Here is a 452,740-nt window from a genome sequence, read left to right on the forward strand (position 1 = left end):
GAGCTGTCGCGGACGAATCCGTCAAAGCGGTCCCCGGGGATGGTCACCGGATAGGCGCTTTTCTTCAGGACGCCTTGCGCGTCGCCGTTCTCGTTGCTGTGCTGCGCGGCCGAGAATTGATAGTCGACCTTCACGCCCTCGAAGTCGCGTTTCATCTTGAAATTCACGACGCCGGCCACGGCGTCGGAACCATAGACGGCCGAGGCGCCGCCCGTGACCACGTCCACGCTTTCCACCAGCGCGCCGGGGATGAAATTGACGTCCGCATACGGGTAAGTCGGGTCGCCCAGCGGCATGCGGCGCCCGTCGATCAGCACCAGCGTGCGCGCTTCGCCCAGGTTGCGCAGGTTGATGGTGGCGGTGCCGGTGGCGCCGTTGGACTGGGCGTTGGTCTGAGCCGCCGTGATGCCGGGCAGGTTGTTCAGCATCGTTTCGACGTTGGTCGTGCCCTGCAGCTTCATCTCGATGCTGTCGACCGTCGTCAGCGGACTGTCGCTGGTCAGGTTCGCGGCCTGCTTGATGCGTGAGCCCGTGACGACGATTTCCTGCATGTCGGTGCTGGCGCTGGCCGACTGTTGCGCCGCAGCATCCGTCGCCGCCGCCAAGGCGCCGACAAGCATGGTCGAGGACAGCAGCAATGCGCGCCGCCCGAATTTTGGCATGCCCATGGATTTCCCCGCTGTTCTGGAGATTGTTGATATTGCTGGCCCCAACCAGACAAATCTCTTTTGAAATCGTGTCCCCTTGTGATCGGGGCCAACGGGGAAAGGCTATTTTGGATAATTTATGCCCGTCAATGCTGCGTCGCGAAATTGACGGTTTTGGGAACCGGTTTCATGCCCAAGTGTAACTGCCATGTAACAGTCGTGCGCATCTCTGAAACGATTTAGAAACATAATTACCGGCAATTTTGCCTACATCGAACGGAATAGCCAAAAGCCATACCGAATCGCGTCACTTTCCAACCGGCCTAGGTGATCCGGCGTAATTTCCGGAAAGGGGATTTGATGGCGCCCCGACAGCGGCGAGGGACTCAGATGGGCGGCGGCTGGGACCGGATGCCGTCAGCGCGCCAAGCGCTGGGACAGTATGATCGAGGAGTTGGTGCGCTCCACCCCCTCCACCGCGCCGATGTCGTCGATCACCATGTTCATTTCCGCGATGGATTCGGTGGAGACGACGGCGATCATGTCGAAGGGGCCGCTGACGGCGTAGAGCTGGCGCACCTGGGGCATGGCCTTCAGCCGCGTTTCCACCTGGCGCGCCGCCTTGGGCAAGAGGGTGATGGCGACGTGGCCCTGGATGCGGCGGGCCAGGTAATCCTCATCCAGGCGGATGGTGAAGGCGGTGATGACCCCGCGCGACACCAGGCGTTCCAGCCGGGCCTGCACGGTGGTGCGGGACACGCCCAGGCGCTTGGCCAGGGTTACGGTGGGCAGCCGGCTGTCCGCCTCCAGCAGGCGCAACAGGGCGATGTCCAGATCGTCAGGTTGAAAACTGTCAGTCTGATTGATCATTCTGCCCACCAATTTCCGTCAGATTGGTCGCATTGACTGTTCATTCCGTCAAGGGTTTGCCCGACAGTCGTTCCCACAGGGAACTTCGGGAAACGGGAGAGCACACATGCGTCGCATCGTCGTCGTCGGGGCGGGGAAGATCGGGTCCATCATCGCGGAGAACCTGGCGGGGTCGGGCGATTACCTGGTGACGGTGCTGGACCGGTCGGCCAAGGCGCTGGAAGGCGTTTCCAAGCGCCTGCCCATCGAACGGCGCGAGGTCGACATCAGCGACGTGGCCGCCCTGACCGAGGCGCTGACCGGCGCCTACGCCGTGCTGAGCGCCGCCCCTTATCACCTGACCATCAAGGTGGCGGAGGCCGCGGCCATCGCCCGCTGCCATTACCTGGACCTGACGGAGGATGTGGCCACCACCCGCCGGGTGAAGGAGCTGGCGGCCAACGCGCCCAACGCCTTCATCCCCCAGTGCGGCCTGGCGCCGGGTTTCATCTCCATCGTTGCCGGCAGCCTGGCCAAGAAGTTCGACACGCTGGAGGCCGTGCGCCTGCGCGTGGGCGCCCTGCCGCGCTACGCCAGCAATTCCCTGGGTTACAACCTGACCTGGAGCACCGACGGCGTCATCAATGAATATTGCGAGCCCTGCGAGGCCATCGTGGAGGGTGCGCTGCGCGAGGTGCCGGCGCTGGAGGAGCGGGAGGAGTTCTGGCTGGACGGCGTGCCGTACGAGGCGTTCAACACCTCCGGCGGCCTGGGCAGCCTAGCGGAGGTGCTGAAGGGCCGGGTCCGCACGCTGAACTACAAGACCATCCGCTATCCCGGCCATTGCCAGTTGATGAAGACCCTGCTGAACGACCTGCGCCTGCGCGACCGGCGCGACCTGTTCAAGACGGTGCTGGAGGGCGCCTTGCCCGCCACCCTGCAGGACGTGGTGGTCATCTTCGTCACCGTCAGCGGCATGCTGGACGGCCAGCTGACCCAGGAAAGCTATTCCAGCCGCGTCTTCGGCGACTACGCCCATGGCCGCCAGCGCACCGCCATCCAGACCACCACCGCCGCCGGCATCTGCGCCGTGCTGGACATGCTGGCCGACGGCCGCCTGCCGTCGCACGGCTTCATCCGCCAGGAAGACATCGCCCTGGATGATTTCCTGGCCAATCGCTTCGGCCGCGCCTATCAGGGAGCGAACCCGGTGGACCAGGTGGTGGCGCGCGTCGCCTGACCCGTTCCCGCCGAAGGCGGACTGAAAAACGAGGATAGCCAAGCGGCCGGATGGCCGCGCCCGGCGCTTGAGGGAAGAGACATGAAGCAGACCAAGGACGATATCCTGGCGGTGCTGGACCGGCTGGGCGTGGACCGGGCCGTGCTGGCGGGCGGCGATATGGTGGCGCGCAGCCCGATCGATGGCGCCGAGGCGGGCCGTGTGACGGCCCTGTCGGCCGCCGACGTGGACGCGCTGGTGCGCAAGGCGCACGCCGCCCACCTGGCCTGGCGCCTGGTGCCGGCCCCCCGCCGGGGTGAGCTGGTGCGCCTGCTGGGCGAGGAATTGCGCGCGGTGCGCGGCGACCTGGGCCTGCTGGTGACCTTGGAGGCCGGCAAGATCGTTTCCGAAGGCCTGGGCGAGGTACAGGAGATGATCGACATCTGCGACTTCGCCGTCGGCCTGTCCCGCCAACTGTACGGCCTGACCATCGCCACCGAGCGGCCGGGCCATCGCCTGATGGAAACCTGGCATCCGCTGGGCGTCTGCGGCGTCATCAGCGCCTTCAACTTCCCCGTGGCGGTGTGGTCGTGGAACGCCGCCCTGGCCCTGGTCTGCGGCAACAGCGTCGTCTGGAAGCCGTCGGAAAAGACGCCGCTGACGGCCATCGCCGTGCAGGCGGCCTTCGACCGCGCCGCGGCCAAGTTCGGATCCGCTCCCGACGGGCTTTCCATCCTGGCCCAGGGGCATGCCGACGTGGGCCAGGCGCTGGTGGACCATCCGCTGGTGCCGCTGGTGTCGGCCACCGGTTCCACCCGCATGGGCCGGGCCGTGGCGCCCCGCCTGGCGGGGCGCTTCGCCCGCGCCATCCTGGAACTGGGCGGCAACAACGCCGCCATCGTGGCGCCGTCGGCCGACCTGGAGCTGGCGGTGCGCGGCATAGCCTTCGCCGCCATGGGCACGGCCGGCCAGCGCTGCACCACCCTGCGGCGCCTGATCGTGCACGAGGCCGTGGCCGACCGCCTGCTGGACCGGCTCGCCGCCGCCTACCGCAGCGTCAAGGTGGGCGATCCGCGCGAGGCCGGCACCCTGGTGGGCCCGCTGATCGACAAGGCCTCGTACGAGGGCATGCAGAAGGCCCTGGCCGCCGCCAAGGCCGCCGGCGGCACCGTCATCGGTGGCGACCGGGTGGATGCGGGCTCCCCCGACGCCTATTACGCGCGCCCGGCGCTGGTGATCATGCCGGACCAGGCCGGCCCCATGCTGGAAGAGACCTTCGCCCCCATCCTCTACGTCGTGCGCTATCGCGACCTGGACCAGGCCATCGCCCTGCAGAACGGCGTGCCGCAGGGCCTGGCCTCCAGCATCTTCACCACCGACATGCGCGAGGCCGAGACCTTCATGAGCCCGGCCGGGTCGGATTGCGGCATCGCCAACGTCAACCTGGGCCCGTCGGGAGCCGAGATCGGCGGCGCCTTCGGCGGCGAGAAGGAAACGGGCGGCGGGCGCGAGGCCGGGTCGGACAGCTGGAAGGCCTATATGCGGCGGGCAACCAACACCATCAACTACTCCAGCGCGCTGCCGCTTGCCCAAGGCGTGCAGTTCGACATCGGTTGAGGAGGGACCGTCCCATGAAGACGCCCACCGTTCAGAAGATCACCCAGGGGCTGGTCGGCCTGGAGGAGGCCGGCCGGCTGATGGAGATGCTGGCCCTGCATCCCGACTTCCTGGCCGACCACGGCGACGCGGTGCCGCGCGCGGCGGTGGCCCAGGCCCTGAACATGCTGCTGTTCCGGGGCCTGCTGCGCGAGGTGCCCGAGGGTGCCCGCTATGTGCGGGAGCAGGGCGGCCGCATGGTGTTCGACCATGGCGCCCTGCGCACGGTGAACGCCCCCGGCCTGGGGGCGCTGCCGCCCGGCCACGCCGCCTTCGCCCGGGTGCTGGAGCCGCTGGGCTATCATGTCGGCGGGACCTACCCGTTGGAGCGGTTGCGCATGATGGGCTACGCCTACACCCACCGCGACTATCCCGACGACATCGCCCAGTTCTTCGTCAGTGAAATCTTCCCCGACCGCTTCTCGCCCGAGGTGCAGGCGGTGGCGCTGGAGGTGTTCCAGGTGAAGGCGGACCCATTGGCCGCCGAGGCCAAGGGCCTGCTGGACCGGCTGGCCGCCGGCGGCACCCTGAGCCTGGACGAGGCGACGGGCCTGGTGGGCGAGCTGGCGCGGCTGTTCGACCGCCACCACCCGGTGCCCACCCTGGCGCAGTATGAGGCGCTGCTGGCGGAATCGGCGGAACTGGCCTGGATCGCCACCGAGGGCAACCGCTTCAACCACGCCACCGACCGGGTGCCGGATGTGGAGGCGCTGGCGGAGGAGCTGAAGGCCCGGGGCTATGAGATGAAGCCCAAGGTGGAGGTGTCGCGCAACGGCACGGTGCGCCAGACGGCGCTGCGGGCGGCCATGGTGGAGCGGCCGTTCATTGACGCCCGGGGCGCCATGGTCAGCCGCGTGGTGCCGGGATCGTTCTATGAGTTCATTTCGCGCGACCCCATCGACACCGAAAACGGCCGCCGGCTGGACCTGCAATTCGACAGCGGCAATGCCCAGGGCATCTTCAAGATGACGGCGGCGGCCTCGGCCTGCTGATCATTTGTGACGGTGCGCGCGCCCGGCCCCATCCTTATGAACAGGGTGGGGCCGGGGGGACGCGACATGGGGCGGCCGAGCCCGTGGCCCGGTGGAGCGAGAGGTTGACCGGATACCGGGATCTCCCCACAATCCCGCGTCTGATCGTTGTCGCCCTGGGGGCTGGGGCAGCCCGGGCCCGGGCGGCTTCGCGCCATAACAGAAAAAAGCATATCCATGACCAATAAAGAGGACCCCGCGCCCGCCACCGCAGCCATCGGCGGTTCGCGCACCCCCCTCATCGTGATCGGCCTGCTGCTGTTGCTGGGGCTGCTGACCGTGGGCGGCATCATGCTGTACCAGCACCACAAGGCCAGCTCGGCCAAGTCCGCCGCGACCGAGGCGCAGAAGCCGGCGGGGCCGCCCTGGGCCAAGAATTGCGCCAAGGACGCCAATGGCGGCGACGTTTGCTATGTCGAGCAGTTCGCCATCGCCAACCCGGGCAACGCCGTCGTGCTGCACGTCCAGATCGGCTACATGTCGGCCGACGGCAAGCCGGTTCTGGTCATCACCGTGCCGCTGGGCACGCCGGTGCAGCCGGGCCTGCAACTGACGCTGGACGGCGCCAAGCCCATCCCCCTGCCGCTGACCCTGTGCCAGCAGGGCGGTTGCATCGCCTCCGCCAACCTGGACCAGGATGTGCTGAAGCAGTTCACCACCGGCAAGGTGCTGATGGTGCGCTACGCCAAGCCGGACAAGACGCCCATGGACGTGCCGGTGCAGCTGGGCGGCTTGGCGCCCGCGCTGCAGACCCTGGGGCCGCCGCCGGCCCCCAAGCCGGCTGACAAACCCGCCGACAAGCCAGCGGATCAGCCGAAGAAATAAGCCGGGTCCGGATCAAAGAAAAAGGGCGGCGTCCTCTTGTGGGCGCCGCCCTTTGTCGTTGGGGGTCGCCCCCGCCTGTCAGTTTCCCGGGATCAGTTTCCCGGTGTCAGGTTCCCCGGGCCTTGGACTTGGCGTCCAGCGCCGTGGCGGTGCGCGGGGTCATGTCGTCCAGGTTCCAGTCGGCCGGATTGAAGGGCCGGGTGCTGGGCTTCTCATTGGGGTAGCCGTGGATGTCGTCCTGGCTGTTGATGATCTCGCCCCGGCCCTCGGCCACGTCGGCCAACAGGCGCACGTCGTCGTAGTCGCGGTCCCAGGGGCGGGCGCCGGCGTTGTGCAGCACGGACTTCTGCACCTCGGCCGCGGGCAGGGGCGTCAGCCCTTCCGGCCACAGCGGTGGCTTGTCCATCTCGATCACCTTGGCGGGGGAGGTGGTGTAGCGGCCCATCAGAGGCAGCGGCTCGCCCGCCCGGTCCACGGCGATGTTGTCCTTGCCGTAGTACTCCAGGTCGCCATAGCCGCCGATCTCCAGGAACGCCAGCGGCGTGGGGGTGGAGGGGCCGGCGCGCAGCACGTTGCCCACCGCCGCCATCTGGCCCACCTGGTAGGGATGGTCGCCCCATTCCTCGGCCTGCAGGTTGTAGTGCACCGCCCGCTGGCCGGGATCGTAGATCAGGTTATTGACGATGACGCCGTGGACGCCGCCCTTGAACAGGGGGCTGCGCTCCACATTGTGGGCGTACAGGTTGCCGACGATCAGGATGTCGGTGATGTTGTCGTGGATGAGCGAGCCCTTGGAGTGCTCGATCTTCAGGTGGGTGGCCCGGGCCAGGCCCTCGGCGATGATGTTGTTGGAATAGGTGATGCGGTGCGAGGTGTGCTCGCGCCATTCCTCCGGCGTGTTGCCGTTGAAACGGGGGCCGGAGGCGGACAGGTTCTCGTCCGTGGCCCAGGTCAGGCTGCAATGGTCGACGATGACGTTGTAGGCGGCCTTGACCGTGCTGAAGGCGTCCTCTTCCCAGCCGCTTTTCTTGGGCGCGCCGGCGTCGCCCACGCGGATGCGGATGTGCTGCATCACCACGTCGTGGGCGCTGACGTCCATGCCGCCGCGTATCAGGGTGATGCCGGGGGAGGGCGCGGTCTGTCCGGCGATGGTGACGAAGGGCTCGTCCAGCTTGATGGTCTTCTGGTTCAGGTCGATGACGCCGCCGACCTCGAACACGATGATGCGCGGACCCTTGGTCTCGATGGCCTCGCGGAAGGAGCCGGGCCCCTCATTGTTCAGGTTGGTCACCTTGATGATCTTGCCGCCGCGCCCGCCGGGCGTGTGCGCCGCCCAGCCCACGGCGCCGGGGAAGGCCAGCTGGTCCGCCTTCTCGGCGGCGCCGGCGCTGCTGACGGCCACACCGCCGGCGGTCAACAGCGTGGCCATGGCGGTGGTGGCCAGAATACGTCTGATCAACGGTCTATCCTCCCGGTCTTTGTTATGGCGATGGCGGGCCCCGTCACGTCAAGCGTGCTGGACCCGTCACTCGGGGTCAATAAATGACACCGGTTTCCTAATGGGGCAAGGGTGCAATTCCAGGGGTGCGGCGGAATGACGCCCAAGCCGGGGAAGGACGGCGGGAGGAAGGGAAACAAATCCCTTTTGCGGCGGCGCGCGGGACGCGGCATGGTAGGGACTTGGAAGCGGGCACTTCGAACGGAAGTCCCTGAAGAAGAAAAACGAGAAGACGACCAACGATGACCCAGGACGCGCAGCGCAGGGGGCGCCCCCGGCGGGGACGTGCCGCCGCCATCCAGACCGTGGCCATGGAGGCCGTGACCTGGACCCTGGACCGGCCGCCCACCATCAACGACGTGGCCCGCCTGGCGCATGTGTCCAAGAAGACGGTGTCGCGCGTCATCAACCAGTCGCCCTTCGTGAATGAAGAGACGCGCGCCATCATCAACGGCATCATCGAGCAGATCGGCTACGTGCCCAGCCCCCAGGCGCGCGGCCTGGCCTTTCAACGCTCCTTCCTGCTGGGCCTGGTCTATGACAACCCCAACGCCCAGTTCATCGTGAACATCCAGGAAGGCGTGCTGGCCGCTTGCCGCCTGGCGGGGTTCGAACTGGTGGTGCATCCCTGCGACCAGAAAAGCCCGCATTTCCTGAACGACGCCAAGCAGTTCGTGCAGCGCCAGAACCTGGACGGCGTCATCGTCGTGCCGCCCGCGTCGGAAAACCCGCAACTGGTCGAGGTGTTGCGCGACCTGGGCTGCCGCTATGTCCGCCTGTCCGCCGTGTCGCTGGACGAGGCCGCCAACATGGTGGTCTACAACGACCGCCAGGGGGCGGCGGAGGTGGCGGAGCATCTGGCCGGCCTGGGGCACCGCGATATCGGATTCATCGCCGGCCCGTCGCGCCACCGCTCCGCCCACGAGCGCCGGGAAAGCTTCGTCGGCGCGTTGAAAAGCCACGGCATCACCCTGCGCCCCGAAATGGTGGAGGAGGGGGCCTACACCTTCGAATCCGGCGAGGTCTGCGCCACCCGCCTGCTGACGCGGGAGCCCCGGCCCACCGCCATCTTCGCCAGCAACGACGAGATGGCGGCCGGTGTCTACAAGACGGCGCAGCGCCTCGGCATCAGCATCCCCCGCGACCTGACCATCGTCGGTTTCGACGACAGCCCCATCGCCACCCGGCTGTGGCCGTCGCTGACCACCGTGCGCCTGCCGGCCAAGGATCTGGGGCGGCTGGCGGCGGAAAAGCTGATCGTCCGCATCTCCAGCGATGAGGAGGAGGGCCACACCGCCACCGGCGTCGTCAGCCGCATGGTGGTGCGCGAGTCCTCCGTCCCGCCCCGAGGCTGAAATTCCACGGCCCTTGCGTTTTTCCATCGCCAAAAACGCGATGCGAAATTGACACCGGTTACCAAGATCGGTACCACAGGGGCGGGAGGAGGGTGGACCCGGGGTGCCGGGAACCGCCCCATGAACGGCTGGGCGCCCGCGCGAAGACCGGCGGGAACCAGCCCGGTGGATATTGCCCGGTGGACATTGAAGGAAGGCCCGCATGGCCCAGCACCTGACCCTGCATGACGATCGCCTGTTCCCAGCCGACCCCGCGGTGCGCGCCATCGCGCGGCGCCTCTACGCGGCGGTGAAGGGCCTGCCCATCATCAGCCCGCATGGCCACACCGACCCGTCGTGGTTCGCCGGCAACGAGGCCTTCCCCAACGCCACCGCCCTGCTGCTGCAGCCCGACCACTATCTTTACCGCATGCTCTACAGCCAGGGTGTGACCTTGGAGCAGCTGGGCATTCCCGCGTCCGGCCAGCCGGCTCCGGGCGTGGACCCGCGCGAGGCGTGGCGCCTGCTGGCCGGCAACTTCCACCTGTTCCGCGGCACGCCGTCCTCCACCTGGCTGAACCACGTTTTCACCCAGGTCTTCGGCCTGGACGTGAAGCTGAGCGCCGAAACCTCCGACCTTTACTTCGACACCATCACCGCCAAGCTGGCGACGGAGGACTTCCGCCCCCGCGCCCTGTTCGAGCGCTTCAACATCGAGGTCATCGCCACCACGGAAAGCCCGGTGGACACGCTGGCCCACCATGAGGCCATCCGCGACAGCGGCTGGAAGGGCAAGGTCATCACCGCCTACCGCCCAGACGCGGTCATCGATCCGGAGCATGAGAACTTCCGCCCGGCCATGGAGCAATTCGCCGCCATCACCGGGGAGGATGTGTACAGCTGGTGGGGCTATCTCAACGCCCACCGGAAGCGCCGCGCCGACTTCAAGGCCGTGGGCGCCACCAGCAGCGACCATGGCCATGTCACCGCCGCCACCGCCGACCTGTCGCCGGCCGATGCCGAGGCCTTGTTCGCCCGCGTGGTGAAGGGCACCTTCACCGCCGTGGACGCCGAGCTGTTCCGTGCCCAGATGCTGACCGAGATGGCGGGCATGAGCCTGGAGGATGGTCTGGTCATGCAGATCCACCCCGGCTCCTTCCGCAACCACAACCGCCAGATCTTCCAGCGCTACGGGCGCGACAAGGGCGCCGACATCCCGCTGCGCACCGAATACGTCCACGCGCTGAAGCCGCTGCTGGACCGCTACGGCAACGATCCCCGCCTGTCCGTCATCCTGTTCACCTTGGACGAGACGGTCTATGCGCGCGAGTTGGCGCCGCTGGCCGGCCACTATCCGGTGCTGAAGCTGGGCCCCGCCTGGTGGTTCCACGACAGCCCGGAAGGGATGATGCGCTTCCGCGAGCAGACGACGGAAACGGCCGGCTTCTACAACACCGTGGGCTTCAACGACGACACCCGCGCCTTCCTGTCCATCCCCGCCCGGCACGACGTGGCCCGCCGGGTGGACTGCGCCTTCCTGGCGCGCCTGGTGGCGGAACACCGCCTCGACGAGGACGACGCGGCGGAGGTGGCCGTCGACCTGGCCTACCGCCTGCCCAAGCGCGCCTACAAGTTGGACTGACGATGGGGCGCGGCATGGGCGACGCCGTTCACGCCGCGCCTCTGACCCAAGCGGGGAAACCACAAACAAACGGGGAGAATGGCCATGTTCAAGAAGGTGTACCAGGCGACCCATCCCGACATGATGGATGGCGCCCGTAACCAGCAGCTGCGCGACCGCTACCTCATCACCGACCTGTTCGTGGCGGGTGAGGTCAGCCTGAACTATTCTCACAATGAACGCTTCATCATCGGCGGCGCCGCGCCGGTGAACGCACCCCTTGATCTGCCCGTGCAGACGGAACCGGCCTCGGCCGCCGGCAAGCCCTTCCTGGAGCGCCGGGAACTGGGCATCGTCAACGTTGGTGGCGCCGGCACGGTCACGGTGGACGGCACGATCTACGACCTGGCGTCGCGCGACGGCCTGTACGTGCCCATGGGGACGGCGACGGTGGTGTTCGCCTCGACCGACGCCGCCCACCCCGCGAAGTTCTACCTGGCCAGCACGCCGGCCCACGCCCGTTTCCAGACGGTGAAGATCTCCATCGACCAAGCCGTGCCGCTGGAGCGCGGGGCGCTGGAGACCAGCAACGAGCGCACGATCTACCAGTACATCGTGCCGCAGACCTGCCAGTCGGCGCAGCTGCTGCTGGGCCTCACCATGCTGAAGCCGGGCAGCGTGTGGAACACCATGCCACCCCACCTGCACGACCGCCGGTCCGAGGTTTATTTCTACTTCGATATCAAGGACGACCAGCGCGTCTTCCACTTCATGGGTGAGCCGGAGCTGGCCCGCCACATCGTGGTCGCCAACGAGGAGGCGGTGGTTTCGCCGCCCTGGTCCATCCACATGGGCTCCGGCACCGCCAACTATTCCTTCATCTGGGCCATGGGCGGGGAAAACCTCGATTATACCGACATGAAGGTGCTGGACATCTGCCAGCTGCGTTGAGGGAGGGCGACCCCATGGCTTTCAACCCGTTCGATCTGACGGGCCGCGTGGCCCTGGTCACCGGCGCCAACACCGGCCTGGGGCAGGGGCTGGCCGTGGCGCTGGCCCGGGCCGGCGCCGACATCGTGGCCGCCGGCCGCAGCACGCCGACGGAGACCGAGACGGCGGTGACCGAGGTGGGCGCCCGCTTCCACTTCGTCCATGCCGATCTCGACAGCGTCGGTGTGGTGCAGCAGGTGGTTGACCAGGCCGTCGCCGCCTTCGGCCGCATCGACATCCTGGTCAACAACGCCGGCACCATCCGCCGGGCCGACGCCCTGGAATTCTCCGAGGACGATTGGGACCTGGTGATGAACGTCAACCTGAAGACGCCCTTCTTCCTGGCCCAAGCCGCGGCGCGCCAGATGGTGGCGCAGGGCGCCCAGGGCAAAGGCGGTGGCGGCAAGATCATCAACATCGCCTCCATGCTGTCCTTCCAGGGCGGCATCCGCGTCGCGTCCTACACCGCCAGCAAAAGCGGCATCGCGGGTTTGACCAAGCTGTTGGCCAACGAGTGGGCGGCCAAGGGCATCAACGTCAACGCCATCGCCCCTGGCTATTTCGCCACCAACAATACCGAGGCGCTACGCAACGACGAGACGCGCAACCGCGACATCCTGGCCCGCATCCCCGCCGGCCGCTGGGGCCGTCCGGAGGATCTGGGGGGCGCCGCGGTGTTCCTGTCCTCATCCGCCGCGGACTATGTCCACGGCACCGTACTGGCCGTCGATGGCGGCTGGCTCGGGCGGTGAGGGGGCGGGAATAGCACGGGACCGGCCACGTCCTTCCTGCGCGGGGGCCTGTCAAAAGGATACCGCCGCCGTTGGTGGATGCGGTACATATCGCCGATTGCAGGTCGCGACGGCGATACCGTGAGATGAGCCCCCACTGTGACTGATGCGCGCCTTCCGTTGAGCCACCGCCCCGGCGTGACCGGATATGTCACCCGCCCCGTGCTGGGTACCATGCTGGCGGTTCTTCTTTGTTCCGCGTTGCTGATCAGCCGTGACGTGGACTGGGTGCTGCACCCCACCTTATGGGCGGAGGACGGCGTCATCTGGTTTCAGAACGCCTATGCCAAGGGCTTGAGGGTCCTCCTTGCGACCAGCGCCGGATACCTGAACCTTTTCCCTTATGCCATGGCCCTGGCCGCCCGGGCCCTGCCTCTGGGATGGCTACCGGGCTGGATGATGGCCGGCGGGTTCGTCGCCCAGGTGGCGCCCGCCGTTTTGCTGCTGGTGCGGGGGGCACCCCTTATCCCATCCCTCTGGGCCCGGGGGGCGCTCGCGGTCTTTTACCTGGGCGTTCCCAATTCCTATGAAATCCATTTGAACCTGACCAACGCCCAGTGGCACCTGATGCTCCTGTCCTTCCTGATGCTGGTGCTGCCCGCGCCGGAGGGGCGGGGCTGGCGGGGGCTGCAGTATGGCGTGTTGCTGATCAACGGGCTGACGGGGCCGTTCTGTCTGTTCCTGGCCCCCGTCGCCTTATGGCAGTGGCTGGGCAGCGCGCCGGAGCAGCGGCGGCACGCCTTCATTCAGGCGGCGATTGTCGGGTCGACCGCCTTGGTTCAGTTCCTGTGCCTGGTCACCGTCGGGGCGGGGGAACGGCAGAGCATGGTGCTGGGGCCCAGCGCCACGCGGCTGGCGCGTATTTTGACGGACCAGCTGTTCTTGAGCGGCCTGTTGGGAACCACCACCGTCAACGTCCTTCAGCAGGACGCGCTCTGGCATCACCCTCTCATGGCCTGGTGCATCGCGCTGGCGGGCTTGTCCACCATCATCCTGGCGCTGGCCAAGGGGCCGTCGAGCTTCCGGAAACTCTGCCTTGCCGGCCTTATCCTGCTCGCTTGCGGCCTGGTCAGTCCGGCCACCGGGGCGTTGGGCGACCAATGGGTCCTGTTTGACATACCGGGCTATGGCGGCCGCTACTTCGTCATTCCCATCCTGATTTTTTTCATCGCCTGTCTGATTTTGGCGTGCAAGGCGCCGGGTAAGTTCCGCATTCCCGCCTGGGCCCTGCTGTGCGTCTTCATGGTTGGGGTGTGGGCGGATTGGCTGTACCCGACGCGCAGCGGCACGTTCGCCGCTTATCACCAGGCGGTCGAGGCCTTCGACAATGCCCCGCCGGGGACCCAGGTTTCCTTTCCGGAGGCCAGCCCCGGTTGGACCATGGTGTTGACCAAGCGCTGAGGCCGGCGGGGCAGTCTTAAGCCTCAGATGCCCGCCCTCAGATCTCAGCATGGAACCGGAGGCCCAGCACGTTGGCCGGGCCCCGGTCGCGGTTGTAGGCGGGGTTGGCCACGAACTGGTAGTCCAGCGTCAGGTTGATGCCGGTCCACAGAGCGGCGCTGTAGTACGCCTCGAGGATGCGCTCGCTGCTGTAGCTGAGGCGCCCGTCGCCCACCAGGATGCCCAGGCCGCCGGCCGCCAGGTAATCGCGGGCGTCGGCGTTCAGCATATTCACCACGCCGGCCAGGCCGGCGGTATCCTTGTCCCGGCCCCAGGAGGCGCCGGTGAGGGACGCGCCGACGGACAGCGACTTGTTCACGTCGGTGAACTCATAGGCCTCTTTGCTGCCGTCGTTGGCGCTGGCGCGCAGGAACAGGCCCCAGTCGTCGCCCATCTGCTGCTCGGCATTCATGGCGAAGCCGGCGCGGGTCGCATAGCGGCGTACGTCGCCCGTATCGGGCACACCGCCGGTCAGCGCGGCCGCCCGCACGGCGTCGCCGTAGCTGCCCATGTTGGCATGGTTCTGGAAGACCAGCACCTTCACCTTGCCGTCCCGGCCCATCAGCTGATGCCGCTCCTCCGCCTCCACCACCAGTTCGTACTGGCCGAAGCCGCGCACCAGGGCCTTGTCGTTGGGCTTGCGCGACAGGTCGAAGACGCCGGCGCGCAGAGTCCACCAGCTCTGCGTCCACTCCGCCGCCGCACCGTAGCTGTAGCCCCAGGCGTCGGCGGCATAGTCGAAGGCGCCGCTGTCCACCACGGTCCAGTTCAGGAAGTCCTTGCGCGGATCATGGGCGTAGGTGTTGGCGTCGAAGATGTCGGTGACGGAGAATTTGCCGGCGGTGATGACGATATTGTCGGCCGTGCGGCTGCCGCCCAGCTGGTTGGCGGCGGCCTCCAGCGGCTGGACCTCGCCCCCCAGATTGAAGGTCTGGCGGAAGAAGGCGCGGTCCAGGCGGATGTAGGGCTCGCTCTCGCCCACCTTGTAAGCCTCGGCACTGGGGAAGCCCGCCACGCCCAGCGTGTTGCTGAGGCCGAAGCCCTGGTCGATCTCCGGGTTGGCGTAGAATTCCATGCCCGGCCACAGGCGCACGCCGGCATAGAGCGTCGCGTCGATCGTCTCATTGCCGCGCGCCCCCGGATCCAGGCTGTTGGCGCCCCGGTAGGGGGAGCTGAAGCTGGGGTGGTACTGCTCCACCAGCGTGAACTGGCCGTGCAGGCTCCAGCTTTCCGCCTCCGGCATGTCCGCCTCGGCGGCCAGCGCCGCGCCGCAGGTCAAGGCAAGGATAGGCGTGATGGTGAGAAGCGTTTTCATTTAAATAACTCGCCCGCCGGAGCATGAATTCAACAACCGCGTTCCTTTGGCAAAGTTCCGTTACGGATTTGCGATGGGGAACGCTGTCGTTATACGGTTTCGGCGGGCGGTATGCGCCCATACGAAGGTTTGGGCAAGTCGGGCGTTTTGTCGCAGTGCTATCCGATTGTTCTGTTATTTCATAACGTTAGTGACGTTATTTCATAGCATTGGGCAGCCAAAGCGACAGGAACGGGATGTAGGAGACGAGCATCAGCACCACGCCCGCCGCCAAGTAAAACGGCCAGATGGAGCGCATGAGCTGGCCCACCGGCACCTTGCCGATGGCGCTGCCCACGAACAGGACGGAGCCGATGGGCGGGGTGATCAGGCCGATGCCGCCGTTCAGCATCATGATGACGCCGAACTGCACCGGATCGATGCCGAAGGCCTTGGCCACCGGCAGGAAGATGGGGGTGCAGATGATGATCTTGGGGCCCATGTCCATGAAGGTGCTCAACGCCAGCAGGATGAGGTTCATGATCAGCAGCACCATGACCTTGGTGCCGGCCATGGCCTTCAGCGCATCCACCGCCGCCGCCGGCACCTGCAGGTAGGACATCAGCCAGCCGAAGGCGCTGGCCGCGCCGATCATGAACAGGATGATGCCGGTGGTGTGGGCGGACCCGGCGCAGCATTCCTTGAAGTCGGCCCAACCCAGGCGGCGGTAGACCGCGACCGTGACGATGACGGCGTAGACCACGGCGATGGCGGCACTCTCCACCGCCGTGAAGATGCCGGCGCGCACGCCGCCGAACACCAGCACCACCAGAGCCAAGCCGGGGCTGGCGGAGATCAGGCGCCGCACCACCGCCGCCATGCCGGGGAAGGGCTCGACGGCGTAGCCGCGCTTGCGGGCGATGAGGTAGGCCGTGACCATCAGGGCGGCGGCCATCACCACGGCGGGCAGGATGCCGGCGGCGAACAGATCGGCGATGGAGATACCGCCGCCGCCCGCCGCGGAATAGAGGATCATGTTGTGCGAGGGCGGCACCATCAACGCCACCAGGGCGGAGGTGATGGTGACGTTGACGGCGTAGTCGCGGTCGAAGCCGCGCGCCACCATCTGCGGGATCATGGTGCCGCCGATGGCCGAGGCGTCGGCGATGGCGGAGCCGGAGACGCCGCCGAAGAAGGCGGAGGCCAGCACGTTCACCTGGCCCAATCCCCCGCGCAGGTGGCCCACCAGGGCGGAGGCCAGGCCGATGAGGCGTTCGGAGATGCCGCCGCGCATCATCAGCTCACCGGCGAAGATGAACAGCGGAATGGCGATCATGGCGGTGGAACTGATGCCCGAGGTCATCTGCTGCACCAGCACCATGGGCGGCAGGCCCAGGGTGACGATGGCGGCGACCGACGCCGCGGCGAGGGAGAAGCCCACCGGCACGCCCAGCAGCAACAGGACGGCGAAGGCGCCGAAGAGGACGGCGATATCCATGGCGCTCAATCCTCCACAACGATGTGATCGGGGGTGGGCAGCGGCACCACCAGCCGTTCCGCCGCGAACAGGGCGATCAGCGCGCCACCCAGCGACAGGGGCAGATAGTTCAGGCCTTCCGGCAGTTCCGTGCCCGGCATGGCGATGGACCAGTTGTCGGCCATCAGGTCCCAGCCCCAGATGGCCAGCGCCGCGCCGATGGCCAGCACCACCAGGCGGGAAAAGGCGTTCAGGATGGCCTGCACCCGGGGCGGCGCCACCTGGGCCAGGGCGATGAAGCGGAAGTGCATTTCCCGCCGTACGGCCACGGCGGCGCCCATCAGCGCGGTGGTGGTCATGAACAGCAGGGTCAGGGGCTCGGTCCAGCCGGGGCTGTCGTTCAGGACATAGCGGGCGAAGACCTGCCAGCCCTCGGCCAGGCTCATCCCCACCATACCGATGGCGGCCAGCACGGTGGCGGCGTGGGACAGGCCGGTCAGGATCATACCGGCCAGGCCGCCGGGGGCGGCGGTCGCGTGGGTCGCGTGCATGGGGTCAGGCCTCCTGCCGGATGCGGCGATAGAACCGGTTGCGGTCGGGGTCGGCCAGGTAGGTCTTCAACACCGGTTCGGTGGTACGACGGAAAGCATCCTTGTCCACCTCCGTCACCTGCACGCCATTGGCGATGCAACGGGCCTTGGCCGCGGCCTCGTCCCGGTCCCACAGGTCGCGCATCATGGGGACGGAGCGGGCGGCCAGGTCCAGCACAAGGTCGCGGTCGGCCGGGCTGAGGGCGCGCAGGCTGCGTTCGGAGATGAACAGCAGTTCGGGCGACATGGAATGGTGGGTTTCCGCCCAGTGGCGCGCCACCTCGAACTGGCGGGTGGAATCCAGGCTGGGCCAGTTGTTCTCCGCCCCGTCGATCAGGTGGGTCTGCAGGGCGGTGAAGACCTCGCCGAAGGACAGCGGCGTGGGGTTGGCGCCCATGGCCTGGGCCATGGACATGAAGATGTCGGACAGGGGGACCCGGATCTTCATGCCGCGCAGGTCACCCGGCTCATGCACCGGGCGGCGGCCGTTGTAGATGCACCGTGCGCCGCTGTCGTAGAAGCAGGCGGCCATCAGGCCGCGCTGGCTCAAGGCCGCCAGCAAATCCTTGCCCACGGCGCCATCCAGCGCCCGGCGCATGTGGGCCACGTCGTCGAACACGTAGGGCAGCGTCAGCACGCCGGAGACGGGGAAGATGTTGGTGAGCGCCGCGAAGTTCACGCGGGTGAAGTCCAGCGCGCCATAGCGCGTCAGGTCTATGGTGTCGTTCTCCCGCCCGATCTGGCCGGAATGATAGACGCGCATGGACAGACGCCCGCCCGTCTCCTTGGCCAATTGCGCCCCGATCCACTGGATCGCCTGGACGGTGGGGTAATCCTGGACGTGCACGTCGGACGCGGTGAAGGTGCCGGGCGGCGGGGCGCCGGCCCGGGCCTTGCCGGCGAGCGCCGCGGCCGCGCCGGCGGCCATGCTCCCCAGCAGTTGTCGGCGCTTGATCAATCCATCCTCCCGTTCGCTTATCGCTTGTAACCCTGGCGGCGGCGTTGCGCCGTCAGGGAGGCCCATCGAGGGGCGTCGCCGGCACCGCCCGGCAGAGCAGGACGCCATCGGGGCCGAAGTCCACTTTGGCCGTCTGGCCGGCCACGATATCGTGGATGCCGGTGGTGGCGCCGGTGGAAACCAGGTCGCCGCTTTTCAAGGGGCGCCCGCGCGCCGCCAGATGGCTGGCCAGGAAGCGCAGGGCCGACAGAGGTCCTCCGGGGATGGACGGCGCGCCGCCCACGCCCACGCGGATGCCCTCGATGATCGTCTCGCAGCGCATGCTGTCCCAGCCGCGCGCGCGCCAGCCGGTGATCTCAGGCCCCAGGATCAGGCCGGCGTTATTGCCGAAGTCCGACACCACGATGGGCGGGCCCAGCTCGTTGATGGTGGCAAGCGGGCTGCCCGCCGGCTCGATGCCGATGTGCAGGGCCGCCACCAGGTCCACCGCCTCCTCCTCCGTCCAGCTCACCTTGCCGGCCGGCGCGTCGGCGCCCAGGCGGAAGACGTATTCGGCCTCCACCGCGGCGAAGCCGCCGACGAAGGTGGGGAAGGGCGTCACGGCGCCGCTTTCGGCCAGCCAGACGTTGTGGGCGAAGATGGGCCCGGCCAGGCGCGGCTCGCCCAGCGTCTCCTCCCAATCGGGGGGAATGCGGCCGATCTTCCAGCCGGCGATGCGGTCGGGCCACAGGCCTATCGCCATCTCCTGCGCGGCATAGCCCTGGGCCAGGTCTATGGGCGTGGGGCCGGGATAGCCGGGCAGGAAACGTGCCGCCCGGCGGGCCGCGACGAAGGCGGCGGCGGCGGCGCTGGGGGAATAGGTGGCGGTCATGGCCGTACCCCGCGCGTGTGCTTCTTATCCTGCCAAATCCTGTTCCGGACGATGGCTGCCGCAGCGGCAGGCACGGCACGCCGAGCCATGGTCGACCCTCCCTGGGATCCCGTCATTTCTTGTCCATCGTGTCTAAAGGAAACCGGTGTCATTTACAAGCCAACTCTGAGGCCGGACGGCACAAGTCCGCCCGGCCCCAGGCTGCGATTTCAGGCTTACAGCGCCGCCACGGCGGCCAGCACCGCGTCGCGCCCGCCATCGCCCAGGCGGGCGTAGGCGTCGATCAGCGCGGCGCGGAAACGGGTGTCGGTGGCCAGCGTCGGCGCGAACATCACCTCCAGCGCCAGGAAGCGGTCCACGTCGGCGGCGGTGCCGTCACAGCGGCCGCCGATGTCCAGCAGGGTGGGGGCCAGCGGGTCGGTCAGGCCGGCCCGCTCCGCCGCGCGGCGGCGGACGAAGTGCATCCAACCGGCGACCACCAGGGCGGGGCGGTATATCGGCAGGCCCTGGGCCAACCGTTCCTCGATCACGCCGAACAGACGGTAGGGCAGCTTCTGCGACCCGTCCCAGGCGATCTGGGCCAGCAGATGGCGGATGGCGGGGTTGCGGAAGCGCTCCAGGATCTGCCCCGCGTACTGGGCCAGGTCATAGCCCGCCGGCGGCGTCACGGTGGGCAGCACGTCCCGCAGCATCAGCCGTTCCAGGAAGCCGGCCAGTTCCGGCGTGGTCATGGCGTCGGCCACGGTTTCCACGCCCGCCAGGCCGCCCAGGTAGGCGAGGGCGGAGTGCGGGCCGTTCAGCAGGCGCAGCTTGGCCCGGCCGAAGGCGCCGACGTCCGTGGTCAGGATCACGCCCGCCTTGTCCCAGGCCGGCCGGCCGTTGCAGAAGCGGTCCTCGATCACCCATTGGGTGAAGGCCTCGCGCTGGATGGGCCAGGCGTCGGCCACACCGATCGCGTCCAGCACCCGCTGGCGCAGGGCGTCGTCGGTGGCCGGGGTGATGCTGTCCACCATGGTGCTGGGGAAGGCGACGTACTCCCGCACCCAGGCGCCCAGGTCGGCGTCCAGGGCGGTGGCGTATTGCGCCGTGGCGCGGCCCAAGCGTCGGCCATTATCCGTCATGTTGTCGCAGCTGATGACGGTGTAGGGCGGCAGGCCGGCGGCGCGGCGGCGGCGCAAGCCGGCCACGACATAGCCGATGACGCTGACCGGCGTTTCCGGGTGGGCCAGGTCATGGACGATATCCGGATGGCTGGTGTCCAGCTCCCCCGCCGCCGTCAGGCAATAGCCCTTCTCCGTCACGGTGATGGTGACGATGCGGGTGGCGGGCGCCGCCAGGCGGGCCAGCACGTGGCTCTGCGCTTCCGGCGCGCACAGCACTTCGCGGATGGATCCGATGACCCGGTGGCCGATGGCGCGGTCCAGCGTCACCAGCGTGTACAGGCCGTCCTGCGGCACCAGGGCGTCGCGCACGCCCGGGCTTTTCAGCGACACCGCGCTGATGGTCCAGTCGCCCCCGTCCAGCGCCAGGGCGTCATCCGTGTAGACGGCCTGGTGGGCGCGGTGGAAGGCGCCCGGGCCGAAATGGACGATGCCGATGCCGCACACCGACCGGTCATAGCCGGGCCGGGCCACGGTCTGGGGCAAGGTCGGCAGGGTATCGGGGGACAGGTGCGCGGTCATCAGGCTCAGGCTCCGGAAGGCGGGTGTCAGCGGCGGACGTCCAGCCCGCCAGCGTCCTGGGCCGCCAGGATTTCGGCCTCGGGCAGGGGCAGGGCGTCGCCGGGAATGGAATGCTTCAGCGCGGCGGCGGCCACGGCGAAGGACAGGGCCTGGTCGGGCTCCCACCCCCGAATCAGGCCATGCAGCAGGCCCGCCGCATAGGCGTCGCCGCTGCCGATGCGGTCGACGATGCCGGCCAGCGCGTGGGTGCGGCTCTGGTGCAGGCTGTGGCGGGTGGCCAGCTTGCCGTAGAAGTCCTGCTGGTCCACGCCGTGGTGGCTGCGCACCGTGGTGGCGATGGTCTGCAGGCGCGGGCAGGCGTCGAACAGGGCCTGGGCCGCGGCCGGGAAGCGCGCCGCCTCCTCCAGCTTGTCGACGTCCAGGTCCAGCAGCAGGGCGGCGTCACGCTCATTGGCGAACAGCAGGTCGCACTGCTCGATGAAGCCGCGCAGGATGGCCGGGGCGTTGCCGCCGCGCGCCGTCCACAGCTTCTGCCGGTAGTTGCAGTCGAAGGAAATCTTGAGGCCCAGGGCGTGGGCGGCCTGCAAGGCGGCGCGGGCCGCCGTCTCGGCTTGCGGGCTGACGGCGGGGGTGATGCCGCAGATGTGCAGCCAGTCGGCCCCGGCCAGCAGCGCCTGCCAGTCGTAACCGGCGGGGTCGGTTTCAGCGAAGGCGGAGCGGGCGCGGTCGTAGATGACCTCCGACGGGCGGGTCACGGCGCCGGCGGACAGGAAATACAGGCCCATGCGGCCATCGGCGTAGCGGATGCCATCCGTGCCGACGCCGTGGCGGCGCAACTCACCGGCGCAGGCGCGGCCGATGGCATTGTCGGGCAGGGTGCTGACAGCGCGGACGGTATGGCCCAGGTGGGCCAAGCCGACGCCGACATTGGCCTCCGCCCCGCCGAACAGGGCCGTCAGGCTGGGGCTCTGCAGCAGCAGCTCATGACCGGGGGCGGCCAGGCGCAGGAGCAGTTCCCCGAACACCACGACGTGACCACGCATCACAGGCCCACCCATTCCGTTCATCCATCCTGGTCGCTGTCGCGGGGGCGATCAAGGCCGGCCCACGCGTCCTCTCGGGCCCGTCTGTGCCGCGGGCTTGCCCCACGCACTGTGCCAGCGGGACCGGACCGGATCAATGACCAATTGACACCGGTGACATTAAAGGCGGCCTTTCCCGTGTGGAAGGGCCATCACGGCATCATCCCTAGGCCACGCACCCAGGCGATGTAAAGGTCCGGCCACGCCGCGGCTGGCAGCCCGGTGGCGCCCCGGATGCCGAAGCCGTGACCGCCCTTCTGGAAAATGTGCAGTTCGGCCGGGACCTTGGCGGCGTGCAGGGCGGCATAGAAGCGCAGGCTGTTCTCCACTGGCACGGACGGGTCGTCGTCGGCGTGCAGCAGGAAGGTGGGCGGGGTCTGGGCCGTCACCGCCAGGTCCGTGGAATAGGCCGTGTCCCGCGCCGGGGTGGGGGTGTCGCCCAGCAGCTGGGCGCGCGATCCCTTGTGGGCGATGGCGGGATCCATGCTGGTCACCGGATAGACCAGGGCCAGGAAGTCGGGCCGGGCGCTCTGCCGGTCGGCCGCGTCCTGCGGCGTGTAGACCGGGGCGTCATAGCGTGTGCCCAGGCTGCCCGCGACATGGCCACCGGCCGACAGGCCCATGGCGCCCACCTTGTGCGGGTCCACTCCCCATTCGGCGGCGCGGGCGCGGATCAGGCGCATTGCGCGCTGGGCGTCCTGCAGGGGCACGTCGGCGGCGTGGACGTGGCCGTCGCCCGGCAGGCGATAGGTCAGGACGAACACGGTGACCCCGGCGGCGCTGAGTCGCCGGCCGATCTCATCACCCTCCTTGTCCACCACCACCCAGCGGTAGCCGCCACCCGGCATGACCAGCAGGGCGGTGCCGTTGGGATGGGCCGGGCGGTATAGAGACAGATGCGGCCGGGTGATGCCCACGGTGTAGCGGTCGTGCCGCGCGGTGGGATCAGCGCTGCGTTCCACCACCGTCTCCTGCACCGTCACCCCTTCCGATCCCGGTCCCACGCCGGCGGGCCAGATGGGGAAGGGGGCGGGCAGGTCGTCGGCCAGGGCCGCGCCCGGAAGCCCGGCCATCAGGCCCACCCAAACGGCGCCGGCTGCAAAAGCCCTCTTCACAAAGCTGAGGAAACCGGTGTCATATATAGGCCCAAAGGCGGGACGGGTGCGATCCAAGGGGGTCCTCCCTGTTCTTGATCTTCGGCCATAAATGGAAGTGGGAGGAAGCATGGACCCGGTTCGACCGTTCCGCCAAGCGGAAAGTCGCGTTTCCTTGTCATCGGTTGATCGTCGCGCGGCATTGGGGTTGGGCGTGGCCGCCGCCGCGGCGCTGACCCTGCCGCCGCGGGCCTGGGCCGCTTCCGATCCGGTGGTGACCACCGCCCACGGGCGGGTGCGTGGCACGCGCCACGACGGTGTCCAGGTGTTCAAGGGCATCCGCTATGGCGCCGACACCGGCCCCCGCCGTTTCCAGCCGCCGCAGCCGCCGGCCCCCTGGCGCGAGGTCAGGGACGCCCTGGCCTACGGTGCCGCCTGTCCCCAGACCCGGTTCGATGAGGCGCAGTCCGAGGATTGCCTGTTCCTGAACGTCTGGACACCGGAGGCCAAGGCCGGGGGCAATCGGCCGGTCATGGTCTATATCCACGGCGGCGCCTATTCCCACGGGTCCGGCAGCGACGCCCTTTATGACGGCACGCGGCTGGCGCACCGGGGCGACGTCGTGGTGGTGACGCTGAACCATCGCCTCAATGCCTTCGGCCATTTGTATCTGGGCCGCCTGGCCGGACCGGCCTACGCCCCATCAGGCAACGCCGGTATCCTGGACCTGGTGCTGGCCCTGCGGTGGGTGCGCGACAACATCGCCGCCTTTGGCGGTGATCCCGGCCGCGTCATGCTGTTCGGCCAGTCCGGCGGCGGCGCCAAGATCGCCACGCTGATGGGCACGTCGGCGGCCCAGGGCTTGTTCCACCGCGCCGCCACCATGAGCGGCCAGCAGGTCACCGCTTCCGGACCGCTGAACGCCACCGCCCGCGCCAGGACCTATCTGGACGCCCTGGGCCTGACGCCGGAACGCGCGGCGGAGGCGGCGACCCTGCCGGTGGAAAAGCTGCTGTCGGCCCTGAACGCCGCCGACCCCATCCACGGCGTGGCCGGGCAGGGCATGGGCGGGCTCTACTGGGGCCCCGTGCTGGATGACCAGGTGCTGGCCCGCCATCCCTTCTATCCGGATGCCCCGGCGCAGTCGGCCGGCATCCCCATGATCATCGGCAACACCCATGACGAGACGCGGCTGCTGATCGGCGGGAGCGACCCGTCCACCTTCACCCTGGCCTGGGAGCAGGTGCCCGCCCTGTTGGCCAAGCACATGCGGGTGGACATCAATCCCGACCTGGTGGTGGCGGAGTACCGCCGGCTCTACCCCAGCTACAGCCCCAGCGACGTCTTCTTCTCCGCCACCACGGCTGGCCGCTCCTGGCGCGCGGCGGTGATGGAGGCGGAGGCGCGCGCCATCCAGGCGCAGGCGTTAGGCCAGGGTGGCGCGCCCACCTACGCCTATCAGCTGAACTGGGGCAGCCCCAAGGACGGCGGCAAGTGGCGGGCGCCGCACACGCTGGACATCCCCCTGGTGTTCGACAACACCGGCGTGCCCGACGCGCTGTCCACCGACAGTGCCGACGCGCGGCTCATGGCGGAGCGGATGAGCAACGCCTTCATCGCCTTCGCCCGCACGGGCGACCCCAATGCCGACGGCGCGCCCCGCTGGACGCCGTACACCCTGTCAGGGCGGGAGACCCTGGTGTTCGACCTGGACTGGCGTCTGGAACAGGATCCGCGCGGCGCCGAGCGACGCCTTTTCGCCCGGGTGCCTTTCACCCAGCAGGGGACTTGAGCGCGGGAAAAGTGGCGCATTCCCTGGCATTCCTGCTGGGAACAGGCATGTCGGAGCAAGACGGTGCTGCGAACAACTCTTGGTGCTTGCATCGGTCGGTAACCGGTGTCATTTTAGGAACAACGGCGATGGCCAAACAGGCCCAAAGACGCCGACATAATGGGAGGGTGTGGGAATGCCATCACGCAGAGGCATGGGCTGGGGCGCCGTCGGTGGCTGCCGCGCCCGATCGACTTTTCGAAACGCATCATCGGGACATCCGGGGACGCCGCAGCTGCTGGCGCGCGCTAACGCCGGCTGAAGGCCCTCGTTAACGGTCGGCCCGGAGCTGGCCGTTGCTTGCGGATTAAAAATGACACCGGTCCCAATAACGGGCCGGACGGACGGGGAGGTCGGACGGGTGGCACGACCAGGCGACAACGTCTGGTTTTTCTGGGAACACTTGGGCCGGGGGAACAACCGGCCGGTGCTTCCCCGGGCACGCGGGCCGGCAAAGCAAAACAACAAGGTTGAACGGAGGATTACGTCAAATGCTGAAGAGCGTGAGCCGGACGCGGCGCCACACACTGTCCACCCGCGTGTCTCAGGTGGCGTTGCTGCTGGCCTTGGCGGCCGGGGGAGCCGGCGCCGCCCATGCCGCCGACCAGGCGGTGGGGCAGCCTGCGGCGCCGGCGGACCAGGGTGCTACCCAGGTGGGTGCGACCCAGGCGGGCGCGCCATCCGACCAGGCCAGCCAGGCCACCGCGCCCCAGGGCGAGACGGCGGCCCCCGGCGGCGGCGACGGGCTGGAGGAAATCATCGTCTCCGGTTTTCGCCGCAGCCTGAACGTGGCCCTGCAGGCCAAGCGTGAAAGCTCGGGCGTGGTCGACAGCATCGTGGCGGAAGACATCGCCAAGTTCCCCGACAAGAACCTGGCCGAATCCCTGCAACGCATCCCCGGCATCGCCATCACCCGTGATGCGGGCGAGGGACGCCAGATTTCCGTGCGCGGCCTGGGCCCGGCCTTCACCCGCGTGCGCATCAACGGCATGGATGCTATCGCCACCACCGGCAGCTCCGACGCCCAGGGCGGCAACAACCGCTCCCGCGCCTTCGACTTCAACGTCTTCGGCTCCGACCTGTTCAGCAACCTGACCGTCCACAAGACGCAGTCGGCGGACCAGGAGGAGGGCTCGCTGGGTGCCGGCGTGGATCTGTCCACGCCCCACCCGCTGGACTTCGGCGGCTTCAAGTTGGCCATCAATGGCAAGGCCACCTACAACGACCAGAACAAGAGCAAGGAGCCCAACGGCGCCGTGCTGGTCAGCGACACCTTCAACGACGGCAAGCTGGGCTTCCTGGTGGGCTTTTCCTATTCCAAGCGCGACACGCAGCAGCTCAGCTCAGAAACCACGCGCTGGGCGTCCAACGCCTCCAACGCCTCGGGCAGCTATAACGGCGGTGTCACGGCGCCGACCGCGCTGTCCGCGGTCAACGGTCCCAACGTCTTCATGCCGCGCATTCCGCGCTACAGCGTCTATGACTACAACCAGAGCCGCGCCGGCCTGGTGACTTCGCTGCAGTGGAAGCCGGACGAGGATACGGAGATCAGCCTGGACGGCGTGTTCTCCGACCTGTGGGGCACCCGCTCGGAAAACGACCTGGAGGCCATCAGCTTCAGCCAGGCGCGCACCACGGTGGGCAGCATCGTCACCGGCAAGCCGGTCATGCAGATCACCTCCGGTACCCTGGACGCCAACGGCAACCTGATCGCCGGCACCTTCAACAATGTCGGCATCCGGTCGGAGGCGCGCTACGACGTGCTCAGCACGCAGTTCGGCCAGGAAACCCTGAACATCAAGCACAGCTTCTCCCCCAGCTTCCGCATGAACGCGCTGGGCGGCTACTCCGTCTCCGCCTTCAACAACCCGGTGCAGACGACCATCACCCTGGATCGCACCGGCAGCAACGGCTACTCCTACGACTATCGCGCCAACAGCCGCCTGCCGGTGCTGTCCTACGGTTTCGACGTCACCGACCCGGCGAACTGGAAGCTGGTGAACGGCCTGTCCAACATCCGCCTGCGGCCCAACGGCACCCAGAACACCTACGGCAACGGCGACCTGGACTTCGAATACGACATCAGCAACGAGCTGACGCTGAAGGCCGGTTTCCAGTTCAAGGACTTCACCTTCTCCACCTACAACAAGACCCGCGCCTCGGAAATCGCCGTTCCCACCCTGCCGGCCGGCGTGAGCCTGGCCAGCCTGACCAAGATCGGCGGCGGCGTGGGCGGCTTCGCCCCGGCGGGCACGCCCGGCAACTGGCTGGTGGCCGACATCGACGCCTTCGCCAACGCGCTGAACATCTACAGCAAGACCGGCACCTTCTCCGTCAGCCAGACGGGCACCGGCTCCCTGGGCAGCAATTACGCGGTGGAAGAAAAGGACTACGGCGGCTACGCCCAGGCCAATTTCAAGACCGACCGACTGGGTCTGCCCATCCGCGGCGACATCGGCGTGCGCTTCGTCACCACCGACCAGAACTCCTCCGGCTATCAGGCGGTGGGCAGCACGCCCACGTGGGTGACCGTGGGCACCGACTATCATGATGTGTTGCCGTCGATGAACCTGGTGGGCGAGGTCACGGACGACTTCCTGATCCGGGCGGCTTTGGCCAAGGTCATGGTGCGCAACGACCTCAGCGGCCTGAACCCCGGCGGCAGCGTCAACGTGGCCGGCACCAACCGCACGGTGACCTCGGGCAACCCCTACCTGAAGCCCATCCGCGCCAACACCGCCGACCTGTCCTTCGAATACTACTACCAGCCGGGCGCCCTGATCTCGCTGGGCCTGTTCTACAAGGACATCAACAGCTACGTGCAGACCTTGAGCGAGAACAAGGTCTACAACACCTCAGGCCTGCCGCTCAGCCTGCTGAACGGCACGGGCCTGACCGGCAGCGAGGTGTTCACCTTCAGCACGCCGGTGAACACGAAAGGCGGCGACCTGAAGGGCCTGGAGGTGAACTTCCAGCAGCCGTTCAGCTTCCTGCCGGACTTCTGGAGCAATTTCGGCATCCTGCTGAACTACACCTACGTGCAAAGCCGCATCAATTACCTGCTGGCGGCGACCTCGACCACCACCACCCTGGCCGACCTGGTTGGCCTGTCCAAGAACGCCTACAACGGCACGCTCTATTACGACGACAAGGTGTTCAGCGCCCGCATCTCCGCCGCCTACCGCAGCGGTTACCTGACCCAGGTGCCGGGTCGCAACGGCAACGACGTGGAAGGCACCAACTCCACCATGAACGTGGACTTCGCCTCCTCCTATGCCGTCAATGAGCGCCTGACCTTCATGTTCAATGCCATCAACCTGACGAACGAGTGCAACGACCAGTACGTCGGCACGGTCAACCGGCTGAACTACTACAACTGCACCGGCCGCATCTATGAGGCCGGCTTCTCGTTCAAATACTAAGCGCGTTTTAAAAGCCGGGGCGCGGGTGAGGCGGCGCCCCGGTTCAGTCCACCAGCCTCGTGAGACCTTCATTTGTGCTCCATCTCCCTGACGCGCGCCGGCACCCGTTCGGCGCGCGTTTTCTTTTCAGTGAAAGCGCTGGTGGTTGTGAGGCGGCGTCGGGCATGGTTCACTGCCTGAACGGTAGGCGGCGAATGGGGCAGGGAATGCGGCGTGCGCGATGGCGGACCTTCGTGGGGGCCCTTCTGCTGATGGCGGCTGGCCCCGCCCTGGCGCAATCCCAACCCGCGGCATCCCAGCCGCAGATCACCCTGACGCCCGTGGTGCCCAAGGCCGACGCACCATCGTCACCGGCGCAAAAGCCGCCCGAGTCCTCCACGCCGGAATACATCATCCAGGCGCCGCACTTCGTCCTGCCCGACCCGCTGGACCAGGAACAGTTCCTGCGGGAAGAGGCGGAGAAATGGCGCTTCAATAATCTGGAAACGTATCTGAACGCCGATAAGGAAGACAAATATCTACGCCTGCCGGAGATGAACACCGGCACGACGCTGGACCAGCGTTACCTGGGTACCCTGCTGCACCCGTGCAAGATCAACAAGGACCACGACCTGACCTGCCGTTGAGCCTCACCGGCGGCTGATCTGGTGGGCGCCCAGGCGGGCCAGCGCCTCCGCCGCCAGCGTCCGCGTCAGCTCACCGGCGGGCAGGGCGCGGCCCAGGCGCGCCGCCTGGCCGGCCCACTGGTTGGTGAAATCGCCGGAACCGGCCGCCTCCGCCTTGGCGCGCAAGGGGGCGAGGGCGCCGCCGGCGGTAGGAAAAGCGGTGGGCGCGTCGGACAGGGGGCCGACCTCGCGCATCAGGCGGTTGACGATGCCGCGCGCGGGGCGGCCGGTGAACAGGTTGGTCAGCGCCGTGCCGTCATCCGTGGCGCTCTCCAGCGCCTGGCGGTGCACCTCGGGGATCTTGATCTCCGGACAGAACAGGTAGGCGGTGCCGATCTGCACGGCGGAGGCGCCCAGGGCCAAGGCGGCCACGATGCCGCGCGCGTCGGCGATGCCGCCGGTGGCGATGACGGGGACCGAGACGGCGTCCGCCACCTGCGGCACCAGGGCGAAGGTGCCGACTTGCGTCGCCATGTCGTCCGAGAGGAAGTTGCCGCGGTGGCCGCCCGCTTCCAGCCCCATGGCGATGACGGCGTCGACGCCGTGATGCTCCAGCCAGCGCGCCTCCGCCACCGTGGTGGCCGAGGCGATGACCTTGGCGCCGGTGGCCTTCACCCGCTCCACCAGCAGCTTGCCCGGCAGGCCGAAATGGAAGCTGACCACCGCCGGCCTCACCTCCTCGATCAGGGCGCAGAAATCGGCGTCGAAGGGGGTGCGGCCGCCGACCGGGGGCGTATCGGCAGGATCGAGACCCAGCTCGACATAGTAAGACGCCAGCCGGGCGCGCCACGCCATCAGGCGGGCCGGATCCGGCACCGGCGGGGTGTGGCAGAAGAAGTTGAGGTTGAAGGGCCTGCTGGTGCCTTGCCGCACCTCGGCCACCGCGGACCGCAAGCCATCCAGGGTGTATTGGGCGCCGGGCAGGGCGCCCAGCCCACCCGCCGCGCTGACCGCCACCGCCATGGCCGGCGTGCTGGCGTTGGCCATGGGCGCCTGCAGGATGGGGTGGTCGATGCCAAACAGGTCCAGGATGCGGCGGTCGGGCCAGGCGGTCATGGGGCACGCTCCCTCAGTCGGTGGCGACATGCCCCGGATGTGGGGATGTCGCCGCCAGCTTGCCATGGATGACGGGACCGCTGGCGGCGAAATCGGTGGAATATCCTCAAGACAATGGCGCGAATCCCCGGCGGACTTCGTCTCACCCGGTGCGGCTCAGCAGCGCATGGTCCAGCACCCCCTAGTAATGCGGCGGCGGCTTTTCATCCTGGGGGGAGGGACGCCAGCCACCCTCCGCCTCTTGCAGGCGGGCCAGCAGCCGGCGCACGCGGGCGGTCAGCATGTCGATCATCTGGCCCTGGTCCGCCACCACCTGCGACAGTTCCTCCGCCATGCGTTCATGGTGGGTGATGCGCATCTCCAGGTCGATAAGGCGCTGTTCGACGGAATCCATGGGGGCGGTCCTGAGGGGGATGATGGCGCCTCTATAGCACCCCGGGCCCGGGACCCCGCCTGATTATTTTCCTCGCGCCGATGAACCCATCAGGCGGCCTGCGGTTCGCCGGCGGCCGTCGCGCCGGCCCCCGAATGGGGGCGCTGCTCTGGGTGTTCCTGCCGCACGCACCGCCGCCAGGCCGCTGGTGTCACCCCCATGGTCTGCCGGAACAGCCGGGTCAGGTGCGCCTGGTCGGCCAGTCCGCAGGTCAGTGCGATGTGGGAGAGCGGCTCCGCCGTGGTCGTCATCAAGTGCTTGGCCTGTTCCATGCGCTGATGGATGACATACTGGGTGAAGGGCACGCCGAAGGTGATGCGGAAGGCGCGCGAGAAATAACTGGTGCTGAGGCGGACCAGCACCGCCACGTCACGGATGCGGATGGGCGCCGCCAAATGGTCATGGATGTACGTCTCGACCCGGCGCACCTGCCAAGGCACAAGGCCGCCCGTAAGCGGCGGCGCATCGACCGCCAGGTCGCGCAGCATATCCGCCGCCCGCTGCAGGCAAGTGGCCGCGGCGCCGCTGTCATTGTCCAAGAGGGCCAACGCGCTGCGCAGCAAGGTGGTAATCTCATCCCGGCGCCGCGCGCAAGCGGCGGCAGCGGGCCCCGGTATGACGGTCAGCATGATTTCATCCCCGGATTGATCCCGGGACATTGTCGGCATCTTCGCCAGCCGCTGTCGAATAAATGAGTGCAAATTGCTGCAAGCCGGCGGCCAGCCGAACGCCATGGCACGACGCCTATGGCCGTGCGCGGTTCAGATAATTATTTCCATAATCTTCCTTATCGGTTTTTCGTATGTAGGCGCAAAGTTAAAATGTCAGACTTGTGCAAAGTAGAACTGCCAGTCTTCCGGTTGGGTGTGTCCGACGTGGGAGGCCGCGGTGGAATGGCGACGAACGGATAAGCCAAGGGCGCCGGCTGCAAGACCGGCGCCCTTCTTCACTGACCAGGCTGGCTGACACCGTCAGTGTTTGCCGCCGCCCTTGGACGCGTTGGGGCGCAGCAGCTTGTCTTCTTCCCGGGCGTGGGCTTTGCCACGCGCCTCAGCCCGTTCCAGGTCGCAGCCCTCCGGACCATCGACGGCGTCGGCCGCGTCGCGGGCTTTTTCCGCCACCTGGCCCGTCGCCACGAAGTCACGGGCGTGCTTGTCATAGGCGCGGGCCGCGGTGCGGTTGCCCTCGCCTTCATTGCGGTTGGCCATGGGATGATCCTTCCTAAACGACGCTTGCTTCAATGACACCGGCCTTGATGACGCGAGTGTCAGCCTACCTTGGCGGGTCCCGACGGTGCGGATACGTCGCCCAGCGCCACCAGGGCCGACTTGACCTCGGACAGCTGGTGGGCCGTCGTCGGTGGCAGGTCGGTGGTCATGTTCTCCTCGCTCGCCACCATCAGCAGCTGCAGGTCATGTTCCCAATGGCGCAGCAGCAGGATCTTTTCCGCCCGGTCCAGGCGGTCGGTGACGACCAGGTCGTGCGGCGTTTCGAAATAACGGGACACGTCGCCCAGCAGGGTGTCGATATCCGGAAGGGCCTCATGTACGGCCGTCATGATCCGTCTCCTTCTAGGCCGTTAAGGGATGGCTCCGGCCGGCTACACCCTGCCGGTCAAGACGAGCACCAGGACGACGATGAGCACGATGCTCAACAGGCCGCTGGGGCCATAGCCCCAGCCGCGGCTGTAGGGCCAACTGGGGATGGCCCCCAGCAGCAACAGGACCAGGACGACGAGCAGGATGGTGCCGAGCATGGGGTGATCCTCCGTTGGGGACGGACTGTTTGTGCCCTTTTTGCCGTGGGCAGTCCGTCAGGCGGCGATAGGGGGTGCCGAGGCTTGATGGTTCGCCAAGGCTTCCAGGGAAAGCGCTGGCAGGGAAAGCGCCGGACGCGGCGTGGCGGGCCATGCGCCCTCCCCGGCCCCGCTCCCGACCGGTTCGGCGGGCACGGTTCGCTCGGCCGAGCCCAGGCGGACGGGGGCGTGTCGCTGGGCCGTCAGCCATTGCGCGGACATCCGTTTCCACTGGTTGGCGTCCCGTGACCAAGGTTTCCTGTCAGGCACTTCACCTAAATCCTTATGCCAAGTGATTGATGTCGCTTCGTCACGTCAGTGGCTGCTGACCGGATGGCTGGCATCCCAGGCGCTGGAGGTGGCCATGCCGGTGGGCGCGCCGAGGCCGGTGTCGCCCGGGTCCATGCCCATGATGTCGGCCAGCCGGGCCCGGCCACGGTTCACGCGGCTTTTGATGGTGCCCAGGGCGCAGCCGCAAATCTCGGCCGCCTCCTCGTAGCTGGCGCCGGCGCCCCCCACCAGGACCAGCGCCTCGCGCTGTTCCACGGGCAGCTTCATCAGCGCCGCCTTCAGTTCGCGGCCGGCGATGCCCCATTCCTGCGCCGGGCTGATGGTCAGCCGCGCGGTATGGATACCGTCCGGGTCGCCCACCTCGCGCTGCTGGTGCTTGGCGACGGAGTAGTAGCGGTTGCGCAGGATGGTGAAGAGCCAGGCACGCAAATTGGTGCCTGGTGTGAACTGGCTCGCATGGGACCAGGCGCGGACGATGGCATCCTGCACCAAGTCGTCGGTGTCGGCGGCGTTGTTGGTCAGCGACCGGGCGAAGGCCCGCATGGCCGGGATCAGCTTGACCAAGTCGTCACGAAAGGTGGGCGATGTCTCAGCGGATGGCATGGGTCACACCTTTTTGTGAAAGCCCGTTACGATTTTATTCTTCCTGAAGAAATCGCATGTGGACACGGGCGATAAAGGGTTCGGTAAATCCCCGAATTCGTCTGTCTTCTAAGATCACTATAAGCAAATACCGACGCCATCGTCTCTCCGTATTTCGGGAAGAACGCTAGGTTTATCGCTGTATTTATTCGGTCTATTTAACGGACGGACTATGACCATCCGATTATGCGACGTGCTGCCCTGATGGGTGCTGGGATAGTCTGGTCAAAGGAGGGGAAGGGAAATTTTGCGGTACTGGCCGGCCCCTGCCCTATGCCCATCGCCGCAGTCCTCCCTCGGGGAGCTTACACGGGAAGGACGGCTATCCCGTTGCCGCCATGGAACAAAGCTGATGCTGGCCGCTTTAGTCTTGGTGCGAAGGGCATAGGCCCGGGCTTTTGGGAAGGATGTTATGACCAAGCGGCAGAAAAGCATTGAGTTTCAGCGCTCTCCGGCCCTGACGCCCCTTGTGGCGGCGGGATGCTCGACGGTGGCGGCCTATGCCACCCCCTTCGACATCGTCCAAGACGCGGTGGATGACCAGATCCGGGAAATGTTCTGTGACGCCGTTGCCGAGCCCCTGCCGGCCGAGATCCATGCCCTGCTGGCCCGTCTGCAGGGGAAAGCCCTGCTGAACTGAGGCGTCCGCCGCCTTGGCGGCACGCCCGAAAACCGGAAGGCCGGCCCCGTCGCGGGGGCCGGCCTTTTCATTTTGGCGTTGACGGACGGGATCAGCGCGTATGCCGGCCCTCGCCCACCTCTTCGATGATCTTGGCGACGAACGCCGGCAGGTCGTCCGGCGACCGGCTGGTGATGACGCCGTTGTCCACCACCACCTCTTCGTCCACCCAGTCCCCGCCGGCGTTCTCTACGTCCTTGCGTATGGACTTGTAAGAGGTGACGCGGCGTCCGCGCAGGGCGTCGGCCTCCACCAGCAGCCAGGGGCCGTGGCAAATGGCGGCCACCACCTTGCCACTCCCCAGGAAGCCGGTGACGCGGCGCATGGCGTCCGGATCCACCCGCAGCAGGTCGGGATTGATCTGGCCGCCGGGCAATACCACCGCCTGGTAATCCTCCACCTTGGTGTCGGCGATGTGCAGGTCGGCCTCCACCGTCTCGCCCCAGTCGGTGTGGTCCCAGCCACGGATGGGCTTGCCGTCCGGGGTGGCCACGTCGACCTTGGCGCCGGCTTTGCGCAGCTCGTCCCTGGGGACGGTCAGTTCGGATTGCTCAAAGCCGTTGGCGGCCAGGATCAGGATGCGGGTGTCGTGGATGTCGGCCATGACCGGCGTTTCCTTTGCTGATGGGCGGGTGCTGATGGGCGGGAAAGTCGGCTGGACAACCCCCGCCCGCCCCCACCGGTTCCCCAACTATCAGGACGTCGCCAGTTGGTGAAACGGACGTCAGGCGGCCGGCTGCGCCCGTGCCAGATAGTCGTCCAACTGGTCCAGCGTGCCGTTCCAGCCCTGGCGCATGCTCTCGGCCCCGGCGGCGAAGGTCGCCTCTTCCTCCGCCGTGGCGTTGACCGGCACGGCGGTGCAATCCAGGCGGGTGCCGCCCTCGTCCGCGATGAAGGCCGTGGTGCTCAGCATCTCCAAGGGCCAGGTGGGGCTCATGGGGTGGCGCACCGGCGTGCCGTCGGCGTCGGTGAAGGAGACGAGGAAGGACATCAGGCCCGGCGTCGACGGCGTGGGCGCCGTGATTTCGCGGAAGGTCCATTTGCCCCACATGGTGAAATCACCCACCTCCGCCGGTGGCTTCATGCCATAGAAGAAGGCGCCGCCGGGCCGCAGATCCAGGTCGCCCCGCACCCAGGTGAAGCCCTTGGGCCCCCACCACAGGCGCAGCCGCTCCGGCTCCGTATAGGCGGACCATAGCAGGCAGGGGGTGGCGGCGAAGCGGCGGGAAATACGGAATTCTGGCGTCTCGTTCATGGTCCCGGTCCTTCCTTTGCTGGTTCGATGTCCGGCCGCTTCAGGGGGCCGCCTGGCCGGCGGCCAGCGGGCATGGCTCGCCGGGGGCGCCCAGCGGATGGGCGAAGCTCCACAGATGGCCGAAGGGATCGGCCACTTGGCCATAGCGGGCGCCCCAGAAGGCGTCGATGGCCGGCATGGTGACCGCGGCGCCGGCCGCCACCGCCCGGTCCATGGCGGCGTCACAGTTGGGCACCTCCAGATGCATGACCACGCTGGTGCCCCTCAGCAGGGCCGGTGGGGCGCTGGTGCCGCCATGCTCCGCCCGGTACTCGGGGAAATCATCACGCAGGAACAGGCGGGCGCCGTTCATGCGGATCTCGGCATGCAATAGCCGGTCGCCGTCCTGGGCCGGCATGCGGAACACTTCCTCCGCACCCAGGGCCTGGGCGTAGAAGGCCAGCGCCGCCTTGGCGTCGCCGACCACCAGGTGGGGAATGACGCCCTGCTGGAGGGGATGCATGGTCTGGATGGCATCGGACATGGTCACGCTCTCCCGTTGATTGCCCTGTTTATGACTGCTGGGGCCACGCCGGACGCGGGGCCTGTCCCAAGGACGACGGCCATGGTGCCGTCCCGACAGGGCGTATGATTTTTTTCAGGTCGGGGCCGCGTCGCGTGCCAGCCGGTCCAGATGCTGGCGGATGTGGGCGGCCTCCGCCGGCGTGTGGGCCAGGGCGATGGCACGGTCGAAGGCCACGCGCGCCTCCGCCGTGCGGCCCAGCTGCGTCAGATAGGCGCCCTTCACTCCGAAGAAGTGGAAGTAGCCGGCCAACCGCTCGGCCAGGGGCTCGATCATGGCCAGGGCCGCCGCCGGCCCCCGCACCTTGGCCGTGGCGACCGAGCGGTTCAGCGTCACCACCGGCGAGGGCTGGATGTGTTCCAGGGTGGCGTACAGCAGGTCGATCTGCGTCCAGTCCGTTTCGGCCGCCGTGGCGGCCCGGGCGTGGAGGGCCGAGATGGCCGCCTGCACCAGGTAGGGCGTGGGCTGGCCGTGGCGCATGGCCTTGTCGATCAGGGCCAGGCCCTCCGCGATCATGGGGGCGTTCCAGCGGCCGCGGTCCTGGTCCTCCAGCAGCACCAGGTTGCCCTCGCCATCGAAGCGGGCGGCGGATCGCGCCTGTTGCAGCAGCATCAACGCCAGCAGGCCCATGATCTCCGGTTCCGACGGGAATAGGCGCAGCAGCAGGCGGGCCAGGCGGATGGCCTCATGCGCCAGGGGCGCCCGGCGTTCCACCGTGTCGCCGCCAGCGGAGTAACCCTCGTTGAACAGCAGGTACAGCATGGCGGCGACGGCGCCCAGCCGCTCTGCTCGCTCTGGCGCGCCGGGGGTTTCGAACGGCACGCCGGACCGGGTGATGCGCGCCTTGGCCCGGGTGATGCGCTGTTCCATGGCGCTGTCGCTGACCAGGAAGGCCCGCGCGATCTCCGCCACGCTGAGGCCGGAGACGATGCGCAAGGCCACGGCGATCTGCTGCGTGGCCGGCAGGTCGGGCGGACAGCAGATGAACAGCAGGCGCAGGATGTCGTCGCGATAGCCGGCGCCGTCCAGGCGTTCCGCCAGTTCGGCCTCGGCATCCCCGTCGCCGCCGTCGCTGTCGGCCAGCGTGTCCTCTTCCGGCAGGGGCTGCTGGCGGGCCAGGCGGCGTACCGTGTCCAGGGTGGCGTTCCGCCCGACGAAGATCAGCCAGGCGGCGGGATCGCGTGGCGGACCGTTGCGCGGCCAGGCCTTCAGGGCGCGCAGGGACGCCTCCTGGAACGCCTCCTCCGCCGTGTCCAGGTCGCGAAAATAGCGCAACAGGGCCCCCATCGCCTGTGGCCGGGCGGCCGTCAGCGCGGTGTTGATCCAGGCCATGTCGGCGGCCTCGGCCATGATCTCATGCCCCGGCGGCAGTGGGGGCGGGCGCCGGGTGGTAGAGGGCCACCGGCCGGATCTCATAGCTGCCGCCGGGGTTGGCGCGGCCCAGCTCGCGCGCGGTGTCCAGGATTTGCTCCAGCGTCTCCCCTTCCACCAGGTAGAAGCCCAGCAGTTGCTCCTTGGTTTCGGCGAAGGGGCCGTCGATCACCAGCGGCGGGTCGCTGTCCTTGCGCAGCGTGGTGGCCGCTGTGGTGGGCAACAGCCGGGCGACGGGGCCCAGGCGACCCTCGCGCGCCAGCGTCTCATGCACCACCGACAGCTTGGCCATCACGGCGTCGTCCTCCTCCTTGGTCCAGGAACCGACGACGTCTTCGCGGTGATAGCACAGGATGGCGTACAGCATGGGTGATCCTCCAGCGGCGGGACGGCCGGTTTGCAACCGGTTCTTCCCCAGGACGGCCGAGTATGCCCGGATCCGACACCGCCACCGGAAAAATCTTCGGTGTAATACCGGCCTCAGGCCCCTAGCCGGTCAAGACTGCCCGCGCAGGTAGGCCAGGAAGGTGGGGCTGGCGCCCAGCGCCTCGAACACCGGCAGCACCAGTTGGAAACCGTTGTCGCTGTTGGTCAGGAACACCGCGCCCTTGCGGGTGGTCGGGCTGTACCACGCGAAGGTGGCCACCCCCTCGTCCCGGCCGGTGTGCATCATCACGGTCTCGCCGTTGAACTCCAGCACCTGCCAGCCCAGGCCGAAGCCGGCCTCTGCCGGGCAGGTGGCGGCCTTGGCGCCGCCGCACATCTCGGCCTTCTGGTTGACCTGGATATGGCGGCGGTCCGCGGCCAGACTCGTGGTCAAATCCTGATCCCTCATCACGCTGGTGATGAAGCGGGCGTAGTCACCGGCGGTGGTGTAGATCAGATCGGCGGCGTTGTAGGTGGTGGCATAGCCCGGCTGCAGCGCCGTGCCGGACGCGTCGGTGGGCACGGCGACGCGGCCGTCGAACCAGGGCTTGTGCCCGCTGGCGGTGTCGTTCATGCCCGCCGGCTTGAACACCAGGGCCTGGGCCAGGCTCTCGAAATCCTGGCCCGTCTTCTTCTCCACATAGCGGGCGACGTACTGGTAGCCCTCGCCCGAATACCCGTAGGAGGTGCCGGGCGTGAACTGGAAGGCCAGCGGCTTGCCCTGTCCACGCCAATTGGGGAATCCCGTCTGGTGGCTGAGCGCCAGGCGCGCCGTCAGCAGTTGCCGGCGGTCGTCAGTGGCGATGTCGGGATCGGTCCAATAGTCGGCCATGGGCGCGTCCAGCGACACCGTCTTCCGCGCGGCCAGGCGCAACACCACCTCCGCCGTGATGGGCTTGGTCAGCGAGGCGATGTTGTACAGCGTGGCTGGCGTGGCGCGCACGCCAGGGCTCTGCTCGCCATAGGCGGCGGTCAGCACGACCTTGCCATCCTCGATCTCGGCGATGGAAACGCTGGGCACCTTGGCGCTGGCCAAAAGGCCGGGCACCGCCTGGTCCAGGGCCGCCCGAACCTCCTTGGGCTCCGCCGCCAGGGCGCCGCCACACAGGGTGCCCCCATACAGGGCCAGCGCGGCGGCCATCACCGGCAGCCCCCAGATCGTTTGTTTCATGTTCATTCCCCACCTTGAGAAAGGCCGTGTGGGGACAGGACACCATGGGGCGGCGGGACCGGGAAGCCCAAGAAACGCAAGCGTTGCGATGCCGTAGCAATTTTCCCGGACCTTGAAACAAAGGCCGCCGCCGATTACGGGCGCTTATTTGGCGAAGATCAGGGATTCGTCGCGGAAGGCCTTGAATTCCAGGGCGTTGCCGCTGGGATCGTACAGGAACATGGTGCCCTGCTCCCCCACTTGGCCCTTGAAGCGGACATAAGGCTCGATGACGAAGGTCTGGCCACCGTCGCGCAGGCGATCGGCCAGGGCGGTCCAGTCGTGCCAGGCCAGGATCAGGCCGAAGTGGGGCACCGGCACCTCGTGGCCATCCACCGGGTTGTGATCGTCGGTGGCCGTCGCCGCCTTGCCCGGCACCAGATGGGCCACGATCTGATGGCCGTAGAGGTCGAAATCCACCCATTCCGGTGAGCTGCGCCCCTCGGGGCAGCCCAGCAGGCCGCCATAGAAGGCGCGGGCGGCGGCCAAGTCATGAACCGGGAAGGCCAGGTGGAAACGCGGGCGCTGCGTCATCTTCATCCGCTTTCTGAGGAGTGGGGGATTTATTAACACAAACAGAATACTAAGAGGCAAATCTCGGGTGAGAAATCACCTTAACTCAGGATGTGCGCCACGCTCGCGTCGATGCGGCGAATGCCGTCCTCACCGGCGAAATGGTACACCACCAGGGCCCGTCCGTCCGCCAGCACCGTGGCCTTGGGATAGCCCAAATCGGACCCCGGCCCTTCGGGGCAGACGGGTTTACTTATCCGATAGGACGTATACGACAGGCAGTCGCAAAACCGGTAGAACTCGTCCCCAGTTCCCTGCCATTACCTGGCCCTTGACTACTGGGATAGACGCCACTTTGGTCACCATGCCTGACGCCCCGCGCCCCACCTTGCTGTTCGTCGTGACGGAGGACTGGTATTTCCGATCCCACCGCCTGCCCACGGCGCGGGCGGCGCGCGACGCCGGGTTCGATGTGGCCGTGGCCTGCCGGGTGGCCAAGGATGGGCCCGCCATCGCGGCGGAAGGGTTCCGTGTCATCCCCCTGCCCTGGCGGCGCGGCAGCTTCAACCCCTTGAGCGCCCTGGGCGACATCCGCCGCCTGGCGCGGCTGTATCGCCGGGAACGGCCCACCATCATCCACCATATCGCGGTGAAGCCCGCGGTGCTGGGCGGTTTCGCGCTGTTCCTGGCCGGCCTGCGCGACACCCGGGTGGTGACCACCCTGGCCGGCCTGGGCCTGGGCCTGTCCGGCACCGGACTTAAGGCGGCCCTGGGCCGGGTGTTGCTGCGCCTGGCGCTGAACGCCGCCGGTTGGCGCCGGGGCCAGGCCCTGGTGGTGCAGAACGGCGACGACGCGGCCCTGCTGGCCGCCGGCTGGCCCCGGCCGCCGGCGGCGCGGCTGATCCGCGGCTCGGGCGTGGACCTCGCCCATTACGAGGAACTGGCGGAGCCGTTGGGCCCCGTCACCTGCGCCCAGGTTTCGCGCATGCTGACCCTGAAGGGGGTAGAGGATTCTGGTGGCCGCCGTGCGCCAGGTCCGCGCCCAGGGCGTGGATCTGCGCCTGATCCTGGCGGGCGCGCCGGATGCCGACAGCCCGGCCGCCATCCCCCAGGCGACCCTGACCGCTTGGGCGGCGGAACCCGGCATCGAATGGCTGGGCGCCGTCAGCGACGTGCGCACCGTCTGGTCCCGGGCCAGTATCGCCGTTCTGGCCTCGCGCGGGGGCGAAGGCGTGCCCAAGAGCTTGCTGGAGGCGGCGGCCTGCGGCCGCGCCATCGTGGCGACCGACGTGCCGGGCAGCCGCGAGGTGGCGGTGGAGGGGCGCAACGCCCTGCTGGCCCCGCCCCGCGATCCGGCGGCGCTGGCGGCCGTGCTGGCCCGCTTGGCGCAGGACGGGGCGCTGCGCCGCCGGTTGAGCCTGGCCAGTCGTGGTGTGGTGGATCCGGAGTTCGGCGAGGCCGAGGTGGGCCGGCGCATGCGCGACCTCTATCTGGGCTTGGTGGCCCCGGTGCCGATCCCGCGCCGGGATGGCGGACGATGAGCGGAGGACGGGGGATGCGCACGCGGCGTTGGAAATGGGTTATGCTGCTGGTCGCTCTGCTTGCCGCGGGCCGGGCCGCCGCGATGGAGCGGGAGGTCACGATCAACGGCGGCCCCGGCCCGCTGGCCGGCACGCTGCAGATGCCGGATACCATCCCGCCCGGGCCCATCCCCGCCGTGCTCATGGTGCCCGCCTCCGGCCCGGTGGACCGCAACGGCAACGGCCCGTCGCTGCGCACCGACGCCCTGCGCCAGCTGGCCCAATCCCTGGCCTTGAAGGGCATCGCCAGCCTGCGCATCGACAAGCGCGGCGTGGGCGCCAGCAAGGGCGCCCTGACGCGGGAGGAGGACCTGCGGCTGAACACCTATGTGCAGGACACCGGCCAATGGCTGGCCTTCCTGCGCGCCCAGCCCGGAATTGGCCCGGTCTTCCTGCTGGGCCACAGCGAGGGCGGGCTGACCGCCATCCTGTTGGCCGAACAGGCGCCGGTGGCGGGCCTGATCCTGGTGGCCACCCCCGGGCGCACGTACGGCGACATGATGCGCCAGCAGCTGCCACGTACGGACTTGCCCCTGGACGTACAGCGGGCGGCGTTGGACGCCATCACCCAGCTGGAGCGGGGCCGGCCGGTGGCCAAGGTGCCCCCGCCGCTGATGAGCCTGTTCCGACCCAGCATACAGCCCTACCTGATCTCGGAACTGACCATCGATCCGGCGGCGGAACTGGCCCACACCAGCCCGCCCGTGCTGGTGTTGCAGGGAACCAACGACATCCAGATCGACATGTCGGACGCCGTCCGCCTGTCCCAGGCCCGCCAGGGCGTGCGGGTGGAGAGGCTGGAGGGCGTGAACCACATGATGAAGAACGCCCCCCTGAACGACCGCGCCGCCAACCTGGCCACCTACACCGACCCCGGCCTGGCCATCAACCCCGGCATCACCACCGCCATCGTCCGCTTCATGCGGGGGAATGGCCAATAGTCACGCCTGCAACAGCTCCGCCTTGTAGCGCCGGCTGGCGGTGACGGTCAGGCCGGTGGTCAGGGTGATGTCCAGGTCGCCGGAGGGACGGCTGTCCACACGCTGTATGGTGGCGCGATTCAACAGGCGGGAGCGGTGGACGCGCACGAACAACTGGGGCGGCAGGTCGGATTGGATGTCCGCCAAGGAGCGGCGGACCAGGTGCACCCGCTCCGCCGTCATGACCTCGACATACTTGCCGGCGGCGCTGACCTGGATGATCTCCTCCGGCGCGACGAACACCCGCCGTGTTCCCACCTTCAGTTCCAGGCGGGCCGGCGGTTCCACCACGGCCGGCGCAGTGGCCGGCGCTGAAACGGGGGCGGCCTGCTGCGCCTCCACCAGCGCGACCACGCGCGATAGGCGCACCAACTGCCGGCCCATGGTCAGGATGGCGGCCGCGATCAGATAGGTCAGCGAGTCCTTGCGGAACTCATAGAGGAAGATGTCGGCCCAGCTGCCGGCGCTGTGGTAGTGGCCGCCGACCGCCGCGTAGACGACGACGCGCAGCCCCATCATCAGGCCGATATGCACCGCGCCGTAGGCGGCCATCATGACCAGATGAAGGCCCAAGGTGCGCAGCGGCGCCCGCGCCCAGCCCGGCGCCCGCCTGATCCCGAGGTAGACCAGGGGCAGCGCCGCCAGGCCGCCCAGGGCGCTGGAGTATTCCCAGCACATTGGTTCCCAAGCGGCGATGGGGCGGCCGTCCCGCTTATGCTCCGACAGGACCGACAGCACGTTGATGGTGGTGGGCAGGAAATAAAAGACGAGCCACACCAGCGCCCAGGTGGCGCGCGCTGACAACCGCCACCCCGGCAGCATCACCGCCTGCGCCGTCGCTTCCGCCGCTGGTGCCGTGGACATCGCCGTTCAATCCCCATCCGCGCCCTTTATCCCGCCGCCCGCGCCCTCGCCTCTTGGGGGCGCCGGCGGCCGGATGCCAGCGTAGCGCCATCGCCGGCCCCCCGGCCAGCCTGATGATGAGGATGCGACGCCGATGTCCGTTTCCGCCCCTTCCCCCCTCTCGACGCGCCGGTATGACCTGGACTGGATCCGCGTCATCGCCTTCTTCCTGCTGATCCTCTATCACGTCGGCATGTTCTACGTGCCCTGGGACTGGCACGTGAAAAGCCCGCACACGGTGCCGGCGCTGGAACCCATCATGATGCTGACCAGCCCCTGGCGGCTGACCCTGCTGTTCCTGGTTTCGGGCGCCGCGACGCGATTCCTGGCGGACAAGATGGCCGTGGCCGACACGATGGCGGTGGGGGCGCTGACCCGCGCCCGGGTGGCCCGGTTGCTGCCACCCCTGTTGCTGGCCATTTTCGTCGTCGTTCCGCCGCAGAGCTTTTTCGAGATCGTCGAGAAGGTGCCGGACCAGGCCCTGCCCTATGCGGCCTTTTACCTGAAATACGTCACCGGCAGCGGCCACTGGTGTCGAGGGACGGACTGCCTGGCGACCCCGACCTACAACCACATGTGGTTCGTGGCCTATCTGCTGGCCTACACCCTGGTGCTGTGCGGCCTGCTGGCCGTCGCGGGACCTCTGCTGAAGCGGCTGGAGCGCGGCGTGGAACGGGCCTTGGGCGGCTGGCGCCTGCTGGTGCTGCCCCTGCTGTTCCTGGGCCTGATCCGCTACGCCCTGTTGGACCGTTTCCCCATGACGCACTGGATCGTCAACGACTGGTACGACCACGCCCTGTCGTTCAGCGCCTTCCTGTTCGGCTTCCTGATGGCGAAGTCGGAAACGCTGCGCCAAGGCTTCCTGCGCCTGCGCTGGCCGGCCCTGCTGATGGCCCTGCCCACATATGCCGCCTTCGCCGCCTACGCCTGGGCCTACCGCGCCGACGACGCCGTGCCGCCCGAGGCCTTGCGCGCCATCATGCGCTTCGTCTATGCGGCGGACCAATGGGCCGCCATCGCCGCCGTGCTGGGTTTTGGTGCCCGCCATTTGACCCGGGACAGCGCCGCCTTGCGCTATCTCGTGCCGGCCGTGTTCCCCTTCTACCTGGTGCACCAGACGGCGACCGTCGTCCTGGGGCATTACCTGGCCAAGGCGGGGCTGCCTCAAGGGCTGGAGGCGCCATTGCTGATCCTGGGCACCTTCGCCACCTGCCTCGCGGTTTATGAGGCGGTCCGCCGGGTGAACCCGCTGCGGCCCTGGTTCGGGCTGAAGCCCAGGTCAGCGGCGCGCTTGGAGGCGCAAGCGCAACCGGCATGATGGCGCCGGGCGTCACGCCCGCCCCGCCCGGGCGTCAGTTCGTCAGGTTGGCGCGTGGTAGGCTGATGCCCAGGGCCAAGCCGCCCTCCTGCCAGTCGAAGTCCAGACGCCCGCCCAACTGTCCCGCCAGCAACAGCTGGCACACGGTCAGGCCGAAGCCCTTGCGCATCGGCGGGCGGACGTCGTGCAGGCCCCATTCGCGCCAGCTGACCGACAGGGCGCTGTCGTCGCTCTGCCACGACAGGTCGACATGGCCGTCCGGATGGTTCAAGGCGCCATAGCGGGCGGCGTTGCCCGCCAGCTCGTACAACGCCAGGCCCATCGCCTGCGAGGCCTGGGGGCCCAGCACCGTCTGCGGCCCGTTGCGGGTGACGCGGGCGCCGCTGGGGTCGAAGGGATCGAAGGAGATGTGGGCCAGGCTGTCCAGGTCGGTACCCACCCACTGACGGCTGGCCACTTGGCTGTGGATGGCGGCGAGCGCCGAGATGCGCCCCTCGACCAGGGCGACGAAGTCGTCCACCGTGTCCGCCCGCGTCAGGCGCAGGATGGATTGCACCACCGCCAGGGCGTTCTTGGCGCGATGGTCGACTTCCTGCATCAGGAAGGAAATCTGGCGTTCGGAGCGGCGATGATGCGAGATGTCGCGGGCGATCTTGGAGGCGCCGATCAGCGTGCCGTCATTATCGCGCAAGGGCGAGACGGTCAGCGAGATTTCCAGCGTGTGGCCATCCTTGTGCCGGCGCAGCGTCTCGAAATGGCTGACACGCTCCCCCTGTTTCAGGCGGGCGAGGATGCTGGGCATCTCCCCCTCGCGTCCCGGGGGGGCCAGAACCGCGATGTTGCGGCCGATCATTTCATCGGCGGTGTAGCCGAACAGACGCTCCGCCGCCGCGTTCCAACTGGTGACCGTGCCATCCAGCGTCTTGCTGATGATGGCGTCGTCCGACGAGTCGACAATCGCGGCCAGAATGGCGTGCGGGGACAAGGCTTCCATCGGTCGGCAGTGCCTCCAACCAACCCAAAAACAAGGTTAACGCCGACCAACGCCGGCTGGGCCGGATTTCGGGCGCCCGTCGCCGGGAACACTCTGAAGCAAGGTGTGAAACCCACTAGAAAAGTAAGGTCCCGTCGACACCGCCAGTCTGGCCCAATGCATGGCCGCACTTCAAACGGACCTTAGACCTATACCCACGGCGGGCGCGGTGCCGCGGCCGATAATCGCTTGGGCATACATCTATTCTAGAATAACTCTGATTTGTAGCGACGGCTGGCTGGGATGGTGGCGCCGTTGCTCAACGTCAGGTCCATGTCGCCGGAGGGCCGGTTATCGATACGGACGATGGCGCCCCTGTTCACCAGGTGGGAGCGATGCACCCGCGCGAAGTCCGGCGGCGGCAATTCAGCCTGGAAATCCGCCAGCGTGCGGCGCACCAAATGGACGGCCTCGGCGGTCACCACCTCGATGTAATTGCCGGCGGAGCGCACCAGCAGGATATCCGCCGGCGCCAGATAGACCCGCCGCGATCCCACTTTCAGTTCTATGCGGGCCAGGTCCAGGCGTGCGGGTTCCGCCGCCGCCGTTTCCGGTGGGCCCTGCCCCTCCGTGGCGCGCGCCGCCGCGTTCGCCGCCGCCTCCACCAGGGCCAGTGAACGCGACAGGCGGATCAGGTGCCGCACGCCCACCACCACCAATACGATCAGCAGATAGGTCAGCAGGTCCTTGCGGAATTCATACGGCAGGTCGTCGCGCAGGTCGTCGACGGCGTAGCTTTGCCCCAACGCGCCGTAGGCGGCCATGCGCAGCACGGTCATCGCCGCCAGGTGCAACGTGCTGAAGGCCAGGGCCGTGCCCAGGAACTGGGCGACGCAGCGCAGCGGCGCCTCCGACCACCCTGGCATGTGGTTGATGGACCAGCGCACCAGGGGCAGCACCAGCAGCAGGGCCACGCCGCTGGAATACTCCCTCAGGAAGGGCTCCCAGGCCGGGATGTCCTGGTTGGTCCGCTCGTATTCCGTCAGCAGCGCGAAGGCGTTGATGGTGGTGGGAACAAAGGCGAAACCCAGCCACACCAGGGCCCAGGCCTTCAGGTTCGGCGTACTCCAGAAGGCTGAGAAACGATCCGCCGCCTGTCTCATTTTTTCATCCGCTTGACCCTGTCAGCCCACCATCCATCCCCATCGGCCCCGGAAAACCCGCCGCTCGCGTCAGGGAAATGGCCGGCACTCCTCCTTAAGGTCAGCCTAGGGCAGTGGCGCTGGCAGCCGCCACATGTCTTACGACCAGGGGCCGAAAGAACATGATGCCTTCCCGTCCTGCGCCAGCCCTCACCCGCCGTCCCGACTTGGACTGGATCCGGGTGCTGGCGTTCTTCACCTTGATCGTGTTCCACGTGGGCATGTTCTACGGGCCGTGGGAATGGCATGTGAAAAGCCCGCACGAGGTGGCGGCCATGGCGCCGGTGCTGATGGCGACCAGCCCTTGGCGTCTCAGCCTGCTGTTCCTGGTATCGGGTGCCGCGACCCGTTTCATGGCCGACAAGATGACGGTGGCCGCCCTGACCAAGGCCCGGCTGGCCCGCCTGGTGCCGCCCCTGGTGTTCGCCGTGCTGGTCCTGGTGCCGCCGCAGACCTACTATCAGGTGATCGAGCAGGCGGTGACGCCGGTGGAGACCTACTACCCCGCCTTTTACCTGAAGTACCTCAGCGGCACGGGCCACTGGTGCCGGGTCAACGATTGCCTGACCACCCCCACCTATAACCATATGTGGTTCGTGTCCTACCTGCTGGCCTACAGCATGGGATTGTCGGTCCTGCTGGGGTTGGCGGGGGGGCGGCTGCGGGCGGCGGGGGCCCGGCTGGAGGGGCTGCTGGCGGGCTGGCGGCTGATGGCCCTGCCCTTCCTGGCTCTGTGCGCGTTGGATATGCTGCAGCTGCGCTTTCCCATCACCCACTGGATGCTGCACGACTGGTACAACCATGCCCTGTCGTTCACCGTCTTCCTCTTCGGCTTCCTGATCGCCAAGTCCCTGCCCCTGCGGGACGGATTCATCCGCTGGCGCTGGTGGGGACTGGCCCTGGCCGTGCCCGCCTATGCCGTGGTGGCCTATTACACCTGGGCCTACCCCTTCGGCGCGCCGCCGGCCCCGCTGGGCATCCGGGCCGTTATGCGCCTCGTCTACGCCGCCCAGCAGTGGGGCGCCATTGTTGCCGCGCTGGGCTTCGGCGCCCGTCACCTGAACCGTGACGGCGCCGTCCTGCGGTACCTGGTGCAGGCGGTCTTCCCCTTCTACCTGGTCCACCAGACCATCACCGTGGTGGCGGGGCATAACCTGGCGCCCCTGGGCCTGCCCCTGGGGTTGGAGGCAGCTCTCCTGGTCGTCATCACCTTCGCCGGCTGCTTCGCCACGTACGAGATTGTGCGGCGGGTGAATTTCTTGCGGCCCTGGTTCGGGCTCAAGCGCCTGTCGCCGACGGCGAAGACGGAGGCGGTGCAGCCGCAAAGCCAGACTCAGCCGGCTCAAGCGTGAGCATTGGATAACCTATCCTGAAGATAGGATTGCATTTTATGGAAACTGTGGAGAGCTGTCGCAAAGTTTAAACCCAAATTTAACACGGCTGTGATTATCCGGTGGCCGGGCCGGTTTGTAAGGTGGGTTCGCCCCGGCCGCCCGCCGGCCTTAGGGGCCCTCCGCCCCTGCCAGGATGGCCGCCCCCTATGCGCCAGACGCCCCTCCCCCGCCTTGCCCCCGCACGCCTTGCCCTCCCCGCCGCCCGTCTCACGGCCCTTCGGGCCGCCCTGCGCGCCCGCCTGTCTCCCGTGCTGAACAGCCGGGCGGGCGCCGCCGTGGGCCGGTTCCTGGCGCGCCTTGGGCGCGTGCTGGGCCGCCTGGTTCCGCGGCCCACGCGGCTGCGGTCCAAGTTCATGGCCGTGGGCGGCACGCTGCTGTTCCTGGTCCTGCTGCAAAGCGCCATCGGCATCGGCATCGCCCGGCAGTCCCGCGCCATCCTGGAAGGCACCACCGCCCAGACCGATGGCGCCATGGCCGACCTGGGCCTGGCCGCCACCCTGAAGAACATGCAGGTGCAGGTGCTGCTGACCCAGACGCTGATGGGTACCCTGTCCGTGGCGGAACCGGCGGAGCTGAACAACTCCCTGCGGGCCATCGCCACCACCTATGCCGCCGGCCTGGAAGAGGTGCGCCGCGTCGCCGCGCGGGAGCGCGCGGGTGGCACCGGCGAGAACAGCCCGCTGGGCGACGTGGCTACCAAGGTGCAGATGGCCAAGACCCAGTTCGACGCCTTGCAGGAAACCGCCATGGCGTTGAAGCCGCTGGCGGGCAAAAGCGCCGCCCCGGCGGACCAGCTGCTGAAGCTGTCGGCCCAGGTCGACGGCCTGAACGACCATCTGGACCGCATGGCGGAAGCCATGAAGCTGGTGGCCAAGGGCGACCAGGCCCAGGTGCGCGCGGGCAACCAGACGGCCCTGGGCGTCATCGACGACCTGAACCACGGCATCCAGGCCAGCACGGCGCTGGGCCTGGTGCTGTGCGGCCTGGCGGCCCTGTTCCTGATGCGGGGCGTGCTCTCGCCCCTGCTGGCCGTGGCCGGCGCCACCCGCGACCTGGCCGGCGGCCGGTTGGACGTGGCCTTGCCCACCGCCCGCAAGGATGAGATCGGCGAGATGGTGGACAGCCTGTCCGTCTTCCGCGACAACGCCCGCGCCGTGGAGCGCCTGAACGTGGAGCGGGACCAGGAGCGCGCGCGGGCCGAGGAAATGCGCCGCCGCGCCCTGGAGGACACGGCCCATAGCTTCGAAACCAAGGCCGGCCGCATCCTGGGCTCGGTCACCGAGGCCGCCCATGGCCTGGTGGAGACGGCGCGGGCCGTGTCGCGCACCGCCGCCGGCGCCTCCACCGCCGCCAGCGCCGCCGAGACGGCCGCCCAGTCGGCCAACGGCACCATCCAGGGGGCCGTGAGCGCGGCCGAGCAACTGCGCGCCACCACGGCCGACGTGATGGAAAGCGTCGCCGAGGCCGCCAAGCTGGCCCGCACCACCGCCGACAGCACCAAGGGCACCGGCGAACTGATCGAGCGGCTGACGGTGGCCTCGCGCCGCATCACCGATGTCGTGGCCCTGATCCAGACCATCGCCGGGCAGACCAACCTGCTGGCGCTGAACGCCACCATCGAGGCGGCGCGCGCCGGCGAGGCCGGCCGCGGCTTCGCCGTGGTGGCCAGCGAGGTCAAGGGCCTGGCCGGCCAGACGGCCCAGGCCACCCAGGACATCCAGCAGGAGATCGCCGCCATGCAGGCGGCCATCGCCCAGGCGGTGCAAGCCTTCCGCGAGATCGTGGCGGCGGTGATGCGCATCGACCAGGTGAACGACGGCATCGCCCGCACCATCACCGACCAGGCGCGCGCCACCCAGGCCATCGCGGCGACCATGACGGACGCGGCGCAGGGCGTCACCCGCGTCGGGGGCGATATCGGCACCGTGGCCCGCGCCGCGAATGACACCGGCCTCGCCACCAACCAGGTGTTCACCGCCAGCAGCGACCTGTCGGTGCAGGCCAAGGAGCTGCAGCGCGCCGTGTCCGACTTCCTGTCGGCCATCGTCGCGGCCTGACCCGCGACGGCTGCCGGCCGTACCACATCATCTTGCGAGTCGGAACGGGGCGCGGCCAAGGTCGCGCCCCGTTGACGTTTTCGAGCCACTCGGCGTTCGGCGCGTTCGGCGGAGCTATACCCTCCGCCCGCGTACATGAGGCGGTGTGCCGCATCTTTTTGGTGGGTGGGGAGCCTGGGGACCCGCAGCCGGCGGTGAAAGAACTACCTCTGCAGGACAGGGATGCCGGCCTCGCCTCTATCCCCTACTTTGTAGTCTACCAGGAATAAGGGAATTCCCTTATTTACCGTATGTAAACTTGTTTACGATGTCCTTATATGGACTGCTCCGGTTCGGCCCCTTCCTTTATTCGCGGCATCGCCTTCCCTGATGGCTGAGCGCGATACCAGAGGCGGGCGGCGGGCCCGGGCGGCGGAATTGGCGACGATCCCGTGCCGGGGGTGCCGTGTATCGGCCCTTGATGGCGGTGGTCAGAGAGGCCAAGTCCCCAAGATGGCCACAATTCCGGTGGATATCCTGGGGAGACTGCCTCGCCCCCTCACGAGAGATAGGATTTAGGAAATGACGACGACGGACAAGCCGAACACCGGCCGGGGCAAGACCCGCAAGCGCACCATGCTGGCGGCCGAGGAAGAGACCGGCACCAGCGTGGACAGTTATGTCGGCGGGCGTGTGCGCCTGCGCCGCACCTTGATCGGCATGAGCCAGGAGAAGCTGGGCGAGGCCATCGGCCTGACCTTCCAGCAGGTGCAGAAGTACGAGCGCGGCGCCAACCGCATCTCCGCCTCCATGCTGCACAAGATCGCCCAGGTGCTGGACGTTCCCATCAGCTTCTTCTTCGACGGGCTCGGCCCCCAGGGCCAAATCCCGGCGCCGGCCATCGAGGCGGCGGTGGAAGGTGGCCGTCCGCCCAGCGAGCGGCGTGAGACCCTGGAACTGGTACGGGCCTATTCCCGTATCACCGAAAGTTCGGTGCGCGACAGCATCATGGCCTTGGCCAAGTCGCTGGCCAACCATAACGGCTGATGACAAAGGCGGCCTTCGAAGGCCGTTGAGCCTATCCGTTTTGCGCTGCGGCATGGTTCGGAACCATCTCCGGCGCGGATCGATTGAAGAAGCCGGACGATGACACGACCGTCATCGTCCGGCTTTTTGTTTGGGTTCGACGCCCTGGTCCCATGTCTTCGTCCAGCTGGCGCGAAGGGTTGACCAAGGCCAGCGATCATTGCCCGCCCTGCAACGCGCGCGCAGCGGACATGCAGGCGGAAAACGGGAAGACTGTGGGGGCCTGCCGTTACACGTGAGCCTTGTAAAACTTTCTTTAACCGCTGGGGCAGATAGTGATGGTCATGGGGCACGACGATACCAAACAGGGGTCGCCACCAGCCGCTTCCATGCCATTACTCGTTTCGCCTCCGGTTTCATTAACGTTTTTACCCGCCTCCGCCCCTGCGGCGAGGGGGGTATTTCGACCGGATGGCACGACCTTGGCACGCGAAGGCTCGGGTCATGCACGCTGGTTAAATCAAGGCTGCACCAAACGAGGGCTTGGAACTGACTTTCTGGTTGCGGCACCGCAGCAAAAAGCTGGTATCGTTGCCTTGAGCCGGGATGGATGCCATGACAACTTTATCTCTCAAGAAGCCGCTGGGCTTTGAAACTAAACTGACTCTCGACGCCGCGCAGCGCGGTACCGTCGGTGACCGCGGCGCAACAAAACGCGTCGTCGTCCTGGAACGGGCCCCTACGCCGGTGCGCAGCCGCAGCGGCGGCCACGCCGATCGTGACACCGGTCGCTTCGACCGGGGCGACCGCCAGCCGGACCAGGAGTTCGGGGAGCGCCGCCAGCCCCGTGGCGAGGCGCCCTACCGTCCGGCGCACCATGATTACGAGCGTCCGGACAGCGATTTCCGCCCCAACTACCGGGCCCTGGAAAACCGATACCAGGACAACCGCGACAGCCGTCCCCACGGCGGTGAGCAGCGCGGCCGCCCCGGCGGACGCCCCGCCCATGGTGGCCGTGGCCGTGAGGACGACGCCAGCGACCGGCCGCACGTGCTGTGGCCGCCACGCGTGGTGGTGAACGATTTCGACGGCGCCACCATCTCCCTGCCCCGCGTCGCGGGCACGGCGCTGGAGCTGCCGGAAGAGCTGGCCAAGGTCCACGCCCAGCTGAGCCGCCGCTTCCCCGAGGCCTTCCCCGAGGATCCGGTGCCGCTGAGCCTGACGGTGGAAAAGGAATTGGCCCGCGCGCTGGGCGATGCCGAGCTGATCGCCACCGCCGAGTCCTTCCTGTTCGTCTACCGCGCCCATCCGGCCTATCTGGCCGCCGTGGTGCGCAACACCCGCCGCATCACCCTGGACGGCGGCCGGGCGGAACGCATCGAGCCCGAGGAGCGTGAGCAGGCCCTGTGGACCCTGCGCGCCCTGGACACCACGTTCCAGTAAGCGCCGTCCCTCAAGGCATCCCGGCCTCTTGAACCGGCCTCCCCGACCACCGGGGAGGCCGTTCTTGTTTGTTGCCCCGGCGTAGTCGGCTCACGCCGGTGGTGGGGGCGCGTCCTCGACGTCGGAGAGGAAGCGTTCGCGCAGCAACTCCCAATCCTGGCGGCCGAACTCAACCGCTGACTGGGCGACGGCCACGGCGCGGTCCAGGTCCGCCGCCACGCACGCCTCGTGCAGGGCCATGGCCAGATCCTGCAGGCGGATCAGGCCGCAGGTGCCGGCGGTGGCCATCAGGTCGTGCGACTCCGCGCGCAGGGCCTTCAGGTCGCGGTTGCGCGCCGCCTCCGCCAGCGTTTCCACCCGTTGCTTGCCCAGGGTGAGGAAGCCGCTGACGATGCGGATGAAGTCCGGCCGCGCCGCCATGGCGGCCAATTCCCCCAGCCTGTCCTCCGCCAGGATGCCGAACAAGGGCGGCACGGTGGCCACCGGTTCCGGCGGCGTCTCCGGTTCGGCGGCCTGGCCGCAGGCCCAGTGCACCACCTTGCCGATGAAATGGCCCCGGTCGAAGGGCTTGGCGACATAGTCGTCCATGCCGGCGGCCAGGTATTCCTCGCGCATGCCGGCCATGGCGTTGGCGGTGATGGCGATGATGGGCATGCGGGCGCCCATGGCCCGCATGCGCCGCGTGGCCTCGATGCCGTCCATGCGCGGCATCTGGATGTCCATCAGCACCAGGTCGAAGCGGCGGCAGCGCACCGCCTCCAGCGCGTCGACCCCGTCCTGCACCAGCACCGCCTCGAACCCCTCCTTGGCCAGCATCAGGCTGGCCACCTCCTGGTTCACGGGATTGTCCTCCACCAGCAGGACGCAGCGGCCCACGCCCCGGCCTTCCGTCGGCGTGGGCGGCGCGCCGCTGCCGCCCCAGACCGCGGGGGACGGCCGGCTGGTCGGCAAAGGGGCGGTGAACCCTTCTTGGAAGGGCTGCTCCGCCGGCTCCAGCGGGACCGTGAACCAGAAGGTGCTACCGGCCCCCGGCTGGCTGGACACGCCGATGGTGCCGGCCATCAGTTCCACCAGCTGGCGGCAGATGGCCAGGCCCAGGCCCGTGCCGCCGAATCGCCGGGTGATCGAGGTGTCGGCCTGGCTGAAGCTTTCGAACAGGCGGGCCGCCTGCTCGGCATTGACGCCGATGCCGGTGTCCCTCACCTCCCCGCGCAGGCTGAGGCCGGCGCGGCCGTTGGCCCGCGCCTGCGGCGTCAACACCAGGCTAACGGTGACCTCGCCACGCAGAGTGAACTTGATGGCGTTGCCCACCAGGTTGACCAGGATCTGGCGCAGGCGGGTGGGGTCACCCCGCACCAGCACCAGCCGGCCGCCGGCGTCCAGGCCGCCGCCCTGGTCATCACCCCCGAGAAGTTCCGTGCGGAAGGCCAGGCCCTTTTCCCGCGCCCGGGGCGCCAGAATGGTGGCGACGCCATCCAGCAGGCCACCCAACGAGAAATCGACGATATCCAGGTCGACCTTGCCCGCCTCGAGCTTGGAGATGTCCAGGATATCGTCGATGACGCCCAGCAGGGCCTCGGCGCTTTCGCGGATGGCCTGGGTGAAACCCCGCTGCTCCTCGTTCAGCGGCGTGTCCAGCAGCAGTTGCACCATGCCCATGACGCCGTTCATGGGGGTGCGGATCTCATGGCTCATATTGGCCAGGAATTCCGACTTGCTCTGGCTGGCGGCCTGGGCCTGGACGCGCGCGCGGTCCAGGTCGCGGGCCAGCACCGCCAGGTCATGGGCCTGACGCTCCAGCCGCTCCTGCTTCTCCGTCAGCATGGCGTTGGTGGCCTTCAGGTCCCGCGTACGGCGGGCCACGTCGCCCTCCAGCCCTTCCAGCAGGCTGACATTGTCGAAGCCCGCCGGGATCTTGGTGGCGAACAGCTCCAGCAGCCGCTGGTCCATATTGGAGGGTGGATCCTGCGCCTTGATCAGCACCACCGTGCGCCCCACCTCCCGGCTGGAAATGTGCAGCACGCTGAGGTCGTCCACGAACAGGGACCGTTTGGTGCTGAGCGCCCGCTCGATCAGGTCGGCACCGGGTATCGGTGCGCCGGCGGCCTGGTCGTTCAGATAGGCGTAGACGCCGCTGGCGGCCAGCACGCCCAGGGGCTGCCCCTCCAGCGCGTGCACGCAGACCACGCCCAGCGGGCCGCAACTGAGAAAACTGCCCACCTGGGTCAGGACACCGGTGGCGAAGTCACGCATGGACCGGATTTGGAACAGGGTGGCGGCGCTGTCGATGATGCGCTCCAACCCGCGCTTGTTCTCCTCCAGCGCCACGATGTGGCCGTAGGACCGCAGGGCGGTGATGATCGTGGTGGTGAGGCGCGCGGCGCTGAGATCCGCCTTGGGGCGGTAATCGTCGATGTCGTAGTCGACGATGACCTGCTCCTCCGGCGCCATGCCCGGCTGCCCGGTGCGCAGGATGATGCGCGTCGCCTCGTTGCCCAGGTCGCGGCGGATGCGGCGGGCCAGCACCAGGCCGGCATCGTCGGTTTCCATCACCACATCCAGGAGTACGACGGCGATGTCCGGCACCTCCGCCAACATCCGGAACCCCTCCGCCCCGGAATGGGCGGAGAGGATCTCCACCTTCCGGTCGCGGAAGCGCAGGCGGTTCAGAACCATGCGGGTCAGGGCGTGGACCTCGGCGTCGTCGTCGATGACAAGGACTTTCCAGGGGGGCAAGACATCCGGCCGCCGTGGGGTGGCTCCGCCGTCATCCTCGTCCCGCCACATGGCCTCCTCGTCCATTCCCTGCATCGGCCCTCTTCCCCTTGGGGAAACGTGCCTGTCTGCCGGCTGTTCCCCTGTCCGCCGCCCCTGTATCGCGAGGCGGCTTGCCACGTCAGACTAACGCAGATACCCCAATGGGGACATTGCTCTTAAGGTTTCATCGGCGCCCGGCGACAGTTTTTCCAAGTTGGCCCGTATATCCGCTTAGCCGGTTCTAGAACGGCGAAGACGAACCTGACGAGGCTTGTAGATCCATGTCCCGCTTCCGTACCCAACTCCTTTCGACCTTGGCGGTCGGTGTCTTTGCCGTCGGTGTGGCGGCAGGCGCTTTCGCCCAGGACACGTCCCATCCGGCACCGCCCCATCCGGGCCCGATGGCGATGGCGCATGAGCACCATCGCGGCGGCCCGTGGGAACATGTGGATGGCCGACTGGCCTTCTTGAAGGCCGAACTGAAAATCACTGCCGCCCAGGAAGGGCAGTGGAAGAAGTTCGAGGCCGTTGTTCGCGCCAATGCCGAGGAAATGAAGCAGAAGGCCGAGAAGTTCGAGGCCGAGCACAAGGCGCGCTGGGAGCAGATCGAGGCCGCCCGCAAGGCCGGCCAGCCGGTTGAGCGCCCCGCCCCGCCCTCGCTGACCGAACGCCTGGACCGCGCCGAGAAGATGGCGGCCGAGCACGCCAAGCACATCAGCGAGATGAAAGCCGTGCTGGCGCCGCTGTACGCCAGCTTCACGCCGGAACAGAAGGAAAAGGCCGACACCATGCTGGCGCGGGCCATCGGCCCGCATCATGGTCCGCGCGGCTTCGGCGGCCATCACGGCTTCGGCGGCGGCCGCTTCGGTGGCCCCGGTCCCGGTGACCAGGGCATGCACGGCGGCCCCGGCCGCCCCGGCCCGGACGGCGATGACGACGGCGACATGCCGCCCCCGCCGGACCTGCCGGACGATGCCGACTGATCCTGACCGGACGGTTGGGATTTTGTAAATGAAGGCGGCGGCGGATCGTTGGGATCCGCCGCCGTTTTTATTGCCGCCGTTTTTATTAGTGCGACCGCGCTTCCGTGAGGTTCAGGTCCGGTTAGGGACCAGCGACACCAGGCAGGCGATGGCGCCGGGCGCCGCCATCAGTAGGAACAGCCAATGGGCGGCCGCCTGGCTGCCGGCGATGCCGCCCGGATCGACCAGGCCGGCGCTGTTGGCGATCACGCCGGACAAGGCGGCGCCGAGGGCCCCGCCCAGGGACTGCATGGTGGCGATGGCGGCCGATGCCTTGTCCTGCTCCGCCTCCCCCGCCCGCTTCAGGACGCCCGCCACCAGGTGGGCCCAGCACAGGCCCACGCCGCCGCCCATGGCCAGCATGGCCAGGATCGCGGGCAGCAGGGTCATCGGGCCGTCCCAGGGATCGGATCCGCCCAGGATGGGCGCCAAGGCCAGCGTCGCGCCCGCTTCCAGCGCGCAGCCGGCGCTGATGGCCAGCACAGCCCGCCCGCCGCTGAGCGTTCCGGTGAAAAAGGCGGTCAGCGTCCAGCCCAGCGCCACCAGCGCCACCAGATAGCCGGAGGCCAGCGGCGCCACGCCGTGCAGGGTCTGCAGGAAATAGGGAATGTAGACGTCGCTGGAGACGGTGACGATCAGGCCGAACATGATGAGGTATAGCCGGGCGATGGGCTGGCCCAGCAGCACCGCCCCTTGCGGCAGCAGGCGGACGGGGGCCCGCCGCTCCACCACCAGCATGGCGGCGAACAGCGCCAGCGACCCCGCAAGCAGCCCGGCTTTCAGGTCCCCGCGCTCTTCCGTCCCCGCGGTGCTGACCAGCAGCACCGCCGCCAGCAGCAGGCCGATCTGGGCCAGGGGCGTGCGGGCGTCGGCACGCTCATCCGCCACCCGGGGCAGCAGGCGCGGGGCCGACGCCGCCATGAGCAAGGCCGGTGGCAGCAGGATGAAAAATGCCCAGCGCCAGGCGGATCCTTCGGCGAACAGGCCGCCGGCGGTGGGCCCCAGAAAGGTGGCCACCCCCCAGATGGCGGCATAGAGGGTCGAGGCCTTGCGCCACAGCGGCTCAGGATAGGCATGCCGGATGAAGGCGTAGGCGAGCCCCGACAGCATGCCGGCCCCCAGGCCCTGCACCGTGCGCCCCAGCAGCACCACGGGCATGGATGGCGCCAGGCCGCAAACCAGGCTGCCGGCGCTGAACACCAGGGCGCCCACGGTGTAGACGCCACGCAGGCCCAGCGACCGGGGCCGCAGGGCCACGAACAGCGACCCCAGCACGGCCGCCGCGACATACAGCGTGGTGACCCAGGCGAACAGCTCCAATCCACCAATGTCGCGCACGACGGAGGGCGCCACCGTGGCGGTGACATAGGTCTCCACCGCGAACAGGGTGACGCCGCCGCCCAGCATCAGGGTGGCCGGCAACAGCTTGGGGGAAAGCAGCTGGAAGACGGAGACGGCCGGGGGCTGGGCCAGGGGCTGGGGCGTCTCGGCGGGGTCGGGTCGGGGGTTCACGGACATGGGGTGGCTTTCCTCGCGGGCTTATCCTTGACCTGCCGGATGATTTTTTCCAAGTTATTAATTGGAAAATATGCCCGCTCCGGATTTAAGCAAGCTGAAACTTGGAATATGAGCCGCCAGTCACCCGCGCACCGCATCCTGCTGCTGTTGAAGACGGAGGGGCCACAGGCCACCGCCACCCTGGCCGCCGCGCTGGGCATCACCGGCTGAGGCGGCGCGCCAGCAGATGGCGCGCCTGGCCGAGGATGGCCTGGTGGTCAGCGTCGGTGAGGGGGCGGCCGGCCGCGGCCGACCGCGTCAGCTGTGGCATCTGACGGCGGCGGGCCACGCCCAGTTTCCTGACGGCCATGCCGCCCTGACGACCGCCCTGCTGTCCACCTTGGTGGCGCAGCTGGGCGCGGGCGCCCTGGATGCCGTCATCGCCGGGCGCGAGGCGGAGACCCTGGCCCGCTATCGCGCCGAGCTGGCGGACGCCCCGGACCTGGCCGCGCGCGTCCGCCGCCTGGCCGCCATCCGCACGGCGGAAGGCTATATGGCCGACAGCTGGATGCTGGATGACGGCAGCTGGCTGCTGGTGGAGAACCACTGCCCCATCTGCGCCGCAGCCACGGCCTGCGCCGGCTTCTGCCGGTCGGAACTGGAAACCTTCCGCACCGTGCTGGGGGCCAGGGTGGACCGAGCGGAACACATCCCACAGGGGGCGCGGCGCTGTGCCTATCGGATTGTCCCTTAACGTCTTCCGGCAAACCCGGAAAACGCCTGGGCATAGGCGTTCGGCGCTTGTTCCTGCCCGCTGCAGTCGTTGCGCGCCTTGCCGTCCCCGGGGCAGATTCCGGTGTCTCGGCCGATTTGCCAGAACGACAGGCCGGCCAGGTCGTGCTGGTCGGCGAAGCTGCGCAGCAGGGCGGCGTCGGCCAGGGTGAAGACCTCGTCGCCGGCGTCGTTCTGGCCGATCATGGGCGTGGCGGCGATCATGGCCCAGTACTGGGCGTCGGTTCGGCCGGGCAGCAGGCTTTCCAATTGCCGGCGGACATGGACCAGCCCTTCCAGGGACCGGGGGCCCATGCGGCCGGCGGACTTGCCGTCACGGTAGTCCATGGTCATGAGGTTGACGACGTCGAAGCGCACGCCGTCCGCCACCGCCGACCGCAGCACCGCCAGATCGATGGGACGCATGCCCAGGTCGGGGCGCACCGCCAGGGTGAAGGACAGGTGCAGGGCCTTGCCCTTGGCGTCCCAGCGGTCTTGAAGGCGGCGCAGACCCTGGGTGCGCGCCGCGACGATGGCGGGGCGCAAATTGTCGTGCACGTCGCCATCCTCGGCATCGATGTCGAGATGGTCGATACCCAGGCGAGCCAGCGCCGCGTCATACTGGTCGGCCATGGCATCGGCGGTCGCGCACCGCTCCGCCAGGTCGTCGGCGTTCCAGCCGCCGCTGGACAGGATCACCACGCCCCCGGCGGCGCGAAAGGCGGCCACCCGTTCCACCAACCGCGCCTCGGGAATGGGCCAGCCGCCCTGGCAGGCGCCCTGGGCGTTTAAGAAGGCCAGCGTCAGGCCTTTCTGGCCGGTGGTCTTCGCCCAGGCGGCCAAGTCGGGGTCGTTGGTGAGATCGACATAGGGCGCGACGCCCAGGCGTGCGTCGGCGGCGTGCGCCGTTCCCGCTGCGAACGCCAAGACGGGCAGCGCCAGCAGGATGGGCGGCATCCGCCCCGCACGCCGCAAGAAATGCCCCAGACCCATGCCTCATCCCTCCCCGGTGTCCCTGCCCGACGGCCAGGGCAGTCGGGCAACCGTAGTGGAGAGGGGGCTGCCCTATGGCCGGATATTCCGGCAATATCGTCATTTGAAGGAAATTGGGGGAAGGCTGGCCCGCCCTCCCCCTTCCCGGTGGTGCTTACTTCGCCCCGGACGCGCGGAAAGTGCCGCCGGCCTGCATGGCCAGCCACAGCACGCTGGCGTAGGCCGCCGTGGACTGGTCGATGGTGGGGCGGTCGATCCGATCCAGGGTGTCGTCGGCGGTGTGGTGGATGTCGAAGTAGGTGGTGGCGTCCAGCGACAGTTCCGCCACCGGCATGCCGGCCTCGGCCATGGGGCCCAGGTCGGAGCTTTCGCCCTCCCCATCGGCACCCTGGATGACGCGCAGGGGCTTCAGCGCCGCCGCCATGGTGGCGATGGCGCCCTCGGCATTCGCGTTGGACTTCAGCTTGAACTGCCAGACGGGGCCGATGCCCAGGTCGGCCTCGGTGCCCAGCACATAATGCGCGGCGTCGGCCGCGTGGGCTTTGCCGTAGGCGGCGGCGCCGTAGGTGCCCTCCTCCTCCGCCGCGAACAGCACGACGCGCAGGGTACGCTTGGGCTTCTCCGGCAGGCCCCTGATCAGCTTGGCGGAGGCCAGCGCGATGGCCACGCCGGCGCCGTCGTCGATGGCGCCCGTGCCCAGGTCCCAGCTGTCCAGGTGGGCGCCCATGACCACGATCTCGTCCGGCCTCTCCGTGCCCTTCAGGTCGCCCACCACGCTGTAGGTGGTGATGGGGTCCAGCGGGCCCACGTCCAGCACCAGCTTCATCCTGACGGGCCCGCGTTCGAGCAGGCGGTCCAGCTGGCCAGCGTCGATGGTGGAAATGGCGCCGGCCGGGATCTTGGCGACGCCGTCCTCATACCGCGTCATGCCGGTGTGGGGCGTGCGGTGGGCGTCGGTGCCGACGGAGCGGATGATGACCGCGGCCGCACCCTTCCGGGCCGCCGCCGCCGGGCCGGCGATGCGCATGGCCACGGCCTCGCCATAGCCGCTGCCATCCTGGGTGCGGGCCATGGGCAGGGCGATATAGGCGATCTTGCCGGTCAGCGAGCCGGCCGGCGCGGCCTTCAGGTCCGCCAGGCTGGCGAAGCGCACCACCTCGGCCTCGATGCCCTCCGGCCCGGTGCCGACGCTGGCGCCCAACGCCGCCACGGCCACCGGCTGCGGCAGGGGGGCGATGATGCTGGCGCGTTCCAGGCCGCGCCGCCAGCCGGGCATGGGCACGGCCTCGGTGTGCACGTCCTGCAGGCCCATGTCCTTCATGGCCTTGACCGCCCAGGCCACGGCCGCCGCGTCATTGGGCGTGCCGGGCAGGCGCGGTCCCACCTGGGTGGTCAGCGATTCCACCACCTCATAGGCGCCGCTGCCGGCCAGCGCGCGCTTCTGCAATTCCTTCACGCTGGTGAGCGCCGAGGCCGGAATGGTGGCCGGCCCCGCGTCGGCCCACGCCGCCGTGGCCAGCAAACCCGCCATCACGCCCACGGCGACGCCCGCGCCCAAGGCCTTGTTCTTTACGTCCAACACGCCCTTGTCTCCCGTCCATCGCGTCGTCCCGGGCGCGGCCCCCGCCACCCATCCGGTCCGTCATTGGACAAGGAAACTGCCACGACGGGGGCCCGCAAGGCCACCACGCAGTTGTCACGATGACATCCAGGCGAGGCCCCCCGGCGGGAGTCGGACGTGGTTCGGTCTACAGCGTGGCTTCCAGCACCGGCGGCGCCTCGCTGGGCTGGAAGTTGCCCAGCGCGATGTGGATGCGCGTGCCCTCGCCCGGCAGGCTGTCCAGGGTCAATTCCCCGCGCAGGGGGCCGGTCACCAGGTTGTGCACGATATGCAGGCCCAGGCCGGAACCGCCCGCCCCCTGCTTGGTGGTGAAGAAGGGCTCGAACGCCTGGGCCGCCAAGTCGGCGGTCATGCCCCGCCCGTTGTCGGACACGGTGACGGTGGCCTGGCCGCCCGGCGTGCCCGCCACCTGGATATGGATGGCCGGTTGATCCACCCCGTCGAAAGCATGGACCACGGCGTTCTGCACCAGGTTGGTCAGCACCTGGGCCAGCTGCCCCGGCCGGGTGGGCACGATCAGGCCGACGGGCCCCTCCACCGTGGCCGTCACCCCGTGGCCCTTCAGCAGCGGATCCAGGCTGACCAGCGTCTCGCGCAGGTATTCCGTGAGCGGAATGGCGCGCGCCCGCTCGCTGGTCTGATCCACCGACAATTGCTTGAAGCTCTGCACCAGGTCGGCGGCGCGGCGCAGGTTGCGGTTCAGGATCTCGCACTCATCCCGGGCCTGGGACAGGAACTCGTCCAGGTCGCCCCGGCGCAGGCGCTTCTCCGCCACGGCGTCGGCCAGCGCCTCCACCTCCCCCTGCAACTGTGAGCCCAGGGTGACGGACACGCCCAGCGGCGTGTTGATCTCATGCGCCACCACGGCCACCAGGTTGCCCAGCGAGGCCAGCTTCTCCTGTTGCACCAGGCGGGTCAGGGCGTTTTCCAGGTTGGCCAGGGTCTGTGCCGTTTCCTCCCGCGCCTGCTCCACCTCGCGGAAGGCGGCGGCGTTGGTGATGGCCACTGCGGCGAAGGCGGCCATGGAGCGCAAGGCCTCGACATGGCGGGGCAGCGCCGCTTCCGGCCGGCTGATGCGCACCTCCACCACGCCCAGGCGGCGGCCGCCGACCCGCAAGGGGGCGTAGAGGGCCGTGTCGGCCGGGCCGCTGCTGGTGGAGGCGCCCTCGCCCGCCCGCTGGTACAGCGGATCCTCCGGCGACAGGGGCCCCAGGTCCGTATCCGCCGTTCCGGCGGCATAAACCAGGGAAAGGCTGGAGGCCTCGGGTTCGGCGAACAGGGCCACGCGCAATGCCGCGGCCGGCATCAGTTCCGCCACATGGGCGTGCAGGGCGCGGCAGATGGCCTCGCGCTCCAGCGAGGCCGACAGGTCGCGGCCGGCGTCGCCCACGCGGCGCAGGGTGGCGGCGGAGGCCGCCAGGTCGGCCGTGCGCGCGTCCACCAGCTCCTCCAGCTCACGCTGGCGGCGGCGGTGCCAGGCCAGGCGGGCCCAGACCGCCAGCGCCACGGCGCCGATGACGCTCGCCCCCGCCAGGATGCGGAACCACCACGTCTGGTACCACGCGGGCAGTACCGTCACGGGCAGCGACAGGGTCTGCGGGTTCCACTGCCCGTCCTTGTTGCTGCCCCGCACCAGCAGGCGGTAATGGCCAGGCGCCAGGTTGGTGTAGACGGCGCGGCGGCGCTGCGCGTCCTTGTCCAGCCAGCCGCTGTCGAACCCTTCCAGCATGACGGCGTAGCGGTTGCGGTCGGGGGCGGAGAAGTCCAGCGCCGTGAACTCCACCTCGAAACCCCGGTCGCCGGGATGCAGGATCAGGGGCACGCCCTCGATGGCGGCGGGCGGGACGCTCTGCGTCCCCACCCGCACATCGGTCACCGCCAGGGGCGGGGCGAAGCGCCAGTCGGTGATGGCGTCAGGCGACACGATGGTCATGCCGCCGTCGCCGGCGAACAGCAGCTTTCCGTCCGGCGTCACGGCCGAGGCATTTTCCCAGTAGCGGCGGATCAGGGCGTTTTCCGCCGGGCCCAGCACGCGCACCGCCAGGCTGTCCACGTCGATGCTCACCAGCTCATCCGCCGTGGTGGCCCAGACATGGCCGTGACCGTCATAGGTCAGGTTGTTGACGCGCAGGCTGGGCAGGCCGTTTTCCCGGTCCAAGGTGCGGAAACGCGGTTTGCCGCCGTCGTCGCGCCCCTCCAGGATGGCGATGCCGCCCTGGGCCGTGCCCACCCACAGCCGGCCCCGCCCATCCTCCGCCAGGCTGTTGATATAATCATGCGGCAGGGAACCGGGGTCGTTCTTGTCATGGGCCAGGCGCTCCACCGCGCCGGTGGCCGGATCCAGCCGGTTCAGCCCGTGTTCCGTGCCGGCCCACACCGCCCCGGTATGGTCGACCGTCAGGGCGATAATACGGTCGTCCACCAGGGTGGCGGGATTGGCCGGGTCGCGCCGGTACAGCGTCTTGGCGCCATCGGCATCGACGCGCACCAGGCCGGAGAAGGTGCCCACCCAGGTGGCCCCATCCGCCGTCACCACGCGGGAAATGTAGGGATAGGGGTTGGGGGTGGGCAGCGCCTCCCGATCCACCATCCCCGTCGCCTCGGCGACGCGATAGAGGCCGCGGGGCGTGCCCGCCCAGATGTATCCTGGCGCGGCGGCGTCTGCGGCCGCGTGCCGGGCCATGGCCAGCACGTCGAGTTGCGGCAGGCTGTGGTCCGGATCGGCTTGCGTGCCGCCGGCCAGGATGCGGCGCACCTGGCGGGTCGCGGGATCGAACACCAGCACGGCGCCGTCGCCGCCCAGCCACAGCGTGCCCTGCGGGGCCACCGCCACGCTCTTGATGGTGGGCAGGTCGCCCAGCGGCGGGCGTCCGTTGCCGGTGAACAGCGTCACCAGGGCGGCGTTGGTGGGGTTGTGCACGTCCAGGCCGGAGTCGCCACCCGTCCAGACCAGGCCGGACCGGTCCTTGAGGATGGCGCGCAGGGCGTTGCTGGACAGGGTGGCGGGGATGTCAGGCTCATGCCGGATGGCGTGGTAGACCCCCTTGGCGACATCCACCTCAGCGATGCCGTTGCCCAGCGTCGCCACCCACAGCACGCCGGGCCGCACCTCCACCGCCCCACGCATGGTGACGGCCGCCAGCGGCGGCTCCCCCTCGCCTTGCGGGCGGATGATGGTCAGGGATTGGTCGCGCGGATCGTAGACGCCCAGGCCGCTGCGGTCGCCGCCCAGCCAGAGGCGGCCATCCGCCCCCTCCTCGATCTGCCAGACGCTGTCGGCCAGCAGGGCGGCGGCGGCGGGGGATGGCGTCGCCACCGGCGGCGGGGCGAAACGGTCACCGCGCGCGGAGCGCATCACCAGCCCCTTGGCCGTCCCGGCCCACAGGGCGCCGCCGCGGTCCTGGTGCACGGTGAAGACGGTGCTGTGGGGCAGCGCGTCGTCGCCGGGCGTCCGATCGCCGGGGGCCCTGTCCTTCACGTCCTTGTCGGCGTGGCGGAAACGTTCCATCACCCGCCCATCGCCGTTCAGGTGATCCATGCCGCCGCGGGTGGCGACCCAGACGCCGCCGTCGCCGTCGTCGCTGATGTCGTAGATGGTGGCGGCGCTGACGCCGGCGGGGCCAGGGGCGATGGTGCGGAAGCGTTCCGTCACCGGGTCATAAAGGGCCAACCCGCCCACGTGGGTGCCGATCCACAGCCGGCCGGCGGGATCGACATGCAGCGCGCGGATGACGCCGTCCGGCAGCGAGCCCGGCACGTCCGGATCCGGCTGGAACACCCGCATGTGATAACCGTCGAAGCGGGCCAGGCCGTTGGTGGTGCCGATCCAGATGAAGCCGCGCTGATCCTGCGCCAGGGAGAAGATGGTGTCGCTGGGCAAACCCCGGCTGCGGTCGATATGCTCGAACGCCGTCTGCCCCAGCGCCTGCCATGGTCCAGGCTGCGCCCGCGCCGCGCCCAACGGGACGCAGGTGGCCCCCAGGAAGGCCAGCCATACCACAATGAAAAGGGACACTACGCGCATCAGCACAACCACCAGGGTGACGGCAATCGCCGGAGTCACCGATACGGGTGGCCCGAACAATCCTGGATTTTATAGGATTGATGGCGCCGCGCCACAAAATCAACGATACCGGTTCCAATGCATCCTGCGGCAAAGGGACTGTGCGAGGGTGGGGAACGGGCCTATTGTGGCGGCAACACGGGCTTGCGCCCCAGGGCGCGCCTACTGCGATGAGCCGAGGGGCCGACCGTAATGAGTATCCAAAATACCGGCGCCGGAGACGCCGCCCCTGGCCCCCGCGTCCTGGTGGCGGAGGACAACCGGGTGAATCGGGAGTTGATCCTGGCCGTGCTGCGCCGCCTGGGGTACCAGGCGACCGGCGCCGCCGACGGGGCGGAAGCCGTCGCCCTGTTCGATGCGGCCGAAACACCCTTCGACCTGGTGCTGCTGGACCTCAACATGCCCGGCGTCGGCGGGGCCGAGGCCGCGCGGGAACTGCACGGCCGCCCCGTCCTCGCCGGTCGCGGTCGGCCCGTGCCGCTGGTGCTGATGACGGCCGAGACCGACGTCATCGACCATCTGACCACCGGCCTGTTCTCGGGCTACGTCGCCAAGCCCCTGGCGTGGAACGACCTGGACGCCCTGATCAAGCGGCTGGTGGGTTTAGCGTAGCGTGCCCCCCAAGCGCCGGGCCCGGGCATCCGACGGCCCGGCTTTCCCGGGGCCTTTATCCCTGGGGCCAGGCGGCGTTGACGGCGCGGCGCCATTCGCGGGCCATCAGGCCATGGCCGGCGTAGGTGGGGTGGACGCCGTCCCAGGACCAATGGTCGGCCGGGGCCTTGCCGCAGGCGGCGTCGAACGCCTCCTGGTAACGGACCAGGGGCAGGTGGTACTGGGCGGCCAGCCGCTCCACCACCGCTTGGCGCTGCCTCACCTGCGCCAGCTTGGCGGGATACTCGGCCTTGTAGGTGCCCACGGGCAGCAGGAAGGGCTGGCCCAGGATGATCTTGATGCCGGGTAGCTTGGCCCGCGTCTCCTGGATCAGGCGCTCGTAGGTCTGGGCGTAGGCTTCCAGGGTCTCGCCCTTGCTGAAGAAGGTGTCATTCACACCCACCAGGATGCTCAGCAGATCGGGCTTCAGCGCGATGACGTCGGCCTGCCACCGGGCGGCCAGGTCCGTCACCGTGTTGCCGCTGATGCCGCGGTTGAGGAAGGTGAGGTCGCGCTCCGGATAGTCCGCCCCCACCTGCGCCGCGATGATGTAGTCGTAATCCTGGCCCATGGTGTGGTTCAGGTCGTCGCCCGGCTGGCGCCCGCCCTCGGTGATGGAATCGCCCTGGAAGACGATGACGCCGTTGGGGCGCAGCGCCGGCAGATCCTCGGCCGCCGCCTTGCCGCCGGCCAGCAACGCAGCCGGAAGCAGGGCCGCCAGAAGCAACGCGTGTCCATCCATCAACCACCGCATGATTGAACGCCCCTTCCCCATCAGCCCCACATGTCCCGCCCCCAAAACGGAGAGGCCCCAAAACGGAACGGGCCCCCAGGAATGCCCTGGAGGCCCGGTCGTTTCAAGCGTGGCGGCGCCGGATCAGGTCACCAGCTCCGGCACCTTCTCCTCTGGCTTTTCCTGCTGGGAGGGGCGGTTGCCGCCGGCGGCGTAGTCGAAGGACAGGGCGTCGTCCTTCACGGTGACGCGGACGGCGCCACCCTTCACCAGCTTGCCGAACAGCAGTTCCTCCGCCAGGGGCTTCTTGATGTACTCCTGGATGGTGCGACCCAGGGGGCGCGCGCCGTACAGCGGGTCGTAGCCCTTCTTCGACAGCCACTCCCGGGCCTCGTCCGTCAGCTCGATGGTGACGCCGCGATCGCTCAGCTGCGCCTCCAGCTCCATGACGAACTTGTCCACCACCCGGCCGATGATCTCCGGCGACAGGCCGGAGAACGGGATGATGGCGTCCAGGCGGTTGCGGAATTCCGGGGTGAACAGGCGGTTGATCGCCTCCTCATCCTCGCCCAGCCGCTGTTCCCGGCCGAAGCCGAAGGCGGGTTTGGCCAGGTCGGAGGCACCGGCGTTGGTGGTCATGATCAAGATGACGTTGCGGAAGTCGACCGTCTTGCCGTTGTGGTCGGTCAGCTTGCCGTGGTCCATCACCTGCAGCAGGATGTTGTAGAGATCCGGGTGCGCCTTCTCGATCTCGTCCAGCAGCAGCACGCAGTGCGGATGCTGGTCGATGGCGTCGGTCAGCAGGCCGCCCTGGTCAAAGCCGACATAGCCCGGGGGCGCGCCGATCAGGCGGCTGACCGTATGCCGCTCCATATATTCCGACATGTCGAAGCGGGTGAGCTCGATGCCCAGGGTGCGCGACAGCTGGCGCGCCACCTCGGTTTTGCCTACGCCGGTGGGGCCGGAGAACAGGTAGTTGCCGATGGGCTTTTCCGGTTCGCGCAGGCCGGCGCGCGCCAGCTTGATGGCGCTGACCAGGGTGTCGATGGCCTTATCCTGGCCGAACACCATGGTCTTCAGGTCACGCTCCAGGTTCAGCAGCACCTCGCGGTCGTCGCGGCTGACGCTCTTCGGCGGGATGCGGGCGATCTTGGCGACCACCGCCTCCACGTCCTTGACCTGGATGGTCTTCTTGCGCTTGCCCGGCGGCAGCAGCATCTGGGCGGCACCCACTTCGTCGATGATGTCGATGGCCTTGTCCGGCAGCTTGCGGTCGCCAATGTACTTGGCCGACAGTTCCACCGCCGAGCGGATGGCCTCGCGGGTGTAGCGGACGTTGTGGTGCTTCTCGTAATAGCTCTTGATCCCTTCCAGGATCTTCACGGCGTCATCCAGCGAGGGCTCGTTGACGTCGATCTTCTGGAAGCGGCGAACCAGGGCGCGGTCCTTCTCGAAGTAGCTGCGGTATTCCTTGTAGGTGGTGGAGCCGATGCAGCGCAGGGCGCCGCTGGCCAGGGCCGGCTTCAGCAGGTTGCTGGCGTCCATGGCGCCGCCCGAGGTGGCGCCGGCGCCGATCACCGTGTGGATCTCATCGATGAACAGGACGGACCCCTCTACCGCCTCCAGCTCCGACAGCACGGACTTCAGCCGCTCCTCGAAGTCGCCGCGATAGCGGGTGCCGGCCAGCAACGCGCCCATGTCCAGCGCGAAGATGGTGGCGTTCTGCAGCACCTCCGGCACCTCGCCGTGGACGATGCGGCGGGCCAGGCCCTCGGCGATGGCCGTCTTGCCCACGCCGGGATCGCCCACGTACAGCGGGTTGTTCTTGGAGCGGCGGCAGAGGATCTGGATGGTGCGGTCGACCTCCTGCGCGCGGCCGATCAGGGGATCGATCTTGCCGCTGAGCGCCTTCTTGTTGAGGTTGACGCAATAGGCCTCCAGCGCCTCGGTGCCCTTCTTGGGCGCCTTCTCGCCGGCGGGCGTCTCCTCCTCCGCCCCGCTGACGCGCTTCGTCTCCGACCGGCCAGGGGACTTGGCGATGCCGTGGGAGATGTAGTTGACTGCGTCGAAGCGGGTCATCTCCTGCTCCTGCAGGAAATACACGGCGTGGCTTTCCCGTTCCGAGAACAGGGCGACCAGCACGTTGGCGCCCGTCACCTCCTCCCGCCCGGAACTCTGGACGTGGATGGCGGCGCGCTGCAGCACCCGCTGGAAGCCGGCGGTGGGCTTGGCGTCCTCCGACCGGCTGGAGATCAGGTTGCTCAGCTCGTTGTCCAGGTATTCGCCCAGCTCGACGCGCAGCTTTTCCACGGTCACGCCGCAGGCGCGCAGGACGGCCAGGGCGTCCTGGTCTTCCGTGAGGGCCAGCAGAAGGTGTTCCAGGGTCGCGTACTCGTGCCGACGCTCATTGGCGTAAGCTAGGGCCCGGTGCAGCGTCTGCTCGAGATTACGCGAGAGCATGCCTACTAATCCTTCTCCAAGGTGCATTGCAGGGGATGCTGGTTCTGGCGCGCGAAATCCATCACCTGGGTCACTTTCGTTTCCGCCACCTCATAGGTGAACACGCCGCACACGCCGACGCCGCGGCGATGGACATGCAGCATGATCCGCGTCGCTTCCTCCCGGTTCTTCGAGAAGAAGCGCTCCAGGATGTGAACGACGAACTCCATGGGAGTGTAGTCGTCGTTCAGCATCAGGACCTTGTACATGGAGGGCTTCTTGGTCTTGGGCTTGGCCTTGACCACGACACCGGTGTTGGTGCCGTCGCCGCCAGTGCCGCCCTCATTTCCCTGACTATCGAACTCCGTCATGGCCTTCCAGGTACGTGTCTCTCGGGGTGGTCATCCCAGGAATAATATGAGATCGCGGCGGGCCGTTGGAAGACCCCTGGTAACCTTATTCATGCCTGGGGTGCGATTGCCGCACGGAAATCACCCGGGCGCAAGAAAACCCTGCGCCGTGCAACGGCGGCCGTCACAGCGGGCAAAACAAAACCCGGCAGGCACGGGCCCACCGGGTTCGTCAGCATCGGCGATGTCGCCGGGCCGCACGGCGCGGCCCGGGCCGTCACTCAGGCCGCCAGGCGCGGCTTGCCGAACTTGGTCACGACCGCGTTGACGCGGGCGGAGATGGGCTCGATCGCCTCGTTGGCCAGCTTCACCGACAGCTCGGAGGTCTTGGTGGCCTCGCTGACCAGGGTGTCGAAGCTGGTCTTGGCGAATTCGGACTGCAGGTCCACGGCCTCGCGCAGGGTCTTCACAGCCAGCAGGGCCTTGGTGGCCGATACGCTGCTTTCCAGCGAGGACTGGGCATAGGCGACGAAGGACTTCGACAGGTTCTCCAGGCCCTTGGCCAGGACGGTGGAGGACAGGACCAGCGCGTCGACCGTTTCCTTGTTGAAGGCGGTCAACTCCTCGTACGCCTCGAACGCCTTCTTGCTGGCCTTCTCAACCTGCTCCTTGGTGAGGGCGACGGCCTGCTCGTAATTCTTGGTCACGGCGTCCTGCGCGGCGGCGGCGGTCGTCTCGGCGGCCTGCTTCACGGTCCCCTGGGTGGTGGTGGCAGCGTCCACGGCGGCGTCGGTGACGACCTTCTTGGCGCGCGCGACGGTGGCGGTGGTAGTATTCGCGGTGGTCATGTCAGTGCTCCTTCCAATGATCGCTAATGATCCATCGGCCGCCCGATGCGGCCCGTACCCGGGTCAGGCAAACCGGCATCGGCCGGGTGGCGTGCCTGCGGCGAACGGCCCATTTCGCGGCACCGCCATGTTGCGTCGCAGCACAATGCCTTATCTGGACCCGGGAAAGGGGTTTGTCAATCCATTTTTGTGCACCGCAAAAATTTCGTCACATGGGATTTTGGCGTTGCATACGAGTGTAATTCGCGGCGCTCCGGCGCGAAATCGCCCTTCATAGGCCAAACCGTCTAGTCACTGATGCGTCGGAAGGGGCGCCCATGCTGCGCCGCAATATATCATACGAATGGGCGCACCCTCCCCGCCCGGGGTAGCAGATGCGCCGGAGTCGGACCGCCGCATGTAAAGGTCGCAGTCAAAATCCATGCATCCTTCGCCCTTAACCGTATTTTCAATACTGGACAGCGAATCATCGTCCCTTTACTTTTGTCGCCACCAAGGACGTGGCATCGGCGGAAGGGGCAGTTCACCGTGACCCATTGGAATCGCTCACACCTGGCGCGACGCCCAGGTTTCGCCGCCCGGCGGTTGCGCTGGGCCGCCCTGGCCCTGATGGCCTGCTGGGCCCTGGCGCCGGTGAGCGCTTTCGCCAAGTACGCCGCCATTGTCGTGGATGCGGAGACCGGCCAGGTGCTGCACGCCGCCGGCGCCGACACCCAGAATTATCCGGCGTCGCTCACCAAGATGATGACGCTGTATTTACTGTTCGACGCGTTGGATGCCGGCCGCGTCACCCTGGACACCCCCTTCAAGGTCTCCGCCCACGCCGCCGCCCAGGCGCCCAGCAAGCTGGGCCTGGACCCGGGCGACACCATCCGCGTGCGGGACGCGATCCTGGCCCTGGTCACCAAGTCGGCGAACGACGTGGCGGTGACGGTGGGCGAGAACCTGGGCGGCAGCGAGCCGCGCTTCGCCCAGATGATGACGGCCAAGGCCCGCGCCCTGGGCATGAGCCGCACCACTTTCCGCAACGCCTCCGGCCTGCCCAACACCGGCCAGGTGACGACGGCCCGCGACCTGGCCCGCCTGGCCCAGGCGCTGATCCATGACCACGCCAAGCAGTACGCCTATTTCAAGACGGCCAGCTTCACCTATAACGGTGAGACCATGGCCAACCATAACCATCTCATGGCCCGCTACCCGGGCATGGACGGCATCAAGACCGGCTTCATCAACGCCTCCGGCTTCAACCTCGTGGGCTCCGCCGTGCAGGATGGCCGCCGCCTGATCGCCGTGGTCATGGGTGGCAGCAGCGCCGTGTGGCGCGACAACCGCATGGCCGACCTTCTGGACGAGGGCTTCGCCACCAAGCCCGGCGAGGTGCTGACGGCCGAGGCGCCCATCCGCGCCCCGCGCGGCCGCGACGCCGTGCAGGTGGCCCGCGCGGACACCGCCGACAGCCAGGATGGCGCCACCTCCGAGGGCGATGAGGACGAGGCCGACGAGGCCCCGGCGCCCAAGGCCACGAAGGCCAGCACGGGCGTCCGGCTGGCCAGCGCCGCCGGCAAGGCCGCCAAGGCCGTGGGCAAGGCGGCCGAAAGCGTCGCCGACCACACGCTGCTGGCCACCCCGGCCGAGGCGGCGCCCGCCGTGGCCACCGGCGCCAAGGGCAAGACCATCCCGGCGGGATGGAGCATCCAGGTGGGCGCCTACAACGACCGCGCCGCCACCCAGGCCGCCATCGCCCGCGCCACGCAGAAGGGCAAGGGCCTGCTGAACGCCGCCGTGCCGAACGTGGTCGAGGTGTCTTCCGCCACGTCCACGCTGTACCGCGCCCGCCTGGCGGGCTTGAGCGAGAAGAACGCCCGCGCCGCCTGCGCCCAGCTGCGTCGCCAGGGCCAGGGCTGCATCACCATCGCGCCCGGCGCCAGCTGATCCCTTCCCCCGTGTCGGAAGCCCATCACGCGGTGGCCCCTCTCGCGGCGGGCGGCGACGCCGCCGTCCCCTCCCTCCTGGCCCTGGCCCGCCAGCGGCGCGAACCATGGTGGGCCTTCCTCGGCGGCCTGGTCATCGTGATCCTGGGCGCCATCCTCATCGCCGCGGTGCTGGTGAAGGTGCCGCAGTGGACCCATCTGGACCGGGCGATGAAACGGGACGAGGGGCTGCGCGCCGTCGTCGATCTGCTGACGATGCTGGGCAGCGTCGCCGCCGCGCTGCTACCCCTGGCCCTGGCGGTGCGCTGGTTGCACGGGCGGCCCCTGCGCAGCCTGCTGTCGCCAACCCCCGGCCTGGATGTGGGCCTGGCCTTGCGCTCCGCCGTGCTGTGGGGTGGCCTGGTGCTGCTGGCCGTCGTGGCCAGTGGCTTGGTTGACGTCTGGAATGGGGAGCCCTTCGCCCCCGGCGGCCAGCCCTGGCCCCAGGTGCTGGCCTTCGCCGCCGCCACCGGCTGGATGGTGGTGCTGCAGGTCACGGCGGAGGAAGCGCTGTTTCGAGGCTACATCAGCCAAGGGCTATACGCGGTGACCGGCAGCGCCTGGATCACCGCCCTGCCCGTCGCCCTGCTGTTCGCCGGCCTGCACACCCAATCCTGGGGCAACGCCGTGTGGGACCAGCGCGCGCTGTATTTCACCATCTCACTGCTGCTGTCGGCGGTGACGGCCCGCGCCGGCCGGCTGGAGGCCGCAATCGGCATCCACCTGGGCCAGAACCTGGCGGCCATCTACGTCATGGGCGTGCTGGGCCCGCCCTTCCCCTCCCTGCTGGGGGTGGGCGCGCCGGAGAGCAAGCCGGCGGGCCTGGAGGATGTGGCCGGGGTGCTGGCGACCATGGGCGTCCTGGCGGGCCTTTACTGGTATCTGGGCGTGCGCCGGCGCTGGGTGGTTCGTCCATAAAAAAAGGACCGCGATCCCACCGGGATCACGGCCCTTTTTCTATACACCTATGCCTGGGATCAGAAGCCTTCCGGCGCCTGGATGCCGCTCTGGCTCAACTGGTCGCGGATGCTGCCCTTCAGGCGTTCCAGGCCGGCCTCGCTGAAGGCCTCGGCGCGGGCCACCAGCACGTCTTGGGTGTTGGAGGCGCGCAGCAGCCACCAGCCGTCCTCGGTCTTCACGCGGACGCCGTCGATGTCGTTGACCTCGATGCCCTTGCCCGCCAGGGCCTTGGCGCGGGCCACGATCTCGTCCACCGCCTTGAACTTGCGTTCCTCATCCACCTGGAAGCGGACTTCCGGGGTGTTGAACACGGGCGGCAGCACCGACTTCAGCTTGGCCAGGCTGCCTTCGCGGCTGACCAGCCCGGCCAGGCGCACACCACAGTAGGGGGCGTCGTCGAAGCCGTAGTACTTGTCGGCGAAGAAGATGTGGCCGCTCATCTCACCGGCCAGGGGGGAGCCCGTCTCGGCCATCTTGGCCTTCAGCAGGCTGTGGCCGGTCTTCCACATCAACGGCTTGCCGCCGTTCTTGGCGATGTCGTCGTACAGCGTCTGGCTGGACTTGACGTCGGCGATGATGGTGGCGCCCGGATGGCTCTTCAGCACGTCGGCGGCATAGATGGCCAGCAACTGGTCGCCCCAGATGATGTCGCCGTGCTCGTCCACGGCGCCGATGCGGTCACCGTCGCCGTCGAAGCCGATGCCGATATCCGCCTTGTGGGTGTGGACGGCGTGGATCAGGTCTTCCAGGTTCTCCGGCACGGTCGGGTCGGGGTGGTGGTTGGGGAAGTTGCCGTCCACCTCCTCGAACAGCAGAATGTGCTTGCCCGGCAGCTTGTCCGTCAGGCGGCGCAGCACGTGGCCCACGGCGCCGTTGCCGGCGTCCCACACGATGGTCAGGTCGCGGGTGCCGTCATAATCGGCCGCCAGGCGGTTGATGTAATCCTCGCTGACGTCCAGCTGGCGGGATGAGCCGGCGCCCGTCGCCAGGTCCTGGCCGTGCACCAGGCGGCCGATCTCCTGGATCTGCTCGCCATACACCGGGCCTTTGCCCAGCATCATCTTGAAGCCGTTGTAGTCCGGCGGGTTGTGCGATCCGGTGATCATCACGCCGGCATCCAGCTCCAGGTGCCGCACGGTGAAGTACAGCATGGGCGTGGGGCCCAGGCCGATGCGGATGACCTCCAGGCCGGTGGACATCAGGCCCTCGACGCAGGCCTGCTCCAGCTCCGGCGAGGACAGGCGGCCGTCGTAGCCGATGGCCACGCGGGTGCCGCCGGCGCGCACCACCAGGGTGCCGAAGCCTTGGCCGATGGCGCGGGCGTCGTCCGGGCCCAGGGTCTTGCCGATGACGCCGCGGATGTCGTACTCGCGCAGCACCGTGGGGTGGAACCGATGATTAGCGGTCATGACTTGCACCTGCTCCCTTGCTGCTTTGACTTATCGACGCGCCGGACGGCCGATGGACGTGTAGGTGAAACCGGCGGCGCTCATATCGTCAGGATTGTAGATGTTGCGTAGGTCGACCAGGACCGGCGCCTTCATGGTCCGGCGCACCCGGTCCAGATCCAGCGCGCGGAATTCGTTCCATTCGGTGATGATGGCCAGGACGTCGGCGTCCTGGATGGCGGCATAGGCATCGGCGCACCAGACCACCCCCGGCAGCAGATGCTCCGCCTCCCGCATGCCGGCGGGATCGTAGGCCTGGACGGTGGCGCCCAGGCGCTGCAGTTCCGGGATGATGTCCAGCGACGGCGCATCGCGCATGTCGTCGGTGTTGGGCTTGAAGGTCACGCCCAGGATGCCGATGCGCTTGCCCTCCACGGTGCCGTTGGCGGCGGCCACGATGCGGCCGGCCATGGACTTCTTGCGCTTGTCGTTGATGTCGATGACCGTCTCGACGATGCGCAGGGGCGACCCCACGTCCGCCGCCGTGCGGGCCAGGGCCAGCGTGTCCTTGGGGAAGCACGAACCGCCATAGCCCGCGCCGGCGTGCAGGAACTTGCGGCCGATGCGGCCGTCCAGGCCGATGCCCTTGGCCACGTCATGGACGTTGGCGCCCACCTTCTCGCACAGATCCGCCACCTCGTTGATGAAGGTGATCTTGGTGGCGAGGAAGGTGTTGGCCGCGTACTTGATCAGCTCGGACGTTTCCAGGCTGGTCATGACGATGGGGGTCTCGATGAGGTAGAGTGGCCGGTACAGGGCCTTCATCACCGCGCGGGCGCGGTCCGATTCGGCGCCGATCACCACGCGGTCGGGGCGCATGAAGTCCGCGATGGCGGCGCCCTCGCGCAGGAACTCGGGGTTGGAGCAGACATCGAAGTCCAGGCCGGACCGCGTCTCCCCGATGATGCGCGCCACCTCGCGCCCGGTGCCCACGGGCACCGTCGACTTGGTGACGATGACCGTGTAGCGGTCGGGATCCAGCGCCAGCGCCACTTCCTGGGCGGCGGCATAGACATAGGACAGGTCGGCATGGCCGTCGCCGCGGCGCGAGGGCGTGCCCACGGCGATGAACACGGCGTCCACGCCCTTGACGGCGGCGGCCAGATCCGTGGTGAAGCTGAGACGGCCCGCCTTGGCGTTCTTGGCCACCAGATCGTCCAGCCCCGGCTCGAAGATCGGGATCTCGCCCCGGTTCAGGCGCTCGATCTTGCCGGCGTCCTTGTCGACGCAGACCGTGGTCACGCCGAACTCGGAAAAACAGGCGCCAGATACCAAGCCGACGTAGCCTGTTCCGATCACCGCAATGCGCATACCGATCCCCTATCGTCACGTAGTCCCGTTTCCCGCGCCCAGTATAGACCGTGTGGGGGCGCCACAGGCATGGGGCATCGGGATCAGGGGCGGCACCGGTGACTGGGCCGGGCCGCGCCCTTATTTAAGGCGACATGGCTGTGCCGCGCATGTGACCTTTTAGGGTCTTTCCGATTTGAATTAAAGCCCCGGGACAGGCCCCTAAGCTTCTATCGGGCCGGATGAATTGGTGGCCCGGGCGATTAACCCGGGCCAACCCGCGCCCAGCGTTTCAGGCTCAGAGCATGTCCTTGAGGGCGGCGCGCACCTTGGCCGCCATATCGGGGCGTTCCAGGGCGTAGGCCACGTTGGCCAGGACGAAGCCCAGCTTGTCGCCGCAGTCGAAGCGCTTGCCCTCGAATCGGAAGCCGTGGAAAGGCTGCGTGCCGATCAGCTTGGCCATCGCGTCGGTCAGCTGGATCTCGCCGCCGGCGCCGGTCTCGAACCGTTCCAGGTGGTGGAAAATCTCCGGCTGCAGGATGTAGCGGCCCTGGATCGACAGGGTCGACGGCGCTTCGGCCGGATCCGGCTTTTCCACCAGGCCCTTCACCTCGGCCAGGCGGCCATCGTCCTTGCCGATGTCCAGGATGCCGTACTTGTTGGTCTGCTCGCGCGGGACCTCGAACACCGACAGCAGGTTGCCGCCGACCTGGCTGTAGGCGTCCATCATCTGAGCCAAGCAGGGACGGTCGCCCAGCACCTGCTCGTCGGGCAGCAACACGGCGAAGGGTTCGTCACCGATGAATTCACGGGCGCACCACACGGCATGGCCCAGGCCCAGCGGTTCGGACTGGCGGACATAGGCGATCTTGCCGCTGTCGATCTGGATGTCCTCGACCACCTTCAGGAGATCGAGCTTGCCGCGATTCTTCAGCGTCTGATTCAATTCGTAGTTCAGGTCGAAATGGTCTTCCAGCGGGGTTTTGCCCCGGCTGGTGACGAAGCAGAACATTTCGATGCCGGCCGCCTTGGCCTCGTCCACTGCGTGTTGGATCAACGGCTTGTCGGCCAGCGGCAGCATTTCCTTGGGAATGGCCTTGGTCGCCGGCAGGAACCGCGTGCCCAGACCAGCAACCGGAAACACCGCTTTGCGTACGCGCTTGACCATAGACCGACCCCTGGAGTTCAAGCCCCGGATTGCCCGGGGGATTATTGGAATTGGTGGGTGGGACGCCCGATTCCGGACAGCCCGTCCTTGGGCCCTTCTGCCACATCGGCATCCGGGCACGCAATCAAGCTGACGAGACTTTCTGACGCTTTCGTGGCAAGAAAAAGCGCCATTCCAACCCATGATGGCCTATGCCGGTGTCTATATCCATGGTTGGGGTCCGCGCCCGTTGGTTGGATGAATCGCCCCTCCAAACGATAACTTTCGCCTCAATCACACCTAAATCCGTTGCTTAAATTAACCAACCCAAGTCAAATCAGCGTGACAGGGCCGGGCGGAATTTGTAGTAGTTTAGCTTAAAGTTTGGCGCTTCAATATTCCCGAACCGGGTCTGTTCATCCATACGGCGGTTGGTTTCTGCCATCGGGCGGAAGCTAAAGCCGCCGCGGACGTGCCCACCGCACGTAAACAACATAGTCGTCTGGGTTCGCTGGCAACCTTGGTTCCCTACTACCTCTGAACGAGAGTCGGACATGAACATCCTGATCGGTGACGACCACCTGCTGTTCCGCGAAGGCCTTTGCCGGCTGCTGACCCAACTCAGCGCCGATGCCACCTTTACCGAGGCGGGCACGTTCAACGAGGCGCTGGAGTTCGCGCAGGGCGAGCAGGAATTCGATCTGATCCTTCTGGACCTGCAAATGCCCAACTGGCCGGGCTTCTCCGGCATCCAGGAAATCTGTGAAATCCAGGCCGGCACGCCGGTGGTCATCGTCTCCGCCTCCGAAAGCCAGGCGGACGTGCGCGCGGCCCTGGACGCCGGCGCGTCCGGTTACATCCCGAAATCCTCCAGCGTGAAGATCATGCTGAGCGCCCTGAACCTGGTGTTCTCCGGCGGCATCTATGTGCCCCCGGCCGCCATCCATGGTGAAGGCACGGCCCCGGCGGGTGGCGGTGGCGGCGTGTCCAGCGGCGGTGGCGGTGGCGGCGGCAACACCCCCGCCCTGACCCAGCGCCAGCGCGACGTGCTGCGCTGCCTGCGCGAGGGCAAATCCAACAAGCAGATCGCCTATGAGTTGGGCTTGTCGGAGGGCACCGTGAAGATCCACGTGACCGCCGTCATGCGCTCCCTGGGCGTGCGCAACCGTACCCAGGCGGTTATTGCGTCGGCCGACATTCTGCCCTAAACGCAGGATATCGCTTTCCGACCTTTCAGAAGTACCGACATGACCGGTCATCCGGATGGAACCAACGCCCCGGCGAGCGCAGCTCCCGGGGCGCCGTCTTTTGACGGCGGCGAGTCGCCCGCTCCCGGCGCCGCCTACCTCGCCGCCGACGGCTTCCTTGAGCCCTTGCTGGAGGAGCTGGACAATTCGGCGGCCACGGTGCACGGCCGCCTGGTGATCACCCAGGCGCCGCCCCGGCCGGCCGCCTGGTCCATCAACACCTGGCTGCAGCCCCGCCGTATCGCCATCGCGTCCATCAAGGACGGCGCCCGCAGCCTGCGGGCCATCCAGCGCAACTGGGCGGTTTATGAGCACGGCCACCATCGCCGGGCCAAGCTGATCCAGGAGCAGCTGCCGCACGTCTCGGCCAAGCCGCTGGTCTTCCCCGCCCCCGTCCCCACCGCCCCCCTGGGCGCCTGGACCCTGCTGGACGAGGGCACCATCCTGGCCAGCCCGGCGTGCAGCAGCGCCTTCGCCAACGGCGAGGTCGCGTTCGTGGAGGACAAGGCGACGCCGCCCAATCGCGCCTACCTCAAGCTGTGGGAGGCGTTGACGCTGGCTGGGCGGATGCCGGGCCCGGGCGATCGTTGCCTGGACCTGGGCGCCTGCCCCGGCGGCTGGACCTGGGTGCTGCAGTCCCTGGGTGCCAGCGTCACCGCCATCGACAAGGCGCCGCTGGACCCGCGCATCGCCAGCCTGCCCCGTGTCACCGTGCGGCGGGAAAGCGCCTTCGGCCTGGATCCGGCCACGATAGGGCCGGTCGATTGGCTGTGCAGCGATGTCATTTGCTATCCGGAACGATTGCTGCGCCTGGTCCAGCAGTGGAAGGACGGAGGCCATGCCCGCAATTTCATCTGCACCCTGAAGTTCCAGGGGGAGACGGACCACGCCAGCGCCCGCGCCTTCGCCGCCATCCCCGGCTCGCGCCTGCTGCACCTGTCGCACAACAAGCATGAGTTGACCTGGATTTATTTGGCGCCCGAAACATCAGCGGTTTAGCCGTTTCCGCTGTGATGCAGGCCCTTGCGCCGGGGGCCGGTCTGAGCGCAAAAGGGTGGCGGGGCGGTCCTGGACGCATGGGGGATCGGTCTTAATCTGGATCACGCCAGAGGCTGGTTTCGCCAGGCCCCGCCGCCGTCTTACGTCCTCGAGGACCATCGGGGGCGGCTTGCGATGGGTGACGAATGCGCCGGGTGTTTTCTTGGATCGCGTGGCCGGGGCTGCTGGCCCTGTGCATTGCCGGTTATGCCTATGGGAACGCGCTGGGCCATCCCATCCTGACCTACAACATCACTTATTTCGGCATGGCCGCGGCGTTGCTGCTGCTGGAGCGGCTGATGCCCTATGAGGCGGCATGGGCCAAGAGCGACGGCCAGATGCGCCAGGACATCAGCCACACCGCCCTGAACAAGGGCATCGGCCAGTTCCTGGCCAGCCTCGCCGCCGTGATCGGCGCCAACGAGGTGGCGCCGGCGGCTGCCGGGGGCATTTGGCCCGCCCACTGGCCCATGGCCGCCCAGGTGGTTCTGGGCCTGGTGGTCGCGGAGTTCGGCCTCTATTGGGCGCACCGACTGTGCCATGAGGTGTCGTGGCTGTGGCCCTATCACGCCGTGCACCACAGCGTCACCCGCCTGTGGGTGGTGAACACCGGCCGCTTCCATTTCGTCGACAGTCTGCTCAGCAGCGGGTTCGCCCTGGCGCTGGGCATGGTGGTGGGCGCACCCAAGGAGGTCATCGTCTGGGTGCTGGTCATCACCACCTATATCGGCTTCCTCACCCACTGCAACGTGGACATGGATTGCCGCGGCCTGAACTGGCTGTTCAACACCCCGGATCTGCACCGTTGGCACCACAGCCGCATCCCGGCCGAGGGCAACACCAACTACGGTGAAAACCTGCTGTTGTGGGACGTGATCTTCCGCACCCGCTTCCTGCCGCTGGACCGCCGCCCGCCGGTGGACATCGGCACCGCCGACGCCGTGCCGCTGACCTTCCTGGGCCAGTTGGCCTTCCCCTTCCGCCGCCACAGGGCCGCCCCCATCCTGGAGGCGCCGGTCATGGAGGCACGAGCCGAGGCCGGCGGCGACTGATTCCTACTCCCATCGGGCACCGGCGTGCCGCCGCCTCAGACGCTTTGGCCGGCGACCCAGCCTGAGGACCAGGCCCATTGGAAATTATAGCCGCCCAGCCAGCCGGTGACGTCCACGGCCTCGCCCACGAAGTGCAGGCCGGGCACGGCCTTGGCCTCCAGCGTCTTGGATGACAGGTCGTTGGTGTCGACGCCGCCCACCGTCACCTCCGCCGTGCGATAGCCCTCGGTGCCGGCCGGCACCACGGTCCAGCGCCGCAATTGCTCGCCCACCGCCGCCAGGGCCTTGTCGGACAGGTCGCGCAGGGGACGGCTTTCCACCTCCCCCGCTTTTCCCCCGTGGCGGCGCCCTCCCCGCACAGCCGCTCGGCGAAGCGGCGGGGCAGGATGTCGCCCAGGATGGTCTTCAGCTCGGCATTGGGGCGCGCCCGTTTGGCCGCCTTCAGATGCTCGGCCAGATCCAGGTCGGGCGTGAGGTCGACGGTGATGGGTTGGCCCGGCCGCCAGTAGCTGGACGCCTGCAGGATGCTGGGACCGGACAGGCCGCGATGGGTGATCAGCAAGGCCTCGCGGAAGGCGGCCTTGCCCGCCTTCACCACCGCGTCCAGCGCCACACCCGACAGGCCCTGCGTCCGCGCCAGATCCTGCGGCGTGAAGGTGAAAGGCACCAGGCCGGGGCGCGGGGTCACGACATTCAGGCCGAATTGGGTCGCCAGGCGGTAGGCGAAATCGGTGGCGCCCATCTTGGGGATGGAAAGGCCACCGGTGGCCACCACCAGCTTGGGCGCCGTCATCCGCCCCCGGGCCGTGTCGAGAACGAAGCCTTCGTCCAGCCGCTGGACGCCCCGCACCGGGCAGTCCATTCGCAGCTCCACCCCGGCGTCCGCCGCCTCGGTCAGCAGCATGCCCAGGATGTCCCGGGCGGAATGATCGCAGAACAGCTGGCCCAGCTTCTTCTCATGCCAGGCGATACCGTGATGCTCCACCAGGTTCAGGAAGTCGCGCGGCGTGTAGCGGCGCAGCGCCGAGATGCAGAAGTGCGGATTGGCCGACAGGTAGCGCGCCGGCTGCGCATCCACGTTGGTGAAGTTGCAGCGCCCGCCGCCGGAGATCAGGATCTTGGCGCCGGCCTCTGGCGCATGGTCGACCACCACCACCCGGCGGCCGCGCTTGCCGGCGGCGATGGCGGTGAACAGGCCGGCGGCGCCGGCGCCGATGACGATGACGTCGGGGCTGCTGGAAACGGTCATGCGTGCTTCTTAATCGATGTCGACGGAACCGCGCAGGCGCTTCACGCCGCTGCGGGTGGCCTTGGCCTCCAGCCGCCGCTTCTGCGAGCCCAGGGTGGGCCGGGTGGCGCGGCGGACGGCCTGGCGCACCGTGGCCTCGCGAATCAGCTCGAACAGCCGCTCGCGCGCGTCCTCGCGGTTGCGCTCCTGGGTGCGGTGACGCTGGGCGGTGATGACGATGACGCCGTCCCCCGTCCAACGGCGGCCGGCCAGGGTCTTCAGCTTGTCCTTCACCCATTGCGGCAGGTTGGGCGAAGCCGCCGCATCGAAGCGCAGCTGCACCGCCGTCTCCACCTTGTTCACGTTCTGCCCGCCGGGGCCGCCGGCCCGCAGGAAGCTTTCCTGCAACTCCGCCTCGGCCAGCCGGATCCCCGGCGCGACCAGCACGGTCGGGCCCTGGAACGGCGGCGGGGAAGATGGTGGCAACATGGGACGGGACGGACGCGAGAGGGAATGAAGGCTCGCGATCCTAAACGGCCCCGCCCCGCTTGTCTAACGGCGGCCCCGTATGGCTGAGGCGTCGTCCGGCCGCCGTCGCACGCCGTTGCCCCATGCCGATTTCAGGGGGCGGGCGCGTCCACGTCCCACATGGCCACGGGCCACTCCTCCGCCTGGCGGCGCCGCACCGGACCGGGGGTGGCCAGCGCGCGCAGGGCGTCGAAATCCTTGAGCACGGCGGTCGTGCCCTCCAGCGCCACGCCGTGGCGCTGGAGGTCGGCGAAGGTCCAGGCCACATCCTCCGGCGTGGCGGCCAGGGCGGCGGCGACGGCACCCAGGTCCAGGTCCAGCCTACCGCCGGCGCGGCGGTCGTTGTGTTCCTTCAGCAAATGGGCGGCCAGGCGTTGGGGCAGCGACAGGTCCCGCAAGGCGGACACGGTTTCCACCAGGAACCGCTCCCGCGCCGCCTGCCCGGCCATCAGCGACAACGCCAGGTCGGCCCCATCGCCCAGGCGCATGTGCAACGCCGTCCGTGGCAGGACCAATAGATGCACCCCATCCGCCGCGCGGATGGTGACGGGGGCGGCGGCGCCGGTCAGGGCCTCCACCAGCAGGAAGGTGGTCTCCGGTCCCCGGCGCTGCCCGACCTCGGCATTGCCGGCGACCAGCATCACGGTGCCGGACAGCAGCACGTGGATATCGGTGAGAGGGGTCCCCTGGCGGACGGCCAAGTCACCCGTCCCCAGGTGCAGGACGTGGCACGCCGCCGCCAAGGCGGACAGCATATCCGGCGCCAGGCGGGCAAAAGCCGGCAGCGACGCCAGGTCATTCTCGATCCCCGGGGCCACTATCCCCCGGGCCGCCGCACCACCCACGGCACCGCCCTTCGTCACATCCACAGTCATCCACCCAACCCCATCATGCCTGTCGGGCGACCCGCAGGCGGGCGGCCACCTTATGCCCTACGGCAGGCCCCCAATAGTCGAGCCTTTGCCTTAGGCCTTTTGGATACGCGCCGTTCCGAAACGTTCCATATCCTAACCGCCGCGACGATACCGGCGGCGTTCGCGGGCAAGGGCCGCCGACCGCGCGGCCTGGCGCCAGGCCGCCGACAGCGCCGGCGCCAGGATCGCCCGCATGCCTTTGGCCAAGGCCACGACGGCCCGCCAGGCGGGCAGCGCCTTCAGCCGGTCTATCCACCCGACGATCCAGCCATGCACCCGCGCGAACCAGCGGATGGTCAGCAGTTTGTGCCGGCTGCGCTGGAACAGGCGTTCCACCGTCAGCAGCTTCAGGACCTCCGCCGCCACGATCAGCAGGATACCCAGGCGGGTCTTGCCTTGGGCGATCAGGAAGGCGCCCAGCGGCTTCGCCGGTTCCAGCACCACCAGCGGCACCAGGAGCAGCACCAGGGTGGTCCGCGGCCCCAGGCGGTCGATGAAGCGGCCCAGCGCCTGGAAGGGTGACCACCGCCCCATGCGGTTGGCGAACGGCCGCACCAGGGGCAGGAAACAGACGTCGACCAGCACGTACGCCAAGGCCGCGACCACCGCCAGCGGGGTCAGCAACCGGCGCAGCCACAGGCGGGCCTGGGGGCTGGGCCGCCAGCCCAAGGCGCGGCGCACGCGGCCGCGCGGCTTCTGATCCGGCATCCGTTATCCTTCCTTGGGCCTGCCCCTGAACCTGGCCTGAACCTGGAATGGGCCTACGACCCTGCGACGGTGGGCCGAGGCCCATCGGATGCGCAAGGTCCACTTGGTGGCATTTTTGTAGAGCCTACCCGCACGACGGCGCGGGACGCCAAATGAAAAAGGCGCCTCCCCCGGGGGAAGACGCCTTTTCCGTCGCCAGTCGAAACAACTGGAGCCAAACGGCTGAGGGATCAGCGCTTGGAGAACTGGAAGCTACGACGGGCCTTGGCCTTACCGTACTTCTTACGCTCGACCACGCGCGGATCGCGGGTCAGCAGGCCGGCGACCTTCAGCGGCGGGCGCAGGGCCGGCTCGAAGTAGGTCAGGGCCTTGGAGATGCCGTGGCGCAGGGCGCCGGCCTGGCCGGACAGGCCACCGCCGGACACGGTGCACACCACATCGTACTGCTCAACGCGGCCGACGATCTGGAACGGCTGGTTGATCATCATGCGCAGCACGGGGCGGGCGAAGTAGACGGTGATGTCACGGCCGTTAACCGTGACTTGGCCCTTGCCCGGCTTAATCCAGACGCGGGCGACCGCGTCCTTGCGCTTGCCGGTGGCGTAGGAACGGCCCTGGGCGTCGATCTTCGGCTGAGCCGGCTCGGCGGCCTCGGTCGTCACGACGGCGGCGCCCTGCTTCAGGTCGGCCAGGCTGTTGATGGTCTGAGCCATGGATTAGGCCCCCTTGTTCTTGGGATTCAGGGCGCCGACGTCCAGCACCTCGGGGTTCTGCGCTTCGTGCGGATGCGTCGGACCCTTGTAAACGCGCAGGTTACCCATCTGGCGACGGCCCAGCGGACCGCGGGTGATCATGCGCTCGACGGCCTTCTCGATGACCCGCTCCGGGTACTTGCCGTCCAGGATCTGGCCCAGGCTGCGCTGCTTGATGCCGCCGGCGTAACCGGTGTGCCAGTAGAAGATTTCGTCGCTGCGCTTGTTGCCGGTCAGCTTCACCTTCTCCGCATTGATGACGATGACGTTGTCACCGCAATCCATGTGGGGGGTGTAGGTCGGCTTGTGCTTGCCGCGCAGGCGCATGGAGATGATGCTGGCCAGGCGGCCCAGCACGAGGCCGTCGGCGTCGATGAGAAGCCACTTCTTCTCGATCTCAGACGGCTTGAGAGACAAGGTTTTCATCCGCGCACTCACTCAAAATGAGGTCCGGGCCCAAATGGGCCCCAGGGGCACCGCTCCTGGGACCGGCACCGAAGTGGGCGGTTTTTATGTCGGTGACGGTCGGGTGTCAACGGGAAAAAGACACCATCCGTCAAATGGTTATCCATACGGTATCATAATACCCATAACGCAATCCCATTGATTTTATTGGATTTTTTCAAGTCCGTGAAACGTCGTTGTTTCCGTTTTCCCCAATGAATCCAGGACATTGGCGAAATGGCCCGACGGTGCCGTTCCTTCGCCCTCTCAGCCCCGCGGAATCGCATAGGTGCCCGTCGCGTGCGCCACGGGATCGTCCTCGCCCTCGGAATGGATGGTGACCTCGCCGTAGGCCAGGCTGCGGCCCATGCGCACCATGCGGGCGTAGGCCAGCAGGGGCTTGGCCGGCGGCCGGCGCAGGAAGGTGATGTTCATGTTGCTGGTGACGGCCAGCACGATGTGCCCCGCCATGCTGAGCACCGCGCCATAGAGCGCCACGTCCGCCAGCGCGAACATGGTGGGGCCGGAAACGGTGCCGCCCGGCCGGAGAAAGTCCTCCGACACCGGCATGGTCAGGGTGATGGTCCCGTGTCCCATCTCCTTGGTCCGGATGCCGGCGCGATGGGCCTGGGGCAGCCCCCTTTCCAGCAGTCGGTCGAAATCCACCGGCGTGAAGACGGGCGCCTTGCCCATCGCCGCCAGCTTGTCGTCCGCCTTCGCATCGGGCGCCAGCGCGTCGGGGCCAGCGTCGTGGAGGCCAGTGTCCATATCGTCCGTCATTCCAAAACCCCTCCCCTCATCCCATTTATGGTGTCCGGTATACCCGTCCCCAGGCGCCCTGCACACCCTTCCAAGGGCGGCCTATCGCATAAGGATCCCGTGGGCCATGAGCGAAAAGATCACCGATGACGTGTTGCGCGAGGTCTTCCTGAAGACGAAGACGGTGGCCATCGTCGGGATATCACCCGACCCGGCCAAGCCCTCGCACTATGTGCCGGCCTTCATGCAGCGGGAATACGGCTACAAGATCATCCCGGTGCACCCGGCCCACGCCGGCACCACCATCCTGGGCGAGCCTGTGCTGGCGACCCTGGCCGACCTGCCCGTCCAAGAGGGTGGCACCGGCGTGGACTTCGTTGAAATCTTCCGCGCCGCCCCGGCCATAGCCCCCTTCGTGGTGGAGGCGGCGCGGCGCGGCATTCCCTATATCTGGATGCCGCTGGGCGTCAGCCATGAGGAATCGGCCGCCGAGGCGCGGGCGCTGGGCGCCACGGTCATCCAGGACCGCTGTCCCAAGATCGACCTGCCGCGCCTGTTCCCCGACGGCTTGCCGGCACGCGACTGAGCTCAGTCCCCGGCGGGGTCGGGTGCGGCCGAGGCGGCGATCCATTCCAGGAAGCCCGGATTGCCCGACACCACCGGCAGGGCGACGATGCAGGGCGTGTCGTAGCTGTGCAGGGCCTTGACGCGCTTGGTCAGGGCCTCGAACCGGTCGGCGCGGGTCTTGGCGATGAAGGCCACCTCCGCCGCCGTCTCCACCCCGTCCTTCCAACGATAGATGGACTGGCTGGCGCCCAGGATGTTGACGCAGGCGGCCAACCGCTCCTCCACCAGCGCCCGGCCGATGGTCTCCGCCTCCTCTGTCGAGGCTGCCGTCATATAGACCAGGAACGCCGCCATCACCCACCTCTCGGTTCGAAGATATTCCGCCCGGATGCCTCTCAAGGCCCCAGCACGGGGCCCGTTTGACGCCCGGCCCCGTCAGCGTAAGATACCATACGGGCACGCGCCATGGCCCAAAGGGCGTGGCGATTCCCAACGGCCGATCGATGACGGGGTCCAATGGACGGGGAGAGTGGGCATGGCGCGCGGCAAGGCAGCTGTTCCTGAAACATCCACGCACGAGGCCCCGCCCCCGCTTCTGCCCACACCCGTGCAGAAGCGTTGGCTGCGGCGCGGCCTGGACCAGGCCGGCGGCAAGCTGCCCCTGTTCTGGCCGGACGGCGGCAAGGTGACCGCCGCCACGGTGAAGGCTTGTCTGGAGGCCGGCTGGGCCACCCCCTGGTTCAGCAACCCGCTGAAGCCCGACTGGCTGGTCTGCCGGCTGACGGATGCCGGCCGCGCCGTGTGCGGCAAGGTCCCGGCGCGCAGGAAGGCGGCCGGCACGACGGCTGAAGGAAGGGCGGACGCCTGAAATGGAAACGGCGCCTGGCCCTTCACGGGGCCGGCGCCGTCTTCATGTTCGAGAGATGGTCGGAGCGACAGGATTCGAACCTGCGACCCCCAGACCCCCAGTCTGATGCGCTACCAGGCTGCGCTACGCTCCGACCTCTCGAGTGAACCGCAGTGGGCTGCGGTTCGGGCGCGGACTATAGCCACGAGATCCACCAGATGCAACGGCGTTGGACGCCTAAACGTCAAAAAAATGAATTCTCTTATTTATTCATTCAATAACAATGGCTTAGTGCTGCGCATTGGCACGCTCGGAATGCGCCGGACCACCAAAGCGGGTCCATGATGCGCATCCGATCATCTTTCCCGGGCCGGCTTGGCGATGCTGGTCGTCACCCGGCGGCCGCTGAACGATGGACACCAGCGAGGGAGGGCGGACGGGAACAGCCTCGCGGGCGACATCGCCAATAGCGGAGCCGTGGGACTGAGTTGGGGGAGCGCTTACAGAACGCGGCGCAGAAGGTCGCGAATCTCTTCCAGGTCGGCCAGCACCTGGCCGAGCGCCTCACGCTTCGGGGCCGGCAGGGCCCTTTCCCCCTTTTCCGTGGGGATCCGGCGCGGCTCATGGGCGCGCGGGGCCGCAGGCTCCGGCGCGGGCGGCGGCGTGCGCGACCATTCGGGATCGGCCTCGGGATCGTGGTCGAACAGGCCGATGATGCGCAGCTTCTCCTCCGGCTGCGCGCGGAGGGCCGGCGGTGATGCCGGCGGTGCCGGATCAACCCAACCCTCATCCACACCGTCGGTGGCGTCGCCGGCATCACCGGCGGATTCGCCCAGGGATCCGGTGGGCGGCAGCGATCGGCCGCCGCCGGTGCGCAGCAAACGCTGCACGCCCTTGATGGTGTAGCCTTCCTTGTAGAGCAGCACCTGGATTCGGCGCAGCAGTTCCACATCGTCCGGGCGATAGTAGCGCCGGCCGCCCCCCGCTTCAGGGGGCGGATATGAGGGAACTTGGTTTCCCAGAAGCGCAACACATGCTGCGGCACGTCCAGTTCCGCCGACACCTCGCTGATGGTGCGGAAGGCGGTGGGCGACTTCGCCCCCACGCGGCCGCGCTCGATCACCGCCGGCTCGCCCTCCGGTCCATCCGGGATATCGGCTTCAGCGCCGGCGTCCGCGTCTTCCCCGTCGGTAGCATCCGTCATGTCGGTCTCGACATCATCGGCCGCCATCTCTTCAGCCGGTATCCGGGGCTCAGGCGCGGGCGTGCCGGACATGGCTTAGTGCCCGTCGGCCGACAGGACTTCGTTGATGCGGTTCTTCAGCACGTGGCTGGCGCGGAACACCAGGACGCGGCGGGGCAGGATCGGCACCTCCTCCCCCGTCTTGGGGTTACGGCCGATGCGCTCGCCCTTGGACCGCACGGAGAAGCTACCGAAGGAAGAAATCTTGACCATTTCCCCCCGCCCCAAGGCGGAGGCGATCTCATCCAGCACGCTTTCCACCAGATCGGCGGACTCATTCCGCGACAGCCCCACCTCTTGGTAGACGGCTTCGCTCAACTGAGCGCGCGTGACGGTGTGATCTCCCATGGGTGCCCTCCCTCAACCAGTGGCCCCTGCGCCAACTGCGGGAACGGTAATGCCAGCCGGGAAAGCCGTCAATTCCAAAGGTTTGCCAAAGTTTTGTCAGATTCGGCTAGACCATCCGTCGGGGCGGGATGGCTGTTGCAGGGCACCCAAGAATGGTGCGCCGCGAAAGCGGGACGGCCATCAACGCGACGTCGAAAGGGGCGCCCCGGCGGGACGCCCCTTGAATACCTCGGTAAGCGAAGTCACGGGACCGGCGCCGGCCCGCCGATACCCGGTGAGCTTAGAAGCGCACCAGCGCCGCACCCCAGGTGAAGCCGCCGCCCATGGCCTCCAGCAGGACCAACTCGCCCCGCTGGATGCGACCATCGGCCACGGCCTCGCACAACGCCAGGGGGATGGACGCGGCGGAGGTGTTGCCGTGGTGGTCCACGGTCATCACCACCTGGGCGGGATCCATCTTCAGCTTACGGCCGGTGTTCTCGATGATGCGACGGTTGGCCTGGTGGGGCACCAGCCAGTTCAGGTCGGCGGGTGTCAGGCCGTTGGCCGCCAGCGCCTCGCCCACCACCTCGGCCAAGTTGACGACGGCGTGCTTGAACACCTCCTGCCCCGCCATGCGCACGTGGCCCACGGTCTGGGTGGAGGACGGTCCGCCGTCGACATACAGCAGGTCGTGGTGGCGGCCGTCGGAATGCAGGTGGGTGGACAGGATGCCGCGATCCGCGGCCGTGCCCTCGCCTTCCTCGGCGCGCAGCACCACGGCGCCGGCGCCGTCGCCGAACAGCACGCAGGTGGCGCGGTCGTTCCAGTCCAGGATGCGGGAGAAGGTCTCGGCGCCGATCACCAGCACGGTGCGCGCCTGGCCCGCCTTGATGAAGTTGTCGGCCACCGACAGGGCGTAGATGAAGCCGGAGCAGACGGCCTGCACGTCGAAGGCGGCGCCCCGGGTCATGCCCAGGGCGGCCTGCACCTTGGCGGCCGTGGCGGGGAAGGTCTGGTCCGGGGTGGCGGTGGCCAGGACGATCAGGTCCAGCTCATCCACAGACACGTTGCCGTGGGCCAGGGCGGCCTTGGCGGCGGCCAGCGCCAGATCGGAGGTCTTCTCGCCCTCGGCGGCGATGTGGCGGCTGCGGATGCCGGTGCGCTGGGTGATCCACTCGTCCGAGGTGTCGACCATCTTGGCCAGGTCGTCGTTGGTCACGACGCGGGCGGGCAGGTAAGAGCCGCAGCCCACGATCACGGAGCGCATTACCATCGTTCAACCAGCCGTCAGGGGATGGACCGTCACTGGGCGACGGCCTGGGGGTCGGAGTCGGACGCGGCGGCCGCCGCCGCTGCCTGCAGGCTGTCCTGCAGCAAGGCCAACTCCTTGCGGATTTTCTCGTTGAAGCCGTGCTGGACCAGGTCCACCGCCACGCAGATGGCGTTGGCGAAGCCCAGCCCATCGGTGCCGCCGTGGCTTTTCACGCACACGCCCTGCAGGCCCAGGAACATCGCACCGTTGTAGCGGCGGGGATCCATGCGCTGGCGCAGCTTGTTGAAAGCGGTGCGGGCCAGCAGATAGCCCAGCTTGGCCAGCAGGGAGGATTGGAAGGTGCGGCGCAGGAATTCGCCGAACAGCTTGCCCGTGCCCTCGGCGGTCTTCAGGGCGACGTTGCCGGTGAAGCCGTCGGTCACGACCACGTCCACCGTGCCGGCGGCGATGTCGGTGCCTTCCACGAAGCCGTGGAAGTTGCGGGCCAGCGGCGTGGCGCGCAGGGCGGAGGCGGCGGCGCGGATGGCCTCATGGCCCTTCTGCTCCTCCGACCCCACGTTCAGCAGGCCGATGGTGGGTTCCAGCAGGCCCAGCACCGTCTGGGCGAACACGGTGCCCAGCACGGCGAACTGCACCAGATTGTCGGCGTCGCATTCCAGGTTGGCGCCCAGATCCAGCATCACGCAGTCGCCCCGCATGGTGGGCAACATGGACGCGATGGCCGGCCGGTCGATCCCCGGCAGGGTCTTCAGTACGAACTTGGCCATGGCCATCAGCGCGCCGGTGTTGCCGGCGGAGACGACGCTGGCCGCCTCTCCCGACGCCACGGCGTCAATGGCCAGGCGCATGCTGGATCCGCGCCCAGAACGAAGGGCCACGGACGGCTTCGCGTCCATGGCCACAACGTCAGCTGTATGGCGTACCTGGGAGATCGCCTTCAGTGCCGGCCGGGCATTGAGCAGCGCGTTGATGCGCTGCTCGTCACCGACGAACAGGAAGTCGACATTGGGGCAGCGTTCGCGCGCGATATCCGCGCCGTCCACCACCATGTCCGGGGCATGATCGCCGCCCATCGCATCCAGGGCGATTCGCAGGCGCGTGCTCACCGGACGGCGACCTCCTCAAGCACCGGGCGAACCGGATCAGGCGGCAGCGGTGGCAGTGTCGACGACGACCTCACGGCCGTCGTAGTGGCCGCAGGAGCCACAGACATGGTGCGGGCGGGTCAGCTCACCGCAGTTGCTGCACTCGTGGTGCGCACCGGCGCTGATGGCGTGGTGCGAACGGCGCATGTTGCGGCGAGACTGGGAGGTCTTTTTCTTAGGAACGGCCATGATCGTCTACTCTCTACTCGATTAAGACGACCACTCATGTGCCGTCTTGCTAACCATCGTCAGGCCCCATGCTTTAGCGAAACCGTCATCCTTTTCCCACCCCCAATTTACTGGGGACGGGCTTGCGGAAAACGATACGGGGCCAAACGACAACGAACCCGGCCCAACCCTGGACCGGATCAAACAGGGCGCCTTAAGTACTCGAAATCCCCGGCAAGGGCAAGCGCCAAAGACCAAATTAAGTCTTGGGGCGCAGCTTCGCAAGGGCGGCAAAGGGATTCGGCTTCTCCCCGCCCTCGGCATCCGGGGTGGACGGGGCGGCGCCCACCGGCGACTCCGCATCCTCGCCGGCGTCCATATCCGGCGGCGGCTCGTTGGGCGCGTCGGGGAATTCGCCCTCGCCCTCCCAATCCTCCACATGCACGAAGCGCTCGGCATCCGCCTTGCGGGGATAGGGGTCGAGGGCCAGCGACAGGTGCTGGGCCACCAGTTCACCGATGTCGATGCGGCCGTTTTCGATCGGCTCGGGCGGGTCGGCCTCATCGTCCAGGCCCAGGTTGTCCAGTTCGTCCTCGTCCTTGGGCACCAGGTGGGCCGGGGCGAACAGGGCCTGGAAGGTGTCGCGCACATGGGCCGGCAGCGGCTCCAGCGTCACCACGCAACTCTGTACCACCTCCGCCTCCAGCTCGCCGGTGACGCGCACCATCTGGCCGCCCCGGATGCGGCGCAGGCGCACCAGGGCCGTCAGGCTGTCCAGCGACACGAGATCCAGGCGCTTGGCCAGGGCGGCGCGCTCCGCCGGGCCGGCGGTGATCTTCTCCACGCTTTCGCGGGCGGACACCTTGTCGGCGATGACGGGTCGGGAAAATTCAGGGGCCATGTCGGCCATGACGCGCAACTCCACACTCTTAGGAAGTCAAAACATCGGCTTTGGAAGTCAAAACACCGGCGCGGGGGCGAAGGCGGGCCCGCGCGCCAGCAGGTCGGCCGCCGGCATGGCGCCCAGCCGGTCGGCGCAGGTTCGGACATAGGCGGCCACGGCCCCCACCTCCGGCCCGTCCGGCAGGGTGGAACCGAAGAGGTTGCGGTCCAGCGCCGCCTCCAGTTCCCCCGCCCCGCCCTTCAGGCCCGATTCGTACGCATCGGCCCGGCCATAGAAATGTGTGCCCAGGTCCTTGACCTTTTTGCCCACCACCATCTCGCTGGCGCCCAGTTCGCGCAGGCTGAAGTCCAGGTCGGTGAACATGTGGTCGAACAGCGCTTGATTGAGGCCCGCCAAATCCGGCCCCTCGGCCGCCAGGCGGCGCATCACCAGCCATGCGTGCAGGGTCACCACCTCGAACCGGCCCTCCACCGTGTCGGGCACCCCGCGGGCGTGGCCCGCCGCCGCCGTGTAGAATTGGGGCTGGCGCGCCTGATCGACGATGCCGGCATAGAGGCGCAACACGGCCGCCTGGTGGCGGTTGCGGCTGAACAGGGACTTCAGCAAGGCGATCACGGCGCGGAACCCGGCTTTCGTTGACAGGACAAAGCGGCTGGTGCGATTGTCACCGGCCAGATGGGGGGTGGTCGTCCACCGGTCAAGCGTGACACGGGATGTCACGCCGGACGGGGATGGCCTGGAACCCGGGCCGGTTGGTCCTCAATCTCCGGATTATCGCATCCCCCGCGACGGACGGGCGGTGCCTCAATCGTGGAACGGGGCCGACCCGCGATCAACGTTCTTGGGATTAACGTCTTAGACCATGCCGAACAAGACCCTTAAGTTGCTGTCTCCCGCCGGCCTGATTGGCGTGGGCCTGCTCGGGATCGGGCTGACGGCCTGCACCCCCACGGTGAACAACCGCGGCAACCTGGTGGAAGACCGCCGCCTGGCCGACGTCCATCCGGGGACCAGCACCAAGGAAGACGTCCAGAAGGCCCTGGGCTCACCCAGCACCACCAGCACGCTGGACGCCAACGTCTGGTACTACATCGGCGCCATCACCGAGAACGAAGCCTTCTTCGATCCTGACGTCGTGCAGCAGCGGGTGCTGCAGGTCAGCTTCGACGACCAGGGCGTGGTCAGCACCGTCGGCGACGTGGACCTGGCCCAGCAGCAGGACGTCAGCCCCGAGGATCGCGAGACCCCGACGGCCGGCCACGAGGTCACCTTCCTGGAGCAGTTGATGGGCAACCTCAACCGCGAGAAGAAGAAGGACGACAAGAAGAAGAAGGGCGGCGGTGGCGGCTGAGGCGCCCTGCCCGTCATTCCGGTCTTCGAGATAGAGAAAACCCCGGAGCGGCCGCCCCGGGGTTTTTGTTTGGGTTTGAAAGGGGCGCGTCAGCCGTGGGCCAGGATGGCCAGCAGCAGCAGCGCCACGATGTTGGTGATCTTGATCATGGGGTTCACGGCGGGGCCGGCCGTGTCCTTGTAGGGATCGCCCACGGTGTCGCCGGTCACGGCCGCCTTGTGCGCGTCCGAGCCCTTGCCGCCGTGGTGCCCTTCCTCGATGTACTTCTTGGCGTTGTCCCAGGCGCCGCCGCCCGACGTCATGGAAATGGCGACGAACAGCCCGGTGACGATGACGCCCAGCAGCATGGCGCCCACCGCCGAGAACGCCGCCCCCTTGCCGGCGATGGCGTTGATGACGAAGTACAGCGCCACCGGCGCCAGCACCGGCAGCAGCGAGGGGATGATCATCTCCTTGATGGCGGCGCGGGTCAGCAGATCCACGGCCTGGCCGTAGTCCGGCTTGGACGTGCCGGCCATGATGCCGGTGTTCTCGCGGAACTGGCGCCGCACCTCCTCCACCACCGAGCCGGCGGCGCGGCCCACCGCTGTCATGCCCATGGCGCCGAACAGGAAGGGCAGTAGCCCGCCCAGGATCAGGCCCACGACGACGAAGGGGTTGTCCAATCCGAAATCCAGCTTGCCCGACAGGTCGGCGAAGTAGGGATAGTCGGTCGGGTTGGCCATGAAGTAATGCAGGTCCTCGTTATAGGCGGCGAACAGCACCAGGGCGCCCAGGCCGGCCGAGCCGATGGCGTAGCCCTTGGTCACCGCCTTGGTGGTGTTGCCCACCGCGTCCAGCGCGTCGGTGGTCACCCGTACCTCCGCCGGCAGGTCCGCCATCTCCGCGATGCCGCCGCCGTTGTCGGTGACGGGGCCGTAGGCGTCCAGGGCCACGATCATGCCGGCCAGGGCCAGCATGCTGGTGACGGCGATGGCGATGCCCATCAGGCCCGCCATGAGGTGCGTCACCAGGATGGCGGCGCAGATGACGACGGCCGGCAGGGCCGTCGACTCCATGGAGATGGCCAGGCCCTGGATGACGTTGGTGCCGTGGCCGGTGGTGGAGCTTTGCGCCACCGACTTCACCGGCCGGTAGTTGGTGCCGGTGTAGTACTCGGTGATCCAGACGATCAGCGCGGTGACCACCAGGCCGACAACGGCGCAGCCGTACAGCGTCTGGCCGGTGAACTCCCTGCCGTTGACGGAGAAGGCGGTCTGCAGATGGTCGGGCAGCACCCAATAGGTGACGGCCCAGATGCCGGCCAGGGACAGGACGCCGGTGGCGATCAGGCCCTTGTACAGCGCCCCCATGATGTTGCCGCTGGACCCCAGCCGCACGAAGTAGGTGCCGATGATGGAGGTGATGATGCAGACGCCGCCGATGGCCAGCGGGTACAGCATCAGGGGCGCCAGCAGGTCGGTTCCGGCGAAGAAGATGGAGGCCAGCACCATGGTCGCCACCGTGGTGACGGCATAGGTCTCGAACAGGTCGGCGGCCATGCCGGCGCAGTCGCCCACGTTGTCGCCCACGTTGTCGGCGATGACGGCGGGGTTGCGGGGATCATCCTCTGGGATGCCCGCCTCGACCTTGCCCACCAGGTCGGCGCCCACATCCGCCCCCTTGGTGAAGATGCCGCCGCCCAGGCGCGCGAAGATGGAGATGAGCGAGGCGCCGAAGCCCAGCGCCACCAGGGCGTCGACCAGCGGCCGCCCCGTGATCTCCAGTTGGGAAAGCAGTCCGAAATAGCCGGAGACGCCCAGGAGCGCCAGGCCCGCCACCAGCATGCCGGTGACGGCGCCGGAGCGGAAGGCGATGGACAAGCCCGCCGCCAAGCCCTGGCGCGACGCTTCCGCCGTACGCACGTTGGCGCGGACGGAGACGTTCATGCCGATATAGCCCGCCGCCGCCGACAGCACGGCGCCCACGACGAAGCCCAGGGCGACGTACCATTTCAGCGTGACGTACAGCAGGATGGCGATGACGACGCCCACCACGGCGATGGTGCGGTACTGGCGGTTGAGGTACGCCCCCGCCCCCTCTTGGATGGCCGCCGCGATTTCCAGCATGCGGGGATTGCCCGGGCTGGCGGAGAGCACGGACCTGGCGGTGAAAAGACCATAGAGCACGGCCAAGGCGCCGCACCCCCACACGAAGGGAAGCACTCCTGTCATGTCGTTTCCTTTTCCCAGACTGGTTTCCCAGAGCCGGCGCCGCCCCAATTCTGGACGCTGGGTGTCGGTCGCCGTTTCAGCCTGAAAAAAGTGACATGGAAACAGGGCTTAAGCAATCGCCCCGCAAGATGGCGTCTAAAGGGTCAGAAAGTAAAACCGGGTGTCGACCGCCATGCGAGGAAAGGATGGGGGTAACTCGTCGGGATTAATCTGGAAAAAACCGCTTTTTTCATAAAAGCGATGGGCCGCCAGGAACTTAGCGGTCGTGCCCAAATACACGGCCCGCAGCGCCCGGTCCCTGGCATGTGCCAGCAAAGCCGTCAGCAGGCGGGTGGCCAGCCGGTGTGGCTCTCCCCGGTGACTGGCCGCCACGAACATCTTGCGCAAGGCGGACGCGCCGTCGCCGATATCCTTCAGCGCGATGGTGCCGACGATGCGGTCGCCCGCCACCGCCACCCAGAATTCCCCGGCACCCTGTTGGTAAAAGCCTGGAATGTCCCGCAGATCCGGTTGTTCGCCATAGGTGATGGGAATATCGAACTCTTCCCGCTGGATGGGGATGATCAGGTCGGCGATGCCCGACTCGTCACCCGGGCGGTAGGGGCGGATGAGCACATCCGTCCCCATCAATAAGCCGGGTGCTGGTTGACGGCCTGGATCAGCACATCATCGACCACGCCCTCGCCCATCACCTTGGGCGTGGCCTCGATCAGCCAGCGCCGCACCGCCACCACGTCGATCACCTGCCCGGCCTTGATCTGCTGCTGGCCCAGCTTGCCGTACAGCGTCTCGATATAGGCGTTCTGCAGGATGTAGCGCCGTTCCTTGACCTTGTCCTTGGCCTCGTCGCTGGCCACCTGGATCTGCACCTGCAGCAACAGGTTCTGCTCGATCTGCTTGTCGCCCATGACGGGCAGGACGAAGGGGCCGATGTCCACGAACTGCGGCGGGCCCGCGGGCTTCTTCTTTTCCTCCTCCACCTTGGGCTGGCCGTCCTTGTGGACCAGGAAGATGTAGCCGCCCACGCCGGCACCGATCAGGGCCAGCAGCGCCACCACCAGGAAAAGGATTTTCTTCATCGATACGTATCCAACGGAAAGAACGCCGGGGCGAAGCCCCGCCCCTCGACACCATCCTGGCGCCTGGACGTTAAAAAACCGTGCCCGGCCAAGGGTGGGACGGCCCCGCAGCCCCACCCCGTCGGCACAATAGACCAGGATCAGAAGTGCTGCCAGCCGGCGGCGCGGGGGGTGATGTCCCGGCCCATGGCGTCCACCAGCCGGGCGGGACCGGTGCCGTCGGTGTAGCCGCCGCCGGCCGCCAGGGGGCGCAGGCTGCCGATCTCGGTGATGGTCAGCTTGGCCTTGGCCGCCGCCGCCATGACGGCGGCGCGCTTGGCCGGCGGGACGGTGAACACCACCTCGTAATCCTCGCCACCCGTGGCCAGGTCGGTGATGGTGCACGCGTGCCCGGCCAGCATGCGGCGGGCGGGCGGCGACAGGGGAACGCGGCCGGCCTCCACCACCGCCACCAGGCCGCTTTCACGCACGATGTGCCCCAGGTCGGCCAGCAGGCCGTCCGACACGTCGGCCGACGCGGTGGCGCCGGCGCGCAACACCGGGCCCACGCCCAAGCGCGGCCGGGGGCGATAGAAGCGGTCCAGCAGGAACTGGCGGTCGTCCTCGGGCACGGGGCCCTTGCGCTGGCGGACCAGGGCCAGGCCCAGCGTGGCGTCGCCGATGGTGCCGGTGACGAAGACCAGGTCGCCCGGCCCGGCGCCGACGCGGCGGACGGCCGTGCCGGCGTCGATCAGGCCCAGGGCGCTGATGGCCAGGGTGATGGGCCCATCGGTGACGGTGCTGTCCCCGCCCAGCAGGTGGATGCCGAACTCCGCCTGGTCGGCGGCCAGGCCACCGGCGAATCCGGCCAGCCATTCCTCCGGCAGGGTGCGCGGCAGGCTGGTCACCAGACTATAAGCCAGGGGATCCGCCCCCTTGGCCGCCAGGTCGGACAGGTTGGTGCGCAGCAGCTTGCCGGCCACCAGGCCGGGCGCGTCGTCGGGGAAGAAATGGACGCCGGCCACCATGGCGTCGGTGGTGACCACCAGTTCCTTGCCCGGTGGCACGCTGACATAGGCGGCGTCGTCGCGCAGGCCCTGCGCCCCGGGGAAGCCCTGGGCCAGCGGACGGAAATAACGGGCGATGCGGTCGAATTCCCCCAGCGGTTGGTCGGCGCCCTTGTCCGGCTTGGCGGCGGCAGGCGCCGGGGCGCAGGGATCGGTACCCGTATCCACCATCCGCTGGGTCAACCTCTCAACGTCGGGGCGGGCCTCAGCCCTGGGCGCCCTCTTGGCCGCCGGCGCGGGACGCCAGTTCATCCGGGCGCACGATGCGCGCGACCTTGTCCAGAACGCCGTTGATCATGCCGGGTTCCCGGCCGGCGAAGAAGCCGTGGGCGACGTCGATGTAGTCGTTGATGACGATGCGGGCGGCGGTGTCGCCACCGGCCAGCAGTTCCCACGCGCCGGCGCGCAGGATGGCGCGCAGCAGCAGTTCCAGCCGGTCCAGGTGCTGGCGGTCCAGCGCCTGGCTCAGCACCGGGTCGATCTCATGCTGGCGCGAGGTGGCGCCACGCACGATGGCGGCGAACAACTCCCCATCCGCCGAGACGTAGCGGTCGCCATCCAGTTCCTGGCCCAGGCGGAAATTGGCGTACTCGGTGATGATCACCTCGGGGGAGCTTTCCGTCAGCTCGATCTGGTACAGCGCCTGCACGGCGTTCAGGCGGGCGGCGCTGCGCCGCGCCTTGGCGGAACCGGCCCGCTTGGGCGTGGGAAGCTTCACTTCCGGCGTGGGCGTGGGGGTGGTGACCTTTTTGCGGGGAGCCATGATGTCGGGAACGCTTTTCGCCAGGAAGGAAGGGGAATCGGAAAGTAGGGAAAGATGCGGCAGCCGGGCTCGCCGGCCAACCGAAAAATCATCCGGCATAGCGGGCCTGCCCGTAAAGCGGCCACCGAGACGCGGCAGACACCAACGGCAGGCCGCACCCTTTTAGGCTGCGACCACCCGCCGCTTGAGGGCGCACAAACTACCGCGTGTTCAGCCGGAACTGCCGCTTCAGCTCGATCATCTCCAGGCAGGCGCGGGCCGCCTCCCCGCCCCGGTTCTTCTGCGCCACCGCCGCGCGGGCCCAGGCCTGCTCCCGATTCTCCACGGTCAGCACGCCGTAGCCCAGCGCCAGGGTGTGGCGCAGCACCAGCTCGTTCAGGCCCCGGGCGCATTCGGCGGCCACGGTGTCGTAGTGCGTGGTCTCGCCCCGGATGAGGCAGCCCAGCGCCACATAGCCGTCGAAGCGGCGGCGGCCGGAATAGAAGTCCATGGACTTCACGGCGTACTGCAGGGCCGCCGGCAGTTCGAACGTTCCCGGCACCTGGAAATGCTCGTACGTCGCGCCGGCCCGGCTGATCTCGGCCACGGCCCCGCGCACCAGTTCCTCGCCGATGTCCTCGTAGAACCGGGCCTCGACGATCATGATGTGGGGGGCTTCGGCCAAGCGGCGGCTCCTCTAAGCGACCGGCGGACGCGGCGGGATGGCGCGCTGGCTGAGGATGGTCAGGCCGTAACCCTCGACACCCACCAGGGTTTTGGGGTTGTTGGTCAGCAGGTGCAGCTCCTTGACCCCCAGGTCCAGCAGGATCTGGGCGCCCACACCGTAGTCGCGCAGCTGGCCGCCGTCGGGCGCGCCGGCGCCATCCAGCGCCCGCAGCCGGTCCAGCAGGGAGAAGGGCTGCGCGTCGCGGATGACGACGATGACGCCCCGCCCCTCGCGCGCCACGGTGGCCATGGCGATGTCCAGGTCGCCGGCGCCCTGGCGGCGGACGTCGCCCAGCAGGTCGTGCACCACCTCCAGCGCGTGCATGCGCGCCAGCACCGGCCGGCCGTCATCCACATCGCCCATGACCAGGGCCAGATGCTCCGCCCCGGTGATCCGGTTCTTGTAGACGTGCACGGTGAAGTGGCCGCCGTGGCGGCTTTCGATGGCGGTGGTGTAGGTGCGCTCCACCAGCGTCTCGGTGCGACGGCGATAGGCGATCAGGTCGGCGATGGTGCCGATCTTCAGCCCGTGCTCGGCGGCGAAGGGCAGCAGGTCCGGCAGGCGGGCCATGGTGCCGTCGTCCCTCATGATCTCGCAGATCACGCCGGCCGGCAGCTTGCCCGCCAGGCGGGCGAAGTCCACCGCCGCCTCCGTATGGCCGGCGCGGACCAGCACGCCGCCGTCGCGCGCCACCAGCGGGAAGATGTGGCCGGGACTGGCGATGTCCTGCGGGCCGCTGTTGGGATCGATGGCGACGGCGATGGTGCGGGCGCGGTCGGGGGCGGAAATGCCGGTGGTGACCCCTTCCCGCGCCTCGATCGACACGGTGAAGGCCGTCTGGTGGCGCGAGGCGTTGTCCCGCGACATCAGCGGCAGGTTCAGCCGGTTGATCTGGGCCGTGTCCATGGACAGGCAGATCAGGCCGCGGCCGTGGCGGGCCATGAAGTTCACGGCGGCCGCGTCACAGCATTCCGCCGGGATGACCAGGTCGCCCTCATTCTCGCGGTCCTCGTCATCCACCAGGATGAACATGCGGCCGGCGCGGGCCTCCTCGATCAGTTCCTCAGGCGTGGACAGGGCCACGGAGACCGGCGTGTTGCTCATTATTTCGTTTCCGCGAGACGGGCGACGTAGCGCGCCAGCATGTCGACTTCCAGATTGATCACTCCGCCAGCCTTCAGGTGCTGGAAGGTGGTCTTTTCCTGGGTGTGGGGGATGATATTGATGCCGAAGCGCGTGCCCGCGACCGAGTTCACGGTCAGCGACACGCCATCCAGCGCCACCGAGCCCTTGGCGGCGATGAAGCGCGCCAGATACGGCGGCGCGTCGAACCACCAGCGCTGGCTGTCGCCGTCCGGCTGCACGCCGACAATGTTGATGACGCCGTCGACATGGCCATAGACCAGGTGGCCGCCCAACTCGTCCCCCAGGCGCAAGGACCGCTCCAGATTCACGGGCGTGCCGGCCTGCCAAGTGCCGGTGGTGGTCTTGGAATGGGTCTCGGCCGACACGTCCACCTTGAACCAGCCCCGGCCGCCGTCCTGACCACCATCCTGGCCCTTCTCGACCACGGTGAGGCAGACGCCGTTGCAGGCGATGGAGGCGCCGATGGCGACCGTCTCCAGGTCGAACCCGGTGGCGATGGTGAAACGGGTATCGCCACGCCGTTCAACAGCGGTGACCTGCCCGACATCCGTGATGAGTCCGGTAAACATGGGCGACAAACTAGGCCCGGCCGCCCCGGCTGGCGAGCACAAAATGGCGGCGTTTCCCGCGCGAAACCGCAAACCGGTCACCCGATGCGGCGATAGCTCTCGGCCTTGTCATCGCCGGCCGGACGCACGTCCACGAGACTGAAGCGCGGCGCGGCGTTCAGCCGCTCCAGCCCGAAGCCCTGGGCCGCCGCCAGGCCGTCGCCGCCGATGACCTTGGACGCCCGGTACCATTCCAGGCGGTCCACCAGATCCTCCTTGAAGAGGGAGGCGGCCAACTGCGCCCCACCCTCCACCAGCACCCGGGTCAGGCCGCGCCCGCCCAGGGCTGCCAGCACGGCGGCCAGCGGCATGACGCCGTCGGCGTCGGCAGGGATCTCGATGATGTCCACCCCGCATTCCTGATAGGCGCGGCGGCGGGTGGCGTCGCCGCCGGCCAGGGTCGCCACCCACACCGGCACGCGGCGGGCGTCGCACACCAGGCGGCTGGTCAGCGGCAAGCGCAGGCGCCTGTCCACCACGATGCGGATGGGGGAGCGGTCCTCCAGCCCTGGCAGGCGGCAGGTCAGCTCCGGATCATCGGCCAGGGCGGTGCCGATGCCCACCATGATGGCGTCGTGGATGCTGCGCAGGCCGTGCCCCCAGGAGCGGGCGACGGGGCCGGTGATCCATTGGCTTTCATGCGCCTTGGTGGCGATGCGGCCGTCCAGGGTGGTGGCCAGCTTCAGGGTCACCATGGGGCGGCCCTCGGTGACGCGGCGCAGGAAGCCCTCGGTCACCAGCCGCGCCTCCTCGTCCAGCAGGCCCATGTCCACGGTGATGCCGGCGTCGCGCAGGCGGGTGACGCCCCGGCCGGAGACGCGGGGGTCGGGATCGCCGATGGCGACGACCACGCGCTTGATGCCGGCCGCCACCAGGGCGTCGGCGCAGGGCGGCGTCTTGCCGACGTGGCTGCAGGGTTCCAGCGTGACGTAGGCGGTGGCCCCCTCCGCCGCGTTGCCGGCCTGGGCCAGGGCCACCGTCTCGGCATGCGGACGCCCGCCGGGCTGGGTCCAGCCCCGGCCCACCACGCGGCCGTCCTTGACGATGACGCAGCCCACCGCCGGGTTGGGCCAGCAACGCCCCAGCCCGCGCGAGGCGAGCGAAAGTGCCGCGCGCATGTGCGCGACGTCGTCGGCGGTGTGGTGATGGGGCATGGTGGACATGGGAACGCGGCCTCTCCTCAGTCCATAGGATGGGCCGTCAGGCGGGGCCCGTTCAAGCCCCGCCTGGAGGTATCATATCGTCAGGCTTCAGGATCGGTCTTAAGATGGCCGACGAACTCATTGAAATCGGCCACTTCGCGGAAGTCCTTGTAGACCGAGGCATAGCGGATGTAGGCGATCTGGTCCAACTGGGCCAGCGTGTCCATCACCATGCTGCCGATCTGCTTGGACGGGATTTCCGTCTCACCGGACGATTCCAGCTGGCGAACGATGGAGTTCACCACCCGGTCGATACGGTCGGCGTCCACCGGCCGCTTGCGCAAGGCGACCCGCATCGACCGCAAGACCTTTTCGCGGTCGAAGGGTTCGCGCTGCCCGGTCGCCTTCACCACGGTCAACTCGCGCAGCTGCACGCGCTCGAACGTCGTGAACCGCGCGCCGCAGGAGGGGCAGAAGCGGCGGCGGCGGATGGCGGAGTTATCCTCGGTGGGCCGAGAATCCTTCACCTGGGTGTCGTCGTTACCACAAAACGGGCAGCGCATTACTCCTGGTCCCCCTCCGTGTAAGGCCGTTCAACCAGCCTTGTTTCAGTAAATCGGGAAACGGCGGCAGAGCGCCTGAACCTTTTCCCGCACCCGCGCCTCGGCGGCCGAGTTGTCGCCGTTGGACTTGGCCAGCGCGTCCAGCACCTCGATGATCATCTCGCCGACCTGGCGGAATTCTTCGGTGCCGAAGCCGCGCGTGGTGGCGGCCGGGGTGCCCAGGCGGACACCGGAGGTCACCATCGGCTTTTCCGGGTCGAAGGGCACGCCGTTCTTGTTGCAGGTCATGCCGGCGTGTTCCAGGCTGACCTCGGCGTCACGGCCGGTCAGCTTCTTGGGACGCAGGTCGACCAGCACGATGTGGCTGTCGGTGCCGCCGGACACGATGTCCAGGCCGCCCTTGATCAGCACGTCGGCCAGCACCTGGGCGTTGGCCTTCACCTGGGCGGCGTATTCCTTGAACTCGGGCTTCAGCGCCTCGCCGAAGGCCACGGCCTTGGCGGCGATGACGTGCATCAGCGGGCCGCCCTGCAGGCCGGGGAACACCGCCGAGTTGATCTTCTTGCCCAGGTCCAGGTCGTTGGACAGGATCATGCCGCCGCGCGGACCGCGCAGGGTCTTGTGCGTGGTGGTGGTGACGATGTGGGCGTGCGGCAGCGGGCTGGGATAGACGCCGGCGGCGACCAGGCCCGCGTAATGGGCCATGTCCACCATCAGATAGGCGCCGATCTCATCCGCGATGGCGCGGAAGCGGGCGAAGTCGATCTCCCGCGGGTAGGCGGAGGCGCCGGCGATGATCAGCTTGGGCTTGTGCTCGCGGGCCTTGGCCTCCATCGCCTCGTAATCAATGCGGTGGTCTTCCGGGCGCACGCCATAGCTGACGACGTTGAACCACTTGCCGGACTGGTTGGCGGCGGACCCGTGGGTCAGGTGGCCGCCGTGGGTCAGGTCCATGCCCATGAAGGTGTCGCCCGGCTTCAGCAGGGCCATGAACACCGCCTGGTTGGCCTGCGCGCCGGAATGCGGCTGCACGTTGGCGTAGGCGCAGTTGAACAGGGCCTTGGCGCGGTCGATGGCCAGCTGCTCGGCCACGTCGACATACTCGCAGCCACCATAATAGCGCTTGGACGGGTAGCCTTCGGCGTACTTGTTGGTCAGGACGGAGCCCTGGGCCTCCAGCACGGCGCGGGAAACGATGTTCTCCGACGCGATCAGCTCGATCTGGTCCTGCTGCCGGCGCAGCTCGTCACCAATGACGCGGGCCAGGTCGGGATCGGCCGCCGCGAGCGTGTCGCTGAAGAAACCAGCGCTTTGAGTAAAAGCCATTCTGACAACCCTCTGTGATGCGGATCCGCGTCGTCTGGACCCGCGCCGGGGCGCCGGTCCCGGGAAGCGCCTCAGCCCAGCATGGCAACGCGCCGGGCGTGACGTCCCCCTTCATACGGCGTGGACAGGAAAGCCAAGGTGCAATCGCGCGCCACCTCCAGCCCGACGATGCGGGCCCCGAGCACCAGGACGTTGGCGTCGTTGTGCTGGCGGCAGAGACGGGCGGTGGTGATGTCGTGGCATAGGGCCGCGCGGACATGGCGGTGCCGGTTGGCGGCGATGCTGATGCCGATGCCGGTGCCGCAGATCAGCACGCCGGCCTCGGCCCGGCCGTCGGCCAGGGCGGCGGCCACGGCGTCGGCGAAATTGGGGTAATCGACGCTGGCGGGGCCGTCGGTGCCCAGGTCCAGGACAGCCACGCCCTGCTCTTCCAGCAGCGCCTTCAGCGCGGCCTTCAGCTCGGTGCCGGCGTGATCGGAAGCGATGGCGAACGTCTTGGCGGTCATGAGGCCCAACCTATTTCGTGAACGCACGAACAGGGGGCGCGCCCGCATGGCCCGCCCCTTCGGCGCCGCCCCCGGCCCGGACGCCCGCGAATGGTGCGGCGCCACAAGAAGTGGGGGCTAAAAACCGTGTGGACACTACCAGATGCGCTCTGCCGGCACCAGTTCCGGGATCCGCTGGCGGCGCAGCCAGGATATGCCCCGCACGCCGATCTAAACCCGCTGAACCCGCTGGCGCGCGCGCCAACGCGTGGGGCGTGTACGCGCTGGTGGTTGTGGCGGCCGGCCGACAACGTCCAGTAGAACCATTTGCGCCCGCAATAGCCTGCCAATGCAGCAACTCAACGGTGAAGCCCACAATCCGTCTAAAATTGTCCACATGTGATGGACATCACAATCAATGGGATCCAGCCCAACTATCCCCATCCAAGTCAACACGGCTAAACACTTGGTGAAGGGCATGAAGACCAGCCCTACGTCGATAGGACAAGCCGAATTAACATTGACATAACATTATGACTGTGCGAGGGGTACACCCACTTCGTTCCAATGTGTCAAGGCAGTTGAAATGATTGAACAACAGGACGGCGACCTGCGCGCGTCTCAACTTCTCCGGATGACGTCGGAAATCGTCTCTGCCTATGTTGGCAAAAATGCTCTGCCGGCCCAGCAGATTCCCGAGATCATCAGCACGGTTTACGGCTCTCTGGCCGGCCTCGACATGCCGCAGGTCGAAGCTCAGCCGGAGCCGCAGCGCCCCGCCGTGCCCGTGCGCAAGTCGGTCACCCCCGAATACATCGTCTGCCTGGAAGACGGCAAGAAGCTGAAGATGCTGAAGCGGCATCTGCGCTCGACCTATAACATGACCCCCGACGAATACCGCGCCAAGTGGGGCCTGCCGGCCGACTATCCCATGGTCGCCCCGAACTACGCCGCCCAGCGGTCGGAGTTCGCGAAGAAGATTGGCCTGGGCAAGGCCCCGGCGGACCAGCCGCGCCGCCGCGCGTCCTGAGTCATCGAATGACGGCCCAGCCCCTCCGAGGCTGGGCCGACCAATGAAAAACCGCCGCCCCAACAGGAGCGGCGGTTTTTCATTTTTGGCTCAGAACAAAGACTTGGCTGGTGGTTCAGACCAGGATGCCGCGCGGCTTGTTACGCCGTTTCGCCAGGACGTACCGCAGCTTGGCCACCGCCACGCGGCGCAAATGTTCCTGCGGCAGGTTGGCCGGCCCCTGGATCGAGACCTCGACGCCCGTGTTGGCGTCGATGGCGGTCGCCTTCACGATCTGACCGATCCGATGGTATTCGACATAGACTTCGTCGTTCCCGGCCATCATCCGGCACCCTGCTTGAAAATAAACGCCGGCGTTCAGGCGGCGGAACTGGCAGGATAATTGGTGTAGTCCAGGGCCGAGGTCCAGAACCGCTCCAGCTTGCGCATCAGTTCGTTGGCCTTGTTCAACTCATCCGCCGACAGACCCGCCTCACCCAGCGCGCCCACCTGGCGCTCGAACAGGGTGTTGATCTTGTCGCGCAGGGCGATGCCCTTGTCGGACAGGCGGACGCGCACGGACCGGCGATCATGGGCCGACCGCTCCTGCGTCAGGTAGCCGTTCTCATGCATCTTCTTGACGTTGTAGGAGACATTCGACCCCAGGTAGTACCCCCGCGCGGTCAACTCCCCCACCGTCAGCTCATCCTCACCGATATTGTAGAGAATCAAGCTCTGGACGTTGTTGATGTCCTGCACACCCTGCCGGTCCAGTTCCACCTTCAGCACTTCCAGAAAGTGCCGATGCAGCCTTTCGATCAACAGGATGCTGTCGTAGTAAGGTTGCTTCAAAGCCCTCTCCTTCACACTGAACCGACGACATAGAGTGTTCGCCGGCAAGTAAACCGGCATGAACCATTTGGGATACGTAGATTCCATTGGACGGACAAGACTTTAACGCATCGCCCCCGGGTAATCGACCCGATAATGTAAGAAATGCTCAGAATCTGGCGGTTAAGCCAACCCAAACCTACCCCGAAAGGACAGGTCGGTTATCCGTTTATCCGGCATATCTCTTCCGGAGGGATAGCCGGGCCGATTCCCGCCCGGCCTGCCGCTTCGGTGTACGTCAATCGGTGAAGGTGAGATCCCCCGACGGCACCGGCTGGAAGTGCCGCTCCACCTCAGACTCGGATACCTCGGCCAGGGTCGCCGGCCGCCATTTTGGTTGGCGGTCCTTATCCACCAGCTGGGCCCGGATGCCTTCGTAAAAGTCGTGGCCGGCCATCACCGCCTGGGTCATGCGGTATTCCATGACCAGCACGTCCTCGATCTCCAGCGACACGCCCCGGCGCAGTTGGCTCAAGGTCACCTTCAGGCTGGTGGGCGACATCTGCGACAGGGTCTTCACCGTGGCCGATGCCCAGGCGTCGTCGAAACCCTGCGTTTCATCGCACAGGCAGGCCAGGATCTCCTCCACCGTCTCGGCGTTGAAGCTGCGGTCGATCGACGGTGTGTGGGCGGCCAGGGGCGCCTCGCCGGGGAAGGTGGCGTGGCGGGCCAGCACGGCGTCGACGGCGGTGTGCGCCTGCGCGCCATAGCTGGCGGCGGCCAGCTCCTCCACCAGCGCCCCCAGCTGGGCGGAAGGGATGTGGTGGGTGGCGATTCCGGCATAGGCGGCGTCGGCGGCGCCCAGCCGGGCGCCGGTCAGCGCCAGGTAGGTGCCCAGCTCCCCCGGCAGGCGGGACAGGAAGTAGCCGCCGCCCACGTCGGGGAACAGGCCGATGCCCGTCTCCGGCATGGCCAGCAGGGTCTTCTCCGTCGTCACCCGGTGGCTGCCGTGCACCGACAGGCCCACGCCGCCCCCCATGGTGATGCCGTCCAGCAGCGCGATGTAGGGCTTGGGATAGCGCTTGATGCGGCGATTCAGCCGGTATTCCTCCCGGAAGAAGTCACGGGCGATGGTGCCGTCCCCCTCCCCGGCCTGCCGGGCCTTGCCGCTGTCCCACACGGCGCGCACGTCGCCGCCGGCGCAGAAGGCGCGGTCCCCGGCCCCCTGGATCACCACCGCCTTGATGGCCGGATCCCGGGCCCAGGCGGCCAGCTGCGGATCGATGACCCGGATCATGTCCAAGGTCAGCGCGTTCAGAGCCTTGGGCCGGTTCAGCAGCACATGGCCGATGGCGCCGCGCACGGTGCAGATGACGTGGGGCTGCTCCGCCTCCAAGTCCACGGTCTTGCTCATTCCCTCATCCCCCGAAGTTCGCCGAGGCCCGTTGGGGCCTTCAAATTTATCTGTGGGGCGGCCCTAGTGCCCCGCCCGTTGACAGGGATCATAGGGAGCGGCACCGGGCAATACCAGCCCGGCGGCCGTCGCCGCCCTGGGCAAGGCAGCGTTGACCTGGGCGGGCGGCCTGCCCCCGTCCGCGCCCTTGAGGGGCGGGGATCCCAGGCGTAGCATTCCCGGCACCGGTTCCTTACCCAACGTCACTCCCAAACGTCTCAAGGACTTGGAGACCTTCCATGGTTGATCATGCCTCCCTGCCCCGCCGCTTCGGCGGCGATCCCCGCCAGCGTCCGCGCCGCAACCGCGTCGACGCCTGGACGCGCCGGCTGGTGGCGGAAACCCGGCTGTCGGTTGACGACCTGATCTGGCCGGTCTTCGTGGTGGATGGGGAGAACCAGCGGGAGCCCGTGACCTCCATGCCGGGGGTGGAGCGGCTCAGCATCGACCTGCTGGTGCCGGCCGTGGCCGAGGCGCGCGACCTGGGCATCCCCTGCGTGGCCCTGTTCCCCTGCCTGTCGGCGGACCAGAAGGACCCCATGGGCAGCGAGGCGACCAACCCCGACAACCTGATGTGCCGGGCCCTGCGCGCCATCAAACGCGAGGTGCCGGACATCGGCACCCTGGGCGACGTGGCGCTGGACCCCTACACCAGCCACGGCCACGACGGCATCGTCACCGACGGCCGCATCCTGAACGATGAGACGGTGGCCGTGCTGGTGCAGCAGTCGCTGGTGCAGGCGGCGGCGGGCTGCGACATCATCGCCCCGTCCGACATGATGGACGGCCGCGTCGGCGCCATCCGTGACGCATTGGACGAGAGCGGGCATGAGCTGACGCGCATCTGCGCCTATGCCGCCAAGTACGCCTCCGCCTTCTACGGCCCCTTCCGCGACGCGGTGAAGACCGGCGGCTTGCTGAAGGGCGACAAGCGCACCTACCAGATGGATTCCGCCAACACCAACGAGGCCCTGCGCGAGGTGCAACTGGACCTGGAGGAAGGTGCCGACATGGTCATGGTGAAGCCGGGCCTGCCCTACCTGGATATCGTCCATCGGGTGAAGGCGGAGTTCGGCGTGCCCACCTTCGCCTACCAGGTCAGCGGAGAGTTCGCCATGATGAAGGCGGCCGCGCAGAACGGCTGGATGGATTACGAGAAGTCGCTGCTGGAAACGCTGCTGGCATTTCGCCGCGCCGGGGCGGACGCCATCCTGACCTACGGCGCCATCGATGCCGCCCGCCTGCTGCGGGCCGGCTACTGATCCCGAAGCGGCGCGGACCGGGATGCCGCCGGTCCGCGCCCTTCCGTCATTCGGGGTCGTGGCAGACGGCCTCGATATTGTGGCCGTCGGGATCCAGCACGAAGGCCCCGTAATAGTTGGGATGATAGTGCGGGCGCAGGCCCGGGGCACCGTTATCGCGGCCACCGGCGGCGAGTGCGGCGGCGTGGAAGGCGTCGACCGTCTTGCGGTCCGGCGCCGCGAAGCTGATGTGCAGGGCCCCACCCTGTAGCCGCCGCCCCGTGCCGATCCAGAAATAGGGTTTGCCGTCGCTGCCGTAGCCGGCATGGGCGCCGGCGCCCGTCATCTCCGCGGTGATGTCCATGAGGCGGGTGATGCCCAACGGGGCCAGGGCGTGGTCGTAAAAGGCGGAGGAGGTCGCGAAGTCGGCGACCGAGAAGCCGATGTGATCCAGCACAGGAATGACCCTCCCATATGTTTATTATCGCGCCCCCATCATGCCAGCGTTTCCAGAAAACGCACCAGGCATCGATCAAGCCATCCACCACCTAAAATAGCGCTCCGCCCCTCGTCCGTGGCATGGAATCCGACGTGCCCCCCTTTGGTCACGACCAGAGGCACCAGCGCCGGATGCGCCGTCCAGTCGAAGGCCAGATAGGGTTCGGGCGCTATCCAGGGATCGTCCAGGGCGTGGATGACCAGGGTGGGCCGGGTGATGGCGGGCAGGAATGGGAGCGCGCTGTTGACACGATAATACTCCTCCGCGTCCCGCCAGCCGTTGGCCGGCGCCACATAGCCGTCGTCGAAGTCATAGATGGTGCGGGCGTGGCGCACCGCCGCCTGACGTTCCGCCTCGGCGGTTCCCGGCTCGGCCGGGGTGGCCAGGGTCTCCGCCTTCATCTGGCGCAGCAGCCACAGATGGTAGGGACGGTTGCGCGCCTTCAGGAAGCGGCGGGAGGTCGCGGACAGGTCGATGGGCGCCGATACGGCCACGCCGCCGCGCACCATGGCGGGCAACTCCCCCACCTCGCCCATCAGCTTCAGCACCATGTTGCCCGCCAGGGAATATCCCACCACCACCACGCCGGCCGCCGTCAAATCCGGCAGGGTGGCGGCCAGGTGGACCAGCACGGCGCGGGCATCCTGCGTGCGGCCAGCGTGGTAGCGCTGGCGCGTCCGGCCGACCAAGGGGCCGGCGCCGCGCAGGTTCAGGCGCAGGACGGCATGGCCGCGCGCCAGCACCGCCCCGGCGGCGGCGCGGATGTAGGCGCTGTCCTCCGACCCCGCCAGGCCATGGACCAGCACCACCAAGGGGCGGGCGTCCGCCGGCGCGGCCGGGCGGTGCAGCGTGCCGGCCAGGCTGTCGCCGCTGCCGTCGTCCATGGGGAAGACCAGCGCCTGTCCCGCCGGCAGGGGATGCCGGGGCCGCCGCAGGGTGTTGCGCAAGGTCTGGAGATCAGGCCCCAGCCACGGCGGGCGCGGCCGGAAGGCCGGATAACCGGGGGGCAGGGGCGGAACGGGGGACGGCAACTTAGCGCAGGAAGTCGCGCACGGCCGCCAGCTGCGCCGGATCCATCAGCGCCGGGGCGTGGCCGGCGTCGGCCACCTCGAACAGCGTGGCCTTGGGGCCCCGCTGCGTCATCGCCCGCGCGATCTCGGCCGTCAGCAGGTCGGACTGCAGGCCGCGGATGGCCAGGACGGGGCAGCGGATCATGCCCCACACCGGCCACAGGTCGACATCGGTGATGGGCTGGGTCTGGAAGGCGCGGGCGATGCCAGTGTCATAGGCCAGGCCCAGCGTGCCGTCGGGCCGCGTCCAATAGCCGTGCTCCGCCAGGTGGCGCCACTGCGCGTCCGTCAGGTCGCCGAAGGGGGCGTAGACCAGGCTGAGATAGCGCTGCACCTCTTCCACCGTGTGGAACACCGGGTTGGTGCCGACATAGGTGCCGATGCGTTCCAGCGCCGCCTTGGGCACCAGCGGGCCGACATCGTTGACCACCAGGCGGGTCACCGGGGTGTCGCCCTGGGCCGCGAGGATCATGCCGATCAGACCGCCCATGGAGGTGCCGACCCAATCCAGGCTTTCCACATCCAGGCGCGCGATCAGGGCCGCCATGTCGGCCAGGTACTGGGGGTAGCCGTAGAGGTCGGGATTGGCCAGCGTGCCGCTCCTGCCCCGGCCCACCACGTCGGGGCAGACCACGCGGGCGCCCAGGCTGTCCGCCAGATGCGCCGCCAGCACGTCGAAGTCGCGGCCGTTGCGGGTCAGGCCATGGCAGCAGACGATGGTGCGGCTGGCATGTCCGGTATCCGGACTCCACTGCGTGTAGGCCAGGCGGTGGAAGCCCAGGGCGGAGAGACCCCGAAGGGTATGTTCGGTCATGGTCGCCATGGGCAAAGCGATACCATGGCCCCCGGCTCGGGGAAAGCCCACCCTTGGCCAAAGGGCGAGGCGTGACCATATGGCGCCCATTGTTCGTTCGGGGTGGTGTTCATTCCGGATGGGTACCGATCCCGGGCCGCCGCGCGGGGCTATCCCACAGGCGCTCCATTTAGGATTTGTCGCGCCGGCCCCGGCCCCGGTTACACTGCCCTGGTTATACTGTTCGTCCAAGGTTTCAAGGCATAAGGGGAGACCGGCTTGGCCAGCGCGGGTGGCGACGAGAAGGCGCCCATCATCATCAAGAAGGTGAACAAGGGCGGCGACGGGCACCACGGCGGCGCCTGGAAGGTGGCGTACGCCGACTTCGTCACCGCCATGATGGCCTTCTTCCTGCTGCTGTGGCTGCTGAGCGTGACCACGGCGGAGCAGAAGCTGGGCTTGGCCGACTATTTCAGCCCCGCCACCCCATCCAAGCAGGAAAGCGGCGCCGGCGGCGTGCTGGGCGGCAAGACCATCACGGTCAACGGTGCCGCCATGAACAACAGCTCCCCCACATCGGTGGCGGTGCCCCTGCCCTCGCGCCCCCAGGCCTCCAACGCCTTCCAGTCGGTGGAGGACGCCACGGACGAGGCCCAGGGCAAGCCCGACGGCAAGGATGAGAAGACCAGCGGCACCACCGACAACACCGGCGGGCGCAGCGACGGCAGCAAGTCGGGTGACGGCCGGCTGGACATGGACCAGAACGGCGACGGCAAGGTGGATGAGCAGGAACTGAAGCAGGCCCTGGCCCAGCACGAGGACCAGCAGTTCAAGGAGATCGAGAAGGAGCTGCGCCAGGCCATCCAGCAGGTGCCGGAACTGAAGGCCCTGCAGCAGAACGTCATCATGCAGCGCACGCCGGAGGGGGAGCGCCTGAACCTGGTGGACCAGGACGGCTATTCCATGTTCCCGTCCGGCAGCGCCAAGATGAACAGCCAGACGGCCCAGCTCCTGTCCTTGGTGGCGCAGGCGGTGGCCAAGCTGCCCAACAAGGTGTCCATCACCGGCCACACCGACAACACCCCCTTCGCCAATAACGGCGGCGGCAACTACGGCAACTGGGAACTGTCGTCGGATCGCGCCAACGCCAGCCGCCGCGCCCTGGCCGCCGCCGGCGTGGCCGAGGATCGCATCGCCTCCGTCGTGGGGCTGGCCGACCGCGACCCGTTGTTCCCCGAGGATCCCAAGTCGCCCCGCAACCGGCGCATCAGCATCACCGTGCTGCGTGAACATCCCCTGACAGAAACGGCCACGCCACCGGGCGCGGCCGCCACGCCCGCGGGCGTCCGCACCACCCCGGCCGGCCAGCCGGTGCCGCCCCCGCCGCCTTCGGTCACCAGCCGGCCGGAAGGGGGCGGGCGCTAAAGCGTGGGGCGACCGGATAGCCGCTTAATCCGAAAGGGAATGCCACTGGCACGGTCTTACATCTCCCGGTAAAGTTCATCGGGCGCCAACATCGGGTATCGTTTCATCGGGTGCCGGTTCTGAGGGCACCGTTTTGGCCGGCATGGTTCTTGAGTAAGCCAGTATTCAGTAGGCCTAATATTCGCTTATGACGTCCCCTGGCGTATCCTTCCGGGGATACCGTATCATTCCATGAAAGGCGCGGATGTCCGTCATCCCCCCCCATTCCCGGCCGTTGCAGCAATTCTACCGCTCCGGCCCCATGCCCTGCCCCTACCTGCCCGGGCGCATGGAACGCAAGCTGTTCACCCGCCTGGTGGGGCAGCAGGCCAGCGGGGTCAATTCCGCCCTGTCGCGCGCGGGCTTCCGCCGCAGCCACGACATCGTCTACCGGCCGGTCTGCAGCGGCTGCGCCGCCTGCGTGCCGGTGCGCATCCCCGTCGCCACCTTCACCCCCAGCAAGACCATGCGCAAGGTCATGCGCGCCAACGCCGACCTGGTGGCGGGCGTGCAGCCGGCCAGCGCCACGGCGGAACAATTCCAGGTCTTCGCCAGCTATCAGGCCGCGCGCCACAGCGACAGCGACATGAGCCGCATGGGCATGACCGACTATGCCGCCATGATCGAGGAAGGCCAGGTCGACAGCCGGCTGTACACCCTGCGCGACGGCGGCGGCACCCTGATGGGCGCCATCCTGACCGACCGGCTGGATGACGGCTTTTCCGCCGTCTACAGCTTCTACAACCCCGACATGCCGGAACGCAGCCTGGGCACCCATCTGATCCTCACCCTGGTGGACCAGGCCCGCCGCGAGGGCCTGCCCCACGTCTATCTGGGCTATTGGATCGAGGGCAGCCGCAAGATGGATTACAAGCGGCGCTTCCAGCCGCTGGAGGCCTTGGGCCGCGACGGTTGGCTGCCGCTGGATCCGGCGTCCTGACAACGGTTTTTGCCGTCAGACGCCGTCACATTTTCAAAATTCATTGCACAATGCAAAACGCTTCTTTCATTGAGCAAGAGGCACCATCCCATTCGCGAGTCGGCGGCGCCAAACCGCTGCTAAATTAACGGCATGTATATTGCTGTGTTGCGATGTGCTTGATAGCGGCGCCCATGGGGGGCGTCGCGCGGAACCGTTAGAGAAGGGTGCCTTCGTCCCATGCGTGCGGTCAGCGGTTTCATCCGCCCTGCGTTCCTGGCCTTGGTTCTGGCGTTGCCGGCGGTGAAGCCGGCGATGGCGCTGAACATCGCCGTGAAGGGGGTGGTGGAGTCCAACTGCTTCGTGTCCGTCTCCACCGGCGACAGCAATCTGTCGACGGATGGCGGCAACGTCATGCTGGGCGACCTGGGCGAGCACTGCAACGAATCCGCCGGGTACACCGTGGTGCTGTCGTCCAACAATGGCGGTGCCCTGGTCGACGCCAACGGCAACAAGATCCCCTACACCATCTCCTACGACCAGGTGGACGGCCGCCCCCTGAGCGAGCCGCAGGTCATCAACCGCCTGGACCCGCAGACGGAACTGCGCACTGGCAGCATCCTGCTCAGCCTGCCGCGCCAGACCGTGCGCCGTGGCGGCTTCTTCAGCGACACCGTCACCATCACCGTCCGCGCCCGATAAGCCGCGCCCGCCAGGCTGTGCCCGCTAAGGCGAGGCAGGCCGCCGCCATCCCACTAGCCGGGGCAGCACCAGCAGGCCGACCCAATCCGTGCCCACATGCACGGCGATGGGGGCCAGCAGGTTGCCCGCCGCCAGGTAGACCAGGGACAGGAACACCCCCGCCATCGTTGTGGCCGCGACCCCGCGCCATCCGAGATAGAGGTGCGCCAGACCGAACGCCAGGGCCGAGGCGGCCATGCCCAAGGGCGCGTCCCCCACGGCCAGGGTGATCAGCAAGGGCAGCAGCAGGCGGAATGCCGCCTCCTCGGTCAGGCCGGCGCTCAAAGACAAGACCGCCGCCCAAACCCGCTCCGCGCCATCGCGCGGCAGCAGAACCTCGACATCGCCGAACACGGCCGGTGGAAGGCGTCCCCGCTCCCGGCTGGCGACCGCCGCCACCACCACCGCGCAAGCCGCGACCGCCACGACCGCGGCGGTCCCCAGCACGGTGACGCCCATGGCCCGCGCCGGCGCCGCCAGCGAGTCGAACTCCGGCGGCAATCGCCAAAGCTGGTTCAGGCGGCCCATCAGGAACAGCGCCCCCAGCGTGCCGCCGCCGAACAGCAGCAGGCTGGTCACCACCCATTTCCTGAAGAAGGTGCGGCGCGCCGGCCCCTCCCCACCCGACTTGAAGGCGGCGAAGGCGCAGGCGTGCCACGGCGTCCACACCGCGACCAGCACCAGCGCCGCGAAAAGCAGGAAGACGGCCATGCGCACCCCAAGGATCGACCGCCGGCCCTCCCTGGCCTGCGGATTGAAGACGCAAGCGCGGGGCTGGGATGGATGTTCCCGCGACCGCGCCGGCGCCTGTGGCGGCGGCTGTCGCTTGGGGGTTGTGTCGACGCCCGCTTTGCCGCACAGTGTGGGCAAAATGGTACCGTTAACATAAAAATGTTAACGCTAACGGGAGGGACATCCATGCGGGCAGTCTGGTTCGCCGCCGCCTTGGCTATTCAGCCATGGCTCATCCAATCATGCCTTGCCGCCACGCCGTCGGCCATGGCCGGGTCTCCGGGACTGACCGTCAGCCCGAACGAGACCTTGGAAATGCAGGGCCTCAGCGTCATCGTCGACCAGATGCACTTCCATCCGGTGTTCCGCGACGAAAAGAACGCCGGCATCCAGATTGTGCTGCATGGCGAGCGCATCGCCACCGATGGCGCCGTGCGTCTGAACCCCACACCGGAACAGTGGGACCCCGTCCCGGCCTTCGTGAAGCGCGAGCGCGGCCCCGGCCCCGACCAGTTGACGGTGTACAGCAACTTCCCCGAACAGGGCTTCAGCTACCGTCTGGTCATCACGCCGGAGGGCACGGGCTTCCGCGTGGCGGTGAACATGGACCAGCCGCTGCCGGCCGAGTATGTCGGCAAGGCCGCCTTCAGCCTGGATTTCCTGCCTACCAGCTATTTCGGCAAGACCTACGCGCTGGGCAACGGCACCGGGGGCGATGCGGCCGGCCTGTTCCCGCGCAACCCCGCAGGGCCCATGGCCAAGGACGGCTCGGGCGACCCGCTGCCGCTGGCCTCGGGCGGCTCCTCCATCGTGCTGTCGCCGGAGGATCCGCTGACGCGCGTGGCCATCACCTCCGATACCGCACCCCTGGCGCTGTATGACGCCCGCAACCGGGCGCAGAACGGCTGGTTCGTGGTGCGCGCTCTGATCCCGGCGGGCAAGACCACGGACGCCATCGTCTGGCACGTCCATCCCAACGTCATCAAGAACTGGGTGCGCGATCCCGTCGTCGCCTTCAACCAGGCGGGCTACACCCCCGACCGGGCCAAGGTCGCGACCGTCGAACTCGACCCGCACATGAAGGCGCCCAAGGACATCCAGCTGGTGCGCATCGGCGCCGACGGCAGCCAGACCGTGGCGCTGAAGGGCACCATCAAGCCCTGGGGCAAGTGGACGCGCTACGACTACGCCACCTTCGACTTCTCCTCGGTGCGCACGCCCGGCATCTACGCCATCTTCTACGCCGGGCATCTGTTCAACCCCTTCCGCATCGCCCCCGACGCCTACGACCACATCTGGCAGCCGTCGCTGGACACCTACCTGGCGGAGCAGATGGATCACATCGCGGTGCGGGAGCAGTACCGCGCCTGGCAGGGCCTGTCCCATATCGATGACGCCCGCCAGGCCGCCCCCAACATCAACCATTTCGACGGCTACAAGATGGGGCCGCACCTGGACTCCCCCTTCAAGCCGGGCGAGCATATTCCCGGCCTGAACGTGGGCGGTTGGCAGGATGCCGGCGACTATGACATCCAGACCTCCGACAACGCCTGGGTGGTGCGTGACCTGGTGCGGGCGCGCGAACTGTTCGGCATGGACTGGGACGAGGACACCATCGACGAGGCGGCGCGCCAGGTGGAGATCCGCAAGCCCGACGGCATCCCCGACGTGCTGCAGCAGATCCGCCACGGCACCCTGCAGCTGCTGGCGCAATACAAGGTCTTCGGCCATGCCATCGTCGGCATCATCGAGCCGACCCTGAAGCAGTACACCCACCTGGGCGACGCCGGCTCGCAAACCGACCGCCTGATCTATGATCCCAAGCTGGGCCCCAACGAGAGCAACGGCATCTATTCCGGGGTGCCCGACGACCGCTGGGCCTTTACCTCCGACGTGCCGGCGGACGATTACCACGTGGCCGGCGCCCTGGCCGCCGCCTCACGCGTGCTGGGGGAGATCGACCCCGACCTGGCCGCCCAGGCGCTGGCCGCCGCCAAGGTGATGTGGGCCAACCAGCAGGATCCCAGCGACCGCATGGACCGGCCGGAACGGGGCGACTGGAATCCCGCCGATCTCCTCGACATGGCCGCCTTCTCCGCGACGGTGGATTTGGTGATCACCACCAAGGGCGCCGACCCGCTGTACACCAACAAGCTGAAGTCCCTGCTGCCCACCATCAAGCAGCGCTTCGCTTTCCTGGGCGGCATGGCGACGCTGGCCCTGCCCTACATGGACGCCGACTACCGCGCGCAGCTGACCCAGGCGGTGACGGAGGCCAAGGCCGCCATCGACGCCGAGGCCGCCAAGACGCCCTTCGGCGTGCCCGTGGCCATGGGCACCTGGGCGGGTTCGGGCCAAGTGGCCGGCTTCGGCACCAACATGTACCTGTTGCACAAGGCCTTCCCCGGCATCATCGGCACCCAGTACACCCTGGACGCCCTGGACTATGTGCTGGGCCGCCACCCGGCGACCAACCTGTCCCTGGTCTCCACCGTGGGCACGGAATCGAAGATGATCGCCTACACCCACAACCGCGCGGACTATTCCACCGTGCCGGGCGCCATGGTGCCGGGCGTGCTGGTCATCAAGCCGGACTTCCCGGAACAGAAGGTGGCGTGGCCCTTCCTGTGGTTCGAAAATGAATCCACGGTGGCCACCACCACCTCCTACATCCTGGCGGCCAATGCCGGGATCATGGTGACCAAGGGGCAGTAAGCCCTCCTCGCCCCGCCCAAAATGAAAACGCCGGAGTGAGGTCCACTCCGGCGTTTTTCTTTGGGTCTGACCCGGTGGATCAGAAGCGGTTGTTACGGGGGAAGCCGTTAGGCGGCAGCTTGCCCTGGGTGCCGCGCGCGCCGCGCCAGGGCGACAGGTCAGTCTCCACCCGGGTACGGTCGCCCGCCCCGCCCATCTTCCACGACAGGCCCTTGGCGCTGTCGAACACGCAGATGTCGGACAGGCTGGCGTCCTTGTACTTCTGCAGGGCCACGCCTTTGCCGCGCACCATGACGGGCAGTTCCTCCAGGGCGAAGACCAGCAGTTTGCGGTTGTTGCCGATGACGGCGATGGTGTCGCCCTCGACCGGCACGCACGCCAGCGCGGTGGCGCCGTCACCCACGTTCAGCACCTGCTTGCCGGCACGGGTCTGCGCCACCACCTCATCCGCATCCACCTGGAAGCCGCGGCCGTCGCTGGACGCGACCAGCAGGCGCTTGCCCGGACGGTAGGGCAGCAGGGTGACGATGTCGGCGTCGCCCAGGTCCACCATCAGGCGCACCGGCTCGCCAAAGCCGCGGCCGCGCGGCAGGCGGTCCACGCCGATGGTGTGGAACTTGCCGGTGCTGGAGAACACCAGCAGCTTGTCCGTCGTCTCGGCATGCAGGACGAAGCGCTCGGCGTCGCCCTCCTTGTACTTGGCCTCCGCCGTCTCGGCGGGCGGCAGGTGGCCCTTCACCGCGCGGATCCAGCCCTTCTCCGACAGGAAGACGGTGACGGACTCACGCTCGATCATGGCCTCGACCGGCACCACCACGTCGGTGGGGGCGTCGCCCACGGCGGTGCGGCGGGCGCCCAGCTCGGTCGCCTGGCCGAAGCGCTTCTTGGTCGCGGCGACCTCGGCGGCGATGGCCGACCAGCGCTTGCCGTCGTCGTCCAGCAGGGACAAGAGTTCCGTCCGCTCGGCCGTCAGGCTGTCGTGCTCCTTGCGGATCTCCATCTCTTCCAGCTTGCGCAAGGACCGCAGGCGCATGTTCAGGATGGCTTCCGCCTGCACGTCGGTCAGGCCGAAGGCGCGCATCAGCTCGGCCTTGGGCTCATCCTCCTCGCGGATGATGCGGATGACCTCGTCCAGGTTCAGGTAGGCGATGAGATAGCCGCCCAGCACCTCCAGCCGATGGTCGATCTTGGCCAGGCGGTGGCGGGACCGGCGCACCAGGACCACGTTGCGGTGGTCCAGGTAGGCGCGCAGCACCTCGTGCAGGGTCATGACGCGCGGCACCTGGTCGGCGTCCAGCACGTTCATGTTCAGCGGAATCTTCACTTCCAGGTCGGTGTTGCGGAACAGCTGTTCCATCAGCACCGCCGGATCGACGTTGCGGCTCTTGGGCACCAGCACCAGCCGCACGTCCTCCGCCGACTCGTCGCGCACGTCCTCCAGCAGGGGCAGCTTACGCTCCATGAGGAGTTCGGCGATCTTCTCCACCAGGCGGGACTTCTGCACCTGGTAGGGGATCTGGGTGACGACGATCTGCCAGGTGCCCTGGGCCAGCTTCTCGCTCTCCCATTTGGCGCGCAGGCGGAAGCCGCCTCGGCCGGTGCGGTAGGCCTCGCGCACGGCGTCGCGGCTTTCCACCAGCACGCCGCCGGTGGGGAAGTCGGGGCCGGGCATCAGGGTGACCAGCTCATCCACCGTCACCGGCCGGCGTCGGTCTTCCGGCACCAGCAGTTCGCGATCGATGATCAGGCTGAGGGCATCGCAGATCTCGCCCGCGTTGTGCGGCGGAATGTTGGTGGCCATGCCCACGGCGATGCCGGCCGAACCGTTGGCCAGCAGGTTGGGGAAGGCCGATGGCAGCACCACCGGCTCCTCGCCGTCGCCGTCGTAGGTGGCGCGGAAATCGACCGCGTCCTCGTCGATGCCGTCCAGCAGGGCCTTGGCCACCTCGGTCAGGCGGGCCTCGGTGTATCGCATGGCGGCGGCGTTGTCGCCGTCGATGTTGCCGAAGTTGCCCTGGCCCTGGACCAGGGGGTAGCGGGCGGCGAAGTCTTGGGCCAAACGCACCAGCGCGTCATAGACCGAGGCGTCGCCGTGGGGGTGGAACTTGCCGATGACGTCGCCCACCACGCGCGCCGACTTCTTGGGCGGGGTGGTGGGTTCCAGCTTCAGCTGGCTCATGGCGAACAGCAGGCGGCGGTGCACCGGCTTCAGCCCGTCGCGCACATCGGGCAGCGACCGCGACACGATGGTCGACAGGGCGTAGGACAGGTAACGCTCGCCCAGCGCGTCGGCCAGGGGCTTATCGAGGATCTCGGTGGCATCGGTCATGATGGGCGGACACTACCAGATATGGTGGACCGATTGCCAGCCGTCCCACAGCGGTAGGAAAACTTAAGCTTCCTGCGGCTCCGCCCCGCCGGTCCCGGGGGCCGGAAGGCCGTTCGTCCGCAGGTAGCGGTCCACCAGGCGCTGGCGGGCCGGCGGCACCTCGGCATGCCGCTGGGCGAAGACGTGCCGTTCCAGGAAATAGCCGGTCAGGCGCAGGCCGGCGGCCACGTCCCCCTCCCCGCCGCCCTGGAAGCCCAGGCCGATGAGGAAGCCCGGCAGCGGCAGCAGCTTGTCGCGGTAGGGCTCCCCCGCCGAGGCCGACACGGCGCGGCCGGTGCGGGGGCTGACGTAGGCCAGCTGATCGTTGGCGTTGCCCACGGGCTGGCCGGTGCTGGCGCACTGCGTCAGATCCAGGCCGAAGCCCACCTCCTCCAGCAGCCCCACCTCCCACCGCACGTAGACGGCCGGCCAGATGTCCAGGTCCAGGGCGGCGAACAGGGCCAGGGTGGCGTCATAGAGGCCGGGATGGGCCTCGCGCTCCGCCAGCATGGCGTCCATCAGGGCGGCGGCGGCGACGATGGCCGCCAGGCGCAAGGGATCGTCCAGGTAAAGGCCGGTGGGGGAGCGCACGGGCTCCACCGTCCAGGTGCCCAGCTGGTCGGCCGTGCGGGCCCTCCAGCGGGCGGTGACCTGGGCCCCCGGCTCCAGCACGCCGCGATAGCGCGACGACTGCCCGCCGTGCAGCACCCCGGCGTGCCGGCCATGCTCCCGCGTCAGCATGACCACCAGCGCGGCGGTATCGCCGAACGGCCGGGCCGAAAGCACGATGGCGTCGTCAGTCCATTCCATGGAAGCTTTCTAGCAGATTGCGCCCCGGACGGTGTATGCCAATGCTCTTCCGCCGCCGTTCAGGCCAACGGTGTCACTTTCGCGGTTTTTAGTATACCCTGCATTAATAACCCTTGAACCGAGCGCCCGCGTGCACAGCCCATCTACTGGCAATCATTGGACTATGGGGGCTGGTTCACCGCGCGGACTGGTCGTGGCGCGTGTCACATCGCCGGTGACGACATGAGCGCCGGCAAGCCCGCCCGGCTGAAAGGGCCGCCTTCCCCAGGCGCCCCGCGGGCCCTTCCCCTGGATGATGATGAGCGCCTGAATCTGGAGCGCTACAGCCTGGCGGCGGCGGCCAGCAACGAGGGGCTGTACGACTGGGACCTGCGCACCGACCAGGTTTACTACGCCGAGACCTGGAAGGCGCTGCTGGGCTACGCCAAGGATGAGATCGGCACCTCGCCCGACGAATGGCTGAACCGGGTGGACCCGGACGACCTCATCTGGCTGCAGGCCACCCTGGACGCGCAGGCCAGCGCCGGCGGCAAGCCCTTCCAGATCGAATACCGCATCACCCATCGCAACGGCCATGTGCTGTGGATGATGTGCCGCGGCATCGTCGTGCTGGATGACGAGGGGGAGCCCATCCGCATCGTCGGCGCGCAGCGCGACGTCACCGACCGCAAGAACGCCGAGGAACAGCTGCGCCTGAGCGAGGAGCGCTACGCCCTGGCCGCCCAGGGCGCCAACGACGGGCTGTGGGACTGGCACGTGGCCACGGACCAGCTCTATTGCTCCCCCCGCTGGACGGCCATGCTGGGCATCGGCGGCGGCGCCCGCACCAGCACCATGGAGGATTGGTACGCCCAGATCGATGGCGAGGACCGTCCCCGTCTGCGCGCGGCGGTGGAGACCCACCTGGCCGGCGGCAGCGCGCATTTGGAGGAAGAGGTGCGCACCCGCCACGCCGGCGGGGCGGAATTGTGGGTGCTGATCCGCGGCGTGGCCATCCGCGATGAGGAGGGCGAGGCCATCCGCATGGCCGGCTCCATGACCGACATCACGGCGCGCAAGCGCGCCGAACAGCAACTGCTGTTCGACGCCTTTCACGATGGGCTGACCCGCCTGCCCAACCGCATGCTGTTGCTGGACCGCATCGGCCAGGCGCTGGGGCGCCGGCGCCGGCCGGAAGAGGCGCAGTTCGCCGTCATGATCTTCGATATCGACCACTTCAAGACGGTGAACGACAGCCTGGGCCCCCTGGTGGGGGATGAGGTGCTGTGCGCCGTGGGCCGGCGGCTGGACGGCGCCCGCCGCAGCGGCGACACCGTGGCCCGCCTGTCGGCCGACGAGTACGGCGTGCTGATGGACGGCGTGCTAGACGTCAAGGCGGCGGTGGATGCGGCCGAGCGCCTGGCTGGCGCCGTGGCTGAACCCCTGACCCTGCCCAACGGGCAGGAGGTGGTGATGAGCGTCACCGCCGGCATCGCCCTGTCCGGCTCCGGCTACGCCTCGGCCGGCGACATGCTGCGCGACGCGGGCCTGGCCATGTTCCGCGCCAAGACCAGCGGCCGCAACCGGGTGGAGATGTTCGACGACGCGCTGCGGGAGCGCGCGCTGACCCGCCTGCGCCTGGAATCGGACCTGCGCCACGCCGTCGAGGGCCGGCAGTTCCGCCTGTTCTACCAGCCCATCGTGCGCCTGGCCGACGGCACGGTGGCGGGGTTCGAGGCGCTGATGCGCTGGTTCCATCCCGAGCGCGGCATGATCCCGCCCAGCGACTTCGTCCACCTGGCGGAGGAGACGGGCCTGATCCTGAAGATGGGCCGCTGGGCCCTGGCGGAGGCCACGCGCCAGCTGGCGGAATGGCAGGGCCGCTTCGGGCCCGACCTGTTCATGAGCGTCAACGTCTCCGGCCGCCAGCTCATGGAGGATGACCTCGTGGCGGCGGTGACGGAGACGCTGGACACCCACCGCATCACCCCCGGCACCCTGAAGCTGGAGATCACCGAAAGCCTGCTGCTGGACGACCCCGGCCGTTGCCTGGGCATCATGGAGGCGTTGAAGCGCAAGGACGTGAAGCTGTCGCTGGACGACTTCGGCACCGGCTTCTCCTCCCTCAGCTACCTGCACCGCTATCCCATCGGCACGCTGAAGATCGACCGCAGCTTCGTGCGCGCCGCCGGCGAAAGCGACCGGCGCAGCGCCATCGCCCGCATCATCACCCTGCTGGCCCAGGCCCTGGACCTGGAAGTCATCGCCGAGGGCATCGAGAAGGAGGCCGAGGCAGACTTCCTGCGCGGCCTGCACTGCCAATTCGGCCAAGGCTTCCACTTCGCCCCGCCCCTGCCGAAGGAGGCGGTGGAAGACCTGATGGACGCGCGCCGCCGCAGCCGTGAGGTGCTGGAGGGACTGTCGGCGCTGCGGGGGCTGCCGCCCAAGGGGCGGTGAGCGACCCAAACAATATTGGCGGAACGCGCCAAAGGTGAGCATGAAAGTCTATTTTGAAATACCGTCCCCCCAAGATGACGACCGGAAGCCTGAAAAGCCTGGATATAACGCCCTCATGCATGAGGTCTGCGTCAACCATGGTTGGTGCGGAAGCGTGGTCAATGACCAACCACGTCATGTCAACATGTTCATTCCGGAAAGTGGCCCGGTGACGGCCGATCAATTCGTTGACTGGCTATTCCTGGCCGAAGGCATAGATCCGTCTGAGAATATGCCGAGGTGGCAGCCACATAAAACCGCGCTTCGCGAGATATTCATCCGCCACATGGGCGCTGATGTTGTGGATGCCTGCAAACTTAAGTGGGACTTCAGCTAACACATCATCGCGCCAATCATTCCGACGGGCGTCCCTAATTTTGCAGCCGCCGCCGGATGTCCTGGTATGCCGCGGCGATCAGCGCCCTGAGCGCTGCCGTGTCATGGGCCTGGCCCCAGCGCAGCTTCACATGGCGCATGCGCTTGCCGGTGCCCTGCAGCAAGCCCGCGGGGTCGTCCAGGTCGGCGCCATGGAAGAAGCCCACGCTGGCATGCGCCGTATAGGCGCCGACATAGGCGAAGGCCGCCTCGCCCACGCAGACCGTGGGCTGGCGGTCGTGGATCAGTTCCCGCACGTCCTCACCACAGCGCCGCAGTTCATCGAACCAGGGCTGGATCATCAGCCGCAGGGGATCGCCCTGGGCGAACCAGGCGTCGACCTGGGGATCGCGCCGCACGGCGCCCGGCAGGAGGAAGAGAGCGTGCATGGGCGTAGTGTGGCAGCCCCGTTGGAAAAGTCGAGGCGGTCACGCCGCAGGACACGGCCACCGCCGCCATTGCGCCGACAACTGTGTTCAATCATAATTGTTAACATCAATAATGAATGGTCATGGGGATGGACAGGATGGGCGGCATGGATCGGCGGACGGTGTTGCGGGCGGCGGTGACGGCCGGGATCGCCGGGGCTATCGCGACGGACCGTGCCGAGGCGGCCGGCCCGGCGGCACCGCCCCCAACCCCGCTGAGCACCGTGCCCTTGCAGCTGCCCGCCACCGAATTCACCTATGAGGCGCTGGTGGGGCTGGATCCCATGACGCCGCTGGGCAAGTCGCCGCTGGGGGAGCGCCGCATCATTCCCATCACCGGCGGCGTGTTCCAGGGTCCGCGCATCCGGGGAACCGTGCTGGCCGGCGGCGCCGACCGGCAATTGAGCCGGCCCGACGGCGTGCTGCTGTTGAACGCCCTCTATGAACTGAGGACCGATGACGGCGCCATCATCACCGTGAACAACCGGGCGCTTATCGACGCGCCGCCGGGCCAGACGCCCTACGCCTACTCCGTCCTGGAATTCACCGCCCCCGAAGGGCCCCATACCTGGCTGAACCGCGGCATCTTCGTTGGCACCGTCCATGGCCTGCCTGCGGAGCGGCACGCCGTCCTGATCCGCGTCTACAAGGTGGTTTAGGCTCGGTCCCCGCCCAGATCCTCCAGGATGGGGCAATCGGGGCGGTCGTCGCCGGCGCAGCAATGGGCCAGGTGGCGCAGCGTGTCGGCCATGGCCTGCATCTCGCGGATGCGGGTGTCCAGGTCGGCCAGGTGGCGCTGGGCGATGGCCTTCACCTCGCGGCTGGGACGCTCCCGGTCGCGCCACAGGGACAGCAGCTGGGCGATCTCCGCCATGTCGAAGCCCAGGCCCCGCGCTCGCTTGATGAAGCGCAGCTCATTGATCTCACGGGCGTCATATTCGCGATAATTGCCCTCAGAGCGGCCGGAAGGGCGCACCAGGCCGACCTCGTCGTAATAGCGGATCATCTTGACGCTGACGCCGGACGCCTTGGAGGCTTGGCCGATGTTCATGACGCGCGGTCCCCCGAGAAGGTCGCCAGGGCGGCGCTCATGGCCGCCACCACGGGCGCCCACTCCCCCAGCGTGGCCTGGCGGAACAGGCGCATGCTGGGGTACCAGGGCGTGTCCGCCCGCTGGTCCATCCAGCGCCAGTCCGCGTCGGTGATCACCATGGTCCACACCGGGCGGCCCAGGGCTCCCGCGACATGGGCCGGCCCCGTGTCCGGGGTAATCACCAGGTCCAGCAGGGTCATGATGGCGGCGGTGTCCGCCCAGTCGCGCACCTGCGGCGCCAGGTCCAGCAGGTTGGGCGGCAACGTCAGGCCATCGACGGCGCCCCTGCCCTCCGGCCGCTGCAGGCCGATGAAGGTCACGTCGGGATGCGCCCGCAACAGGGGCAGCAGGGCGCCCAGCCCCGGGGAGCGCCAGGCGTCGACCGGGAATTGGGGATTGCCGGCCCACAGCAGGCCCACGCGGCGCCCCGGCACGTCCGCCAGGCGCGCCCGCCACGCCGCCACCCGCTCCGGCGCCGCCTCCAGATAGGGGCCGTTCCACGGGATGGTGTCCACCGTCAGGCCCAGGGCCTCCGGCAGATCCATCATGGCGATCTGGACATCGGGCGCCAGCGGCAGCGGCTGGCCGCGCAGCACCACGTCACCCGGGCGCTGCCCGGGCCACAACTCGGGCGGCCACAGCGCCGACAGCGCGTGCGGGGATTCGAACACCAGCCGCCCCACCCGGGCCGCCGCCTGGGGCAACAGCCGCAGCATGCTGATGGTGTCGCCAGCCCCCTGCTCGTCCCAGACCACCAGGCTCTTGCCAGGGAGGGCGCGGCCGTCCCATTCGGGCACGGCTTGGTGCCGCCGCGGCAGGGGCGTCAAATGCCAGCGCCGGCGATACAGGGGGAAGCCGGCGCGGTAATCGCCCAGGCGCAGGTGACAGCACGCCATGCTGACGGCCACCTCGGGGTCGTCCGGCGCGAGGGCCAGCTGGCGGGCGCTGACCTTCAGCGCGTCCGCCGTATAGCCCTGGTAGCGCAGCGCGCGGGCCAGGATGCCGTAGGGCTCCGGCCGGCCGGGGTGGGCGGCGATCAGGCCGCGCGCCATCTCGGCCGCCGCCGCCATCTCCCCCATCGCCGCGTGCAGTTCCGCCCGGCTGGCCGCCGCCTCGAATAGGCCGGGCCGCAGCCGCAGGGCTTGGTCCAGCAGGCGGGCGGCCTCCGCCTCATGCCCACCCCGCCGGCGCAGCAGGTCCCCCAGATTGACCAGGGCCACCACCTCATCCGGCGTCAGGACCAGGACGGCGCGGAAGGCGGCCTCCGCCGCCTCCTTACTGTCCAGGCGCAGCAGGCAGCGGCCCAAGCCCAGTTGGGCCTCGGCCGGCTGGTGGGGCAAGCCGGTCAGCAGCCGATAGGCATCGGCCGCCTCTTCCACCCGGCCCAGTTCCTCCAGGATCTGGGCGCGGGCGAGGTGCGCCGGGCCATGGCGCGGCGCCCGGGCCACCACCTGGCCATAGGTGGCCAGGGCGGCCCCCCGGTCGCCGCGCTGGCGCTGGGCCTGGGCCAGGTTGGCGCGATAATCGACATTGCCGCCGTCCAGCGCGATGGCCTGGGCGATCAGGTCCTCGCCCGCCGCGACGCGGCCGGTCTGGACGAACAGCACGCCTTGCAGGTGCAGGGCGTCGGCGCAGTCCGGCATGGCGCGGAGGATCTGGCCGTACAGAATCCTCCGCCTGGTCCAGGCGACCAGACTGGTGATGGTCCAGGGCCACGGCCAAGACCTCTCCCACGGTGGGCATGCGTCGCTTTCCTACATCAACCAGGGGCTAAACCACCCCAAGACCGTACACCCGGCCCCGGGCCCGACGCACGCGCCTCCGGCGGCCATCACGGGCCGGGCGCCCGGAAGCGGCGCAGGCGCAGGGCGTTGGTCAGCACGCTGACGCTGGACAGCGCCATGGCGCCGGCCGCCACCATGGGCGACAGCAGCCACCCGGTGACGGGGTAGAGCACGCCGGCGGCCAGGGGGATCAGCACCACGTTGTAGCCGAAGGCCCAGGCCAGGTTCTGGCGGATGTTGCCCAGGACGGCGCGGCTGAGGGCGATGGCCGTGGCCACCCCGCGCAGGTCGCCCCGCACCAGCACCACGTCCGCCGCCTCGATGGCGATGTCGGTGCCGGCGCCCATGGCCAGGCCCACGTCCGCCGTCGCCAGGGCCGGGGCGTCGTTGACCCCGTCGCCGGCGAAGGCGACGCGCCCGTGGCGCCGCTGCAGTTCCTTCACGGCCGCCACCTTGCCCTCCGGCAGCACCTCCGCCGCCACCTCATCGATGCCCAGCGTCTTGGCCACGGCCTCCGCCGTGCGGCGGTTGTCGCCGGTGACCATGATGACCGTGAGGCCGGCGCCGTGCAGCGTGCGCACCACCTCGGCCGCTTCGGGCTTCACCGGGTCGGCCACGGCCAGGATGGCGGCCAGCCGGCCGTCGATGGCGGCGTAGAGCGGGCTCTTGCCCTCCCCACCCAGCCGGGCCGCCGCCTCCGCAACCGGCGCCACGCCGATGCCCAGGCGGGTCATGTAGCGGTCGGCGCCCACGGCCACCACGCGGCCCTCGACCGTCCCCTGCGCGCCGAAACCGGGTTCCGCCCGGAAGCCGTCCACGGCCGGCGGAACCTGGCCGCGCGCCTGGGCGGCGGCCACGATGGCCTGGGCGATGGGATGCTCGGACCGCGCCTCGACCGCCGCCACCAGGCGCAGCACTTCGTCCTCGGCGTAGCCCTCCACCACCGTCAGGTCGGTCAGCGTGGGCTGTCCCAAGGTCAGGGTGCCGGTCTTGTCGAAGGCCACGGCGCGCACGTCGCGCAGGCCCTGCAAGGCGTCGCCCTGGCGGAACAGGATGCCCAGCTCCGCCGCCTTGCCGGTGCCCACCATGATGGAGGTGGGGGTCGCCAGGCCCATGGCGCAGGGGCAGGCGATGATCAGCACCGCCACGGCGTTGACCAGGGCGTAGCTGAGCTGCGGCCCCGGCCCGAAGAAGTACCAAGCGGCGAAGGTCAGCACGGCGGCCACCATGACCGCCGGCACGAACCAGGCCGTCACCTGGTCCACCGCCGCCTGGATGGGCAGCTTGGCGCCCTGGGCCGTTTCCACCATGCGGACGATCTGGGACAGCAGGGTGGCCGCCCCCACCTTCTCCGCCCGGAAGCGGAAGGCGCCGGCCTTGTTGACCGTTCCCCCCACGACCGGGGCGCCGGGCCCCTTCTCCACCGGCAGGGGCTCACCGGTGATCATGCTCTCATCGACGAAGGACGCGCCATCCAGCACGGCGCCATCCACCGGCACGCGCTCACCCGGACGCACCAGCACGACGTCGCCCACCACCACTTGGGCGATGGGCAGTTCCACCGTCTGGCCGCCGCGCTCCACCCGCGCCGTCTTGGCCTGCAGGGTCAGCAGGCGCTTGATGGCCTCGCTGGTGCGGCCCTTGGCCCGGGCCTCGAACAGGCGACCCACCAGGATCAGGGTGACGATGACGGCCGCCGCCTCGAAATAGACGTTGTCGGTGCCCGCCGGCAGCAGGTGCGGCGTCACCGTCGCCACGGTGGAATAGAGGAAGGCGGCGCCCGCCCCCAGGGTGACCAGGGAATTCATGTCGGGCGTGGCCCGCAGCAGGTTGGGCACGCCCTTGGCGAAGAAACGCCCGCCGGGCACGGCCAGCACGAAGGCCGCCAGCACCAGGCTGACCCAGCGCCAGAGCTGTTCCCCTACGGCACCGACCAGCCAATGATGAAAGCCGGGCACGACATGGCGCGCCATCTCCACCGCGAACAGCGGCACGGTGGCGATGGCGGCGAGCGCCACGGCCCGCTTCAGGGCGCCGATCTCAGCCGCCCGCGCCTCCCGCTCCCGGTCCGTCTGCCCCGCCGCGTCCTCCGGCACCAGGGGCTTAGCCTCATAGCCGGCCTTGGTGACGGCCGCCGCCACGGCCGCCCCATCGGCGCCATTGATCAGGAGTACGCTGGCCCGCTCCGTCGCCAGGTTCACGGTGGCCTCGACCACGCCGGGGGCGGCACGCAACGCCTTCTCCACCCGGGCGACGCAGCTGGCGCAGGTCATGCCCTGGATGGATAGCTCGACGGTGTGGGTGCCGGCGTCGTAGCCGGCCTTGGCGATGGCCTGGACCACGTCGGGCAGACGCCCGCCCTCAGCCAGCTCCACATGCGCCCGCTCCGCCGCCAGGTTGACGGTGGCGGCGGCCACGCCGGGCACGGCGGCGATCGCCTTTTCCACCCGGCGCACGCAGCCGGCGCAGGTCATCCCGCCGATGGGGATGTCGACGGCCTGGGGGGCGGAGGGGGTAGTGGCGGCGATATGGGACATTCCAGTCTCCTCGACGAGATGTCCCTGATAAATAGACCCTCCCATGATGGGAGGGTCAAGGCTCGCGCTATGACGGCGGCGCGGGGCTGCCGCCCCGCCAGCTCACGCGTTGAAGTCCAGGCCCCACTGGTTGTAGCTGTCGGGCTTCTCGGCCCAGTCCTCGCGTACCTTCACGAACAGCATGACGTGCACGCGGCGGTCCAGGATTTCCTCAAGTTCCACGCGAGCGGCGGCGCCGATGGACTTGATTTTGCTGCCGCCCTTGCCCAGCACGATGGCCTTCTGGTTGGGGCGCTGGACGTAGACGACCTGGGAGATCTTGACGGAGCCGTCCTCGAACTCCTCCCACGCCTCGGTCTCCACCGCGATGGCGTAGGGCAGTTCCTGGTGCAGTTGCAGGAACAGCTTCTCCCGAGTGATCTCCGCCGCCAGCAGGCGCTGCGGCATGTCGGACAGCTGGTCCTCCGGGAACAGCCAGGGCCCCTCCGGCAGGCGGGCGGCCAGCTTGTCCAGGAAGTCCTTCAGGCCGTCGCCGGTCAGGGCGGAGATCATGAAGATGTCGGTGAACACGCCCGTCTCGTTGAAGCGCGCCGCCAGTTCCAGCAGGCGTTCATAGGGGATCAGGTCGATCTTGTTCAGGATCAGGATGGCCTGGCGCTTGCTGTCCTTCAGGCGCTGGATGATGCCGTTGGTGTCGTCATCCACGCGGCGCGAGGCGTCGACCAGCACGGCCACCAGATCCGCCTCCTCCGCCCCCGACCAGGCGGCGGCCACCATGGCGCGCTCCAGCCGCTTCTTGGGCGTGAAGATGCCAGGCAGGTCGACGAACAGGATCTGGGCGCGGTCATGCATGCCGATGCCCAGCACGCGCGACCGGGTGGTCTGCACCTTGGGGCTGACGATGGACACCTTGCTGCCCACCGCCGCGTTCAGCAGCGTGGACTTGCCGGCGTTGGGCGCGCCGACCAGGGCGACGAAGCCGCAGCGCATGGGGGCCAGGGCCGGGCCCTCCTCCCCCTCGTCCTCATCCTCATAGTCGTCTTCGTCGTCCAGATAGTCTTCTTCACCCTCGGGCGCGTCGGCGTCATGCGCCTCATGGTCATGACCGGCGGCACCGGCCATCGTGTCCTCATCTGGGGGAAGGCCGTCCTGGCCGTGTTCGACGTCGCTCATCACTCATATCCTCAAAGGGAACGGCGGGCCCGGATGCCCCTGGCACCCACCCGCCGCCGCATGCGCGGCTTCATGACACAGACCGCGCCCGGGCACCAGCGGCGGCGCGGCATCCAAGGATTGCGCGGTCGGGCGCCCTACAGCACCGCCTTGGAAATTTAACAAGGGCTTAGGGGATGCCCGGGCTATAGCTCGACCACGCCGGCTTCGGCCGGTTCATGGTACCAGTTTATCAGGAGCCCGCTTCGATGTCCCTGCCGCACCGTTTGGCCCCGCGTTGGCTGACCCTGGCCGCCCTGCTGGCCTCAGCCGTCATTTTCCCCGCCCAGGCCCGCGACCTGGATATCGAGGCGCACCGCGGCGGCCGCGCCCTGTGGCCGGAGAACACGCTGCAGTCCTTCGCCCACGCCCTGTCGCTGGGCGTCACCACCTTGGAGATGGACATGAACATCACCAAGGACGGCGCCGTCATCATCTCGCACGAGCGACACCTGAACCCGGACCTGGCCAAGGGGCCGGACGGCGCTTACGTCACTGCCCCCACCCCGTCCTTCTTCAGCCTGACGCTGGAGGAGATCAAGAAGTACGACGTGGGCCAACTGCGCCCGGGCAGCACCTACGGCAGCCATTTCCCGGACCAGCGCCCCATTCCCGGCACGCCCATTCCCACCCTGAAGGAGGTCATCGACCTGGTGAAGCGGTCGGGCAACAAGACCGTGAAGATGAACATCGAGACCAAGATCGACCCCACCCACCCGGAGGACAGCCCGTCGCCAGAGGTGTTCGTGGACAAGGTGCTGGCCGTGCTGAAGGCCGAGAAGTTCGAGGACCGGGTGATGATCCAGTCCTTCGACTGGCGCACCCTGCAGGTGGTGCAGCGCAAGGCCCCCGCCATCCCCACCGTCTACCTGACGGAGCAGGACCCGCGCGAGCCGTCGGTCAGCCTGACCGCCAAGCTGCCCTGGACCGCCGGCTTCGACCCCGTGGACCATGGCGGCAGCGTGCCCAAGGCGGTGAAGGCCGCCGGCGGCGCAATCTGGTCGCCGCTCTACACCGATATCGACGCCGGCCTGGTGGCAGAGGCGCACAGCCTGGGCCTGACCGTCGTGCCCTGGACGGTGAACAAGCCGGAGGACATGGCCAAGCTGATCGACATGGGCGTGGACGGCATCATCTCCGACCAGCCGGTGCTGCTGCGCGAGGCGGCCACCGCCAAGGGCATCGCCCTGCCCAAGGCCTTCCCGGTCGAGGCCGTGCCGGGCAAGAAGCGCTGAGCCAGGCCCCTTTCCCCAATTTCTCCACCACGCCCCGGCCGGGTTCCCCCGCCGGGGCGTTTTCTTTTGGCCCGCCCCTTGCCATAGGTGTATCGTTCGCTATATCGTACGATATGTTTTCCGATCATGACATTACACATCCTCCATTGCCCGGTCCTCCTTTGCTCGCCATGGGCGGGCGCGGCGGAGGACATCATTGGAAGCACGGTGGCGGCTTCGGTGGCGGGGGCGGCGGCTTTTGGGGCGGTGGCGGGGGCGGCATGCCCGGCAGCCGCAAGCTGTCGTCCGCCGACCTGGAACTCCTGTTGCTGGCCCTGCTGGAGCGCAAGCCGGCCCACGGCTATGAGCTGATCCGCGCGGTGGAGGAGCATTCCGGCGGTTTCTACACCCCCAGCCCCGGCGTCATATACCCGGCCCTGACCTTCCTGGCGGAGATCGGCTACGCCGCGGCGGAGCCGGAGGGCAACCGCAAGCTCTACCGCATCACCGACAGCGGCCGCGCCCACCTGGAGGGCCATCGCGGGACGGCCGTCGCCATCCTGGAGGGCCTGCGCCGCATTGGCGGCCGCATGGAGCAGGTGCGCGAGGCCTTCGCCGGCGTCACCGACGCCGATCCCCAGGCGTCCGAAGACCTGCACCAGGCCCGCCACGCCCTGAAATCCGCCCTCTACGGCAAGCGCGGCTGCGATGCCGCCGAGGCCCGCCGCCTGGCCGCCATCCTGCGGCGCGCCACGGCGGAAATCTTGGCCGCCTCCCCCTCGAAGGACGGCGGGCCAACCGCCCCGGCCGTCCCCCATCCCGACAGACCTGACCCAGGTGACAGAATGACCGACACCCCCCGCCACCAGATCGGCCGCATGCGCTTCGACACCCGTCGGCGCACCCTGACCGTGACCAGCGTGACCCACCTGACGCCCAAGATGCTGCGCGTCGTCCTGACCTCGCCCGAGTTGGCGGACTTCGACAGCCGGGGCGCCGACGACCACATCAAGCTGTTCTTCCCCGGCCCGGATGGGCAGGCGCTGATGCGCGACTATACCCCCCGCGCCTTCAGCCCGGCCGACCGTACCCTGACGCTGGACTTCGCCCTGCATGACGCCGGCCCGGCCACAGCCTGGGCCCTGGACGCCAAGGTGGGCGATACGCTGGAGATCGGCGGCCCGCGCGGCTCCATGATCGTGCCGGACGATTTCGACTGGTATCTGCTGGTCGGGGATGAGACGGGGCTGCCCGCCATCGGCCGCCGGCTGGAGGAGTTGCGGCCCGGCGTGCCCGTCCAAACCGTGGTCGCCGTCGATAGCGACGCCGAGAAGCAGGTGATCGAGACCAAGGCCAACTGGACCGCCCAGTGGGTCACTCGCGACAGCCAGGGCGCCGACGACGCCGCGACTCTGCGCCGCGCCATCGAGGGCATCCCGCTGCCGCCCGGCGACGGCTATGTCTGGATCGCGGCCGAGGCCACCGTGGCCAAGACCCTGCGCGCCTACATGCTGGAGGACCGCAAGCATCCGGCGCAGTGGATGCGGGCGTCGGGCTACTGGTTGCGCGGCGAGGCCGGCGCGCACGAGAACCTATGAGGGTGATCGTCAGAAGCCGGTGACCGCGTTTTCCGCCGGCAACTGACCGTGGCGCGGCTGCGGCGCCTGGCTGGGCGTCCAAGCGCCGCCCGCGTCGGCCGCCGCCGTATCGGCCACCACCCCCAACAAGGTGAAGGCGTCGAAGACGAACGGCAGGCCGTCGGCGGCGGCGATATGTCCACGATCCCCCACCTGGAAATGCAGGTGGGGGGCATCGGATTGGCCGGAGTTGCCCAGCCGACCCAGCACCTGGCCCTTGCGCACCGCCTGGCCCGGCCGCACGGCGATGCTGCCCGGGATAAGGTGGGCATAGGCGGCGTACGCGCCCCCCGCCATGCGCAGGATCACCAGGTTGCCGGCGATGGTGTCCAGGGTGACCTTCTGCGCTGGCGGCTGGCCCGGCACATTATCCGGAAACCCGTCGCGCACGCTCTCGATGACGCCATCGGCCACGGCCAGCACCGCCTGGCCATAGCCGGCCCAGGACTCATTGCGCGTCTGGTCGCCGGCGTACTCCCGCCCGTCCCCCGTCAGCTTCATGAAGTCGATGGCGTAGCGCTCCGGCACCCGCGCCTGCCCATCCACCACCATCAGCGTGGTCCGGTGGATGGAGGCGGCGGACAGGCCGTTGAAGGCCACCCACCCCGTGCCGGCGACGGGGGCGGAGACGACGACGGGCGGCGCCCGGTCCAGCGGGACGGCGACCGCCGTGTTCAGCGTGGACTCGGGCAGATCGGGCTTGAACGGCGCGATGGTGAGCGCCAGCCGCAGGTCCCCCACCCCGGCATCATCGCCAAGACGCACGTCGAACAGGGCGGCGGCGAAGGTATTGCCCTGTATGACCGTCACCGGCGGCTGGCCATCACCAGGGGGACGGCCGGGTCGCGACAGGAGATCCGCCAGGGCCGCGCCTTCGAATCGCGCCAGCGCGGCCGGTTGAGCCGCCGTGCCCAGCCGCGCTGTCGCCAACGTCATGGGCACGGGGGAGAAATTGCTGATCAGCGCCTCGAACACCAGATGGCGGCCGTCCGTGGCCGGCACCACGCTGGCCGGGCGCAGGATCCGGATATCCAAGGGGGTGATGGAGTGGGCGTCCGGCTCCGCCCTGGCGCCGAGGGCGGCGGCCAGGAAACCGCTGGCGACAAGGACCTGGGCGAGGCGGCGGCGAACCATGGCGACATCCTGACGGTGTGGAACACCCGCAGGATGCCGTACAAAGCTCCGTCGTCAATGCCTTGCCCTCAATCGCCCACAGGCCCCTAGCCCAGGCGCTTCAGCATCTCCAGCGCCGCCGCCTTTTCGGCGGCACGCTTGGATGGACCGCTGGCGGCCTCGCTGCCCTTGCCCTGCACGGCCACGCGCACGGTGAACACGGGCTCATGATCCAGGCCGGTGCGGCCCACCTGCTCATAGACCGGCAGCGGCAGGCCACGGGCCAGCGCCCACTCCTGCAGGGCGGTCTTGGGCTCCACCGGCGGCAGTTCGGCGGCGTCGATGCGGCCGGCCCAGTGCCTGCGGATGAAGGCCGCGGCGACGTCCAAGCCACCGTCCAGGTAGAGGGCGCCGATCACCGCCTCGCAGGCGTCCGCCAGGATGGCGGGTTTGGCGCGGCCGCCGGCGTCAGCCTCACCCGGGGCCAGGTGCAGATAGCGCCCCAGGTCCAGGGTCTCCGCCACGCCGGCCAGGGCTTCGGCCCGCACCAGCGCGGTGTGGCGCTTGGCCAGACCGCCCTCGTTCTCTTCGGGAAAGCGTTCCAGCAGCCACTGGGCGATCACCAGGCCCAGCACCCGGTCGCCCAGGAACTCCAGCCGCTCATAATGGCCGGTGGCGGCGCGGGGGCCCCGGCCGATGCCGGCCACGCTGGGGTGGGTCACCGCCTCCAGCAGGTGGCGGGCCTCGGTGAAGGTATGCCCCAGGGATTGGGCCAGGGTAGCGATGTCGGCGCCGCCGGTGTCCAGCGGGCCAGCGGAGGCGGCCATGGCGTCAATGCGCCTTGCTGAAGATCTGGCCGAAGCGGATGGCGGTCGGCCACTTCCAGATTTCCCAGAAGTGCACGCCCTCCTCCAGCGAGAAGAACTTGAACTGGGCCTTACCCACCACGTTCTCCAGCGGGACGTAGCCGACGACGTTCAGGACGCGGCTGTCCTGGCTGTTGTCGCGGTTGTCGCCCATGCAGAAGATGTGGCCCTCAGGCACGGTGTAGACGGGCGTGTTATCCAGCCCGCCGTCGTCGCCCATGATCTCGATGATCGTGTGCTTCACACCGTTGGGCAGGGTCTCGATGTAGCGCGGCACGGCGCTCTGGCGGCCGAACGGCGTCTCCATGGTGTAGTCCTCGACCCGTTCGCGCTTCACCGGCTCGCCATTGATGTGCAGGATGCCGTCGATCATCTGGATGCGGTCGCCGGGCAGGCCGATGACGCGCTTGATGTAGTCCTGGCTGGTGTCGGTCGGCAGACGGAAGACCACCACGTCGCCCCGCTCCGGCACGCTGCCGAAGATGCGGCCGTGAAACAGCGGCAGGCCCAGCGGCAGCGAGAAGCGGCTGTAGCCGTAGCTGAACTTGGACACGAAGACGTAGTCGCCGATGAGCAGCGTCGGGATCATGGAGCCCGAGGGGATGTTGAAGGGCTCGAACGCCACGGTCCGCACGCCCAGCGCGATGATCAGGGCGTAGATGACGGTCCGCACCACGTCGCCCCAGCTTTCCGCCTGGGGCTGGGGGGCCGCGCGGCTGACGCGATCATTCTGCTGGCTCATGGAACGAAACAACCTCGTGAGAGTGGGTGGCACCGATCTAGCGGGCCCACCGGGATTTTCAAGCGATACCGTTAGTGGCGCCACCAGCCGGGGCCGGCGTCGCCGTGATGATGACGAAGGCCTCCGCCATGGGCGGCTCATCCGTCAGTGTCAGATGAATCTGCGCCACCATGCCCGGCGGCGTCATCGCCCGCAACCTCTCCAGGGCGCCGCCGGTGAGACATAGTGTCGGCTGGCCGCTGGGCAGGTTGACGACGCCCATGTCCTTGTGGAACACGCCCTCGCGGAACCCCGTTCCCAGCGCCTTGGAACAGGCCTCCTTGGCGGCGTAGCGCTTGGCATAGCTGGCGGCGCGGCCGTTGGACTTGGCGCGCCGGTCGGACTTCGCCTGTTCCACGTCGGTGAAGACCCGCTCGACGAAGCGCTGGCCGAACCGCGCCAGGGTCTTCTCGATGCGGGTGATGTCGATCAGGTCGTTGCCGATGCCCAGGATGACGCTGCCAGGCTGAAAAACGCCGAAGGACATTATGGCGTCCCGGTCCCGGCGGAACGGGCCTGGTCCATCAGCGCCCGCATCTGGCGGATGGCGGCCTCCAGCCCGACGAACACCGCCTCGCCCACCAGGAAGTGGCCGATGTTCAGTTCCCGCACCTGCGGCAGCGCCGCGACGGGCGCCACGTTGTCGAAGCGCAGGCCGTGGCCGGCATGGCACTCCAGGCCGATGCGGCCGGCATGGGCCGCCGCCTCGGTCAGGCGGGCCAACTCGGCCTCAAGCTCGGCGGCGTTCTCGGCATCGGCGTAGCGGCCGGTGTGCAGTTCCACCACCGGGGCGCCGATGCGCTTGGCCGCGTCCAGCTGCGCCCGGTCCGGCGCGATGAACAGCGACACGCGCACGCCGGCGTCGTTCAGGCGGCCGACGATGGGGGCCAGGTGGTCATAGCCGCCCACCACGTCCAGCCCGCCCTCGGTCGTCCGCTCCTGCCGGCGCTCCGGCACCAGGCAGGCGGCGTGCGGGCGGTGGCGCAGCGCGATGGCCAGCATCTCCTCCGTCGCCGCCATCTCCAGGTTTAGGGGCAGCGAGATTTCCGACATCAGGCGGTCGATGTCGCTGTCGCGGATGTGGCGGCGGTCTTCGCGCAGGTGGGCGGTGATGCCGTCGGCGCCGGCGTCGGCCGCCAGGTGGGCGGCGCGCAGCACGTCGGGATGGGCGCCGCCGCGGGCGTTGCGGATGGTGGCCACGTGGTCGATGTTGACGCCCAGGCGCAAGCGCTGGCTCTGGGTTTCAGACGTCATCTCAATCTCCGGCCGGCTTGGGCTCATGGCTCAGAACCGGGTGATGGTGGCTGGCGGCGATGCGGTGATGCTTGTAGCGCGCGATCAGGGGGCGCAGCACCAGGAAAACCAGGGGCCAGGTCAGGGCGGCGGACAGGAAGCCGCCGACGGTCATGGGCGCCACCACCTGCCAGGCGCTGTGGCGCAGCACGCTCCACGACAGCTCCATGGGGCCGTGGCCGGGGTGCATGTGCAGGACGAAGCAGCCCAGGCGATAGGTCGCCAGCCAGATGAAGGGCCAGGTCACCGGGTTACCGAACAGCGTGCCCAGCAGCGAGGCCGCGATGGAGCCCCGCAGCAGCCAGGCCAGGCCGATGGACAGGGGGAAGTGCACCCCCATGAAGGGCGTCATGGCCATGGCCACGCCGCTGGCGAACCCGGCGGAGATGCCGTAGGGCGTGCCGGGCACGCGACCGATGCGGTGCATCCAATAGCGGCCGGCGCGGCGCCAGCCCATGCGGGGCCACAAGGTCTGCTTCACGGCTTCAGCGAACGGCCTTTTTTCACGACGGCGGAACATAAGCCTGCTGCCCCTGGGTGAGTCTCTGGGCGATGGGTGTCGGCCCCCCGACAAACTTGCACTGTTCTAGACCTGGGCACGCCGCCGCGCCAGTGCCGTATGACCTTCGTCTAGGCCGGTCGTGCCGCACGCCCCGCGGACCGACCGGTTCCTCCCCTACGCCCATCCCTAGCACCACGTCCGGGGGCACGGCGTCAGCGGCCCCGCGCCCGGTCGACGGAATTGATGACCGGCGTGGCCCGCAGCGCGGCGATGATATTGGTCAGATGTTTCACGTCATGCACGTCGATATCGATCAACATCTCGAAAAAGTCGGTCGTGCGGTGGGTGATCTTGAGGTTGGTGATGTTGCCGCCGTTCTTCCCGATCACCGTGGACACGGTGCCGAGGCTGCCCGGCTCGTTCGCCACCACCACGGTGATGCGGCCCACCTTCTCGTCCGCGCCGTCGGCCTCGTTGTCCCAGGAGACGTCGATCCACCGTTCCGGGCTGTCGTGGAAGCTTTCCAGCGTCTCGCAGTCGATGGTGTGGATGGTGACGCCCTTGCCGGTGGTGACGATGCCGACGATGCGGTCGCCCGGCAAGGGGTGGCAGCAACGGGCGTAGTGCACGGCCATGCCCGGGATCAGCCCCTTGATGGGCAGCGGGCTGTCCTTGCCCCTGGGCTTGGTGGTTTTGCCGCGGGTCAGCTGGACGATCTTCTCGTCCGGCGTGACCTGCTGCACCACCTTGTGCCCGGGGAAGACGGCGTTGAACACGTCGCGGGCGCCGGCCAGGCCTGCGCCGATGGCGGCGATCAGATCATCTGCCGACTGGTACTGGAAGATCTTGAGGACGCCTTCCAGCGCCTTGTCGGAATAGTCGTAGCCCTCCTGCCGGAAGATCTTCTGCACCATGGCCCGGCCCAGCTCGATGTGCTGGGCGCGCTGCTGGGTGCGGATGTAGCGGCGGATGCGGGCGCGGGCCTTGCCCGTGACGACGAAGTTTTCCCAGTCCGGCGACGGCGTTTGCGCCTTGCTGGTGACAACCTCGACCTGGTCGCCGTTCTGCAGTTGGCTGCGCAGCGGCTGGATGCGGCCATTGATCTTGGCGCCGACGCAGGTGTCGCCGATCTGGCTGTGCACGGCATAGGCGAAGTCCACCGGCGTGGCGCCGCGCGGCAGGGCGATCAGGTCGCCCTTGGGCGTGAAGCAGAACACCTGGTCCTGGAACAGCTCCAGCTTGGTGTGCTCCAGGAACTCTTCCGGCCGGACCGCATGCTCCAGGATGTCCAGCAGTTCCCGCAGCCAGCGGTATTGCCGGCCCTCGGTCTTGGGCTGGCTGCCGTCCTGCTTGTAGGCCCAGTGGGCGGCGACACCCAGCTCGGACACCTCGTGCATTTCGATGGTGCGGATCTGCACCTCGATGCGCTGGCGTTCCGGGCCGATGACCGTGGTGTGCAGCGACCGGTAGCCGTTGGGCTTGGGCGTGGAGACGTAGTCCTTGAAGCGGCCCGGCACCACCGGATAATGGGCGTGGATGACGCCCAAGGCCTGATAGCACTGCTCGATGGACTCGACGGTGACGCGGAAGGCCATGACGTCGGACAACTGCTCGAACGTCACGTTCTTGCGCTGCATCTTGCGCCAGATGGAATAGGGCGCCTTGCGCCGGCCAGACACGGTGGCCTTGGGCAGGCCGCCCTCGTGCAGGGTGTCCACCAGTTCGGTGATGATGCGGTCGACGCGGCCCGCCCCCTGCTCTTCCAAATCCTGCAGGCGCTTGGTGATGCTGTCGTAGGCGTCCGGGTTCAGTTCCTTGAACGACAGCTCTTCCAGCTGGTCCTTCCAGCGCTGGATGCCGATGCGTTCGGCCAGGGGGGCGTAAATCTCCAGCGTCTCGCGGGCGATGCGCTTGCGCTTCTCCGGCTTGGACAGGTAGTGCAGCGTCTGCATGTTGTGCAGACGGTCGGCCAGCTTCACCAGCAGGACGCGGATGTCTTCCGACATCGCCAGCACCAGCTTGCGGAAGTTCTCCGCCTGCTTGGACTGGTCGCTTTCCAGGTTCTGCAGCTCGATGCGCGACAGCTTGGTCACGCCATCCACCAGGCGCGCGATCTCCGGCCCGAACAGGCGCTGCACCTCTTCCAAGGTGGTCAGCGTGTCCTCGACTGTGTCGTGCAGCAGGGCGGTGATGATGGAGGCGCCGTCCAGCTTCAGCTGGGTCAGCAGCCCCGCCACCTCCAGCGGGTGGGAAAAGTAGGGGTCGCCCGACGCGCGCTTCTGCGACCCGTGCGCCTTCATGGAGAAGACGTAGGCGCGATTGAGCTTGTCCTCGTCCGCGTTGGGATCGTAGGAGCGGACCCGCTCAACCAGCTCGTACTGGCGCATCATGGATGCCCTGCCCGGCCCCAGGCCTTTTGGGCACGGCCGACCGCGACGGGCGCGGCACGGCCGTTCAGGGCGCTATCCATGGAAAAATAGCCAAGGGGGACGGGTCGCTTACCCACGGCCTGCCCCACCACCGGCTCAGAGGCCCTCGTCGTCGCCGAGGTCTTCACCCTGCGCCGCGTCCTCGGCGGCATCCTCAGCCCCCAGGTCGTCATCCTCGCCGGCGGCGCCCTGCACGGCCCAGGCCTGCTCTCCGGCCATCAGCTCGATGATCTCTTCCTCGGGCTCATCCTGCTCCTGGACGCGCTGATGCCCCTTGATCAGGGAGTTCTTCAGGCTGTCCAGCACCACCGTCTCGTCCGCGATTTCGCGCAGGGCGACGACCGGGTTCTTGTCGTTGTCGCGATCGACCGACAGCGGCGCGCCGGCCGCGACGTCCCGCGCCCGCTGGGCCGCCATCATCACCAGCTCGAACCGGTTCGGAACCTTCAGGACGCAATCTTCAACGGTAACGCGGGCCATACCTTGCTCACTCCAACAACGAAACGGGTGCCGGGAATAGGGGCACTGAACACCATCCCATAGTTATAGGGGCCTGTTTTCGCGGTTGCAAGGAAGGCGACGCCCGATCCGCCGCATTCCTGCGTTTCCGTCATGAGGATCGGCCTGCCCCCTCTCCGCTCATTCCCCGATGCGCTCCGTCACCTGGCCTGGCGGCAGGCCCGCCACCAGGCTTTCCACGTCCACCCCCGACACCGGGTGCCGCCAGCCGGGCGCCAGGTCGCGCAGCGGCAACAGCACGAAGGCGCGCTGGTGCAGGCGGGGATGGGGCAGCATCGGCGCCGCCGCCCGGATCTGGTCATGGTAGGCCAGCAGGTCCAGGTCCAGCCCCCGCGCCTCGTTCACCTGCCGCCGCACCCGGCCGAACGCGGCCTCCACCCGGTGCAGGACGGCCAGCAGCGCCGGGGCGTCCAGGTCCGTTTCCACCCACGCCACGCCGTTGACGTACCAGGGCTGGTCGGACGCGGGCACCGGGGCGCTACGGTACCACGGCGACACCGCCACCACCGTCACCCCCTCGCCCGCCAGCGCGCGCACCGCCGCGGCCACCACATCGCGCGAGCCGCCGACGCCGGGCACCGACAGGTTCGATCCCACGCCCACCAGAATCATTCACCGCCCCCCCCTGTTGCGTACCCCTGTTGCACCCCTGCGACGCGCGTCGCACGGGGGCGCCAGCATCTACTCTTAAGGCCTAAACACCAGGCCCGCCGCCGGGGATGGCATCCCCAAAAGGCAGATGCGACTTTAAATACACCGGCTGCGACCATATCTCGCTTGAACGCGTTAACCCATTCACTTTATGTAGGCGCTTGTCAGCGCGCTATAAAGACGGCACGCTACTGATAATTGAACCCGCTGCATTACTCTTCCAAATAATATTCAAAGGAATATAAAATGTTGCATTATCCCGAGGAACGCCTCGCCCTCTTCATCGACGGCGCCAATTTATTCGCGGCCGCGCGGGCGCTGAATTTCGATATCGACTATAAGCGTTTGCTGAATTTCTGCGGAAAGCGTGGGCGGCTCATTCGCGCCTTCTATTATACCGCGCTGGTTGAAGACCAGGAATATTCCCCCATCCGCCCGCTGGTCGATTGGCTGGATTACAATGGCTACACCATGGTCACGAAGCCGACCAAGGAGTACACCGACGCGTCCGGCCGCCGGAAGATCAAGGGCAACATGGACATCGAGCTGGCCATCGATGTCATGGAGATGGCGCAGCATTTGGACCACATCATGCTGTTCTCCGGCGACGGCGACTTCCGTCGCCTGGTGGAGGCGGTGCAGCGCAAGGGCGTGCGCGTCTCGGTGATCAGCACCGTGCGCTCGACCCCGCCGATGATCGCCGACGAGTTGCGCCGCCAGGCCGACAATTTCATCGAGCTGATGGATCTGGCGCCCGACATCGCCCGCGCCCACGCCCCCCGCCCGCCGGTGGAGCACGCGCAGCTTATCGACACCACGCCGATGGAATGATATCCGGCGCCCACACGACACGGTAACGGGCGCCCTTATCCCATGATGCAGAACCTGACGCCGCCGGGGCATGACTGCCCCTTATGTCCCCGGCTGGTGGACTATCGCCTGCGCAACCGCGCGGCTTTCCCCGACAAGTTCAACGGCCCGGTGCCGTCCTTCGGCGGCCTGGACGCCCGCCTGCTGGTGGTGGGTCTGGCCCCCGGCCTGCGCGGCGCCAACTTCACCGGCCGCCCCTTCACCGGCGACTATGCCGGTGACCTGCTGTACGCCACCCTGCTGAAGTTCGGCTTCGCCACGGGCCAGTATCTGGAGCGGCCGGATGACGGCCTGACCCTGGTCGACGCGCGCATCACCAACGCCGTGCGCTGCGTGCCGCCCGAGAACAAGCCCACGCCGGAGGAGTCGCACACCTGCCGCCCCTTCCTGGTGGCGGAACTGGAGGCGATGACCAGGCTCAAGGCCGTGGTGGCCTTGGGCTCCGTCTCCCACACCAGCGTCATCCGCACCTTCGGCCTGCGCCAGGCGGCCCATCCCTTCGGCCACGGCGCCCGGCACGACCTGGGCGGCGGGGTGACGCTGTTCGACAGCTATCACTGCTCCCGCTACAACACCAACACCGGCCGCCTGACCGACGCCATGTTCGAGGACGTGTTCCAGGCGGTGCGCCAATACCTGGGCGCCTAAGCCCCCAGCGCGGAAGGCCGGGGCGACGCCCCGGCCTTCCCCAATTCCAAACGGCGAATGCTTCAGCCCTTGGCCCGCATCAGGCGCGCCTTGTCGCGCTGCCAGTCGCGTTCCTTCTCCGCCTCGCGCTTGTCGCCCTTCTTCTTGCCCTTGGCCACGCCGATCTCGACCTTGGCGTAGCCGCGGTCGTTGAAATAGATCGACAGCGGAATCAGGGTGACGCCGTCGCGGCGGATGGAGGCGAACAGCTTGTCCATCTCACGGCGGCGGACCAGCAGCTTGCGCGCCCGCTTGGGCTCATGCTGGAAAAAGCGGCCGGCCAGCTGGTATTCCGGGAAATGGGCGTTGATCAGGTACAACTCCCCATCCCGCTCCCCGGCATAGGACTCGGCGATGCTGACCCGGCCGGCGCGCAGCGACTTGACCTCCGTCCCGGTCAGCATGATGCCCGCCTCGATCGTTTCGGTAATGAAAAAATCGAAACGGGCGCGCCGATTTTGCGCGGCGTATTTATGTTCGTCGGCACGTGCCATGGCGGCTATCCGGCCCCTTCCCTCAGCTCAGCAGGCCGGCGTGGACCAGGGCCGCGCGCACCAGCTCCTGAGTCGCCGGCGTTGTTTCCACCAGCGGCAGGCGCAGTTCCGGACGGCACAGGCCCAGCAGGCTGGCGGCGTACTTCACCGGCGCCGGGCTGGTCTCCACGAACATGGCGTGGTGCAGCGGCATCAGCAGGTCGCGGATGCGGGCCATCTCCGTGAGGTCGCCGCGCACCCAGGCGTTCTGCATCTCGGCGCACAGGCGCGGCGCCACGTTGGCCGTGACGGAGATGCAGCCGACGCCGCCCTGCGCCAGGAAGGCCGTGGCGGTGGCGTCCTCGCCCGACAGCTGGATGAAGTCAGGGCCCAACTCGACCCGTGTGCGCAACGGCCGCACCAAATCAGCGGTGGCGTCCTTCACGCCAACGATGTTAGGCAACGCCGCGAGGCGGGCCATGGTGGCGATCGACATGTCGATCACGCTGCGGCCGGGGATGTTATAAATGATGATGGGCAGGTCGGCCGCATCATGGATGGCTTTGAAATGCTGGTAGAGACCTTCTTGCGTCGGCTTGTTGTAGTAGGGCGTCACCACCAGGGCGGCGTCGGCGCCCACGGCCTTGGCATGCTTGGTCAGGCTGATGGCCTCGGCCGTGGAGTTGCTGCCGGTGCCGGCGACCACGGGGACGCGACGGTCCGCCACCTCGACGCACAGCTCGACCAGGCGGCGGTGCTCCTCATGGCTCAGCGTCGGCGACTCGCCGGTGGTGCCGCAGGGGACAAGGCCGTGCGTGCCCTCTTTGACCTGCCAGTCCACCAAGGCCTGGAAGGCGCGCTCGTCCACTTTACCGTCGGCGAACGGCGTGATCAGGGCGACGAGGGAACCGGCGAGGGCGGGCGTGGCGGTGGTCATCTCTGCAATCTCCGTGGGCATTCGACCCGAAAGGCGCGAACCTTAGCGGCCCGGCACCTGGGTGACAAGCGACGAGAAAAGGCCCCCTGGGCCTCGTTCCGGCGGGGGCTGGCGGCCTTGATCCTGCCGCTTTCCCTCGTGGCGCTCCCTGTCACCGCCCTCGCCCAGTCGTCCAGCGATATCAGCACCTACCGCGCCGCCTTCAAGGCGGCCGACAGGGGCAAGTGGGCCGACGCCCACAAGCTGGCCGAGCGCGGGCATGACCCGCTGGCCGACAAGGTCCTGACCTGGATGGATCTCGGCCGCGCCGACACCGACGCCAGCTTCCAGGAGCTGACGGACTTCATCGACAAGAATCCGGATTGGCCCGGTCTGGCGGCCCTGCGCCGCAACGCCGAGATCCGCATGCCCAATTTCGGCGACACGCCGACGCGCGACTGGTTCGACAAGCACCCGCCCCTGACCACCGCCGGCTTCAACCGCTACGCCGACAGCCTGCTGAACCTGGGTGACAGCGAGAAGGCCATCGGCCTGATCCGCGACCGCTACATCAAGGGCAACTTCGGCGTGGTGGATGAGCGGACGTTCCGCACCAAGTACGTGGCCATCCTGCGGCCCGCCGACCATTGGGCCCGCCTGGACCGCCTGCTGTGGGAGAACGACGAGGAAGACGCGCGGCGCATGCTGCCCATCGTCGATCCCGGCCACCAGGCCGTGGCGCTGGCCCGCCTGGCCATGGCCGACCTGGACCCGGGCGTGGAGCGCCTGCTGCAGCAGGTGCCCGCCCCGCTGATGAGCGAGCCCGGCATCACCTACGAACGCCTGCGCTGGCGCCGGCGCAAGGAGATGGACGCCGGCGCGCTGGAGATCCTGGAGAACCTGCCCAAGGACGCGGGCCCCAAGAACGCCAATGGCGACCTGGGCCATCCCGAGGCCTGGTGGACGGAACGCCACATCCTGGCGCGCCACCTGATGGACCAGGGCCAGATGCAGCGCGCGTACCGCCTGGCGGCCAACCACGGCGTGACCGACGGCCTGGGCTTCATCCAGGCGGAGTTCCTGGCCGGCTGGCTGTCGCTGCAGTTCCTGAACAAGCCGGAGCAGGCGCTGGAGCATTTCACCCGCCTGTATGAGGGTGTCTCCTCCCCCGTCGGCCAGTCGCGCGGCGCCTATTGGGCCGGCCGGGCCTGCGAGAAGCTGGGCAACCCGGAACGCGCCCGCCAGTGGTACGAGTTGGGCGCGCGGTACGGCAGCACCTTCTACGGCATGATGGCGCAGGAGAAGCTGGGCCAGGCGGAGGCCATCCCCATCGCCCCCACGCCCTCCGCCGACGCCCGCGCCAAGTTCGAAAAGAACGAACTGGCGCGCGCCGCCCGCCTGCTGGACAAGGTGCTGACCGAGGACGACGACCGCGTGGACCTGTTCCTGCGCAAGCTGTCGCAGGACGCCAAGACGCCGGACGACTTCGTGCTGGTGGCCAGGGCGGCGCTGGAAATGCACCGCCGCGACCTGGGCGTGGGCATCAGCCGGCTGTCGCTGAACAAGGGCATCGTGCTGGCCGACGCGGGTTATCCCATCGTCGCCAGCCACCTGCCGGCGCAGCCGGAGCCGGCGCTGATCCACGCCCTCATCCGCCAGGAAAGCAGCTTCAAGGTGGACGCCGCCAGCGGCGCCGGCGCCCTGGGCCTGATGCAGCTGATGCCGCCCACGGCGCAGCAGTTGGCCAGGCGCGAGGGCATGAAATACACGGTCGCCAAGCTGACCCACGACCCCGACTTCAACATCCGCGTGGGCAGCGTGTTCGTGCAGGACCTGCTGGACCGCTTCGGCGGTTCCTACATCCTGGCCATCGCCGCCTACAACGCCGGCCCCGGCCGGGTGGCCAACTGGCTGCGCGACTATGGCGACCCGCGCATCGAGGCGGTGGATCCGGTGGACTGGATCGAGACCCTGCCCTTCTACGAGACGCGCAACTATGTCCAGCGCGTGCTGGAGAACCTGCACGTCTACCGCATCCGCATGGGGGGCCGCCAAATGCCGATGACCACGGACCTGAAGCGGGGCACGGCCGGTTGATGTCCAATCGGCAACACTATTTTGGTTAATTCGCGCAAAAGGTTAGGGGCGAAACCCTCAGACCCAATGTTAACTTGCGATTAATGACGAAGGCCATATCCTACCCCGGTAAACAGTTCCCGGTAGGTACGCGCCATGGCCTCTGTTCCCCTGGCTCCGCAGCCGCTTCCCGCCGCCCTGCTGCGGGCCGCCGCCGTCCATCATCGCCTGGTCGACGCCTTCATCCAGCTGACGCGGACTGAACTGGCGCGCCAGCGCGATGATTACGCCCGCGACAGCCTCAATGAGTTGCTGGACGTGCTCAAGGCCCAGTTGGTCGCATACGGATCGGATGCCGTGGCCGCGCGCCCGCCAGGGATGGAGGCCGCCAACCTACCCTGACCTACGCGATTAGGAGACCCCCGGGGCTGGGCGCCCCACGGAAGAGTGGCGCGAGTCGGCACTCATACCCATCGGCGCCTGAACTTTTCAGCCGTGATACCCCTGGCATCACCGCCGCTCCCTGGTGTTCGCGATTGTTACGGGGACTGAAAAGATGAATACTATTGTATTCTCTCAGCTAAACAGCTCTAAAGAAGGATACGTTGGGGAAAGGTTGAGTGTGGGGAGACAATGCCAGTTGTCAGCGCCAAGGCGCCTTCATACTCTCGCCCCAATTCAGGCTTCCTACCTTAGTAGGTTATGCTGTCGTCCCATCCGATGAACTCAGATGGCGCGTCATCGACTTGGAGTAGTGCCCATGCCCCGTAGGACTAAGAACACGGTTGTTGCCGAACTTGAAGGCAAGATTGAGAACCACGTCGCCAGCCGCATTCGTTTGCGGCGCGGTCTTCTGGGGATGAGCCAGTCGGATCTGGCCCGCGCCTTGGGTATCACCTTCCAACAAGTGCAGAAGTACGAACGGGGATCGAACCGTGTTTCGGTGGGCAAGCTCTATCGGCTGGCCGAAATCCTGGACGTGCCGTTGACCTTCTTCTTCGACGACCTGGAGAGCGGCGCCGACCGCCCCGCCCCCACCAGCTTCAGCGCTCCGGACGAGGGGTCGCCCCTGCTGTCGCGCCGCGACCTGGATCTGTTGCGGGCCTGGCGCAACGCCCCGGCGGACATCGCCGACTGCGTCGCCGGTCTGCTGCGCGCCGTATCGCATGACGACGACGGCGCCGAAACCGCCCCCGCCGCCTCCGCCGCGCCCTCCGGCGACGGCGAGGAAGATGCCGGCGGCGACGCCAAGCCGGCCCGCCGCCGCCGTGGCGCGGTCTGGGACCCCGCGGACATGTACAAGGCCGCCAAGGCGCCCAAGCGCGGCAAGTCGGCCCCCACGCCTCCGTAATCGGCACGGGTATGGACGAATGAAAAAGGGCTCGGGAGGGGAAACCTTCCGGGCCCTTTTCATTTTTGGCCGTCCTACCCCTTCTTCACGAACTCCGCCCTCAGAACCAGGCCCTTGATGGTGTCGTGGCGGCAGTCGATCTCCTGCGCGTCGCCGGTCAGGCGGATGGACCGGATGACCGTGCCCCGCTTCAGCACCTGGTTGGCGCCCTTCACCTTCAAATCCTTGATCAGGGTGACGCTGTCGCCGTCGGCCAGGAGGTTGCCCACGGAATCCCGCACCTCGACCACGGCCCCTTGTGCAGGGGTTGCCGCGGCGTTCGCCGCCGCCTGGCTGGCCGGGATCCACTCGCCGGTGGCCTCGTCATAGACAAACTCTTCATCGGCCGCACTATTCATCGGGAACCTCAATCGTCGCGCATAGGTCACCGCACCCAGGAACGCCGAAGAAGGGGCGCGGGCGCGGTGGCAGGGATGTGTCTATCGGTTGGCCGGTGGATCAGGGCGCCGGCACGCCGCCGCCGGGAAGGTAGCCGACCGGGCGGCGGCCGTCACGCCCCAAAGCCCTGGCGGTGCTATAATGGCGCCCAGCCAGGAATGAGACCCGGAAGGCCTTATCATGACCGATCTTCCCCAGGAGTTGCGGGGCACCCGCGTGCTGGTCTGCGCCGACGACGGCCCGCTGTTGGCCAGTGACCAGGACGCCGTGCCCCTGGTCGGCCTGGCGTGGGAACATGCCGCCCGGGTGGTGGCCATCCCCCTCAGCCGCCTGGCGCCCGGCTTCCTCACCCTGGCCACGGGTCAGGCGGGGGCCATCATCCAGAAGTTCGCCAACTATCAGCTGCGCCCGGTCATCGTCGGCGACGTCAGCGCCTGGACGGCCGGCAGCGGGGCCCTGCGCGATTTCATCCATGAGGCCAACCGGGGCCAGGTCGTCTGGTTCGTCGACGATCTGGCGGCGCTGGAACGGCGCCTGGCGGCGTGACCCGTCAGGTCATCTTTCAATAGAATGGTCGCGTCGGCCGCGCGTGTGGCGGGATAGGCGGAAGGACCGCGTCGTTACGCGCCCAGAACCAGAAACGACAAAGCCGCCCCGAAGGGCGGCTTGTCCGTTTCACTCACCCGCTGATATGGCCTGGGCAAGTGATGGCGGAGGGGATGGGATTCGAACCCACGGTACCAGTTTCCCGGTACGACGGTTTAGCAAACCGTTGCCTTCAGCCACTCGGCCACCCCTCCGTCCACCGACTGTCGTCGGCGGTTCGCGTATGTACTCGGGCGGCGGCCCCCTTGTCAACGATAACGGTGAGGAAAAATCGCGGGAAAATGAAAAGGGGGACCAACCGGCCCCCCTGCCCATGCCGCCCCCGGGAAAACGCCGGGCGGCGCACCATTTTTTCCTGCCGGACCAAGGCCCAAGGGCCCGGTCCTAACCTTAGGCCTCGGGATTTCAGCCCTTCAGCTTGGCGGCCAGGATCTCGTTCACCAGGGCGGGGTTCGCCTTGCCCTGGGTGGCCTTCATGACCTGGCCGACGAAGAAGCCGAACAGCTTGTCCTTGCCGCTGCGGAACTCCGCCACCTTGTCGGCGTTGGCCGCCATCACGGCCGCGATGGCCTGGTCGATGGCGCCCGTGTCCGTCACCTGGCGCAGCCCCTTCTCCTCCACGATCTGGGCGGCGGGCTTGCCCGTCTCCAGCATGTCGGCGAACACCTCCTTGGCGATGCGGCCGGAGATGGTGTTGTCCGCGATCAGGTCGATCAGGCCGCCCAGCGCCGCCGCGCTGATGGGCGAGCTGTCGATGTCGGCACCCGTCTTGTTCAGCGCGCCCAGCAGGTCGCCGATGACGAAGTTGGCCGCCATCTTGGGATCGCGGCCCCGGGCCACCTCTTCATAGAAGTCGGCGCGCGAGCGCTCCGCCACCAGCACGCCGGCGTCATAGACCGGCAGCTTGTAGTCGGCCATGAAGCGGGCCTTCTTCTCATCCGGCAGTTCCGGCAGGGTGCGCTTGATTTCCTCGACCCAGGCCGCGTCCAGTTCCAGGGGCAGCAGGTCCGGGTCGGGGAAGTAGCGGTAGTCGTGCGCCTCCTCCTTGGAGCGCATGGACCGCGTCTCACCCTTGTTCGGGTCCCACAGGCGGGTTTCCTGCACCACCGCGCCGCCATCCTCGATCAGCGCCACCTGGCGCTGGGCCTCGTACTCGATGGCCTGCTGCACATAGCGGATGGAGTTGACGTTCTTCGTCTCCGTCCGGGTGCCGTACTTCTCACCCGGCTTGCGCACCGACACGTTGATGTCGCAGCGCATGGAGCCTTCCTCCATGTTGCCGTCGCAGGTGCCGAGATAGCGCAGGATGGTGCGCAGCTTGCGCAGGTAGGCGGCGGCCTCCTCCGGCGTGCGCATGTCGGGTTCCGACACGATTTCCATCAGGGCGACGCCCGACCGGTTCAGGTCGATGTAGGTCTTGGTCGGGTTCTGGTCGTGCAGGCTCTTGCCCGCGTCCATCTCCAGATGCAGGCGCGTGATTCCCACCTCGCGGGTGGAACCGTCCGCCAGGTCCAGCACGATGGTGCCATGGCCCACGATGGGCTGCTGGAACTGGCTGATCTGGTAGCCGGAGGGCAGGTCGGCATAGAAGTAGTTCTTGCGGTCGAAGACCGAGCGCAGGTTGATCTGCGCCTTCAGGCCCAGGCCCGTGCGCACCGCCTGCTCCACGCAGACCTCGTTGATCACCGGCAGCATGCCGGGAAAGCCCGCGTCCACGAAGCTGACTTGGCTATTGGGCGCGGCGCCGAAGGCGGTCGCCGCCCCGCTGAACAACTTGGCATTGGAGACGACCTGGGCATGGACCTCCAGCCCGATCACCACTTCCCATTCGCCCGTCTCGCCTGCAATCCGATAAGCCATCGTCTTCGCCATCAAGTCCAATTCATGGAGTGAGGGGTTTTCATGGCCGGAATCGCGTGAAAACGCAACCGGCTTGGGCGACGATGCAGCCCGGCGCCCATCAAGGCGTCCCCCGCCGCCGCGACGGCTCACTCACTAAAAGTTGTGCCCGCCGAACCGGTATTTTATTTTCAATGGTGAATTAAGCGTGGAAATTCGGCGCGAAAATTAAGACATCATCAAGAGATTGCCTATTACCTACGGCCTAACCCTTTTCCGTAACAGGATTGTCACGATGCTCCAGTCCCTCAAAATCGCCCACAAGCTGGGCCTGGCCGTCCTGCTTTTCCTGGTTCCCGTGGGCTACCTGCTCTACGCCCTGATCGCCCAGCAGCAGATCTCCATCGACTTCGCGGCCAAGGAACTGGCCGGCACCGCCTACCTCAGGGGCTTGCAGACCATCCAAACCCGGCTGGCCGCGGCGGAGACGGGCGGGGCCGCCGTGGACGCGGCCGGCAGCGCCGCCACGGTGCGCCAGTTGCAGGCCGCCTGGGGACAAGACATGGACAGCGCCGCCAAGGCGGATGAGCTGGTGGCGGCCCTGGGCAAGAAGGACGGGGCCAGCAGCCCCGCCACCCGCGCGGCCTTGCGCGCGCTGATCGCCCAGATCGGCGACAAGTCCAACCTGATCCTGGATCCGGACCTGGACAGCTTCTACGTCATGGACATCGTCCTGGTGAAATTGCCCGACCTGCAGGACCAGACCACGGGCCTGCGGGCGGTGACGCATCAGGCGGGGGACAACAAGGTCGACCTGTTCGTCGCCCTGGGCGGGGTCAAGGCCCTGCTGTCGGGCGTCGATTCCTCCGCCACCTCGGCTTACGGCGGCAATGCCGACGGCAGCGTGAAGAAGGCGCTGGAGGCCCCGGTCGCGGCCCTGCAGAAGGCCGCCGGCGCGTTGACCGCCGGCGCCGAGAAGGGCAGCGTCGCCGACGCGGACACGCTGTCGGCGCTGAAGACGCAGGATGCCCTGTACACGGCCGCGTCGGCCGATCTGGAGCGCTTGCTGAACGCGCGCATCGGCGGCTTCAAGGCGACGCAGCTGCGCGTGCTGCTGATCTCGCTGGCGTTGTTCGCGGTGGCCGGCGGCGCCGTCTATCTGGTGGTGCGCCGTTTCGTCATCGCGCCGCTGAGCGACCTCACCGGCGCCATGTCCGGTCTGGCGCAGGGCCGCCTGGACACCAGCATCGACCACGCCGACAGCGGGGACGAAGTCGGCGCCATGGCCCGCGCCCTGGTCGTCTTCAAGGAGAACGCCCAGCGCACCCATGCGCTGGAGGCGGCGCAAACCCTGGAGCAGGAAAAGCGGCTGCGCCGCCAGCAGGCGCTGGAAACCCTGACCAAGGACTTCCAGCTGGCCATCAGCGCCGAGCTGCGCGGCATGGCCGCCGCCGCCACGGAACTGGAGGCCACCGCCGGCTCGCTGGCCGGCCAGGCCGACAACACCGCCGCCCGCACCCAGGCCGCCGACGACAGCGCCGCCCGCGCCACGGCCAACACCCAGACGGTGGCGGCGGCGACGGAGCAACTGGCCGCCAGCAGCAACGAGATCGGCGCGCAGGCGGAGCAGACGGCCGCCACCACCAAAACGGCGGTGCAGGAGGCGGAGCACGCCCGCAACGTGGTGGATGAACTGGCCACCGTGGCCGAGAGCGTGAACGAGGTGGTGCGCTTCATCCAGACCATCGCCGCGCAAACCAACCTACTGGCGCTGAACGCCACCATCGAGGCGGCGCGCGCCGGGGAGGCCGGCAAGGGCTTCGCCGTGGTGGCGACCGAGGTCAAGAGCCTGGCCAACCAGACGGCGCAGGCGACGGAAGACATCCAGGCGCGGGTCGGCGGCGTGAAGGCCGCGGCCGACAACGCCATCGGCATCATCAACCGCATCGCCACCACCATCGGCGTGGTCGACGGCAATTCCGGCGCCATCGCCGCCGCCGTCAGCCAGCAGAGCGCCGCCACCAGCGAAATCAGCCGCAACGTGGCGGAGGCCGCCGCCCGCACCCAGGAGGTGACGGAATCCCTGACCTTGGTGCGGGACAGCGCGGAATTTACCAAGGAAGCCTCGGGGCAGTTGCTGGTCGCGGCCAACGAGCTGTCGCGGCAGTCGGAACAGCTGCGCACGGACGTGGAACATTTCCTGGTCGCCATGCAGACGGCCGAGGATCGCCGCCAATTCGACCGCCACGACATCGACCTGCCGGCCCGCGTGGGCGCACCGGGCGCAGCCCTTTCCGGTCCCGCGACGCACCGCCTGGTCAATATCGGCCGGGGTGGATGCGCCGTGATCGGCCCCGCCATCGGCGGCGCCGGCCATGAGGTCGAGGTCGAGCTGGAGGGCCGGCGTTTCCGGGGGCGCGTCACCGCCCAGGAAGGCGACACCACGCGCATCCAGTTTCGCCTGACCGATGAAGCCGCCCAAGCGGTGGATGCCCTGGTGGCCCGCCACCGGGCCGCCGCCTGATGGGCGTCCTCACAGGCTGGGGAACGCCCATGAAAGATAAGCGGCCAATCCAATAGAAGCCAAACGATCGGGGATTCGATACCTATAAGTATAGATTGGCCGACTGTGTGGTTAATCCTAACGATTTCTTCAGGCTAACTGGCGAAAATGGCCGCTGAGGAATCGTGAGGTTGGGATGCGTTTTCAGAATTCGCCGCCATTCTCCAGCAACGGCGACAACCATCCCACCCCCCTTTCCTGGCGGCTGCCGGGCGCCGACGGCCTGCCCAGCGCCGGTCGCCTGAACAGGCTTGTTCCCCTCCTGGTCCTGGCGTTGGCACTGGCCGGGAGCGCGCTGGTCGCCCGGCTCACCAGCGCGCATAACCGGACCCTGGCCGCGGACAGCCTGTCCGTCCGCGCCGGCGAGATGACGGAAGACTTGCGCCAGCAGCTGACGCTGTACCAATACGGCCTGCGCGGCGCCCGCGGCGCGGCGGTCGTCGCCGGGGCGGAATTCCTGACCGAGGCCCAGTTCCGGCACTATAGCCGGACGCGGTCGCTGGAGACCGAATTCCGGGGCGCGACGGGCTTCGGCATCGTGCGGCGTATACCCGCCGGCGAGGAGGAGGCCTTCGTCCAGCGGGAACACCTGGGCGGCCGGCCCGGCTTCCGGATCTGGGAGCTCAATCCGCACGATGGCGAGCATGCCATCATCCAATTCGTGGAGCCGGAGGATGCCAACCTCACCGCCGTGGGGCTGGACATCGCCTCGGAGCCCGCGCGCCATGCGGCCGCCATCGCCGCCATGCGGTCGGGCGAGCCGCACCTGACCGCCCCCATTTCCCTGGTGCAGGCGCCGGGGGACCAAGGGGGGTTCCTGCTGTTGCTGCCCATCTACCGGCAGGGGGCCGACCTCGCCACCCCGGATGCGCGCGAGGCCGCGACGGTGGGCTGGGCCTATACCCCCTTCCTCATCAGCAGAATGATCACCGGCTCGGAACTGATGCGAGCGGACGTCGGCTTCACCGTGAGCGACGTGACCGAGGGTATGGACGCCCCGCCCTTCTACCGGACGCCCGCGCCGGCCATCGGCTTCGTCGACGGCCTGGTCCACGACGACGTCTTGCCGATTTTCGGCCGCCGCTGGCTGATCCATTACCAGGCGACCCCCGCCCTGCCGCAGGCTTTGAACCTCACGCCGCCCTTGCTGGCGGCGTTCCGTGTGGGCATCGCCGGTGTCCTGCTGACCCTGCTGTCGCACCTTTACATGGCGAACCGCTCACGCCGGCTGGCCGCCGGCCGGGAAAGCGCCCGCCAAACCGACAGGCTGGAGCGGGAGGTCAAGGCGCGCACGGCCGATCTGGCGCAGCGGGAGGCCCGGTTCAAGACGCTGACGGAGCTGTCCACCGATTGGTACTGGGAAACCGATGGCGACGGCCGCTTCACCGCCATGTCGCAGGGCGTCTCGCGCATCGGGCAGGATCACCGCACCCTGATCGGCAAGACGCGGCGGGAGCTGTCGGCCAACCTCCAGGACCCGCGCCTGGACCAATATGAGGATTTCGTCCGGCAGGGGCTGCCCTTCCGCGACCTGCGGTATGACCTGATGGGCAACGACGGCGTCTTGCGCCACATCGTCATCAGCGGCACGCCCATCCTGGATGCCGCGGGCGCCTGCATCGGTTATCGCGGATCGGGACGCGACGTCACCGAACAGCTGCGGGCCGAGGAGGCCCTGCGCGCCACCTCGTCACGCCTGGCCTTGGCCACCAAGGCCAGCGGCATCGCCATCTGGGAATACGACGTGGCCACGGGCCGCCTGGATTGGGACGACCAGATGTTCCAGCTCTATGGCGCGCGGCGCGACGGCGCCGACTGCTTTTCCATCTGGCGGACCCACTGCCAGCCGGACGACGCGGCGCGGGTGGCGGCCGAGTTCCGGCGCGTGCTTGACGGCGGGGCGGACCTGGACACCGAGTTCCGGGTGGTACGCCCCGAGGGCGGCGTGCGCCATGTGAAGGGCGCCTCGATCACCGACAGGGACGCCGACGGCCGACCCATCCGCATCATCGGCGTGAACTGGGACATCACCGAGGTGCGCGACCGCGAGGCCGCCCTGGTGGCGGCGCAGGCCGCCGCCGAGGCCGCAAGCCGGGCCAAGACCGATTTCCTGGCCAACATGAGCCACGAAATCCGCACCCCGATGAACGCCGTCCTGGGCCTGACCCAGTTGCTGGCCGATTCCCGGCTGTCCGCCCAGCAACGGGACTTCGTCACCAAGATTTCCTCGGCCGGCCGCAGCCTCATGGCGCTGATCAACGACATCCTCGATTTCTCCAAGGTGGAGGCGGGACGGCTGGACCTTGAGCATGCGGAATTCCCGCTGCCCGACCTGGTGAACGGGCTGGTGTCGCTGGTGTCGGTCAACGCCAATGAGAAGAAACTGGCCCTGGCGGCGACCATCGCGCCGCACACGCCGGTGATGGTGGTGGGCGATCGCCTGCGATTGCAGCAGGTTTTGCTGAACCTGCTGGGCAACGCCATCAAATTCACCCCGGCCGGTTGCGTGACGCTGGACGTGCGCGTCATCGCCTGGCCCCGGGCTGACCGGGCGGCGCTGCGTTTCTCGGTGACCGACAGCGGCATCGGCATTCCCGCCCACGCCATCCCCACGCTGTTCAGCGCCTTCACCCAGGCCGACAGCTCGACCACCCGGCGCTATGGCGGCAGTGGGCTGGGGCTGGCCATCAGCAAGCGCCTGGTCACGCTGATGGGAGGCGAGATCGGAGTGGAGAGCCAGCCCGGCGCCGGCAGCACCTTCTGGTTCATCGTGCCCCTGGATGTGGCGTCACCGGTGAACACGGCGGGCCAGGCGCTCCGGGCCGCGCCCCCGCCGAATGCCGCCGCCAACACTCAGCCGCCCCGGCGGGTCAAACGGCTGAAGGGGCTGCGCCTGCTGATGGTGGAGGACAACAGCATCAACCAGGAGGTCGGCCGGCAGATCCTCGAGCGCGAGGGGGCCGGCGTCACCATCGCCGCCGACGGCGCGCAAGCCCTGGCGCGGCTTCGCGCCGGGCCCGATTCCGTGGACCTGGTGCTGATGGACATGCAGATGCCGGTGATGGACGGCTACGAGGCCACCCGGCTGATCCGGGAGGAGCCGGGCCTGCGCACGCTTCCCGTCGTGGCCTTGACCGCCGGCGTCCTGGACGCGGAGCGCGCCCGCGCCCATGCGGCCGGGATCACCGACTTTATGACCAAGCCGTTCGACCTGGACCAGATGGTCGCCACCATCCTGCGCCACGCACCCAAGGGGGCGGCACCGCGCCGGGGTCGCGTGATGGCGGCGACCACCCCGCCGTCCGGCGCCCTGGCGCGCCTGCGCGCCATCCTGCCCGATCTGGACCAACGGCTTGAAGCCATGGGCCTGGAGGATCATGGGGACCTGTACATCAGCCTGGTCGAGCGGTTCGTGCGGGAATTCGCCGACGCGGCGCAGGAGTTGCGACAGGCGGTGACGGACGGCAGGCCCGATGACGCGGCCCGCCAGCTTCATACCTTGCGCGGCACGGCCGGCCAGATCGCCGCCCATGGCGTGGTCACGGCAGCCACCATGGCCGAATATGCGTTGAGCCAGGAAAGCTGGGCCGTTTGGGACTCCAGCCTCACAGTATTGGCGACAGCCATGGGCAAGCTGGCGGCGGCCGTGAGGTGACGGCCGCCGCCGGTAGGGCTGGGACTCAGACCTGCTGGATGGCCGACAGCAGCCAGCGGCCGCCATCCGCCCGCACGAAGGTCCAGAGTTCCTGCACCTCCTCCGCGTGACGGTCATCGCCGGACACGACACGGCCGGTGTTCTCATCCACCGTCCAGTCGCGGGCGCGCCAGCGCAGCAGGGCCGTGCAGTAGGTGCGTCCGTCCTCGTGCCAGCTTTCCACCACGTCGCCCTTCACCAGTTGGACATCGGCCACCATGTTGCGGATGCCCCGGCTCTGGTTCTCCGTCATCTCCTCGCCGTAGTAGGACAGCATCTCCGGCGTCAGGTGGCGGCGCAGGGCCGTCAGGTCGCCCTTGCTCCAGCTGTCCATGACGCCGGTCAGGATCTGCTCGAACGCCGACAGGTCCTGGCCCTGCATCTGCACGCCGATGGCGGGCACCGGTGCCGGCGGCGGCACCGACGCCGACCCGCCGAAGGGCATCGCCTGGTAGGGCGCGTCCTGGGGCGGATACATCTCATACGTCATGCCCGACGCCGGGGCGGTGCGCGGGCCGCTGATGGCCATGCGCACCAGGCGGTAGATCAGATAGGCGATGCCCAGCATGATCAGCAGGCGCAGGAAGCCGCCGAAGGCGCCCCCCGAGCCGCTGCCGTAATCACCGCCCACGCCATAGCCGTGATGGCCGAACAGCGAGTTGTACAGGCTGGCGCCCAGGAATCCGCCCATCATGCCGGACAGGAAGGGATGGCGCTGGGTGAAGCTGGGCTGGGCGAATCCCGGCTGGGCGAATGGCTGCTGGAAGGCCGGGCGCGGCTGATAGGCCGGCGCTGCTGGTGCCGCTGCCGGCGGCGGGGTGATGCTGCGCTGGATGGGCTGGCCCGTCACCGACGGCGTGGCGGGCGTGGTGTAGGTCCGGCTGCCGCGGCTGCCGGAACTGGAACTGCGGCCCGGGCGGGCATCGGCGGCCAAGGGCGCCAAGGCCAGGGACACCGCCAGCACGGCGGCGACCGCACGCGAACCAAACCGACCGAACATTCTCTCTCCCCCTGATAAGCGGGACCGATTCCGGTCCCACCCTAATGTGGGCCCCCTTTGCAAATTTGCGAGGGCCACTGCCGCAGGACGACGCCATACCGCTTTCCCGGCCCGTTTTAAGCGACCCGCGACAGACGGGACCTTTGCCCGCAAGCCCCGCTCATGTCTAGACTGCATCCAAGCCCGGGACGGCACCGTGGGGAGGTGCGGCACGCCGGGCAGCAACGAAACCTGGGGTAATGGGGGTTCCTGCACATGCCCGCACCGAAGTGGAAGCTGGCGGCCCTGCTGGCCGGTACAGCCATGGTCTTGCTGACCACGCACATGGCCATCACCAGCACGCCCGCCAACGCCGGCGACAAGCCGGCGGCCGACCAACCCAAGGGCGACCAGGCCAAGGGCGACGACAAGGCCGGTGCCGATAAGGACTGGACGCCCAAGCATTTCACCATCGACCGCAGCGGCACCTTCAACGGCAAGCGCGTGGACTATCAGGTGCTGGCCGGTGAAACCCACCTGGTGAACGACAAGGAGGAGGACGCGGCCACCGTCTTCTCCACCGCCTATGTGAAGAAGGGCATCAAGGACGCGACCCAGCGCCCCATCATCTTCCTGTTCAATGGCGGTCCGGGTTCCGCCAGCCTGTGGCTGCACATGGGGGCCTGGGGGCCCAAGCGCGTGGACGTGCCCAGCGACGCCACCAACGCCGGCAGCCCGCCCTACCCGCTGAAGGACAACCCGCAAAGCCTGCTGGACGTGGCCGACCTGGTGTTCATCGACCCCGTGGGCACGGGCTACAGCCGCATCCTGCCCAAGGGGGATGAGAAGGATTATTATGGCGTAAAGCAGGACGCCCATTCCATCGCGCAGTTCATGCGCCGCTGGCTGTCCGACCACAAGCGCTGGAACTCCCCCGTCTTCATCGGCGGTGAAAGCTATGGCGGCATGCGCATCGGCGCCCTGTTGCCCGAATTGCTGGAGAACGGCGCGCCGGTGGGCCTGAACGGGCTGATCGTCGTGTCGGGCGCCGTCGACTATGGCGCGTTCGAGTTCAACCGCGGCAACGACGTGCCCTATCCCGCCTTCCTGCCGACCTACGCCGCCGTGGCCTGGTACCACAAGAAGATCGCCGACACCTCCATGGGGTTCGACGCCTTCATGAACCAGGTGCGCAAGTTCGCGGTGGAGGAATATCCGGTGGCCCTGCTGAAGGGCAACCGGATGAGCCCGGCGGAGCGCAAGAGCGCGATCGACAAGCTGTCGCGCTTCACCGGCCTGTCGCCCGCCTATCTCGACCGCACCAACCTGCGCGTCCGCGATGTGCGCTTCGCCAAGGAACTGCTGCGCGACCAGGGCAAGGTCGTCGGCGTCTACGACGGCCGCTACACCGGCCAGGAATATGATTCTGCGGGGGACACGGCGGAAAGCGATCCGTCCGGCTACGGCGTGGGCGCCGCCTTCGCCACCACGCTGCAGAGCTATCTGCTGAGCGACCTGAACATCAAGATGGACCGCGAGTACCGCACCAGCGGCGACGTGGGCAAGAACTGGGACTGGAAGACCTGGGGCGACGAGGGCGGCGGCTACGCCAATGTGGCGCCGTGGTACGGCGACGCCATGCGCCAGAACCCCAAGCTGAAGGTGTTCATGGCCGGCGGCTGGTACGACATCTGCGTGCCGTTCTTCTCCAACGAGAACGCCATGAACGCCAACGGCGTGCCCACCGACCGGGTGACCTTCAGCTACTACGAGGCCGGCCACATGATGTACCTGAACCGCGCCGCCCTGGATAAGCTGACCGACGACGTCCGCCGCTTCGTCAAGGCGGCGGCGCCGGGGGCGACGGAGTAGGATCGAAGAGCGGCGGGGTGGTCAGTACCGCCCCGCCGGCTTGCGTGCTGTCGCACGGGCGGATTTCAAGCGCATCGGATGGTCCGGAGTGCGTCTCAAGAAGCCCGCCACCTCCTTGAACTCCGCCGGCAGCGATTCCGCCCCCGGGTACAAGCGATAGCTCCAGAACCGATAGCCATGCCGCCACAGCGCCCCCACCTTCCGCCACTGGGCAACGTCGGTGCGCTCAGGCGCCTTGAACGACCGGTCCATGAGAGCCAATCCTCCGCGGCAGGAGGGGCAGGACCGCTCGCATCCTCCCGTATCGTCAAACCGTACCGTCAGCTTCCACGAACGTCGGCAGGCGAAGCACGCGTGGGCGATCATATAGCCACTGGTGAAAACATTATCGCAGGGTTCCCGTTTCTATCAGGCCCACGGATTCAGGACTGAAACTCCTGTGCGGACGTAATCGGCAACGTCACGCGTCACCACGGTCAAATCATAATGAAGTCCCGTCGCGGCGATAATGAGATCGGGTTGTGTGTAAGTGTGGCGTGCCTGTCGGCCCGCCTCTACCAGCAGGTGCCATTTCAACATCACGTCTTCGCTAATGGGCAGTACACGGCTATCGAACATCGGACGCAGCTTATGCGTCAGCCAGTCCATCAACTCCGACCGTTTGCCGGCGTCGGTTACCTGTTCAATGCCAAACCGGATTTCCGCCAGAGCGACGGTGCTGATGAAAAGGGCCTCAAGAGGTTGGGCGGCCACAAAGGCGACAACCTCGCCATTCGGCTTGGGCCGACGGAGTTCTGACAAGACGTTGGTGTCCAGAAGCCACCCCGTCATAGCACCACGTCACGCACGGGCATGGCCATGCGTTCAACATTAAACTCGATGTCGGGATACGGACACGCCTGGAGCACATCCACCAAGGCTTGTCCAGAAAGCTCCCCTTTCAGTCGACGGAATTCCTCCGCTGAAACAACAACCACCTCATCGCGTCCGTGCACCGTGACATGCTGCGGCCCATCGCTTTTGACCCGCCGCACCAGCTCACTGAACCGCGCCTTGGCATCTTGCAAGGGCCAGCGATCATCAGACCTCGACATCTCGCGCGGCTTCCGCATGATGTCCAACTCCAGCAACTAGTCTGTCTGACCAGTATATCAAAGCGAATGACGCCAGACCAGCTACCACTCCATCAACTCCAGCGCCCGGCTGAAGTCGAAGCCGCGCACTGACTGGATGAAGTCGTCGGCGCGCGGGGCCGGCAGAATGGTCCGCAGCAGATGCAGGTTGCTTTCGGCCAATTCCTCGGCTTCGGGATCGTGGTCGGCCAGCAGGCCGCGCAGGCGGGCCATCAGGGCCGCCGCCTTGGCCGGATCGGCGTCCGGGGCCACCGGCGGTACCGGCGCGGCCTCCGCCAGCCAGCGCTCGATGCCGGCCGCCACATCCTCCAACAGCGGGGTCAGGACGGCCACCGTCCGCTCCGGGGCGGCACCGCTGCGCAAAGCCGCCTCCACCGCCGCCGCCGCGCGCTGCACCTCGCCGGCGCCGATGGTGCCGGCCACGCCCTTAAGGGTATGGGCCAGCCGCTCCGCCGTGGCGGCGTCGCCGCCGCGCCAGCGGTCCAGGATGGCGGCGGGGGTGGCCCGCTGGTTGGCGGCGAACTTGCGGAGGATATCGGCGTAGAGCGCGCGCTTGCCGCGCACCCGCCGCAGCCCCTCCTCCGCATCGATGCCGGGAATGTCAATGGCGCGTTCCGGCGCCGGCTCGGGCGCCTTTTCCAAGACCAGCGGCGCCGGGGCGCGGTCCCCCCGCCTCGGTCCGCCCCTGCCCCCAGCGCGCCAGGACGGTGAACAGCTGGTCGGGGTCGATGGGTTTGGAGACGTAGTCGTTCATGCCCGCCGCCAGGCAGCGCTCGCGGTCCGACGCCATGGCGTTGGCGGTCATGGCCACGATGGGCAGCGCCATCTCCCCCATCTCGCGGATGCGGCGTGAGGCCGTCAGGCCGTCCATGACCGGCATCTGCACATCCATCAGCACGACGTCGTAGCGCCGCGCCGCGATCTTCTCCAGCGCGATGGCGCCGTTCTCGGCCAGGTCTACGCTGACGCCCACATCGGCCAGCAGCTCGACCGCCACCTGCTGGTTGAAGTCGTTGTCCTCCACCAACAGGATGGACAAGCCTTGCAGGGCCGCGAAGTCGGAGGGCGTCTCGCCGGCCCTGGTCTTGGGCTCCGCCGTCTCGCTGCCGGCGATGGCGCGGATGACGGCGTCGAACAGGACGGAGGAGTTCACCGGCTTGATCAGCACGTCCTCGATGCCGCTCCGCTCCGCCGCGCGGCGCACGTCGTCCCGGCTGTAGGCCGTCACCATGATGAGGTGCGGCGGGTGGGCTAGGCCCAGCGCGCGGATGCCCCGCGCCGTCTCCATGCCGTCCAGGTCCGGCATCTGCCAGTCCAGGAAGGCCACGTCGTAGGGGGTACCAGCGGCGGCGCCCTCGCGGATGGCGGCGATGGCGGCGCGACCGTCCCCGGCCCCGTCGACACGAAAGGACATGGAGGTCAGCATGGCCGACATCACCCGGCGGGCGTTGCGGCTGTCGTCCACCACCAGCACGCGGCGGCCGCGCAGGTCGGGCCGGGGCAGCAGCGGCTGGCTGGCCGACACCCGTCCCAGCTTGGCCGTGAACCAGAAGCACGAGCCCTTGCCATAGTCGCTGTCGACACCGACGGCGCCGCCCATCAGCTCCGCCAGCCGCTTGGAAATGGCCAGGCCCAGGCCCGTGCCGCCGAAGCGCCGGGTGGTGGTGGTGTCCGCCTGCTCGAAGCTGCGGAACAGGCGGCTTTGCTGTTCCGCAGTCATGCCGATGCCGGTGTCCGCCACCTGGAACAGCAGGGTCACCGACGCCTCATCCTCCTCCATGGCGCGGATGTTGATGGAGATGCGCCCCGTCTCGGTGAACTTCACGGCGTTGCCGGCGAAGTTGATGAGGATCTGCGCCAGGCGCAACGGGTCGCCCATGAGGTTGCCGGGCACCGCGGCGTCCACGTCGAAGACGAACTCCAGCCCCTTCGCCGCCGCCCGTTCCGACACCAGGTTGGCGACACCGTCCAGCACCTCGTCCAGCCGGATCTCGACCTGCTCGATGGTCAGCTTGCCGGCGTCGATCTTCGAGAAGTCCAGGATGTCGTTGATGATGCCCAGCAGATGCTGGCTGGACCGTTGGATCTTGGTCAGGTAGTCGCGCTGCCGGGGGGTGAGCTCGGTCTTCAGCGCCAGGTGGCTCATGCCGATGATGGCGTTCATCGGCGTGCGGATCTCATGGCTCATGTTGGCCAGGAAGTCCGCCTTGGCCTGCGACGCCGCCTCGGCGCTATGGCGGGCGGCCTCCAGCTCCACCGCCCGGGTGCGGGTCATGGCGACGATGCGGCTCAGCAGCGCCACCCCCGTGCCCACGCCGGCGTACAGCCCCTGATCGGTGATCAGGAAGCCTTCCGTCAGCGCCTTGGGGTGGTCGCTGGCGATCATGGCGCTGACATCGTCCAGGGGGGTGTCGACATCCACGCACAGGTAGGGCCGGCCCAGCATGAAGGCCACCGGCCGGCGGCGGTAGAGTTCGGACTTGATCTGGTGGGCGAACGTCGACAGCAGGAATTCGCGGGCGATCAGCCCCAGCACCCCGCCCCAGTCGTCCACCACGGCGACGCAGGGCAGCAGCGGCGCACCCAGGAAGATCTGCACGACGTCGCCGCAGGGCGTGCGCTCGCTGATGCCCTGGGCGGGCTGCAGAATGTCGCGCGCGCGATAGACCACCGGCATCGCCGCCGTGGCCTCACCCGTCGCCGCCGCCTCCGCACCCGCAGTGTCCATATGCAGCCCCTGCCTGAAGCCGGGCCTCCCCAAGTCTTTTCCCACAGTCCCCAGCCCATGCCGGCCTTGGTTCGCCGGCCTTCCTTCTATCGATACTCAGCCGCCATCATCAGGTAATCGCGCTTCCCATCCAGGAAACCATCCTGGTCGGCGAAGCGCTCGGCGATGGCGCGGAACTCGTCCTCGATATCCAGGAAGGCCTTGACGATGTCCGGATCGAAATGGCTGCCCGAACCGTCGGCGATGATGGCCGCCGCCTGCTCGTGCGGCATGGGCTCTTTGTAAACGCGGCGGCTGATCAGGGCGTCATAGACGTCGGCCACGGCCATCAGCCGGGCGGAGATGGGGATCGCGTCCCCCGACAGCCCCTCGGGATAGCCGCTGCCATCCCACTTCTCATGGTGGGAGTAGACGATTTCCTTGATGCAGGTCAGGAACTCGACCGGGGCGCCCAGCGCGTCCTCCGCCGCCTCGATGGCGTCGCGGCCCAACGTGGTGTGCCGCTTCATGATCTCGAATTCCTCGGGCACGTAGCGGCCCGGCTTCAGCAGGATGCGGTCGGGGATGCCGACCTTGCCGATGTCGTGCAGCGGCGCCGACTTGAACAGGGTGTCGATGCGGCTGTCGGTGATGTAGCCGGCGAAGCGCGGATGGTGGCGCAACCGGATGGCCAGGGCGCGGACGTAGAACTGGGTGCGGCGGATGTGGTTGCCCGTCTCGGTGTCGCGGGTTTCCGCCAACGAGGCCAGGGTCATGACGGTGACGTCCTGGATGGCCATGATCTCCCGCGTGCGGCGGGCCACCTCGGCCTCCAGGAAATCGGCCTTGTCGCGCAGCAGGTCGGCGATGGCCTTCAGACGCAGATGGGCGCTGACGCGGGCCAGCACGATGGGCGGGCTGATGGGCTTGGTGATGTAGTCGACGGCGCCCAGGGCCAGGCCCCGTTCCTCATCCGCCACCTCGTTGCGGGCGGTCAGGAAGATGACGGGGATGTCGCGGGTGGCGGGGTTGGCCTTCAACCGGCGGCACACCTCGTACCCGTCCATGCCGGGCATGACGATGTCCAGCAGGATCAGGTCCAGGCTGGGATGGGCGGCGACCACGGCCAGGGCCCGCTCACCGGAATTGGCCACCCGGACGTGATAGTCGTCCTTCAGCAGGCCGCTCATGATCTTGAGGTTGTCGGGCGTGTCGTCGACGACCAGTATTTGGGGCCGCGTCTTCTCCGCAATCCCGGGACTATTGTCTTCCCACATCGGCCATCGCCCACTCGAGAGGTGCCCCCGCCGGCGCCCCCGACTGAGGGGGGCCTGGGATTTTTCCTGCCACGCCAGGATCTTGGGAGCACGGGACCGTCCCGAAACCCCTCCGTCCGGGGCCGCGGAACGGGCCGCCAGGCGCCCGGCACCGGCGTGACATCCCTCTTTTGTATAGGCCGAATATTTCTTTCAGATGACGGTTTGCGAAAGATTACACTTTAATTATGAAGAAGATCGACCGCTTTTAATTCAATTGCACGGGATGAGGCCAAGCCAGAAAGGCTCACTACTAGGCCGCCGCCTCACGCCATCGCCCGCTGCGGGCGGGTGACGACGAAGGCCAAGGCCAGCGCCGCCACCAGCAGCACGGCGGCCAGCATGAATGGCGATCCCTGGGGCAGCATGGCGAAGGGGCCCACGCTGTCGGCCAGCACGCTGGTGAACAGCATGGGGCCGATCATGCCGGTGATGCCGCGGATGCTGACCAGGGTGCCCTGCAGCAGCCCCTGCTCCGTCGCCGCCACCTGGGCCGACATCATGCTCTGGGCCGAGGGGCCCACCATGCCCCACAGCGCCACCAGGGGAATGCCGCAGAAGAGGCCCGCCGCCACGGGGGAGGCACCGAAGGTGGTGAAGCCGGCGACACCCGCGACCAGGCCCACCATCAGGGTGCGCCGCGCGCCCAGGCGCTTGACCACGCGGCCCACCAGGCCGCCCTGCACCACCGTGCTGCACACGCCCACGCCCGCCAGCGTCAGGCCCACGGACTCCGGCCCCCAGCCGTAGCGGTCATTGACGTAGATGACGAAGGTGTTGTTCAGCACCTCATGCGCCAGATAGTAGAGCCAGACGATGCCGCTCAAGCCCAGCAGGCCGGGGGCGCCGCGCAGCAGGGCGAAGGCGCCCAGCGGGTTGGCCCGCCGCCAGGAGAAGGCGCCGCGCCGGTCGGCGGGCAGTGATTCCGGCAGCACGAACAGGCCGTAGCAGGCGTTCAGCAGGCTCAAGGCCCCCGCCACCCAGAACGGCAGGCGCGGCTCGATCCCGCCCAGCAGGCCGCCCGCCGCCGGGCCGACGATGAAGCCCAGGCCGAAGGCGGCCCCCAGCATGCCGAAGGCGCCGGCGCGCTTTTCCGCCGGGGTCACGTCGGCGATGTAGGCCGAGGCGGTGGTGAAGCTGGCGGCGGTGATGCCGGAGACGATGCGGCCCACGACCAGCCAGCCCAGGCTGGGCGCCACGGCCATCAGCAGGTAGTCCACCCCCAGGCCGAAGCAGGAGACCAGCAGGATGGGCCGCCGGCCGAACCGGTCGGACAACGCGCCGATGAGGGGGAGAACAGGAACTGCATGGCGGCGAACAGGGTGCCGAACAGGCCCACCATGTGCGCCGCCCGGGCGTTGTCGCCCCCGACGAAGCCCTTCACCAGATCAGGCAGGACGGGAATGACGATGCCCAGGGCCAGAACGTCCAGCAGCGCGGTCACGAAGACGAAAGCCAGCGCGGCGCGGCGCGGCGTGGGGGATGCGGTCATGGTCAGGCCCGAACTGAAATCCGGCGTGCGGGCGCCGGGAGGGGATGGTCATTTCTTGCAGGGCCTACCCTTAATCCTTTTGCCCGGCGGCGGGGAGTCCTGAAAACGCGACCGGTCATTCTGTCCAACGCTGTCCAGGCGCCCAATCCCGTCCGCGTGTGTCGACGCGCTGGCCTTGGCCGGCCCGCTGCCGGTATGGTGCCCGGCGATCACGAGCTTAGGTCAACGAGGACGGACGATGCGTGAAGTCAGCTGCGTTCTGGACGCCCAGGCCCAGTTGGGCGAATGCCCGCGTTGGGACCCCAACGGAGGGGACGCCGGCGATGGTGTGCTGTACTGGGTGGACATCCCCGCCAAGACGCTGCACCGCTTCGACCCCGCCACCGGCCAGGACGTTCGGCGCGGCTTCACCCAGCCGGCCGCCTGCCTGGCCCGCCACGGCGACCGTGGCTTCGCCCTGGGCATGAAGGACGGCTTCGCCCTGCTGGCCGATTTCAGCGCCGACCCCGTGCCCCTGGGCGCCCAGGTGGAAGAGGCGCGCGCCGACAACCGCTTCAACGACGGCCGCTGCGACCGGCTGGGCCGGTTCTGGTCCGGTACCCTGGACGGCACCAAGCAGCACCGGAACGGCACGCTCTACCGCCTGGACGTGGATGGCCAGGTGACGGATGTCGCCACCGGCTTCCTCACCAGCAACGGCATCGCCTTCTCGCCCGACGATCACACCTTCTACCTGTCGGACACGCCCAACCACGTCATCTACGCCTACGATTTCGACCTGGCGTCGGGCCGTATCGCCAGCCAGCGCGTCTTCCACCAGTTCCCGCACGGCCTGGGCCGGCCCGATGGCGCCTCGGTGGATGCGGAGGGCTGCTATTGGACGGCGCTGTACGACGGCGGCCGGGTGGTGCGCCTGTCGCCGCAGGGCGACATCCTGGAAGAGGTGGCCATCCCCGCCCGCCTCTGCACCATGATCGCCTTCGGCGGCCCCGACCTGAAGACCGCCTACGTCACCACCGCCCGCCAGAAACTGGATGAGGCCGAACTGGCCCGCCACCCGCAGTCCGGCGGCATCTTCAGCTTCCGCGTCGATGTGCCGGGCCTGCCGGAGCACAAGTACCGGGGGTGACGCCCAGCGGGCCGGTCACCTGGCCAGACCGAATGTCTTCCTCAAGCTGGCGTCGACGAGGCCGAAGGGCATGAAGCGACGCAACTTGCTGAGCAACGAGGCCTCGCCCTTGGGCGTGCGCCGCATCTTCCAAGCGCCCAGGGCGGCGTCGGCGATGGTGGCCGCGACGCCGTCCGGTCCCGGCGCGTTGCGGAGACTTTGTTGAATAACGCGGAATACCGTGTCGCGCTCCACATCATAGGCGGGGAGCTTGGCGACCGCCTGGGGCGCGTTAACGTCCAGGCTGGTCTTGGTGTAGGACGGCTGGACCAGAACCACCCGCACCCCGAACCCCCGAACCTCATGATCCAAGGTTTCGGACAATCCTTCCAAGGCGTGCTTGGAGGCCGAATAAACCCCCATGTAGGGCGCCGGAAGGAAACCGAGCACCGAACTGACATTGACGATCCGACCCGAGCGCTGCGCGCGCATGTGGGGCAGAACGGCCCGTATCGTCCGCAGCACGCCAAACACGTTGGTATCGAAAAGTGACTGAGCCTCCGCCGGCGAAGTTTCCTCCGTGGAGCCAAGCAGGCTCACGCCGGCACTGTTCACCAGGACATCGATGCGCTGGGCCTGGGCGATGACGGCCTGCATGGCCCGTTCAACGGACACATCGTCCCTGACGTCCATCTCGATCAGGACGACACCGGGTATCGGCTTCGCCGTCGCAAGGTTGCGCACGGTGCCGAACACGTGGCAGCCCCGCCGGACGAGGGTCTCGGCGGCGGCGCGCCCGATACCCGACGACACACCGGTTACAACCACAGTGAGGGATTTGGACATGGCCATCTCTAATTTTCGTAGTCGTAGGGTCATGCGTGGATGGAAGCATCCCGCCACCCTTAAGATAAGTGACCTGTGATGAATAAACAATATCGTCACAAGGCGCGTGTAAAAATATCCACCTTGCTTCGACGGCGTGACCGCGCTGGCGAAGGATGGTCCGAGTTGGCGCATGACGCGCTGGTCAGGATGGCCGGCGGCGGGCGGACTCGCTGCCTATGGCGCCGCAAGGCAACGTTTGAGCCTTCACTATGATCTTGAGGGGTATTTGAGCCCGCGACGTGGCCGGGGCCGGATCTGGGTCGGATCCGGGGCTTATCCCGGTATAGAACCGCGGAAGCGGCCGCCCCTCGCCTCAATCGTCCCCGGCGGCATGCTCCGTCGCCGGCCGCAGCGGATGGCTGTGGTGGCCGCTCACCTCGGCGCCGGCGTCCGGGTCAAGGCGTATGAAGAAGAGGAACGAGGCCAGGCCGATCGCCATCACGGTCAGGAAGGCCACCATGAAGTCGTGCGGCTCCAGCTTGGCGCCGCCGTGCAGGGCCAGGGTGGTGTGCAGCAGCAGGGCGCCGGTGGCGACACCCATGCCCAGCGACACCTGCTGCACCATGGACGACAGGCTGGTCGCGGCGCTCATGCGGGCCGCCGGCACGTCGGCGAAGGCCAGGGTGTTCAGGCCGGTGAACTGCAGGGACCGGAAGAAGCCGCCCACCAGCAACACCAGCAGGATCAGCGGCACCGGCGTGTCAGGACGGAACAGCCCGATGGCGCCCGTCAGCAGGGCCGACAGCACGCTGTTGATCACCAGCGCCTGGCGGAAGCCATAACGGCGCAGGATGGGGCCGGCCGTCATCTTCATCACCAGGGCGCCGGCGGCGGTGGCGAAGGTCAGCAGGCCGGAGACGAAGGCCGTCATGCCGAAACCCACCTGCAGCATCAGCGGCAGCAGGAAGGGGATGGCGCCCATGCAGATGCGGAACAGGGAGCCGCCCAGCACGCTGATGCGGAAGGTGGCGGTCTTCAGCAGGTCCAGGTCCACCAGCGGGTGGGGATGGCGGCGCGAGTGGCGCACGGCGATGATGCCGACCAGCACGCCGAAGGCCAGCAATGACGGCGCCACGCGCCAGTCCACGCCATCGCGGCCGATGGACTCGAACCCGGCCATCAGGGCGGCCAGGGCCACGCCGGAGTTCACGAACCCCCAGCCGTCCAGCTTGGCCACCGACTCCTCCCGATGATCGGCGATGTAGCGCCAGGAGAGGTAGAGACCCAGCAGGCCGATGGGGATATTGATGAAGAAGATCCAGCGCCAGGACAGGTAGGTGGTCAGCAGGCCGCCGATGGGCGGTCCGATCAGCGGACCCACCATGGCCGGCGTGGTCAGGTAGTTCATGGCCCGGACCAGCTGGTCCTTGGGCACCGTGCGCAGCAGCACCAGGCGGCCCACCGGCACCATCATGGCGCCGCCCACGCCCTGCAGCAGGCGGGCCAGGGCCAGCTGCGGCAGCGACTGGCTGAGCCCGCAGGCGATGGAGCCCAGGGTGAACAGCACGATGGCGGCGCGGAAGACACGGCTGGAGCCGAAGCGGTCGGCCACCCAGCCGCTGATGGGGATGAAGACCGCGAGGCTGAGGATGTAGGCGGTGATGGCCAGGCTGAGATGGATGGGACTGACACCCAGGCTCTCACCCATGGCCGGCAGGGCCGTGGCGAGAACGGTGGCGTCCAGGTTCTCCATGAACAGGGCGCACGATATGATGAGGGCGACGAGCATCGTCGTCACAGTGCCTTTCATCCGGGGGCCGCGGGTGGCCAAGGAAGACGCTAGAGAATCGCTACCTGCCGTTTGAGAATCTGGGCAAAGCCGGGCCCCTGACAAGTGCCGCCCGGGCATGGCAGACCGTCATGCATGCACATCTATTCGGCACGCGTAAAAATTCGGCGACCGGCGGAATAAGGCCCCGGCCGGGCGCGTCAACCGAGCGGTCCCATAAGGGCCAATGTCTCGACCACGGGAGGAATCCAGGATGCTGAAACAGATCGCCGCCGCCACCCTGCTGACCGCCGGCATCGCCCTTGCGGCGCCAGCCGTCGCGCAAGGCCCAGGGGGGGCCACCGTAGCGGAAACCGCCAAGGGCAAGACCCTGGTGGATGCCAAGGGCATGACCCTCTACACCTTCGACCACGACATGAGCGGCCAATCCAACTGCATCGCCGCGTGCGCCAAGAACTGGCCGGCCCTGCCGGCCACCGCTGATGCCGGGTCCAAGGGCGACTGGACCATCATCACCCGCGATGATGGCTCCAGGCAGTGGGCCTACAAAGGCAGGCCGCTCTACACCTTCGTGAAGGACGAAAAGCCGGGCGACATCACCGGCGACGGCCTGGCGAACGGCGCCTGGCACGTGGCGACACCGTAAGATGCGCGGGGCGGCGGGGTGTCAGGCGCCCGCCGCCACCTCCTGCACGAAATCCAGGAAGGCCCGCACCTTGGCCGGCGGCAGGTGGCGGCTGGGATGGTAGGCGTAGAGGGGATAGCGCTCCTCCGCCCAGTCGGGCAGCACCTGCACCAGCTGGCCCGACGCCAGCCAGGGTCCCAGCCCCAGCTCGAAGCTCTGGAACACCCCCTGCCCGGCTATGCAGGCCGCGACCGCCACGGAGGGATCGTCCATCACCACCCGGCCGGCCACCGCCACCGTCACCCGCTCCGCACCGCGATGGAATTCCCAGCCGAAGGGCAGGCCCGTCTGCGGATTGCGGAACAGCACGCCCTCGTGCCCCTCCAGGTCGGCCGGCGCCACCGGCGTGCCGCGGCGCGCCAGATAACCCGGCGCGGCGCAGGTCAGCACCCGCGTCTCCAGCAGCTTGCGCGCGATCAGGGAGGCCACGTCCGGCGGGCCGAAGCGCACCGCCACGTCCACGCCGGCCATCATCTCCTCCCGGTGGTTGCTGACCGTCATGTCCAGGACCAGGGCCGGATAGCGCGCCGTGAAGTCCGGCAGGCGGGGCGCCAGCACCATGCGGGCGAACCAGGGATCGACGGAGACGCGCAGGCGCCCATCCACCGTGGCCGCCGCCCCGGCCGCGTCCAGCGCGGCCTCCTCCAGCCCCGCCAGCAGCGGCGTCACCTGGGCGTGGAAGCGCCGCCCCTCCTCCGTCAGGGTCACGGCGCGGGGGCTGCGGTCGAACAGACGCACGCCCACCCGCGCCTCCAGCCGGGCGACGGCGCGGCTGACGCCCGAGGGCGTCAGGCCCAGCACCTCACCCGCGCGCACGAAGTTTCCCGCCTCCACCACGGCGGCCAGCACGCCGATGCCGGTCAACAGACGCGCGTCGAAGCCCATTCGCCTTCCTCCTCCTCAAATCATAATGACTATAGATCATCCTTCCGCTGACAAGGATGCGCCTGATTCAAATTCCTCCCCCGCCTAAAACAGGGCCAGCGGCCCCTGCGGCCGGCATCGGATCGAGGAGAGGATCATGTACGTCATCACCGGCATCACGGGTAAGGTCGGCGGCGCGGTGGCCGAGGCGCTGCTGGCGGCGGGCCAGCCGGTCCGCGCCGTCGTGCGCGACGCCGCCAAGGGCGCCGCCTGGGCGGCCAAGGGCTGCGAGGTCGCCCAGGCGGCCATGGAGGATGCGGCAGCCCTGACCCGGGCCTTCCAGGGGGCCACGGCCATCTTCGTCCTGCTGCCGCCCAACTTCGATCCCGAGCCGGGCTACCCCGCCACGCGCGGTATCGTCGAGGCGGTGGCCACGGCGCTGGCGGCCGCCCGGCCGCAGCGGGTGGTCAGCCTGTCCACCATCGGCGCCGACGCCCCGCATGACAACCTGCTGAGCCAGCACACGCTCGGCGAACGGCGCCTGGCCGCCCTGGACCTGCCCATCACCTTCCTGCGCCCCGGCTGGTTCATGGAGAACGCCACCTGGGACGTGGCCGCCGCGCGCGAGACCGGCGTGCTGCACAGCCACCTGCAGCCGCTGGACCACCCCTTCCCCATGGTCGCCACCCGGGACGTGGGCCGTACCGCCGCCCGCCTGCTGCGCGAGACCTGGTCCGGCCTGCGCGTGGTGGACCTGGAGGGGCCCGTCCGGGTTTCCCCCAACGACCTGGCCCAGGCCTTCGCCCAGGCGCTGGGCCGCCCGGTAACCGCCCAGGCCGTGCCGCGGGCGGGCTGGGAGGCGCAGTTCCGCGCCCAGGGCATGCGGCACCCCGGTCCCCGCATGCGCATGCTGGACGGCTTCAACGAAGGCTGGATCGAGTTCCGCGATGCCGGCGCCCACGCCTTGAGAGGCGAAACCTCCCTGGCCCAGGTGGTCGCCGCCCTGGTGGCGGGTGACGCCGGGCAGTAAGCGGCCAGGCCAGTGAGGGGGCAGCGGCGGGCGCGGCCATTTCGCCGCTTGGCATCCGGCAAGGTCGCGCTTAGGAGTTTACCTTCCCAAGTGGGGCCCTGGACCCAGGGCCCGGAAATGGCAGAGGAAATTCCATGAAGCTGTACTACAAGGCCGGCGCCTGCTCGCTCTCCCCGCACATCGTGGCCCTGGAGGCCGGCCTCGACATCGGTATCGAGGCGGTGGACCTGAGGACCAAGGTGACCGAGACGGGCGCCAACTTCCTGGAAACCAATCCCAAGGGCTCCGTCCCGGCGCTGGTGTTGGACGACGGCAGCCTGCTGACCGAGGGCGCGGTGATCGCGCAGTACCTGGCCGACCAGGCGCCCGCCAGCGGCCTGATCCCCGCCGCCGGCAGCGTGGCGCGTTACAAGGTGCAGGAATGGCTGAACTTCATCGCCACGGAACTGCACAAGGGCTTCAGTCCGCTGTTCAACCCGGCCACGCCGGATGACTACAAGGCGATGGCCAAGCAGAACCTGGACCGCCGCTTCACCCACCTGGAGCGGACGCTGGCCGACGGCCGCAGCTACCTGACGGGCGAGACCTTCACCGTGGCCGACGCCTATGCCTATGTGGTGCTGGGATGGGCGGGCCAAGTCGGCATCGACCTCGCCGCCCACCCCAAGGTCGCCGCCTTCTTCACCCGCGTGGGCCAGCGCCCCAAGGTGCAGGCGGCGCGAAAGGCCGAGGGCTTGGCGGCCGCCTGAGCGGGTAGTCTGTGAAAGGGGCCGTCATCACTCGCAGCGCGGCAGCGGGACGGTGACGGCGGCCCCGGTATAGACGACGGTCTTGCCATCCTCCGCCCCCGCCGCGGCACCGCAGACCACGCGGACGCTCATGGACGGCGCCATGCCCGGGAACGTGCCGTCCCGCGCCTGGATCGTCAGGCGGCGCTGCGTGTCCGACCAGGCCATGGCGATGACCGCGCGCTTGCCGGCCTGGTAGCCATAGCCGTCGCCCTCATCGTCATACAGCTCGTACGCGGCGTCACGGCCGGGGTAGACGCGCAGCTCCAGCGGTTCGTCGCTGGGGGCGTCGGCATAGGCCTTGACGGGGCCCAGCGGCACGATGCTGCCCGCGCGGACGAACAGCGGCAGCGTCGCCAGGTCCGCTTTCGCGTCCACGCGCCGGCCGGCCGCCTGGGCGGCACCCGTCCAGAAATCGAACCACCGGCCGCCGCCCGGCAGGTAGACGCCGCGCGTCGAAGCCCCCGCCTGCAGCACGGGCGCCACCAGGAACGCCTTGCCGAACATATACTGGTCGGTGACGCGCAGGGCGTCGGCATCGTCGGGGAAGTCGAAGGCCAGCGCCCGCATCATCGTCCCGCGATGGCTCAGCACGTCCCAGGACAGGGAATAGAGATAGGGCAGCAGGCGGTAGCGCAGCTTGACATCGTCGATCAGGATCTTCTGGATCGCCGGGTCGAAATTCCAGATCTCCTTGCCCTGCCCCGCCCCATGGATGCGGAACATGGGGTTGAAGACGCCGAACTGGTGCCAGCGCACGAACAGCTCGGCATAGGCCTTGTCCTTCGCCGGGTCGGGGCTGAAGAAGCCGCCGATGTCCGCCGACCAGTAGGGCTCCCCGCTCAGCGAGAAATTGAGCGCCGCCGGAATCTGCTTGGCCAGCGTCTCCCAACTGGCGTGGGTGTCCCCGGACCAGGTGATGACGCCGTTGCGCTGCTGGCCGGCATAGGCGGAGCGCGACAGGATGAACACGCGCTTGTCCGGCTGGTCCCGCCGCATGCCGTCGTGGACGCCGCCGGTGTGCATCAGGGGGAAGCTGTTGTTGACGACGATGCCGGGGCCGGCGGCGGTCAACTGCTCCCGCATCTCGCCGGTCTGGCCGCCCAGCTCGGCCTCGTCCCCATCCAGCCACCAGCCGTCGAAGCCCAGGACGCCCAGGTTCCGCATGACCTGGGACCAGTAGATCTCCCGGCCCTTGGGGCTCCAGGCGTCGTACCACCGGCCGACGCCGGCCGGGTAGACGTTGTTGAAGGTGTCGGGAAAGGCCGCGCCGGCCTGGTCCAGTTCCGCCAGGTTGGCCGTGCCGAGGTCGAAGCGCGGCCACACCGAGATGATGGTGTGGACGTGCATGTCATGGATCGCCCCGACCATGGATTTGGGGTCGGGGTAGCGCGACACTTCGAACCGGTGGCTGCCCCACTGGCCGGCCGCCCAATACTGCCAATCCTGCACCACGGCATCGATGGGCACGCCCATGTCCCGGTAGCGGCGTGGGATGGCGACCAGTTCATCCTGGGTGCTGTAGTGCTCCTTGGACTGCCACATGCCCCAGGTCCAGCGGGCCATCAGCGGCACGTCGCCGGTAAGCGCGCGATAGCCCGCGACCACATCGTCCAACTTGGGGCCCAGGATGAAATGATAGTCAATGCCCGGCCCGGCCTCGGACCGGATGCCCAGCGGCGCCTTGCCGGTGGCGACGTCGACATCGGTGACGGAGGCGTTGTTCCACAGCAGACCGAAGCCCGTGGGCGACACCAGCATGGGGATGCCCACGTCGGTGTTGGCCTGCTGCAGATGGATGGTGTGGCCGCTGTAGTCCAGCAGGCCGTTCTGGTGCTGGCCCAGCCCGTAGACCGGCGTCGCGGTCTTGAACCATTGGGTGGCCCCCACCCCGGCGTCACGGTCCCCCTCCTCCAGGATCACATGGTCCTTGGCGTCCAGGAAGGTCACGGCCGCCGTCCGCTTGGCGACGCGGACATGCAGCCGCGCGGTGGTCAGCACATAGGCGTCGGCCGTCTCGTCCACATGGAAGGCGACCTCACCGGGGTGCGCGATGACGGCCGGATTGTAGTTGCCGCCATAACCGGGCGTGCCGAACCGGACGTGGATGATGCCGTCCTGCCAGGGCTCGATGGTGAGGACGCCGCGCTCGGTGCGCAAGGCCAGCGCGTCGGCGCCGTCCAGCTTCCGCACCACGGTGTCGGCCCGGGCCGCCGACGTGAGCGCCAGCGCCATGCCGACGGCCGGCAGGAAACGCCTGGACATGAAATCCTTCAATGGTGAGCGCATGGCCATCCCTGTCGTTTTGTTTATGGGCTTGCTTCACGGGGATATCGCGTCGAGCGTGACCCGTCGTGTGGGCAGCCCCACGACGTCGATGTCGACCGTGATGGGCCCCGCCCGAGTCCCGGCCCGCACGGCCGCGACCACCCGTCCATGGAAGGTGCGCCGCTCACCGGCTTGGAAGCTGCCCGCGTCCCGCGGGTCGCCGTTGCCCATGCCGGCCAGTGCGCCGGCTCCCGCGACCCGTATGGTCACCAGGCGGTCGGCATCCCGCGCATAGACGGGCGTCCCATCGGCATCGGCCAGCTCCACCGTCAGATAGGCCAAATCCGCGCCATTGGCCCGCACCGTCGCCCGGTCCAGCGACAGCCGCGCCTGGACGGGCGCGCCGGCGGTGCGCAACTCCCACCGCCCCGCCGGCTGGCCGTCGCGGTAGCCCACGGCGACCAGGCGGCCGGGCGCGTAGGGGACCTGGAAGGTCGCCTTGTACTCGCTGTCCACGCCCACCGGACGGCGGCCCAGGCTGCGGTCGTTCAGGAACAGCTCCACCTCCGGGAACTCGGAATAGACCACCACCTCCAGCGGCTTGCCCTCCTGCCCCGGCCAGGTCCAGCTGGGATGGACGTCATCCAGCGACCAGTCCAGGTGCGGCGGCTGGATGGGGAAGTAATGGCGGTCGGGTAGATCCTCCGTCCCCGAGGGCTGGCGCACGAAGGCGGAAATGGGGTCGATGCCCGACTTCCACAGCACCTCGCGGTAATACGCCGCCGGCCGCTTGCGGCCCGTGGCGTCGATCTCGCCGCAATAGGCCAGGGTCCAGGGATAGGGCGCCAGCTGCTGCCAATCCTGGCTGTAGCCCATCCAGCCGATGCCGGCCTCACCGATGTAATCGACCGCCGTCCAGACGAAATCGCCGATCACCCAGGGCATGGTTTCCACCGGCCGCCAGTACTGGAAGGCGTCCTTGGGCGTGGACTCCGTGGTCAGCATGACCCGGTCGGGGAACTGCGCATGATCCGGGCCGAACAGGTGGGCGCGATAGTTGTAGCCCGCCACGTCCAGCACGGCGAACTGGCGGGCGTTGTCCGGCCCGTCGATGCTGACCGCCTGGGTCACGGGGCGGGTGGGGTCCAGGCGGCGCACGCGCTCGGCCAGCCGCCGGCCCGTTTCCGCCCCCTGCTGGGTCCCCTGCTCCGGTATCTCGTTGCCGATGCTCCAGAACAGCACGCTGGGATGGTTGCGGCCGCTGACCACCAGACTGTCCAGGTCGGCCGCCCAATCCTGCGCGAAGACGCGGGCATAGTCCTGGGCGCGCTTGGGCTTGTCCCAGGCGTCGAACGCCTCGTCGATGACCAGCATGCCCAGCGCGTCGGCCGCGTCCAGCGTCGCCTGACTGGCGGGGTTGTGGGCGCTGCGGATGGCGTTGTAGCCGGCGGCCTTCATCAGCGCGACCTTGCGCGCGTCCGCGTCCGGCAGGCCGGCGGCCCCGATCATGTAATTGTCGTGGTGGATGTTGCCGCCCTTCAGCACCACCTTCCGCCCGTTGACGCGCAGGCCCTGGCGCGCGTCGACGGTGATGGTGCGGATGCCGAAGCGGGTACGCCGTTCATCCTTCAGCGCGCCGCCCACGCGCACCTGCTGCAGCAGGGTGTAGAGATTGGGCGCGTCGGGGGACCACAGCGCCGGCCGGTTCACCAGCAGCGGCTGGTCCAGATCCGCGCGGGCCTTGGCCGCCACCGGCAACGTCCGGCGCGCCTGGGCGACCACGGTGCCGTCGGCCGCCACCACCTGGGACAGCAGGTCCACCGTCGCCGCGCGCGGCGATTGGTTCACCACCGTCGACCGCACCGACACCTCCCCCCGTTCCGCCGTCGCCACCGGCGTGGTGATGGCCGTGCCCCCCGGGTCGAGGTGGACGAGGTCCAGGATGTCCAGGCTGACCGGACGGATCAGGCCGGTGCCGGCGTACCAGCGCGACGACGGGTCGGGGTGGTTGACCCGCACAGCGATCACGTTGTCGCCGGGGCGCACCTTGCCCGTCAGGTCCAGGCTGAAGGCGGTGTAGCCATAGCGATGCCGCGCCATCGGCTGGCCATTCAGCCAGATGTCGGCATCCATGTAGACGGCTTCAAAATTGAGGCGGACGACGCGGGCCGCCTGCGCCGCGTCCAGCACCAGGTGGCGGCGATACCAGGCCTGCCCCCCCGGCAGATAACCGGAATCCTGCCCGGCGACCGCCTGCGCGTCGAAGGGCGGCGTGCCATCGGCATGGTCGTCGATGGAAGCGTCATGGGGAACGGTGACCGGCCGCCAGTCCTTGTCATCAAACGCCGGGGCTTCAGCCCCCGCCGCCTCACCCCGATGGACACGCCAGCCGGATACCAGGGGCCATTGTTCCGCCCCGGCGGTCGTGGATAGGACGGCGAGGACCGCCGACAGAGCCAGGAGTTGGCCGCAGCTTCGTGGCATCACGCTGTTCTCCCTGGACCCGCCACCCCCGTGTCACAGCGAGCCCTTGTTTATTCTGGCGCCACCGTGCGGCCGCCCCGGCTCGCCATTCGGCAAGCCGGAAGCGACCGCGCCGGTGATAGCGCTAACATCCGCAGCTATTTGTCTGAGTAATCAGCTTAATGTCAACAGGGCACGGGATCCGGCGGGGGCAGGCCGGGACGACGCCCCCACCGCACGGGTCACGGCGGCAATGCCTGGTTGTCCCGGCAACATGTCCAGGCTGGCGCAGGCGACAGGGCCCGCCAGGACCGTTATTCCCTTGGTCCGACCAGCCGCTAGAAAACGCGGGTCGTCAAGGTCGCCGCTGGGAAGCCGCCTTGGAAGCGGTTTTTATCTGTCGCCCGTGCCAGGGCGAACGCCGCCGCCTCACGCCACGAAGGCGTTGTCCACGCCGGCCCAGCCGGGCAGGCCCTCGGCAACCACCAGATGGTCGCGCACCTCGCGCACGCCGGGGCCGTTTTCCGCCACCACGCGGAAGGCCTGGGCCACGCGGGCGTCGTAGACGGCCCCCGTCAGGGTGACGATGCCATTCTCCACCACCACGTCCACCCGGCTGTCCGCCCACCAGCGCTTGTCGGCCAGTTCCATCAGCAGGCGGTAACGGATTTCGGCATCCAGCAGCGGCGGCTCCTCCCCCGGGGCGGTGGCCAAGTCGAAGGTGTGCAGCAGGGCCCGCACCACGTCGGCGCGGCTGATGACGCCGGCCAGATGGCCGTGCGCCAACACGGGCAGCCGCTTCACCTTGCGGCCGTCCATCAGGGCGACGGCCGTGGCGATGTCGTCGTCCACGTCCACGGTCAGGACGTCCCGGGTCATCACCTCATCCACCCGGCGGCCATGGACCTTGCTGTACTGGTCGGCCTGGTCGCCCGGGGTGGTGAACATGCGCTGCCACCAGCGGTCATGGACCTCGGTCCCCGTCTCGGCCCGGCGCATCAGGTCCCCCTCGGTCAGGACGCCGACGACACGGCAGCCGCCCCCGTCGGCGGCGGCGTCATCCTCCACCACGGGCAGCCCGCTGATGCGGTTGCGCACCATCAGGCGCAGGGCGTCGACCAGGGGGGTGTCCGGTCGCACGGTCAGGACGCCGGGCGTCATGATCTGGCGGACGGCGGTGGGTTTGAAAATCTCTAATGTCGGGGCGGGCGCGGCCATGACGGCATCCTCCGGTTGGGATGACCCATAGTGGGCTCTCAGGACCGGGGGCGTCCTTGATACCGATCAATCAGCCGTCCATCCAATTGTCGCCCTAACCAAATTCAGCCGTGGCGAAGTCTAGGAAGCTGCGCAGCTTGGGCGTCATGCGCCGGTCGGGGGCGTAGAGCAGATGCATGGGCCGGGCGGGCACCGTGTAATCCGGCAGCAGGGCGATCAGGTGGCCGGCGGCCAAATCGGCCCGCGCCACCTCCAGCGGCTGCAAGGCCACGCCCAGGCCGGCCCGCACCGCCACCTGCAGCGCCTCGCCACTATCGATGCTGAGGCGGCCCTCGACCGGGACGGACACCAGCCCTTCCGGCCCCTCGAATGGCCAGGTGCTGCGTATTGCCGTGTTGGGGAACAGCAGGCACTCATGGTCCCGCAAATCCAGCGGGTGGATCAGGGGTGGGTGGCTGTCGAGATAGGACGGGGCGGCGCACAGCACCAACCGGTAGGGCGCCAGCGCGCGGGCCATCAGCCGGCTGTCCGATAGGTCGCCGATCCGAAAGACGACGTCATAGCCTTCGTCGATCAGGTCCACCCGGCGGTTGGCCAGGGTCAGGTCCACCGAGACCTCCGGATACCGGCGCATGTAGTCCGCCAGCCGGGCCGCCAGGACGTGGACGCCGAAGCTGACCGGGGCGTTGACACGCAGACGCCCGCGTGGAACGGCCCGGCTTTCCGCCGCCAGGCTGTCGGCGGCATCCACCTCGGCCAGGATGATCTTGGCCCGTTCATAATAGGTGCGCCCGATGTCCGTCAGTCCCTGGCGCCGCGTGGTGCGGTTGAGCAGGCGCACGCCCAGATGCTGTTCCAAGGCCCGGACATGCTTGCCCACCACCTGGGACGACATGTCCAGCGCGGCGGCGGCGGCCGAGAACGAGCCCAGTTCCACCGCCAGGACATAGATGCGCATGCTGGTCAGGCGGTCCATCCCATCCATTTCATTTCTAATGACGCGACGCCACGGCGATTTATCACGTTCACTAGCCAACCGTACAGTTTGGGCCTGCCAACCCAAGCGAGATCGACAATGACTGATCACGACATCGCCGCAGCCGTGGCCCATATGCGGGCGGAATACCGTGCGATGATCCCGTCCGCCGGCGCGCCGGATCCGGTGGCGCGGGAGCGGATTCTAGCCATCCCTGCCCCCGATGGCCCCGCCGGCGGTCCCCGGCGCACCATTCCGGCACGCCTGTACGTGCCGGCCACGGCGCCCGGGGGACGGCGCTGCCGGTGGTCCTGTTCATCCACGGCGGCGGCTTCTGCGCCGGCGACCTGGAGACGCATGAGGTTCTGGCACGCGCCATCGCCAACAAGGCGGCGGCCCTGGTGGTCTATGTCGACTACCGCCTGGCGCCGGAGCACCCCTACCCCGCCGGGTTGAACGATGTCTACGCCACCCTGGAATGGCTGGGGGCCCACGCCGGCGAGATTGAGGGCGACGCCGGCCGGATCGCCCTGGCCGGGGACAGCGCGGGCGGCACGCTAGCGGCGGCCACGGCCCTGCTGGCGCGGGAGCGCGGCGGCCCCGCCATCGTCGCGCAATGGCTGATGTACCCCACCGTCAGCAACAAAATGGACACCCCGTCCTGGGCCGAATACGGCGACACCCATTTCCCGACACGGGCGGCCAAGGAAATCTTCATGGCGGCCTACATCCCGGCGGACGTCGATCCCTACGGCCCGCTGGTGGCGCCGCTGTGGGCGGAAAGCCATGCGGGCCTGCCGCCGGCCCTGGTTCAGACAGGGGAGAAGGATCCCCCTGCGGGATGAAGGGGTGGCCTACGCCCAGGCCCTGGCCCAAGCGGGGGTGAGCGCGAGCGCGGTCGTCTACCCGGGGCAGACGCACGGCTTCATGCAGTTCTTCAAGGATAAGGCCAACAATCCGGCGGGCGAGGCGGCCGTGGACGCGGGCATCGCCTTCCTGAAGTCCGCCTTCAGGACCGCATAAGGGGCGGGGCGGCGCCGGATCAGCAGGCGGCGCCGGCGTCCAGGATGGGGGCGACCAGGGCGTGCAGGGACAGGGCGTCCGGTGCCGCGCGCAGCGTGGCGGCCAGGCCGGGGGTGCGCAGGGCGCGGCTGATGCGGGCCAGCGCCTGCAGATGGGCGTTGCCGCAATGGATGGGGGTCAGCAGGCCGAAGACCAGATCCACGGGCGCGCCGTCGATGGCCTCGAACTCCACCGGCTTGGCCAGGCGGACGAAGGCGCCGATGGGGCGGGTGATGCTGCTGAAGCGGGCGTGGGGAATGGCGATGCCGGCGCCCACGCCGGTAGAGCCCAGCGCCTCACGGGCGCGCAGGTCGTCCAGGACGGCGCCGACGTCCAGCGCGCCGGCGGCGGCGATGCGCAGCGCGATTTCCTTCAGGACGGCGTCCTTGGAGGTCACCGTGAGGCCCAGCCCGACGGAGGACGGCGCCAGGGAGGAACCGGCGCCGGCGGGGGCGGATGACGGATCGGATGCGATCGACGCCATGACGTCAGCGACCTTGGGAGCGGCGAAGGCCCATCGGGACGCCACGCTGGAGCGGAGCATGAAAACAACCGTACTGGTGACCGATGGCCGTCAAATAAGCGATCTTGGGGCCTTTGGGAAGCCCCAACTGCGACAGCATAACGCGCCTGCCCGCAGGGTATGGATGCCCGTCCATGATTCGTTTCCTTAAGATCCCCTATTGAATCAAAGAGATTCCTCACTAATGACCAGGCGGTAGCCGATACCGGGTTCCGTCTGAATGATTCCCGGCGCGTTGGGGTCGCTTTCAATCTTCTGGCGCAACATGCGGATATAGACCCGCAAGTACTGCACCTCGTCTTCCTTGGCGGGTCCCCAAACTTCCTTGAGGATTTGCCGGTGGGTCAGAATCTTGCCGGCGTGCGCCGCCAGGAAGCGCAGCAGGTCGAACTCCGTGGGCGACAGGTGCAGCTTTTCCTCACCCCGCGTGACCTGCCGGTTGATGAGGTCGATGGCCAGCCCGCCGGCGTTCACCACCGACCGGCCGCCCTGCTGCTGCACGGCGTGGCGCAGCGCCGCCCGGATGCGGGCCATCAGCTCCGCCGTGCCGAAGGGCTTGGTGACGTAGTCGTCGGCGCCCAGGTCCAGCGCCGCCACCTTGTCCTCCTCCTGGTCGCGGCTGGACAGGATGATGATGGGCGTTGGGCGCTCGGCCTTCAGCTTGCCCACCAGGTCCAGGCCGTCGCCGTCCGGCAGGCCCAGATCCAGCAGGACGAGGTCAACGCCCGGCAGGCGGGCCTGCACCAGCCCCTCCTGCGCCGTCGCCGCCTCCACCAAGGTCCAGCCCTGGGGCGCCAGCACGGCGCGCAGCAGGCGGCGGATGGCCACCTCGTCCTCGATCACCAGGATGCGATGGGGTTTGGTCATGGTCTCAACTCTATTCCAGCATCCAGGCATCAAGCGCGTCATCGGTGGGCAGCGTCAATTCGAACACGGCGCCGGTCCGGTCGGTGCGATTGGCGGCCTTGATGGTGCCGCCCAGCGCCGTCATGAAGCCGCGGCAGATGGCCAGGCCCAGGCCGGTGCCGGCCTGGCGGTGATCCCGCGCCTCCACCCGGTAGAACTTGTCGAAGATGCGCTCCAGGCTATCGGGCGGGATGCCCACGCCCTCGTCCATCACGCGGATGACGACATGGTTGTGCCGCCGCGCCGCCGACACGGCCACCCGGGCCTCGGGCCCGGAATACTTGGCGGCGTTGTCCAGCAGGTTGAACAGCACCTGTTCCAGCAGCAGGTAGTCGGTGCGCACCAGGGGCAGGTCGGCCGCCAGATCCAGGTCCAGCGGCCGGCCGGCCAGGATGGGCTTGGCCCGCTGGGTGGCGGTGTGCACCACGTCCACCAGGTCCGTCGGCTCGCGGCGGATGTCCAGCCCGGCCTCCAGCCGCGTCATGTCCAACAGGTTGCGCACGAAGCGCCCCATGCGCTCCGCCTCCACCAGCAGGTCGCCGGTCAGCTGGGCGCGGGTGGCGGGCTCCAGCCCCTCCCCCTCCGCCTTGAGGGTGGTGGCGGTGCCGATGATGGCGGCCAGTGGCGTGCGCAAGTCGTGCGAGAGCGAGGTCAGCATGGCGGAGCGCAGGCGCTCCGTCTCACCCTCCAGCCGGGCCTTGTCGATGTCCTGGACCAGCTTCACCCGCTCGATGGCCACGGCCGCCTGGTCCATGATGGCGTCCAGCAGGCGGCGCTGGTCCGGCGTCAGGATGGGACCGGGGTCGTCGGTGTCCACACCCACCACCGCCACCACGCCCCGCTCCGTCCGCACGGGCAGGAACAGGCGCTGGGTACCGGGCAGCGTGGGCGCGCCGCGCCCCGCCGGCTTGGCGTTGTCATAGGCCCAGCGCGCGGCGGCCAGGTCCATCTCGCCCACCTGGTCCTCCGGCGGGTAGCCCGCCCGCACTTCCAGCGCGCCATGGTCGTCGGGCATCAGCAGCACGACGCGCACCTTCAGCAGCAGCGCGACCTGGTGGGTGGTGGCCCACAGCAAATCCTCCATCTCGCCGATGCCGGCCAGCTTGCGCGCGAAGGAAAACATTTGGGCCGTGATGCGGGCGCGGTTGGCGGCGATGGTCGCCTGCTCCCTCACCCGCGCCGTCAGGCGGCTGGTGAAGACGGCGACGATGGTGAAGAACACCAGCGCCACCACGTTGGACGGGTCGCGGATGGTGAAGGTGTACAGCGGCGGCAGGAAGAAGAAGTTGTAGGCCAGCACGCTGAGGCAGGAGGCGAACAGCGAGGGGCCGTAGCCGTGCAGGATGGCGCTGGCCAGGACGGCGGCGATGTAGACCAGCGACAGGTTGCGCACGTCCATGGTGTTGCCCAGCAGGCTGCCCACCACGGTGGCCAGGCCCACCATCAGCGTCGCCACGCCGTAGGGCTGCCACGCCAGGCCGCTGGATTCCGGCCGGGTGCGCACCATCTTGGGCGGGATCTCGTCCGCCTCCACCGCGTCGCCGGCGATGACGTGGACGGAGATGGTGCCCGCCTTGCGCACCAGCTCGTGCACCACCGAGCCGTGCACGATCTCGAACCAGCGCGGCCGTTCGGACTTGCCGATGATGATGTGGGTGAAGTTGTTGGCGCGGGCGTAGCCCAGCACGTCGGCGGCGATGGTGCGGCCGGGCACGGTGATGGCCTCGCCCCCCAGCTGCTCCGCCAGGCGCAGGGTGTCGGCGATGCGGTCGCGCGCCGCCTCGGTCAGGCGCTGGGTGCGCGCGGTTTCCACATACAGGGCGGTGAAGCGGGTCTTCAACCGGTCGGCCAGGCGCTTGGCATAGCGCACCAGGCCTCCGGCGGTCTTGTCCTCCGACACGCAGACCAGCACGCGGTCACCCGCCGCCCAGGGGCCCTGGATGGCGTGGCGCTGCATGTAGGACAGCATCTGGTCGTCCACCCGCTGCGCCGTGCGCCGCAGCGCCAGCTCACGCAGGGCCGTCAGGTTGCCGGGGGAGAAATAGTGCTTCAGCGCCCGCTGCGCCTGCTCGCGGATATAGACCTTGCCCTCGTTCAGGCGCTTGATCAGGTCCTGCGGCGGCAGGTCGATGACCTCGATCTCATCCGCCATCTCCAGCACGCTGTCGGGCACGGTCTCACGCACGCGGATGCGGGTGATCTGGGCCACCACGTCGTTCAGGCTTTCCACATGCTGGATGTTCAGCGTGGTCAGCACGTCGATGCCGGCGGCCAGCAGCTCCTCCACATCGGAATAGCGCTTGGCGTGGCGGCTGCCCGCCGCGTTGGTGTGGGCCAGCTCGTCCACCAGGGCCAGACGGGGACGGCGGCGCAGCAGGGCGTCGATGTCCATCTCCTGCAGGGTGCGGCCCTTGTATTCCAGCACCCGGCGGGGCACGACCTCCAGCCCGGCCACCATGGCCTCCGTCTCGCGCCGGCCGTGGGTCTCCACCACGCCCACCACCACGTCCACGCCCTCGGCCTTCAGCTGCCGCGCCGTTTCCAGCATCTGATAGGTTTTGCCCACGCCCGGGGCGGCGCCCAGGTAGATGCGCAGCTTGCCGCGACGCTCCTGCATGGCCTGGCTCAAGAGGGCGTCCGGCGACGGGCGGTTGGTGTGGTCGTGGCTCAAGGACGGTCTTTCAGAGGCGGTACAAACGGCAAAGGCCGCCGCCCGGGATCATCGACGACAATAGCGCCAACGCCCCCGGAACGGCGAGCCTTTAACCTTTCAGGACAATCAGTTACCCGCGGGATGCGCCGCATCGTTAGCCGACGGGTGCGCCGCGTCCAGGGCGCGGTTCAGCGCCAGGACGTTGACGTGCGGCTCCCCGATCAGGCCCAGCAGGCGGCCTTCCACATGGGCGTCCACCAGGCCGCGCACGGCGGCCTCTGTCATCCCCCGGGCCTTGGCCACCCGCGCCACCTGGTAATAGGCGCCGGCGGGCGAGATGTCGGGGTCCAGGCCGCTGGCCGAGGCGGTGACCAGGTCCACCGGCACCGGATGATCCTTGGTGGCGCCGTACTTCTCCGCGTCGCCGGCGATGCGGTCCACCAGGGCCTTGGACGTGGGCCCCAGGTTGGAGCCCATGGAGTTGGCGGCGTTGTAGGGGGCCGCGACGGTCTTGGTGCTGTCGTTGGGGTCGGTGTCGGTGGTCACCGACGGCCGGCCCCAGAAGTACTTCTCCGACGTGAAGTTCTGGCCGATCAGGGTGGACCCGACGACCGTGCCGTCCTTGGCGGTGATCAGGCTGCCGTTGGCCTGGCTGGGGAACAGGACGCGGGCGATGCCGGTCATGCCCAGGGGATAGATCAGGCCGCAGACGATGGTGAAGAAGACGGCCAGCGAAATGGCCGGGCGGATTTGCTTGAGCATGGCTCTGAGGCCTCCTTTAGGCCAGGCCGACGGCGGTCACGACCATGTCGATGGCCTTGATGCCGATGAAGGGGATGATGATGCCGCCCAGGCCATAGACCAGCATGTTGCGCGACAGCAGGCTGGCGGCCGGCAGGGCGCGGTAGCGCACGCCCTTCAGGGCCAGCGGGATCAGCGCGATGATGACCAGGGCGTTGAAGATGATGGCCGACAGGATGGCCGACTGCGGCGTGGCCAGGTGCATGATGTTCAGCGCGTTCAGCGCCGGGTACAGCCCCGCGAACATCGCCGGGATGATGGCGAAGTACTTGGCCACGTCGTTGGCGATGGAGAAGGTGGTCAACGCGCCGCGGGTCATCAGCAGCTGCTTGCCGATGCCCACGATCTCGATCAGCTTCGTGGGATCGCTGTCGAGGTCCACCATGTTGCCGGCCTCGCGGGCGGCCTGGGTGCCGGTGTTCATGGCCACACCCACGTCCGCCTGGGCCAGGGCCGGGGCGTCGTTGGTGCCGTCGCCGCACATGGCGACCAGCCGGCCCTCGGCCTGTTCCTTCCGGATCAGGGCCAGCTTGTCCTCCGGCGTGGCCTGGGCCAGGAAGTCGTCCACGCCCGCCTCGGCCGCGATGGCGGCGGCGGTCAGCGGGTTGTCGCCGGTGATCATCACCGTGCGGATGCCCATGCGGCGCAGCTCGGCGAAGCGGTCGCGGATGCCGCCCTTGACGATGTCCTTCAGGTAGATGACGCCCAGCACCCGGTCGTTGCGCACCACGGCCAGGGGCGTGCCGCCGGCCTTGGCGATGCGCTCGGTGATGGCCTCCAGCTCCGGATGGCGCACCGGCTGGCTGCCGCGCAGGGCCGTCACGTGGCGCAGCACGGCGTCCACCGCGCCCTTGCGGATCTGCACCCCGCCGTCCAGATCCACGCCGCTCATGCGTGTCTGGGCGGCGAAGGGGACGAAGCGGGCGTTCAGGGCCCCCATGTCCTTGCCGCGCAGGCCGTACTTCTCCTTGGCCAGCACGACGATGGAGCGGCCCTCCGGCGTCTCGTCGCTCAAGGACGACAGCTGGGCGGCCTCCGCCAGTTCCTTGTCGGTGACGCCGGAGACGGGGATGAACTCCGCCGCGTGGCGGTTGCCCAGGGTGATGGTGCCGGTCTTGTCCAGCAGCAGGGTGTCGACGTCGCCCGCCGCCTCCACCGCGCGGCCGGACATGGCCAGCACGTTGAAGCGCACCAGGCGGTCCATGCCGGCGATGCCGATGGCGGACAGCAGCGCCCCGATGGTGGTGGGGATCAGGGTGACGAACAGCGCCACCAGCACCACCACCGACACCGTGCCGCCGGCATAGGCCGCGAAGCCCGGGATGGTGACGACCGCCAGGATGAAGATCAGGCTCATGCCCACCAGCAGGATGTTGAGCGCGATCTCGTTGGGGGTCTTCTGCCGCTCCGCCCCCTCGACCAGGGAGATCATGCGGTCGAGGAAGGTGGAGCCCTGGGCGGCGGTGATGCGGACGATGATGCGGTCCGACAGCACCCGGGTGCCGCCGGTGACGGCCGAGCGGTCGCCGCCGCTTTCCCGGATGACGGGCGCGGACTCACCGGTGATGGCGGACTCGTCCACCGTGGCGATGCCGTCCACCACCTCACCATCACTGGGGATGATGTCGCCGGCGTCGACCACCACGTGGTCGCCCACCTTCAGGTCGGCGGCCCCCACCGTCTGAAAGCTGGTGACGGCCGCCCCCCTGGCGACCATGGGGCCGGTCAGGCGCTTGGCCACCGTCTCGGTGCGGGTCTTGCGCAGGCTGTCGGCCTGGGCCTTGCCCCGGCCCTCGGCCACCGCCTCGGCGAAGTTGGCGAACAGCACCGTGAACCACAGCCACAGCACGATCTGGAAAGAGAAGCCGGTGCCCTGGGCGCCGGTGGCCAGGTCGCGCGCCAGCAGCACGGTGGTCAGCAGCGCCACCGCCGCCACCAGGAACATGACGGGGTTACGCACCAGGGTGGCGGGGTTCAGCTTGGTGAAGCTGGCCTTGACCGCCGGGCCCAGGATGGCGGGGTCCAGCAGGGCGGATTTACCGCCCCGGCGGGTGGTCGGCGCCGGCTGCGGCGCCGCCGGCTGCTGCCCCGGGTGGAACATGGAAGGGGATGACATCTCGAAATCTCCGAAGAACGGATGACGCCAATGCAAGGCTTCTACCCGGGGGTCAGTAGGTGGTGCCGGCCATCATCTGCAGGTGCTCGACCACCGGCCCCAGCGCCACGGCGGGGAAGTAGGTCAGGCCGCCCACGATCAGGATCACGCCCACCAGCAGGCTGACGAACAGCGGGCCGGTGGTGGGGAAGGTGCCGGCGGAGGCGGGCACGGACTTCTTCGCGGCCAGGGCGCCGGCGATGGCCAGGGCCGGGATGATGATGAAGAAGCGGCCCACGAACATGGTCACGCCCAGGGTCACGTTGTACCAGAGCGTGTTGGCCGACAGGCCGCCGAAGGCGCTGCCGTTGTTCGCCGCGCCGGACGAGAAGGCGTAGAAGATTTCCGAGAAGCCGTGCGGGCCGTTGTTGGCGATGCCGGCGACACCCGCCGGAATGGCGGAGGAAATGGCGCTGAACACCAGGATGACCAGCGGCATGGCCAGGATGGCCAGCACCGTCATCTTCACCTCCTTGGCCTCCAGCTTCTTGCCGATGTATTCGGGCGTGCGGCCCACCATCAGGCCGGCCACGAACATGGCGATGATGGCCATCAGCAGGATGCCGTAGAGGCCGGCGCCCACGCCGCCGACGATGACCTCGCCCAGCAGCATGTTGACCAGGGGCACCATGCCGCCCAGGGGCATGAAGCTGTCGTGCCAGCCGTTGATGGCGCCGCAGGAGGCGTCGGTGGTGATGGTGGCGAACAGGGCGGTGTTGGCGATGCCGAAGCGCACCTCCTTGCCCTCCATGTTGCCGCCCGGCGACAGGGCGCTGACCGTCTGGTCCACCGGCAGGCCGGCGAACAGCGGGTTGGCCTGGGCCTCGGCCCAGTAGCAGACGCCGACGCCGACGATGAACATGGCGCCCATGGCGGCCAGGATGGCCCAGCCCTGGCGCTCGTTGCCCACCATGCGGCCGAAGACGTTGGTGAGGCCGGCGCCGATGGTGAAGATGCTCAGCATCTGCACCAGGTTGACCAGGGCGTTGGGGTTCTCGAACGGATGGGCGGAGTTGGCGTTGAAAAAGCCGCCGCCGTTGGTGCCCAGCATCTTGACGGCCAGCTGCGAGGCCACGGGGCCCTGCGCGATGATCTGCTTGGCGCCTTCCAGCGTGGTCGCCTCGGTATAGGCGGCCAGGTTCTGGGGCACGCCCTGCCAGACGTAGAACAGGGTCAGGACCACGCAGGCGGGCAGCAGCACGTAGAGGGTGGCGCGGGTCAGGTCGACCCAGAAGTTGCCGATGGTGCGGGCGCCGCGGCGGCTGAAGCCGCGCACCAGCGCCAGCGCCAGCACGATGCCCGTGGCGGCGGACATGAAGTTCTGCACCGTCAGGCCCGCCATCTGCACCAGGTAGCCCATGGTGGTCTCACCGCCATAGGACTGCCAGTTGGTGTTGGTGACGAAGCTGATGGCGGTGTTGAAGGACAGGTCCGGCGCCACCGCCGCCTGGCCCTGCGGGTTGAAGGGCAGCAGGGCCTGGAAGCGCATCAGCGCGTACAGCAGCAGGGCGCCCAGCAGGTTGAACAGCATCATGGCGACGGCATAGGTCAGCCAGTGCTGCTCCGCCGTCGCATCGACACCGCAGACGCGGTAGATGGCGCGCTCGACGGGGCCGAAGACGCGGCCCAGCAGGGTGTTCCCGCCACTGAATACACGGGTCATGAAGCCGCCCAGGGGCCGCGTCAGGACCAGGATGATCGCCGCGAACAGCGCGATCTGTAGAATGCCGTTGAACGTCACGGGTAAGGTCTCCGCATACGCGAGGCCGCGCTCAGAAGCGCTCGGGCCGGATCAGGACGTAGACGAGGTAGATGGTCAGGCCGACCGAGACGGCCGCGCCCAGGATCAGGTCGAACATGGCGGTCACAGCCTTTCGCAGGCGTAGGCGTAGGCCACGCCCAGGCCGAAAAGCCCCACCAGCAGGGCGAGCAGGATGACGTCGAGCATGCGGATGTTCCTCACGAACGAAACCCGGAAGGCCCTCGACGGGGCGCTTCCGGGCAGGATGGGTCGATGCTGAGGAGACAGCCGATGGCCATCAAAATTCGATGGCAAAGCCGGGGGCTGGAAATAAAAGGATTTTAACGGCGGCCGGCGCGGATGGTACGGACCGTTTGAGAAAACCACCATAATTTCAACGGGTTGATTGACTTTCCCGATTGGATGAACGGGGAAGTCGGCGTTGACGCGAATAAAGGCGGGGTGAATGGACCGGCCGCAATCCCTTTGGCAATTCCCGGCAAACAGCGGATAAGATCCGACTGGGATGCGGGAGCGACGCCCCAGCGCTGCGGGAAAGAATCCATGACGACACGCCTTCGCTGGCTGGCCGCTTTGATCGCCTTGACGATGGCCGGCGGCGCCCAGGCCGCCGATGCCCCGCCCACCGCCAGCACACCCGCCGGCACCCCCGCGACCAGGGCCGACCGCCTGGCCCAGGCCGACGCCGCGCGCCAGCGGCAGACGCCGGCAGACGTGAAGGCGGCGCGGGCCCTGTCGGCGCAGGGCGACCGGGCCTATCGCCGGGGCGACTATGGCAAGGCCTACGCCGCCTACAGCAGCGCCTATCCCAACAGCCCCTTGGCCTACGCCTATGTCATGGCCAGCGATGCCCATTGGCGCGCCGTGGTGCAGGCCCACGCGGCGGCGCGCAAGAAGGGCGGCAAGCGCTGCGATCAGGTGGGCAGCGACCGCCTGGCGGGCGACCTGGCGCAAAGCCTGGAGCAGGAGCTGGACTTCGGCCTGGCCCTGGCCGCCCACGACAAGGACCGCGCCTTCCTGGACTCGCCCCTGGCCATCCGCGCCGGCGGCATCGCCACCTGCCTGCGCGACGTGACCCAGCGCCTACGCGCCGGCGCCCCCCGCTGCGACGACACGCGCGCCATCGAGCATTGCCTGGGTGAGCCGCTGCCGGTGGGCGGTGGGTAAGGCCGGCGGCTGGCGGGTGCGCGGCCGAAGGGCCCGTTGACGCGGTGGGGGCCCCTGCCCTATCGTCCAGGCGTGCGGTCGCCAAGCCGCCACCGGACCCGCGGGAAGGGCTGAGCCCACTGGCCATATCCCACGCGGTCACACCCGACCTTTGTGCAGCCGGATTTGCGGGTCGTCGGCGCCTCATGCACGGAGGTTCGCTCATGGCAAAACCGCTTCCCGACCATCCCCATATCGATCAGCTGAAACGCCAGGCCAAGGAACTGCTGGCGTCGTACCGGCGCGGCGATGCCGACGCCCTCGCCCGCTTCCGGGCCAACCTGCCGGCGGCCCATGGCAAAGACGACGCGGCCCTGGCGGCGCTGGCCCTGCGCCTGCATGACGCCCAGTCCTGCCTGGCGCGCGAATATGCCTTCCTGGGCTGGGCCGACCTGGACGCCTACGTCGCCAGCCGCCGCGCCGCATCCGCTGACCGGGCGGAGGCAACGCTGGAATGGCTGCGCCTGGTCTATCCCGGCGACATCAGCGGCAGCATGCGCCGCCCGCGCCCAGCCGCAGCCCTCCGCCTGCTGGCGGAGGATCCGGATCTGACGGCGGGCGATCCCATCCTGGCCTGCGCCAGCGGCGATGTGGAGCGCGTGCGCCAGGCCATCGCCCAGGATCGCACCTGGGTGAACCGCGCCAGCGGCCCGCTGAAACTGCCCCCTCTGCTGGCGGTCACGCACTCCAGCCTGGTACGGGTGCCAGGGTTCGCCGAGCGCCTATATGCATGCGCCGATATGCTGCTGAAAGCAGGCGCTAATCCCAATCAAGCTGTAAGTGATAGGTTTCCGCCGGCGTCCGTCGACTCGCCATCCGAAAATCAGCTATCTGCCCTTTACGGCGCTGCTGGGCGAAACCACGATCCCAAGTTGACCGCCCTGTTACTGAAAGCCAGCGCTGACCCTAATGACGGAGAGTCCCTATACCATGCGCTGGAGAGTCCTGTTTGCGTGGAGTTACTTTTGAAGGCAGGCGCTAAGGTAGTTGGCTCGAATATAATATATCGGGCGCTAGACCTGAACTCAGTTGACGCGCTACAATCCTTATTGGCCCATGGTGCCGACGCCAACGAACCGGCGCATAATAGTCCCATTTCCAACTGGGGAAACCCCTTGCTGTGGGCCTGCTATCGCCGTTGTTCTACTTCCCTGTTTAAAGCTTTATTAGATGCTGGCGCCAACCCCAATGCCCGCACACCCGACGGCACCAGCGCCTACACGGTCGCCCTGCGCTTCGGCCTCACGGAGGTGGCGGAGGTGCTGCGCCAGGCCGGCGGCGGCACGGCGCTGTCGCTGGAGGACCGGTTCGTCGCCGCCTGTGCCGCCGGGGATGAGGCGGCGGCGCGCGCGATTCAGGCCCAGCGGCCCGACCTGCCCGACGGCCTGTCGGACAGCCAGCGGCGCCTGCTGCCGGAACTGGCGGCGCAATGGGGATGTGATGCCGCCATCGCCGTCATGGTCCGCCTGGGGTGGCCCCTGACCGTGGCGGCGGGGGACTGGAACGCCACCGCCCTGAACCACGCCGTGTTCCGGGGCGATGCCGCCCTCGCCCGCTTCCTGCTGGACCACGGCGCCTGCTGGACGGAAAGGCACGGCTACGGCGACGACGTCAGCGGCACCCTGTCCTGGGCGACGCTCAACCAGCCGGAAGATAGCGGTGACTGGGTGGCCTGCGCCCAGGCCTTGCTGGCCCACGGCATGCCCGTGGCCAAGGCCCCGGCGGACGGCCAGGGCGGCGTCCTGATCGATGGCCACAGAAAGTGGTTCTCGGATGAGGTGACGGAGGTCCTGCTGGCCGCCACCTAAACTGGCCGCTGCCTAAAAAGGGTAAGGGCCGGCGCGTGTCGTGCCGGCCCTCGCCAAGGTGGGGGCGTCCAGATATCAGGGCGGTCCCGCCTCCGCCACCTGTTGCGGCGGCGCATCGCACGCCCGGTTGGCGGGGCAGATGGCGCCGGTGGGGCGGATGTTGACCACGGCCGTGCCGGTGCGGTCCAGGCCCAGGACCCGGGCGGCCGCGGCCGACAGGTCCAGCACCCGGCCCTTCACGAAGGGCCCCCGGTCGTTCACCCGCACCTGCACCACCTGGCCGTGGGCCGACACCTCGATCACCGTGCCCAGAGGCAAGGTGCGGTGGGCGGCGGTCAGGCCCTCGGGGTCGTAGGCCTCGCCGCTGGCGGTGCGGTGGCCCGCATGCTCCCGCCCGTACCAGCTGGCCTTGCCGACCTGGCCACCGACCGGGGCATGGTCATCCGCCGCCACGGTGTTTCCAAGGGCCAGGGCCGGCGCAAGCGCCAGCCCGGCGCCCAAGGCCAGGCAACCCCATCGCAGCGTCCTCATGGGACCCTCGCCGTCGTTGTTATGAAGTTTGTCGGGACTCAGCCGCCGAAGGGGATCAGCACGTCCAGGCCGAAGGTGGTCTGCCCCTGGTCGTTATTGAACGGCCGGGCATTGCCCAGCGACCGGTCGTAGCGCACCTCCGGCCGCAGGGCGAAGCCATCCGGCAGCGCGTCCCATCCCAGGGCCGCCGCCGGCTTCCACGTCACCCCCGCGGTCAGCGCCAGGTAGGTGGCCCCCTGGCCAGCCGACAGCACCGGCGCGCGCGTGGGCTGCCCCGCCTCCGCCAGGACATAGTCCTGGTTGCCCTGGAAGGCCGCGACGTAGAAGCCCTGGACGTCGCGGAACACCTCGGTCCGCAGGGTCAGCGACACGGCGTCGTCGTATTTCCAGGTGGCATACTGGGCGGCGGCGAACGCCTCCGCCTTCACCAGGTCGTCACGGACGTAGTTCAGCTCGGTGATCAGGGTCAGCGCGTCGCTGGCCTTCACCGTCAGCACGGCGTCGTTGATCCAGCGCGCCTCGTCATTGGCGTGGGCCAGGCCCAGCGGGGCCTTGGTGCTGGCGTCCTCCGGCCCCACGTGGGTCAGCGCCACCAGGGTGACGGTGCTGTCGGCGTTGGCATAGCCGAAGCCGAAGATGCCGGACCAGGCGTCGTTGTTGTCGCCGTCGCGCCCCAGGCTGGTGTTCACGCCGCTGTCGACACCGCCGTAGAGGTCGATGCCGCCGGACAGGTGCAGGGTGGCCAGCGCGCCGGTGTGCTTGAAGGGCAGGCCGAAGTTGAAGATGTAGCTGTGGCTGTACAGCGGGTTGCTGGACGCCACGATGGTCTCGGCCCCCAGGGGCGAGGCGTACTGCCCCACCTTCAGGTCCAGGCTGCCGCCGGCTACGTCGGGCAGATGGAAGGCCACGTTGGCCTCCACGATGTCCAGCTGCGTGCGCTCGCCGATGGTGCGGTCCAGTTCACCCAGGAAGTGGGTGTAGCGGGCGTCGGTGCCGTACATGCCCTGCAGCTTGAAGCCCCAGCCGAAGTCGTCACCGTCCTGTGCGTTTTGAGGGGCCGCGTCCTTGGCGATGGTGGCCACGGCCTGGTTCAGCACCAGCTGGTTCGTGCGGTCGGTGAACAGGTGGCCGTAGTTGGGGCCACGGTCGGCGCCATGGTCCGCCGCGGTGATCCCGGCCTCCACCAGGCCGCTGACGGTGATGCCGGCGGGCGCCCCAGGGGTTACCGCAGGGGGCGACGGCGCGGCGGCGTCCTCATCCGCGCGGGCGGCGCCGGCCCCCAGCATCAGGGCGCAGGCCGCCGTGGCGGCGGCAACGCGCAGCGCGCGGCGGCGGGGAATGGTGGACTGGATGGAATGCGACATGGGAAGGCATCTCTTGATCTTCTTGACCGGCGGGGTGCCGGCTTGGACGCCAAGAGACGTCAACGCCGCCTTAAAGTTCGATGGGAAAGCCGGGGGTCGAAAATCAAAAAGCCTTTATTCAAGGCACCATACCCAGTGCCGCTTTCCCGAGCTAACGGTGAGCGTGACCTACCCCCATTGTTGAACAATGTGACCGCGTCATTCCTCACCCTTGGCAAGGGGCCCTTCCTTGTGAAAGCATAGCGCCCGCTAACCCCGCCTCGGCATGAAGGCGGGCGTATAATGGGAGGAGACCAGCGCATGACGATGCTGTGGGAAAAGTCCTATCCGCCGGGCATCGAGTGGAACAGCGAACCGCCCCTGCCCACCCTGGTGGAGGATTTGGACAGCGCCGTCGCCACCTGGCCCGCCAATCCCTTCCTGGTCTGCATGGGCCAGACCATGGACTTCGCCACCTTTGGCGCCCTGTGCGCCCGCGTGGCGGCCAACCTGGCCAAGCTGGGCGTGGGCCCCGGCGTGCATGTCGGCCTGCACCTGCCCAACACCCCCCATTTCGTGCTGGCCTTCTACGCCGTGCTGAAGGCCGGCGGCGTGGTCGTGCCGCTGAGCCCCCTGGATGCGGAGCGGGAGCTGACGCACAAGCAGACCAAGGCCGACATCCGCCTGGTCATCAGCTTCGCCGGTTTGGCGGACAAGCTGCCCCTGGCCGAGGGGGTGCGGCTGGTGGTGGCCGGCCCCACCGACTTCGTCGGCCAGGGACTGCCGGCCGAGGCCCTGCCCGCCGGCGCCCTGCCCTACACCGCCCTGCTGGCCCCGGCGGAACCGCCGGCCGCCGGATGGCCCAAGCGCGCGCTGGACGACCTGGCGACGCTGCAGTTTTCCGGCGGCACCACCGGCCTGCCCAAGCCCGCCATGCTGACCCACCAGAACCTCAGCGCCTCGGCCGGGGCCTATGACGTGTTCAGCCGCTTCATGGGCCTGACGCCGGGTCAGGAGCGCATGATGGTGGTGCTGCCCCTGTTCCACATCTACGCGCTGGACACGCTGATGGTGCGGGCCATGCGCAACGGCTATTGCATGATCCTGCACCCGCGCTGGGACACCGACGCCGTGCTGGACAGCATCCGCGATCATAAGCCCACCCTGTTCGCCGGCGTGCCCACCATGCACCGGGCCATCGCCTCCAGCCCCCGGGTGAAGGACATCGACTTCAGCAGCCTGAAGTTCGTGGGCAGCGGCGGCGCCCCCCTGCCCGTGGAACTGGCCCATGAGTTCGAGGCGGCCACCGGCAAGCCGGTGTTGGAGGGCTGGGGCATGAGCGAGACCAGCCCCGCCGGCACCATCACCCCGCCGCACATGAGGAAGGTGGGCTCCGCCGGCATCCCCATGCCCGGCATCACCATCGAGATTCGCGACCTGGCCGACCCGCACAAGGCCCTGGGCGCGAATGAGAAGGGCGAGATTTGCATCAAGGGCCGCAACGTCACCCGAGGCTATTACAAGCAGCCGGAGGAGACGCGCGAGGCCTTTATCGACGGGCTGTTCCGCACGGGCGACATCGGCTACCTGGACGATGACGGCTTCATGTTCATCGTCGACCGGCGCAAGGACATGATCCTGTCCGGCGGCTACAACGTCTATCCCCGCGTGGTGGAGGAGGCGATCTATGAGCATCCCGCCGTGGCGGAGGTGATCGTGATCGGCATCCCCGACAGCTATCGCGGCGAAAGCGCCAAGGCCTTCGTCACCCTGCGCCCCGGCGCCGCCCCCTTCGGCCTGGAGGAGCTGCGCGCCTTCCTGGCCGACAAGCTGGGCCGGCATGAGCTGCCGGCGGCGCTGGAGTTCCGCGACATGCTGCCCAAGACCGCCGTGGGCAAGCTGTGGAAGCAGCCCCTGGTGGCGGAGGAACGCGCCAAAGCCACCCAGGCCACGGCAAGGACCGCGCCGGCGGCGGAATGAGTCCGCCTAACGACCTGAGATGCGACGGCGCCCCGGTGAAACCGGTGGCGCCGTCGCCGTCTTCGCGGGTATCTCCTGAAGCGCGTCCGCCCCGTATTCCCAAGGAACCTTGATGAGCACTCCGGCCACGAACACCCCGGCCACGAACACCCCGGCCACGCCCCCCCCGGAAAGCCGCGCCGACTATCGCCATTTCCAGCCCATCACCACCCGCTGGGCCGACAACGACGCCTACGGCCACGTCAACAACGTGGTCTACTACAGCTATTTCGACACGGCGGTGAACCAGCACATGATCGAGAAGGGCGTGCTGGCGCCGGACAAGGGTAGCGCCATTGCCCTGGTGGTGGAGACGCAGTGCCGCTATTTCATGCCCATCACCTTCCCCGACCGGGTGACGGTGGGCGTGCGGGTGGCGCACATGGGGCGCAGCAGCGTGCGCTATGAACTGGCGCTGTTCCGCAATGACGAAGACACGCCGGCCGCCGCCGGGCACTACGTCCATGTCTATGTCGACAACGCCACCCGCCGCCCCACCCCCATACCCGAGGACGTGGCCGCCGTGCTGCGCACCATGGTGGTGGCGCCGGGGGAAGGCGCTTAAGGCGCCGGGGTGGCCTGAGCGGCCAGCGCCCGGGTGCGGCGGCCCGGCAGGCCGGTGCCGACCGTGAAGCCCAGGCCGGCCAGGGCCAGGACCAGGTCGACCACCAGGGCCGCCACCGGCAGCTCCGTGCCATGGCTGGTGGCATGCGCCCCGGCCAGCAGCAGCAGGGCCACGCCCAGGGCCAGGCGCAGGGCGCGCGCGGCCACGACACCCGTGGGCAGCAGCAGGCTGAGCGGCGGCAGGGCCGCCACCAGGCCCCAGAAGCTCCAGAGATAGGCCGCCTCCCGCGCCAGGCCCGGCACCAGGGTCAGGCTGGCGGACAGGGTCACCGCCAGGGGCACGCCCCAGGTGACGCCGGCCCATGCCCGCTCCAGCCGGGGCAGCGGCCGGCCCCGGTCGCGCCGGCGGGCCAGGAAGATGGAAAAGCCGGTTGCGGTGACGACGCTGAGCGCCAGGCCCAGCAGCCCATAGGCCAGGCGTACCGCCAGGCCGCCGTAGGTGCCGCAATGCAGGGCCAGCGAGGCGCCGTACACGCGCATGCCCACGGGCCCCTGCAGGAAGCCCAGCGGCGCCAGCAGTTTGCCCTCGCCATCGAAATAGTTGCGGTCGCCTTGGGTCAACCCGTCGTGGCGGGTCATGTCCAACAGGATGCGCTGCCCCTTGGTCCCCGGCCGCTCGACATAATAAAACCGCGAGATGCGCTCGGCCCCGGGCGTGGGGTCGGCCACCTGGGCCTGCAGCCACGCGATGGGCGGCAAGGGCCGGGGGGCGGCGTCGGCCGCGACCTGCGCCCCACTCAAGGGGGCGTAGGCGCGGGCCAGGTCGCCCTTATAGCCCACCTGGGCCACGGTCAGGATCATCAGGCTGGCCAGCGCGAACAGCGCGCCGGTGACGGTGATGGCGATGTGGAAGGGCAGGCCCCAGACGCTGAGCCGGTTGTGCAGGTCGGCCAGGCCCAGGCGCCGCGCGCCGGTCAGCCGCAGGGCGAAGGCGTCGCGGAAGATGCGCGGGTGGGCCAGGATGCCGGAAAACAGCAGCGACAGCAGCGCGATGCCGACCGTGCCCACGGCCAGGCCCGCCCACACTCCCGGCAGGCTCAGTTCCATGTGGACCTCGCCGATGAAGTCGGTCCAGGCGTCGGACGGCGTGTCGGCCAGCACGCCGTCGGGGCCGGCCCGCCAGGTGACGGCCCCGGCCGGCGTAAAGGCGCGCACCGCCAGGTGGGGCCAATCGGGCCGAGGCAGCAGGGCGTAGAGGCCGGTCACCTTCTCCACCCCGCCGGCTTCCACCCCATTGGCCTGCCCGGCCGCGCGCGCCAGGCCGGTGGCCAGGGCCTGGTCCACGACCTCCGGCGCCAGGGCGGCGGTCTCCGGCGTGCCGGCCCATTCCCAGCGGCTGAGATCATCGGCGAAGACGGCGACGGCCCCGCTGAGGCAGACGATGTAGATCAACGCGCCCAGCCCCAGCCCCAGGGCGGAATGCCCGGCCAGGGAGGACTGGACGAAGCCGCCCTGGGCCCGGGAGTTTACGCGGGGCCGGGTCGTGACGGTGGTGGGATCGGCCTTGCGCCGGGCCAGGACGCGGGCGGCGATGCGCTTCAGCATGTCTTCCCCCTTCTCTTCAGACGCGGGACAGCCAGGCGGCCGCCACGGCGGCGCCGGCCGTTAGCGGCAGCAGCAGGCCCACCCGCGCCAGGCGCGCGTCCACCAGCGCCCAAGTCATGGCGATGCCCCAGCCGATGGGGCCGATGAAGCCGGCGGCCACCAGGCGGTCGGCCTCCATCCCGCCGGCGCGCACCGCCACCAGGGCCGCCACCGCCAGGCCGGTGGCGGCGGCCAGCGGGCCCGCCAGCAGGGTGCGGGCCGTCCCGCGCAGGAAGACGACCCAGGGCCGCCCGCCCGGCCCGGCCGGGGCGGCCACCGGCGCCTTGGGCGCGCGGTGCGGCCGGCGGCGCCGGTCCCGCCCCAGGATCACCACGCCGTAGCCCACCAGGGAGAAGGCCAGGACACCGATGACCACGGCCTTGTCGGCGTCGGCCACGGCCAACCAGCCGGCGAAGCCGGCGGCGATGAACCCCCAGCCCGGCAGGGTGTGCCAGCGCGGCGCCGTGGCAGAGGCCCACACCCGCCGCAGCAGGACGATGCCCAGCACCGTCAGGGCCAAGCCCCCCAAAAAGCCCATCGTCGCCGTCATGCCGTCGCCCAAATCCCAAGGATGTCGCGGGCACCCGGCCATTTTCCCCCGGCCAGCGCCCTTAGCGCCCGGCACTATAAATAAGAGTAATTCGCAATTGCAACTTCGAACATCATTCCCAGACGGCGGCGGCCCCGCCCAGCGGCCCCGCCGGCCGGTCCCAGGCCAGCGGCGCCCCCGCCACGGTGACCGGCGGAGCCAGGCGGCGGACGGGACCCCAGCCGGTCTGTTCGAGGACGGGATTGAAATCGGCGTCGGTCTCCGGCGCCAGGGGTGTCGCGTCCACTACGCCGGCCCCGCCATCCAGCAGCAGGCGGGCGGTGCTGGCCAGGGCGGTGCGGCCCACCGTGCCCTGGCCGGTGCGCGCCCGGTGCGCCAGGCCGCGCAGCGCCATGGCCGCCAGGATGTAGCCGGTGGCATGGTCCAGCGCCTGCACCGGCAGGGGCGTGGGCTTGTCGCGGCCCAGCAGGCGCATGCCGGCCTCGGCGATGCCCGCGCTCATCTGCACCAGGCTGTCGAAGCCGCGCCGGCCGGCCCAGGGCCCGTCCCAGCCGTAGGCGTCCAGGCAGACGTCGACCAGGCCGGGGTTGAGCGCGCGGCGGCTGTCCGCATCCAGGCCCAGGCGGGCCAAGGCGTCCGGGCGATAGCCATGGACCAGCACGTCGGCCTGGGCCAGCAGGCGCTTGAGGACCGCGAGGTCGTCGGCCCGCCGCAGGTCCAGGCGGGCACAGCGCTTGCCCAGGGTCATGTCCGGTTCCAGGTTGGGCTCCTCCCAGCCGGGCGGGTCGATGCGCAGCACCTGCGCGCCGCAGCCGGCCAGGAAGCGCGTGGCCGTGGGCCCGGCCAGGACGCGGGTGAGGTCCAGCACCCGGATGCCGGCCAGGGGCCGGGCGGGATCGGGGCGCCAATCCCGCGCGCCCTGCCCCGCCGCCTCCAGGGTCAACAGGGGGGAGGCCGCCACGGCTTGGCCCTGCGGATGCTGGGCCCAGGCGTCGGCGCCGCGCATCGCCGCGGCGCAGCCGCCGGCCGCGACCACCGCCGCCTCAAGGTCGTCGGCCGCCCAGCCGGCCACGGCCCGGGCCACCGCCGCCCGCTCCGCCGCCACGCCCAGCACGCGGAGCGCGGCGGCGCGGTGGTGCGGGGCGTTGGTGTGCAGGCGGATCCAGCCGTCGGCGGCGTGGTAGTCGCCCGCCACCGCGTCCCAGGCGGGCGGCAGATCCCAACCCTGGGGCCGCAGGGCGCAGCCGAACCAGGCGGAGGACAGGCGGCGGTCGGCCACCACCCCATCCGCGTCGACCAGGTCCGCGTCCACCAACTCGGCCAGGGCCAGGCCGGCGGCGGCCACCGAGGCCACGGCCAGGTCGCTGACGGCGAAGATGGACGGCAGGCTGCCGGCGCCGGTGAAGCGCACCCGGTCCGGCGCGGCGGGCGCGCCGCCCAGGGCCTGCCATATGCGGGTCAGGAAGCGACGGTCGGGGGTGGTCATGGTGGCTCTCCCTTGGCTACAGGAACGCCCCCGACGATGGACCGGTGACAATAATCGTCAATGTTGATTAACTGAATCAACGTTGACGAAGGTAATCAACTGGAGGATGCCCATGGCCGACCTGCTGACCGCCGCCCAGGCCGCTACCCGGCTGGGCGTCTCCCGCCAGACGCTGTACGCCTACGTCAGCCGGGGGCTGCTGCGCGCCCAGCCGGGCGGCGACACGCGCGAGAGCCGCTACCTGGCGGCGGAGGTGGACCGCCTGGCCCTGACCCGCATCCGGGGCCGCCGGCCCAAGGAGATCGCCAAGGCCACGCTGGACTGGGGCTTGCCGGTGCTGGAGTCGGCCATCACCCTGATCCAGGACGGCCACCTCTATTACCGGGGCCGCGACGCGGTGGACCTCGCCGCCCGGGCCAGCGTGGAGGAGGTGGCGGGCCTGCTGTGGCGGGTGGCGCCGGAGGAGGCGTTCGGCGGCCCCCCGCCCGCGCCGGCACCGGCCTTCGCCGTGGCCCAGGCCGCCTTCCACGGCCGCCGGGCGGAGGAGGCGCTACTGCCCCTGCTGGCCCTGGCCAGCGAGGACGCCGACACCGCCGCCTGGCAACGGGCGCCCGGCCGGCTGGCCCAGGGGGCGGCGGCGCTGGTGCGGCTGCTCACATCCTGCCTGCTGGGCACGGCGCCGGCCGCCACCCCCATCCACAAGCAATGCGCCAAGGCGTGGAAGCTGGACAAGGACGGGGCCGAGCTGGTGCGCATGGCCCTGGTGCTGTGCGCCGACCATGAGCTGAACGCCTCCAACTTCACCGCCCGCTGCGTCGCCTCCACCGGCGCCAGCCTGCGGGCGGCCGTCATCGGCGGGTTGGCGGCCCTGGGGGGCCCACGCCACGGCGGCCTGACCGCGCGGGTGGAGGCCCTGTGGGACGAGGTGGGCGCGGATGGCGAAACCGCCGCCCGCCTGCGCCAGCGCCTGGCGCGGGGGGAGGACATCCCCGGCTATGGCCACCCGCTGTACCCCGCCGGCGACCCGCGCGCCGCCGCCCTGCTGGCCCGCATCCTGCCCCTGCACCCCACCTGGGCCGTGGTGCAGGCGCAGACCCAGCGCCTGGTGGGCCAGCCGCCGGTGATCGACACCGCCCTGGTGGCGCTGCGCCGCCATCTGGGCCTGCCCATGGGCGCCGCCTTCGGCCTGTTCGCCCTGGGCCGCTCGCTGGGCTGGATCGCCCACGCCCTGGAACAGCACGCCGACGCCCAGCTGATCCGCCCCCGCGCGCTCTACACCGGGCCGCGGCCCACAGGCCAAATTGCTTAAACGCCCATGGCTGGCTAAATTGGTCATCATCGGAGGCAGCCATGCGCCAGGTCACCATCCACGCGGCCAAGACCCATCTGTCCAAGCTGATCGAAGCGGCCTTGAACGGCGAGGAGGTGATCATCGCCAAGGACGGCAAGCCCGTGGTTCGCCTCATCCCCATCAGCCGGGGCGGCTTCAAGATCGGCATCCTGGAAGGCAAGCTGGACGCCGGCCCCGACTTCCTCCCGCCCATGGCGGAGGACGAGCTGGACCTTTGGGAAGGCGGGCGGTGACGGCGGCCCTGCATCACAACCTGCCCTTGGTATCCGCCGATACCATGTTCGACGGCATCGTCACCCGCCTCTGGTAGCCCCGCTACATCCTGTCGCAGGAACCGGCGGCGGCGGCGCGCGCTTCCCGTCCTGGGTGGGCCCTCACCGGCGCTGCCCTTGGCACCCCTCGCGAGAAGGCGGCGACGATGCCCGGCAGAAAGCTTTTCCCCGACAGCGTGATCCCCCTGCCCGCCAGCCAGGGCCTGGCGACCCAGGGCCTGCTGATCAGCCCGGCGGAGCCCCGGCACCGGGCGGCCCCCATGTCCCTGCACTTCTCCCTCGCCCTGCCCGCGGGCAAGCAGCGGGAGCTGGAGGACAGGGTGGCGGCCGGCGAGGTCATCCCCTTCGAGGAGCAGGCGCGGAACTACGCCGCCGACCCCGCCGCGGCCGACCGGCTGGCGCGATGGCTGACGGCCCAGGGCTACACCATCGACCAGGTGACGCCCGACCACACCACGGTCTACGCCACCGCCCCCGCCGGCACCATCGAGGCCAGCCTGGGCGTGCGCATGGTGCGGGTGACGCGCGACGGCCACGCCTACACGGCGGCCTGCGACACGCCCAGCCTGCCCGACGACGTGGGCGGCCCGGTGTTCCACATCGGCGGCCTGCAACCCTTCCTGCGGCTCAACAAGCACTGCCGCATCAGCCACCACAAGCCGGCGCCCGATGAGGCCCCCGGCAGCGACATCACCGGCGACCTGGGCACGGCCGCGAAGAAGCAGAAGAAAAAGAAGAAGCCGGCGGCGGCCGACCCCACCCAGCCGCCCTACACCGTGCCCGCCATCCTGAAGGCCTACGGCGCCGACGGGCTGGGCCTGACGGGCGCGGGGCAGGAGATCGCCGTCCTCATCGACACCGTGCCCCTGGACGGCGACCTCACCCTGTTCTGGCGGGCCAACGGCGTCAGCGCGGACCTCGCCCGCGTCACCAAGATCAACGTCGCCGGCGGCACCCTGCCCTCGCCGGAGGGGGAGGAGAGCCTGGACGTGGAATGGACCAGCGGCATCGCGCCCGGCGCCGGCATCCGTGTCTACGCCTGCGGCTCCCTCTCCTTCACCGCGCTGGACCAGGCGCTGGACCGCATCATCGCCGACGCGGCCCAGCGGCCCGCCCTGCGCCAGCTGTCCATCAGCCTGGGCATCGGCGAGACCTATTTGCAGGGCCCCTCGGGCGAGATGGCGACCCAGCACCAGAAGTTCCTGAAGCTGGCGGCGGCGGGTGTGAACGTCTTCGTCTCCAGCGGCGACGCCGGCTCCAACCCCGACGACACCGGCCATTCCTCCAAGGGTCCCTTGCAGGTGGAGTATGAGGCCAGCGACCCCTGCGTCATCGGCGTGGGCGGCACCTCCCTGCGCCTGGGCGCCGACGGCCATGTGGCGGCGGAGGTGGCATGGCCGGGCAGCGGCGGGGGCAAGAGCGTGGACTTCCCCCGCCCGGCCTGGCAGGTAGGCAACGGCGTGCCGGCGGGCGGGCAGCGCCTGGTGCCCGACGTGGCCGGCCCCGCCGACCCCAACGAGGGGGCGCTCCTGTACCTGAACGGCCAGAAGGAACAGATCGGCGGGACGAGCTGGAGCGCGCCGCTGTGGGCCGGCTTCTGCGCCCTGATCAACGAGGCGCGGACCAAGGCGGGCAAGGGCGCCCTGCCCTTCCTGAACCCGCTGCTCTATCCCCTGCTGGGCACGCCCTGCTTCCGCGACATCACCCAGGGCGGCAACGGCGCCTACAGCGCCGGCCCGGGCTATGACCTGGTGACGGGCCTGGGCGTGCCCAACGTGGCGCAGCTGGTCAGCCGGCTGCGGGAGGCCTGAAGACGGGACAGCTGACGGCGCCGGCGGCGGTCAAACCGGCTGGGCCGTCACCTCCAGCATCTTCCTCACCAGGCCGACGCGGTCCACGTCGTGGCGGCGGGCCATCTCCCACTCCCCCACCATGATGGAGCTGTCGACGATGAAGCGGCAGCGCTCATACCGCCGTTCCATGTAGCGGGCCAACAGGTCGGCCAGCGGCGCGTCCTGGGGCAGCAGCTCGGCCAGCACCACGGCATCCTCGATGGCCATGCCGGCGCCCTGGCCCAGGTGCGGCGTGGTGGCGTGCACGGCGTCGCCCAGCAGGACCACCCGGCCCCGGTACCACGGCGCCGGCATCATCAGCACCTCCATGGGCTTGTACACCACCTGGGCCGGGTCGGTAATCCGGTCGCGCAAGGCCCCGATCAGGCCGCCGAAGCCTTTCATCCGGTCGCGCATCAGCTCATGCAGCCGGTCGGCCGGCATGCGGGGGTTGCCCGGCTCCTCCGACGTCACGAACAGGTACATGAGGTCGTGGGACAGGGGGCAAAGGCCGGCGTTGCCGTCCGGCCCCGTGAAGGCCGCCAGATGGTCGATCTCCGCCGGCCGGGGGAAGTTGTGGCGCCAGACCGACTGGCCGGTGAAGCGTGGCCTATGCCGCCCATCCTCCCCTGGACCGAACAGCAGGCCGCGCACCTTGGAGTAAAGCCCGTCCGCCCCCACCACGACGTCATAGCGGCCGGTGGTGCCGTCGCTGAACGTCACGTCCACGCCCGTGTCGTCCTGGTCCAGCCGGTCCACCGTGGTGCCCAGGCGCACGGCCGTGCCCTTCTCGATGGCCGCCCCGCTCAGCACCCTGTGCAGGGCCAGGCGTGAGATGCCCAGGTTGGCGGGGTACTGCGGCCCGGCCAGGCGTTGGCCGGGGATCTTGGCCAGCAGCCGGCCGTCGGGGGCGTACATGCCCACCGCCTCGAACGGGAAGCCGGCGTCGAGGTAGCGGTCCACCAGGCCCAGATCCGCCATGGCGCGCACGACATTGCATTGCTGGATGATGCCGACGCCGTAGACCGTCCATTCCGTCTGCAGTTCCACCAGGTCCACGGCCAGGCCCCGGTCGCACAGGGCCGACGCCAGGGACAGGCCGCCGATGCCGCCGCCCACGATCAGCACCCGGCCCACACGCTGCGCCATCGTTCCTCCCTCCCCGTCCGGTTGTTGGGCGTTTGTTATGGCGGCAACGGTACGGCGGGCGGCGGCATCGGTTGAGGCGTATTTTCCGATGCGGCCCCATCGGCGCGGCCGATATCAGGACCCGCCACCGACCGGCCTTGCGCTCAGCGAAAGACTGGCCCATCTATCGGTTTTGTCGTACCAAAGTGCGGCGAGGTATCGCCTCGAACAATAAAATAGGGAGGATGGGCGCCCATGCGTTTCCGCCGTTTCGACCTGAACCTGCTGGTGGCGCTGGACGTGCTGCTGGAGGAGCGCAACGTCTCGCGCGCCGCCCACCGCCTGCACCTCAGCCAATCGGCCATGAGTGGGGCGCTGGCCCGCCTGCGCGATTATTTCGATGACGAAATCATGGTGATGGTGGGCCGCGCCATGGTGCCCACGCCCCTGGCGCTGGCCCTGGTGGAACCGGTGCGCGACATCCTGATCCGGGTGCAGACCACCATCGAGGCGCGCCCCACCTTCGACCCCGCCACGGCCCAGCGCGTGTTCCGCGTGGTGGCGTCGGACTATGTGACCGAGGTGGTGCTGGCCCGCGCCATCCGCCGCCTGCGGCGCGAGGCGCCGGGCGTGCGGCTGGAGATCAGCGTGGTGGGCGACGACATCCACGACCGCCTGAACCGTGGCGACGTGGACCTGGTGATCTCCCCCGACGCCTACCTGACCAGCGACCAGCCCAAGGAAATCCTGTTCGAGGAGACGCACAGCTGCGTCGTCTGGCGCGACAACCCGGACGTGGGCGAGACCCTGTCATTCGAGCGCTATCTGGAGATGGCGCACGTGGTGGTGATCATCGGCGGCAAGCGCACCCCGGCCTTCGAGCAATGGTTCCTGGAGCGCTATGGCTACGCCCGCACCGTCGGCGCCGTCGCCCCCGACTTCTCCTCCGTCGCCTCCATCCTGGTGGAGACGGACATGATCAGCACCATGCACACCCGCCTGGCCCGCCTGTACGCCCAGCACCTGCCCCTGCGCGTCCTCCCCGCCCCCATCGAGTTCCCCCTGCTGACCGAGATGATGCAGTGGCACTACCAGTTCGACCGCGATCCCGGCCTGATCTGGCTGCGGGGGTATTTGCGGGAGTGCGTGGCGGAGTGAGGGCCGTGGGACGCCGCTGGAGCGGGCGGCGCCGGTTTCAGCCGCACGACCGGGACGCGCCGGGATAAGCCCTTTTGTGGAGGGGAAAGGGGAACAACGCTCTACCATTCAGGCAGGACTTGAAACCGCAGCCGATCTTTCAATTTCCCTGACGTGTGCGCCACGGTGCCGAACGCGCGGTACCCGGACGCCCATGGGACATTCTTGGAATAAGAAACCAAGGGAAACGACCATGATACTCCCCGCGTTACTGGATAAGATTCGAGCCAACCTGGCCCGATGGGAAGGCGAAATACTGTGGATGTATCTCGACACGGAGGGCTTGGTGACGGTGGGCTGCGGCACGATGCTTCCCACAGCGGAAAGTGCCGCCGCCCTTCCCTTCTATAACAAAAACACATTCCAAGCGGTGAGCAAGAGTGACATCGAATCAGCCTGGAAGGCCCTGGCAGCCGGCAAGGATGAGCAAAAAAAGGCGAGCCACAAGCACGCGGCGGCATACTACCGGGACAAGACGGACTTGCTGATTCAGCAGCAGACCGCAGACGATCTTCTCGATGTTCACATCAACGCCGACCACTTGCATTTGAAACTGATCTATTCAAATTTTGACAACTTCCCCGATGACGCGAAGATCGCGCTCTTTGACATGATTTATAACCTCGGCGCTGGGCATGGCAAAACACGACACCATCGAGCGACCGGGCTCATGGCCTATTCAAACATGAACCATGCGGTCAATAGCGGGAACTGGGCGGAAGCGGCAAAATGCTGTTTCCGGCACGGGATCTCGGCCGAGCGTAACCGACAGACGGCGGCCCTTTTTCAAAATTGCGCCGCCACTCAGAATGGGAGGAGTTCTTGAAGCTTGGTATTTTAAAAGGGCTGCAGGTTCTGGCCCTGATCCTGGCGGGTACGACGACGGCTTGCGCCGACGATCACGACCGCTTCCTCGGCAAATGGACCGATAATTCCCCGCAACGGGATCCCATCGGGGGTCTGGAGATCACCAACGACAAGATCACCCTGGGGAAAGTCACCTATGACGTGGCGCCACAGGGCACCTTTGGCCAGGGCACGATCTACGCCGTCAAAGGCCTGAACAGCAAGACTGATCCGCACGGATGCGGCCCCACCGGAAAGCTGACCTATCTGGTGGTCAACCCCTTGCCGCCGGACCCGTCCGTCAACCAGGACGCCATCGTGGTGATTTTCTACTCCGGCCCAAACGCACCCAAGCCGGAAACGATCAAAACCGACTTCGGCGTCTGCGGCCAGCACCCCTTTGGACGGAACAAGTGAAGCTTGGCAATCCGCGCCCGATGCCACCGACATGAGCCACCGCATTCCATCAATCCTGATGCTGCCTCTGTTGCTGATCGGAATGGCATCGGCACGGGCCGATGATCGCTTCCTGGGGAAATGGACCGACTCCGCCCCCAATAACGATCCGATGGGCCCGCTTGACATCACCGGCGACAAGATCACCGTGGGGAAGGTCACGTACGATGTAACGCCCGCCGGCCCCTTTGGCGAGGGCGTCCTGTACACGGTCACCGGCCTGAACCGGAAAACCGACCCCAACGGCTGCGGCCCCACCAAGAAGCTGAGCCACATCATCGTGAGGCCCAAGCCCACCCTCTCCAACGCCACCTACGGCGCCATCGTGGTGACCTTCTATGCGGCACTGGAGGCGCCCAAGCCGGACGCCCTTAATGAGAGGGCGGTGTGCGGCGAGCATCCCTTCGGCCGAGGTAAGTGACCCCTGCGTCGTCTGGCGGTGCAGTAACCTAGCCGTAGGCGAGGGACTGTCGTTCGACCGTTATCTGAAGATGACTCACATGTTAGTGTTCAGTGATAGCAAAAGCGCACCTCGACCTTGGAGCAATGGCTCAAGGAGCCCCAACTCGTTCAAACGTAAAGCGCCCTAAAACTTCAATTTATATAATTTTTTAAGAACATCCTCCACAATACTCCGAAAATCATCTAAATCAGAATCACTAACTGCCCCAGAAACACGCCTATGTATTAAGCTATTTCTCATATCACTGAAATATTTTATTTTTTGCCACTCCGATTGGCTCATCGCTACGTATTTTTGAACCTCAAGATGGACTTTGTGTCTTGACGAAAAGATATCTAATAGCTTCTGGTCACTATAATGCACCCCAGATTCATTAACTAGAAATTCCTTAAATGCGATCTTAAGAGTACTATCTAAAACAATAAGTGATATTTTATTCTTTTGCTCTAATTGCCGTTGCTTGGAAATTAAATCCGCAGCTATAATACCCTCGTACAAGCCACGAGCCCACGGCTTTTGTTTTGCAACTTTTACATTTGACTCAGCAACAATTTCGGCATATCGAGGCTTGGATTTAGGCGCTGGGGGCAGATAGGATTTCCTAGCCGTTGGGAAGTTGTCGACAGGGACATTAATTATACCGCCTTCATTATACTGAAAGACTTTATCGGGCCAATCACCCATCCATATCCTTGATAGGGCAGCGTAATCTTTCACAACTTGATTCAGCCAATCATGCAAAGCCTGGAAAACTTCATGTTTGGTGCTTATATCGGACTTACTGCTATTCCACGGCATTGACCGAGCATCACCGTTTAGAGATACAATAACCTTGGTTAAAGATATTTTTGGATGCGGCAATCCTGCATAGCCCTTCATGAACCCAACCTCAAATGTTTTTAGTGCGCGAGCAATTAGTCTGTCGTTACAATAGAAATAAACCCCATACTCACCCGGCCCTGGACTAGATTCATTAGAAAGACCAGCAATTGCGTTAACCCGGATCTTCCTTTTATCTGAAGTGAATAAATCTCCATGATAGTGTCTCGGCTCGTAATTTGGCGGAAACGACCAATTATCAAAAAAAATTGGCTCTATGGCCTCGCCATTTAAAATAATATTGACATTATTATTTTTAATAAATTTTGCGTATGTGGCCTGAAGATGAGTCTTTAGTTTTTCCAATTTCAAATTGTCGAGTTGTATTCTTAATTTACTCAACTCTACTATTGTGGAACCAGGAGAAATGTCGGCCACCTGATAAACTTCCAACTCCCAACTTTCAGTGCTGAGCCAAGAATCATCAAATTCTATCTGGTATGTTTTCTCTTTTTTAAATCTTGTTATTATTTTAATATCCTGAGCAAGAGCTACAACAGCTCTTTTCGTCCCAACGCCAAATATCCCAATCGTCTCGTCATTTGCTGAAGATCCAGTTTGTCCGGGACCAACAATGTATCTCAATTCCGTGCGAGGAAGCCCGCCGGCATCATCTTTTACATTTATAGTCTTCTGGTCTACATCGACATCAATACATATATTTATAGCTGAACGCCGACCTCCACGAACCCAAACATCGAGCCCATTATCTACCAATTCGCAGATTGATTTATTAAGGTCATAATCTGCTATAATTGAAAGAAACAGGCGCTTTGATGGCATAGCGTCGAGCGTGCCAGCGGGTTCCTTCATGTCTCCTCCTAATGCTCAATAGAGACAAATGCTATTCCTCAAACGCTAATGCATAACAGGTAGAAAATACAATTTTAAATTTATATCCATAAGCACACAAGAGAACCATATTCACAAACAGAGAGAACAATAAAATTTCCAGATGTCATCTCTTATTAAATATTTCCCTTGATAGACCGAACTTTAATCACCTCCCCCGATACACCCCTATCCGGTCTATCGATTTGATGAATGCATAGTTGCGTTCTACCTTTGCCTGTAGCGGCACAGCAGGCGCCCGGGAACCGGCGCCCCGGCCTCTAGTCCCTTGGAAGAGCACGGGGTTTCCCCCGTGGGGGCTGGGGCCGGCCAACAGAGGCCGCGCAGGGAGTGAACACATATGCACCGGATCGTGCGTCCGGCGACGGCTGCCGTCGCCCTCATGCTGACGCCTGCCTTGGGCGCCCCCCTCCTCTCCTCAACCGCGCTGGCGCAAAACGCGGCGCCGGCGGCGAAGGCAAACGCCGCCGCCGCGACCGAGCCGGCGCAGCTGGATGAGATCGTCGTCACCGCCGAGCGGCGGGAGCAGAGCCTGCAGAACGCGCCCATCGCCGTGTCGGCCCTGGGCGGGGCGGCGCTGAAGGACGCGGGCGTGGCCGACGTGTCGGACCTGACGCGCAGCGTGCCCTCGGTGGTGATCGCCCCGGCGGCGGGCGGCGTGCCGCAGGTCTATGTGCGCGGCGTGGGCACCTTCGCCAGCAACGCCTATGCCGAGCAGTCGGTGGCGGTGAACCTGGACGGCATCTACATCTCCCGCCCCGCCGGGGCCAACGGCTTCTTCTACGACATCCAGCGGGTGGAGGTGCTGAAGGGCCCGCAGGGCACGCTGTACGGCCGCAACGCCTCGGGCGGCGCGCTCAACGTGCTGCCGGAGACGCCGAAGCTGGACGCGCTGTCGGCCGCTGCCACGCTGGACATCGGCAATTACGATCTGCGCAAGGGCGACGCCTACGTCAACGTGCCGCTGAGCGACAAGGCGGCGCTGCGCGCCTCGGGCATGGTCATCGACCGCAAGGGCTACCTGACCGATGGCTACAACGACGACCAGGGGCAAGCCGGGCGCCTGCAACTGCTGCTGGAGCCGACGGAGGATTGGCGGGTGCGCCTGTCCGGCGACTATTACCACCGGGGCGGCAAGGGCTCCGGCCAGGTGCAGTACCCCTACGCCGATCCCGACAACCCCTGGATCGGCCCGTCCGATCCCCGGGAGGTCGCCGCCTATTACGCCGGGCTGCCGCCGGCCTCCGCCCACAACCCGCTGATCGAGAACGCCAAGGGTGACGGCTTCATCGACGACCAGTTCTGGGGCACGCATGCCGAGATCAGCCACGATTTCAGCGTCGCCACCCTGACCGTCATCCCCGCCTACCGCGAGGTGCATGAGGACTACCTGTCCTACATCCCCTCCGCCTTCCGGGTGGGAAGCGACAGCGCGCAGAAATCGGTGGAGGCGCGGCTGGCGTCCAAGGACGGCGGGCCGCTGACCTGGCTGGCCGGCGTCTATTACTTCACCGAGGACGTGACGGCCAACCAGGACTATGACCACTGGGTCATGGAAACGGTGATCGACAGCAAGCTGACGGATGAGACGACGGCGGCCTTCGGCCAGCTGACCTACGCGCTGACCGACACCCTGCGCCTGACGGCCGGCGGCCGCTTCACCCATGAGGAGAAGACGCAGGACAGCCAGTTCGGCACCGCCACCTTCAGCCCGGTGAAACCGGCGCTGAGCGCCCGCGCCGACGACCGCATCTGGAACGCCGCCACCTGGAAGGTGGGCGTGGATTACGATGTGGCGCCGCAGTCGCTGCTGTACGCCAACATCGGCACCGGCTTCAAGGCGGGCGGCTTCTACGCCAGCATCGGCCCCGACACCTACAACCCGGAGCATCTGACGGCCTACAGCATCGGCCTGAAGAACCGCTTCTGGGACAACCAGGTGCAGCTGAACGTCGAGGCCTTCGACTATGAATACCGCGACCAGCAGATCAGCTATCTGGCGCCGACGCTGACCGGTTCGTCCAGCACCCCCTACGCCCCCATCTTCGTGACCCAGAACGTCGGCCGCTCCCGCATCCGGGGGGTCGAGGTGGAGGGGCGGTGGAAGGCCACGGCGCAGGACCTGCTGTCCGCCACGGTGCAGTATATCGACAGCCGCTACACCAGCTTCGGCTACAGCTACTTCTCCAACTTCGGCGCGCCGCCCTCCGTCGGCTGTCCGGCCACCGTGGCCACCGGCGCCGCCCCCGCGCCCGTCCCGCCATCCGCCATCTATTCGGTGAACTGCAGCGGCAAGCCCGGCACCAACGCCCCGCGCTGGACCGCCAACCTGGGCTATGAGCATGAGTTCCGCTTCGCCGACGGGTCCGGCCTGACGGCGGCGGCGGACGTCTACCTCTCCGCCTCCTACTACACCGCCTATGATTACTTGGCGGAGCAGGTGCAGGGCGGCTACCACATGACCAACCTGCGCCTGACCTACAATTCGGCGGACGACCTGTGGTCCGTCACCGGCTATGTCAACAACGTGGAAAACCAGGCGGTGGTCAGCACCAGCTATCAGCCCAACCAGGCCTTCGGCGACGGCCTGAACTACGCCAACATCCGCCCGCCCCGCACCTACGGCGTGCGCGCCACGGTCCGGTATTGAGGGGCCGGCGGTATTGAAAGGCCCCGCGGTATTGAAAGGCCGGGCACATTAATAAAACCGTGTTTCACAAATACTGATTGAAGGAACGGCGCCGTTTCCGCCCACCGGGCAAGGTCGGGGGCGGGGCGGCGCCGTGAATGGTGTGTTGCGCCGGTATCAGTGACAAATTCTTATAAAATCGTATTATTATTTCGTTGCGTGGAACGCTTCTTTTCTGTCTCCTGCCCCCGTCTGCATAGGCACGACCGGCGTCCGCCCAAGCGGCGCCCCGGACCCCGCCCGGGCCCGGCGAACAGCGCCATGCGTTGGGGACACAGATGAACCGACTGTTCCGGCCGGCGACGGCCATGGCCACCCTTTTCCTGGCCACCGCCCCCTTTGCCGCGCCCTATGCCGCCGCCGCGGGCGCCACCGGCGGCGCCGACCCGGCGGACGCCGCATCCGATGCCGTGCTGAAAGACATCGTGGTCACGGCGGAACAGCGGGTGGAGACGCTGCAGTCCGCCCCCGTGGCCGTGCAGGCCGTGACCGGCGACACGCTGGCGGCCGGCAGCCTGACCAACACCGCCGACCTGTCCCGCGTGCTGCCGGCCCTGGTGGTGGCGCCGGCGGCCGGCGGCACGCCGCAGCTCTACGTGCGCGGCATCGGCAGCTACATCGTCAGCAGCTATGCCGAGCCGTCGGTGGCCTTCAACCTGGACGGCGTCTACGTCGCCCGCCCCGCCGGCGCCAGCGGGGTGTTCTATGATTTGCGGCGGCTGGAGCTGCTGCCCGGCCCGCAGGGCACGCTGTACGGCCGCAACGCCTCGGCCGGCGTGCTGAACGTCGTGCCCGAGGTGCCGGTGCTGGGCCAGACCTCGGGCCACGCCTCGCTGGAGTTCGGCAACTACAACCTGCGCAAGGGCGAGGGCGCGCTGAACGTGCCGCTGGCGGACAAGGCGGCGCTGCGCGTGGCGGCCCAGGTGGTGGACCGCAGGGGCTATCTCTCCGACGGCTATGACGACGACCAGAGCCAGGCGGGCCGCGTGCAGGTGCTGCTGGAGCCGGCGGACGACCTGCATGTGCGCCTGGCCGCCGACTACGCCCATCGGGGCGGCAAGGGCGACGCCCAGGTGCAGTACCCCTTCGTGAACGGCGACAACCCCTGGGTCGGCCCGTCCGACCCGGCGGCGGTGAAGGCCTATTACGCCGCCCTGCCGCCGCTGGCCCGCCTGAACCCGCTGATCCGCAACGCCCGCGACGACGGCTTCATCGACGACAAGTCCTGGGGCCTGAAGGCCGACATCGTGAAGGACCTGGGCTTCGCCACCCTGACCCTGACGCCGGCCTATCGCGGCATGGATGAGCATTACCTGGCCTATGTGCCCAGCGCCTTCAGCCTCACGGGCCGCTCCCGCGCCACCTCCGCCGACGCGCGCCTGACGTCCAACAACGGCCAGGGACCGCTGAGCTGGGTGGGCGGCGTCAGCTATTTCAACGAGAAGCTCTACGCCAACCAGTACTACGACAACTACATCCAGCACGCCGTGGGCAAGGGCGACCTGAATACCGAGTCCGAGGCCGCCTATGGCCAGGTGACCTACGCCGTGGTGCCGGACCTGCGGCTGACGGCCGGCGGCCGCCTGTCGCACGAGGAGAAGGCGCAAGCCATCCTGTTCGGCAGCAACACCTTCTCCGCCGCCTTCCCCACCCTGCTGCCGCGTCAAGATCGGCACGACTGGAACGGCGCCAGCTGGAAGGTGGGGGCGGACTACGACGTGGCCCCCGGCTCCCTGCTGTATGCCAGCATCGCCACCGGCTTCAAGGCGGGGGGCTTCTTCTCCTCCCCCGTCAACCAGCGCGACTACTATGGGCCGGAGCATCTGACGGCCTACACCGTGGGCCTGAAGAACAGCCTGCTGAACGGCAAGGCCCAGGTGAACCTGGAGGCGTTCGACTACGAATACCGCGACCAGCAGATCACCTATACCGCCCCGGTGCAGACCGGCGTGGCGCTGGCGCCCTACGCCGCCCTCTTGGTGACGCAGAACGCCGGGCGGGCGCACATGCGCGGTCTAGCGGTGGACGGCAAGTGGCAGGTGACGGCGGACGACCTGCTGACCGCCAGCGGCCAGTACCTGGACACCGCCTACGACGACTTCCACTACCGCTACTACAGCGGCCTGGGGGCCACGCCGGCCGTGGGCTGCGCCTACACCAACGCCTCGGCCACGGCCGTGCCCAAGCCCGTCGGCGCCGCCAGGATCTGGACGGTGGACTGCGCCGGCAAGCCGGCCATCAACGCCCCGCGCTGGACCGCCATCCTCGGCTACCAGCACGATTTCCGCCTGGACGGCGGTGGCACGGTCACGGCGGCGGCGGACGTCCACCTCTCCTCCTCCTACCAGACCGCCTACGACTACGCGCCGCAGCAGCTGCAGGGCGGGTACCACATGACCAACCTGCGCCTGACCTACACCCCCGGCCAAGCGTGGTGGAGCGTCACGGGCTATGTCAACAACGTGGAGAACCAGGCGGTGGTGACCAGCGGCTACCAGCCCGCCCAGGGCCTGGGCGCCGGCTACAACACCGAAAGCATCCGCCCACCCCGCCTGTATGGCGTGCGGGTGCGGGTTGAATACTGAGGTCACACGCCAAGCGCCATCCCCTGAAGGGTTACACCCCTTATGGTTGCAATTCAGCGTGGCCGCCTCTGCTAAGGTGACGCATGCCGGGAAGGACGCCCCGCCCCGGCGCATCCCCCGTGCGGAGACCAACCATGGCCAAGCCCTTCCCCGCCGTCGGCCACCGTTACCTGGTGACCTTCAGCACCTTCCGGGTTGAATTGCACTTCACCTCGATCACGTCGCTGACCTACACCGGCATCCGCAAGGACGGCAGCCGGGGCCCCTCGGAAACCGTGGCCATCCGCGTGGAGGAATTGCGCGACGACCAATTCCTGGTGACCTGGCAGGAGGCGGACAAGACCACGGTGGTGCATGTCGAGGACTATGCCCGCCACACCATCGTCACCAATATCACCAATCCCGACCTGACCTTCTTCCAGGACCACGGCACCTTCGTCCAGGTGAGGGAGACGGCGGGGGCCCTATGAAGCGCGGCTGGGTGAAGCGCGGCTGGCCCTGCGGGGCCGCCCGGCTATACTGCGCGCCGTGATAGGGCGCAATTGGGCAAGTGACTGTTTCGAAAGTCCCTCAGAAAGCGCGGAAAAGCCGATTCGCGCCAACAGCTTATCGTCAGCTAAATCCGCGTCACACTGATCAGGGTAGGGGTATGGGTAGGGGGTGTGGCTGACCATTTGGGCAGCCTTGAGCCGCCATCAGACATCGCCACATTCCTAGATATGGCAACCTTGAAGGAGATGACGTGATGCAAGTGACGGATCTGATCCCTGAATGGGAATGTAGTCGAGCCGCGTTACAGCAGCAGGTGGAATTCTTTACGTCAGGGCCTGGGCTCAATCCGCCGATGGCAATTGCTACTCTTCAGGCGGATATCGCTGAGTATGACGATTTGATCTCATCCTACTCAACGCGAAAGCACTGATTCGTATTAATGGCTTGAGGGAATCGATAAGCGGTAATGCGTCCTAAATACTAAATCCCATAACAGGAGGACAATATGATCATCAGCCTTGAAGACGGTGCCGAATTGACGCGCTGCCAAAATGAATATGTGGAAGCCAAAAAGCGTGCTGATGCTTTGGCGATATCAAAGGGTGTGGATTCCATCGAATTTGCAGAAGCTGATAAAGTCGTAGGTGCGCTCCATCACCGCATACGTGAGCTTCGTGGAGAGAAAGGCAAGCACTGGATGGAGTAGGCCCGTGTTTAATCGTCACTAAGTTTGTGACGAATCTCCTTTAGAGCCTCAATTAACGCATCAAGTTGAGATTTCTTGGTGGCTATTGGGTATTCCGCTGGCGTCGATCGCAACACATCATGATGATCCACCCAAATCAGATACTCTCGAACGTATTCCTTATACTCATCCAATGACATTAGACTCATTTCTCGAATGGATGTGCTGCTCACTTCCATTGAGAATTTATGTATTTCATATGGCATATGAGTTCTCCGCTGATGGGCGCATAATTTACTAATTTATGAAACTGATGGGAAGTTTTACAGAACGAAGGACAAGATGCGATATCTTATTGGTCGAATTATATATTGGTTCTTAGTATATTACACAGATGAGAGTCGAGGAGAATGCGCGAGGGTCCGGGTCCGCAACTCGTCAAATTGCCTTCCAGATAATTCGGCTAAAAATTTATAACATGATTTATCCTGGATTTCACCCAGTCCAGATCAATGCTCCTGCAAAATTCTTCGTACTCTTTTGGCGGCTCAAATATTAAACCATTCGGTAAAATGGTACTTTTGAAACAGTCACTAAGAGCGGTGTCGGGGCCCCCATGATCCTGGTCTTCGTGCACGGCTGGAGCGTCACCAGCACCGCGAGCTACGGCGGCTTGCCGGCCGCCCTGGCGGCGCAGGCGGCGCTGACGGCGCCCGGCCTGAACCTGACGGTGGTGCGAATCCACCTGGGCAGCTACGTCAGCTTCCAGGATGCGATCACCATGGCCGACGTGGTGCGGGCCTTCGACCGGGCGCTGCGCGACGCGCTGCTGCCGCCCGGCGCCCCGGCGGGCGCGCCCCTGCCCGACTTCTCCTGCGTCACCCATTCCACCGGCGGCCCGGTGGTGCGGGAATGGGTGACGCGCATGTTGGATACCGGCGCCGGGCTGGGCCCCTCGCCGCTGCGCCACCTGGTCATGCTGGCGCCGGCCAATCACGGCTCCCCCCTCGCCACCCTGGGCAAGGAGCGGGTGGGCCGCATCAAGGCCTTCTTCAACGGCGTGGAACCGGGGGAGCGCATCCTGGACTGGCTGGCCCTGGGCAGCGCCGACCAGTGGCGCCTGAACGGCCGCTGGCTGGACTATGACCCCATGGCCGTGGGCCTCTACCCCTTCGTGCTGACGGGGCAGACCATCGACGCCCACTTCTACGACTTCCTCAACTCCTACCTGGCGGAGGAAGGATCGGACGGCGTGGTGCGCGTGGCGGGCGCCAACCTGAACTGCCTTTTCCTGAGGCTGGTGGAAACGGCGGCGTTGGTGGTCAACCCGCATCCGCATTTCGACGGGCAACCGGCCGCCGCGCTCAGCCCCGATGGCGGGCCCCGGATGCCGCGACCGCCCCTGGCCTTCGGCGTCATTCCCGACGCCAGCCATTCCGGCGACAGCCTGGGCATCATGGGCAGCGTCACCCTGGGCAACGCCGCCGCCAAGCCGGTGGTGGCGGAAATCCTGCGCTGCCTGCAGGTCGACAGCCCGGCGGCCTATGGCGCCCGCGTGGCGGCGCTGGCGGCCCTGACCGACGCCACCCAGCAGGCCGTGGCCCAGGCCCGGCCGGACGAGGGGCAGCGCCACAGCCAGCTGGTCTTCCGCATCCGCGACGACCAGGGCGACGCGGTGGACGATTTCGACCTCTACCTGCTGGGCGGCCCGGACTACACCCCGGACGACCTGCCCAAGGGCTTCTTCGTCGACCGGCAGCGCAACGGCGTCTCACCCAACTGCCTGGTCTACTACCTGGATTACGACGTCATGGCGCGGCTGCCGGGCGCCCATTTCGGCCTGCGCGTCCAGGCGCGGCCCGCCGCCGGCGACGGCTTCGTCGGCTATGCCCCGGTGGAGTTCCGCACCGACGGCGCCGGCCTGGCCTTGGCCCTGCGGCCCAATGAGACGACCTACGTCGACGTGGTGCTGAGGCGCCACGTCGACCGGGCCGTCTTCCGCCTGGGCGCCGTGACACCCGCCCCGCTGGACTTCAAGGACCGCAAGCCCAGCGGGACGGACATCGACACGCCCTGAGATTGTACCAGCGGCACGAGATGTTGGCTCGTGTCGCTGTAGCCCGCGACTGCGGGCGCCGGAGCGAGTACCGCAGGGCGCAGCGAGGAAGCCAAGCCAGCGGATGCTGGCGCCCGGCGGATGAGGGGGCATTTGACCGTTCACGGTCAAATGCCACGGGTATCAACCGGCCTTGTAACGGCTGGCGGCGTGGTTGCGCGACAGGTTGGGGCCCAGGGCGTAGCGGGCCTTGTTCAGCGCGTCGAAATCGGCCGGGTCGGGCAGCGAGGGGATGGTGACCAGCTCACCCTGGTCCAGGCCGGCCAGCGCCGCCTCCACCATCTCGCCCACCTCCATGACCATGTTCGGGTCCATGTCGTCGAAGGACCTGCCCACGCGCTCGAAAATCTCCGTCCGCGTCAGGCCGGGCAGCACGGCCTGGAACTTCACGGCCTTGCCGGCCTTGGCGGTCTCGGCCTGCAGCGACTGGGTCAGCGCCAGGACGAAGGCCTTGGTGCCGACGTAGGTGGCGCTGAACATCTCCGGGATCAGGGCGACGACGGAGGCGACGTTGACCACCGTGCCGGCGCCCTTGGCGGCGAAGGCGTCGGTGGCGGCGATGGCCAGGCGGTTCACCGCCGTGACGTTCACCGCGATCATGGTGTCCTGGTAGGCGATGTCGCTGTCCAGCGAGCCCCCCTTGGGGCCCAGGCCGGCGTTGTTCACCAGCAGGGTGATGGCGGCGTCGGCGCGCAGGCGCCGTTCCACCGTCTCCACATCGGCCTGATTGGACAGGTCGGCCGGCAGGACGTCGACCTTGACGCCGGTCTCGGCGGCCAAGCGGGCGGCGGCTTCGTTCAGCCGGTCCTGGTTGCGCGCCACCAGGATCAGGTCATAGCCGCGGCGGGCCAGGCGGTCGGCATAGGTGGCGCCGATGCCGGAAGAGGCGCCGGTGACGAGGGCGGTACCTTTGGTGCTCATGGGATTTTCCTTTTGGAAGAAACGGTGGAAGCGGGGCGCCGTCGGCGTCGTTGATCACGAAACTGGTATATGCCACTATTATCATGCAAGTCAATCGGGCTTATGAACCTCGAGCCCCGCGCCGGCGGCATCGCAGGGCGGATGCCGGCGCCGGGTCGGCCGCCCCATATGACGTGCCGGGACGGGGGTCCCTATGACGGTGGGCCCTGTGCGGTGAGTCTTGTGACGGTGGGAATGGCCCTCATCGCCGGGGGCGCCTATCCTGGCCCTGTCGCGATGTCGGATGGCAGATTGACCGGAACCCGCCCGCCGGTCTTGGAAAAGCCGGTCTTGAAAGGATCACGGAATTGGACGAACCCGCCCCCGCCTCCGCGCCAACGGCGCCGGCATTGGATGAAGGCCCGAGGGAAGGCCAGTCGGATCGCTGGGGCTGGGATTATTGCACCAACACGGCCGTGCGCCGCGCCGCCCGCCGCCTGGGTCAGCTTTACGGCGACATATCGGCGCCGGCCGGCCTGATGCCCACCCAGCACACCCTGCTGACCCACCTGAAGCTGGCCGCGGCCGCGTCCGACCCCGCCGCCGGCACGCTGCAGAACCTGGCCGCCGCCATGGTCATGGACCTCTCCGCCCTGGGCCATACCCTGAAGCCGCTGGTCCGCGACGGCTATGTCGAACTGGTGCCCGACGCTCGCGACCGCCGCGTCAAGCGCGCCCGCCTGACCGAAAAGGGCGAGGCCAAGCAGGCGGAGGGCCAGGCGCTGTGGCACGTGGCCCAAAGCCGCTTCGACGCCCTGTTCGGCGCGGAGGAGTCCGCCGCCCTGCGCCGCGCCCTGGCCATCGTGGCGTCCGAGGAATTCGCAGAGGCGTTCAAGCGGGGGGAATAAACGCTACCCGCGCAGCCAGTTTTCCACCCGCAATCCTTCGATACGGGCGAACTCGCGCTCGTTATCCGTCACGAGCGTGCAGTCGAGCGCCAAACACTGGGCGGCGATCAGCATGTCATTGGCACCAATAGGCTTTCCCATCCCCTCCAGACGGGACCGCAATTGGCCATAAGCCACGTCCATGGGCGCTTCCAAGGACAGGACCTCCAGACGCGCCAGCACATCTTCCAGCCGGGCGGTTAACCATTTCGCGCCTTTCTTAGCCGCCCCGAACCGCAGTTCCGCCGTGACAATGATGCTGGTGCACACTGCATCCTCACCAACCTGGGCCACACGGGCAACCACAGGTCCATCAGGGTTCCGCATCAGATCGGAAATGATATTGGTGTCCAGCAAGTAGCGCACTACAGGTTCACATCCTCTGCCGGAAGGTCTTCAATCTCGGGCAAGCCTTCATCCAAAGGCTCCCATTCAGCCAACAGCGCCAGAAGGGACTTGCGCTTAACCGGTTCAATGATCAGCCGGTCCCCCTCCTTACGCATAACCGCATCCTCGCCCGGTAATTCGAATTCCCGGGGAATGCGAACCGCCTGGTTGCGGCCGTTCTTGAACAGTTTGACGTGACGTTCCGGAAACATGATGCCCTCATAAATTGGCATATGCCTTAGCATAGGCTGCCGCCCTGTCAAATTCCAGGTCGACGCCCCCTTCCCTCACCGGAAGTTCCGCCCATCGGGGAAGGTGGCGTCCGCGCGGCGGCCGGGGGTGGCGCCGGTGGGTTCGTCCAGGCGGGACAGCAGGTCGGAATAATCGATCAGACGTTCGGCGCGCACATGGGTGACGGGGGTGGCGCTGGGGCCCTTGTCCTGGGTGGGGGCGATGACCTTCTCCACCCGCCCCAGGCACAGCAGCAGGCGGCTGCCCAGGATGTGGCGGCGGAAGGCGGTGAAGGTCTCGGGCATCAGCACCAGGTTGGCGATGCCGCTCTCATCCTCCAGCGTGATGAAGATGACGCCCTTGCTGCTGCCCGGCCGCTGGCGCACCAGCACCAGGCCGGCCAGGGCCACGCGGCTGCCGTCCGCCAGGGTCTCCAGCGTTTCCATGCGCATCAGGGGGTAGCGGCGGATCATCTTCTCCTGAGGCTTGGCCGCGAACCGTTCCAGCCGGGCCACCACGGCGTCGCGCACCAGGCTCATGGGGTGGCGCTTCAGCGACAGGGACAGGCGGGTGTAATCCTCCACCAGGTGCTCGCCCAGGGTCATGGCCGGCAGGGTGGCGATGGACGGGTCCTCCGCCCACGGGTCGCCCGTCCCCTCCTCCTCCGCGTTCAGCGCCAGGTCCAGCAGGGGCGGCAACCGTTCGCCCAGGGCGCTGACCGCCCACAGCGCCTGGCGCCGGTCCAGGCCCATGGACTGGAAGGCGTCGGCCTCCGCCAGCAGTTCCAGGGTGCGGGGCGCCAGCCGGGCGCGGCGCCACAGGTCGTGCGGGCTGGCATAGGGCTCATGCCCCCGCGCCTCCAGCAGGGGCTGCACCGCCGCCTCGCTCAGGCCCTTGGCCAGGCGCAGACCCAGGCGCAGGGTCTGGAAACGCTGCCCCCGCGCCGGCGGCTCCAGCCGGCTGTCCCAATCGGAATGGTTCACGTCCGGCGGCAGCACCACCACGTCATGGTCCCGGGCGTCGCGCACGATCTGCGCCGGGGCGTAGAAGCCCATGGGCAGGCTGTTCAGCAGGGCGCAGGCGAAGACATCGGGGTAATGGCACTTGATCCAGGCCGAGGCGTAGACCAGCAGGGCGAAGCTGGCGGCATGGCTTTCCGGAAAGCCGTAGGTGGAGAAACCCTTGATCTGGTTGAAGCAGCGCTCGGCGAACTCCGCCGTGTAGCCGTTCTTCAGCATGCCGGCGCGGAACTTGTCCTCGAACGTGTCGATGTCGCCCAGCTTGCGGAAGCTGGCCATGGCCCGGCGCAGGGCGTCGGCCTCCGCCCCCGTGAAACCGGCGCCGACGATGGCGATCTGCATGGCCTGTTCCTGGAACAGGGGCACGCCCAGCGTCTTCTCCAGCACCTCTTTCAGCGCCTCGGACGGATAATCCACCGGCTCCAGCCCCTGACGGCGGCGCAGGTAGGGGTGGACCATGCCGCCCTGGATGGGACCGGGGCGGACGATGGCCACCTGCACCACCAGGTCATAGAATTTGCGGGGCCGCAGGCGGGGCAGCATGGACATCTGCGCCCGGCTTTCCACCTGGAACACGCCCAGGGTGTCGGCGGCGCACAGCATGTCGTAGGTCTTTTCATCCTCCGCCGGAAGGGTGGCGAGGTCGTAATCCAGGCCGTACTGGTTCCGCAAAAGGTCGAAGGCCCGGCGCAGGCAGCTGAGCATGCCCAAACCCAGGACATCGACCTTCATCAGGCCGGCGGCGTCCAAATCGTCCTTGTCCCATTCGATGTTCTGCCTGTCCTCCATGGCCGCGTTCATGATGGGGCAGAAGGTGGCCAGCGGCTTGGGCGTGATGACGAAGCCGCCGACATGCTGCGACAGGTGGCGGGGGAATTTCGAGATCTCACCCGTCAGCTCCAGTACCTGGCGCAACAGCGGATCTTCCGGATCCAGCCCGGCCTCCCGCGCCCGCTCCTCCTCCGGCGTGCCGGTGCCCCAGCCGGAAATCATGGCCGACAGCTGGCCCACCGTGTCCTGGCTCATGCCCATGGCCTTGCCCACGTCGCGCACCGCCCCGCGCGAGCGGTAGCAGATGACGGTGGCGGCGATGGCGGCGTGGTCGCGGCCGTACTTCTCATAGATATGCTGGATCACCTCCTCCCGCCGCTCATGCTCGAAATCCACGTCGATGTCCGGCGGCTCGTTGCGGGCGGTAGAGATGAACCGTTCGAACAGCAGCCCTTTGTGGATGTGCGGATCGATGGAGGTGATATGCAGGCAGAAGCAGACGGCGGAATTGGCGGCCGACCCCCGGCCCTGGCACAGGATGTTCTGGTCCCGGGCGAACCTCACGATTTCATAGACCGTGAGGAAATAGGAGGCGTAGCCCAGTTGCGCGATCAGGGCCAATTCCTTGTCGATCTGGGCCTGCACCTCCGCCGGCACGCCCTCCGGATAGCGCTCCTTGGGGTAGCGCTTGGCCGCCCCCTCCGCCGTCAGCCGCGCCAGGCGCGCCTGCGGCGTGTCGCCGGCGTCCACCTCCGCCGGGTACAGGTAATCCGCCCGCAGTTCGCCGATGGAGAAGGTGCAGGCCTCCACGATATCGCGGATGCGGGCCAGGGCGCGGGGATGGCGGTGGAACAGGCGCGCCATCTCCTCCGGCGGCTTCAGGTGGCGCTCGGCATTGGCGGCCAGGCGCCAGCCCGCCGTCTGGATGGTGCAATGCTCACGGATGCAGGTCATCACGTCCTGCAGCGCCCGCCGGGCGGGGTGGTGGTAATGCACGTCGTTGGTGGCCAGCGGCGACAGCCCGTGCGCCTCGGCCAGGGCCGCCAGCCGGTCCAGCCGCCGGGCGTCGTCACCCTGGTAGCGATGGGTCAGGCACAGGCTGAGGGTGCGGCCGAAGCGGCGGCGGTAATCGGCCAAGTCGGCAGTGAAGCCCGCGTCGAGACTGTCCGGCGGCACCACCGCCATCATCTGGCCGGCGGCATGCTCCTCAACATCCGCGCGGGTCAGGAAGCACTGTCCCTTGGGCGCCCGGCGCATGCCCACCGTCAGCAGGGTGGACAGGCGGCCATAGGCCGCGCGGTCGGTGGGCCAGCACAACAGCGAGGGGCCGTCCGTCAAATCCAGCCGCGCCCCCACCACCAGGCGGAAGTCCAGGTCGCGCGCCGCCGCATGCGCCTGCACCACCCCGGCCAAGCTGTTGCGGTCGGTCAGCGCCATGGCCCGATGCCCCAGCGCCTTGGCCGCCGTCACCAGCTCGACGGCCTTGGACACGCCGCGCAGGAAGCTGAAATTGCTGGCGACTTGAAGTTCTGAATACATAGTTCCCTCAAGCGCCGGCGGGCCATCCCGGCCCTTGGCTATCCTCACGTTTCAGTCCGCTGACGCTCCCCGAAACGTTCCGGCGGCCGCGGTCGCGGCCTAGTCGCTGCACTCGGGGCGCATCCTCAAACGGTCGCGGCTAAGGGGTGGGGGCGGACATCACCCGAAAAAGCCGTGCAGGAACCAGCGGGGCGGCGGGCCGCCGGCGTGGTAGAGGCCCAGGCGGTAGAGCCAGAAGCGCCGGCCCTCGCCATCCTCCACCCGGTAATAGTCGCGGGGCTCGGGATTGGGGTTAGGACGGCGCTCACCCCCTTCCCACCATTCCGGCAGCAGACGCTCCGGCCCCTCGGCCCGGCCCACGCGATAGGTCTGGTCGCGCCAGCGGAACAGCAGGGGCGGGTCGTCGGGGATGGGGGCCACCACTTCCACCGCCTCCGGCCGGGGCAGCAGGCGGATGGGGCGCGGCCGGTCCGCCGGCCAGGCGGGCGGTGCGGGTGCCGGCGGGGCCGCTGGCGGACTGTTGTCCTGCGCCTCGGCCGGCACCGCCCGCACCGCCTGTTCCGGTATCCAGCTTTGCCGGGGCAGCAGACGCAGCACCCGGCCAGGTCCCAGGCGGGCGCCCAGCCGGTCCACCAGTTCCGCGATGGGCGGATCAGCCACCAGGGGGTTACCGTCGATCGCTTGGCCCCCCGTCACGGGCGGCCCCGCCAGGTCGGCCAGCCCCTCGGCGCCCAGCACCGCCTGCCCGCCGTCGAAGGCGGCGGCGTGGGTGACGGAAACGGCCATGGTCTCGAAACCCGCCCCCGGCTCCAGCTGGTCCATGCGCGGTTCCAGCAGGCGCCAGAGATGGGCGGGGTCGCGGTTGGGGCGGCTGGCGCCCACGCTCAGCACCTGGGGCGGGGCGTCATGGCCGGCGTCGATGCGCCAAGCCTCCAGCTCCAGCGAGCGCGCGCCCTCCCCCGCCGCCGTCAGGCTGGCCGCCACCCGGCCCAACAGGTGGCGCACCGCCTGGGCCAAGCCCTCGGGCGTGGAGATGGGGTCGACCACCGTCAGGCGGGCGGTATGGCGGGTGGGCGCGCGGCGGGGCGACAGCGGCTCCTCCACCCAGCCCAGCGCCTGGTCCAGGCGTAGGGCGACCTGGGCGCCATAGCGCGCGGCCAGGGCCGCCCGGTTCTTAGAACCCTCACCCCCTCCTGTTCCTTGGGCCATGCGCATCAGCTCCCCCACCCGGCGCAGGCCGACACGCCGCAGGCTGGCCACCAGATCGGGTCCCAGGCGCAGGGCGGGCAGCGGCAGGTCGGCCAGAGCCTCCGCCGCACCGCCCGGCGGCACCACCAGCTGGGCGCCGAAACGGGCCTGCGCCCAGGCGGCGCCGATGCTGTCGGCGATGGCGGCCCGCCCCTCGACCCCTGCCTTGGCCAGCCGGCGCTCCAGATCCAGCAGCAGGTCATGTTCCCCCCCAGCAGGTGGGCGCAGCCGGTGATGTCCAGCAGCAATCCTGGACCGTTCCCGAAACCGGGCGGATCGGCGGGGTCCACCGCCGTCCAGGGGGTGTAGCGCCGGGCCCAGTCGGCCAAGCGCCCCAGCGCCGCCGCGTCGCCCTCCGGATCGGCATCCACGACGTGGACCTGGGGCTCCAGCGCGCGGGCGTCGGCCAGGCCCATGCCCGGCACCAGGCGCTTGGCCCGCGCCGCCGCGTTCACCGCGGCGACGGTCAGGCGCCCCCGGTCCGACAGGCGGGTCACCAGGGGCGTGCCGGCGGCCAGCGGCGGCGTCAGACCACGGGCGATGCGGTCGGTGGCGAAGGTGGGCAGCCAGAGGGAGAGGATGCGACGCATGGCTCAGCCCACCGCGCGCCAAGTGGGGGTGAGCCGGTCGGGCGTGAGTTGAGCCGAGGTGAAGGGAACGACGGCCGAGGCGGGCGGCGGCGTCTCCGGCGCCGGCGCCGGCGCCGGCACGGCCGCCTGGCCCGCCGCCTCCAGCGTCAAGCCTTCGCGTTCATACAGGGTCCACGCCCCCGGCCGGCCGCCGCGACAGCGCAGCAACTCCACCCGCCAGGCGGGGCCGGTGAAGGCGGAGGGGGCGGTGCCCCGATCTCCGGCAAGAGGTTCCTGGATGGGGGCCGTGCCGACCTGCCAGCGGGTGACGGCGGCGGTGGCCTGGATGCTGCCCCGCGCGCTGCCCCGCCCGGCGCCCGTCAAACCCTTCATGGCGCGCGCCTTGCCCGCGTTCAGGCGCAGCAGCAAGCCGGGCACGCCACCCGCCTCGGCCGCCAGGTGCAGGCGGCGGCTGGCCGTCAGGTCCAGGCCGCCCGCCTCCCCCACCACGGCGCCCACGCGGGGGCAGCGCAGCGCCTCCTCCATGGCCCACAGCAGGTCGACCTCGCTTGCCGCGTGCACCACCACCAGCCGTCCCGGCCCCACCCCTTGGGCGTCCAGCCCGGGGGCGTAGAGGTCCGGTGCCCGCGTCATCCACAGGATGGGGCCGCGCACCTGTTCCGCCAGCCGGGCGGCCAGCAAAGCCGTGAAGGCGGTCGCGGCGCCGGCGTCCAACGCGCCCGCCGCCGCCACCTCATGCAGGGCGGCGCGCGGCAGGCCGTTGACGCCGCTTTCCCCCGGGCCCGCCGCCGGCAGATGGGCATCCACCGCCGGCACCCCTAGCGGCACCACGCCCCGGCCGGTCCCCGGCGCCTCCACCGCGCGCACCTGTTCCCGCAGCACCGCCAGCAGGCGCTGGCGGTCCAGGGGGCCCTCAAACTGTCCCTCTTCAGGGCAAGGTGTTGGCCTGGCTGCGGAAATGGGGGGAGGAATGGCGGGCATGGGGATGCTGCCTTGGTCTCTTAGGGCGCGGGGATAAATGTTCTTGTTATGTTCTAATCCGGAGTCGCCACCCGGTCAAGATGAGTCGACACCCCAAAATCGGACTATCCGGAATCGACGGCGCCGATTGACGGCCCTGGCTCCTCATTATATGAATCATATACGTTTCATATATCGGAGAACTCCATGGGCATCGTGAAGATCGACGACGACCTGCATGAAGAGGTGCGCAAGGCCAGCACCGTGCTGTGCCGGTCCATCAACGCCCAGGCCGAATACTGGATGAAGATCGGCATGCTGGCGGAGGCCAACCCCACCCTGTCGCTGAACGACATCCTGCGCATCCAGCTGAAGATGGCATCCGTCCACCTGGAACCGGAACCGCGCCAATTGGAACCGGCCCCCTGATGGTCAAGCGCCCCGACGAGATCGAAAAGCTGGAGGAGGCCGGGCGCCTGCTGGCCAGCGTCTTCCAGATGCTGGACGACATGCCCCTGGCCGGCCTCAGCACACTGGAAATCAACGACCGGGTCGAGGACCACATCGTCAATGAGTTGCACGCCCGCCCCGCCAGCAAGGGGCAGTACGGCTATGGCTATGTGCTAAACTGTTCCCGTAACGAGGTCGTCTGCCACGGCGTGCCCTCCGCCATCGACATCCTGGCGGACGGCGACATCATCAATTTCGACATCACGCTGGAGAAGAACGGCTACATCGCCGATTCCAGCAAGACCTACCTGATCGGGGACGTGGCGCCGGCCGCGCGGCGCTTGGTGCAGACGACGTATGAGGCGCTGTGGCAGGGCATCCGCCAGGTGCGCCCCGGCGCCCACCTGGGCGACATCGGCCATGTCATCGAGCGCCACGCCAAGCGCAACGGCTATACCGTGGTGCGGGAGTACTGCGGCCACGGCATCGGCCGTGAGATGCACGAGGAACCGCAGATCCTGCACTTCGGCAAGCCGGGCACGGGCCTGCGCCTGAAGGAGGGCATGGTCTTCACCATCGAGCCCATGCTGAACCAGGGCGGCGCCAAGGTGGAAACCAAGGACGACGGCTGGTCGGTGGTGACGGCGGACGGCAGGCTGTCCGCCCAGTTCGAGCACACCGTGGCCGTGACCGCCACCGGCGTGCGCGTGCTGACCCTGCGCGCGGAGGAACGCAAGCGGAGGGCTATACCCCCCCTTTAACAATGGTTGTGAAGTCGGACCAGTTTTCGACGCGGAACGCTCGAATGTCGCGGACAGACAGCGGAAACCAGGGCAATGCCTTCAGAGCCGAAATAGCGGCAAAGATCGATGCCATGCTGTCGTTGTCGGTCGTATAGAGACTACCCTGTCGCCACTCGAAGCCAAGACCAGTCAAGGTGGCGCGGATATCAGCGTAAGCCTGGGAGGCATTATGGCTAGGGTGATGCTGAACCGTGTCGGCCACTATCAGATCAAAGGCTATGGCGAACAAGGTTAGCGCTCCTTCGGGTCATCCAAGATATCTGTCAACTTGTATGCAACCTCTTCACCCGTCTCAACAACACGGACACGCATCAACGTGTCACCGTCGGGAAGATCTTTTTCCTTGCTGACGATTTCATAGACTGGGCCGACAACGCCGAAGCGCCGCCAAGTCCCAATAATGCCTTGCGGCACGAAGCCCTGAAGCTGCATCGCACTATCCTCCATTGATCCTCATGATAGCCCATCGTCCTGCCATCTCCAAACCCGCTTCATGGATTTAGACCTCGTCGCCTTCCTTCAAGCCCAGAGCCTTGACCATCGCCACAGGCAACCGAATGGCTAGGCTGTTCCCCCACTTCACGATCCGTATGGCCCCCTCCCTAGCGACAGATCGCCAGCGTGCGGTTGGCCACTGACGCCAATCAAGCATCTTGAAGGTCATAAGGCTTTTACGCAGCGCAAATTGGATATTATATATTATTTATAAACGCCGCACCCTGGGGGACGCTTGCCATGCCTGACCTGACCCGCCGCCGCCTGCTGGCCACCGCCGCCACGCTGCCCACCCTTGGGGCCGCGCTGGGCATGGCCCCGGCCGGTGTCCCATCGGCGATGGCGGCGCCAGCGCAGGCCGCCGCCACACCCGGCCCCGTGCCCGCCGACCTGGCCCCGCGTGAGCGGCTGCGCATGAACGAGGGCTGGCGCTTCCATCTGGGCCATGCCGCCGACCCGCAGCAGGATTTCGGCTTCGGCGCCGACCGCAGCACCTACGCCAAATCCGGCGACCTCAGCGCACCGGTGGCCAAGGCCGATTTCGACGACAAGGACTGGGCCGCCGTCACCCTGCCGCACGACTGGGCGGTGGACCTGCCCTTCGCCCAGGCGCGGCTGCCGGGTAAGGAGGCGGCGGAGGCCATGGCCTACCAGGGCTTCAAGCCCCTGGGGCGACAGTTCCCGGAGACCAGCGTGGGCTGGTACCGCCGCACCTTCACCCTGCCCGCCAGTGACGCCGGCCGGCGCCTGTCGCTGGAATTCGACGGTGTCGCGCGCAACTGCCTGGTGGTGCTGAACGGCTTCATCGTCGCCACCAACGAAAGCGGCTACGCCCCCTTCCGCGTGGACATCACCGACTTCGTCCTCCTGGGTGGCGCCAACACCTTGGTCATCCGCGTGGACGCCACCCTGGGCGAGGCCTGGTCTTATGAGGGCGCTGGCCTTTATCGTCCCGTCTGGCTGGTGAAGACCGCGCCCGCCCATGTGCCGCAGTGGGGCACCTTCGTCCGCAGCACGGTGACGCCCGGTGGCGCCAACCTCACCATCACCACCGAGCTGGCCAACGAGGGGCCGGCGGCGGTTCTCACCGTCCGCAGCACCGTGCTGGACCCCGACGGCAAGGCCGCCCTGCGACTGGACGCCCCGCCGGTGGCGCTGGGCGCCTGGGAGACGGGTGCCGTGACGCAGGCCGCCACCCTGCCCGCGCCCGCCCTGTGGTCGCTGGAGGCGCCCAAGCTCTACACCCTGGTGACGGAGGTCAGCGTGGGCGGGGCGGTGGTCGACCACTATCACACATCCTTTGGCATCCGCACCCTGCGCTTCGACGCCAACGAGGGCTTTTTCCTGAATGGCCGGCCGGTGAAGGTGAAGGGCACCTGCAACCACCAGGACCATGCCGGCGTGGGCTTCGCCGTGCCCGACCGGCTGCACGCCTATCGCGTGGAACGGCTGAAGGAGATGGGCGCCAACGCCTGGCGCACCACCCACCACCCGCCTGCCCCCGCCTTGCTGGACGCCTGCGACCGGCTGGGCATCCTGGTGATGGAGGAAACCCGCCAGATGTCCAGCAACCCGGAGGGTATGAGCCAGCTGGAACGCATGGTGCGGCGCGACCGCAACCGGCCGTCCGTCTTCCTGTGGAGCATCGGCAACGAGGAAATCCACCGCGGCACGGAACAGGGCGCCCGCATCGCCGCCAGCATGAAGCGCGCGGTGTACCGCCTGGACGGCACCCGCCCGGTCACGGAGGCGTTCAACGGCAAGTTCGGCCAGGGCGCCAGCCCGGTGCTGGACGTCATGGGCTTCAACTACTACCTGGATGAGATCGACGCCTTCCACGCCCGTTTCCCCAATCAGCCCATGATCGGCACGGAAACGGCCAGCACCGTGTGCACGCGCGGCGTCTATGCCCATGACGACGCCCGCCATTACGTCCCCGCCTACGACACCGAATATCCCAAGTGGGCCAGCACGGCGGAACAGTGGTGGACTTTTTACGACAGCCGCCCCTTCCTCTCCGGCGGCTTCGCCTGGACGGGCTTCGACTATCGCGGGGAACCGACGCCCTTCATCGACTGGCCCAACACCGTGTCCAACTTCGGCATCCTGGACCTGTGCGGTTTCCCCAAGGACAACTACCACTACTACCGCGCCTGGTGGCGGCCGGACCAGCCGCACCTGCACCTGTTCCCGCACTGGACCTGGCCGGGGCGGGAGGGGCAGGACATCGCCGTCTGGTGCCACAGCAACCTGGACGCGGTGGAGCTGTTCGTGAACGGCCGCAGCCTGGGTCGCAAGGACGTCACCCGCAACCGCCACCTGGAATGGACCGTGCCTTACCAGCCGGGCGCCATCGAGGCCCACGGCTATAAGGACGGCCGTCGCGTGCTGACCCAACGGCAGGAAACCGCCGGCCCGGCCCACGCCCTGACCCTGGCCGCAGACCGCGTCAAGCTGTTGGCCGACGGCGACGACGTGGCGGTGCTGTCGGCCAGCGTGGTCGATGCCAAGGGCCGCCTGGTGCCCGATGCCGACCATTTGGTGACCTTCACCCTTGAGGGCGGCGCCCGCCTGCTGGGCGTCGGCAACGGCGATCCCACCAGCCTGGAACCCGACCACGCACCCTATCGCAAGGCCTTCAAGGGCCTGTGCGGCGCCATCGTGCAGACGGGCAAGCAAGCCGGCACGGTGCGCGTGACCGCCAAGGCCGAGGGGCTGAAGGCGGCCACGGTGGAGCTGTCCCTGGAAAAGGCGGCGCTGGTAGCCAGCGTCGGCCCAGCCTGACGATGTACAAACACCTGGGCGCGGCGCCAATGCCGCGCCCAGGTGTCGCCCCCAAAAACGCTCAGAACGGCGCGTCGATATCGACCACGTCGATCAGCTTGTGGTTCACGAACTCCTTGATGCCCAGGCCCAGCAATTCGCGGCCGTAGCCGGAACGGCGGATGCCGCCGAAGGGCAGGTCGGCCTTCACCATGGTCGGGTGGTTCACGAACACCATGCCGGTGGAGATGCGGGCCGCCACCGCCGCCCCGCGCCGGGTGTCGCGGGTGAAGACGGAGCCGCCCAGGCCGAAGGGGGAGTCGTTGGCGATGCGCACCGCGTCGTCCTCATCCTTGGCGCGGAACAGCATGGAGACGGGACCGAAGAATTCCCAGTAGCGGGCGGGGTTGTCCTCCCCCACCTCCGTCAGGATGGTGGGCTGGACGAAGGCGCCCTGGTTGGGAACCCTGGGGCCCACCTCCGTCGCCTTGGCCCCATGGGCCACCGCCTCGCGGATTTTCTCCTTCACCTCGTCGGCGGCCCCTTGCGATGACAGCGGCGCCAGGGTGGTGGTGGCGTCGAAGGGATCGCCCGCCTTCAGGCCGGCGACACCGTTGATGTAGCGGTCCAGGAACTGGTCATAGACCTCATCCACGATGATCATGCGCTTGGAGGAGACGCAGACTTGGCCGCCGTTCCAATGCCGGCCGAACACCGCCCACTTGACGGTCTTGTCCAACTCCGCGTCCGCCAGCACGACGAAGGCGTCGGCCCCGCCCAGTTCCATGGTGGATTTCTTCAGCGCCTTGCCCGCCTGGGCGGCGATCACGGCACCCGCCGCCTCCGACCCCGTCAGGGCCACGCCGTGGACGCACGGGTCGTTCAGGATGCGCTCGATCTGGTGGCGGGTGGCGTACAGGTTCCGGAAACCCCCGTCCGGCAGGCCCGCCTGGCGCATCAGCACCTCGAACGCGGCGGCGCACTGCGGCACGTTGGAGGCGTGCTTCAGCAGCATCGTGTTCCCGGCGGACAACTGCGGGGCGATGATGCGGGCGATCTGGTAATAGGGGAAGTTCCACGGCTCGATGGCCAGCAGCACGCCCAGCGGCTCGCACACCAGCACGGCCTCGCCCTCCGCCGGGTCGGCCACCGGCAGCTTCTCCGGCGCCAGCAGCGCCTCCGCCTTCTCGGCATAGTATTCGAAGATGCGGGCGGAAAGCTCCACCTCCGCCTTCGCCTCGGTGAACAGCTTGCCCATCTCCAGCGTCAGCAGCCGGGCGTAGGCGTCGGTCTCGGCCCGCAGGATGTCGGCCGCCTTCCGCATGATGCCGGCGCGGTGGGCGAAGGGCGTCTCCCGCCAGGCCAGGAAGGCGGCATGGGCGTCCGTCAGGGCGCGATCGACCTCCGCGTCGGTGGCGTCGGGAAAGGTCTTCAGCAATTCGCCGGTATAGGGATTGGTGGTCGCATACGGCATGGCGTCGTCCTCCGTTGGGGGCCGGCCCCGGGGCCGGCCTGCGCCATCCGACCACCCGCGCCCGCCGGGGGCCATGAGGTGCATCAAAGGCCCCCACGGAGGTGCGGACCGACCCATCCCTAGCGACCGCCACGCCCCCACATCCGCGCGGGGTAGCCCCCCACCCCGGCACCTTGCATTCACCGGGCGGCGCGGCTAGCTTCCGCCGCACAAGACGACGGGTGCAGCGCCGGCTTAAGATCGGCGGGAATCCCGCCTTCCCCGGCCTCCAACGATTGGATATGCGGCCCCCATGAAGTCCGCCGTCATCGTCTTTCCCGGTTCCAACTGTGAACGGGACATCGCCGTGGCCCTGGAACAGGTTTCCGGCCATAAGACCTTTCACGCCTGGCATCGCGACACCGACCTGCCCGAGGTCGACGTCATCGCCGTGCCCGGCGGCTTCTCCTACGGCGACTACCTGCGCTGCGGCGCCATGGCCGCCAACTCCCCCGTCATGCGGGTGGTGAAGGAGCGGGCCGCCAAGGGCGTGAAGGTCATCGGCGTCTGCAACGGCTTCCAGATCCTGACGGAGGCGGGGCTGTTGCCCGGCGCGCTGATCCGCAACAAGTCGCTGAAGTACATCTGCAAGACGGTGGACCTGAAGGTGGAGAACACCGACAGCGCCTTCACCCGCCACTATACCCCGGGCCAGCACATCGGCATCCCCGTGGGCCATGGCGAGGGCAACTACGTCGCGGATGAAGAGACGCTGAAGCGCCTGGAAGGCGAGGGCCGCGTGGCCTTCCGCTACACCGACGCCGACGGCGTGGTGAACGAGGCCGGCAACCCCAACGGCGCCACCAACAACATCGCCGGCATCTTCAACGAGACGCGCACCGTCCTGGGCATGATGCCCCACCCGGAACGCGCCTTTGACCCGCAGCACGGCAACACCGATGGCCGCGCCCTGTTTACCAGCCTGCTGGAGAGCCTGTCGTGAGCGTCACCCACACCCCTGACCGCGAACCGAAGGTTACCGCCGAGCTGGCGGCCGAGCACGGCCTGAAGCCCGACGAATACGCCAGCATGCTGGAAAGCGTGGGCCGCACGCCCACCCTGACGGAACTGGGCATCTATTCCGTCATGTGGTCTGAGCACTGCTCCTACAAATCCTCCCGCGTGTGGCTGAAGAAGCTGCCGACGACGGCGCCCTGGGTCATCTGCGGCCCCGGTGAGAACGCCGGCGTCATCGACATCGGCGACGGCCAGGCCGCCATCTTCAAGATGGAAAGCCACAACCACCCCAGCTTCATCGAGCCCTACCAGGGTGCGGCGACGGGCGTGGGCGGCATCCTGCGCGACGTCTTCACCATGGGCGCCCGCCCCGTGGCCAACCTGAACGCCCTGCGCTTCGGTGAGCCCGCCAACCCCAAGACCCGCCATCTGGTGGCGGGCGTGGTGGCCGGCATCGGCGGCTATGGCAACTGCGTCGGCGTACCCACCGTGGGCGGCGAGACCAACTTCCACAAGGCGTACAACGGCAACTGCCTGGTCAACGCCATGACCGTGGGCGTGGCCCAGACGGACAAGATCTTCTATTCCAAGGCCGCCGGCGTGGGTAAGCCCGTGGTGTACGTGGGATCGAAGACCGGCCGCGACGGTATCCACGGCGCCACCATGTCCTCCGCCGAGTTCACCGAGGACAGCGAGGCCAAGCGCCCGACGGTGCAGGTGGGCGACCCCTTCACCGAGAAGCTGCTGATCGAGGCCTGCCTGGAGCTGATGGCCACCGACGCCATCGTCGCCATCCAGGACATGGGCGCCGCCGGCCTCACCTCCTCCTCCGTCGAGATGGCGGGCAAGGGCGGCCTGGGCATCGACCTGGATCTCGACGCCGTTCCCCAGCGCGAAGCCGGCATGACCCCGTATGAGATCATGCTGTCGGAAAGCCAGGAGCGCATGCTCATGATCCTGGAGCCCGGCCGCGAGGAAGAGGCCAAGCGCATCTTCGACAAGTGGGAACTGGACTTCGCCGTCATCGGCAAGCTGACGGACAATGGCCGCATGGTCATCCGCATGCACGGCCACACTTGGTGCGACGTGGAGCTGGCGCCCCTGTTCGACAAGGCGCCGCTGTACAACCGCCCGACGGAGCCCACCCCGCCGCAGGCCGAGATCGCCGCGGCGGACGCCCCGCTGAAGGCGTCGGCCCGCGACACCCTGCTGGCCCTGATGGGCACGCCGGACCTCGCCTCCCGCCGCTGGATCTGGGAGCAGTACGACAGCCAGGTGGGCGCCGACACCATGATCGGCCCGGGCGGCGACGCCGCCCTGGTGCGGGTCCATGGCACGCCCAAGGCGCTGGCCATGACCACCGACTGCACCCCGCGCTACTGCTACGCCGACCCGGTGCGCGGCGGCGCCCAGGCGGTGGCCGAGGCCTACCGCAACCTCATCACGGTGGGCGCCCTGCCGCTCGCCATCACCGACAACATGAACTTCGGCAACCCGGAGAAGCCCCGCATCATGGGGCAGTTCGCCGGCTGCATCGAAGGCATGGCCGAGGCCTGCCGCGTCCTGGACTTCCCCGTCGTGTCGGGCAACGTCAGCCTGTACAACGAGACCAACGGCGAAGGCATCCTGCCCACCCCCGCCATCGGCGGCGTGGGCCTGCTGAAGGACAGCACGCTGGCCATCGGCAGCGGCTTCAAGGCCGAGGGTGACGTGGTCCTGCTGCTGGGCGAGACGGAAGGCCATGTCGGCCAGTCGCTGTACCTGCGCGAGGTCCACGGCCGTGAGGAAGGCGCCCCGCCGCTGGTCGACCTGGCGGCCGAGCGCCGCGCCGGCGACCTGGTGCGCGGCCTGATCGAGGCCCGCAATCTTACCGCCTGCCACGACCTGGCCGACGGCGGCCTGGCCGTGGGCCTGGCGGAAATGGCCCTGCGCGGCAAGAAGGGTGTCACCCTGACCGGCCTGGAGAACGCCGACGCCGGCCTGCTGTTCGGTGAGGACCAGGGCCGCTATCTGGTCACCGCCGCCGCCGGCGATGTGGCCGCCGTCACCGACGCCGCCAAGGCCGCCGGTGTACCCGTCACCACCCTGGGCACGGTGGGTGGCGACGCCATTACCGGCCTGGGCGGCGGCGCCCTGGCGCTGGCCGACCTGCGCGCGGTGCACGAAGGCTGGCTGCCCGCCTACATGGCCGGCGACGCCGCCTGACCTGCGCCACCCCACGCTTGCGCACCCGGCGGCATGAGTCCTCTCATGCCGCCGTAGCCTGCGACCGCAGGCGCCGGAGATTTCTGGGGAGCGTCAGCGGACTGGAAATCGAGGATAAGCCAAGGCCGCGGATGTGGCCGCCCGGCGCCTGAGGGAACACAGAAAGGACAAACCACATGGCCATGGACGCCTCTGAAATCGAGCGCCTGATCCGGGAAGGCATTCCGGGCGCCGAGGTGCGTATCGAGGATCTGCGGGGCGACGGCGACCATTACGCCGCCTACGTCACCGCGGCGGCCTTCAAGGGTAAGAGCCGGGTGGCGCAGCACCAGATGGTGTACGCCGCGCTGGGCGGCCGCATGGGCAATGAGCTGCACGCCCTGGCCCTGACCACGGCGGCCACGCAAGACTGATCCGCGACCATCGCGGGGCGATACGCCGGCTATTCCCTCTGGACAGACGCCCGGCGCGCGCTCATTTATGACGGGTACACGTTGTTGGGTGAACCGGGCCGCCGCTGGCGGTATCATGGGCGCCAGCGACACCGGCCCTGTTTGGCCGGCTTGGTTAGACCGCCGACCGTCTTCCTCTCCGGAGGAAAGCGGCCCCGGCACCAGAGGATCGATCGTACATGGACAAGACCGTCGAAGAGCGCATCCGCCGCGACATCACCGAGAACGACGTCGTGCTCTACATGAAGGGCACCCCCGTTTTCCCGCAGTGCGGCTTCTCCGCCGCCGTCGTGCAGGTGCTGAGCCACCTGGGCGTGAAGTTCAAGGGCATCGACATCCTGGTCGATCCTGCCCTGCGCCAGGGCATCAAGGAATTCACCAACTGGCCCACCATCCCGCAGCTGTATGTGAAGGGTGAGTTCGTGGGCGGCTGCGACATCATCCGCGACATGTATGAGTTGGGTGAGCTGGTGCAGCTGCTGGCCGAAAAGGGTGTCGCCGCCCAAGCCGCCGCTTAAGGGCCCGCCGCTCAAGGCTTGGCACCCTATGGACGAAGGGCCGCCCCGGGGTTTCCGGGCGCGGCCCTTTCTCTTTCAGCACGCTGGAATGCCGCCTGACGCGGTCGCGGCGTACCCTGCCTTAATGAAACATCAAATAGATGATGATCAGGACGGGTAACGGCACCCCCAGCAGCCATAACAGCCCATATCGCATCGCCGCGATCTCCTTGTTTCTCGGTTCTCGATCTCTCAGTTCTTGAGAGCGGCCCCACGAGACTGGGCCAACGCCCATAGAAACGCCGCGGAGAGGGATTTTGTTCCAGGCGACGACATCGGGCGTACCGGAACAAAGAGGCGCGGCGCCCCGTTTAAGTCGGGCTTGCCCACCCGGATCGCGGAGACACCGATGGCGAAGAACGCCTGGATGCGCAATGGCTTCGACAGTTGGCTGCTGGGCATGGAAGCCCTGCAGGTCATCACCCTGCGCACCATGAAGCTGGCGGCCGGTGGGGCCGCCGCGCAGACGGAAGCGCAACGCATGGTGAGCGAGAAGATCGCCGCCGGCCTGGACCTGCAGATGCGGGCGCTGACCGGCGGCCTGGGCACCACCGCCGACGGCGCCGCCGCCAAGGTGCTGGCCCACTACCGCCGCAAGGTGCGCGCCAACCGCCGGCGCTTGAGCAAGGCCGCCGGCTGACGCGCCGCCGGTTGACCTACGGGCGGCGGCCCCGCAGCCGCCCCCAGCCCTTGCCGGCCTCGCGCAGCACGCTGTACCAGCGCTCCCGCAGGCGCCACATCAGCGTGGGCTGGCTGGGCGCCTCCAGATATCCCAGGGATAACAGCGTGGGCTCGATCAGGCGCACCACTTGGCGCCGTTGCCGGCGGTGGCGATGGTGCTTGCCGATGGCGCCCTTACGGACGGAGGCGGACCGCCTCATCAGCGCGGCCTCATCCGGCGCCTGCCCCATGAAGGCCAGGATCCGGCGGGAGGTGGGGATGAAGTCCTGGCACAAATCCTCGTACCGGACCTCCAGATAGCGTTCCTGCAGCATGGCGCCGTAGGTGCGCCCCACCTCCACCGAATTCATCCAGTGCAGGGCGTTGTAGACGTGCGGCTGGCGGACGTAGGCGCGGTTGGTCATGGACAGGCCGCGCCAGCCCTGGATGTCGCCATTATTGAAATAGACTTTGCGCCAGAAGCGGGCCTGGGGCGGCACATGGTCGCTGAAGGCCACGTCCAGCCCGTCGCGCAACAGGTGGATGAAGCGCGCCTTGGGGAAGACGGCGGCGATGATGGGGACGATGTAGGTCGTCTCGCACAGTTTCCAGCCCCAGGGCGAATGCCCGTCATAGCCCGCCAAATGCTCCATCATCGCGGTGACGAACAGGGCCTCCAGGTCAGTGGGCCACTCCTGGTCCCAGAGCGCGTGGTAATCGGGGTAGTAGTCCTCCACCAGCCGCTCCACCAGGGGCAGGATGGCCATGGCGTCGTTGGACTCGTTCAACTTGCCGCCGATGAACACGCCCTGGTCGTCCAGCATCTGGGCCAGCAGCCGGCTGCCGGAATGCGACTTGTTGTAGACGATCACCGGGTCCGGCAAATCGGCGAAGCGCCGCCGCAGCCGATCTATCGTGCCGCCGTGGCTGCTGATGGGCCGCGCGCGGCCGGCCACCGGGGTGCCGGCGCGACTTTGACTGTCCCAATTCTTGGCATAGGCGTTTGACAAGACCAAATCCCCATCACAGTGATTGGGCGAACGGCACCGTTCCCGGATCAATCCAGGTTGGGATGCGTCCACAAGTCACAGGTTCTCTTCGTGACTTTCCTGTTACGCAGAGAGATTAAAAATCCTGCCTTCATTTGTGCACAGGAAGCAGATTCTTCCGGCTAGAATTCTTATAACCAAATCATCCATTATATATACATGTGGCATGACCATTGTTATAGGCCGCGCTCAGTAATAATGTTCATATTTGCAAATATTATTTACTTCGACCTAGACCGCAGCTCGAATTCGGCCCCATCCCTTCACCCTGGCGTGCGCGTGCCGCCAGTGACAGGCCGGTAGGTTTCATTTTTTGGATGGGATGGTGGCAAGCAGGCGATTTTCGCCGAGGCATGCCGCAAGCGCAGGGCTGGGCCGCCGACAGGCGCACGAGGCCCGCCGACAGGCGGACGGCACACAGGGTCAATGGAACGTAGGTTACTTGCCGGGGGGCGGTTCCCACAGCTCGACCCGGTTGCCTTCCGGATCCATGACCCAACCGAAACGGCCGAACTCACTTTGTTCCACCCGCTCATCCACGGCGGCGCCGAAGGCCCGCAGCTGCGCCAGCATGTCATCCAGGTTGTCCACCCGGAAATTGATCATGAAGGGCGCCGTGGACGGGGCGAAGTAGGTGCTGTCCTCGGGGAACAGGCTCCACGCGGTGGTGCCTGGCCGGTCGGGGCGCTGCCCCTCCGGCCAGCTGAACTTGGCGCCGGCGAAATAGGGGCTGAGCGGGACACCCAGGGCGTCGCGGTACCAGGCGCTCAACGCCTTCACATCCCGCGCCTTCATGAAGACGCCGCCAATGCCCGTGACCCGTTCCATGCCGCTCCCCCGCTGGCCCTGCCGGCCGCTGCTGGTTCGATGGCGCAGCATCGCATTGCCACAACCAAAAGAAAAGACCACGCCCCGGATGGACGCGCGGCAAAGGGGCGCGGGCATGGCCGCGGAGGGCCGGCGCCGGGGCCGAGGGTCGGAGATGTCATCTGATCTGAATCAACGCCCCCGCCCCTGCCCCGGATACACTGCGCTCGCCTGAACACCGCATCCGCCCCCGGTGCCATGATGCCGCGCGCCCCCGTTCCGATCGCCGGATTGACCGCCAGGGAAGCGGCTCGCCGGCTGGTGGCCGATGGTTACAACGAACTGCCCCGGCCGGACAGGCGCCCCTTCTACCGCATCCTGCTTGGTATCCTGACCGAACCCATGTTCGGCCTGCTGGTGGTCAGCGCCCTTATCTATCTGGTCCTGGGCGACCTGCGCGAGGGCCTGATGCTGCTGGCCTTCGCCACCGCGTCGGTCGGCATCGCCACCGCCCAGGAAAGCCGGAGCGAGCGGGTGCTGGACACACTGCGCACCCTGACCAGCCCCCGGGCCCAGGTGCTGCGCGATGGTGCGCGCGTCCGCATTCCGGGACGGGAGGTGGTGCCCGGCGACATCGTGTTCCTGGAGGAAGGCGACCGGGTGCCAGCCGATATCCACCTCCTGTCCGCCCAGGATCTGGAAGTGGATGAATCCCTGCTGACCGGTGAATCGGCGCCGGTGCGCAAACGCCCGGGCAGCCTGGACGACGGGGCCGCCGCCCCGGGGGGCGACGACCTGCCCCTGGCCTTTTCCGGCACCCTGGTGGTGCGCGGCCGGGGCAGCGGCACCACCATCGCCACCGGCCGCCACAGCGAGATCGGCAAGATCGGGCTGGCCCTGGGGGGAATCCATCCGGAGCCCACCCGCCTGAACCGGCAGACGCGGCGCCTGGTCCGCGGCGTGGCCGTGGCCGGCCTGGCCGTCAGCGTCCTGGTCATGGCGCTGTACGGCCTGGCGCGGGGAAGCTGGCTGCAAGGCGCGCTCGCCGGGCTGGCCGTGACCATGTCGATGATCCCGGAGGAGTTTCCCCTGGTGTTGACCGTGTTCATGGTCATGGGGGCGTGGCGCCTGTCGCGGGCGCGGGTCCTGACCCGCCGCGCCGCAGCGATCGAGGCGCTCGGCGCCGCCACGGTGCTGTGCACGGACAAGACCGGAACCCTGACGCAAAACCGCATGGCCATCGCCGAGATACGGGACGCCGGCGACCTGGCGCGACGCTTGATGCCCGGGGATGCGACGGCCGCCGCCGCCATCCGCGTGCTGGTGTGGCACGGCGTGCTGGCCAGCGCCCCCACGCCGTTCGATCCCATGGAGCGCGCCTTCCGCGACCTGGGCGAACGCTTGGGCGTGACGCCGCCGGCGTCCCCCTGGGTCCTGGCGCGGGAACATGGGCTGGAGCCGGGCCTACCCGCGGTGACCCAGGTCTGGCAATCGCCGCAGGGCGGGGCCATCGTGGCGGCCAAGGGCGCGCCGGAGGCGGTGGCGGCGTTATGCCGGCTGGACGAGCACGCGCGCGCGGCGATGCTGCGCGCCGTGGACGGCCTGGCCCGCGACGGCATGCGCGTGCTGGCCGTCGCCGGCGGCGAGGCGGACGGCCCGCTGCCCGCCGACCGTCGCGACTATCCCTGCCACCTGCTGGGCCTGGTGGGTTTCAGCGATCCGTTGCGGGCGGAGGTGCCGGCGGCGGTGCGGGACTGCCTGTCGGCGGGCGTCCGCGTGGTGATGATCACAGGGGATTACCCCGAAACCGCCCGCGCCATCGCGGCCCAGGCCGGCCTGCCCGACGGCCCCCTGGTCACCGGCGCGGAACTGGATGGCCTGCCGCCCCAGGAACAGGCGGCCCGCATCCGGGGAGCCGCCCTGTTCGCCCGCACCCGCCCCGCGCACAAGCTGGCGATCGTGAAGGCCCTGCAGGCGGACGGCCAGATCGTGGGCATGACCGGGGATGGCGTGAACGACGCGCCGTCGCTGAAGGCGGCGGACATCGGCATCGCCATGGGCGGCCGTGGCACGGACGTCGCGCGCGAGGCGGCGTCCCTGGTGCTGTTGGACGACGACTTCGGGTCCATCGTCCACACCATCCGCCTGGGACGGCGCATCTATGACAATTTGCGCAAGGCCATGGGCTACATCCTGGCGGTCCACGTGCCCATCGCCGGCCTGGCGCTGCTGCCGCTGGCGCTGGGCCTGCCGCTGCTGCTGACACCGGTGCACATCGCCCTCCTGGAAATGGTGATCGACCCCGTCTGCTCCATCGTTTTCGAGGCGGAACGGTCGGAGGCGGACATCATGCGCCGTCCGCCCCGCCCACCGGGCAGCACCCTGTTTTCCCGCGCCCTGGTGCTGTGGAGCCTGGCCCAGGGCATCGTCGCCTTCGCCGTCGTGGCGGTGCTGTTCATGGCGGCGTTGAACGGCGGCATGCCGGCCGACCAGGCCCGCGCGTTGGCCTTCGTCGCCCTCATGCTGATCAATTTCGGCCTGGTGCTGGTCAACCGCTCCTTCGCGGCCTCGCCCCTGACGGCGCTGCTGCGGCCCAACACCGCGCTATGGACGGTGCTGGGGGTCATGGCTGCGGTCATGGCGGCCACCCTCGCCTGGCCGCCCGCCGCCGACCTGTTCGCTTTCGGGCCCCTACATGCCGACGACCTGGCCGTGGCCTTCGTCGCCGCCGTCGTCATGGTGCTGGCCCTGGAGATGGTGAAGCCCCTTTGGGCCGATCACCTGCGCCGTTGACCTGTAAGGAGGAAACCATGACCCACCCAGCATCCCAGCCGGAATACGGCGGCGCCATGAAGGGGTTCCACTGGCTGGTGGTGGCCCTGCTGGTGGTGCAATACGCCCTGGGCTGGACCATGCCGGAGCTGCGCCGCGGCATGCCGCCGGAGGGCCTGGTCAACCTGCACCTGTCGTTCGGCGTGACCATCGGCGCCATCATGGCCCTGCGCCTGGCCTGGCGGATACTGACGCCCCAGCCGCCGGCCGATCCCAGGCTTCCCCTCTGGCAGCACAGGGCGGCGGCCGCCGTTCACGGCCTGCTGTACCTGCTGGTGTTCATCCTGGTGCTGACCGGATGGGCCGACGCGTCGCGGCGCGGCTGGCCCGTGACCCTGTTCGGCGTCCTGGACCTGCCGGCGCTGGTGGCCACGGGCTCGGCCGTCGGCCGGGCCTTGGGCGAAGTGCATGAGACCCTGGTGACCGTGCTGCTGATCGTGGTGGGCGCGCACCTGGCCGCCGTGGCCGTCCACGTCTTCCTGTGGCGCGACCGGATCATGGATCGCATGACGCCCCGCCTCCGCCCCCGGGCTTAGGTCCCGGAGCAGACGGCGCACCAAAAAAAAGGCCGCGTCCCGAGGGGCGCGGCCTGATCTCGTCGGTTCCCGAAGGACCCTGGATTAGCGCGAGTAGTACTCGACCACCAGGTTCGGTTCCATGGTCACCGGGTACGGAACGTCGGCCAGGTTCGGGGCGCGGACGAAGGTGCCCTTCAGCGCGCCGGTATCGACCTGCACGTACTCGGGGATGTCGCGCTCACCCGAGGCGGAGGCCTCCAGGATGATGGCGAACTGCTTGGCCTTCTGGCGGACCTCGATGACGTCGCCGTCCTTAACGCGGTAGGAGGCGATGTTCAGGCGCTTGCCGTTCACCAGGATGTGGCCGTGGTTGATGATCTGGCGCGACGCGAACGGCGTCGGCGCGAACTTCATGCGGTAGACCACGGCGTCCAGACGACGCTCCAGCAGCTGGATCAGGTTCTCGCCGGTGTCGCCCTTGCGACGGACGGCTTCCTGGTAGATGCGGCGGAACTGGCGCTCGCCGATGTTGGCGTAGTAGCCCTTCAGCTTCTGCTTGGCCATCAGCTGCAGGCCGAAGTCGGACGGCTTCTTGCGGCGCTGGCCGTGCTGGCCGGGGCCGTATTCGCGGCGGTTGACCGGGCTCTTGGCACGGCCCCACAGGTTGACGCCAAGGCGGCGGTCAATCTTGTACTTGGACTCTAAACGCTTGCTCATCTCTAAGCTCCAGAGTGCCGCTGACGCGGCTTGTTGTCCCGGTAGTTCCATGGCGCCCCATCCGGCGTAAATCCGGATCGGAACCCATGGACGGGGACAAGGGGAGAGATCCCCCGGACCCACCTTCCCGGGAAGGGAAGGCCGGCACTATAAGCAGCGCGGAACCGAAGTCAACGGAAACCGCAGCCTTCGGGACGCGCGCGCCGCAGGCGGGCCATGCGGGGGGCGGTTTAGCGCATCCCACCCGCATACCACAAGGCTTCCGGCCTTATTCCGCCGCGCGGCTGGCCCGATTTTCCGCCGCCCCATCTTCAACAATGAGGGTGCGCACAGCATCCAGGATGGGGCCCGGCTCGGTCCGCACCAGCCAGTCGGGGCTGACGTCGGCGTAGCGCACCACGCCGTCGCGCCCCAGCACCACCACCGCCGGCATGGGCAGATCCCAGGTGCCGGTGCCCGTGACCTCCCCCAGGGACGTGCCCTTGGCCAGCTGGCTGGCCTGGGAGGCGGCGTTGGCGGTGAAGACGATGCCCAGGCGGCGGGCCAAGGCGTTGTCGCGGTCGCTGGCCACGGTGAAGGTCAGGCCATGGCGGCGCTTGATGTCCACCAGGCGCTCCGGCACCTGCGGGCTGACCGCCACCAGCTGCGCGCCCAGCGCCCGCACACCCGGTTCCAGATGGCGCTGATAGTAAGGCAGCGCGATGTTACAGGCGGGACAGGTGGCGAAGCGGAAGAAGACCAGCACCACCGGCCCGCGCGCCAGCAGCGCGCCCAGATGCAGCGTGCCGCCCTCCACATCCTGCAGCACCTCGCCCACCAGCCGGTCGCCCGGCCGCACGAAGGCGGCGCGGTCGGCCGTCTCCACCAGTTCCCGCCGCTGGTCGATGTTGATCTGCAACTGGGCCGGATCCATGGTCGCCACCCGGTGGGCGTGCAGGTCGGCGAACAACTGGGCCAGGGTGGGCTCGGCGGCGGCTTCGGTGAGGGCGGATTGGCTCATGACTTAAACTCCCGGGGTTTGAAGGGTTGCCGCCACTGTGCCAGCGTCACCCCGTTGAAAAACCCGAGTAATCCTTGAGCGTCTTATTGGCCGCGATGAAGTGGTCCCATCACCGGCTTTGGGCCCGCTGGCGCTGAATCTCTTTCAGTTCCATCTCCGCCAGGGCATTGCCGGGCAGCACCTTGAGACAGCGCCGGTAGGTCGCCTCCGCTTCATCCAGGCGGCCCATGGCGACGTAGGTGCTGCCCAGACCATAAAAGGCGTCGGCCGTTTCCTGCGGCTTGGTTTCCGGCGGCGACAGGTCGGCCGAGTCCACCGCCGCCTGGAAGGCCTCCTGCGCCTGGGGCAGCTTGTGCTGGGCCTTGTACGCGGCGCCCAGCTGCAACAGGACGGCGGCATTGGCCGGCGACAGGGCTCGTGCCCGCTCCAGCCCGGCCTGCGCCCCCGCCAAATCGTCCAGGGTCATCAATTCGCGGCCGCGGTAGACGTAGGCCAGGACCAGCCCCGCCTCGACCACGCGCGCCGGCTGATGGGCGCGCACGGCGTCCTGCATGTAGCGGGTGGCCTCCGCCATGGTGCGCGCGCAGTAGATCCGGCCCGGTGTGGCCCTGTATCGCATTTCATAGGCATTGATGACCAGATTGAAAGAGCCGTCGACCGCCCGCCGGGGATCTCCCGCCCGCACCGCCAGCAGCCCCTCCACCAAGGCCTTGCCCAACACCGGATCAGGGGTCAGGTCGGCGGTGGGCAGGGAAGCGGGGGCCGGCTGAGCGCTGGTCGAAGGATGGGCCGAAATGGGCCGCGCCGCCTCGCCCACGGGCGCCCCCGCACAGGCGGCGCCAGCCAGCAGCGCCAGGACCGCCAGGGCTTGGCCGCCAGCGCCCCTCATCCTCAATGAACCTGCGCCTGCTTGGCTTTCTCCTTCACCACATAGTCCAGCTCATGCTGGGCGTAGGCATCCTGCGGGTTCTTGGCCAGGCACTGCTTATAAATGGCCTCGGCCTCATCCAGCTTGCCGGTCTCGGAATAGACGAAGGCGATGCCATGTAGGGCCTTCATTTCGTCCGTATCCTTGGCCTGTGGAAGGGAGAAAGCGGCGGAATGCTCCTTGGCCGCCTGATAAGTCTCCAACGCCTGAGGCCAATTCTTCTCGGATTTGTACAGGTTCGCCAGTTCGATCAGGAACTGGGGATTATAAGGTGAGAGGTCGCGGGCGTGCTCCAGGCTGGCCTTCGCCCCCGGCAGGTCCTGCAATTCCACCTGCGCATACCCCTTCAGAAAATAGGCGATGGCCCAGTTGGGCGTCACGGCGATGGCCGACTGCTTCTGACTGGCCGCCAACACCATGTAGGCCAGCGTCTCCGCGGTCGTACTGGCGCAATAAACCCTTTCCTTGCGTTCCTTGTATCGCGCCTCGTAGGTCGCGATAACCTGGTCGTAGGATGCGATGGCTTGGCGGGGCTGGCCTGAGCGCATCGCCTGCACCCCCTCCCTCAGCAGCCGCACCATGGTCTGATCCTCGGCGTCTTCCGCCGCCTTCTTGGGATCGGCGGGCGCCGGGGCCGCCTGACCTTGGGCCTGGGACTGAGCGTCCCCTTGGCTCTGAGCCCACGAGGAACCGGCCCAAAAGATCAGACCTGGCATCAACAGAAGGGCCAACACCCAAGCGCGCATGTTTCCCCCAAACCATTCGCCGCCGCGATCATCGCGGCCAGGCACCATACTATCAGGGCGATTGCGGCGCGCCAGGGGTGCAACCTGCGGGAAGAACAAAAACCTCACTTTCCCCTCGCATACACTTTCTTGCCGTCCACCCAGGTGGACATCGGCTTGATGTCGGCGATCTGGCGCGGGGGCACGGTCAGGGGATCGGCGCTGAGGATGACGAAGTCGGCGCGCAGGCCCGGCTTCAGGGCGCCCACCTCCCCCTCCATGAAGCCGGCGTAGGCGGCGTCGCGGGTGAAGCCGGCCAGCGCCTCCTCCCGCGTCAGCTTCTGGTCGGGCAGCCAGCCGCCCGGGGGCTGGCCGACCAGATCCTGGCGGGTGACGGCGGCGTAGAGGCCCAGCATGGGGTTCACCTTCTCCACCGGGAAGTCGGAGCCCAGGGCCAGCCGCGCGCCGGCATGGCGCAGGCTCTGCCAGGCATAGGCGCCGGCCAGGCGGTCATGGCCCAGGCGCTTTTCCGCCCAGGGCATGTCGGAGGTGGCGTGGGTGGGCTGCATGGAAGCGATGACGCCCAGCTGGGCGAAGCGCGGGATGTCGTCCAGGGTCAGGATCTGGGCATGCTCCACCCGCCAGCGATGGTCGCTCTTGGCGTCGGTGCCCAGCACCTTGGCGTAGGTGTCCAGCACCAGGCGGTTGCCGCCGTCGCCGATGGCGTGGGTCGCCACCTGCAGGTGGCAACCCTTGGCCTTGGCCACGATGCGCGGATAGTCGGTGGGGTTGGTGACGTAGATGCCGCTGTTGCCGGGATCGTCGCTGTAGGGGCGCAGCAGCTTGGCCCCCCGGCTGCCCAGCGCGCCGTCGATGTACAGCTTCACCGCCCGCATGCGCACGCGGCCCGTGGGGTCGGTGTAGCCGCCGTTTTGGCCGCACAGCCACGCCAGCGCCTCATGGTCGCCATCGGCCATGGTGTAGAGGCGCACCGGCACCTCCCCCTTGGCGGCCATGTCCTGCAGCACGCGGAAGGATTGCAGGTCGATGCCGGGTTCATGCGTGCCGGTCAGGCCCAGCGACACCATCTCGGCGAAGGCCAGCGTATAGTCCTGGCGGATCTGGGCGTCGGTGCGCGGCGGCAGGGCCTCGGCCACCAGGTCCATGGCGTTGTCGATCAGCACGCCGGTGGCCTTCTTGCCCTGGCGCACGATGCGGCCGCCTTGCGGCTGCCAAGTGCCGTCCAGGCTCTTGGCCTTGGGCTGGGCCGCCATGACGCGCAGGGCGGCGCTGTTGACCCAGACGGCGTGGCCGTCGATACGCTCCAGCCGCACCGGCCGGTCGGGGAAGGCGGCGTCCAGGTCGGCGGCGGCGGGAAAGGCCTTGTCCGCCCAGCGGTTCTGGTCCCAGCCCCAGCCCTGCAGCCAGTCGCCGGGCGGCAGCTTGGCCGCCTGCGCCTTCAGGCGGGTGATGATCTCGGCCTTGCTGGCGCTGCCGGACAGGTCGGCGGTCAGCAGCGCCGCCCCCTCTTCCTGCACATGGCCGTGGGCGTCGATCAGGCCGGGCACCACGGGGGCGCCGCCGGCATCCACCGTGGCGGCGCCGGGGTAGCGCTGGGTCAGGTCGGCCGCGTCGCCCACCGCCAGCAGGACGCCATTCTCATCCCAGGCCAGCGCGCTGGCGGTCGGGTGGGCCGTGTCCTCGGTATGGATGACGGCGTTGACCAGCAGTGTGGGCGCGGCCCAGGCGTGGGCCCCCATTTGCCCCGCCAGCAGCGCCAAACCGGATACCGCCGCCGCCATCCGCCCCATGCGCATCATGATCCCCATCCCCTTGGTTTCATTGCCGCCAAGGGTACAGGGGATTTTCTTGCGGTCAAATTCTAGAGGAAGGATTCCACCGCCGCCAGGAAGGCCTTGGGCGTCTCGATCATGGGGGCGTGGCCGCTGTCGGGGATGGTGACCAGGCGGGATCCGGGAATGCCGTCGGCGTAGAACTGGCCATCCGCCGGGGGCAGCAGCCTGTCCTCCGCCCCCCAGACCACCAGGGTGGGGATGGTGATGTCCTTCAGCTTGCCGTCCACCGTCTCGTTCAGCAGCGCCGGGTTGCTGTAGACGGCGTGGATGGTCCAGGCGTCGCCCTTGGAAAGGCTCCAGGCGAAGCCGCGCTTCAGCGCCGCCGGCCCGGTGGACCAGCGCGGGTCATGGAAGATGGCGCCCAGCATGGCCTTCTGCCCCGCCAGCGAGGCGGCCGGCGGCGGGGCGTCGGTACCAGCAGGTTTGGGGCCGAACGCTTTGGCCATGGTGTCATGCCGGCCGGCGGCGTCGCACAGCACCAGCCGGGACGGCTTGGGCAGGGCGAAGGCCGGATCGGCGGCGATGCCGTCCAGGGCCTGGATGGTGTACTGCGCCGAAATCCAGCCGCCCAGGGATTCGCCCATCAGGGTGAAGTCCGTCACCTTCTTCTGGCGCAGGAATTCCCCTAGGAAATCCACCCAGGTCTGAATGGCATAGTCGATCATGGGCTTGTCCGACGCGCCGAAGCCCAACTGGTCCAGCGCCAGCACGTGGTGGGTCTTGGCGAGGTCCGCCATGACCTTGCCCCAGTCACCCTGCGCGCTGCTGCCCAGGCCGTGGACCAGCACCAGGGTCGGACCCCGCCCCGCCTCATAGTATTTGATGGAGGCGCCGAACAGCTGGATGGTCTGCGCCTGGGCCTTCGCCGCGGGCGCGGCCGCCGCCGGTTGCGCGGCCTCCGCCGCATGCCCGCCCCGGGGCGCCATGAGGGGCGCCATCATCAGGGCGGCCGCGACCGCCGCCCGTATCATACCCGCTGACCGCATTTGTCCCCCGCCTCGCCGGATCGTTGGCCAACCCGTCGGGGCCGGCGGGCACCAAGGTGCATCGCCCTGCCCGGAAACGGCAAGGGCCCAAAACAGCAAGACCGGTCAGGACGCGGCCGCCGGCATTGGTCATAGTGCCGGCATGACCCAGCCCCACTCCCCACAGGTCCGGCCCCCGCGGCCTGACCGCCTTGCCGACCTGCTGTCCTGGATCGAGGACAACCTGGATCAGCCGCTGACGCTGGAGGGCGTCGCCGGCCGCATGGCGCTGTCGCCCTATCATTTCTCCCGCCTGTTCACCGCCCGCATGGGCCGCAGCGTCATGGCCCACATCCGGGGACGGCGGCTGGTCAAGGCGGCGCAGCGCCTGGCCAGCGATCCCGATGTGCGCCTGATCGACCTGGCGTTCGATTGCGGTTTCGACTCCCAGGAAGCGTTCACGCGCGCCTTCGGGCGCCTCTTCGGCGTGGCCCCCGGCCAATTCCGGCAGGGCTACGCCGCCACCCCCTTTGAAGGACAATATCCCATGAGCCTGCCCGACAGCGTCGACGTCGATGTCAGCCAGCTGCCCAACCTTGTCCCCCTGGATGCCTTCACCGTCGCCGGCCCATCGCGGCGCTTCGACGGCGCCACCAAGGCCACCATCCCCCAGCTTTGGCCGGCGCTGATCGGCGCCCTGCCCTTCGCGGGACAGGAACCCAGCTGGGCCACCTACGGCGTGGTGTGGGCGGCCGATCGGTCGGAGGGCAGCTTCGATTACATGGCCGGCGTCCGTGTCGCCCCCGACGCCACGCCGCCGGCGGGGTTTACCACCCTGCGCATCCCGGCCGCGACCTATGCCGTCTTCCGCATCACGCTGAACGGCGGCCCCCTGCACCCCCAGGTCAAGACGGCCATGGGCCGCATCTGGGGCGAGCTGATCCCGGCGTCAGGCCTCAAGGTGGCGGACAGCCCGGACTTCGAGCTTTACGACAGCGAATTCGCGCCCACCCGCCCCGGCGCCATCATCGATTTCCATGTGCCGGTGGTGACGTGAGCGGGCCTTTGACGATCAGTGGCCCTTCACCGGGCCGCCGTCCTTGCGTCGGCCGCTGAGGGCGGCGATGACACCGTGCAGGGTGCGCACCTCCTGCTCCGTCATGTGCGCGCGCTGCAGCATGTTGCGGATGTTGCGCACCATGCTGGGGCGCTTTTCCTCGCTGGTGTAAAAGCCGGTGGCGTCCAGCTCCAGCTCCAGGTGCTCGAACAGGTTGACCAGCTCCTCCTTGGTCGCCGGGCGGGAGTTGCCGGTGTAGAGCTGCCGCTCCGGCCCCTCATAGCCCGCCTGGAACCATTCGTGCGCCACCAGCAGCACGCACTGCGCCAGGTTCAGGGAGGAGAAGCCCGGGTTCAGCGGGATGGTGATGATGGTGTCGGCCAGCGCGATGTCGTCATTGACCAGGCCCGTGCGCTCCGGCCCGAACAGGATGCCGACGCCGCGACCCACCTGGGCGTGCGCCCGCATCTCCGTCGCCGCCTCGCGCGCCGTCAGCACGGTCTTGACCATGTAGCGGGGGCGCGCCGTGGTGGCGTAGACCTTCTGCAGGTCGGCGATGGCGTCCTTGGTGCTCTCGTACACGCGGGCCTGGTCCAGCACCAGGGTGGCGCCGGCCGACGCCGACACCGCCTTTTCATTGGGCCAGCCGTCGCGCGGGTTCACCAGGCGCAGGTCGGTCAGGCCGTGGTTCAGCATGGCCCGCGCCACGGTGCCGATGTTCTCCCCCAACTGGGGCTCCACCAGGATGACGGCCGGGCCCGCGCCCTCCTCCGTCCCTTCAGCCTGGGATTTGGCGAGCATACGGCGGTCGGTTCCACTCATGGCGGGGGGTCCTGAACTGGCTTTCGTCCCTCACGCGGCGGGGACGGTGGCCCCCGCGCGGTAGAGACAATAGGTGATGCTGTCGAACAGCGCGTTGAACGAGGCGTCGATGACGTTGGCGGATACCCCGACGGTAACCCAAGGGGCGCCGTCCGGCATCCGCGTTTCGATCATGACGCGGGTCACCGCCTTGGTGCCGTCCTGGGGGGTCAGGATGCGGACCTTGTAGTCGACCAGCCGCATCCCGTCCAGATGCGGGTAGGCGGGGATCAGGGCCTTGCGCAGCGCCGTATCCAGCGCGTTGACCGGGCCGTTACCCTCCGCCACCGTCATCAGGGCGTCGGCCACGCCCGGCACCTCCAGCTTGGCGGTGGCCTCCGACAGGGTCACCAGCTGCCCCTGGGCGTTCCAGCGCCGCTCATCCAGCACGCGGAAGGAGATGAGGCGGAAATAGTCCGGCAGGGTGCCCAGCGCGCGCCGCGCCAGCAGTTCGAAACTGGCCTCGGCGCCATCATAGGCGTAGCCCTCGAACTCCCGCCGCTTCACCGCCTCCACCAGCGCGCCCACGCGCGGGTCGCTGGGCTCGATGCTGATGCCCACCTCGCGCAGGCGGGCCAGGACGTTGGAGCGGCCGGCCTGGTCCGACACCACCACGTGGCGCCGGTTGCCCACCGCCTCCGGCGGCACATGCTCATAGCTGGTGGGGTCCTTCTCCACCGCCGAGACGTGCAGGCCACCCTTGTGCGCGAAGGCGCTTTCGCCGACATAGGCCGCATGGCGGTTGGGCGCGCGGTTCAGCCGGTCGTCCAGCAGGCGGCTGACATGGACCAGGCGGCCCATGCCCTCCTCATCCACGCCGGTCTCATACCCCATCTTCAGGGACAGCGTGGGGATGAGGGAGATGAGGTTGGCGTTGCCGCAGCGCTCCCCCAGGCCGTTCAGGGTGCCCTGGATCATGCGGGCGCCGGCGCGCACCGCCGCCAGGCTGTTGGCCACGGCGTTCTCGGTGTCGTTGTGGCAATGGATGCCCAGCCGGTCGCCGGGAATCTCCCGCGCCACGGCCGCCACGATGGCCTCCACCTCGTGCGGCAGGCTGCCGCCATTGGTGTCGCACAGCACCACCCAGCGGGCCCCGCCCTCATAGGCCGCGCGCACGCAGGCCAGGGCATAGTCCGGGTTGGCCTTGTAGCCGTCGAAGAAATGCTCCGCGTCGAACAGCGGCTCACGCCCCCGGGCCGCCGTCTCCGCCACGCTGTCGCGGATCAGGTCCAGGTTTTCCCCGCGCGGGATGTTGAGGGCCACGTCGACATGGAAGTCCCAGGTCTTGCCCACCAGGCAGACGCCGGCGCCCGCCACCCCGTCCGTGGCGTTGAACAGGGCGTTCAGCCCCGGATCGTTGCCGGCGCTGCGCCCCGGCCGGCGGGTCATGCCAAAGGCCGTCAGCCGCGCCCGCTTGAAACGGGGCGGGTCGGCGAAGAAGGCGTCGTCCGTGGGGTTCGCACCCGGCCAGCCGCCCTCGATATAGTCGATGCCCAACGCATCCAGTTCCCGCGCGATGGCCGCCTTGTCGGCCGCGGTGAAGTCCACGCCCTGGGTCTGCGCGCCGTCGCGCAGCGTGGTGTCGTACAGATAGATGCGGGGGCGATCGGTCATAACCAGGCCAGATAACGTAATGGAGTTGCGACAATGGCCCATCACACGCAACGAAGCAACCTTGCAAGCCCTCAGGCGCGGACATGGCCGCCCTGCCGGATGCGGCCCGCCCGGGGCCGCGCCCCCACGGGATGGATCGCGATGACATTGATATAGGCCGCCGGCCGCCTCCCAATGTGACTGACTGTGACAATCGAGAACGGCCACTGGATAGAATTAACCAATCAAATTTGCGAAGGCCTCCAGACGGACGTTGCGTTCTTTTGTTCGGAACCTATACTTTTTGTATAGGGAAACTCCCTGTATTCCGAACCGCTATAGTTAATATCGAAAATTTTATCGACTTTTACTGACAGGCGGCGCCCCTTTCGCGCCCCGCCCTGCCGCCGCCCCGCTCCGGTATCCATCCCTTTTCAAGGAAACCGTCCATGACGCTTTGGCTGAACCTGTCGTTGCGCGCCAAGGTCCTCCTCTCCTTCCTGGCCGTCCTGGTCTTCATGTCGGCCCTGGGCGGCACCTCCTTGTGGACCCAGGCCAGCCTGGGGCGGACGACGGACACCTTGGCCGGCCGGGCGCTGCCCAACGCCGTGCGGCTGGGGGAGTTGATGGAAAGCTTGAACCGCTACCGCCGCCTGGAACTGCGCCTGGCGCTGGCCGCCGCTGTGCACGACGCCGGCGACATCAAGGGCGCGGAGGATGATGTGCCCAAGACCCGTGCGGCGGTGGAGACGGCCATCCGCGATTACACCGCCAACGTCAACGCCGACAGCCCGGATGGGCGCTTCCTGCGCACCTTCACCGAGGCCTGGCAGCGCTATACCGCCGCCACGGCCAAGCTGGTGAGCCTGATCGATGCGCATGACGATGCCGGCATGCAGGGTTTCGCCGCCGGTCCGTTGAAGGACGCCTTTCGCGCCGTCATCAGCCCCCTGACCGACACGCTGGAATGGAACGCCCGCCAGGGACGGGAGATGGCCCAGGCGGCGGCGGCCACCCGCGAGGCGGCGCGCACCGCCGTGCTGGGGGCGTTGGCCGCCAGCCTGGCCTTGGGACTGGCGGTCATATTGGCCATGTCGCGCACCGTGGCCCGGCCCTTGACCGCCATGGCGGAGGCGTTGGGCCGTCTGGCGCGCGGTGACCTGGAGGTGGCCCTGCTGGCCCAGGAGCGGCGGGACGAGGTCGGCCTGCTGGGCCGGGCGCTGTCCGTCTTCCGCGACAACGCCCTGGCCGTGCGGCGGCTGGAACAGGAACAGACGGCCCTGCGCGCCCAGGCGGAACGGGAACGCAAGGCGGCCCAGGCGGCGGTGGCGGACGCCTTCGAGGCCCAGGTGGCCAGCCTGGTCGACGCCCTGGCCGGCGCCGCGCGGGAGATGAAGGACACGGCGGAGTCCATGGCGGAGGCGGCGGGCATCACCCGCGACCGCTCCAGCGCCGTCGCCGGCACCGCCCTGCAGACCTCGGCCAACGTGCAGATGGTCGCCACCGCGTCGGAGGAGCTGGCCGCCACGGTGCAGGAGATCGCGCGCCAGGTCGACCGCTCCCGCCTGCAAGCCCAGGACGCCATCACCGACTGCGCCACCTCCACCGAGGTGGTGGGCCAACTGCGGGACAGCACCAGCCGCATCACCGAGGTGGTGGAGATCATCGCCGGCATCGCGGCGCAGACCAACCTGCTGGCCCTGAACGCCACCATCGAGGCGGCGCGCGCGGGTGAGGCTGGCAAGGGCTTCGCCGTCGTCGCCGGCGAGGTCAAGGCGCTGGCCACGCAGACCGCCAAGGCGACCGAGGACGTGACCGCCCAGGTGCAGCGCATCCAGGGCCTGAGCGAGCGCACGGCCGCCGCCATCGCGGGCATGCACCGCGCCATCACCGGCATGGCCGACATCGCCATGGCCATCGCGTCCGCCGTGGAGGAACAGACCGCCGCCACCCGTGAGGTGGCCCGCGGCATCAACGAGGCCGCCACCGGCACCGAGGACATGTCGCGCGACATCATCCAGGTCAGCGCCGCCGCCACCACCACCGGCAGCGCCGCCACCCAGATCAAGGGGGCGTCCGGCAAGCTGGCCGAGCATGCCGAGGTGCTGACCGGCGCGGTGGAACGGTTTTTGGGGACGGTGCGGGCGGCGTGAAGGGGGCGGGAAAGTAGTAGGGCGGCGTGGGCCCCTGGATCGTGTCCCTGGGCCCGATGCCGCCCGCCCACCGGTGCTTATTCGACCTGGCAGCCCTGCTGCTCGTAGGCGAAATCACCTCCCTGGAGGGAGATCTTCATTCTGCAGGCCGAGGCCTGCACCGGGCGGATGGGGCCCAGGCAAACAGCGCCACCAGGCGTGAACGCCTCCAGATACCAGATGTGGCCGACATAGGTGATGAGCTCCGTCGACTGCTTCGGCTGCAGCGTCGTGTAGTGGGTCAGGACCCCATCAAATCCCGCCCACAGCACGTTGATCTGGCTGTTGGTGGTGTTCTGCAGGTTCAGGCCGGTCTTCACGCGCGACGGCGGCGACGGCTCCTGCTGATTGTCGCATTGCTGCGCACCGGCGTACGAGGCGGACAACAGGGGCAAAGCGAGAGCGCAGAAGAAAGCGAATTTACGCATGATCGATCTCCTCAATACCTGAGATTCATTAGGCGTCACAAAAAATACCGACCACAGAATCTTTCCTGCCAAGCTTTAATTTTTTGTATTACTGAATCCACCGAAGCATTATCCCCAGCGACAAGTCGAACCAAGTGTCATGGGGCATTCATAACAGGCAGTTGCTCATATTTGCCTGGTTTGTACATCAATTCGGCTGACTAAGCAAAATCAGAGCGTTGAACACCCCCGTCAGGCTGGCGGCAGGACAGGATTCAGCCGTGGCGTTCCGGCCAACGGCAATTTTCCTTCCATCGAGATACCTGATAGTTATAATTTTCATCTCACATTCCTTCGCCAGACGCCGCACAACCGCACCAAATCCATCATCTCAGGACCCGACTCCTTACCTGATCAATAAACGGCGCGCTAACAGACCAACTGAACCCGCCAATAGACTTCCACCTGGCGCCCTTCTCCTCGCCGAATCTTGGCATGATTGACAGCGGACGGGGCAGGATCGTCCCTATGTTGGATGGCTGCTTGCCTGACAGGTGGTGCGGTGGCGTCCGCCCCGGCCGCAACGGCCGCCTGACCGCCGGCAAGATTACCGACTGGACGACGGTCGGTTCCGGGGAACGTCGTCATCGGAAATCCCGCGCTTGGTCGAAAGGGAAAGAACCGCACGCGGCCGATCCGATACCCCTTGGCCTTTCGTGGGGTGGGGTATGGCGCGCGCCGTATCCCTTCCTCCATAGCCCTGATCCGGCGCCCCTGCCCAGAAGACCCCCCGCCCCGGCCGCGCGTTGACAGCCCCGGGGGCAGTGCCCACCTTTGGCCGGCCCCCTTCGCAGGAAGCCATCCCTCGCATGCCGGCGCATACCGCAATTCCCTTCGCCGACCCCGCCTTCATGAATCCCGACGGGTTCCATCGGCAGGGGCGCGGCCTGATCGACCAGGGCCGTCCCGAGGACGCGCTGCCCATCTTCCAGCATGCGGCCCTGCTGGCCCGGCAAGGCGACAGCCAAGGGGTCGTCGACGCGGATCGCCTGGGCCGCATCCTCTATGACGTGGGCTATTGCCTGTATGACCTGGGCCGCACCGACGAGGCGCTGGTGGAGTTCCAGGAGGCCGTGGCAGCGGCGGAACGGGGCGATGCCCAAGGCCTGGTGCATGGCGACAGCCTGGCCGCCTGCCAACACCTGGTGGGCACCTGCCTGGCCCGCCTGGGCCGGGATACGGAAGCGCTCGCCTGGTTCCAACAGGCGGCGGAGGCGGCGAGCCGGGGTGATGCCCAGGGCCACGTGGACCGCGAGGCCGTGGGCCACAGCCTGCACCAGGCCGCCGCCTGCCTGGCGCGCCAGGGCCAGCCCGACCAGGCCCTGCCCTGGCTGCAGCAGGCCGTGGCCGCCAAGGAGCAAGGCGACGCCGCCGCGCGCGTGGACCACGCCAGCCTGGGCGCCAGCCTGCACCTGATGGCGGACTGCCTCTACGCCCTGGGCCTGGTCGAGGACGCGCTGGTCTGGTTCCAGCGCAGCGTCCAAGCGCTGGAGCGCGGCGCCCCCGACGCCCCCGTGAACCACGACGACGTCGGCCGAGCCCGCCTGCGCGTCAGCCACTGCCTGATGGACCTGAAGCGCCCGGCGGACGCCCTACCCTGGGCGCTGGCCGCCGTCACGGCGGTGGAGGATGGCGACGCCGCTGGCCGCGTGAACCTGGAAGGCCTGTGCCACGCCTTGCAGGCGGTGGGCGACACGCTGGTCAGCATGGGCCGCTTCGACGAGGCCATGGACTGGTACCGCCACGCCGCCGAGACCGCCGAACACGGCGACCCCGCCGGCCTGGCCGCCACCCTCACCGCCGGCGCCGCCTGCCTGCGCAGGCTGGGCCGCATGGAAGAGGCCGGCGCCTGGGAGCTGAGGGCCAAGGCGCCGGTGGGGTGAGCCTTATTTCCGTTCCGGCGCCAATCCTTGCGCCGCCAAGTCGTCGCTGGTGGCGCGAGCCTCGTCATGCAGGGCTGCATAGGCGATGGCCCGATAGCGGAAGGCCGCCGCATCCCGGGGGCGCAGGGCGATGACCCGGCTCAGGTCGCCGATGGCGGCCTGGTAGCGATCCTGGTCCAACGCGATCGCGCCCCGGGCGCGCAGCGCGTCGGCGTAGGTCGGGTCCAGCGCGACAGCGGCGTCCAGGTCGGCCAGGGCATCCGCCATGCGATCCTGGGCACGGTAGATCGCGGCGCGGCGCAGCAGGGCCTGCGGCGTGTGCGGCTTGAGGTGTAATGCCTCATCCAGGTCGGTCAGCGCGGCGGCGTCCCGGCCCTGGGCCTGCAAGGCCAAGCCACGGTTCAAATGCGCGCCCGCGTTGGCAGGATCGCGGGCCAGGACCGCCGTGAAGTCAGCGATGGCCGGGTCCCAGGCCGCCTTGCCCATATAAGCGGCACCGCGATTGTTGCGCGCGTCGGCCAGGCCAGGGTCGATCGCCAGCGCGCGGTCGTAGTCCGCGATGGCGGCATCTGGCGCGCCGACCGCCAGATAGCTGTCGCCCCGCGCCTTGAGAGCGCGGGCGTCCTGGGGATCGAGGGCGATGGCCTTGCTGAACTCAGCGATTGCCCGCGTGGCATCGCCCGCCGCCTGCAGGCTCAAGCCGATGTCGCTGTAGGCCTCCGCCATGCGCGGATCAAGACGCACCGCCTCGGCAGCGTCAGCCTGCGCCCGGGTGGCGTCGCCCTTGGCACGATAGCCCGCCGCGCGAAACCGCCAGGCCGCCGCGTTGGCCGGATCCAGGCGGATGGCGGCACCTTCATCCGCTATGGCGCGGTCGATCTCGTTGCGCTGGAGATAAAGCACGCCACGGCTGACATACAGCGTGGGGTCGTCCGGTTTCAGCGCGATGGCATTGTCGAAATCCGCCAACGCGGCATCGCGGTTCCCCCGCTTCAGGAACAAAGCGGCACGGTCGACATAGCCTGTCAGCAACTTGGGGTCCACCGCCACCGCGCGCTCATAATCCGCCAGCGCCCGCGCATCGTCGCCTTGCTCGGCATAAGCCAGGCCACGGTCGACGTAAAGCCTGGCGTCCGCCTGACCCGCCCGCAGCCGCAGATCGATGGCGGCGCTGTAATCGGCGATGGCGCGGTCCAGGTCACCCGCCTGGTGCAGGTAAAAGGCCCGGTTGCGTAGGGCCCCGGCCCGAACCTGGTCGGGCTCCCTGGCTTCGATGATGCGGGTACAGGCGGGAATGGCCTCCTGCGCCGAAGCTTCCGCGCAGTGCTGCCGATCGAAATTCGTGCGCGCCGCGGTCGACGCCGATTGCGCGCCGGCGGAATTGACGATGGCCGCAACCGCCAGCAGCCCCAGGCCGAACGCCCCCGCGCCCCTGCTCATGCCCCCGCCCCCTCATTCGCCCGCCCCTTATCAGGGGAAGCTTCCGCCAGTATTGCCCGCCAGAAGCGCCGGCGCAACTCGGGTTGGCACTCAGGCCCGCTTCCACGTCGTGCCCTGGGGGCCGTCCTCCAGCACCACGCCTTGGTCCAGCAGCGCCTTGCGGACGCGGTCGGCCTCGGCGAAGTTCTTGGCGGCGCGGGCGTCCTTGCGGGCCTGGATGGCGGCCTGGATGGCGGCCTCGTCCAGGCCTTCCGCGCCCTTCGGCGTCCAGCGGAACCAGGCCTCGGGGTCCTGGGACAGCAGGCCCATCAAGTTGGCGGCCGCCTTGAAGCTGGCGGCCACGGCCTGGCGGGCGGCCCCGTCCGTCTCCTTGTGGAAGCGGTTGGCCAGTTCGTGCAGCAGGCTGAAGGCCAGCGGCGTGTTCAGGTCATCCTCCAGCGCCGCCAACACGTCGGCCGGCACATCGGCGGCCGGCACGGCGCCCGCCTCCCCCTGGGCGATCTCCCCCTGGGCGGCGCGCAGCACGCCGTACCAACGGTCCAGCGTGGCCTTGGCCTGGCGCAGGCCTTCCTTGGAGAAGTCCAGCGGCTGGCGATAGTGGGCCTGCAGCAGCGCCAGGCGCAGGGCCTCGCCCGGCACCTCGTCCAGCAGTTCCGCCACCGTGAAGATGTTGCCCAGCGACTTCGACATCTTGTCGCCGGACATGGTGAGGAAGCCGGCGTGGACCCAGTAGTTGGCCATGACCGGGGTGCCGTGGGCGCAGCGGCTCTGCGCAATCTCGTTCTCATGGTGGGGGAAGATCAGGTCCAGCCCGCCGCCATGCACGTCGAACACCGGGCCCAGGTGGGCGGCGGTCATGGCGCTGCACTCGATATGCCAGCCAGGGCGGCCGCGGCCCCAGGGACTGTCCCAGCCCGGCTGGTCCGCCGCCGACGGCTTCCACAGGATGAAGTCGGCCGGGCTTTTCTTGTAAGGCGCCACCTCCACCCGCGCGCCGGCGATCATCTCATCCTGGCTGCGGCGCGACAGGCGGCCGTAATCGGGCATGGACGGCACGTTGAACAGCACATGCCCCTCGGCGGCATAGGCGTGGCCGGACGATATCAGCCGATCGATCATGGTGATCATGGCGCCGATGTGCCCGGTGGCGCGCGGCTCCACATCCGGGCGCAGCAGGTTCAGGGCGTCCATGTCGGCATGGAACTGCGCCGTCGTCGTCTCCGTCACCGTCTCGATGCTCTGGCCCAGGGCCTTGGCCCGGTCCATGATCTTGTCATCGACGTCGGTGATGTTCCGGGCGTAGGTCACGGTCGGGTACAGGTGCTTCATCACCCGCGCCAGCAGGTCGAAGGCGGTGAAGGTGCGGCCGTTGCCGATATGGGCGTAGCTATAGACGGTGGGACCGCAGCAATAGATCCGCACATGGCTGGCGTCGACGGGCACGAAGACTTCCTTCGCGCGGGTGAGCGTGTTGTAGAGCTGGAGCGCCATGTGGAGTTGACCTGGGTTGGAAGATAACGACGATACTGGTTTGATAACACGAACGATTTAAGCGGCGACGCCTTAGGCTGTCTGGCCGGACAGGCGGGCCAGCGCCCGATCCCGCCCGATGAGCGGCAGCAGGGTCTTCAGTTCCGGCCCATGCTCCAGGCCCGTCAGCGCCAGGCGCAGGGGCATGAACAGGGCCTTGCCCTTGGCGCCGGTGGCGGCCTTCACCGCGTCCACCCACTGGCCCCAGGTGTCGGGCCCCCAAGGGGCCGGCGGCAGCACCTGGGCGGCGGCGGCCAGGAAGGCGGCATCGGTCACCACGGGCGCCAGCGGCGCGTGGGTGATGTCCCACCAGCCCCGGGATTCGGCCACGTGGGTGATGTTGGGCCGCACCGCCAGCCAGAAGGCCTCGTCCGCCCCAGTCATGCCCAGGGCCGGCAGGCGGTCCGCCACCGCCGCGTAGGGCATGTGGTGCAGGATCTGGGCGTTCAGGCGGTGCAGGTCCTCGGCATCGAACTTGGGCGTGCCCCGGCCGACCTTGGCCAGGTCGAAGTCGGCCACCAGTTCATCCAGCGTTCCCTTGGCCTCCACCGCGTCCGACGTGCCGATCTTGGCCAGCAGCGACAGGATGGACAGCGGCTCCAGCCCCGATTCCTCGCGCAGGCTTTTCAGGCTCAGGCTGCCCAACCGCTTGGACAGGCCGGCGCCGCTGGCGTCGGTGATCAGGGGAAAATGGCCGAAGGCGGGAACCGGCCCGCCTAAAGCCTCGTACAGCTGAATCTGCACGGCGGTGTTGGCCACATGGTCCTCACCCCGGATGACATGGGTGATGCCCAGCTCGATATCGTCCACCACCGAGGCGAAGGTGTACAGCGGCTGGCCATCCTCGCGGATCAGCACCGGGTCGCTGAGGTCCTGGCCCTGGAAGCGCTGGGTGCCCCGCACCAGGTCGTCCCAGACGACGGGGGCGTGCTCCAGTTTCAGGCGCCAATGCGGGCGGCGCCCCTCCGCCTCCAGCCGGGCGCGGTCGGCGTCCGTCAGGCGCAGGGCGGCGCGGTCGTACAGCGGCGGGCGGTGCTGGGCCAGCTGGGCCTTGCGCTTCAGGCCCAACTCATCCGGCGTCTCATAGCAGGGGTAGAGGCGGCCGGCGGCCTTCAGCCGCTCCGCCGCGGCGGTGTAGCGGTCCAGCCGGTCGGACTGGCGGGCGTAGCGGTCCCACGTCAGGCCCAGCCAGCGCAAATCCTCCTCGATGCCGGCGGCGAACTCGGCCGTCGACCGCTCCCGATCCGTGTCGTCCATGCGCAGCATGAAGCTGCCGCCTTGGCGGCGGGCGAACAGCCAGTTCATCACCGCCGCGCGGGCGTTGCCGATGTGCAGGCGGCCGGTGGGGCTGGGCGCGAAACGGACGGCGACAGGGCTCATGGGAAAAGCGGACCTTCAGGAAAACCAAGGCCGGCAGCGATACCATGAAGCGGCCCAAAAAACAAAAGGCGGAGCCACCGGCCCCGCCCCTCGATTTGATGTCAGCGGCCAACCCCGTCAGAACTTCTTGCGGTGGAAGGCGGCGGCCAGCGCCTTGACGGAGGCCGCCTGCTTCACCGTGCCCTCGCTCTTGGGCGGCGGGGCGCCGTTCAGGATGGGCGGTTGGTTGGCCAGGCGGGTGCCGCCCATGCGGGCGACGATGGCGTCCAGCTGGGCCTGGGTCAGGCGCTGCGGCGCCGGGGCCCGGCGGCTGGTGGCGCCGCTGGGTGCCGCGGCGGCGGGGGCCATGGCGGGCACGGCGGGGCCGCCCCGGTATGCCCGCTCGATGGCGGCGCCGGTGATGCCCTTCAGGAAGGGCTTGCACAGGCCGCGCATCAGTTGCTCGTCCGCCAGGGCCCAGGCCATCAGGATGCGCTGCGCCTGGGCGCGGCTGCCCTGCGCCTGGGCCATCGCCTCGCGGATTTTCATGGTGACGTAGGTTTCGCTCATGGAACGGGCCCCCACCGGCCGGCGGTCCACGCCGGACCAGCCTTTCTAAATCGCCGCGCACTCACCGCCTGGCGCCATCGACCACGGCCGGCGGCATGCCCATATAAGGCAGAGATAAGAAAAGTTTAGCGCAGGAGCCCCCGAACCGGAACGGAAAAGAAACCGACCGCATCCGCCGGCCGACCCCGCCTTGCAACCATCCTTGGTGTATAAACCATCGGACGAGGCTCGGCAGGCCGGCACCACCGCCGTATAGTCCGCATAGTCCGTCCACGCTCGCGACCTGGCCCCCACCACGACCCACCCCATGCTGATCGAGATCGTCGCCGACTTCGTCTGTCCGTGGTGCTACATCGGCAAGCGCCGGCTGGAGCGCGCGCTGGCCCAGCGCCCGACGCAACAGCCGGAGGTGCGCTGGCTGCCCTTCCAGCTGGACCCCGACACGCCGCCCAGCGGCATCGACCGCACCATCGACCAGCTGTCCAAGTTCGGTAGCGTGGAGCGCATCCGCCAGGTCAACACCCTGCTGGAACAGACGGCGGCGGCCGAGGGCCTGACCCTGAACCTGGACCGCATCCACCGCACCCCCAACACGCTGGACGCCCATCGCCTGCTGCGCCATGCCGACGCCAACGGCCAGGGCGGCGCCCACACCCAGGAGCTGGCCGCCGCGCTGCAGGCCGCCTTCTTCCGCGACGGCCGCGACATCGGCGACCGCGCCGTGCTGGCCGCCATCGCGGGGGAGGTGGGGTTGGACGCCGATGCGGCCGCCGCCTTCCTGCACAGCGACGCCGACCGCGACGCCCTGCGCCAGGCGCTGGCCACCGTGCGCCAGCTGGGCATCCAGGCGGTGCCCTGCTTCATCTTCAACCGACTCTATTCCCTGTCCGGCGCCCAGGAACCGGGCGCCTTCCTGCCCCTGCTGGACCTGGCGGGGTCGGAGGGCGTGGTGGCCAGCGTGGCAGGCTGACCCGGAACCACCGCCCCTATCGCAGGCTGGTCATGTAGAACCCGCCCACCAAAGGCCGGGTGCACAGTAACGGCCCCGGCGTCCAGTCGGGTATCGGTTCACATTGGAAACGTACGGCCCGCGCCGCGGCCGGATCATAGATCAGAGTCTTGTCCGCAGGCGGGTCGCCGACCATGCCGGCCGCCCCCCAATGGAACTCCAGATGCCGGGGCTGGTCCGGCGGAAGGCGCGTCACCGCCCAGGCATAGTAGGGGGCGCACAAGGCGAAGTGGATGTAATCGCCAGCCACCATGGCCAAGGCCATGAGAGGCCAGACGACCGCCATCATGATCAGCCCACGTCGGGCATCCCGGAACAGGAATAGCCATGCAAGGCGCCCCAAGGCCCACAGCACCGCCGGTCCGCCAATGAACAAACAAAGGCATAGGGTCCCCACCGTGGGCCGCATGGAAATGATCGTGCTGAGGGCCAGTACCCCCCAGACCGGCGGCCCCAATGGCCGCCAGTCACACCACCAGACCGTGTGTCCGGCCCCCGCCCCGCCCCCACTGTTTATCATTTCCTCTTTCCCGGCATCCTCGTCCCATCCACCTTAAGCAGGGATGAGCATCGCCGGATGGCAGCTTTTCAGCAGTTTCCGTGCACGCAAAAGCGGGAACCGCCCAGCCCACTAAGGGATTTAAGCGACATGTCCCAGACCGAACCCGACACCGCGCCCGAGATCGCCCATATCACCACCCCGCTGCTGGATGTGGCCTACATCACCGGCGGGCCGGCCGACGGGCCGCCGGTGATGCTGCTGCACGGCTGGCCGGACGACGCCCACACCTGGGACCGGGTGGCGCCGGCCCTGTGGGAAGCGGGCTACAAGACGGTGGCGCCCTGGCTGCGCGGTTTCGGCCCCACGCGCTTCCTGTCCAGCCAGACCGCCCGCTCCGGCCAGATCGCCGCCCTGGCGCAAGACGCGCTGGACCTCGCCAACGCCCTGGACTGGCAACGCTTCAGCGTCATCGGCCACGACTGGGGCGCCCGCATCGCCTATTTCCTGGCCGCCGTCGCCCCCGACCGCCTGTGCCGCGCCGCCGCCCTGTCGGTGGGGTGGGAGCCGGGCAGCCTGCCCACCCCGTCCCTGCCCCAGGCCCAGCGCTACTGGTACCAGTGGTTCCTGACGACGGAGCGGGGGGCGGAAACCATCTGCCATGACGGCAAGGCCTTCGCCCGCTATCAGTGGGACAGCTGGAGCCCTGCCGGCTGGTATGAGGAGGCGGAGTTCGAGCGGACGGCGGCCGCCTTCGAGAACCCCGACTGGGCGGCCATCACCCTGCACTCCTACCGCGTGCGTTGGGACGAGGCCAAACCCGACACGCGCTACGCCGAGATGGAAAAGCGCCAGCGCGCCGCCCGCACCCTGGGCGTGCCCACCCTGATGATCCAGGGCGAGGATGACCGCTGCACCCTGCCCGCGACGACGGCGGTCAACGAGGGCCACTTCACCGGCCCCTACCGCCGGGAGGTGCTGCCGGGCGTGGGCCACTTCCCGACACGTGAGGCGCCGGAAGCGGTCAGCCGCCTGTTGCTGGATTTCCTGGCCGGCCCCACGCTGGGGGATTGATCGGCACTTGGCGGCGTGGTCGCTTTCGCGAGCGCCAATTTCCATGGCCCGCCTTCAGCCCCCGGAAACGGTCAGTTGCACGTAATCCAGCAAGGGCGGATCAAAACCCGCGCCATCCAGGGCGTAGGTCATCCCGCCGACCCTGACGCGATGCATGACCGTCGTGTCCACCAGTGTCTCGACGGTCAGATTATCGCGCATCTGCCTGAAATTGACGTTCGCGTTGAAGAAGTCCTTCTTTATCCGGGCCCAAAATCCCGTGCTCTCGCCCCAGAACGCGACGCCTACCCCTTCCCGACGCGCGGCGCTCAACATCTGTTCAGGATTGGATTCCAAGGCCGCATCCAATGCCGCGCCGTGAAGCGTCGCGGGCCCGATGAAGGAACCGACAAAGTTGTCCATGTCGCTAGTGAGCGGCCAGCCCTTGTTATTTAGGCGCCCATCCACCGGGATGGATCCAAGTTCGACATAGAGCACGGTGCCGGGGGGAATCGCGCCGATGCGATGGTCGGTCACCGCGCCCTCGATACCGGTGACGGTTTTACCCGAAATGCTTTTGATTTTCTGGTGGATCGCGGAGCCCGTGTAGTAGGCGGTCTTGAGGATCAGGGTCGCCAGGCTGGTCGACAGCGGCGCCAGACCGGCCTTGATGATGGATGCGGCCGGCGAGTTCCGGGCGCGCTGATAGGTGGAAAGCACGGACGTCTGATAGCCGTAGGCGCGCATGGGCTGGCCGAAGGCATCGGTGACGGACCTGAAATCGTAAAGCAGCGTTCTGTTGCTGTTATTGTTGATAACCATGCAAACCGGGGCGTATCCATCGCCGGCTTTATATTCGGGTTTGAAGGTCGTCATCGGCCGTCTCCATCTCGGCGGCGCCCGCACGCGACCGCCCACGCTGCACGTAAAACTACCATAGCACTCAGCCGCGCATCGCATAACGGGCAGCGTAGCGGCGGGCAGCGGCGCTGGCGGACGTCACTGCTTCCCTCGCCAAGAGGCATGCCCAGCCACCTCAGTCCCGGATCACCCGGGGCAGGCTGGTGATGGGTTCCAGGGTGATGCGGCGGAAGTACGTCTCCGCCCCTTCGGACTGCAGCTGGATGCGGCCGTGGGTCATGGGCGCCCATTCTTCGCCCTGCCGCATCCGCAGGTCACGCACCACCATCACCGGCACGCCGTTCACCACGTGCACCGCCTGGTCGCCCAGGACGTAGAGGTCCAGCACGTTCCACGCGCCCACCGGCTTCTCCGCGTTGCTGCCGGCCTCCACGTTCCAGGCCGGCTGCGTCACGGTGATCGCGCGGCCGCCCATCATGTAGCGGCGCTGGGGATCGATCAGCGCACGGTCACGCCCCACCTCGGTCACCGCCGTCACGTTGGGGCCCACCGGCACCACCATGCCGACGGAGCCCAGCATGATCTCGAACTCCGCCGCCGCCATCCAGGTGCCGTAGACGGCGCCGGGGGCACCATGGCTGTGGTACAGCAGGCCGTTGTTCCAAGGCAGGTCTAGGCGCGGGGCGTAGCGGGTCTTGCCCCACTTGTATTCCAGGCGCAGATGATAGTTGGCGTGGTCGCCCCGGTTGACGATGCCGCCCCAGGTCTGCCCGGTGATGAAAATCGCCGGCTCCCCCTCCTCCGTCACCACGTGGAAAATCCTGGACGCGGCGGCCTTGTCGGCGCCGATGGGCGCCTGGCCCGGCTGGGCCAGGTAGGTGCGCGCCGGATCGGGATAGCCCAGCCAGGCGTCCCAGTCGTCCAGGTCGCGACCGTTGAACAGGCTGACCGCCGGCCCGGCCGGGGCCGGCACGTCCACCAGGCGCAAATGCTGCGCCTGGAACGGCGGGTCACCCGCCAGCACCGCCTCCAGCGCCGGGCTGGTCGGCGCCCTGTCTGCCGCCTGGGCCGCCACCTGGGCCGAAGCCCCGCCACCCAGCCCCACCGCCAAAACCAGGGCAAACGCCACCCGCATCACCATATCGCCTCCCCACCTTCCTGATTATCTCCATGTTATCGATTTCATAGCAGCGGAAGTGACAAAACGGCAGAGGTTTGTAGCGGACCGCCGCGAAGTGGCTCCATGACCGCCCAACGAGATGGCCATTGCCCCGGCGTCGAGACCTGACCAGGCTGAGGCCTCAACGAGAGGGGAACAGCGGCATGAACGGATGGCGGTGCGACCGGCGCCGGGTGCTGGGGGGGCTGGCGGGCCTGGCGCTCACCGGCACGGTGCCGGCGATGGCGCGGGCCACGGAATCGGCCGCGCCCGCCCCGGCCACGCTGGCCGCGTTGCTGGACCGCTGGCGCGATGATCCCCACCCCGACCTCAAGGGCGTGGTGGTGCTGCGGCACGGCCAGCGTGTCGCGGAGACCTATTACAATAGCGACGATGCCGCCACCCTGCACGACATCCGCTCCGCCACCAAAAGTCTGACCAGCCTGCTGATGGGCATCGCCATCGACCGGGGCCAGGTGGCGGGCGTTGACGCCCCCATCACCCGCTACCTGCCTGCCCCTTTGCCGGCGGGATGGCCAGCGGGATGGGAATCCATCACCATCCGCGACCTACTGACCATGCGCGCCGGCCTGGCGGCCGACGACACCGACCCCGCCTCCCCCGGCAACGAAGACACCCTGGACGAAGCGGCGGAGAAGAACGGCGACTGGGCCACCGCCGCCCTGGCCGTGCCGGTGCGCGAGCCGCCGGGCCGCACTTACCAGTACTGCTCCCTGAACGCCTTCCTCACGGGCTTGATCGTGGAACGCGCCACGGGCCAGGGCCTGGACGCCTTCGCGCAGGAGGCCCTGTTCGCGCCGCTGGGCATCGCGGCCCACAGCTGGCGCCAGCTGCCCGGCGGCCACGGCACCGGCCAGGGCAACCTGTCGATTACCGCCCGCGACGCCGCCACCATCGGCCAGATGGTCCTGAACCAGGGAACCTATAACGGCCACCGCGTCATCAGCCGGCGCTGGCTCAGCGACAGCCTGGCCCGCATCCACCCCATCGCCGGCAGCGACCCCTATGCCGATTTCTACGGCTACATGTGGTACGCCAAGGATGAGCCCGTAAGCGACGGGCGGACCGTGCCGGTGCATTTCGCCTCCGGCAACGGCGGCAACAAGATCTACGTGGTGCCGTCGCTGGACCTGGTGGTGGCCATCACCTCCAGCGCCTACGGCAAGGGCTATGGCCAACGACGGTCGCAGGATATCCTGCTGGCCATCCTGGCGACCCTGTCCTGACGCCCATGGGCCTGATACCCCCGGGGCCTGAAGGACGGCGGCCGCCCAACAGAGGAGGCCGCCCCTCATGAAATCCTGCCTGCAACCCGGCCTGCGCCACAGCGAAAGCCTGACCATCGACGCCAGCATGCTGGTGCCCGCCCTGCCCGCCGCCTTCGGCGGCTTCCATGACATGCCGCCGGTGTTCGCCACCGCGCAGATGGTGGCCTTCATCGAATGGACCTGCGTGCAGGCCCTGGCGCCCTATCTGGAACCAGGGGAGCGCACCGTCGGCACCCATGTCGACGTCAGCCACGTGGCCGCCACCCCGGTGGGCATGACCGTCACCGCCACCGTGGAACTGATCGCCTTCGACGGCCGCGCCCTGCGCTTCAAGGTCGCCGCCCACGACGCCACCGGCCTGATCGGCGAAGGCTTCCACAGCCGGGGCGTGATCGACTACGCCCGCTTCATGGCGCGGGTGGAGAAGAAGGCGGCCTGCTGAGCGTCCCGATGGGCCGTCCCGATCGGGCGTCCCGGTAGGCCGTCGAGGTGCCCCCCACCCCGTTGAAAAAATTTCAGGGCCCTGTCGGTTCCGGGGGGCCCGGCCCGTCCTTCGGGGACTACTTCCTGAAAGGAGAGGACAATGCCCAGGCAAATCTTCATCAACCTGCCGGTGCGGGACCTGCCCAAGGCGATGGCGTTCTACACCGCCATCGGCGCGGTGAACAATCCGCAGTTCACCGACGAGACCGCCGCCTGCATGGTGTTCTCCGATACCATCTTCGTGATGTTGCTGACCCACGACAAATGGCGGGTTTTCACCCAGAAGCCGATCACGGACACGCACGCCAGCGGCGCGCTGATGCTGGCCCTGTCCTGCGACGACCGCGCCGCCGTGGACACCATGGCCGAGGCCGCGGGCCGGCACGGCGGCAAGGCCGATGTGAACCCGCGCCAAGACCTCGGCTTCATGTACAGCCGCAGCTTCGAAGACCCGGACGGCCACGTCTGGGAGCCGCTGTTCCTGGACGCCTCCCAGCTTCCCCCGCAGCCCTAGCCAGACACGGCGGCCAAGTCCCGACGGGACGAGCGCGCCGAACGGGCCGGGACCGGACCAGGGCAACCGCGTTGCACGTCCGGTCCCCGTCCTTCCATGGTCGGGTCCATCGACATCTCCCGCCCGCCGGCGAATACCGACCGGAAAGCCGGGAGCGACGGGCCGTCATACCGCCTTCCGGGCCAGAACGGTGCGACAGACATTCAGCAGGCCCAGGTACAACATCCCCAGAACCAAAAGACCACAAACGCCAAACCCAAGACTACAAATCAGCACAAGGGATTCATTCCGAAGCATCCTTGGCAAGGTGGCGATCAACATCGTCAGGACGACGATTTGATGGAGGGGGACCATCAGGAAATAATAGTCCAGCATCGCCAGCTGTCCCCGTGCGATAGCATCGGCGCGCGGAATTTCCCCTCGGCGATTATTGGGCCGGCGCCCAAACTCCCGCTTCAGCAGCGAGGAGGAATGCCACCAGGCGGCGAAGAAACAGGCCAGCAGCAGCAGTGGTGAGACGACCAAGCGGCTCAGCACGCCCGGCACACTGAAAACCAGGACGTTCAGGACAACGGACACCGCAGCCAGGATCATGAAAACGGAAACCGCCTTATCGATCCGGGCCACATCCTCATTGGACAAGACCACGCCACGCAGTTCCTTCCCGTTCGCGTGGTTGCTCCACAGCAAGCCCAATTGAAGATTGTTCCGCGGGCTTGAAAAACCGCGTATCAGCATGCTTTCACCCTTATTTCCCTGCCAGCCTGTGACCCCACGGCACTTCGAACCCGGCCACGAATAGAGATGTTGAAACAGACCGCCCCACAGACGCGGCATTCAATTGACGACACCGACAATCCCGTTGTCAATTATTAAACAACTCGGCCCGTTAACGGGCCGTTATTACGTCATAAATATTTATGCTTCATTCAATATTGAGCACAAAAAGGAACCGAAGCTCATCATTAGCTAAACCGTGCATTAACTTAACAAGATGACGAAGGGGGCGTACACTGAGCATTAAAAATGGCGTGGCGCTCAAAGCCGTGCGCCAGCAGAGAGGATACAGCACCGCCTTGGGCCCCAGCGATCTCTGGGCCCCTGCCTGATACCGCAATGCGTTCAGGAGGATGAGGGCATGACACAAGAGACCATACGCAATCTGTACAGAGATGGTTATCCCCTGACAGTCGCCCCCTCTGGTGAGGTTATCAGGCGGCGGGTTTGAGGTCGGCTTCGGGCGCCTCCTTCTGTGGCTTGGGGATACCGTCGCGGAAGGCCTGGAGGGGTGTTCTGCCCTTCATGCCGCGCCCCTGATGGGGCCGCTTGGTATTGTAGACGACCAGGTATTGGTCGAGCACGACCTGCATCTCTTCGATGGTGTCGAACCAGGTGCGGCGGCCTTCGACGCGGAAGTGCTCATCCAGCAGCGTGCGGTGCAGGCGCTCGACGATGCCATTGGATTGCGGGCGTTTGACCTTGGTCCGCTTGTGCTCGATGCCTTCCAGTTGAAGGAACAGTTCGTAGGGGTGCTGGTCCTCGCGGCCACAGAACTCGCGGCCGTTGTCGCTAAGCACGGCCTCGACGGTGGCGTCCTCGGCCTCGAAGGTGGGCAGCACGTCGTTATTCAGGGTCTGGACAGCGGTCAACGGCAACTTGTTGGCGTAGAGCCTGGCCCAGGCATGACGGCTGTGGCAGTCGATGGCGGTCTGCAGGTAGACCTTGCCCACACCCTTGAGGACGCCGACGAAGAAGGTGTCCACGGCCACCAGGGCGCCGGTGTGGGGCGCTTCGATGTGCCGTTCCCGGAACTCTGGGCTGAAGCGTTCCAGCAGGCGGATTTGCTCGTCCGAGAGGGTCAGCCTGCGCTCCGCCGTGCTCTTCTCCAGGCGCAGCAGTCGGTCGTGCTTGGTCAGCAGGTTGTGGCGCTGCCACACGCCACGCACGCCGCCGGATGATACCTGGATGTTCCGCATGGCCAGTTCCTGGGCCACCCGCAGAGGGCCGTGGCAGGGATGGGCCAGGGCATGGTCCAGCACCGCCGTTTCCACCTCCGCCGGCACGCGGTTGGGATGGGGGCCGCGCGGGCCGGGCAGACGGTCGATCAGGCCATCGGCGCCAAAGGTCTGGTAGTTCCGGCGGATCTCATAAAATTGCTGTCGGCTGTAGCCCATTACCTTGCAGGCTTTGCTGACGTTGCCGAGGTCGGACGCAAGTTCAAGCAGGCTCAGCTTACGGCGTGCTACCTTCTGTGCCGTGGTCATGTCGTTCTCCGGTCTTTGGGTTGATGTTGCTCGCAACTCCATCAAACCCTACCAGAGGTGGCATGGCCACACCGGCTCCCGCGGGGGCCGGTGTGGCCGGGACTGTCAGGTCATTACTCTCTCAGCACACGCAATCCCGTGGAATGGACGTGGGAACGGCTGGGGGAGGCGGCGGCGGGTGTCGCCAGCGTCGGCCGGGCCATTGGCCATATGGAGGACATGCGGGCGCATGAGGCGCCGGTGGTGCGGCGCATCGGCGTGGCCGACCTGGGCGAGGCCATCGCCGCCGGCTTCCGCGACTTCGGCGCCTTCCGCACCGATGTCTTCGCGCTGTGCATCATCTATCCCATCCTGGGCTGCGTTCTGGCCCGGGCGGCGGTGAACCTGAACATGCTGCCCATGCTGTTCCCGCTGGCGTCCGGCTTCGTGCTGGTTGGCCCGGTGGCGGCCATCGGCCTGCTGGAGATGAGCCGGCAGCGGGAGCGCGGCGCCCAGCCCAGCTGGCGCGAGGCGTTCGGGCCCCTGCGGTCGCCGGCCATCGCCGCCATCGCGGCCCTGGGTTTCCTGCTGACGGTCATTTACTTCGCCTGGCTGTACGCCGCTCAGGGCATCTATGACGCCACGCTGGGCCCGCAGCCGCCGGCCTCGGTGGCGCAGTTCGCGGCCGACGTGGCGGGCACCAGCGCCGGTTGGACCATGATCGCGGTGGGCTGCGCCGTGGGCGCCGGCTTCGCGGCCGTAGTGCTGGCCATCGCCGCCATCAGCTTCCCCCTGCTGCTGGACCGCGACGTGCCGCTGCACACCGCCGTCGGCACCTCCATGCGGGCGGTGTGGCGCAACCCGGGGGTCATGGCGCTGTGGGGCCTGATCGTGGCGGGAAGCTTGCTGGCGGGCACCCTGCCCGCCTTCGTCGGCCTGATCGTGGTGATGCCGGTGCTGGGCCACAGCACCTGGCACCTCTACCGCCGGCTGGTGGCGTAACACCACCGGCCGGGACACCACCAGCCGGGGCCACCCTGACCGCAAGCTGGAAGACGGGACGCCGGTACAGGCGGCGCCCCGTCCACCGGTGTCTTTACGCCTGCGCCAACGCCTGACCCAGGTCGGCTAGGATGTCGTCGATATGCTCGATGCCGATGGACAGGCGGACATAGCCGGGGGTGACGCCGGTGGCCGCCTGGTCCTCCGCCGACAGCTGGGAATGGGTGGTGCTGGCCGGGTGGATGGCCAGGCTGCGCGCGTCGCCGATGTTGGCCACGTGGTAGAACAGCTTCAGCGCGTCGATGAAGCGGCGCCCGGCGTCGGCGCCGTCCTTAAGCTCGAAGCCCACCAGGGCGCCATGCCCGCCCTTCAGCACCGCGTCCGCGCGGCGGCGCAGCTCCCCCGTCTGGCGGCTGGGGTGGATGACATCGGCCACCTTGGGGTGCTCCGCCAGGAAGGCGGCGACGGCGCTGGCGTTGCGGTTGTGCTCCCGCATGCGCAGCGGCAGGGTCTCCAGCCCCTGGATGGCCTGGAAGGCGTTGAAGGGGCTGAGCGGGGCGCCCACGTCGCGCAGCAGGGTGACACGAGCGCGCAGAATATAAGCGATGGGGCCCAGCGGCTTCACCGCCTGGGTCCACACCGCCCCGTGATAGCTCGGGTCCGGCTGGTTCAGCAGGGGGAAGCGGTCGGCATGCGCCTCCCAGTCGAAATTGCCGCCGTCGATGAGGGCGCCACCGATGCTGGTGCCATGGCCGCCGATGTATTTGGTGGTGGAATAGACGACGACGGCGGCGCCATGGTCCAGCGGGCGCGCGATGATGGGCGTCGCCGTGTTGTCCATGATCAGCGGCACGCCCAGCTCCCGCCCGATGGCGGCCACCTCGGCGATGGGGAAGACGCGCAGCTTGGGGTTGGGCAGGGTCTCGGCGTAATAGGCGCGGGTGCGCGCGTCGGTGGCGCGGCGGAAGTTCTCCGGATCCGACGGATCGACGAAGCGCGCCTCGATGCCCAGTTGCTTGAAGGTGTTGGCGAACAGGTTCCAGGTGCCACCGTACAGGTCGGTGGAGGTGACGAAGTTGTCACCCGCGCTGGCCACGTTCAGGATGGCGAAGGTGCTGGCCGCCTGGCCCGACGCCACCGCCAGGGCCGCCACCCCGCCCTCCAGCGCCGCCAGGCGCTGTTCCAGCACGTCGGTGGTGGGGTTCATGATGCGGGTGTAGATGTTGCCCAGTTCCTTGAGCGCGAACAGGTTGGCGGCGTGCTCCGTGCTTTGGAACTGATAGGACGTCGTCTGGTAGATGGGCACGGCCACGGCGCCCGTGGCGGGGTCGGCGCGGTACCCGGCGTGCAGGGCCAGGGTCTCGGGGTGCTTGCTGTCTACGGCCATGGCGGCGATCTCCCATCCTTGTTTGGACTGGGGCCGATTGTGCCCAACATGCCGGAAATTGCACCTGCGGAGTTCCGCTTATTAAATTATTTCATTTATGGCGGAAAACGAAGAAGCGGCCCCACGATGCCGCCGCTTTTCCATAGGCCGATCCGGCAACACAACCCACCGAAATTAGGCCGGATTTAGCCGTTTCGCGATACGGGCGATGCCCTTTTCCGGCCACAGACCGTCCCTACTCTTTCTTGCAATCCCAGATGGGCGACCCAAAGACGGTTCAGCTGCCGGAGCGTGAAAATGCCCAAGGTTACCCCGGTGAAGATCGGCCTGTTCGCCAGCCTGCTGGTCCTGGCGGGCGGCGCCCACGCCGAAGAGATGATCGAGCCCGTGTTCGGCCTGATCTACGACCCGCAGACCGTGGTGTTCGAACAGGCGCCGGACACCCTGCCCGTCCGCTGCCCCGGCCTGGCCCAGGCCGACCTGGGCGACCGCATCCGCGTCTTCGGCCGCACGGAGGTGGATGGCACCCAGTACTGGGCGCTGGGGGGCGAGGTGGTGGTGCGGCGCAAGGACCAGCCCATCGTGGTGCCCAAGGGCGCGGTCCTGGCGCTGACGGCGGATGGCTGCACCCTGCTGGGCCCCATCCGCGCCTTCTTCCAGTTTCCCAACGGCGTCCCGGCCGACGCCGTGTCCCGCCTGGCGGACGAGGTGGTGGAACGCTACCAGTCCGCCTACGGCGGCGCGCCGGCCTTCACCGCCGTGCTGAAGAAGCAGGGCGCCGTGCCGCAAGCGCCCATGAAGGGCCTGCTGCGCGCGGCGCTGGAACGGCACGGGGCCCTGTAAGCCTATCTGCTGGAAGCCTACCGCCGGCTGCGCGGCGGAGCGGAGAAACCCGGACGGTTCAGCTTGGAGGCCGGCAGCGGCGGCTTGTGGCCCCAGGCGGAGACGGGCTTGCCCTGGGGCTTGGGCGGCGGGGGTGGCGGCGGTGGTGGGGGCGGGTCGGTCTTGACCGTCTCACCGGCCGCCATCTTCGCCAGGTCGCTCATCAGCTTGCGCACGCCGTCCATGCGGGTCTCGGCGCTGTCCCAGGGACGCAGCAGCACCAGCTTGTGGTCCGGCCGGATTTTGGCCGTGCCCGCCTGCTGCTGGATGAAGCCCACCAGGGCGGCGGGGTTCTTGAACTCATTGTTGCGGAAGCCGATGACGGCGCCCTTGGGCCCGGCGTCCAGGGTCTGCACCCCGGCGTCGCGGCACAGGCGCTTGATCTCCACCAGGCGCAGCAGGTTCTCCACCTCCCCCGGCAGGGTGCCGAAGCGGTCCACCATCTCGGCGGCGAAGGCGTCGATCTCCGCCCGGTCCACCAGGTCGGCCACGCGGCGGTAGAGCGACAGGCGGATGCCCAGGTCGGCGACATAGTCTTCCGGGATCAGCACGGGCATGCCCAACTGGATCTGCGGCGTCCACTGCTCTTCCGCCGCCTGCGCCTCCGTCAGGCCGCCACGCGCGGCGGCCACCGCCTCCTCCAGCATCTGCTGGTAGAGTTCCACGCCCACCTCGCGGATCTGACCGGACTGCTCCTCACCCAAGAGGTTGCCGGCGCCGCGGATGTCCATGTCGTGGCTGGCCAGCTGGAAGCCCGCCCCCAGGCTGTCCAGCGTCTCAATGACGTGCAGGCGCTGCTGCGCCGTCTGCGACAGCACCGTCTTGGGCTGGTAGGTCAAGTAAGCGTAGCCGCGCACCTTGGACCGGCCCACGCGGCCGCGCACCTGGTACAGCTGCGCCAGGCCGAACATGTCGGCGCGGTGGACGATCAGGGTGTTGGCGCTGGGGATGTCCAGGCCGCTTTCGATGATGTTGGTGGCCAGCAGCAGATCGTACTTGCCCTCGTCGAAGGCGGTCATCACCTCCTCCAGCTGGGCGGCCGGCATCTGGCCGTGGGCGGTGATCATCTTCACCTCCGGCACCAGTTCGGCCAGCCGTTCCTGCAGCTTGGGCAGATCCTCGATGCGCGGGCAGACGTAGAAGCTCTGCCCACCCCGGTAATGCTCCCGCAGGATGGCCTCGCGGATCACCACGGGATCGTAGGGCAGCACGAAGGTGCGCACGGCCAGGCGATCCACCGGCGGCGTGGCGATCAGCGACAGCTCGCGCACGCCGCTCAACGCCAGTTGCAGGGTGCGGGGGATGGGCGTGGCGGTCAGGGTCAGGACGTGCACGTCGGTGCGCAGTTCCTTCAGCCGTTCCTTCTGCTTCACGCCGAAATGCTGTTCCTCGTCCACGATGACCAGGCCCAGGCGCTTGAACTGGATGCTCTTGGCCAGCAGGGCGTGGGTGCCGACGACGATGTCGATGGTGCCGTCGGCCAGGCCGGCCTTGGTCTGGTTGGCCTCTTTCGCCGTCACCAGGCGCGACAGGTGCCCCAGGCGCACCGGCAGCCCGGCGAAGCGCTTCTCAAAGGTGCGGGTGTGCTGGCGCGCCAGCAAGGTGGTGGGGACCACCACCGCCACCTGCAGGCCGCTCATGGCCGCGACGAAGGCGGCGCGCAAGGCCACCTCGGTCTTGCCGAAGCCGACGTCGCCGCAGACCAGGCGGTCCATGGGCTGACCGGAGTTCAAATCCTCCAGCACATCCTCGATGGCCTTCAGCTGGTCGTCCGTCTCGGCATAGGGGAAGCGGGCGGCGAACTCGTCATAGACGCCGTCCGGCACCTCGATGGGCGGCGCCTTGCGCAGGGCGCGCTCGGCGGCGATGCGCAGCAGCGCGTCGGCCATGTCCTTCAGCCGCTTCTTGACCCGGGCCTTGCGCGACTGCCAGCCCACGCCGCCCAGCTTGTCCAGCTGCGCGCCCGATTCCTCGGACCCGAAGCGGGACAGCACCTCGATGTTCTCGACCGGCACGTACAGCTTGTCGCCGCCGTCATAGAGGATGCGCAGACAATCGTGCGGGGCGCCGGTGACGGTCAGCGTCTCCAGCCCGTCATAGCGGCCGATGCCGTGGTCGACGTGCACCACCAGGTCGCCGGGCGACAGGCTGGCGGCTTCGGCGATGAAGTTGGCGGCGCGACGCTTCTTCTGCGAGGGGCGGGCCAGGCGGTCGCCCAGGATGTCTTGCTCGGTGATGACCGCCAGGTCGCCGGTGGTGAAGCCACTGTCTATACCCAGCACGATGACGGCGGTGGCCCGCGTCTCCTGCGCCCCCACCTCCGCCCAGGTGTCGGCGGTCAGCGACGGGGCTATGCCGTGCTCCTTCAGCATCTTGGCCAGGCGGTCGCGGGCGCCCTGGCTGTAGCCCGCCACCACCACGCGGCGGCCGTCGGCGTGCATCTGGTCGATGTGCTGGCCCAGCGCGCGGAAGACGTTCACGTCCGGGTTGGCGCGGGCGTCGGCGAAGTCGCGCCCCCGGCGGCCGCCGGCGTCGGCCAGGTTGGGGTTCTTGCCGCCCTTCTCATCCTCACGGGCGACCGCGGCGAAGGTGGACAGCTGCGCCACGCAGCGCAGGGCCAGGTGCCGGTCCCAGGCGTCGCCGTCCAGGAACATGGCGGCCGTCGGCACCGGCTTGTACACCGGGGTGCCGGACTTCTTCTCCACCTCCTGGAAGGTGCGGCGGGCCTCGTAGAAATCCGCCACCTGGGACAGGCGGGCGTCGCGCGCCTCCTCCGCCTGGGCGTCCAGGCTGACCATGGCGGCGGGGACATAGTCGAACAGCGTGTCCAGGCCGGCATGGAACAGGGGCAGCCAATGCTCCATGCCCGGCATCTTGCGGCCGGCGCTGATGCCCTCGTACAGCGGGTCGCTGTCGGTGACGGCGCCGAACAGCTCACGGTAGCCGGTGCGGAAGCGCTGGACGGAAGGATCGTCCAGGAACACCTCAGACATGGGCTTCAGGTCCACGCCCGACCGCTTTTCCGTGGTCATCTGGGTCATGGGGTCGAAGGCGCGCACGCCTTCCAGCTCATCCCCGAACAGGTCCAGGCGCAAGGGCTCCGGCGTCGCCGGGGGAACAGGTCGATGATGCCGCCGCGCACGGCATACTCACCCGGCTCGCGCACCGTCTGGGCGCGGGTGTAGCCGTTGTTGGCCAGGAAGCGCTGCAACTCATCCACGTTGAGGCGGCCGCCCACCTTGGCGCTGAAGGTCGCGTTGCGGAAGGCCAGGCGCGGCGGCACCCGTTGCAGGGCGGCGTTCAGGGTGGTCAGGACGACGAAGGCGCCTTTCGGCCGGGCGCCCAGCAGGGTGGTCAGCGTCTCGATGCGCCGGGCGACGATGTCGCCGTTGGGCGAGACGCGGTCATAGGGCAGGCAGTCCCACGCCGGGAAGGGCAGCACCGCCACGTCGGGCGCGAAGAAAGCCAAGGCCTCCTGCACGCGAGCCATGCGCGTGTCGTCCAGCGCCACGTGCAGCAGGCCGGAGGCCCCCGCCCGCCGCGCCAGGTCGGCCAGCACGCGCGCGTCATGCCCCTCCGGCGCGCCGGCCACCAGCAGGCGGCGCGGCGTGTCGGGGTTCAAGCTGGAGAGCAAGGCGGGCGGCAGCACGGTGTCGGACGCGGTGTGGGGCATGGGGGAAGCCAGGCGTTGGGCGGTGACGGAAAGGATCAGGCGACGCGGTGGGCCTGCAGCAGGGCCATCAGGTCCGCGTCCAGGTCATCCGGGAAGGGGGCGCGGCCCAGCAGCCAGTCGAAGACATCCGGATCGTTCAGATCCAGCAAATGCTCATACCGATCAAGCTGTTCCACGGTGAAGGTGGGCACATGCTTTTCGGCGAAGGTGCCCATCAGCAGGTCCATCTCCTTCATCCCGCGATGCCAGCTGCGGAAGATCAGGCGCTTGCGCCGCACGGCGAGGGCGCCTTCAGGAGCATCGGGCAGGACATCGGTGGTCATGGGCACGGCCTTATGAAATCGGAAACCTGATATGGGAGTGCTTGGCGGCTTCACCAGCCGCGCCGCATCCGCCACTGGAGTAACGGCAGACCCCGGCGCTGTCACGTCTTCAATGGCCGCGTGCCCGGCATGGCCGCACCATACACACTCGGGAACATATCGTAAACATACCTGGCCGCGAGGGGTAGCCCGTCGACAGGGCGGGCCGCTAGGATATAGGCATAAGCCTACGGTTTTGCGTCCTGGAGCCTGCCCCGTTGCGTCCGCCCGTTCTCTATCCCCTGTTCGCCCCCATCACCAGCCTGCCGGGCCTGGGGCCCCGCCTGGGCAAGCTGGCGGAGCGGCTGACCGGCCCGCATGTGGCGGATATCCTGTGGCACCTGCCCACCGGCGTCCTGGATCGCGCCAACGCCCCCAGCATAGCCGAGGCGCCGGAGGGCCGCATCGTCACCCTGACGGTGCGGGTGGACGGGCACATGCCGCCGGTGCAGCGCCACCGCCCCTATCGCGTGCGCTGCACCGACCATACCGGGGAGATGGAGCTGGTGTTCTTCCACGTGAAGGGCGACTGGCTGGAGAAGAAGCTGCCCCAGGGGACCATGGTGGTGGTCAGCGGCAAGGTGGAGCGATTCAACGGCCTGCTGCAGATGCCCCACCCCGACCATTTCGCCCCCGTGGAGGAGGGCGCCCCGCCGCAGGAGGTGGAGGCGGTCTATCCCTTGACCGGCGGCCTGAACCCCAAGCCGCTGCGCACCGCCCTCCAGGCGGCCCTCGCCCGCGCGCCGGAGCTGGAGGAGTGGCAGGACCCGGCGTGGCTGGAGCGCCAGGGCTGGCCGGCGTGGAAGGCGGCGCTGACGGCGGCGCACGACCCCAGGGGCGAGAAGGACGTCAACCCGCTGAGCCCCCTGCGCCAGCGCCTGGCCTATGACGAGCTGCTGGCCAACCAGCTGGCCCTGGCCCTGGTGCGCTGGCACCAGCGGCGGTTGGCCGGCCGCGCCACGGTGGGCGACGGTCGCCTGCGCGCCCGCATCCAGGCCGCCCTGCCCTATCAGCTGACGGGCGCGCAGGCCCAGGCGCTGGTGGAGATCGACGCCGACATGCGGCAGCCGGAGCGCATGCTGCGCCTGCTGCAGGGCGACGTGGGCAGCGGCAAGACCATCGTGGCGCTGATGGCCATGGCGACGGCGGTGGAGGCCGGCGCCCAGGCGGCCCTGATGGCGCCCACGGAAATCCTGGCGCGCCAGCACGCCGAAAGCCTGGCCGACCTGGCCGACGCCGCCGGCATCCGCCTGGCCCTGCTGACCGGCCGCGACAAGGGCAAGGCCCGCCAGCAGGTGCTGGACCGTCTGGCGTCGGGGGAGATCGACATCCTGATCGGCACCCACGCCCTGTTCCAGGAGGATGTCGCGTTCAAGGACCTGGCGCTGGCCATCATCGATGAGCAGCACAAGTTTGGCGTGCACCAGCGCTTGGCCCTGGCGGCCAAGGGGCGCGGCGTCGACACCCTGGTCATGACCGCCACCCCCATCCCCCGCACCCTGACCCTGACCGCCTATGGCGACATGGACGTCAGCCGCCTGATGGAAAAGCCGCCGGGGCGCAAGCCGGTGGTGACCCGCGCCGCCGCCGCCGACCGCATCGAGGAGGTGGTGGAGCGCGTGGCCGCCGCCATCAAGACGGGCCAGCGGGTCTATTGGGTCTGCCCCCTGGTGGACGAGTCGGAAACGGTGGACCTGGCCAACGCCACCCTGCGCCACGCCACCCTGATGGAACGGCTGGGCGACTGTGTCGGCCTGGTGCACGGCAAGATGAAGGGCACGGAGAAGGATGCCGTCATGGCCCGCTTCGCCGCCGGCGAACTGTCGGTGCTGGTGGCCACCACCGTCATCGAGGTGGGCGTGAACGTGCCGGAGGCCACCATCATGGTGGTGGAGCATGCCGAGCGCTTCGGTCTGGCCCAGCTGCACCAGCTGCGCGGCCGGGTGGGACGCGGCGAGCGCGCCTCCGCCTGCCTGCTGCTGTACACCGCCCCCCTGGGCGAGACCGCCCGCGCCCGCCTGGACGTCATGACCTCCACCGAGGACGGTTTCGTCATCGCCGAGAAGGATCTGGAGCTGCGCGGCGCCGGCGAGGTGCTGGGCACCCGCCAGTCGGGATTGCCGGAGTTCCGCATGGCCGACATCACCGTGCATGCCGACCTGCTGGCCACCGCCCGCGACGACGCCAGCCTAATGGTGGCCCGCGACCCCGACCTGGAAACCCCGCGCGGCCAGGCCCTGCGCGTGCTGCTCTACCTGTTTCAGCGGGACGAGGCGGTGCGCACGCTGCGCTCGGGGTGAAACAACTCGTAGGCGCCCTGCCAGTCGTGTTTTGGTGAATGGTGCCATTAGGCGACTTAATGGGAAAAGCCGAACCTAAATCTGGCTAATTTGATTTTATAAATTCATTCGGGGAAAGCCATGTATCTCCATAATCATTCTGGCGTCGACTTCCGACTGTTCATACAAAAAATGGTGACGTCGAAAATGGCCCGGACCTATATGGAGATCGGCGTCCGCGATGGCTCCACCCTGGCGATGATAGATTGCGCCGCCATTGGCGTTGATCCTCATTTCCAGTTCAATTCCAATCCGATTGGCACGAAGCCATCCCTTTTCCTATATCAAAAAACAAGCGATCAATTCTTCAGGGATCACGATGTGAGGGCGATATCAGGCGACACGCTTGATGTGGTGTTCCTTGATGGTCTCCATCAATTTGAATACTTGCTCAGGGACTTTATGAATAGTGAGAAAAACTGCCATCGGCACAGCCTTATCATGCTGGACGACTGCCTACCCGTGAACGCGGAAATGACTGAAAGGCGGCATAACGCGTCACAGCGCAGGGACCAGAACTATGCCGGGTGGTGGACCGGCGACGTCTGGAAAATAATACCGATATTGAAGAAATATAGAAAAGATCTGCACATAACACTCGTCGACACATCGCCAACGGGCACGGTCTGCATCACAAACCTCAACCCATCGTCAACCGTACTGGAAGATAATTATTACAAAATAATCCAAGAATTTCGCGGCATATCCATGACCGATGAAAGCATCGAGAAATTTTACCAGGAGCATGACATCGTTTCCTCACAGGCGGTCATGTCCGGCTTTGACGCGTCGCTTACGGCGGGCCCATAAAAAGGGTGTACAGAGATGGTTATCCCCTGACAGTCGCCCCCTCTGGTGAGGTTATCAGGCGGCGGGTTTGAGGTCGGCTTCGGGCGCCTCCTTCTGTGGCTTGGGGATACCGTCGCGGAAGGCCTGGAGGGGTGTTCTGCCCTTCATGCCGCGCCCCTGATGGGGCCGCTTGGTATTGTAGACGACCAGGTATTGGTCGAGCACGACCTGCATCTCTTCGATGGTGTCGAACCAGGTGCGGCGGCCTTCGACGCGGAAGTGCTCATCCAGCAGCGTGCGGTGCAGGCGCTCGACGATGCCATTGGATTGCGGGCGTTTGACCTTGGTCCGCTTGTGCTCGATGCCTTCCAGTTGAAGGAACAGTTCGTAGGGGTGCTGGTCCTCGCGGCCACAGAACTCGCGGCCGTTGTCGCTAAGCACGGCCTCGACGGTGGCGTCCTCGGCCTCGAAGGTGGGCAGCACGTCGTTATTCAGGGTCTGGACAGCGGTCAACGGCAACTTGTTGGCGTAGAGCCTGGCCCAGGCATGACGGCTGTGGCAGTCGATGGCGGTCTGCAGGTAGACCTTGCCCACACCCTTGAGGACGCCGACGAAGAAGGTGTCCACGGCCACCAGGGCGCCGGTGTGGGGCGCTTCGATGTGCCGTTCCCGGAACTCTGGGCTGAAGCGTTCCAGCAGGCGGATTTGCTCGTCCGAGAGGGTCAGCCTGCGCTCCGCCGTGCTCTTCTCCAGGCGCAGCAGTCGGTCGTGCTTGGTCAGCAGGTTGTGGCGCTGCCACACGCCACGCACGCCGCCGGATGATACCTGGATGTTCCGCATGGCCAGTTCCTGGGCCACCCGCAGAGGGCCGTGGCAGGGATGGGCCAGGGCATGGTCCAGCACCGCCGTTTCCACCTCCGCCGGCACGCGGTTGGGATGGGGGCCGCGCGGGCCGGGCAGACGGTCGATCAGGCCATCGGCGCCAAAGGTCTGGTAGTTCCGGCGGATCTCATAAAATTGCTGTCGGCTGTAGCCCATTACCTTGCAGGCTTTGCTGACGTTGCCGAGGTCGGACGCAAGTTCAAGCAGGCTCAGCTTACGGCGTGCTACCTTCTGTGCCGTGGTCATGTCGTTCTCCGGTCTTTGGGTTGATGTTGCTCGCAACTCCATCAAACCCTACCAGAGGTGGCATGGCCACACCGGCTCCCGCGGGGGCCGGTGTGGCCGGGACTGTCAGGTCATTACTCTCTCAGCACAAAAAGGGCGACAGCGATGGGATGGGGCATCAAGAACTCCTGCAACCACAAACTTGTGCCGCCGGGCTATTTCCTCCGTACAGTTGAGGCGAGGTGATGGTGCCGTATGTCCCATGGGGCCCGTGACGCCCTTTAAGGAGATCCACCATGACCGCCACGCCAGCTTCCGACGCGCCCACCCCAAGGGGCCCAGCGGCCGACAAGGTCAGCCTGCGGACGCTGACGGTCATCCGGCACACCCTGTTGGGCCTGGGGTTCGGCCTGATACCGATGGTGATCTTCATCATGAGGCACGAGCTGCCGACCAGCCGTGGCGCCCTTGTCGGCTCCATCCTGGGGGGCGCCTTGGGCGGAATGGCGAGCATGGGATTGGTCGGGGCCTATCGCGCGCGTTCCATCCCCGCCGACCAGCCCAGCCCCATCGGCCGGCTGCGCCTGACCCTGGGCCTGGCGCCGCTGGCCCTCATCTTTGTCGGCCTGGTGGTCCTGATGGTGATGAAATGATCATCGCCAGCCAATAGCCCAGCCCAAGCTTGACCGCTTTCGCCCACCCCCGGATGACCGTCGCCGGCACGATGCCGTAAGGGCTGAGCCATCGGACCGAACGTCCCTCGCCCCGCAGGTGGGCCATGGCCTGGCGGACCAGGGGATGGAACAGGTCGACCGCCCCCACAGGGTCGCGGGTGCCGTCCGGATTTTCCCACGCCTTTAAAGTGGCGTCCGTTTCATCATCATAGCCCCGCACGAGCAGGACACGCGGTCCCCCATCGGAAAATCTCCAGATCGTGTAGGCGTAATAATAATCGTGAAGGCCGTCCGGCCCGATGTCGGAACAGTCGACATGGTGTGAGGCTTCCACGTCCACGGGATGACCTTTTCCTCGGGGGTGATCCGCAATGACATAGGGGCGGGTCGCCATCCTGACAGGCGGGGCCAGCCGTTCCGGCACGTCCTGACGAAGCGGCGCCCGGGTTTATTCCAACCGTTGCCGGACGGCCCACCCCGCCAAAGTGGCGGATGTTGGGGACGCCCCTTCCCCTTAGCATGATGGTGCCCGGGTCACGCCATGCCCCGGCAATGCCACATGAACCATCACCGGTCGGTGACCGTATTACTGGCTGACACAAGGGGAAGGACGCACATGACCATGGCCAGCGGCACATCCGGGCCCAACACCCCCGCGGCCACCCCGCCGGCACCCGCCCGGCTGGTGTCCATCGCCACGGCCCTGCCCCCATATCGCCTGACGCAGGAACAGGCCCTGGCCGGCGCCCGCCAGGTCTTCGCCCACCGCTTACGCGATTTCGACCGGCTGGCCCCCGTCTTCACCCATGCCGGCATCGAGGGCCGCGCCTCTTGCGTGCCGCTGGACTGGTATCTGGAGCCGCACGGCTGGGCGGAGCGCAACGCGCTGTACCTGGAGCATGCGGTCGACGTGCTGGCCCGCGCCACCACCCAGGCGCTGGAGCAGGCCGGCCTCAAGCCCACCGACGTGGACGCCATCGTCGCCGTCTCCTCCACCGGCATCGCCACGCCCAGCCTGGACGCGCTGATCATGCAGCGCCTGGGCATGCGGCCGGATGTGGAGCGCATGCCGCTGTTCGGCCTGGGTTGCGCCGGCGGCGTGCTGGGCCTGGCGCGGGCCGCCACCTGGGCCACCGCCCGGCCCGGCGCCAACGTCCTGCTGCTGGTGGTGGAGTTGTGCGCCCTCAGCTTCCGCCGGGGCGACCTGTCCAAAGCCAACGTCATCGCGACCGCCCTGTTCGGCGATGGCGGCGCCGCGGCCATCCTGCGCGCGGATCCGAATGGCGGCGATACCGGTCCGGCCTTCCTGGCGTCGGCGGAGCATCGCTGGCCCGACAGCCTGGGCATCATGGGCTGGCAGGTGGAGGACGACGGCATGGGCGTCATCTTCGCCCAGAGCATCCCCACCCTGGTGCGGGAAAAACTGCCCGAGGTGGTGGGCGGTTTCCTGGACCGCCACCGCCTGACGCTGTCCGATCTGGCCGGGACCATCTGCCACCCCGGCGGCACCAAGGTGCTGGACGCGCTGGCGGAGGTGCTGGCCCCCGCCACCGAGGGCCTGGGGGACGCCCGCGACGTCCTGCGCCAGCATGGCAACATGTCGGCGGCCACCGTGCTGTTCGTGCTGGAACGCCGCCTGCGCCAGGGAACACGGGGCCTGCAGCTGCTGTCCGCCCTGGGGCCCGGCTTCGTCGCGGCCCTGGGCCTGATGCGGTTCTGAGAGGGCGTCATGGGAGTCGCTTTCGGCGTGCCGCAAATCGTCGTCCTGCTGCTGGCGGTCCAGCGCCTGGCGGAATTGCGCGTGGCCAACCGCAACACCCGCCGCCTGCTGGACCAGGGCGGGCGCGAGGTCGGACGGGGGCATTACCCCCTGTTCATCGTGCTGCACAGCGCCTGGCTGGCGGCGCTGTTCTTCCTGGTCCCGGCCGACGCACCCGTCCTCTGGCCCGTGGTGGCGCTGCTGGTCCTGCTGCAGGTCGGACGTTATTGGGTCATCCGCACCCTGGGGCCCTACTGGACGACGCGCATCATCACCCTGCCCCGTGCCCCGCTGATCCGGGGCGGGCCCTTCCGCTGGGTCCGCCATCCCAACTACTGCGTGGTGGTGGCGGAGATCGCGGCCGTGCCCCTGGCCTTTGGCGCCTGGCGGCTGGCCCTGGCCTTCTCCATCGCCAACGCCCTGCTGCTGGCCCACCGCATCCGGGTGGAGGAGGCGGCCCTGGCGCCGCGTCGCGACGTGGTTCCCCAGGCCTGAGCGGCGGCGCATTGGGTAAGGGTGACGCCACCAAAAGGCGTGGGGCCGTTTACGGCGGGCGCGCGGGCCGTTATTGTCCGGCCAGTCCCTGTTAGAGCGGAACGCGATCAGGTGACTGCGCCTGATCGCGTTCCGCTCTAAATGGGAACCCTGTTAAATCGGCCCCCGAACACAATGTTAGGGGGCCGGTGCGGATTCCGGGGAGGTATCCGCATCGCGCCGACCTTATCCGGAGCCCATTCCCGTGATCGAAGCCGCGTCCCTTGACAGCATCGAATTGCTGGCCCCCCTGACGGCGGACCAGCGCGCCAGCCTGGCCAAGCAGTGTAGCTGGCGCCATTTCCACCCGCAGGAACAGGTGATCGACCGCGCGTCGGACAGCCGTGACGTCTGCTTCATCGTCGAGGGCCGGGTGCGGGTGGTGAATTATTCCCTGTCCGGCCGTGAGGTCACCTTCGACGATGTCGAGGCCGGCGGCTACCTGGGCGAACTGTCCGCCATCGATGGCGAGGCGCGGTCGGCCAGCATCGTGGCGCTGAGCGAGGTCATGGTCGCCTTCATGTCGCCGCGCCTGTTCCAGCAGGTGGTGACCCAGAACCCCACCATCGCCTGGGGCGTCATGACCCGCCTGGCCAGCATCGTTCGTTCCGCCACCGGACGGATCATGGATTTGTCGACCCTGGGCGCCAACAACCGGGTGCATGCCGAGCTGCTGCGCCTGGCCAAGCCCACCCTGAAGGACGACAACACCGCCGCCATCTCTCCCATCCCGATTCACAGCGACATCGCCGCCCGGGTCAGCACCACCCGCGAAACGGTCGCCCGCGTGCTGGGTGACCTGTCGCGCGACAAGCTGGTCGTCCGCCAGGACAACTCCCTTTTGGTCCGCGATTTCGCCCGATTGGAGGAGATGGTGGAGGAAGTGCGCGGCGACTGAGCCTTTGGGGTTAACCATGAGGTCAGTTTTTTGAAGTGTGACACGCTTGCCACGGTTTTTTAACTTTTCATCAATCGATGTCGGAGCTATATAAGAGGGGCTTGACCGTGACGGATTTGACACTCTCAAGCCTTCAACCTCCTTATGAGGCTCCCTTCATCTTCGCCGGCTGTCCTGAGACAGCCGGCGTTTTTTTGGGCTCATCCCGGCCGGCGCGGGCCGGACGCCCCGTCCCTTTGCGCCCCTTGCGCGGCACTAAGCCGCCCCGTGCATTCGTGGATGCGGAGCACTACAAAAACGGATACATTCATCCCTTGAATGCAATCATGTGATTGGCATCGCGTCGCCCGGTCATGGCGACCCCAAAGGGGCGCGGGGTGATCGTGTCTTAAGTACCTTTTCCGGCGCATCCAGTAGGGGGCGGGGGAAAGGCGGACGTCATCGCCACCCGTCCGTGGCGACACCCAGAAGGGGTGTGGGTTTACGCCGAATACGAAGCGTCTCAAAGAGATGCGGTCGGAGGTGGGTATGGTTTCGCAGATTGGTCTTCTGACGCCGGCGCAGTTCGCCGCCATCACGACCACGAATATCCAGCGGCTGACGACGCAGGACGTCCAGGCGCTGACGACCGCCCAGATCCGGGCGATGACGACGCAGCAGGCGGCGGCCTTCCAGGTCAGCCAAATGGTGTTCACCGCGACTCAGCTGCAGGCGTTCAGCGAAGCCGACATCACGGCGTTGGGCACGGACGATTTCAAGGCCCTGAAATCCACCCAGGTCGCCGGCCTGACCTCCAACCAGATACAGGCGCTGAGCACCGACCAGCTGGCGGCGCTGACCACCGCCGACATCCAGGAATTCAGCAAGGCGCAGATCGGCGCCCTGAGCACCGACCAGTTGGCGGCCCTGTCCACCGCCGACATCCGCGCCTTGAGCGTCACGCAGCTGAGCGGTCTGACAACGGCCCAGCTGGCGGGGCTGGGCTCTGACAATCTGTCAGCCCTGAACAGCACCCAGACGGCCAGCCTGACCGCCGCCCAGGTCAAGGCCCTGACCACCGACCAGCTGGCGGCGCTGACCACCGCCGACATCCGCGAATTCACCGCCACCCAGATCGCCTCCCTCAGCACCGGCCAGACCTCCGGCCTGACGACCGACGCCGTCGCCGCCCTCACCACCGCGCAGGTGGCGGGCCTGACAACGGCGCAGATCCGCTCGCTGACCTCGGACCAGCTGTCGGCCCTGTCCACGGCCGATGCCAAGGCCCTGTCGGTGACGCAGCTGTCGGCGCTGGGCACCGGCCAGGTTTCCTTCCTGACCAGCAACGTGCTGTCGACGCTCAGTTCCATCCAGGTGGCGGCCTTTTCCACCGCCCAGGTGCGGGCGCTGACCACCGATCAGCTGAACAGCCTGACCACCGCCGATATCCGCGAATTCACCAGCCTGCAGGTGGCGGCCCTCACCACCGCGCAGATCTCGGCCCTCAGCACCGGCAACCTGGCCGCCCTGACCACCATCCAGACGGCGGCGTTGAGCACCGCCCAGGTGGCGGCCCTGGGCACCGACCAGGTCGCCGGCCTGACGACGGCGCAGGTGGCGAACCTGTCGGCCAACCAGATCAAGGCCCTGTCCACGGATCAGCTGGACGCGCTGGGCACGGCCACGGTGCGGACTCTGACCGGCATCCAGCTGGCCGCCCTGACCACCGCGCAGATCGCCGGCATCAGCACCGGCAACTTGTCGGCCCTGACCAGCGCGCAGGTACAGAATCTGTCGACCGCCCAGGTCCGCGCCCTGACAACGGACCAGCTGAACGGTCTGACCACCGCCGACGTGCGGGAATTCACCGCCACCCAGGTGACGGCGCTCAGCACGGCGCAGATATCCTCCCTGGATACCGACAATGTGGCGGCGCTGACGACGGCGCAGCTGACGGGCCTGACCTCGACCCAGGTGTCGGTGCTGACCACCAGCCAGGTCGCGGCCCTGAAAACCGCCCAGCTGGCCAGCCTGACGGCCGTGCAGCTGAAGGGCCTGGGCTCCGACCAGTTCAGCGCCCTGGGCACCGCCTCGGTGCAGAAGCTGACACCGGCGCAGGTGGCGGCGCTGACCACGGCGCAGATCGCCGGTTTGTCCACCGACAACCTGTCGGCGCTGAACAGCGCGCAGGTGGCCGTCCTGGGCAGCCTGCAAATCCGCGCCCTGACCACCGACCAGTTGAACGCGCTGAGTTCCGCCGACATCCGCGAATTCACCGCCACCCAGGTGGGCCAACTGACCACCGCCCAAGTGGCGGGCCTGGGCAGCGACGTGCTGGCCGCGCTCAGCACCGCCCAGGTCGCCAACCTGACCACGGCCCAGCTGCGCACCCTGACGTCGGACCAGCTGTCCGCCCTGACCACGGCGGACTTGCGCGCCCTCACCTCCCTTCAGATTCCCGGGCTGACGACGGGCCAGATCGCCACGCTGGGCACCGACGCCCTGTCCGCGCTCAGCAGCGCGCAGGTGCAGACGCTGACCAACGCGCAGGTCCAGTCGCTGACGACCGACCAGCTGAACGCGCTGGGAACCGCCGACCTTCGGGAATTCACGCCCGGTCAGATCGCGGCCCTCACCACCGCCCAGGTGGCCGGCCTGCGGACCGGCACCCTGGCGGCCCTGTCCACCGCCCAGGTCGCGGCCCTCACCACCGCCCAGGTGCGGGCGCTGACCACGGACCAGCTGGGTACGCTGTCCACCGCCGACGCCCGCGCCCTGACGGCCACCCAGTTGGCGGCCGTGTCCACCGCGCAAGTGTCCGCCCTGGGCAGCGACGCCCTGTCGGCGCTCAGCGCCACCCAGGTGACGGGCCTGAGCAGCGCCCAGGTCAAGGCCCTCACGACCGACCAGCTCAACAGCCTGACCTCCGCCGATATCCGTGAATTCTCCGCCGCGCAGGTGGCAAGCCTGACGACGGACCAGGTGTCCGGCCTGGGCACAGCCAACCTGTCGGCGCTCAGCGGCACCCAGGTGCCCAGCCTGACCAGCGCCCAGGTCCAGGCGCTGACCACCACCCAGCTGAACGCGCTGACCACCGCCGACGTGCGGGAGTTCAGCGCCACCCAGGTGGGGACGCTCACCACCGCGCAGCTGTCCGCCCTGGGGACCAGCCAGCTGACGGCGCTGACCTCCGTGCAGTTGGCCGGCCTCACCACCACCCAGGTGGGGGCCTTGACCACCGACCAGGTGACGGCCCTGACCACGGCGCAGCTGGTGACCCTGTCGGCCAACCAGGTCAAGGCGCTGACGACCGACCAGCTGTCGGCCCTGCCCACCGCCAACCTGCAGAAGCTGACGGCCACCCGAATCTCGGCCCTGACCACCACGCAGGTGGCGGGCCTGGCCACCGGCACACTGACGGCCCTGACCACGGCCCAGGTGGTCAGCCTTACGGCGGCCCAGGTGGGCGCCCTGACCACCGACCAGCTGAACACCCTGACGACGGCGGAAGCGCGGGCCCTGACGTCCCTGCAGCTGACCAGCCTCGGCACCGCCCAGGTGGCGGCGCTGGGCACCAGCTTCCTGACGGCCCTGAGCAGCACCCAGGTGGCCAGCCTGTCGGCCACCCAGGTCAAGGCCCTGACCACCGACCAGCTGGGCACCCTGCCCACGGCCGACGCCCGCGCCCTGACCGCAACCCAGGTGACGGCCCTGACCACCAACCAGGTGGCGGCGCTCAGCAGCGACGCCCTGTCGGCGCTGAACGCCACGCAGGTGGCCGGCCTGACCTCCGCCCAGATCCGGTCGCTGACCACCGATCAGCTGAACAGCCTGACCACGGCGGATATCCGCGAGCTGTCGGGGACCCAGGTCGGCTTCCTGTCGACGGCGCAGCTCGCCGCCCTGGGCACCGCCAACTTGTCAGCCTTCAGCAGCGCCCAAGTGCCCAGCCTGGGCAGCGCCCAGATCCAGGCCCTGACCAGCACCCAGCTGAACAGCCTGGGCACCGCCGATATTGGGGAATTCAGCGCCACCCAGGTTGGCCAGCTGACCACGGCCCAACTGTCCGCCCTGGGCACGGCCCAGCTGACCGCCCTGTCGTCCACCCAGATCGGTGGCCTGACAACCGCCCAGTTGAACACCCTGACCACCGACCAGGTGGCCACCCTGACGACCGCCCAGGTCAGCAGCCTGACCGCGACCCAGGTCAAGGCCCTGACCACCGACCAGCTGAACGCGCTCAACACCGATACGGTGCGGACGCTGACGGGTACGCAGGTGGCCGCCCTGTCCACGGCCCAGCTGACCGGTCTCAGCACGGCCAACCTGTCGGCGCTGACCACCGCCCAGGTGACCAGCCTGACGGCGACGCAGGTGGCCTCGCTGACCACCGACCAGTTGAACACCCTGTCCTCGGCCGATGCCCGCGCCCTGACGGCCACGCAGATCCAGGCCCTGACCACCGCCCAGGTGTCGCAGCTCAGCACCAGCTTCCTGGCGACACTCAGCACCACGCAGGTCAGCAACCTGTCGGCCGCGCAGGTCAAGGTACTGACGTCCGACCAGCTGAACACCCTGCCCACCGCCGACGCCCGCGCCTTGAGCGCCACCCAGGTCCAGGCCCTGACCACGGCCCAGATCGCCAGCCTGGGCACCGACGCCCTGTCGGCGCTCAGCGCCACCCAGGTGGGCGCCCTGAACAGCGCCCAGGTGCAGGCCCTGACCAGCGGCCAGCTGAACAGCCTGACCACCGCCGACGTGCGTGAATTCACGGCGACCCAGGTGGGCCAGCTGACCACGGCCCAACTGTCCACCCTGGGCACGGACCAGTTGACCGCCCTGTCCACCAGCCAGGTGCCCAGCCTGACCACGGCACAGGTCAGCGCCCTGACCACCAGCCAGGTGGGGGTGCTGACGACGGCGCAGGTCACCAGCCTGTCGGCCGCCCAGGTCAAGGTGCTGTCCACCGACCAGATCAACGCGCTCAGCACCGACACGGTGCGGACGCTGACGGGCACCCAGGTCGCCGCCCTGACCACGGACCAGATCAGCGGCCTGGGCATCTCCTTCCTGTCCACCCTGACCACCAGCCAGGTGGCCAGCCTGACCACCCTGCAGCTGCATGCGCTGGGCACCGACCAGTTGAACGCCCTGCCCACGGCGGACACGCGCGCCCTGACGGCGACGCAGCTGAGCAGTCTGGGCACCGACCAGGTGAGCGGCCTGGGCACCGACTTCCTGCAGGCCTTGAGCAGCACCCAGGTGGCCAGCCTGACCGCCGCCCAGGTCAAGGTGCTGTCCACCGACCAGCTGAACGCCCTGTCGACCGCCGACGCGCGCGCCCTGACCGCCACCCAGGTCGCCGCCCTGTCCACCGACCAGATCGCCGGTCTCAGCACCGACAATCTGTCGGCTTTCAGCGCCACGCAGGTGAACAGCCTGACCAGCGCCCAGTTGCAGTCGCTGGGCACGGGTCAGTTGAACGCCCTGACCACGGCGGACGTCACCGAGTTCACCGCGGCCCAGGTCGCCCTGCTGACCACGGGCCAGCTGTCGGCCCTGGACACCACCCATGTCGCGGCCCTGACCACCACCCAGACCGCGGCGCTGACCACGGCGCAGGTCGGCGCCCTGACCACGGCCCAGGTCGGCGGCCTGACGACGGCCCAAGTGGCCGGCCTGTCGGCCACCCAGGTCAAGACGCTCAGCACCGACCAGCTGAACGCCCTGTCGACCAACGACGCCCGCGCGCTGTCCGCGACGCAGCTGGCCGCCCTGACGACGACGCAGCTTTCCGGCCTCAGCACCACGGTGCTGACGGCGCTGAGCAACACGCAGCTGAGCAGCCTGTCGGCCACCCAGATCCAGACGCTCAGCACCGACCAGTTGAACGCGCTGACCACGGCGCAGATCAGGGGCCTGTCCCCCACCCTCATCGCCGCGCTGACCACGGCGCAGATCTCGGGGCTGGACACCGACAACCTCTCGGCGCTCAGCGGGCCGCAGGCCTCGGTTCTGACGACGGCGCAAGTGCAGGCGCTGACCACCAGCCAGTTGAGCGCGCTGTCCACCGCCGACATCCGCGAACTGTCCGCCACCCAGCTGGGCGTGCTGACCACCAGCCAGATATCCGCCCTGACGACGGACGACGTGTCGACCCTGACGGCGGCGCAGGTGGCGGCGTTGAGCACGACGCAGGTGAGCGCCCTGACCACCGCCCAGGCGGCCGCGCTGACCACCAGCCAGGTCTCCAACCTGTCGCTGGCCCAGGTGAAGGCGCTGGGCACCGCCCAGTTGGATGCCCTTGCGACCGACCGCATCGTGAGCCTGACGCCGGCGCAGGTGACGGCCTTGACCACGGCGCAGCTGGCGGCCCTCAGCACCACCAACCTGTCGGCGCTGAGCGGCACCCAAGTCGCCCTGCTGAACAGCACCCAGATCGACGCCCTGACCACGGCGCAGATCAGCGCCCTGACCACGGACGACATCCGAGAGTTCACGGTCAGCCAGGTGCCGATGTTCACCACGGACCAAATCCCGGGCTTCAGCACCAGCCTGATCGTGGCGATGTCGTCGGACCAGGCCAACGCCTTCAGCGGCGACCAGCTGGGCGTGTTCACCTCGGACCAGACCAACGCCTGGCAGACGGCCCGCACGTCCTGAGCCTGAGGGCTGAGCCTGAGGGCTGAGCCTGAGGGGCGGAAAAGGGGCGATGGGGTCGGCGTCAGGCGCCGGCCAGGCTCCATAGGGCGGTGCCGGCCACCAGGGGGCGGTCGCCGTCATGGACGCGGACCTCGGTCACCAGCTGTGACCAGTTGCGGCGGATCAGCCGCGCCTCACCCTGCACCAGGGTGCCGCGCGGACCGCTGCCCAGGTGGTTCAGCGTCAGGTTCAGCAGCGCCGCCTCCCCCTCCGGCACGCCTTCGTCGCTGATGGCGCGCAGGCAGACCAGCTCGGCGAAGGACGCCAGGACGGAGGTGTGGATCTGACCCGTGCCGGCCAGGTGGCGTTCATCCGCCACGAAGGCGCGGACCCAGCCGCCATCCCCGCCGCCACGGGCGGGCCGACCCTCCCAGAAGGGGCCGATATGGGCGATGAAGCCGGGGGTCACGGGGCACAGGGCCCAACCCTCGGTACTCGTCTCCGCCGCGCCGCCGTCCGCCATCATGTGCCCTGCCCCCGCCCCTCACGTCCCCTGGGCACGTCCCCTTGCACGTCCCCGGGGGAATGACGTCAGCCGTTCACCCGCGTGAACTCGCGGAAGGTCACGGCAATCTTGTCCTCGACGATGGTGACCTCGCCCCGGCCGACGGTGCGGCCGGAAACGATGATGTCGGACAGGTCGTCGATCTTGCGGTCCAGCTCCACGATGGCGCCGCGGCCCAGCTTCAGCAGGTCGCGCACGCGGATGGTGGAGGTGCCCAGCACCACCGACACCTCGACCACCGTGTCATAGATGGCCGATAGCTCGGGGGTCGCCGACATGGTGGAACCGCCACCGTCGAACATGGCGTCGATATCGTCCTGGTTGCTCATGTCGCCGGATCCCGTATTCGCAAGTCCCGCCCGTGGGATACCGGATGACATTACCATGACCCGACAGCCAAGGGAGCAGCGATTTGGATGGAGGCCCTACGCGCGGGATGACGTCTATATCCAGCAGGCCGCCGCCAGTCCGGGGGCCTCCACGCCGGCATCCGGCACCGCCTCATCCCACAGGTGCGCCTCCACCCGGTTACGGCCGCCGGTCTTGGCGCGATAAAGCGCCTGGTCGGCGGCATGCACCAGCGCGGCCCAATCCACGCCGGGCGCCAGAGTGGCGCGGCCGACGCTGACCGTGCAGCGCAGCGGCGTTCGCGGGTCCACGACCAGGTCGGCCACCGCCTTGCGGATCCGCTCCGCCACGGCGGCCACCGTGGCCGCGTCGGCGTCAGGCAGGGCCACCGCGAATTCCTCGCCACCGACGCGGCCCAGGATATCCGTGGCACGGATGACGCCGGCGACGGTTTGCGCGACACGGGTGATCACCATGTCACCCACGCCATGGCCCCACCGGTCGTTGATGGCCTTGAAGTGGTCGATGTCGACCATCAGCACCGCCAGCATGCCGCCCCGCTGCCGCGCCCGGGCCACCATGCGCTCCCCCTTTTCCCAGAGGACGCGGCGGTTGGCGATGCCGGTCAGGGGGTCCTGTTCCGCCAGATGGGTCAGGCGCGCCTGCAGACGCCGGCCCACCATCCAAAGATACCCCAGGGTCAGCGTGAACGTGACGCCGACCCGCAGCAGCAAGGCCATCGCCGTCGTGGGTTCCCTCAAGTCACCGATCACGACGGGGTCATGCGGCAACACCTGCAGCGCTTCCCAAGCCATCCTGGTCAGCAGCACCAGCGCCCATGCCAAATTGAAGCCGGCCATCGTCCAGGCGGCGATCCGCAGGTCCCGTTCCGCATGACGCAGCAACAACCAAGCGCTGCCGGCGGCCAACAGGAAGCGGCAACCGCATCCCAGGATGACGTTGATGGGCATGTGCAGGCCGAACGTGAGAAAGACGCCGATCTTGGCGCACGACAGGGCCACCGCGGGCACCAGCAGCCACAAGGTCCGCCGCGAACGGCTCAGGAATGACTGGATGCCGACGAACGCCAGCATGGTTCCCCAGTCGATCTGCAGGTTGCCGATCAGGCTGAAAAGCGGCGTCGGCCGGGTCGGATAGGGCCCCAGCACCATCATCAGGCCGGCGGCATGCAAAAGATTTGACAGGACCCAGAACCAAACCGCCCTGCCCGCCTTCAGGGCGCGCCCCACCGGAAACAAACAGAACGCGGCGACGACATGAAGCAGAATATTGACGATGAGAAGTGTCAGGATATGCATCTCGCGTCCGCCGTCCCGCGACACTGAAAATTGATGGGTACCGCCCGTTCCATTAATCGGGGACATCGGCGACGGGACATCGCGCGCCCATCAAATAACCATCGAGCCTGACAATGGTAATAGCACACAACCGTTACCGGAGTGGATGGTGCGGGCGCACCACCTGGAAATGCAGATCTGCAAAATCAGGGGAGCGGGACGGAGGTGGCCCGGCGCGCGGCCACGAAGGCGGCCGCCTCCCGCCAGGGCTCCAGCGTGAAGAAACGCCGCGCCTGGCCCGAGGGGGACGGCAGGACGAACAGGGCGGCGCCTTCGAAATCCTGGGCCTGGCGGCCATACACCGGGCTGCCGACCAGGCCGAAGTGCCCGGCCAGGAAAACGGACGCCGCCGTCTTGCTGGTGAAGGCCACGGCGCCCGGGCGATGGCGCCGCATCTTCCGCACGAAGGCCGCCACGTCATAGGCGGCGGGGTCCAGGTCCACGTCGTTGCCGAACTGGGTCTTGTTCAGGTCGGTCAAGCCCAGGCCCAAGGCCGGCAAGGTGGGATATTCCTGGGGCGTCAGGCGCGTGGGCGTGAAGCCGGCGGCGTGCAGGCTGGGCCAGAAGGCGTTGCCGGGCTTGGCGTAATAGGCCTTGGCCGCCATGGAGGCGCGGCTGGGCGCCGTACCGCAAAACACCAAGTGAAGGCCGGGAACAAGGACATCGGGGATCAGCATGGCGCAAAGATAGGGACGCCCCCCATCCCGCGCCAGTGCCTAACCCTCATGCGACCCCCAGACGGCGGGTGCTGGCGTCACTCCGCCGGTTGCTGCGCCAGCTCGTCGCCATGCCCACCGACGGTGCGGGCGATGGTGAAGAAGTTGACCAGCACGCCGAAGGCCACGAACAGCAGGCCGTCGATATAGCCCGCCAGGTCGGTGGACCCGGCGGCGAAGAACAGGCCCAGCACGGCCACGATGATGCCCATGCCATGAACGATGACGGCCGGCAGGGTGTTGGACGCTTTCATGGGAACTCACTCCATCAGTCAGATAAAGGCAGGCAGGGGTTCAAACGGGCCGCTTGGGCAGCGGCGTCTCATCCTCGTAAAGGATGCGGGTGGCGGAGCCGTCGAGGTCCTCGAACTGGCCGTCGCGCACCGCCCAGAGAAAGGCGCACAGCCCCAGGCCGCCCAGCAGCAGGGCGGCGGGGATGAGGAAAAGCAGGCTGTTCATCATTGACCTCCATCACGGGTTCTTTTGCTGCCCAGGCGCAGGGCATTGGCCATGACCGCTAGGGATGATCCCGACATGGCGGCGGCGGCCACGAACGGCGTGGCGAAGCCGGCCATGGCCACCGGCACGGCGCACAGGTTGTACAGCAGGGTGAAGGCCAGGTTCTGGCGCACCAGGGTGCGCGCCCGGCGGGCCACGGCCAGCGTCTCCGCCACCGCCGCCAGCCCATCGCCCTGGAACACCACGTCGGCCGCGGTCTGGGTCACGTCCACGGCGCTGGCCGGGCTCAGCGACACGTCGGCGGCGGCCAGCGCGGCAGCGTCGTTCAACCCGTCGCCCACCATCAGCACGGTCCGCCCCTCCGCCCGCAGCGCCGCCAGGTGGGCGCACTTGTCGGCGGGCCGGGCGTCGGCGCGCACGATATCGATGCCGACCTCCGCCGCCAGGGCGTGGGCGGTGACGGCGCGGTCCCCCGACAGCAGTTCCACCCGGTAGCCGGCGGCCTTCAGCTCCGCCACCACGGCGGCGGCGTCGCGGCGGGGCCGGTCGGCGAACAGGAAGCGCCGGGGCGGCTGGCCGCAGCGGCTGAACCAGAGTTCCGGTCCCGCCTGCCCCGCCCCGGCGTCGTCCACGCCGCAGAAGGCGCGCGACCCCAGGCGGACGAAGCCCTGCGGCCCCAGCCAGCGCAGGCCGCCGCCCGGCACCTCCACCACGCCGTCGGCCACGGGGCCGGGACCGGCGGCGCGGGCCAGCGCCCGCGACAGGGGATGGCGCGACGCGCGGGCCAGGCGGGCGGCCAGTTCCAGCTCCTCCGCCGTCAGGGTGGGGTCGGGCACCAGATCGGGGCGGCCCAGGGTCAGGGTGCCGGTCTTGTCGAACACCACGGTGTCGATGGGGGCCAGTCGCTCCAGGGCGGTGGCGGACTTCAGCAGGATGCCCTGGCGCATGAGCCGGCCGCTGGCCGCCACCTGCACCGCCGGCACGGCCAGCGCCAGGGCGCAGGGGCAGGTGATGATCAGGACGGACACGGCGATCAGCAGCGCCTGGTACCAGGCGGCGGATCCTAAGAACATCCAGGCCAGGAAGGTGGCCAGGGCCGTCAGGTGCACCACCGGCGTGTAGGCCCGGGCGATGCGGTCGGCCAGCAGGACATGGCGCGCCCGCCCCTGCTCCGCCGCCTCCAGCAGGCGCACCATCTCCGCCAGCAGCGTGCCCTCGCCACTGGCCGTGGCGGTCAGGCGCAAGGGGGCGGTGCGGTTGATCATGCCGGCGAAGACCTGGGCGCCGGGCGCCACCGCCAAGGGCAGCGTCTCGCCCGTCACCAGGCTGGCGTCCAGGTCTGACACGCCTTCGGCCACCGTGCCGTCCACACCGATGCGCTCGCCCGCCGCCACCAGCACCGTGGCGCCCAGGGGCACACGGGCCGGCGGCAGCACCTGGGGCAGGCGGTCGGCGCCCAGCACCGTCACGGGCGCCTGGTTCAGCGCCAGCAGGTGGGCGGCGGCGGACCGGGCCCGACCGCGCGCCCGGCTGTCCAGGTAGCGGCCCACCAGCAGGAAGAACAGCAGCATGACGGCGCCGTCGAAATAGGCGTGCTCCCCATGCCGGGCCGTCATCACCACGCTCATGCCGGTGGTCAGCAGCACGCCCACGGAAATGGGCACGTCCATGTTGGTGCGGCCGGCCCGCAGCGCCGCCAGCGCCGACTGGAAGAAGGGCTGGCCGGCGATGGCCACCGTGGGAAGGGCGATCAGGGCCGACACCCAATGCAGCAGCGTGCGGGTGGCGTCGCCCATGGCATCGGCGCCGGACCAGACCGACACGGACAGCAGCATGACGTTGGCGGCGGCGAAGCCCGCCAGCGCCAGGCGGCGCAGCAACGCCCGCTCCTGCGCCGCCGCCGGGTCGGCACCCGCCGCCGTGCCGCCGACGCCGAAGGGCGCCACGCGATACCCCAGTCCCGTCACCAGCCGGGCATACTCCACGGCCTGGGCGGGCGCGCCGGTCCAGCGCAGGGTCAGGCAGCGGGTGGTCAGGTTGGCGCGGGCGGACTGCACCTCGGGATGGTGCTTGGTCACCGCCGCCTCGATCAGCCACAGGCAGGCGCCGCAGTGCAGGCCGTCCACGCTGAGGCGCAGCAGGCAGCTGCCGTCCGGTGCCGTCGCCACCGCCTCGGGCAGGCCCAGCAGGGGATCGGCGCCATCGCCGTCAGTCGCCACGGCCGGGGCGGCGGCCTCCACCGGCCGGCGGTCGTAGTAGGCGTCCAGGCCCAGATCATGGATCAGGGTGTAGGCGCCGGCGCATCCCTGGCAGCAGAAGGCGCCCCGCTCCGTCGCCGCCCCCAGCAGGGGCTGGCCGCAGTGCCGGCAATGCGTCGTCACGCTGTCCAAGGGCATGGCCGTCCTCCCCGCCCCTTACTTCACGAACAGCCGGCGGGTGAGGTGGTACCAGTCGGCCCCCTTCTCCGCCTTCAGCTTCAGGTCCCACTGCCCATGCTTGGGCAGGACCACGCTGGCCGTGTAGCGGCCGTTGCCGGCGGCGGTGAAGGTCAGCGGCACGTCGGGCATGATGTCGATGGGGCGCACCAGGCGGCCGGTCAGGGCCATGCCATCCAGGGCGGCGCCGTCGCGGGCGGTGATGCGCACCGTCAAAATGTTGCTATCGCCCCACGGCTCGATATCCGCGTCGAACACCCAACCCAGGGCGTCCTGCTGGGCCTGGGCCTCCAGCACCTTGTTGTACTCGATGCCCCGCTCATAGGGCTTGGCGGTGACGATGCCGGTCCAGCTGTGCATGGCGTAGTAGATCAGAATGCTGTTCACCACGATCACCACGCCCATGCCCCCGACGAAGATCCAGGGGATCAGGGAACGCTTGGCCTGGGCGGGCGACGGCGACCGGCGGGGCAGGTCGATGACGGTCATTGCGGTCACTCCTCGGGATCGGGGCCTCGGGATCAGGGCCTAGGGGTCAGGGCTTGGCACCGGGGCCCATGAAGACCCCCTCGTAAAAGGTGGGACGGGCGGGGGTGGGCCCCTGCTCCGTCAGGCTGAACACCAGGGGGATGGATCCCTGGGCGCCGCCGTCGCGGGTCATGGACTGGCGCGGCAGGCTGACGAAGACGCGGAAGGTGGCGACGGCGTCGCCCGGCACGGTCAGGGCCACGCCCTCGGCGCCATGGGCCTCCCCCACGTCCTGCACCGCCACTGTGGCGCCCGGCTGGCCGACCACGCCCAGCCGGAATTCGCCCTCGCCCCGCCGTTTGTTCATGACCTTGATGGTATAGCCGTTGCGCAAGGCCCCATTGGACAGGGTGACGAACAGCGGCGCGCGGTCGCGCAGCACGCTGATGCCCATGGTGGTGCGCGTCTCCAGGGCCGTCAGCATCACGCCCCCCACCACGGCCAGCACCAGGGCGTAGATCACGACACGCGGCCGCAGCAGGCGATAGCGGTTGGACTGGCCCTGGGCCTTGGCTTCCTGGTTGGCCAGGGTGTCGAAGCGGATCAGGTTGGGCGGGCGGCCGACCTTGGCCATGATGTCGTTGCAGCTGTCGATGCACAGGCCGCAGCCGATGCATTCCAGTTGCTGGCCGTCACGGATATCGATGCCGGTGGGGCAGACGGCGATGCACTGGCCACAGTCGATACAGTCGCCCCGGCCCTCCCAGCTGGTGCCGGCCTTGTGCGGCCCGCGCCGCTCACCGCGCCAGGCCTCATAGGTCACGACCAGGGAGTGGACGTCCAGCATCGAGCCCTGGATGCGCGGCCACGGGCACATATAGGTGCAGACCTGCTCGCGGGCCCAGCCGGCCAAGGTGTAGGTCGTGGCCGTGAACAGGCCGACGAAGAAATATTCGCTGATCGTGGCCTGGCCGGTGAATAGGCCCCTCAGCGCCGTGGGCGCGTCGTCGAAATACAGGATCCAGGCGCCGCCCGTGGCGACCGAGATGGCCAGCCAGGCGGCGTGCTTGGCCGTCTTGCGCAGCAGTTTCTCGCGGGTCCAAGGCTGGCCGTCAAGGCGGATGCGCGCGCCGCGATCACCCTCGATCCAGCGCTCCACCGCCATGAACAGGTCGGTCCACACCGTCTGCGGACAGGCGTAGCCGCACCACACGCGCCCCGCCAGCGCCGTCACCAGGAACAGGCCCACGGCGGCCAGGACCAGCAGGCCGGTGATGTAGTAAACCTCCTGCGGCCAGATCTCGATGCCGAAGAAATAGGCGCGCGGGGCCGACAGGTCGATCAGGACGGCCTGGCCGGGCGCCCCCGGGCCCCGGTCCCAGCGCAGCCAGGGCACGGTGTAGTAGACGGCCAGGCACAGGGCCAGCACGGCCCATTTGATGGTGCGATAGCGGCCGGACACGGATTTGGGATAAATCTTGATGTGCTCGGCATAAAGGCTGCTGGTGTCGCCGTTCTCCAGATCCACCTTGACGGAGCGCGGGCGGCCGTCGCGAACCGCGGGGGCCCGGGTCGCCTTCGCGGCGGGGCGGTCCAGCACCTCGCCGTCCTGTCCCTCTTTGGCGGGGCGGCCATCCGTGGGGGTCGTGTCCATGGGTCGGTCCATTCCGTGTCGACCGCGTGGCGGGGCCCCAACGGTTGGGCCACCAACGCGGATATGGACGGACCCTATGCCCGCGCCGCTTCCCTCGCCTTGCGATAGATCAACCCGGCTTTGGCGGCCCCCGGCCGCGACGGCAGGTCACAGCCGTGAAAACAACCGCTTGCCAAACGCCGCGCCTGTGATCCGGGCAAAGAAAAACCCCCGCCGGATGGGGATGCGGCGGGGGTTCTCGTGCGACCCCTGGCATGCGACCCCGGGGGCGGGGTCCCTCGGAAGGGGCGTCAGGGGGCGGGGGGAAGGATTGTCCCGCCCCCGTCGGCCTTACTTCCCACCGCCCAGGGTGTGCACGTAGGCGGCCAACAGCTTGACGGTGGCGGGATCCAGGCGCTCGCTCCATGCCGGCATGCTGCCACGCCGGGCGTAGGTGATGGTCTGGACGACCGTGGCCTTGTCCCCGCCATAGAGCCAGATGGCGTCGTTCAGGCGGGGGGCGCCCACGTCGGGGTTGCCGTCGCCCTTTTCACCGTGGCAGGCGGCGCAGTTGTCCGCGAACACCTGGGCGCCACGGCCGGCGGCCGCCTTGTCCGTACCGGTGTTCGACAGGCTCAGCACGTACTCCGCCACGTCGTTGATCTGCTCCTTGGTCAGCAGGCCATCGGCGCCGAAGCGCGGCATGTCCGACACGCGGGAGTCCGGGTTGGAATTGCGCACGCCGTAGGTGACGGTCTGCAGGATCTGCTCCGGCGTCCCGCCCCACAGCCAATCGTCGTCGGCCAGGTTGGGGAAGCCCTTGCCCCCGGCGCCGCCGGCGCCGTGGCAGGCGGCGCAGTTCTCGGCGAAGGCGATGTGGCCGGCGGCCTGCACATAGGTGCGCAGCTCCGGATCCTTTTCGACGTCGCCGATGGGCGTGGCCAGCAACTTGGCCTTCACGGGCGCCAACGCCTGCTGGCGGGTATCCAGCTCGGACTTCACCGTGTCGCGCCGGGTCCAGCCCAGCACGCCCTTGGTATGGGAGTGCAGACTGGGCCAGGCGGGATAGAGCACGGTGTAGACCAGCGCGAAGGCGATACAGGCGTAGAAGGTGTACAGCCACCACTTGGGCAGCGGCGTGTTCAGCTCCTTGATGCCGTCCCATTCATGGCCGGTGGTCTCCCGGCCCGTATGGGCGTCTCTTTCCTTGCCCGCGGGGGCATGGTTGTCAGTGTGGGTCGACATGGGGGACCTCAGCCTTTCATAGTCGGCGCCGACCGCCGCGCGGGCCCACGGGGCGTAGCCCTGACGGGCAGCGGGTGGTCGGCGTCATCCAGCAGCGGGATACGGGCGCAGTCGTCCAGGCGGCGCCGGCGCGAGGGCCAGTAGGCCCAGATGCCGATGCCGCAGAACAAGGCCACGAACCACAGCAGCCATACCTGCGAGATCAGGGCGTGGAACTCTTCCATGGCGTCCCCCTCACTGATGCAGGTCTTCGGGCTGCAGCTTGCTGAACTCGACCAGCGTGCCCAGCATCTGCAGGTAGGCGACCAGGGCGTCCATCTCCGTCAGCTCGGGGCTTTCGGTGTTGAACTTGCCCACCACCGCCTTCGGGTACCGCTTCAGCAAGCCGCTGGTGTCGGCGTCCGGGTCGGCCTGGGCCTTCAGGTCGGCGGCGGCGTTGGCGATCATGTCGTCCGTGTAGGGAACGCCCACGGTGCGCAGCGTCTTCAGGTGATCCTGGATGTTGGGCACCGACAGCGGACGGCTGGCCAGGAAGGCGTAGGTCGGCATGATCGATTCCGGCACCACGGCGCGCGGGTCCTTCAGGTGGGCGACGTGCCAGTCGTTGGAATACTTGCCGCCGACGCGGGCCAGATCCGGACCGATACGCTTGGACCCCCACTGGAAGGGATGGTCGTACATGCTTTCCGCCGCCAGGCTGTAGGGGCCGTAGCGCTCCACCTCATCGCGGAAGGTGCGGATCTGCTGGCTGTGGCAGACGTAGCAGCCCTCGCGGATGTAGATGTTGCGGCCCATCTGCTCCAGCGGGGTGTAGGGGCGCACCCCGCCCACCCGCTCGATCGTGGTCTCGATTGAGAACAGGGGCACGATCTGGACCAGGCCACCGATGGACACGGTGATCAGGGTCAGCAGCGCCAGGATGACGACGTTCTTTTCGACGATGGCGTGAGAGAATTTCATTTTCGGTCCCCTCCGCTCACTCGGCCGCGACCAGGCCCGCGGGCCGGTCTTCCGCCAGCGGCTGCCCGTGCTTGATGGTGCGGAACATGTTGAAGGCCATGATCAGGGCACCGGTCAGGAACAAGATGCCGCCCGTGCCGCGGATGATGTAGTAGGGGTGCATGGCGGCCACCGTCTCGACGAACGAGTACTGCAGGAAGCCCATGTCGTCGTAGGCGCGCCACATCAGGCCCTGCATGATGCCCGACACCCACATCGAGGTGATGTAGAGCACGATGCCCAGGGTGGCGGTCCAGAAGTGCCATTCCACCAGCGCCTGGCTCCACAGCCCCTTACGCCGCCACAGCACCGGCACCAGGTAGTACAGGGCGCCGAAGGTGACGAAGGCGACCCAGCCCAGGGCACCGGAGTGCACGTGGCCGATGGTCCAGTCGGTGTAGTGGCTGAGCGCGTTCACCGGCTTCACCGACATGACGGGGCCTTCGAAGGTGCTCATGCCGTAGAAGGCGACGGCGGTGACCGTGAAGCGCAGCGACGGGTTGGTGCGCAGTTTGTCCCAGGCGCCCGACAGGGTCATGATGCCGTTGATCATGCCGCCCCAGCTGGGCATCCACAGCATGATGGAAAACACCATGCCCAGGGTCTGCGTCCAGTCCGGCAGGGCCGTGTAGTGCAGGTGGTGCGGGCCGGCCCAGATGTAGAGGAAGATCAGGGCCCAGAAGTGGATGATGGACAGACGGTAGGAATAAACCGGCCGCTCCGCCGCCTTGGGGATGAAGTAGTACATCATGCCCAGGAAGCCGGCGGTCAGGAAGAAGCCCACCGCGTTGTGGCCGTACCACCACTGGATCATCGCGTCCTGCACGCCGGCGAAGGCGCCGTAGCTCTTCGTGCCGGTGAAGCTGACGGGCACCGCCAGGTTGTTGACGATGTGCAGCATGGCGATGGTGATGATGAACGCCAGGTAGAACCAGTTGGCCACGTAGATGTGCGGCTCACGCCGCTTGATCAGCGTGCCGGCGAACACGATCAGGTAGGCGACCCAGACGATGGTCAGCCACAGGTCGGTGTACCACTCGGGCTCGGCGTATTCCTTGCCCTGGGTGATGCCCATCAGGTAGCCCGTGCCGGCCAGCACGATGAACAGCTGATAGCCCCAGAAGATGAACCAGGCCGGCAGCGCGCCACCGAACAGGGGGGCGCGGCAGGTGCGCTGGACCACGAAGAAGGAGGTGCCCAGCAGCGCGTTGCCGCCGAAGGCGAAGATGGCCGCGGACGTGTGCAGCGGCCGCACGCGGCCGAAGCTGGTCCATTCCAAACCGAAATTCAGCGCGGGAAACGCCAACTGAAAGGCAATGAGGACGCCGACCGTGAAGGCGGCGATGCCCCAGAACATGGTCGCGATGGTGAACGCGCGGACCACATCCTCCACATAGGCTTCCCGGCTGGCGGGACGGGCCGCCGTGATGGGCACCCCCCCGGAAACCGCTACACTCATGACACCCCCCGAATATGGGCTCAAGCGGCAGGGGCCTGGGTTGAACCCCGGACCTCGTCTCTTAAGACAACGATTGCGGGCATCGGCGGGCCCGGTTTCCCAGGCGGTGTCCGTCGGGCGACGGGGCCGATGCTCCTCAGCGTCGGCACTGTGATGGTGGGCACACCCAGCCGCATTGACCTGCGTCAAGCCGCCATCCATCAACTTGGCGTATGGTTGGGTGAGTGACGGAAGGCCCGGCAAGAAGGCCTCCGTTGGCGCGGTTGGCGTTGCAACCTGGGCGGAGCGGCACAAGACCATGACGGCGACGACGGACGGGACCCTGATCCCGGTTTTCACCCATCCCTCGCCCGCGGTGCGGCGGGTGCCGATGGACCGGCCCTGGCACTGGCTGCGGCTGGGGTGGGACGACATGGCGGCGACGCCCCCCATCAGCCTGGGCTACGGCCTGATCCTGGCGGCGGTGGGCTTCTTCGCCACGGCCGTGGCCATCCTGAACGGCTGGCTGGCCCTGCTGCTGCCGCTGACCGGCGGCTTCATGCTGCTGGCGCCCTTGCTGTCCGTCACCTTCTACGAGGCGTCGCGCCGGCGGGAACGGGGGCTGCCGCCCGACGCCGCCGCCTGCCTGAACGCTTGGCGCGGCAACCTGTCCGCCATCGGCGCCTTCGGTGTCGTGCTGCTGCTGATGCACCTGTTCTGGGTGCGGCTGGCCACCCTGCTCTACGCCCTGATGCTGGGCGAGGTGCACGTGCCGCCGGAGGGCCTGGCCGCCGCCCTGCTGACCCCGGCGGCCCTGCCCTTCCTGATCGTCGGCACCCTGCTGGGCGCGGCCCTGGCGCTGGCCACCTTCACCATCAGCGTGGTGACCCTGCCCCTGCTGCTGGACCGCGACGTCGGCGTCCTCACCGCCGTCGCCACCAGCATCACGGCGGTACGCGCCAGCCCCCGCGCCATGCTGCTGTGGGCCGGCCTGATCTCGTTCGCGGTGGCGCTGGGCATGGCCACGCTGTTCATCGGCCTGGTGCCGCTGCTGCCCCTGATCGGGCACGCCAGCTGGCACGCCTATCGCGACGTGGTGCGGCTGCCCACCGCGATCACCCCGGTCACGCCGGAGGGATGAGATCCCTATCATGCCTCCATAGCCCGGCGACTGAGGGCGTCAAGACTCAGCTGAATTGCAGCATGGACGGCGCCTTGTCGATGATCTCTTCCAGGATCATCTCGGCCGTTTCCAGCTCGCTTCGGATGGATTCGTTCAGGCGGCTGGCGTATTCGGGCTTGCGCAGCTTCTCGCTGGCCTCATAGAGGCTGCGCAGCTCCGTCACGAAGATTTCGCGGGCGCCCAGCGGCAGCACGGTCTTGGCCGACAGCACGAAGAAGAAGCGCATGCTGGCCCGCACCAGCAGGCTCAGCATCAGGGTGTCCAGCTGGGCGTAGCGCTCGCGCACGTCATCCACCGGGCCGTCCATGCTGCGCAGCCGCCCCTCCACCAGGATGCATAGGGCGCGGAATTCCCCCACCTTGTTGCGGAAGGCGTTGTAGGCCTCGAAGCTGTCGCGGGCGGCGGCGGCCTCGGCCTGCTTGGCCAGCTGGGTGGATTCGCGCGCCTGACGCTCCAACGCGTCCAGCAGGCCCACCACTTCCTTGCGGGAATAGACGCGTCTGACCACCGGTATGCCATCCTGTCGCTAGGGCATCGCACCCCTCCCTGTATACCCAGGCCACCGGATGGATCAAAGCGCCGCCATCGGTCGGGCGGCATGCGCGGAAGGGAATGGAACCGCCTGGACAGCACTTATCACGGCGCCGGCGACAATGTCCCCTCGGTGAACAGCGTGAAGGACGGTTGCGGCCCCGGCGGCGCGATCTCGAACCGGACGGCCAGGCGGCCACCCGCCAGCCCCTCGTATGTCAGGCGGAAGGTGGGGGCCGCCGGCGCCGGATCGCTGGTGAACTGGACGCGCCGGCCCGGCGCCAGTTCCGTCACGTGATAATGGATGACATGCCCAGCCGTGTCGAAGAAATCGGCGCGCAAGCGTCCGCCCTCCGCATACATGGTCATAAGCATGTCCAGGTCGCCACCCTCGGCCATGTGGGTATGATCGCGGCGGACGAGCAGGCTACCGTTCAGGTCCGGCCTGATCTCAGACGTGCCCCCTTGGTTGGGCCGCGCGCCGGGGGCCGGGTCCGCGACGCGCTGGCCCGCCAGGAAGGAGAGGGCCGCCAGCGGCTCCGCCGCTTTCGCCTGGGGCATCAACGCCGCCACCGCCAGCGCGGTCGCGGCCAATCCCCGCTCAAACCGCCTCATCGTATGCCTCCCTCAGCCAGGCCAGCACGTCGGCATCCAGGTCAGCCGCAGCCTCCAGCCTCACCCGGTGGGTGAACATGGCGTTGAAACTGCCCGACGCCTCCAGCCGGCCTTCCGGCGGATGGGCCTTCAACACCAGCCCCAGGTCCAGGCGGGTGCGCGTCGACGGCTGGATCAAGGCGAACTGCTTGCGCCGACGGATACTGACATTGGCCTTCTTGGGCGCCATCTCGACGTCGGGCCCGAGAGCCATCACCACCGCGACCAGCGCATCGTAAAGGGGCCGCAGCTGCGCCTTGCCCTCGAACAGATGCGCCACGGGATCGTCAGCGGAACGGGGCGTCGCGGCGGCCAGCGCGCACTTGGCGACATGGTTGGCATAGCCATGGCCGAATCCGTGCTCCGCCTTCAGCCAGGCCACCATTTCCCCATGCTTGGTCAGGCCCTGCGCCTGGATGCGTCCCACCCACACGGCCACCGGCTGGCCCGATGTCGCCTCTATGTTGCGTTCCAATGTCGCGATCGCGTCTTCCACCGACGCCATGGCCGCCCCCATTCTTGTTCCCAGCTTCGGCACCCGCACCGTCTTCCCGGAAGCCAGCGCCGTCATGCATTCTATGGTCAGCCTGTTGACAGCATGGTGGCAAGATGGCGCGTCGCGCGGAAAGGTTGTTGATCCTGCTGGACCTGCTGCGGAGTCGTCCGGTGGTAACGGCGGCCACCTTGGCGGAGGCGCTGGAGGTTTCCGCCCGCACGGTCTATCGCGACATCGAGGCGCTGCTGGCCGCCGGTGTCCCCATCCGGGGCGAGGCCGGCGTGGGCTTCAGTCTGGGCCAGGGCTATTTCCTGCCCCCCCTGACCCTGACGGAGGACGAAGCGGAGATCCTGGCCTTTGGCGCCCGGGTGCTAAGCATCTGGAGCGACGGCGCCCTGGCGGCACAGGCGGAGATGGCGCTGACCAAGATACGGGCGGTGCTGCCCCAGGCCGCCCGCGACAGCGCGGCGCGGGAGGTCCTATGGGCCCCCCCTTGGGTGACCCGCCACCCGCCCGCGGTGGACCTGCTGCAGTTGAAGCGCGCTGCCCAGCGGCGGCAGTACCTGCGCATCACCTACGAAACCCTGAACGGCACCCTGAGCGAGCGAACCGTCCGCCCCCTGTCGCTCAGCTTCTTCGGGCCTGTGTGGCTGCTGATCGCCTGGTGCGAATTGAAGGCGGACTTCCGCTGCTTCCGCTTGGACCGCCTGCGGGCTTCGGAGGTACTGGACCAGACCTTCCGGGATGAGCCGGGCAAGCGCCTGGTCGACTTCCGCCGCGCCAAGGGCGAGGCGGTGGCGCGGGAGATGGCCAGCAGCGGGGTTTAGTCCAGCGCCCCCAGCCGCACCGGCCGTTCCTGGCGCGACACCGGCAGTTGCGACAGGGTCAGCGCGATCCGCCGCCGCAGGAACGGGGTGCCGATGACCAGGGGCAGGATGTGGCGGCGCAGCAGCCGGCCCCACCAGCCGTCGGCCAGCAGGCCCACGCGGGAAATGAGAATCCGTGCCCCGCAGCACGCCGCGCGCCACGGGCAGACGGTCCTGGGCGTAGCGATCCAGCACGCCCTCGTCCTTCCTGCCCCGCGGGCCCCGGCGCAGCGCTTCCGTCAGGCGGGCGCCCAGGTTCAGGGCGTCCTGGATGCCGGTGTTCATGCCCTGGCCCCCGGCCGGGCTGTGGATGTGGGCGGCGTCGCCGGCCAGGAACACGCGGCCGTGGCGCAGTCGCTTCACCATGCGGTGGTGGATGGTGAAGCGGGTCAGCCACGCCGCCTCCCCCAGCACCAGGGGCAGGCCGGACACGGCGCGGGCCAGGGTGGTGAAGGCGGCCAAGTCGATCTCCGCCTCCGCCGCCGGCGGCGCGCCCTTGGGGATCAGCACCAGGCGGCACAGCGTCGGGTGATCCGGATCCTTCAGCGGGAAGAAGGCCATGGCGCCCGCCTCCGTGCTGAAGAAGCGCACGGAGTCGTGGCCCAGATCCCCATGCCCCGGGCCCCAGTCCAGGGTCACGTCGGCCAGCAGGAAGGTCCCGGGATAGGATCCGCCGGCGAAACTGGCGCCCACCTGGTGGCGCACCACGCTATGGGCGCCGTCGCAGCCGACGACATAGGCGGCGCGCACCCGCTCGATGCCGCCGTCGGGCCGGCGCACCTCGCACTGCACGCCGTCCCCATCCTGCCGCAGGGCGGCCAGCTCATGGTTCCAGTCGACGGCCACGTCGAAGGCCGCCGCCTGCTCCGCCAGCAGGCGCTCCGTCTCCCCCTGCGGCAGCACCAGGACGAAGTTGTAGGGGCTGGGCAGGCCGCCCAGGTCCACCGGGATGGGTTGGCGGTCGCCCAAATGGAAATGCACCGCGCGCACCGGCTGGCCTGTGGCCACCATGCGGGCCGGCAGCCCCACGCCGAACACGTCCGACAGCGCCTCCAGCGTGCCGGCGTGCACGCCCAGCGCCTTTGATTTCTGGGAGCGGCCCGCCGCCTTGTCGATCACCCGCACGGGCACGCCGGTGCGGCCCAGCATGGCCGCCAGCGCCAGGCCCGTGGGGCCGGCCCCCACCACCAGGACCGCCACATCCATATCGCTGCTCAAGTCCGCGTCCTCCCACCCCGTTCCCCACCCGTTTCCAGGAACTGGCCGCTTACTTCTTGTTAGTTCTCTGCCGATATGCTCCCGCTTCACGCGCGCCGCAATGCGCACCTTGGCAATAGGGCGCCTTCACGGCAAGCGGGCCCCCGGGATTAAGGTGGACGGCCGGCGGCGCCTGAGGGTAAGCATGAGGCCGGTTCGTTCTGCTACCGAACCGGCGCTAAAGCATTGAGAGGGCGTTCAGTCGATGGAACAGGCGATCGTCACCGTCCAGAACCTCGCCGGGCTGGCGCAAAGCGCCCAGGCGGGCCTGCCACTGGGCAAGGACGCCCTGCTGTTCGGCGAGGACGGCACGGTGCGGCTGAACCGCGACCGTTCCCCCTCCCGCCACCATTTCTACCTGGACGGCCTGCTGTTCCACGTCTCGATCACGCCGCAGGACGACAGCACCCTGTTCCAGATCTGGGCCGAGGTCGGCTTCCTGCCCTACACCATCGAGGCCCCGGAGAAACGCGCCAAGCTTCAGTCCATCCTGCGCGCCACGGCCAGCCTGCGCACCGCCCGCTTCATCGTTGACGAACAGCAGAAGGTGCTGGTGCTGAGCCAGCAGGAGGTGCCGGGCCATGTCAGCCTGACCGACCTGATGTACGAGACGGTGCAGTTCATTCAGGAGGCGCGGCCCTACCTGCGGATTTTCGGCAGCTATTTGTAAGGCCAGCCGTGCCCCCCCAAAGGCCCCCCCAAAGTTAAAACGCCCCGGAGATCGCTCCCCGGGGCGTTTTCTTTGCGAGGACGCTCAGTGATGCCCGCCGGCGCCACCGGCACCCTGTCCGCCATTCGCCTGCCCGTTGGTGGTGGGCAGGATGAAGATTTGGCCGGGATAGATCAGGTTGGGATCGCGGATCTGGTCCTGGTTGGCGTCGAAGATGGTGGTGTACTGGATGCCCTCGCCATAGAGGTGGCGGGCCAGGGTCCACAGGTTGTTGCCGGCCACCACCACCACGGCGCGGCTGTCGCTGTCGGCGATGGGCTGGCGCTCGAACGTCACCTCGGCGCGGGCCGCCACCTTGCCATCAGCGCCTACCTGGTCGACGCGCAGGGTGTAGCGGCCGGGATCGACCAGGCGCTCCGGGGTGATGGACCAGCGGCCCTGCAGGTCCGCCGTGGCGTGGCCCACCAGGGTGTTGTCCAGGTACAGCTGCACCTCCGCCTTGGCCGGGGCGTCGCCGCCCACGGTGACGGCGCCGGCGCGGTTGTAGTCGATGGTGTCGATGGCGACGGCCAGCGACTTGTCGGTCTTGACCGGGCTCTGCAGCACGCGGCTGCCGCCCTGGCGCGGGGTGACGACGGCCAGCGCCCCGCCGGTCTCGTTCTGTTTGCGGCCGGCGATGTCGCGCTTGGCGTCCGGCACCACCAGGGTCACCGTCTCATCGGCCGCGACCTCCGTGCCTTCCGCCGTCTTCATCTTCAGGGACAGGGTGCGGGAGCCGGGGGTCAGCGCCTGGGTGGGGGTCAGCACCCACTCGCCGCGCTTGTCGGCGGTGACGGTGCCCAGTTCCTTGTCGCCGTCGGAGATGGTGACGGCGGCGCCCGGCATGGCGCGGCCGGCGATGACCGCCGTGCCGTCAGGGCTGACGCGCACCACGTCGAAGGTGGGAACCGCGCTGGGGCCGGACGGGGCCTCGGCCACGGCCGGGGCGGCGGTTTGCGTCGTGCCCGCGGTGCGGTCGGCCTGCATATGGGACAAACCCCAAACCAGCAGCGCCAGCGCGCCCACGCCGACAACGGCGGCAATGACCTTGTTCTGCGTCACAGTCGGTTCCTTTGTCATTGTCCCGGCGGCTGACCCCCGGCCGCCGGTTCATGAGCCCCCCAACGATCTTGCCAACGATCTTGGATACGATCCCGGGTGCACCCCGGAATAGCCCGGCGGCGCCCGCGCGATCAAGCCTGGAAGATCGGCGCGTCAGGCGAAAACGGCCAAGCCCGCCACCAGTCCGGCGGCGATGGCGGCCAGCAGGCCGGCCCGCCATAGCGGGACCCAGCCATGGCCATCCCGCCCCCGGGGCGTCTCCCCCCGGGTCTCCCGCCGGGCGTCTTTGGGTCCCAGGTCGCCATCGGGCAGGAAGGTAAGGCGTTTCCACCCCGTGATCATGGGGCGCACCAGGTTCTCGCGCTTGACCACCAGATAGAACAGCACCGCCACCACGTGGATGGCCACCACCCCTTGGATCAGGCTGAAGTTCATATGGTGCAGGCGGCGCGCCAGCTTGGCGACCGATCCGCTGACGCGGTGGGCCAGCGGCCCCTCCTCCATCCCGTCGTGGTCCACGGCGAACAGGCCGGTCCCCACCTGGGCCAGCAGCACCAGCAGCAGCACGACCACGGCCCAGCCGCCCAGGGCGTTGTGCCCCCGCTCCACCGGCAGGGGACCGGGCGCCGCCATGTGGCGCACATGGCGCAAGACCGCCGCCGGCCCCTTCAGGAAGCGGGCGAAGCGCGCCTGGTCACTGCCCGCCACGCCCCAGAACAGGCGGAACAGCAGCAGGGCCAGGGCGCCGTAGCCCAGCTTGAAATGCAGGGCCAGATCGTCATGGGTGGCCGTCCACCACAGCCCGGCCAGGTCGGCGACCAGCAGCCAGTGGAACAGCCGGATGGGCAGGTCCCAGACGGGGATGCGCCCCCCGGGGTCCCGCCCTGATCCGCGGGCGTCATGCCCGGCTTACTTCTTCTGGCGATAGGTTTCGTGGCACTGCTTGCAGGTGCCGCCCACGGCCTGCACCGCCTGGCCGATCGCGGCCTTGTCCGCGGTGGCCGGCAGGGCCAGGATCTTGTCCAGCGCCTGGGCCAGGTCGGTGAAGCCCTGGCGGAACTTGGCGTTCTCCTGCCAGACGGCGGGCAGGGCCTCGCTTTCGCCCACGCCCACGGCCGTGCCCTCGGTGAACTGGTCGGGCAGGCCCTTGGTCACGGCCTGCATCGCGGCGGCGGCGGCGGCCACGTCCTGGGCGGTGCCCTTGTCGTCCTTCAGGTAGCCCATGAAAACCTTCATGCCGCCGCCCAGCTTCTTCATGTCCTGCTGGCGGGCCTTGACGATTTCCGCCGGGTCCAGCGCGGCGTGGGCGACGCTGCCCCCCAGAAGGGCGGCGGCCATGGCCAGGCCGGCGGCGACCCGCACGGCGGGGCCGGCGCGAAAGGCTTGCGGGACATCACGAAAAGCACGCGGCATTCTTCTCTCCTGCCCTGATTGTAACCACTTATCTCTATGGCCTTGCCCGCCACCCGTCCGGGTCGCCTAATGCCATCCGCCGCCTTGCACGGCCTGCCGGATGGCTTGCAGTCGGCCCGCAAGGATGGTGTAACGGGCCGTCACCCGTCCGGCAAGCCCCGCTGGCGGCCATCGGACGGCGGCATCCCGGTCGGGGATGGGGTGGTTCCACCCCATCCCGTCCGATCCATAAGCCCGTCCGTTCCATAAGGATGAGAGGAATGTCCAAGGTGCGTAGCGTCTGTGTCTATTGCGGATCCTCGGGCCAGGTGTCGGAGGAATACAAGAAGGCCGCCCACGACCTGGGCACCCTGATCGGCAACGCCGGGCTGCGGCTGGTCTATGGCGGCGGCCGCGTGGGCCTGATGGGCATCACCGCCGACGCCGCCCTGGCGGCCGGGGGCGAGGTGGTGGGCATCATCCCCGACCACATCCAGGTGCGCGAGGTGGACCACGGCGGCCTGACCGAGCTGCACGTGGTGGACAGCATGCATACGCGCAAGCGCATGATGGTGGAGAAGTCCGACGCCTTCGTCGTCATGCCCGGTGGCCTGGGCACCCTGGACGAGGCGTTCGAGATCATCACCTGGCGCCAGCTGGGCCTGCACGACAAGCCGGTGGTCATCGCCAATATCGGCGGCTACTGGGATCCGCTGCGCGCCCTGCTGACGCACATCCGCACGACCGGCTTCGGCCGGGGCGAGATCGAGGACCATTTCACCTTCGTCGACAGTGTCCACGCCATCCTGCCGGCGCTGCGGCGGGCGCCGGACGCCCTGCAGAAGATCGCGGTGGAACGGCTGTAGCCGGTTTCAAGGGCGGACGGCCCCGGTTCATGCGGGGGGACACCGTTGCGGGGACCGCACGCCGGTTGCCCGCCCCGCTTGCTTGATCCCCGGGCCCGAATGGGCTCTTATACCGGCCGTCCGATATACTGGCCGCCCAATCGCGGTCGTTTCTTACCCGGGAAACGGTTCTGGCATATCGAGGCGCGCTCGAACGCGGCGCCGGCTGTCATAAAAATTACCTATACGCAGAAGGCATTGAGAATGCAGAAGATCAAGGTTGCCAATCCCGTCGTCGAGCTTGATGGCGATGAGATGACCCGCATCATTTGGCAGTTCATCAAAGACAAGCTGATCCTGCCCTACCTCGACATCGACCTGAAGTACTTCGACCTGGGCATCGAGCACCGCGACGCCACCAACGACCAGGTGACCGTGGACGCGGCCGAGGCCATCAAGAAGTACGGTGTGGGCGTGAAGTGCGCGACCATCACCCCGGACGAGGCCCGCGTGGCCGAGTTCAGCCTGAAGAAGATGTGGAAGTCGCCCAACGGCACCATCCGCAACATCCTGGGCGGCACCGTCTTCCGTGAGCCCATCATCTGCAAGAACGTGCCGCGCTTGGTGCCGGGCTGGACCAAGCCCATCGTCATCGGCCGCCACGCCTTCGGCGACCAGTACCGCGCCACCGACTTCAAGGTGCCCGGCGCCGGCAAGCTGACCATGACCTTCACCCCCGACGACGGCGGTGAGGCCATCACCTACGACGTGTTCCAGTTCCCCGAGGCCGGCGTGGCCATGGGCATGTACAACCTGGACGAATCGATCGCCGGCTTCGCCCGCGCCTGCTTCAACTACGGCCTGCAGCGCGGCTACCCGGTGTACCTGTCCACGAAGAACACGATCCTCAAGGCCTATGACGGCCGCTTCAAGGACATCTTCCAGGAAATCTTCGACGCCGAGTTCGCCGAGCGCTTCAAGGCCAAGGGCATCGTCTACGAACACCGCCTGATCGACGACATGGTCGCTTCCGCCCTGAAGTGGGACGGCGCCTTCGTCTGGGCCTGCAAGAACTACGACGGCGACGTGCAGTCCGACACCGTGGCCCAGGGCTTCGGCTCGCTGGGCCTGATGACCTCGGTGCTGCTGACCCCCGACGGCAAGACCGTGGAGGCCGAGGCCGCCCACGGCACGGTGACCCGCCACTATCGTGAGCACCAGAAGGGCCGCCCCACCTCCACCAACCCCATCGCCTCCATCTTCGCCTGGACGCAGGGTCTGTCCTACCGCGGCCAGTTCGACGGCACGCCGGAGGTCACCAACTTCGCCAAGACGCTGGAGAAGGTGTGCGTGGAGACGGTCGAGTCCGGCTTCATGACCAAGGACCTGGCCATCCTGATCGGCCCGGACCAGCCCTGGCTGACCACCCAGGACTTCCTGGCCAAGCTGGACGAGAACCTGCGCAAGGCCATGGGCTTCGACGCCTGAGGCACCTGACGGTTCCCCTGACGGTTCCAATGTGACAGAGACGCCGGGCGGCGCCACCGCCCGGCGTTTTGTTTGTCGTCCGTGAAGAATGGCCCTAATTGCTTACGTGCTGATCAGGGCCCTTTCGTTTTGGATTTGGAGAGCGCAGAGCAGGGCACGCCAAAGGTCCTGGAACCACCTGACGAGGAGGTGGAAGTTGAAGCCAGCGGCTGCGAGGACGGCATTGATACGGTCGCCGTGGCGTCCCTTGAGGTAGTTCCGTCCCATGCGGTGCTCGGCCTTGAGGTGGCCGATGATGGGCTCGATGGCGGCGCGGCGCTTCATCTCCCGTTTGATGGCGGTGGTAGTCCTGCGGACCTGGCCTGTGATCCAGACCTTGAACTTGTTGGGATGGTCATGGCCGCGATAGCCCCTGTCGACGTGGACGCGGTCCGGCTCGCGTCCAGTGTTGGCTTTGATGTCGGCGACGGCCTTGGCCAGGGTGTGGCCGTCGAAGGGGTTGGTGTGCAGGGCCTGGGCGTGGAGGACGAAGAGGCCGCCCTTGGGCTTGGTGATGGGGACGGCGACGCTGACCTTGCAGCCGAACTCGTAGGGGGCGCGGGCCTTGCCCTTGCCGATGCATTCGACCTCGGGGGCGTGGAGGGAGTAGACTTTCTGCCCGCGCTGGCGCTGGGTCTGCATGCTGACCTTGATGGCCAGGTCACGTAAGGGGCCGTAGCGGGCCAGGAGGTCTGGGGCCTCGGCGCCTCCCTTGGCGGCGACCTTGCGGTTGATGTCACGGATGAGGCGGCCCAGACGGGTGCGCAGGAACTTTAGTTCCCGGTTGGCGCGCTTGTGTTGGTGGGCGTGGGTGTAGCGGCCGACCATGATGGCGGCCTTCTTGGCCACGCGCAGATAGCTCTGGCGCAGCGTGAGGCCGTTGTCCTTGGCGAAGCCGACCAGCTTCTCGATGGCCTTGTGGGTCAGGCGGGCGTCGGTGGGGTGGGCGACGGCCTTGGGCTGGACGGTGGTGTCCACCGCCACGCGCGCCAAGTCGCGGGTGCTGAGCGCGCCGGTGGCCTGGGCCACCCGCAGGCTCTCCTGGATCAGCGCGGCCAGCCGCTCCTCGCCCAGGCGCTGGCGCCAACGGGACAGCGACGACCGGTCGAAGGGCAGGTCGTGGCGGAAGACCTCCTCGCCGCAGAAGAACTGGAAATAGGGGTTCTCCGCCCAGCGGGCGGTCAGCACCTCATCCGACAGGTTGTGCATGTGCTTCAGGATCAGCAGGCCCGCCATCAGCCGGACCGGCAACGGCGGCTGGCCTGGTCCGCCGCCATAGACCCCACCCAAGCGCTGTTCCAGAAAGCCCCAGTCGATCTTGCCCGACAGCACCACCAGTGGGTGCTTCAGGTCGATGATCTGGTCCAGGGCTGGACGCAGAAGGTCTTTCTGTCGGGTGTCCCGGGGTCGTGACATGGCCTGTTCCCACCGCTGTTCACAGGGGGAATCGAATCACGAAATGGCCCAAAAGGGGATCTCCAAATTGCAAGAAAGCGGAGGCCAAGCCCCCTCTTTCCTGCAAATTCGATTACAGCACTACCAGCCAAACACCATGGTCGGCCAACGGCTTAGAAATCATTCACGGACGACTTGTTTGCCCGCAAGGGCCCGTTGTCATCGACGGCCTTGGGGGTGCCGGCCCATCGTCGGGGCGAATTTCCCGAGCCTTGGCCTCAAAAACAAAACCCCCACCGTCGCCGGCAGGGGTTCGCTTAATTCCGTATGCGGAACGGCCTCAGGCCATGACCAGCTTGCGCTCGTCGTCCCGCTTCTTGGCGGGCTGGTAGGCCATCTGCGCGTGCTCACGGCAGTAGGGCATGCCGGGCAGCGAGGGGCAGCCGCAGAAATGGAAATCGGCGTGCTTGGGATCGCCCACCGGCCATTTGCACATGCGCTCGTTCAGCGACAGGATGGTCGCGCCGCGCGTGGGCTTCTTCTTGATGGGCGACGGCCGGCCCGACAGGCCCAGCCGGTGCGCCTTGCCGATCACCGCGTTGCGGGTCACGTTGCCCAACAGATCGGCGATCTCGCTGGCGCTCATGCCCTGGCCCCACAGCTGGCGCAGGCGCTCGATACGCTCGTCAGTCCAACTCATCGACGCTTTTTCTTCTTCCATCGAAGCCCTCGCTCCTTAGCCCCCGAGATCGGCGGGCGCGCAAAAACATGCCGTCACCGCCGAGCGCCCCGCTCCAGCAGTCGATACCGGGAAATTCCCACCAACAAGATTTGGTATCGAGATGCGTGTGACACTACCAAACTTGCCAAAGCCTGAACAGGTGATTCCGACTCGTTTTTTGACCGCGGATACAGAATCCACGCCGAAGATCCGCAGGCAGCCTAGGGAAAGCCGCCACCCCTCTCCTTTGTGGGTATACCCCAGGCACAACCACTATTCCTAGCGGGCCCACTCTCATTCATCCCCTATTAAAGGGGAGTTAAGAGGGAACGGGCGCCCCTAAAATGGCGACGGGCATGGGACCGCTCCCATGCCCGCCTCCCAACGCATTTACTGACCGGCGGCGGCGGAGAAGCCGTTGGCGCCGTCGAAGGTGTAGAGGTTGGAGCTCTGGACGAAGTCCAGGCCTTCCTTGGCGACGCGGGCCAGCAGCTCGGCCACCTGGCCGTGCTTCAGCTCATCGGCGCCGTCGGCCATGACGCGGCAGCGCCAGTGGTCGGTGCAGAAGGTTTCCGGCGCGCCGTCCGGCCACACCTTCTGGCCACGGTTGGACACCATCACCAGCTTCAGGCCGGCGGGGAGCAGCGGCTGGAACAGCGCGGCCATGTCGTCGCCGTTGCCACCCTTGCGCTCCAGGAACACGTCCACGCCCACCAGCTTCTTGGCCTGGGCGGGGGCGCCCTTCAGGGCGATGCCGCTGAAGCTGCTGGCGACGCCGGCCGGGTAGCTGGCGGGCACCAGGGTGGCCGGGCGGTCACCCAGGCGGTCGATCAGGTTGGCGGCGAAGTCACGGGTGCCGATGCGGGCCTTGCTGACGCCGCGCTTGAAGATGTCGACGGTGTGGATGCCGTCCTCGATCATCTTCAGCCAGGCGTTATGGATGCGCTCGGCCGCTTCCGACTGGCCGATGTGGACCAGCATCATGACCGAGGCCAGCAGCAGGCCCGACGGGTTGGCGATGCCCTTGCCGGCGATGGTGGGGGCGGAGCCGTGGATGGCCTCGAACATGGCGCACTGGTCACCGATGTTGGAGGAGCCGGCCAGGCCGACCGAGCCGGTGATCTGGGCGGCGATGTCGGAGATGATGTCGCCATACAGGTTCAGGGTGACGATGACGTCGAAGTGCTCCGGCGTGTCCGCCAGGCGGGCGGCGCCGATGTCGACGATCATGCTCTCCGCCTCGATGTCCGGGTACTCGGCGGCGATCTCGTCGAAGACCCGATGGAACAGGCCATCGGAGATCTTCATGATGTTGTCCTTCACGAAGGCCGTCACCTTGCGGCGATGGTTGGCCCGCGCGTATTCGAAGGCGTAGCGGATGATCTTTTCCGAACCGGGGCGCGAGATCAGCTTCACCGCCTGGGTCACGTCCTGCGTCTGGCGGTATTCGATGCCGGCGTACAGGTCTTCCTCGTTCTCACGCACGATCACCACGTCCATGGACGGGTGCTTGGTGGCGACGAAGGGGGAGTAGGAGACGCAGGGGCGGATGTTGGCGTACAGGCCCAGGGCGCCGCGGATGGTCACGTTCAGCGACTTGTAGCCGCCGCCCTGCGGGGTGGTGATGGGGGCCTTCAGGAACACCTTGGTGCGGCGCAGGCTTTCCCAGGCGCTGGGCTCCATGCCGTTCATGATGCCCCGGCGGTAGACGCTCTCGCCGATCTGGATTTCCTCATACTCGAGGTTGGCGCCGCTGGCGGCCAACACCTCGAGGGTGGCGTCCATGATCTCGGGGCCGATACCGTCGCCGCGCGCGATGGTGATCTTGGTCGGAGAATTCATCTTCTCTTTCATCCTTGGCACTGGCGCCTTTCCCCAACCATCGGGGGACATGGCGCGGTTCGGGAGAAGCTCCCGCGTCCTGGGTTCAAAGTTTTGAGCCCGCGCGGACACTATGCCGGGACGCACCGCGCGGCAACTGTGCTTTGGGCGCCCCTGCCCCCCTGCACTTGCGGGGACGGGCGCCAAGAAACGTTAATAAATCAATGGCTAAGTTCCCGCATGCCCGCCTCCAGCCCCTGCAGGGTCAGGGGATACATGCGGCCCTCCATCAAATTTTTAATCAGGCCGACGCTGGCGGTGTAGGGCCAGTACCCTTCCTGCACCGGGTTCAGCCAGATGGCGCGGCGGTAGACGTCCAGCAGGCGCCTCAGCCACACCTGCCCCGCCTCCGGGTTCCAATGCTCCACCGCCCCGCCGGGGTGGGTGATCTCATAGGGGCTCATGCTGGCGTCGCCCACGAAGATCAGCTTGTAGTCGGCCGGGTAGGTGTGCAGCACGTCGAAAGTCGATATCTGTTCCGTGCGGCGGCGGCGGTTGTCCTTCCACACGCCCTCATAGACGCAGTTGTGGAAGTAGAAATATTCCAGGTGCTTGAACTCCCCCTTGGCGGCGGAGAACAGCTCCTCGCACAGGCGGATGTGGTCGTCCATGGAACCGCCCACGTCCAGGAACAGCAGCACCTTGACCGCGTTGTGCCGTTCGGGGCGCAGCTTCAGGTCCAGGTGGCCGGCATTGGCGGCGGTGGCGCGGATGGTGTCGGGCAGGTCCAGCACCTCGGCCGCGCCGGTTCGGGCGAACTTGCGCAGGCGGCGCAGCGCCACCTTGATGTTGCGGGTGCCCAGCTCCACCGTGTCGTCCAGGTTGCGGAACTCACGCCGGTCCCAGACCTTCACGGCGCGGCGGTGGCGGCTGCCCTCCTGCCCGATGCGCACGCCCTCTGGATTGTAGCCATAGGCGCCGAAGGGCGAGGTGCCGGCCGTGCCGATCCATTTCGATCCGCCCTGGTGGCGGCCATGCTGTTCCTTCAGGCGCTGGGCCAGCGTCTCCATCAGCTTTTCCCAGCCGCCCAGGGCTTGCACCTGCGCCTTCTCCTCCTCCGTCAGGTGCCGCTCGGCCAGCTTGCGCAGCCATTCCTCGGGCAGGTCGCGCGCGGCGACGTCGCCGCCGTCCCCAGCCGCCGTCCCTTCCAGTCCCTTGAAGACCTGGCCGAAGACGACGTCGAAGCGGTCCAGGTTGCGCTCATCCTTCACCAGGATGGTCCGGGACAGGTGGTAGAAGTCCTCCACGCTGTAGCCCGCGACATGGGCCGACATGGCCTCCATCAAGGCCAGATACTCCCGCAGGGTGACGGGAATACGGGCCTGGCGCAGTTGGAAGAAGAAGGTGGTGAACATGGGGGCGCAGTCTACGCGACGGCGGGCCGGGCGACCAGGGGGTGGGCCAGGGGCCGAGCCAGGGGCGCCGGCGCCCCGCATTCCACCCGGATTTCCATGTAGGATTGGCGGCGCCTGTACCGTATAGGTAGCATCCCTTCCCCAGCCTCGCGCTCCGATCCCCAGGTTGCCGTCCATCGCCTGCCTGTTCAAAGGTTCCCCGTCCAAAGGTTCCCTGCCCCAAGGTTATCCAGCATGATATCGAAACGGCATAGGACAGGCGGGGCGAGGGCCGTCGGATGGTAGCGGTCACGCGGCGGAAGGGCCGGGGGCCGGGCGGCGTGGCGGGCCTTCTTCTCTGTCTGGTTCTAGTCCTGCTCCTGTGCCTGGCAGGCCCGGCGCGGGCCGGTCACCTGACCATCGACATGATGGTCGGCAGCCGCGACAAGCACACCGCCTGGGCCGCCCTGCTGGATCGCTTCGCCGCCGCCAACCCGGACATCCAGATCACCCACCGCGAAGTGCCCATGGACCTCTATTGGCAACGGGCCGGCGCCAAGGCCGGTGGGCCCGACGCGCCGGATGTCGCGTTCTGGGATTCTGGAAAAGCGCTGCGCGACGGCTACGCCCAGCGGATGGTGGCCCCCCTGCCCCCGGACCTCGCCCGGCTGGTGCGCGACCGGTTCAGCCCGCCGGCCGTCGACGCCGTCACCGTGGGCGCCAAGGTCGCGGCCGTGCCCCTGTCGACCTACCCCTGGGGCTTCTTTTACCGCAAATCCCTGTTCCAGCGCCTGAACCTGGCACCGCCCCGGACGTGGGAGGAGCTGCTGGCCGTGGCGGCGCGCCTGAAGGCCGCCGAGGTCACCCCCTTCGCCTTCGGCGCGCAGGAAAACTGGCCGCTGTTCGCCTGGTTCGATTGCCTGGACCTGCGCCTGAACGGGCTGGACTTCCATCGCCGCCTGCTGGCGGGGCACATCCCCTTCACCGATCCGGCCGCGCGCGCGGTGATGGCGCGGTGGAAGCTGCTGCTGGACCGGGGTTACTTCCACGCGCCCCAGCCGGGGGACAGCTGGCGCGACACCCTGCCCTACTTCTATCACCAGCAGGTGGGCATGCTGTTGCTGGGCGGGTTCGCCGCCATGCACTTCTCCCCCCTGGTGCGCGACGATGTGGGCTTCATCCCCTTCCCCACGCTGATCCCCGGCATGCCCCGCTATGAGGACGCGCCGCAGGACGTGCTGGTGGTGGCACCCCGCGCGGCCGCGCGGCCGGAGGTTCAGCGCTTCGTGCGCTTCCTGGCGGAGACGGCGGAACTGGACCGTTTCAACAGCGATCTCGCCATGGTGTCACCGCTGCGCGATGGGCCGGGGGACAGGGGCCCCGCCCCAGCGGGCGCCGGCACCTTCTTCCAGGACGCCGGGCGGCGGGTGCTGGAGGATGCGGCCGGCTTCGCCGCCTACTTCGACCGCGACGCCACCACGCCGCTGGCCGAGGCGGCCGGCGGCACCTTCCGCCGCTTCATGGCCGCACCGCACGACATCGACGCGGCGCTGGCGGAGTTGGACCGCGCGAGAACGGCGGCGCCAGGGGTGGTGCAACTGGGCGGGCACTGAAGCCGCCAGGGGAGCGGCCCACCCCCGGCGGTGTCCTCAGCGCACCAGCACCTGGGCCGCCTCCTTGGTCTTGTCCACCGCGGCGGCGACCTGGCCGATGGCGGCGGAGATGGCCGTGACGTTGGTCGTCACCGTGGAGACGGCGCTGGACGCGCTTTGCATGTTGGTGGACATGCTGCGCGTGACGGCGCTCTGCTCCTCCACGGCGGCGGCCGTTCCGGACACATGCTCGCGCACGGTGGACACGGCCTCGCGGATGGCGTTCAGGGCGCCGGCGACCTCGGCGGAGGTGGACTGTATCCCCTCGATTTCACCCGAAATCTGCTCGGTGGCCTTGGCCGACTGGTTGGCCAGGTTCTTGACCTCGCTGGCCACGACGGCGAAGCCCTTGCCCGCCTCGCCGGCGCGGGCCGCCTCGATGGTGGCGTTCAGGGCCAGCAGGTTGATCTGGCCGGCGATGTTGTTGATCAGGCCGACGATGCCGTTCATGGCCTGGGCCGCCGCCGCCAGCCGGTCGGTGCTTTCGCCCACCTGCACGGTACGGTCGAACGCGCTGTCGGTCGCGGCCCGGGCGCGCGACATGCTCTGCGAAATCTCGGCGATGGAGGCCGCCAGCTCCTCGGCACTGGCCGCCACCATCTGCACGCTGTTGGCCGTGGTTCCCGCCGCGGCCCCGGCCGACGAGGCCTCGCGCGTCGACTGGCCGATCGCGCTCTCAATCTCACCGAAGTTCTGGTCGATCAGGACCTTCAGGTTGTTCAGGAGGGTGACCTGGGCCGTCACGTCCACGGCGAATTTCACGACCTTGGTCACCTGGCCCTTTTCATCGAAAATCGGGTTGTAGGCGCCCTCGATCCACACGGCCTTGCCGGACTTGGAGATGCGCTTGAACTGAGCGGCCTTGAACTCGCCGCGTTTCAGCGACTCCCAGAACTGGCGATACTCCGCCGTGGCGCCGTAGTCGCGGTCGACGAACATCTGGTGGTGCTTGCCCACCACCTCCTCCAGACGATACTCCATGACCGTCAGGAAATTGTCGTTGGCCTTGGTGATGATGCCGTCGGTGGTGAATTCGATGACCGCCTGTGACCGCCGGATGGCGGCGATCTGCCCGGCGTAATCCAGGTTCTCCAGCCGCTCCTTGGCGTCCGCCCATTCGACCACGAAGCCGATGCGGCGGCCGTCCTCGTTCAGCGGCGTGACCAGCAGGTCGAACTGGTGGCTGGCGACCTTGATGGTGGCGGCATGGGGCTTGGCCAGCTTGGCCAGCATTCCCCGCTGGTGCGCCGGATTCTTATGGAAGATGTCGATGTTGCTGCCGACCAGGCGGTCCACGTTCAGGCGCGGCAATTCCTTGCGCAGGTCGTGCTCCACATCCCGCAGCAGGGCGACCACGGATGGGTTCACGTAAACGATGTTGAGACCCTCGTCCGCCACCATCACCTTGGCGCGCAAGGCGCCGAGTGCCGAAATCTTCCGACTGATGGCGTCATTGTTTTTCGAAAACCCGAACATCTCTTTTCCCCACTATCCTGTCATGCCGCGCCGTCCCCCAGGAAGTCCGGCATCGTGGCGATTCACGCGCCCGGGGCGGGCCCGCGTTCCGTCAAGAACGCCTCCCGCCCCGAGCCCTGGTCCCAAGTCATTCCCCGCCTCACGCGGCGCGGATTTCCCGCAGGAAGGTGTCGACCTGCTGCTTCAGCAGTTCGCCGTTCTTGCTGAGATCATTGGCCGCCGTGTGCACCTCCCCCGCGGCACCCCCGGTCTCTTGCGCCGCGTCGCTGACGCGCGAGATGGTCTGGCTGACGTCGTTGGTGCCCTGGGCCGCCTGTTGGACGTTGCGCGTGATCTCATTGGTGGTGGCGGCCTGTTCCTCCACCGCCGAGGCGATGGTGGTGGCGGCCTGGTCCACCTGATTGATGATCTCCACGATGCCCTGGATGGACTTGGCCGAGGTTTCGGTCGCCGCCTGCATGCCGGCGATCTGCGCCCGGATTTCTTCCGTGGCCTGGGCCGTCTGGGTGGCCAGGGACTTGACCTCGGACGCGACGATGGCGAAGCCCTTGCCGGCATCGCCCGCCCGGGCCGCCTCGATGGTGGCGTTCAGGGCCAGCAGGTTGGTGCGGCTGGCAATGTCGTTGATCAGGGTCACCACCTCGCCGATGCGCTGGGCCGACTGCATCAGGCCCTGCACCTCCTCATTGGTCCGCTCCGCCTGGCCGACGGCGCCGGAAATCATCTGGCTGGACCGCGAGACCTGCAGGGTGATTTCCTGAATGGAAGCGGACAGTTCTTCCGTCGCCGCCGCCACCGTCTGCACATTCTGCGTCGCCTGCATGGAGGCGGCGGCCACGGTTCCCGCCTCACGCGCCACATGGCCGGATGAGGAGTTCAAGGTCTGCGCCGTGGCCAGCAGTTCCGTGGCCTGGGCCGTCACGCCGTTGACGATGCCGCCCACCCGGCTTTCGAAGGCGCCGGCCAGATCCAGCATCGCCTGCCGGCGCTCCTTCTCCGCGCGCTGCTTCAGCGCCTCCTGCTCCGACCGCAGCCGGTCCGCCTCGATCATGTTGTCCTTGAACACGCCCACGGCCTGGGCCATGCCGCCTATCTCGTCCTGGCGCTCGCGGGCCGGAATCTCGACCCGGGTGTCGCCGTCCGCCAAGCGCTTCATCACGCCCGTCATGGTCACGATGGGCGCGGCCACCAAGCGGGTCAGCCCCCAGGCCATGATGACGGCGAGAAGGATGGACAGGCCGCTGCTGACCAGCGCCACGGTCATGGCCGTGGTGAGCGCGTCGGCCTGGACCGTCGCCCGCTGCGCCAGCAGGTCACGCTCGACCTTGTCGATTTCCGCCACCTTGGCGCGGATGGGGTCCATGTGCACCTTGCCGATGCCGCTGGCCGCCAGCTTGCGCGCCTGCTCGACGGTTTCCGGCTTGGCCATCAGGCCGATTTCCCGGTCGGCCACCTCCTGCCGCCAGGCCTGCTCCAGCCGGCGCATCTCATCCAGGCGCGCCTGTTGCGCGGGGTTGTCGGCCGTCAGGGACTTGACCTCCGCGAACGCCGCCTCGAACGCCACCTGGCCTTTCTGGTACGGCTCCAGGAACTTGGCGTCGGCGCCGATCAGATAGCCGCGCAGACCAGATTCACGATCCACCATGGCCGCCATGGCGTGGTCGAGCCGTTCCAGCACCTTGTAGGTATGGTCGGTCCATTGCGTGGTGTCGCGAATGGTGGACAGCGCCCGGTAGTTGATGCCGGAGGCGATCACGGTGATGGCGACGATGATCGTGAAAGCGGCCGCCAGCTTCCGCCCGACCTTCATGCTGGATAGGAAGTTCATCATCTCTAGCCTGAGGAGTTAATCCATGGGTGCCGAGGATCACCCCTTAGGCATTAAGGAAACGCTAACGCTTGCGAGGATGCAAAATAATTTTTTACGTATCCATAAGTATACGCTGGAAAATAATCCATAAATCTACGTTTCTCTATTCGTCTTAACTTCCCCAATAAACGGATTTTATATTTAAGTTTCGAAAATAAGAGACTGAAACCGGTTGCAATCCGGGAGAACTCAGAACACCCCGGAAAGTAAATATATTGTATACAGGATAAATTATCAGGAAATTTTGCACATTCTCCCCTTCGGCCGGCCCGCCTCGCGGGGGGCCAGCCCGTGTGGGTCGAATGCGCCGACAGGGGGTCAGGGGCTCTGCGTCGTCGCCTCGGGCCGCAACAGGCGTGCCATGCGCGTGGGAGACGGTTCCGTGGGATCGCGGTAGGCGCGCCGCAGGGCCGCGACGGGGCGATAGGCGCTGGCCGCCAGGCTCTGGCCGATGACCACAAGCCGCGTCACGGCGGCGGCCCGCACTTCGCCACCCCGCGCCGCCAGCTCGGCGGGCAGGCCGGCCAGCAGGGCGCCGGCATAGCGGGTGTAAAGCCCCAGTTCCCGCCGCCCCTCTCCCCGGCCGTCCGCGGCCACCGGTCCCAGGCCCCTGTCGCGCGCGGGCTCAGCCGCAACCGGCGTCTCCGTGGCGGGCTTGCGCGTCCACAGCGATTGGTATCCCGCCACGCAAGCGGCCGTGGGCACCGGCGCGGGGTGCGCCGGCATCAGGCCCAGTAGGCGGGCGAAGGGCGGAACCCGGCCAACCACCGGCGCGGCGTTCACCGCGTCGGCGCACACCATCTCCAGGCCCAGGCCGGCCCCGGCGTGGGCCACCCCTGGCACCGCCACCAGCCCGCCCAGCATCACCGCCACCATCCACCGCCGCATGACACCGGCAATCATGACCGGAATCCTTCGCACACCGTTGAGACATCAACAGTGTTACCGCAAACGCCGTCGGATGTGCTGTGATGAATGTTGCAGTGCACAAAAGATGCAAATCCCACCCGAAGGAGCCAAGAGATTGATTTTCCTGGAATCCTCCTGTTTAACTATGTCCCGCGCTGGGTAGGCTTGCGCCAGAAGCAGACGTGCAAGTAGGCGCCAATCAATGATAAGCTGACCACTAGGGATATGGTGGCATACCTACCGCTCAGGAAATATATCCCCACCACTTTGGCGGGCAATGATATTTCATGAAAAATAATCCAAACGCGTACAAATCTAAATTATAAGAAAATTCCCAGAAATAACGAAGAGAAATAAGATGATTGATTTAAATATTTCATCATCTACATGGTTCCCAATTGTGACGTTGATTATTGGTACATTCCTAAAATATTTCCTTGATATCTTAAATGAAAAAAGAACATCAAGACGAGAAAAGGAAATACGAAAAGAACAGAGATTGGATACAATGAATTTAAGAAGATCTGAATTCCAAAGAGCCACACTTCTCCAATTACAAGACGCCACCCATTCAGTCACCAGAAACACTATACGATCGCACATATTCTATATTGATAAATATAAAACAACAGGAAGATGGCAAGAAGATAACGTGCCATCTGATATCGACGAAGGCTTCAGGAAGGCTCAGCAGGAAGTATTTATCTACACGTCACGGGTTAGAGATGACGAGATTCGTCATTTTGCGAGCAGTCTAACCGAGCTAGCCTCAAAGGCCGTCTCATCAAGAACTCCGAACGAAGGGAGTTCAACAATAAAGGAAATTTACAATATTTCCCAAACATTGAACGAAAAAATTGGCCTTGCATTAAGGAATCTAGAACAAGAAGAAGATTCCATTGCAAAATAGCCAGAAGAAATTCTCTTGACTGATCTAGTCCCGCTCCCGCCGCGCGAGAAAGGCCAGGCGCTCGAACAGATGCACGTCCTGCTCGTTCTTCAGCAGGGCGCCGTGCAGCGGCGGGATGGTTTTCTTGGGGTCGCGCTGGCGCAGCACCGCCGGGTCGATGTCCTCGATCATCAGCAGCTTGATCCAGTCCAGCAGTTCGGAGGTGGAGGGCTTTTTCTTCAGGCCCGGCACCTCGCGCACGTCATAGAACAGGGTCAGGGCGTCGCGCAGCAGGTCCTGCTTCAGATTGGGGAAGTGTACGTCGACGATGCGGGCCATGGTCTCCGCATCGGGGAAGCGGATGTAATGGAAGAAGCAGCGGCGCAGGAAGGCGTCGGGCAACTCCTTCTCATTGTTCGAGGTGATGATGACCACCGGCCGCTGCCGCGCCTTGATGGTCTGCCCCGTCTCGTAGACGAAGAATTCCATGCGGTCGAGTTCCTGCAGCAGGTCGTTGGGAAACTCGATGTCCGCCTTGTCGATCTCATCGATCAGCAGCACCGGGGCCACGTCGGCCTCGAACGCCTCCCACAGCTTGCCCTTGCGGATGTAGTTGGCGATGTCGTTGACGCGGGCGTCACCCAACTGACCGTCGCGCAGGCGGCTGACGGCGTCGTACTCGTACAGGCCCTGCTGCGCCTTGGTGGTGGACTTCACATGCCATTGCAGCAGCGGCCGGCCCAGGGCGTTCGCCACCTCCTGCGCCAGCACGGTCTTGCCCGTGCCCGGCTCCCCCTTCACCAGCAGGGGGCGCTGCAAGGTGACGGCGGCGTTGACGGCGACCCGCAGGTCATCGGTCGCGACGTAGGTCTCCGTCCCTTGGAATTTCATGGTTCTTGTTCCCTCAAGCGCCGGCGGATGCAGTCGCGTCCCAGATTAAAGATCGCTGGATGGGAGGGCCAGAAACAAGATCGGCGTGGGGTCGCCCCCACGCCGGTGTCTTGTTTCGCGGTTTAGCCGGCGATGGCCGCTTCGACTGCCGCCACGGCGGCGTCGGCCTTGTCGGGCTCGCTGCCGCCGGCCTGGGCCATGTCGGGCCGGCCACCACCGCCCTTGCCGCCCACGGCCGCCGCCGCGACCTTCACCAGATCCACGGCGTTGAAGCGGCCCGTCAGGTCGGCGGTCACGCCGGCCACCAGGGTCACCTTGCCCTCACCCTTGGCCACCAGCAGCACGATGCCGGAGCATATCTGGCCTTTGATCTCGTCGGCCAGGGGCTTCAGGTCCTTGGCCTCGATGCCGTCCAGCACGCGGGCGGACAGCTTCACGCCGTTGATCACCTTCTCCGGCGCGGCGGCGGCACCGCCGCCCCCGCCCAGGGCCAACTGGCGCTTCAGGTCGGCCACTTCCTTTTCCAGGCGGCGGCGCTCCTCCACCAGGGTGGCGACGCGGGCCGGCACCTCGGCGGCGGAGACCTTGAGGGCGCCGGCGGCGGCCAGCAGGCGGCCCTCCTGCCCTTCCAGGTATTCGAACGCGCCCCGGCCGGTCAGCGCCTCGATACGGCGCACGCCGGCGGAGACCGCCCCCTCCGACACGATCTTGAACAGGCCGATGTCGCCGGTGCGGCGCACATGGGTGCCGCCGCACAGCTCCACGGAATACTGGCGGTTCAGGCCTTCGTCCTGGCCACCCATGGACACCACGCGGACCTCGTCGCCGTACTTCTCGCCGAACAGGGCCATGGCGCCCTGCTCGATGGCCTCGGCCGGGGTCATCAGGCGGGTGACGACCTCGCTGTTGCCCAGGATGCGGGCATTCACCGCCGCCTCGACCACGCGCACGTCGTCGTCGGACAGCGGCGTCGGCTGGCTGATGTCGAAGCGCAGGCGCTCCGCCGACACGAGCGAGCCCTTCTGCGTGACATGCTCACCCAGGCGCTGGCGCAGGGCCTCGTGCAACAGGTGGGTGGCGGAGTGGTTGGCGCGGATGTCACCGCGGCGGCGGCCGTTCACGCGCAATTCCACCAACTGACCAGGCGCCAGGGCGCCGTGGGTGACGGTGCCGACGTGGGCGAAGACGGCGCCCAGCTTCTTCTGCGTGTCGCTGATGGCCACCTCGACGCCACCGGCGCCGAAGATGACGCCGCTGTCGCCCACCTGGCCGCCGGACTCGCCATAGAACGGCGTCTGGTTCACCAGGACGATGACATCCTGGCCGGCGGTGGCCTTGTCCAGCTTGTTGCCCTGACGGTCCAGCACGGCCGTGACCTTGCCCTCGGCGTTCTCGGTGTCGTAGCCCAGGAACTCGGTGGCGCCCAGTTCGTCCTTCAGCTCGAACCACACGCGCTCGGTCGCCGCCTCGCCGCTGCCGGCCCAGGCCTTGCGCGCCTCGGCCCGCTGGCGCTCCATGGCGGCGGTGAAGCCGTCCGTCTCCACCGTGCGGTTGCGGCCGCGCAGCACGTCCTGCGTCAGGTCCAGGGGGAAGCCGTAGGTGTCGTACAGCTTGAACGCCACCTCGCCCGGCAGCGGCTGGCCGGCGCCCAGCTTTTCCTCTTCCTCGTCCAGCAGCTTCAGGCCGCGATCCAGCGTCTGCTTGAACCGGGTTTCCTCCAGCCGCAGGGTCTCGGTGATCAGGGCCTGGGCGCGCTGCAGCTCGGTGTAATGGCCGCCCATCTCACGCACCAGCGCCGGCACCAGGGTGTGCATCACCGGATCGCGCGCGCCGATCATGTGGGCGTGGCGCATGGCGCGGCGCATGATGCGGCGCAGGACGTAACCCCGCCCCTCGTTGGCCGGCAGCACGCCGTCGGCGATCAGGAAGGAGGAGGCGCGCAGATGGTCGGCGATCACCCGGTGCGACACGGCGTGCGGGCCGCTGGGGTCCGAGCTGGTGGCGTCGGCCGACGCCTCGATCAGCGCCCGCATCAGGTCGGTGTCGTAATTGTCGTGCACGCCCTGCAGCACGGCCGCCAGGCGTTCCAGACCCATGCCGGTGTCGATGGAGGGCCGGGGCAAGGATACCCGCTCCTCCTTGGTCACCTGCTCATACTGCATGAACACCAGGTTCCAGATTTCGATGAAGCGATCGCCATCCTGGTCCGGGCTGCCGGGGGGGCCGCCGGGGATGCCCTCGCCATGGTCGTAGAAAATCTCGGAGCACGGGCCGCAGGGGCCGGTGTCACCCATGGCCCAGAAATTGTCGGCGGTGGGGATGCGGATGATGCGGTCGTCCGACAGGCCGGCCACCTTCTTCCACAGGCCGTGGGCCTCGTCATCGGTGTGGTAGACCGTGACCAGCAGCTTGTCCTTGGGCAGGGCGAAGGTCTTGGTGATCAGGTTCCAGGCCAGCTCGATGGCGTCGGCCTTGAAATAGTCGCCGAAGGAGAAGTTGCCCAGCATCTCGAAAAAGGTGTGGTGCCGGGCGGTGTAGCCCACGTTCTCCAGGTCGTTGTGCTTGCCGCCAGCGCGCACGCACTTCTGCGAGGTGGTGGCGCGGGTATAGGGGCGCACCTCGTTGCCGGTGAAGACGTTCTTGAACTGCACCATGCCGGCGTTGGTGAACATCAACGTCGGGTCGTTGCGCGGCACCAGCGGGCTGGACTCCACCTCCGTGTGGCCATTCTTCACGAAGTAGTCCAGGAAAGCGGAGCGGATCTCGTTGGCGGTCTTCATCGGGCAACAGCCTTAAGCATGCGAAGGAACATTCCCGGGCGCGAAACACCGGGACAGGGTTTGTAGCGTGTGGATACGGGGGCTGTCCATGGGATGGGGGCGCCGAACCATCCCGAGGACGTGGCTTTTCATCGCTTTCCATTCCGGACGGGGCGCGGTCGCCCGGTCAGACCAGCAGCAGCGTGTTGTTGGGCGTGGCGACGACCGTGGGTGCCGTGGGGGCGGCGGGGGTGGTGCCGGCGGCCAGGTCCTGGTCGGCGGCGTCCACCTGCTTGGCGGCGTCGGCGATGTCCCGGGCGCTGTGGTCGGCGTCCTGGGGATCGCCTGGCTTGCGCTTGCGCTCCAGGATGTTCTTGGCCTGGGCATAAACGCTGCGCGCCTGGTCCATCAGGGTCCGGACGTTGCCCATGAACTCCATGCGCTCCTTCCGCGCCGCCGTCTCCTCCTCCGTGCTGGGGACCTGGATGACGCCGGGCTTGTCGGTCTTGCCGTCGTTGGCCGCGGCCTGGGCGTCGCCCGTCTGCAGGGTGGCGTCGGCGCCGGCCCCATTGACGGCTTGAGCGGTGGCGGCCTGGCCGCCCGCCTGTGGGGTGGAGGGGTTCTGGGTACCGGCGGCGGTGGCCTGGATTTGGGCGGCGTCGCTGCCCACGCCGGCCACGTCGGTGGCGGCGCCACCGGTGGCCGCCCCGCCGGTGCCCGCCCCACTGGCACCCGAGGCGCCGGTGGCGGCGGAGGAGTCGCCGCCGGTGGTGCCGACCGTGGCGCCGTTCTTCACGGCGCCGGCATACTCTTGCGCGGCGGAGCCCAGGGACTTGGCCACGTCCGCCGCCTCGCGCGCGATGCGGGCGGCGGCCTGCTTGTCGCCCATGGCGGCGGCCAGCTGGGCGCGCATGCGCAGGGCCTTCAACTGGCGCTTGGCGTTATCGACCTTGTCCTGGGCCGCCTTCTTGTCGTTGTCGGCGGACTTCTGCTTCAACTGCTTGTCCAGCTGGGTGGCGTCGGCCTGCAGCTTGGTCAGTTTCTTCAGGGTCTTTTCATCGACGAAGGCGCCGATGGCCCCGGCGGTGTCGCCCTTCTGCAGGGCGGCGGCGACCTTTTCGGCGGTGGTTTTGGGGGCGTTGCCGGTGGACGCGGCACCGAACAGCGACGTCTGCTGCGTCACCGAGGAAGCCAGGCTTTGCGCCTGGGAATAGCCGTACGCGCCCGTGGTCGTGACCATCATCCGCCCCCCATTTTGGGTCCCGTGATCTTCGCATTCATGCGATCGGTGCGAATGATACGCTTTTGATCTCAGTTCTGCAATTAAGCGGCGCTACGCCTTTGGGGGTGGCGGGGGTAGGATGGGGGCGGACCGTGAGGAGGCACCACCATGACCGTCCGGGAAATCACCCCTGCGGCCGACACCTGGACCCTGCTGCCCGGCGCCCAGTTCGCCGACGCCTTTCGCCTGGTGCTGGCGCCTGGCGGCACCGTCGTCGACGCCCCGGCCGCGGCCTGGCGCATGATGGGCACCTCCCCCGCCTGGGTGCGCCGGCTGATGGCCCTGCGCAACGCCATCGTGGCGCCCCTCGGCCTGAAGGCGCCCCGGCCGCCGGCGACTTCCGAGTCCCCGCGCGCCGGCCACATCGGCATCTTCCCCATCCTCAGCAGCGGGCCGGACCGGGTGGTGCTGGGCATGGCGGACAAGCACCTGGATTTCCGCGCCGTGGTCGATGTGCGCCAGGACGCCGCCGGCTGCCAGGTCACCGCCACCACGGTGGTGCGCACCCACAACTGGCTGGGCCGCGCCTACCTCACCCTGATCATGCCCTTCCACCGCCAGGTGGTGCGCACCATGCTGGGGCAGGTGGCGGCGCCCTGAAGTCCCCCTCGACAATATCCAAAGAAAAAGGCGGACCGTCGCCGATCCGCCTTGTTTCAACTCCGCTCCGTAGCCCCGGTCACTCGGGGCTGTCGGCGTCGCCGTCGGCCTCGGGGGAGCCGACCATCATGGCGCCGGCCACCAGGCCGGCGTTGGCGCGGACTTTTTCCTCGATGGCCTTGGCGATGGCCGGGTTGGTGCGCAGGAACTGCTTGGCGTTCTCGCGGCCCTGGCCGACGCGCTGGCCGTCATAGGAGAACCAGGCGCCCGACTTCTCGACCACACCGGCCTGGATGCCCAGGTCGATCAGTTCACCCACCTTGGACACGCCCTCGCCGTACATGATGTCGAACTCGACCACGCGGAACGGCGGGGCCAGCTTGTTCTTCACCACCTTCACCCGGGTCTGGTTGCCGACGACGTTGTCGCGGTCCTTGATGGCGCCGATGCGGCGGATGTCCAGGCGGACGGAGGCGTAGAACTTCAGCGCGTTACCGCCCGTCGTCGTCTCCGGATTGCCGAACATCACGCCGATCTTCAGGCGGATCTGGTTGATGAAGATGACCAGGCAGTTGGACTTGGAGATGGACGAGGTCAGCTTGCGCAGCGCCTGGCTCATCAGGCGGGCCTGCAGGCCGACGTGGCTGTCGCCCATCTCGCCTTCCAGTTCGGCGCGCGGCACCAGAGCCGCCACGGAGTCCACCACCAGCACGTCGATGGCGCCGGAGCGCACCAGCGTGTCCGTGATCTCCAGCGCCTGTTCGCCGGCGTCGGGCTGGGAGACCAGCAGGTCGTCCACGTTCACGCCCAGCTTGCGGGCGTAGGATGGGTCCAGCGCATGCTCCGCATCAACGAAGGCGCAGGTGCCGCCACTCTTCTGGGCCTCCGCGATGGCGTGCAGCGCCAGCGTGGTCTTGCCCGAGCTTTCCGGCCCGTAGATCTCGATGATGCGGCCGCGCGGCAGGCCGCCGATGCCCAGCGCGATATCCAGGCCCAGGGAACCGGTGGAGATGGCATCCACCTCCATCGACGCCTCCTTGGCGCCGAGCTTCATGATGGAACCCTTGCCGAACGCGCGTTCGATCTGGCCGAGAGCGGCGTCGAGGGCCTTTTGCTTATCCATGGGTGTTTCTACCAGACGAAGTGGTGCCGACATCTTGCTGTCCCCCTCTTGTCGCATACGGCCAACGGGCGTTCAACGGCTGTGGTGAGGGAGAACGTACATGGTCTGTTCTGGTCTGGAAAGAGGTTTTGTTGATCTTTTGTTCTTTTTTGTTCTTGTTTCGATGCCCTCAAACGCCGGGCGCCGGCTGGGCTTCCTCGCATTTCAATGCACCGCGTTCCCCGAATTGCTGCGGCGGCCCCGGCTGGGGCTTAGTGGGCGCGCTCCGGATTCGCGCAGGGCCAGCCAAGGCCTTCAGCCGGTCGTGCGCGGGGCGCCTTCCATCACTTCCTTCACCTTGGCCGCCAGCTGTTTCAGGCTGAAGGGCTTGGGCAGGAAGTCGACCACGGCGCCGTCCTTCAGCGAATGGCGGAAGCGGTCCTCGGCATAGCCGGAGATGAAGATGACCTTCACGTCGGGGCGGAAGCGGCGCACCTGCTCGATCATGGTGGGGCCGTCCATCTGGGGCATGACCACGTCGGTGACGATGAGGTCCACGTCGCCGCCCCGTTCCCCCTGCAGCAGGTCCAGCGCCTCCTCGCCGCTGCGGGCCTCCAGCACGGTGTAGCCTTTGTTGCGCAGGGCGCGGGCGCCGAAGACGCGCACGGCGTCCTCATCCTCCACCAGCAGCACGGTGCCCATGCCGGTGAGGTCGGCGGCGGCCTTGTCCTTGGCCTCTTCCGCCGGCGCGGCCTGGGCCGCCTTCTCGTCCAGGCGCGGCAGGTGGATGGAGAACTTGGCCCCCTCCCCCGGCTTGCTCTCCACGAAGACGAAGCCGCCGGTCTGGCGCACGATGCCGTAGACGGTGGACAGGCCCAGCCCCGTGCCCGACCCCACCTCCTTGGTGGAGAAGAAGGGCTCGAAGATGCGCTGCAGGTTTTCCGGCGGGATGCCGATGCCGGTGTCGATCACCTCCACCACCACCCAGTCGCCGGGCGGCATCTCCTCCGTCTCATGGCGGATGGGCTCGGTGGTGTGCAGGTTGCCGGTGACGATGGTCAGCCGCCCGCCCTTGGGCATGGCGTCGCGGGCGTTCACCGCCAGGTTGATGATGACCTGTTCCAGCTGCCCCTGGTCCACCCGCACCAGGCCGGTGTCGCGGCCGTGCAGCATGCGCAGCTCGATGTTCTCGCCGATCAGGCGACGCAGCAGGTTGGACAGTTCGGCCAGCACGTCGGTGATGCTCAGCACCCGGGGCTGCAGCGTCTGCTGGCGGGAGAAGGCCAGCAGCTGGCGCACCAGGTTGGCGGCGCGGTTGGCGTTCTGCTTGATCTGCATGATGTCGCTGAACGACTGGTCGCCCGGCTTGTGCCGCAGCAGCAGCAGGTCGCAGAAGCCGATCATGGCCGTCAGCAGGTTGTTGAAGTCGTGCGCCACGCCGCCGGCCAGCTGGCCAATGGCCTGCATCTTCTGCGACTGGACGAACTGCGCCTCCAGGTTCTTCTGGGCGGTCATGTCCACCAGGTGCAGGATCAGGCCGCGGTCGCCGTCGCCCTCGCCGTCGAAGCGCCGGGAATAGACGTGCACCACGGCGCCGGAGGCCCCGCGCAGCCGCGCCTCCACCGGTGTGCCCATGCCCCCGCCGGCGCCCGCCGGCTGCCGGCCCTCCAGCACCTCGCCCAGGCGGGCCAGCAGGTTGGCGCGGTGTTCCGGCTGGAACAGGCTGGCGATGGGCTCCCCCTGCACGTCGCCCAGCCGCAGGTCGGCCATGGTGAGGAAGGTGGGGTTGCACTCCGCCAGGCGGAATTCACCGTCCACGAAGGCGAAGCCGGTGGGCGCGAACTGGAAGAAGCGCTGGAAGCGCTGCTCCGCCCGGCGCAGCTCCTCCTCCCGCGCCGTCTCGCGGGTGAGGTCGCCCAGGAAGATCAGGCTGCCGCCGGGCGACGACGCCACATGCAGCACGCTGGCGCGCAAGGGGGCCGCGCGGGCGGCCGCCAGCTCCACCTCCGCCATGCCGGCCAGGCGCCCGGGAAACAGCTCCCCCAAGGGCGGGGTGGCCAGCAGGTCGCGCAGGTGGCGGCTGCCATCCTCCAGCAGGTCCCGGGTATGGCCCAGCCAGTCGGCCAGCGTCAGGTTCACGCGCAGCAGGGTGCCGGCGCCATCGACCAGCATGACGCCCAGGGGCGCCAGATCCCACAGTTCTCGCCAGGGGTGGCTGCCCGCCACCGGGATGGCGCCGCCGCTGCGCACCCGCCACTCCGACAAGCCGGCCTGGCCCGCGGCGGCCAGGGGCCGCGCCACCACCAGGCGCGGCGCCGGCCGGCCCACGCCGCCCGCCTGGCCGGACGCGTCATCGACGACCACGACGAAGGCCTCGCCGCCCTCACCCCGGCGCACGGCCTCCTCCAGGTCGCGCAGGCGCTGGGTGTCGGCCCCCTCCCGGCAGTGGTGCGCCAGGATGTCGACCACCCGTGTCGCGTCGGCGGCATTGGCCAGGGCCGCGAACGCGCCGTTGGCCGCCAGCAGGCGCCCATCCGCCGCCGCCACGGCCAAGGCGTCGGGCACCGCCTCCACCACCGCGCGCAGCACGGCGGTGCGCGCCGCCGCCTGGCGCAGCCAGAAGACGCCCAATATTGCCATCAGCAGAAAGGCGCCGGCGGCGGCGATGGCCGCCAGGCTGGCGGTGCGGTCGGGCAACGCCCACCAGGACAGGGCCGCCGCCAGGAACAGCGCCGCCGCGAGCAGCGGCACCCCGGTCACCAGCGCCAGGCCCAGCGGCGCCACGCCAACCCCGCCAGCCGGGTTTTCCGACGGTATCGCGGACGGGGCGGAGGACGGGCGGGAGGGGGAAGCGGCCACCGGCAGGCACCTCGGGATCGGGGCCCCGATCCTACCAGCACCGGCCGCGCGGGACGAGACGCCAAGAACGAAATAAAACGGGGGCGCCGGGACCCTTACGGCAGAGCGCTTCAGGTCAGCGCTTGGGAAACGTCTTCTTCTTCAACTTGAAGACATAGGAAATGACCTGGGCCACGGCCTTGTAATGCTCCGCCGGGATTTCGTCGTCCACCTCGGCGGTGGCGTACAGGGCGCGGGCCAGCGGCGGATTGGGCACCAGGGGGATGCCGTGCTCCTCCGCCAGCTCGCGGATGCGGGCGGCGATGAAGTCCACGCCCTTGGCCACCACCATGGGCGCCGTCATGCTCAGCGGGTCGTACTTCAGCGCGATGGCATAGTGGGTGGGGTTGGTCACCACCACGTCGGCCTTGGGCACATTCTCCATCATGCGGCTGCGGGCGCGTTGGATGCGCAGGGCGCGGATCTTGCCCTTGATCAGCGGGTCGCCTTCCGTCTGCTTGTGCTCGTCCTTCACTTCCTGCTTGGTCATGCGCATGTCGCGCATGAACTTCCAGCGCTGGTACCACCAGTCAGCGCCGGCCAGCAGGCCCAGGGCGATCAGCACGCGGAAGATCAGGCCCACCGCCTGGCTCTTGGTCTCCGCCACCAGGCCCATCAGCGGCAGGCCGATGAAATGGTCCACCGCGTGGCCCAGGGGGATGAGGCCCGGCAGCACGATGACCGACACCACCGTCAGCTTGATGACGGACTTGGCGAACTCGATCAGGTTGCTGACCTTGAACTTGTTCAGCAGGTTGGTGACGGGGTTGAAGCGGTTGAGGTCGAAGCTCAACACCCGTTCGGCGCTGAAGACGAACCCCACCTGCAGGACGGAGCCCAGGAAGGCCGCGATCATCAGCAGGGCGAAGGGCACCGACATGGCGACGGCCACCTGACCCAGCAGCTCGGTCAGCAGGTGGCCCAGCCCGCCCCGGTCCACCGGCATGGTCTCCGGCCGTTCTATGAAGGGGACCAGCACGGTGTGGATGCGCCCGAAGGTCCAGGGCAGCACGGCCACCACCATCACCAGGATGGCCCCCAGCATGAAGAGGTGCGGCACCTCCTGCGACTTGGGGATGTTGCCCTTGTCCCGGGCCTCGGACAGCCGTTTGCCTGTGGGATCTTCCGTTTTGGAATCTGGATCCTGGTCTTCCGACATGGCTCCCTTCCCCTTACGACGACAGGAAGGGCATCATCTGCCCCTGGAAGGCGCGCAGCCAGTAAACCATCAGCCCCGACAGGCTGCCGCCCAGCAGCAGCAAGCCCAGGGCGATCTGCAGCGGCTGGGTCACGAAGAACACCTGGATGGACGGCACCAGCCGCGCCACCAGGCCCATGCCCAGGAAGAACAGCAGGCCAATGACGACGAAGGGCGCCGACATCTGCAGGCCGATCGTGAAGCTTTCCGAGAAGATGCGCGTCAGATGCTCGGTGAAGTCGCCCAGCGGCATGGCCCCGCCGGGCGGGAACAGGCCATAGCTGCGCACCGCCGCCAGGATCAGCATGTGGTGCATGTCGGTGGCGAACAGCAGCAGGATGCCCAGGATGCCCAGGATGGAGTTCACCACCGTCGTCTGCTGCGACATGGCGGGGTTGAAGGCCTGGGCCGAGCTGAGGCCGACATGGTTGGCGATCAGGCTGCCCGCCGTCTCCAGCGCGCCCATCATGGTGCGGGCGATGGTGCCGATGAAGATGCCGATCAGGGCCTCACCGATGATCAGGACGGCCATGTCGGCGGGCTGCGCCGGTTCCGGCGGCAGGGTGCCGCCCACGGCCGGCGTCACCGCCAGCGCGACCATGACGCCGAACAGCAGACGGATGCGGGTGGAGACGAAGGTTTCGCCCACGGTGGGCATGATCAGGAAGGCCGCGCCCAGCCGCACGAACACCATGAGGTAGGTGTAGAACTGGCTGACGAGGAAGGTCTGCAACATCACTCGCTGCCCGTTCCGACCCCGACGATCTTGTCCATGATCCCCTCGGTGAAGGTCACCATGTGGTGCATCATGAAGGGCGCCAGGAACACCAGGGCCACGAACATGGCGATGATCTTGGGCACGAAGGTCAGCGTCTGTTCCTGGATCTGGGTCAGCGCCTGGAACAGCGAGACGGCCAGCCCCACCACCATGGACACGGCCATGATGGGCCCGCTGACGATGATGACCGTCAGCAGCGACTGGCGCACGATCTCGATGATTTCCTGTTCGTTCATGCGCGGGTCCACAAACGCGAAAGGGGCGGCGACCGCCCCGTCGGGGCCAGCTTGCCCCAGAACCACCCGTCCCACAAAGGTGAAACAGGGCCAGCCCGGAGGATGCCGCTCCGGAACCGGCGTCACATGGGCATGCGCATGATTTCCTGGTAGGCGGAGATGACCTTGTCGCGCACGGCGGTCACGGCCTGCAGCGTCACCTCGGCGTTGCTGACGGCGTTCACCACGTCGGTCAGGTCGGCCTTGCCCACCACGCCGGCGGCGGTCATGCGCTCGCCCTGGTGCATGGTGTCGATGGCGTCCACCGCCGCCTGCTTCATCAGCTCGCCAAAGCTGGGGCCGCTGACGGGGGCCGCCATGCCGGGGCCGGAGCCCTGGCGGGCGGTGTTGGCGTAGGCCGCGATCGCGTTCGGAATGGGAATGGCCATCTTGGTAACTCAGCTCCGGTTCGCGATCAGTTGCGCAGCAGGTCGATGGTCTTCGTCAGCATGGTGCGCGTGGCGTCGATGACGCCCAGGTTGGCCTCATACGACCGCTGGGCCTCGCGCATGTCCATCAATTCCACCAGGCCGTTGACGTTGGGCATCAGCACATAGCCCTCGCTGTCGGCGCTGGGATGGCCGGGGTCGAACTTGCGCTGGAAATCGCCGCGGTCGACGTCGACCTTCTTCACGTTGACGGTGTTGATGCCCAGCGCCTTGTCCAGGCTGTTGGCGAACAGCACCACCTTGCGGCGGTAGGGCAGGTCGCCCGGGCTGGCGGCCGTGCTGTCGGTGTTGGCCAGGTTCTCCGCGATGACGCGCAGGCGGGTGCCCTGCGCCTTCATGCCGGCGGTGGACAAGTTCAGGGCGTTCATCAAATCCATCGAAACCCTCGTCCCCTAAACCCTAGAACCGTGAAACCTAAAATACGAAACGAACATCAAGAAGACGTTAACCAGAACCCGCCGAGACCGGATCAGCCGGAGCCCTTGCCCAGCGCCATCTTCAGCATGCCGATCTGCTTGCGGTAAAGGTTGGTCAGCGCCTGGAAGTCGATGGCGTTCTGGCCGATCTTGGTCATCTGATCCTCCAGCACCACGGCGTTGCCGGTGGGCGAGGTCTCATAGGCCGTGTGGTCCTTGGCGGAGCGGAAGCCGCCGGCCCCCGTGCTGCTGGCCGACAGGTGGGCCGGGTCGGTCGACACCAGGTCCAGGTGCCCGGCCTCGCGCAATTGATGCTTGAAATCGAAAGGCACCAGGTCCTGCGCCTGGTATTTCGGCGTGTCGGAGTTGGAGACGTTCTGCGCCAGGACCTCCTGGCGCTGGTTGTCCCAGGCCATCTTGTCCGACATCAGCTTGAAGATACCCAGCCTGTTCAGGTCCATGATCCGTACTCACCTACCCCATAAGGGTCAAAGCAGGGGGGCACCGTCCCCAATGCGTCAAACCGTCAGGCCCAGGCACCTCTACCGCCATAGACAGGTCATATGCAATCTGCAAGCCATGGCCTGGAGAATCGCTCTAAACCAAATGGGATTCCAGCATTTTTTGCCGGCCCCCTGCATCGCCCCCGGACGCTGGTCCGCCATCCCTGCATTTTCCAACGGCGGCGGCACCCGGGCCGTCCGCGTCCGGGTCCTTCGCATCGGGGCCATTTGCGTTGGGGGGCCGGGAGTTATACCCTGGCCCCGTCCCTGCATGCGCCATCCAGGTCCCATATGGCCGGCCGGCGCCGGTTTTCAATTCAACGAAGGACTCATCCGCCTTTGGCCCCCCCGCCCCCTGGCCCGACGTCCCCTGGCCCGACGCCTCAAGATCCCATGGGCGACAGCGACAAGCCTCGCCGCCAGGTGGCCGTGGCCTTGCAGCACATGGCCGAGGGCCTGCCCCGCATCGTCGCCACCGGCCAGGGTGCCGTGGCCGAGCAAATCCTGGAACTGGCTTTCGCCAACGGCGTCAAGGTGCGGCAGGACGCGGACCTGGCGGAAATCCTGTCGGTCATCGACATCGACAGCGAAATTCCCATCGAGGCGCTGGCGGCGGTGGCGGAAATCCTGGCCCACGTCTACCGTGCCAACGGGCGCCTCAGCAGCGGCGTCCCGCTGGACGCCACCGCCCCCGGTCCCCAGGCCCCCAACCCCTATGGCCCCAATCCCCATGGCCCCAACCCCCATGACCGCCCCCCCGTGTCGCCGGGGCCCGGCACCACGTCCGGAACACCGCCGCTGAGATGACCACGCCCCTTTCCCCCCAAGCGGATGCCTTGGCCACGGCCATGGACGACCTGCTGGCCATCCTGAACCGTACCGCCGACCTTGTCGCGGCGGGCGACGCGGTGGAGTTCGCCGGCCTAGAGGACGAAGCCACCGCATTATGCAATGCAGTTGTCCAGCTGCCGCCGCAGGAAGCGCGATCTTTCCTGCCACGGCTGGAGACCGTGCTGGCCGCCCTGGAACGGCTGGAGGCGGTGGTGAGGAAAGCCAACGAGCTGACGCAGGGCAAGGCCACGGTGGGCCGGGCCGCCGCCGCCTATCGCCGCGCCGAAGATCCGGATGTCAGCTGAACCCATGGTCACCTCCGCCGCCTATTACGTCTATGCCGCCCTGATGCTGGGGCTGGTGCTGGGCTTCATCCTGGTCGCCGGCTGGCTGGTGCGCCGCTTCGGCGGCGGCGCCCTCTCACGCCTGCCCGGCCGGGCCCAGCGCCGCCTGGGCGTGGTGGAGGCCATGGCCCTGGACCCGCGCCGCCGCCTGGTGCTGATCCGGCGTGACGGGGTGGAACATCTGCTGCTGCTCGGCGGCACCCAGGACCTGCACCTGGAGGGTCCCATCCCGCCCCAGGCCACGACCGCCCCCACCTTCCAGACCGTTCTGAACGAGGCCGCCGCCCCGCCGGCGCCCGCCCCGGGGCCCCTATCATGAGCACCACCTCCCCCCACCCCCACATTCGAGGGCCCAATACCCGGAGCCCGAACCGCCTGTTCCGTTGGGGCGTGCCCATCCTGGCCATCCTGCTGACCGTGGCGGCCTCGCTGCTGGCCGGCACCGCCTATGCGCAAAGCCTGAACCTGGACCTGGGCTCGCAGGGGGGCAGTTCCACCAGCCGCATCATCCAGCTGGTGGTGCTGATCAGCGTGCTGTCGGTGGCGCCCAGCATCCTGGTGATGATGACCAGCTTCGTGCGCATCATCATCGTGCTGGGCTTCCTGCGCTCCGCCATGGGCACGCAGCAGGTGCCGCCCAACCAGGTGATGCTGAGCCTGGCCCTGTTCCTCACCTTCTTCATCATGGCCCCCACCTTCCAGGCGGCCTACGACGCGGGCATCAAGCCCATGATCGATGAGCAGGTGGATGAGCTGACGGGCCTGAAGAACGCCGTCGTGCCGTTCCAGGACTTCATGCTGAAGCACACGCGGGAGCGGGACCTTCAGCTGTTCACCGACATCGCCAAGATCGACAAGGTGACGACGGCCAAGGACCTGCCCATCCAGGTGGTGATCCCCGCCTTCATGCTGTCGGAGCTGAAGCGCTCGTTCGAGATCGGCTTCCTGGTGTTCGTGCCCTTCCTGGTGATCGACATGGTGGTGTCGTCGGTGCTGCAATCCATGGGCATGATGATGCTGCCCCCGGCCATGATCTCACTGCCGTTCAAGATCATCTTCTTCGTGCTGGTGGATGGCTGGTACCTGATCGTCGGCAGCCTGGTGAAAAGCTTCGGATAGCGCCTTTCCTTGATGCCGGCGCAACAAAGTCGCAGGCGGGCCACCGCTGTTCGGCAGGCTGATCCCACCTAAATTCGTATAAGGTACGGGCACCAACGCCTTGTCATATGACTTGAGTGAGGAAAATGAAGAAGGTTCTGACCAGCGGTCTGTTGTCCCTGTTCGCCGTCACCGCCACCGCCGGGTTGGGGGCCGGCCAGGCCGCCGCCCAGGCCGGCCCGCAATGCCCCAAGACCCTGCCGGTCACCGAGACGGTCAAGGACGTGCCGGCCGGCTTCAAGGCGTATCAGGACGGCAACCCGCCCAAGGCGCCGGACGGCAGCGCCCTGCCCCTGCCGCTGGCCGCCATCCTGTTCTGGAACGGCGAACCCGGCGGCCAGCCGCCCCTGCCCCCGGCCGCCCAGTCGCGCACGGCGCTGACCTGGCAGTTCACGCCGGCCCAGGCGCAAAACCTGTGGATGGCCTGCGCCTATGACGCCACCGCCATCATGATCGCCAGCAAGATGCCCACCACGGTCAAGACCTGCACCGTGACCCTGTCGCCCGACGGCAACATGGCTGCCGGCCTGAACTGCCAGTAGACGATCGAGGGCTTCCGCTCAACGCCGCTGGCTAGTCGGCGCGGGCGGGGCCGCGGCGGGGGTGGAAGGCGCGGTCGATGCCGTCGGCGGCGTGGCTCCAGCCGGCGGCGCGGATGGGGTGGCCGGCGGTGCCACGGCGCTGGGCGCGCCTTCGCCGGCGGGCGCGGCGGCGGCCGGTGTTTCGCCGGGCACGGCGGCGCCCTGGGTCTGGCGGGTGCGGTAGCTGTCCAGGAAGCTCTTGAACAGGTCGATTTCCTTGACCTGGTTCTGAATGGTGGCGGCGTCCAACAGGCCGTTGGCCTCGGTCGGGCGGGTCATCACCTGGAACATGTTGGCGTCCGGCCCCTTGTCCATGGACGGGCCGAAGTCGGTGCGCAGCTTTTGCAGGCCCGGCAGATCCTGGGCCAGCGACAGGGCCACGGCCCGGTTCACCACCAGACGCGACACCGTGGGGTCGATGGGCTGCCCCGCGGCCGGCGGCGGGCCGATGACGTCGGCCAGGGCCTGGGCCGCCAGCGGCCACTGCTTGGCATGCCAGGCGATGTCGATGCGCATCAGGTTGGCGGGGCGGGAGTTGTCCTGCTTCAGCAGGGCCACCGCCTCCGGCCCCTTGTCCGTGCGTGACAGGGCGCGGGCGCGCAACAGCCGGCGCTCCGCCGCCATGGTGTCGGGAATGCCCGCCACCTCCGACTGGTCCAGCGCGGCCAGGGCCTTGTCCGGCTGGTTGTTCAGCAGGCGGATGGCGGCCTCGCGCGTACCCACCTGGGCCTTCTGCTCCCCTTGCAGGCGGTACTGCACCTGGCGGTCCAGCAGCTCCGCCGCGCGGTCCAGCAGGTCCACGTCGACCAGCCGTTCCGCCAGCACGCGGATGACCGTGTCCCCGTCCGGGCCCGGGGGCGTCAACTCCTTATACTGCTCATACAGCGACAAGGCCTCCAGCGGCGGCATCTTGTCGGCGCCGTTGCGCACGAACAGGCCGGTGAAGGTGTCCGTCATCTGCTTGGTGATCAGCGGCGCCTCGGGGCTGTTGGGGAACAGCGTGATGGCGCGCTTCATGGTGTCGAAGGCCTGGGGGAAGTTGCCGGCCTTGATGTGCAGGTCGGCCAGGCGGCGCAGGATGTGCAGTTCCAGGTCGTCGCCCGTCCAGGCGAAGCGCATCTTCTCCATCTGCTCCGCCGCCTTGGCGGGGGTCAGCTTGCCGGCGGCCAGCTCCTCATCCACCAGGGCCATGCGCGCCTTGGTGCGGTAGAGGCGGTCCGTCCCCTCCGTCGCGGCGCGGTAGGAGTCGATGGCCTTCTCATGGTCGCCGGCCAGGCGCGCGGCCTCGCCGCGCAGGTAGTTGATGGCGGTCTCGGCCGGGCCCTTGTTGGCGCCGCGCTTCACCAGCCGGTCCAGCAGGGTGTTGGCCGTGTCCACGTCGCCCTTGGCCAGCGCCGCCTCCGTCGCGGCCATGCTGAAGCGCGTGTTGAACGGTTCCGGATACGTCCGCAGCAGTTCCCGGCGGCTCTGAAACAGGCGATAGGCGGTGTCGTCGTCGCCCGTGGTGTGGGCGGCGTAGGCGCGCCACAGGGCCACGTCCGGCTCGTTCTGCAGGGCCGGCGCCGTCAGGTCGTCCAGGCCGCCCTTGGCATCGCCCGTCAGGATGCGGGCGGTGCCGCGCACGGCGGCGAACTCCGCCCGCTTCTCCAAATCCGGCTGGTCCTTGCGCGCCATCTCCAAGAGGCCAAGCGCCTCCTGCCCGAAGCCGTTGCCGGCGTAGAAGCGGGCGAGATCCAGGCGCAGCTTGGGCCGGTCATCCGGCGGCGCCTTGACGATCTCGTTCATCACATGCTCGCGGCCGGCCACGAAGCCGTTGGGGTCCACCTTGGCCCAGCGCTGGAAGTCGAAGAATCGGTCCGGCTCCACCACCGGCGGCGGCGGGGCGGCGGTGGCGACGTCGGTGGAGGGCGAGAGGCGCAGGCCGCCCGGCACGGTCAGCTCAACGCCCTCCTTGGCCGGCTGCACCAGCAGGCGTTCATCGATGGGGCGGATGACCACGCCCTGGGCCGTGGGCAGGAACTGCGCCTCGGCATAGCGCAACGGCGCCGGCATCAGCTGCGCCGCCGGGCTCATGGGGATGACCTTGAGCGTGTCGCCCACCACCGGGTCGGTGAAGGTGAAGACCTTCACCGGCTTGGGCGTCTTCACCACCAGGCGCGGGCCCAGGGCGAAATCGGGGTCGGTAACCACCGGCACGCCCGCCGGCGCGCCCTCCGCCGGGGTGGCCGGGGCGTGGTCGAAGGTGATGCGATAGCCGGTGGCGCCCTCGCCCGTCACCTTGGGCTCCAGCACGGCGGGCGCCGGCAGGCGGAAGCCGGTACCGCCGGCAAAGGCGACGGGCTCCACCTGGCCCAGCACGGCGGGCTGGTTGGCGGGTTGCGTGGGCGCGGTGGTGGCCGGCACCGCGCGGTCGAACAGCACGTACAGCCAGCCGGCCCGCGCGAACACCGCCACGGCCGATGGCAGGCCGGGATCGAACACCAGGGTGGGCGGCGGCGCCGGTGGGGCGTCCGCCCCCGGCTGGGCCGCCGCCTCGGGAGTCGCCGGTGCCGCCTCGGTCGCCGGCGATCCAGGCGGGTGGGCCGTCGGCGCGGGCGCGGCATGTCCATTGGCCGGAACGGGCTTGGCTTCAGGCGCCTTGGCCTCGACAGCCTTTGTTTCAGGCGGTTTCGCCTCGGGGGCTTTGGCGGGGGGGGCCGCCTGCGCCGCCGCCTTGGTGGCGGCTTCCTTGGTGGCCTGCTGCTGCTGGATCAGGTACAGCGGCTGGCCTTCCTTGACCGCGCGCGGGTCAGCCGGCGGCGCCGTCACCGAGGGCGGGGCGCCACTGGCCGCCGGGGGGGCCGCGGGCGGCTGGGCGTTAGCCTGGGTGGGCGCGGCAGCGGACGCCGGCGGAGGCGCCTTGGTGACAGGTGCCGGCGTTGTCTTCTCGGATGCGGACGCCGGGGAAGATCCCGGCGGCGTCAAGGTGGTGGCGCTGGCGGGGGCCGGCGGCGCGCCGGGCTTGCCGTCGCCGACGTCGATGACGACCTTGTCACCGGAACGGGACTGTTCCACCGTCGCGTTGGCGGGGATGGTCAGGGCGATGGTCAGGCCCGGGCCGCCCGCCACCGCCTCCACCCCCGAAATGCGGGGGGAGCGGGCCTTGCGGGCGGCGCCCAGGTCGGCCTTGGCCGGCTTGTCGAAGTGGATCAGCAGCTTGGCGCCGTCGCGTTCCAGCGTCGACTTCACCGGAGCCGTCCAATCGAACACCAGACGGCTGCGGCCGGGATGTTCACCGGCGCGCACCACCACGGTGGGCAGCGTGGCGGGCGCTTCCGCCGATTGCGCGGTAGCGGGGGGCTGGGGGGACGCCTGGGCCGGGCTGGCGGCGGGCGGCGCCTCCTTGGTCTCCTGGCGGGCGGCCAGGGCGGGCATCGCCGCCAGCGCCAGGGCGGCGCCCGTCAGCAGGGCGCGGAAAAGCGGGGCGTAAGCGGTCATGACGGGGGCTTGCCGTCCCGGGCGGCGTATTCACGGATGACGATGTCGACGCGGCGTTCGGCCCGGGCCCGGTCGGCGTCGGTCGCGGCGCCCGGGGTGGCCGGATCGGCGACGTCGGCCTGGCCGCGCACGGTGATGGGCTCGGCATAGCCCGCGCGCGCCAAAGCCAGGGCGATGGTGCGGCCGCGCGCCAGCGACAGTTCCCAGGTGGAGGGATAGGCGGCGTTGGCGACGGCGCTGGGGGCGACGGCGCTGGGGACGATGGGGCTGGAACCGGTATGACCCACCACCTCCACCGCGTTGGCGACGTTGCTGACCACCCCGCCCAGCGCGAACAGGATGGCGGACCCGGCGGAGGACAGGGTGGTGGCCCCGGGGGCGAACAGCGCCTCCTCCGGCAGGGCGGCCACCAGGCGGTCGCCTTCATGGATAACGCGGACGGCCGCCAAGGCGGGGTCGCTGGACAACTGGCGCTCCATCACCCGGCCCAGATAGCCCAGGTCGGTGGCCGTGCCCCGGTCCAGGTTGCCGTTGCCGTGCCGCTCGGCGGGGGAGCCGCCGAAGATGGCCTGCAACACTTGGTCCCGCCGCGCGTCGGGGGCCGTCATGCCGTACAGCATGACGAAGAAGGACAGCATCAGGCAGACGAAATCGGTGAAGGAGATCAGCCAGATGCGTTTGGGCGCCTGGACCTTGGGCGCCAGCGACGGCAGGAAGCCCGGGATGGCCGGCGGCAGGGTATCGGGTTCGCTCACGGCCGCACCTCCGCCCCGGCGGGTGTCACCGGAACCGCCGGCAGGCCGGCATGCGGCAGCCGGGCGCGGAACAGGAAGCGCACCGTGTCCGCCCTGCCCTTCTCCACCCCCACGGTCATGGCGCGCGGGGCAACGCCGGCGGCGGCCAGGGTGCGGGCCATGGCGCCGGCCTGGAACACCGGCAGGCTGGCGCCTGGGTTGCCGCCGTCGCCCACCAGGAACTCCAGGTCGATGGCCAGTCCCGTCTCCTCATCCGGGCGCAGGGCCTCCGCCATCTGGTGCCAGACGCCCTCGCGGCCGGGCAGGACGGTGACGATGGCGCCGCCGCCCTCCGCCACCGTCGTGGCGAACAGGCTGGATGTGGGCATGGTCGCGACCAGGGTGCCGCCCTTGCCGCCCTGATCGATGACGGCGTCGGGCATCACCGCCACCAGGCGGCGACCCACGGCGCCCAGGCGCTCATCCGCGCGGGCCAGGGCGGCCTGCGCCGCCGGCCCCTGGGTCAGGGTGACGCCGAACGCGTCCTGCACGGCCTGCACGACGGCGTCGAACTTGCGGTTCTCAAAGGTGGAAAGCGATGTCAGCAGGATGAAGAACGCCAGCAGCAGGAAAAATACCGACAGGTAGAGGACGAAGACCCCGCCCTCTTCCTGGGCGATCTTCCGTCCCCCCGACACCAGCCCCGCCATGGGCCGGTTCCTGGACGCCCCAACCGTCATGCCCGTCGCCCTTGGGGATATCAGTCGAAGCTCGCCAACAGGCGGTCGATCTCATCCTGGTCGATGGCCCGGCCGGGCAACTGGGGCCCATGCAGCAGGAAGTCGTCGTCGGACGTGCCGCCGGCGGGCGTGTCGGCGGCGGGCGGGCCGTCGGGGTGGCGGCGCTGCACGTCCTCGCCGAAGGCGACCAGCATGGCCTCCACCTTGGCCTCGATATGCTTCAGCGCCTTCACCACCTTGGTGATGCGCTGGCCGGTGATGTCCTGGAAGTTGCAGGCCTCATAGATGCCGGTGGTGATGTCCATCATCTTGGATGACACCTCCGGCGTCACATCGCCGGCCATGCCCATCAGCTGGTCGCAGGCGTCCATGATGCGGTTGGTGGCATCCTCCGTGGCGCCCACCACGGCGTCCAGCTCATCCGTGGCGCGGGGAATGTGCTCCGCGTGGATGTCGCTGGGCTGCAGCGCCGCGATTTCCTTCTTGGCGTTGTGGATAAAGCGGGCCAGGCCCTCCAGCTCGCCGTAAAGCTTGATGTCGTGCTGGGTCACGTCGCCGCCCATGGAGGCGACGACGGTGGACACGATCTGGGCGACCTCTTCCCGCGACAGCGGCTGGCGGGCCTGGGAGCGGGCGGCATCCAGCCGGTCCTGAAGGATCGGGTCGGCGGCGGGGCGGATCATGGCGGCTCTCGTCTCGTCAAAAGGGGCCGATTATCGGGCCTAGTGGCAGCTGGGCTGGGGCGAACGGGTCGGGGCTAACGGGTTGGTATAGGGCGCGGTTTCAGCCGCTCGCTCATTGCGGCACGCTGGGCAATCGCTTGCGGTCGGCCAGCATGGTGGTCACCTGCTCCGCCCGCTTGGGCGTCATGGCGGCCAGCACCGGGGCGGCCTTGGCCTCCTTCATGCGGCTGATCACGTTCAGCAGCACCTTGTCGTCCATGGCCTCGAAGATGCGGGCGGCCTCGGCCGGCTTCATGGTCTCGTAAATCTTCACCAGGCTGTCCAGCTGCTGCGCCTGGTCGGCGCTGACCTGGTTGACCAGGCCGTCCAGCTGCTTTTTCAGCGCCTGCATCTCCGCCAGCTTCTGGTCCAGCCGCTGGGTCGCCACCTGCAGCATGGCCTCGCGCTGGTCCAGGTCGCGCTCGCGGCTGTCCAGGGCCTCGCGGCGTTCCGCCAGGCGCTGCAGCAGCTCCACATCCTTGGGCGTGAAGGTCTGGCCGTCGGTGGGGCTGCCGGACGGTTCGGGCTTGCCGCCCTCCGCCTTGGCATCCCCTTTGGCGGCGCCCTCGGCCGGCTTGGCGGCCGGGGCCTCCGCCGCCTTCGCCGGGGCGGGGGTGGTCTGGCCCGAGGGCGCTTGGCTGGCGGGCTTCTCCGGGGCCGGGCTCTGCGCCTTGGCGGCCGGCACGTCGGGCGGAGCGGCGCCGACGGTCAGCGTCCACCACACATCCCCCGCCCGCGCGCCCAGCAGCAGCACGGCGGCGAAGATGGTGGCCGGCAGCAGGCGCACGCGCAGACGGCGCCACAGCGGAATCTTGGGTGTCTCGTCCTTTTTGGCCGCGCGGCCCTTGCCCACTGCCGCCCGCGTGCCCGCGGGCGCCGGGCGCTGGGTCCGGGGCGCCTGGGGGGCGACGGCCTTGGGGACAGTCCCGGTGGGGGCTGCCGTCAGTCGGCCTTGCCGGGGAGCCGAAGGTTCAGCCGTCATTGACGCATGTTCTCCAAGGCCTGGAGCAATTCACGCTCCGCCCGCGAGCGGGCCTCGGGCTGGCCGGCGCCACCACCCGGACCACCGGCGCCGACATCACCACCGGAGGCGGCGGCACCAGGCGCCGGCAGGCGCGCGGGCGCGGCGCGGGGCGTCGGCCGGCCTTCGTCCAGGCCAGCATCGTTGCCATATCGATCACCGGACCGCTCAGGCCGGGGCGCGCGTTCCGGCGTCCGCTCCCCATTCATAGGGTTATTCGCCTGACGCTCGCCGGCCAGCCGCTCCGCCATCTGGCGTTCGGCGATCAAGCGTTCCGCCGCCATGCGCTCCGCCAGCTGCCGTTCGGCGGCGGAGCGTTCCTGGCCGCCACCCGCCGCGCTCCCGCCGCGCTCCCCCTCCAGCCGGGCCGGCAGGGGGCGGGGGTCGGGACGAATGCCGGCGCCACCACGCGGCGCCTCCGCCCGGTGGCCGTTCACGCCCCCCCTGCCAAGCCGGCCATGCCGCCGGCGGCGGCGCTGCCGCGCAAGGCCTCCGCCCGGGGCAGGTCACGGGGCTCGGGCCGGGTGTCGCGCGCCGGTTCGGACGGCGCGGCGTTGGCGCGGGCGCGCCCGGCGGCACCTTCCAGGCGCGCGGCCAGGGCGTCGGCCGCCTGGGTCATCTGTTCCAGCTCTTCCCGCATCTTGTCGGCGCGGCCGATCAGGTATTGCAGCGCCTCGCCGGACTCGGCGGCGGCCTTACGCATGCCCTTCACCCCGGCGTCGGCCTGGGCGGTGGCCTCGCTGAACTCCCGCACCAGGGCCTCCATCTCGCCGCGGCTGTCGCGCAGCTGGGCGATCTGGCGGTTCAGGCGCAGGGCGTAAACGATGGTGGCGACCAACAGGCCGCCCACCACCACATCCAAAGCCAAGGAAAGCAGGATGGTCAGGCTCATGTCGGCGCGGTCTCCGGCTTGGGCGCCTCGCGGTCGATGCGGACCGCGATGTTGCCGCCCTTCCGCCCCATGCGGCCCAGGAACATGGGCACGTCGCCGCACCGCAGCTCGATGGTGTCGTCCGGCGCCACGTTCAGCAGCACCCGCGACCCCACCTTCCAGTTCAGCACGTCGTAGAGCGACAGGGTGATCTCATCCAGCACCGCCGACAGGTGCACGTCGGTCATCCACAGCTCGCTGGCCAAGTGGGTTTCCCAGATGCTGTCGCGGCCGAACTTTTCACCCATGAACATCTGCAGCAGCAGTTCGCGCACGGGTTCCAGGGTGGCGTAGGGGATCAGCAGTTCCAGCCGGCCGCCGCGATCCTCCATGTCGATGCGCAGCTTCACCAGCACGGCGGCGTTGGCCTGGCGGGCGATGGTGGCGAAGCGCGGATTGGTTTCCAGCCGGTCGAAGCGGAAGGTCACGGGCGACAGGGGGTCGAAGGCCGCCGAAAGGTCGGACAGCACCACGTGCACCATACGCTCCACCAGGTTGCGCTCGATGGTGGTGTAGGGCCGCCCCTCGATGCGCATGGCCGCCGTGCCGCGCCGGCCGCCCAGCAGCACGTCGACGATGGAGTAGATCAGCGCCGAATTGATGACCATCAGGCCGTAGTTGTCCCACTCCTCCGCCTTGCAGACGGCCAGCATGGCGGGCAACGGAATGGAATTGAGGTAGTCGCCGAAACGGACCGAGGAGATCTGGTCCAGGCTGACTTCCACGTTGTCGGAGGTGAAGTTGCGGAGCGAGGTCGACATCATGCGGACCAGGCGGTCGAAGACCACCTCCAGCATGGGCAGGCGTTCGTAGTTCACCAGCGCCGAGTTGACCAGCGCCATGATGCCGGAATTGTCGCCGTCGCCGGCGCCATCCTTGTCGAAGCCCAGCAGGCTGTCGATTTCGTCCTGGTTCAGGACACGGGTCGCCCCGCCGCCCATGTCGCCAAAGCCACTGTCGCCGGCACCCTCGTCCGCCAAGGCCGCCCATTCGGCGGCCATGCGTTCCTCTTCACTCAGCTCCTGCGGATCCGGCATCGGTCAGCGCTCCAGCGTCCAAAACGCGCATGCGGGCCCCCGGCCCCCATCCCGGCCCCAGAGGAACCACCCATCAGGAAACCGGGCGGGGCGCCGAATGTTCAGAAACATGCACGTACCAGGCCATTTTACGATCAATGGGGCGGCAATATCCATGCCAGTAAGCATGGCCTCCTAACCACCCCACCGATGACAAGGCCGTTTAAGGCCCCGCCTCATCTCACTGTGATTGTACCAGAATTTCCTCAAACAGCACGTCCCTCACCCGCACCGGGGCGGCGGCCGCGTTCACCCGCTGCAGCAACTCCTCGCGCAGGCGGTAGATGCCGGCCGATCCCTTCAGATCATCCAGCCGCAGCTCGCGCAGATAGGTCTGGAAGGTGTCGACGATGCGCGGCGTGGCCAGGGTCAGCTTGGGCCTGTCCTCTTCCTTGTAGATCTCCAGCTGGATCTTCAGCTTCAGGAAGGCCGGGCGGCGCTCATTGGTCTGCAGGTTGATCAGCAATTCGCCCAGGGGGAAGAACACCGGGGGCGCCTTGGGATCGAACGCCTCCTCCGCGGCGGCGGGCTTTTCCTCCACCTCCTCCGCCTTCTTCTTGCCCAGCAGGCCGTCCAGCAGGCCGCTGAAGATCAGGCCGCCGGCGATGAGCGCTATGAGCAGCAGCGGCACCACCACGAACATGACGATCTTCTTGCCGCTGAACTTCTTTCGCGGCAGTTCCTGTTCGCCCCCACCATCCGTTTCGATGGCCGTCATGCTACCCCGCAACGCTCGTGCACCGGGCCCCGTTCGAACGCCGTCCGGGTAGGGCCCACCGTCCCGCCCCGGTCCGGGGCAGGTTCATATAATCATGAAGGCGTTAACCCTTCCTTTCAACAAAATCGGGGGAAGGTCCCCCGTCCCGCCTCCCCTCAGCCGCGGGGGCGGCCGAAAAACAGGGTGTAGCCGTCGGGATCCTTCAATTCAAAGCCACGCAGACCATCGCCCGTGTCTTGCAAGGGCACGGAAAAGACGACGCCACGCGCCTGGAATTCAGCGGCCAGGGCATCCGGTTCGTCGGTGTTGACGTACGAGTCCCACCGCGCGTCCGCCGCGCGGTCGGGATTGGGCAGCGGCCCCACGCCCACCGACTTCAGGAACAGCATGGCGCCGTCGCGCGCGACGATGGCGAAGAAGGGCGCGTCATTCGGGGCCAGATGCGTGACCGTGAAGCCCAGCGCGTCGCGGTAGAACGCGGCCGACGCCCCCACGTCGCGGACGATGAAGAACGGCGCCATGCCGTTCAGGACCGCCCGCCCCTTCGCCATGGCAGGGGGCACCACGGCAGGGGACAGCACGGCAGGGGTCACGACGGCAGGGCCAGCACGCGCTGCGCGGCGGCCACCCCGGTCTCATAGGCGCCCGGCAGCCAGCCGGGCCAGGTGAGCGAGCAGGCCTCGCCGGCGAAGCACAGCCGGTCGCCCACGGGTTCCGACAGGATGCGGCGCGCCTCGGCATGGCCCGGCTTGGCCGCCGTCATGGAGCCCAGGGAATAGGGATCGGCGCCCCAGCGGCTGACGTGCCAGGCGGTGGCCTGCCGGCGGGTGAGCGATCCGAAGACGTCGGCCACGGCGTCGCGCACCAAGTCCACCGCCTCCTGGTCCTTGGCCGTTTCCAGCTGACGGGCCAGGTCGCCGCCCACCGTGGCGATGGCCAATTCCCGGCCGAAGGGCCGCAGGCATAGGTCCAGCACACGACCGTCGCCGCGCACCTGGTCCAGGGCGGTGAACGGATCGCAGTCCAGGCTGTCGGGCTTGTAGCCCAGGGCGATGCGGTTGACCAAGCCGGTGGTCAGACCGTCGAAGGCGGTGCGCACGCCCTCCGGCAAGGGCGGGTCGAAGGTGACGCCGCCCGAGGCCAGTACCGAAATGGGCACGGTGATGATGGCGGCGTCGGCGCTGACCACGCCTTTAGGCGTGGTAACCCGCACGCCGCTGCCCGACCAGTCGATGCGGCTGACGGGGCTGGACAGGGTGATCTTGACGTCGCGCGCCATGTCCTTGGCCAGGCTGGCGACGGCGGTGCCGATGCCGCGCGGGAACCACAGCGCCGCCTCCGCATCCGGGCGGCGCGCGGCGTCCAGGCTGGACAGAATCCTTCAGCTCGACACCGAAGTCCAGGGGTCCGACCAGGGCGGTGGCCAGCTGGCCCAGGTTCCCGAGGTCGGGCAGCAGCTCGGCGGCCGAGCGGTCGACCTGGGCGCGGCCGGCCTCCTTCACCGCCCTCTCCAGCCGGTCGATGGCGTCGGCGGCCGCCGCGTCGGTGTCGCCGTCGGCCTCCTTGGTGTCGAAGAACAGCAGGTCGTCGGCGCCGTCGTCCGGCACCGTTTCCATGCCACGCTCGTCCAGCAGGCGGCGCAGGGGGTTGTCGGCCGTGGCCTCCAGCGAGCCGCAGCCGATATCGTAAGGGAAACCGAAGGGCTTGGACTCCGTCCAGGCCCTGCCGCCCACGCGGGCGCGGGCCTCCAGCACGGTGACCTCTGCCCCCGCCTGGCGCAACGCGCCAGCCGCTGCCAGCCCGGCGAGGCCGGCCCCGATGACCACAACCGTGCGGCCGGGACGGATGGGCGCAGGACGGCTGGCCACCGCCCCCGCCAGGCCGGGCAGTCCGCCCGTCAGCAGGGGCGCCAGCGCCATGCCGCCGACCAGGCCGCGCCGCGACAGCCCGGCGCCCGCCAAGAAACCCGGTGACCGGGAAGAACCCGACATCTCACGCCTTCCGACTTACCATCTTCGGCGCGGATGATACCGCCCAAGACGCGGCCCTGTCACCGCGCCATCCGGCGGATGCGCCATTTCGTCCTTTTAGGATAATGGCTTGGTGAGACAAGGCGGAGCCTTGTGGGAACCGTCACCCCAGGGCGGAGGTGGTGACGGCGCGGCTCTGCTCCCGCGTCTTCTGGAAGCGGATCTTGGGATAATCCTCCTGGGCCCGGTTCAGCTGCCAACCGTTGCGCGCCAGGAACACCAGGGCCCCGTCGTGATCCTCCGCCAGGGCGGAGCGGTTGCTGTCCAGGAAGGACTTCAGCACCACCGGGTCATCGCACTCGATCCAGCGGGCCGAATCATAGCCGCACGATTCAAACTTGGCCTTGATGTCGTATTCGGCATCAATGCGGGCGGCCAGCACCTCGAACTGCAGCGGACCGACCACGCCGACCACCCAGTCGGCGCCGATCAGCGGCTTGAACACCTGGCTGGCGCCCTCCTCCGCGAAGTGCTCCAGCGCCTTGCGCAGGTGCTTCATCTTCATGGGGTCGTCCAGCTTCACCCGCTGCAGCAGTTCCGGCGCGAAGCTGGGCACGCCGGTGTAGCGCAGATCTTCGCCTTCGGTCAGCGTGTCGCCGATGCGCAGGGTGCCGTGGTTGGGAATGCCGATGATGTCGCCGGGGTAGGCGTCCTCCGCCAGTTCCCGGTCCCGCGCCAGGAACAGCACGGCGTTGTTCACCGCCAGCAGCTTGCCCGAGCGCATGTGCTTCAACTTCACGCCCCGGCGGAAATGGCCCGAGCACAGGCGGAAGAAGGCGATGCGGTCGCGATGGTTGGGGTCCATGTTGGCCTGGACCTTGAACACGAAGCCCGTGACCTTGGGCTCCTCCGGCTGCACCGTACGGCTGTCGGCCTGCTGCGGCCGGGGAGACGGCGCGTAGGCGGCCAGGCCCAGCAGCAGCTCGCGCACGCCGAAGTTATTGATGGCGCTGCCGAAGAACACCGGGGTCTGGTGGCCTTCGCGATAGGTTTCCAGGTCGAAAGGCGGGCACAGTTCCCGCACCATGGCCACGTCCTCGCGCAGCTTGGCCACCTGGTCGGCGGGCAGCAGCTCATCCAGCTTGGGATCGTCCAGGCCGTCGCACTGGATGCCCTCGCTGGCGACGTCGCCCTGGCGGCGGTCCAGCAGGACCAGCCGGTCGCGGATCAGGTCGTAGCAGCCACGGAAGTCCGGACCGGAACCGATGGGCCAGGACCCGGGCGTCACCTCCAGCTGCAGGTCGCGCTCCACCTCGTCCATCAGGTCGAAGGGGTCGCGGGCCTCGCGGTCCATCTTGTTGACGAAGGTGATGATGGGCACGTTGCGCAGGCGGCAGACCTCGAACAGCTTGCGGGTCTGGGCCTCAATGCCCTTGGCGGCGTCGATGACCATGACCGCGCTGTCGACGGCCGTCAGCGTGCGGTAGGTGTCTTCGGAAAAGTCTTCGTGGCCCGGCGTGTCCACCAGGTTGAAAGTGCGGTCGGCATAATCGAAGTTCATCACCGACGCGGTGACGGAGATGCCGCGCTCGCGCTCCACCTTCATCCAGTCCGACCGGGCGCGCCGCTGCTCGCCGCGCGCCTTCACGGCACCCGCCATCTGGATGGCGCCGCCGAACAGCAGCAGCTTTTCCGTCAGCGTGGTCTTGCCGGCGTCGGGGTGCGCGATGATGGCGAACGTCCGACGGTTATGGACTTCCTGGGGGAGCGCGCTCATGGGACCAAACGTAAGGCTGAAGTCTTAAAAGGCGAAAACGGGGCCGTCCGGTGCTGGACGGCCCCGTCATCAAACGCGGGACTTAATTGGCGGAAGAACGCGGGCGGCGCAAGCCCCCCGTCCCGCCGTCACTCTGCACCCGGGCCGGGCGGGGGCCGTTGCCGTGCTTGCGGGCCCCGTCGCGGGCCGGCTTGGCGCCGTCCAGCGGATGGAAACCGCCACCGTTGCCGCCGCCGTGACCGGCGCCATGGGCGCGGGCCGGGCGATCCTGGCGGTGCTGGCCTTCAGGGCGGGGGCCGCCGAACTTCTTGAAGCCGCCTTCCGGACGGTCGCCGCGCTCGGCGCGGGGAGCGTCGGCGCGATGGCCTTCACCGCGATAGCCGCCTTCGCTGCGGAAGCCTTCCGGCTTCGGGCCGCCATGGCCGCCGCCGAAGCCGTTGCCCTGCTTGAAGCCACCTTGCTTGAAGCCGCCGCCGTGACCGCCGAACGACTTGCGCGGACGACCCCCGGGGGCGCCGCCGGGACCGCCGGCCGGACGCTTGGGCATCTCGCGCGGCTCCAGGCCCGGGATGACGTGTTCCACGGCGCGGGTCTGGGTGTAGCCCTCGATGCCGCGCACCAGGCCCCATTCATGACGGGTGTACAGGCTGAAGGCGTTGCCGGTGTTGCCGGCGCGGCCGGTGCGGCCGATGCGGTGCACGTAGTCCTCGGCCTGGCGCGGCAGGTCGAAGTTGATGACGTGGGTCACGTCCGGCACGTCGATGCCGCGGGCGGCCACGTCGGTGGCGACCAACAGGCGGACGCGACCGTTGCGCAGGGCCTGGACGGTGCGGTTACGCTCCTGCTGGCGCATGTCGCCGTGCAAGGGGGCGGCGGCGTAGCCCATCTCCGACAGGCTGTCGGCCAGGCGGTCGGCGTCGCGCTTGGTGGCGGCGAAGACGATGCCCTTGTTCATGGACGGATCGGCCACCAGGTGGGCCAGCAGCTTCTCCTTGTGCTCCAGGCCATCGGCCCGCAGGAAGCGCTGCTCGATGGCGCTGACGTTGACGCTGCCGCCGGCCACGTCCACGCGCTCCGGGTTCTTCAGCAGGTTGCCGGCCAGGCGCACCATGGCCTTGTCCACCGTGGCGGTGAACAGCAGGGTCTGGCGGTTTTCCGGGCAGGCGTTGGCGATCATCTCCACGGGCTCCAGGAAGCCCATGTCCAGCATGCGGTCGGCCTCGTCCAGCACCAGCATCTCGACGGTGGAGAGGTCCAGGCGGCCGCGCTCCAGATGGTCGATCAGGCGGCCGGGGGTGGCGACCACCAAGTCAACCCGGCGGCGCAGCATCTCCAGCTGCTGGCGGTAGGGCATGCCGCCCAGGATGGCCAGGGTGTGGATGCGGCTGTACTTGGAATAGCCCCGAACGGCGTCCATCACCTGGGTCGCCAGCTCACGGGTGGGGGTCAGCACCAGCAGGCGGGGCCCGAAGGTCTGCAGGCCCTCGGCGCTCAGCGGGCGCGGGGTGGTCGCCATGCGGTGCAGCGCCGGCAGCACGAAGGCCGCGGTCTTGCCGGTACCGGTGTTGGCGGAGGCGATCAGGTCGCGACCTTCCAGGGCGACGGGGATGGCCCGCTCCTGGATGGGGGTGGGGAACTTGTAGCCGACCTCTTCCAACGCCTTGGTCAAGGCGGAAGCCAGGCCCAGGTCGGCAAAGGTGGTGCGGCCGTCGTCAACGCCCTGTGCGTCGTCGGCGATATCCAGGATTTCGGTTTCGATGATTTCGTTCTCGGCGGAAGCGGGCAAATCCAAGGGACTTTCCTTCACGGTATAAAACAGCGCCGCGCCCTTCCCGCCCGGGAAAGGCACGCGAACAAACAAGCCAGCGCAGCGCCCCCGAACAAACGGCGGGCGGCACCAGCCAACGAAAGAGCGGCGCAACGTCGGAACGTGTGGAAAGCCGGACCATTCCGGCAGACACAACCCCGAAAGAAGCGGGGCTATGGAAGCGGCGCTGGCGTCGCCCCCTGGAAAGCGGGGACGAACGTGACCATGCGCCAGGGGGCCCCTCGGCCACTCAGGCGAGGCGGACCATACGGGGGTGGCTGGCAAAAGCCAAGAATTCCGTGACATGCCGCGACGCAACGCAGCGTGGCGCCAGACGCACGGGGGCCACCCTTACAAATCAGGACCATCCCGCAGCAGCCGCGCCGCGACCTGCTTCACCGCCGCCTTGGCGGCGTCCGTGGCGGTGGCGTTGGTCAGGATGGTCACGCCCTGTCGCCGCTCGGGGTCGAGGTAGGCCACGGTAAAGATGCCCTCCGCCCCGCCCCAATGCTCCCACCGATCCACGCCGTCCAGCGGACCCACCATCCAGCCCAGGCCTTGGCCGCTGAGCCAGGCGGGCAGGTTGGGCGCCGGCTGGCGCGTCAGCATCTGCCCCATCATACCGGCGGGCAGAACGCGCACGGTGCCGCCTTCGTCATTGGTGGCCTCGCCATCATTGGCGCAGGCGGCGACATAGCGGGCGAAATCGGCCCCGGAGGATTGCAGCATGCCGGCGGACCAATCGGGGAAGCCCATGGTGGGCACGGGCTTCAGCGCCCCCTTTTTACCGTCGTACGGCGTCGCGGCCAGAGCGGGCGGCACCTCCCCCAAGGTCCAGTAGCTGTGGCGCATGCCCAGGGGCGCCATCAGGAATTGGCGGATGGCCATGCGGGCATCGAAGCCGCCGACGCGGCCGGCCACGTAGCCCAGCAGCGCGAAGCCGACATTGGAATAGTCCCAGGCCTCCCCCGGGGCGGCGGCGTAACAACCCGCGGCATCATAATAAGTGCCGCCCGGCACCAGATAGCCCACCAGCATGTCGCGCAGCGCCAGGGGCGTGTCGCCGCCCCGGTGCCGGAAATCCACCGCGTAGTACTTCTCATCCGAAATGCCGGAGGTGTGGGTCAGCAGATGGCGCAGGGTAATGGCCGCATCCGGGTGGTGTGGATTCACGACGGGAAAGTCGAGATGGGCGGCAACCGGATCATCGAGGTTCAAGCGCCCCTGCCCCGCCAGGCGCAGGATGGCCGCCGCCGTGATGGTCTTGGTGATGGAGGCGATGGCGAACACCGTGTCCGGCGTCGCCGGCCGGCGGCGGGCCACATCGGCATGGCCGTAGCCGCGCACGAAGCGCACCCGCCCCTCTCGGGCGTAACCCACCGCGGCGCCAGGAATGCCGGCCTGGGCCAGGGTTGCGCGGATGGCGTGATCCAGGTCGCCAAGCCCCTTGGCTGGGATCGCGGCCAGGGCGGGGCGGCTGAGCAAAGCCCCAACACCGGTGGCGACCAGACGGCGACGCGTCAATTCCATGCTCTTTGCCCTTCCCATCCTGGACATTCCGGTCCGATGGCGCCATAATCTGTAGGCACCTACCTATTTGTCAAGAGAGCCTGTGACGTGCCCCCATCCAATGAGATCACACCGCCGGAGGACTATTCCCGCCGCCTGGGTGGCGCCGCGCTGGGCGCCCGCTTGCGGCGCCTGTCGGAAACGATAGACGGCGACGCCACCCGCACCTACGACACCCTGGGCGTCACGTTCGAACAGCGCTGGTTCGGCGTGCTGAACCAGCTGGTGCTGAACGGCCCACTGACGGTGGGGGAACTGGCCAGCCGCCTGCGCATCACCCACGTCTCCGTCAGTCAGACGCGCGCCTCCCTGGAGAAGGCCGGCCTGGCCCAGACCACCGCCGATCCGGACGACGCGCGCCGCCGGCGCCTGGCCCTGACCCCGGCGGGGGTGGCGCTGGTGGACACGCTGCGCCCCCTGTGGCGGGCGCTGGAGGCGGCCGCGCTGGAACTGGATGCCGAGGCGCGGGCCGTGACCGCCGCCCTCGACCGGCTGGAGGACGCACTGGCCCGCCGCAGCCTCTACCAAAGGGTTTTGGACCACTTGAAGGATGATCGCCCGGGTGATGGGCCCCGGTGATAGGACGGCATAAGGCATAGAAGGGCCGCTTCGCCCTTGCGCCGGCCGGCCCCCGTCGTTCATGGTCCGCCGCCATGAAACGCCGCCCCTCCCTCCCCCGACGGCCCGTACAGCCCGCGTTGCTGCTGGGGCCCTTGCTGCTGGCCCGGGGCGGCCAGGGCGACCGCTGGCGCGTCAGCGCCGTGATCGTCACGGACGGTGAGGATGAGCCGCCGGACCTAACGGTCGGGGGCGTGGGCCTGCCCGTGCCGCCCCGCTGGCTGGGCAAGCTGCCCCAAGGCACGGGCGCCGCCTGGCGCTACGACTTCGCCGTGCCCCGGGGCGCGCAGGACGGGCGTGCCGACTATGGCTTCCTGGACCTCGGCACGCCCTGGTCCTTCGCCGTGCCCGGCATGGCGGTACCGCCGCGCCTGGCGTTGGCGGATACCGCCGGCGAGACCGCGCCCGCCTCCTCCCCCTCTGGCCCCTCCCCCTCTGGTCCCTCCCCCTGGTCCGCCCTGCTGTCCCGCCACCGGGTGCAGCCCTTGCACCTGTTCGTCGTCAGCGGCCTTGTGGGCGGTCTGACGCCGGACGGCACCCTGGCCGGCCCCGCCCAGGCGGAGCGCCGCGCCCTGATGGCCAGCGTGCCCCACCTGGCGGCTTGGACGGGGCCAGGAGTGAAAGCGGCCAAGGCCGCCGGGTCCCGCGCCCTGCACCGCCTGCTTGCCCAAGGGCTGGGGGCGAAGGACAAGGCGGAGAACGCCTGGGCCGGCGCGAACGACCTGGTGCAGGGCCTGACGCTGAACCGCCTGGGCGTGCTGGCGCTGGATGCCGCCGCCGACCCGGATATGCTGGCGGAGCGGCTGGACCGGCTGCGCGGCTGCCGCGCGGCCTTGGTCCTGGCACGCGGCCCCCAGGCCCCCGTCACCGGCTGGCGCGCCCATCTGGCCCGCTTGCGTCCCGGCGGCGGCGGCGGCACCCTGGGGGCAGCGCTGGACCGCTTCCGCGATGCCGCCGCCATGGACGTCGTGCATCTGCGCCCCGGCGCGCCGCCAACGGCGGAGGAATCCTACCGCCTGCTGCCCACCCTGGCGACGGACGCCCGCTGGCTGGAGGCGCGGCTGGGCGCCCGGGGTCTGGAACTGACGATGCAGGAGGCGCGGCCGGCCGTGCCGCCGACAGGCGTTCCGGATAACGGCCCCAATACCGGCGGCGGCCGGTAGAAATCGCGGGCCACGCCTGCGCCCTTGCCGGTTGACCCCGGTGGCGCGCAGGGTCCAGCTTGGCGCCCGCGATAATCCACATCCACCAAACCCACCGCGTCAGGCATCCCCAGGACTTTCCGCCGCCGGGACCGCCTCACATGACGGAGTTCGCCATGGTCGGCGCCCTTGCCATGCTGGTGGTCTGCCAGCTCATCGGGGAAATCGTGGTGCATGGCCTGCATCTGCCCGTCCCCGGGCCCGTGCTGGGCCTGCTGCTGCTGGTCGCCTGGTTCGCCTGGCGCGGCGGCCCAACCCAGACCATGGGAACCACCGCCGACGTCATCCTCAGCAACCTGTCGCTGCTGTTCGTGCCGGCGGCCGTCGGCATCGTGCAGCATGGACAGCGTTTCCTGACCCAGGGGCCGGCCATCGTGACCGCCCTGTTCGCCAGCTCCATCCTGACCATCGCCGTCACGGCCTACGCCTTCCTGTGGGCGGACAAGCGCTTCGGCGGCAAGGGGGCCGCACCAGTGGACCCAGCCGCCCGCCCCGACCCTTTCGATACCGATACGAACAGCGGCGCCGGGGGTGCCCCATGATGAGCAAGAAGGGCCTGGGCGACATCTGGGTCTACCTGTCCGCCAGCCCGCTGCTGTGGCTGGCGGCGACCCTGGTGGCCTATCTGATCGGCGTGCGCATCTACACCCGCACCAACCGCAACCCCTTCGCCAACCCGGTGGCGCTGGCGGCCCTGTTCCTGGTCATCCTGCTGGTGATCACGGACACGCCCTACACCACCTATTTCAATGGCGCCCAGTTCATCCATTTCCTGCTGGGCCCGGCGACGGTGGCCTTGGCCGTGCCCCTGTGGCGCCACCGCGCCGACGTGCGCCGGGGCGCTTTGCCCCTGACCATCGCCATGGTGGCCGGCTCCGTCACGGCCGCCGCCTCGGCCGTCTTCGTCGCCCACGTGCTGGGGGCGGACAAGGAAACGGTGCTGTCACTGGCGCCCAAGTCGGTCACCACCCCCATCGCCATGGGCATTTCGGAGAGCATCGGCGGCATCCCCTCGCTGACCGCCGCCATGGTCATGGTGACCGGCATCATCGGCGCCGTGTTCGGCCCGCTGCTGTTGCGCTGGCTGAAGATACGCGACGACCGGGCCAAGGGCCTGTCCATGGGCATGGCGGCCCACGGCGTGGGCACCGCCATCTCCTACACCATGAGCCCGCTGGCTGGCAGTTTCGCCGGCATCGCCATGGCCCTGAACGGCCTGATCACCGCCCTGGCGGTCCCGCTGTTGCTGGCCTTGCTGCTCTGACCCTCAGGTTCCCTTCCGCAGGATGAACAGCAGGCCGTCCACCGGCCGCCCCTTCTCCCAGCGCGGCGCCACCGGCGCCAGATGTTCCACATCCAGGCCCGCCTCCTGGGCGGCGGCCAGCAGATGCTCCCGGGCATGGGCGTAGCGGCGGCTTTCCCGCAGGGCGTAGGGCCCCTCACCCGGCCAGCGTTCCACCGTGGCGGCGAAGCGGCCGCCGCGCTTCAGCGCCGCGGCCGCCGCCCGGAACACCGGCGCCAGGTCACCCAGGTAGACCAGCACGTCGGCCGCCACCACCAGATCCCAGGCGCCCGGCGCCTCCGCCAGGGCGCCCATCAGGTCGGCGTCCCACAACCGATCGTAGAGGCCGCGGGCGCGGGCGTGTTCCACCATGCGCGGCGACAGGTCGACGCCGGCCAGGAAGCGGGCCAGCGGCTTGACCTCCACACCCCCCAGGCCCGTGCCGCACCCGATGTCCAGAATGTCCAGCCCCGTCCCCACGCCCACCGTGTCCAGCGCCTGGCGCAGCAGCTGCGGCGCCTGATAGCGCAGCTTCTGCGTCAGGTCGGTGTCGAAACGGTCGGCGTAGCGATCGAACAACGCCTTCACATAGGTGGGCGTCAGGTCGGCCCCCCCGGCCGCTGTCGCGGCCTCCAGCGCCGCCAGCAGACGCGCGGCGCCGCCCGCATCCTCGGGATCCGCCTCCAACGCCTGACGCCAGCAGCGCGCCGCCTTGCCCCCCTCCGCCAGGGCGGCCCACGCCCGGCCTTGCAGCACCAGGGCGCCGGCGCGGGCGGGGTCGGCCGGATGGGCGTGGGCCAGCAGCGGCTCCAGCATCTCCGCCGCCGCCAGCGGGTCGCCGGCATCCACCAGCACCTGTCCCACCTCGGTAGCCCCGTCCAGGTCGTGGGGCGCCAGGAAACGGGCCTCGCGCGCATGGGCCAGGGCGGCCGCCGTCTCACCCCGCGCCAGTTGCAGCCGCGCGGCCAGACGATGGCCGGCGGCATCATCCGCGCGGCGGGCCAGGGCGGCCGACGCCAGGGCCCAGGCGTCTTCCGTGAGGCCGGCGTCGGCCAGGCACGCCGCCTGCTCCAGCGCCCACGACGCGCGCCCGGGTTCCGCGCCGGCGGCCACGGCGAATTGGGCGGCGGCCTCATGGAAGCGGCCTTGGCGGCGCAGCAGCGCCCCCAGCGCACCCCGGGCCTCGGCGGCTTCCGGCGCCAGAGACAAGGCCGCCGTCAGCGCCGCCTCCGCCCCGGCCTCGTCCCCGGCGTCCAGGGCGTCATAGGCCCGCGCCATCCGCTGTTCATAATCGGGAAAGCTGTCGGAGGTCATAGTTGGACTCGCACGTCACGGCACAGGCTAAGCGCCCCTTATGGCCCCTCCATTCCTGGGGGGCAACCCGCGCCGTCGCGCTATTTGTAGAGGGTTCCGCAGTTCACATGGGGGCAACATGACGCACGCTAAGGGCTTGGAATCCCGACCCGCATGGGGCATGGTGCCCCCGCTGACAGGGGCGCAGCGTGGCGCGGCTGCCACACTCCGGTCATATTTTTTATTGACCTGCTGCGTTTTGTCTGCAATTGCTATGCGGCCGTTGCATGGATATAGGCCTTACGGACAGACGGTAACGGTAGTTTGACCCATTCGGTTAGGGAGCGGTCACCGCACTGAGTATCGGTGATCTGATGGAATACCCCGCCCGCGAGCGGGATGTGCTTTGGGGAACCGGCACAGACGCCAGATGGATGTCGCGACGCGAGGTCGCCGACGCCAGTGACGATAGATGGAGGACTCTCATGCAGATCGCGCGCCGCCGGAGCGACGCCCTTCTAGGCCGGGAGTCCGAATCCGAGTCTTCAGGCATCCGTCGCTCCACCTCCCGCCTCTTCAAGACCGCCGTCGCCGGGCTGTTCGTCAGCTTGGGTTTGCTTGCCGCCGCCCCCGCCGCCCATGCCGCTTGCCTGGATCACATCCTGCAGGCCGAAAAGGAAGCCGGCGTGCCGTCCGGCCTATTGCTGGCCGTGGCCCTGGTGGAAAGCGGCCAGTCGATTTCGTCTGAGGCCTATGCCGTCAACGTGAAGGGCACCGCCCATTTCGTGTCGACGCCGACCGCCGCCGCCAAGTACCTGCGCGACCCCAAGGGCAACCTGCGCCAGGACGTGACCGCCGGCTGCATGCAGCTGTCGCTGTCCGATCACAAGGCGGCCTTCCACCCCGTGGAAAAGATCGTCGACCCTAAGGAAAACGTGCAATACGCGGCCCGTATGCTGGCCCGCCTGCGCGCCACGGCCGGCAGCTGGGCTGCCGCCGTCGCCCGCTACAACGGCGGCAGCGGCAAGACCGCCCATGCCTACGCCTGCAAGGTCCGCAGCAACCTGGTCAGCCTGAACTCCATCAACGCTTCCCTGATCGACAGCAACGGCTGCAGCGACGCGGAAAGCACGGCCGTTACCCCCCGCACCCGCCGTGCCTACCAGAGCGCCACGACCGAGCCGGTGGGCTGATGCCCCTTTCCGCTTGACCTGCCCCGTTTGATCCGCCGCTGAACAGGCCGCCCCACCGGGCGGCCTTTCGCTTTCCTGGGTCGCGGCCACGACGATTGCCGGTGCCGGCCCTTGCTGGCATGCTCCCGCCCCATGAACTACCGCCACGCCTTCCATGCCGGCAACCCGGCCGACGTCATGAAGCACGCCATCCTGGCGCTGCTGATGACCCGCCTAACCGCCAAGCCCACCCCCTTCGCCGTCCTGGACACCCATGCCGGCATCGGACGCTATGACCTGACCGGGGATGAGGCCAAGCGCACGGGTGAGGCCGCCCTGGGCATCCAGCGCCTGCTGCAGGCCGCCGAGGCGGGAACCCTGGGCGCCGCCGCGGCCGAGGCGCTGGCCCCCTACCTGGAGGCCGTACGCGCCGCCGCCGGCCAGCCCGCCGGCCCCGTCGGCAGCTATCCCGGTTCCCCCTGCCTGGCGCGCACCTTCCTGCGGGGGAACGACCGGCTGATCCTGGCTGAACTGCATCCGGAGGACGCGCAGACCTTGAAGGGTGTATTCCGGGGCGACCGCCAGGTGGCAGTGCACCACATGGACGGCTGGACGGCGTTGAAAGCCCATCTGCCGCCCAAGGAAAAGCGTGGCCTGGTCCTGATCGACCCGCCCTTCGAAGCGGCCGATGACTTCGACCGCCTGGTGGCCGGCTTGGCGCTGGCGCATGGCCGCTGGCCCACCGGCATCTACGCCCTGTGGTATCCCATCAAAGACCGCGCCGTGAGCTGGCGCCTGCACCAGCGGCTGGAGGACAGTGGCATACCGAAAATCCTGGCCGCCGAATTGACCTGGAACGATGACGCCCGCATGGACCGGCTGAACGGCTCCGGCATGATTCTGGTCAATCCGCCTTGGCAATTGAATGAAACTTTAGGGCAAATGCTGCCGGCCCTGCATGAGGCCCTTGGCTTCACCCAAGGTATCGCCCATGTTGAATGGGTCGCCGGCGAACATATTGCCTAAGGACATAGCCTTTCGGTTAGGTTCGCTGTGAGCGGCGTCAGTGGATACGACGGGGAAAGAGGATCCAGCGGATGGCGCAGAACGGTCAGCGGCCTTTCATGGCGGAAATTCAACGGCAGCGGCGGGCGCAGGACCAACCCGGCACCGTTGACGCCCTGTCGCTGTCGGCCACCACGCTGAATCCAGCCGCCCTGGCCCCGCTGACCCCGGCACAGGAAATCCGCCTGGACACGTCGGAGGTCATGGAAGCCATTCAGCACCTGGGCCAGAAGCTGGACCGGTTCCTGAACACCGACCACACCCAGATCGAGGCGATCCATGTGGAGATCGCCGACATCGCCGGGCGCATCAAGGCGACTAAGCTTGAAATGGCGGCCCTGCGCCATCCGTTGGCCAAGGACGACACCTTCATGGAGGCCAGCCAACAGCTGACCGCCGTCGTCGCCTCCACCGAAGCCGCCACCAACAGCATCATCCAGGCGGCCGAAGAGATCGACGACATCGCCAACGAAGTCCGCTCCCAGCTGCCGGAGGGTTACCAGAACTCCCGCCTCAAAGACCTGAACGAGGTAACGCTGCGCATTTTCGAGGCCTGCAACTTCCAGGACCTCACGGGTCAGCGAATCACCAAGGTCGTCCAGGCCCTGAGCTTCATCGAAGAGCGGGTGGAGGCCATGATGTCGCTTTGGAACTCCAAGGAGTTCGAGACCATGCCCCTGCCCCCCTCCATCCACAAGCATGACGAGGGCCTGGAACTGCACGGGCCCGTCAAGGATGGCGGCCAGACCATCTCCCAGGCGGACATCGACGCGCTTTTTGATTGACCCTCAGACGCCGGGCACCGGCATCCGCCGGCTTGGCTTGTCCTCGTTTTGCAGTCCGCTACGCTCCCCGCAAAACTCCGGCGGACGCAGTCGCGTCCTACATCGGCATGAGCCAAAACTCATGCCGGTGGTTGGGTTTATGGCCGCATTGCTTGTCGAGGCGGACCCCATAAACGGCAACAGGGGCCCGAGGGCCCCTGCACCGTGCACCGGTCCCCGGAGGGCCGGAACATGCCGTCGACTTAGTTGGTCAGCGCGCCGGCCATGAAGGCCATGCTGCCGAAGCCACTGCGCGCGGCGGCGACGGCCACCTGCGTGCGGTTCTTGGCCCCCAGTTTCTGCATCACCGCGCGCACATGAACCTTCACCGTGCCTTCCAGCACGCCCAGTTCGCGGGCGATTTCCTTGTTGGAGCAGCCGGCCAGGATCAGGCGGAAAATATCCTGCTGGCGCTCCGTCAGCCGGTCGGCCAAGGCGGCCTCACGGCCGGCCGGGGCCTGGCCCATGGCGGGCCCCGAGGCGCCGCGCACGCCCGCCAAGGCGGCGGTGAGCGCCTGGCGCGGCATGGCCACGTAATTCTCACCCGACAGGATCAGGGTCAGCGTGCGCTCCAGCACCTCGGTCGGGCCCGTCTTCAGCACATAGGCGCGGGCGCCGGCGCGAATGGAGGCGATGACCTCATCCCCCTCCTGCACGGCGGAGACCGCCACCACGGGCACGGAGCCCAGAGCGGACGTCAGCTGCGCGATAGCCTCGACCCGGCTGCCGGACAGGCTGTCCAGATCCAGCAGGACGAGATCGATCCCCGGCGCCGACATGGCCTGCGCCAGCGCTTCCTCCACGGTGCCGGCCTCTAGCGCCGACGCACCCGGGAACTGGGTGGTCAGCATCAGGGCGGCGCCGCGGCGCACCAGGGCCTGGCCATCCACGACGAGAAAAGTGCGGTGGCGGGGCGAAGCGCCCACGCCGGCAATTCCGTTTTCCAAACCATCCTCGGCTAGACTGCTGACAGTCCCGGGAAAACGCGCGGTCATGCTCATCATCTGAAACCCCACGTTCGAGTCCGGCCACTTCCGGCCCAGGCCATCCAAAACGCTTCATCCGGCATCGGGCCCCCGCGTCAGCGGGTCCCTGATGATCGCCCGACGGTTCCGGTACCTTTGGCCCCCGGACCGACACTTTCGATGAACGCGTGACCCTGACTGGTTAGCGACACCTTCGCCATTATGACCCTTCGAACACGGCCAAAATGGGGCAGCCTAACCTTTTTTCCCCGGGAACCCCATTTCCGCCGTGGTACCCCCTCGGCGGCTTCCGATTTCCCGGGTGGCCAAACGATCCACCTCACGATGTGACAGACTGTGACCCGTTTTCAGACATGCCGCAACAGAAACATGGCGTTCGGGGTCACTTTCCCATAGGATTGTCGCAATAGAACTGGCGATCTATTACCTGGCCATGGGGCAAATAGGGCGTTAACAGGTTAGCGTCGACATTTCACGAGTATCCACGACAATGTTAGTAAAATTTTTAATAAACAGTCTCCGGTGGGGGAGACCGCAATCACAATGGGGGAATAGGCAATGACAGGCCGCAGCGTTCTTCTGATCGACCAGGATCAGTTGTTCGGGGCGGCGCTGGGTACATTGCTGGGGGAAGATAGCTTCCAGCTGTTACCGCCCGTCCCTTCGGTTGAGGAAGCAATGAAGGTGCTGCGGGACATCGCGGCGCCCGATTTGATCATGGTCGACCCTTGGGGCATAGACCCGCCGCGCGTGGCCAGCGAGCTGCGGCGCCTGCGCGCGTCCGCCCCCCAAACCCGCATCGCGGTGCTGACCTCCGACACCAGTGATTCGGTGCTGAAGGCCAGCCTGTTCGCCGGCATGGACGGCCACCTGTCCAAATCATCCGGCGTTGCCACCCTGCGCGACGCGCTGGAACTGATCCTGGCCGGCGATGCCGTGTTCCCGCCGCGCGCCGCCGCGCTGGTGGCTCAGGCGCAGCAACCCCAGGGCCCCACGCCGGCCGATCTGGTGGCCGCCACCGCCGACCTGTCGCGGCGCGAGATTCAAATCCTGGGCTGCCTGCTGGCCGGGCAATCCAACAAATCCATCGCCCGGCGGCTGGAGATCACCGAGTCCACGGTGAAGATGCACTTCAAGAACGTGATGCGCAAAATCGGCGCGCAGAATCGCACCCAGGCCGCCGTCTGGGCCATCCAGCGCGGCATCGGTCCGTTGAGCTAAACGGATATCTCAGCCGACGCGGCCTCCAGCGCCAAAAGAAAAGGGGCGCCGCCCAGCCGGGTGGCGCCCCTTTCTTATTTTCACCGCCCGGTTCCGGCCCCTTGGCGGGAGCCTGGGGCCGGACATCCGGAAGGCGTCGTCTCTCATCCGACCGGGGAGCCGGGCCTGGGATTTGCCCAGGCCCGCTCACCGGTCCCCTGACCGGATCAGGGGAAAATGATGACGGCGCGACGGTTGGACGGCTCACGCACACCGTCCGCGGTCGGGACCAGCGGATCGGACTCGCCCTTGCCGTCGGTGGCGATGGAGGCGCCGACGCCCTTGGACGTCAGGTAAGCCTTCACAGCCTCGGCACGGCGCATGGAGAGCTTCAGGTTGTAGGCGTCCGAACCGGAGCGGTCGGTGTAGCCCGTCACGTTGATCTTCGTGATGTGGCCGGTGGCAGCGTCCTTGGCGGCGTTGTCCAGCACGGTCTTGGCATCAGCCGACAGGTCCGTCTTGTCCCAGTCGAAGAACACCGTGAAGTTCCGCGAAATGGACGGAGCCGGCGGCGGGGGCGGCGGGGGCGGCGGGGGCGGGGGAGCCGGCGGAGCCACGGTCGGAGTCGGCTTGGGCGCCGGGGCCGGCGGGGCGCCGAAGGTGTAGCGCAGGCCGACCAGGACCGAGTGGTTCTGATAGCCGGCCTTGAACTTCGGAGCGTTCGACGGCTCGTAGGTGGTGTCCGGCGTACCCATGAACCGGTAGCCGACGGTGAAGTCCAGGTTGTCGCTCAGCGCGTAGGCGACGCCGGCGGCCAGCTGGTAGGTGAAGGCGGTCGTGGAGGTCTCCACCGACAGGCCCGGCGTGTACAGGTCGCCCACGCCGTCGAACTTGTAGCGGCCGAAACCGATACCGGCGCCGACATACGGACGCAGCGGGCTGTCGACGTTGAACTCGTAATAGGTGACGGCCATGAAGGTCAGGGCGGTCAGGTCGCCGGCACCGCCGGCGCGGCCCGGGCCGCCACCGGTGATGTCGCCGACGGTGCTGCCACCGTAGCCGATTTCCGCACCGACGCGGACGCCGTTGCCGAACTTGTAGCCACCTTCGACCAGGCCGGTGGGCGAGGTCGTGAAGTCGGCCTTGTCGGTGTAGACCGGGCCCTTCAGGTCGGTCTTGTCAGCCCAGTTCACACCGGCCTGGGCACCGAGGTAGTAGCCCTCGTTGGTCTGGGCCAGCGCGGTGGCCGGCAGACCGAGCGCGAACACCGCGCACAGTAATGAATGACGGAGTTTCATTCGTCGTTTCTCCTCCTTCTGACCGAGGGGTACGTCTCCCCAAAGGAACCCTCGGTTGAATTAAGACTACCCTTCGCGCCAGGACGTGGCGCCTTTGATTGTCCCGCCGAACGGCAGGGTTAGACAACGTCCTGAGTTAATTCAATCCTTCAACACCGAACGGGGAGCAACCCAGCCTTGTGAGCTACGCCGTTCGGCCCGTCAGGACATGCCGTTAATCGGATGGAAATGAGGTGAAACTGAGGCAGGGATTTTCAAGGGCCGCGGTTTGCATAAGTAGCGGAGGCCCTATCCGCCATTCGCATATTGCACGGTCCTAGGGCTTTAGTTAGCCCCAATGTCATTCGCGACCGTAAAATGCCGATTCTGCCGCAGCGCGGGCCGCCGCCGCATCGGTGAAGACTTGCCCGTCGAGGGCTTGGGCGCGCATGTGGACGGCGTGGAACGCCATGCCGTCGGGATGCACCGTCACCAGCCCGACTGCTTCCTCGTCGATTTCAATGACATATGCCGTCGGATCGGGCAGCGCCGAACCCGTGGGGCGGGTGGGGCGTGCGACTTTCGTCCCTTGGTCATGGGTGGACGAAAATTCAATAGGCTCACCACCAGCGGGCATAATATCCAGAGCCTCGTGGAGAGCTATTCTATTGGGCATAACCCATTCTCCTTTCATCAGGCGCGCCTCGCGGGAAGGGCGCCGACTTGCGGAGTGGATTAAACAATCCCCGGCATTACGATTTCCACCACGCTTATGGGCATAGCGTTACTTTGTCACCAGCCCTTCGTCATCCCCCGCGTGGGCTGGCCCCTAGGCCCACACCCGGAAATTCGGGCATGGGCCTTATGACCTGTGGCGCTGACCTTAGTGCGACGCGCCGCTGGCCGCACCGGCAGCATCCTTGGCGGCGGCGGCGGTAGGGGTCGCAACCGCGGGCGTGGGGCCGGTGATGCGGTCGCTGGCCGTCGCGGCGGCCATGACCGGCGGCGGCAGGTCGCAGCGCGGCAGTTCCGACACGCGGACGACGGCGTCGTTGGTGACGGTCTTCACCACGTCGGCATCGTTCATCAACTCGGCCTGGGCCAGCATGTCGGCATGCTGGGCGCAGTAGATGTCGGTGGAAACGGCCGCTATGTGCTGCGACATCTCATTGGCCAGGTGTGTGCGCAAGGTGTCCAGCGCGCGGTTGGGGTTGCCCTTGGCCGTCTTGCGGTAACGGGCGATCAGCGCGTCTTCCCACGCGATGATCTGCGTCTTGTGCGCCAGAGTGAATTTCTTGTAGCGCACGTAGAGGCCTTCGTAATTGCCGCCCAGCTGCTGGCAGGTCAGGCCGATCACCATCAGGCGGGTGTGGTAGCGGATGGCCTGCTCGGCATCGAACTCCGCCGGGGAATAGCAGGGGCCGGACACCTTGGCCGCCTTGGGGGAGGTCTTGGCCGCCTTATCCGGTGCGGCCTGCTTGGATGCCGCCTTGGACGCCGCGGCCTTCTTGGCCGGCGTCGTCTTGTCGGCGGCGAAGGCCGGCGCGCCTACGGCGGCGGCCAGCACAAGGGACAGGAGGGGGGCGGCGAGCAAACGGGCACGCGTCATGGCGCGGGTATCCATATCAGTATCGGAACGATCGGCATCGTGGCGGCGGCGCGGCACATCCCCATGAAGACATCCCCCAATGCCGGTCAAAGGCCTGGGGGAACGCCCGCGATCAGGCCCCCGCATCCACCACATCTTGTACTTTTAGCCCCGCATGCCCACCATGAGCAAGAGTCGGGCGCGACCTAGCCCATAAGGGCGGGGTCCGGGGCATGACGACTCCACAAAAATGAGGAAACGCCATGGCCCGTATCGGCATCGACCTGGGCGGGACGAAGATCGAAGGATTGGCTTTGGGTGACCAGGGGGAAGAGCTGGCCCGCCGCCGCATTCCCGCCCCCCGCGACGATTACGCCGCCACCCTCGCCGCTGTGGCCGGGCTGGTCGCCTGGCTGGACGCCGAGATCGGGGCACCAGGCCCCGCCAGCGTGGGCGTGGGCATACCCGGCGTGCTGTCCCCCCTCACCGGCCTGGTGAAGAACGCCAATTCCACCTGGCTGAACGGCCATGCGCTGGATCAGGACTTGGCGGCGGCCATCGGCCGGCCCGTGCGGTTGCAGAACGACGCCAACTGCCTGGCCCTGTCAGAGGCCGCCGATGGGGCGGGCGCCGGCTGTCCCACCGTCTTCGCCGCCATCCTGGGCACCGGCTGCGGCGGAGGCGTGGTGGTGGACGGGCGCATCGTCACAGGGCGGCACGCCGCCGCGGGCGAATGGGGCCATAGCCCCCTGCCCTGGCCGCGATCGCCGGAAGCGCCCGGCATGGAAGATGAGCGGCCGGGCCCCGCCTGCTACTGCGGCCGCCGGGGATGCCTGGAAACCTGGCTCTCCGGCCCCGGGCTGGCCGACGACCACGCCCGCGCCACCGGCCGCGTCCTGCCGGCGGTGGAGGTGGCCGCCCTGGCCGCGGCCGGCGACGGCACAGCGCAGGCGGCCCTGGACCGCCATGTCGACCGGCTGGCGCGCGGGCTGGCCGGCGTGGTCAATCTATTGGATCCGGACGTCATCGTCCTGGGCGGCGGCCTGTCCAACATGGCCCATCTTTACGAACGCCTGCCGCGGCGGCTGGCGGCCTGGTGTTTCTCTCCCGATGTCGCCACGCCCATCCGCCCGGCGCGCCACGGCGACTCCAGCGGCGTGCGCGGCGCCGCCTGGCTCTGGCCCATTCAGCGCTAACCGTTTCAGCCGGCGGCCCGTCTTGGTAAGCCCGTCTTGGGAGATGGCGGTCAGGCCTGGCGGCGGGCCCAGATGAGGGTGCCGGCCGCTATCGCGAACAACAACAGGGCGACCACGGCCGCCCAAAGCGCGGGCGAGGCCAGGATCAACACGGCGCCGATGATCACCTGCGCCGCCGCCGCCATGTGCCACCGGGCCCGGGGCGTGATGCGAACGGACACCGGCGCGGACGCGGCCGGCGCCTCCCGGGCCGAGCCCGGCGCGCGGGCGGCCTGCCTGCGGCTGCCGCCTTGACGGACGGATGCGGCGGAACGGGGGGGTGGGGATCGCTTGGCCATGGATCATGGGCATAGCAGCGCCACCCTTAGACGGCAAGGCGGGCCGGACAGGGGGCCTGAGTCGCGGACGGAATGGGCGTCAAGGAAGACGGGGGTGGCGGCGCACCAGATCCCCCGGCGCCGAAACGCCCGGGGATGCTGGCCTTCCGGGTGAGCCGCCCCCCATTCCGCCTAGGCCGGGGGCCTGCCGACACCGCCGTTGGCACGGCCATCCGGGGGGCTGGCGGCGAGTCGGTGAATGAGGTTTTTAAAAAAGAGCGATGACGATGGAATCAGCGCTTGCAGTCCAAGGATTTTCTTTTAAATAAAGGTCAGGACTTGGGTGTCACCGGCCAGCCCTGGCGGACATTCGCAACGGCGACCCGGCACTTCAGTTCAACCGGATTTTCATAAACCTTGCGTCGTCGCCCATCGGGCGTGGCCCCGTGTGGCGGTGCGTCGGTGTCCTAGTCTTTGCTTAAAAAGACGTCGGAATACTTAGGGGTTTTGAATATCGCTTTTAAAAGGTGTGGTCCGTCGTTGTAAAAGAACGACGGCGACATCAGGGGTGCCGCCACGGCGGGCTTTGGCCCGTGTCGACGGCGCGCCTTGCACACACCCGTCCGTGACCGCCGGGTCAGCCCCCCATCGTTCGGCTGCCGGCCTTTTGATGATGTGTGACAGACATGACCCAAGAGCCCCTGTGGCAGCCTAGCGATATCCAGAACCAGGAAGGCGTGGAGAAGGAAGCCGACGGCGACGCCCCCAAGCGGCGCGGCCGCATTCCGCAGTCGGCTTGGCCGTCCATTCTGGAACGGTATCGCGCCGGCGCCACGCTGTCGGCGATCGCCCGCGAATTCGACTGCACGCCCAGCGCCATTTCCTACATCGTGCGCAAGGCCGAGACGGCGCAGCCCGGTGAAGGCGGGGACGCCCCTCTGCCGACCGCCCCTCTGCCGACCGCCCCCGTGCCGACCGCGGAAGCGGCGCCCGCGCCCAAGCCCGCCCGCGCGCCCAAGGCGGAGGCGCCTGCCGCCCCCGCCCTGCCGCTGGAGCAGCCGGTGGTGACCGAGACGCCTGCGGCGCCCCAGGCGGCCCCCGCCCCGGTGGAAGCGGCGCCCGCCGCCGCCGAGCAGCCGCAACGCGCCCCGCGCGCCGCCGGCGAGCGCGGCCCCCGTGGCGAACGCCCCATTCGTTCGCAAGAGGGCCGTTCGCAAGAGGGCCGTTCGCACGAAGGTCGTTCCCAGGAGGGCCGCGAAGGCCGTCCGGAGCGTGAACCCCGGGCCGACCGCGCCGAGGGTGACCAGCCCCGGGGCGACCGGTTCGGTGACCGTCCACAGCGGGGCGAGCGTCGCACCCTGACCGGCGCGGCCGTGGCGAACGCCGCCCAGGAACGCAGCCAGCCGCCGGCCGTCAGCCAGGGCCAGCGTCCCTATGGCGATCGCCAGGGCAACCGCGCCCCGGTCGATACCGACAGCATGGACCAGTTGCTGGACCGCCCCTACAACAGCGACCGTCCGGTGGGTTCGGAATATCCCTACCGCCAGCAGCAGCGCAATGCCGCCCGCCTGGAGGCTGCCGAGACGCCGACGGAACCCGCCGACCAGCGCATGACCGCGGCCGCGCAGCGCAGCGCCGAGGCCTATACCGCCTGGAAGGCCAATCCCGAGGGTGGCATGCAGGGTCTGACCGACGCGCTGCATGAGCTGCGCAAGGTGATCGCCCGCATGGAGATCGAGATGTCGGCCAGCCGCAAGGAAGAACATGCGGCCCGGCCCATCCCCATCCCCTATCACCGGGCTCAGCGCCGCTGAACCATCGCGTGCATGGCTGGGGCCAGCGTCCCGGCTTTCAGCGTCCACCGGTACCGATTATGAAAACGCCCCGCCCGAGGAGACTCGGGCGGGGCATTCGCATTCGGGCCGCCCACCCCGAAGGTGGGGGTGCGGAAAGGAAGGACGGCGTCAGCCGCCCATGGTGGCGCCCAGGACCAACACGGCGCCGTAGAGGGTGGCGAACAGGCTGGCCAGCGCCAGGAAGTCACGCACCAGGCGCCCGCCATTGGCACCCGCCCGGCCCAGGGCGCGACGGCCCAGCAGCGTGGATTTCGGGGCGAAGCCGACACCGTGCATCGTGTCATGGACCGCAATGTACGCCATTCACCCCTCCACCGTTTGTCTATCCGGGGCCGGCGTTTCCTGACGCCCGGCCGTTCATGGACTTAGTGTTGCCAGAACGTTCCGGGAACCACAAGCGGAAATGTTCTCATCATGTTCCTTTTTTGGACTCGCGATGAGAACATGCAATCCCTGGGGCCTGGACCGTGTCCCAGCCCCCAGGGATGGAATCAGCGGCCGGCGGCCGCGAACGCCTGCTCATACCGTTCCGGCTTGAAGCCGGCCATGAGCGTGCCGTCCAGGTCCAGAATCGGGCGCTTGATCATGGAGGGTTGGGCCGCCATCAGGGCCACCGCCTTGGCGGCGTCGAGGTCCTGGCGGTCGGCGTCGGGCAGCGCGCGGAAGGTGGTGCCCGCACGGTTCAACACCGTTTCCCAACCCAGCGCGGCGCACCATGCCTGCAGCCGCGCCGCGTCTATGCCCACCGCCTTATAGTCATGGAAGGCGTACTCAATGCCGCGCTGGGCCAGCCAGTCGCGGGCCTTCTTCATGGTGTCGCAGTTCTTGATGCCATAGAGGGTGATGGCCACGGCGGCTGATCCTTCGTTCAATGCGGAATGGAACGTTCTTCGAGGCCGACGCGCCTCATGCCAGCACCGGCGCGCCGGATGCGAACCAGGCGCGGCTGATACGGCCGGCCAGCACCTCATAGATGCCGATGACCTCCACCGTGCCTGGCCCGTCGGCGAAGGTGCGGGTCACCACCTCATGGTCCACGACGGTCGCGCCCACCGCCACGCGATGCAACAGGCGGCCGTGCAGGTTGGGCTCCCGGAAGCGGACGACGTGGCGCGCCCGGATCTCATCCGCCCCGCTGGCCAGCAGCGTGTCGGGATGCTGGTAGATGCGGGCATCCAACGCCCAGTAGGCCATGAAGCTGTCGATATCCTTGGCGTTGTAAGCGCGCAACTGGCCGTCCACCACCTGCTCGGGCGTCAGGGTCGGAAGCGGCGCGGGCGGGATCATGGCGACATTCCTCAAGAAGGATGGGATCATCCTTATCCGGCATGACGCCATCCGTCCGTCGCCCGTATTCGGCATGCCCCCTATTCCCCGCCCCGAAAGCGGCGACACACCCCCCCTTGGCGCCACCAGCCTGGCAAGGCCCGGAAAAGCGGACCCGGGGCTCAAGGCCCCTGCGACCCGCCCGCCGCGGTTCCGCCGCCCACGCTGACCCGGCCCACCACGCGCGTGCCATCCTCACCCGGCTTCAGCTCGATCTGCATCACCTGCGCCTGTTCCGTCGGACGCTGGTAGTTGCGGTAGAGGTGGGCACGCACGGTGATGGGCCCGTTGGGATTAAGGCGGTCGGTGCGATAGATGTTGGCGCTGATGGTGTATTCGCCGCCGGGCGCCCGGCGCAGCAGATACTCCTCCGGCCCATAGCCCTGGGTCATGTCGCGCGACAGCCGGCCGCCGATGGCGGTGCGGGGATGGCTGTAGATGGCGCGTTCGCCCGAGGGCTCATCCACCCACAAATCCATGTCCGTGGCGTCCACGTTCCACTCCAGGACCACGCGCAGGTCCACGTCCAGCTTGTCGCGCAGGCGGGCATCCAGCGGGATGTCGCGCACGCCCAGCTTCTCCAGGCGCGGCAGGATGCGGTTGGCCTCCATCAGGGCCACCATCTCGATGCCGGTGTAGGCGGGATCCCAAGTGCGGGTGATGACCTCGTTCAGCAGGCGCATGGCCCGTTCGTAGTCCGCGCGCACCGACGCCGCCGGGGCGCCGCGCTTGGCCGCCCGTTCCGCGCGTTCGATAAGCGCCAGGGCCAGGCTGCGCCGGGGCTGGGGCCGGTCGCCATCCAAGTACAGCACCTTCTCATACAGCCAGATGGCGCGGGCCTCCTGCCCAAAGCGCATCAGGTCGTCGGCCACGATGATCAGCGTGCCGGTGTCGGCGCTGGGCAATTCCAGGGCGCTCAGCGCCATGGACGCGGCCTCGGCGGCCTTGCCGTTGCGGAACAACAGCTCCGCCACGTCCAGGTAGAAGGCCGGCAGGCTGCCGTACCGGGCGGCCTGGGCGGTGACCGCCGCCCGGAACTCATCGGCGTCCGCCAGGTGCTCCTTGATCTCGCGGATATAGGGGCGGTTGGGATCCCAGGGCGCCACCTCGATGGCGCCACCGCCGTCGCCGTCGCCGTCGCCGGCGTGGCCCTGCGTCCGGGACCCCGTGACGACGACCTGGTCGGCCGCGCGGCCACCGACCGGCGCCACGGGCGCGGACCGGACTGACGACGTCGACGCGATAGCGGGTGGCGGCGGGGTTTCCATATTGACCTCCACCGGCGGCGCGAAGGCGGGTGGGCGCACCGCCTGCGGCGGCGGGGGTGGCGCCGCGATGGGGGCTGGCGGCGGCGCCACCACCGGCGGCTTGGCCGTCATGACCACCGGCGGCGGCGCGGGCGCCGGCATGGGCATGGGCGGCGGCACTGGCCGAACCGTGGCGCTGTTCGTGACGACTTGCGTCGGTGGGGGTGGAAGGGCCGGCGGCGGCGGGGGCTTGCGGCCGGCCCACCAATCCTTCTGCTCCTGCCAGGCGGAGACCACCTGGCCCAGACGGTTGGCGGCGGCGATGTCCTTGATCTGCTGGGCGCGGGCCCGCGCGGCAGCGAACTGGTTCTGCAGGTCCTTGCCCAGGCTGTCGGGCGGGGCGATGTCGGCATCGATATAGTCTTGCAGCCGCTCCAGCACCAGGAAGACGGCGCCGCCGCCGGCGACGCTGTAGCGCCGGGCGAAGCCCACGGCCGCCTTCTGATCCGGCCGATCGGACGCCGTCATCTCCGCCACGCGGTCGGCGGCCCACAGGGCGCCCAGGGCGTCGTCCGCCGCCGTTGGCAAATCGTCCAGGTCGAAGGACAGGGCGTGCCCGTCGGCCAGCGTCACCTTGACGGCGCCCAGCGACGGTGGGGCACGACCGACGACGCGCACCCAATCGGGTGCCGCCGGCAGCACCGTGAAGTCCAGCGCCGTGCCGTCCGCCGCCTTCAGGTCGATGGCGCGGCTGGCCGGGCTGGTCAGGCGCGCCAGCGCCGCGTCCACGCCGCGCGCCCGCAGGTCCAGATGCTCCCCACCCGATTTGCGGGCCAGCGCCGCCAGGAAACCGTGGTCGGCATCGGCGCCGCTGGACAGGGTGAACAGCGGGCAATTCACCCGTTCCGCCTGGTAGGCGTCCAGGGTCACCCGCCCGTCGGAGAAGAACAGGCAGGCGTCGGCAGGCGCCGGCGCCGCCTTCAGCACCCCTTGCAGGGACGTGGCGCCGCCGTAGCTCACGGCCCGCAGGGCGCCCACCGCCTCATCCGCCACCGTGGCGCCGCCAAAGGACAGCACGCGCGGCGTGTCGTCGGCGAACAGCACCACGTCCACCGCCTTCGGGCCCACCGCCGCCAGATAACGCTGCAACAGCTCCAGCTCCGCCGGTGCCGTCTCCTGCCGCGACAGCGACCGGTCCCAGTAGACGCGCACGCGGCCGGTGGGCTTGGCGCCGCCATCGCCGCCGGTGGGTACGGCGGCATTGATCTCAAAGAAGGTGTCGCCGCTGTGATGCCGGGTCAGCACCACCGGGGCCACCGGCGGCATGCCGCCGATGGTGAGGGCGCCGCCCAGGGTGACGCCGTTGGCGTTCGCCCGCGCCTCCAACCCGCCCGTGCCGGGGGCCCAGCGCAGGTCCAGCCCGTCCGGTCCCGCCAGGGCCGGCGGGGCGGCGGCATCCACATCGATGACCAGCAGGTTGACCTTGGCCACCGGGTCCAGGGTCACCAACGGCAGGGTGTAGGGCTGGTCCGTGCCGATAGGGGTGGCGAACTCAACCCGCACGGTGCGGCCCCGGTTGGGGAAGATGGGAAAGACGTGGGTGCGGAAGGCGTTGTCGCGCGTCACCTCCGCCAGGCCGGGATCGACGCCGCGCCGCACCTGCTTTTGATAGGCCAGCGTGGCGGCGCGCTTGGCCACCAGCACGCCGTCGGCCATCTGGCCGTTCACGTCCAGCGCATAGCCGGTGACGACGGAACCCGCCGGCAGGTCCAGGGTGAAGTCGCCCTCCACCGCCGCCGTGGTGGGGTTGGCGAAGGTGGCCGACAGCGTGGTGCGCGCCACCCCGCCGATGATCTTCACCGTGATGTCCAGGCTGCCGATGGTCAGCGCATGGGTGGGCTGGGCACCCCCCGGCGCCATGTAATTGCGCGCCACCAATTCGGGGCTGTAAGTGCGGGCCGCCGCCGGTGCGGCCCCGCCGGTGCGCGCCCAGAACAACAGGCCCAGGAAGATCGCCAGCGTCAGCAGCACCCAGACCGCACGCCCCATACCCCAGCGCCTGATCAGCCTGTCGCGCATTCCACCCCCCATTTAATGCAATACTGTAACGGTCCCGCGCCCCGCCGCGCAAGATCGCCACCCCGGGCTTGCGCCTCGGGATTGTGAACAGGATTGTCAGGATCATGCGCGCCGGAATGTGGCAGGCTTAAGACTCCTTTCGCCCCCTCGTTGAAAAAGCGGCGGCCCTGTGCGCCCACGCCCGCCGCCGGAATCGGGCGCGCGGGCGTCAGCCCTCCCCCACCCGCGTCGCCAGGCGGCACAGCGCCCGCACATCCGTCACAGCCTCGATGCCGGCCACCTGGTCGGCCAGGCGCCCCGCATGCCCGGCGGGTAGCGTGTCCGCCAGATGCAGGAACTTGGCGCGCAGGCGGTCGTCATCGGCGCCGATCAGGCTGGTGTCGCAGCACGCCTCACGGCGCGATCCGTCGGCCAGCGTGACCTCCGCCACCGTCAGGTCGGGCGGCCAATCCGGCGGGCCGAACGCCACCGTCACCCGGTCGCGCAGGGCGATCAGGTCCGGCCGGGCCGTCACGGCATCCGTGAAGAGGCCCGGCATGCCGGTGTCCGCCCCCAGCAGGGCAAGGGCGGCGACGAAGCGCAGGCTGAACTTCGCCTCCGTGCCCGTGCGGGGGGTGGCGATGTTGCACATCCGGTCGGCGCCGGCGTCCACGGTCAGGCGGACCTGCCGCACATCTCCAGGCACCACCCCCTGCGCCCGCAGTGCGGCGATCGCCTCGATGGCGCCGTGGGTGCCGAAGCAGGAGGCGTGGTACTTGAAGGAATTGCGGTCCAGTTCATGGCCGTCCCAGGTGATGGGGCCGGCGGGGATGGCCGACTGCGTGGCGGCGTAGCCCTGCGGCGCCTCCAGGATGTCGGTGCGGCTGGAAATTCCCGCCTCAGCCCATAGGGCGGCGCACAGCCCGGCCTCGGCCGCCCGGCCGGCGTGGATGGGCTTGGCCATGGTGCCGAATTGCGCCTTGAGGCCCGCCGCCTGTGACGCCGCCAGCCCATAGGCGCGGGCGGTCGCCTCCTCATCCAGGCCCAGCAGGTGGGCGGCGGCCGCCGCCGCCCCCAAGGCGCCCAGGGTGCCGGTCATGTGGAAGCCGCGGTCGTAGGGCCCCGCCCCCAGCCAGCGCCCGATCATGCCCGCCGCCTCATACCCGGCGACGAAGGCCGCCAGCACCGCCCCGCCGCCCAGCGCCCGCTGCTCCGCCAGCGCCAGCAGCGGCGGCAGGATGACCGTGGTGGGGTGGACATGCATGGCCAGCGAGACGTCGTCATAGTCCAGCGCGTGGCCCGCCACGGCGTTGAGGAACACCGCCTGGCGGGCGCTTGCTCCCTCGCCCGGTCCCTCGCCCGGTCCCTGGCCGCCGCCGACAACGGTGGCGACGGGCCGGGCCCCCTCCGCCAGGGCCAGGGCCCGCAGGCGGCGGCAGACCGGCTCGCCCGCACCCGCGATCGCCAGGCCGAACCAATCCAGGATGCAGCGACGGGCCATCGCCGCCGTCGCGGCCGGCACCGACGCGGCGGCGGCCCGGCTGAGACGGATGACCTGCAGGGTGGCGCCGCTCATAGGGTCGAGGGTTCCCAATCCAGCCCGGCCGCCAGGGTGTCGAACAGCGCCGGCCACTGGGCGTGCCAGGCGGACCGCTGCCCCGCGTCGGCCCAGCTGCCGGCGATGCCGGCGGTCATCATGCCGCGCAGATCGGGAATGCCGAAGCCCAGGTGGCTGTACATCAGCTCCCACGCCCCGGCCGGGCTCACCCGGTGCAGGGTGGGGTCGTCGGTGTTGGGGTGGATGGCCAGGCCAGCGGCGGCCATGCGGCGGATGGGATGCTCGGCCGCCCACCGCTCCGGCGCCAGGGTGCGCAAGTAGTAGGAGTTGGTCGGCACCACCGTGAAGACCATGCGACGGTCGGCGTACCCGCGCATCAGTTCGGGGTTGTCGACGATGCTGTAGCCATGGTCGACCCGGTCCACGCCCAGGCGGTCGACCACGGTTTCCACGTTGCGCCAGGGCGTGCCGAACTCCCCCGCGTGGGCGGTGAGGCGCAGGCCCTGGCGGCGGGCCAAGGCATAGGCCTCGGCGAACAGCTCGGGCGGCCGGTCCGTCTCGCGGTAATCGATGCCGATGCCGGGTACCAACGGATGGCGGGCGGCAGCCATAAGCTCCACCATCTCCAGTGCCGCGGCCGGATCGGCCTCACGGTCGATGGATGGGATCAGCAGGCCGCTGATGCCGTGGTCGGCCGCCGCCTCGGCGATGCCGGCGACCAGGGCCGCCTGTACTTCACGATAGGCCAGACCGGTGTCGCGCAGGGTGGCGGTGGGGTTCCAGAAGAACTCGGCATGGCGCACGCTCTCCGCCGCCGCGTCCTCCAGGTACTCATAGGCGATGCGGCGGAAGTCGTCCGGCTCCAGCAGCAGATGGCGTTCCAGGGCGCGCAGCACGTGCAGGACGCCCACGGGCTTGGCGCCACGCCGGTAGAACGCCTCGATCTCCGCCCCGCTCATGGGCGCGCCGTGCTTGGCGGCCAGGTCGGCGAAGGTTTGCGGGCGCACCGCCCCCAGCAGGTGGCAATGCAGCTCCACCTTGGGCATGGCGCGGAAGAAGGCACGCTGCGCCTCGGTGACCGTGCGGCCGGTCCGCGCTGGCGGCACGGTGGCAAGCGTGTCTGCGATGGGAATGGTCATGAAAGGCCCATGATAAGCGCCGCGGCGGCTCAATGCCGGGTCGCGGCGACATAGAAGTAGTAGCCGAGCGGAACGGACAGGATCAGCAGCCCGGCGGGGACACGGGCCAGCCGCCCGGCAAGGATCTGCACCAGGACGTAGGCCAGGATGCCGGCGGCGATGCCGGTGCCGAAGTTGTTGGCGACCAGGGTGACCAGCACCATGACCAGGGCCGGCAGCAGGTCGCCGATCTCATCGGCCACCAGGTGGCGGATGGTGCCGAACATGGACAGGCCGGTCAGGATCAGGGCCGGCGCCGTCGCCTGCCGGGGCACCGCCATCACCAGCGGCGTGACCAGCAGGGTGGCGAGGAAGCACAGCGCCGCAGAGGTCGAGGTCAGGCCGGTGCGGCCCCCCGCCTCAACCCCGGCGGCGGATTCCACCAGGGCCGTGCCGGACGGGATGCCAATCAGCGGGCCCAGCGTCGCCATCACGGAATCCACCAGGAAGGGCCGCTCGATGCCCGGCAGGTTGCCGTGCTCATCGGTCAGCGACGCCTTGCCGCCCACGGCCAGCGTGGTGCCCAGGGTGGAGAAGAACTCCCCCGCGAAGAAGGCGAACAGATAGGGCAAGGCGGTCAGCGAAAAGGCGCTGCCGATATCGACCTGGAACGAGATGGGCTGGAAGGACCGGGGCAAGGCCACGAGGGACGACGGCAGCACCGTCAGCCCCAGCGGGATGCCCGCCAGCGTCGCCGCCACGATGCCCGCCAGCATGGCGCCGGGCAGCCGGCGCGACTGCAGGGCCACGGCCACACCCAGGCCGATCAGGGCCACGATGGGTCCGGGCTGGCTGAAATCCCCCAGCGACAGCGCCACGCTTTTGGTGTTCAGCGCCACCATGCCGGCGTCGCGACAACCCAGCAGCGCGATGAACAGGCCCAGCGACGCCCCCAGGCCCAGCTTGATGGGGGCGGGCACCAGGCGCATCACCAGGGTGCGCGCCCCGGTCAGGGTCATCACCAGGAACAGGACACCCGACAGCAGGGCGATGCCCAGGCCCGCCGGCCAGGGAATATGCTCGGTCTGGGCCAGGGTGATGCCCAGGATGGCGGAGCCGCCCAGGCCCGGCCCCACGATGAAGGGCAGGTTGCTGTACAGGCCCATGAACAGGCTGCCCGCGGCCATGACGACGATGGCGGCGGTGGTGGCCGCCCCGCGATCCATGCCGCCGCTGGCCAGCAGCGACGGAATGACGACGATCAGGTAGGCCGCCGCCATGAAGGCGGTGAGCCCGGCGACGCCTTCCCGCCCCACGCTGGTGCCGCGCTGGCCCAGGTGGAAGCGGCGGTCGAGCAGTGCCCTCATCGCCGGGGCCCTCATCGCCGGGCCCCTCATTTCCGCGCCTGGGCCGTGAACACGGACAGGAAGCGGGCGGTGTCCACCTTCTGCACGATGTGCACCGTCTGCTCCCCCTGGTGCGGGGCGAACTCATCCTTCCAAATCTGCGCCGTGCCATAGGCCGGTCCCGGCAGCAGGTCGACATCCATGCGGGCCACCAGCTCCTCCGTGACCAGGGAGCGGTCGATGGCGACGGCCGTGGTCAGCTCATCCCACAGCGGCTGGCCGACCTTGGCGTAGTCATGAAAATAGCGGGCCAGCGGCGTGCCGGCCGACGCCACCTGGCCGACAAGCTCCGGCGTCACCTTGACGCTGCCGGTGACGTTGCCCATGACGGTGATCTTCCTCCACGGCGCGGTCAGCACGATGTGCGCCGCCTCGGGATCGAACAGGAAATTGAAGTCGGTGGCGTAGTCGGTGTTGCCGGTGACCCGGGCCACGGCCAGGTCCAGCCCGCCGCCCTCGACCACGATCTCCTTGGCCAGCGACGGCAGGTCGGGCGCCAGGCGCAGCGCCAGGGCGATGTTGGTCAGCGGCCCGGCGGTGATGACGGTGACCTCACCCGGATGCGCCCGCACCAGGCCGATCAGCAGATGCGCCGCGTCCTCCGCCGCCGCCGCGATCCGAGGCTCGCCTTCCGGCAGGGGCGGCACCAGCGCCGGGTCGTCGGGATGATAGGTCCGGCCGGGGCGCGGCGCGTTCCAGGCCCCCTTCCAAGGGATGGCGCCGTAGCGCTGTTCCCAGGCCCGCATCTCCCCCTGGGTGCGCAGCAGGGGCATCTCCGCCCCCTTCGCCACAGGAACGTCCGGCCGGCCGGCGATCTCCATGAAGCGCAGCAGGTGCCGCGTTTCCTCCTGCAGCCAGGCGTCGCCGGTGACGACGCCCACCCCCAGCAGCTCGACCTGGGGATCACGCAGCAGCGGGATCATCGCCTGGATGTTGCTCTGGCCGGGCCCCAGGAAATCGTTGTCGAAATAGACCAGGGTCTTGTCGGACGCGGCGGCGGGAACCGCCGCACCCCCAGAGGCCGCACCCAAGGATAAGGCCAGCGCGGCCGCATGAACGAGCTTCATCACCGGTCCCCCCTGACCCATCAGAACCGCGCGCTGACGTTGGTGAAGACGTAACGCCCCAGGGCATCGTAGATGCCGCTGTAGAAAGCGCCATTGGAAACCTGGCCGCCGGTGCTGGCGGTCAGGGGCGGGTCCTTGTCGAACACGTTGTTGACGCCCACCCGCAGGCTGATGTCGTCGGTCAGGGCCAGCGACACGCCGAGATCCAGATAGCTGACGCTGGGCAGCGTGGCGTCATAGGGCTGGTAGGCGCCCGCCAGGTAGACGGCGCTGCTGGACTTGTCGTTGCGGGTGCCGCCGATGTAGCGCCAGGTCGCCATCAGGTCCACGCCGTCGGGCAGCGTCCAGTCCACCACCATGCGGTGGCGCCATTTGGGGATGGGCATGCCGCAGGTGACGCCGAAATAGCCCTCGCACCGGTAGGCCGGCGTGTTGGGCAGCACCTGGATCTCATACTTGTCGGTGAAGGTGCCGGAGAAGTTTAGCCCCACCCGGCCCAGGCCGTTCACACCGATCAGGTCGGCCACGTCGTACTTGGCCGACAGCGAGAAATCGACGCCCGAGGTGTCGAGGTAGCCGGCGTTGATGTAGGTGGTGACGACGTAGCCGCTGGTGACCAGCGAGCCAGTGGTGGGGTTGCGGACCACCAGGTTGCAGAAGGTGCCGGTGGCGATGCACTGGCCGAGCTCGATCGTGGCCGGCACGGTCGAGATCAGCTTTTTCACATCGATATCGAAATAATCGGCGGTGAGCGTCACGCCCGGCAGGAAGGACGGGGTGAGCTGGGCCCCGAACGACACGGTGTTGGACTCTTCCGGCCGCAGGCCCGGGTTGCCGCCGATCATAGCGCCGGACTTCTGCCCCGCCGCCGGGGCGATGTTGCCGTACTGGGCGGCCGTCACACCGGAGGCCTGGCAGGCCGCCAGGCTGGCGGTGGGATGGGCGCCTTCGCAGGGGTCGGTCAGGTTGGCGGTGGTGATCTGCTGCGGCCCGTACAGTTCCACCAGGTTGGGCGCGCGCACCGCGCGCTGGAAGCTGCCGCGGAAACGGATGTCGGTTTCCGGCGCCCACTCGCCGCCGACCTTGTAGGCGGTGGTGTCGCCGGCGGTGCTGTAGTCGGAATAGCGGGCGCCGGCGTTCAGCGACAGGCTGTGGAAGAAGGGCCGGTCCTGGACCAGCGGCGCGGTCACCTCGGCGAACAGCTCCTTCACATCGAAAGCGCCGGAAATGGGGAACTCGCCACCCGAATTGCCGGCCACGTCCTTGGAGGAATAATGGCTGTCCGGCGTCAGGCCGATCGACTCCCGGCGGTATTCCGTGCCGAAGGCCACGCCCAGGGGGCTGTGGGCCAGGGGGCTGGTGACGGCCGACAGCTGGCCGGTGACGGCGCCGCTGGCCACCACTTCCTGGGTGAAGCCGGTGCGGTAGAAGTCCTGCTGCACATAGCCCAGCGCCTCCGGCGTGATGCCGCCGATGGCGAAGATGTTGATGGGCACGCAGCCGGCCGCCCCGGTCTTGCACACGACCTGGCCGCTGGAATTGGTCACGGCCTGCAGCGCGTTGGCGAAGTTGGACAGCGAGATGTCGCCGGTCAGCCGCGAGTCATAGTTGGTGCGGCCGTACTGGGCGTAGACGTCGTACTGCCAGTCGTCGCTGATGTCGCCCTTGGCCCCCAGCACGCCGCGATAGGCGGTGTGGGTGGTGTAGTCGTGGCGGGAACCCGCCTGCACGTCGCGTTCCGACACCACCACGTTGGCGGTCTGGGCGGTGCTCAGCCCCGCCGTGGTGCAGAAGACGCTGACCTCTTGCGCCGACAGGTAGGGATTGTTGCAGTTGACCTTCTCCGCCACGCTGAACACGGCGGTGGGCGACAGGCGGATGTCGGCCTCGTCCCGCATGAACATGAACTCGCCATAGACCTGGTGGCCCGGCGCGTATTCATAATGGCCGAACAGGTCCAGGTTATAGCGCTGGTCCGGCGACTGCAGGTCGTAGGTGGGGCCGTTGTTGAAGCCGTCCGACGTCTTGTAGGTGCGCAGGGTGTTGCCGGTGGTGGAATCCAGCGTGTAGGTGCCGCGCGCGGCACCCGTCTTCGGGTTCAGCGGCTGGAACTGGGCCGGGTAGGTCGCGCTGGACAGTGAACAGGAATAGCCGCTGGCGCCGGCCGACAGGCCGCAGATGGAGAAGTCGCGGTCCGAGGTGCCCACCCCTTCGGCGCGGCGATAGCTGAAGAAGCCCGTGATGTTGCCCCGCCCACCGGCGAAGTTCTTGCCGGCGGTGATCGAGACGTCGTTCTGCGGGCCGTCGAAGGTGGCGCCGCCGGGATAGGCCTGCTTGGCCGCCGCCGAGACGGCGCGGATGGGATTGTTGTTGGTGTGGCTGTAGAAGCCGTTGGTGGTGTCGACCTGGACGCCGTCGAAGTCCTTCTTGAGAACGAAGTTGACGACACCGGCCAGAGCGTCCGAGCCGTAGACGGCGGAGGCGCCGCCCGTGACCACGTCGATGCGCTCGATCAGCGCCGCCGGCACGTTGTTGATGTCGGGCGCCTGCGCCGCCGCGCGATCCGGGTCGCCCTGCATCAGGCGGCGGCCGTCGATCAGCACTAGGGTGCGCTGGTTGCCCAGGTTGCGCAGGTTGATGGTGGCGGTGCCGCTGGCGCCCACCGTGCCGCCGCGGTTGCCGGCGCCCTGGTCGGCATAGGCCTGCGGCAGGGTGTTGATCAGGTCCTCGACCCGCGTCACGCCGCGCTGCTGCAACTCCTCGCCGCTGACCGTGCTGATGGGGCTGACGCTGGTGGCGTCGGGGCTGCGGATGCGCGAGCCGGTGACGACGATCTCGCTCAGCGTCGTGTCGCTGGACGCGGTCTGCGCCGTGGCTGTGCCGGCGGCCAGCGGCCCCGCGGCGATGGCGACGATGGTCGCGGTGAAACGCCCGGCGCGCGCACGCGCCTTCCTGCTGATTGACATGGAGCCCCCGTCTGATTTTTTCGCGCCCGACACTTGCCCGGTCGGCGGCTCCTCCCCCGAGGTGGCGCGAGGCTTGCCGCCTGTCGCCCGTCCGATCCGGCCCGGCGGCCGGTGGCTGCCCGCCACCCTGCTTGCCCTGCTTGGGCCCGCCCCGTTTGGACTATGACTGTAGTATGACGCGGCAAGGTTCAGAGGGGAAAGTTTTTACATTTATGTTTTTATAAGTTTGTCTTATTACAAAAAGGCCATGTCCCGGACCATCGACGCGCCCCCCGCCTGGAAGAATCCCGTCTCGCTGCGCCAGCTCCGCTTCTTCGTGGAACTGGCGCGCACGGGAAACTTCTGCCGCGCGGCGGAGGAGATGTCGGTGTCCCAGCCGGCGATCAGCGCCGGCATCCGCCAGATCGAGGCGCACCTGGGCGTGCGCCTGTTCGACCGGACGACGCACAAGGTGACGCTGACCGACGCCGGCGTCTCGCTGCTGCCGCACGCCCAGCGGCTGCTGACCACGGCGGCCAACGCCTTCAGCGACATGCATGAGGTGGCGGGGCGGGAAATCGCCACGGTGCGCATCGGCGCCATCCCCACGGCGATGGAGGCGGTGGCCGCCTCGCTGGCCGAACTGGCGGGCGACATGCCGGGGGTCGTCCCCCACCTGCACGACGGGCGCGCCGACCAGTTGATCCGGGGTCTGCGCGGCGGCACCTATGACCTGGTGGTGACAGTGCAGGCCCTGCCCGACGACGACCTGGAAGGCGTGCCGCTGTTCGAGGATGAGATGCTGCTGGTGGCGCGGGCCGACCACCCGCTGGCCGCCCACGACCGCCTGCCGTGGCGGGCCCTGGCCGGGCAGGAGATCGTGCATTTCGCCGGCGGCAGCATTGGTGAGCTGACGTCGGCCGCCCTGCAGCAGAACGACCTGGCGCCGTCCACTCGCTACCGCGTGGACCAGGTCAATTCCCTCTATGGCCTGGTACTGAGCGGCCTGGCCATCGGGGTCATGCCCTGGCTGTACACCCTGGGCTTTCCCGAGGACCGCCTACGGCGCATCCGCCTGGACGGTCCCACCGTGCGCCGCCAACTGCGCCTGCTGCACCGCCCGCAATTGCGGGAGGAGCATCCGCGCGGCGTGGAGTTCGCGCAGAGGCTGACCGCCAAGCTGCGCGAAAAACTGTCGGCCAACCGCCGGCCCTGAGCGGGGCCGCCTTCGCCTCAGTCGCTCTCGGCGATGGAATCCACCCGGTCGGGATAGAAGGCCACATGGTCCTTGATCGCCCCGACGGCGGCGTGGGGCGCCTCATAGGTCCAGACCGCGTTCATCGCCCGCGCGCCGCCGGCGGGGATGCTGAAGTAGGAGGCGTCACCCTTGTAGGGGCAGTGGGTGGCATGGTCGGTACGCTCCAGCGCCGCCATGTCCACGTCCTTGCGCGGGATGTACTGGACGGCGGGATAGCGCGCCTCCCGCAGGCTGAGCGCCTCGCGCGTGTCGGCGATGACCTTGCCGCCCAGGGTCACGACCACCCGCCTGGGATTGCGCTTGATGGTGATGGGATGATCGGGGCCCGGAATCTTGATCGTCTTCTCGGTCATGGCGCTGCCTCCTGCGATCGCTTAGCAGGATATGGGGTCGAGGGGTCCAGGCGTCGAGAGCCGCTTGACAGCCCGACACCGCGCGACCGATCATCAGATGTCAGACCAATTTGGGGCGGCGCCGGGAAAGCGCTGAAGCCTCAGTGAGATTCGAGGTGCCGTGGTACCGCCGCCCGCATCCCCCCTTCCCGTCACACCGCTTGCCAGCGCGGCTCTACAGCCGCTGCCCAGCGCCGACCGCATCGCGGCGGTCAGCGCGGCCCTGGCGGCCTTCATCGCTGAAGGGGCCTTGCAACCGGGCGACCGCCTGCCGACGGAGCGGGAGCTGATGGCCCGCCTGGCCGTGGGCCGGTCCACGGTGCGCGAGGTCATCCGCCAGTTCCAGGCGCGGGGCCTGGTGGAGACGCGCAAGGGCAGCGGCACCTATCTGCTGCGGGCCATCACGCCGGGCGCCGTCCATGTCTCGCTGACCATCGACGCCGGGCTGCTGCGCGACCGTCTGTTGCAGACGCTGGAGATCCGCCGGGGGCTGGAGGTCGCGGCCAGCGAGGCCGCCGCCCGCCGCGCCACCCCCGCCGACCTGGCCGTCCTGGAGGAAAAGCTGGTCGCCATGGAGCGCGTGCACCTGGAGCAGGGCACCGCCGGGCCGGAGGATTTGCAGTTCCACCTGGCGATCTACGACGCCACCCACAACCCGCTGTTCCGCCAGCTGCTGGAGCAGTTCCGCGAGACGTTCGAGCATTTCTTCGAAAAGCCGTTCGACCGCCCCGATTTCGCCCGCCGATCCTTCGCCCTGCACCGGGAATTGTTCGACGCCATCCGCGCCGGCGATCCCGAGGCGGCGCGGATGAAGACCCTGGGCATCCTCGCCATCGTCGAAGAAGACATCCAGGCCATGTCCCCCACCGCCGGCTCCCCGCTATGACCGAAGCACCTGAAGACCCCGTCGCCCTCGCCCAGCGCCTGGTGGCGCATGACGAGATGGCCCACGCCTATGAGGCGGTGGTGCCAGGCATCATCCAGACCTCGCTGTTCACCTTCGCCAATTTCCAGGAGATGGCGGATACCTACGCCGGCAAACGCGCGCGCAACGTCTATTCCCGCACCACCAACCCCACGGTGACGGAGTTCGAGCGCAAGATGGCGGCGCTGGAGGGAACGGACGACGCCATCGGCTTCCCCAGCGGCATGGCCGCCATTTCCGGCGCCGTGCTGGCGCTGGTTCAGCCGGGCGACAGCATCGTCTGCGTCCGCCATGTCTACCCCGACGCCTACCGCCTGTTCGAGACGCTGCTGAAGAAGTGGGGCGTCACCACCACCTACGTCGACGGCGCCGACCTGGCCGCCGTCGACGCGGCCCTGCCCGGCGCCCGCCTGCTGTACCTGGAAAGCCCCAACAGCTGGATGATGGAGGCGCACGACGTGGCGGCCCTGGCGGCCCTGGCCAAGAAGCACGGCGCCGTCAGCCTGATCGACAATTCCTGGGCGACCCCCGTCTTCCAGCGGCCGGCGGCGCTGGGGGTCGACCTCGTCCTTCACTCCGCCTCCAAATACATTGGCGGGCACAGCGACACGGTGGCGGGCTTGGTGGCCGGGCGGCTGGAGCTGACCGGCCTCATCCGCCGCACCATCTGCCCCTATATCGGCGCCAAGCTGGGGCCGTTCGAGGCTTGGCTGTTGCTGCGCGGCCTGCGCACCCTGCCCATCCGCATGAAGGCGCATGAGGTGTCAGCCCTGACCCTGGCGCGGCGGCTGGCGGAGCATGCCGACGTCACGGCGGTGCACCACCCGGCGCTGATGGGCCCGCTGCCGCCGGGCCTGACCGGCACGTCGGGCCTGTTCTCCTTCACCGTGAATGAGGCCATCGACATCCCCACCCTGTGCGACGCGCTGGAATTCTTCCACCTGGGCGTCAGCTGGGGCGGGCATGAGAGCCTGGTGGTGCCGGCCCTGGTCACCCACGTCCAGGCCGCCGGCCCCAACTCCGCCCTCGACTTCGGCGTGCCGGCCACCATGGTGCGCCTGCATGTCGGGCTGGAGGGGACGGAAGCGCTGTGGGCCGACCTGCAGCAAGCCTTGCGGATGGCCCGGAAGCAGGGCACGGGGCGCTGATGCTGAAACGGCTGCTCCTCACCCTGGCGCTCGCATTGTCCGCGCTTCCGGCCCACGCCGAAGAGCTGCGGCTGGTGGAGGTCTTGAGCAGCCCGGAACGGACGGAGACGCTGAAGCGCCTGGTGGCGGGGTTCGAGGCGAAGCACCCCGGCACGCATGTGGAGATCACGTCCCTGGCCTGGGGATCGGCGTTCGAGAAGCTGGCCACCATGGTGGCGGCGGGCGACATCCCCGATGTGGTGGAAATGCCCGACCGCTGGCTGTCCCTCTACGCCGGCAACGGCCAACTGGAAAGCCTGGAGCCCTATCTGGCGCGTTGGCCGGAGACCCAGGGCCTGAACGACCGGGCCCTGACCGTGGCGCGGTCGGTGGCGGACACCGCCTACATGCTGCCCTACGGCTTTTACTTGCGGGCGCTCTACTACAACAAGGCGGTGTTCCGCCAGGCCGGCATCGCCGAGGCGCCCAGGACGCTGGAGGAGTTGCGGGCCGACGCCGCCAGGATCGCCCAGCTGCCGGGCAAGTCCGGCTATTGCCTGCGCGGCGGGCCGGGCGGCCTGAACGGCTGGGTCATGTTCGGGGCCAGCATCGCCGGCGGCAACGCCTTCTTCCATGAGGACGGCACCAGCGCCCTGAACGATCCCGGCTGGGTGGCCGGCACCAGCTGGCTGATCGACCTGTACCAACAGGGCCTGGCGCCCAAGGACAGCGTCAACTGGGGCTTCAACGAGGTGGTGGCCGGCTTCTACACCGGCACCTGCGCCATGGTGGACCAGGACCCCGACGCCCTGATCGCGCTGAAGGCCCGCATGAAGGCGGAGGATTTCGGTGTGGCGCCCTGGCCCAAGGGCCCCAACGGCAAGGCCTATCCCACCCTGGGCTTCGCCGGCTGGTCCATCTTCAAGCGGTCCGCCCGCAAGGACCTGGCCTGGGATCTGGTGGTCGCCCTGAACGACCCGGCCGGCAACCTGGCCTGGAACCAGCAGACCGGCGCCCTGCCCGTCTATACCGCCGCCGCCAAGGACCCGCTGTACGCCGGTGCCATCTACCAGGGCTGGTTCGCGGAACTGGCCGACCCGGACGTGGTGCCCACCCTGATGCCCACCTACCTGCCGGGCTTCGCCTATTTCGCCGACAGTCTGGTGGTGCGCAGCAGCCAGCAGGCGCTGCTGGGCCAGATCAGCCCCGCCACCATGAACAAGCAGTGGGCCGCCTACCTGACCAAGGCGCGGCGCAAGCAAATGGAGGGTGTGAAGCCATGAGCGGCACCCTGGCCCGAAAGCTGGAACCCTATTTTTACGCGGCACCATCGCTGCTGCTGATCGCCGCCATCATGCTGGTGCCGCTGGTCACCGGCCTGTCCTACGCCTTCCATGACCTGATCCTGCTGGACCCCTTGAGCGGCGACTTCGTCGGCCTGGACCACTTCCGGGAGATGCTGGACGACGACGGCTTCTGGACGGCGTTGCGCAACACGGTGGTGTGGACGGCGGTGTCGGTGGCGTTGCAGTTCGGCCTTGGCCTTATCCTGGCGCTGCTGCTGGATCGGCCGTTCCCCGGGCGCGGCCTGGTGCAGGCCCTGGTCTTCCTGCCCTGGGCGGTGCCGGGCTTCCTCTCCGGCCTCACCTGGGCCTGGCTGTTCAATCCGGTGATTGGCCCGCTGCCCCACTGGCTGCACGGCCTGGGCCTGCTGGCCACGCCGGAGAACATCCTGTCCGACCCGCACCGGGCGCTGTGGGGGCCCATCGCCGCCAACGTCTGGTGGGGCATCCCCTTCTTCGCCATCACCCTGCTGGCGGCCCTGCAGTCCATCCCCAAGGATATTTACGAGGCGGCAGCCATGGACGGCGCCGGCCCGCTGCTGCGCTTCCGCCGTGTCACCCTGCCCCTGCTGGCCCCCACCATCGCCATCACCGTCATGCTGCGCACCGTGTGGGTGGCCAACTTCGCCGAGCTGATCGTGGTGATGACCAAGGGCGGGCCGGCCGACGCCACCCAGATCCTGTCCAGCTATATCTTCACCCTGGCCTTCCAGCGCCTGGACTTCGGCTACGCCTCCGCCGTGGCGGCCGTGCTGCTGCTGTTGCTGCTGGCCTATGCCGCCGCCGTCATGGTGCTGCGCCACGCGATGACGGAGCGGGCATGAGCAAGATCCTGGCCCGCATCGCTCATGCCGCGGCCCTGGCGGCCTTCGTCGCCTTCGCCCTGTTTCCCCTGTTCTGGCTGCTGAAGGTGTCGCTGACGCCGGACGACCTGATGTATGGCGAGGGCGTGCGGCTGTGGCCGTCCCGCGTGACGCTGGACCATTACGGGTCCGTCCTGCGCCACACCCAGTTTCCGCTGTTCTTCCGCAACAGCCTGATCGTCTCCGCCGCGACCGGCCTCTTCGCCACCGCCGCCGCCTCGGCCGCCGGCTACGCCTTCTCGCGCTTCCACTTCCGGGGCAAGGCCTGGGTGGTGGGGGTGATGCTGGTCAGCCAGATGTTCCCCCTGGTCATCATCGTGGCGCCCATCTTCCGCCTGCTGTCGCCCTTGGGCCTGACCAACAGCCTGACCGGTCTGGTGGTGGTCTACACCGCCTTCAACACGCCCTTCGCCGCCTTTCTCATGCAGTCCTTCTTCGAGGCCATCCCGAAGGATTTGGAGGAGGCGGCGATGATGGACGGTGCCACCCGCTTCCAGGCCCTGCGTCGGGTCATCCTGCCCCTGACCCTGCCGGGGCTGGCGGCGACCGGGGGCTTCGTCTTCACCGCGGCGTGGAGCGAGTTGCTGTTCAGCCTGATGCTGAACTCCTCCGCCGCCGTCAGCACCTTCCCCGCCGGGCTCCTGGGCTTCGTCTCCAAATTCTCGGTCGATTTCGGGCAGATGATGGCGGCCGGCGTGCTGGCCCTGCTGCCGGTCGGCGCCTTTTTCCTGCTGATCCAACGCTATCTGGTGCAGGGCCTGACGGCCGGCGCCGTGAAAGGCTGACCCCATCCCATGGCCACCATCACCCTTTCCAATGTCAGCAAGGATTATGGCGGCGGCCCGGTGCTGCGCGGCATCGACCTGGAAATCCGTGAGGGGGAGTTCGTGGCCCTCATGGGCCCGTCAGGCTGCGGCAAGTCCACCCTGCTGCGCCTGATCGCCGGGCTGGAGGAGCCGGGCGGCGGCCAAATCCATATCGACGGCCGGCTGGTGAACGACGTGGCGCCCAAGGACCGGGACCTGGCCATGGTGTTCCAGTCCTACGCCCTTTACCCGCACATGACGGTGCGGGAGAACATGAGCTTCGCGCTGAAGCAGCGCCGCCTGCCGCAGACCGAGATCACCAAAGCGGTGGAGGCGGCGGCGGCCAAGCTGGGCCTGACCGCCTTGCTGGAGCGCAAGCCCAAGGCCCTGTCCGGCGGCCAGCGGCAGCGCGTGGCCATGGGTCGCGCCATCGTGCGCGATCCCAAAGCCTTCCTGTTCGACGAGCCCCTGTCCAACCTGGACGCCCGCCTGCGCGAGCAGATGCGCTATGAAATCCGCAAGCTGCACCGCGAGCTGGGCGCCACCAGCGTCTATGTCACCCACGATCAGGTTGAGGCCATGACCATGGCCGACCGCATCGTGGCCCTGAACGACGGCGCCATCCAGCAGGTGGGCAGCCCCCAGGACCTTTACGACAACCCCGCCAACCTGTTCGTGGCCGGCTTCCTGGGCTCCCCGCCCATGAATTTCCTGGACGCGACGCTGGCGCCGGACGGCGCCCTGGTGGTGGAGGGGCAGACGCTGGTGCGCGCGCCCCTCAGCCTCCCGCCCGGCACCACGGTTACCCTGGGCCTGCGCCCCGAACACCTGGCCCTGACCACGCCGGCCGATGGCGTGCCGGTCCGCGTCGACATGGTGGAGCCCACCGGCACCGGCCGCGTCGTCCATCTGGCCCTGGGCGCCCAGCGGCTGAAACTGTTCACCATGGACACGCGGCCGCTGGCGCCGGGCGACGCCGTGGGCCTGATGGTACCACCCGGCGCGCCGCTGCTGTTCCAGCCCGGCACTGGAACACGCATCGGGTGAGCAACCCTGGCCCATAAATGAAACGCCGGCCGGGAGCGGGTCCCGGCCGGCGCGCTCTGTAAATCGGATCAGACGCTCACTTCGCGTCGTACATCGCCATCACGTCCTTGCGGAAGGAGGCGCCGCTGTCCGGGCGGGCGTAGAACATGTGGCCGCCGGGGTACATGCGCAGCTTCACCCGCTCCGCCACGCCGTAGGTCGGCATCTGGTCGATCAGCATGCGCGAGCCGAAGTAAGGGCAGGACAGGTCGTTCCAGCCATGGACGATGGTCACCGCCATCTTGGGGTCGTTGGCGATGGCCTTGCGCAGGTCGGTGACGGGGTTGTCGGTGTCGTCCCGGTCCCACAGCTTGTTGACCTCGTACGACAGGGCGTTGTAGCGCGCCTCCACCTTCCAGCCGACCTGGTTGGTGACGAAGTCCGCCATGGCCGAGGTGGTGGGGGCGATCAGACCGTCCAGCAGCGGATCGTTGTAGCGGGCGTCGGCGCTGGAGGGGAACGGGTCGAAGGCGGTGACGTTGCTGTCGTAGACCGAGCCCACCTTGCCGTCCGCGCGGTGGATTTCACGCAGGTAGGTGCCGATGTCCACCCGGCCGTTCATGCGGCGCACCAGCTTGGGATCCAGGCCGGTCAACTCCGCCACCTTGGCGGACAGGCGGTCCGTCGCGGCCTTGTCGCGCGGGCCGGCCATCAGGTCCTGCATGAACTCGGTGCGGTCGTACTTCTCTACCGGACCCATGGTGGTTTCGTTCAAGGGCTTGCCCTGGCGCTCGAAATTGCCGGCGGCCATGGCGGTCAGGTTGATCATCCACGGCAGGGGTGACAGGGCGTCGGCCTCGCCGATGGCCGGCGGGTCCAGGTAGGGCGACACCAGCGTCATGCCCGACACACCCACGCCGATGCGGCTTTGCAGGTAATAGGCCAGGCGCGGCAGGCGATAGCCGCCATAGCTCTCGCCCACCAGATACTTCTTGCTGGTCAGGCGGTTGTTGGTCAGCAGCCAGTCGTAGATGATGCGGCTGAGGTAATGGATGTCGGAATCAGCCGTGTAGAAGGCCTTCTTCGTCTGTTCCTCATCCACCTTGGTGCGGGAGAAGCCGGTGCCGATGGGGTCGATGAAGACCAGGTCGGTGAAGTCCAGCCAGCTGTTGGCGTTGTCCTTCAGGACCGCCGGGTCGGACGGGCTGTCGCCGGCCTTGCCGAAGGCCACCTGCTTCGGCCCGATGGCGCCCAGGTTCAGATAGACGGAGGAGGCGCCGGGGCCGCCGTTGAAGGCGAAGGTCACCGGGCGCGAGGTGGCGCCGGAGCCGGCGACGGTGTAGGCGGTGTAGACCACCTCGCCGATGGTCTTGCCCTTCTCGTCCTTCACCGGCAGGGAACCGACGGTGGCCGTGTACTCGACGCGCTTGCCGGCGATGGTGGCCGTCTGCTTGACGGACTTCGGGGCCGGAAACGGCGCCAGCTCGCCATCATCCTTCGGCGCCTCCTTGCCCGGCTTGTCGGCGGGCTTGTCAGCGGCGTAGGTGGGCGCGCCCATGGCCATCAGCAGGGCGAAACACGAGACGAACGTGGTGATGCGCATGAAGGATGGTCCCCCTGATCGGTCGGCATCTCAAGTGCCTGATGGCGACTTTTAGACCATGGTCGCCACCGCCGCCGCAAGCCCAGGGCGCCCCCTGCGGCATCGGGGGGCCATTTGGGCCGGACCTTGGGTTGATGAATGGCCCCAAGACGGCCCTCAGCGCAACCGCCCGGGCCCTTCCCCACCGGCGTGCGGGATATCGTATCCGCGAACGAGCCGTGTGAGTCGCGGTCGCCAGGCTTCAGAAACCGCGCGGATAGGGCACGGTGCGCAGCCAGTTGCGGATGGTCGCCAACTCATCCGGGGTGGCACGGCGCCGCGCCGTGGCAGGGCTCAGCACCGGCATGCGGGCGGGGCTGCCGTCGGCGCCGGGCGACAGCATGCGCACCAGCGCGCACTTCTGCGTGATGTCGGCGTCGCTCATGGTGGCATAAGGCAGATCGGGAATCGGGGGGTGTCGCTGCCGGCCTGCCCGCCGCCATAGGGGTTGGCGATGGAGGTCAGCAGTTCCCGCTCGCTTTCCCAGCTGTAGCGGCCCTGCGCGTCGTGGCGGCCGTAGATCTCATACCTCGCCTGGACATCGTCCTCGGAGGCGGTGATGGTGAACAGGATGGTTTGCACGTCGGCGAAGGTCGGCGGATTGGCCATGGGGACTTTCCTTGGGGCAAGGACCGGACGGCGGGGCATGCGGGCCACGGCGCCGTCCGGCGGGATGAAATGACGGGGGTCAGCCGGCGGCCAGCGTCAGCATGCGCCGCGCGGTCTTCAGCGCCGCCTGCTCCGCCGGCGAGGCCGCCGACAGGGTGTCCAGCAGGTGGGCCAGGCGGGCGCGCTGGTCCGGTGGCAGGTCGCGGCCATGGTCCTGGACATAGGCGCCCACGGCGGCGATGGCCTGGGCCTTCAGCGCCGCCGGGGCCGTCCGGTCCCGGTCCAGGCTGCCCACCGCATTTTCAAAGGCCGCTTCGTTCAGGTGGCGCAGACTGTTCACGGCCGCCGCGCGAGCATCGACCGTGGCCTTGGCGTCCGCCGCCAGGCCCTTCACCAGGCTGATGGTCGCCGTATCGCCGCTGTGGGCCAGCACGGTGGCGGCCAGCGCCTTGGTCTTCCACCAATCGACCCCCACGCCGGTGGGCGTGGTGGCGCTCGCCTTCAACAGGCGGCGCATGGTGTCCAAGGTCACGGCCTTGTTGAACGGGGTGGCGCAACTGGCGTTGGCCTTGCCATGGACATGGCGGCTGTTGGCCGCCGGCACCGCCTCGAACAGGTTGGTGGCGGCGACGAAGGCCGTCGCGTCCTGCGGGAAGATGCGCACCGCGTCGGTCGGCTTCGCCAGGAAGCGCTGCAGCTCCACCGTCAGGCCACCCACGACGCAGGGGTTGTTGTCGGGCACGCCGTTGCGGGCGGCGGCGTACAGGCCCTTGTCCAGCACGGACACCGCTTTGGGCGCGGGCGCCGCAGCCGCTTCCGCCGGCGTGTCGACCGGGCGGTTGGCGAACATCTCCATGGCACGCACCCGTTCCACCGCGTGGGCCAGCGTCGGATGCTTGGCGTCGCCCTCAACCTTGTAGGCCGTCTCCACCGCGGTGGCCGTGTCGACGCGGGCCAGGATGTCCAGGGCGGCCGCGCGCACCTCCGGATCCTCGGCCGTTGCCAGGGCCACGCCCTGGAGGGCGCTCTTGGCGGTGGTGTCGGACGCCGCCGCCAGATCCACCTGCGCCGCCTGCTCCACCCGGTCGGCCGCCGGGCGGTCCTTGGCCAGGAAGGCGGCCAGGGCCGTGGCGGCCGAGGGCGCGTCCCCCTGGAAGGGCGACGCCTGCTGCCTGGGCGACCACGGCAGGTTGTCATAGCCGACGCCGGCGTCGGTGTCGGGCGTGACATAGCCGGCATAGTCGATCAGCTCACCCGGCGTGGGCCTGGCCGGCGCCTGCGGCCACAGGCCCGGCACGCCGGAGGGCGCGAAGGGGCCGCCCACCGTCTGCGGCGGCCGGCGGGCGCTGAAGGTTTCCACCGGCTTGGGTTGGATCTCCTCGTTCCACGGCCACATGGTGTCGCGCAGGTGATGGCCCAAGGGGTTGGTCTTGTTGCTGGGCTTGCCGTCGGCATAGGCGTCGTTGGGCCAGTACTGCGCGGGATCGGCACCGTCGGAGCGGAAGCGGTCGTAATGCTGCTGCCAGGCCGCCCACAGCCAGTCGAAATAGGTGTGGAAGGGCCAGAACATGGGATCGCTGGGCGAGATCATGCAATTGGACATCCACACGCCGGACCAGCCGTGGCCGATGTTGTGCGGGTTGGCCTCCACCGAACCGGCCATGAAGGAATAGTTGGACTTCAGCCCCGCCTTGGATTTGTCCAGCAGCATGCCGGGCGTGTTGAACAGCTTGACGTTGTCGCGATCCTGCCGCCAGCGCATCAGCGGCCCGCGCCCGGGCATGTTCCAGCCGTAGAGCGGGTTGCCGGCGTCGAAGCGGATCAGGTCCGTCGCCATGAAGTCCGGGTCGACCGCCACCGTGTTGGCGCCGGTGAAGTCGGCGTGGAACACCGTCGCGCCGTCCTTGCCCGGCGAGTAATACATGGGCCAATAGGGCAGCGTGACCGAGGGGTCGACCTTCTGCAGCGCCCGTTCCAGTTCCAGCAGGAAGGCGCGATGCCAGGCGACGAAGGCCGCCGCCTTGTGTTCCTGGTCCGGGTAGCCGATGTCCGCCGGCTCCGCGAAGCCACGGGCGCCGATGTCGTGCATGTCGACCAGGAAGGTGTAGGTGTCGCGCCAGCGCGGGTCCGGCGACTTCTGGAAGCGCAGCGCCGCCAGCGCCCAGAGGAAGCGGCTGCGCTCCTCCGCGCTCAGCGTCTCCTCATTGCGGCGCACGCGCACCATGACCTGGGCGCCGCCCACCACCGGCCCGGTGGCGCTGCCCTGGTGGGCGACGATGGCCGTGTCCTTATCATCGCGGCTGAAGTGCGGGAAGTCGCCGGCCACCACGATGGGCTGGGGCGTGCCGTCGGCCTTCAGCGTCAGGGTGATCTGGTCCTTGGCGCCGCCGCCCTCCACCGCCTTCTTGTAGTCGTCCGCCGTCAGGGCGAAATTGACGTGGCCCTGGCCCTCGGCGGGGGCGGCGCCGTTGGTCAGCACGACGGTGACGGTGGCGCCGGGCGGTAGGGCCGCGCCGGGACGGACCCGCACCAGGGTCGGGCTAGGCGCCCAGGTGACATAGTCGAAGTGCGCGCCCGTCCGGGCATCGCCATGGACCAGGATTTCCACCTGCGCGCCGGCGGCGTCGGCCGCCGTTTGCGCGGCCGACGCCGCCGCCAGCCCCACGCCCAGCGCCACGGCGGCGCACAGGCCGCCCCACCGGGCCCTTGCGGTCACCGGCCGCCGCATCCCATCCCCCATCAGTCCATCCTCCCGCAAGGCGCCCCGGCCGCTTGCTCGCCATGAACGCATTAATCAAAAGATCAACAACCGGGAGTATGAGCGTTTCGGGGTGGGGACGCCAAGGGCCTATTCGTATACGGGTGGTGAGAAAGTCGTTTTACAACTTAGGCTGCCGTGCCGCCACTCGTCCCCGCAGGACCTGTGCGTCGTCCCGCAAGGCAACGACCAGCGCCTAAAACATATGTTTTTATCAGAACATCTGTTTATAAGGTCAGGAGACGTACCGACGGATACCCCCCATGACCAACCTCAGCGACCAGGAACGCGCGGTATTGGCCGCCATCGAGGCCAACCCCTTCGTCAGCCAGCAGGACATGGCCGACACCCTGGGCCTGGCCCGTTCCACGGTCGCCGCCCATGTCGTCAGCCTGACGCAGAAGGGCCGGCTGCTGGGCCGGGGCTATATCCTGCCGGCGGGGCGCCGCGTGGTCTGCCTGGGTGGCGCGGTGCTGGACCGCAAGTACCAGGCGCTGGCCCCCCTGGTGCCCGCCACCTCCAACCCCGTGACCGGCGTGCGCAGCCCCGGCGGCGTCGCCCGCAACGTGGCGGAGAACCTGGCCCGCCTGGCGGTGCCCACCGCCCTGATCACCCTGGTGGGGGAGGATGAGGCCGGCCGCGAAATCCTGAACCACCTGCGCACCATCGGCGTGGACGTCAGCCAGGCGGCGACCACGGCGGAGGCGACCACCGCCGAATACGCCGCCATCCTGGGCCCGGATGGCGATCTGGCGGTGGCCGCCGCCGACATGCGCATCTTCGACCTGTTCACCCCCGCCCTGCTGGATCGCGCCTGGCCGCACCTGGCGGCGGCCAGCTGGGTCTTCGCCGATTGCAACCTGCCGGCGGAAACGGTGGCGGCCCTGGTCGCGCGGCGGCGGGGCGCCCGCTTCCGCCTGGCGATCGACGCCGTCTCCATCCCCAAGCTGGCGCGCCTGCCCCCGGATCTGGCCGCCATCGACCTGCTGTTCATGAATTTGGAGGAGGCCAACGCCCTGCTGGGCACCCGCCATGCGGGGCTGGAAGGCGCACAGGCGGCCGCCCAAGGCTTGCGCGCCCGTGGGGCGGCCGGCGCCGTCGTCACCCTGGGCGCCCAGGGCACGGCCATCGCCGGCGACGACACCGCCGCCACCTTCGCGGCCATACCCGCCCAGCCCGTCGACACCACCGGCGCCGGCGACGCCATGATCGCCGGCACCCTGCACCGTCTGGTGGCCGGCGACGGCCTGCTGGCCGCCGCCAGGACGGGCGCCTTGGTGGGGGCGCTGACCACCGAAAGCAAGGCCAGCGTCCATCCCGGCCTGTCGCCGCAACTGCTGGCCGCCAACCTGCCCCGCCTGACGACTTGAGGTCCCCCATGTCTCTTCTGAAGCCAGTCCTCAGCCCCGAGGTCGCCGACGCGCTCGCCACCGGCCTGCCGGTGGTGGCGCTGGAATCCACCATCATCACTCACGGCATGCCCTATCCCGCCAACCTGGAGACGGCGCTGGCGGTGGAGGATGTGGTGCGGGCCAACGGCGCCGTGCCCGCCACCATCGCGGTGGTGCGGGGCGTGGCTCGCGCCGGCCTGACGGGGGCGGAGCTTGAGGGCCTGGCCCAGGCCAAGGGCGTCGTGAAGGCGTCCAGCCGCGATCTCGCCGCCGTCATGGCGCGGCGCGGCAGCGCCGGCACCACCGTGTCCGCCACCATGCGCATCGCCGACCTGGCCGGCATCCCCCTGTTCGCCACCGGCGGCGTGGGCGGCGTGCACCGGGGGGCGGAGGCCACCTTCGACATCTCCGCCGACCTGACGGAGCTGGGCCGCACGCCCACCACCGTGGTCTGCGCCGGGGTGAAGTCCATACTGGACATCCCCAAGACGCTGGAATTCCTTGAGACCCAGCGCGTGCCCGTCATCGCCTACGGCAGCGACGACTTCCCCGCCTTCTTCACCCGCAGCAGCGGCCACAAGGCGGACCATCGCCTGGACAGCGCTGAGGAGATCGCCGCCACCATGCGCCTGCACCGCGATCTGGGCTGCGGCACCGGCATCATGATCGCCAACCCCATCCCCGAGGCCGACGCCCTGGATCCCGCCTTCATCGACGGCACCATCACGGACGCGGTGGCGGAGGCGGAATCCCGGGGCATCGGCCGCAAGGACCTGACGCCCTTCCTGCTGGCCCGCATCAACGAGCTGTCGGGCGGCCGCAGCCTGACGGCCAACATCGCCCTGGTGAAGAACAACGCCGCCCTGGCCGCCCGCATCGCGGTGGCCTACGCCGCCGGCTGAGGCCACCTTGACAGACGGCTGGCGCCCGGCGGACCTTCATGGCGAACGGTCCGTCCAGCCCGAAGGAAAGCCATGCGCCGTCCGGTGTTGCCGCAGCGATTGCGGGCGGTGCTCCAGCGCCGGGGGGATTGGCTGCCGGCCCTGCGGCGCGTGACGCTCTACGGCTTGGCGCTGGCCGCCGGCACGGCGGTTCTGCAATGGCTGGACTACCAGCGCCTGGCCCGCGCCCATTCCGACGACATCTATATCTTCCTGATCGCGGCGGGCTTCCTGGCCCTGGGCGTGATGGTGGGGATGCGGCTCATGCGTCCCGCCCCGCCGCTGCCCGCCGAGGGCAACGTCCAGGCCCAGGCCGGCCTGGGCATCAGCGCGCGTGAAATGGCCGTGCTGCGCGAGCTGGCGGCCGGACGGTCCAACAAGGAGATCGCCCTGGTGCTGGACATCTCCCCCAACACGGTCAAGACGCACCTGGCCCGGCTGTTTGAGAAGCTGGGCGCCCAGCGCCGCACCGACGCCGTCAACCGCGCCCGCGAACTGGGCCTGGTGCCCTGAATTACGGGTGAATCCGGCCAAATCACCCGTTCGGGCGATTGCCGGGGGCCGGATTTGCGGGCCAGTGAGGGGCAGGACACACGGAACCAAAGGGGCGTTCGCATGCTGCGCAAAATACTGACCTACGGCCTGGCCGCCGGCCTCATCTCGGGCCTGGCCATGGGGGTGCTGACCACGGTCCCGCACGGCCACCTGCCCATGGCCGTGGAGATGGCCCTGGGCTACGCCACCATGCTGGTGGCGCTCAGCACCATCTTCCTGGCGGTGAAGCGCCACCGCGACACCGCCTTGGGCGGCGTCATCCGCTTCTGGCCCGCCCTATTCCTGGGCCTGGGCATCAGCGTCGTCGGCGGGGTGATCTACGCCCTGGCGTGGGAGGTGACGCAGGCCCTGAACCACATGGACTATGTCAACGACTACGCCCAGGCCATGATCAGCCAGCAGAAGGCCAAGGGCGCCTCGGATGAGGCCCTGGCCGCCCTGACGGCGGAAATGGACAAGATGAGGGCGAAGTACGCCAACCCCCTTTACCGCCTGTCCCTGACCTTCAACGAGATCTTCCCCGTCGGCGTGCTGGTGTCGCTGGTCTCCGCCGGCCTGCTGCGCAACAGCCGCTTCTGGCCCGCCCGGCGCGCGCCGGTCCTGGCCTGATCAGAAGGCGCAGACGTCCGGGTGCAGCAACGGCCCGGCCTTCAGCCAAATACGGGCGCCCTGCCCGCCGGTGCGGACCACCAGATCCCGGCCGGCGGGCAGGCGCAGCCAGGACTGGGCGCGGAAATCCTCACCCCCCTCCGCGAAGCCGCCGGAGAGCACCAACAGTTCCAAGCCCAGCGGGTTGGCCACGCGCACCTCGGCATCCGGCCGCCAATCCTCCAGCCTCACGTCCTCATGCCCATCGGCGAACAGGCACAGGGCGCGCTCGACGCCGGGGCGGGTGGGCAGCGCCTCCCCCTCGCCGGGCCGCAGGACGACGCGGGCCTGGTCCTCGGCCCGGAACTGCCACAGCTTCACGAAGATGACGCAGCCGGGGACGGAACCCGGGGCATGGGCCGTGCCGGGCGGATTGCGGACATAGGTGCCGGCGGGGAAATCGCCCGTCTCATCCTGGAACACGCCATCCAGCACCAGGAACTCCTCCCCGCCCGGATGGCCGTGGGTGGGGAAGCGGCTGCCGGCGGCATAGCGGACGATGGAGGTGGCGCGCGCCTTCTCATCCCCGATGCGGGACAGCATGCGGCGGTCCACGCCCGGCGACGGGCTTGGCACCCAATCCAAGCCGCCGGCATGCACCGCCGTGCGCACGGTCAGGTCGTCGTTCAGCCGCATCATCGCCGTGCCCTCCTTCTCACCTCAAGGGCCAGATCAGGGACCCCATCACGGGCCGTCCGCCTCCGGCGCCACGTCGCCCACGGCCGCCGCCAGCGGCCGGGCGTCCTGCACCAGGTGGACTAGCACCCGGCCAGGCTCCTCGCCATACATCATATGGGCGGAGTTCTCGAACCAGACGAAGCGCTTGGACGGCGCCGACAGCGTGCGGAACCAGGCCTGCACCGGTTCCGACGGCGTGGTGTAGTCGTGCCGGCCGGCGAAGATGATGAGGGGGCAATCCAGCCTGGTCAGGCCGGTGAAGTTGGCCCCAGCCAGGTCGGGCAGCAGCTTGGGCAGGGAAAAGCCGCTGCCCTGGTCGATGGCCTTGAAGTCGGCGTCGGAATAGTCCGGCGAAATCTTTTCCGCGTTTTCCCAATAGTCGTAATTATCGCGGCCATAGGTCAGGCCGCCGAACTTCACGGACCACTTGCGCTCGGTCCCCAGCTTGTCGATGGGCAGGCTGCCGTCCTTTTCCGGATAGGGCGCGATGCCCTCCAGCTCGCGCACCGCCTGGGCGTCGCCCCGCCGCTTGGCCTCGTCCAGCACCCAGGCGTAGTTGACCTTCTCCGCCGCCACCGTGTCGATGATCTGGCCGGCGCCGATGTAGGCGTACAGCCAGTCCGGCCGCCGGGCCGCCAGGTTCAGGCCGATGATGGTGCCCCAGGAGTGGCCGATGGCGAAGACCTTCCGCTTGCCATAGGTGGCGCGCAGATAGCCCACCAGTTCCTCCGCGTCGCGGACGATGCGGTCGGCGCTCAGGGTGGGGCCCACCTTGGCCGGGTCGTTCAGCAAGTAGGTCTTGCCCGACCCGCGCTGGTCCCATTCAACCACGGTGAAATAGTCGGTCCACGGCGCCTCGAACAGATAGCGGGTGGGCAGCTCGGGCGCCGCCGGGCCGCCGTGGATCACCAGCAGGATGGGGTTGCGCCTGTCCTTGCCGCGCACGGTGATCCATTGCCGGATGCCGCCGATCTCCACCGCCTTGGCCTCGTCGATGCCGTTGGCGGAGACCACCTTGCCCACCGTGCCCAGGATGGCGCGGGTGTCGGGCGGCGGTGATGCCAGCGTCGGCGTGGCGGCCAGGATGGTGGCGAGGGCCGGGACGATGCCCAGGACGGTGGCAACCTTCAACATACGCTTCCCCGTTCAAACAATTTTGCGACGACCCTAGCGGCCCGGCGCCGCGACGGCACAAACTTTTTTTGGCCCCATGTCACACTGGCCCCATCCCGCTCGTCATAGGGTCGACGCGGCCGCCATGGCGGCGCATTCGACAGCAAGGGGTAGCATCATGAAGATCGTGGTTATCGGCGGCACCGGCCTGATCGGCGGCAAGGCCGTCAGAATCCTGCGCGACGCCGGCCATGAGGCCGTGGCCGCCGCGCCCAGCACCGGCGTCGACACCCTGACCGGCGCCGGCCTGGCCGAGGTGTTGGCGGGCGCCGACGTGGTGCTGGACCTGGCCAATTCCCCGTCCTTCGAGGACACGGCGGTGCTGGCGTTCTTCCAGACCTCCGGCCGCAACCTGCTGGCGGCGGAGATGGCCGCCGGCGTGCGCCACCATGTGGCGCTGTCCGTGGTGGGCACGGAAGGCCTGCAGGAAAGCGGCTATTTCCGGGGCAAGCTGGCGCAGGAAGGCCTGATCAAGGCCGCGCGCATCCCCTACACCATCGTGCGGTCCACCCAGTTCTTCGAATTCCTGCCTGGTATCGCCAACGCCAGCGCCGTCGACGGCACCATCCGCCTGTCGTCGGCCTACCTGCAGCCCATCGCCTCGGACGACGTGGCCGCCCTGATGGCGGAGATAGCCCTGGCCCCGCCCGCCAACGGCACGGTGGAGATCGCGGGGCCGGAGCGCCTGCGCCTGAACGAACTGGTGGCTCGCTACCTGGATGCCACGCATGACCCGCGCCGCGTGGTGAGCGATGCAGAGGCCCGCTATTTTGGCGCCCGGCTGGACGAACGCTCCCTGGTTCCGGCCGGGCCCGCGCCCCGCCTGGGCGCCACTGGCTTCGACGCCTGGTTCCACGCCCAGCCGGGCCGCGCCTGACGGGTCAGGGCAGGTCCATCCAATCGCTCTCCCCGCCGATGGGGTCGCCCGGCGGCACCTCCACCGAGCGCGGATGGTCGGCCAGCAGCTTGTCCGCCTGCTGCGGGTCCAGCAGCTGGCGCGACAGGCTGAGGGCCCAGGCGCGCTCGTCGGCATCGCCGTGGCCCTTCGCCAGGGTCTCCGCCACCTCATGCACCCGCTGGTCCAGCACGGCCGCCACCTCCGGCGTGGTGCCGGGACGGCGGGCGACCTGGGCCATGGTGACGATGGCGCGATAGGCGACGCGGCGGCTGACGGCATCCGTCTTGTCCGGCAGGACGGCGGACACCAGCCGTTCCAGTACCTCGTTCACCCCCAGGGCCTGGGGGTCGGCGGCATGCTGCACCGCCAGCCGGGCGAGGCGCGTGGGCGCCAGCAGCGTGTTGAGGGTGACGGAGGCCGCGACATCCGCCGCCACCAGGGGATCGAACACCGGGCCGCCGGCAGTGGCGAACAGCTCGATATCGAACTGGCGGTTGTCGCTGCCGTTGCGCGCGGCGGACAGCAGGGGCAGCAGGCCGGCCGGGACGCGCAGCTGGTCGGCCGACAGGGTGGAGAGCAAGGCCGACAGGGCGGCGCGCTGGGTGTCGGCCGCCACGGGCACCGACGCCTCCCGCCCATCCCCCTTCACCGAATAGGCGAAGGTGACGCCGCCCACCGACTTGGCGGCGGCGTTCACCTGGTAGCGGTGCAGCAGCCAGATGGGCACGAAGCGGCGGCGCAGTTCCGCCACCGCCTCCCCCGGCGCCAGGGCCCGCAGGCCGAACTGCTCGATGGCGGCGCGGCGCACGGCCATCAGGCGTGTCAGTTCCGCCACCGGGTCGGCGCCGTCGTCCCACAGGCCACCCCAGGGTTGGGCCGTGTCCGGCCGTCGGGCGTTGTCGTCCTGGACATAGCGCAGGCCGGCGGCCACCGCCGCTGTGGCCTTGGCGTCGGCCGCCGCCTGGTCGTCTTGGCCGGGATTCACGGTTCCGGCCGGCGCGGCACCGTACAGCCAATCCACCGTCGCCCTGTCCCAGGCGCCCACGCCGGCGCCATAGGCGTCCGACAGGTCGGGATGGCCGTCGACCAGGCCGATGCGCGGGGCGGGATAGTCCATGACGGAGGCGCGGCCCTGGGTGCTGGCGGCGAAGTTGTGGGCGAAGCCCAGGGCGTGGCCCACCTCGTGCGCGCCCAGCTGGCGCAGGCGGGCCAGCGCCACCTGGACCGGATCGTTGGGCCCGCCGGTTCCCACCTTGTCCGCCCCCACCAGGCCTTCGAAGATCAGGATGTCCTGCCGCACCCGTTCGGAGCCCAGGACCACCATGCCCTTCACGATCTCGCCCGTGCGCGGGTCCACGATCTCCTGTCCGTAGGACCAGCCCCGGGTGGCGCGGTCCACCCAGTTGACGATGTTGTAGCGCACGTCCATGGGGTCCGCGCCCTCGGGCAGCGGCTCCGCCTTGAAGGCGTCGATATAGCCGGCGGCCTCGAAGGCCTGGGCCCACCAGTTGATGCCCTCCAGCAGGGCGGTGCGCATCGGCTCCGGCGCCGTGCGGTCCAGGTAGAAGACGATGGGCTTCTTCACTCGCGAACGGGCGGCGGCCGGGTCCAGCTTTTCCAGGCGGAAGCGGTTGGCCACGTCGTGCACCACGTCCTGGCCCAGGGGCCGGCCGTAATCCACCGCCTGGGTGGAGAAGCCGCCCATGCGCGGATCGAAGGAGCGCGGGGTGAAGCCGGGGCCCGGCAGGCGCACGAAGCTGTGATGGACGGTGAAGCTGACCTGGCGGGCATCGGGGGCGATGTTCTCCACCTCCGCCCCCGGATGGTCGGAGGTGTAGGTCTGGACGGCGTCGATCTCCAGGTTGTCGGGAAACAGCTTGAGCGAGGTGGGGTCGGCGGCGCTCAAGCCCCCGTCCAGCTTGAAGCCCTTGCCCGCCCCCTGCGGCGCGCCACCGGTGCCGATGGCGTCGCCCTCCTGCCCCAGCGACTTGGCGATGCCCAGCATGTCGGCGGTCAGGAACTTGGCGATGTCCACCGCCACCCGCCCGTCGGACAAGGGTATGGCGTCCCCCATCCAGACGATGGAGGTGGCGAAGTCGGCGCTGGCGCCGGCGGCCGTTGGGTTGCGGAAGCGCGGGTTCTCGAACTGGAGGGCGACCTTGGCGCCCAGCAGGCGGAAGGCCAGCACCTGCGTCTGCCCGACGCGTCCCCGATCCAGAAAGGTGGGGGCGGAGCCCAGGCCGGTGCGCAGCGCCGGCGTGTAGAGGAAGCGCGCCATCACGCCGTCGGCCCCCGGCGCCGGCAGGGTCAGGAAGATCTTGCCCGCGGCCCTGTCCACCCGCACCGGCAGCAGGCCGTCCTGCGCCGGCAGGTCCCGCAGGGCCGCGGCCTGGCCAGAGGCCGCCCCCGGGGGTGCACCGACGGGGGCCCCGGCGGGCGCCGCCGCCAAGGCGATGGGTGCGGTGGAAAAGACCAACGCGGCGGCCCACACGGCCAGCGATGACGTGCGCAACGGATGTCCCCCATGGTGCCCTGTTTGGACGCACGATGTGCCGAAATGCCGCCGGCAGACAAGGGCCGCTGAATTAGTCCCTTGAAAAACCTTTCCGTAACCGACGGATATCCATTATCCCTGACCAGAAGATAGCGTGTTGGTAGCGACACGCCGGTGTTAAGACACGCCATACCTGTTATGGTTCCTATGTCGAACGGGCGATGGGCGGCAGCATCTTGAGCGTGAAGCGGGTAAGCGGGTTGGTCCTTGGCGGATTGCGGCTGTGCCGTGTCGCCTTCCTGCTGGGACTTGTCGCCCTGCCCTCGCTGGTTCGCGCCGCGCCGGCGGACCGCTGGTCCGGCCTGGCGGAAACGGTGTTCCAGAATTACGGCCGTGACCAGGGCCTGCCCCATCCCGTGCCCACCGCCCTGGCGCAGGACCATGACGGCTTCATCTGGGTGGGAACCCAGGGCGGCCTCGCCCGCTGGGACGGCTACCGCTTCAAAAGTTACACGGCCAAGCAGGACGTGCCGGGCAGCCTGCCCAGCGACTTCATCAAAAGCCTGTTCATCGACCCCAAGGGACGGCTGTGGGTGGGCGCGAACAGCCTGGCGCTGTATGACGCCGCCGGCGATCGGTTCGAGACCATACCCCTGGGCGCCATCAATGGGCGGCCGGACATCGGAACCATCACCGACGACGGCGCCGGCGGATTGTGGATCGGCACCGACGACGGGCTGCGCCACCTGGACATCGACAGCCGGACGGTGACGGTGCTGCGCGCCGGGACGCCGGAGGCGGACGGGCTGCCCGCCGGCCGGGTGCAGGCGGTGTTGCGCGACGGCGCCGGTGGCCTGTGGGTGGGCACAGCGCAGGGCCTGGCCTACCGCAAGCCCGGCGGCACCGGCTTCACGGCCGTGCCGCTGGGCGAAACCGCGCAAACCAATGTCTCGGTCCTGTTCCAGGACGGGGAGGGGCGCATCTGGGTCGGCACCATCCGGTATGGCCTGTACGCCGTGGACCGGCCGGGCGCCGCGCCCCGGGCCGTCAACCCGGATGCCACCGACCTGACGGGCTGGATCTCCGCCATCTGCGCCTCGGGCCCGCATGAAATCTGGGTGGGCTTGCGCAACCGCAGCATCATCGCCATCGACACCCGGTCCGGCGCCATGCGCCCCATCCGCCATGACCGGGCCCAGCCCGCCAGCTTGGCCCACGACGACATCTGGGCCCTGCTGCGCGACAGCGCCGGATCGATCTGGGTGGGGGGCACCGGCGGCCTCAGCTATCACCCTCACGACGCCGGCCTGGTCGCCACCGTCTTCGGCGGCAGCCGGCGGGAAGGCTTGAGCGCCAGCGACGTGTTCGCCCTCCTGTCCGCGCGGGATGGCCGGGCCTGGCTGGGCTACTTCGACGGCGGCATCGATGTCATCGATCCGGCAGGGGGACGGGTGGCGGCGCTGCGCCCTGATCCCAACCGGCCGGAAGACGCCCTGCCGCCGGACATCGTCTTTTCCCTGGCGCAGGATGAGGCGGGCCGCGTCTACATCGCCACGCGGCGGGGCCTGTACCGCGCCGATGCGGCGGCCAGCGCCGTGCGTCGCGTCATCCTGCCCGGCGGCCGCGACCCGGCCGCCCCCACCATGTCGCTCATCGTCCGCGACGGCATGCTGTGGGTGGGTGGGGAAGAGGATGGGCTGCGCGGCTACACGCTGGACGGTCCCGGCGGCACGCCCGGCCGGCTGGTGTTCGGCGCCACCCCGGCCGACCAGGCCCGGTTGTCCGACCGCACCATCCGCGCCCTGCTGGCCGGCGCCGGGCATGACCTGTGGGTCGGGACGCGCAACGGCCTGAACCACGTCGACATCGCCACCGGCGCCGTGGAACGCATCCCCCCGGGCCCCGGCGATCCCCAGGGCCTGCCGGACCCCTATGTCAGCAGCCTGCTGGTGGACCGCCAGGGGCGCCTCTGGGTCGGCACCTTCGGCGGCGGCCTGGCGCTGATGACCGGCCGGGACGCCGGGGGCAAACCACGCTTCCGCCACTTTGGCCTGGCCCAGGGCATGCCCCACGCCAATGTCTGCAGCCTGGCGATGGACGGCGACGGCGTCATCTGGGCCGGCACCGACGACGGGCTGGCCCGCATCGATCCCGGCACGCTGGAGGTGCGGGCGGTGCGCCGCGCCGACGGTTCCGCCCTGGTCGACTATTTCGTGGGCGCCAGCGCCGCCACCCCGGCGGGGGAGGCGCTGTTCGGGTCCAAGGGCGGCATGACCGTGGTGCGCCCGGGCACCCTGCCCGCCTGGCGCTTTCCCGCCCCGGTGGTCATCACCGACCTGCGGGTGGGCGGCCACCCCGTGCCCGTGGCCCGGGTGAGTGCGACCGGCCCCCTGGTGCTGACGCCCGAGACCAACAGCCTGGCGGTGGAATTCGCCGCCCTGGACTACACCGCCCCCGGCCGCAACCGCTACGCCTATCGGCTGGAGGGTTACGACGCCGATTGGAACGAGGCGGACGTGAACCGCCGCCTGGCCGTCTACACCAACCTGCCGCCGGGCGATTACACCCTGCGCCTGCGGGGCAGCAATCGCGACGGCGTGTGGACGGAGCGGGACCTGACCCTGCCCCTGCGCGTGATGCCGGCCTGGTACCAGCGCCTGTGGCTGCGCCTGCTGGCGGTGGCGCTGGCGGTGGTGGCGGTGACGCTGCTGGTGCGCTGGCGCACCAGCTATCTGCGCCGGCGGCAGGCGGAACTCGAAAACCAGATCGCCGACCGCACCGCCGACCTGCGCGCCGCCAATGATCGCCTGACCCACCTGGCCACCACCGACCCACTGACCGGCTGCGCCAACCGCCGCCATTTCATGGAGCGGGCGCGCGACATGATCGCGCTGGCCAGCCGCCACGGCACGCCCCTGACCCTGGCCATCCTGGACCTGGACGAGTTCAAGCGCGTGAACGACACCCACGGCCACCCCGGCGGCGACGCCGTGCTGGCCCTCACGGGGCGCGTCATCGCCAGCCATGTGCGCTCCACCGACCTGGTGGGCCGCATCGGCGGTGAGGAGTTCGCGTTGCTGATGCCCCACACCGCCGCCCACGGCGCCCGCCTGCTGGCCGACCGCCTGCGCCAAGCCATCAGCGACGAATGCGTGGCGCTCGACGGCGGCGCCCAAATCCGCGTCACCGCCAGCCTGGGCCTGGCCGACCTGCGCGACGGCGAGGATCTGGATGCCCTCTACGTCCGCGCCGACGCCGCCCTCTACGTCGCCAAGCAATCCGGCCGCAACCGGGTGGAGATGACGCGCTCGGCGGAGTAAGCCAGGAGCGGCAACAGAAGGGCGTTAAGTATCCTTCATGTCGAGGTTCGCGCGCGATCGCCGCGTCCACGGCGCGCACTTAGCTCAGCCCAAAGCGATGGCGGAGCCAGTGAAGGGCAGGACCACCTCGTAGCCGGGCGGCGGCGGGGTGACCGGCGTGGCGGCGGCGGTGCCGAACTGGGTGATGCCCCGGCCGATGTGTCGCGCCAGGTCGTGGCGGGCCCCGGCGAAGTCGAACGGGATGCTGGCCACTAGGCGCGCGGAAAACACGTTGGTGCCGATAACCGGCGCGGGCGTGGCGCCAACGGTGACCGCGACCGTGGTACCCACCGCCAGGCTGGCGCGGCGAAACGTGGCGATGCGCTCTCCCTCCATGAACGAGGCGGGGTTGTCGAAGGTGGCCGCCGGCCGGCGTTGCAGGTACAGCGAGAACTCGCCCACCGGATCCAGCCCCAGGGTCAGCACACCGTTATCGACCCGCGCCGCCTTGAACGGCCGGGCGGCGAAGGTGAAGTGCGCGGCACTCTCCGACGGGGTGCCGTCGAACAGCGGCACCCCGTCGAACGGCAGGTGCAGGAAATAGCCATAGTCGGCCAGTTCCCCGTCCTTGGTGCCGTAGAAGCGGCCGGTGGCGTACCAGGCAAGCTCGGCGGGAAGCAGGGCGGTCATGGGCGGTCCTTCGGGGATGATCGCATCTGGGCCCAGCCTGGCACAGGCCTCGCTGGCCCGGAATCTCCCTTAACGAGATAATCCGGGCCAGCGTACCGCCTACCGGACCCTCCCGGCCGCGTTCTCCAGCGTCACCTTGGACAGCACCGCGGTGTCCGCCGTGGTCGGCAGATGGGAGACGAAGCCGATGCCGGCGTAGAAGGGCCCGGTCAGTTTCAGGGGGATGGGGGCGCCGTAGGGGTGCATGGGCTCCCCCTGTTCGCTGACCCACAGGGTGAAGGCGTCGCCCGTCTTTTCGATGCCGATGCGCTGGGGATGCAGGGTGACCAGGCCGCCGACGGCCTCGCCCTTCAAGGCGCCGCGGCTGCCCACCTTGTATTCCATGTCGACCATCTCGGCCCCCTTGGCGGGGCGCCAGGCGATATGGAACATGCCGGTGCCGTGCAGGCCCACCACCATCTCCGGCGCGTCGTCGTCCAGGCTCTGGCGGATGACCAGCAGGGCCTTGCGGTCGCCGTAGCCCACGGGGTTGGGGAACGTGACATCCGCCGCCAACGACACGTCGCCGGACATCTTCTTCCACAGGAAACGGAACTCGTCCCGGCCATACCACATGTTGTAGCCGGCCGAGGTGATGGTGTACCGGCCGTCCTGGAACGTCCCCTGCCCCGGCACCAGGGCGCCGCCCACGTCCGCCTGGCCGTCGAACAGGCCGATGGGCGTGTCCTCCACGCGCGACGGGCGGTGGAAGCCCGCCGGCGGCGCCACCTGGCGATGGCCGGGATAGTCGGGATAGGCCCAGTCCGGCGCCGTGGGTGCGCCCGGGGCGCTGTTGGCGGGCGAGGTGCCGGGCACCTCCTGCGCCGCCGCCGGAAGGGCGGCCATGAGGCAGGCGGCCAGCGCGATCATGCGATGGGTCATGTCATGCTTCCTGTTCTTGGAGGGCGCCGCTCACTTCTCGGGATCGGGCGCGCCGAAGGGGGTGCAGCAGGGTGTGCCGATGGCGTGCAGTTCCATCAGTTCCGCCCGGGTGCCGTCGGGATCGATCAAATTCATCTGCCACTTCGCGTCGCGCCCGATCTTGGGCAGGTTGTCCTGGCCCTTCAGGCGATCGCCGTTCCACAGCAGGGTGTAGGCGGCCTCCGCGTTGGGGATGGCCAGGGCGAAATGATTGAAGACGCCCAGCGTGGCCTGCGACAGGTCGGGCGGGATGCCCTTCGTGTCCGGCGTGCCCACCACCATGTATTCGATCCAGTCGCGGCTGTCCGGCAGCTGCAGGGAAATCCAGGTGGGCTTGTCATCCTCCATCCCGCCCGCCCAATAGGGATGGAAGCCCAGGACCTGCTGGTAGAAGCCGTCCTCCAGCGCCCGGTTATGGACGATGAAGCCGAAGTGCATCATGTGGCTGGACAGGGCGTTGGCCGGGATGGCGGGCGGCGTGGCCGGCGCCTGCATGAACTGCATCACCGTGCCCTCGGGATCGGTCACGTCGAACCAGCGGCTGCCGTCCGCCCCCTGCCGCACCTTGCCCGGCACGGCGACCTTCTTGGCGATCAGATAGTCGCGCATGGCGGCGACATCCGGCGTGTTGAAGGCGCCATGGGCCAGGCGGTTGATGCCCGTGTACCCGGCCGGCAGGGGCAGCACCTCCACGAACTGCGTGGGGCTGAAATAATAGCGCGCGCCGGCCGGGTCTTCCGGATCCGGCAGCTTGGTGGCGCCCAGGTCGTGGACGTAGAACGCCTCCGACTTCGCCATGTCCGCCGCGTAGATCGCCAGGTGCGAGACGGCGACGATGGGGGGCCGCGCCGGGGCGGCGGCCTGCGCCGGGGCGCACAGGCCGAAAAGCGCCAGCGCGCCGATCAAAGTCTTCTTCATGATTCCTCCCTGCTTTGTTTTGCGTCGAAAGATCAGACCTCCAGCGCCACCACCTCGTATTCGTCCAGGCTGGGCACGGTGAACTCCACCACCGCCCCCTCCTGCCGGAGGGGCAGCGGCTGGCCGGCGCGCAGCAGGGTCGCCTGCCGGATGGGCTTGGGTCCCCCTTGGTCAGGCGGCAGGGTCATGCGCACCGCCTGCGGCCCCAGCGGGCTCAAGGCGCGGGCGGCGCTGGCGCGGAAACCGGGGCTGGTGTGGTTGACCAGGTGCAGGGCGTAGCCCGGCTCCGTCTCCCAGCCGAACACCTCCACCAGGCCCGGGCCGCGCACGGTGATGGGCGGGGCCGGGGCCAGCCAGCGCAGGGCGTTGGTGACCAGGTCGCCAAGGTCGGCGGCGCCGGAACGCCAGTACCCGGCCTCCACATCCGCCGCCAGATAGACCAGCCGCGCCCCGCCCGCCTCGCGCACCGCGATGGTGGGCTGGTCGGTGTGCGGCTGGCGGCTGTAGACGCCCTCCGTCGGGTACCAGGGATACTGCGCCACGTGGGTCAGCAGGGGCGGACCCTCGATGGTGATGGGCACGCGGCAGCTGGAGCCCTGGATCCAGTCCGTCTCCTCGAACCCCGCCAGGATGGGATGGCGCCGTTCGATGCGCTGGATGGCGCTGGATCCGGGGAAGCGCGGCTGACTGGGCGTGGCCGCCTGGCCAAAGCTCTCACGCTTGCCGGCGCGGCGCATGCCGAACAGGGCGCCCAGGGCGAAATCGTCGCGGGGGCGTCCAGCCTCGTCGTACAGCCCGGTCTCGAAGGTCGCCAGCACGCTGCCGCCGGCCTTGGCGAAGGCCGTCACGGCGGCGGCCTGGGCGTCGCCCATCAGCGCGATGTTGGGCAGCACCAGGGTCTGGTAGCGGCTGAGCGTGGTGGCGGTCAGGTCGCGGTCCAGCACCACGTCGAAGGGGATGCGCGCCTCCGTCAGCAGCTGGTACATGCCCTGGACGGCGTCCAGCGTGTCCGTTCCCGCCGGCGGGTCGTACAGGCGGTTGCCGCGCTGGGAAACCACCAGGGCCACACTGGCGATGGAACGGCGGTTGTGGAAATGACGGTCGTTGGCGGCCTGCCAGGCCAGCACCTCCCGCCCCACCCTCTGCCAGCGCCGGTCCTCGATGAAGCCTTGCTGAAAGCCCAGCCAGTGGTAGTGCACCACGCCGCCCGCCGCCAGCGTCTGGTGGATGCGCGAGCGCACCTCCACCGCGTTGCCGGTGACGTTGCGCCAGCGGATGTCGCCGGCGATCTCATAGCCCGCCGTGATGTTGGTGACGGGCCGGTCCCCTGAGTTGCCGACGATGGCCTTGCCGATGCGCGTCTGCTGGCTGGCGTCCCAGGCGGGGGCGCCGATGCCGCCCCGGCCCTGGTTGTCGGCCATGAACCAGGGCGCGGTGGCGGCCAGCGCCGACAGGTCCAGGGTACCGCCACGAAAGCCGCCGCCCAGGTTGCCGGTGAAGATCAGCCGGGCGTCGTGCTTCTTCACCAGGGCGTCGTAGCGGGACCACAACTCCACCGCCCGCTTGAGGAAGGCGTCTTCGTACGCCCGGCTATGCGGGTCGCCGATGGTGCGGCAGATGGGGCAATAGCAGACGACGGCGTCCGGGCTGGGCCAGCCGTTGCTGTAGATGCCGTCGATGGGATAGCGGCTCAGCACCTCATCGAACAGCGCCGGCACGAAGGTGGTGTAATAGTCGCTGAACTGGCAGGTGGGCGCGAACTCCGACGAGGCCGATGGGTCGTCCGGCGACCCCACCAGGGAGCGGCGGACCAGCGCCCCGTCCTGGGTGCGGCAGAACCAGTCGGGATGCGTGTCCGCCAGCTGGCTTTTGGCGATGTCGATGCTGAAGCGGCCCATGACGCGGATGCCCCGCGCCTTGGCCGCCGCCACACACTCCCCGAACACGTCGCGGCCCTTCAGCCAGGCGCTGACCGGCAGGTCGGGCAACGCCGTGGGGTAGAAGGCCACCACGTTGGTGCCGCTGAGATAGGTCATCTGCGCCTGGCAGGAGGCCAGGTAGTCGACCCACGTCCCGACGTCGAAGGTCTCCGGATCGCGCTCGTTGAAATTGACGTGGACGATGCGCTTCATGCGCTGGTGCCACGCATCCGGCGGGTAGGCGGCGGGCCCGGGCGCGGCGAAGGCCGTCCCGGCGCCCTCTGTCCCAACGACGGCCAGCGCCGCCCCGGCCATCAGGGCGAACTCACGGCGGTTGGCTTCCATGGCCACCTCACTCCGCCACAGGAGTGGTGTCGGCCACGGTGAAGCCCGCCGTGGCGCCGGGAACGCCGGTGCCGGGCTGGCCACCGCCCACGGTCAGGGTGTAGGCGCCGCCGGCCACCACCCGGTCGCCCGCCTCCGTCACGCTGGACAGGTCGCGGGGGTCTAGGTCGAAGTGCACGGTCTTGGCCTCGCCCGGCGCCAGGTGGACGCGGGTGAAGGCGCGCAGCGCCCGGATGGGGGCGCCCGGAACCTGGGGGAAGCCCAGGTACAGCTGCACCACCTCATCCCCCGCCACCGCGCCGGCGTTGCGCACCTGGGCGTTCACGCCCAGTGTCTCACCCGCCTTCAGCGTGGCGGCCGACAGGGCCGGCGGGGTGTAGGCGAAGGTGGTGTAGCTCAGGCCGTGGCCGAAGGCGTACAGCGGCTTGCCGCTGAAGTAGCGGTAGGTCCGCCCCTTCATGCCGTAATCCTCGAAGGGCGGCAGGCCGTCCACGCCCTTGTAGAAGGTCACCGGCAGGCGGCCGGAGGGGTTGTTGGCGCCCGACAGGGTCTGCCCGATGGCGGTGCCGCCCTGCTCCCCCGGGTACCAGGCGTCGATGATGGCATCGACGTGGGCGGCGGCCCAGTTCACCGACAGGGCGGAGCCGTTCATCAGCACCAGGGCCATGGGCTTGCCCGTGGCCTTGACCGCCTTCAGCAGGGTCTCCTCCTCCGCCGGCATGTCCAGGCTGGTGCGGTCACCGCCCTTGAAGCCGGGGACGGTCACCGTCATCTCCTCCCCCTCCAGGGCGGAACTGATGCCGGCCACGGCCACCACCAGGTCGGCCGACTTGGCGGCGGCGACGGCGCGGTTCAGCGGATCGGTCACCACCGGGTTCCACACCAGGCGGATGACGGGTCCCTTGGCCGGCGTCTGGTCGATGCGGATGGCGTAGCGGCGCCCGGCCTCGAAATGCAGGGCCTTCATCTGCGGTGTGCGCTGGCGATCGCCGTTCTTCACCGCCTCGGCCCCTTCCACCCACAAGGTGGCGTTGGCGCCGCTGAGGCCGATGTTGTACTCGCCCGTCGCCGGCACGGTGACGAAGCCGGTCCAGCGGGCGGAGATGGCGGGGCCCTCCACCACCGGGGTCATGTCGCGGTCCAGGTTCAGGGTGCCGTCGGTGCGGGTCACGGCCGGCGCGCCGCTGAAGTCGCGGTTGCCCCAATATTCACCCTTCAGGCCCGGCGTGCCGTCCGGCCCGCTGAGCGCGCTGGCCGGGATGGTGGAGGCCCCGCGCAGGAAGTTGCTGCCCGGCTCATAGACGATCTGGGCGTTGGGGAAGGCGGCGCGGATGCCGTCCAGCGCCGTAACCGGGTGGATGGGCTGACCGTTGTAGTTGCCCAGCAGCACATCGACCTGATCGGCCAGCGGGCCCACCACGACGATCTTCCTCACCGTCGGCTTCACCGGCAGCGCGCCGTTGTTCTTCAGCAGCACCATGGACTCGTTGGCCAGGCGCAAGGCCAGCGCCACATGCGCCGGCGCGTTCAGTTGCGCGTCATCCACCTGGGCATAGGGCACGCTGGCCGGCGGATCGAACAGGCCCAGGCGCATGCGGGCGGTGAACAGGCGGCGCAGGCTGGCGTCCACCTCCTCCCGCGTCACCAGCCCCTGGGTGATGGCGTCGCGGTAGAGATCAAAATCATCCGGCTCGTCCGGCGGCCGGTTGTATTGGGTGCAGTCATTGTCCACGCCGCGCTTCAGCGACACGGCCGCCGCCTCCGCCAGGGTCTTGGTGTAATGGTGGCCACGCTGGATGTCGGCGATGGCGTCGCAGTCGGACACGACGTAGCCCTTGAAGCCCCAGCGCTTGCGCAACTGGTCGTTCAACAGGAAATCGCTGGCGCAGGCCGGCTGCCCGTTCACGCGGTTGTAGGCGCACATGACCGAGGCCACCTTGCCCGCCGTCACCAGCTCGCGGAAGGCCGGCAGGTAGGTATCCTCCATGTCATGCCGGCTGGCGGCCACGTCCACCTCGTGGCGCGTCGGCTCCGGCCCGCTGTGCACGGCGTAGTGCTTGGCGGTGGCGATCACCCGGTAATACTTGGGGTCATCGCCCTGCATGCCCTGGACGAAGGCGGCGCCCAGCTTGCCGGTCAGGTAGGGGTCCTCGCCATAGGTCTCCTGCCCCCGGCCCCAGCGCGGGTCGCGGAAGATGTTGATGTTGGGCGACCAGAAATCCAGGCCCTGGTAGATGCGGTGCTCCGCCCCCGCCTTCTCCACGCGGTTGAACTTGACCCGCGCCTCCGTGCCGATGGCCACCCCCATCTGACGGATGGCCTCGGGATCGAAGGTGGCGGCCAAGCCGATGGGCTCGGGGAACACCGTGGCCTCGCCGTTGCGGGCCACGCCGTGCAGCGCCTCGCTCCACCAGTTGTAGGCGGGGATGTTCAGGCGCGGGATGGCCCGGGCCTGGTTGGTCAGCTGCGCGGCCTTCTCCTCCGGGGTCAGGCGGCTGATCAAATCATCCACCCGGCGCTCCACCGGCAGGCTGGGGTCGAGGTAGGGCGGCTTGGCCGCCGCCTGCTGCGCTTGCGCGCTACCCACCGATCCGATGCCCGCCAGCCCCATGGCCGCCAGCACAGCGGCGCCAAACACGGAACGACCCATCCGCCCCTCCCATTGTTAGCGTTATCATTTCAAGTCCGGGACGGCCGTTGGGATACGCCCACCCCATGAAGACAAACGTACTTCACAAATCGCCGGTCAGGCCGGCACGTCGACCGTGGTGGCCGGGTCGGCGGCGCGGCGGTAGCCGAAGGCGGTGGACACGGTGGCGCCGCCCTGGGCGACCGAGTCCAGGATGGCCTTCATCAACCGCATGTCCTGCAGGCCTTCCTCGCCGGTGGAAACCAGGGGCGCCTTGCCGCGCACCACGTCGGCCATCCAGTCCATCTCGCGCGCGAACTGGTCGATCTCGTGGATCGCCTGCACCTGCGACCGGTACCCGCTCTGCACCGTCAGGCGGTTGCCGTTGTAGAAGGCGCCGGGGTCCGCCACCAGCCGCCCCTGCGCGCACTCCACCTGGTAGGACATGGTGGGGGCGTAGTCGAAACTGGTGGACCCGTTGGCGATGGCGCCGCTGGGGAAGCGGAACTGCCAGGCGATCAGGTCCTCCACCTCGCGAAAACGCGGATCCTTGCGGTCGGTCTGGGCCCAGGCGCGCACCTCCACCGGCTCCTCGTTCAGCAGGTAGCGGGCGCCGTTGATGCCGTAGATGCCCATGTCGGCCAAAGCGCCGCCGCCGGACATCTTCATATCCAGCCGCCACACGTCCGCCGGATCACTGAGCGAGGCCTGGCGTCCCATTTGCGTGACCACCATGCGGGGCTTGCCCAGCTTGCCCGAGCGGATCAGGCGCATGGCGGCCAGGTTCAGCGGCTCATAATGGCAGCGATAGGCGATCATCAGCTTGCGGTCGGCGGCCTTGGCGGCGGCGATCATCGCCTCCGCGTCAGCCACGCTGGTCGCCATGGGCTTCTCGCACAGCACATGCTTGCCGGCCTTCAGCGCGCGGATGGTGAACTCCGCGTGCAGGGCATTGGGCAGGACGATGTAGACGACCTGGATGCGCGGGTCGTCCACGATGCGGTCGTAGGTCTCGTAGGTATAGATCGCGTCCTTGGCCACGCCGTATTTGGCGGCGAGTCGCGTGGCCTTGTCAGGGTGACCGCTGACCAGGGCGGTCAATGCCGCCCGCTTGGCATTGCGGAAACCGGGCAGGATCTGCCCCTGCGACAAGCTGCCCAGGCCGACGACGGCGAAGCCCACCCCCTCCCCCTCCGCCGGACCGGCGGCGGGTGACGCGAAGGCCGGGCGCATCAGCAGCGTGCCGGCGCCGACGGCGCCCAACCCCATGAGAAGACGGCGGGAAATCCCGTTTTCGCCGGTGCCCGAACCGCCATCGGTCGCGGCGCTGTCGAGGGAAACGGGGTCGGTTTCGGCCGCCGGAATGCGCGCAGGCATTCCCGGCCCTGTCCTCCGGACGCTCATTGTTCCTCCCGGTTTTTATGTTACCGTTATCAGAGACTCATACGCCGATTGCCCCGCGTTGAAAAGGGACCGGCTGGCGGCATCCCTTGCCCCGGCCAGCCACCTCCCCTCGACGCGGCCTTCGCGCCCAAGTCGCACAAGAATAAAACCGGGAGGAAAATCATGACCCTATCCCTGAACCGCCGCGCCTTGCTGGGGGCCGGCGCCGCCGCCGTCGCCGCCCCCTATTTCTGGGTTCCCGCCCGCGCGGACGACGGCGTCTGGTTCACCCAGACGGTGGGACCGTTCGTGGAGGTGGAGACGTCGGCCGGCCGACTCCGGGGCGGGCACGACCGCGGCGCCCTGGCCTTCAAGGGCATCCCCTACGCTGGCTCGGTCTCGGGCAAGAACCGGTTCAAGGCCCCGCCCAAGGTCACGCCATGGACAGGGGTGCGCGACGCCACCCGCCTGGGTCCGCCCGCCATGCAGGGCCCCGGCACCACCTATGGGGAGCATGAACCGGCCTACAGCGAAGACTGCCTGGTGTTGAACGTCTGGACCCCGGCCGTGAACGACGGGGCCAAGCGGCCGGTCATGGTCTATTGCCACGGCGGCGGCTTCACCACCGGCAGCGGCGGCCAGCGCATCCAGGACGGCGCCCGCCTGGCCGCCACCTATGACGTGGTGGTGGTGGCGACCAACCACCGCCTGGGCCTGCTCGGCTATCTCTACCTGGGCGACCTGGGCGGGGCGGACTACGCCGCCTCCGGCAACCAGGGCATCCTGGACATCATCGCCGCCCTGGGCTGGGTGAAGGAGAACATCGCCACCTTCGGCGGCGACCCTGGCAACGTCATGGTGTTCGGCGAGTCCGGCGGCAGCGCCAAGACCTGCGCCATCATGGGCATGCCCACCGCCCAGGGCCTGTTCCACAAGGCCGGGATGCAGAGCGGCCCCATGCTGCGCGGCCTGCCTAAGGACGTGGCGACGGAGACGGCGCGCCGTGTGCTGGCCGCCTTCGACATTCATCCCAAGGATTTCGCCAAGCTGCACGACGTGCCGGCGCAGAAATTCATCGACCTGCAACTGGCGGCGGAGAAGGGCCAGGGCCCCCTGACCGTGGCGACGAAGGAATGGCAGGCCGGCCACCCCGCGCCCAAGCCCAGCCTGGCGGCCAACCGCGCCCCCAAGCCCGGCGCCTGGGGCCCCGTGGTGGACGGCACCGTCCTGCCCGCCCACCCCTTCGATCCGGCGGCGCCCGCCATGGTGGCCAACGTGCCGCTGCTGATCGGCAACATGCGGGACGAAGCCGCCTTCTTCGAGCGCGACCATCCGGAGTTCTTCCACATGGACGCGGCCGCCCTGACCGCCCGCGCCCGGCAGGCCTTCGGCGCGGACGCCGAGCGCATCCTGGCCACCTACCGGCGGACCCGCCCCAGCGCCACCCCGGTGGAACAGGGCATCGCCATCGAGACCGCCCTGTCCATGGGCGCCGGCACCGCCACCCTGGCCGACCGCAAGGCGGCGCAACCGGCCCCCGTCTATCGCTACCGCAACGACTTCCAGTCCAACGTCCCCATCAAGGGCACCGACTGGACCCTGCGGGCCGGCCACGCCATCGACATCTCCATCACCTTCCTGAACACGGAGATGCCGGACCTGCAGGGTGACGGCCCCGGCCTGGTGGAGACCGCCAAGGCCGTCAGCGGCTATTTCACCAGCTTCGCCCGCGACGGTGTGCCCAGCGCCGCCGGCCAGCCGGCCTGGCCCCGCTACGACACCAAGGACCGCGCCGTCATGCTGCTGAACAGCCAGTGCCAGGTGGCCCTGGATCCGGATGGGCAGGAGCGGGAGATGTGGCAGGCGCTGGGCGTGTAACCAGCCGTCCGCCTCAAGCGCTGGGGAAATCGGCGGACAGCGCCCGGTCGCGCTGGCCCTCGATTTCCGCCAGCCGCTGGCGCAGCCGCGCCACCACGGCGTCCTGCCCCCAGGCACCCAGCACCACGTGGCGCGGCGGCGTGGCCTGCTGCGTGATCTCGATCATGATGTCGCTCGCCCGCACCGGGTCGCCGGCCTGGTTGCCACTGATGTCCTTGGTGGCGGCCAGGCGTTTGGCCGCCGTGTCGGCGTAATCGGGGATGCGGCTGGCCGTCTGACGCAGGGAGCGGCCGGCCCAGTCGGTGCGGAAGGGTCCCGGCTCGACACAAGTGACGCCGATGCCCAGCGGCTCAACCTCCGCCCGCAGGCTGTCGGACCAGCCCTCCACCGCGTGCTTGGACGCGGCGTAGTACCCGGAACCGGGGTAACCCACCAGGCCCGCGACCGAGGTGATGTTGAGGATATGCCCGCCGCCCTGCGCCCGCATGAGGGGCAGCACCGCCCGCGTCATGGCGAACAGGCCGAAGACGTTGGTGTCGAACTGGGCGCGGATTTCAGCCTCCACCCCCTCTTCGATCGCGCTCTGGTAACCATAGCCCGCGTTGTTCACCAGCACGTCGATGCGGCCGAACCGCTCTTGCGCCGCCGCCACCACGGCGTCGATCTGGTCGTACCGGGTGACGTCCAGCGCCGCCGGCATGGCCCGGTCATCCGCCGTCGCCACAATGTCGATCACCTGGGCGGCGTCGCGCGCCGTGACCACCACCCGCCATCCCCGCTCCAGCACCCGCTGGGCCAGGATGCGGCCGAAGCCGGTGGAACAGCCGGTGATGAGCCAGACGGGAGTTTCCGAGGCGGGGGTGGGGGTATCGGCCATGAACGTCGCTCCGGAATGGGATCGCTACCAGAAGGCTTCACCCTACGGCAGCGCCCCCGTTCCCGTCCAACCGGCAAGGCGACATAGGCCTGTGGCATGTCGTTGCCTTCGGGGCCGCGCCGTGGACTTACCCTATCCGGCCGACAAGATCGTGGGTGGATAGGCTGGGATTGCTTCCACACGCCGCGCCGGGCTTGGGGCAGCCGTCAAGGCGGCGCATTCATTTGCCATCGGGCCACTGACGGCCGGGATCACACCTTGGCGTCCAGGAAGGCGCGAATGGCGGCCACGGTCGCCGCCGGCTGTTCCTCCATCAGCCAATGGCCGGACTGGGGGATGACCAGTTCCTGGACGGTGCTGGCGGCGGCGCGCGCCACCACCGCCATGGTGGGCCCGAAGGAATGGTCGCCACCGATGGCCAGGACCGGCATGGTGAGCGGCCCCTGGGCCAGGAAGGCCTGGTTGTCCTTCGCGTCCTGGTCGAAGGCCTTGAATTGCTCGAACCCGGCATGCATGGCGCCGGGACGGGCATAGAGGGCGGCGTAGTGCTGGCGCGACGCCTCGTCGAACCGGCGCGGATCGGCGGAGAACTCATTCCAGAAGCGGTCGAGATAGATGCGCTCCCGCCCCGCCACCAGCCGCTCCATATCCGGCCCGCCGAAACGGAAATGCCAAAGTAACGGGCTTTTCAGGATCTCGTCCCAGGGACCGACGCCGGGAATGGGCGCGTCCATCAGCACGAAACGCGTGACGCGGTCCCGGTTCTCCGCCGCGAAGGCGTAGCCCACCATGTTGCCGATGTCGTGGGTGACCAGGTCGACCTTGCCGATGCCCAGCGCGTCCAGCATGCCCGCGATGTCCTGGCCCTGCGTCTTCTTGTCGAAACCGCCGGTGGCCCGCGCGGACAGGCCCATGCCGCGCAGATCGGGCACGATCACGGTGTGGTCGCGCATCAGGTCGGCGGCCAGCGGCGCCCACATGTCGCCAGTCTCGCCGTAGCCATGCACCAGGACGACGGCGGGGCCGCTGCCGCAAACGCGGACGTGAAGGGTGGTGCCGTTGGTCGGAACCTCCCGCGCGTGGCATGTGGACGGGAACGGCATGACCTTGGCGCCGGCGGCACCAACGCTCAGGCACCATAAGGCGGCCACACTCGCGGCAAGCAATCTCAGCATGGGGACGGTCCTCGCGAAACCGAGGGGCCCGAACCCCTCGCCTGATTGTTTCGCCATCCCTATACCGTCTTGGGGCACCTTTGATTGTAGATGCATGTCCCGTTTGGACGATGCCGGAGGTTTTTGTTGGCGGGGCCGGCGGCCAGGGACAGGGCCGTCATGAGACGGCCGCCCGTCCCTGCCGGCGCAGGAAAAGGATCTGGGCGGCCAGGCCGATGACCAGCACGGCGAAAAGGCCCGCCTGGGCGCCGAGCAAAAGCGGCGACTTCAGGTCGGTGACCAGGGGATGGCCATCCGGGACGCGGCGCAGGGTTTCGCTGACCGTCGGCACCATCAGCAGGAAGGCCGTCAGGCTGAGGAAAATCGTCTCCAGATACCTGCCGGCGCGCCCCAGGCCGGGGACGCGGCCGACCCCATACCCGGCAAGCAACAGCAGGATGGTCACCACCGCGATGCCGTAGCTGACAGACTGGTGGGCGACCAGGAACACCGTGACGCCCCCGATCAGCATCGACACGAAATAGACGGCGCCGGGTCCCGACCGCGGCACGATCCGCCCATGGCGGATGAACATGTACAGGGCCAGCGGAATGGCGGGCAGGCTGCCGAGCGTGTGCACCCAGCCCAAGGGCGAAATTCCAAACATGTCGATCTCCAAGAGGTTCGGAAAAGAAGCGGCTGATATCAAAAACATCCGACTAGTAGGTAGGTATCTTAGGTGCGCGGCGATGCCGCCCGGTATGAGGGCGGCATCCCTATCGGGCGGAAAGCCGGTCAAGCAGGGGTGTCGTGATGACCCCGAACATCTTTGGGTCGTCATAGGCCCGTGCGGAGAGCATGGCCCCATGGACGGCGGCCATGAACGCCTCCGCCTCCGCCCGTGGGGTGCCGCTGAGACGGAGCAGCCCCTGCTGCGTCCCCCGCTCGAACACCGAGGTCAGCCAGGCCGACAGGAAGCGGAAATGGGCCCTGACCTCCAGCGCCACCTCTTCCGGCAGGATGGGCAACTCGCTGGCCAGCAGGGCGCAAATGCAGAAGGACGCGCTGGCGTCGGTGATGCACCCCTCCCAATATCCCGTATAGGCGCGGAGCTGCCCCAGCGGGTCGGAGACATGGCGCTCCAGCTCCGCGATTCCGGTGCGGGCCTCTTCGCGATAGCGGGCGATCAACGTCCGGACCAGATCCACCTTGTTGGGGAAATGGTGGTGGATGCTGGCCTTGCGGATGCCGACGACGGCGGCGATATCGGCGTAGCTGAAGCCGTTATAGCCACCCGCCATGACCAGCGACCGCGCGCAGGCCAAAATCTCATCAGCGGTGGAGGATGGAGTGCTCATGCGCGAAACCTACCTTCTAGTAGGTTGTTCGTCAAGCCCTGCGGTGGCGCCTTTCGGCTTTCCCGCTTTCGCCCGCCCCCGGCCTCCTCAGTCCCCTGACGCGGCGGTGAAAACCGCCAGCTGGGCGGCGAAGGCACGCTGGTAGGCCGGACGCGCCTCGCCCCGGGCGACATAGGCGGCGAGGTTGGGATACTCACCCAGGATGCCGGTGGCCTTCACCCGAAGCAGCACGGACACCATCAGCAGGTCGCCGGCGGTGAACCCGCCGTCCAGCCAATCGGCATCGCGCAGGTGGTTGGAGAGTTCCTCCAGTCGCCGGCGGATGGCGTCCTTAACCATGGCCCGGCGTTCCTCGAACCAGCTTTTGTCCCGCTCCAGAAACAGGACGGTCTGGAGGTCCAGGATGGGCGGCTCGACCGTGTTGAGGGCCGCGAACATCCAGCTGATCGCCCGCGCCCGGGCGGCGGGATCCCGTGGCAGCAGGCCGGCGTGGCCTTCCGCGATATGGAAGACGATCGCCCCGGACTCGAACAGCGCGAGATCGCCCTCCTCATAGGTGGGAATTTGGCCGAAGGGATGCAGCGCGCGGTGCGCGGGTTCCTTCATGGCGCTGAATGACAGGAGCCGGACATCGTACCGCCGTCCCGCCTCCTCCAGCGCCCAGCGCACGCGCATGTCCCGCGCCAGGCCGCGGCCGCGATCGGGCGACCGCTCAAAGGCGGTGATGGTGGGATTGGTGGGATTCACGGGACAACCTCCCCTGCGATTGTACGATATCTTCGCGTCGCGCGCGCCGTCACCGGAACGACGAACGGCGCGGACGCAGGCCGACACCTCCTTCACCATTTTTCTTCCGCGCGTCACGCGGCCGGCGGCGATGGCCGGCCCTTGCCGGCCACCGGCAGAGCATCCTGCAGGTGGGCCAGGAAGGCACGCACCGCCGGGTTGGCGCGGCGGCTTTCCGGCCAGACGGCGGTGATGTTGTGCCGCTCGACCGCATAGTCGGACAGCACCGGCACAAGCTCCCCACGCGCCACATAGGGTGCGGCGACAAAGTCGGCGCTGATGCCGATGCCGCCGCCGGCGACCAGGGCCGCGATCAGCGCCTCGCTGGCGTCCATGACGATGCCGGACGGGGGCACGATCTCGATTTCGCGGTCCCCGATGAGGAAGGGCCAGCGCAGCATCTGTCCGGAGCTTTGATAGCGGAGGGTCGCGGTATCGTGCCGCGCCAAGTCGTCCGGATGCGAGGGCGTCCCCCGGGCGGCCAAATAGGCCGGCGACGCGTAGCAGCAGAACCGATGAGGGGCGAGCCGCCGCGACAGCAGCCGCGTATCCGGCAGGTCACCAATCCGCACGGCGAGGTCGATCCCCTGCTCGATCAGGTCGACGAACTGGTCGCTCAAGCGCAGGTCCACCGCCACCTGGGGATGGCGCGCGCGGAACGCCGGCAGGGCCGGCGCGATCAGATGGATGCCGATGGGCAGGGACGCGGCGATGCGCAGGGTCCCCGACGGCTCCGACCGCGCGGACTTCGCCGCCTGCTCGATCTCCTCCGCCTCGCGCAGCAGCCGCAGGGCGCGTTCGTGCAGGTCACGGCCCTCCGGCGTCAGGGTCAGCGAGCGTGTCGTGCGGGTGATGAGGGCGACGCCGAGGTTTTGCTCCAGCCGCTGGATGCTCTTGCTCACCGCCGAGGGCGAAATCGACAGCGAGCGGGCGGCCGCGGTGAAGCTGCCCAGCGACCCGACACGGGCGAAGGCGATGAGGCCAGTCAGTCTTTCAAGTCCGATTTGTTCCTTCATGGAAATACTGAAGCGGTTCCCAGCCTGATTGTCAATTCAGGCAAAGGAACCAAACTATGTCCCAACTTTGAAAGCACGAAAGGAACGAGATAATGAGCGACACGATGAAAGCGGTTCGGCTGCACCAGTTCGGCGGCCCCGAGGTGCTGCGCCATGAGGATGCGCCCCGTCCCACGCCCGCGCCGGGCGAGGCGCTGGTCAAGGTCCATGCCATCGGCCTCAACCCGCCCGACTGGTACCTGCGGGACGGCTACCGTTCGCTTCCGCCCGAGTGGCAGCCGCACCCGACCTTCCCCTTGATCCTGGGGTCGGACATATCGGGTGTGATCGCGGCCGTGGCCGGCGACGTCGGGGATTTCCGCGTGGGCGATGAGGTCTATGCCATGGTGCGCTTCCCCCACCATGTCATGGAGGGCAGCAAGGCCTATGCCGAGTATGTCAGCGTCCCGGTATCGGATTTGGCCCGCAAGCCGGCCGGCATCGATCACGTCCACGCGGCCGGCGCGCCCATGTCCCTGCTCACCGCCTGGCAGTTCCTGATCGAGCTGGGGCACGACGAGCCGAACCCGTTCCAGCCCTACAAGCATGAGCCGGTGCCGCTGCGCGGCCGGACGGTGCTGATCAACGGGGCTGGCGGCGGTGTCGGACATCTGGCCGTGCAACTGGCGAAATGGCAGGGCGCGCGCGTCATCGCCGTGGCATCCGGCAAGAACGAAGGCCTGATGCGCGACCTGGGCGTCGACCGGTTCATAGACTATACCCGCACGCCGACCGAGGAGGTGGTGCGTGATGCGGACCTGGTGCTCGACACCGTCGGCGGTCCCGATACCGGCCGCTTCCTGCGCACCCTGAAGCGGGGTGGCGCGCTTTTCCCCGTCTATCCCCTGGGTTTCACCGGCCATGGGGAGGCGGAGACGCTGGGTATCACGGTTTCGACGACGCAGGTCCGCTCCAGCGGCGCGCAGCTGGATCAGGCCGCACGCCTGCTCGACAACGGCACCGTGCGGGTCGTGATCGACAGCACCTTCCCGCTGGCCCAGGCCGCCCAGGCGCATGAACGCGCCGCGCGCGGCAACATCCAGGGCAAGATCGCCCTCACCGTCGCCTGACCGGAGAGACCCAGGAGTCCGCAACCATGCTTATCGTGATGGGCCATGTCCAGGTCGCCCCCTCCGCGATGGAGGAGTTCGCCACCGACATCCAGGCGCTCGCGCGATCCGTCCGGCGGCGCGAGGGCAACCTGTCCTACGCGGTGGCGGTGGAGGATCCCAGCGCCGGCCGGTTGCTGGTCGCGGAGCGCTGGCGCGACCAGGCTTCCCTTTCCGCCCACCTCGACGCCCCTGACACGCGGGCGTTCGTGGATAAATGGCAGGGCCGGATGGCAGGCGACATCCGGAAATACGATGCCGCGAACGAGCGACCCTTGATGGACGGGTGAGGCGCGAAGTGTTTCGCCACGGGACGGCCCAGATCAGTCCCGAGGGACCAAGCTGGGCCGTTCCCTCTTGCACGATGATCAGTAGGTGACGCGCGCGGTGAAGCTAAGGCGCCGGTCTGAGATCGTGGCGGTGCGGGGGCGCGTCGCGATGCCGAAATACGACTGCTTGAGCGCGTTGTTGATGTTGCGCGCGTCAACGCCCAGCGAGAAGTTCTGGGTCACCTGGTAAGTCAGGGAACCATCGAGCTGACCATAGGGCTGATCAAAGATGGGAAGGTTGCCGGTACCCACACCCGCCGTCGTCTCGACAAACTTGCTGCGCCAGTTGTAGGCGAGCCGAAGCGACAGCGGACCCTTCTCGTAAATGCCGATCAGGTTGTAGCTGTACCTCGACAACAGCTCCAGCGGCACGCTGGTGACGGGACCCGACGTCGCCGGGCTGGGCGCCTGGGAGTCGACATAGGTGAAGTTCGCCTGGATCCCGAGGCCGTCCAGCGGGTCGGGCAGGAAATCGAAGAACTGCTGGAATGAGAATTCGGCGCCCTTCACCTCCGCATCGGCCGCATTGGTGTAGGACGTGACTTGGTAGGTGTAGGTCTTGCCGTCCGGGAAGGTGATGTCGCGCGGCGTGATCGCGGTCTGGATGTAGCCGTTGATCTTCTTATAGAAGCCCGCGACCGACACGTACTCCTGGTCCGAGAAATACCATTCCAGCGAGGCGTCAAGGTTACGCGACGTCATCGGCTTGAGCAGCGGGTTGCCGCCGGTCGCGGTATGGATCTCGGCATGTTGCGACGGCCCAGGCTCGGTCAGCGTCAAGCTGGGGTTCAACTGCGAGAAGGTGGGCGCGGCCAGGTTGGTCGACGCCGCCAGGCGGACCTGCAGGGCATCCGTCAGGTGATAGCGCAGGTTCAGGCTGGGCAAGGCCTTGGTGTAGGTGTCCTGGAACGCGATGGTGGCGTATTGGGGATTGCCGGTCGCCGTCGATCCGTCCGGCTGCGCGATCTGCGGCACCTGCTGGTAGTACCCGGACACGCCCAGATTGGTCGTGACGATGCGCACCCCGATATTGCCATCCAGTGGAATGGACAGGGGGCTGGCGTCGAAATAGGCGGCGGCGTATTCCGCGTAGGTCTGCTGGCTCTGCGCGTTCGAGCCGCTGGGAAGGAAGGGCGGCGCGCCGCTGAGCCCGAAGGCCGACAGGGTGTTGGCGTAGTTGCCGATGGTCTCCAGCGGGAAGGTGACCACGCTGCCGAACACATTCGCGTCGCCGCGGAAGATGTCGCTCAGGTCGTAATTCACAAGCCCGCCCCGGCCATTGACGCTGGAATAGCGATAGCCGGTGTCCCGGGTCGAATTCGTCCTGTCCGTGTACCGGAAACCGGCGCGCAGGGATTTCAGGAGGCTGTTGTCGAAGCTGTACTTGACATCCAGCCGGCCGCTTTTCTCCTCACCGATGGAATTGGAGAAGTCGTCGAGGAAGCCGTTGTTGGAATAAAGCGCGGTATTGGTCGTCTGGCTGGCCGGGATGGTGGAGAACGACGCCACGTCCCCCGATATGTTTTGATGGAAAACGGTATTCGGACCGTTGGTGATGACGATGAAATTGCTTTGGCTGGTGTCCGACCGGATGTATTGGCCATCCGCCGTGATCTCCAGGTTCGGCATCGGCGTCCAATGCGCCTTCAGCGAATAGTCGGTCGTGGTCGAATCGCGCGTCGTCAGGCTGGCGTAGGACCCCAGGGGAACGTCTTCCCACGTGCCGCTGATGAAATCGCCATTGCCGGCGAATTTGAAGTCGGCGCCCGGTAGCGGCGTGATGGGCCCGTCCCCCGTGGTGGCGAAGAAGGCGTTGCCCCGGATGTTGAACTTGTAATTGTTGCGCAGCACCTCGCCCGTGAAATCCAGGGTGTCCGTTGGCTTCCACTGCAGGGCGACGTCCGTGCCGAAGCGCTGCCGGTCGCCGTAATTCTTATTCAGGCCGCCGCCGTGCGGAATGGTGGTGAGTTGGCCCGAGCGGCCCATGGCCGCCGCCGTCGCCGCGTCGGAAGGGTTGACGAAACTGCCGTCGGGATTGCGGCTCTGGTTCAGGGTGTAGAAGGGTTCGGTCGTGATCTGGTCGTCGCGGAAATAGTCCTTCTGGTAGGCGATGTCGGCCAGCAGACCGATCTCGCCGATGCCCGTGTTCCAGCGATCGCTCATCAGCACCGAGCCGGATGGCCCGGTCTTGTCGGCCAGGTCGTAATAATTGCCCGTGATCCCGCCGGCGAACTTGAAGCCGTCGAAGTCGAAGGGCTTGCGCGTGCGGAAGTTGATGACGCCGCTGAGCTGCCCTTCGATCTGTTCGGCCGACGGATTCTTGTAGACGTCGATGCCCGCCAGCAATTCGGCCGGCACGTCTTCGAGGTTGAGGATGTCGACACCGCCGGCGGTGAAAATATCCCGGCCGTTCAATTCGGTGCGCACCTGGGTCAACCCCCGGATGGCGACCGAGCTGCCCTCACCGTAATTGCGCTGGATCTGGATGCCGGCAACCCGCTGCAACGCCTCGGCGACGTTGCGGTCGGGAAGCTTGCCGATGTCTTCGGCGACGATGGAATCGACGATCTCCGGCGCATCGCGCTTGATCGCCTCCGCCGATTTCAAGCTCGCGCGGACCCCCGTGACGACGATCTCGTTCAGGTCCCCCTGATCGTTCGCCGAGGCCGTGCCGGCGGTGGTGGCCGCAGTGGCGGCCGTCTGCGCGATGGCCGGTGCGGACCAGATCAACGCCAGCGGCAACGGCAAGCCGGCCAGCAGCGGCATGAGTCTCGATGAATGGCGCCCACGCGACATGTGCGTTCTCCCCTGATGATTTTTATGCCCGGAATGGTTTTCACCAGTACAATTCAATTATCATATATGCAATACAAATTTTGAGAGCAGGTCGCTCATGGATCGAGCCGCCAGACGCGCGCCGTGGCGCCGGGGCCCCCAAGGCTTTCCGAGCCGCCGGAATGTGGGGTATCGATGGGACGCGACCGCGTTGATGATCAGGGGGAACCACATGACCCGAGCGGGCCCTAAGGGCACCTATGCCGCGCCGGCCATAGAAAAGGCGTTTGAAATCCTTGAGATGCTGGCGGAGCACCGCGACGGGGCACTGGTCAGCGAGATGGCGGCGCACCTCAATCGCTCGGTCGGGGAGCTGTTCCGTGTCGTCATCGTGATGGAACAGCTGGGCTATCTTCAGAAGTCCGCCAAGTCGGATCGCTATACGGCGGCCTACAAGCTGCTCGACCTCGCCTACCGCGCGACGCCCACGCAGAATCTTTTGAACGCGGCGCTTCCCGAGATGCGGCGGCTGGCGATCGAGACGGGACAGTCCTGCCATTTCGTCGTCCCCAACGGTGGCGAAGGGCTGGTCATCGCGCGGGAGGAAAATCCCGGCACGCGGGGATTCTCCCTACGGCTGGGTGCGGCGATCGACATGCTCAAGAGCTGCTCGGGCCAGGTGATCCTGGCCTTTTCCAAGCCGGAACAGGCCGACCGCATCATCGCCGAGGCCGAGGCGATTCAGGGCGTGTCGGCCGACCGCGACGGGTTGGGCCAGCGGCTGGACACCATCCGGCGGGACGGCTTCGATCACCGCAAGAGCCCGATCACCCACGGCGTGACCGACATCAGTTACCCCGTGTTTGGATTCGACCGGGATATCGCCGGCGCGCTGACCATTCCCTTCCTGGCGCTGATCGACGGATCGCAGAAGGTCGACTTCGAAACGGCCCAGGGGCTGCTGCGCGGCGCCGCCGGAAACATCTCGGCCACGCTTGGCTACATGCCCGCCAAGCCGGACACCGCCCCCTCGCGTTGACAGCGGGAACACCGCCGGCGTCGAAAGGCCCCGCCCGGGAACTGGCTGGCGCCGGGCCGGGTCACTGCTTGGCCAAGCTGAAAATACGATCCGCCGGCACCCACTTCTGACCCGGCTTGGCCCAGGGCAAGCGGCGCTGGAACGTGTCCATCAGCGCTTCCCAGGCCTGGACATCCGGGTCGGCGGCGTCCGCCGCGGCCTGGGCCGCCGGGTCGTAGTCCTCCGTCACCTCCACGATCATCGCCAGCCGGTCGCCGCAGAGATGGATTTCCATGTCCAGGATGCCGGCCCGGCGGATGGCGCCCAGCACCGCCGGCGGCACCTGGCCGGGCGCGTGCCACTGGCGGTAACGCTCGATCAAAACGGGATCGGATTTCAAATCCAGCATCAGGACATGACGGGTCATGGACGTCCTTTCCTCCTAGGTCCCATACCGGGGGGCGCACGGCGCGCGGCGCTTCCCCTCGCCGTAGACCAAAGCTTTTCAGAAAACGGACTTGTTATAAATATGCTTAATCGCTAAAGTTAACGTTAACTGCCGCGCGAAACAGGCCAAGGGCCCCGCGTCGGCGCACCTTGGGGAGAGGCGCGCATCTTGACCGCCCGCATGAAAGACATCGCGCTGGAACTGGGGCTGTCGGTCGTCACGGTGTCCAAGGCCCTGCGCGCGCATCCGGATATCGGGGAAGCGACCCGCCGCCGCGTGCTGGAGCGGGTGGCGGAGCTGGGGTATCAGCCTAACCTGATGGCGCGGTCGCTGGTCACCGGCCAGACCTGGACCGTCGGCCTGATCGTCCCCGACCTCCTCCATCCGTTCTTCGCGGGCATCGCCAAGGCCATCTCCAACGATATCCGGGCCCACGGATACGGGCTGCTGATCTCCTCCTCCGATGAAGAGCCGGATGCGGAGCGGCAGCAAATCCGCAATCTGCTGGCCCGGCAGGTGGATGTGATCGTGCTGGCCTCCACCCAGACGACCATGGACGGCCTGCGGGAGATCAAGCGGCGGGGCACACCCTGCATTTTGCTGGATAGACGGTTCGCGGGCGCCGAGGCCCATTTCGTCGGCAACGACGACGAGGCGGTGGGCACGCTGGCCACCGCGCATCTCATCGCGCAAGGATGCCGGCGCATCGCCCATCTGCGCGGGCCGGAGGTGAGCACGGCGGCCGGGCGCCTGTCCGGCTACCGGCAGGCGCTGGCCCAGCAGGGGCTGGCGGCGCCGCCGGAACTGGTGATGGACCTGGGGCCGTCGGGCGACCACCGGGGCGAGGAAGCCGGCTATACCGCGACACGGCGACTGCTGGCGCTGTCCCCCGCCCGGACGGCCTGTTTTGCTACAACGACCCCTCCGCCCTGGGCGCCATGCGCGCCGTGCTGGAGGCGGGACTGCGCGTGCCGGACGACATCGCCATCATCGGCTGCGGCAACCTTTCCTACGCCGACTTCCTGCGCGTCCCCCTTTCCTCCGTCGACCAGGGCGCCGAAGCCATCGGCCGGCGCGTGGCCGAGCTGGCCACCAGCCTGGCCGGCACGAAGAACGCGGCACCGCCGCCCCATGTCGATCTCGTGCCGCCGCGCCTGGTGGCGCGCGCCTCCACCATCCGGTTCCCGAAGGGATAACAGCTTATGGTCAGCCCGACGCGTCGGGACCTCGTCCGCTATGCCGGCGCGGTCTCAGCCCTCACCCTGTCCGCCGGACCGGCCGCCGCCAAGGCGCGGGCCGAGGCCGGCCCGTTCCAGCCCACCTGGGACTCCCTGGCCGCCGGGTACCAGGCGCCGGTCTGGTTCCGCGACGCCAAGTTCGGCATCTGGGCCCATTGGGGGCCGCAATGCGCGCCGGAGTTCGGCGACTGGTACGCCCGCCGCATGTACATGCAGGGGGATCCCAGCTACGAACACCATGTCAAAACCTACGGCCACCCCACGCAATTCGGCTTCATGGAGCTGATCAACCGCTGGAAGGCGGAGCGGTGGGATCCGGAGGAGCTGACCAAGCTCTACAAGGCGGCGGGCGCCAAGTACCTGGTGTCCATGGCCTGCCATCATGACAACTTCGACAACTTCGACTCCCGCCACCATGCCTGGAACGCCACGCGGGTGGGCCCGGGCAAGGACATCGTGGGCGGCTGGGCCGCCGCCGCGCGCAAGCACGGCTTGCGCTTCGGCGTCAGCAACCACGCCAGCCATGCCTGGCACTGGTACCAGACGGCCTATGGCTATGACGCCACCGGTTCCCGGGCGGGCCAGCGCTACGACGCCTTCCGCCTGACCAAGGCCGATGGCGCTGGAAAATGGTGGCGGGGCCTGGACCCCCAGGATCTGTATACCGGACGCAGTATCGTGATTCCGGACGGCATCACCGACCAGGCCGCCATGACCGCCTGGCATCAGGCCCACGATGGCGTGTGGGATGAATCCGTGCCGCCCAACCGGGCCTTCGCCGAAACCTGGCTGAAGCGGTGCCAGGACCTGATGGACCGCTATCAGCCGGACCTGGTCTATTTCGACGACACCGGCCTGCCCCTGGGCGCATACGGCCTGCGCGCCACCGCCCATTATTACAATCAGAGCGTGGCCCGGAAGGGCGCCGTCGACGTGGTCGTGAACTGCAAGGAACTGACGGACCTGCAGCGCCGCGCCGTGGTGGCCGACATCGAGCGGGGGTTCAGCGACCACATCGTGCCGGAGCCCTGGCAGACCGACACCTGCCTGGGCGACTGGCACTACAGCCGCCCGCTTTATGAGCGCAAGGGTTACCTCACCGCCCTGCAAGTGGTGCAGCGCCTGGTGGACGTGGTCAGCAAGAACGGCTGCCTGCTGTTGAACGTACCGGTCCGCAGCGACGGCACCATCGATGAGCTGGAACGCGGCATCCTGGAGGATCTGGTGGGCTGGATGGCGGCAAACAGCGAGGGGATTTTCGACTCCCGCCCCTGGACAAGCTATGGCGAAGGCCCGACGGAAGTCGCGGCGGGCAAGTTCAACGAGGCGAAGCTGCGTCCCTTCACGGCGGAGGACATCCGCTTCATGGTGAAGGGCGACACCCTCTACGCCTATGCCCAGGAATGGCCAGCCGGGAAGTCCCTGACCATCCGGACCCTGACGACGGCGGCCCGCCCCATCCAGCGCGTCGACCTGCTGGGCGGCGGCGCCCTGGAGTTCAAGCAGGGCGACGACGGCGTCACCGTGACCCTGCCGGACCGGCGGCCGACCTTCACCCCCGCCTTCCGCATCCGATAAGCGCCGGCCCGACGGGGCCAGAACAGATCATGTGAGACAGATATGGCATCGCGTTTTCCAGCCGGTTTCCGGCGCCAGGCGCTGCGCGCGCTGCTGGCCACCTTGTTGTGCACCGTGTCCATGGGCGTGGCCGACGCGCGGGAGGCGCAGGTGCCCGCCAGCTGGCCGGGCCCGGACCAGCTGTTCGTCGGCGCCTGCTACCAGCCGATCGACCGCACGCCGGCGCAGATCGACCAGGACATCGCCATCATGAAGCACGCGGGCTTCACCGTGGTGCGCATGGGCGACCTGTCCTGGGATTCGTTCGAGCCGGCGCAGGGCAAGTTCACCTTCGACTGGTTCGACGCCGTGCTGGACAAGATGCACGCCGCCGGCATCCGGGTGATCCTGGACATCCCGGGCACGCCCGCCCCCATTTGGCTGCACCGCGCCTATCCAGGCGTCGACATCGTCAACCAGGCGGGCGCGAGGCTGCCGCCGGCGGAACGCTACATGGACAACATCAGCGATCCGGACTACGTGCGCGAGGCCGGCATCCTGGCCGAAGCCCTGACCAAGCGCTATGCCCACCATCCGGCGGTGATCGCCGTGGGATACGACAATGAGATCGGCAACGGCTTCATGTCCTATTCCGAGGCCGACCGGCAGCGCTTCATCACCTGGCTGCGCGCCAAGTACGGCAGCATCGATGCCCTGAACAAGGCCTGGGCGACGCAGCGCTGGTCCCGCCGCCTCAACGATTTCGAGGATGTCGACCTCCCCCTGGCCGACGGGCCCGGCCCGGCGGAGCGCTTCCTGGACCTGCACCGCTATTGGTCCGACGTCACCGTGGACCGGCTGAAGGAGCTGGACGCGATCCGCCGCCGCGCCATGCCGGACCTGCCCACCCTCTCCAACCTCTGGGACTATGCGCCCCGGCGCGGCTTCGATTATCTGGCGACCTACAAATCCTACGTCTCCTACGGCGCGGAGGGGTTCTATCCCGCCGACCCCATAGGCGGGGCGTTCAATGCCCTGATGACCAAGGGCGATCTGCCCACCCCCATCTGGTTCAACGAGTTCACCGCCGGCGGCGGGGGCGACTACGGCACGCCCGGCCGCAGCCGCATGTACGCCTACCTTGGGCTGCTGCTGGGGGCGCAGGGCATCCTGGCCTGGACCTTCAACAGCCACCTGGGCGGGGAGGAGCAGGCCCTGTTCGGCCTGGTCGACCACGACGGCACGCCGTCCTGGAAGGTGGACGAGTTCGGCCGCATCGCCGGGGAGTTCAAGCGGCTTTCCCGCTACGGCTTCCCGCGCCACACCCATCCCGAGGTGGCCATCGCCTATTCCTTCGAATCCGCCATCGCCTCCCACCCCAACGGACCGTCCAGCACCACGCGGCAGTATTTCCAGGGCGCCTATGGGGACATGGTGCAGGCGGCGTTCGAGCCGCTGTTCAAGGCCAACATCGACACCGCCATCATCAACATCGGGCACGACACGCTGGCACCCTACAAGCTGGTGGTCATCCCCGCCGACTATGTGATGGACCCGGCCAGCGCCAAGGCCGTGCGGGATTATGTCCAGAACGGCGGCACGGTGCTGATGACCGGCTATTCGGCCAAGGTGGACGAGCACGCGCAGTGGTTCGACACACCCCTGCCGGGCCGCCTGTCCGACGTGTTCGGCCTGAAGACCAACGCGTTCTACCGGTTGGAGGCGCCGCTGAGCTACAGCCTGGGCTCGGCATCGACGCCAACCACCACGCATTATTATGAGGTGCTGGCGCCGACGACGGCGACCGTGCTGGCGACCTTCGACAACACGCCCGACCATACGCCGGCCGTCACCGCCAACAAGTTCGGCAAGGGCACCGCCCTGTACCTGGCGACGGAGCCCGCCCCCGCCGCCATGGCGCCGGTGCTGGGCTACGCCTACGGCCTGGCGGGCGTGCACCAGGGGCCGCAAACCCCGGAGGGCGTTTACGCCCGGGTGGTGGATGGGCGAACGCTGTATGTGAACACGACGCGGGAAACGCAGCGCGTGGCCATCACGGGCGCCAAGACCGGGCTCGTCAGCAATCGGCGCTATGAGGGCACCCTGGTGCTGGGCCCTTGGGAATCCGAACTGCTGCCCTGACCGTGACGGGGCCGCCGCCCGGCGCCTGCCGGGCGGCGGCTGTGATCTCAGCCCTGGGCGGCCATGCGGCGGGCCACGTCGGCGGCGCTGATGCCCTCAAGCGCCAGGCCGAAGGCGGTACCTTCATCGATCAGGCGGCGGAGCTGCTGGGTCAGCGCGATCCGGGTGTAGCGGCCGGTCAGCGGCGGCAGCGCGGCGATGCCGTCGGCGATCTCATGGGCGCGGGCGAGCAGGCGCTTAGCCGGCACGATCTCGTTGACGACGCCCCAGTCCTGCGCCGTCTGGGCGTCCAGCACCTGGCGGGTGAGCAGGAAGTAGCGGCCCCGGACCGAGCCGATAACATGCGGCCACAGCAGGTGCATGCCGTCGCCGGGCACGATGCCGAACTCGAAGTGCGGCTTGTCCTGGAACACGGTGTCCGGCGTCGCCAGGATGATGTCAGTCAACAGCGCGTATTCGCTGTGCAGCAAGACCGGGCCGTTCAGCGCCGTGATCATGGGCACTTCGATGTCAAGGATGTTGGACAGCACCTTGCGGCCCTCGCGCAGGATCTTGTCGTAGCCCTGGGGCGTGAAGAAGTCGAAGCCCTCGGGGTTGATCATGTCCATGAAGGCGTCGCCCGTACCGGTCAGGATCACCGCGCGGTTGTCCCGGTCCTCGCCAATCTGGTGGAACAGCTCCACGAACTGCTCATGCGTATGCCCGTTGAAGACGAGCTTGCCGCCATCGGTGTGCAGGGCGACTTCCAGGACGCCATTGTCCTTGCGCGTCAGGCGGGCGTTGGGGAAAGCGTCGCGATAGGTCTCGAACTTGGCCATGGTACTGATCCCTGATCTCAAGCCGTCCGGAAGTGGCGGCGTGACGGATTAGTTAGGCCAACCCAGGACGGGACGGACGAGGGCGCGGGGCGATATGGCTTATTCCAGCGGGGAATAGGGCTCGGCCATCACCGCTTCCACGAAGCGGGCGAATTCGCGTGCCTTGGTGCTGGCCATGCGGCCCCCGGGGAAAATCGCCCAGAGGTCGAGGGCAGGCAGGGCCCAGTCCCGCAGCACCCGCCGTACCGCGCCGCTGGCGAGTTCCGGCGCGAACATCCAGTCCGAAGCGATCGTCAGCCCCATGTCAGCCAGCACCGCCGCCCGCTGCCCCTCGGCGGCACTCACCTTGACGCGCCCGCGCACGGAAACCGACGCCTCGGTGCCCTCACGGCTGAAGCACCACACCGTGGGCAGGTGGCTGTGGATCACGGCCTCGTGCCCGGCCAGGTCGGCGGGGCTCCGTGGCTCTCCCCGGCGCGCCAGATAGGCCGGCGTGGCCAATACGGAGCGCGGGCCCATCGCCAGCTTACGCGCGACCGCGGAGGAATCGGGCAGCGCGCCCATCCGCAACGACACGTCGATGCCCTCGGCAACCAAATCGATGACGCGGTCGTCAAGGATCACGTCGATCTCAAGCTCGGGATGCTGTTCTAGGAAACGCGGCAGCTGCGGCACGATATGCAGGCGGGCGAAGGTGGTCGCGGCCGAAATCCGCAAGCAGCCGGACAGCCCCGCCCCCGCGCCGCGCGCGGCCAGGTCCGCCTCATCGGCCTCCCGAATGGCGGCCTTGGCCCGCTCATAGAAGCGGTGGCCTGCCTCGGTCGGGCTCAGCCCATGGGTCGAGCGGATCAGCAGGTTGACCTGAAGCCGGTCTTCCAGCTGGGCGATCGTCTTCGACACGGCGGGCTGGCCGACGCTCAGCTGCCGCGCCGCCGCCGAGAAGGAGCCGGTCTCCACCACGCGCACGAACGCCGCCATCGCTTGATATCGGTCCACGTCATTCCTCCTTGGAATGAACATTATCGCCCAGAGCCCACTGCCCCGTCGAGCACGGAAGAGGCACTCATGGTCATGCCTTCGGATGGACCGAAGGGGCGAGGAGATCGAGATGATGGTCCGCTGGCTGATGGGAACCGCCGTCGCACCATCCCTGCTGGACGGGATCCTCGCCTTTCAAATCACCGGCAGCCCGGTCCCAGTGCTTCTCGCGCTGGCGGCGCCAATCCTGCGCGCGGGGCTGCGTCACAAGGAAGACCACCATGCTTGAGGTTTATGCCTTCGCCACGCCCAACAGCATAAAGGTGCCGATCGCGCTGGAGGAGCTGGGGCTTGATTATGAGTTGCACCCCATCAACGTCCGCCAGGGTGAACAGAAGGCGCCCGATTTCGTCGCGCTGAACCCGAACGCCAAGGTGCCGGTACTGGTCGATGGCCATCTTGTCCTGACCGAGTCCGCCGCCATCCTGGTCCATCTGGCCGAGAAGACCGGCCGCCTGTTGCCAGTCTCCGGCGATGGCCGGGCGCGGGTGTTCGAGCAGCTTTTCTTCCATGCCTCGGGGCTGAGTCCGGCCTTCGGCCAGTCGGGCTTCTTCCAGCGCTCCGCCGCCGAGCCGCAGCCCATCGCGATCGAGCGCTTCCTGGGTGAGGCCAAGCGCACCGTGTCCGTGCTGGACGGGCTGCTGTCACGGCATCGCTACGCCGCCGGCGACACCTTTACCATCGCCGACATCGCCCATTTCGGCTGGCTTTGGCGGCGCGAGTTCGCCGGCGTCGGGCTGGAGGACACGCCCCATGTCGCGCGCTGGTACGCCCACGTCGCGGCGCGCCCCGCCGTCCAGCGCGCCCTTTCCCGCGTCAACGCCCTGCTGCCTTCCGTCTGACCCGCAATTCCGGTGGGGAATAAGCCCCGCCCCCCTTTCTCGGAGACATCCCATGTCCCTTCAGTCCAAGCTCGACGCCTTCAAGGCGGACTTCGAAGCCGGCAAGCCGCCCTACAGCGTGCCGCCGTCGGTAATCGAGACCATGCACCGCGCGACCGCCGAACTCATCGCCAGTGGTGCCGCCACGCGCGCCTTGAAGGCCGGCGACCAAGCCCCCCGCTTCACGCTGCACGATCCCGAGGGCAAGCCCGTCTCATCGGCGGCGTTGCTGGCCAGGGGACCGCTGGTGGTGAGCTTCTATCGCGGTGTGTGGTGCCCCTACTGCAATATGGAACTGCAGGCGCTTCAGGCCGCCCTGCCGGCGTTCGAGGCGCTGGGCGCCAGCCTGGTCGCCCTCTCTCCCCAGCTGCCGGTGAACAGCCGCAAGTCCGCCCGCCAGAACGCGCTCAGTTTCCCCATCCTGTCCGACACGCACAACGACGTGGCCGCCGCCTTCGGCCTTCGCTTCGCCCTGCCCGGCTACCTTGTTGATCTCTACAGGGGCCTGAGGAACGATCTCCCGGCCTTCAACGGCGACCAGAGCTGGACGCTGCCGATGCCGGCCCGCTACGTCATCGCGCCGGACGGGACCATCCTCTACGCCGAGGTCAATCCCGACTACACCCACCGGCCCGAGCCCGAGGACATGCTGCCGGCCCTGCGCCGCGCCGCCGGCGTCGCCGCTTGAGCCCATAAGCCACTTCCTAGATTTTAGCCTCGCGCAGCAGGCGCACCGCGGCATCGCAGGCGCGGGCCGTCAGGGCCATGTAGGTCAGCGACGGGTTCTGGCAGGCCGATGAGGCCATGGCGGCGCCGTCGCTGACAAAGACGTTGGGCACGTCATGCAGCTGGTTCCAGCGGTTGGTGACGGAGGCGCGCGGGTCGTCGCCCATCATGGCGCCACCCATCTCGTGGATGGCGCTGCCGCCAACGCCGGGACGGTCCAGGGACAGCACGACCTTGCCGCCCGCCGCCGTCAGCATGGCGCTGGCCTCGCGCCCCGCGTCGGCCAGGGCTTTCCGCTCGTTCTCGCCATGGGTGAAGTCGATCTTCAGCAGCGGCGCGCCCACGGCGTCCGTCTTCACCGGATCCAGCGTCAGGCGGTTGGTCGGCCGTGGCAGGCTTTCCGCGAAGGAAACCAGCACCATGCGCCAGCCGCCCGGGCCGCGCATCGCGGCCTTGAAGTCCGTGCCCACGCCCGCCTCGCGCTTGGCCCGCGTCCAGGTGCTGCGCAGGGCGCCGCCCTGGAAGCTGTAGCCCCGCAGGAAGTCGCCCTCCTGCCGATCCAGGTTGCGGAAGCGCGGAATGACGATGCCCGTGGGCCGGTTGCCGTACGTCGTGCGGTCCTGGAAGCGGTCGAACAGGGCGACGGCCCCCACCGTGGTCGCATGGTCCATGATGTGGGTGCCCAGCTGGCCGCTGGAATTGCCCAGCCCCATGGGGAAGGCATCGGACCGCGAGCGCAACAGCAGGTGGTTGGTGTTGAAGGCGCCGGCGTTGAGGAAGACGATGCGGGCGGTATGCCGCCGCCGTTCCCCCGTCTTCACATTCAGCACCGAGACGCCGGTCGCCCGCCGCGTCCGGGCATCATAATCCACCCGCTCCACCACCGTGTCGGTGACCAGGGTCAGGTTGCCCGTCTTCTGGGCCGCCGGCAGGGTGGAACTCTGCGTGCTGAAATAGGCGCCGTAGGAGCACCCGCGCGCGCAGATGGAGCGGTACTGGCAGGCGGACCGCCCTTCCTTCTCCCGTGTCAGGTTGGCGGTGCGACCGATGGTCAGGCGCCGCTCGGGCCAGCGCCGCTCGATGATCCCCTTGGTGTATTGTTCCAGCACGTTCAGGGCCATGGGCGGCTGGTAAACACCGTCGGGCAGGGAGGCCACGCCCTCCGCCTGGCCGGACACGCCGATGAAGCGTTCCACATGATCATACCACGGCGCCAGGTCGGCATAGCGGATGGGCCAGTCGCTGCCGTGGCCATCCTTCTTGTTGGCGCCGAAGTCATAATCGCTCATGCGGTAGGACTGGCGGCCCCAGGTCAGGGAGCGCCCGCCCAGCTGGTAGCCGCGCCACCAGTTGAATTCCGTGCCCTCCGCCACCGAATAGGGGTTGTCCCTGTCGTTCACGAAATGGTTCTGCGTGAACTCGGTGAAGTGCCGGTTCTTGGACTGGACGGCGAAATCGCGCGCGTAGAGCGCCGCGTCGCCCTCACCCCGGAAGGGCATTTCCCAGGGCGCCAGGGTTTCGGTCACGTAACCGCCGCCATGCTCGATCATGCGGCCGCGTTCGACCATCAGGACCTTCAGGCCCTTCTCCGTCAGTTCCTTGGCGGCCCAGCCCCCGGTGATGCCGGAACCGACCACGATCGCGTCAAACTCTGTGCTCATCCGAAGTCCACCGCCGTCCAATCGTTAGACCAGGCCCGCCCATGGGGGCCGACCGGCACGTCCGGGTCCCAATGCCCGGGAACGAGCTCGTATTGCAGTTCCTGCGAGGCGCCAGCCTCGGAGGTGTAGTACCCGGTGACGATCAGCCCCTTCAGCAGGCGCCAGGGCGATGCCTGGCCGCCGGGCGCGTAAGCGGCGCCGTCCAGGGCCGTCAGCGCCTGTAGCTGGACGGCGGGCGCCGCCGCCAGGAAGGCGCCACCCGCCTTCAGATCCAGCTCGAACATCAGCCAGTCCAGCACGGTGGCATCGGCCGGGCCCGCGCCGCCTGTGAAGCGGGCGGCGGGAACGGGCGCGCCCGCGCCTTCCAAACCATGGGCCAGCGCCAGGGTGACAAAGGCCGGCACACCCACCGCCAGCGCGCCGGGCGTGTCGCTGTCCGGTATCGTCAGGTCGGCCACCCGGTCCAGCAGCGCCCGCTGCGACGGTGCCAAGGCCTTGGCGGCGGGCGCGTCCGTACCGGTCTTGACCTGGGCCCAAAGGGCGGCGGGCGTCAGCGCGGCGCCGACGGCCGCCATGGCCATCAGGAACTGGCGCCGGCCAGCGCCCCCCGCATCGCGAGTACGATGATCCATGGGTTATCCCTCCCGAAGGGTCCGGCGGCGCGCCCGGGCACCACCGCCGACCATGTTCAGAACTTGGCTTCCGCCTGTATGCCCACCATCCGGCGGGCGTTGGGATCGATCGCCTGCCACAGCCCGCCCTGGGCGAAGGCCGTGGTGGGGTACAGTTGGGTCGGATATACCTTGTCGCCCAGATTGCGGCCAAACAAGCCCACCGACCAGCCGTCCTCGGACTTCAGGGTCAGCCGGGCGTTGAAGATAGTCTGGCCGGGGACGACGTAGACCGGGTCCGCCGACAGATACATGGATTGCTTGGTCCGGATGGTGGCGTCCGCCCCCAGGACCAGGTTGTAGGTGTCGGACAGGCTGAACTGCCGCTCGGCCGAGATGGTCATCTTGAACTTGGGCGCGTAGTTCAGCTGCTTGTTGGACATGTCCGACCCGTCGGCGCCGATGAAGCCCTGCGGGTATTCGGCGATATTCACGATGCCGGAGACGTTGACGGTCGTGTCCGGGAAGGGGTGGCCGAAGATTTCCCACTCGAAGCCCTTGGTGACGACCTTGGACACGTTGATGTTGGAGCAGTTCAGGCCGTTGATGCTGGAAACGCACGACTGGGTCTGGAAGTCCTGCACGTCGGTGTAGAACAGGTCGGCATCGACGTAGAGACGGCCGTCGAACATGGTCTTCTTCACCCCCACCTCGAACCCGAGGGGACGTTCCGCCTTGATGGGGTCCAGGGTGTGGTCGGTGGTCGTCAGCTGGTCGTTGATCTGCGGCGCCTTGTAACCGGTGGACGCCGTCGCGTAGACCATGGTGTCCCGGTCGAAATCATGCTGTATGCCCGCGCGCCAGGTGGCCGCGTTGGCGTAGCCGGTCGCGGCGAAGGTGTCCGGCACGCCGGCGTTGACGGGGTCGGCCTCTTCCTCGTGAACGCGGGAATGCGTGAAGCGCAGGCCGCCGATCAACCGGGTTTCCGGTTCCAGGTACCAGGTGGCGTTGCCGAACGCGGCATAGTCTTCACTATCGGCGTGGATGATTTGCGAACCATCCGCGATTGTGAGGTCCATGCCCACGGCCGCCGGGTGGATGATCAGCAGCGCCGGCTTGGAATTGGCGAAGGTGGTGCGCTGGTAATACAAGCCCCCCACCCATTCCAGGTCCCGGTTGTCGGATGAGGTCAGGCGCAGTTCCTGCGAGAACAAGGAATGATTGCTCACCTGCGGGGTGGTGGTGGTGCCGGAATAAAGCGCCACGACCGGGAAGCAGTCCGCGAAATTGCAGTTCTGCATGTACTGGCGCGCCACCGACGGCGTGATGCCGATCAGGTCGACGGCGGTGGTGTCGTGCAGGCGGCGCCCGGCGGTGATGGAGGTCAGCGTCATGCCGTTCAGGTCGAGGTCGAACTGGCCCGACACGCCGCCGATCTGCGCCCTGTCATACAGCCCCTGCTCGTTGCATTGGCTGGTGTTGGAGGCGGAGGGCACGATGCCGCACGCCCCCAGCGCCTGGGCCAGCGGCGAGCCGGCGGTGGCCGCCCGATAGATCAGGCCGCCCGGATCCCGGTCGTCGGTCTTGTTGTAGTCGCCGATCAGGTTGAACGTCAGCTTGTCGGACAGCTGAGCCAGGTAACGGGCGCGGAGACCGTAGTTGCTCTGGTCCTCATCCTTGCCCGTGACGGTGTCGTTGGTCAGGCCCGAGTTGTCGTAGAAGTGCGCGGCCAGGCGCAGGGCCGAATTGCTGGTGACCGGCACGTTCAGGGCGGCGCGCACGACATCGCGGGAATATCCCGAGCCCAGGCCGGTGAGGCCGAATTCCGTGGTGACATAGCCCGAGGTCTCCCCCAGGACGGGCGCCTTGGTGGTGATGTTGACCAAGCCGGCCGACACGGAGCTGCCGAACAGTGTGCCCTGCGGGCCCTTCAGCACCTCCACCCGCTCGGTATCGAAAATGTCCGAAACCGGCACGTTGCCCAACACGACGCCGTCCAGCACGATGCTGACGGAGCTGGCCGCCGTGGCGTTGCCCACCTGGTTGGTGCCGATGCCACGGACGAAACCACCACCACCGGGTGCGGCGGCCGGCGCCGTGAACTCCAGCGAGGCGCTGGCCTGCGAAAGGTCCTGCACCGACTGCACGCCCCGCCGCGCCAGCTGATCGGCGCCGATGACGGTCACGGAAATCGGCACCTGTTGCACGCTTTCGCTGCGCTTCTGGGCCGTGACCACGATTTCCATGAGGGAGGTGTCGGCGGCGTTGGCGCCGGTGGACGCCGGCGCGGTCTGCGCCACGGCGGCCCCGGTCGTCAGGAACAGCGCCGTCGACGCGCGGAGCAGCAACTTGATCGATGGTTTCATGGACACCCTCCCCTGTGATGTCGGGAAGGTGACCGACGGTTTACCGGCCCATCCATTCCTCCCCGCATTTGTTGGAGATAATTAGAACCTGGATTATGGTTCTTGTCCAGGGTCAATCCGTCGCAATGTCCACACTCTGGATCACGGGGCGGGCGGGCATGGCGCGGCACACGCCGAAATAAGGGGCGCCCGTCGTGAGGATTCTAAAATAGCGCAGTATAATCAGACGCTTGATTAAAATATCCGCCGATATGCCGACGCACGGCGTCACCACCCGCCGAAAGGGTAAAAGCCCCGCCCTATTCCCAAAAAACTCACATTACCCGCGCCAATATCAGAATAACCATTATATTCCTGAGGCCCTTTGCCACAGATTTGGTGGCATCGGTGGCCATACCCGGTTGGCGGCGGCCGGTTTGCCGGCGCGCCCTTTTTCGGGCATGGTTGAGCCCAGGTCATTGCGGTTTCCAGCAGGCGGCCGAAAATGGTATCAGCGCTATGATTCCAAATCACCACGAGCCTTTTGGGGAAAGCGGAGCTTATGAGTGAACGGAAAGCGGTGAAGCCGGGCCCGCAGCGCGAGCCCGTGCAAAGTCGCAGCAAGGCCTCGTACGAACGGATGCTCGCGGCGGCGCAGGAGCTGCTCAAGATCCATGGCAACGATGAATTCACCCTCACCGACGTGAGCCGGGTCGGGAAGGTATCCGTCGGCTCGATCTACTGCCGTTTCGACAGCAAGGATGATTTGATCCGCGTGGTGCAGGAGCGTGTCCAGACGGACATCCAGCACGAACAGCGGCAGCTGATCGCGCGGGTGGCCCTGGAAACCAGCAACCTGTATGACCTGGTCGCGGCGCTGACCGCGGGCATGGCGGAGCACCTGCGCCATCACGCGGACATTCTGCGGGCCATGATGCTGCGCGCCAACCACGACCCGGTGGTGGCCCGCCTGGGCAAGATGTCCCATCAGGCGGCCATCGGCGACATCAAGCTGGCGGTTCTAAGATACCGCGACGCCATCGCGCATCCTGATCCGGAACGCGCCGTGCAGGCGGGGTTCAACATCATGTATTCGGCCCTGGCCCGCGTCCTGGGGCTGGGGTCGAACCGGGAACAGGGGGATGCGTGGGAGTGGGAACAGCTGAAACGCGATCTCACCCATTCCTTCGCAGCCTATCTCATGACAGAACCGCGCGTGGCCAAGGCGGTCGCCCCTGATGGCGGCTGGCCGGGTTTGCCGGCAGAGCCCGAACCACAGGGCGACATACAACCCGGGACCGAAGCCGTGGCCCCCCTTCCCCAACGCAAGCCGCGCGGCAGGCCCAGCACAAGGGCCAAGGCGGGCTGAACGCCCGCCCCCACCCCTTCGCCGCGCGTGCCGTCATCCGGCCTGACGCGCGGCCGCCGGCCCGATGACCAGCCGCAGCGGCAGCTCCTGGCTGCTCCAGCCCAACATCACCTCGTGCCGGCCTGGGGCCGTCCGCCAGGCGCCCGCCGAGGTGTCCCAGTGGGCGAAAGCGCGCGACGGCAGCGTGAGGCGAACCGGCATCTCCTCCCCCGCCGGCACGACGACGCTGACGAAACCGCGCAAGTGCCGGACACCGTCCGGCCCAGCGACATAGGCCTGCAGCACCGCCTTGCCCGCGCGCGGACCGACGTTGCGCACCCGCGCCGCCACCACGGCGCCGCCATCATCCGTGGGGGTCAACGCGGGGTCGGATGCCGTGAACCGTGTGTAGCCGAAGCCGGCGCCGAAGGCGTGCAGCGGCGTCGTGCCGGTGGCCTGCATGCCCTTGTAGCCGATGAGGTGTCCCTCCCGGTACGGCACGTCGCCCGAGGCCCCAGGCTTCAGGCTGAAGGCCGGGTAATCGCCGTCCCGGCGGGCGATGCTCAGGGGCAAACGGCCGCCAGGCTCCCGGTCGCCGGCCAGCACCTGGGCCAGGGCGGGCCCATACTGCTCACCGGGATACCAGGTGACCATCAGCCCCCTCACCATCTCCTGCCAGGACACGTCGAAGGCGTGGGCCACATTGCATATGGCGACGATATTGGGATTCACCGCGTGCAAGCGATGCAGCAACTCGATCTGGGCGGCCGGCAGGGACGTGCCGGGGCGGTCCTTGCTTTCCACGCCGGCGTCCGCCGTCTCCCCCAGCATCAGCAGCACGACGTCCGCCTGCGCCGCCGCGGCCAGGGCGCGCGCCAGCATCTCGGCCGGCAGGTCCGGGCCCGCCATGCCGTACCACAGGCCTTGGGCCCGCGCCGGGGTGTAGGCCACCTCGAAGGACAGCAGCACCGGCGTGCCGGCGGCCAGGTCCAGCACCACCGACTGGCTGTCGCCGCCCTTGAGCATGCCCATGAGGTCGGACGGCGCCACCGGGCCGCCGCCGCTGAACACGTCGCGGCCGTCCACCGCCAGGCGCAGCGTGCCCGTGCCGCCGATGTGAATGCGGTGCGCGCCGTCCCGTTCCGGCACATACCAGCCGCTGGCCCGGATGCGGCCGGCCTGCCTCAGGTGGTCCGTTCCCGGCAGCCCGACGAACCATGTCAGCGAATTGGTGTCGCGCGTTTCGGCGAACACCGGCTCGCCGTCATCGTCACCGGTGAAGAACTCCACCGTCATGCCGCGCGACGCCCCGTCGCCCAGGTCACGGGCGGGGGTGACACTCAAGGGCGGCAGGCGGTATTCCGGCGCCACGCCCTGCTCATAGATCACCTGGACGGTGTCGCCGAAGCGTTCGCGGATGGCCCGCAGCGGTGTCACGAAATCGGGACGCACCGCGATCTTGGCGAAGGTGCCGCCCTGCAGGCAGGGGCTGGCCGCGTTGGGACCGATGATCGCCAGCCGCCGCACGGCGTCCGCCGCCAGCGGCAGCACGTCGCCCTCGTTCTTCAGCAACACGAAGCCGGCGGCGGCGGCCTCGACCAGCACGCCGTCCGGGTCGGCCACGGCTGTGCCGCGCGGCAGCCCGTCGATGGCCCGCACGGCCCCGGCCACGCGGCCCGCCGCATCGGCCAGGCGGTCCGGCGGCACCGCGCCGGCCGCCACCGCGGCGGCGAACTTGGTCCCCAGCACCCGGTCGGGGCCCGGCATGTCCAGGTCCAATCCCGCGAGCGCCGAACGCAGGGTGTCGCGGCCCCCGAACCAGTCGGACACGATGAAGCCGGGGTAGCGCCAGTCGCCCTTGACGATGTCGGTCAGCAGCTGGCGATGTTCCACGCAATAATGGCCGTTCAGCCGGTTATAGGCCGCCAGGATGCC

Annotated in this window: 401 protein-coding genes, 2 tRNA genes and 5 pseudogenes (2 of these 408 running past the window's edge); 150 read left to right on the top strand and 258 right to left on the bottom strand. The window is 68.4% G+C overall.

Annotated features, from left to right (window positions below):
- Both UAJ10_RS17300 and UAJ10_RS17305 read right to left on the bottom strand, forming a co-directional pair.
- Positions 1-662, bottom strand: the start of a protein-coding gene (locus UAJ10_RS17300; RefSeq protein WP_322916458.1) for a TonB-dependent receptor domain-containing protein. 2,335 nt of this gene lie to the left of the window's left edge; the window shows 662 of its 2,997 coding nt (coding positions 1-662); its start codon is at positions 660-662; its stop codon lies off the left edge, out of view.
- Between the two features lie 402 nt (positions 663-1,064).
- Positions 1,065-1,517, bottom strand: coding sequence for an Lrp/AsnC family transcriptional regulator (locus UAJ10_RS17305; protein ID WP_322916459.1), 453 nt, complete (start codon positions 1,515-1,517; stop codon positions 1,065-1,067).
- Between the two features lie 106 nt (positions 1,518-1,623).
- On the opposite strand from UAJ10_RS17305, the gene UAJ10_RS17310 reads away from it, so the two are divergent.
- From UAJ10_RS17310 to UAJ10_RS17325, 4 genes are all read left to right on the top strand, one after another.
- Complete coding sequence (locus tag UAJ10_RS17310; RefSeq protein WP_322916460.1) at positions 1,624-2,736, top strand: saccharopine dehydrogenase family protein; 1,113 nt, start codon at positions 1,624-1,626, stop codon at positions 2,734-2,736.
- 81 nt (positions 2,737-2,817) lie between these two features.
- Complete coding sequence (amaB, locus tag UAJ10_RS17315; RefSeq protein WP_416235375.1) at positions 2,818-4,332, top strand: L-piperidine-6-carboxylate dehydrogenase; 1,515 nt, start codon at positions 2,818-2,820, stop codon at positions 4,330-4,332.
- Positions 4,333-4,346: 14 nt separating this feature from the next.
- Positions 4,347-5,363 carry a 2-oxoadipate dioxygenase/decarboxylase family protein gene (locus UAJ10_RS17320; RefSeq protein ID WP_322916461.1) on the top strand — a complete coding sequence of 339 codons (1,017 nt, stop codon included), beginning with the start codon at positions 4,347-4,349 and terminating at the stop codon, positions 5,361-5,363.
- Between the two features lie 216 nt (positions 5,364-5,579).
- Positions 5,580-6,227 carry an invasion associated locus B family protein gene (locus UAJ10_RS17325; protein WP_322916462.1) on the top strand — a complete coding sequence of 216 codons (648 nt, stop codon included), beginning with the start codon at positions 5,580-5,582 and terminating at the stop codon, positions 6,225-6,227.
- A gap of 106 nt (positions 6,228-6,333) precedes the next feature.
- On the opposite strand, the gene UAJ10_RS17330 is transcribed toward UAJ10_RS17325, so the two are convergent.
- Positions 6,334-7,686, bottom strand: a complete 1,353-nt coding sequence (locus UAJ10_RS17330) for a pectate lyase family protein (protein ID WP_322916463.1) — start codon at positions 7,684-7,686, stop codon at positions 6,334-6,336.
- A gap of 281 nt (positions 7,687-7,967) precedes the next feature.
- Here UAJ10_RS17330 and UAJ10_RS17335 point away from each other — a divergent pair, with 281 nt between their 5' ends.
- From UAJ10_RS17335 to UAJ10_RS17355, 5 genes are all read left to right on the top strand, one after another.
- Positions 7,968-9,080, top strand: coding sequence for a LacI family DNA-binding transcriptional regulator (locus UAJ10_RS17335; RefSeq protein WP_322916464.1), 1,113 nt, complete (start codon positions 7,968-7,970; stop codon positions 9,078-9,080).
- Positions 9,081-9,282: 202 nt separating this feature from the next.
- The gene (gene uxaC / locus UAJ10_RS17340; protein ID WP_322916465.1) at positions 9,283-10,701 is read left to right on the top strand and encodes a glucuronate isomerase; all 1,419 of its coding nucleotides are present in this window, start codon (positions 9,283-9,285) and stop codon (positions 10,699-10,701) included.
- Positions 10,702-10,785: 84 nt separating this feature from the next.
- The gene (gene kduI, locus UAJ10_RS17345; RefSeq protein WP_322916466.1) at positions 10,786-11,631 is read left to right on the top strand and encodes a 5-dehydro-4-deoxy-D-glucuronate isomerase; all 846 of its coding nucleotides are present in this window, start codon (positions 10,786-10,788) and stop codon (positions 11,629-11,631) included.
- A 14-nt stretch (positions 11,632-11,645) separates the two neighbouring features.
- Entirely contained in the window at positions 11,646-12,422 is a 777-nt protein-coding gene (gene kduD / locus UAJ10_RS17350) for a 2-dehydro-3-deoxy-D-gluconate 5-dehydrogenase KduD (protein ID WP_322916467.1), read from the top strand.
- Between the two features lie 138 nt (positions 12,423-12,560).
- Positions 12,561-13,862, top strand: coding sequence for a hypothetical protein (locus tag UAJ10_RS17355; protein WP_322916468.1), 1,302 nt, complete (start codon positions 12,561-12,563; stop codon positions 13,860-13,862).
- 37 nt (positions 13,863-13,899) lie between these two features.
- On the opposite strand, the gene UAJ10_RS17360 is transcribed toward UAJ10_RS17355, so the two are convergent.
- The 8 genes from UAJ10_RS17360 to UAJ10_RS17395 form a co-directional block, all read right to left on the bottom strand.
- On the bottom strand, positions 13,900-15,216 hold the full coding sequence (locus UAJ10_RS17360; RefSeq protein WP_322916469.1) for a carbohydrate porin: 1,317 nt from the start codon (positions 15,214-15,216) through the stop codon (positions 13,900-13,902).
- 196 nt (positions 15,217-15,412) lie between these two features.
- On the bottom strand, positions 15,413-16,693 hold the full coding sequence (locus tag UAJ10_RS17365; protein ID WP_322916470.1) for a TRAP transporter large permease: 1,281 nt from the start codon (positions 16,691-16,693) through the stop codon (positions 15,413-15,415).
- Between the two features lie 5 nt (positions 16,694-16,698).
- On the bottom strand, positions 16,699-17,223 hold the full coding sequence (locus UAJ10_RS17370) for a TRAP transporter small permease (RefSeq protein WP_322916471.1): 525 nt from the start codon (positions 17,221-17,223) through the stop codon (positions 16,699-16,701).
- A gap of 4 nt (positions 17,224-17,227) precedes the next feature.
- Positions 17,228-18,220 carry a TRAP transporter substrate-binding protein gene (locus UAJ10_RS17375; RefSeq protein WP_322916472.1) on the bottom strand — a complete coding sequence of 331 codons (993 nt, stop codon included), beginning with the start codon at positions 18,218-18,220 and terminating at the stop codon, positions 17,228-17,230.
- A gap of 52 nt (positions 18,221-18,272) precedes the next feature.
- A complete protein-coding gene (locus tag UAJ10_RS17380; protein WP_322916473.1) occupies positions 18,273-19,091 on the bottom strand; it encodes a 2-keto-4-pentenoate hydratase in 819 nt (272 codons plus the stop codon).
- Between the two features lie 215 nt (positions 19,092-19,306).
- Entirely contained in the window at positions 19,307-20,773 is a 1,467-nt protein-coding gene (locus UAJ10_RS17385) for a mannitol dehydrogenase family protein (RefSeq protein WP_322916474.1), read from the bottom strand.
- Between the two features lie 26 nt (positions 20,774-20,799).
- A complete protein-coding gene (locus UAJ10_RS17390; RefSeq protein ID WP_322916475.1) occupies positions 20,800-21,816 on the bottom strand; it encodes a sugar kinase in 1,017 nt (338 codons plus the stop codon).
- Between the two features lie 191 nt (positions 21,817-22,007).
- Entirely contained in the window at positions 22,008-22,928 is a 921-nt protein-coding gene (locus tag UAJ10_RS17395; protein WP_322916476.1) for an alpha/beta hydrolase, read from the bottom strand.
- A 196-nt stretch (positions 22,929-23,124) separates the two neighbouring features.
- On the opposite strand from UAJ10_RS17395, the gene UAJ10_RS17400 reads away from it, so the two are divergent.
- The 3 genes from UAJ10_RS17400 to UAJ10_RS17410 all read left to right on the top strand — a co-directional run bounded on the left by UAJ10_RS17400 (position 23,125) and on the right by UAJ10_RS17410 (position 28,828).
- Positions 23,125-24,741 (top strand): carboxylesterase/lipase family protein, encoded by a 1,617-nt coding sequence (locus tag UAJ10_RS17400; RefSeq protein WP_322916477.1) that lies wholly within the window; start codon positions 23,125-23,127, stop codon positions 24,739-24,741.
- A gap of 530 nt (positions 24,742-25,271) precedes the next feature.
- Positions 25,272-28,202 (top strand): TonB-dependent receptor, encoded by a 2,931-nt coding sequence (locus UAJ10_RS17405; RefSeq protein WP_322916478.1) that lies wholly within the window; start codon positions 25,272-25,274, stop codon positions 28,200-28,202.
- A 206-nt stretch (positions 28,203-28,408) separates the two neighbouring features.
- On the top strand, positions 28,409-28,828 hold the full coding sequence (locus tag UAJ10_RS17410; RefSeq protein WP_322916480.1) for a hypothetical protein: 420 nt from the start codon (positions 28,409-28,411) through the stop codon (positions 28,826-28,828).
- A 3-nt stretch (positions 28,829-28,831) separates the two neighbouring features.
- Here UAJ10_RS17410 and UAJ10_RS17415 read toward each other — a convergent pair whose 3' ends face one another.
- From UAJ10_RS17415 to UAJ10_RS17445, 7 genes are all read right to left on the bottom strand, one after another.
- Complete coding sequence (locus UAJ10_RS17415; protein WP_322916481.1) at positions 28,832-29,923, bottom strand: NAD(P)H-dependent flavin oxidoreductase; 1,092 nt, start codon at positions 29,921-29,923, stop codon at positions 28,832-28,834.
- 181 nt (positions 29,924-30,104) lie between these two features.
- Entirely contained in the window at positions 30,105-30,317 is a 213-nt protein-coding gene (locus tag UAJ10_RS17420; RefSeq protein WP_004274585.1) for a SlyX family protein, read from the bottom strand.
- Positions 30,318-30,406: 89 nt separating this feature from the next.
- Entirely contained in the window at positions 30,407-30,985 is a 579-nt protein-coding gene (locus UAJ10_RS17425) for a helix-turn-helix transcriptional regulator (protein WP_322916482.1), read from the bottom strand.
- Between the two features lie 342 nt (positions 30,986-31,327).
- Positions 31,328-31,564, bottom strand: coding sequence for a hypothetical protein (locus UAJ10_RS17430; RefSeq protein ID WP_322916483.1), 237 nt, complete (start codon positions 31,562-31,564; stop codon positions 31,328-31,330).
- Between the two features lie 59 nt (positions 31,565-31,623).
- A complete protein-coding gene (locus tag UAJ10_RS17435) occupies positions 31,624-31,914 on the bottom strand; it encodes a hypothetical protein (RefSeq protein ID WP_322916484.1) in 291 nt (96 codons plus the stop codon).
- 42 nt (positions 31,915-31,956) lie between these two features.
- Complete coding sequence (locus tag UAJ10_RS17440) at positions 31,957-32,112, bottom strand: DUF3309 family protein (RefSeq protein ID WP_004274473.1); 156 nt, start codon at positions 32,110-32,112, stop codon at positions 31,957-31,959.
- A 354-nt stretch (positions 32,113-32,466) separates the two neighbouring features.
- Positions 32,467-33,045: a sigma-70 family RNA polymerase sigma factor gene (locus tag UAJ10_RS17445; protein WP_322916485.1), complete on the bottom strand. Its 579-nt coding sequence runs from the start codon at positions 33,043-33,045 to the stop codon at positions 32,467-32,469.
- 451 nt (positions 33,046-33,496) lie between these two features.
- On the opposite strand from UAJ10_RS17445, the gene UAJ10_RS17450 reads away from it, so the two are divergent.
- Entirely contained in the window at positions 33,497-33,724 is a 228-nt protein-coding gene (locus UAJ10_RS17450; protein ID WP_322916486.1) for a hypothetical protein, read from the top strand.
- 91 nt (positions 33,725-33,815) lie between these two features.
- Here UAJ10_RS17450 and UAJ10_RS17455 read toward each other — a convergent pair whose 3' ends face one another.
- The 7 genes from UAJ10_RS17455 to UAJ10_RS17485 all read right to left on the bottom strand — a co-directional run bounded on the left by UAJ10_RS17455 (position 33,816) and on the right by UAJ10_RS17485 (position 39,121).
- Positions 33,816-34,367, bottom strand: coding sequence for a type 1 glutamine amidotransferase domain-containing protein (locus tag UAJ10_RS17455; RefSeq protein ID WP_322916487.1), 552 nt, complete (start codon positions 34,365-34,367; stop codon positions 33,816-33,818).
- 120 nt (positions 34,368-34,487) lie between these two features.
- On the bottom strand, positions 34,488-35,018 hold the full coding sequence (locus UAJ10_RS17460; RefSeq protein WP_322916488.1) for an SRPBCC family protein: 531 nt from the start codon (positions 35,016-35,018) through the stop codon (positions 34,488-34,490).
- 40 nt (positions 35,019-35,058) lie between these two features.
- Positions 35,059-35,541, bottom strand: a complete 483-nt coding sequence (locus UAJ10_RS17465; RefSeq protein ID WP_322916489.1) for a VOC family protein — start codon at positions 35,539-35,541, stop codon at positions 35,059-35,061.
- A 114-nt stretch (positions 35,542-35,655) separates the two neighbouring features.
- Positions 35,656-36,930: an RNA polymerase sigma factor gene (locus UAJ10_RS17470; RefSeq protein WP_322916490.1), complete on the bottom strand. Its 1,275-nt coding sequence runs from the start codon at positions 36,928-36,930 to the stop codon at positions 35,656-35,658.
- 4 nt (positions 36,931-36,934) lie between these two features.
- Positions 36,935-37,318, bottom strand: coding sequence for a YciI family protein (locus UAJ10_RS17475; RefSeq protein WP_322916491.1), 384 nt, complete (start codon positions 37,316-37,318; stop codon positions 36,935-36,937).
- Between the two features lie 129 nt (positions 37,319-37,447).
- Entirely contained in the window at positions 37,448-38,548 is a 1,101-nt protein-coding gene (locus UAJ10_RS17480; RefSeq protein WP_322916492.1) for a serine hydrolase domain-containing protein, read from the bottom strand.
- A gap of 144 nt (positions 38,549-38,692) precedes the next feature.
- Positions 38,693-39,121 carry a VOC family protein gene (locus tag UAJ10_RS17485; RefSeq protein ID WP_416235376.1) on the bottom strand — a complete coding sequence of 143 codons (429 nt, stop codon included), beginning with the start codon at positions 39,119-39,121 and terminating at the stop codon, positions 38,693-38,695.
- A gap of 343 nt (positions 39,122-39,464) precedes the next feature.
- Here UAJ10_RS17485 and UAJ10_RS17490 point away from each other — a divergent pair.
- From UAJ10_RS17490 to UAJ10_RS17500, 3 genes and pseudogenes are all read left to right on the top strand, one after another.
- Positions 39,465-39,881, top strand: a pseudogene (locus UAJ10_RS17490) (glycosyltransferase); the annotation flags it as partial.
- Positions 39,882-40,116: 235 nt separating this feature from the next.
- Complete coding sequence (locus UAJ10_RS17495) at positions 40,117-40,641, top strand: glycosyltransferase (RefSeq protein WP_322917346.1); 525 nt, start codon at positions 40,117-40,119, stop codon at positions 40,639-40,641.
- A 41-nt stretch (positions 40,642-40,682) separates the two neighbouring features.
- A complete protein-coding gene (locus tag UAJ10_RS17500; RefSeq protein WP_322917347.1) occupies positions 40,683-41,621 on the top strand; it encodes an alpha/beta hydrolase in 939 nt (312 codons plus the stop codon).
- On the opposite strand, the gene UAJ10_RS17505 is transcribed toward UAJ10_RS17500, so the two are convergent.
- Entirely contained in the window at positions 41,622-42,524 is a 903-nt protein-coding gene (locus UAJ10_RS17505; RefSeq protein ID WP_322916494.1) for a LytTR family DNA-binding domain-containing protein, read from the bottom strand.
- Positions 42,525-42,657: 133 nt separating this feature from the next.
- Here UAJ10_RS17505 and UAJ10_RS17510 point away from each other — a divergent pair, with 133 nt between their 5' ends.
- The gene (locus tag UAJ10_RS17510) at positions 42,658-43,881 is read left to right on the top strand and encodes an acyltransferase family protein (protein WP_322916495.1); all 1,224 of its coding nucleotides are present in this window, start codon (positions 42,658-42,660) and stop codon (positions 43,879-43,881) included.
- A gap of 34 nt (positions 43,882-43,915) precedes the next feature.
- Here the strand turns inward: UAJ10_RS17510 and UAJ10_RS17515 are convergent, their stop codons facing one another.
- Together UAJ10_RS17515 and UAJ10_RS17520 are read right to left on the bottom strand one after the other, a co-directional pair.
- A complete protein-coding gene (locus UAJ10_RS17515; RefSeq protein WP_322916496.1) occupies positions 43,916-44,875 on the bottom strand; it encodes a PAS domain S-box protein in 960 nt (319 codons plus the stop codon).
- Between the two features lie 245 nt (positions 44,876-45,120).
- Entirely contained in the window at positions 45,121-46,017 is an 897-nt protein-coding gene (locus UAJ10_RS17520) for a LytR/AlgR family response regulator transcription factor (RefSeq protein WP_322916497.1), read from the bottom strand.
- Between the two features lie 161 nt (positions 46,018-46,178).
- Between UAJ10_RS17520 and UAJ10_RS17525 the strand changes: the two genes are divergently transcribed.
- The 4 genes from UAJ10_RS17525 (at position 46,179) to UAJ10_RS17540 (ending at position 51,955) form a co-directional block, all read left to right on the top strand.
- Positions 46,179-47,408 carry an acyltransferase family protein gene (locus tag UAJ10_RS17525; protein WP_322916498.1) on the top strand — a complete coding sequence of 410 codons (1,230 nt, stop codon included), beginning with the start codon at positions 46,179-46,181 and terminating at the stop codon, positions 47,406-47,408.
- Positions 47,409-47,596: 188 nt separating this feature from the next.
- Positions 47,597-49,507: a methyl-accepting chemotaxis protein gene (locus tag UAJ10_RS17530; protein WP_322916499.1), complete on the top strand. Its 1,911-nt coding sequence runs from the start codon at positions 47,597-47,599 to the stop codon at positions 49,505-49,507.
- 615 nt (positions 49,508-50,122) lie between these two features.
- A complete protein-coding gene (locus UAJ10_RS17535) occupies positions 50,123-50,533 on the top strand; it encodes a helix-turn-helix domain-containing protein (protein WP_044560789.1) in 411 nt (136 codons plus the stop codon).
- Positions 50,534-51,127: 594 nt separating this feature from the next.
- A complete protein-coding gene (locus UAJ10_RS17540) occupies positions 51,128-51,955 on the top strand; it encodes a ProQ/FINO family protein (RefSeq protein WP_322916500.1) in 828 nt (275 codons plus the stop codon).
- A 90-nt stretch (positions 51,956-52,045) separates the two neighbouring features.
- Here UAJ10_RS17540 and UAJ10_RS17545 read toward each other — a convergent pair whose 3' ends face one another.
- Entirely contained in the window at positions 52,046-54,766 is a 2,721-nt protein-coding gene (locus tag UAJ10_RS17545; protein ID WP_322916501.1) for a DUF3369 domain-containing protein, read from the bottom strand.
- A gap of 227 nt (positions 54,767-54,993) precedes the next feature.
- On the opposite strand from UAJ10_RS17545, the gene UAJ10_RS17550 reads away from it, so the two are divergent.
- Entirely contained in the window at positions 54,994-55,695 is a 702-nt protein-coding gene (locus tag UAJ10_RS17550) for a Spy/CpxP family protein refolding chaperone (protein ID WP_322916502.1), read from the top strand.
- 111 nt (positions 55,696-55,806) lie between these two features.
- Here the strand turns inward: UAJ10_RS17550 and UAJ10_RS17555 are convergent, their stop codons facing one another.
- On the bottom strand, positions 55,807-57,252 hold the full coding sequence (locus UAJ10_RS17555) for an MFS transporter (RefSeq protein ID WP_322916503.1): 1,446 nt from the start codon (positions 57,250-57,252) through the stop codon (positions 55,807-55,809).
- Between the two features lie 226 nt (positions 57,253-57,478).
- Here UAJ10_RS17555 and UAJ10_RS17560 point away from each other — a divergent pair, with 226 nt between their 5' ends.
- A complete protein-coding gene (locus UAJ10_RS17560; protein WP_322916504.1) occupies positions 57,479-57,985 on the top strand; it encodes a helix-turn-helix transcriptional regulator in 507 nt (168 codons plus the stop codon).
- Here UAJ10_RS17560 and UAJ10_RS17565 read toward each other — a convergent pair.
- The 3 genes from UAJ10_RS17565 to UAJ10_RS17575 all read right to left on the bottom strand — a co-directional run bounded on the left by UAJ10_RS17565 (position 57,982) and on the right by UAJ10_RS17575 (position 64,631).
- Complete coding sequence (locus tag UAJ10_RS17565; protein WP_322916505.1) at positions 57,982-58,995, bottom strand: glycoside hydrolase family 18 protein; 1,014 nt, start codon at positions 58,993-58,995, stop codon at positions 57,982-57,984. The genes UAJ10_RS17560 and UAJ10_RS17565 overlap by 4 nt on opposite strands.
- Before the next feature lie 154 nt (positions 58,996-59,149).
- Positions 59,150-60,577: a M20/M25/M40 family metallo-hydrolase gene (locus UAJ10_RS17570; RefSeq protein ID WP_322916506.1), complete on the bottom strand. Its 1,428-nt coding sequence runs from the start codon at positions 60,575-60,577 to the stop codon at positions 59,150-59,152.
- 166 nt (positions 60,578-60,743) lie between these two features.
- A complete protein-coding gene (locus tag UAJ10_RS17575) occupies positions 60,744-64,631 on the bottom strand; it encodes a two-component regulator propeller domain-containing protein (RefSeq protein ID WP_322916507.1) in 3,888 nt (1,295 codons plus the stop codon).
- Positions 64,632-64,871: 240 nt separating this feature from the next.
- On the opposite strand from UAJ10_RS17575, the gene UAJ10_RS17580 reads away from it, so the two are divergent.
- Positions 64,872-65,291: a response regulator gene (locus UAJ10_RS17580; protein ID WP_322916508.1), complete on the top strand. Its 420-nt coding sequence runs from the start codon at positions 64,872-64,874 to the stop codon at positions 65,289-65,291.
- 55 nt (positions 65,292-65,346) lie between these two features.
- On the opposite strand, the gene UAJ10_RS17585 is transcribed toward UAJ10_RS17580, so the two are convergent.
- The 4 genes from UAJ10_RS17585 to UAJ10_RS17600 form a co-directional block, all read right to left on the bottom strand.
- A complete protein-coding gene (locus tag UAJ10_RS17585) occupies positions 65,347-66,084 on the bottom strand; it encodes an SGNH/GDSL hydrolase family protein (protein WP_322916510.1) in 738 nt (245 codons plus the stop codon).
- A gap of 123 nt (positions 66,085-66,207) precedes the next feature.
- Positions 66,208-68,523, bottom strand: a complete 2,316-nt coding sequence (gene clpA, locus UAJ10_RS17590; RefSeq protein ID WP_322916511.1) for an ATP-dependent Clp protease ATP-binding subunit ClpA — start codon at positions 68,521-68,523, stop codon at positions 66,208-66,210.
- A 5-nt stretch (positions 68,524-68,528) separates the two neighbouring features.
- Positions 68,529-68,873, bottom strand: a complete 345-nt coding sequence (gene clpS, locus UAJ10_RS17595; RefSeq protein WP_040843733.1) for an ATP-dependent Clp protease adapter ClpS — start codon at positions 68,871-68,873, stop codon at positions 68,529-68,531.
- Positions 68,874-69,133: 260 nt separating this feature from the next.
- Positions 69,134-69,700 (bottom strand): phasin family protein, encoded by a 567-nt coding sequence (locus UAJ10_RS17600; RefSeq protein ID WP_322916512.1) that lies wholly within the window; start codon positions 69,698-69,700, stop codon positions 69,134-69,136.
- Positions 69,701-70,228: 528 nt separating this feature from the next.
- Between UAJ10_RS17600 and UAJ10_RS17605 the strand changes: the two genes are divergently transcribed.
- Positions 70,229-71,632 carry a D-alanyl-D-alanine carboxypeptidase family protein gene (locus tag UAJ10_RS17605; protein ID WP_322916513.1) on the top strand — a complete coding sequence of 468 codons (1,404 nt, stop codon included), beginning with the start codon at positions 70,229-70,231 and terminating at the stop codon, positions 71,630-71,632.
- An 11-nt stretch (positions 71,633-71,643) separates the two neighbouring features.
- Positions 71,644-72,588 carry a CPBP family intramembrane glutamic endopeptidase gene (locus tag UAJ10_RS17610; RefSeq protein WP_322916514.1) on the top strand — a complete coding sequence of 315 codons (945 nt, stop codon included), beginning with the start codon at positions 71,644-71,646 and terminating at the stop codon, positions 72,586-72,588.
- A 59-nt stretch (positions 72,589-72,647) separates the two neighbouring features.
- Here UAJ10_RS17610 and pgmG read toward each other — a convergent pair whose 3' ends face one another.
- The 3 genes from pgmG to galU all read right to left on the bottom strand — a co-directional run bounded on the left by pgmG (position 72,648) and on the right by galU (position 76,536).
- On the bottom strand, positions 72,648-74,039 hold the full coding sequence (gene pgmG, locus UAJ10_RS17615) for a phosphoglucomutase/phosphomannomutase PgmG (protein WP_322916515.1): 1,392 nt from the start codon (positions 74,037-74,039) through the stop codon (positions 72,648-72,650).
- A 30-nt stretch (positions 74,040-74,069) separates the two neighbouring features.
- A complete protein-coding gene (locus UAJ10_RS17620; RefSeq protein ID WP_322916516.1) occupies positions 74,070-75,389 on the bottom strand; it encodes a UDP-glucose dehydrogenase family protein in 1,320 nt (439 codons plus the stop codon).
- A gap of 277 nt (positions 75,390-75,666) precedes the next feature.
- Positions 75,667-76,536: a UTP--glucose-1-phosphate uridylyltransferase GalU gene (gene galU, locus UAJ10_RS17625; protein WP_322916517.1), complete on the bottom strand. Its 870-nt coding sequence runs from the start codon at positions 76,534-76,536 to the stop codon at positions 75,667-75,669.
- 533 nt (positions 76,537-77,069) lie between these two features.
- On the opposite strand from galU, the gene UAJ10_RS17630 reads away from it, so the two are divergent.
- The 3 genes from UAJ10_RS17630 to UAJ10_RS17640 all read left to right on the top strand — a co-directional run bounded on the left by UAJ10_RS17630 (position 77,070) and on the right by UAJ10_RS17640 (position 79,852).
- The gene (locus UAJ10_RS17630) at positions 77,070-77,723 is read left to right on the top strand and encodes a response regulator transcription factor (RefSeq protein ID WP_322916518.1); all 654 of its coding nucleotides are present in this window, start codon (positions 77,070-77,072) and stop codon (positions 77,721-77,723) included.
- Between the two features lie 39 nt (positions 77,724-77,762).
- Positions 77,763-78,761 (top strand): SAM-dependent methyltransferase, encoded by a 999-nt coding sequence (locus UAJ10_RS17635; RefSeq protein ID WP_322916519.1) that lies wholly within the window; start codon positions 77,763-77,765, stop codon positions 78,759-78,761.
- A 185-nt stretch (positions 78,762-78,946) separates the two neighbouring features.
- Positions 78,947-79,852: a sterol desaturase family protein gene (locus UAJ10_RS17640; protein ID WP_322916520.1), complete on the top strand. Its 906-nt coding sequence runs from the start codon at positions 78,947-78,949 to the stop codon at positions 79,850-79,852.
- 35 nt (positions 79,853-79,887) lie between these two features.
- On the opposite strand, the gene UAJ10_RS29905 is transcribed toward UAJ10_RS17640, so the two are convergent.
- The 8 genes from UAJ10_RS29905 to UAJ10_RS17675 all read right to left on the bottom strand — a co-directional run bounded on the left by UAJ10_RS29905 (position 79,888) and on the right by UAJ10_RS17675 (position 85,206).
- The gene (locus UAJ10_RS29905; protein ID WP_416235377.1) at positions 79,888-80,112 is read right to left on the bottom strand and encodes an NAD(P)/FAD-dependent oxidoreductase; all 225 of its coding nucleotides are present in this window, start codon (positions 80,110-80,112) and stop codon (positions 79,888-79,890) included.
- Complete coding sequence (locus UAJ10_RS17645) at positions 80,055-81,101, bottom strand: BaiN/RdsA family NAD(P)/FAD-dependent oxidoreductase (protein ID WP_416235378.1); 1,047 nt, start codon at positions 81,099-81,101, stop codon at positions 80,055-80,057. Before UAJ10_RS17645 ends, UAJ10_RS29905 begins: the two co-directional genes overlap by 58 nt.
- Before the next feature lie 9 nt (positions 81,102-81,110).
- Positions 81,111-81,527: an alternative ribosome rescue aminoacyl-tRNA hydrolase ArfB gene (gene arfB, locus UAJ10_RS17650; RefSeq protein WP_416235379.1), complete on the bottom strand. Its 417-nt coding sequence runs from the start codon at positions 81,525-81,527 to the stop codon at positions 81,111-81,113.
- A gap of 173 nt (positions 81,528-81,700) precedes the next feature.
- Positions 81,701-82,483: a Crp/Fnr family transcriptional regulator gene (locus UAJ10_RS17655; RefSeq protein ID WP_322916522.1), complete on the bottom strand. Its 783-nt coding sequence runs from the start codon at positions 82,481-82,483 to the stop codon at positions 81,701-81,703.
- Positions 82,484-82,615: 132 nt separating this feature from the next.
- A complete protein-coding gene (locus tag UAJ10_RS17660; protein WP_322916523.1) occupies positions 82,616-83,230 on the bottom strand; it encodes a hypothetical protein in 615 nt (204 codons plus the stop codon).
- Positions 83,231-83,460: 230 nt separating this feature from the next.
- Positions 83,461-83,943, bottom strand: a complete 483-nt coding sequence (gene rpsI, locus UAJ10_RS17665) for a 30S ribosomal protein S9 (protein ID WP_050898408.1) — start codon at positions 83,941-83,943, stop codon at positions 83,461-83,463.
- Positions 83,944-83,946: 3 nt separating this feature from the next.
- Complete coding sequence (gene rplM, locus UAJ10_RS17670; protein ID WP_004273148.1) at positions 83,947-84,408, bottom strand: 50S ribosomal protein L13; 462 nt, start codon at positions 84,406-84,408, stop codon at positions 83,947-83,949.
- Between the two features lie 285 nt (positions 84,409-84,693).
- Positions 84,694-85,206 (bottom strand): PaaI family thioesterase, encoded by a 513-nt coding sequence (locus tag UAJ10_RS17675; RefSeq protein WP_322916524.1) that lies wholly within the window; start codon positions 85,204-85,206, stop codon positions 84,694-84,696.
- A 106-nt stretch (positions 85,207-85,312) separates the two neighbouring features.
- Between UAJ10_RS17675 and UAJ10_RS17680 the strand changes: the two genes are divergently transcribed.
- Entirely contained in the window at positions 85,313-85,771 is a 459-nt protein-coding gene (locus tag UAJ10_RS17680) for a CoA-binding protein (protein ID WP_322916525.1), read from the top strand.
- Positions 85,772-85,773: 2 nt separating this feature from the next.
- Here the strand turns inward: UAJ10_RS17680 and cutA are convergent, their stop codons facing one another.
- Entirely contained in the window at positions 85,774-86,106 is a 333-nt protein-coding gene (cutA, locus tag UAJ10_RS17685) for a divalent-cation tolerance protein CutA (protein ID WP_322916526.1), read from the bottom strand.
- 181 nt (positions 86,107-86,287) lie between these two features.
- Between cutA and UAJ10_RS17690 the strand changes: the two genes are divergently transcribed.
- Positions 86,288-86,620 carry a hypothetical protein gene (locus UAJ10_RS17690; RefSeq protein ID WP_322916527.1) on the top strand — a complete coding sequence of 111 codons (333 nt, stop codon included), beginning with the start codon at positions 86,288-86,290 and terminating at the stop codon, positions 86,618-86,620.
- Positions 86,621-86,676: 56 nt separating this feature from the next.
- Here the strand turns inward: UAJ10_RS17690 and UAJ10_RS17695 are convergent.
- The 8 genes and pseudogenes from UAJ10_RS17695 to UAJ10_RS17730 form a co-directional block, all read right to left on the bottom strand.
- A tRNA-Pro gene (locus tag UAJ10_RS17695) sits at positions 86,677-86,753 on the bottom strand.
- A gap of 346 nt (positions 86,754-87,099) precedes the next feature.
- Positions 87,100-87,875: pseudogene (locus UAJ10_RS29910) on the bottom strand (MerR family transcriptional regulator).
- A gap of 3 nt (positions 87,876-87,878) precedes the next feature.
- The gene (locus tag UAJ10_RS17705) at positions 87,879-88,190 is read right to left on the bottom strand and encodes an integration host factor subunit alpha (RefSeq protein ID WP_322916528.1); all 312 of its coding nucleotides are present in this window, start codon (positions 88,188-88,190) and stop codon (positions 87,879-87,881) included.
- Positions 88,191-88,470: 280 nt separating this feature from the next.
- The gene (locus UAJ10_RS17710) at positions 88,471-89,445 is read right to left on the bottom strand and encodes a beta-ketoacyl-ACP synthase III (RefSeq protein WP_322916529.1); all 975 of its coding nucleotides are present in this window, start codon (positions 89,443-89,445) and stop codon (positions 88,471-88,473) included.
- 29 nt (positions 89,446-89,474) lie between these two features.
- Complete coding sequence (gene plsX, locus UAJ10_RS17715; RefSeq protein ID WP_322916530.1) at positions 89,475-90,551, bottom strand: phosphate acyltransferase PlsX; 1,077 nt, start codon at positions 90,549-90,551, stop codon at positions 89,475-89,477.
- 36 nt (positions 90,552-90,587) lie between these two features.
- Positions 90,588-90,779, bottom strand: a complete 192-nt coding sequence (gene rpmF, locus UAJ10_RS17720; protein ID WP_081486680.1) for a 50S ribosomal protein L32 — start codon at positions 90,777-90,779, stop codon at positions 90,588-90,590.
- 238 nt (positions 90,780-91,017) lie between these two features.
- Positions 91,018-91,668, bottom strand: a complete 651-nt coding sequence (locus tag UAJ10_RS17725) for a YceD family protein (protein WP_322916531.1) — start codon at positions 91,666-91,668, stop codon at positions 91,018-91,020.
- A 48-nt stretch (positions 91,669-91,716) separates the two neighbouring features.
- A complete protein-coding gene (locus UAJ10_RS17730) occupies positions 91,717-92,277 on the bottom strand; it encodes a ubiquinol-cytochrome C chaperone family protein (RefSeq protein ID WP_322916532.1) in 561 nt (186 codons plus the stop codon).
- A gap of 247 nt (positions 92,278-92,524) precedes the next feature.
- Here UAJ10_RS17730 and UAJ10_RS17735 point away from each other — a divergent pair, with 247 nt between their 5' ends.
- Complete coding sequence (locus UAJ10_RS17735; RefSeq protein WP_322916533.1) at positions 92,525-93,013, top strand: outer membrane protein assembly factor BamE; 489 nt, start codon at positions 92,525-92,527, stop codon at positions 93,011-93,013.
- Positions 93,014-93,102: 89 nt separating this feature from the next.
- On the opposite strand, the gene UAJ10_RS17740 is transcribed toward UAJ10_RS17735, so the two are convergent.
- The 12 genes from UAJ10_RS17740 to rpiB form a co-directional block, all read right to left on the bottom strand.
- Complete coding sequence (locus UAJ10_RS17740) at positions 93,103-95,226, bottom strand: sodium-translocating pyrophosphatase (protein WP_322916534.1); 2,124 nt, start codon at positions 95,224-95,226, stop codon at positions 93,103-93,105.
- A gap of 135 nt (positions 95,227-95,361) precedes the next feature.
- A complete protein-coding gene (locus tag UAJ10_RS17745; protein ID WP_322916535.1) occupies positions 95,362-95,853 on the bottom strand; it encodes a GNAT family N-acetyltransferase in 492 nt (163 codons plus the stop codon).
- Positions 95,853-96,305, bottom strand: a complete 453-nt coding sequence (locus tag UAJ10_RS17750; RefSeq protein ID WP_322916536.1) for a flagellar basal body-associated FliL family protein — start codon at positions 96,303-96,305, stop codon at positions 95,853-95,855. Before UAJ10_RS17750 ends, UAJ10_RS17745 begins: the two co-directional genes overlap by 1 nt.
- A gap of 140 nt (positions 96,306-96,445) precedes the next feature.
- Positions 96,446-97,522 (bottom strand): thiamine-phosphate kinase, encoded by a 1,077-nt coding sequence (thiL, locus tag UAJ10_RS17755; protein WP_322916537.1) that lies wholly within the window; start codon positions 97,520-97,522, stop codon positions 96,446-96,448.
- A gap of 34 nt (positions 97,523-97,556) precedes the next feature.
- Positions 97,557-98,114 (bottom strand): transcription antitermination factor NusB, encoded by a 558-nt coding sequence (gene nusB / locus UAJ10_RS17760; protein WP_322916538.1) that lies wholly within the window; start codon positions 98,112-98,114, stop codon positions 97,557-97,559.
- A 199-nt stretch (positions 98,115-98,313) separates the two neighbouring features.
- Complete coding sequence (gene ribH / locus UAJ10_RS17765) at positions 98,314-98,778, bottom strand: 6,7-dimethyl-8-ribityllumazine synthase (protein ID WP_322916539.1); 465 nt, start codon at positions 98,776-98,778, stop codon at positions 98,314-98,316.
- Between the two features lie 12 nt (positions 98,779-98,790).
- A complete protein-coding gene (gene ribB / locus UAJ10_RS17770) occupies positions 98,791-99,924 on the bottom strand; it encodes a 3,4-dihydroxy-2-butanone-4-phosphate synthase (RefSeq protein WP_322916540.1) in 1,134 nt (377 codons plus the stop codon).
- Positions 99,924-100,535, bottom strand: a complete 612-nt coding sequence (locus tag UAJ10_RS17775) for a riboflavin synthase (RefSeq protein ID WP_322916541.1) — start codon at positions 100,533-100,535, stop codon at positions 99,924-99,926. The genes ribB and UAJ10_RS17775 overlap by 1 nt, the downstream gene beginning before the upstream one ends.
- Positions 100,536-100,612: 77 nt before the next feature.
- The gene (ribD, locus tag UAJ10_RS17780; RefSeq protein ID WP_322916542.1) at positions 100,613-101,737 is read right to left on the bottom strand and encodes a bifunctional diaminohydroxyphosphoribosylaminopyrimidine deaminase/5-amino-6-(5-phosphoribosylamino)uracil reductase RibD; all 1,125 of its coding nucleotides are present in this window, start codon (positions 101,735-101,737) and stop codon (positions 100,613-100,615) included.
- A gap of 80 nt (positions 101,738-101,817) precedes the next feature.
- Positions 101,818-102,279, bottom strand: a complete 462-nt coding sequence (nrdR, locus tag UAJ10_RS17785) for a transcriptional regulator NrdR (protein WP_145730306.1) — start codon at positions 102,277-102,279, stop codon at positions 101,818-101,820.
- Between the two features lie 45 nt (positions 102,280-102,324).
- The gene (gene glyA, locus UAJ10_RS17790; RefSeq protein WP_322916543.1) at positions 102,325-103,605 is read right to left on the bottom strand and encodes a serine hydroxymethyltransferase; all 1,281 of its coding nucleotides are present in this window, start codon (positions 103,603-103,605) and stop codon (positions 102,325-102,327) included.
- A 71-nt stretch (positions 103,606-103,676) separates the two neighbouring features.
- Positions 103,677-104,111: a ribose 5-phosphate isomerase B gene (rpiB, locus tag UAJ10_RS17795; protein WP_322916544.1), complete on the bottom strand. Its 435-nt coding sequence runs from the start codon at positions 104,109-104,111 to the stop codon at positions 103,677-103,679.
- Between the two features lie 565 nt (positions 104,112-104,676).
- On the opposite strand from rpiB, the gene UAJ10_RS17800 reads away from it, so the two are divergent.
- Positions 104,677-105,120: a Ros/MucR family transcriptional regulator gene (locus UAJ10_RS17800; RefSeq protein ID WP_322916545.1), complete on the top strand. Its 444-nt coding sequence runs from the start codon at positions 104,677-104,679 to the stop codon at positions 105,118-105,120.
- A gap of 115 nt (positions 105,121-105,235) precedes the next feature.
- Here UAJ10_RS17800 and UAJ10_RS17805 read toward each other — a convergent pair whose 3' ends face one another.
- The 3 genes from UAJ10_RS17805 to UAJ10_RS17815 form a co-directional block, all read right to left on the bottom strand.
- Positions 105,236-105,442 (bottom strand): DUF6898 family protein, encoded by a 207-nt coding sequence (locus tag UAJ10_RS17805; protein WP_322916546.1) that lies wholly within the window; start codon positions 105,440-105,442, stop codon positions 105,236-105,238.
- Positions 105,443-105,477: 35 nt separating this feature from the next.
- On the bottom strand, positions 105,478-105,951 hold the full coding sequence (locus tag UAJ10_RS17810) for a MarR family winged helix-turn-helix transcriptional regulator (RefSeq protein WP_145615668.1): 474 nt from the start codon (positions 105,949-105,951) through the stop codon (positions 105,478-105,480).
- A 277-nt stretch (positions 105,952-106,228) separates the two neighbouring features.
- Positions 106,229-107,344: an enoyl-CoA hydratase/isomerase family protein gene (locus UAJ10_RS17815; RefSeq protein WP_322916547.1), complete on the bottom strand. Its 1,116-nt coding sequence runs from the start codon at positions 107,342-107,344 to the stop codon at positions 106,229-106,231.
- A 278-nt stretch (positions 107,345-107,622) separates the two neighbouring features.
- Here UAJ10_RS17815 and hemB point away from each other — a divergent pair, with 278 nt between their 5' ends.
- Positions 107,623-108,645: a porphobilinogen synthase gene (hemB, locus tag UAJ10_RS17820; RefSeq protein WP_322916548.1), complete on the top strand. Its 1,023-nt coding sequence runs from the start codon at positions 107,623-107,625 to the stop codon at positions 108,643-108,645.
- Between the two features lie 46 nt (positions 108,646-108,691).
- On the opposite strand, the gene UAJ10_RS17825 is transcribed toward hemB, so the two are convergent.
- The 3 genes from UAJ10_RS17825 to UAJ10_RS17835 form a co-directional block, all read right to left on the bottom strand.
- A complete protein-coding gene (locus UAJ10_RS17825) occupies positions 108,692-109,081 on the bottom strand; it encodes a VOC family protein (protein ID WP_322916549.1) in 390 nt (129 codons plus the stop codon).
- Positions 109,082-109,119: 38 nt separating this feature from the next.
- On the bottom strand, positions 109,120-110,070 hold the full coding sequence (locus tag UAJ10_RS17830; protein ID WP_322916550.1) for a YheT family hydrolase: 951 nt from the start codon (positions 110,068-110,070) through the stop codon (positions 109,120-109,122).
- An 85-nt stretch (positions 110,071-110,155) separates the two neighbouring features.
- Entirely contained in the window at positions 110,156-111,007 is an 852-nt protein-coding gene (locus UAJ10_RS17835) for an alpha/beta fold hydrolase (RefSeq protein WP_322916551.1), read from the bottom strand.
- 258 nt (positions 111,008-111,265) lie between these two features.
- Between UAJ10_RS17835 and UAJ10_RS17840 the strand changes: the two genes are divergently transcribed.
- The 3 genes from UAJ10_RS17840 to UAJ10_RS17850 all read left to right on the top strand — a co-directional run bounded on the left by UAJ10_RS17840 (position 111,266) and on the right by UAJ10_RS17850 (position 114,071).
- A complete protein-coding gene (locus UAJ10_RS17840; protein ID WP_322916552.1) occupies positions 111,266-112,411 on the top strand; it encodes a flagellar motor protein MotB in 1,146 nt (381 codons plus the stop codon).
- A gap of 244 nt (positions 112,412-112,655) precedes the next feature.
- Entirely contained in the window at positions 112,656-113,390 is a 735-nt protein-coding gene (locus UAJ10_RS17845) for an arginyltransferase (RefSeq protein WP_322916553.1), read from the top strand.
- 219 nt (positions 113,391-113,609) lie between these two features.
- Positions 113,610-114,071 carry a hypothetical protein gene (locus UAJ10_RS17850; RefSeq protein WP_322916554.1) on the top strand — a complete coding sequence of 154 codons (462 nt, stop codon included), beginning with the start codon at positions 113,610-113,612 and terminating at the stop codon, positions 114,069-114,071.
- Positions 114,072-114,095: 24 nt separating this feature from the next.
- On the opposite strand, the gene UAJ10_RS17855 is transcribed toward UAJ10_RS17850, so the two are convergent.
- Complete coding sequence (locus tag UAJ10_RS17855) at positions 114,096-114,821, bottom strand: CPBP family intramembrane glutamic endopeptidase (protein WP_322916555.1); 726 nt, start codon at positions 114,819-114,821, stop codon at positions 114,096-114,098.
- Between the two features lie 288 nt (positions 114,822-115,109).
- Between UAJ10_RS17855 and UAJ10_RS17860 the strand changes: the two genes are divergently transcribed.
- Positions 115,110-117,557 (top strand): glycoside hydrolase family 9 protein, encoded by a 2,448-nt coding sequence (locus UAJ10_RS17860; protein ID WP_322916556.1) that lies wholly within the window; start codon positions 115,110-115,112, stop codon positions 117,555-117,557.
- Between the two features lie 79 nt (positions 117,558-117,636).
- On the opposite strand, the gene parC is transcribed toward UAJ10_RS17860, so the two are convergent.
- Both parC and recO read right to left on the bottom strand, forming a co-directional pair.
- Positions 117,637-119,886: a DNA topoisomerase IV subunit A gene (gene parC, locus UAJ10_RS17865; protein WP_322916557.1), complete on the bottom strand. Its 2,250-nt coding sequence runs from the start codon at positions 119,884-119,886 to the stop codon at positions 117,637-117,639.
- Positions 119,887-119,949: 63 nt separating this feature from the next.
- The gene (gene recO / locus UAJ10_RS17870) at positions 119,950-120,735 is read right to left on the bottom strand and encodes a DNA repair protein RecO (RefSeq protein WP_322916558.1); all 786 of its coding nucleotides are present in this window, start codon (positions 120,733-120,735) and stop codon (positions 119,950-119,952) included.
- 222 nt (positions 120,736-120,957) lie between these two features.
- Between recO and UAJ10_RS17875 the strand changes: the two genes are divergently transcribed.
- The gene (locus UAJ10_RS17875; protein WP_322916559.1) at positions 120,958-123,171 is read left to right on the top strand and encodes a putative bifunctional diguanylate cyclase/phosphodiesterase; all 2,214 of its coding nucleotides are present in this window, start codon (positions 120,958-120,960) and stop codon (positions 123,169-123,171) included.
- Positions 123,172-123,205: 34 nt separating this feature from the next.
- A complete protein-coding gene (locus tag UAJ10_RS17880) occupies positions 123,206-123,547 on the top strand; it encodes a hypothetical protein (protein ID WP_322916560.1) in 342 nt (113 codons plus the stop codon).
- A gap of 34 nt (positions 123,548-123,581) precedes the next feature.
- Here the strand turns inward: UAJ10_RS17880 and UAJ10_RS17885 are convergent, their stop codons facing one another.
- Positions 123,582-123,974 (bottom strand): DUF1801 domain-containing protein, encoded by a 393-nt coding sequence (locus UAJ10_RS17885; protein WP_322916561.1) that lies wholly within the window; start codon positions 123,972-123,974, stop codon positions 123,582-123,584.
- A 146-nt stretch (positions 123,975-124,120) separates the two neighbouring features.
- On the opposite strand from UAJ10_RS17885, the gene UAJ10_RS17890 reads away from it, so the two are divergent.
- The gene (locus UAJ10_RS17890) at positions 124,121-124,672 is read left to right on the top strand and encodes a DUF3237 domain-containing protein (protein ID WP_322916562.1); all 552 of its coding nucleotides are present in this window, start codon (positions 124,121-124,123) and stop codon (positions 124,670-124,672) included.
- On the opposite strand, the gene cueR is transcribed toward UAJ10_RS17890, so the two are convergent.
- The 4 genes from cueR to era all read right to left on the bottom strand — a co-directional run bounded on the left by cueR (position 124,669) and on the right by era (position 130,417).
- The gene (gene cueR / locus UAJ10_RS17895; protein WP_322916563.1) at positions 124,669-125,064 is read right to left on the bottom strand and encodes a Cu(I)-responsive transcriptional regulator; all 396 of its coding nucleotides are present in this window, start codon (positions 125,062-125,064) and stop codon (positions 124,669-124,671) included. The genes UAJ10_RS17890 and cueR overlap by 4 nt on opposite strands.
- Entirely contained in the window at positions 125,061-126,749 is a 1,689-nt protein-coding gene (locus UAJ10_RS17900; RefSeq protein ID WP_322916564.1) for a tetratricopeptide repeat protein, read from the bottom strand. The genes cueR and UAJ10_RS17900 overlap by 4 nt, the downstream gene beginning before the upstream one ends.
- Positions 126,750-126,937: 188 nt before the next feature.
- Positions 126,938-129,427 carry a heavy metal translocating P-type ATPase gene (locus UAJ10_RS17905; RefSeq protein WP_322916565.1) on the bottom strand — a complete coding sequence of 830 codons (2,490 nt, stop codon included), beginning with the start codon at positions 129,425-129,427 and terminating at the stop codon, positions 126,938-126,940.
- 102 nt (positions 129,428-129,529) lie between these two features.
- Positions 129,530-130,417, bottom strand: coding sequence for a GTPase Era (gene era, locus UAJ10_RS17910; RefSeq protein WP_246172115.1), 888 nt, complete (start codon positions 130,415-130,417; stop codon positions 129,530-129,532).
- Between the two features lie 431 nt (positions 130,418-130,848).
- Between era and UAJ10_RS17915 the strand changes: the two genes are divergently transcribed.
- Together UAJ10_RS17915 and UAJ10_RS17920 are read left to right on the top strand one after the other, a co-directional pair.
- Entirely contained in the window at positions 130,849-131,874 is a 1,026-nt protein-coding gene (locus UAJ10_RS17915) for a glycerophosphodiester phosphodiesterase (protein ID WP_322916566.1), read from the top strand.
- Positions 131,875-132,134: 260 nt separating this feature from the next.
- Positions 132,135-133,451 (top strand): SIP domain-containing protein, encoded by a 1,317-nt coding sequence (locus UAJ10_RS17920; RefSeq protein WP_322916567.1) that lies wholly within the window; start codon positions 132,135-132,137, stop codon positions 133,449-133,451.
- 9 nt (positions 133,452-133,460) lie between these two features.
- Here UAJ10_RS17920 and UAJ10_RS17925 read toward each other — a convergent pair whose 3' ends face one another.
- From UAJ10_RS17925 to folK, 9 genes are all read right to left on the bottom strand, one after another.
- The gene (locus UAJ10_RS17925) at positions 133,461-134,624 is read right to left on the bottom strand and encodes a M23 family metallopeptidase (RefSeq protein WP_322916568.1); all 1,164 of its coding nucleotides are present in this window, start codon (positions 134,622-134,624) and stop codon (positions 133,461-133,463) included.
- Positions 134,625-134,710: 86 nt separating this feature from the next.
- Positions 134,711-135,430, bottom strand: a complete 720-nt coding sequence (rnc, locus tag UAJ10_RS17930; RefSeq protein WP_322916569.1) for a ribonuclease III — start codon at positions 135,428-135,430, stop codon at positions 134,711-134,713.
- A 4-nt stretch (positions 135,431-135,434) separates the two neighbouring features.
- A complete protein-coding gene (lepB, locus tag UAJ10_RS17935) occupies positions 135,435-136,211 on the bottom strand; it encodes a signal peptidase I (RefSeq protein ID WP_322916570.1) in 777 nt (258 codons plus the stop codon).
- Between the two features lie 58 nt (positions 136,212-136,269).
- Positions 136,270-136,737 carry a holo-ACP synthase gene (gene acpS, locus UAJ10_RS17940; protein WP_322916571.1) on the bottom strand — a complete coding sequence of 156 codons (468 nt, stop codon included), beginning with the start codon at positions 136,735-136,737 and terminating at the stop codon, positions 136,270-136,272.
- On the bottom strand, positions 136,737-137,504 hold the full coding sequence (locus UAJ10_RS17945; RefSeq protein ID WP_322916572.1) for a pyridoxine 5'-phosphate synthase: 768 nt from the start codon (positions 137,502-137,504) through the stop codon (positions 136,737-136,739). The genes acpS and UAJ10_RS17945 overlap by 1 nt, the downstream gene beginning before the upstream one ends.
- Before the next feature lies 1 nt (position 137,505).
- Positions 137,506-138,024 carry a DUF2062 domain-containing protein gene (locus tag UAJ10_RS17950; protein ID WP_322916573.1) on the bottom strand — a complete coding sequence of 173 codons (519 nt, stop codon included), beginning with the start codon at positions 138,022-138,024 and terminating at the stop codon, positions 137,506-137,508.
- A 233-nt stretch (positions 138,025-138,257) separates the two neighbouring features.
- Positions 138,258-140,435, bottom strand: coding sequence for a RelA/SpoT family protein (locus UAJ10_RS17955; RefSeq protein WP_322916574.1), 2,178 nt, complete (start codon positions 140,433-140,435; stop codon positions 138,258-138,260).
- Positions 140,436-140,570: 135 nt separating this feature from the next.
- On the bottom strand, positions 140,571-140,954 hold the full coding sequence (gene rpoZ, locus UAJ10_RS17960) for a DNA-directed RNA polymerase subunit omega (RefSeq protein ID WP_322916575.1): 384 nt from the start codon (positions 140,952-140,954) through the stop codon (positions 140,571-140,573).
- A 159-nt stretch (positions 140,955-141,113) separates the two neighbouring features.
- A complete protein-coding gene (folK, locus tag UAJ10_RS17965; protein WP_322916576.1) occupies positions 141,114-141,605 on the bottom strand; it encodes a 2-amino-4-hydroxy-6-hydroxymethyldihydropteridine diphosphokinase in 492 nt (163 codons plus the stop codon).
- Between the two features lie 285 nt (positions 141,606-141,890).
- Here folK and UAJ10_RS17970 point away from each other — a divergent pair, with 285 nt between their 5' ends.
- Together UAJ10_RS17970 and UAJ10_RS17975 are read left to right on the top strand one after the other, a co-directional pair.
- The gene (locus UAJ10_RS17970) at positions 141,891-142,475 is read left to right on the top strand and encodes a LabA-like NYN domain-containing protein (RefSeq protein ID WP_050898188.1); all 585 of its coding nucleotides are present in this window, start codon (positions 141,891-141,893) and stop codon (positions 142,473-142,475) included.
- Positions 142,476-142,517: 42 nt separating this feature from the next.
- Positions 142,518-143,162, top strand: coding sequence for a uracil-DNA glycosylase (locus tag UAJ10_RS17975; RefSeq protein ID WP_322916577.1), 645 nt, complete (start codon positions 142,518-142,520; stop codon positions 143,160-143,162).
- 62 nt (positions 143,163-143,224) lie between these two features.
- Here UAJ10_RS17975 and smpB read toward each other — a convergent pair whose 3' ends face one another.
- Both smpB and dapA read right to left on the bottom strand, forming a co-directional pair.
- Positions 143,225-143,695, bottom strand: a complete 471-nt coding sequence (gene smpB / locus UAJ10_RS17980) for an SsrA-binding protein SmpB (RefSeq protein WP_004272619.1) — start codon at positions 143,693-143,695, stop codon at positions 143,225-143,227.
- Between the two features lie 22 nt (positions 143,696-143,717).
- The gene (gene dapA, locus UAJ10_RS17985; RefSeq protein WP_322916578.1) at positions 143,718-144,611 is read right to left on the bottom strand and encodes a 4-hydroxy-tetrahydrodipicolinate synthase; all 894 of its coding nucleotides are present in this window, start codon (positions 144,609-144,611) and stop codon (positions 143,718-143,720) included.
- Positions 144,612-144,728: 117 nt separating this feature from the next.
- On the opposite strand from dapA, the gene UAJ10_RS17990 reads away from it, so the two are divergent.
- From UAJ10_RS17990 to UAJ10_RS18000, 3 genes are all read left to right on the top strand, one after another.
- A complete protein-coding gene (locus UAJ10_RS17990) occupies positions 144,729-146,687 on the top strand; it encodes a lytic transglycosylase domain-containing protein (protein WP_322916579.1) in 1,959 nt (652 codons plus the stop codon).
- Positions 146,688-146,822: 135 nt separating this feature from the next.
- Positions 146,823-147,068: a hypothetical protein gene (locus UAJ10_RS17995; RefSeq protein WP_322916580.1), complete on the top strand. Its 246-nt coding sequence runs from the start codon at positions 146,823-146,825 to the stop codon at positions 147,066-147,068.
- Between the two features lie 358 nt (positions 147,069-147,426).
- Positions 147,427-148,017 (top strand): helix-turn-helix domain-containing protein, encoded by a 591-nt coding sequence (locus UAJ10_RS18000; protein WP_322916581.1) that lies wholly within the window; start codon positions 147,427-147,429, stop codon positions 148,015-148,017.
- 74 nt (positions 148,018-148,091) lie between these two features.
- Here the strand turns inward: UAJ10_RS18000 and UAJ10_RS18005 are convergent, their stop codons facing one another.
- Positions 148,092-148,415 (bottom strand): alkylphosphonate utilization protein, encoded by a 324-nt coding sequence (locus UAJ10_RS18005; RefSeq protein ID WP_322916582.1) that lies wholly within the window; start codon positions 148,413-148,415, stop codon positions 148,092-148,094.
- Between the two features lie 220 nt (positions 148,416-148,635).
- Here UAJ10_RS18005 and UAJ10_RS18010 point away from each other — a divergent pair, with 220 nt between their 5' ends.
- Positions 148,636-149,001 (top strand): DUF4180 domain-containing protein, encoded by a 366-nt coding sequence (locus UAJ10_RS18010; protein WP_322916583.1) that lies wholly within the window; start codon positions 148,636-148,638, stop codon positions 148,999-149,001.
- 162 nt (positions 149,002-149,163) lie between these two features.
- On the opposite strand, the gene UAJ10_RS18015 is transcribed toward UAJ10_RS18010, so the two are convergent.
- Positions 149,164-149,255, bottom strand: a tRNA-Ser gene (locus tag UAJ10_RS18015).
- Positions 149,256-149,466: 211 nt separating this feature from the next.
- Positions 149,467-150,921 (bottom strand): Asp-tRNA(Asn)/Glu-tRNA(Gln) amidotransferase subunit GatB, encoded by a 1,455-nt coding sequence (gene gatB, locus UAJ10_RS18020; RefSeq protein ID WP_322917348.1) that lies wholly within the window; start codon positions 150,919-150,921, stop codon positions 149,467-149,469.
- 274 nt (positions 150,922-151,195) lie between these two features.
- Here gatB and UAJ10_RS18025 point away from each other — a divergent pair, with 274 nt between their 5' ends.
- Both UAJ10_RS18025 and UAJ10_RS18030 read left to right on the top strand, forming a co-directional pair.
- Positions 151,196-153,424, top strand: a complete 2,229-nt coding sequence (locus tag UAJ10_RS18025; protein WP_322916584.1) for a methyl-accepting chemotaxis protein — start codon at positions 151,196-151,198, stop codon at positions 153,422-153,424.
- 175 nt (positions 153,425-153,599) lie between these two features.
- Complete coding sequence (locus tag UAJ10_RS18030; RefSeq protein WP_322916585.1) at positions 153,600-157,118, top strand: CHASE domain-containing protein; 3,519 nt, start codon at positions 153,600-153,602, stop codon at positions 157,116-157,118.
- A gap of 25 nt (positions 157,119-157,143) precedes the next feature.
- Here UAJ10_RS18030 and UAJ10_RS18035 read toward each other — a convergent pair whose 3' ends face one another.
- On the bottom strand, positions 157,144-158,157 hold the full coding sequence (locus UAJ10_RS18035; RefSeq protein WP_322916586.1) for a Tim44 domain-containing protein: 1,014 nt from the start codon (positions 158,155-158,157) through the stop codon (positions 157,144-157,146).
- Between the two features lie 255 nt (positions 158,158-158,412).
- On the opposite strand from UAJ10_RS18035, the gene UAJ10_RS18040 reads away from it, so the two are divergent.
- Positions 158,413-160,008: a S10 family peptidase gene (locus tag UAJ10_RS18040; RefSeq protein ID WP_322916587.1), complete on the top strand. Its 1,596-nt coding sequence runs from the start codon at positions 158,413-158,415 to the stop codon at positions 160,006-160,008.
- A 21-nt stretch (positions 160,009-160,029) separates the two neighbouring features.
- Here the strand turns inward: UAJ10_RS18040 and UAJ10_RS18045 are convergent, their stop codons facing one another.
- The 8 genes from UAJ10_RS18045 to UAJ10_RS18080 form a co-directional block, all read right to left on the bottom strand.
- Complete coding sequence (locus tag UAJ10_RS18045; protein ID WP_322916588.1) at positions 160,030-160,260, bottom strand: hypothetical protein; 231 nt, start codon at positions 160,258-160,260, stop codon at positions 160,030-160,032.
- A gap of 156 nt (positions 160,261-160,416) precedes the next feature.
- A complete protein-coding gene (locus UAJ10_RS18050) occupies positions 160,417-160,839 on the bottom strand; it encodes a type II toxin-antitoxin system VapC family toxin (RefSeq protein WP_322916589.1) in 423 nt (140 codons plus the stop codon).
- Positions 160,836-161,120, bottom strand: a complete 285-nt coding sequence (locus tag UAJ10_RS18055) for a type II toxin-antitoxin system Phd/YefM family antitoxin (protein WP_322916590.1) — start codon at positions 161,118-161,120, stop codon at positions 160,836-160,838. The genes UAJ10_RS18050 and UAJ10_RS18055 overlap by 4 nt, the downstream gene beginning before the upstream one ends.
- Before the next feature lie 63 nt (positions 161,121-161,183).
- Positions 161,184-161,783 carry an Hpt domain-containing protein gene (locus UAJ10_RS18060; RefSeq protein ID WP_322916591.1) on the bottom strand — a complete coding sequence of 200 codons (600 nt, stop codon included), beginning with the start codon at positions 161,781-161,783 and terminating at the stop codon, positions 161,184-161,186.
- The gene (locus UAJ10_RS18065; protein ID WP_322916592.1) at positions 161,743-163,869 is read right to left on the bottom strand and encodes a response regulator; all 2,127 of its coding nucleotides are present in this window, start codon (positions 163,867-163,869) and stop codon (positions 161,743-161,745) included. Before UAJ10_RS18065 ends, UAJ10_RS18060 begins: the two co-directional genes overlap by 41 nt.
- Positions 163,870-163,955: 86 nt before the next feature.
- The gene (locus UAJ10_RS18070; protein ID WP_322916593.1) at positions 163,956-165,125 is read right to left on the bottom strand and encodes a response regulator; all 1,170 of its coding nucleotides are present in this window, start codon (positions 165,123-165,125) and stop codon (positions 163,956-163,958) included.
- Positions 165,126-165,430: 305 nt separating this feature from the next.
- The gene (locus tag UAJ10_RS18075) at positions 165,431-166,441 is read right to left on the bottom strand and encodes an MFS transporter (protein WP_322916594.1); all 1,011 of its coding nucleotides are present in this window, start codon (positions 166,439-166,441) and stop codon (positions 165,431-165,433) included.
- Positions 166,369-166,656 (bottom strand): hypothetical protein, encoded by a 288-nt coding sequence (locus UAJ10_RS18080; protein WP_322916595.1) that lies wholly within the window; start codon positions 166,654-166,656, stop codon positions 166,369-166,371. The genes UAJ10_RS18075 and UAJ10_RS18080 overlap by 73 nt, the downstream gene beginning before the upstream one ends.
- A gap of 238 nt (positions 166,657-166,894) precedes the next feature.
- Here UAJ10_RS18080 and UAJ10_RS18085 point away from each other — a divergent pair, with 238 nt between their 5' ends.
- A complete protein-coding gene (locus UAJ10_RS18085) occupies positions 166,895-167,785 on the top strand; it encodes an SMP-30/gluconolactonase/LRE family protein (RefSeq protein WP_322916596.1) in 891 nt (296 codons plus the stop codon).
- Between the two features lie 15 nt (positions 167,786-167,800).
- Here UAJ10_RS18085 and UAJ10_RS18090 read toward each other — a convergent pair whose 3' ends face one another.
- On the bottom strand, positions 167,801-168,610 hold the full coding sequence (locus UAJ10_RS18090; protein WP_322916597.1) for an oxidoreductase: 810 nt from the start codon (positions 168,608-168,610) through the stop codon (positions 167,801-167,803).
- A gap of 355 nt (positions 168,611-168,965) precedes the next feature.
- Positions 168,966-170,381: a DHA2 family efflux MFS transporter permease subunit gene (locus UAJ10_RS18095; protein WP_322917349.1), complete on the bottom strand. Its 1,416-nt coding sequence runs from the start codon at positions 170,379-170,381 to the stop codon at positions 168,966-168,968.
- A gap of 253 nt (positions 170,382-170,634) precedes the next feature.
- Here UAJ10_RS18095 and UAJ10_RS18100 point away from each other — a divergent pair, with 253 nt between their 5' ends.
- Complete coding sequence (locus tag UAJ10_RS18100; RefSeq protein WP_322916598.1) at positions 170,635-171,027, top strand: COG4315 family predicted lipoprotein; 393 nt, start codon at positions 170,635-170,637, stop codon at positions 171,025-171,027.
- Between the two features lie 21 nt (positions 171,028-171,048).
- Here the strand turns inward: UAJ10_RS18100 and UAJ10_RS18105 are convergent, their stop codons facing one another.
- Positions 171,049-171,951 carry a LysR family transcriptional regulator gene (locus tag UAJ10_RS18105; protein WP_322916599.1) on the bottom strand — a complete coding sequence of 301 codons (903 nt, stop codon included), beginning with the start codon at positions 171,949-171,951 and terminating at the stop codon, positions 171,049-171,051.
- Between the two features lie 136 nt (positions 171,952-172,087).
- On the opposite strand from UAJ10_RS18105, the gene UAJ10_RS18110 reads away from it, so the two are divergent.
- A complete protein-coding gene (locus UAJ10_RS18110) occupies positions 172,088-172,960 on the top strand; it encodes an NAD(P)H-binding protein (RefSeq protein ID WP_322916600.1) in 873 nt (290 codons plus the stop codon).
- A 134-nt stretch (positions 172,961-173,094) separates the two neighbouring features.
- Positions 173,095-173,709 carry a glutathione transferase GstA gene (gene gstA / locus UAJ10_RS18115; protein WP_322916601.1) on the top strand — a complete coding sequence of 205 codons (615 nt, stop codon included), beginning with the start codon at positions 173,095-173,097 and terminating at the stop codon, positions 173,707-173,709.
- Positions 173,710-173,736: 27 nt separating this feature from the next.
- Here gstA and UAJ10_RS18120 read toward each other — a convergent pair whose 3' ends face one another.
- The 4 genes from UAJ10_RS18120 to UAJ10_RS18135 form a co-directional block, all read right to left on the bottom strand.
- A complete protein-coding gene (locus tag UAJ10_RS18120; protein ID WP_322916602.1) occupies positions 173,737-176,013 on the bottom strand; it encodes a glycoside hydrolase family 31 protein in 2,277 nt (758 codons plus the stop codon).
- Positions 176,014-176,070: 57 nt separating this feature from the next.
- Positions 176,071-178,500, bottom strand: coding sequence for a glycoside hydrolase family 2 TIM barrel-domain containing protein (locus UAJ10_RS18125; protein WP_322916603.1), 2,430 nt, complete (start codon positions 178,498-178,500; stop codon positions 176,071-176,073).
- A gap of 408 nt (positions 178,501-178,908) precedes the next feature.
- Complete coding sequence (locus tag UAJ10_RS18130) at positions 178,909-179,697, bottom strand: CBS domain-containing protein (RefSeq protein ID WP_322916604.1); 789 nt, start codon at positions 179,695-179,697, stop codon at positions 178,909-178,911.
- 94 nt (positions 179,698-179,791) lie between these two features.
- Positions 179,792-180,673 (bottom strand): LysR family transcriptional regulator, encoded by an 882-nt coding sequence (locus tag UAJ10_RS18135; protein ID WP_322916605.1) that lies wholly within the window; start codon positions 180,671-180,673, stop codon positions 179,792-179,794.
- Between the two features lie 299 nt (positions 180,674-180,972).
- Between UAJ10_RS18135 and UAJ10_RS18140 the strand changes: the two genes are divergently transcribed.
- The gene (locus UAJ10_RS18140) at positions 180,973-181,518 is read left to right on the top strand and encodes an alpha/beta hydrolase (RefSeq protein ID WP_322917350.1); all 546 of its coding nucleotides are present in this window, start codon (positions 180,973-180,975) and stop codon (positions 181,516-181,518) included.
- A 4-nt stretch (positions 181,519-181,522) separates the two neighbouring features.
- The gene (locus UAJ10_RS18145) at positions 181,523-181,696 is read left to right on the top strand and encodes an alpha/beta hydrolase family protein (RefSeq protein ID WP_322916606.1); all 174 of its coding nucleotides are present in this window, start codon (positions 181,523-181,525) and stop codon (positions 181,694-181,696) included.
- Between the two features lie 19 nt (positions 181,697-181,715).
- On the opposite strand, the gene UAJ10_RS18150 is transcribed toward UAJ10_RS18145, so the two are convergent.
- From UAJ10_RS18150 to kdpF, 7 genes are all read right to left on the bottom strand, one after another.
- Positions 181,716-182,219: a PTS sugar transporter subunit IIA gene (locus UAJ10_RS18150; RefSeq protein ID WP_322916607.1), complete on the bottom strand. Its 504-nt coding sequence runs from the start codon at positions 182,217-182,219 to the stop codon at positions 181,716-181,718.
- Between the two features lie 204 nt (positions 182,220-182,423).
- Complete coding sequence (locus UAJ10_RS18155) at positions 182,424-183,125, bottom strand: response regulator (protein WP_322916608.1); 702 nt, start codon at positions 183,123-183,125, stop codon at positions 182,424-182,426.
- Positions 183,126-183,135: 10 nt separating this feature from the next.
- Complete coding sequence (locus UAJ10_RS18160; RefSeq protein WP_322916609.1) at positions 183,136-185,835, bottom strand: sensor histidine kinase KdpD; 2,700 nt, start codon at positions 185,833-185,835, stop codon at positions 183,136-183,138.
- Between the two features lie 108 nt (positions 185,836-185,943).
- Entirely contained in the window at positions 185,944-186,579 is a 636-nt protein-coding gene (kdpC, locus tag UAJ10_RS18165) for a potassium-transporting ATPase subunit KdpC (protein WP_322916610.1), read from the bottom strand.
- A gap of 16 nt (positions 186,580-186,595) precedes the next feature.
- A complete protein-coding gene (kdpB, locus tag UAJ10_RS18170) occupies positions 186,596-188,734 on the bottom strand; it encodes a potassium-transporting ATPase subunit KdpB (RefSeq protein WP_322916611.1) in 2,139 nt (712 codons plus the stop codon).
- A gap of 52 nt (positions 188,735-188,786) precedes the next feature.
- Entirely contained in the window at positions 188,787-190,514 is a 1,728-nt protein-coding gene (gene kdpA / locus UAJ10_RS18175) for a potassium-transporting ATPase subunit KdpA (protein ID WP_322916612.1), read from the bottom strand.
- A 31-nt stretch (positions 190,515-190,545) separates the two neighbouring features.
- The gene (gene kdpF / locus UAJ10_RS18180; RefSeq protein WP_145749801.1) at positions 190,546-190,632 is read right to left on the bottom strand and encodes a K(+)-transporting ATPase subunit F; all 87 of its coding nucleotides are present in this window, start codon (positions 190,630-190,632) and stop codon (positions 190,546-190,548) included.
- A 446-nt stretch (positions 190,633-191,078) separates the two neighbouring features.
- On the opposite strand from kdpF, the gene UAJ10_RS18185 reads away from it, so the two are divergent.
- Together UAJ10_RS18185 and UAJ10_RS18190 are read left to right on the top strand one after the other, a co-directional pair.
- Positions 191,079-191,702, top strand: coding sequence for a hypothetical protein (locus UAJ10_RS18185; RefSeq protein WP_322916613.1), 624 nt, complete (start codon positions 191,079-191,081; stop codon positions 191,700-191,702).
- A 203-nt stretch (positions 191,703-191,905) separates the two neighbouring features.
- Positions 191,906-193,549: a hypothetical protein gene (locus tag UAJ10_RS18190; protein WP_322916614.1), complete on the top strand. Its 1,644-nt coding sequence runs from the start codon at positions 191,906-191,908 to the stop codon at positions 193,547-193,549.
- Positions 193,550-193,624: 75 nt separating this feature from the next.
- Here UAJ10_RS18190 and UAJ10_RS18195 read toward each other — a convergent pair whose 3' ends face one another.
- On the bottom strand, positions 193,625-194,080 hold the full coding sequence (locus UAJ10_RS18195) for a septal ring lytic transglycosylase RlpA family protein (protein ID WP_322916615.1): 456 nt from the start codon (positions 194,078-194,080) through the stop codon (positions 193,625-193,627).
- Between the two features lie 38 nt (positions 194,081-194,118).
- Positions 194,119-195,444, bottom strand: coding sequence for an outer membrane beta-barrel protein (locus UAJ10_RS18200; RefSeq protein ID WP_322916616.1), 1,326 nt, complete (start codon positions 195,442-195,444; stop codon positions 194,119-194,121).
- A 300-nt stretch (positions 195,445-195,744) separates the two neighbouring features.
- Between UAJ10_RS18200 and UAJ10_RS18205 the strand changes: the two genes are divergently transcribed.
- The gene (locus UAJ10_RS18205) at positions 195,745-197,403 is read left to right on the top strand and encodes an AMP-binding protein (RefSeq protein WP_322916617.1); all 1,659 of its coding nucleotides are present in this window, start codon (positions 195,745-195,747) and stop codon (positions 197,401-197,403) included.
- Positions 197,404-197,515: 112 nt separating this feature from the next.
- Positions 197,516-198,007, top strand: coding sequence for an acyl-CoA thioesterase (locus UAJ10_RS18210; protein WP_322916618.1), 492 nt, complete (start codon positions 197,516-197,518; stop codon positions 198,005-198,007).
- On the opposite strand, the gene UAJ10_RS18215 is transcribed toward UAJ10_RS18210, so the two are convergent.
- From UAJ10_RS18215 to UAJ10_RS18225, 3 genes are all read right to left on the bottom strand, one after another.
- Positions 198,004-199,611, bottom strand: coding sequence for a PepSY-associated TM helix domain-containing protein (locus UAJ10_RS18215; protein WP_322916619.1), 1,608 nt, complete (start codon positions 199,609-199,611; stop codon positions 198,004-198,006). The two genes, UAJ10_RS18210 and UAJ10_RS18215, sit on opposite strands and share 4 nt — an antisense overlap.
- Before the next feature lie 16 nt (positions 199,612-199,627).
- The gene (locus UAJ10_RS18220; protein WP_322916620.1) at positions 199,628-200,200 is read right to left on the bottom strand and encodes a hypothetical protein; all 573 of its coding nucleotides are present in this window, start codon (positions 200,198-200,200) and stop codon (positions 199,628-199,630) included.
- Between the two features lie 112 nt (positions 200,201-200,312).
- Entirely contained in the window at positions 200,313-201,686 is a 1,374-nt protein-coding gene (locus tag UAJ10_RS18225; protein ID WP_322916621.1) for a CoA transferase, read from the bottom strand.
- 112 nt (positions 201,687-201,798) lie between these two features.
- On the opposite strand from UAJ10_RS18225, the gene UAJ10_RS18230 reads away from it, so the two are divergent.
- The 3 genes from UAJ10_RS18230 to UAJ10_RS18240 all read left to right on the top strand — a co-directional run bounded on the left by UAJ10_RS18230 (position 201,799) and on the right by UAJ10_RS18240 (position 205,120).
- The gene (locus UAJ10_RS18230; RefSeq protein ID WP_322916622.1) at positions 201,799-202,995 is read left to right on the top strand and encodes a citrate synthase family protein; all 1,197 of its coding nucleotides are present in this window, start codon (positions 201,799-201,801) and stop codon (positions 202,993-202,995) included.
- 41 nt (positions 202,996-203,036) lie between these two features.
- Positions 203,037-203,270 carry a type II toxin-antitoxin system Phd/YefM family antitoxin gene (locus UAJ10_RS18235; RefSeq protein WP_322916623.1) on the top strand — a complete coding sequence of 78 codons (234 nt, stop codon included), beginning with the start codon at positions 203,037-203,039 and terminating at the stop codon, positions 203,268-203,270.
- Positions 203,271-203,455: 185 nt separating this feature from the next.
- On the top strand, positions 203,456-205,120 hold the full coding sequence (locus tag UAJ10_RS18240; protein WP_322916624.1) for a S53 family peptidase: 1,665 nt from the start codon (positions 203,456-203,458) through the stop codon (positions 205,118-205,120).
- Between the two features lie 30 nt (positions 205,121-205,150).
- Here UAJ10_RS18240 and UAJ10_RS18245 read toward each other — a convergent pair whose 3' ends face one another.
- Positions 205,151-206,290, bottom strand: a complete 1,140-nt coding sequence (locus tag UAJ10_RS18245) for an FAD-dependent oxidoreductase (RefSeq protein ID WP_322916625.1) — start codon at positions 206,288-206,290, stop codon at positions 205,151-205,153.
- 234 nt (positions 206,291-206,524) lie between these two features.
- Here UAJ10_RS18245 and UAJ10_RS18250 point away from each other — a divergent pair, with 234 nt between their 5' ends.
- From UAJ10_RS18250 to UAJ10_RS18265, 4 genes are all read left to right on the top strand, one after another.
- Complete coding sequence (locus UAJ10_RS18250) at positions 206,525-207,427, top strand: LysR family transcriptional regulator (protein ID WP_322916626.1); 903 nt, start codon at positions 206,525-206,527, stop codon at positions 207,425-207,427.
- 232 nt (positions 207,428-207,659) lie between these two features.
- Entirely contained in the window at positions 207,660-208,292 is a 633-nt protein-coding gene (locus tag UAJ10_RS18255) for a lysozyme family protein (RefSeq protein WP_322916627.1), read from the top strand.
- Complete coding sequence (locus UAJ10_RS18260) at positions 208,289-208,729, top strand: hypothetical protein (protein WP_322916628.1); 441 nt, start codon at positions 208,289-208,291, stop codon at positions 208,727-208,729. The genes UAJ10_RS18255 and UAJ10_RS18260 overlap by 4 nt, the downstream gene beginning before the upstream one ends.
- Before the next feature lie 151 nt (positions 208,730-208,880).
- Positions 208,881-209,189 (top strand): hypothetical protein, encoded by a 309-nt coding sequence (locus tag UAJ10_RS18265; protein WP_322916629.1) that lies wholly within the window; start codon positions 208,881-208,883, stop codon positions 209,187-209,189.
- Between the two features lie 165 nt (positions 209,190-209,354).
- Here the strand turns inward: UAJ10_RS18265 and UAJ10_RS18270 are convergent, their stop codons facing one another.
- Complete coding sequence (locus tag UAJ10_RS18270) at positions 209,355-210,923, bottom strand: ATP-binding protein (protein WP_322916630.1); 1,569 nt, start codon at positions 210,921-210,923, stop codon at positions 209,355-209,357.
- 379 nt (positions 210,924-211,302) lie between these two features.
- On the opposite strand from UAJ10_RS18270, the gene UAJ10_RS18275 reads away from it, so the two are divergent.
- The 5 genes from UAJ10_RS18275 (at position 211,303) to UAJ10_RS18295 (ending at position 219,490) form a co-directional block, all read left to right on the top strand.
- Complete coding sequence (locus UAJ10_RS18275; protein ID WP_322916631.1) at positions 211,303-213,612, top strand: TonB-dependent receptor; 2,310 nt, start codon at positions 211,303-211,305, stop codon at positions 213,610-213,612.
- Between the two features lie 317 nt (positions 213,613-213,929).
- Positions 213,930-216,236 (top strand): TonB-dependent receptor, encoded by a 2,307-nt coding sequence (locus UAJ10_RS18280; protein WP_322916632.1) that lies wholly within the window; start codon positions 213,930-213,932, stop codon positions 216,234-216,236.
- Between the two features lie 134 nt (positions 216,237-216,370).
- Positions 216,371-216,706, top strand: coding sequence for a MoaF-related domain-containing protein (locus tag UAJ10_RS18285; protein ID WP_322916633.1), 336 nt, complete (start codon positions 216,371-216,373; stop codon positions 216,704-216,706).
- 527 nt (positions 216,707-217,233) lie between these two features.
- Complete coding sequence (locus UAJ10_RS18290; RefSeq protein WP_322916634.1) at positions 217,234-217,434, top strand: hypothetical protein; 201 nt, start codon at positions 217,234-217,236, stop codon at positions 217,432-217,434.
- A 595-nt stretch (positions 217,435-218,029) separates the two neighbouring features.
- The gene (locus UAJ10_RS18295) at positions 218,030-219,490 is read left to right on the top strand and encodes a lipase family protein (RefSeq protein ID WP_322916635.1); all 1,461 of its coding nucleotides are present in this window, start codon (positions 218,030-218,032) and stop codon (positions 219,488-219,490) included.
- Between the two features lie 162 nt (positions 219,491-219,652).
- On the opposite strand, the gene UAJ10_RS18300 is transcribed toward UAJ10_RS18295, so the two are convergent.
- Positions 219,653-220,450, bottom strand: a complete 798-nt coding sequence (locus UAJ10_RS18300) for an SDR family NAD(P)-dependent oxidoreductase (protein ID WP_322916636.1) — start codon at positions 220,448-220,450, stop codon at positions 219,653-219,655.
- 347 nt (positions 220,451-220,797) lie between these two features.
- Here UAJ10_RS18300 and UAJ10_RS18305 point away from each other — a divergent pair, with 347 nt between their 5' ends.
- Entirely contained in the window at positions 220,798-221,337 is a 540-nt protein-coding gene (locus UAJ10_RS18305) for a MarR family winged helix-turn-helix transcriptional regulator (RefSeq protein ID WP_322916637.1), read from the top strand.
- 3 nt (positions 221,338-221,340) lie between these two features.
- Here the strand turns inward: UAJ10_RS18305 and UAJ10_RS18310 are convergent, their stop codons facing one another.
- From UAJ10_RS18310 to UAJ10_RS18330, 5 genes are all read right to left on the bottom strand, one after another.
- The gene (locus tag UAJ10_RS18310) at positions 221,341-221,742 is read right to left on the bottom strand and encodes a type II toxin-antitoxin system VapC family toxin (protein WP_322916638.1); all 402 of its coding nucleotides are present in this window, start codon (positions 221,740-221,742) and stop codon (positions 221,341-221,343) included.
- Entirely contained in the window at positions 221,742-221,975 is a 234-nt protein-coding gene (locus UAJ10_RS18315; RefSeq protein ID WP_322916639.1) for an antitoxin, read from the bottom strand. The genes UAJ10_RS18310 and UAJ10_RS18315 overlap by 1 nt, the downstream gene beginning before the upstream one ends.
- Positions 221,976-222,050: 75 nt before the next feature.
- Positions 222,051-225,323 carry an error-prone DNA polymerase gene (locus UAJ10_RS18320; protein ID WP_322916640.1) on the bottom strand — a complete coding sequence of 1,091 codons (3,273 nt, stop codon included), beginning with the start codon at positions 225,321-225,323 and terminating at the stop codon, positions 222,051-222,053.
- Positions 225,324-225,482: 159 nt separating this feature from the next.
- Positions 225,483-226,658 (bottom strand): hypothetical protein, encoded by a 1,176-nt coding sequence (locus UAJ10_RS29915; RefSeq protein WP_416235380.1) that lies wholly within the window; start codon positions 226,656-226,658, stop codon positions 225,483-225,485.
- A gap of 506 nt (positions 226,659-227,164) precedes the next feature.
- Positions 227,165-228,142: an ImuA family protein gene (locus UAJ10_RS18330; protein WP_322916642.1), complete on the bottom strand. Its 978-nt coding sequence runs from the start codon at positions 228,140-228,142 to the stop codon at positions 227,165-227,167.
- Positions 228,143-228,328: 186 nt separating this feature from the next.
- On the opposite strand from UAJ10_RS18330, the gene UAJ10_RS18335 reads away from it, so the two are divergent.
- Both UAJ10_RS18335 and map read left to right on the top strand, forming a co-directional pair.
- Positions 228,329-228,550 carry a ParD-like family protein gene (locus UAJ10_RS18335; RefSeq protein ID WP_322916643.1) on the top strand — a complete coding sequence of 74 codons (222 nt, stop codon included), beginning with the start codon at positions 228,329-228,331 and terminating at the stop codon, positions 228,548-228,550.
- Entirely contained in the window at positions 228,550-229,332 is a 783-nt protein-coding gene (map, locus tag UAJ10_RS18340) for a type I methionyl aminopeptidase (protein WP_322916644.1), read from the top strand. The genes UAJ10_RS18335 and map overlap by 1 nt, the downstream gene beginning before the upstream one ends.
- On the opposite strand, the gene UAJ10_RS18345 is transcribed toward map, so the two are convergent.
- From UAJ10_RS18345 to UAJ10_RS18355, 3 genes are all read right to left on the bottom strand, one after another.
- Complete coding sequence (locus UAJ10_RS18345) at positions 229,316-229,603, bottom strand: virulence factor (RefSeq protein ID WP_322916645.1); 288 nt, start codon at positions 229,601-229,603, stop codon at positions 229,316-229,318. The two genes, map and UAJ10_RS18345, sit on opposite strands and share 17 nt — an antisense overlap.
- Positions 229,604-229,605: 2 nt before the next feature.
- On the bottom strand, positions 229,606-229,806 hold the full coding sequence (locus tag UAJ10_RS18350) for a DUF5397 family protein (protein ID WP_145749648.1): 201 nt from the start codon (positions 229,804-229,806) through the stop codon (positions 229,606-229,608).
- A gap of 67 nt (positions 229,807-229,873) precedes the next feature.
- On the bottom strand, positions 229,874-230,038 hold the full coding sequence (locus UAJ10_RS18355) for an AbrB/MazE/SpoVT family DNA-binding domain-containing protein (protein ID WP_322916646.1): 165 nt from the start codon (positions 230,036-230,038) through the stop codon (positions 229,874-229,876).
- A 71-nt stretch (positions 230,039-230,109) separates the two neighbouring features.
- Between UAJ10_RS18355 and galA the strand changes: the two genes are divergently transcribed.
- Positions 230,110-232,653, top strand: coding sequence for a beta-galactosidase GalA (galA, locus tag UAJ10_RS18360; RefSeq protein ID WP_322916647.1), 2,544 nt, complete (start codon positions 230,110-230,112; stop codon positions 232,651-232,653).
- Positions 232,654-232,714: 61 nt separating this feature from the next.
- On the opposite strand, the gene UAJ10_RS18365 is transcribed toward galA, so the two are convergent.
- The gene (locus tag UAJ10_RS18365) at positions 232,715-234,106 is read right to left on the bottom strand and encodes an NAD-dependent succinate-semialdehyde dehydrogenase (protein WP_322916648.1); all 1,392 of its coding nucleotides are present in this window, start codon (positions 234,104-234,106) and stop codon (positions 232,715-232,717) included.
- Positions 234,107-234,398: 292 nt separating this feature from the next.
- Between UAJ10_RS18365 and purQ the strand changes: the two genes are divergently transcribed.
- The 5 genes from purQ to UAJ10_RS18390 all read left to right on the top strand — a co-directional run bounded on the left by purQ (position 234,399) and on the right by UAJ10_RS18390 (position 238,956).
- Positions 234,399-235,088, top strand: coding sequence for a phosphoribosylformylglycinamidine synthase subunit PurQ (gene purQ, locus UAJ10_RS18370; RefSeq protein ID WP_322916649.1), 690 nt, complete (start codon positions 234,399-234,401; stop codon positions 235,086-235,088).
- Positions 235,085-237,307, top strand: coding sequence for a phosphoribosylformylglycinamidine synthase subunit PurL (gene purL, locus UAJ10_RS18375; RefSeq protein ID WP_322916651.1), 2,223 nt, complete (start codon positions 235,085-235,087; stop codon positions 237,305-237,307). The genes purQ and purL overlap by 4 nt, the downstream gene beginning before the upstream one ends.
- Before the next feature lie 176 nt (positions 237,308-237,483).
- Positions 237,484-237,720, top strand: coding sequence for a BolA family protein (locus UAJ10_RS18380; protein WP_040846404.1), 237 nt, complete (start codon positions 237,484-237,486; stop codon positions 237,718-237,720).
- Positions 237,721-237,938: 218 nt separating this feature from the next.
- Positions 237,939-238,277, top strand: a complete 339-nt coding sequence (gene grxD / locus UAJ10_RS18385) for a Grx4 family monothiol glutaredoxin (RefSeq protein WP_322916652.1) — start codon at positions 237,939-237,941, stop codon at positions 238,275-238,277.
- A 388-nt stretch (positions 238,278-238,665) separates the two neighbouring features.
- Entirely contained in the window at positions 238,666-238,956 is a 291-nt protein-coding gene (locus tag UAJ10_RS18390; protein WP_004272926.1) for a hypothetical protein, read from the top strand.
- Between the two features lie 16 nt (positions 238,957-238,972).
- Here UAJ10_RS18390 and UAJ10_RS18395 read toward each other — a convergent pair whose 3' ends face one another.
- Complete coding sequence (locus UAJ10_RS18395; RefSeq protein WP_322916654.1) at positions 238,973-239,986, bottom strand: sulfotransferase family protein; 1,014 nt, start codon at positions 239,984-239,986, stop codon at positions 238,973-238,975.
- Between the two features lie 477 nt (positions 239,987-240,463).
- Complete coding sequence (locus tag UAJ10_RS18400; RefSeq protein ID WP_322916655.1) at positions 240,464-240,904, bottom strand: VOC family protein; 441 nt, start codon at positions 240,902-240,904, stop codon at positions 240,464-240,466.
- Between the two features lie 219 nt (positions 240,905-241,123).
- On the opposite strand from UAJ10_RS18400, the gene UAJ10_RS18405 reads away from it, so the two are divergent.
- Together UAJ10_RS18405 and UAJ10_RS18410 are read left to right on the top strand one after the other, a co-directional pair.
- Positions 241,124-243,625 carry a cation-translocating P-type ATPase gene (locus tag UAJ10_RS18405; RefSeq protein ID WP_322916656.1) on the top strand — a complete coding sequence of 834 codons (2,502 nt, stop codon included), beginning with the start codon at positions 241,124-241,126 and terminating at the stop codon, positions 243,623-243,625.
- Between the two features lie 17 nt (positions 243,626-243,642).
- A complete protein-coding gene (locus UAJ10_RS18410) occupies positions 243,643-244,200 on the top strand; it encodes a cytochrome b (RefSeq protein ID WP_322916657.1) in 558 nt (185 codons plus the stop codon).
- A gap of 84 nt (positions 244,201-244,284) precedes the next feature.
- On the opposite strand, the gene rpsD is transcribed toward UAJ10_RS18410, so the two are convergent.
- The 6 genes from rpsD to UAJ10_RS18440 form a co-directional block, all read right to left on the bottom strand.
- The gene (rpsD, locus tag UAJ10_RS18415; protein ID WP_322916658.1) at positions 244,285-244,899 is read right to left on the bottom strand and encodes a 30S ribosomal protein S4; all 615 of its coding nucleotides are present in this window, start codon (positions 244,897-244,899) and stop codon (positions 244,285-244,287) included.
- Positions 244,900-245,167: 268 nt separating this feature from the next.
- Positions 245,168-245,899 (bottom strand): peroxiredoxin-like family protein, encoded by a 732-nt coding sequence (locus tag UAJ10_RS18420; protein WP_322916659.1) that lies wholly within the window; start codon positions 245,897-245,899, stop codon positions 245,168-245,170.
- 109 nt (positions 245,900-246,008) lie between these two features.
- The gene (locus UAJ10_RS18425; protein ID WP_322916660.1) at positions 246,009-246,788 is read right to left on the bottom strand and encodes a tetratricopeptide repeat protein; all 780 of its coding nucleotides are present in this window, start codon (positions 246,786-246,788) and stop codon (positions 246,009-246,011) included.
- A 2-nt stretch (positions 246,789-246,790) separates the two neighbouring features.
- The gene (locus tag UAJ10_RS18430) at positions 246,791-247,672 is read right to left on the bottom strand and encodes a tetratricopeptide repeat protein (RefSeq protein WP_322916661.1); all 882 of its coding nucleotides are present in this window, start codon (positions 247,670-247,672) and stop codon (positions 246,791-246,793) included.
- Positions 247,673-247,677: 5 nt separating this feature from the next.
- On the bottom strand, positions 247,678-249,372 hold the full coding sequence (locus UAJ10_RS18435) for an amidohydrolase (protein ID WP_322916662.1): 1,695 nt from the start codon (positions 249,370-249,372) through the stop codon (positions 247,678-247,680).
- A gap of 62 nt (positions 249,373-249,434) precedes the next feature.
- On the bottom strand, positions 249,435-250,394 hold the full coding sequence (locus UAJ10_RS18440; protein ID WP_322916663.1) for an alpha/beta fold hydrolase: 960 nt from the start codon (positions 250,392-250,394) through the stop codon (positions 249,435-249,437).
- Between the two features lie 142 nt (positions 250,395-250,536).
- Here UAJ10_RS18440 and UAJ10_RS18445 point away from each other — a divergent pair, with 142 nt between their 5' ends.
- Positions 250,537-251,430, top strand: a complete 894-nt coding sequence (locus UAJ10_RS18445) for an AraC family transcriptional regulator (RefSeq protein WP_322916664.1) — start codon at positions 250,537-250,539, stop codon at positions 251,428-251,430.
- A gap of 15 nt (positions 251,431-251,445) precedes the next feature.
- Here UAJ10_RS18445 and UAJ10_RS18450 read toward each other — a convergent pair whose 3' ends face one another.
- Positions 251,446-252,252, bottom strand: coding sequence for an RNA methyltransferase (locus UAJ10_RS18450; RefSeq protein ID WP_322916665.1), 807 nt, complete (start codon positions 252,250-252,252; stop codon positions 251,446-251,448).
- 30 nt (positions 252,253-252,282) lie between these two features.
- Entirely contained in the window at positions 252,283-253,905 is a 1,623-nt protein-coding gene (gene cimA / locus UAJ10_RS18455) for a citramalate synthase (protein WP_322916666.1), read from the bottom strand.
- Between the two features lie 428 nt (positions 253,906-254,333).
- On the opposite strand from cimA, the gene UAJ10_RS18460 reads away from it, so the two are divergent.
- Positions 254,334-256,037 (top strand): methyl-accepting chemotaxis protein, encoded by a 1,704-nt coding sequence (locus UAJ10_RS18460; protein WP_322916667.1) that lies wholly within the window; start codon positions 254,334-254,336, stop codon positions 256,035-256,037.
- 77 nt (positions 256,038-256,114) lie between these two features.
- On the opposite strand, the gene UAJ10_RS18465 is transcribed toward UAJ10_RS18460, so the two are convergent.
- Entirely contained in the window at positions 256,115-256,504 is a 390-nt protein-coding gene (locus UAJ10_RS18465; protein WP_322916668.1) for a VHL beta domain-containing protein, read from the bottom strand.
- 848 nt (positions 256,505-257,352) lie between these two features.
- Here UAJ10_RS18465 and UAJ10_RS18470 point away from each other — a divergent pair.
- Positions 257,353-258,426 carry a tetratricopeptide repeat protein gene (locus UAJ10_RS18470; protein WP_322916669.1) on the top strand — a complete coding sequence of 358 codons (1,074 nt, stop codon included), beginning with the start codon at positions 257,353-257,355 and terminating at the stop codon, positions 258,424-258,426.
- 3 nt (positions 258,427-258,429) lie between these two features.
- Here UAJ10_RS18470 and UAJ10_RS18475 read toward each other — a convergent pair whose 3' ends face one another.
- The 4 genes from UAJ10_RS18475 to UAJ10_RS18490 all read right to left on the bottom strand — a co-directional run bounded on the left by UAJ10_RS18475 (position 258,430) and on the right by UAJ10_RS18490 (position 263,325).
- A complete protein-coding gene (locus tag UAJ10_RS18475) occupies positions 258,430-259,866 on the bottom strand; it encodes a tetratricopeptide repeat protein (RefSeq protein ID WP_322916670.1) in 1,437 nt (478 codons plus the stop codon).
- A gap of 90 nt (positions 259,867-259,956) precedes the next feature.
- Entirely contained in the window at positions 259,957-261,357 is a 1,401-nt protein-coding gene (gene cysS / locus UAJ10_RS18480) for a cysteine--tRNA ligase (protein WP_322916671.1), read from the bottom strand.
- Between the two features lie 72 nt (positions 261,358-261,429).
- A complete protein-coding gene (gene gltX, locus UAJ10_RS18485; RefSeq protein WP_322916672.1) occupies positions 261,430-262,776 on the bottom strand; it encodes a glutamate--tRNA ligase in 1,347 nt (448 codons plus the stop codon).
- Positions 262,777-262,893: 117 nt separating this feature from the next.
- A complete protein-coding gene (locus tag UAJ10_RS18490; protein ID WP_322916673.1) occupies positions 262,894-263,325 on the bottom strand; it encodes a hypothetical protein in 432 nt (143 codons plus the stop codon).
- A gap of 307 nt (positions 263,326-263,632) precedes the next feature.
- Between UAJ10_RS18490 and UAJ10_RS18495 the strand changes: the two genes are divergently transcribed.
- The gene (locus tag UAJ10_RS18495; protein ID WP_322916674.1) at positions 263,633-264,295 is read left to right on the top strand and encodes a DsbA family oxidoreductase; all 663 of its coding nucleotides are present in this window, start codon (positions 263,633-263,635) and stop codon (positions 264,293-264,295) included.
- 16 nt (positions 264,296-264,311) lie between these two features.
- Here UAJ10_RS18495 and UAJ10_RS18500 read toward each other — a convergent pair whose 3' ends face one another.
- Positions 264,312-264,623, bottom strand: a complete 312-nt coding sequence (locus UAJ10_RS18500; RefSeq protein WP_322916675.1) for a hypothetical protein — start codon at positions 264,621-264,623, stop codon at positions 264,312-264,314.
- Between the two features lie 360 nt (positions 264,624-264,983).
- Here UAJ10_RS18500 and UAJ10_RS18505 point away from each other — a divergent pair, with 360 nt between their 5' ends.
- Positions 264,984-265,907 carry an alpha/beta fold hydrolase gene (locus UAJ10_RS18505; RefSeq protein WP_322916676.1) on the top strand — a complete coding sequence of 308 codons (924 nt, stop codon included), beginning with the start codon at positions 264,984-264,986 and terminating at the stop codon, positions 265,905-265,907.
- A gap of 54 nt (positions 265,908-265,961) precedes the next feature.
- Here the strand turns inward: UAJ10_RS18505 and UAJ10_RS18510 are convergent, their stop codons facing one another.
- Positions 265,962-266,762, bottom strand: coding sequence for a hypothetical protein (locus tag UAJ10_RS18510; RefSeq protein WP_322916677.1), 801 nt, complete (start codon positions 266,760-266,762; stop codon positions 265,962-265,964).
- A gap of 160 nt (positions 266,763-266,922) precedes the next feature.
- Positions 266,923-267,882: a 3-keto-disaccharide hydrolase gene (locus UAJ10_RS18515; RefSeq protein ID WP_322916678.1), complete on the bottom strand. Its 960-nt coding sequence runs from the start codon at positions 267,880-267,882 to the stop codon at positions 266,923-266,925.
- Positions 267,883-268,070: 188 nt separating this feature from the next.
- Here UAJ10_RS18515 and UAJ10_RS18520 point away from each other — a divergent pair, with 188 nt between their 5' ends.
- The 3 genes from UAJ10_RS18520 (at position 268,071) to UAJ10_RS18530 (ending at position 270,192) form a co-directional block, all read left to right on the top strand.
- Positions 268,071-269,153: a serine hydrolase domain-containing protein gene (locus tag UAJ10_RS18520; protein ID WP_322916679.1), complete on the top strand. Its 1,083-nt coding sequence runs from the start codon at positions 268,071-268,073 to the stop codon at positions 269,151-269,153.
- 67 nt (positions 269,154-269,220) lie between these two features.
- Complete coding sequence (locus UAJ10_RS18525) at positions 269,221-269,637, top strand: thioesterase family protein (RefSeq protein WP_322916680.1); 417 nt, start codon at positions 269,221-269,223, stop codon at positions 269,635-269,637.
- A gap of 141 nt (positions 269,638-269,778) precedes the next feature.
- A complete protein-coding gene (locus UAJ10_RS18530; protein ID WP_322916681.1) occupies positions 269,779-270,192 on the top strand; it encodes a VOC family protein in 414 nt (137 codons plus the stop codon).
- A 165-nt stretch (positions 270,193-270,357) separates the two neighbouring features.
- Here UAJ10_RS18530 and UAJ10_RS18535 read toward each other — a convergent pair whose 3' ends face one another.
- Both UAJ10_RS18535 and UAJ10_RS18540 read right to left on the bottom strand, forming a co-directional pair.
- A complete protein-coding gene (locus UAJ10_RS18535) occupies positions 270,358-270,930 on the bottom strand; it encodes a hypothetical protein (protein WP_322916682.1) in 573 nt (190 codons plus the stop codon).
- Positions 270,931-271,403: 473 nt separating this feature from the next.
- On the bottom strand, positions 271,404-272,456 hold the full coding sequence (locus UAJ10_RS18540) for an IS481 family transposase (RefSeq protein ID WP_322914931.1): 1,053 nt from the start codon (positions 272,454-272,456) through the stop codon (positions 271,404-271,406).
- A 138-nt stretch (positions 272,457-272,594) separates the two neighbouring features.
- Between UAJ10_RS18540 and UAJ10_RS18545 the strand changes: the two genes are divergently transcribed.
- Complete coding sequence (locus tag UAJ10_RS18545; protein WP_322916683.1) at positions 272,595-273,437, top strand: DUF2189 domain-containing protein; 843 nt, start codon at positions 272,595-272,597, stop codon at positions 273,435-273,437.
- Between the two features lie 94 nt (positions 273,438-273,531).
- Here UAJ10_RS18545 and UAJ10_RS18550 read toward each other — a convergent pair whose 3' ends face one another.
- Positions 273,532-274,824: an O-acetylhomoserine aminocarboxypropyltransferase/cysteine synthase family protein gene (locus tag UAJ10_RS18550; RefSeq protein WP_322916684.1), complete on the bottom strand. Its 1,293-nt coding sequence runs from the start codon at positions 274,822-274,824 to the stop codon at positions 273,532-273,534.
- 297 nt (positions 274,825-275,121) lie between these two features.
- On the opposite strand from UAJ10_RS18550, the gene UAJ10_RS18555 reads away from it, so the two are divergent.
- A complete protein-coding gene (locus UAJ10_RS18555; protein WP_322916685.1) occupies positions 275,122-275,667 on the top strand; it encodes a hypothetical protein in 546 nt (181 codons plus the stop codon).
- 17 nt (positions 275,668-275,684) lie between these two features.
- Here the strand turns inward: UAJ10_RS18555 and mfd are convergent.
- A pseudogene (mfd, locus tag UAJ10_RS18560) lies at positions 275,685-279,379 on the bottom strand (transcription-repair coupling factor).
- A gap of 35 nt (positions 279,380-279,414) precedes the next feature.
- Positions 279,415-279,702: a succinate dehydrogenase assembly factor 2 gene (locus UAJ10_RS18565; RefSeq protein WP_322916686.1), complete on the bottom strand. Its 288-nt coding sequence runs from the start codon at positions 279,700-279,702 to the stop codon at positions 279,415-279,417.
- 257 nt (positions 279,703-279,959) lie between these two features.
- On the opposite strand from UAJ10_RS18565, the gene recG reads away from it, so the two are divergent.
- Both recG and UAJ10_RS18575 read left to right on the top strand, forming a co-directional pair.
- Positions 279,960-282,041 (top strand): ATP-dependent DNA helicase RecG, encoded by a 2,082-nt coding sequence (gene recG, locus UAJ10_RS18570; protein ID WP_322916687.1) that lies wholly within the window; start codon positions 279,960-279,962, stop codon positions 282,039-282,041.
- Positions 282,042-282,227: 186 nt separating this feature from the next.
- Entirely contained in the window at positions 282,228-282,890 is a 663-nt protein-coding gene (locus UAJ10_RS18575; RefSeq protein WP_322916688.1) for a class I SAM-dependent methyltransferase, read from the top strand.
- A 54-nt stretch (positions 282,891-282,944) separates the two neighbouring features.
- Here the strand turns inward: UAJ10_RS18575 and UAJ10_RS18580 are convergent, their stop codons facing one another.
- A complete protein-coding gene (locus UAJ10_RS18580; RefSeq protein ID WP_322914931.1) occupies positions 282,945-283,997 on the bottom strand; it encodes an IS481 family transposase in 1,053 nt (350 codons plus the stop codon).
- 275 nt (positions 283,998-284,272) lie between these two features.
- Here UAJ10_RS18580 and UAJ10_RS18585 point away from each other — a divergent pair, with 275 nt between their 5' ends.
- Entirely contained in the window at positions 284,273-284,629 is a 357-nt protein-coding gene (locus UAJ10_RS18585; protein ID WP_322916689.1) for a hypothetical protein, read from the top strand.
- Here UAJ10_RS18585 and UAJ10_RS18590 read toward each other — a convergent pair.
- The gene (locus UAJ10_RS18590; RefSeq protein ID WP_322916690.1) at positions 284,589-284,990 is read right to left on the bottom strand and encodes a hypothetical protein; all 402 of its coding nucleotides are present in this window, start codon (positions 284,988-284,990) and stop codon (positions 284,589-284,591) included. The genes UAJ10_RS18585 and UAJ10_RS18590 overlap by 41 nt on opposite strands.
- A 276-nt stretch (positions 284,991-285,266) precedes the next feature.
- On the opposite strand from UAJ10_RS18590, the gene UAJ10_RS18595 reads away from it, so the two are divergent.
- From UAJ10_RS18595 to UAJ10_RS18610, 4 genes are all read left to right on the top strand, one after another.
- Positions 285,267-286,370 (top strand): type III polyketide synthase, encoded by a 1,104-nt coding sequence (locus UAJ10_RS18595; RefSeq protein WP_322916691.1) that lies wholly within the window; start codon positions 285,267-285,269, stop codon positions 286,368-286,370.
- Positions 286,371-286,379: 9 nt separating this feature from the next.
- A complete protein-coding gene (locus tag UAJ10_RS18600; RefSeq protein WP_322916692.1) occupies positions 286,380-286,904 on the top strand; it encodes an isoprenylcysteine carboxyl methyltransferase family protein in 525 nt (174 codons plus the stop codon).
- A 244-nt stretch (positions 286,905-287,148) separates the two neighbouring features.
- The gene (locus tag UAJ10_RS18605) at positions 287,149-287,841 is read left to right on the top strand and encodes a Crp/Fnr family transcriptional regulator (protein ID WP_322916693.1); all 693 of its coding nucleotides are present in this window, start codon (positions 287,149-287,151) and stop codon (positions 287,839-287,841) included.
- 528 nt (positions 287,842-288,369) lie between these two features.
- Positions 288,370-294,483: a beta strand repeat-containing protein gene (locus UAJ10_RS18610; RefSeq protein ID WP_322916694.1), complete on the top strand. Its 6,114-nt coding sequence runs from the start codon at positions 288,370-288,372 to the stop codon at positions 294,481-294,483.
- A gap of 61 nt (positions 294,484-294,544) precedes the next feature.
- On the opposite strand, the gene UAJ10_RS18615 is transcribed toward UAJ10_RS18610, so the two are convergent.
- From UAJ10_RS18615 to ccoN, 13 genes are all read right to left on the bottom strand, one after another.
- On the bottom strand, positions 294,545-294,988 hold the full coding sequence (locus UAJ10_RS18615; RefSeq protein WP_322916695.1) for a PaaI family thioesterase: 444 nt from the start codon (positions 294,986-294,988) through the stop codon (positions 294,545-294,547).
- 65 nt (positions 294,989-295,053) lie between these two features.
- A complete protein-coding gene (fliN, locus tag UAJ10_RS18620; protein WP_322916696.1) occupies positions 295,054-295,356 on the bottom strand; it encodes a flagellar motor switch protein FliN in 303 nt (100 codons plus the stop codon).
- Between the two features lie 114 nt (positions 295,357-295,470).
- Positions 295,471-296,694: a GGDEF domain-containing protein gene (locus tag UAJ10_RS18625; protein WP_322916697.1), complete on the bottom strand. Its 1,224-nt coding sequence runs from the start codon at positions 296,692-296,694 to the stop codon at positions 295,471-295,473.
- Positions 296,695-296,879: 185 nt separating this feature from the next.
- On the bottom strand, positions 296,880-297,410 hold the full coding sequence (locus tag UAJ10_RS18630; protein ID WP_322916698.1) for a mismatch-specific DNA-glycosylase: 531 nt from the start codon (positions 297,408-297,410) through the stop codon (positions 296,880-296,882).
- Positions 297,411-297,487: 77 nt separating this feature from the next.
- The gene (locus UAJ10_RS18635) at positions 297,488-297,703 is read right to left on the bottom strand and encodes a hypothetical protein (protein WP_322916699.1); all 216 of its coding nucleotides are present in this window, start codon (positions 297,701-297,703) and stop codon (positions 297,488-297,490) included.
- A 40-nt stretch (positions 297,704-297,743) separates the two neighbouring features.
- Entirely contained in the window at positions 297,744-297,908 is a 165-nt protein-coding gene (gene ccoS, locus UAJ10_RS18640; protein ID WP_322916700.1) for a cbb3-type cytochrome oxidase assembly protein CcoS, read from the bottom strand.
- Positions 297,908-300,304 carry a heavy metal translocating P-type ATPase gene (locus tag UAJ10_RS18645; protein ID WP_322916701.1) on the bottom strand — a complete coding sequence of 799 codons (2,397 nt, stop codon included), beginning with the start codon at positions 300,302-300,304 and terminating at the stop codon, positions 297,908-297,910. The genes ccoS and UAJ10_RS18645 overlap by 1 nt, the downstream gene beginning before the upstream one ends.
- Positions 300,305-300,322: 18 nt before the next feature.
- A complete protein-coding gene (locus UAJ10_RS18650; RefSeq protein WP_322916702.1) occupies positions 300,323-300,832 on the bottom strand; it encodes a FixH family protein in 510 nt (169 codons plus the stop codon).
- 46 nt (positions 300,833-300,878) lie between these two features.
- A complete protein-coding gene (ccoG, locus tag UAJ10_RS18655) occupies positions 300,879-302,465 on the bottom strand; it encodes a cytochrome c oxidase accessory protein CcoG (RefSeq protein WP_322916703.1) in 1,587 nt (528 codons plus the stop codon).
- Positions 302,466-302,795: 330 nt separating this feature from the next.
- Positions 302,796-303,689 (bottom strand): cytochrome-c oxidase, cbb3-type subunit III, encoded by an 894-nt coding sequence (gene ccoP / locus UAJ10_RS18660; protein WP_322916704.1) that lies wholly within the window; start codon positions 303,687-303,689, stop codon positions 302,796-302,798.
- A gap of 8 nt (positions 303,690-303,697) precedes the next feature.
- Entirely contained in the window at positions 303,698-303,913 is a 216-nt protein-coding gene (locus tag UAJ10_RS18665) for a cbb3-type cytochrome oxidase subunit 3 (RefSeq protein WP_322916705.1), read from the bottom strand.
- 10 nt (positions 303,914-303,923) lie between these two features.
- Positions 303,924-304,649, bottom strand: a complete 726-nt coding sequence (ccoO, locus tag UAJ10_RS18670) for a cytochrome-c oxidase, cbb3-type subunit II (protein WP_004274100.1) — start codon at positions 304,647-304,649, stop codon at positions 303,924-303,926.
- A 16-nt stretch (positions 304,650-304,665) separates the two neighbouring features.
- Positions 304,666-306,147 carry a cytochrome-c oxidase, cbb3-type subunit I gene (ccoN, locus tag UAJ10_RS18675; RefSeq protein ID WP_322916706.1) on the bottom strand — a complete coding sequence of 494 codons (1,482 nt, stop codon included), beginning with the start codon at positions 306,145-306,147 and terminating at the stop codon, positions 304,666-304,668.
- A 298-nt stretch (positions 306,148-306,445) separates the two neighbouring features.
- Here ccoN and UAJ10_RS18680 point away from each other — a divergent pair, with 298 nt between their 5' ends.
- Entirely contained in the window at positions 306,446-307,267 is an 822-nt protein-coding gene (locus UAJ10_RS18680; RefSeq protein WP_322916707.1) for a DUF2189 domain-containing protein, read from the top strand.
- Between the two features lie 46 nt (positions 307,268-307,313).
- Here UAJ10_RS18680 and UAJ10_RS18685 read toward each other — a convergent pair whose 3' ends face one another.
- From UAJ10_RS18685 to UAJ10_RS18695, 3 genes are all read right to left on the bottom strand, one after another.
- Positions 307,314-307,817, bottom strand: a complete 504-nt coding sequence (locus UAJ10_RS18685; RefSeq protein ID WP_040849387.1) for a hypothetical protein — start codon at positions 307,815-307,817, stop codon at positions 307,314-307,316.
- Positions 307,818-307,945: 128 nt separating this feature from the next.
- On the bottom strand, positions 307,946-308,455 hold the full coding sequence (locus UAJ10_RS18690) for a hypothetical protein (RefSeq protein WP_322916708.1): 510 nt from the start codon (positions 308,453-308,455) through the stop codon (positions 307,946-307,948).
- Positions 308,442-308,999: a DUF5655 domain-containing protein gene (locus UAJ10_RS18695; RefSeq protein WP_322916709.1), complete on the bottom strand. Its 558-nt coding sequence runs from the start codon at positions 308,997-308,999 to the stop codon at positions 308,442-308,444. The genes UAJ10_RS18690 and UAJ10_RS18695 overlap by 14 nt, the downstream gene beginning before the upstream one ends.
- A gap of 104 nt (positions 309,000-309,103) precedes the next feature.
- On the opposite strand from UAJ10_RS18695, the gene UAJ10_RS29920 reads away from it, so the two are divergent.
- Positions 309,104-309,817: a helix-turn-helix transcriptional regulator gene (locus UAJ10_RS29920; RefSeq protein WP_416235381.1), complete on the top strand. Its 714-nt coding sequence runs from the start codon at positions 309,104-309,106 to the stop codon at positions 309,815-309,817.
- A gap of 192 nt (positions 309,818-310,009) precedes the next feature.
- Here the strand turns inward: UAJ10_RS29920 and UAJ10_RS18700 are convergent.
- Positions 310,010-311,062, bottom strand: a pseudogene (locus tag UAJ10_RS18700) (FAD-dependent monooxygenase); the annotation flags it as partial.
- 256 nt (positions 311,063-311,318) lie between these two features.
- On the opposite strand from UAJ10_RS18700, the gene UAJ10_RS18705 reads away from it, so the two are divergent.
- A complete protein-coding gene (locus UAJ10_RS18705; RefSeq protein WP_322916711.1) occupies positions 311,319-311,783 on the top strand; it encodes a hypothetical protein in 465 nt (154 codons plus the stop codon).
- Between the two features lie 84 nt (positions 311,784-311,867).
- Here UAJ10_RS18705 and UAJ10_RS18710 read toward each other — a convergent pair whose 3' ends face one another.
- The 3 genes from UAJ10_RS18710 to UAJ10_RS18720 form a co-directional block, all read right to left on the bottom strand.
- A complete protein-coding gene (locus tag UAJ10_RS18710) occupies positions 311,868-312,884 on the bottom strand; it encodes a LysM peptidoglycan-binding domain-containing protein (RefSeq protein ID WP_322916712.1) in 1,017 nt (338 codons plus the stop codon).
- A gap of 153 nt (positions 312,885-313,037) precedes the next feature.
- Positions 313,038-313,748, bottom strand: coding sequence for a cytochrome b/b6 domain-containing protein (locus UAJ10_RS18715; protein WP_322917351.1), 711 nt, complete (start codon positions 313,746-313,748; stop codon positions 313,038-313,040).
- A gap of 45 nt (positions 313,749-313,793) precedes the next feature.
- Positions 313,794-314,297 (bottom strand): c-type cytochrome, encoded by a 504-nt coding sequence (locus tag UAJ10_RS18720; RefSeq protein WP_322916713.1) that lies wholly within the window; start codon positions 314,295-314,297, stop codon positions 313,794-313,796.
- Positions 314,298-314,557: 260 nt separating this feature from the next.
- On the opposite strand from UAJ10_RS18720, the gene UAJ10_RS18725 reads away from it, so the two are divergent.
- Both UAJ10_RS18725 and UAJ10_RS18730 read left to right on the top strand, forming a co-directional pair.
- The gene (locus tag UAJ10_RS18725; RefSeq protein ID WP_322916714.1) at positions 314,558-315,142 is read left to right on the top strand and encodes an LOG family protein; all 585 of its coding nucleotides are present in this window, start codon (positions 314,558-314,560) and stop codon (positions 315,140-315,142) included.
- 243 nt (positions 315,143-315,385) lie between these two features.
- A complete protein-coding gene (locus tag UAJ10_RS18730) occupies positions 315,386-316,609 on the top strand; it encodes an NADP-dependent isocitrate dehydrogenase (protein WP_322916715.1) in 1,224 nt (407 codons plus the stop codon).
- 102 nt (positions 316,610-316,711) lie between these two features.
- Here the strand turns inward: UAJ10_RS18730 and UAJ10_RS18735 are convergent, their stop codons facing one another.
- The 4 genes from UAJ10_RS18735 to UAJ10_RS18750 all read right to left on the bottom strand — a co-directional run bounded on the left by UAJ10_RS18735 (position 316,712) and on the right by UAJ10_RS18750 (position 322,000).
- Positions 316,712-318,064 carry an IS5 family transposase gene (locus UAJ10_RS18735; protein WP_322916716.1) on the bottom strand — a complete coding sequence of 451 codons (1,353 nt, stop codon included), beginning with the start codon at positions 318,062-318,064 and terminating at the stop codon, positions 316,712-316,714.
- Between the two features lie 319 nt (positions 318,065-318,383).
- Positions 318,384-318,743: a GcrA family cell cycle regulator gene (locus UAJ10_RS18740; protein WP_004272076.1), complete on the bottom strand. Its 360-nt coding sequence runs from the start codon at positions 318,741-318,743 to the stop codon at positions 318,384-318,386.
- Positions 318,744-319,154: 411 nt separating this feature from the next.
- Positions 319,155-320,606: an NADP-dependent isocitrate dehydrogenase gene (locus UAJ10_RS18745; RefSeq protein ID WP_322916717.1), complete on the bottom strand. Its 1,452-nt coding sequence runs from the start codon at positions 320,604-320,606 to the stop codon at positions 319,155-319,157.
- A gap of 200 nt (positions 320,607-320,806) precedes the next feature.
- Entirely contained in the window at positions 320,807-322,000 is a 1,194-nt protein-coding gene (locus UAJ10_RS18750) for a vWA domain-containing protein (protein WP_322916718.1), read from the bottom strand.
- Between the two features lie 278 nt (positions 322,001-322,278).
- Here UAJ10_RS18750 and UAJ10_RS18755 point away from each other — a divergent pair, with 278 nt between their 5' ends.
- Entirely contained in the window at positions 322,279-323,592 is a 1,314-nt protein-coding gene (locus tag UAJ10_RS18755) for an ABC transporter substrate-binding protein (RefSeq protein ID WP_322916719.1), read from the top strand.
- Positions 323,593-323,628: 36 nt separating this feature from the next.
- Here UAJ10_RS18755 and UAJ10_RS18760 read toward each other — a convergent pair whose 3' ends face one another.
- The 3 genes from UAJ10_RS18760 to UAJ10_RS18770 all read right to left on the bottom strand — a co-directional run bounded on the left by UAJ10_RS18760 (position 323,629) and on the right by UAJ10_RS18770 (position 327,880).
- Positions 323,629-325,107, bottom strand: coding sequence for a methyl-accepting chemotaxis protein (locus tag UAJ10_RS18760; protein ID WP_322916720.1), 1,479 nt, complete (start codon positions 325,105-325,107; stop codon positions 323,629-323,631).
- Positions 325,108-325,246: 139 nt separating this feature from the next.
- Positions 325,247-326,935 carry a methyl-accepting chemotaxis protein gene (locus tag UAJ10_RS18765; RefSeq protein ID WP_322916721.1) on the bottom strand — a complete coding sequence of 563 codons (1,689 nt, stop codon included), beginning with the start codon at positions 326,933-326,935 and terminating at the stop codon, positions 325,247-325,249.
- Positions 326,936-327,295: 360 nt separating this feature from the next.
- A complete protein-coding gene (locus tag UAJ10_RS18770; protein WP_322916722.1) occupies positions 327,296-327,880 on the bottom strand; it encodes a hypothetical protein in 585 nt (194 codons plus the stop codon).
- 364 nt (positions 327,881-328,244) lie between these two features.
- On the opposite strand from UAJ10_RS18770, the gene UAJ10_RS18775 reads away from it, so the two are divergent.
- Positions 328,245-328,796: a hypothetical protein gene (locus UAJ10_RS18775; RefSeq protein WP_322916723.1), complete on the top strand. Its 552-nt coding sequence runs from the start codon at positions 328,245-328,247 to the stop codon at positions 328,794-328,796.
- 24 nt (positions 328,797-328,820) lie between these two features.
- Here UAJ10_RS18775 and UAJ10_RS18780 read toward each other — a convergent pair whose 3' ends face one another.
- From UAJ10_RS18780 to UAJ10_RS18790, 3 genes are all read right to left on the bottom strand, one after another.
- Positions 328,821-329,666 carry an AAA family ATPase gene (locus UAJ10_RS18780; RefSeq protein WP_322916724.1) on the bottom strand — a complete coding sequence of 282 codons (846 nt, stop codon included), beginning with the start codon at positions 329,664-329,666 and terminating at the stop codon, positions 328,821-328,823.
- Between the two features lie 122 nt (positions 329,667-329,788).
- Positions 329,789-332,446, bottom strand: coding sequence for an alanine--tRNA ligase (alaS, locus tag UAJ10_RS18785; protein ID WP_322916725.1), 2,658 nt, complete (start codon positions 332,444-332,446; stop codon positions 329,789-329,791).
- A 166-nt stretch (positions 332,447-332,612) separates the two neighbouring features.
- Complete coding sequence (locus UAJ10_RS18790; RefSeq protein ID WP_322916726.1) at positions 332,613-333,668, bottom strand: hypothetical protein; 1,056 nt, start codon at positions 333,666-333,668, stop codon at positions 332,613-332,615.
- Positions 333,669-333,815: 147 nt separating this feature from the next.
- On the opposite strand from UAJ10_RS18790, the gene UAJ10_RS18795 reads away from it, so the two are divergent.
- The gene (locus UAJ10_RS18795; RefSeq protein WP_322916727.1) at positions 333,816-334,307 is read left to right on the top strand and encodes a DUF2867 domain-containing protein; all 492 of its coding nucleotides are present in this window, start codon (positions 333,816-333,818) and stop codon (positions 334,305-334,307) included.
- Positions 334,308-334,386: 79 nt separating this feature from the next.
- Here the strand turns inward: UAJ10_RS18795 and recA are convergent, their stop codons facing one another.
- The 8 genes from recA to flgB form a co-directional block, all read right to left on the bottom strand.
- Positions 334,387-335,463: a recombinase RecA gene (recA, locus tag UAJ10_RS18800; protein WP_088871290.1), complete on the bottom strand. Its 1,077-nt coding sequence runs from the start codon at positions 335,461-335,463 to the stop codon at positions 334,387-334,389.
- Between the two features lie 261 nt (positions 335,464-335,724).
- Complete coding sequence (locus UAJ10_RS18805) at positions 335,725-338,268, bottom strand: hybrid sensor histidine kinase/response regulator (protein WP_322916728.1); 2,544 nt, start codon at positions 338,266-338,268, stop codon at positions 335,725-335,727.
- A 115-nt stretch (positions 338,269-338,383) separates the two neighbouring features.
- Entirely contained in the window at positions 338,384-339,466 is a 1,083-nt protein-coding gene (gene flhB / locus UAJ10_RS18810; protein ID WP_322916729.1) for a flagellar biosynthesis protein FlhB, read from the bottom strand.
- Positions 339,467-339,479: 13 nt separating this feature from the next.
- The gene (gene fliR / locus UAJ10_RS18815; protein WP_322917352.1) at positions 339,480-340,241 is read right to left on the bottom strand and encodes a flagellar biosynthetic protein FliR; all 762 of its coding nucleotides are present in this window, start codon (positions 340,239-340,241) and stop codon (positions 339,480-339,482) included.
- The gene (fliQ, locus tag UAJ10_RS18820; protein WP_004272109.1) at positions 340,241-340,519 is read right to left on the bottom strand and encodes a flagellar biosynthesis protein FliQ; all 279 of its coding nucleotides are present in this window, start codon (positions 340,517-340,519) and stop codon (positions 340,241-340,243) included. The genes fliR and fliQ overlap by 1 nt, the downstream gene beginning before the upstream one ends.
- A 122-nt stretch (positions 340,520-340,641) precedes the next feature.
- Positions 340,642-340,947, bottom strand: a complete 306-nt coding sequence (gene fliE / locus UAJ10_RS18825) for a flagellar hook-basal body complex protein FliE (protein WP_145749573.1) — start codon at positions 340,945-340,947, stop codon at positions 340,642-340,644.
- A 26-nt stretch (positions 340,948-340,973) separates the two neighbouring features.
- Positions 340,974-341,384, bottom strand: coding sequence for a flagellar basal body rod protein FlgC (gene flgC / locus UAJ10_RS18830; protein ID WP_322916730.1), 411 nt, complete (start codon positions 341,382-341,384; stop codon positions 340,974-340,976).
- A gap of 92 nt (positions 341,385-341,476) precedes the next feature.
- On the bottom strand, positions 341,477-341,884 hold the full coding sequence (flgB, locus tag UAJ10_RS18835; RefSeq protein ID WP_322916731.1) for a flagellar basal body rod protein FlgB: 408 nt from the start codon (positions 341,882-341,884) through the stop codon (positions 341,477-341,479).
- A 435-nt stretch (positions 341,885-342,319) separates the two neighbouring features.
- Here flgB and UAJ10_RS29925 point away from each other — a divergent pair, with 435 nt between their 5' ends.
- From UAJ10_RS29925 to UAJ10_RS18860, 5 genes are all read left to right on the top strand, one after another.
- Positions 342,320-342,733 carry an EscU/YscU/HrcU family type III secretion system export apparatus switch protein gene (locus tag UAJ10_RS29925; RefSeq protein ID WP_416235382.1) on the top strand — a complete coding sequence of 138 codons (414 nt, stop codon included), beginning with the start codon at positions 342,320-342,322 and terminating at the stop codon, positions 342,731-342,733.
- Positions 342,730-343,062 carry a hypothetical protein gene (locus UAJ10_RS18845; RefSeq protein WP_322916732.1) on the top strand — a complete coding sequence of 111 codons (333 nt, stop codon included), beginning with the start codon at positions 342,730-342,732 and terminating at the stop codon, positions 343,060-343,062. The genes UAJ10_RS29925 and UAJ10_RS18845 overlap by 4 nt, the downstream gene beginning before the upstream one ends.
- A complete protein-coding gene (locus tag UAJ10_RS18850; protein ID WP_322916733.1) occupies positions 343,052-343,420 on the top strand; it encodes a FliO/MopB family protein in 369 nt (122 codons plus the stop codon). The genes UAJ10_RS18845 and UAJ10_RS18850 overlap by 11 nt, the downstream gene beginning before the upstream one ends.
- The gene (gene fliP, locus UAJ10_RS18855; protein ID WP_322916734.1) at positions 343,417-344,220 is read left to right on the top strand and encodes a flagellar type III secretion system pore protein FliP; all 804 of its coding nucleotides are present in this window, start codon (positions 343,417-343,419) and stop codon (positions 344,218-344,220) included. Before UAJ10_RS18850 ends, fliP begins: the two co-directional genes overlap by 4 nt.
- A 125-nt stretch (positions 344,221-344,345) precedes the next feature.
- The gene (locus UAJ10_RS18860) at positions 344,346-344,801 is read left to right on the top strand and encodes an STY0301 family protein (RefSeq protein ID WP_322916735.1); all 456 of its coding nucleotides are present in this window, start codon (positions 344,346-344,348) and stop codon (positions 344,799-344,801) included.
- 18 nt (positions 344,802-344,819) lie between these two features.
- Here the strand turns inward: UAJ10_RS18860 and UAJ10_RS18865 are convergent, their stop codons facing one another.
- From UAJ10_RS18865 to UAJ10_RS18935, 15 genes are all read right to left on the bottom strand, one after another.
- Entirely contained in the window at positions 344,820-348,317 is a 3,498-nt protein-coding gene (locus UAJ10_RS18865; protein ID WP_322916736.1) for a tetratricopeptide repeat protein, read from the bottom strand.
- Positions 348,314-349,072 (bottom strand): OmpA/MotB family protein, encoded by a 759-nt coding sequence (locus UAJ10_RS18870; protein WP_322916737.1) that lies wholly within the window; start codon positions 349,070-349,072, stop codon positions 348,314-348,316. Before UAJ10_RS18870 ends, UAJ10_RS18865 begins: the two co-directional genes overlap by 4 nt.
- Positions 349,069-349,761 (bottom strand): flagellar motor protein MotB, encoded by a 693-nt coding sequence (locus UAJ10_RS18875; protein ID WP_322916738.1) that lies wholly within the window; start codon positions 349,759-349,761, stop codon positions 349,069-349,071. Before UAJ10_RS18875 ends, UAJ10_RS18870 begins: the two co-directional genes overlap by 4 nt.
- A gap of 50 nt (positions 349,762-349,811) precedes the next feature.
- The gene (locus UAJ10_RS18880; RefSeq protein WP_145749564.1) at positions 349,812-350,474 is read right to left on the bottom strand and encodes a protein phosphatase CheZ; all 663 of its coding nucleotides are present in this window, start codon (positions 350,472-350,474) and stop codon (positions 349,812-349,814) included.
- 112 nt (positions 350,475-350,586) lie between these two features.
- The gene (locus UAJ10_RS18885) at positions 350,587-351,495 is read right to left on the bottom strand and encodes a MotE family protein (protein WP_322916739.1); all 909 of its coding nucleotides are present in this window, start codon (positions 351,493-351,495) and stop codon (positions 350,587-350,589) included.
- Complete coding sequence (locus tag UAJ10_RS18890) at positions 351,492-351,971, bottom strand: hypothetical protein (RefSeq protein ID WP_322916740.1); 480 nt, start codon at positions 351,969-351,971, stop codon at positions 351,492-351,494. The genes UAJ10_RS18885 and UAJ10_RS18890 overlap by 4 nt, the downstream gene beginning before the upstream one ends.
- Entirely contained in the window at positions 351,968-352,426 is a 459-nt protein-coding gene (locus tag UAJ10_RS18895; RefSeq protein WP_322916741.1) for a DUF6468 domain-containing protein, read from the bottom strand. The genes UAJ10_RS18890 and UAJ10_RS18895 overlap by 4 nt, the downstream gene beginning before the upstream one ends.
- The gene (gene fliM, locus UAJ10_RS18900) at positions 352,423-353,502 is read right to left on the bottom strand and encodes a flagellar motor switch protein FliM (RefSeq protein ID WP_322916742.1); all 1,080 of its coding nucleotides are present in this window, start codon (positions 353,500-353,502) and stop codon (positions 352,423-352,425) included. Before fliM ends, UAJ10_RS18895 begins: the two co-directional genes overlap by 4 nt.
- Positions 353,503-353,722: 220 nt before the next feature.
- Positions 353,723-354,259 (bottom strand): flagellar basal body-associated FliL family protein, encoded by a 537-nt coding sequence (locus UAJ10_RS18905; RefSeq protein ID WP_145609623.1) that lies wholly within the window; start codon positions 354,257-354,259, stop codon positions 353,723-353,725.
- 155 nt (positions 354,260-354,414) lie between these two features.
- Positions 354,415-354,840: a VOC family protein gene (locus tag UAJ10_RS18910; RefSeq protein WP_322916743.1), complete on the bottom strand. Its 426-nt coding sequence runs from the start codon at positions 354,838-354,840 to the stop codon at positions 354,415-354,417.
- A gap of 8 nt (positions 354,841-354,848) precedes the next feature.
- The gene (locus UAJ10_RS18915) at positions 354,849-355,538 is read right to left on the bottom strand and encodes a flavin monoamine oxidase family protein (protein WP_322916744.1); all 690 of its coding nucleotides are present in this window, start codon (positions 355,536-355,538) and stop codon (positions 354,849-354,851) included.
- Positions 355,453-356,250, bottom strand: a complete 798-nt coding sequence (locus tag UAJ10_RS18920) for an FAD-dependent oxidoreductase (RefSeq protein ID WP_322916746.1) — start codon at positions 356,248-356,250, stop codon at positions 355,453-355,455. Before UAJ10_RS18920 ends, UAJ10_RS18915 begins: the two co-directional genes overlap by 86 nt.
- Before the next feature lie 142 nt (positions 356,251-356,392).
- The gene (locus UAJ10_RS18925) at positions 356,393-358,006 is read right to left on the bottom strand and encodes a peptide chain release factor 3 (protein WP_322483661.1); all 1,614 of its coding nucleotides are present in this window, start codon (positions 358,004-358,006) and stop codon (positions 356,393-356,395) included.
- A gap of 82 nt (positions 358,007-358,088) precedes the next feature.
- Positions 358,089-359,798: a DEAD/DEAH box helicase gene (locus tag UAJ10_RS18930; protein ID WP_322916747.1), complete on the bottom strand. Its 1,710-nt coding sequence runs from the start codon at positions 359,796-359,798 to the stop codon at positions 358,089-358,091.
- A 366-nt stretch (positions 359,799-360,164) separates the two neighbouring features.
- Positions 360,165-361,343, bottom strand: coding sequence for a serine hydrolase domain-containing protein (locus UAJ10_RS18935; protein WP_322916749.1), 1,179 nt, complete (start codon positions 361,341-361,343; stop codon positions 360,165-360,167).
- An 87-nt stretch (positions 361,344-361,430) separates the two neighbouring features.
- Here UAJ10_RS18935 and UAJ10_RS18940 point away from each other — a divergent pair, with 87 nt between their 5' ends.
- The 4 genes from UAJ10_RS18940 (at position 361,431) to UAJ10_RS18955 (ending at position 364,466) form a co-directional block, all read left to right on the top strand.
- The gene (locus tag UAJ10_RS18940) at positions 361,431-361,961 is read left to right on the top strand and encodes a MarR family winged helix-turn-helix transcriptional regulator (RefSeq protein ID WP_322916751.1); all 531 of its coding nucleotides are present in this window, start codon (positions 361,431-361,433) and stop codon (positions 361,959-361,961) included.
- 74 nt (positions 361,962-362,035) lie between these two features.
- The gene (locus UAJ10_RS18945) at positions 362,036-363,163 is read left to right on the top strand and encodes a hypothetical protein (RefSeq protein ID WP_322916752.1); all 1,128 of its coding nucleotides are present in this window, start codon (positions 362,036-362,038) and stop codon (positions 363,161-363,163) included.
- 140 nt (positions 363,164-363,303) lie between these two features.
- Complete coding sequence (locus tag UAJ10_RS18950) at positions 363,304-363,744, top strand: CidA/LrgA family protein (RefSeq protein WP_322916753.1); 441 nt, start codon at positions 363,304-363,306, stop codon at positions 363,742-363,744.
- Entirely contained in the window at positions 363,741-364,466 is a 726-nt protein-coding gene (locus tag UAJ10_RS18955) for an LrgB family protein (RefSeq protein WP_322916754.1), read from the top strand. The genes UAJ10_RS18950 and UAJ10_RS18955 overlap by 4 nt, the downstream gene beginning before the upstream one ends.
- A gap of 3 nt (positions 364,467-364,469) precedes the next feature.
- Here UAJ10_RS18955 and UAJ10_RS18960 read toward each other — a convergent pair whose 3' ends face one another.
- A complete protein-coding gene (locus UAJ10_RS18960; protein ID WP_322916755.1) occupies positions 364,470-365,798 on the bottom strand; it encodes a methyltransferase in 1,329 nt (442 codons plus the stop codon).
- A gap of 464 nt (positions 365,799-366,262) precedes the next feature.
- Between UAJ10_RS18960 and UAJ10_RS18965 the strand changes: the two genes are divergently transcribed.
- The 3 genes from UAJ10_RS18965 (at position 366,263) to UAJ10_RS18975 (ending at position 368,799) form a co-directional block, all read left to right on the top strand.
- The gene (locus UAJ10_RS18965) at positions 366,263-366,970 is read left to right on the top strand and encodes a transglycosylase SLT domain-containing protein (RefSeq protein ID WP_322916756.1); all 708 of its coding nucleotides are present in this window, start codon (positions 366,263-366,265) and stop codon (positions 366,968-366,970) included.
- A 132-nt stretch (positions 366,971-367,102) separates the two neighbouring features.
- Positions 367,103-367,975 (top strand): 23S rRNA (adenine(2030)-N(6))-methyltransferase RlmJ, encoded by an 873-nt coding sequence (locus UAJ10_RS18970; RefSeq protein ID WP_322916757.1) that lies wholly within the window; start codon positions 367,103-367,105, stop codon positions 367,973-367,975.
- A 71-nt stretch (positions 367,976-368,046) separates the two neighbouring features.
- Positions 368,047-368,799, top strand: a complete 753-nt coding sequence (locus UAJ10_RS18975; RefSeq protein WP_145609633.1) for a protein phosphatase CheZ — start codon at positions 368,047-368,049, stop codon at positions 368,797-368,799.
- Positions 368,800-369,041: 242 nt separating this feature from the next.
- On the opposite strand, the gene UAJ10_RS18980 is transcribed toward UAJ10_RS18975, so the two are convergent.
- Positions 369,042-369,764, bottom strand: coding sequence for a response regulator transcription factor (locus tag UAJ10_RS18980; RefSeq protein ID WP_322916758.1), 723 nt, complete (start codon positions 369,762-369,764; stop codon positions 369,042-369,044).
- A gap of 618 nt (positions 369,765-370,382) precedes the next feature.
- On the opposite strand from UAJ10_RS18980, the gene UAJ10_RS18985 reads away from it, so the two are divergent.
- A complete protein-coding gene (locus UAJ10_RS18985; protein WP_004272649.1) occupies positions 370,383-371,045 on the top strand; it encodes a LuxR C-terminal-related transcriptional regulator in 663 nt (220 codons plus the stop codon).
- Positions 371,046-371,251: 206 nt separating this feature from the next.
- Here the strand turns inward: UAJ10_RS18985 and UAJ10_RS18990 are convergent, their stop codons facing one another.
- The 3 genes from UAJ10_RS18990 to UAJ10_RS19000 form a co-directional block, all read right to left on the bottom strand.
- A complete protein-coding gene (locus tag UAJ10_RS18990) occupies positions 371,252-372,322 on the bottom strand; it encodes an OmpA family protein (protein ID WP_145609635.1) in 1,071 nt (356 codons plus the stop codon).
- 340 nt (positions 372,323-372,662) lie between these two features.
- On the bottom strand, positions 372,663-372,977 hold the full coding sequence (locus tag UAJ10_RS18995; protein WP_322916759.1) for a hypothetical protein: 315 nt from the start codon (positions 372,975-372,977) through the stop codon (positions 372,663-372,665).
- 207 nt (positions 372,978-373,184) lie between these two features.
- Positions 373,185-373,910 carry a hypothetical protein gene (locus UAJ10_RS19000; protein WP_322916760.1) on the bottom strand — a complete coding sequence of 242 codons (726 nt, stop codon included), beginning with the start codon at positions 373,908-373,910 and terminating at the stop codon, positions 373,185-373,187.
- 242 nt (positions 373,911-374,152) lie between these two features.
- Between UAJ10_RS19000 and UAJ10_RS19005 the strand changes: the two genes are divergently transcribed.
- Positions 374,153-375,085, top strand: coding sequence for an ROK family protein (locus tag UAJ10_RS19005; RefSeq protein WP_322916761.1), 933 nt, complete (start codon positions 374,153-374,155; stop codon positions 375,083-375,085).
- 50 nt (positions 375,086-375,135) lie between these two features.
- Here the strand turns inward: UAJ10_RS19005 and UAJ10_RS19010 are convergent, their stop codons facing one another.
- A complete protein-coding gene (locus tag UAJ10_RS19010) occupies positions 375,136-375,306 on the bottom strand; it encodes a hypothetical protein (protein ID WP_322916762.1) in 171 nt (56 codons plus the stop codon).
- Between the two features lie 782 nt (positions 375,307-376,088).
- On the opposite strand from UAJ10_RS19010, the gene UAJ10_RS19015 reads away from it, so the two are divergent.
- The gene (locus tag UAJ10_RS19015) at positions 376,089-377,216 is read left to right on the top strand and encodes a hypothetical protein (RefSeq protein ID WP_322916763.1); all 1,128 of its coding nucleotides are present in this window, start codon (positions 376,089-376,091) and stop codon (positions 377,214-377,216) included.
- A 150-nt stretch (positions 377,217-377,366) separates the two neighbouring features.
- Here UAJ10_RS19015 and UAJ10_RS19020 read toward each other — a convergent pair whose 3' ends face one another.
- The 9 genes from UAJ10_RS19020 to UAJ10_RS19060 all read right to left on the bottom strand — a co-directional run bounded on the left by UAJ10_RS19020 (position 377,367) and on the right by UAJ10_RS19060 (position 390,004).
- On the bottom strand, positions 377,367-377,561 hold the full coding sequence (locus UAJ10_RS19020) for a hypothetical protein (RefSeq protein ID WP_322916764.1): 195 nt from the start codon (positions 377,559-377,561) through the stop codon (positions 377,367-377,369).
- Between the two features lie 188 nt (positions 377,562-377,749).
- Positions 377,750-378,109, bottom strand: coding sequence for an ArsC family reductase (locus UAJ10_RS19025; RefSeq protein ID WP_322916765.1), 360 nt, complete (start codon positions 378,107-378,109; stop codon positions 377,750-377,752).
- Positions 378,110-378,164: 55 nt separating this feature from the next.
- A complete protein-coding gene (locus UAJ10_RS19030; RefSeq protein ID WP_322916766.1) occupies positions 378,165-378,545 on the bottom strand; it encodes a nuclear transport factor 2 family protein in 381 nt (126 codons plus the stop codon).
- Between the two features lie 161 nt (positions 378,546-378,706).
- Positions 378,707-381,880 carry a VIT domain-containing protein gene (locus tag UAJ10_RS19035; RefSeq protein WP_322916767.1) on the bottom strand — a complete coding sequence of 1,058 codons (3,174 nt, stop codon included), beginning with the start codon at positions 381,878-381,880 and terminating at the stop codon, positions 378,707-378,709.
- Positions 381,881-382,118: 238 nt separating this feature from the next.
- A complete protein-coding gene (locus UAJ10_RS19040) occupies positions 382,119-383,465 on the bottom strand; it encodes an MmgE/PrpD family protein (protein WP_322916768.1) in 1,347 nt (448 codons plus the stop codon).
- A complete protein-coding gene (locus UAJ10_RS19045; RefSeq protein ID WP_322916769.1) occupies positions 383,462-384,586 on the bottom strand; it encodes an adenosine deaminase family protein in 1,125 nt (374 codons plus the stop codon). Before UAJ10_RS19045 ends, UAJ10_RS19040 begins: the two co-directional genes overlap by 4 nt.
- Positions 384,587-384,615: 29 nt before the next feature.
- Positions 384,616-385,932, bottom strand: coding sequence for an NCS2 family permease (locus UAJ10_RS19050; RefSeq protein WP_322916770.1), 1,317 nt, complete (start codon positions 385,930-385,932; stop codon positions 384,616-384,618).
- A 26-nt stretch (positions 385,933-385,958) separates the two neighbouring features.
- On the bottom strand, positions 385,959-387,038 hold the full coding sequence (locus UAJ10_RS19055) for a nucleoside hydrolase (protein ID WP_322916771.1): 1,080 nt from the start codon (positions 387,036-387,038) through the stop codon (positions 385,959-385,961).
- Between the two features lie 20 nt (positions 387,039-387,058).
- Complete coding sequence (locus tag UAJ10_RS19060; RefSeq protein ID WP_322916772.1) at positions 387,059-390,004, bottom strand: TonB-dependent receptor domain-containing protein; 2,946 nt, start codon at positions 390,002-390,004, stop codon at positions 387,059-387,061.
- A 247-nt stretch (positions 390,005-390,251) separates the two neighbouring features.
- Between UAJ10_RS19060 and UAJ10_RS19065 the strand changes: the two genes are divergently transcribed.
- Entirely contained in the window at positions 390,252-391,199 is a 948-nt protein-coding gene (locus tag UAJ10_RS19065; protein WP_322916773.1) for a LysR family transcriptional regulator, read from the top strand.
- 17 nt (positions 391,200-391,216) lie between these two features.
- Here the strand turns inward: UAJ10_RS19065 and UAJ10_RS19070 are convergent, their stop codons facing one another.
- Positions 391,217-391,594, bottom strand: a complete 378-nt coding sequence (locus UAJ10_RS19070) for a DUF427 domain-containing protein (RefSeq protein WP_322916774.1) — start codon at positions 391,592-391,594, stop codon at positions 391,217-391,219.
- Between the two features lie 160 nt (positions 391,595-391,754).
- Between UAJ10_RS19070 and UAJ10_RS19075 the strand changes: the two genes are divergently transcribed.
- Genes UAJ10_RS19075 through UAJ10_RS19100 form a run of 6 tightly spaced genes read left to right on the top strand, consistent with a single transcriptional unit; the run spans position 391,755 to position 397,744 of the window.
- Complete coding sequence (locus UAJ10_RS19075) at positions 391,755-392,519, top strand: FadR/GntR family transcriptional regulator (RefSeq protein WP_322916775.1); 765 nt, start codon at positions 391,755-391,757, stop codon at positions 392,517-392,519.
- Positions 392,516-393,706 (top strand): aminotransferase class I/II-fold pyridoxal phosphate-dependent enzyme, encoded by a 1,191-nt coding sequence (locus tag UAJ10_RS19080; protein ID WP_322916776.1) that lies wholly within the window; start codon positions 392,516-392,518, stop codon positions 393,704-393,706. Before UAJ10_RS19075 ends, UAJ10_RS19080 begins: the two co-directional genes overlap by 4 nt.
- Positions 393,706-394,968, top strand: a complete 1,263-nt coding sequence (locus UAJ10_RS19085; protein ID WP_322916777.1) for an ABC transporter substrate-binding protein — start codon at positions 393,706-393,708, stop codon at positions 394,966-394,968. Before UAJ10_RS19080 ends, UAJ10_RS19085 begins: the two co-directional genes overlap by 1 nt.
- The gene (locus UAJ10_RS19090) at positions 394,965-395,852 is read left to right on the top strand and encodes a carbohydrate ABC transporter permease (RefSeq protein ID WP_322916778.1); all 888 of its coding nucleotides are present in this window, start codon (positions 394,965-394,967) and stop codon (positions 395,850-395,852) included. The genes UAJ10_RS19085 and UAJ10_RS19090 overlap by 4 nt, the downstream gene beginning before the upstream one ends.
- A complete protein-coding gene (locus UAJ10_RS19095) occupies positions 395,849-396,676 on the top strand; it encodes a carbohydrate ABC transporter permease (RefSeq protein ID WP_322916779.1) in 828 nt (275 codons plus the stop codon). Before UAJ10_RS19090 ends, UAJ10_RS19095 begins: the two co-directional genes overlap by 4 nt.
- 9 nt (positions 396,677-396,685) lie before the next feature.
- Positions 396,686-397,744 carry an ABC transporter ATP-binding protein gene (locus UAJ10_RS19100; RefSeq protein WP_322916780.1) on the top strand — a complete coding sequence of 353 codons (1,059 nt, stop codon included), beginning with the start codon at positions 396,686-396,688 and terminating at the stop codon, positions 397,742-397,744.
- Positions 397,745-397,820: 76 nt separating this feature from the next.
- On the opposite strand, the gene UAJ10_RS19105 is transcribed toward UAJ10_RS19100, so the two are convergent.
- From UAJ10_RS19105 to UAJ10_RS19120, 4 genes are all read right to left on the bottom strand, one after another.
- Positions 397,821-399,326 (bottom strand): S10 family peptidase, encoded by a 1,506-nt coding sequence (locus tag UAJ10_RS19105; protein ID WP_322916781.1) that lies wholly within the window; start codon positions 399,324-399,326, stop codon positions 397,821-397,823.
- A 241-nt stretch (positions 399,327-399,567) separates the two neighbouring features.
- The gene (locus UAJ10_RS19110) at positions 399,568-399,750 is read right to left on the bottom strand and encodes a hypothetical protein (protein WP_322916782.1); all 183 of its coding nucleotides are present in this window, start codon (positions 399,748-399,750) and stop codon (positions 399,568-399,570) included.
- Positions 399,747-399,974, bottom strand: a complete 228-nt coding sequence (locus tag UAJ10_RS19115; protein ID WP_322916783.1) for a hypothetical protein — start codon at positions 399,972-399,974, stop codon at positions 399,747-399,749. Before UAJ10_RS19115 ends, UAJ10_RS19110 begins: the two co-directional genes overlap by 4 nt.
- Before the next feature lie 79 nt (positions 399,975-400,053).
- Positions 400,054-402,690: a tyrosinase family protein gene (locus UAJ10_RS19120; protein ID WP_322916784.1), complete on the bottom strand. Its 2,637-nt coding sequence runs from the start codon at positions 402,688-402,690 to the stop codon at positions 400,054-400,056.
- Positions 402,691-402,995: 305 nt separating this feature from the next.
- Between UAJ10_RS19120 and UAJ10_RS19125 the strand changes: the two genes are divergently transcribed.
- From UAJ10_RS19125 to UAJ10_RS19140, 4 genes are all read left to right on the top strand, one after another.
- Entirely contained in the window at positions 402,996-404,102 is a 1,107-nt protein-coding gene (locus UAJ10_RS19125; RefSeq protein ID WP_322916785.1) for a carbohydrate kinase, read from the top strand.
- An 8-nt stretch (positions 404,103-404,110) separates the two neighbouring features.
- Positions 404,111-405,025 carry a pseudouridine-5'-phosphate glycosidase gene (locus UAJ10_RS19130; RefSeq protein WP_322916786.1) on the top strand — a complete coding sequence of 305 codons (915 nt, stop codon included), beginning with the start codon at positions 404,111-404,113 and terminating at the stop codon, positions 405,023-405,025.
- A 72-nt stretch (positions 405,026-405,097) separates the two neighbouring features.
- Positions 405,098-405,577: a helix-turn-helix transcriptional regulator gene (locus UAJ10_RS19135; protein ID WP_322916787.1), complete on the top strand. Its 480-nt coding sequence runs from the start codon at positions 405,098-405,100 to the stop codon at positions 405,575-405,577.
- Between the two features lie 102 nt (positions 405,578-405,679).
- Positions 405,680-406,228 carry a DUF4199 domain-containing protein gene (locus UAJ10_RS19140; RefSeq protein ID WP_322916788.1) on the top strand — a complete coding sequence of 183 codons (549 nt, stop codon included), beginning with the start codon at positions 405,680-405,682 and terminating at the stop codon, positions 406,226-406,228.
- On the opposite strand, the gene UAJ10_RS19145 is transcribed toward UAJ10_RS19140, so the two are convergent.
- Positions 406,229-406,906: a cupin domain-containing protein gene (locus tag UAJ10_RS19145; RefSeq protein ID WP_322916789.1), complete on the bottom strand. Its 678-nt coding sequence runs from the start codon at positions 406,904-406,906 to the stop codon at positions 406,229-406,231. It abuts the gene before it with no gap.
- A 45-nt stretch (positions 406,907-406,951) separates the two neighbouring features.
- Positions 406,952-408,079, bottom strand: coding sequence for an alpha/beta hydrolase (locus tag UAJ10_RS19150; protein ID WP_322916790.1), 1,128 nt, complete (start codon positions 408,077-408,079; stop codon positions 406,952-406,954).
- A 157-nt stretch (positions 408,080-408,236) separates the two neighbouring features.
- Between UAJ10_RS19150 and UAJ10_RS19155 the strand changes: the two genes are divergently transcribed.
- Positions 408,237-408,995: an SDR family oxidoreductase gene (locus tag UAJ10_RS19155; protein WP_322916791.1), complete on the top strand. Its 759-nt coding sequence runs from the start codon at positions 408,237-408,239 to the stop codon at positions 408,993-408,995.
- Positions 408,996-408,999: 4 nt separating this feature from the next.
- Here UAJ10_RS19155 and UAJ10_RS19160 read toward each other — a convergent pair whose 3' ends face one another.
- Positions 409,000-411,528, bottom strand: coding sequence for a zinc-dependent metalloprotease (locus UAJ10_RS19160; RefSeq protein ID WP_322916792.1), 2,529 nt, complete (start codon positions 411,526-411,528; stop codon positions 409,000-409,002).
- 203 nt (positions 411,529-411,731) lie between these two features.
- Here UAJ10_RS19160 and UAJ10_RS19165 point away from each other — a divergent pair, with 203 nt between their 5' ends.
- Positions 411,732-414,830, top strand: a complete 3,099-nt coding sequence (locus tag UAJ10_RS19165; RefSeq protein WP_322916793.1) for a ligand-binding sensor domain-containing diguanylate cyclase — start codon at positions 411,732-411,734, stop codon at positions 414,828-414,830.
- 84 nt (positions 414,831-414,914) lie between these two features.
- Here UAJ10_RS19165 and UAJ10_RS19170 read toward each other — a convergent pair whose 3' ends face one another.
- The 6 genes from UAJ10_RS19170 to UAJ10_RS19195 form a co-directional block, all read right to left on the bottom strand.
- Positions 414,915-415,499, bottom strand: a complete 585-nt coding sequence (locus UAJ10_RS19170) for a hypothetical protein (RefSeq protein WP_322916794.1) — start codon at positions 415,497-415,499, stop codon at positions 414,915-414,917.
- A 99-nt stretch (positions 415,500-415,598) separates the two neighbouring features.
- Positions 415,599-416,420, bottom strand: a complete 822-nt coding sequence (locus UAJ10_RS19175; RefSeq protein WP_322916795.1) for a biopolymer transporter Tol — start codon at positions 416,418-416,420, stop codon at positions 415,599-415,601.
- 30 nt (positions 416,421-416,450) lie between these two features.
- The gene (locus UAJ10_RS19180; protein ID WP_322916796.1) at positions 416,451-417,377 is read right to left on the bottom strand and encodes a VOC family protein; all 927 of its coding nucleotides are present in this window, start codon (positions 417,375-417,377) and stop codon (positions 416,451-416,453) included.
- Between the two features lie 32 nt (positions 417,378-417,409).
- On the bottom strand, positions 417,410-419,641 hold the full coding sequence (locus UAJ10_RS19185) for an alpha-amylase family protein (protein ID WP_322916797.1): 2,232 nt from the start codon (positions 419,639-419,641) through the stop codon (positions 417,410-417,412).
- Positions 419,642-419,648: 7 nt separating this feature from the next.
- Positions 419,649-422,291 (bottom strand): glycoside hydrolase family 3 C-terminal domain-containing protein, encoded by a 2,643-nt coding sequence (locus UAJ10_RS19190; RefSeq protein WP_322916798.1) that lies wholly within the window; start codon positions 422,289-422,291, stop codon positions 419,649-419,651.
- 96 nt (positions 422,292-422,387) lie between these two features.
- Positions 422,388-423,647 (bottom strand): Gfo/Idh/MocA family protein, encoded by a 1,260-nt coding sequence (locus tag UAJ10_RS19195; RefSeq protein WP_322916799.1) that lies wholly within the window; start codon positions 423,645-423,647, stop codon positions 422,388-422,390.
- 189 nt (positions 423,648-423,836) lie between these two features.
- Here UAJ10_RS19195 and UAJ10_RS19200 point away from each other — a divergent pair, with 189 nt between their 5' ends.
- Positions 423,837-425,531 (top strand): carboxylesterase/lipase family protein, encoded by a 1,695-nt coding sequence (locus UAJ10_RS19200; protein ID WP_322916800.1) that lies wholly within the window; start codon positions 423,837-423,839, stop codon positions 425,529-425,531.
- Positions 425,532-425,544: 13 nt separating this feature from the next.
- Here the strand turns inward: UAJ10_RS19200 and UAJ10_RS19205 are convergent, their stop codons facing one another.
- From UAJ10_RS19205 to UAJ10_RS19230, 6 genes are all read right to left on the bottom strand, one after another.
- On the bottom strand, positions 425,545-426,408 hold the full coding sequence (locus tag UAJ10_RS19205) for an oxidoreductase (protein ID WP_322916801.1): 864 nt from the start codon (positions 426,406-426,408) through the stop codon (positions 425,545-425,547).
- Positions 426,409-426,659: 251 nt separating this feature from the next.
- On the bottom strand, positions 426,660-427,583 hold the full coding sequence (locus tag UAJ10_RS19210; protein ID WP_322916802.1) for an alpha/beta fold hydrolase: 924 nt from the start codon (positions 427,581-427,583) through the stop codon (positions 426,660-426,662).
- A gap of 157 nt (positions 427,584-427,740) precedes the next feature.
- Complete coding sequence (locus UAJ10_RS19215) at positions 427,741-428,229, bottom strand: hypothetical protein (RefSeq protein WP_322916803.1); 489 nt, start codon at positions 428,227-428,229, stop codon at positions 427,741-427,743.
- A 109-nt stretch (positions 428,230-428,338) separates the two neighbouring features.
- Positions 428,339-428,920 carry a TetR/AcrR family transcriptional regulator gene (locus tag UAJ10_RS19220; RefSeq protein ID WP_322916804.1) on the bottom strand — a complete coding sequence of 194 codons (582 nt, stop codon included), beginning with the start codon at positions 428,918-428,920 and terminating at the stop codon, positions 428,339-428,341.
- Positions 428,921-429,007: 87 nt separating this feature from the next.
- Positions 429,008-429,667 carry a glutathione S-transferase family protein gene (locus UAJ10_RS19225; RefSeq protein ID WP_322916805.1) on the bottom strand — a complete coding sequence of 220 codons (660 nt, stop codon included), beginning with the start codon at positions 429,665-429,667 and terminating at the stop codon, positions 429,008-429,010.
- 113 nt (positions 429,668-429,780) lie between these two features.
- Positions 429,781-430,722 (bottom strand): LysR family transcriptional regulator, encoded by a 942-nt coding sequence (locus tag UAJ10_RS19230; RefSeq protein WP_322916806.1) that lies wholly within the window; start codon positions 430,720-430,722, stop codon positions 429,781-429,783.
- Positions 430,723-430,814: 92 nt separating this feature from the next.
- Between UAJ10_RS19230 and UAJ10_RS19235 the strand changes: the two genes are divergently transcribed.
- Positions 430,815-431,831, top strand: coding sequence for an NADP-dependent oxidoreductase (locus UAJ10_RS19235; RefSeq protein ID WP_322916807.1), 1,017 nt, complete (start codon positions 430,815-430,817; stop codon positions 431,829-431,831).
- A 26-nt stretch (positions 431,832-431,857) separates the two neighbouring features.
- On the top strand, positions 431,858-432,160 hold the full coding sequence (locus UAJ10_RS19240; protein WP_322916808.1) for a putative quinol monooxygenase: 303 nt from the start codon (positions 431,858-431,860) through the stop codon (positions 432,158-432,160).
- A 78-nt stretch (positions 432,161-432,238) separates the two neighbouring features.
- Here UAJ10_RS19240 and UAJ10_RS19245 read toward each other — a convergent pair whose 3' ends face one another.
- Positions 432,239-434,995: a TonB-dependent receptor gene (locus UAJ10_RS19245; RefSeq protein ID WP_322916809.1), complete on the bottom strand. Its 2,757-nt coding sequence runs from the start codon at positions 434,993-434,995 to the stop codon at positions 432,239-432,241.
- Between the two features lie 211 nt (positions 434,996-435,206).
- On the opposite strand from UAJ10_RS19245, the gene UAJ10_RS19250 reads away from it, so the two are divergent.
- The gene (locus UAJ10_RS19250; RefSeq protein WP_322916810.1) at positions 435,207-436,013 is read left to right on the top strand and encodes an IclR family transcriptional regulator; all 807 of its coding nucleotides are present in this window, start codon (positions 435,207-435,209) and stop codon (positions 436,011-436,013) included.
- A gap of 61 nt (positions 436,014-436,074) precedes the next feature.
- Here the strand turns inward: UAJ10_RS19250 and UAJ10_RS19255 are convergent, their stop codons facing one another.
- The gene (locus tag UAJ10_RS19255; RefSeq protein WP_322916811.1) at positions 436,075-436,419 is read right to left on the bottom strand and encodes an L-rhamnose mutarotase; all 345 of its coding nucleotides are present in this window, start codon (positions 436,417-436,419) and stop codon (positions 436,075-436,077) included.
- Positions 436,420-436,620: 201 nt separating this feature from the next.
- Here UAJ10_RS19255 and UAJ10_RS29930 point away from each other — a divergent pair.
- The 4 genes and pseudogenes from UAJ10_RS29930 to UAJ10_RS19275 all read left to right on the top strand — a co-directional run.
- Positions 436,621-437,184: pseudogene (locus UAJ10_RS29930) on the top strand (LacI family DNA-binding transcriptional regulator); the annotation flags it as partial.
- The gene (locus tag UAJ10_RS19265; protein ID WP_322916813.1) at positions 437,136-437,636 is read left to right on the top strand and encodes a substrate-binding domain-containing protein; all 501 of its coding nucleotides are present in this window, start codon (positions 437,136-437,138) and stop codon (positions 437,634-437,636) included. The pseudogene UAJ10_RS29930 and the gene UAJ10_RS19265, both read left to right, overlap by 49 nt.
- 6 nt (positions 437,637-437,642) lie before the next feature.
- A complete protein-coding gene (locus tag UAJ10_RS19270; protein WP_322916814.1) occupies positions 437,643-439,256 on the top strand; it encodes an alpha-L-fucosidase in 1,614 nt (537 codons plus the stop codon).
- A 42-nt stretch (positions 439,257-439,298) separates the two neighbouring features.
- Entirely contained in the window at positions 439,299-441,377 is a 2,079-nt protein-coding gene (locus UAJ10_RS19275; RefSeq protein WP_322916815.1) for a beta-galactosidase, read from the top strand.
- 47 nt (positions 441,378-441,424) lie between these two features.
- On the opposite strand, the gene UAJ10_RS19280 is transcribed toward UAJ10_RS19275, so the two are convergent.
- Both UAJ10_RS19280 and UAJ10_RS19285 read right to left on the bottom strand, forming a co-directional pair.
- Positions 441,425-442,195: an enoyl-CoA hydratase/isomerase family protein gene (locus UAJ10_RS19280; protein WP_322916816.1), complete on the bottom strand. Its 771-nt coding sequence runs from the start codon at positions 442,193-442,195 to the stop codon at positions 441,425-441,427.
- Between the two features lie 99 nt (positions 442,196-442,294).
- Entirely contained in the window at positions 442,295-443,173 is an 879-nt protein-coding gene (locus UAJ10_RS19285; RefSeq protein WP_416235383.1) for a LysR family transcriptional regulator, read from the bottom strand.
- Positions 443,174-443,303: 130 nt separating this feature from the next.
- Here UAJ10_RS19285 and UAJ10_RS19290 point away from each other — a divergent pair, with 130 nt between their 5' ends.
- Genes UAJ10_RS19290 through UAJ10_RS19300 form a run of 3 tightly spaced genes read left to right on the top strand, consistent with a single transcriptional unit; the run spans position 443,304 to position 444,802 of the window.
- Positions 443,304-443,462, top strand: coding sequence for a hypothetical protein (locus UAJ10_RS19290; RefSeq protein WP_322916818.1), 159 nt, complete (start codon positions 443,304-443,306; stop codon positions 443,460-443,462).
- Complete coding sequence (locus UAJ10_RS19295) at positions 443,455-444,075, top strand: glutathione S-transferase family protein (RefSeq protein WP_322916819.1); 621 nt, start codon at positions 443,455-443,457, stop codon at positions 444,073-444,075. Before UAJ10_RS19290 ends, UAJ10_RS19295 begins: the two co-directional genes overlap by 8 nt.
- Positions 444,076-444,127: 52 nt before the next feature.
- Positions 444,128-444,802: a peroxiredoxin-like family protein gene (locus UAJ10_RS19300; protein ID WP_322916820.1), complete on the top strand. Its 675-nt coding sequence runs from the start codon at positions 444,128-444,130 to the stop codon at positions 444,800-444,802.
- A gap of 16 nt (positions 444,803-444,818) precedes the next feature.
- On the opposite strand, the gene UAJ10_RS19305 is transcribed toward UAJ10_RS19300, so the two are convergent.
- Genes UAJ10_RS19305 through UAJ10_RS19315 form a run of 3 tightly spaced genes read right to left on the bottom strand, consistent with a single transcriptional unit; the run spans position 444,819 to position 449,478 of the window.
- Positions 444,819-446,501, bottom strand: coding sequence for a GMC family oxidoreductase (locus tag UAJ10_RS19305; RefSeq protein ID WP_322916821.1), 1,683 nt, complete (start codon positions 446,499-446,501; stop codon positions 444,819-444,821).
- Positions 446,498-447,133 carry a gluconate 2-dehydrogenase subunit 3 family protein gene (locus UAJ10_RS19310; RefSeq protein WP_322916822.1) on the bottom strand — a complete coding sequence of 212 codons (636 nt, stop codon included), beginning with the start codon at positions 447,131-447,133 and terminating at the stop codon, positions 446,498-446,500. Before UAJ10_RS19310 ends, UAJ10_RS19305 begins: the two co-directional genes overlap by 4 nt.
- Before the next feature lie 56 nt (positions 447,134-447,189).
- Entirely contained in the window at positions 447,190-449,478 is a 2,289-nt protein-coding gene (locus UAJ10_RS19315; protein WP_322916823.1) for a TonB-dependent receptor, read from the bottom strand.
- Between the two features lie 559 nt (positions 449,479-450,037).
- Here UAJ10_RS19315 and UAJ10_RS19320 point away from each other — a divergent pair.
- Positions 450,038-450,826 (top strand): TetR/AcrR family transcriptional regulator, encoded by a 789-nt coding sequence (locus tag UAJ10_RS19320; protein WP_322916824.1) that lies wholly within the window; start codon positions 450,038-450,040, stop codon positions 450,824-450,826.
- Positions 450,827-450,859: 33 nt separating this feature from the next.
- On the opposite strand, the gene UAJ10_RS19325 is transcribed toward UAJ10_RS19320, so the two are convergent.
- Positions 450,860-452,740, bottom strand: the 3' portion of a protein-coding gene (locus UAJ10_RS19325; RefSeq protein WP_322916825.1) for a beta-glucosidase. The gene runs 534 nt beyond the window's last position; only the last 1,881 of its 2,415 coding nucleotides appear in the window; its start codon lies off the right edge, out of view; it ends in the stop codon at positions 450,860-450,862.

The organism is Nitrospirillum guaranorum, from assembly GCF_034653275.1.
In the GTDB taxonomy this organism is placed as follows: Bacteria; Pseudomonadota; Alphaproteobacteria; order Azospirillales; family Azospirillaceae; genus Nitrospirillum.

What these genes read in the sequence shown, in the direction of transcription:
- UAJ10_RS17305 (WP_322916459.1), bottom strand. Translation starts at nt 1,517, where the DNA reads ATGATCAATCAGACTGACAGTTTTCAACCTGACGATCTGGACATCGCC.
- UAJ10_RS17310 (WP_322916460.1), top strand. Translation starts at nt 1,624, where the DNA reads ATGCGTCGCATCGTCGTCGTCGGGGCGGGGAAGATCGGGTCCATCATC.
- amaB (WP_416235375.1), top strand. Translation starts at nt 2,818, where the DNA reads ATGAAGCAGACCAAGGACGATATCCTGGCGGTGCTGGACCGGCTGGGC.
- UAJ10_RS17320 (WP_322916461.1), top strand. Translation starts at nt 4,347, where the DNA reads ATGAAGACGCCCACCGTTCAGAAGATCACCCAGGGGCTGGTCGGCCTG.
- UAJ10_RS17325 (WP_322916462.1), top strand. Translation starts at nt 5,580, where the DNA reads ATGACCAATAAAGAGGACCCCGCGCCCGCCACCGCAGCCATCGGCGGT.
- UAJ10_RS17335 (WP_322916464.1), top strand. Translation starts at nt 7,968, where the DNA reads ATGACCCAGGACGCGCAGCGCAGGGGGCGCCCCCGGCGGGGACGTGCC.
- uxaC (WP_322916465.1), top strand. Translation starts at nt 9,283, where the DNA reads ATGGCCCAGCACCTGACCCTGCATGACGATCGCCTGTTCCCAGCCGAC.
- kduI (WP_322916466.1), top strand. Translation starts at nt 10,786, where the DNA reads ATGTTCAAGAAGGTGTACCAGGCGACCCATCCCGACATGATGGATGGC.
- kduD (WP_322916467.1), top strand. Translation starts at nt 11,646, where the DNA reads ATGGCTTTCAACCCGTTCGATCTGACGGGCCGCGTGGCCCTGGTCACC.
- UAJ10_RS17360 (WP_322916469.1), bottom strand. Translation starts at nt 15,216, where the DNA reads ATGAAAACGCTTCTCACCATCACGCCTATCCTTGCCTTGACCTGCGGC.
- UAJ10_RS17365 (WP_322916470.1), bottom strand. Translation starts at nt 16,693, where the DNA reads ATGGATATCGCCGTCCTCTTCGGCGCCTTCGCCGTCCTGTTGCTGCTG.
- UAJ10_RS17370 (WP_322916471.1), bottom strand. Translation starts at nt 17,223, where the DNA reads ATGCACGCGACCCACGCGACCGCCGCCCCCGGCGGCCTGGCCGGTATG.
- UAJ10_RS17380 (WP_322916473.1), bottom strand. Translation starts at nt 19,091, where the DNA reads ATGACCGCCACCTATTCCCCCAGCGCCGCCGCCGCCGCCTTCGTCGCG.
- UAJ10_RS17385 (WP_322916474.1), bottom strand. Translation starts at nt 20,773, where the DNA reads ATGACCGCGCACCTGTCCCCCGATACCCTGCCGACCTTGCCCCAGACC.
- UAJ10_RS17390 (WP_322916475.1), bottom strand. Translation starts at nt 21,816, where the DNA reads ATGCGTGGTCACGTCGTGGTGTTCGGGGAACTGCTCCTGCGCCTGGCC.
- UAJ10_RS17395 (WP_322916476.1), bottom strand. Translation starts at nt 22,928, where the DNA reads ATGGCCGGGCTTCCGGGCGCGGCCCTGGCCGACGACCTGCCCGCCCCC.
- UAJ10_RS17405 (WP_322916478.1), top strand. Translation starts at nt 25,272, where the DNA reads ATGCTGAAGAGCGTGAGCCGGACGCGGCGCCACACACTGTCCACCCGC.
- UAJ10_RS17410 (WP_322916480.1), top strand. Translation starts at nt 28,409, where the DNA reads ATGCGGCGTGCGCGATGGCGGACCTTCGTGGGGGCCCTTCTGCTGATG.
- UAJ10_RS17415 (WP_322916481.1), bottom strand. Translation starts at nt 29,923, where the DNA reads ATGACCGCCTGGCCCGACCGCCGCATCCTGGACCTGTTTGGCATCGAC.
- UAJ10_RS17420 (WP_004274585.1), bottom strand. Translation starts at nt 30,317, where the DNA reads ATGGATTCCGTCGAACAGCGCCTTATCGACCTGGAGATGCGCATCACC.
- UAJ10_RS17425 (WP_322916482.1), bottom strand. Translation starts at nt 30,985, where the DNA reads ATGCTGACCGTCATACCGGGGCCCGCTGCCGCCGCTTGCGCGCGGCGC.
- UAJ10_RS17430 (WP_322916483.1), bottom strand. Translation starts at nt 31,564, where the DNA reads ATGGCCAACCGCAATGAAGGCGAGGGCAACCGCACCGCGGCCCGCGCC.
- UAJ10_RS17435 (WP_322916484.1), bottom strand. Translation starts at nt 31,914, where the DNA reads ATGACGGCCGTACATGAGGCCCTTCCGGATATCGACACCCTGCTGGGC.
- UAJ10_RS17440 (WP_004274473.1), bottom strand. Translation starts at nt 32,112, where the DNA reads ATGCTCGGCACCATCCTGCTCGTCGTCCTGGTCCTGTTGCTGCTGGGG.
- UAJ10_RS17445 (WP_322916485.1), bottom strand. Translation starts at nt 33,045, where the DNA reads ATGCCATCCGCTGAGACATCGCCCACCTTTCGTGACGACTTGGTCAAG.
- UAJ10_RS17450 (WP_322916486.1), top strand. Translation starts at nt 33,497, where the DNA reads ATGACCAAGCGGCAGAAAAGCATTGAGTTTCAGCGCTCTCCGGCCCTG.
- UAJ10_RS17455 (WP_322916487.1), bottom strand. Translation starts at nt 34,367, where the DNA reads ATGGCCGACATCCACGACACCCGCATCCTGATCCTGGCCGCCAACGGC.
- UAJ10_RS17460 (WP_322916488.1), bottom strand. Translation starts at nt 35,018, where the DNA reads ATGAACGAGACGCCAGAATTCCGTATTTCCCGCCGCTTCGCCGCCACC.
- UAJ10_RS17465 (WP_322916489.1), bottom strand. Translation starts at nt 35,541, where the DNA reads ATGTCCGATGCCATCCAGACCATGCATCCCCTCCAGCAGGGCGTCATT.
- UAJ10_RS17470 (WP_322916490.1), bottom strand. Translation starts at nt 36,930, where the DNA reads ATGGCCGAGGCCGCCGACATGGCCTGGATCAACACCGCGCTGACGGCC.
- UAJ10_RS17475 (WP_322916491.1), bottom strand. Translation starts at nt 37,318, where the DNA reads ATGCTGTACGCCATCCTGTGCTATCACCGCGAAGACGTCGTCGGTTCC.
- UAJ10_RS17480 (WP_322916492.1), bottom strand. Translation starts at nt 38,548, where the DNA reads ATGAAACAAACGATCTGGGGGCTGCCGGTGATGGCCGCCGCGCTGGCC.
- UAJ10_RS17485 (WP_416235376.1), bottom strand. Translation starts at nt 39,121, where the DNA reads ATGACGCAGCGCCCGCGTTTCCACCTGGCCTTCCCGGTTCATGACTTG.
- UAJ10_RS17500 (WP_322917347.1), top strand. Translation starts at nt 40,683, where the DNA reads ATGCTGCTGGTCGCTCTGCTTGCCGCGGGCCGGGCCGCCGCGATGGAG.
- UAJ10_RS17505 (WP_322916494.1), bottom strand. Translation starts at nt 42,524, where the DNA reads ATGTCCACGGCACCAGCGGCGGAAGCGACGGCGCAGGCGGTGATGCTG.
- UAJ10_RS17510 (WP_322916495.1), top strand. Translation starts at nt 42,658, where the DNA reads ATGTCCGTTTCCGCCCCTTCCCCCCTCTCGACGCGCCGGTATGACCTG.
- UAJ10_RS17515 (WP_322916496.1), bottom strand. Translation starts at nt 44,875, where the DNA reads ATGGAAGCCTTGTCCCCGCACGCCATTCTGGCCGCGATTGTCGACTCG.
- UAJ10_RS17520 (WP_322916497.1), bottom strand. Translation starts at nt 46,017, where the DNA reads ATGAGACAGGCGGCGGATCGTTTCTCAGCCTTCTGGAGTACGCCGAAC.
- UAJ10_RS17525 (WP_322916498.1), top strand. Translation starts at nt 46,179, where the DNA reads ATGATGCCTTCCCGTCCTGCGCCAGCCCTCACCCGCCGTCCCGACTTG.
- UAJ10_RS17530 (WP_322916499.1), top strand. Translation starts at nt 47,597, where the DNA reads ATGCGCCAGACGCCCCTCCCCCGCCTTGCCCCCGCACGCCTTGCCCTC.
- UAJ10_RS17535 (WP_044560789.1), top strand. Translation starts at nt 50,123, where the DNA reads ATGCTGGCGGCCGAGGAAGAGACCGGCACCAGCGTGGACAGTTATGTC.
- UAJ10_RS17540 (WP_322916500.1), top strand. Translation starts at nt 51,128, where the DNA reads ATGACAACTTTATCTCTCAAGAAGCCGCTGGGCTTTGAAACTAAACTG.
- UAJ10_RS17545 (WP_322916501.1), bottom strand. Translation starts at nt 54,766, where the DNA reads ATGCAGGGAATGGACGAGGAGGCCATGTGGCGGGACGAGGATGACGGC.
- UAJ10_RS17550 (WP_322916502.1), top strand. Translation starts at nt 54,994, where the DNA reads ATGTCCCGCTTCCGTACCCAACTCCTTTCGACCTTGGCGGTCGGTGTC.
- UAJ10_RS17555 (WP_322916503.1), bottom strand. Translation starts at nt 57,252, where the DNA reads ATGTCCGTGAACCCCCGACCCGACCCCGCCGAGACGCCCCAGCCCCTG.
- UAJ10_RS17560 (WP_322916504.1), top strand. Translation starts at nt 57,479, where the DNA reads ATGGCGCGCCTGGCCGAGGATGGCCTGGTGGTCAGCGTCGGTGAGGGG.
- UAJ10_RS17565 (WP_322916505.1), bottom strand. Translation starts at nt 58,995, where the DNA reads ATGGGTCTGGGGCATTTCTTGCGGCGTGCGGGGCGGATGCCGCCCATC.
- UAJ10_RS17580 (WP_322916508.1), top strand. Translation starts at nt 64,872, where the DNA reads ATGAGTATCCAAAATACCGGCGCCGGAGACGCCGCCCCTGGCCCCCGC.
- UAJ10_RS17585 (WP_322916510.1), bottom strand. Translation starts at nt 66,084, where the DNA reads ATGCGGTGGTTGATGGATGGACACGCGTTGCTTCTGGCGGCCCTGCTT.
- clpA (WP_322916511.1), bottom strand. Translation starts at nt 68,523, where the DNA reads ATGCTCTCGCGTAATCTCGAGCAGACGCTGCACCGGGCCCTAGCTTAC.
- clpS (WP_040843733.1), bottom strand. Translation starts at nt 68,873, where the DNA reads ATGACGGAGTTCGATAGTCAGGGAAATGAGGGCGGCACTGGCGGCGAC.
- UAJ10_RS17600 (WP_322916512.1), bottom strand. Translation starts at nt 69,700, where the DNA reads ATGACCACCGCGAATACTACCACCGCCACCGTCGCGCGCGCCAAGAAG.
- pgmG (WP_322916515.1), bottom strand. Translation starts at nt 74,039, where the DNA reads ATGACCGCTAATCATCGGTTCCACCCCACGGTGCTGCGCGAGTACGAC.
- UAJ10_RS17620 (WP_322916516.1), bottom strand. Translation starts at nt 75,389, where the DNA reads ATGCGCATTGCGGTGATCGGAACAGGCTACGTCGGCTTGGTATCTGGC.
- galU (WP_322916517.1), bottom strand. Translation starts at nt 76,536, where the DNA reads ATGGTCAAGCGCGTACGCAAAGCGGTGTTTCCGGTTGCTGGTCTGGGC.
- UAJ10_RS17630 (WP_322916518.1), top strand. Translation starts at nt 77,070, where the DNA reads ATGAACATCCTGATCGGTGACGACCACCTGCTGTTCCGCGAAGGCCTT.
- UAJ10_RS17635 (WP_322916519.1), top strand. Translation starts at nt 77,763, where the DNA reads ATGACCGGTCATCCGGATGGAACCAACGCCCCGGCGAGCGCAGCTCCC.
- UAJ10_RS17640 (WP_322916520.1), top strand. Translation starts at nt 78,947, where the DNA reads ATGCGCCGGGTGTTTTCTTGGATCGCGTGGCCGGGGCTGCTGGCCCTG.
- UAJ10_RS17645 (WP_416235378.1), bottom strand. Translation starts at nt 81,101, where the DNA reads ATGACCGTTTCCAGCAGCCCCGACGTCATCGTCATCGGCGCCGGCGCC.
- UAJ10_RS17655 (WP_322916522.1), bottom strand. Translation starts at nt 82,483, where the DNA reads ATGACTGTGGATGTGACGAAGGGCGGTGCCGTGGGTGGTGCGGCGGCC.
- UAJ10_RS17660 (WP_322916523.1), bottom strand. Translation starts at nt 83,230, where the DNA reads ATGCCGGATCAGAAGCCGCGCGGCCGCGTGCGCCGCGCCTTGGGCTGG.
- rpsI (WP_050898408.1), bottom strand. Translation starts at nt 83,943, where the DNA reads ATGGCTCAGACCATCAACAGCCTGGCCGACCTGAAGCAGGGCGCCGCC.
- rplM (WP_004273148.1), bottom strand. Translation starts at nt 84,408, where the DNA reads ATGAAAACCTTGTCTCTCAAGCCGTCTGAGATCGAGAAGAAGTGGCTT.
- UAJ10_RS17675 (WP_322916524.1), bottom strand. Translation starts at nt 85,206, where the DNA reads ATGACGGACGATATGGACACTGGCCTCCACGACGCTGGCCCCGACGCG.
- UAJ10_RS17680 (WP_322916525.1), top strand. Translation starts at nt 85,313, where the DNA reads ATGAGCGAAAAGATCACCGATGACGTGTTGCGCGAGGTCTTCCTGAAG.
- cutA (WP_322916526.1), bottom strand. Translation starts at nt 86,106, where the DNA reads ATGGCGGCGTTCCTGGTCTATATGACGGCAGCCTCGACAGAGGAGGCG.
- UAJ10_RS17690 (WP_322916527.1), top strand. Translation starts at nt 86,288, where the DNA reads ATGGCGCGCGGCAAGGCAGCTGTTCCTGAAACATCCACGCACGAGGCC.
- UAJ10_RS17705 (WP_322916528.1), bottom strand. Translation starts at nt 88,190, where the DNA reads ATGGGAGATCACACCGTCACGCGCGCTCAGTTGAGCGAAGCCGTCTAC.
- UAJ10_RS17710 (WP_322916529.1), bottom strand. Translation starts at nt 89,445, where the DNA reads ATGGTAATGCGCTCCGTGATCGTGGGCTGCGGCTCTTACCTGCCCGCC.
- rpmF (WP_081486680.1), bottom strand. Translation starts at nt 90,779, where the DNA reads ATGGCCGTTCCTAAGAAAAAGACCTCCCAGTCTCGCCGCAACATGCGC.
- UAJ10_RS17725 (WP_322916531.1), bottom strand. Translation starts at nt 91,668, where the DNA reads ATGGCCGACATGGCCCCTGAATTTTCCCGACCCGTCATCGCCGACAAG.
- UAJ10_RS17735 (WP_322916533.1), top strand. Translation starts at nt 92,525, where the DNA reads ATGCCGAACAAGACCCTTAAGTTGCTGTCTCCCGCCGGCCTGATTGGC.
- UAJ10_RS17740 (WP_322916534.1), bottom strand. Translation starts at nt 95,226, where the DNA reads ATGACAGGAGTGCTTCCCTTCGTGTGGGGGTGCGGCGCCTTGGCCGTG.
- UAJ10_RS17745 (WP_322916535.1), bottom strand. Translation starts at nt 95,853, where the DNA reads ATGGGGACGGATGTGCTCATCCGCCCCTACCGCCCGGGTGACGAGTCG.
- UAJ10_RS17750 (WP_322916536.1), bottom strand. Translation starts at nt 96,305, where the DNA reads ATGAAGAAAATCCTTTTCCTGGTGGTGGCGCTGCTGGCCCTGATCGGT.
- thiL (WP_322916537.1), bottom strand. Translation starts at nt 97,522, where the DNA reads ATGGTGGATACGGGTACCGATCCCTGCGCCCCGGCGCCTGCCGCCGCC.
- nusB (WP_322916538.1), bottom strand. Translation starts at nt 98,114, where the DNA reads ATGGCTCCCCGCAAAAAGGTCACCACCCCCACGCCCACGCCGGAAGTG.
- ribB (WP_322916540.1), bottom strand. Translation starts at nt 99,924, where the DNA reads ATGAGCAACACGCCGGTCTCCGTGGCCCTGTCCACGCCTGAGGAACTG.
- UAJ10_RS17775 (WP_322916541.1), bottom strand. Translation starts at nt 100,535, where the DNA reads ATGTTTACCGGACTCATCACGGATGTCGGGCAGGTCACCGCTGTTGAA.
- ribD (WP_322916542.1), bottom strand. Translation starts at nt 101,737, where the DNA reads ATGTCCACCATGCCCCATCACCACACCGCCGACGACGTCGCGCACATG.
- nrdR (WP_145730306.1), bottom strand. Translation starts at nt 102,279, where the DNA reads ATGCGCTGCCCGTTTTGTGGTAACGACGACACCCAGGTGAAGGATTCT.
- glyA (WP_322916543.1), bottom strand. Translation starts at nt 103,605, where the DNA reads ATGGCTTTTACTCAAAGCGCTGGTTTCTTCAGCGACACGCTCGCGGCG.
- rpiB (WP_322916544.1), bottom strand. Translation starts at nt 104,111, where the DNA reads ATGACCGCCAAGACGTTCGCCATCGCTTCCGATCACGCCGGCACCGAG.
- UAJ10_RS17800 (WP_322916545.1), top strand. Translation starts at nt 104,677, where the DNA reads ATGATTGAACAACAGGACGGCGACCTGCGCGCGTCTCAACTTCTCCGG.
- UAJ10_RS17805 (WP_322916546.1), bottom strand. Translation starts at nt 105,442, where the DNA reads ATGGCCGGGAACGACGAAGTCTATGTCGAATACCATCGGATCGGTCAG.
- UAJ10_RS17815 (WP_322916547.1), bottom strand. Translation starts at nt 107,344, where the DNA reads ATGAGCAAGACCGTGGACTTGGAGGCGGAGCAGCCCCACGTCATCTGC.
- hemB (WP_322916548.1), top strand. Translation starts at nt 107,623, where the DNA reads ATGGTTGATCATGCCTCCCTGCCCCGCCGCTTCGGCGGCGATCCCCGC.
- UAJ10_RS17835 (WP_322916551.1), bottom strand. Translation starts at nt 111,007, where the DNA reads ATGACCGAACATACCCTTCGGGGTCTCTCCGCCCTGGGCTTCCACCGC.
- UAJ10_RS17845 (WP_322916553.1), top strand. Translation starts at nt 112,656, where the DNA reads ATGTCCGTCATCCCCCCCCATTCCCGGCCGTTGCAGCAATTCTACCGC.
- UAJ10_RS17850 (WP_322916554.1), top strand. Translation starts at nt 113,610, where the DNA reads ATGCGTGCGGTCAGCGGTTTCATCCGCCCTGCGTTCCTGGCCTTGGTT.
- UAJ10_RS17855 (WP_322916555.1), bottom strand. Translation starts at nt 114,821, where the DNA reads ATGGCCGTCTTCCTGCTTTTCGCGGCGCTGGTGCTGGTCGCGGTGTGG.
- UAJ10_RS17860 (WP_322916556.1), top strand. Translation starts at nt 115,110, where the DNA reads ATGGCCGGGTCTCCGGGACTGACCGTCAGCCCGAACGAGACCTTGGAA.
- parC (WP_322916557.1), bottom strand. Translation starts at nt 119,886, where the DNA reads ATGACCGATGCCACCGAGATCCTCGATAAGCCCCTGGCCGACGCGCTG.
- recO (WP_322916558.1), bottom strand. Translation starts at nt 120,735, where the DNA reads ATGGAATGGACTGACGACGCCATCGTGCTTTCGGCCCGGCCGTTCGGC.
- UAJ10_RS17875 (WP_322916559.1), top strand. Translation starts at nt 120,958, where the DNA reads ATGAGCGCCGGCAAGCCCGCCCGGCTGAAAGGGCCGCCTTCCCCAGGC.
- UAJ10_RS17885 (WP_322916561.1), bottom strand. Translation starts at nt 123,974, where the DNA reads ATGCACGCTCTCTTCCTCCTGCCGGGCGCCGTGCGGCGCGATCCCCAG.
- UAJ10_RS17890 (WP_322916562.1), top strand. Translation starts at nt 124,121, where the DNA reads ATGGATCGGCGGACGGTGTTGCGGGCGGCGGTGACGGCCGGGATCGCC.
- cueR (WP_322916563.1), bottom strand. Translation starts at nt 125,064, where the DNA reads ATGAACATCGGCCAAGCCTCCAAGGCGTCCGGCGTCAGCGTCAAGATG.
- UAJ10_RS17900 (WP_322916564.1), bottom strand. Translation starts at nt 126,749, where the DNA reads ATGCCGGACTGCGCCGACGCCCTGCACCTGCAAGGCGTGCTGTTCGTC.
- UAJ10_RS17905 (WP_322916565.1), bottom strand. Translation starts at nt 129,427, where the DNA reads ATGTCCCATATCGCCGCCACTACCCCCTCCGCCCCCCAGGCCGTCGAC.
- era (WP_246172115.1), bottom strand. Translation starts at nt 130,417, where the DNA reads ATGCGCTGCGGCTTCGTCGCCCTGGTCGGCGCGCCCAACGCCGGCAAG.
- UAJ10_RS17915 (WP_322916566.1), top strand. Translation starts at nt 130,849, where the DNA reads ATGTCCCTGCCGCACCGTTTGGCCCCGCGTTGGCTGACCCTGGCCGCC.
- UAJ10_RS17920 (WP_322916567.1), top strand. Translation starts at nt 132,135, where the DNA reads ATGCCCGGCAGCCGCAAGCTGTCGTCCGCCGACCTGGAACTCCTGTTG.
- UAJ10_RS17925 (WP_322916568.1), bottom strand. Translation starts at nt 134,624, where the DNA reads ATGGTTCGCCGCCGCCTCGCCCAGGTCCTTGTCGCCAGCGGTTTCCTG.
- rnc (WP_322916569.1), bottom strand. Translation starts at nt 135,430, where the DNA reads ATGGCCGCCTCCGCTGGCCCGCTGGACACCGGCGGCGCCGACATCGCT.
- lepB (WP_322916570.1), bottom strand. Translation starts at nt 136,211, where the DNA reads ATGAGCCAGCAGAATGATCGCGTCAGCCGCGCGGCCCCCCAGCCCCAG.
- acpS (WP_322916571.1), bottom strand. Translation starts at nt 136,737, where the DNA reads ATGTCCTTCGGCGTTTTTCAGCCTGGCAGCGTCATCCTGGGCATCGGC.
- UAJ10_RS17945 (WP_322916572.1), bottom strand. Translation starts at nt 137,504, where the DNA reads ATGACGTCTGAAACCCAGAGCCAGCGCTTGCGCCTGGGCGTCAACATC.
- UAJ10_RS17955 (WP_322916574.1), bottom strand. Translation starts at nt 140,435, where the DNA reads ATGATGCGCCAGTACGAGCTGGTTGAGCGGGTCCGCTCCTACGATCCC.
- rpoZ (WP_322916575.1), bottom strand. Translation starts at nt 140,954, where the DNA reads ATGGCCCGCGTTACCGTTGAAGATTGCGTCCTGAAGGTTCCGAACCGG.
- folK (WP_322916576.1), bottom strand. Translation starts at nt 141,605, where the DNA reads ATGATTCTGGTGGGCGTGGGATCGAACCTGTCGGTGCCCGGCGTCGGC.
- UAJ10_RS17970 (WP_050898188.1), top strand. Translation starts at nt 141,891, where the DNA reads ATGTTGCATTATCCCGAGGAACGCCTCGCCCTCTTCATCGACGGCGCC.
- UAJ10_RS17975 (WP_322916577.1), top strand. Translation starts at nt 142,518, where the DNA reads ATGATGCAGAACCTGACGCCGCCGGGGCATGACTGCCCCTTATGTCCC.
- smpB (WP_004272619.1), bottom strand. Translation starts at nt 143,695, where the DNA reads ATGGCACGTGCCGACGAACATAAATACGCCGCGCAAAATCGGCGCGCC.
- dapA (WP_322916578.1), bottom strand. Translation starts at nt 144,611, where the DNA reads ATGACCACCGCCACGCCCGCCCTCGCCGGTTCCCTCGTCGCCCTGATC.
- UAJ10_RS17995 (WP_322916580.1), top strand. Translation starts at nt 146,823, where the DNA reads ATGGCCTCTGTTCCCCTGGCTCCGCAGCCGCTTCCCGCCGCCCTGCTG.
- UAJ10_RS18000 (WP_322916581.1), top strand. Translation starts at nt 147,427, where the DNA reads ATGCCCCGTAGGACTAAGAACACGGTTGTTGCCGAACTTGAAGGCAAG.
- UAJ10_RS18005 (WP_322916582.1), bottom strand. Translation starts at nt 148,415, where the DNA reads ATGAATAGTGCGGCCGATGAAGAGTTTGTCTATGACGAGGCCACCGGC.
- UAJ10_RS18010 (WP_322916583.1), top strand. Translation starts at nt 148,636, where the DNA reads ATGACCGATCTTCCCCAGGAGTTGCGGGGCACCCGCGTGCTGGTCTGC.
- gatB (WP_322917348.1), bottom strand. Translation starts at nt 150,921, where the DNA reads ATGGCTTATCGGATTGCAGGCGAGACGGGCGAATGGGAAGTGGTGATC.
- UAJ10_RS18025 (WP_322916584.1), top strand. Translation starts at nt 151,196, where the DNA reads ATGCTCCAGTCCCTCAAAATCGCCCACAAGCTGGGCCTGGCCGTCCTG.
- UAJ10_RS18030 (WP_322916585.1), top strand. Translation starts at nt 153,600, where the DNA reads ATGCGTTTTCAGAATTCGCCGCCATTCTCCAGCAACGGCGACAACCAT.
- UAJ10_RS18035 (WP_322916586.1), bottom strand. Translation starts at nt 158,157, where the DNA reads ATGTTCGGTCGGTTTGGTTCGCGTGCGGTCGCCGCCGTGCTGGCGGTG.
- UAJ10_RS18040 (WP_322916587.1), top strand. Translation starts at nt 158,413, where the DNA reads ATGCCCGCACCGAAGTGGAAGCTGGCGGCCCTGCTGGCCGGTACAGCC.
- UAJ10_RS18045 (WP_322916588.1), bottom strand. Translation starts at nt 160,260, where the DNA reads ATGGACCGGTCGTTCAAGGCGCCTGAGCGCACCGACGTTGCCCAGTGG.
- UAJ10_RS18050 (WP_322916589.1), bottom strand. Translation starts at nt 160,839, where the DNA reads ATGACGGGGTGGCTTCTGGACACCAACGTCTTGTCAGAACTCCGTCGG.
- UAJ10_RS18055 (WP_322916590.1), bottom strand. Translation starts at nt 161,120, where the DNA reads ATGCGGAAGCCGCGCGAGATGTCGAGGTCTGATGATCGCTGGCCCTTG.
- UAJ10_RS18065 (WP_322916592.1), bottom strand. Translation starts at nt 163,869, where the DNA reads ATGGACACTGCGGGTGCGGAGGCGGCGGCGACGGGTGAGGCCACGGCG.
- UAJ10_RS18070 (WP_322916593.1), bottom strand. Translation starts at nt 165,125, where the DNA reads ATGTGGGAAGACAATAGTCCCGGGATTGCGGAGAAGACGCGGCCCCAA.
- UAJ10_RS18080 (WP_322916595.1), bottom strand. Translation starts at nt 166,656, where the DNA reads ATGACCGCATCCCCCACGCCGCGCCGCGCCGCGCTGGCTTTCGTCTTC.
- UAJ10_RS18085 (WP_322916596.1), top strand. Translation starts at nt 166,895, where the DNA reads ATGCGTGAAGTCAGCTGCGTTCTGGACGCCCAGGCCCAGTTGGGCGAA.
- UAJ10_RS18090 (WP_322916597.1), bottom strand. Translation starts at nt 168,610, where the DNA reads ATGTCCAAATCCCTCACTGTGGTTGTAACCGGTGTGTCGTCGGGTATC.
- UAJ10_RS18095 (WP_322917349.1), bottom strand. Translation starts at nt 170,381, where the DNA reads ATGCTCGTCGCCCTCATCATATCGTGCGCCCTGTTCATGGAGAACCTG.
- UAJ10_RS18100 (WP_322916598.1), top strand. Translation starts at nt 170,635, where the DNA reads ATGCTGAAACAGATCGCCGCCGCCACCCTGCTGACCGCCGGCATCGCC.
- UAJ10_RS18105 (WP_322916599.1), bottom strand. Translation starts at nt 171,951, where the DNA reads ATGGGCTTCGACGCGCGTCTGTTGACCGGCATCGGCGTGCTGGCCGCC.
- UAJ10_RS18110 (WP_322916600.1), top strand. Translation starts at nt 172,088, where the DNA reads ATGTACGTCATCACCGGCATCACGGGTAAGGTCGGCGGCGCGGTGGCC.
- gstA (WP_322916601.1), top strand. Translation starts at nt 173,095, where the DNA reads ATGAAGCTGTACTACAAGGCCGGCGCCTGCTCGCTCTCCCCGCACATC.
- UAJ10_RS18120 (WP_322916602.1), bottom strand. Translation starts at nt 176,013, where the DNA reads ATGTCCAGGCGTTTCCTGCCGGCCGTCGGCATGGCGCTGGCGCTCACG.
- UAJ10_RS18125 (WP_322916603.1), bottom strand. Translation starts at nt 178,500, where the DNA reads ATGCCACGAAGCTGCGGCCAACTCCTGGCTCTGTCGGCGGTCCTCGCC.
- UAJ10_RS18130 (WP_322916604.1), bottom strand. Translation starts at nt 179,697, where the DNA reads ATGGCCGCGCCCGCCCCGACATTAGAGATTTTCAAACCCACCGCCGTC.
- UAJ10_RS18135 (WP_322916605.1), bottom strand. Translation starts at nt 180,673, where the DNA reads ATGGACCGCCTGACCAGCATGCGCATCTATGTCCTGGCGGTGGAACTG.
- UAJ10_RS18150 (WP_322916607.1), bottom strand. Translation starts at nt 182,219, where the DNA reads ATGGCGTCGATCGCATCCGATCCGTCATCCGCCCCCGCCGGCGCCGGT.
- UAJ10_RS18155 (WP_322916608.1), bottom strand. Translation starts at nt 183,125, where the DNA reads ATGACCAAACCCCATCGCATCCTGGTGATCGAGGACGAGGTGGCCATC.
- kdpC (WP_322916610.1), bottom strand. Translation starts at nt 186,579, where the DNA reads ATGCTCAAGCAAATCCGCCCGGCCATTTCGCTGGCCGTCTTCTTCACC.
- kdpB (WP_322916611.1), bottom strand. Translation starts at nt 188,734, where the DNA reads ATGTCATCCCCTTCCATGTTCCACCCGGGGCAGCAGCCGGCGGCGCCG.
- kdpF (WP_145749801.1), bottom strand. Translation starts at nt 190,632, where the DNA reads ATGTTCGACCTGATCCTGGGCGCGGCCGTCTCGGTCGGCCTGACCATC.
- UAJ10_RS18185 (WP_322916613.1), top strand. Translation starts at nt 191,079, where the DNA reads ATGACGACACGCCTTCGCTGGCTGGCCGCTTTGATCGCCTTGACGATG.
- UAJ10_RS18190 (WP_322916614.1), top strand. Translation starts at nt 191,906, where the DNA reads ATGGCAAAACCGCTTCCCGACCATCCCCATATCGATCAGCTGAAACGC.
- UAJ10_RS18195 (WP_322916615.1), bottom strand. Translation starts at nt 194,080, where the DNA reads ATGAGGACGCTGCGATGGGGTTGCCTGGCCTTGGGCGCCGGGCTGGCG.
- UAJ10_RS18200 (WP_322916616.1), bottom strand. Translation starts at nt 195,444, where the DNA reads ATGTCGCATTCCATCCAGTCCACCATTCCCCGCCGCCGCGCGCTGCGC.
- UAJ10_RS18205 (WP_322916617.1), top strand. Translation starts at nt 195,745, where the DNA reads ATGACGATGCTGTGGGAAAAGTCCTATCCGCCGGGCATCGAGTGGAAC.
- UAJ10_RS18210 (WP_322916618.1), top strand. Translation starts at nt 197,516, where the DNA reads ATGAGCACTCCGGCCACGAACACCCCGGCCACGAACACCCCGGCCACG.
- UAJ10_RS18215 (WP_322916619.1), bottom strand. Translation starts at nt 199,611, where the DNA reads ATGCTGAAGCGCATCGCCGCCCGCGTCCTGGCCCGGCGCAAGGCCGAT.
- UAJ10_RS18220 (WP_322916620.1), bottom strand. Translation starts at nt 200,200, where the DNA reads ATGACGGCGACGATGGGCTTTTTGGGGGGCTTGGCCCTGACGGTGCTG.
- UAJ10_RS18225 (WP_322916621.1), bottom strand. Translation starts at nt 201,686, where the DNA reads ATGACCACCCCCGACCGTCGCTTCCTGACCCGCATATGGCAGGCCCTG.
- UAJ10_RS18230 (WP_322916622.1), top strand. Translation starts at nt 201,799, where the DNA reads ATGGCCGACCTGCTGACCGCCGCCCAGGCCGCTACCCGGCTGGGCGTC.
- UAJ10_RS18235 (WP_322916623.1), top strand. Translation starts at nt 203,037, where the DNA reads ATGCGCCAGGTCACCATCCACGCGGCCAAGACCCATCTGTCCAAGCTG.
- UAJ10_RS18240 (WP_322916624.1), top strand. Translation starts at nt 203,456, where the DNA reads ATGCCCGGCAGAAAGCTTTTCCCCGACAGCGTGATCCCCCTGCCCGCC.
- UAJ10_RS18245 (WP_322916625.1), bottom strand. Translation starts at nt 206,290, where the DNA reads ATGGCGCAGCGTGTGGGCCGGGTGCTGATCGTGGGCGGCGGCATCGGC.
- UAJ10_RS18250 (WP_322916626.1), top strand. Translation starts at nt 206,525, where the DNA reads ATGCGTTTCCGCCGTTTCGACCTGAACCTGCTGGTGGCGCTGGACGTG.
- UAJ10_RS18255 (WP_322916627.1), top strand. Translation starts at nt 207,660, where the DNA reads ATGATACTCCCCGCGTTACTGGATAAGATTCGAGCCAACCTGGCCCGA.
- UAJ10_RS18265 (WP_322916629.1), top strand. Translation starts at nt 208,881, where the DNA reads ATGGGCCCGCTTGACATCACCGGCGACAAGATCACCGTGGGGAAGGTC.
- UAJ10_RS18270 (WP_322916630.1), bottom strand. Translation starts at nt 210,923, where the DNA reads ATGAAGGAACCCGCTGGCACGCTCGACGCTATGCCATCAAAGCGCCTG.
- UAJ10_RS18275 (WP_322916631.1), top strand. Translation starts at nt 211,303, where the DNA reads ATGCACCGGATCGTGCGTCCGGCGACGGCTGCCGTCGCCCTCATGCTG.
- UAJ10_RS18280 (WP_322916632.1), top strand. Translation starts at nt 213,930, where the DNA reads ATGAACCGACTGTTCCGGCCGGCGACGGCCATGGCCACCCTTTTCCTG.
- UAJ10_RS18285 (WP_322916633.1), top strand. Translation starts at nt 216,371, where the DNA reads ATGGCCAAGCCCTTCCCCGCCGTCGGCCACCGTTACCTGGTGACCTTC.
- UAJ10_RS18290 (WP_322916634.1), top strand. Translation starts at nt 217,234, where the DNA reads ATGATCATCAGCCTTGAAGACGGTGCCGAATTGACGCGCTGCCAAAAT.
- UAJ10_RS18295 (WP_322916635.1), top strand. Translation starts at nt 218,030, where the DNA reads ATGATCCTGGTCTTCGTGCACGGCTGGAGCGTCACCAGCACCGCGAGC.
- UAJ10_RS18300 (WP_322916636.1), bottom strand. Translation starts at nt 220,450, where the DNA reads ATGAGCACCAAAGGTACCGCCCTCGTCACCGGCGCCTCTTCCGGCATC.
- UAJ10_RS18315 (WP_322916639.1), bottom strand. Translation starts at nt 221,975, where the DNA reads ATGTTTCCGGAACGTCACGTCAAACTGTTCAAGAACGGCCGCAACCAG.
- UAJ10_RS18320 (WP_322916640.1), bottom strand. Translation starts at nt 225,323, where the DNA reads ATGTATTCAGAACTTCAAGTCGCCAGCAATTTCAGCTTCCTGCGCGGC.
- UAJ10_RS18330 (WP_322916642.1), bottom strand. Translation starts at nt 228,142, where the DNA reads ATGCCCGCCATTCCTCCCCCCATTTCCGCAGCCAGGCCAACACCTTGC.
- UAJ10_RS18335 (WP_322916643.1), top strand. Translation starts at nt 228,329, where the DNA reads ATGGGCATCGTGAAGATCGACGACGACCTGCATGAAGAGGTGCGCAAG.
- map (WP_322916644.1), top strand. Translation starts at nt 228,550, where the DNA reads ATGGTCAAGCGCCCCGACGAGATCGAAAAGCTGGAGGAGGCCGGGCGC.
- UAJ10_RS18350 (WP_145749648.1), bottom strand. Translation starts at nt 229,806, where the DNA reads ATGCAGCTTCAGGGCTTCGTGCCGCAAGGCATTATTGGGACTTGGCGG.
- UAJ10_RS18355 (WP_322916646.1), bottom strand. Translation starts at nt 230,038, where the DNA reads ATGACCTTCAAGATGCTTGATTGGCGTCAGTGGCCAACCGCACGCTGG.
- galA (WP_322916647.1), top strand. Translation starts at nt 230,110, where the DNA reads ATGCCTGACCTGACCCGCCGCCGCCTGCTGGCCACCGCCGCCACGCTG.
- UAJ10_RS18365 (WP_322916648.1), bottom strand. Translation starts at nt 234,106, where the DNA reads ATGCCGTATGCGACCACCAATCCCTATACCGGCGAATTGCTGAAGACC.
- purQ (WP_322916649.1), top strand. Translation starts at nt 234,399, where the DNA reads ATGAAGTCCGCCGTCATCGTCTTTCCCGGTTCCAACTGTGAACGGGAC.
- UAJ10_RS18380 (WP_040846404.1), top strand. Translation starts at nt 237,484, where the DNA reads ATGGCCATGGACGCCTCTGAAATCGAGCGCCTGATCCGGGAAGGCATT.
- grxD (WP_322916652.1), top strand. Translation starts at nt 237,939, where the DNA reads ATGGACAAGACCGTCGAAGAGCGCATCCGCCGCGACATCACCGAGAAC.
- UAJ10_RS18390 (WP_004272926.1), top strand. Translation starts at nt 238,666, where the DNA reads ATGGCGAAGAACGCCTGGATGCGCAATGGCTTCGACAGTTGGCTGCTG.
- UAJ10_RS18400 (WP_322916655.1), bottom strand. Translation starts at nt 240,904, where the DNA reads ATGCTGCGCCATCGAACCAGCAGCGGCCGGCAGGGCCAGCGGGGGAGC.
- UAJ10_RS18410 (WP_322916657.1), top strand. Translation starts at nt 243,643, where the DNA reads ATGACCCACCCAGCATCCCAGCCGGAATACGGCGGCGCCATGAAGGGG.
- rpsD (WP_322916658.1), bottom strand. Translation starts at nt 244,899, where the DNA reads ATGAGCAAGCGTTTAGAGTCCAAGTACAAGATTGACCGCCGCCTTGGC.
- UAJ10_RS18420 (WP_322916659.1), bottom strand. Translation starts at nt 245,899, where the DNA reads ATGAGCCAATCCGCCCTCACCGAAGCCGCCGCCGAGCCCACCCTGGCC.
- UAJ10_RS18425 (WP_322916660.1), bottom strand. Translation starts at nt 246,788, where the DNA reads ATGAGGGGCGCTGGCGGCCAAGCCCTGGCGGTCCTGGCGCTGCTGGCT.
- UAJ10_RS18435 (WP_322916662.1), bottom strand. Translation starts at nt 249,372, where the DNA reads ATGATGCGCATGGGGCGGATGGCGGCGGCGGTATCCGGTTTGGCGCTG.
- UAJ10_RS18440 (WP_322916663.1), bottom strand. Translation starts at nt 250,394, where the DNA reads ATGCGGTCAGCGGGTATGATACGGGCGGCGGTCGCGGCCGCCCTGATG.
- UAJ10_RS18445 (WP_322916664.1), top strand. Translation starts at nt 250,537, where the DNA reads ATGACCCAGCCCCACTCCCCACAGGTCCGGCCCCCGCGGCCTGACCGC.
- UAJ10_RS18450 (WP_322916665.1), bottom strand. Translation starts at nt 252,252, where the DNA reads ATGAGTGGAACCGACCGCCGTATGCTCGCCAAATCCCAGGCTGAAGGG.
- cimA (WP_322916666.1), bottom strand. Translation starts at nt 253,905, where the DNA reads ATGACCGATCGCCCCCGCATCTATCTGTACGACACCACGCTGCGCGAC.
- UAJ10_RS18460 (WP_322916667.1), top strand. Translation starts at nt 254,334, where the DNA reads ATGACGCTTTGGCTGAACCTGTCGTTGCGCGCCAAGGTCCTCCTCTCC.
- UAJ10_RS18465 (WP_322916668.1), bottom strand. Translation starts at nt 256,504, where the DNA reads ATGCGTAAATTCGCTTTCTTCTGCGCTCTCGCTTTGCCCCTGTTGTCC.
- UAJ10_RS18470 (WP_322916669.1), top strand. Translation starts at nt 257,353, where the DNA reads ATGCCGGCGCATACCGCAATTCCCTTCGCCGACCCCGCCTTCATGAAT.
- UAJ10_RS18475 (WP_322916670.1), bottom strand. Translation starts at nt 259,866, where the DNA reads ATGAGCAGGGGCGCGGGGGCGTTCGGCCTGGGGCTGCTGGCGGTTGCG.
- cysS (WP_322916671.1), bottom strand. Translation starts at nt 261,357, where the DNA reads ATGGCGCTCCAGCTCTACAACACGCTCACCCGCGCGAAGGAAGTCTTC.
- gltX (WP_322916672.1), bottom strand. Translation starts at nt 262,776, where the DNA reads ATGAGCCCTGTCGCCGTCCGTTTCGCGCCCAGCCCCACCGGCCGCCTG.
- UAJ10_RS18490 (WP_322916673.1), bottom strand. Translation starts at nt 263,325, where the DNA reads ATGAGCGAAACCTACGTCACCATGAAAATCCGCGAGGCGATGGCCCAG.
- UAJ10_RS18495 (WP_322916674.1), top strand. Translation starts at nt 263,633, where the DNA reads ATGCTGATCGAGATCGTCGCCGACTTCGTCTGTCCGTGGTGCTACATC.
- UAJ10_RS18500 (WP_322916675.1), bottom strand. Translation starts at nt 264,623, where the DNA reads ATGATGGCGGTCGTCTGGCCTCTCATGGCCTTGGCCATGGTGGCTGGC.
- UAJ10_RS18505 (WP_322916676.1), top strand. Translation starts at nt 264,984, where the DNA reads ATGTCCCAGACCGAACCCGACACCGCGCCCGAGATCGCCCATATCACC.
- UAJ10_RS18510 (WP_322916677.1), bottom strand. Translation starts at nt 266,762, where the DNA reads ATGACGACCTTCAAACCCGAATATAAAGCCGGCGATGGATACGCCCCG.
- UAJ10_RS18515 (WP_322916678.1), bottom strand. Translation starts at nt 267,882, where the DNA reads ATGCGGGTGGCGTTTGCCCTGGTTTTGGCGGTGGGGCTGGGTGGCGGG.
- UAJ10_RS18520 (WP_322916679.1), top strand. Translation starts at nt 268,071, where the DNA reads ATGAACGGATGGCGGTGCGACCGGCGCCGGGTGCTGGGGGGGCTGGCG.
- UAJ10_RS18525 (WP_322916680.1), top strand. Translation starts at nt 269,221, where the DNA reads ATGAAATCCTGCCTGCAACCCGGCCTGCGCCACAGCGAAAGCCTGACC.
- UAJ10_RS18530 (WP_322916681.1), top strand. Translation starts at nt 269,779, where the DNA reads ATGCCCAGGCAAATCTTCATCAACCTGCCGGTGCGGGACCTGCCCAAG.
- UAJ10_RS18535 (WP_322916682.1), bottom strand. Translation starts at nt 270,930, where the DNA reads ATGCTGATACGCGGTTTTTCAAGCCCGCGGAACAATCTTCAATTGGGC.
- UAJ10_RS18540 (WP_322914931.1), bottom strand. Translation starts at nt 272,456, where the DNA reads ATGACCACGGCACAGAAGGTAGCACGCCGTAAGCTGAGCCTGCTTGAA.
- UAJ10_RS18550 (WP_322916684.1), bottom strand. Translation starts at nt 274,824, where the DNA reads ATGGCCGTAGACAGCAAGCACCCCGAGACCCTGGCCCTGCACGCCGGG.
- UAJ10_RS18555 (WP_322916685.1), top strand. Translation starts at nt 275,122, where the DNA reads ATGCCCAAGGTTACCCCGGTGAAGATCGGCCTGTTCGCCAGCCTGCTG.
- UAJ10_RS18565 (WP_322916686.1), bottom strand. Translation starts at nt 279,702, where the DNA reads ATGACCACCGATGTCCTGCCCGATGCTCCTGAAGGCGCCCTCGCCGTG.
- UAJ10_RS18575 (WP_322916688.1), top strand. Translation starts at nt 282,228, where the DNA reads ATGGCCCGGACCTATATGGAGATCGGCGTCCGCGATGGCTCCACCCTG.
- UAJ10_RS18580 (WP_322914931.1), bottom strand. Translation starts at nt 283,997, where the DNA reads ATGACCACGGCACAGAAGGTAGCACGCCGTAAGCTGAGCCTGCTTGAA.
- UAJ10_RS18585 (WP_322916689.1), top strand. Translation starts at nt 284,273, where the DNA reads ATGACCGCCACGCCAGCTTCCGACGCGCCCACCCCAAGGGGCCCAGCG.
- UAJ10_RS18595 (WP_322916691.1), top strand. Translation starts at nt 285,267, where the DNA reads ATGACCATGGCCAGCGGCACATCCGGGCCCAACACCCCCGCGGCCACC.
- UAJ10_RS18600 (WP_322916692.1), top strand. Translation starts at nt 286,380, where the DNA reads ATGGGAGTCGCTTTCGGCGTGCCGCAAATCGTCGTCCTGCTGCTGGCG.
- UAJ10_RS18610 (WP_322916694.1), top strand. Translation starts at nt 288,370, where the DNA reads ATGGTTTCGCAGATTGGTCTTCTGACGCCGGCGCAGTTCGCCGCCATC.
- UAJ10_RS18615 (WP_322916695.1), bottom strand. Translation starts at nt 294,988, where the DNA reads ATGATGGCGGACGGCGGCGCGGCGGAGACGAGTACCGAGGGTTGGGCC.
- fliN (WP_322916696.1), bottom strand. Translation starts at nt 295,356, where the DNA reads ATGAGCAACCAGGACGATATCGACGCCATGTTCGACGGTGGCGGTTCC.
- UAJ10_RS18625 (WP_322916697.1), bottom strand. Translation starts at nt 296,694, where the DNA reads ATGCATATCCTGACACTTCTCATCGTCAATATTCTGCTTCATGTCGTC.
- UAJ10_RS18630 (WP_322916698.1), bottom strand. Translation starts at nt 297,410, where the DNA reads ATGCTGATCCCCGATGTCCTTGTTCCCGGCCTTCACTTGGTGTTTTGC.
- UAJ10_RS18635 (WP_322916699.1), bottom strand. Translation starts at nt 297,703, where the DNA reads ATGAAAGCGTCCAACACCCTGCCGGCCGTCATCGTTCATGGCATGGGC.
- ccoS (WP_322916700.1), bottom strand. Translation starts at nt 297,908, where the DNA reads ATGAACAGCCTGCTTTTCCTCATCCCCGCCGCCCTGCTGCTGGGCGGC.
- UAJ10_RS18645 (WP_322916701.1), bottom strand. Translation starts at nt 300,304, where the DNA reads ATGCCCTTGGACAGCGTGACGACGCATTGCCGGCACTGCGGCCAGCCC.
- UAJ10_RS18650 (WP_322916702.1), bottom strand. Translation starts at nt 300,832, where the DNA reads ATGACCGTCATCGACCTGCCCCGCCGGTCGCCGTCGCCCGCCCAGGCC.
- ccoG (WP_322916703.1), bottom strand. Translation starts at nt 302,465, where the DNA reads ATGGACACGACCCCCACGGATGGCCGCCCCGCCAAAGAGGGACAGGAC.
- ccoP (WP_322916704.1), bottom strand. Translation starts at nt 303,689, where the DNA reads ATGTCGACCCACACTGACAACCATGCCCCCGCGGGCAAGGAAAGAGAC.
- UAJ10_RS18665 (WP_322916705.1), bottom strand. Translation starts at nt 303,913, where the DNA reads ATGGAAGAGTTCCACGCCCTGATCTCGCAGGTATGGCTGCTGTGGTTC.
- ccoO (WP_004274100.1), bottom strand. Translation starts at nt 304,649, where the DNA reads ATGAAATTCTCTCACGCCATCGTCGAAAAGAACGTCGTCATCCTGGCG.
- ccoN (WP_322916706.1), bottom strand. Translation starts at nt 306,147, where the DNA reads ATGAGTGTAGCGGTTTCCGGGGGGGTGCCCATCACGGCGGCCCGTCCC.
- UAJ10_RS18680 (WP_322916707.1), top strand. Translation starts at nt 306,446, where the DNA reads ATGACGGCGACGACGGACGGGACCCTGATCCCGGTTTTCACCCATCCC.
- UAJ10_RS18690 (WP_322916708.1), bottom strand. Translation starts at nt 308,455, where the DNA reads ATGAGGCGGTTTGAGCGGGGATTGGCCGCGACCGCGCTGGCGGTGGCG.
- UAJ10_RS18695 (WP_322916709.1), bottom strand. Translation starts at nt 308,999, where the DNA reads ATGGCGTCGGTGGAAGACGCGATCGCGACATTGGAACGCAACATAGAG.
- UAJ10_RS29920 (WP_416235381.1), top strand. Translation starts at nt 309,104, where the DNA reads ATGGCGCGTCGCGCGGAAAGGTTGTTGATCCTGCTGGACCTGCTGCGG.
- UAJ10_RS18705 (WP_322916711.1), top strand. Translation starts at nt 311,319, where the DNA reads ATGGAACAGGCGATCGTCACCGTCCAGAACCTCGCCGGGCTGGCGCAA.
- UAJ10_RS18720 (WP_322916713.1), bottom strand. Translation starts at nt 314,297, where the DNA reads ATGCCGCGTGCTTTTCGTGATGTCCCGCAAGCCTTTCGCGCCGGCCCC.
- UAJ10_RS18725 (WP_322916714.1), top strand. Translation starts at nt 314,558, where the DNA reads ATGTCCAAGGTGCGTAGCGTCTGTGTCTATTGCGGATCCTCGGGCCAG.
- UAJ10_RS18730 (WP_322916715.1), top strand. Translation starts at nt 315,386, where the DNA reads ATGCAGAAGATCAAGGTTGCCAATCCCGTCGTCGAGCTTGATGGCGAT.
- UAJ10_RS18735 (WP_322916716.1), bottom strand. Translation starts at nt 318,064, where the DNA reads ATGTCACGACCCCGGGACACCCGACAGAAAGACCTTCTGCGTCCAGCC.
- UAJ10_RS18740 (WP_004272076.1), bottom strand. Translation starts at nt 318,743, where the DNA reads ATGAGTTGGACTGACGAGCGTATCGAGCGCCTGCGCCAGCTGTGGGGC.
- UAJ10_RS18745 (WP_322916717.1), bottom strand. Translation starts at nt 320,606, where the DNA reads ATGAATTCTCCGACCAAGATCACCATCGCGCGCGGCGACGGTATCGGC.
- UAJ10_RS18750 (WP_322916718.1), bottom strand. Translation starts at nt 322,000, where the DNA reads ATGTTCACCACCTTCTTCTTCCAACTGCGCCAGGCCCGTATTCCCGTC.
- UAJ10_RS18755 (WP_322916719.1), top strand. Translation starts at nt 322,279, where the DNA reads ATGGTAGCGGTCACGCGGCGGAAGGGCCGGGGGCCGGGCGGCGTGGCG.
- UAJ10_RS18760 (WP_322916720.1), bottom strand. Translation starts at nt 325,107, where the DNA reads ATGTTCGGGTTTTCGAAAAACAATGACGCCATCAGTCGGAAGATTTCG.
- UAJ10_RS18765 (WP_322916721.1), bottom strand. Translation starts at nt 326,935, where the DNA reads ATGAACTTCCTATCCAGCATGAAGGTCGGGCGGAAGCTGGCGGCCGCT.
- UAJ10_RS18770 (WP_322916722.1), bottom strand. Translation starts at nt 327,880, where the DNA reads ATGATTGCCGGTGTCATGCGGCGGTGGATGGTGGCGGTGATGCTGGGC.
- UAJ10_RS18775 (WP_322916723.1), top strand. Translation starts at nt 328,245, where the DNA reads ATGATTGATTTAAATATTTCATCATCTACATGGTTCCCAATTGTGACG.
- UAJ10_RS18780 (WP_322916724.1), bottom strand. Translation starts at nt 329,666, where the DNA reads ATGAAATTCCAAGGGACGGAGACCTACGTCGCGACCGATGACCTGCGG.
- alaS (WP_322916725.1), bottom strand. Translation starts at nt 332,446, where the DNA reads ATGAAGACCGCCAACGAGATCCGCTCCGCTTTCCTGGACTACTTCGTG.
- UAJ10_RS18790 (WP_322916726.1), bottom strand. Translation starts at nt 333,668, where the DNA reads ATGATGGTCACGACCACGGGCGCGTACGGCTATTCCCAGGCGCAAAGC.
- UAJ10_RS18795 (WP_322916727.1), top strand. Translation starts at nt 333,816, where the DNA reads ATGACCGTCCGGGAAATCACCCCTGCGGCCGACACCTGGACCCTGCTG.
- recA (WP_088871290.1), bottom strand. Translation starts at nt 335,463, where the DNA reads ATGTCGGCACCACTTCGTCTGGTAGAAACACCCATGGATAAGCAAAAG.
- flhB (WP_322916729.1), bottom strand. Translation starts at nt 339,466, where the DNA reads ATGTCGGAAGACCAGGATCCAGATTCCAAAACGGAAGATCCCACAGGC.
- fliR (WP_322917352.1), bottom strand. Translation starts at nt 340,241, where the DNA reads ATGTTGCAGACCTTCCTCGTCAGCCAGTTCTACACCTACCTCATGGTG.
- fliQ (WP_004272109.1), bottom strand. Translation starts at nt 340,519, where the DNA reads ATGAACGAACAGGAAATCATCGAGATCGTGCGCCAGTCGCTGCTGACG.
- fliE (WP_145749573.1), bottom strand. Translation starts at nt 340,947, where the DNA reads ATGGCCATTCCCATTCCGAACGCGATCGCGGCCTACGCCAACACCGCC.
- flgC (WP_322916730.1), bottom strand. Translation starts at nt 341,384, where the DNA reads ATGGATTTGATGAACGCCCTGAACTTGTCCACCGCCGGCATGAAGGCG.
- flgB (WP_322916731.1), bottom strand. Translation starts at nt 341,884, where the DNA reads ATGGACCTGAACAGGCTGGGTATCTTCAAGCTGATGTCGGACAAGATG.
- UAJ10_RS29925 (WP_416235382.1), top strand. Translation starts at nt 342,320, where the DNA reads ATGGGCGACAGCGACAAGCCTCGCCGCCAGGTGGCCGTGGCCTTGCAG.
- UAJ10_RS18845 (WP_322916732.1), top strand. Translation starts at nt 342,730, where the DNA reads ATGACCACGCCCCTTTCCCCCCAAGCGGATGCCTTGGCCACGGCCATG.
- UAJ10_RS18850 (WP_322916733.1), top strand. Translation starts at nt 343,052, where the DNA reads ATGTCAGCTGAACCCATGGTCACCTCCGCCGCCTATTACGTCTATGCC.
- fliP (WP_322916734.1), top strand. Translation starts at nt 343,417, where the DNA reads ATGAGCACCACCTCCCCCCACCCCCACATTCGAGGGCCCAATACCCGG.
- UAJ10_RS18860 (WP_322916735.1), top strand. Translation starts at nt 344,346, where the DNA reads ATGAAGAAGGTTCTGACCAGCGGTCTGTTGTCCCTGTTCGCCGTCACC.
- UAJ10_RS18865 (WP_322916736.1), bottom strand. Translation starts at nt 348,317, where the DNA reads ATGACCGCTTACGCCCCGCTTTTCCGCGCCCTGCTGACGGGCGCCGCC.
- UAJ10_RS18875 (WP_322916738.1), bottom strand. Translation starts at nt 349,761, where the DNA reads ATGGCGGGGCTGGTGTCGGGGGGACGGAAGATCGCCCAGGAAGAGGGC.
- UAJ10_RS18880 (WP_145749564.1), bottom strand. Translation starts at nt 350,474, where the DNA reads ATGATCCGCCCCGCCGCCGACCCGATCCTTCAGGACCGGCTGGATGCC.
- UAJ10_RS18885 (WP_322916739.1), bottom strand. Translation starts at nt 351,495, where the DNA reads ATGACGGCTGAACCTTCGGCTCCCCGGCAAGGCCGACTGACGGCAGCC.
- UAJ10_RS18895 (WP_322916741.1), bottom strand. Translation starts at nt 352,426, where the DNA reads ATGAGCCTGACCATCCTGCTTTCCTTGGCTTTGGATGTGGTGGTGGGC.
- fliM (WP_322916742.1), bottom strand. Translation starts at nt 353,502, where the DNA reads ATGCCGGATCCGCAGGAGCTGAGTGAAGAGGAACGCATGGCCGCCGAA.
- UAJ10_RS18905 (WP_145609623.1), bottom strand. Translation starts at nt 354,259, where the DNA reads ATGACGGCCATCGAAACGGATGGTGGGGGCGAACAGGAACTGCCGCGA.
- UAJ10_RS18915 (WP_322916744.1), bottom strand. Translation starts at nt 355,538, where the DNA reads ATGGCGCGCGACGTCAAGATCACCCTGTCCAGCCCCGTCAGCCGCATC.
- UAJ10_RS18920 (WP_322916746.1), bottom strand. Translation starts at nt 356,250, where the DNA reads ATGTCGGGTTCTTCCCGGTCACCGGGTTTCTTGGCGGGCGCCGGGCTG.
- UAJ10_RS18925 (WP_322483661.1), bottom strand. Translation starts at nt 358,006, where the DNA reads ATGAGCGCGCTCCCCCAGGAAGTCCATAACCGTCGGACGTTCGCCATC.
- UAJ10_RS18935 (WP_322916749.1), bottom strand. Translation starts at nt 361,343, where the DNA reads ATGGAATTGACGCGTCGCCGTCTGGTCGCCACCGGTGTTGGGGCTTTG.
- UAJ10_RS18945 (WP_322916752.1), top strand. Translation starts at nt 362,036, where the DNA reads ATGAAACGCCGCCCCTCCCTCCCCCGACGGCCCGTACAGCCCGCGTTG.
- UAJ10_RS18950 (WP_322916753.1), top strand. Translation starts at nt 363,304, where the DNA reads ATGACGGAGTTCGCCATGGTCGGCGCCCTTGCCATGCTGGTGGTCTGC.
- UAJ10_RS18955 (WP_322916754.1), top strand. Translation starts at nt 363,741, where the DNA reads ATGATGAGCAAGAAGGGCCTGGGCGACATCTGGGTCTACCTGTCCGCC.
- UAJ10_RS18960 (WP_322916755.1), bottom strand. Translation starts at nt 365,798, where the DNA reads ATGACCTCCGACAGCTTTCCCGATTATGAACAGCGGATGGCGCGGGCC.
- UAJ10_RS18965 (WP_322916756.1), top strand. Translation starts at nt 366,263, where the DNA reads ATGCAGATCGCGCGCCGCCGGAGCGACGCCCTTCTAGGCCGGGAGTCC.
- UAJ10_RS18970 (WP_322916757.1), top strand. Translation starts at nt 367,103, where the DNA reads ATGAACTACCGCCACGCCTTCCATGCCGGCAACCCGGCCGACGTCATG.
- UAJ10_RS18975 (WP_145609633.1), top strand. Translation starts at nt 368,047, where the DNA reads ATGGCGCAGAACGGTCAGCGGCCTTTCATGGCGGAAATTCAACGGCAG.
- UAJ10_RS18985 (WP_004272649.1), top strand. Translation starts at nt 370,383, where the DNA reads ATGACAGGCCGCAGCGTTCTTCTGATCGACCAGGATCAGTTGTTCGGG.
- UAJ10_RS18990 (WP_145609635.1), bottom strand. Translation starts at nt 372,322, where the DNA reads ATGAAACTCCGTCATTCATTACTGTGCGCGGTGTTCGCGCTCGGTCTG.
- UAJ10_RS18995 (WP_322916759.1), bottom strand. Translation starts at nt 372,977, where the DNA reads ATGCCCAATAGAATAGCTCTCCACGAGGCTCTGGATATTATGCCCGCT.
- UAJ10_RS19000 (WP_322916760.1), bottom strand. Translation starts at nt 373,910, where the DNA reads ATGACGCGTGCCCGTTTGCTCGCCGCCCCCCTCCTGTCCCTTGTGCTG.
- UAJ10_RS19005 (WP_322916761.1), top strand. Translation starts at nt 374,153, where the DNA reads ATGGCCCGTATCGGCATCGACCTGGGCGGGACGAAGATCGAAGGATTG.
- UAJ10_RS19015 (WP_322916763.1), top strand. Translation starts at nt 376,089, where the DNA reads ATGACCCAAGAGCCCCTGTGGCAGCCTAGCGATATCCAGAACCAGGAA.
- UAJ10_RS19020 (WP_322916764.1), bottom strand. Translation starts at nt 377,561, where the DNA reads ATGGCGTACATTGCGGTCCATGACACGATGCACGGTGTCGGCTTCGCC.
- UAJ10_RS19030 (WP_322916766.1), bottom strand. Translation starts at nt 378,545, where the DNA reads ATGATCCCGCCCGCGCCGCTTCCGACCCTGACGCCCGAGCAGGTGGTG.
- UAJ10_RS19035 (WP_322916767.1), bottom strand. Translation starts at nt 381,880, where the DNA reads ATGGGGCGTGCGGTCTGGGTGCTGCTGACGCTGGCGATCTTCCTGGGC.
- UAJ10_RS19040 (WP_322916768.1), bottom strand. Translation starts at nt 383,465, where the DNA reads ATGAGCGGCGCCACCCTGCAGGTCATCCGTCTCAGCCGGGCCGCCGCC.
- UAJ10_RS19045 (WP_322916769.1), bottom strand. Translation starts at nt 384,586, where the DNA reads ATGACCATTCCCATCGCAGACACGCTTGCCACCGTGCCGCCAGCGCGG.
- UAJ10_RS19050 (WP_322916770.1), bottom strand. Translation starts at nt 385,932, where the DNA reads ATGAGGGCACTGCTCGACCGCCGCTTCCACCTGGGCCAGCGCGGCACC.
- UAJ10_RS19055 (WP_322916771.1), bottom strand. Translation starts at nt 387,038, where the DNA reads ATGAAGCTCGTTCATGCGGCCGCGCTGGCCTTATCCTTGGGTGCGGCC.
- UAJ10_RS19060 (WP_322916772.1), bottom strand. Translation starts at nt 390,004, where the DNA reads ATGTCAATCAGCAGGAAGGCGCGTGCGCGCGCCGGGCGTTTCACCGCG.
- UAJ10_RS19065 (WP_322916773.1), top strand. Translation starts at nt 390,252, where the DNA reads ATGTCCCGGACCATCGACGCGCCCCCCGCCTGGAAGAATCCCGTCTCG.
- UAJ10_RS19070 (WP_322916774.1), bottom strand. Translation starts at nt 391,594, where the DNA reads ATGACCGAGAAGACGATCAAGATTCCGGGCCCCGATCATCCCATCACC.
- UAJ10_RS19080 (WP_322916776.1), top strand. Translation starts at nt 392,516, where the DNA reads ATGACCGAAGCACCTGAAGACCCCGTCGCCCTCGCCCAGCGCCTGGTG.
- UAJ10_RS19085 (WP_322916777.1), top strand. Translation starts at nt 393,706, where the DNA reads ATGCTGAAACGGCTGCTCCTCACCCTGGCGCTCGCATTGTCCGCGCTT.
- UAJ10_RS19090 (WP_322916778.1), top strand. Translation starts at nt 394,965, where the DNA reads ATGAGCGGCACCCTGGCCCGAAAGCTGGAACCCTATTTTTACGCGGCA.
- UAJ10_RS19095 (WP_322916779.1), top strand. Translation starts at nt 395,849, where the DNA reads ATGAGCAAGATCCTGGCCCGCATCGCTCATGCCGCGGCCCTGGCGGCC.
- UAJ10_RS19100 (WP_322916780.1), top strand. Translation starts at nt 396,686, where the DNA reads ATGGCCACCATCACCCTTTCCAATGTCAGCAAGGATTATGGCGGCGGC.
- UAJ10_RS19105 (WP_322916781.1), bottom strand. Translation starts at nt 399,326, where the DNA reads ATGCGCATCACCACGTTCGTCTCGTGTTTCGCCCTGCTGATGGCCATG.
- UAJ10_RS19110 (WP_322916782.1), bottom strand. Translation starts at nt 399,750, where the DNA reads ATGAGCGACGCCGACATCACGCAGAAGTGCGCGCTGGTGCGCATGCTG.
- UAJ10_RS19115 (WP_322916783.1), bottom strand. Translation starts at nt 399,974, where the DNA reads ATGGCCAATCCGCCGACCTTCGCCGACGTGCAAACCATCCTGTTCACC.
- UAJ10_RS19125 (WP_322916785.1), top strand. Translation starts at nt 402,996, where the DNA reads ATGACCAACCTCAGCGACCAGGAACGCGCGGTATTGGCCGCCATCGAG.
- UAJ10_RS19130 (WP_322916786.1), top strand. Translation starts at nt 404,111, where the DNA reads ATGTCTCTTCTGAAGCCAGTCCTCAGCCCCGAGGTCGCCGACGCGCTC.
- UAJ10_RS19135 (WP_322916787.1), top strand. Translation starts at nt 405,098, where the DNA reads ATGCGCCGTCCGGTGTTGCCGCAGCGATTGCGGGCGGTGCTCCAGCGC.
- UAJ10_RS19140 (WP_322916788.1), top strand. Translation starts at nt 405,680, where the DNA reads ATGCTGCGCAAAATACTGACCTACGGCCTGGCCGCCGGCCTCATCTCG.
- UAJ10_RS19145 (WP_322916789.1), bottom strand. Translation starts at nt 406,906, where the DNA reads ATGATGCGGCTGAACGACGACCTGACCGTGCGCACGGCGGTGCATGCC.
- UAJ10_RS19150 (WP_322916790.1), bottom strand. Translation starts at nt 408,079, where the DNA reads ATGTTGAAGGTTGCCACCGTCCTGGGCATCGTCCCGGCCCTCGCCACC.
- UAJ10_RS19155 (WP_322916791.1), top strand. Translation starts at nt 408,237, where the DNA reads ATGAAGATCGTGGTTATCGGCGGCACCGGCCTGATCGGCGGCAAGGCC.
- UAJ10_RS19165 (WP_322916793.1), top strand. Translation starts at nt 411,732, where the DNA reads ATGGGCGGCAGCATCTTGAGCGTGAAGCGGGTAAGCGGGTTGGTCCTT.
- UAJ10_RS19170 (WP_322916794.1), bottom strand. Translation starts at nt 415,499, where the DNA reads ATGACCGCCCTGCTTCCCGCCGAGCTTGCCTGGTACGCCACCGGCCGC.
- UAJ10_RS19175 (WP_322916795.1), bottom strand. Translation starts at nt 416,420, where the DNA reads ATGACCCATCGCATGATCGCGCTGGCCGCCTGCCTCATGGCCGCCCTT.
- UAJ10_RS19180 (WP_322916796.1), bottom strand. Translation starts at nt 417,377, where the DNA reads ATGAAGAAGACTTTGATCGGCGCGCTGGCGCTTTTCGGCCTGTGCGCC.
- UAJ10_RS19185 (WP_322916797.1), bottom strand. Translation starts at nt 419,641, where the DNA reads ATGGAAGCCAACCGCCGTGAGTTCGCCCTGATGGCCGGGGCGGCGCTG.
- UAJ10_RS19190 (WP_322916798.1), bottom strand. Translation starts at nt 422,291, where the DNA reads ATGGGTCGTTCCGTGTTTGGCGCCGCTGTGCTGGCGGCCATGGGGCTG.
- UAJ10_RS19195 (WP_322916799.1), bottom strand. Translation starts at nt 423,647, where the DNA reads ATGCCTGCGCGCATTCCGGCGGCCGAAACCGACCCCGTTTCCCTCGAC.
- UAJ10_RS19200 (WP_322916800.1), top strand. Translation starts at nt 423,837, where the DNA reads ATGACCCTATCCCTGAACCGCCGCGCCTTGCTGGGGGCCGGCGCCGCC.
- UAJ10_RS19205 (WP_322916801.1), bottom strand. Translation starts at nt 426,408, where the DNA reads ATGGCCGATACCCCCACCCCCGCCTCGGAAACTCCCGTCTGGCTCATC.
- UAJ10_RS19210 (WP_322916802.1), bottom strand. Translation starts at nt 427,583, where the DNA reads ATGCTGAGATTGCTTGCCGCGAGTGTGGCCGCCTTATGGTGCCTGAGC.
- UAJ10_RS19215 (WP_322916803.1), bottom strand. Translation starts at nt 428,229, where the DNA reads ATGTTTGGAATTTCGCCCTTGGGCTGGGTGCACACGCTCGGCAGCCTG.
- UAJ10_RS19220 (WP_322916804.1), bottom strand. Translation starts at nt 428,920, where the DNA reads ATGAGCACTCCATCCTCCACCGCTGATGAGATTTTGGCCTGCGCGCGG.
- UAJ10_RS19230 (WP_322916806.1), bottom strand. Translation starts at nt 430,722, where the DNA reads ATGAAGGAACAAATCGGACTTGAAAGACTGACTGGCCTCATCGCCTTC.
- UAJ10_RS19235 (WP_322916807.1), top strand. Translation starts at nt 430,815, where the DNA reads ATGAGCGACACGATGAAAGCGGTTCGGCTGCACCAGTTCGGCGGCCCC.
- UAJ10_RS19240 (WP_322916808.1), top strand. Translation starts at nt 431,858, where the DNA reads ATGCTTATCGTGATGGGCCATGTCCAGGTCGCCCCCTCCGCGATGGAG.
- UAJ10_RS19245 (WP_322916809.1), bottom strand. Translation starts at nt 434,995, where the DNA reads ATGTCGCGTGGGCGCCATTCATCGAGACTCATGCCGCTGCTGGCCGGC.
- UAJ10_RS19250 (WP_322916810.1), top strand. Translation starts at nt 435,207, where the DNA reads ATGACCCGAGCGGGCCCTAAGGGCACCTATGCCGCGCCGGCCATAGAA.
- UAJ10_RS19255 (WP_322916811.1), bottom strand. Translation starts at nt 436,419, where the DNA reads ATGACCCGTCATGTCCTGATGCTGGATTTGAAATCCGATCCCGTTTTG.
- UAJ10_RS19265 (WP_322916813.1), top strand. Translation starts at nt 437,136, where the DNA reads ATGCCGGCGCATCGCCCATCTGCGCGGGCCGGAGGTGAGCACGGCGGC.
- UAJ10_RS19270 (WP_322916814.1), top strand. Translation starts at nt 437,643, where the DNA reads ATGGTCAGCCCGACGCGTCGGGACCTCGTCCGCTATGCCGGCGCGGTC.
- UAJ10_RS19275 (WP_322916815.1), top strand. Translation starts at nt 439,299, where the DNA reads ATGGCATCGCGTTTTCCAGCCGGTTTCCGGCGCCAGGCGCTGCGCGCG.
- UAJ10_RS19280 (WP_322916816.1), bottom strand. Translation starts at nt 442,195, where the DNA reads ATGGCCAAGTTCGAGACCTATCGCGACGCTTTCCCCAACGCCCGCCTG.
- UAJ10_RS19285 (WP_416235383.1), bottom strand. Translation starts at nt 443,173, where the DNA reads ATGGCGGCGTTCGTGCGCGTGGTGGAGACCGGCTCCTTCTCGGCGGCG.
- UAJ10_RS19290 (WP_322916818.1), top strand. Translation starts at nt 443,304, where the DNA reads ATGATGGTCCGCTGGCTGATGGGAACCGCCGTCGCACCATCCCTGCTG.
- UAJ10_RS19295 (WP_322916819.1), top strand. Translation starts at nt 443,455, where the DNA reads ATGCTTGAGGTTTATGCCTTCGCCACGCCCAACAGCATAAAGGTGCCG.
- UAJ10_RS19300 (WP_322916820.1), top strand. Translation starts at nt 444,128, where the DNA reads ATGTCCCTTCAGTCCAAGCTCGACGCCTTCAAGGCGGACTTCGAAGCC.
- UAJ10_RS19305 (WP_322916821.1), bottom strand. Translation starts at nt 446,501, where the DNA reads ATGAGCACAGAGTTTGACGCGATCGTGGTCGGTTCCGGCATCACCGGG.
- UAJ10_RS19310 (WP_322916822.1), bottom strand. Translation starts at nt 447,133, where the DNA reads ATGGATCATCGTACTCGCGATGCGGGGGGCGCTGGCCGGCGCCAGTTC.
- UAJ10_RS19315 (WP_322916823.1), bottom strand. Translation starts at nt 449,478, where the DNA reads ATGAAACCATCGATCAAGTTGCTGCTCCGCGCGTCGACGGCGCTGTTC.